At 69.2% G+C, this 356,867-nt stretch carries 315 protein-coding genes, 1 tRNA gene, 1 other RNA gene, 4 pseudogenes and 3 riboswitches (1 of these 324 cut by a window edge); of the genes and pseudogenes, 135 read left to right on the top strand and 186 right to left on the bottom strand.

The features are described from left to right. Positions 1 to 492 precede the first annotated feature (492 nt). From rpiA to ACJQWL_RS05745, 7 genes are all read right to left on the bottom strand, one after another. Positions 493 to 1,155 carry a ribose-5-phosphate isomerase RpiA gene (gene rpiA / locus ACJQWL_RS05775; RefSeq protein WP_330969145.1) on the bottom strand — a complete coding sequence of 221 codons (663 nt, stop codon included), beginning with the start codon at positions 1,153 to 1,155 and terminating at the stop codon, positions 493 to 495. A gap of 4 nt (positions 1,156 to 1,159) precedes the next feature. Continuing rightward, the gene (locus ACJQWL_RS05770; RefSeq protein WP_330969146.1) at positions 1,160 to 1,633 is read right to left on the bottom strand and encodes an EVE domain-containing protein; all 474 of its coding nucleotides are present in this window, start codon (positions 1,631 to 1,633) and stop codon (positions 1,160 to 1,162) included. Then, positions 1,630 to 2,241 (bottom strand): 5-formyltetrahydrofolate cyclo-ligase, encoded by a 612-nt coding sequence (locus ACJQWL_RS05765; RefSeq protein WP_330969147.1) that lies wholly within the window; start codon positions 2,239 to 2,241, stop codon positions 1,630 to 1,632. The genes ACJQWL_RS05770 and ACJQWL_RS05765 overlap by 4 nt, the downstream gene beginning before the upstream one ends. A gap of 99 nt (positions 2,242 to 2,340) precedes the next feature. After that, a non-coding RNA gene (gene ssrS, locus ACJQWL_RS05760) (6S RNA) lies at positions 2,341 to 2,527 on the bottom strand. Positions 2,528 to 2,620: 93 nt separating this feature from the next. Beyond that, on the bottom strand, positions 2,621 to 2,923 hold the full coding sequence (locus ACJQWL_RS05755; protein WP_330969148.1) for a cell division protein ZapA: 303 nt from the start codon (positions 2,921 to 2,923) through the stop codon (positions 2,621 to 2,623). Next, positions 2,920 to 3,141: a TIGR02449 family protein gene (locus ACJQWL_RS05750; RefSeq protein WP_330969149.1), complete on the bottom strand. Its 222-nt coding sequence runs from the start codon at positions 3,139 to 3,141 to the stop codon at positions 2,920 to 2,922. The genes ACJQWL_RS05755 and ACJQWL_RS05750 overlap by 4 nt, the downstream gene beginning before the upstream one ends. Before the next feature lie 78 nt (positions 3,142 to 3,219). Then, positions 3,220 to 7,701 (bottom strand): EAL domain-containing protein, encoded by a 4,482-nt coding sequence (locus ACJQWL_RS05745; protein WP_330969150.1) that lies wholly within the window; start codon positions 7,699 to 7,701, stop codon positions 3,220 to 3,222. A gap of 230 nt (positions 7,702 to 7,931) precedes the next feature. Here ACJQWL_RS05745 and ACJQWL_RS05740 point away from each other — a divergent pair, with 230 nt between their 5' ends. Genes ACJQWL_RS05740 through ACJQWL_RS05730 form a run of 3 tightly spaced genes read left to right on the top strand, consistent with a single transcriptional unit; the run spans position 7,932 to position 10,635 of the window. Then, entirely contained in the window at positions 7,932 to 8,492 is a 561-nt protein-coding gene (locus ACJQWL_RS05740; protein ID WP_330969151.1) for a UPF0149 family protein, read from the top strand. 1 nt (position 8,493) lies between these two features. Then, positions 8,494 to 9,831, top strand: a complete 1,338-nt coding sequence (locus ACJQWL_RS05735; protein ID WP_330969152.1) for an aminopeptidase P N-terminal domain-containing protein — start codon at positions 8,494 to 8,496, stop codon at positions 9,829 to 9,831. Positions 9,832 to 9,864: 33 nt separating this feature from the next. After that, positions 9,865 to 10,635, top strand: a complete 771-nt coding sequence (locus tag ACJQWL_RS05730; RefSeq protein ID WP_330969153.1) for a TerC family protein — start codon at positions 9,865 to 9,867, stop codon at positions 10,633 to 10,635. 103 nt (positions 10,636 to 10,738) lie between these two features. On the opposite strand, the gene pepQ is transcribed toward ACJQWL_RS05730, so the two are convergent. Further along, positions 10,739 to 12,067 carry a Xaa-Pro dipeptidase gene (gene pepQ, locus ACJQWL_RS05725; RefSeq protein WP_330969154.1) on the bottom strand — a complete coding sequence of 443 codons (1,329 nt, stop codon included), beginning with the start codon at positions 12,065 to 12,067 and terminating at the stop codon, positions 10,739 to 10,741. Between the two features lie 14 nt (positions 12,068 to 12,081). On the opposite strand from pepQ, the gene ACJQWL_RS05720 reads away from it, so the two are divergent. Next, positions 12,082 to 14,778 (top strand): bifunctional diguanylate cyclase/phosphodiesterase, encoded by a 2,697-nt coding sequence (locus tag ACJQWL_RS05720; protein ID WP_330969155.1) that lies wholly within the window; start codon positions 12,082 to 12,084, stop codon positions 14,776 to 14,778. 64 nt (positions 14,779 to 14,842) lie between these two features. Here ACJQWL_RS05720 and ACJQWL_RS05715 read toward each other — a convergent pair whose 3' ends face one another. From ACJQWL_RS05715 to rph, 5 genes and pseudogenes are all read right to left on the bottom strand, one after another. Further along, the gene (locus ACJQWL_RS05715) at positions 14,843 to 15,193 is read right to left on the bottom strand and encodes a PilZ domain-containing protein (protein ID WP_330969156.1); all 351 of its coding nucleotides are present in this window, start codon (positions 15,191 to 15,193) and stop codon (positions 14,843 to 14,845) included. Next, entirely contained in the window at positions 15,190 to 17,487 is a 2,298-nt protein-coding gene (locus ACJQWL_RS05710; RefSeq protein ID WP_330969157.1) for a DUF1631 family protein, read from the bottom strand. Before ACJQWL_RS05710 ends, ACJQWL_RS05715 begins: the two co-directional genes overlap by 4 nt. Before the next feature lie 234 nt (positions 17,488 to 17,721). Further along, a pseudogene (gene hemW, locus ACJQWL_RS05705) lies at positions 17,722 to 18,870 on the bottom strand (radical SAM family heme chaperone HemW); the annotation flags it as partial. Between the two features lie 182 nt (positions 18,871 to 19,052). Then, positions 19,053 to 19,646 carry an RdgB/HAM1 family non-canonical purine NTP pyrophosphatase gene (rdgB, locus tag ACJQWL_RS05700; RefSeq protein WP_330969158.1) on the bottom strand — a complete coding sequence of 198 codons (594 nt, stop codon included), beginning with the start codon at positions 19,644 to 19,646 and terminating at the stop codon, positions 19,053 to 19,055. A 193-nt stretch (positions 19,647 to 19,839) separates the two neighbouring features. Continuing rightward, on the bottom strand, positions 19,840 to 20,592 hold the full coding sequence (gene rph, locus ACJQWL_RS05695) for a ribonuclease PH (protein WP_330969159.1): 753 nt from the start codon (positions 20,590 to 20,592) through the stop codon (positions 19,840 to 19,842). Positions 20,593 to 20,775: 183 nt separating this feature from the next. Here rph and ACJQWL_RS05690 point away from each other — a divergent pair, with 183 nt between their 5' ends. The 10 genes from ACJQWL_RS05690 to ACJQWL_RS05645 all read left to right on the top strand — a co-directional run bounded on the left by ACJQWL_RS05690 (position 20,776) and on the right by ACJQWL_RS05645 (position 31,124). Further along, complete coding sequence (locus ACJQWL_RS05690; RefSeq protein ID WP_330969178.1) at positions 20,776 to 21,636, top strand: YicC/YloC family endoribonuclease; 861 nt, start codon at positions 20,776 to 20,778, stop codon at positions 21,634 to 21,636. 2 nt (positions 21,637 to 21,638) lie between these two features. After that, a complete protein-coding gene (gene gmk, locus ACJQWL_RS05685; RefSeq protein WP_330969160.1) occupies positions 21,639 to 22,253 on the top strand; it encodes a guanylate kinase in 615 nt (204 codons plus the stop codon). Positions 22,254 to 22,426: 173 nt separating this feature from the next. Beyond that, positions 22,427 to 22,723 carry a DNA-directed RNA polymerase subunit omega gene (rpoZ, locus tag ACJQWL_RS05680; protein WP_330969161.1) on the top strand — a complete coding sequence of 99 codons (297 nt, stop codon included), beginning with the start codon at positions 22,427 to 22,429 and terminating at the stop codon, positions 22,721 to 22,723. Positions 22,724 to 22,941: 218 nt separating this feature from the next. Next, positions 22,942 to 25,125 carry a RelA/SpoT family protein gene (locus tag ACJQWL_RS05675; protein WP_330969162.1) on the top strand — a complete coding sequence of 728 codons (2,184 nt, stop codon included), beginning with the start codon at positions 22,942 to 22,944 and terminating at the stop codon, positions 25,123 to 25,125. A 121-nt stretch (positions 25,126 to 25,246) separates the two neighbouring features. Next, entirely contained in the window at positions 25,247 to 25,630 is a 384-nt protein-coding gene (locus tag ACJQWL_RS05670) for a RidA family protein (RefSeq protein WP_330969163.1), read from the top strand. 55 nt (positions 25,631 to 25,685) lie between these two features. Next, positions 25,686 to 27,839 (top strand): ATP-dependent DNA helicase RecG, encoded by a 2,154-nt coding sequence (recG, locus tag ACJQWL_RS05665; protein ID WP_330969164.1) that lies wholly within the window; start codon positions 25,686 to 25,688, stop codon positions 27,837 to 27,839. Between the two features lie 41 nt (positions 27,840 to 27,880). Continuing rightward, positions 27,881 to 28,207, top strand: a complete 327-nt coding sequence (locus ACJQWL_RS05660; RefSeq protein WP_330969165.1) for an excalibur calcium-binding domain-containing protein — start codon at positions 27,881 to 27,883, stop codon at positions 28,205 to 28,207. 9 nt (positions 28,208 to 28,216) lie between these two features. Further along, a complete protein-coding gene (locus ACJQWL_RS05655; protein WP_330969166.1) occupies positions 28,217 to 29,161 on the top strand; it encodes a nucleoside hydrolase in 945 nt (314 codons plus the stop codon). 80 nt (positions 29,162 to 29,241) lie between these two features. Then, complete coding sequence (locus ACJQWL_RS05650; protein WP_330969167.1) at positions 29,242 to 29,484, top strand: type B 50S ribosomal protein L31; 243 nt, start codon at positions 29,242 to 29,244, stop codon at positions 29,482 to 29,484. Between the two features lie 350 nt (positions 29,485 to 29,834). Continuing rightward, on the top strand, positions 29,835 to 31,124 hold the full coding sequence (locus ACJQWL_RS05645) for a citrate synthase (protein ID WP_330969179.1): 1,290 nt from the start codon (positions 29,835 to 29,837) through the stop codon (positions 31,122 to 31,124). An 88-nt stretch (positions 31,125 to 31,212) separates the two neighbouring features. Here ACJQWL_RS05645 and ACJQWL_RS05640 read toward each other — a convergent pair whose 3' ends face one another. Both ACJQWL_RS05640 and ACJQWL_RS05635 read right to left on the bottom strand, forming a co-directional pair. Beyond that, complete coding sequence (locus ACJQWL_RS05640; protein ID WP_330969168.1) at positions 31,213 to 31,875, bottom strand: hypothetical protein; 663 nt, start codon at positions 31,873 to 31,875, stop codon at positions 31,213 to 31,215. A 120-nt stretch (positions 31,876 to 31,995) separates the two neighbouring features. Then, positions 31,996 to 34,521 (bottom strand): penicillin-binding protein 1A, encoded by a 2,526-nt coding sequence (locus ACJQWL_RS05635; RefSeq protein WP_330969169.1) that lies wholly within the window; start codon positions 34,519 to 34,521, stop codon positions 31,996 to 31,998. A gap of 246 nt (positions 34,522 to 34,767) precedes the next feature. Here ACJQWL_RS05635 and ACJQWL_RS05630 point away from each other — a divergent pair, with 246 nt between their 5' ends. From ACJQWL_RS05630 to tkt, 13 genes and pseudogenes are all read left to right on the top strand, one after another. Beyond that, a complete protein-coding gene (locus ACJQWL_RS05630) occupies positions 34,768 to 35,826 on the top strand; it encodes a pilus assembly protein PilM (RefSeq protein WP_330969170.1) in 1,059 nt (352 codons plus the stop codon). Next, positions 35,826 to 36,597, top strand: a pseudogene (locus ACJQWL_RS05625) (PilN domain-containing protein); the annotation flags it as partial. The gene ACJQWL_RS05630 and the pseudogene ACJQWL_RS05625, both read left to right, overlap by 1 nt. After that, complete coding sequence (locus ACJQWL_RS05620; protein WP_411300772.1) at positions 36,551 to 37,195, top strand: type IV pilus inner membrane component PilO; 645 nt, start codon at positions 36,551 to 36,553, stop codon at positions 37,193 to 37,195. The pseudogene ACJQWL_RS05625 and the gene ACJQWL_RS05620, both read left to right, overlap by 47 nt. A 1-nt stretch (position 37,196) precedes the next feature. Further along, the gene (locus tag ACJQWL_RS05615; protein ID WP_330969173.1) at positions 37,197 to 37,751 is read left to right on the top strand and encodes a pilus assembly protein PilP; all 555 of its coding nucleotides are present in this window, start codon (positions 37,197 to 37,199) and stop codon (positions 37,749 to 37,751) included. A 17-nt stretch (positions 37,752 to 37,768) separates the two neighbouring features. Beyond that, the gene (locus ACJQWL_RS05610) at positions 37,769 to 39,709 is read left to right on the top strand and encodes a type IV pilus secretin PilQ (RefSeq protein ID WP_330969174.1); all 1,941 of its coding nucleotides are present in this window, start codon (positions 37,769 to 37,771) and stop codon (positions 39,707 to 39,709) included. Between the two features lie 176 nt (positions 39,710 to 39,885). Continuing rightward, positions 39,886 to 40,899, top strand: a complete 1,014-nt coding sequence (locus ACJQWL_RS05605; RefSeq protein WP_330969175.1) for an AAA family ATPase — start codon at positions 39,886 to 39,888, stop codon at positions 40,897 to 40,899. A gap of 119 nt (positions 40,900 to 41,018) precedes the next feature. After that, positions 41,019 to 41,939 (top strand): DUF58 domain-containing protein, encoded by a 921-nt coding sequence (locus ACJQWL_RS05600; protein ID WP_411300764.1) that lies wholly within the window; start codon positions 41,019 to 41,021, stop codon positions 41,937 to 41,939. After that, positions 41,939 to 42,406 carry a DUF4381 family protein gene (locus tag ACJQWL_RS05595; RefSeq protein ID WP_330969177.1) on the top strand — a complete coding sequence of 156 codons (468 nt, stop codon included), beginning with the start codon at positions 41,939 to 41,941 and terminating at the stop codon, positions 42,404 to 42,406. The genes ACJQWL_RS05600 and ACJQWL_RS05595 overlap by 1 nt, the downstream gene beginning before the upstream one ends. Positions 42,407 to 42,465: 59 nt before the next feature. Next, positions 42,466 to 43,443, top strand: coding sequence for a vWA domain-containing protein (locus tag ACJQWL_RS05590; protein ID WP_330969180.1), 978 nt, complete (start codon positions 42,466 to 42,468; stop codon positions 43,441 to 43,443). After that, entirely contained in the window at positions 43,440 to 45,215 is a 1,776-nt protein-coding gene (locus ACJQWL_RS05585; RefSeq protein WP_411300763.1) for a VWA domain-containing protein, read from the top strand. The genes ACJQWL_RS05590 and ACJQWL_RS05585 overlap by 4 nt, the downstream gene beginning before the upstream one ends. After that, positions 45,212 to 46,897: a BatD family protein gene (locus tag ACJQWL_RS05580; RefSeq protein WP_330969535.1), complete on the top strand. Its 1,686-nt coding sequence runs from the start codon at positions 45,212 to 45,214 to the stop codon at positions 46,895 to 46,897. Before ACJQWL_RS05585 ends, ACJQWL_RS05580 begins: the two co-directional genes overlap by 4 nt. A 99-nt stretch (positions 46,898 to 46,996) precedes the next feature. Next, on the top strand, positions 46,997 to 48,349 hold the full coding sequence (locus ACJQWL_RS05575; RefSeq protein WP_330969534.1) for a dicarboxylate/amino acid:cation symporter: 1,353 nt from the start codon (positions 46,997 to 46,999) through the stop codon (positions 48,347 to 48,349). Positions 48,350 to 48,550: 201 nt separating this feature from the next. After that, entirely contained in the window at positions 48,551 to 50,557 is a 2,007-nt protein-coding gene (gene tkt, locus ACJQWL_RS05570; RefSeq protein ID WP_330969533.1) for a transketolase, read from the top strand. 46 nt (positions 50,558 to 50,603) lie between these two features. Here tkt and ACJQWL_RS05565 read toward each other — a convergent pair whose 3' ends face one another. From ACJQWL_RS05565 to ACJQWL_RS05535, 7 genes are all read right to left on the bottom strand, one after another. After that, the gene (locus tag ACJQWL_RS05565) at positions 50,604 to 52,577 is read right to left on the bottom strand and encodes an acetyl-CoA hydrolase/transferase C-terminal domain-containing protein (RefSeq protein ID WP_330969532.1); all 1,974 of its coding nucleotides are present in this window, start codon (positions 52,575 to 52,577) and stop codon (positions 50,604 to 50,606) included. Positions 52,578 to 52,621: 44 nt separating this feature from the next. Continuing rightward, the gene (locus tag ACJQWL_RS05560; RefSeq protein WP_330969531.1) at positions 52,622 to 53,881 is read right to left on the bottom strand and encodes a putative bifunctional diguanylate cyclase/phosphodiesterase; all 1,260 of its coding nucleotides are present in this window, start codon (positions 53,879 to 53,881) and stop codon (positions 52,622 to 52,624) included. Further along, positions 53,878 to 55,110, bottom strand: a complete 1,233-nt coding sequence (locus ACJQWL_RS05555; RefSeq protein WP_330969530.1) for an HD-GYP domain-containing protein — start codon at positions 55,108 to 55,110, stop codon at positions 53,878 to 53,880. The genes ACJQWL_RS05560 and ACJQWL_RS05555 overlap by 4 nt, the downstream gene beginning before the upstream one ends. A 290-nt stretch (positions 55,111 to 55,400) precedes the next feature. After that, on the bottom strand, positions 55,401 to 56,150 hold the full coding sequence (locus ACJQWL_RS05550; protein WP_411300762.1) for a sulfite exporter TauE/SafE family protein: 750 nt from the start codon (positions 56,148 to 56,150) through the stop codon (positions 55,401 to 55,403). Between the two features lie 48 nt (positions 56,151 to 56,198). Then, the gene (locus tag ACJQWL_RS05545) at positions 56,199 to 56,624 is read right to left on the bottom strand and encodes a DUF6691 family protein (protein ID WP_330969528.1); all 426 of its coding nucleotides are present in this window, start codon (positions 56,622 to 56,624) and stop codon (positions 56,199 to 56,201) included. After that, a complete protein-coding gene (locus ACJQWL_RS05540; protein WP_330969527.1) occupies positions 56,621 to 57,046 on the bottom strand; it encodes a YeeE/YedE family protein in 426 nt (141 codons plus the stop codon). The genes ACJQWL_RS05545 and ACJQWL_RS05540 overlap by 4 nt, the downstream gene beginning before the upstream one ends. Before the next feature lie 31 nt (positions 57,047 to 57,077). Further along, positions 57,078 to 57,941, bottom strand: coding sequence for an MBL fold metallo-hydrolase (locus ACJQWL_RS05535; RefSeq protein WP_330969526.1), 864 nt, complete (start codon positions 57,939 to 57,941; stop codon positions 57,078 to 57,080). Positions 57,942 to 58,126: 185 nt separating this feature from the next. On the opposite strand from ACJQWL_RS05535, the gene ACJQWL_RS05530 reads away from it, so the two are divergent. Continuing rightward, positions 58,127 to 58,417, top strand: a complete 291-nt coding sequence (locus tag ACJQWL_RS05530) for an ArsR/SmtB family transcription factor (protein ID WP_330969538.1) — start codon at positions 58,127 to 58,129, stop codon at positions 58,415 to 58,417. Continuing rightward, complete coding sequence (locus ACJQWL_RS05525; RefSeq protein WP_330969525.1) at positions 58,414 to 59,703, top strand: TSUP family transporter; 1,290 nt, start codon at positions 58,414 to 58,416, stop codon at positions 59,701 to 59,703. Before ACJQWL_RS05530 ends, ACJQWL_RS05525 begins: the two co-directional genes overlap by 4 nt. A gap of 21 nt (positions 59,704 to 59,724) precedes the next feature. On the opposite strand, the gene ACJQWL_RS05520 is transcribed toward ACJQWL_RS05525, so the two are convergent. Continuing rightward, on the bottom strand, positions 59,725 to 60,537 hold the full coding sequence (locus ACJQWL_RS05520) for a S1/P1 nuclease (RefSeq protein WP_330969524.1): 813 nt from the start codon (positions 60,535 to 60,537) through the stop codon (positions 59,725 to 59,727). 88 nt (positions 60,538 to 60,625) lie between these two features. On the opposite strand from ACJQWL_RS05520, the gene gap reads away from it, so the two are divergent. Then, the gene (gene gap, locus ACJQWL_RS05515) at positions 60,626 to 61,630 is read left to right on the top strand and encodes a type I glyceraldehyde-3-phosphate dehydrogenase (protein ID WP_330969523.1); all 1,005 of its coding nucleotides are present in this window, start codon (positions 60,626 to 60,628) and stop codon (positions 61,628 to 61,630) included. Between the two features lie 127 nt (positions 61,631 to 61,757). On the opposite strand, the gene ACJQWL_RS05510 is transcribed toward gap, so the two are convergent. Next, the gene (locus ACJQWL_RS05510) at positions 61,758 to 62,765 is read right to left on the bottom strand and encodes a ribonucleotide-diphosphate reductase subunit beta (RefSeq protein WP_330969522.1); all 1,008 of its coding nucleotides are present in this window, start codon (positions 62,763 to 62,765) and stop codon (positions 61,758 to 61,760) included. Between the two features lie 247 nt (positions 62,766 to 63,012). After that, entirely contained in the window at positions 63,013 to 65,352 is a 2,340-nt protein-coding gene (locus tag ACJQWL_RS05505) for a ribonucleoside-diphosphate reductase subunit alpha (RefSeq protein ID WP_411300771.1), read from the bottom strand. A 433-nt stretch (positions 65,353 to 65,785) separates the two neighbouring features. Then, positions 65,786 to 66,078, bottom strand: a riboswitch (cobalamin riboswitch). Between the two features lie 115 nt (positions 66,079 to 66,193). Between ACJQWL_RS05505 and ACJQWL_RS05500 the strand changes: the two genes are divergently transcribed. From ACJQWL_RS05500 to ACJQWL_RS05490, 3 genes are all read left to right on the top strand, one after another. After that, entirely contained in the window at positions 66,194 to 69,058 is a 2,865-nt protein-coding gene (locus ACJQWL_RS05500) for a DUF2339 domain-containing protein (RefSeq protein WP_411300761.1), read from the top strand. 56 nt (positions 69,059 to 69,114) lie between these two features. Then, the gene (locus ACJQWL_RS05495) at positions 69,115 to 70,542 is read left to right on the top strand and encodes a DUF3999 domain-containing protein (RefSeq protein ID WP_330969966.1); all 1,428 of its coding nucleotides are present in this window, start codon (positions 69,115 to 69,117) and stop codon (positions 70,540 to 70,542) included. 151 nt (positions 70,543 to 70,693) lie between these two features. Beyond that, positions 70,694 to 71,866, top strand: coding sequence for a phosphoglycerate kinase (locus ACJQWL_RS05490; protein ID WP_330970061.1), 1,173 nt, complete (start codon positions 70,694 to 70,696; stop codon positions 71,864 to 71,866). A gap of 135 nt (positions 71,867 to 72,001) precedes the next feature. On the opposite strand, the gene ACJQWL_RS05485 is transcribed toward ACJQWL_RS05490, so the two are convergent. After that, on the bottom strand, positions 72,002 to 72,610 hold the full coding sequence (locus tag ACJQWL_RS05485) for a GNAT family N-acetyltransferase (RefSeq protein ID WP_330969779.1): 609 nt from the start codon (positions 72,608 to 72,610) through the stop codon (positions 72,002 to 72,004). Positions 72,611 to 72,674: 64 nt separating this feature from the next. Here ACJQWL_RS05485 and pyk point away from each other — a divergent pair, with 64 nt between their 5' ends. Continuing rightward, positions 72,675 to 74,141 (top strand): pyruvate kinase, encoded by a 1,467-nt coding sequence (pyk, locus tag ACJQWL_RS05480; RefSeq protein WP_330969778.1) that lies wholly within the window; start codon positions 72,675 to 72,677, stop codon positions 74,139 to 74,141. A gap of 260 nt (positions 74,142 to 74,401) precedes the next feature. Next, positions 74,402 to 75,412 carry a class I fructose-bisphosphate aldolase gene (locus ACJQWL_RS05475; protein ID WP_330969777.1) on the top strand — a complete coding sequence of 337 codons (1,011 nt, stop codon included), beginning with the start codon at positions 74,402 to 74,404 and terminating at the stop codon, positions 75,410 to 75,412. Positions 75,413 to 75,768: 356 nt separating this feature from the next. On the opposite strand, the gene cysK is transcribed toward ACJQWL_RS05475, so the two are convergent. Continuing rightward, positions 75,769 to 76,725, bottom strand: a complete 957-nt coding sequence (cysK, locus tag ACJQWL_RS05470; RefSeq protein ID WP_330969776.1) for a cysteine synthase A — start codon at positions 76,723 to 76,725, stop codon at positions 75,769 to 75,771. 299 nt (positions 76,726 to 77,024) lie between these two features. Between cysK and ACJQWL_RS05465 the strand changes: the two are divergent. From ACJQWL_RS05465 to ACJQWL_RS05445, 5 genes and pseudogenes are all read left to right on the top strand, one after another. After that, positions 77,025 to 78,095: pseudogene (locus ACJQWL_RS05465) on the top strand (efflux RND transporter periplasmic adaptor subunit); the annotation flags it as partial. A 180-nt stretch (positions 78,096 to 78,275) separates the two neighbouring features. Next, complete coding sequence (locus ACJQWL_RS05460; protein WP_330969774.1) at positions 78,276 to 81,401, top strand: efflux RND transporter permease subunit; 3,126 nt, start codon at positions 78,276 to 78,278, stop codon at positions 81,399 to 81,401. Between the two features lie 218 nt (positions 81,402 to 81,619). Continuing rightward, on the top strand, positions 81,620 to 83,107 hold the full coding sequence (locus ACJQWL_RS05455) for an alanine/glycine:cation symporter family protein (RefSeq protein ID WP_330969773.1): 1,488 nt from the start codon (positions 81,620 to 81,622) through the stop codon (positions 83,105 to 83,107). Continuing rightward, positions 83,097 to 83,996: a TrmH family RNA methyltransferase gene (locus ACJQWL_RS05450; protein WP_411300770.1), complete on the top strand. Its 900-nt coding sequence runs from the start codon at positions 83,097 to 83,099 to the stop codon at positions 83,994 to 83,996. The genes ACJQWL_RS05455 and ACJQWL_RS05450 overlap by 11 nt, the downstream gene beginning before the upstream one ends. Continuing rightward, on the top strand, positions 83,978 to 84,820 hold the full coding sequence (locus ACJQWL_RS05445; protein ID WP_330969771.1) for a class I SAM-dependent methyltransferase: 843 nt from the start codon (positions 83,978 to 83,980) through the stop codon (positions 84,818 to 84,820). Before ACJQWL_RS05450 ends, ACJQWL_RS05445 begins: the two co-directional genes overlap by 19 nt. A 44-nt stretch (positions 84,821 to 84,864) precedes the next feature. Here ACJQWL_RS05445 and ACJQWL_RS05440 read toward each other — a convergent pair whose 3' ends face one another. From ACJQWL_RS05440 to ACJQWL_RS05410, 7 genes are all read right to left on the bottom strand, one after another. Then, complete coding sequence (locus ACJQWL_RS05440) at positions 84,865 to 86,163, bottom strand: sensor histidine kinase (RefSeq protein ID WP_411300760.1); 1,299 nt, start codon at positions 86,161 to 86,163, stop codon at positions 84,865 to 84,867. A 123-nt stretch (positions 86,164 to 86,286) separates the two neighbouring features. Beyond that, positions 86,287 to 87,453, bottom strand: coding sequence for a methyl-accepting chemotaxis protein (locus tag ACJQWL_RS05435; protein ID WP_330969924.1), 1,167 nt, complete (start codon positions 87,451 to 87,453; stop codon positions 86,287 to 86,289). Between the two features lie 228 nt (positions 87,454 to 87,681). After that, entirely contained in the window at positions 87,682 to 88,785 is a 1,104-nt protein-coding gene (locus tag ACJQWL_RS05430) for a protein-glutamate methylesterase/protein-glutamine glutaminase (RefSeq protein WP_411300759.1), read from the bottom strand. Continuing rightward, entirely contained in the window at positions 88,785 to 89,411 is a 627-nt protein-coding gene (gene cheD / locus ACJQWL_RS05425) for a chemoreceptor glutamine deamidase CheD (RefSeq protein ID WP_330969929.1), read from the bottom strand. The genes ACJQWL_RS05430 and cheD overlap by 1 nt, the downstream gene beginning before the upstream one ends. Positions 89,412 to 89,443: 32 nt before the next feature. Then, the gene (locus tag ACJQWL_RS05420; RefSeq protein WP_330969927.1) at positions 89,444 to 90,316 is read right to left on the bottom strand and encodes a CheR family methyltransferase; all 873 of its coding nucleotides are present in this window, start codon (positions 90,314 to 90,316) and stop codon (positions 89,444 to 89,446) included. Beyond that, entirely contained in the window at positions 90,309 to 92,453 is a 2,145-nt protein-coding gene (locus ACJQWL_RS05415; RefSeq protein ID WP_330969928.1) for a putative bifunctional diguanylate cyclase/phosphodiesterase, read from the bottom strand. The genes ACJQWL_RS05420 and ACJQWL_RS05415 overlap by 8 nt, the downstream gene beginning before the upstream one ends. A 164-nt stretch (positions 92,454 to 92,617) precedes the next feature. Beyond that, the gene (locus ACJQWL_RS05410; RefSeq protein WP_411300758.1) at positions 92,618 to 95,299 is read right to left on the bottom strand and encodes a methyl-accepting chemotaxis protein; all 2,682 of its coding nucleotides are present in this window, start codon (positions 95,297 to 95,299) and stop codon (positions 92,618 to 92,620) included. Positions 95,300 to 95,566: 267 nt separating this feature from the next. Between ACJQWL_RS05410 and ACJQWL_RS05405 the strand changes: the two genes are divergently transcribed. The 6 genes from ACJQWL_RS05405 (at position 95,567) to ACJQWL_RS05380 (ending at position 106,108) form a co-directional block, all read left to right on the top strand. Beyond that, the gene (locus tag ACJQWL_RS05405) at positions 95,567 to 95,872 is read left to right on the top strand and encodes an energy transducer TonB (protein ID WP_330969616.1); all 306 of its coding nucleotides are present in this window, start codon (positions 95,567 to 95,569) and stop codon (positions 95,870 to 95,872) included. A 178-nt stretch (positions 95,873 to 96,050) separates the two neighbouring features. Beyond that, positions 96,051 to 100,862: an RHS repeat domain-containing protein gene (locus ACJQWL_RS05400; protein ID WP_330969615.1), complete on the top strand. Its 4,812-nt coding sequence runs from the start codon at positions 96,051 to 96,053 to the stop codon at positions 100,860 to 100,862. Next, positions 100,859 to 101,383, top strand: a complete 525-nt coding sequence (locus tag ACJQWL_RS05395) for a hypothetical protein (protein WP_330969614.1) — start codon at positions 100,859 to 100,861, stop codon at positions 101,381 to 101,383. Before ACJQWL_RS05400 ends, ACJQWL_RS05395 begins: the two co-directional genes overlap by 4 nt. A gap of 409 nt (positions 101,384 to 101,792) precedes the next feature. Beyond that, positions 101,793 to 102,620 carry an ion transporter gene (locus tag ACJQWL_RS05390; protein WP_330969613.1) on the top strand — a complete coding sequence of 276 codons (828 nt, stop codon included), beginning with the start codon at positions 101,793 to 101,795 and terminating at the stop codon, positions 102,618 to 102,620. Positions 102,621 to 102,904: 284 nt separating this feature from the next. Continuing rightward, positions 102,905 to 103,933 (top strand): GGDEF domain-containing protein, encoded by a 1,029-nt coding sequence (locus ACJQWL_RS05385; RefSeq protein ID WP_330969612.1) that lies wholly within the window; start codon positions 102,905 to 102,907, stop codon positions 103,931 to 103,933. A 348-nt stretch (positions 103,934 to 104,281) separates the two neighbouring features. Beyond that, positions 104,282 to 106,108, top strand: a complete 1,827-nt coding sequence (locus ACJQWL_RS05380; RefSeq protein ID WP_330969611.1) for an AAA family ATPase — start codon at positions 104,282 to 104,284, stop codon at positions 106,106 to 106,108. A gap of 78 nt (positions 106,109 to 106,186) precedes the next feature. On the opposite strand, the gene ACJQWL_RS05375 is transcribed toward ACJQWL_RS05380, so the two are convergent. The 52 genes and pseudogenes from ACJQWL_RS05375 to ACJQWL_RS05120 all read right to left on the bottom strand — a co-directional run bounded on the left by ACJQWL_RS05375 (position 106,187) and on the right by ACJQWL_RS05120 (position 157,706). Beyond that, the gene (locus ACJQWL_RS05375; RefSeq protein ID WP_330969610.1) at positions 106,187 to 106,693 is read right to left on the bottom strand and encodes a chemotaxis protein CheW; all 507 of its coding nucleotides are present in this window, start codon (positions 106,691 to 106,693) and stop codon (positions 106,187 to 106,189) included. A gap of 31 nt (positions 106,694 to 106,724) precedes the next feature. Continuing rightward, the gene (locus ACJQWL_RS05370; protein WP_330969609.1) at positions 106,725 to 108,710 is read right to left on the bottom strand and encodes a chemotaxis protein CheA; all 1,986 of its coding nucleotides are present in this window, start codon (positions 108,708 to 108,710) and stop codon (positions 106,725 to 106,727) included. A gap of 18 nt (positions 108,711 to 108,728) precedes the next feature. Beyond that, positions 108,729 to 109,094, bottom strand: coding sequence for a response regulator (locus tag ACJQWL_RS05365; RefSeq protein WP_330969608.1), 366 nt, complete (start codon positions 109,092 to 109,094; stop codon positions 108,729 to 108,731). A gap of 112 nt (positions 109,095 to 109,206) precedes the next feature. Next, the gene (locus ACJQWL_RS05360; RefSeq protein ID WP_330969607.1) at positions 109,207 to 109,497 is read right to left on the bottom strand and encodes an STAS domain-containing protein; all 291 of its coding nucleotides are present in this window, start codon (positions 109,495 to 109,497) and stop codon (positions 109,207 to 109,209) included. Between the two features lie 242 nt (positions 109,498 to 109,739). Continuing rightward, a complete protein-coding gene (locus ACJQWL_RS05355) occupies positions 109,740 to 110,522 on the bottom strand; it encodes a chemotaxis protein CheW (RefSeq protein WP_330969606.1) in 783 nt (260 codons plus the stop codon). Continuing rightward, positions 110,519 to 111,289 carry a ParA family protein gene (locus ACJQWL_RS05350; RefSeq protein WP_411300757.1) on the bottom strand — a complete coding sequence of 257 codons (771 nt, stop codon included), beginning with the start codon at positions 111,287 to 111,289 and terminating at the stop codon, positions 110,519 to 110,521. Before ACJQWL_RS05350 ends, ACJQWL_RS05355 begins: the two co-directional genes overlap by 4 nt. Continuing rightward, positions 111,289 to 112,449 (bottom strand): flagellar motor protein MotD, encoded by a 1,161-nt coding sequence (gene motD, locus ACJQWL_RS05345; RefSeq protein ID WP_411300756.1) that lies wholly within the window; start codon positions 112,447 to 112,449, stop codon positions 111,289 to 111,291. The genes ACJQWL_RS05350 and motD overlap by 1 nt, the downstream gene beginning before the upstream one ends. Positions 112,450 to 112,453: 4 nt before the next feature. Further along, positions 112,454 to 113,194, bottom strand: a complete 741-nt coding sequence (locus tag ACJQWL_RS05340; RefSeq protein WP_330969980.1) for a flagellar motor protein — start codon at positions 113,192 to 113,194, stop codon at positions 112,454 to 112,456. Positions 113,195 to 113,404: 210 nt separating this feature from the next. Next, the gene (locus tag ACJQWL_RS05335; RefSeq protein ID WP_411300755.1) at positions 113,405 to 115,180 is read right to left on the bottom strand and encodes a chemotaxis protein CheA; all 1,776 of its coding nucleotides are present in this window, start codon (positions 115,178 to 115,180) and stop codon (positions 113,405 to 113,407) included. A 1-nt stretch (position 115,181) separates the two neighbouring features. Next, positions 115,182 to 115,799, bottom strand: a complete 618-nt coding sequence (locus tag ACJQWL_RS05330) for a protein phosphatase CheZ (protein WP_330969970.1) — start codon at positions 115,797 to 115,799, stop codon at positions 115,182 to 115,184. Then, positions 115,796 to 116,188 (bottom strand): chemotaxis response regulator CheY, encoded by a 393-nt coding sequence (gene cheY, locus ACJQWL_RS05325; RefSeq protein ID WP_330969969.1) that lies wholly within the window; start codon positions 116,186 to 116,188, stop codon positions 115,796 to 115,798. Before cheY ends, ACJQWL_RS05330 begins: the two co-directional genes overlap by 4 nt. 90 nt (positions 116,189 to 116,278) lie before the next feature. Then, positions 116,279 to 117,025, bottom strand: a complete 747-nt coding sequence (locus ACJQWL_RS05320) for an RNA polymerase sigma factor FliA (RefSeq protein WP_330969968.1) — start codon at positions 117,023 to 117,025, stop codon at positions 116,279 to 116,281. Next, positions 117,022 to 117,864, bottom strand: coding sequence for a MinD/ParA family protein (locus ACJQWL_RS05315; protein WP_330969972.1), 843 nt, complete (start codon positions 117,862 to 117,864; stop codon positions 117,022 to 117,024). The genes ACJQWL_RS05320 and ACJQWL_RS05315 overlap by 4 nt, the downstream gene beginning before the upstream one ends. 52 nt (positions 117,865 to 117,916) lie before the next feature. Continuing rightward, complete coding sequence (gene flhF / locus ACJQWL_RS05310; protein WP_411300754.1) at positions 117,917 to 119,827, bottom strand: flagellar biosynthesis GTPase FlhF; 1,911 nt, start codon at positions 119,825 to 119,827, stop codon at positions 117,917 to 117,919. Between the two features lie 178 nt (positions 119,828 to 120,005). Next, the gene (gene flhA / locus ACJQWL_RS05305) at positions 120,006 to 122,081 is read right to left on the bottom strand and encodes a flagellar biosynthesis protein FlhA (RefSeq protein WP_330969833.1); all 2,076 of its coding nucleotides are present in this window, start codon (positions 122,079 to 122,081) and stop codon (positions 120,006 to 120,008) included. Further along, positions 122,078 to 123,238: a flagellar biosynthesis protein FlhB gene (flhB, locus tag ACJQWL_RS05300; protein WP_330969832.1), complete on the bottom strand. Its 1,161-nt coding sequence runs from the start codon at positions 123,236 to 123,238 to the stop codon at positions 122,078 to 122,080. The genes flhA and flhB overlap by 4 nt, the downstream gene beginning before the upstream one ends. A gap of 609 nt (positions 123,239 to 123,847) precedes the next feature. After that, positions 123,848 to 124,636 (bottom strand): flagellar biosynthetic protein FliR, encoded by a 789-nt coding sequence (gene fliR / locus ACJQWL_RS05295; protein ID WP_330969831.1) that lies wholly within the window; start codon positions 124,634 to 124,636, stop codon positions 123,848 to 123,850. 26 nt (positions 124,637 to 124,662) lie between these two features. Next, positions 124,663 to 124,932 (bottom strand): flagellar biosynthetic protein FliQ, encoded by a 270-nt coding sequence (locus tag ACJQWL_RS05290; RefSeq protein ID WP_330969830.1) that lies wholly within the window; start codon positions 124,930 to 124,932, stop codon positions 124,663 to 124,665. A 10-nt stretch (positions 124,933 to 124,942) separates the two neighbouring features. Next, a complete protein-coding gene (gene fliP, locus ACJQWL_RS05285; protein WP_330969829.1) occupies positions 124,943 to 125,755 on the bottom strand; it encodes a flagellar type III secretion system pore protein FliP in 813 nt (270 codons plus the stop codon). After that, on the bottom strand, positions 125,752 to 126,141 hold the full coding sequence (gene fliO, locus ACJQWL_RS05280) for a flagellar biosynthetic protein FliO (RefSeq protein ID WP_330969834.1): 390 nt from the start codon (positions 126,139 to 126,141) through the stop codon (positions 125,752 to 125,754). Before fliO ends, fliP begins: the two co-directional genes overlap by 4 nt. A gap of 449 nt (positions 126,142 to 126,590) precedes the next feature. Further along, positions 126,591 to 126,923: a flagellar motor switch protein FliN gene (fliN, locus tag ACJQWL_RS05275; protein WP_223676909.1), complete on the bottom strand. Its 333-nt coding sequence runs from the start codon at positions 126,921 to 126,923 to the stop codon at positions 126,591 to 126,593. After that, positions 126,920 to 127,927 (bottom strand): flagellar motor switch protein FliM, encoded by a 1,008-nt coding sequence (gene fliM / locus ACJQWL_RS05270; RefSeq protein ID WP_330969828.1) that lies wholly within the window; start codon positions 127,925 to 127,927, stop codon positions 126,920 to 126,922. The genes fliN and fliM overlap by 4 nt, the downstream gene beginning before the upstream one ends. A gap of 34 nt (positions 127,928 to 127,961) precedes the next feature. Then, positions 127,962 to 128,441 carry a flagellar basal body-associated FliL family protein gene (locus ACJQWL_RS05265; protein WP_330969827.1) on the bottom strand — a complete coding sequence of 160 codons (480 nt, stop codon included), beginning with the start codon at positions 128,439 to 128,441 and terminating at the stop codon, positions 127,962 to 127,964. Positions 128,442 to 129,052: 611 nt separating this feature from the next. Next, positions 129,053 to 130,189, bottom strand: a complete 1,137-nt coding sequence (locus ACJQWL_RS05260; RefSeq protein WP_411300753.1) for a flagellar hook-length control protein FliK — start codon at positions 130,187 to 130,189, stop codon at positions 129,053 to 129,055. Next, the gene (fliJ, locus tag ACJQWL_RS05255) at positions 130,189 to 130,653 is read right to left on the bottom strand and encodes a flagellar export protein FliJ (RefSeq protein ID WP_330969947.1); all 465 of its coding nucleotides are present in this window, start codon (positions 130,651 to 130,653) and stop codon (positions 130,189 to 130,191) included. Before fliJ ends, ACJQWL_RS05260 begins: the two co-directional genes overlap by 1 nt. Next, positions 130,650 to 132,050 (bottom strand): flagellar protein export ATPase FliI, encoded by a 1,401-nt coding sequence (gene fliI, locus ACJQWL_RS05250; RefSeq protein WP_330969946.1) that lies wholly within the window; start codon positions 132,048 to 132,050, stop codon positions 130,650 to 130,652. Before fliI ends, fliJ begins: the two co-directional genes overlap by 4 nt. Next, on the bottom strand, positions 132,047 to 132,661 hold the full coding sequence (locus tag ACJQWL_RS05245) for a FliH/SctL family protein (protein ID WP_411300752.1): 615 nt from the start codon (positions 132,659 to 132,661) through the stop codon (positions 132,047 to 132,049). The genes fliI and ACJQWL_RS05245 overlap by 4 nt, the downstream gene beginning before the upstream one ends. Further along, positions 132,658 to 133,680 (bottom strand): flagellar motor switch protein FliG, encoded by a 1,023-nt coding sequence (fliG, locus tag ACJQWL_RS05240; RefSeq protein ID WP_330969945.1) that lies wholly within the window; start codon positions 133,678 to 133,680, stop codon positions 132,658 to 132,660. Before fliG ends, ACJQWL_RS05245 begins: the two co-directional genes overlap by 4 nt. Then, on the bottom strand, positions 133,673 to 135,361 hold the full coding sequence (gene fliF / locus ACJQWL_RS05235; RefSeq protein WP_411300751.1) for a flagellar basal-body MS-ring/collar protein FliF: 1,689 nt from the start codon (positions 135,359 to 135,361) through the stop codon (positions 133,673 to 133,675). The genes fliG and fliF overlap by 8 nt, the downstream gene beginning before the upstream one ends. A gap of 105 nt (positions 135,362 to 135,466) precedes the next feature. Then, positions 135,467 to 135,832, bottom strand: coding sequence for a flagellar hook-basal body complex protein FliE (gene fliE, locus ACJQWL_RS05230; protein WP_330969944.1), 366 nt, complete (start codon positions 135,830 to 135,832; stop codon positions 135,467 to 135,469). Positions 135,833 to 136,345: 513 nt separating this feature from the next. Continuing rightward, on the bottom strand, positions 136,346 to 137,773 hold the full coding sequence (locus tag ACJQWL_RS05225) for a sigma-54 dependent transcriptional regulator (RefSeq protein ID WP_411300750.1): 1,428 nt from the start codon (positions 137,771 to 137,773) through the stop codon (positions 136,346 to 136,348). Further along, a complete protein-coding gene (locus ACJQWL_RS05220; protein ID WP_330969699.1) occupies positions 137,770 to 138,186 on the bottom strand; it encodes a response regulator in 417 nt (138 codons plus the stop codon). The genes ACJQWL_RS05225 and ACJQWL_RS05220 overlap by 4 nt, the downstream gene beginning before the upstream one ends. Before the next feature lie 10 nt (positions 138,187 to 138,196). Continuing rightward, positions 138,197 to 139,603 (bottom strand): RNA polymerase factor sigma-54, encoded by a 1,407-nt coding sequence (gene rpoN, locus ACJQWL_RS05215; protein ID WP_330969700.1) that lies wholly within the window; start codon positions 139,601 to 139,603, stop codon positions 138,197 to 138,199. 203 nt (positions 139,604 to 139,806) lie between these two features. After that, positions 139,807 to 140,442: a response regulator gene (locus ACJQWL_RS05210; protein WP_330969701.1), complete on the bottom strand. Its 636-nt coding sequence runs from the start codon at positions 140,440 to 140,442 to the stop codon at positions 139,807 to 139,809. Between the two features lie 871 nt (positions 140,443 to 141,313). Beyond that, the gene (locus ACJQWL_RS05205; protein WP_330969702.1) at positions 141,314 to 141,880 is read right to left on the bottom strand and encodes a PilZ domain-containing protein; all 567 of its coding nucleotides are present in this window, start codon (positions 141,878 to 141,880) and stop codon (positions 141,314 to 141,316) included. A gap of 4 nt (positions 141,881 to 141,884) precedes the next feature. Then, positions 141,885 to 142,154, bottom strand: coding sequence for a hypothetical protein (locus ACJQWL_RS05200; RefSeq protein WP_330969703.1), 270 nt, complete (start codon positions 142,152 to 142,154; stop codon positions 141,885 to 141,887). After that, complete coding sequence (gene fliS, locus ACJQWL_RS05195; protein WP_330969704.1) at positions 142,151 to 142,576, bottom strand: flagellar export chaperone FliS; 426 nt, start codon at positions 142,574 to 142,576, stop codon at positions 142,151 to 142,153. Before fliS ends, ACJQWL_RS05200 begins: the two co-directional genes overlap by 4 nt. Before the next feature lie 9 nt (positions 142,577 to 142,585). Continuing rightward, a complete protein-coding gene (fliD, locus tag ACJQWL_RS05190) occupies positions 142,586 to 143,917 on the bottom strand; it encodes a flagellar filament capping protein FliD (protein WP_330969705.1) in 1,332 nt (443 codons plus the stop codon). 146 nt (positions 143,918 to 144,063) lie between these two features. Then, entirely contained in the window at positions 144,064 to 144,237 is a 174-nt protein-coding gene (locus ACJQWL_RS05185; protein WP_330969706.1) for a flagellin, read from the bottom strand. 115 nt (positions 144,238 to 144,352) lie between these two features. Continuing rightward, positions 144,353 to 145,519: a flagellin gene (locus ACJQWL_RS05180; RefSeq protein WP_330969707.1), complete on the bottom strand. Its 1,167-nt coding sequence runs from the start codon at positions 145,517 to 145,519 to the stop codon at positions 144,353 to 144,355. Between the two features lie 386 nt (positions 145,520 to 145,905). Next, positions 145,906 to 147,102: a flagellar hook-associated protein FlgL gene (gene flgL, locus ACJQWL_RS05175; RefSeq protein ID WP_330969708.1), complete on the bottom strand. Its 1,197-nt coding sequence runs from the start codon at positions 147,100 to 147,102 to the stop codon at positions 145,906 to 145,908. Between the two features lie 28 nt (positions 147,103 to 147,130). After that, the gene (flgK, locus tag ACJQWL_RS05170; RefSeq protein WP_411300749.1) at positions 147,131 to 149,008 is read right to left on the bottom strand and encodes a flagellar hook-associated protein FlgK; all 1,878 of its coding nucleotides are present in this window, start codon (positions 149,006 to 149,008) and stop codon (positions 147,131 to 147,133) included. Positions 149,009 to 149,011: 3 nt separating this feature from the next. Continuing rightward, positions 149,012 to 149,986 (bottom strand): annotated as a pseudogene (flgJ, locus tag ACJQWL_RS05165) (flagellar assembly peptidoglycan hydrolase FlgJ); the annotation flags it as partial. A 101-nt stretch (positions 149,987 to 150,087) separates the two neighbouring features. Beyond that, positions 150,088 to 151,188, bottom strand: coding sequence for a flagellar basal body P-ring protein FlgI (locus ACJQWL_RS05160; protein WP_330969713.1), 1,101 nt, complete (start codon positions 151,186 to 151,188; stop codon positions 150,088 to 150,090). Between the two features lie 29 nt (positions 151,189 to 151,217). Beyond that, the gene (locus ACJQWL_RS05155) at positions 151,218 to 151,988 is read right to left on the bottom strand and encodes a flagellar basal body L-ring protein FlgH (RefSeq protein ID WP_411300748.1); all 771 of its coding nucleotides are present in this window, start codon (positions 151,986 to 151,988) and stop codon (positions 151,218 to 151,220) included. An 8-nt stretch (positions 151,989 to 151,996) separates the two neighbouring features. Further along, positions 151,997 to 152,782, bottom strand: coding sequence for a flagellar basal-body rod protein FlgG (gene flgG, locus ACJQWL_RS05150; RefSeq protein ID WP_330967393.1), 786 nt, complete (start codon positions 152,780 to 152,782; stop codon positions 151,997 to 151,999). Positions 152,783 to 152,864: 82 nt separating this feature from the next. Then, entirely contained in the window at positions 152,865 to 153,611 is a 747-nt protein-coding gene (locus tag ACJQWL_RS05145) for a flagellar basal body rod protein FlgF (protein WP_330967635.1), read from the bottom strand. A 153-nt stretch (positions 153,612 to 153,764) separates the two neighbouring features. Continuing rightward, positions 153,765 to 154,985: a flagellar hook protein FlgE gene (gene flgE / locus ACJQWL_RS05140; RefSeq protein WP_411300747.1), complete on the bottom strand. Its 1,221-nt coding sequence runs from the start codon at positions 154,983 to 154,985 to the stop codon at positions 153,765 to 153,767. A 61-nt stretch (positions 154,986 to 155,046) separates the two neighbouring features. Continuing rightward, positions 155,047 to 155,715 (bottom strand): flagellar hook assembly protein FlgD, encoded by a 669-nt coding sequence (locus ACJQWL_RS05135; protein ID WP_411300746.1) that lies wholly within the window; start codon positions 155,713 to 155,715, stop codon positions 155,047 to 155,049. A gap of 26 nt (positions 155,716 to 155,741) precedes the next feature. Continuing rightward, positions 155,742 to 156,149, bottom strand: a complete 408-nt coding sequence (flgC, locus tag ACJQWL_RS05130) for a flagellar basal body rod protein FlgC (RefSeq protein WP_330967398.1) — start codon at positions 156,147 to 156,149, stop codon at positions 155,742 to 155,744. 49 nt (positions 156,150 to 156,198) lie between these two features. After that, the gene (flgB, locus tag ACJQWL_RS05125) at positions 156,199 to 156,567 is read right to left on the bottom strand and encodes a flagellar basal body rod protein FlgB (protein WP_330967399.1); all 369 of its coding nucleotides are present in this window, start codon (positions 156,565 to 156,567) and stop codon (positions 156,199 to 156,201) included. Positions 156,568 to 156,773: 206 nt separating this feature from the next. Next, positions 156,774 to 157,706 carry a chemotaxis protein CheV gene (locus ACJQWL_RS05120; RefSeq protein WP_330967400.1) on the bottom strand — a complete coding sequence of 311 codons (933 nt, stop codon included), beginning with the start codon at positions 157,704 to 157,706 and terminating at the stop codon, positions 156,774 to 156,776. A gap of 749 nt (positions 157,707 to 158,455) precedes the next feature. Between ACJQWL_RS05120 and flgA the strand changes: the two genes are divergently transcribed. The 4 genes from flgA (at position 158,456) to ACJQWL_RS05100 (ending at position 161,327) form a co-directional block, all read left to right on the top strand. Beyond that, positions 158,456 to 159,142, top strand: a complete 687-nt coding sequence (gene flgA / locus ACJQWL_RS05115; RefSeq protein WP_411300745.1) for a flagellar basal body P-ring formation chaperone FlgA — start codon at positions 158,456 to 158,458, stop codon at positions 159,140 to 159,142. 132 nt (positions 159,143 to 159,274) lie between these two features. Continuing rightward, complete coding sequence (gene flgM / locus ACJQWL_RS05110; protein ID WP_330967402.1) at positions 159,275 to 159,586, top strand: flagellar biosynthesis anti-sigma factor FlgM; 312 nt, start codon at positions 159,275 to 159,277, stop codon at positions 159,584 to 159,586. Positions 159,587 to 159,609: 23 nt separating this feature from the next. After that, positions 159,610 to 160,005, top strand: coding sequence for a flagellar protein FlgN (locus ACJQWL_RS05105; RefSeq protein WP_330967403.1), 396 nt, complete (start codon positions 159,610 to 159,612; stop codon positions 160,003 to 160,005). 68 nt (positions 160,006 to 160,073) lie between these two features. After that, positions 160,074 to 161,327, top strand: a complete 1,254-nt coding sequence (locus tag ACJQWL_RS05100) for an ATP-binding protein (protein WP_330967404.1) — start codon at positions 160,074 to 160,076, stop codon at positions 161,325 to 161,327. A gap of 164 nt (positions 161,328 to 161,491) precedes the next feature. On the opposite strand, the gene ACJQWL_RS05095 is transcribed toward ACJQWL_RS05100, so the two are convergent. The 5 genes from ACJQWL_RS05095 to ACJQWL_RS05075 form a co-directional block, all read right to left on the bottom strand. Then, entirely contained in the window at positions 161,492 to 163,228 is a 1,737-nt protein-coding gene (locus ACJQWL_RS05095) for an EAL domain-containing protein (RefSeq protein ID WP_330967405.1), read from the bottom strand. A gap of 59 nt (positions 163,229 to 163,287) precedes the next feature. Continuing rightward, positions 163,288 to 164,703 (bottom strand): M20/M25/M40 family metallo-hydrolase, encoded by a 1,416-nt coding sequence (locus tag ACJQWL_RS05090; protein WP_330967406.1) that lies wholly within the window; start codon positions 164,701 to 164,703, stop codon positions 163,288 to 163,290. A gap of 122 nt (positions 164,704 to 164,825) precedes the next feature. After that, the gene (gene mscL / locus ACJQWL_RS05085) at positions 164,826 to 165,245 is read right to left on the bottom strand and encodes a large conductance mechanosensitive channel protein MscL (RefSeq protein ID WP_330967407.1); all 420 of its coding nucleotides are present in this window, start codon (positions 165,243 to 165,245) and stop codon (positions 164,826 to 164,828) included. A gap of 111 nt (positions 165,246 to 165,356) precedes the next feature. After that, positions 165,357 to 166,064 (bottom strand): fumarylacetoacetate hydrolase family protein, encoded by a 708-nt coding sequence (locus tag ACJQWL_RS05080; RefSeq protein ID WP_330967408.1) that lies wholly within the window; start codon positions 166,062 to 166,064, stop codon positions 165,357 to 165,359. Positions 166,065 to 166,116: 52 nt separating this feature from the next. Then, entirely contained in the window at positions 166,117 to 166,428 is a 312-nt protein-coding gene (locus ACJQWL_RS05075; RefSeq protein ID WP_330967409.1) for a hypothetical protein, read from the bottom strand. 65 nt (positions 166,429 to 166,493) lie between these two features. Between ACJQWL_RS05075 and ACJQWL_RS05070 the strand changes: the two genes are divergently transcribed. Next, positions 166,494 to 166,865, top strand: a complete 372-nt coding sequence (locus ACJQWL_RS05070) for a Rieske (2Fe-2S) protein (protein WP_330967410.1) — start codon at positions 166,494 to 166,496, stop codon at positions 166,863 to 166,865. A 228-nt stretch (positions 166,866 to 167,093) separates the two neighbouring features. Here the strand turns inward: ACJQWL_RS05070 and ACJQWL_RS05065 are convergent, their stop codons facing one another. The 5 genes from ACJQWL_RS05065 to thiS all read right to left on the bottom strand — a co-directional run bounded on the left by ACJQWL_RS05065 (position 167,094) and on the right by thiS (position 171,397). After that, positions 167,094 to 167,444 (bottom strand): hypothetical protein, encoded by a 351-nt coding sequence (locus ACJQWL_RS05065; protein WP_330967411.1) that lies wholly within the window; start codon positions 167,442 to 167,444, stop codon positions 167,094 to 167,096. Positions 167,445 to 167,558: 114 nt separating this feature from the next. Beyond that, a complete protein-coding gene (locus ACJQWL_RS05060) occupies positions 167,559 to 169,409 on the bottom strand; it encodes an SLC13 family permease (protein WP_330967412.1) in 1,851 nt (616 codons plus the stop codon). 132 nt (positions 169,410 to 169,541) lie between these two features. Then, entirely contained in the window at positions 169,542 to 170,285 is a 744-nt protein-coding gene (gene trmB, locus ACJQWL_RS05055; RefSeq protein WP_330967413.1) for a tRNA (guanosine(46)-N7)-methyltransferase TrmB, read from the bottom strand. 16 nt (positions 170,286 to 170,301) lie between these two features. Then, positions 170,302 to 171,096, bottom strand: coding sequence for a thiazole synthase (locus ACJQWL_RS05050; protein ID WP_330967414.1), 795 nt, complete (start codon positions 171,094 to 171,096; stop codon positions 170,302 to 170,304). A 100-nt stretch (positions 171,097 to 171,196) separates the two neighbouring features. Then, positions 171,197 to 171,397, bottom strand: coding sequence for a sulfur carrier protein ThiS (thiS, locus tag ACJQWL_RS05045; protein ID WP_330967415.1), 201 nt, complete (start codon positions 171,395 to 171,397; stop codon positions 171,197 to 171,199). 208 nt (positions 171,398 to 171,605) lie between these two features. Here thiS and ACJQWL_RS05040 point away from each other — a divergent pair, with 208 nt between their 5' ends. From ACJQWL_RS05040 to ACJQWL_RS05015, 6 genes are all read left to right on the top strand, one after another. Continuing rightward, positions 171,606 to 173,453 carry an autotransporter domain-containing protein gene (locus ACJQWL_RS05040; protein WP_330967416.1) on the top strand — a complete coding sequence of 616 codons (1,848 nt, stop codon included), beginning with the start codon at positions 171,606 to 171,608 and terminating at the stop codon, positions 173,451 to 173,453. Between the two features lie 66 nt (positions 173,454 to 173,519). Then, positions 173,520 to 173,593, top strand: a tRNA-Gly gene (locus tag ACJQWL_RS05035). A 112-nt stretch (positions 173,594 to 173,705) separates the two neighbouring features. Next, positions 173,706 to 174,179: an ATP-dependent zinc protease family protein gene (locus tag ACJQWL_RS05030; protein ID WP_330967417.1), complete on the top strand. Its 474-nt coding sequence runs from the start codon at positions 173,706 to 173,708 to the stop codon at positions 174,177 to 174,179. Continuing rightward, positions 174,176 to 175,087: a 30S ribosomal protein S6--L-glutamate ligase gene (rimK, locus tag ACJQWL_RS05025; RefSeq protein WP_330967418.1), complete on the top strand. Its 912-nt coding sequence runs from the start codon at positions 174,176 to 174,178 to the stop codon at positions 175,085 to 175,087. The genes ACJQWL_RS05030 and rimK overlap by 4 nt, the downstream gene beginning before the upstream one ends. A 389-nt stretch (positions 175,088 to 175,476) precedes the next feature. Beyond that, a complete protein-coding gene (locus ACJQWL_RS05020) occupies positions 175,477 to 176,160 on the top strand; it encodes a response regulator transcription factor (RefSeq protein WP_330967419.1) in 684 nt (227 codons plus the stop codon). Continuing rightward, positions 176,147 to 177,496, top strand: coding sequence for a sensor histidine kinase (locus tag ACJQWL_RS05015; protein WP_330967420.1), 1,350 nt, complete (start codon positions 176,147 to 176,149; stop codon positions 177,494 to 177,496). Before ACJQWL_RS05020 ends, ACJQWL_RS05015 begins: the two co-directional genes overlap by 14 nt. Before the next feature lie 57 nt (positions 177,497 to 177,553). Here the strand turns inward: ACJQWL_RS05015 and ACJQWL_RS05010 are convergent, their stop codons facing one another. From ACJQWL_RS05010 to metK, 8 genes are all read right to left on the bottom strand, one after another. Further along, the gene (locus ACJQWL_RS05010) at positions 177,554 to 178,471 is read right to left on the bottom strand and encodes a branched-chain amino acid transaminase (protein WP_330967421.1); all 918 of its coding nucleotides are present in this window, start codon (positions 178,469 to 178,471) and stop codon (positions 177,554 to 177,556) included. 97 nt (positions 178,472 to 178,568) lie between these two features. After that, entirely contained in the window at positions 178,569 to 179,150 is a 582-nt protein-coding gene (locus tag ACJQWL_RS05005) for a hypothetical protein (RefSeq protein ID WP_330967422.1), read from the bottom strand. A 149-nt stretch (positions 179,151 to 179,299) separates the two neighbouring features. Beyond that, complete coding sequence (locus tag ACJQWL_RS05000) at positions 179,300 to 179,941, bottom strand: hypothetical protein (RefSeq protein ID WP_330967423.1); 642 nt, start codon at positions 179,939 to 179,941, stop codon at positions 179,300 to 179,302. Positions 179,942 to 180,039: 98 nt separating this feature from the next. Next, entirely contained in the window at positions 180,040 to 180,864 is an 825-nt protein-coding gene (metF, locus tag ACJQWL_RS04995; protein ID WP_330967424.1) for a methylenetetrahydrofolate reductase [NAD(P)H], read from the bottom strand. A gap of 265 nt (positions 180,865 to 181,129) precedes the next feature. Further along, positions 181,130 to 182,578 (bottom strand): adenosylhomocysteinase, encoded by a 1,449-nt coding sequence (gene ahcY / locus ACJQWL_RS04990; RefSeq protein ID WP_330967425.1) that lies wholly within the window; start codon positions 182,576 to 182,578, stop codon positions 181,130 to 181,132. 57 nt (positions 182,579 to 182,635) lie between these two features. Beyond that, positions 182,636 to 182,722, bottom strand: a riboswitch (S-adenosyl-L-homocysteine riboswitch). A 159-nt stretch (positions 182,723 to 182,881) separates the two neighbouring features. Continuing rightward, positions 182,882 to 184,435: an SDR family NAD(P)-dependent oxidoreductase gene (locus tag ACJQWL_RS04985; RefSeq protein WP_330967426.1), complete on the bottom strand. Its 1,554-nt coding sequence runs from the start codon at positions 184,433 to 184,435 to the stop codon at positions 182,882 to 182,884. Positions 184,436 to 184,529: 94 nt separating this feature from the next. After that, positions 184,530 to 184,949, bottom strand: coding sequence for a hypothetical protein (locus ACJQWL_RS04980; RefSeq protein ID WP_330967427.1), 420 nt, complete (start codon positions 184,947 to 184,949; stop codon positions 184,530 to 184,532). A 303-nt stretch (positions 184,950 to 185,252) separates the two neighbouring features. Then, the gene (gene metK / locus ACJQWL_RS04975; RefSeq protein ID WP_330967428.1) at positions 185,253 to 186,485 is read right to left on the bottom strand and encodes a methionine adenosyltransferase; all 1,233 of its coding nucleotides are present in this window, start codon (positions 186,483 to 186,485) and stop codon (positions 185,253 to 185,255) included. Between the two features lie 162 nt (positions 186,486 to 186,647). Between metK and ACJQWL_RS04970 the strand changes: the two genes are divergently transcribed. Further along, positions 186,648 to 187,697, top strand: a complete 1,050-nt coding sequence (locus ACJQWL_RS04970) for a metal-dependent hydrolase (RefSeq protein WP_330967429.1) — start codon at positions 186,648 to 186,650, stop codon at positions 187,695 to 187,697. 3 nt (positions 187,698 to 187,700) lie between these two features. On the opposite strand, the gene ACJQWL_RS04965 is transcribed toward ACJQWL_RS04970, so the two are convergent. The 7 genes from ACJQWL_RS04965 to ACJQWL_RS04935 all read right to left on the bottom strand — a co-directional run bounded on the left by ACJQWL_RS04965 (position 187,701) and on the right by ACJQWL_RS04935 (position 194,420). Further along, positions 187,701 to 188,018, bottom strand: coding sequence for a hypothetical protein (locus tag ACJQWL_RS04965; RefSeq protein WP_330967430.1), 318 nt, complete (start codon positions 188,016 to 188,018; stop codon positions 187,701 to 187,703). A 216-nt stretch (positions 188,019 to 188,234) separates the two neighbouring features. Next, positions 188,235 to 189,071 carry a class I SAM-dependent methyltransferase gene (locus tag ACJQWL_RS04960; RefSeq protein WP_330967431.1) on the bottom strand — a complete coding sequence of 279 codons (837 nt, stop codon included), beginning with the start codon at positions 189,069 to 189,071 and terminating at the stop codon, positions 188,235 to 188,237. Positions 189,072 to 189,097: 26 nt separating this feature from the next. Further along, the gene (dusB, locus tag ACJQWL_RS04955; RefSeq protein ID WP_330967432.1) at positions 189,098 to 190,096 is read right to left on the bottom strand and encodes a tRNA dihydrouridine synthase DusB; all 999 of its coding nucleotides are present in this window, start codon (positions 190,094 to 190,096) and stop codon (positions 189,098 to 189,100) included. 94 nt (positions 190,097 to 190,190) lie between these two features. After that, positions 190,191 to 191,165 (bottom strand): ribokinase, encoded by a 975-nt coding sequence (locus tag ACJQWL_RS04950; RefSeq protein WP_330967433.1) that lies wholly within the window; start codon positions 191,163 to 191,165, stop codon positions 190,191 to 190,193. 10 nt (positions 191,166 to 191,175) lie between these two features. Next, positions 191,176 to 192,453, bottom strand: coding sequence for a NupC/NupG family nucleoside CNT transporter (locus ACJQWL_RS04945; protein WP_330967636.1), 1,278 nt, complete (start codon positions 192,451 to 192,453; stop codon positions 191,176 to 191,178). Positions 192,454 to 192,594: 141 nt separating this feature from the next. After that, positions 192,595 to 193,698 carry a GGDEF domain-containing protein gene (locus ACJQWL_RS04940; protein ID WP_330967434.1) on the bottom strand — a complete coding sequence of 368 codons (1,104 nt, stop codon included), beginning with the start codon at positions 193,696 to 193,698 and terminating at the stop codon, positions 192,595 to 192,597. Positions 193,699 to 193,817: 119 nt separating this feature from the next. After that, entirely contained in the window at positions 193,818 to 194,420 is a 603-nt protein-coding gene (locus ACJQWL_RS04935; RefSeq protein ID WP_330967435.1) for a TMEM165/GDT1 family protein, read from the bottom strand. Between the two features lie 163 nt (positions 194,421 to 194,583). Between ACJQWL_RS04935 and ACJQWL_RS04930 the strand changes: the two genes are divergently transcribed. The 7 genes from ACJQWL_RS04930 (at position 194,584) to ACJQWL_RS04900 (ending at position 200,735) form a co-directional block, all read left to right on the top strand. Further along, positions 194,584 to 195,549: an aldo/keto reductase gene (locus tag ACJQWL_RS04930; RefSeq protein WP_330967436.1), complete on the top strand. Its 966-nt coding sequence runs from the start codon at positions 194,584 to 194,586 to the stop codon at positions 195,547 to 195,549. Positions 195,550 to 195,802: 253 nt separating this feature from the next. Continuing rightward, positions 195,803 to 196,006, top strand: coding sequence for a hemin uptake protein HemP (locus tag ACJQWL_RS04925; RefSeq protein ID WP_441005011.1), 204 nt, complete (start codon positions 195,803 to 195,805; stop codon positions 196,004 to 196,006). 133 nt (positions 196,007 to 196,139) lie between these two features. Further along, positions 196,140 to 197,102 (top strand): SPFH domain-containing protein, encoded by a 963-nt coding sequence (locus ACJQWL_RS04920; protein ID WP_330967438.1) that lies wholly within the window; start codon positions 196,140 to 196,142, stop codon positions 197,100 to 197,102. Between the two features lie 3 nt (positions 197,103 to 197,105). Continuing rightward, positions 197,106 to 197,555 (top strand): NfeD family protein, encoded by a 450-nt coding sequence (locus ACJQWL_RS04915; RefSeq protein WP_330967439.1) that lies wholly within the window; start codon positions 197,106 to 197,108, stop codon positions 197,553 to 197,555. Positions 197,556 to 197,693: 138 nt separating this feature from the next. Further along, positions 197,694 to 198,812: a glycine cleavage system aminomethyltransferase GcvT gene (gene gcvT, locus ACJQWL_RS04910; protein WP_330967440.1), complete on the top strand. Its 1,119-nt coding sequence runs from the start codon at positions 197,694 to 197,696 to the stop codon at positions 198,810 to 198,812. A 64-nt stretch (positions 198,813 to 198,876) separates the two neighbouring features. Beyond that, complete coding sequence (gcvH, locus tag ACJQWL_RS04905; RefSeq protein WP_330967441.1) at positions 198,877 to 199,272, top strand: glycine cleavage system protein GcvH; 396 nt, start codon at positions 198,877 to 198,879, stop codon at positions 199,270 to 199,272. 755 nt (positions 199,273 to 200,027) lie between these two features. Continuing rightward, positions 200,028 to 200,735 carry a hypothetical protein gene (locus ACJQWL_RS04900; RefSeq protein WP_411300742.1) on the top strand — a complete coding sequence of 236 codons (708 nt, stop codon included), beginning with the start codon at positions 200,028 to 200,030 and terminating at the stop codon, positions 200,733 to 200,735. Positions 200,736 to 201,182: 447 nt separating this feature from the next. Here ACJQWL_RS04900 and ACJQWL_RS04895 read toward each other — a convergent pair whose 3' ends face one another. After that, positions 201,183 to 202,571 (bottom strand): serine hydrolase domain-containing protein, encoded by a 1,389-nt coding sequence (locus ACJQWL_RS04895; protein ID WP_330967443.1) that lies wholly within the window; start codon positions 202,569 to 202,571, stop codon positions 201,183 to 201,185. Between the two features lie 72 nt (positions 202,572 to 202,643). Here ACJQWL_RS04895 and ACJQWL_RS04890 point away from each other — a divergent pair, with 72 nt between their 5' ends. Both ACJQWL_RS04890 and ACJQWL_RS04885 read left to right on the top strand, forming a co-directional pair. Continuing rightward, complete coding sequence (locus ACJQWL_RS04890) at positions 202,644 to 203,237, top strand: LemA family protein (RefSeq protein WP_330967444.1); 594 nt, start codon at positions 202,644 to 202,646, stop codon at positions 203,235 to 203,237. Positions 203,238 to 203,279: 42 nt separating this feature from the next. Then, positions 203,280 to 205,187, top strand: a complete 1,908-nt coding sequence (locus tag ACJQWL_RS04885) for a M48 family metallopeptidase (protein ID WP_330967445.1) — start codon at positions 203,280 to 203,282, stop codon at positions 205,185 to 205,187. A gap of 18 nt (positions 205,188 to 205,205) precedes the next feature. Here ACJQWL_RS04885 and ACJQWL_RS04880 read toward each other — a convergent pair whose 3' ends face one another. Then, the gene (locus ACJQWL_RS04880; protein ID WP_330967446.1) at positions 205,206 to 206,810 is read right to left on the bottom strand and encodes a GMC family oxidoreductase; all 1,605 of its coding nucleotides are present in this window, start codon (positions 206,808 to 206,810) and stop codon (positions 205,206 to 205,208) included. Between the two features lie 233 nt (positions 206,811 to 207,043). Here ACJQWL_RS04880 and ACJQWL_RS04875 point away from each other — a divergent pair, with 233 nt between their 5' ends. Both ACJQWL_RS04875 and ACJQWL_RS04870 read left to right on the top strand, forming a co-directional pair. Continuing rightward, positions 207,044 to 208,306 (top strand): NTP/NDP exchange transporter, encoded by a 1,263-nt coding sequence (locus ACJQWL_RS04875; protein ID WP_411300741.1) that lies wholly within the window; start codon positions 207,044 to 207,046, stop codon positions 208,304 to 208,306. Between the two features lie 68 nt (positions 208,307 to 208,374). Then, positions 208,375 to 209,244: a metallophosphoesterase gene (locus ACJQWL_RS04870; RefSeq protein ID WP_330967448.1), complete on the top strand. Its 870-nt coding sequence runs from the start codon at positions 208,375 to 208,377 to the stop codon at positions 209,242 to 209,244. A 109-nt stretch (positions 209,245 to 209,353) separates the two neighbouring features. Here the strand turns inward: ACJQWL_RS04870 and ACJQWL_RS04865 are convergent, their stop codons facing one another. Beyond that, positions 209,354 to 211,822, bottom strand: coding sequence for an acyl-CoA dehydrogenase (locus ACJQWL_RS04865; protein WP_330967449.1), 2,469 nt, complete (start codon positions 211,820 to 211,822; stop codon positions 209,354 to 209,356). Between the two features lie 270 nt (positions 211,823 to 212,092). On the opposite strand from ACJQWL_RS04865, the gene ACJQWL_RS04860 reads away from it, so the two are divergent. The 3 genes from ACJQWL_RS04860 (at position 212,093) to ACJQWL_RS04850 (ending at position 216,187) form a co-directional block, all read left to right on the top strand. Further along, entirely contained in the window at positions 212,093 to 212,683 is a 591-nt protein-coding gene (locus ACJQWL_RS04860) for a TetR/AcrR family transcriptional regulator (protein ID WP_330967450.1), read from the top strand. A gap of 49 nt (positions 212,684 to 212,732) precedes the next feature. Further along, positions 212,733 to 214,535, top strand: a complete 1,803-nt coding sequence (locus ACJQWL_RS04855) for a phosphoenolpyruvate carboxykinase (GTP) (RefSeq protein ID WP_330967451.1) — start codon at positions 212,733 to 212,735, stop codon at positions 214,533 to 214,535. Between the two features lie 122 nt (positions 214,536 to 214,657). Beyond that, positions 214,658 to 216,187: a sulfotransferase gene (locus ACJQWL_RS04850; protein WP_411300740.1), complete on the top strand. Its 1,530-nt coding sequence runs from the start codon at positions 214,658 to 214,660 to the stop codon at positions 216,185 to 216,187. A gap of 29 nt (positions 216,188 to 216,216) precedes the next feature. On the opposite strand, the gene ACJQWL_RS04845 is transcribed toward ACJQWL_RS04850, so the two are convergent. The 4 genes from ACJQWL_RS04845 to hslO form a co-directional block, all read right to left on the bottom strand. After that, the gene (locus ACJQWL_RS04845; protein ID WP_330967453.1) at positions 216,217 to 216,876 is read right to left on the bottom strand and encodes a putative 2OG-Fe(II) oxygenase; all 660 of its coding nucleotides are present in this window, start codon (positions 216,874 to 216,876) and stop codon (positions 216,217 to 216,219) included. Positions 216,877 to 216,972: 96 nt separating this feature from the next. Further along, a complete protein-coding gene (locus ACJQWL_RS04840; protein WP_330967454.1) occupies positions 216,973 to 219,867 on the bottom strand; it encodes a TonB-dependent receptor domain-containing protein in 2,895 nt (964 codons plus the stop codon). Between the two features lie 225 nt (positions 219,868 to 220,092). Beyond that, the gene (locus tag ACJQWL_RS04835; RefSeq protein WP_330967455.1) at positions 220,093 to 220,965 is read right to left on the bottom strand and encodes an XOO1806 family protein; all 873 of its coding nucleotides are present in this window, start codon (positions 220,963 to 220,965) and stop codon (positions 220,093 to 220,095) included. A 110-nt stretch (positions 220,966 to 221,075) separates the two neighbouring features. Then, complete coding sequence (hslO, locus tag ACJQWL_RS04830; RefSeq protein ID WP_330967456.1) at positions 221,076 to 221,993, bottom strand: Hsp33 family molecular chaperone HslO; 918 nt, start codon at positions 221,991 to 221,993, stop codon at positions 221,076 to 221,078. Positions 221,994 to 222,085: 92 nt separating this feature from the next. On the opposite strand from hslO, the gene mtgA reads away from it, so the two are divergent. From mtgA to ACJQWL_RS04815, 3 genes are read left to right on the top strand one after another with little or no spacing between them, the layout of a single operon-like run. Next, entirely contained in the window at positions 222,086 to 222,811 is a 726-nt protein-coding gene (gene mtgA / locus ACJQWL_RS04825) for a monofunctional biosynthetic peptidoglycan transglycosylase (protein ID WP_411300769.1), read from the top strand. 18 nt (positions 222,812 to 222,829) lie between these two features. Further along, a complete protein-coding gene (locus tag ACJQWL_RS04820; protein ID WP_330967458.1) occupies positions 222,830 to 223,852 on the top strand; it encodes a glycosyltransferase family 2 protein in 1,023 nt (340 codons plus the stop codon). Continuing rightward, positions 223,812 to 224,240: a CBS domain-containing protein gene (locus ACJQWL_RS04815; RefSeq protein WP_330967459.1), complete on the top strand. Its 429-nt coding sequence runs from the start codon at positions 223,812 to 223,814 to the stop codon at positions 224,238 to 224,240. Before ACJQWL_RS04820 ends, ACJQWL_RS04815 begins: the two co-directional genes overlap by 41 nt. A gap of 30 nt (positions 224,241 to 224,270) precedes the next feature. Here the strand turns inward: ACJQWL_RS04815 and ACJQWL_RS04810 are convergent, their stop codons facing one another. The 3 genes from ACJQWL_RS04810 to trhA all read right to left on the bottom strand — a co-directional run bounded on the left by ACJQWL_RS04810 (position 224,271) and on the right by trhA (position 227,470). Next, positions 224,271 to 226,232, bottom strand: a complete 1,962-nt coding sequence (locus ACJQWL_RS04810) for an AsmA family protein (protein WP_330967460.1) — start codon at positions 226,230 to 226,232, stop codon at positions 224,271 to 224,273. A gap of 25 nt (positions 226,233 to 226,257) precedes the next feature. Continuing rightward, entirely contained in the window at positions 226,258 to 226,629 is a 372-nt protein-coding gene (locus ACJQWL_RS04805; protein WP_330967461.1) for a hypothetical protein, read from the bottom strand. 139 nt (positions 226,630 to 226,768) lie between these two features. Further along, entirely contained in the window at positions 226,769 to 227,470 is a 702-nt protein-coding gene (gene trhA / locus ACJQWL_RS04800; RefSeq protein ID WP_330967462.1) for a PAQR family membrane homeostasis protein TrhA, read from the bottom strand. A 75-nt stretch (positions 227,471 to 227,545) separates the two neighbouring features. Between trhA and ACJQWL_RS04795 the strand changes: the two genes are divergently transcribed. Both ACJQWL_RS04795 and ACJQWL_RS04790 read left to right on the top strand, forming a co-directional pair. After that, the gene (locus ACJQWL_RS04795; RefSeq protein WP_330967463.1) at positions 227,546 to 228,169 is read left to right on the top strand and encodes a sulfotransferase family 2 domain-containing protein; all 624 of its coding nucleotides are present in this window, start codon (positions 227,546 to 227,548) and stop codon (positions 228,167 to 228,169) included. Position 228,170: 1 nt separating this feature from the next. Then, entirely contained in the window at positions 228,171 to 228,773 is a 603-nt protein-coding gene (locus ACJQWL_RS04790) for an aspartyl/asparaginyl beta-hydroxylase domain-containing protein (protein ID WP_330967464.1), read from the top strand. 27 nt (positions 228,774 to 228,800) lie between these two features. Here ACJQWL_RS04790 and ACJQWL_RS04785 read toward each other — a convergent pair whose 3' ends face one another. Next, complete coding sequence (locus tag ACJQWL_RS04785; protein WP_330967465.1) at positions 228,801 to 230,405, bottom strand: peptide chain release factor 3; 1,605 nt, start codon at positions 230,403 to 230,405, stop codon at positions 228,801 to 228,803. Positions 230,406 to 230,614: 209 nt separating this feature from the next. Between ACJQWL_RS04785 and ACJQWL_RS04780 the strand changes: the two genes are divergently transcribed. Then, positions 230,615 to 231,730, top strand: coding sequence for an HDOD domain-containing protein (locus ACJQWL_RS04780; RefSeq protein WP_330967466.1), 1,116 nt, complete (start codon positions 230,615 to 230,617; stop codon positions 231,728 to 231,730). Between the two features lie 177 nt (positions 231,731 to 231,907). Here the strand turns inward: ACJQWL_RS04780 and ACJQWL_RS04775 are convergent, their stop codons facing one another. Further along, the gene (locus ACJQWL_RS04775; protein ID WP_330967467.1) at positions 231,908 to 232,828 is read right to left on the bottom strand and encodes a peptidoglycan DD-metalloendopeptidase family protein; all 921 of its coding nucleotides are present in this window, start codon (positions 232,826 to 232,828) and stop codon (positions 231,908 to 231,910) included. 6 nt (positions 232,829 to 232,834) lie between these two features. Further along, entirely contained in the window at positions 232,835 to 233,839 is a 1,005-nt protein-coding gene (locus ACJQWL_RS04770; RefSeq protein WP_330967468.1) for a phytase, read from the bottom strand. Positions 233,840 to 234,089: 250 nt separating this feature from the next. Further along, positions 234,090 to 234,213: riboswitch (SAM riboswitch) on the top strand. Between the two features lie 77 nt (positions 234,214 to 234,290). On the opposite strand from ACJQWL_RS04770, the gene metX reads away from it, so the two are divergent. The 3 genes from metX to ACJQWL_RS04755 are packed head-to-tail and all read left to right on the top strand — an operon-like array spanning position 234,291 to position 237,696. Further along, positions 234,291 to 235,319 (top strand): homoserine O-succinyltransferase MetX, encoded by a 1,029-nt coding sequence (metX, locus tag ACJQWL_RS04765; RefSeq protein WP_330967469.1) that lies wholly within the window; start codon positions 234,291 to 234,293, stop codon positions 235,317 to 235,319. Then, positions 235,316 to 236,515: a cystathionine gamma-synthase gene (gene metB, locus ACJQWL_RS04760; protein WP_330967470.1), complete on the top strand. Its 1,200-nt coding sequence runs from the start codon at positions 235,316 to 235,318 to the stop codon at positions 236,513 to 236,515. Before metX ends, metB begins: the two co-directional genes overlap by 4 nt. Continuing rightward, positions 236,512 to 237,696, top strand: a complete 1,185-nt coding sequence (locus tag ACJQWL_RS04755) for a homoserine dehydrogenase family protein (RefSeq protein ID WP_330967471.1) — start codon at positions 236,512 to 236,514, stop codon at positions 237,694 to 237,696. Before metB ends, ACJQWL_RS04755 begins: the two co-directional genes overlap by 4 nt. A gap of 20 nt (positions 237,697 to 237,716) precedes the next feature. Here the strand turns inward: ACJQWL_RS04755 and ACJQWL_RS04750 are convergent, their stop codons facing one another. Together ACJQWL_RS04750 and ACJQWL_RS04745 are read right to left on the bottom strand one after the other, a co-directional pair. Further along, the gene (locus ACJQWL_RS04750) at positions 237,717 to 240,866 is read right to left on the bottom strand and encodes a diguanylate cyclase domain-containing protein (RefSeq protein WP_330967472.1); all 3,150 of its coding nucleotides are present in this window, start codon (positions 240,864 to 240,866) and stop codon (positions 237,717 to 237,719) included. A 166-nt stretch (positions 240,867 to 241,032) separates the two neighbouring features. Continuing rightward, positions 241,033 to 242,415 carry an L-serine ammonia-lyase gene (locus ACJQWL_RS04745; protein ID WP_330967473.1) on the bottom strand — a complete coding sequence of 461 codons (1,383 nt, stop codon included), beginning with the start codon at positions 242,413 to 242,415 and terminating at the stop codon, positions 241,033 to 241,035. 155 nt (positions 242,416 to 242,570) lie between these two features. Here ACJQWL_RS04745 and ACJQWL_RS04740 point away from each other — a divergent pair, with 155 nt between their 5' ends. Then, positions 242,571 to 242,792 carry a glutaredoxin family protein gene (locus ACJQWL_RS04740; protein ID WP_330967637.1) on the top strand — a complete coding sequence of 74 codons (222 nt, stop codon included), beginning with the start codon at positions 242,571 to 242,573 and terminating at the stop codon, positions 242,790 to 242,792. Between the two features lie 201 nt (positions 242,793 to 242,993). Here ACJQWL_RS04740 and ACJQWL_RS04735 read toward each other — a convergent pair whose 3' ends face one another. From ACJQWL_RS04735 to ACJQWL_RS04725, 3 genes are read right to left on the bottom strand one after another with little or no spacing between them, the layout of a single operon-like run. Beyond that, positions 242,994 to 243,581, bottom strand: coding sequence for a YceI family protein (locus ACJQWL_RS04735; protein ID WP_330967474.1), 588 nt, complete (start codon positions 243,579 to 243,581; stop codon positions 242,994 to 242,996). A 13-nt stretch (positions 243,582 to 243,594) separates the two neighbouring features. Further along, on the bottom strand, positions 243,595 to 244,155 hold the full coding sequence (locus tag ACJQWL_RS04730) for a cytochrome b (RefSeq protein WP_330967475.1): 561 nt from the start codon (positions 244,153 to 244,155) through the stop codon (positions 243,595 to 243,597). Further along, positions 244,152 to 244,898, bottom strand: coding sequence for a YceI family protein (locus ACJQWL_RS04725; RefSeq protein WP_330967476.1), 747 nt, complete (start codon positions 244,896 to 244,898; stop codon positions 244,152 to 244,154). Before ACJQWL_RS04725 ends, ACJQWL_RS04730 begins: the two co-directional genes overlap by 4 nt. Before the next feature lie 188 nt (positions 244,899 to 245,086). Here ACJQWL_RS04725 and ACJQWL_RS04720 point away from each other — a divergent pair, with 188 nt between their 5' ends. Beyond that, entirely contained in the window at positions 245,087 to 248,689 is a 3,603-nt protein-coding gene (locus ACJQWL_RS04720; RefSeq protein WP_330967477.1) for a hybrid sensor histidine kinase/response regulator, read from the top strand. Positions 248,690 to 248,776: 87 nt separating this feature from the next. On the opposite strand, the gene hemE is transcribed toward ACJQWL_RS04720, so the two are convergent. The 4 genes from hemE to ACJQWL_RS04700 form a co-directional block, all read right to left on the bottom strand. After that, positions 248,777 to 249,847: a uroporphyrinogen decarboxylase gene (hemE, locus tag ACJQWL_RS04715; RefSeq protein WP_330967478.1), complete on the bottom strand. Its 1,071-nt coding sequence runs from the start codon at positions 249,845 to 249,847 to the stop codon at positions 248,777 to 248,779. Between the two features lie 130 nt (positions 249,848 to 249,977). Next, entirely contained in the window at positions 249,978 to 250,232 is a 255-nt protein-coding gene (locus ACJQWL_RS04710; protein WP_330967479.1) for a WGR domain-containing protein, read from the bottom strand. Between the two features lie 243 nt (positions 250,233 to 250,475). Then, positions 250,476 to 251,582 carry a 3-dehydroquinate synthase gene (gene aroB / locus ACJQWL_RS04705; protein ID WP_411300768.1) on the bottom strand — a complete coding sequence of 369 codons (1,107 nt, stop codon included), beginning with the start codon at positions 251,580 to 251,582 and terminating at the stop codon, positions 250,476 to 250,478. A 14-nt stretch (positions 251,583 to 251,596) separates the two neighbouring features. Further along, the gene (locus ACJQWL_RS04700) at positions 251,597 to 252,157 is read right to left on the bottom strand and encodes a shikimate kinase (protein ID WP_330967480.1); all 561 of its coding nucleotides are present in this window, start codon (positions 252,155 to 252,157) and stop codon (positions 251,597 to 251,599) included. 131 nt (positions 252,158 to 252,288) lie between these two features. Here ACJQWL_RS04700 and ACJQWL_RS04695 point away from each other — a divergent pair, with 131 nt between their 5' ends. Then, on the top strand, positions 252,289 to 252,492 hold the full coding sequence (locus tag ACJQWL_RS04695) for a dodecin family protein (RefSeq protein ID WP_330967481.1): 204 nt from the start codon (positions 252,289 to 252,291) through the stop codon (positions 252,490 to 252,492). Positions 252,493 to 252,544: 52 nt separating this feature from the next. Here the strand turns inward: ACJQWL_RS04695 and ACJQWL_RS04690 are convergent, their stop codons facing one another. Then, entirely contained in the window at positions 252,545 to 253,351 is an 807-nt protein-coding gene (locus ACJQWL_RS04690) for a kinase (protein WP_330967482.1), read from the bottom strand. 17 nt (positions 253,352 to 253,368) lie between these two features. Between ACJQWL_RS04690 and pdxH the strand changes: the two genes are divergently transcribed. From pdxH to ACJQWL_RS04670, 4 genes are read left to right on the top strand one after another with little or no spacing between them, the layout of a single operon-like run. Beyond that, a complete protein-coding gene (gene pdxH / locus ACJQWL_RS04685; protein ID WP_330967483.1) occupies positions 253,369 to 253,983 on the top strand; it encodes a pyridoxamine 5'-phosphate oxidase in 615 nt (204 codons plus the stop codon). A gap of 2 nt (positions 253,984 to 253,985) precedes the next feature. Beyond that, positions 253,986 to 254,804, top strand: a complete 819-nt coding sequence (locus ACJQWL_RS04680; RefSeq protein WP_411300767.1) for a cobalamin-binding protein — start codon at positions 253,986 to 253,988, stop codon at positions 254,802 to 254,804. Between the two features lie 53 nt (positions 254,805 to 254,857). After that, the gene (locus ACJQWL_RS04675; protein ID WP_330967484.1) at positions 254,858 to 255,232 is read left to right on the top strand and encodes a PA2779 family protein; all 375 of its coding nucleotides are present in this window, start codon (positions 254,858 to 254,860) and stop codon (positions 255,230 to 255,232) included. A 59-nt stretch (positions 255,233 to 255,291) separates the two neighbouring features. Then, positions 255,292 to 256,251, top strand: coding sequence for a PA2778 family cysteine peptidase (locus ACJQWL_RS04670; RefSeq protein WP_330967485.1), 960 nt, complete (start codon positions 255,292 to 255,294; stop codon positions 256,249 to 256,251). Between the two features lie 18 nt (positions 256,252 to 256,269). On the opposite strand, the gene ACJQWL_RS04665 is transcribed toward ACJQWL_RS04670, so the two are convergent. The 3 genes from ACJQWL_RS04665 to ACJQWL_RS04655 are packed head-to-tail and all read right to left on the bottom strand — an operon-like array spanning position 256,270 to position 258,411. Continuing rightward, complete coding sequence (locus tag ACJQWL_RS04665) at positions 256,270 to 256,791, bottom strand: DUF4426 domain-containing protein (protein ID WP_330967486.1); 522 nt, start codon at positions 256,789 to 256,791, stop codon at positions 256,270 to 256,272. Between the two features lie 5 nt (positions 256,792 to 256,796). Beyond that, on the bottom strand, positions 256,797 to 257,642 hold the full coding sequence (gene proC, locus ACJQWL_RS04660) for a pyrroline-5-carboxylate reductase (RefSeq protein ID WP_330967487.1): 846 nt from the start codon (positions 257,640 to 257,642) through the stop codon (positions 256,797 to 256,799). A 55-nt stretch (positions 257,643 to 257,697) separates the two neighbouring features. Then, complete coding sequence (locus tag ACJQWL_RS04655; protein ID WP_411300739.1) at positions 257,698 to 258,411, bottom strand: YggS family pyridoxal phosphate-dependent enzyme; 714 nt, start codon at positions 258,409 to 258,411, stop codon at positions 257,698 to 257,700. Between the two features lie 114 nt (positions 258,412 to 258,525). Between ACJQWL_RS04655 and ACJQWL_RS04650 the strand changes: the two genes are divergently transcribed. The 7 genes from ACJQWL_RS04650 (at position 258,526) to ACJQWL_RS04620 (ending at position 270,092) form a co-directional block, all read left to right on the top strand. Next, positions 258,526 to 259,551 carry a type IV pilus twitching motility protein PilT gene (locus tag ACJQWL_RS04650; RefSeq protein ID WP_411300738.1) on the top strand — a complete coding sequence of 342 codons (1,026 nt, stop codon included), beginning with the start codon at positions 258,526 to 258,528 and terminating at the stop codon, positions 259,549 to 259,551. Between the two features lie 147 nt (positions 259,552 to 259,698). Continuing rightward, positions 259,699 to 260,853 (top strand): PilT/PilU family type 4a pilus ATPase, encoded by a 1,155-nt coding sequence (locus ACJQWL_RS04645; RefSeq protein ID WP_330967488.1) that lies wholly within the window; start codon positions 259,699 to 259,701, stop codon positions 260,851 to 260,853. A gap of 483 nt (positions 260,854 to 261,336) precedes the next feature. Continuing rightward, a complete protein-coding gene (locus ACJQWL_RS04640; protein WP_330967489.1) occupies positions 261,337 to 266,427 on the top strand; it encodes an RHS repeat-associated core domain-containing protein in 5,091 nt (1,696 codons plus the stop codon). Positions 266,428 to 267,217: 790 nt separating this feature from the next. Then, complete coding sequence (locus ACJQWL_RS04635) at positions 267,218 to 267,688, top strand: FKBP-type peptidyl-prolyl cis-trans isomerase (RefSeq protein WP_330967490.1); 471 nt, start codon at positions 267,218 to 267,220, stop codon at positions 267,686 to 267,688. Positions 267,689 to 268,047: 359 nt separating this feature from the next. Continuing rightward, entirely contained in the window at positions 268,048 to 268,644 is a 597-nt protein-coding gene (locus ACJQWL_RS04630) for a YqgE/AlgH family protein (protein WP_330967491.1), read from the top strand. Further along, complete coding sequence (gene ruvX / locus ACJQWL_RS04625) at positions 268,641 to 269,126, top strand: Holliday junction resolvase RuvX (protein WP_330967492.1); 486 nt, start codon at positions 268,641 to 268,643, stop codon at positions 269,124 to 269,126. The genes ACJQWL_RS04630 and ruvX overlap by 4 nt, the downstream gene beginning before the upstream one ends. Positions 269,127 to 269,159: 33 nt before the next feature. Next, positions 269,160 to 270,092, top strand: a complete 933-nt coding sequence (locus ACJQWL_RS04620; RefSeq protein ID WP_330967493.1) for an aspartate carbamoyltransferase catalytic subunit — start codon at positions 269,160 to 269,162, stop codon at positions 270,090 to 270,092. A gap of 60 nt (positions 270,093 to 270,152) precedes the next feature. On the opposite strand, the gene mgtE is transcribed toward ACJQWL_RS04620, so the two are convergent. After that, positions 270,153 to 271,514 carry a magnesium transporter gene (gene mgtE, locus ACJQWL_RS04615; RefSeq protein WP_330967494.1) on the bottom strand — a complete coding sequence of 454 codons (1,362 nt, stop codon included), beginning with the start codon at positions 271,512 to 271,514 and terminating at the stop codon, positions 270,153 to 270,155. 207 nt (positions 271,515 to 271,721) lie between these two features. Between mgtE and ACJQWL_RS04610 the strand changes: the two genes are divergently transcribed. Further along, the gene (locus ACJQWL_RS04610; protein ID WP_330967495.1) at positions 271,722 to 272,213 is read left to right on the top strand and encodes a hypothetical protein; all 492 of its coding nucleotides are present in this window, start codon (positions 271,722 to 271,724) and stop codon (positions 272,211 to 272,213) included. A gap of 10 nt (positions 272,214 to 272,223) precedes the next feature. On the opposite strand, the gene ptsP is transcribed toward ACJQWL_RS04610, so the two are convergent. From ptsP to ACJQWL_RS04545, 13 genes are all read right to left on the bottom strand, one after another. Continuing rightward, positions 272,224 to 273,954, bottom strand: a complete 1,731-nt coding sequence (ptsP, locus tag ACJQWL_RS04605; protein ID WP_330967496.1) for a phosphoenolpyruvate--protein phosphotransferase — start codon at positions 273,952 to 273,954, stop codon at positions 272,224 to 272,226. A 12-nt stretch (positions 273,955 to 273,966) separates the two neighbouring features. Further along, positions 273,967 to 274,236 (bottom strand): HPr family phosphocarrier protein, encoded by a 270-nt coding sequence (locus tag ACJQWL_RS04600; RefSeq protein ID WP_330967497.1) that lies wholly within the window; start codon positions 274,234 to 274,236, stop codon positions 273,967 to 273,969. Between the two features lie 25 nt (positions 274,237 to 274,261). Beyond that, positions 274,262 to 274,654 carry a PTS sugar transporter subunit IIA gene (locus ACJQWL_RS04595; protein ID WP_330967498.1) on the bottom strand — a complete coding sequence of 131 codons (393 nt, stop codon included), beginning with the start codon at positions 274,652 to 274,654 and terminating at the stop codon, positions 274,262 to 274,264. Between the two features lie 240 nt (positions 274,655 to 274,894). Continuing rightward, positions 274,895 to 275,770, bottom strand: a complete 876-nt coding sequence (rapZ, locus tag ACJQWL_RS04590) for an RNase adapter RapZ (RefSeq protein WP_330967641.1) — start codon at positions 275,768 to 275,770, stop codon at positions 274,895 to 274,897. Positions 275,771 to 275,787: 17 nt separating this feature from the next. Then, a complete protein-coding gene (gene hprK, locus ACJQWL_RS04585; RefSeq protein ID WP_330967499.1) occupies positions 275,788 to 276,738 on the bottom strand; it encodes an HPr(Ser) kinase/phosphatase in 951 nt (316 codons plus the stop codon). Then, on the bottom strand, positions 276,735 to 277,229 hold the full coding sequence (locus ACJQWL_RS04580) for a PTS sugar transporter subunit IIA (RefSeq protein ID WP_330967500.1): 495 nt from the start codon (positions 277,227 to 277,229) through the stop codon (positions 276,735 to 276,737). The genes hprK and ACJQWL_RS04580 overlap by 4 nt, the downstream gene beginning before the upstream one ends. 4 nt (positions 277,230 to 277,233) lie before the next feature. Next, positions 277,234 to 277,560, bottom strand: coding sequence for a ribosome hibernation-promoting factor, HPF/YfiA family (gene hpf, locus ACJQWL_RS04575; RefSeq protein WP_330967501.1), 327 nt, complete (start codon positions 277,558 to 277,560; stop codon positions 277,234 to 277,236). 206 nt (positions 277,561 to 277,766) lie between these two features. Then, positions 277,767 to 279,173, bottom strand: coding sequence for an RNA polymerase factor sigma-54 (locus ACJQWL_RS04570; protein WP_330967502.1), 1,407 nt, complete (start codon positions 279,171 to 279,173; stop codon positions 277,767 to 277,769). Between the two features lie 95 nt (positions 279,174 to 279,268). Beyond that, a complete protein-coding gene (gene lptB / locus ACJQWL_RS04565) occupies positions 279,269 to 279,988 on the bottom strand; it encodes an LPS export ABC transporter ATP-binding protein (protein ID WP_330967503.1) in 720 nt (239 codons plus the stop codon). Beyond that, positions 279,988 to 280,518 (bottom strand): lipopolysaccharide transport periplasmic protein LptA, encoded by a 531-nt coding sequence (lptA, locus tag ACJQWL_RS04560; protein ID WP_330967504.1) that lies wholly within the window; start codon positions 280,516 to 280,518, stop codon positions 279,988 to 279,990. Before lptA ends, lptB begins: the two co-directional genes overlap by 1 nt. After that, a complete protein-coding gene (gene lptC, locus ACJQWL_RS04555; RefSeq protein WP_330967505.1) occupies positions 280,499 to 281,068 on the bottom strand; it encodes an LPS export ABC transporter periplasmic protein LptC in 570 nt (189 codons plus the stop codon). Before lptC ends, lptA begins: the two co-directional genes overlap by 20 nt. Beyond that, the gene (locus tag ACJQWL_RS04550) at positions 281,065 to 281,628 is read right to left on the bottom strand and encodes a KdsC family phosphatase (protein ID WP_330967506.1); all 564 of its coding nucleotides are present in this window, start codon (positions 281,626 to 281,628) and stop codon (positions 281,065 to 281,067) included. The genes lptC and ACJQWL_RS04550 overlap by 4 nt, the downstream gene beginning before the upstream one ends. Before the next feature lie 147 nt (positions 281,629 to 281,775). Next, a complete protein-coding gene (locus ACJQWL_RS04545) occupies positions 281,776 to 282,792 on the bottom strand; it encodes a KpsF/GutQ family sugar-phosphate isomerase (protein WP_330967507.1) in 1,017 nt (338 codons plus the stop codon). Between the two features lie 100 nt (positions 282,793 to 282,892). On the opposite strand from ACJQWL_RS04545, the gene ACJQWL_RS04540 reads away from it, so the two are divergent. Then, a complete protein-coding gene (locus tag ACJQWL_RS04540; RefSeq protein WP_330967508.1) occupies positions 282,893 to 283,126 on the top strand; it encodes a BolA family protein in 234 nt (77 codons plus the stop codon). A gap of 122 nt (positions 283,127 to 283,248) precedes the next feature. Continuing rightward, entirely contained in the window at positions 283,249 to 284,505 is a 1,257-nt protein-coding gene (gene murA / locus ACJQWL_RS04535; protein ID WP_330967509.1) for a UDP-N-acetylglucosamine 1-carboxyvinyltransferase, read from the top strand. A gap of 93 nt (positions 284,506 to 284,598) precedes the next feature. Here the strand turns inward: murA and ACJQWL_RS04530 are convergent, their stop codons facing one another. Genes ACJQWL_RS04530 through purM form a run of 4 tightly spaced genes read right to left on the bottom strand, consistent with a single transcriptional unit; the run spans position 284,599 to position 287,887 of the window. Further along, entirely contained in the window at positions 284,599 to 285,306 is a 708-nt protein-coding gene (locus ACJQWL_RS04530) for a DUF3108 domain-containing protein (protein ID WP_330967510.1), read from the bottom strand. Then, positions 285,307 to 286,131, bottom strand: a complete 825-nt coding sequence (locus ACJQWL_RS04525; protein ID WP_330967511.1) for a DUF3108 domain-containing protein — start codon at positions 286,129 to 286,131, stop codon at positions 285,307 to 285,309. It abuts the gene before it with no gap. Further along, the gene (gene purN / locus ACJQWL_RS04520) at positions 286,131 to 286,823 is read right to left on the bottom strand and encodes a phosphoribosylglycinamide formyltransferase (RefSeq protein ID WP_330967642.1); all 693 of its coding nucleotides are present in this window, start codon (positions 286,821 to 286,823) and stop codon (positions 286,131 to 286,133) included. The genes ACJQWL_RS04525 and purN overlap by 1 nt, the downstream gene beginning before the upstream one ends. Before the next feature lie 11 nt (positions 286,824 to 286,834). Beyond that, the gene (gene purM / locus ACJQWL_RS04515; RefSeq protein WP_330967512.1) at positions 286,835 to 287,887 is read right to left on the bottom strand and encodes a phosphoribosylformylglycinamidine cyclo-ligase; all 1,053 of its coding nucleotides are present in this window, start codon (positions 287,885 to 287,887) and stop codon (positions 286,835 to 286,837) included. Positions 287,888 to 288,017: 130 nt separating this feature from the next. Between purM and ACJQWL_RS04510 the strand changes: the two genes are divergently transcribed. Genes ACJQWL_RS04510 through hda form a run of 3 tightly spaced genes read left to right on the top strand, consistent with a single transcriptional unit; the run spans position 288,018 to position 291,051 of the window. Next, on the top strand, positions 288,018 to 289,124 hold the full coding sequence (locus ACJQWL_RS04510) for a DUF2066 domain-containing protein (RefSeq protein ID WP_330967513.1): 1,107 nt from the start codon (positions 288,018 to 288,020) through the stop codon (positions 289,122 to 289,124). Continuing rightward, positions 289,124 to 290,287 (top strand): AI-2E family transporter, encoded by a 1,164-nt coding sequence (locus ACJQWL_RS04505; protein WP_330967514.1) that lies wholly within the window; start codon positions 289,124 to 289,126, stop codon positions 290,285 to 290,287. The genes ACJQWL_RS04510 and ACJQWL_RS04505 overlap by 1 nt, the downstream gene beginning before the upstream one ends. Before the next feature lie 59 nt (positions 290,288 to 290,346). After that, positions 290,347 to 291,051, top strand: a complete 705-nt coding sequence (gene hda / locus ACJQWL_RS04500) for a DnaA regulatory inactivator Hda (protein ID WP_411300766.1) — start codon at positions 290,347 to 290,349, stop codon at positions 291,049 to 291,051. Between the two features lie 49 nt (positions 291,052 to 291,100). Here hda and murU read toward each other — a convergent pair whose 3' ends face one another. From murU to ACJQWL_RS04480, 4 genes are all read right to left on the bottom strand, one after another. Then, the gene (murU, locus tag ACJQWL_RS04495; protein ID WP_330967516.1) at positions 291,101 to 291,802 is read right to left on the bottom strand and encodes an N-acetylmuramate alpha-1-phosphate uridylyltransferase MurU; all 702 of its coding nucleotides are present in this window, start codon (positions 291,800 to 291,802) and stop codon (positions 291,101 to 291,103) included. 31 nt (positions 291,803 to 291,833) lie between these two features. Beyond that, on the bottom strand, positions 291,834 to 292,838 hold the full coding sequence (locus ACJQWL_RS04490) for an aminoglycoside phosphotransferase family protein (protein WP_330967517.1): 1,005 nt from the start codon (positions 292,836 to 292,838) through the stop codon (positions 291,834 to 291,836). A gap of 259 nt (positions 292,839 to 293,097) precedes the next feature. Then, positions 293,098 to 293,346, bottom strand: coding sequence for a GlsB/YeaQ/YmgE family stress response membrane protein (locus ACJQWL_RS04485; protein WP_330967518.1), 249 nt, complete (start codon positions 293,344 to 293,346; stop codon positions 293,098 to 293,100). A gap of 77 nt (positions 293,347 to 293,423) precedes the next feature. Continuing rightward, positions 293,424 to 294,914, bottom strand: a complete 1,491-nt coding sequence (locus tag ACJQWL_RS04480; protein ID WP_330967519.1) for a M20 family metallopeptidase — start codon at positions 294,912 to 294,914, stop codon at positions 293,424 to 293,426. Between the two features lie 227 nt (positions 294,915 to 295,141). Between ACJQWL_RS04480 and ACJQWL_RS04475 the strand changes: the two genes are divergently transcribed. Both ACJQWL_RS04475 and ACJQWL_RS04470 read left to right on the top strand, forming a co-directional pair. After that, on the top strand, positions 295,142 to 295,480 hold the full coding sequence (locus ACJQWL_RS04475) for a ComEA family DNA-binding protein (RefSeq protein ID WP_330967520.1): 339 nt from the start codon (positions 295,142 to 295,144) through the stop codon (positions 295,478 to 295,480). Positions 295,481 to 295,651: 171 nt separating this feature from the next. After that, positions 295,652 to 296,305: a HutD/Ves family protein gene (locus tag ACJQWL_RS04470; protein ID WP_330967521.1), complete on the top strand. Its 654-nt coding sequence runs from the start codon at positions 295,652 to 295,654 to the stop codon at positions 296,303 to 296,305. A gap of 184 nt (positions 296,306 to 296,489) precedes the next feature. Here the strand turns inward: ACJQWL_RS04470 and ACJQWL_RS04465 are convergent, their stop codons facing one another. From ACJQWL_RS04465 to ACJQWL_RS04435, 7 genes are all read right to left on the bottom strand, one after another. Continuing rightward, positions 296,490 to 296,810 (bottom strand): non-heme iron oxygenase ferredoxin subunit, encoded by a 321-nt coding sequence (locus tag ACJQWL_RS04465; RefSeq protein WP_330967522.1) that lies wholly within the window; start codon positions 296,808 to 296,810, stop codon positions 296,490 to 296,492. 94 nt (positions 296,811 to 296,904) lie between these two features. Beyond that, complete coding sequence (locus ACJQWL_RS04460) at positions 296,905 to 297,450, bottom strand: GNAT family N-acetyltransferase (RefSeq protein ID WP_330967523.1); 546 nt, start codon at positions 297,448 to 297,450, stop codon at positions 296,905 to 296,907. 62 nt (positions 297,451 to 297,512) lie between these two features. Next, entirely contained in the window at positions 297,513 to 298,751 is a 1,239-nt protein-coding gene (locus ACJQWL_RS04455) for a cysteine desulfurase (protein ID WP_330967643.1), read from the bottom strand. 32 nt (positions 298,752 to 298,783) lie between these two features. Then, entirely contained in the window at positions 298,784 to 300,079 is a 1,296-nt protein-coding gene (gene sufD / locus ACJQWL_RS04450) for a Fe-S cluster assembly protein SufD (protein WP_330967524.1), read from the bottom strand. Between the two features lie 64 nt (positions 300,080 to 300,143). After that, positions 300,144 to 300,908 (bottom strand): Fe-S cluster assembly ATPase SufC, encoded by a 765-nt coding sequence (gene sufC, locus ACJQWL_RS04445; RefSeq protein WP_330967525.1) that lies wholly within the window; start codon positions 300,906 to 300,908, stop codon positions 300,144 to 300,146. Between the two features lie 125 nt (positions 300,909 to 301,033). After that, on the bottom strand, positions 301,034 to 302,509 hold the full coding sequence (gene sufB, locus ACJQWL_RS04440; protein ID WP_330967526.1) for a Fe-S cluster assembly protein SufB: 1,476 nt from the start codon (positions 302,507 to 302,509) through the stop codon (positions 301,034 to 301,036). Positions 302,510 to 302,550: 41 nt separating this feature from the next. Next, complete coding sequence (locus ACJQWL_RS04435) at positions 302,551 to 303,012, bottom strand: SUF system Fe-S cluster assembly regulator (protein ID WP_330967527.1); 462 nt, start codon at positions 303,010 to 303,012, stop codon at positions 302,551 to 302,553. A gap of 204 nt (positions 303,013 to 303,216) precedes the next feature. On the opposite strand from ACJQWL_RS04435, the gene ACJQWL_RS04430 reads away from it, so the two are divergent. The 3 genes from ACJQWL_RS04430 (at position 303,217) to ACJQWL_RS04420 (ending at position 307,251) form a co-directional block, all read left to right on the top strand. Then, a complete protein-coding gene (locus tag ACJQWL_RS04430) occupies positions 303,217 to 303,708 on the top strand; it encodes an SET domain-containing protein (protein ID WP_330967528.1) in 492 nt (163 codons plus the stop codon). A 305-nt stretch (positions 303,709 to 304,013) separates the two neighbouring features. Beyond that, a complete protein-coding gene (locus ACJQWL_RS04425) occupies positions 304,014 to 304,808 on the top strand; it encodes a 3-hydroxybutyrate dehydrogenase (RefSeq protein ID WP_330967529.1) in 795 nt (264 codons plus the stop codon). Between the two features lie 178 nt (positions 304,809 to 304,986). Beyond that, the gene (locus tag ACJQWL_RS04420; RefSeq protein ID WP_330967530.1) at positions 304,987 to 307,251 is read left to right on the top strand and encodes a DUF5916 domain-containing protein; all 2,265 of its coding nucleotides are present in this window, start codon (positions 304,987 to 304,989) and stop codon (positions 307,249 to 307,251) included. 36 nt (positions 307,252 to 307,287) lie between these two features. Here the strand turns inward: ACJQWL_RS04420 and ACJQWL_RS04415 are convergent, their stop codons facing one another. Genes ACJQWL_RS04415 through ACJQWL_RS04400 form a run of 4 tightly spaced genes read right to left on the bottom strand, consistent with a single transcriptional unit; the run spans position 307,288 to position 309,838 of the window. Continuing rightward, positions 307,288 to 307,758 carry a PIN domain-containing protein gene (locus ACJQWL_RS04415; protein WP_330967531.1) on the bottom strand — a complete coding sequence of 157 codons (471 nt, stop codon included), beginning with the start codon at positions 307,756 to 307,758 and terminating at the stop codon, positions 307,288 to 307,290. Continuing rightward, a complete protein-coding gene (locus tag ACJQWL_RS04410; RefSeq protein ID WP_330967532.1) occupies positions 307,758 to 308,540 on the bottom strand; it encodes a hypothetical protein in 783 nt (260 codons plus the stop codon). Before ACJQWL_RS04410 ends, ACJQWL_RS04415 begins: the two co-directional genes overlap by 1 nt. A gap of 19 nt (positions 308,541 to 308,559) precedes the next feature. Then, positions 308,560 to 309,156, bottom strand: coding sequence for a YceB family lipoprotein (locus ACJQWL_RS04405; RefSeq protein ID WP_330967533.1), 597 nt, complete (start codon positions 309,154 to 309,156; stop codon positions 308,560 to 308,562). A gap of 55 nt (positions 309,157 to 309,211) precedes the next feature. Beyond that, entirely contained in the window at positions 309,212 to 309,838 is a 627-nt protein-coding gene (locus ACJQWL_RS04400; protein ID WP_330967534.1) for a M23 family metallopeptidase, read from the bottom strand. A gap of 124 nt (positions 309,839 to 309,962) precedes the next feature. Here ACJQWL_RS04400 and ACJQWL_RS04395 point away from each other — a divergent pair, with 124 nt between their 5' ends. After that, positions 309,963 to 310,451: a CHRD domain-containing protein gene (locus ACJQWL_RS04395; RefSeq protein ID WP_330967535.1), complete on the top strand. Its 489-nt coding sequence runs from the start codon at positions 309,963 to 309,965 to the stop codon at positions 310,449 to 310,451. 18 nt (positions 310,452 to 310,469) lie between these two features. Here ACJQWL_RS04395 and ACJQWL_RS04390 read toward each other — a convergent pair whose 3' ends face one another. The 3 genes from ACJQWL_RS04390 to fusA form a co-directional block, all read right to left on the bottom strand. After that, entirely contained in the window at positions 310,470 to 310,790 is a 321-nt protein-coding gene (locus tag ACJQWL_RS04390) for a helix-hairpin-helix domain-containing protein (RefSeq protein WP_330967536.1), read from the bottom strand. A gap of 58 nt (positions 310,791 to 310,848) precedes the next feature. Continuing rightward, entirely contained in the window at positions 310,849 to 311,268 is a 420-nt protein-coding gene (locus ACJQWL_RS04385) for a DUF2784 domain-containing protein (protein ID WP_330967537.1), read from the bottom strand. 179 nt (positions 311,269 to 311,447) lie between these two features. After that, entirely contained in the window at positions 311,448 to 313,511 is a 2,064-nt protein-coding gene (fusA, locus tag ACJQWL_RS04380; protein WP_330967538.1) for an elongation factor G, read from the bottom strand. 231 nt (positions 313,512 to 313,742) lie between these two features. Between fusA and ACJQWL_RS04375 the strand changes: the two genes are divergently transcribed. Then, positions 313,743 to 314,180 (top strand): OsmC family protein, encoded by a 438-nt coding sequence (locus ACJQWL_RS04375; protein ID WP_330967539.1) that lies wholly within the window; start codon positions 313,743 to 313,745, stop codon positions 314,178 to 314,180. Between the two features lie 271 nt (positions 314,181 to 314,451). Next, complete coding sequence (locus ACJQWL_RS04370) at positions 314,452 to 315,180, top strand: glycine zipper 2TM domain-containing protein (RefSeq protein ID WP_330967540.1); 729 nt, start codon at positions 314,452 to 314,454, stop codon at positions 315,178 to 315,180. A 76-nt stretch (positions 315,181 to 315,256) separates the two neighbouring features. Here the strand turns inward: ACJQWL_RS04370 and ACJQWL_RS04365 are convergent, their stop codons facing one another. Next, positions 315,257 to 316,141 (bottom strand): PhzF family phenazine biosynthesis protein, encoded by an 885-nt coding sequence (locus ACJQWL_RS04365; protein WP_330967541.1) that lies wholly within the window; start codon positions 316,139 to 316,141, stop codon positions 315,257 to 315,259. A gap of 163 nt (positions 316,142 to 316,304) precedes the next feature. Here ACJQWL_RS04365 and ACJQWL_RS04360 point away from each other — a divergent pair, with 163 nt between their 5' ends. The 3 genes from ACJQWL_RS04360 to murD are packed head-to-tail and all read left to right on the top strand — an operon-like array spanning position 316,305 to position 321,705. Beyond that, positions 316,305 to 318,914, top strand: a complete 2,610-nt coding sequence (locus tag ACJQWL_RS04360; RefSeq protein ID WP_330967542.1) for a bifunctional aspartate kinase/diaminopimelate decarboxylase — start codon at positions 316,305 to 316,307, stop codon at positions 318,912 to 318,914. A 30-nt stretch (positions 318,915 to 318,944) separates the two neighbouring features. After that, complete coding sequence (murL, locus tag ACJQWL_RS04355) at positions 318,945 to 320,309, top strand: UDP-N-acetyl-alpha-D-muramoyl-L-alanyl-L-glutamate epimerase (RefSeq protein ID WP_330967543.1); 1,365 nt, start codon at positions 318,945 to 318,947, stop codon at positions 320,307 to 320,309. Next, entirely contained in the window at positions 320,290 to 321,705 is a 1,416-nt protein-coding gene (gene murD, locus ACJQWL_RS04350; protein ID WP_330967544.1) for a UDP-N-acetylmuramoyl-L-alanine--D-glutamate ligase, read from the top strand. Before murL ends, murD begins: the two co-directional genes overlap by 20 nt. Positions 321,706 to 322,017: 312 nt before the next feature. Here the strand turns inward: murD and ACJQWL_RS04345 are convergent, their stop codons facing one another. Next, positions 322,018 to 323,016, bottom strand: a complete 999-nt coding sequence (locus tag ACJQWL_RS04345) for a polyprenyl synthetase family protein (RefSeq protein ID WP_330967545.1) — start codon at positions 323,014 to 323,016, stop codon at positions 322,018 to 322,020. A 233-nt stretch (positions 323,017 to 323,249) separates the two neighbouring features. Between ACJQWL_RS04345 and ssb the strand changes: the two genes are divergently transcribed. From ssb to ACJQWL_RS04305, 8 genes are all read left to right on the top strand, one after another. After that, positions 323,250 to 323,744, top strand: a complete 495-nt coding sequence (gene ssb / locus ACJQWL_RS04340) for a single-stranded DNA-binding protein (protein WP_330967546.1) — start codon at positions 323,250 to 323,252, stop codon at positions 323,742 to 323,744. 73 nt (positions 323,745 to 323,817) lie between these two features. Then, entirely contained in the window at positions 323,818 to 324,870 is a 1,053-nt protein-coding gene (gene rfbB / locus ACJQWL_RS04335) for a dTDP-glucose 4,6-dehydratase (protein WP_330967547.1), read from the top strand. A 9-nt stretch (positions 324,871 to 324,879) separates the two neighbouring features. Next, positions 324,880 to 325,764, top strand: a complete 885-nt coding sequence (gene rfbA, locus ACJQWL_RS04330; protein WP_330967548.1) for a glucose-1-phosphate thymidylyltransferase RfbA — start codon at positions 324,880 to 324,882, stop codon at positions 325,762 to 325,764. Continuing rightward, entirely contained in the window at positions 325,761 to 326,318 is a 558-nt protein-coding gene (gene rfbC, locus ACJQWL_RS04325) for a dTDP-4-dehydrorhamnose 3,5-epimerase (RefSeq protein WP_330967549.1), read from the top strand. Before rfbA ends, rfbC begins: the two co-directional genes overlap by 4 nt. Then, entirely contained in the window at positions 326,315 to 327,250 is a 936-nt protein-coding gene (rfbD, locus tag ACJQWL_RS04320; RefSeq protein WP_330967550.1) for a dTDP-4-dehydrorhamnose reductase, read from the top strand. Before rfbC ends, rfbD begins: the two co-directional genes overlap by 4 nt. Before the next feature lie 177 nt (positions 327,251 to 327,427). After that, complete coding sequence (locus ACJQWL_RS04315; RefSeq protein ID WP_330967551.1) at positions 327,428 to 329,413, top strand: S9 family peptidase; 1,986 nt, start codon at positions 327,428 to 327,430, stop codon at positions 329,411 to 329,413. Positions 329,414 to 329,621: 208 nt separating this feature from the next. Beyond that, on the top strand, positions 329,622 to 331,709 hold the full coding sequence (locus ACJQWL_RS04310; RefSeq protein WP_330967552.1) for a S9 family peptidase: 2,088 nt from the start codon (positions 329,622 to 329,624) through the stop codon (positions 331,707 to 331,709). 77 nt (positions 331,710 to 331,786) lie between these two features. Next, positions 331,787 to 333,037 (top strand): DUF819 family protein, encoded by a 1,251-nt coding sequence (locus tag ACJQWL_RS04305; RefSeq protein ID WP_330967553.1) that lies wholly within the window; start codon positions 331,787 to 331,789, stop codon positions 333,035 to 333,037. Positions 333,038 to 333,050: 13 nt separating this feature from the next. Here the strand turns inward: ACJQWL_RS04305 and ACJQWL_RS04300 are convergent, their stop codons facing one another. The 5 genes from ACJQWL_RS04300 to ACJQWL_RS04280 form a co-directional block, all read right to left on the bottom strand. Continuing rightward, the gene (locus ACJQWL_RS04300; protein ID WP_330967554.1) at positions 333,051 to 334,043 is read right to left on the bottom strand and encodes a magnesium and cobalt transport protein CorA; all 993 of its coding nucleotides are present in this window, start codon (positions 334,041 to 334,043) and stop codon (positions 333,051 to 333,053) included. 42 nt (positions 334,044 to 334,085) lie between these two features. Continuing rightward, on the bottom strand, positions 334,086 to 335,375 hold the full coding sequence (locus ACJQWL_RS04295; RefSeq protein WP_330967555.1) for a lipoprotein N-acyltransferase Lnb domain-containing protein: 1,290 nt from the start codon (positions 335,373 to 335,375) through the stop codon (positions 334,086 to 334,088). Further along, positions 335,368 to 336,237: a CorC family transporter gene (locus ACJQWL_RS04290; RefSeq protein WP_330967556.1), complete on the bottom strand. Its 870-nt coding sequence runs from the start codon at positions 336,235 to 336,237 to the stop codon at positions 335,368 to 335,370. Before ACJQWL_RS04290 ends, ACJQWL_RS04295 begins: the two co-directional genes overlap by 8 nt. Before the next feature lie 105 nt (positions 336,238 to 336,342). Continuing rightward, positions 336,343 to 336,825 carry an rRNA maturation RNase YbeY gene (ybeY, locus tag ACJQWL_RS04285; protein ID WP_330967557.1) on the bottom strand — a complete coding sequence of 161 codons (483 nt, stop codon included), beginning with the start codon at positions 336,823 to 336,825 and terminating at the stop codon, positions 336,343 to 336,345. A 10-nt stretch (positions 336,826 to 336,835) separates the two neighbouring features. After that, positions 336,836 to 337,822: a PhoH family protein gene (locus tag ACJQWL_RS04280; protein WP_330967558.1), complete on the bottom strand. Its 987-nt coding sequence runs from the start codon at positions 337,820 to 337,822 to the stop codon at positions 336,836 to 336,838. Between the two features lie 139 nt (positions 337,823 to 337,961). Here ACJQWL_RS04280 and ACJQWL_RS04275 point away from each other — a divergent pair, with 139 nt between their 5' ends. Further along, positions 337,962 to 339,617 (top strand): amidohydrolase, encoded by a 1,656-nt coding sequence (locus ACJQWL_RS04275; protein WP_411300737.1) that lies wholly within the window; start codon positions 337,962 to 337,964, stop codon positions 339,615 to 339,617. Positions 339,618 to 339,635: 18 nt separating this feature from the next. Here the strand turns inward: ACJQWL_RS04275 and ACJQWL_RS04270 are convergent, their stop codons facing one another. Beyond that, entirely contained in the window at positions 339,636 to 339,839 is a 204-nt protein-coding gene (locus ACJQWL_RS04270) for a hypothetical protein (RefSeq protein WP_330967560.1), read from the bottom strand. Positions 339,840 to 339,875: 36 nt separating this feature from the next. Then, positions 339,876 to 341,276, bottom strand: a complete 1,401-nt coding sequence (miaB, locus tag ACJQWL_RS04265) for a tRNA (N6-isopentenyl adenosine(37)-C2)-methylthiotransferase MiaB (protein ID WP_330967561.1) — start codon at positions 341,274 to 341,276, stop codon at positions 339,876 to 339,878. 143 nt (positions 341,277 to 341,419) lie between these two features. Between miaB and ACJQWL_RS04260 the strand changes: the two genes are divergently transcribed. The 6 genes from ACJQWL_RS04260 (at position 341,420) to ACJQWL_RS04235 (ending at position 346,423) form a co-directional block, all read left to right on the top strand. Further along, a complete protein-coding gene (locus tag ACJQWL_RS04260; protein ID WP_330967562.1) occupies positions 341,420 to 342,319 on the top strand; it encodes a lytic transglycosylase domain-containing protein in 900 nt (299 codons plus the stop codon). Between the two features lie 149 nt (positions 342,320 to 342,468). Beyond that, a complete protein-coding gene (petA, locus tag ACJQWL_RS04255; protein ID WP_330967563.1) occupies positions 342,469 to 343,104 on the top strand; it encodes a ubiquinol-cytochrome c reductase iron-sulfur subunit in 636 nt (211 codons plus the stop codon). A gap of 3 nt (positions 343,105 to 343,107) precedes the next feature. Then, positions 343,108 to 344,367 carry a cytochrome b gene (locus ACJQWL_RS04250; protein ID WP_330967564.1) on the top strand — a complete coding sequence of 420 codons (1,260 nt, stop codon included), beginning with the start codon at positions 343,108 to 343,110 and terminating at the stop codon, positions 344,365 to 344,367. Continuing rightward, complete coding sequence (locus ACJQWL_RS04245) at positions 344,360 to 345,130, top strand: cytochrome c1 (protein ID WP_330967565.1); 771 nt, start codon at positions 344,360 to 344,362, stop codon at positions 345,128 to 345,130. Before ACJQWL_RS04250 ends, ACJQWL_RS04245 begins: the two co-directional genes overlap by 8 nt. 138 nt (positions 345,131 to 345,268) lie before the next feature. Beyond that, positions 345,269 to 345,904, top strand: coding sequence for a glutathione S-transferase N-terminal domain-containing protein (locus tag ACJQWL_RS04240; RefSeq protein WP_330967566.1), 636 nt, complete (start codon positions 345,269 to 345,271; stop codon positions 345,902 to 345,904). Between the two features lie 21 nt (positions 345,905 to 345,925). Continuing rightward, the gene (locus tag ACJQWL_RS04235) at positions 345,926 to 346,423 is read left to right on the top strand and encodes a ClpXP protease specificity-enhancing factor (protein ID WP_411300736.1); all 498 of its coding nucleotides are present in this window, start codon (positions 345,926 to 345,928) and stop codon (positions 346,421 to 346,423) included. Between the two features lie 142 nt (positions 346,424 to 346,565). Here the strand turns inward: ACJQWL_RS04235 and ACJQWL_RS04230 are convergent, their stop codons facing one another. Continuing rightward, on the bottom strand, positions 346,566 to 346,889 hold the full coding sequence (locus tag ACJQWL_RS04230; protein WP_330967568.1) for a DUF3301 domain-containing protein: 324 nt from the start codon (positions 346,887 to 346,889) through the stop codon (positions 346,566 to 346,568). A gap of 76 nt (positions 346,890 to 346,965) precedes the next feature. Here ACJQWL_RS04230 and ACJQWL_RS04225 point away from each other — a divergent pair, with 76 nt between their 5' ends. Further along, complete coding sequence (locus tag ACJQWL_RS04225; protein WP_330967569.1) at positions 346,966 to 347,736, top strand: FHA domain-containing protein; 771 nt, start codon at positions 346,966 to 346,968, stop codon at positions 347,734 to 347,736. Here the strand turns inward: ACJQWL_RS04225 and nadC are convergent. Then, the gene (gene nadC / locus ACJQWL_RS04220) at positions 347,733 to 348,620 is read right to left on the bottom strand and encodes a carboxylating nicotinate-nucleotide diphosphorylase (RefSeq protein WP_330967570.1); all 888 of its coding nucleotides are present in this window, start codon (positions 348,618 to 348,620) and stop codon (positions 347,733 to 347,735) included. The genes ACJQWL_RS04225 and nadC overlap by 4 nt on opposite strands. Next, positions 348,617 to 348,886 carry a Trm112 family protein gene (locus tag ACJQWL_RS04215; protein ID WP_330967571.1) on the bottom strand — a complete coding sequence of 90 codons (270 nt, stop codon included), beginning with the start codon at positions 348,884 to 348,886 and terminating at the stop codon, positions 348,617 to 348,619. The genes nadC and ACJQWL_RS04215 overlap by 4 nt, the downstream gene beginning before the upstream one ends. A 135-nt stretch (positions 348,887 to 349,021) precedes the next feature. Here ACJQWL_RS04215 and purE point away from each other — a divergent pair, with 135 nt between their 5' ends. After that, complete coding sequence (gene purE, locus ACJQWL_RS04210) at positions 349,022 to 349,525, top strand: 5-(carboxyamino)imidazole ribonucleotide mutase (RefSeq protein ID WP_330967572.1); 504 nt, start codon at positions 349,022 to 349,024, stop codon at positions 349,523 to 349,525. Between the two features lie 23 nt (positions 349,526 to 349,548). After that, complete coding sequence (locus ACJQWL_RS04205; protein ID WP_330967573.1) at positions 349,549 to 350,694, top strand: 5-(carboxyamino)imidazole ribonucleotide synthase; 1,146 nt, start codon at positions 349,549 to 349,551, stop codon at positions 350,692 to 350,694. Between the two features lie 107 nt (positions 350,695 to 350,801). On the opposite strand, the gene ACJQWL_RS04200 is transcribed toward ACJQWL_RS04205, so the two are convergent. Then, positions 350,802 to 351,380: a superoxide dismutase gene (locus ACJQWL_RS04200; protein ID WP_330967574.1), complete on the bottom strand. Its 579-nt coding sequence runs from the start codon at positions 351,378 to 351,380 to the stop codon at positions 350,802 to 350,804. Positions 351,381 to 351,566: 186 nt separating this feature from the next. Here ACJQWL_RS04200 and grxD point away from each other — a divergent pair, with 186 nt between their 5' ends. The 5 genes from grxD to ppnN form a co-directional block, all read left to right on the top strand. Then, entirely contained in the window at positions 351,567 to 351,887 is a 321-nt protein-coding gene (grxD, locus tag ACJQWL_RS04195; protein WP_330967575.1) for a Grx4 family monothiol glutaredoxin, read from the top strand. Beyond that, a complete protein-coding gene (locus ACJQWL_RS04190) occupies positions 351,887 to 352,636 on the top strand; it encodes an SDR family NAD(P)-dependent oxidoreductase (protein WP_330967576.1) in 750 nt (249 codons plus the stop codon). The genes grxD and ACJQWL_RS04190 overlap by 1 nt, the downstream gene beginning before the upstream one ends. 5 nt (positions 352,637 to 352,641) lie before the next feature. Continuing rightward, positions 352,642 to 353,232, top strand: coding sequence for a YhgN family NAAT transporter (locus tag ACJQWL_RS04185; protein ID WP_330967644.1), 591 nt, complete (start codon positions 352,642 to 352,644; stop codon positions 353,230 to 353,232). 272 nt (positions 353,233 to 353,504) lie between these two features. After that, on the top strand, positions 353,505 to 356,669 hold the full coding sequence (locus ACJQWL_RS04180) for a TonB-dependent receptor (RefSeq protein ID WP_411300735.1): 3,165 nt from the start codon (positions 353,505 to 353,507) through the stop codon (positions 356,667 to 356,669). Between the two features lie 116 nt (positions 356,670 to 356,785). Next, positions 356,786 to 356,867 carry the 5' portion of a nucleotide 5'-monophosphate nucleosidase PpnN gene (ppnN, locus tag ACJQWL_RS04175; protein WP_330967578.1) on the top strand. The gene runs 1,301 nt beyond the window's last position, so 82 of the gene's 1,383 nt are visible here — the first part of the coding sequence; the start codon lies at positions 356,786 to 356,788; its stop codon lies beyond the right edge, outside the window.

The following is a 356,867-nucleotide window of genomic DNA, read 5'->3' as shown; positions in this document are numbered from 1 at the left end:
ATTTACACCCAAGGCCGGTTCCCGAAAGGGACCGGCCTTGTTCTTTTGGCGATCCGGTAACCGAGCAGCCGCCTCGACGGGTCAAAGCCCGTATCCCAAGCCAAAACACGCACCGCTCGGCAGTATGAAAATGTCGCCGTGCGGCGCTTTGCGCGCCAAAGGCGCACGGCCCTGGAAATGTCACCCATCCACAGAATGGTTTATCCGGGCCGCGCATGGGTGCCGCGGGGTCCGTTGGTCCGATTGGACCCAGCACAGCGATACTGCAGTCCACACGGCGTCGCCGACGTAGCCGGAGCACGCGCCAAGGTACTTTGCCCGCTGGGGGCAATCGGGACCATCACGCCTGACGGCCATCTGATTAACGCGTGCCGCGTGCCGGGGGAGAACGGCGTGCTCAGGTAGCAGCGACGTCCGTCGGGGCGGGGCGATGCGCCCTCAGGCGGCGCCCGGCGTGATCTGATCGATCAGACGATCGGACCGCTCAAGCGCTCAGAGTACCCGCGGCGGCGATCCGCCCACAATCACTACGTCCGCTCCGCGGCGGGCAAACAGGCCCACGCTTACCACGCCGGGGATCTGGTTAAGCGCCGCCTCCATTGCCACCGGGTCGACGATCGAGAGGCCGTGGATGTCCAGGATTGCGTTTCCGTTGTCGGTCACCACGCCTCGCTCGTCTACATCCTGTCGCCACACCGGCTGGCCGCCGGTGATCGACACGATCCGGCGGGCCACCAGGCTGCGGGCCATCGGGATGACCTCGACAGGAAGCGGGAAGCGCCCGAGCACGTCCACCTGTTTGGCCGGGTCCACGATGCACACGAACTGCTCACTGGCCTCGGCGATGATCTTTTCCCGGGTAAGGGCGGCGCCGCCACCCTTGATCAGCCGCTTGTGTGGATCGCATTCGTCGGCGCCGTCCACGTAAAGCGACAGCGGACCGGCATCGTTGAGCTCGAGGACCTCGATTCCGTGTGCCCGCAACAGCCCGGAGCTCTGCTCGGAACTGGATACGGCGCCGCGGATGCGGTGCTTGATGGTGGCGAGCGCGTCGATGAAGTAAGCCACCGTCGAACCGGTACCCACGCCGACGATCATCCCGTCCCTGACGTACTCGATGGCCTTTTCGCCGGCCAAGCGCTTGGCGTCGCTCACGTTTTCACTCCAGGGATAGAAGGAACTTGTACTGGTCGGCGGATACCGGGAAGACGGACAGGCGGTTTCCACGCTTGATCAGCGGGCACTCCTCGCCCAGCCGTTCGCCGTGCTGCTTGATGTCGTCCAGGGGAATGGTGCGAGAAAGCTTGCGCTTGAAACTGACGTCGACGAGGAACCAGCGGGGCTCTTCGCGCGAGGCCTTGGGGTCGAAGTAGGGCGACTTGCGCTCGAACTGGGTGTCGTCGGGATACGCGGGGCTGGCGACGGTCGCGGTGCCCGCAATGCCGGGCACCTTGGTGTTGGAGTGGTAGAACAACACCTCGTCGCCAACCTGCATCCCGTCACGCATGAAATTGCGCGCCTGGTAATTGCGCACCCCGTTCCAGGGCTCCGTGCCGACGCGCTGCAGGTCGTCGATGGAAAACGCGTCGGGCTCGGATTTCATCACCCAGTAACGGCGGCGAATTCGGGTCATGGGTCCTGCCGGTTGCAGTGTCGGTAGTGGTGGCTTTGCAGGGGCGTGCAGACGGCGTCCATCGGCACGTCCCAGGGCGCGGCGTCCAAGGAGACCACCTGTTGCTCGTCGAACGCCGCACCTACCAGCCACGGGGGGGCGGGTCCGGTACGTCGAAAAGCGAAGCTCCGATCGTACCAGCCACCTCCCATGCCCAGTCGATGTCCCACGCGGTCGAAGCCCACCAGTGGCACCACCACCATTGCAATCGCTTCGGGCTCCAGCAGTTGATCGGGGCCTACGTCGGGTTCCGGGATCCCGAAACGGTTCGGGACCAGTGGTGCACCGGGCCGCCACTGTGCGAAGCGCAGCCGACCGTCTTCGTGCAGGACCGGTAGGCAGTAGTGGCAGCCACCGGGCAACCCGACCTGCCACGCGTGCAGTGCGATCTCGCCATTGGTGGCCCAGTAGCCCGCGACAAAGCCCGACGTCGGTGCTAACGGCAGCGCCAACAGTCGCCGTGCCAGGGACTGGGCACCTGCAATGCGGTTCGGTGGCGGGATTGCGCGTCGAATCGCGAGCATCCGTTCGCGCACCGATTGCCTGCCCGGCATTGCGTCGTTGCTCATTGCGCCTGGGCCATGCGTACGCCTGCGGGGTCGCGTTCAAACTAAAACAGCGCAGGATCTGCGCTGTCGTTGCGGGCGCTAGCGCGCCCCCTGAATGGGAAGTCCTCCGCCGATGGCGATGCGTGCGAAACGACCTTGAACCCGGGGTTCAAGTGGGAACGCTAGAAGGCCTTCGGGCTTCCCGCTACGAGGCGGACTTGCACTCCAGGCTTCCGTCGCATCCCCGCGGTCGCAATTAAGGGACAAGGCGAATGTTTGCGCACGCCGTCGTCCACAGCAGAGGACATGGGCGAAAGTATAGCGCGCCGTAGCTCGATCGAAAGGCCGTTGGTCGGTAGCAGTCGGCGCCGATTCAGCGCGCGAGGCGTGCCTGGCTGGATCAGCGCACGGGCGTGTCGAACAGGTCGTCCAGGCGACTGTTCAGATCGCCCAGCGTGCGCGCCATGGCGCGATCCCGGCCCGCGTTCTCGTCGCGCAGCTGCTGCAGTTCGTGGGCGAAGTTGAGCGCGGCCAGCACCGCAACGCGGTCAAGTGCGGCCATGCGGTTGCTGCCGCGGATCTCACGCATCCTGCTGTCGAGCAACTTGGCGGCGGCCATCAGGCTGTCGCGTTCGTCGGGTTCGCAGCCCACCGTGTATTCGCGATCAAGCAGGCGGATGCTGACCGGCGTGGCCTTGCTCACGTGTGCTGCTCCAGCGACTTTAGCCTGGCGATCATCGCCTCGACACGTGCGCGTGCCTGCTCGTTCTTGGCAAGAAGGGCGGCCCGCTCACCCGCGAGTTGCTCCTGCTGCTGGCGCAGGCTGCGGTTCTCCTCGCCGAGCCGCTGCATCCGGTCGGCCAACGCCTCGACACGCCGGGCCAGCGCCTGCAGTTGGGCAAGGGAGTCGGATGCGTCCATCGCCGCACCATAGGCAGACGCGCGGGGACGGTCAAGGACCGTGGTGGCGCCGGTCGGGACGGCCGGGCAAGGCCGTCGTCAGGACGCCGTCGGCAGGCTGTCGGGGGACGTCCGGCTGGGCGCCCCGGCGCGGCCAGCCGGCCAGGTACGCAGGAAGGCCAGGCACGCCTGGGCATCCAGCGGATGCGAGAGCCAGTAACCCTGCACCTCGTCGCAGCCGTGCTCGCGCAGGAACTGCATCTGGGCCTCGCCCTCCACCCCTTCGGCGACCACGTTCAGGCCCAGCGAGTGCGCCATGGTGATGATCGTGCTGGTGATGGCGGCATCGTCCGGATCGTGGGTGAGGTCGTCGATGAATTCCTTGTCGATCTTCAGCGTGGTGATCGGCAACCGCTTGAGGTAGGAGAGCGACGAATAACCGGTACCGAAGTCGTCGATGGCCACGCCGACGCCGATCCCCCGTAGCCGCTGCAGCAGCTCGGCGTTGTGCTGCGCGTTGGCCATGATCACGCTTTCGGTGAGTTCCAGTTCAAGGCATGCCGGCGGAAGCCCTGTTTCGGCCAGCACCCGCGCAACGACCTCCGGCAGGTCCCCGCGCAGGAGCTGCAACGCGGAGACGTTCACGGCGATGGCCAGGTCGTCCAGGCCGTGGGGTCGCCAACGTGCCAGCGTCGAACAGGCCTCGCGCAGCACCCACTCACCGATCTCGATGATCAGCCCGGTCTCCTCGGCCAGGGGGATGAACTGCGATGGCGGGATTTCGCCGTAGTCCGGACTGGACCAGCGCAGCAGTGCCTCCACGCCGGTGATGCGGCCGTCCGCCAGCGACAGTTGCGGCTGGAACGCCAAGCGGAGCTCGCCCCGATCCAGCACCTTGCGCAGTGCCGCGCTGATGGTGGCGCGGCGGCGGATCTCGATGTCCATCGCCTCGGTGTACTGCATGTACGTGCGCCGCCCACCCGCCTTGGCCTGGTACATCGCGGTGTCTGCCTGCTTGAGCAGGTCGGTAGGCACCTGTGCGTGGTCCGGGTACAGACTGATGCCGATCGAAGGCGATATGGCGATGTCGTGGCGCTCTTCCACGTCGAGCGGTGCCTCGAAGGCCAGGATGATGTTGCGCGCGACCTCCTCGGCCTGTTCCGCGTTCTCCAGGTTCTCCAGCACCACGGTGAATTCGTCGCCGCCCAGGCGGGCGACGGTGTGGCGGTTGCCCACGGTCTCCTGCAGCCGCTGCGCAACGGCACGCAGGATGCGGTCGCCGGCGGCATGCCCGAGCGAGTCGTTGATATCCTTGAAGCGGTCCAGGTCCAGGAACAGCACCGCGACCTTCTGGCTGTTGCGGCGCGCACGCACGATGGCCCGCGACAGTCGCTCCGACAGCAGGGTGCGGTTGGGCAGGCTGGTCAGCGTGTCGTAGTTGGCCAGGTAGCGCAGCTCCTGCTCGGCACGCTTCTGGTCGGTGATGTCGGTCAGTACAGCGACGTACTGAACGCGCTGTGTGCCGGTGGTCTCGTGGACCGCGCTGCACTGCAGCCAGCACAGGAACTCGCTTCCGTCCTTGCGCTGCTGCCAGATCTCGCCCGACCAGCGACCGTTGCGCTGCATCTGCGCGCGCATCTGATGGTAGAAGTCCGGGTCATGCTGGCGGCTGTCGATCAGGCTGGTGGGCTTGCCGATGACGTCCACGGAGGAATAGCCGGTGATGCGTTCGAATGCCGGGTTGACCGATATGAAGGTGAACTCGGCATCGAAAACCGCGACAGCTTCCGCCATGCTCCGCAGCACCTCGCTGGACACGCGCCGGTCGCGCTCGGCGCTGCGGCTTGCGGTGATGTCGCGCGCGGTTCCCGACACCCGCAGGGCATGCCCCTGGCTGTCGCGATCGACCACCCGGCCACGTGCGCGGACCCAGTCCCAGCCGCCACTCGGATTGCGCACCCGGTGCTCGGAAAGGAACAGCGCCGCATGCCCGTGCAGGTGCTCGCGCAACCGTTCCATCACCCGCGGCAGGTCGTCGGGGTGGATGTTGTGGTCGGCCGCTACCCGTGCGCGCACGGTCAGCTCCGGGTCGGTCCCTGCTTCCAGGGCGCGCATGCCATGGAGTTCTCGGCTTTTCAGGTCGTAGTCCCAGAACTGCTCGCCCGATGCCCACAGCGCCAGTTTCAGCCGCTCCTCGCGTTCGCGGATCTGCCGGAACCAGCTCTGCTCCAGTCGCCGGTGCCGGTGCCACCGCCATCCCAGCGTCGTGGCAAGGGCCAGTAGCACCAGCACGGCGGCGGCAATGGCCAGCGGATGGCGCCACGGCGGCGCGGCCACGATGACGGGAAGGACCAGGGCCTGGTCGGTCCAGGTGCCGTCGCGGTTGGTGGACTGGGCACGCAGGGTGTAGTGGCCCGGTGGCAGCCGGGTGTAGGTGATGTCGCCCTGCCGCCCGTTGTCGATCCAGTCCGAGTCGAAGCCCTCCATGCGATAGCGATAGCTGAGGCGGGCCCCCGGCGCGAAGTCCAGTGCTCCGATACGCAGGCGCAGCAATTCCGTCCCGCTGGGCAGGTCAAGCGAACCGGGCTGCCACAGAACCTCGCCGTTGCCGCCCGGCCGGGCCCCGATCTGCGCCGACAGCAGCCTGAGCGGAGGCTCGAATGCAGCGTCGCGCATGCGGGCGGGGTCGAACAGGTTGATGCCGCGCACGCCGCCGAACACCAGCTTGCCATTCGCCAGCCGGGTCGCCGCACCGCCGTTGAACTCCAGGTCCTGCAAGCCGTCGGCCAGCCCGAACTGGCGCGCCCGCCCGTTGCCATGCCGGTAGCTCACCAGCCCCGCATTGGTGCCCAGCCAAAGCGTGCCGCGGGCATCCTCGAGGATCGAGAAGACAACCGGCGTCGGTATGTCCGCCAGCGCGTCCTCCAACGGCTGCTGGAAGGTGATCCGCCCGTCGTCGGCCTCCACCACGCGACCCAAACCCGTGTGCGTGCCGACCCAGATCGATCCGTCCCGGGCTTCATGCACCGCCCGCACCAGGTTGCCCGGAAGCGAGCCGGGCCTGTCGGCCACGCGCTGCAGCATGCGGAACCGCCCCGTGGCCGGGTCGCGCACCGCCAGCCCGTCGGACGTGGCCACCCACAGCCGACCGCGACGGTCGAGCGTCATGGCGTGGACCATGGGGTGTGTCTTCGCCGATGGGCCGATCTGGTGGACCACCGGCGCGCCACCATTGCGCGGCAACTGCACCAGGCCAGCGCGGAGCGTCGCCAGCCAGAGGTCGCCGTTGCGGTCGGTGGCGATCGCACGGACGGCGACGCCCTCCAACCCCGCCAGGCGAACCGGTTCGATCGTGCCGGCACCGGCATCCAGCCGCATCAGGCCGTTGCGACCGCCCAGCCACAGGCGGTCATGCCCGGCACTGGCGATGGCCATGATCCTGCCCGGTGCGGGCATTCGGCCCGTCCAGTCCTCGAAACGGTCGTCGGCCAGGTCGTAGCGACGCAGTCGGCCGTTGTCGGTTGCGACCCACAATGCGCCGTCGTGCCCCTGGTGCAACGCGCGGGTACTGTTGTCGGAAATGATCGCGTCCAGCCGCCCGCCGCCGTCGTCGAACACGTAGCGGAACCGCGCGCCCAGCGGGTCGGTGACCGACACGCCACGCAGCTGGCCGCCCACCCACAGGATGCCGCCGCGGTCCACCATCAGTTCCTCGATGCCGTTCTCGGGCAGCGAAGCGGTGATGGCGGGGCCTTCTACAATCGGCTCGCTGCGCCCACTTTCCGGGTCCAGCCGCCGCAGTCCATGGAAGCCCACGGCCAGCCACAGGCGGCCGTCGGGTGCCTGGGTGATCGCGTTTACGGCGCCGCCCGGCAGGCCGGCCGGCTGCAGCCATGCCGGTACCAGTCGCCGGCCGTCGGAATGCAGGCGGTACAGGCCGTCGCCCCCGCCCACCCACAAGCGCCCGCTGCGGTCCCAGGCCAGCGACAGGGCAGGTGACTGCCCGCCGATGCGCCGTGCCGTGAGATCGTCCGAGATCCGGTAAAGCCCAGCGGGCGTCGCGTACCAGACGCCCCGCCTGGGGTCGGCCAGTAGCGCCTGGCGCCCGTTGGCTTGCGTCGGGTCAAGGGTGAGCACCGTCGTGCGCGCGCCTGTGCGGGGGTCGAGGCGCTCCAGTCCGCGCCCCGTGCCGATCCAGACCGACCCGCCGTGGGCCAGCACCGCACGCACATGGCGGCCGGTGGCATCCTGGTCAGCACTGGCATAGCGGCGTACCCGCCCGGAGGCGAGGTCGAAGCGGGCCACGTACTCGCCGTACGAGCCGACCCAGAGCGCCTGGCCGTCCACCGACAGCCCGGTGACGTAACTGTCGGGGAGGCTGTCGGGGTCCCGGGGGACATGGCGGAACAGCGCATAGCGCTGGCCGTCGTACCGGTGCAGTCCGCCCTGCGTACCCACCCAGACGAAGCCGTCGCCGTCCTGCGCCAGTGCGGTCACGGTGTTCTGTGCCAGGCCTTCCTCACCGCCCAGGCGCTCGAAATAGAAGTCCCGGGTAGCCGCCAGCGCGGGCGAAGCCCCCATCAACGCCGCCAGACCCAGCGCCGCGATGCGCCCCCATGCGCGGCCCAGGGGGGCTCGGGCGCGACGGGCATGCGCGGAGGTGGCGGAAGGGCAGGGCGCTCGCACGGGTCCGTCGGCTGGCGTGGCAGCCGCCAGTGTAGGGCCATTGGCAGCTGTCCTGCTGGACGCGTGCGACACGGCCCAGCCCCCCGCATTGCTAGACTGCGCCGGCCTTTTCCCGTGGAGTCGCCGTGTCGCAAGACGCCCCTTCGCCCGACCTGCCCCCCATCGATCTGATCGATGCTGAAATCCGCCGCCTGACGCTGGGCACGACCGCGGCCGAGCTGCATGGCAGCCTGTGCGGGTGGCTTGCCGGCGGGGGGCCGTCGCGCCCGGAGTGGCTGCGCGACGTGCTGGCCGATCCGGCCGCGCCGGTGCCTGCCGACGGCAACGCGCTGGACCTGCTGCGGCTGGCCACCGCGGCCCAGCTGGGCGACCGCGATTTCGCGTTCGAACTGCTGCAGCCGCCAGTCGATGCCACCCTCGCCGAGCGCAGCGGTGCCCTGTTCGAGTGGTGCCGCGGTTTCCTGGGCGGCTTCGGGCTGTCCTCGGGGGAGCGCCCCACCCTGTCGGAAGAGGCGCTCGAGGCGCTGGGCGACATCGCCAAGCTTGCCGCGGCCGAACCCCAGGACGAAGGCGACGCCGAGGACGAGGACGCGCTTGCGGAGATCGAGGAATTCGTGCGGGTGGCCGCGTTGTTGCTGCATGGCGATTGCGTGCTGGCGGCGCGCCACCGGCAACGGTTGAACTGACGTGCGCGCCATCCCCCGCATTCCCCCCAAGACCTATCTGCGCCGCCGCAGGCAATTGATGCGGATGGCCGGCAACGACGCCATCCTGGTGCTGCCCGCAGCCAAGGAAACGGTCCGCAGCCGCGATACGCACCACCCTTATCGGCAGGATTCGGATTTTTCGTACCTCACCGGCTTCGCCGAACCCGAGGCAGTGCTGGTGCTGGTGCCGGGGCGTGCGCACGGCGAGTCGTTGCTGTTCTGTCGCGAGCGCGACCCGGAGCGCGAAGGCTGGGATGGCCCCCGCCAGGGGCCGGAAGGTGCCGTGGACGCGATCGGGATGGACGACGCTTATCCCATTGGCGACCTGGACGACATCCTGCCCGGGCTACTGGAAGGCCGCAGCCGGGTGTACTACCACTTCGGGCGCGATGCGGAGTTCGACCTGCAGCTGATCGGCTGGGTCAACCGCGTACGGGCGATGATGCGCATGGGTGCCCAGCCCCCCCACGAGTTCCTCGAGCTGGGCCACCTGCTGGACGAGATGCGCCTGTTCAAGGACCGCGACGAGCTCAAGCTGATGCAGCGCGCCGCGGATATCTCGGTCGAGGCGCACGCCGCGGTAATGGGCGAAGTACGTCCCGGCATGCACGAATACCAATTGCAGGCACGGCTGGAGTACGTGTTCCGCGTGCATGGCGCGGTGCCGGCCTACGGCAGCATCGTCGGTGCCGGTGCCAACGGCTGTGTGCTGCACTACGTCGCCAACACCGGGCGCATCAACGACGGCGACCTGGTGCTGGTCGATGCGGGTGCGGAGTTCCGCGGCTACGCGGCCGATATCACCCGCACGTTCCCGGCCAATGGCCGGTTCTCGCGGGAGCAGCGGTTGCTGCACGACCTGGTGGTCGAAGCGCAATCGGCCGCGCTGGCCCAGGCACGCGCTGGCGTTGCGTACCAGGCCGGGCACGACGCCGCGGTGGAGACGCTGACCGCAGGCCTGCTGGAACTGGGCCTGCTGAAGGGTTCGCTCGAGAAGAACATCGCCGATGAGCGCTACAAGCGCTTCTACCGGCACAAGACCGGCCACTGGATCGGCCTGGACGTGCACGACGTGGGCGAGTACCGCATCGACGGGCAGTCGCGCCTGCTGGAGCCGGGCATGGTCTTCACCATCGAGCCGGGCATCTATGTATCGCCCGGTGACACCAGCGTGGCGGCCAAGTGGCGCGGCATCGGTATCCGGATCGAGGATGACGTGCTGGTCACCGCCGATGGCCCCCGCGTGCTGACCGACGATCTGCCGCGCAGCGCCGAACAGATCGAAGCCTTCATGTCGGACAACGCACGCGCCGCCTAGGATCCTCTACTTTCAGGAGACTGGGACCCCCGCATGGAAATGTTGGCCAATCCGGAAATATGGATCGCCCTGCTGACGCTGACGGCACTGGAGCTGGTGCTGGGCATCGACAACATCATCTTCATCTCGATCCTTGCGGGCAGGCTGCCGCCCGAGCAACGGGACAAGGCGCGCAAGGTGGGCATCATGTTGGCGGCGGTGACCCGACTGGCGCTGCTGTTCGCCATTGCCTGGATCATCGGGCTCACCGCGCCCCTGTTCGAACTGTTCGGCCACACCTTCTCGTGGCGCGACCTGATCCTGATCTTCGGGGGCCTGTTCCTGATCGGGAAAGCCACCCATGAGATCCACCAGAAGCTCGAAGGCGACACCGAGGAAGTCGCGCAGTCCGCGACGGCGACCTTCGGGGGCGTGATCGCGCAGATCGCCCTGCTCGACGTGGTGTTCTCGCTGGACTCGATCATCACCGCGGTGGGCATGGTCGACGAACGCTGGGTGATGGTGACCGCGATCCTGATCTCGATCGCCTTCATGATCGCCTTCGCCAAGCCCATCAGCGACTTCGTGGAAAAGCACCCCACCATCAAGGTGCTCGCGTTGAGCTTCCTGATGATGATCGGCCTGGTGCTGATCGCCGACGGCTTCGCGGTGCACATCCCCAAGGGATATATCTACGCCGCCATGGCGTTCTCGGTGTTCGTCGAGATGCTCAACCTTTGGATCCGCAAGCGCAGCGCGAAGGCCCGGCCGGTCAAGCTGCACGAAAAGTACGTGGAAGGCGGTACCGGTACCCGCGCCGACTGAAGCCTGCCCACCACGGCCATCGAAAAAAAAGGCGCGGATCCGATCCGCGCCTTTTCCTGGGGTCGACCCGACGCCCTGCTGGCGCCCGGCCCTCGGCCATGGATCAGCCCAGCACCGCGAACGCCTCCCGGGTGAGGTTGACCGGCGCGCCCTCGGTGCAGACCACGTCGTCCTCGATGCGCACGCCGCCGAACGGGCGGAATGCCTCGACCTTGTCCCAGTCGACGCTGCCGGCGTGGGGGCCTTCGCGCAGTTCCTGCATCAACAGGTCGGCGAAGTAGAGCCCCGGCTCGATGGTGACGACCGCGCCCGGCTCCAGCGTCCGCGTCAGGCGGAGGAACGGGTGCCCTTCGGGCTTGTCGAGGGTACCGCCGCTGTCGCTCTGCGCGAACCCGCCCACGTCATGCACCTGCAGGCCGATGTAATGACCGATGCCGTGCGGGAAGAACTTGGCGCTGACGCCGGTTTCCACCATCGATTCGGGGGCCATGTCGACGATGCCCTGCTCGCGCAGGATGCGGGCGATCTCCAGGTGCGCGTCCAGGTGGATCTGGCGGTAATCCACCCCCGGACGCACCGCGTCGCACAGCCGCTGTTCGGCCGCGTCGACCGCGTCGATGAGCTGCTGGAACGCCCCGGACGTATCGGCCGCGTAGGTGCGGGTGATGTCGCACGCGTAGCCGGCATGGCTGGCGCCGGCATCGATCAGGAAGCTGCGTGACTCCTGCGGGGGCAGCCGGTCGCGCTGGGTGTAGTGCAGCACGGCGGCGTGCTCGTTGAGGCCCACGATATTGCCGTACGGCAGGTCGTTGGCGTCCTGCCGCGCCGCCTGGCAGTAGGCCAGGTGGATGCCGAACTCGCTGGCGCCGGCACGGAAGGCCCGTTCGGCAGCGCGATGCGCCCGCGCGCCGTGCGCTGACGCCAACCGCATCATTTCGATCTCGTACCCGGTCTTGCGGGCACGGTGGTAGTCGAGGTACGCCAGCACGGGCGACGGGTTGTTGGGCACGTAGTTGCCCAGCGCCGACTGCGGCTCGCCCAGGATCGCGCACCGTGCCGGGTTGCCCGGCAGGTGCTGGAGCGCCTCCTCCGGCGTGCGGATGATGGTGACGTCGAATTCGCCGACCCAGTACCCGCGCGGGGCCTCGGGAACCGCGTGCCAGTAGTCGAACGGCTGCAGGTACAGCAGGCGCGGCCGCTGGCCGGGGGTATGCACCAGCCAGCTGCCCGGCGTGGCGGTGAGCGGCAGCCAGGCTTTGAACTGGGGGTTCACCGCATAGGGGTAGTCGCGGTCGTCGAACACCTGGTAGTGCGAGGTGCCGGCGGGAACGACGAGGTGTTCGTAGCCGCCGCGCTCAAGCGCGACATCCGCGCGGCGTTGAATATCCTGCAGGTGTTGCCGGTATACCATCGGTAGATCGTGGGCGGTCATGGGGGCGCCTGTTCTTGGATACGTCGAAGGATTCTGACGGATTCGCATCCAGGCCGCTGGAGGCGGAGGGCGCGCGCGTTGCCCCACTGGGCGTGCCGGCCGGTGTGTGGAGCCTGCTGGCGCTGGTGCTGGGCGTGGTACTGACGCTGTGGGCGGTGCAGGCGCAGCAACGGCAGGACGAGGCCGAGCGGCGGGTGGCGTTCACCCACCTGGCTGATCGCGCCCACGCCGCCGTGCTGGACCGCCTGCGGGCATGCGAAATGCTCGCCCGCTCGGTGCAGACGATGTTCCTGACGTCCGAGGAAGTCACCGCCGACGAGTTCCGGGCGATGTACGCCAACCTGGATCCACGCACGCTGGTGCCCGGCATGCAGGCGCTGGTGGTGGCCCGCCGTGAAACCCGGGCCGATGGCGACCACTACGTCTATCACGCCGACTTCGTGCAGCCGCGCGCCGGTAACGAGGCCTTGTTCGGGCTGGACGTCAACACCCAGCCGGCGAACCTGGCGGCGGTCCTCGCCTCGCGCGACAGCAACCGTCCTGCACTCTCGGCACCGTTCCGGCTGGCGCAGGTGGCTGCCGATGGTGGCGCCGCCGATGGCGTGACCTTCCGCCTGCCCATCTACAGCCCGGGCCAGCCGCCGGGAAGCGTGGCCGAGCGCCGCGAGCGGATACGCGGCTCGCTGGCGATCTCGTTCCAGCTCCATAGCCTGATCCAGACCGCGCTCCCCGAAGACGGTGCCTCGCACCTGCACGTCGAGATTACCGACGTGACCGGCCCCGAGCCGCTGGCGTTGTTCGACTCACACACCGGGGCCCACGCGGACGCGCCCACTGCGCACCGCTACGACAAGGAATTGCGCTATGGGGGCCGCGCGTGGCGGCTGTCGATGCATCCGCTGGGACATGATGCGCAGACAGCCTTCTGGCAGCGATCGCCATTGCTGCCGGGCCTGCTCGCCAGTGCACTGCTGGCATTGCTGGTGTCTTCAGTGGTCAACACCCGACGGCGCGCGGTGGATCTTGGCAACCGGATGAGCCGCCGTTACCGGGAAAGCGAAGAGCGCTTCCGTGCGCTCAACGAACTGCTGCCGGCCCTGGTGGTGCTTGCCCGCCAGGACACCGGGCGCATCACCTATGCCAACCAGGCTTCGCGCCTGCGGCTGGGTGAGGAGGTGTGCGAACTGGAGCTGCCGACACTGTTCGAGGACGAGGGCCTGCGTGAACGCATCCTGGCGTGCGACCAGAGCAGCTGCCTGAACATGGAGGCGGTGTTGCGCAGTGCGAACGGGGATCGCTTCTGGGCGTCGCTTTCAATCGCGCGGGTCGACGTGGGTGGTGAGTCCAAGCTGCTGATGGTCGCCAGTGACATATCCGAGCAGCGCCAGCTGACCGAGTTGCTCAGCTACCAGGCCAGCCACGATGCGTTGACGGAACTCTACAACCGCCGCGAGTTCGAGCGGCGCGTGGAGCGCGCGCTGATCGTGACGGCTGCCGGCGGGGCGCCGGCGGCGTTGCTCTACATCGACCTTGACCAGTTCAAGCTGATCAACGACACCTCCGGCCACATCGCCGGCGACCAGCTGCTTATCCAGCTGGCCATCAACATGCGCGAGCAGCTGCGCGGCGGCGACGTGCTGGCGCGCCTGGGCGGCGACGAGTTCGGCGTACTGGCGACAAACGTGCACGACCAGGCCGGCGCCAGCAACGTCGCCGAGCGCCTGCGCGAGCGTATCGACGGCTACGTGTTCGTCTGGGAGCAGCGCACCTACACCATCAGCGCCAGCATCGGCGCGGTGATGATCGACCACCCCAACGTCAACCTGAAGGACCTGCTGGCACAGGCCGACACCGCCTGCTACATGGCCAAGGAGAGCGGACGCAACCGCGTGCACTTCTATTCGGCCCAGGACGACGACACCACCCGTCGCCAGACCGAGATGGAATGGGCCAACCGCCTGCGCTGGGCGGTGGAGGAGGGGCGCCTGCTGCTCAAGTACCAGGAGGTCTGGCCGCTGGCCGCCCCCTCCAATGGCAAGCCGCATATCGAACTTTTGCTGCGCTTCCGCGACGAGCAGGGCCGGCTGGTGCCACCGGGCGCGTTCATGCCCGCCGCCGAGCGCTACGGCCTGATGCCGATGATCGACCGTTGGGTGGTGGAGACGGCGCTGTCCAATTTCGACCGGCTGCATCCGAGTGGGCCGGACCTGCAACTGGCCACCATCAACCTGTCCGGCGCGAGCATTGAGGACGACGCGTTGGCCACGCTGGTGCTGGACCTCATCGAACAGCACGGCATCGACCCCGGCCGGGTCTGCTTCGAGATCACCGAGACGGTCGCGGTGCGCCACCTGTCGCAGGTCTCGCGCTTCATCGAGCGGCTGCGCGCGGCTGGCTGCCTGATCGCGCTGGACGATTTCGGCGCGGGGATGTCGTCGTTCGGCTACCTGAAAAACCTGCCGGTGGACATCATCAAGATCGATGGGAGCTTCATCCGCGACATCCTGGTCGACCCGATGAGCCACGCCATCGTCGGCGCGGTGACCGACATCGGCCACCGCCTCGGGCTGAAGGTGATCGCCGAGTGGGTGTCGAGCGAGGAAATTGCCCAGGAACTGCACGACATGGGCGTGGACTACGCCCAGGGCTACGTGCTGCACAAGCCCGAACCGGTGGTGTTCCACCGTGGCTTGACGGGTGATGGGGACTGAAGGGCGCCCCCGGGCACGCCGGCCGGGCCAGTTCCCTGGCTGGGTGGGCGCTGCGCGCGCGGGCCTACTCGTAGGTGCCCCCGGGCATGTCCAGCCACTCGCGCAAGTGCTGCATCTGGCTTTCCATCAGGGTAACGAAGCGGAACCCGCTCCAGGTCTGGCCGGGTGCGCTGGCCGCGTCCTGCCACAGCAGGTGGGCACCGACCTCGATGGTCGCGGGCGCTTCGGTGCCCAGCGCCAGGTCGAACCGGAACTGGTAGAGCGCGTCCTCCACCAGCGGCACGCTCGCCATCAGCAGCATGCCGCTCTCGGACAGGTTGCTGAGCCGGCCGACCACGCGCTCGGTCATGGTGTCGACCACCTGGACGTTGTCGGGCACCTTGCGCCGGCGGACGCGGCGGAATTCATCGTTCATGGGGTGGCCTCGCGCGGCGCACGCTCACCGATGCCCGCGAAGCTGCGAAGCGCGCCCAGCGCCGCCTGCCAAGCGCGGTCGACGATGCGCCCGCGCTCGGCGGTGACCACCCGCACCTCGCGCTTGGCCATCAACCGCGCCAGGTGGTCCAGCGACTCCTCGCCTACCCGCTGGCCGCGCTGGTTGACCAGCAAGGCATGGCCGGTGACCGGGCTGAACCAGGCGAGTCGCCGGCGAACGACGTCGCCCTGCTGGTTGGTGGCGATTTCCAGCCAGGTGCCGAACGGCAGCGTACGCAGGTAGTCATAGCGTGCCTGTTCGTCGGGTGTGCGCGGCGTGGCCTTGCTCTTGCCGGAGTCGGTATCTTCGCCAAGGCGGGTGCGGGCCTTGAGCTTCATCGCCAGCTCGGTACGCGATGCCGGGTCGTCGTCGTCCTCGTCGCGGCCCTGTGTCAGTCGCCGGGCGATCGCGCCGGCTTCGTCGGCGTGGTACCCGACCAGTGCCAGGGCATGTTCGATCCGTTGCTCCAGGTCGGCCGGTGCCGGAGCGGCGCCGGAACTCGCGGCGACGATCTCGTCCGTGGCCTTGCGGTTGCTGTGCCACTCGTCGGAGTCCTCGCCGTTGCGCAGCAGGGTGAGGGTGAGCACGTCACTCCAGGCTTGCGCCAGCAGCGTGCGCACGAACTTCGGCAGGCGTTGCTCACGCATCGCCTCGTCGATGATCTCGCCCGAACGCCGCTTGGCGACAGCCAGTTTCTCCTTGCCCCGCGCGGCTTCCACGTGGCGCCGCTCGGTGACTTCGGCCTTGCGCGCCAATGCCTGCAGGTGGCCCTGCAGCCGTTCGTTGGCGGCCTGGAACACGGACGGGTCGCCGCGGTAGTTCTCGACCACGTGGTCGACGGCTTGGCCGAGGTGGGCCTCCAGCTGCGGGTCGACCTCGTCCTCGTCCAGCCAGGTGGCGCCGGCTTCGGCGACCGAGTTGAGGAGTTGCCGGGCCGGGTGCTGGCTGTGCACGAAGAACGCCCGGTCCTGAAGCGCGGCGCGCGCCAGCGGCACCTGCAGCTTCTCGAGCATCTCGTTGCTTGCCGAGCCTGCACGCAGCTCGCGTCCGATCTCGGCATAGAGCATGCCCAGCAGCTCGAAGGTGTCGTTGTCCTCGCGCGAGAGCGTGGCGGCGCGCCCGTGCTGTTGCCGGCTCTGCGCCAGCAGTGTCTGCTTGATGTCGGCCAGGCTGGTGCGTTGGCCTCCGGGCTTGCGTGCCGGCACCGCCGCCTGCTGCGACTCCAGCGCCGCCACCACGTCGGGCGTGGGCAGCGCCGTGCGCCTTTCGCCCTGTGGCTCGGATTTCAGCTTGCCCAGCAGGTCGCGGCGGCTGCCCAGCAGGTCCTGCAGCAGCGAAAAGGCGATGTCCTCGTCTTCGCCCCGGACCGCATCGGCCTCGCCGTACCACGCGGTGTGGGGGCGCGGCCCGTTGCGGGAGCGCGCCGTGGCCGGGCCGCCCTCCTCGCCGGCCGAACCGGTCGATCGATCGGCTTTCGTGGCGGCGCCATCGCGGCCGGTCGACTGCGCAGTGGGCCGCACTCGCAGTGGGACGTACGACAGGCTGGGCAGGATGTTGTCGCGTGCGAGCAGGGCATTCATGGTCTCGACCAGCTGTGCATAGCCGGACATGACCTGGCTGTCGAAGCTCTTGAACAGCAGCTGCATCGAATGCGCGTCGATGTTGAGCACGCTGGCGGCCTCGGCCAGCAGCCGCCCGAGCGCGTGCGGACCGACCGGCAGGTGCTCGGCGTCGAAGGCGGGTGCGCCGGCCAGAACGCCGAAGCGCTGGCCCAGCAGCATCAGCGGAAGGCCGGCACGTGCCTCGTGGCGCGAGGCTACGGCCTGGACCATTGCTTCCTGGGTGACTTCGGCTTCGTCGACCAGACGCAGGGTTTCGAAGGCGGGGGCCAGGCCGTGGACTTCCACCGCCGGCGCCGACATGGGGCCGCGGATGCGGGTCAGCTCGTGCTCCAGCGCGGCCAGGTAGCGGGGTACCAGGTCGGAGCGGTTCTGGCGGATGCGCCGTAGCGTTTCGAAATGGCGGCTCTGCTCACCGGCGTTGCGGGCCTGCTCGGCCAGCCTGAACAGCTGCTGCTCGAAATCAGACAGCATGCGTTCGAGCTGGCGCTCCAGCTCGTCCGACAGCAGTGCATAGAGATGTTCAAGCGCGCCGTGGACGCGTCGGGGCAGGGCGGCCGATTCGAGCGTGGATCGCATGGGTGCAGTGCCGAAGTAGTCCAGCTTGGCGGACATGCCTGATCACCGGGTTCGTTCGATATAAACACGCCACCCCACGCGCCCGCCAGCCCTGCCGGCCCGGACGACCGGAAAGCGCGGCCAGAACAAACCAACGTGACGGCGCGACCGGAGCGGCCACGGGCCGTTCCCCGATAGTTCGGATCAGGCTGCGGGAGGCCGGCCTGCGCCTGGCCCGACAGGACCAGGGGCGGGGGCGGACGGCCGAGGCGTGGGCCTGGCGGTCGGCGCCAGGAACAGCATCGTCACGTCGTTGGTGAAGCGCCGGCCCAGTTCAGTGGGGCGGATGCGGTCCTGCGCATTTTCCAGCCATCCGCGCGCGAAGGCATCGCGAAGCGCGCCATCGATCACCACGGAGGGGAGACCGGTTCGCGCCTGGAACTCCGCCAGCGAAAATCCGTCCACCAGCCGCAGCACGTTGAGCATGTACTCGAACGGCCGGCGCGTCGGCTCGATCCGCTCATCGCCGCCGATCGCCTCGGGGCGCCCTGCAGTTGCGATGTAGCGGGACGGGTGCTTGAGCTTCCATCGGCGCAGGATCGATTGCTCGTGGCCCAGGGTCAGCTTGCCGTGCGCACCGGCGCCGATGCCCAGGTAGTCGCCGTAGCGCCAGTAGTTGAGGTTGTGCGCGCACTGCCGGCCGGGTCGGGCGTAGGCGCTGACCTCGTATTGCGCGAAGCCTGCCTCGTGCAGCAGGGCCTGGCAGTGCTCCTGCATGTCCCACCCCGTGTCCTCGTCGGGCAGGCCGGCGGGCGGGCGGGCGGCGAATACGGTATTGGGCTCCATCGTGAGCTGGTAGTGGGATACGTGCGCGGGCTGTAATGCAAAGGCACGCACGAGGTCGCGCTCGGCCATCGCCAGGTCCTGTCCCGGCAGCGCGTACATCAGGTCGATGTTGATGTTGTCGAAACCGGCGTCCTGGGCCAGCTTCACCGCGGCGTCGGCCTCGGCGCTGTCATGGATCCGGCCGAGCCGCGCCAGGCACCCGTCGTCGAAACTCTGGACGCCGAAGCTCAACCGGTTCACCCCGGCGCCGCGGTAGTGCTCGAAGCGCCCGTGCTCGGTCGTGCCGGGGTTGGTCTCCAGGGTGATCTCGCAGCCGGGCGCGAAGCGCAGGCGGCTGCTGGCACCCTGCAGGAAGCGGTCGATCGCGTCGGCCGGGAACAGGCTGGGCGTGCCGCCACCGAAGAATACGCTGTGCACGGTTCGGCCCCAGACCAGCGGCAGGTCGAAGTCGAGGTCGGCCAGCAAGGCGTCTACGTACGGCTCGAACGGCAGCGCGCCGCGCCCCTCGTGCGAGTTGAAGTCGCAGTAGGGGCACTTGCGCACGCACCAGGGCAGGTGGACGTAAAGCGACAGCGGGGGTGGCGCGAGGGTCATGCCGCCATTGTCCTCCCCCGCGCGCAGGAACTGTAGGAGCGGCTTCAACCGCGATCCGCGGGACACGCGGTTTCAAACCTGTAGGAGCGACGTAAGTCGCGATCGAGGTAGCCGAAGTTCCGCGGTCGCGACTTACGTCGCTCCTACAGGAAGCCACGCCCGGATCACGGAAACCGCGGCCGCTATAGGGCCGAAATGGCGTGCTGCAACTTCGCCAGTGCGCGGCCCCGATGGCTGATGCGGTTCTTGGTGGCCGGTTCCAGCTCGGCGGCGGTCAGGCCGGTTTCAGGGTCCAGGAACACCGGGTCGTAGCCAAAACCGGCCTCGCCGCGCGGGGCGTGCAGGATCCGGCCGCACCACTCCCCCTCGGCGAGCAGTGGCCGCGGGTCGTCCGGGTGGCGCAGCAGCGCCAGCGTGCAGTGGAAGTGGGCTCCACGCTGCGCCTCCTGAACCCCGTCCAGGGCGTCCAGCAACTTGGCGATGTTGGCGTCCGCGTCCCCATGGGTGCCGGCATAGCGCGCCGAGTACAGCCCGGGTGCGCCGTCCAGTGCGTCAACGCACAGGCCCGAGTCGTCGGCCAGCGCTGGAAGCCCCGTGACTCGGGAGGCGTGCCGGGCCTTGAGCAGCGCATTCTCGACGAAGCTCAGGCCGGTCTCTTCGATGTCCTCGACGCCGAGGTCCCGCTGGGAAACGAATTCAAGCCCCGCATCGGAGAGCAGCCGATTGAATTCGGCGAGTTTCCCGGCATTGCCGCTGGCGACCACGATTCGGGTCATGGATTCCTGATTCTGTAGGAGCGGCTTCAACCGCGATCGAGTGGTACCACCTGTAGGAGCGACGTGAGTCGCGACCGGGCCTTGCGGGAACCGGGTGGCAGACGTTGCCCGCGTCACCTTTCCGGACGCATTCGCGGCAGAAGCCGCTCCTACAGGAAGCGGATCTGAGACACTCGAGGATCCTGCACGGGCCCTACGCCGGCAATCCCAATGCCGCGCGCTGGTGCCCCACCAGCTGCGCGATGCCGGTTGTGGCCAGCGAGGTCAGCGCATCGAGTTCCTCGCGGCGGAAGGCGTGGCCCTCGGCCGTGCCCTGCAGTTCGATGAAACCGCCGCCGTCGTTCATCACGACGTTCATGTCGGTATCGCAGTCGCTGTCCTCGGCATAGTCCAGGTCCAGCACGGGCACGCCCTTGTAGATGCCCACCGACACCGCGGCCACCGCGCCGGTGATCGGGGTGCGCCCGCTGCGGCCGGGCTTGATCTCGCCGCGGCCGATCAGCCATTGCACGGCGTCCACCAGGGCAACGTAGGCACCGGTGATGGCCGCAGTCCGGGTACCGCCGTCGGCCTGCAACACGTCGCAGTCCAGGGTGATCGTGCGCTCGCCCAGCGCCTTGCGGTCCACGCAGGCGCGCAGGCTGCGGCCGATCAGGCGCTGGATCTCCAGCGTCCGGCCGCCCTGCTTGCCACGGCTCGCCTCGCGATCGTTGCGGGTGTGGGTGGCGCGCGGCAGCATGCCGTACTCGGCGGTGACCCAGCCTTCGCCCTTGCCGCGCAGGAACGGCGGAACGCGGTTCTCGACGCTGGCGGTGCACAGCACCCGGGTCTGGCCGAACGACACCAGCACCGAGCCTTCCGCGTGGGCGGTGTAGCCGCGCTCGATGCGCACGTCGCGCAACTGGTCGGCGGCACGGCCGCTGGGTCGGGAAAAGGCTGCGGACATGCGCGGATTACCGTCAACGGGGCGCGCGAGTTTACCATTCGCCTCCAACGCCCCCGGTCTGCCTGACGGGTTCACCCGCCGGGCCCGCCCGCCGCCTCTGTTCGCCCGCGACGGGGCTGCCGGGCGTCCCGCCGAACCGCGCCACGCCGCGCACCCACCGGAGATGCAATGTCAATCCGCAGCATGACCGCCTACGCCAGCGGCGAACGCGCCACCGAATGGGGCGCGCTTTCCTGCGAGCTGCGGTCGGTCAACCACCGTTTCCTGGAGATCGGCGTCCGCCTGCACGACGACCTCCGCGCGTTGGAGCCGGTGCTGCGCGAACGCATCGCCTCGCGCCTGTCGCGCGGCAAGCTCGACCTGGTGTTCCGCCTGCGCAGCCCGGAAGGTGCGGCTGGCCTGCAGGTCGATCCCACCCGGCTGCGCGAGTTGAGCGACCTGGCGATCGACCTGGCGGCGCGTTTCCCCGGCCTGCACACCGACTTGACCGACCTGCTGCAGTTCCCCGGCGTGCTGCAGGCACCGGCCGCCGACCCCGCCGCCCTGCAGGCCGAGGCGCTGGCGCTGCTGGACGAGGTGCTGGACGAGTTCGTCACCTCGCGTGAGCGGGAGGGCGCCAAGCTGGCCGCTGCGATCAACGAACGGGTCGACGGCATCGAGCGCATCGCCGGCGACGTGCGTGCGCTGATGCCCACGATCCGCGAAGGCCAACGCCAGAAGCTGGCCGCCCGCCTGGCGGACCTGTCCACCCCCGGGGGCGCGCCACTCGACCAGGGACGGCTGGAACAGGAACTGGTGATGTGGTTGCAGAAGCTCGACGTGGACGAGGAGCTGGACCGTCTCGACGCGCATGTCGGGGAGGCCCGCCGGGTGCTGAAGCTGCGCGAGGCGGTGGGCAGGCGGCTCGACTTCCTGCTGCAGGAGTTCAACCGCGAGGCCAACACCCTGGGCAGCAAGTCCGTCGATGCGCGCAGCTCCGCCGCTGCGGTCGAGCTCAAGGTCCTGATCGACCAGGTCCGCGAACAGGTGCAGAACATCGAATGACCATGCGAGGCACGCTCTTCATCGTTGCCGCACCCTCCGGCGCCGGGAAGTCCAGCATCGTCAACGCGGTGCTGGCCCGCGACCCCAACATCCGCCTGTCCATCTCCTTCACCTCGCGCCAGCCCCGCCCCGGCGAGCGCCATGCCGAGCACTACCACTTCGTGGGCAAGGACGAGTTCGAATCGATGGTCGCCAACGGCGACTTCTTCGAGCACGCCCTGGTGCATGGGGACTGGAAGGGCACCGCGCGGCAGTCGGTGGAGCCGCAACTGGCCGCCGGCCACGACGTGCTGCTGGAGATCGACTGGCAGGGCGCGCGCCAGGTGAGGGCCAAGGTGCCGGGGCTGGTGAGCGTGTTCATCCTCCCGCCCTCCCGGGCCGCACTGGAGCAACGCATGCGCGCGCGCGGGCAGGACAGCGAGGACGTGATCGCCCAGCGGCTGTCCGCGGCGCGGGAGGAAATGAGCCACTACGGCGAGTTCGACTACGTGGTCGTCAACGAGACCTTCGCCGTCGCGGTTGATGAAATGTGCGCCATCTTCACCGCCAGCCGCCTGCGCCGGGAGGCGCAGGTCGCCCGCCACGGGCGCCTGATCACCGCGCTGCTGGCCGATTGAGTCGGGGTGTCGTGCCGGTGTGCGCGACGCCACCGGGGTGGCCTGCGGGTGGGGTTGCCGGTTCGCCATAACTGTCTGATTTAAAAGAAAGTGCTTGTACGGGCGTGTCGCTCCCGCTACACTCCCGTCCCCTTTGTGTACCCCACGACGGCCGCCCGGCCGCCAGGAGCCCCATGGCCCGCATCACCGTAGAAGATTGCCTGGAAGTGGTCGATAACCGCTTCGAACTCGTCATGATGGCCGCCAAGCGCGCCCGCCAGCTGGCAAATGGCGTAGAGCCGCAGCTGGAGAACGACTCCAACGACAAGCCCACCGTGATGGCGCTGCGCGAGATCGCCGCCCGCCGGGTCAACCCCGAGTACATCGATGCGGTCGAGAAGTCCGAGCGCGACCGCAAGGAGCGCGAGGCCCTGGAATGGGCTGCCGCCGAGGTGGTGGCCGACGAGGACCTGGCCAAGGGCGACGACTGAGTCGCGTCGCCGCCTCGCCCGAAGGCCCCGCTCCGGCGGGGTTTTTTGTTGCCCGGCGCGCGGCCGTCGCGCTGATGGCGGTGGAGTCGGCACGGCAGGGCCTGGAAGGTCCGGCCAGCGCGTCCGTCCGCATGCGGTCCAGCCATCTGCCTGCGGACCGTTTTTCCTTTTCCCACAAAGCGTTGCGCCGCTTGACGGCAGGCGCGTAGATTGCCCCCATGACCCCCGTCGCCCCCGCCATTCGCCCGCCCGACATGACCGGGGTCGATGACCCGTCGGTGCCGGACTACGTGCGTGAGCTTGAGCAGGCCGCCCACTACCTGCCGCAGGACCAGCGGGCGGTCCTGAGGCGGGCCTGGGCGGTGGGCGCGGCGGCGCACGCGGGACAGACCCGCAAGACGGGCGAGCCCTACATCACCCATCCGATCGCGGTGGCACGGGTGCTGGCCGACCAGGGTCTGGACGTGGAAACGCTGATCGCGGCGATCCTGCACGACACCATCGAGGACACCCCGCTGACCCGGGACTGCCTGGCCAGCGAGTTCGGCGAGACCGTGGCCGAACTGGTCGACGGTGTCACCAAGCTCGACAAGCTGCACTTCCGCGACCGCCAGGAAGCCGCCGCCGAGAGCTTCCGCAAGATGCTGCTGGCGATGTCGCGCGACCTGCGGGTGATCCTGATCAAGCTTGCCGACCGCCTGCACAACATGCGCACGCTGGGCGGACAGGGGTCGGAGGCGCGCGAGCGCATCGCCCTGGAAACACTGGAGATCTACGCGCCGATCGCCCAACGCCTGGGCATGAACCTGATCAAAGCCGAGCTGCAGGACCTGGGTTTCCGTGCGCTGCACCCGTGGCGCCACGCGGTGATCGAAAAGCGCATCCGGACCCAGCCGGTGGTGCGGCGCGAGTCGCTGGTGCAGATCGAGGCCAACCTGGCCCAGCGCCTGGCCAAGGAAAAAGTGCCGCACCGCCTGATCAGCCGGGTGAAGTCCCCCTGGAGCATCTATTCGAAGATGCGCGCCGAGCACAAGAGCTTCACCCAGGTGATGGACGTGTTCGGCTTCCGCATCGTGGTGCGATCGGTCGCCGACTGCTACCACGCGCTGGGCGTGGTGCACGCCACCTACAAACCGCTGGATGCGCGCTTCCGCGACTTCATCGCCATTCCCAAGGCCAACGGATACCAGTCGCTGCACACGGTGCTGTTCGGCCCCTACGGCTCACCGGTGGAAGTGCAGATCCGCACCGAGGAGATGGACCTGATCGCCGAGCGCGGCATTGCGGCGCACTGGTCCTACAAGGATGGTGGAGAGGGCCCCAACAGCGCCCAGAGCCGTGCGCACAACTGGATCACCGGCCTGGTGGAGTCGCAACACGCGACCGGCTCGTCGCTGGAGTTCCTGGAGAACGTCAAGGTCGACCTGTTCCCCGACGAGGTCTACCTGTTCACCCCGCAGGGCGACATCCTGTCGCTGCCACGCAACGCCACCGCGCTCGATTTCGCCTACGCGGTGCACACCGACGTTGGCAACACCGCGGTGGCCGCGCGCGTCGACGGAAAGCTCTCGCCGCTGCGCACCAAGCTGGCCAGCGGCCAACGCATCGAGGTGATCACCGCCCGCTCGTCCGCACCCAAGCCGCAGTGGCTCGAGTTCGTGGTCTCGGGCAAGGCGCGCACGGCGATCCGCCAGCAGCTCAAGCACATCGGCCACGAGGACGCGGTGCAACTGGGCCACCGCATGCTCGACCGCGCGCTGGAAGCATTGGAGACCTCGTTGGACCGCGTGCCTGGCGAGCGGGTCGATGCCTACCTCGCCGAACACCGCTACCCGCGACTGGAACCGCTGCTTGCCGACATCGCGCTGGGCAACCGCATGCCCAGCCAGGTCGCGGTGGCGCTGGCGCGTGCCGCGACGGGGAAGGCCGCGCGGCGAACCATCGACCCGGTAGCGCTGCCGGAGGACAAGATCCTGATCACCGGTGCCGAGCGCGGGGTGATCAGCTTCGCCAACTGCTGCCTGCCGGTCCCCGGCGACGAGATCATGGGCTACCACACCGCGGGCAAGGGCCTGGTGGTGCACCGGCTGGACTGTCCGAACGTGGCCGAGTACCGCAAGTCGCCCGACCGCTGGGTCGGGGTGGGCTGGGACCGGGGGATCAGCGGCGATTTCGCCGCGGCGTTGAAGATCGAGGTCGACAACCGCCCGGGCGCGTTGGCACAGGTCGCGGCCGCCATCGCCGAGGTGGAATCCAACATCGACCGGGTGGAGTACATCGACCGCGACGCCAACATGGCAGTACTGCGCTTCGCAATCGAAGTCAGCGACCGCCGCCACCTTGCCGACGTGATCCGCAAGGTGCGCAAGCTGGGCGTGGTGATGGGCATCCAGCGCATCTGACGAGCTCGCCGCGGGCGCCGGTCGGCGCAGGTACGTCGCCCACCACCCGGCGCGGCGAAACCCGACCCGGCCGGGGCGGCTGCTTCGCTACACTGGCGCGTCCTTCGACCCCGGAGTCCGCATGCCCCGCATCGCCATCCACACCGACCAGGCGCCCGCTGCGATCGGGCCGTATTCACAGGCCGTCCGCGCAGGCGGGACGGTCTACCTGTCGGGCCAGATCCCGCTCGACCCCTCGACCGGTGAACTGGTCGAGGGCGACATCCAGGCGCAGGCCCGTCGCGCGTTCGACAACCTGAAGGCCGTATGCGAAGCGGCCGATGGCTCGCTCGGCCAGGTGGCCCGGCTCGGCCTGTACCTGACCGACCTGTCGGATTTCGCTGCGGTCAACGCGGTCATGGCCGAGTATTTCGACGCGCCCTATCCGGCCCGCTCCACCATCCAGGTCTCGGCCCTGCCCAAGGCGGCCGCATTCGAAGTCGACGCGGTGCTTGTCCTCGAATGATCCCGGGGCGGGGCAGCCGGCCCCCGCGGGGGTCGCGGCGCCGCGGCGCCGCCTGATGCGTCGCAACGTGCGACCCGCGCCGGCGCTGGCGGCCGTCGGCGACACACCCCTGACGGCGTTGCCCGGCTGTGGGCCCCGGGTTGCCGAAAAGCTGGCCGCCCGCGGCCTGCATTGCCTGCAGGACCTGTGGCTGCAGCTGCCCCGGCAATATGAAGACCGCACCCGCTTGACCCGCATCGCCGACCTGCAGCCGGGCGTGGCCGCGCAGGTGGAGGGCCGGGTGGAGGCGGTCGAACGCGGCTTCCGCTACCGGCCCGTGCTGCGGGTCGCGCTGGACGACGGCTCGCGGGCGACGCTGGTGCTGCGGTTCTTCCATTTCCGGGCCGCGCAGGTGGCGCAGTTCGTCCCCGGCGCCCGTTTGCGGTGCTATGGCACGCCCCGGCCGGGGCAGAACGGTCTGGAGATCGTGCACCCCAGCTACCGGGTCATCGGCGACGATGAAGCTGCCGACCTGGGCGATGCGCTGGACCCGGTGTATCCGGCGCTGGAAGGCATTGGCGCTGCCTCGCTGCGCCGGCTGATCGGCCTTGCGCTGGACCGGTTGCCCGATGACTCCGCGTTGGAGCTGGTGCCAGGCGACCTGCGCGACGCCGCGCGGCTGCCCGACGGCAGCATGCTGCCCTCGCTTCGCGAGGCGCTGGTGGCGGTGCACCGTCCGGGCCGCGACCAGGACGTGTCGCTGCTGCTGGCCGGCACCCACCCGGCGCAGCGAAGGCTGGCGCTGGAGGAACTGCTTGCACACCATCTCAGCCTGCGGCGGCAACGCATCGCCCAGCAGGCGCACGCCGCGCCGGTGCTGGACCGGTTCGAGCTGGCCGACCGGCTGCAACGGGCGCTTCCGTTCGACTTGACCGCCGCGCAGGGGAGGGTGTTCGACCAGGTTGCCGCAGACGTGGGGCAGCCCACGCCCATGCTGCGCCTGGTCCAGGGCGACGTGGGCAGCGGCAAGACCGTGGTCGCCGCGCTGGCGGCCCTGCTGGCGGTGGCGTCAAACCGGCAGGCGGCGTTGATGGCGCCGACCGAACTGCTGGCCGAGCAGCACCTGGCCAACCTGCGGGCTTGGCTCGAGCCGCTGGGGGTGCGGGTGGCGTGGCTGGCCGGCAAGGTCACCGGGCGCGCGCGCCGGCAGGCGCTGGAGGCCGTTGCCTCTGGCGAGGCGCAGGTGGTGGTGGGGACCCACGCGCTGATGCAGGCGGGCGTCGCCTTCCACGACCTGGCACTGGCCATCGTCGACGAGCAGCACCGGTTCGGCGTGCACCAGCGCCTGGCGCTGCGCGACAAGGGCGCCGTCGCCCCGGGAGGGCCGGGGTTGCCGGGTGATGCCATCGTCCCGCACCAGCTGGTCATGACGGCGACTCCGATCCCGCGCACGCTGGCCATGTCGGCCTATGCCGACCTGGACGTGTCGGCGATCGATGAGCTGCCGCCGGGGCGCACGCCGGTGCAGACGGTGGTGCTCAACGCAGGCCGCCGTCCCGCTCTGGTCGAGCGCATCCGCGAGGCGTGCGCGGAGGGCCGGCAGGCCTACTGGGTGTGCACCCTGATCGACGACAGCGACGAGGTCGTGGCGCAGGCGGCGCAGACCACCTTCGAGGAGCTGGGCACGCAACTGCCCGGGGTCCGGGTCGGACTGGTGCACGGACGCCTCAAGGCGGCCGAAAAGCAGGCGACGATGGCCGCCTTCAAGCGAGGGGAGATCGACCTGCTGGTCGCCACCACCGTGATCGAGGTGGGCGTGGACGTACCCAATGCCTCGCTGATGGTGATCGAGAACGCCGAGCGGCTGGGGCTGGCGCAGTTGCACCAGTTGCGCGGGCGCGTCGGCCGCGGCCGCGAGGCATCCACCTGCGTGCTGGTGTACCAGGCGCCGCTGTCGGCTACCGCACGGGCGCGGCTGGAAACCATGCGCGAGACCTGCGACGGATTCCTGATCGCCGAGAAGGACCTGGAGCTGCGCGGTCCCGGCGAGCTGCTGGGCACGCGCCAGACCGGGGTGGCCGGGTTCCGTGTTGCCGACCTGGCGCGCGATGCCGACCTGCTGCCGCAGGTGCATGCGCTGGCCGGCCGCCTGTTGGCCGACCACCCCGCCATCGCCGAACGCATCGTGCAACGCTGGGTCGGGGGCGCGGCGCGGTACGCTTCGGCCTGACGCCGCACGTCGGTGGCGGGCCCGTCCAGGAGACGCAGGCGATGAAGTGGTTGATCTGGCCGCTGCTGGCGATCGCCGCGTGGCAGGGGTATCAGCAGCTCAGTCAGCCCTCGGCTTCCCCCGGGCAGCCGGAGATCGACCAGGCGGCGCACGGGCCGGGGAGCGAGCAGCGTCGAGCACCGGTCCTCGCCCGTCGGCCGGCAGCGGCGGTGCCGACGGCACCCGGGTTCCAGTGCGATGGACGCCGGCACTGCACGCAGATGGGGTCGCTCGAGGAGGCGCGCTACTTCGTGCGCAACTGCCCGGGTACCCGGATGGACGGGGACCACGACGGCGAACCCTGCGAAAATGACAGCCGCTGGCGATGACGGACCGACATGACTGACCTGATCCCACTGCTGATCGATACCGACCCGGGCGTAGACGATGCCTTGGCATTGCTCATGGCCTTCGCCGATCCCCGCCACGAGGTGGTGGGGCTGACGATCGCCGCCGGCAACGTCGGACTGGCGCACACCGTGGGCAATGCCCTGAAGCTGTGCGAAGTGGCCGGCGTCGATGTGCCGGTATTCGCCGGCTGCGCGGCCCCGCTGCTGCATCCGGCGCGCGATGCGGCCTACGTGCACGGCCAGGACGGATTCGGCGACACCGGCTACACGCCGGCCGCGCGCGTGCCCCACGACGAACACGCCGCGCTGGCGATCCTGCGCCTGTCGCACGCGCATGCCGGCCAACTGTTGCTGGTCGCGCTCGGCCCGCTGACCAACCTGGCGCTGGCGCTGAAGCTGGACCCCACGCTGCCCCGGCGCATCGCCCGGCTCGTCGTGATGGGGGGCGCGCTGACCGCGCACGGCAACATCACCGCGGCGGCCGAGTTCAACATCGCCTTCGACCCGGAGGCCGCGCATATCGTGTTCGAGGCCTTTGGCGCCGAGGGTGGCTTCGACCTGGTCGACTGGGAGGCCACGCTTGCCCACGGCCTGCCGCATGGCGAGGTGGTTCGATGGTTGCAGGGCGGCGGCGCGCGGGCCGCGTTCTACGAGGGCATCTCGCGCCAGACCCGGGAATGGTCGGCGGACCGCCGCGGCGACCGCTGGCACAGCGCCGACGGGTTGGCGATGGCGTGCGCCCTCGCGCCCGAGGGCGTGCTGGAAGAGGAAGCCCGGCCGGTTTCGGTCGAGCTGGGCGGCACCCATACGCGAGGGGCGACGGTCGTGGACTGGCTCCGCCAGGAGGGCCGTCCGGACACGGCGCGGCTGCTGCTGCGCTACGACCAGCCGGCCTTCGAGCAGCGCGTAAAGGCGGCCCTGGCCGCCGAGTAAGGGCCCGTTGCAGGGACTTGCGCCATGCGGGGGGCGGTCGCTATACTGTCCGACTTTCCCGCATACGATTAGTGAGTGCCATGAAGGCCGGCATCCATCCCGAATACCGTGAAGTCGTGTTCCAGGACGTGACCACGGATTTCCAGATCCTGACCCGCTCGACCCTCTCCAGCAAGGAGAGCGTCAAGTTGGAAGACGGCAACGAGTACCCGCTGATCAAGGTCGACATCTCGTCGGCGTCGCACCCGTTCTACACGGGCAAGCACAAGATCATGGACACGGGCGGTCGCGTCGACAAGTTCCGCAAGCGCTACACCAAGTAAGCGCACCACGCGTCGCTGGAGCGGCCGCCCCCGGGCGGCCGTTTTGCGTTTCGGGACCGGCAGAGTTTCCGGGCCGGCAGGGATTGCAGCAGCGACCCGACGCCCGACCTCGCATCGTCGGGGCGCACACTTGAAGTCCGCCCCTCATACAGGCGCCACGGCAGCCACCGGCCGCTGGGCAGTGCGCTCGGCACGATGCGCCCCGGTATCGAACCCGGGCGGGTATGCGATAATTCGCGGTCACGGTTCGCCTGCGAACCGATTCCCTGTCCCCCTCCGTGCCGTGGCCCCACGCCGCCGGCCGCAGACATGAGGAGTGCTCCGTGTCCGATTCCAAGCCCGGCCTGGCCCTGTCATCACTGACCCAGGCCACCCTTGCCGCTGGCGACAACACTGTCGTCCTGCCCGTGCAGCAACCCACCGTGGGTGCGCCGTGCATCGACATCGCCCGGCTGCCCAAGGAAACCGGGTGCTTCACCTACGACCCCGGCTTCACCGCAACCGCCAGTTGCAAGTCCGCCATCACCTATATCGATGGCGAAGAGGGGGTTCTGCTGTATCGCGGCTACCCGATCGAACAGCTGGCCGAGCACTCCAGCTTCCTTGAAGTCGCCTACCTGCTGATGAATGGCGAACTGCCGCGGAAGGACGAGTTCCAGGCGTTCGAACACGAAGTCACGCATCACACGATGATGCACGAGGCGTTCAAGAGCTTCCTCGGCGGGTTCCGTCATGACGCGCATCCGATGGCGATGCTGGTGGGCATGCTCGGCTCGATGGCCAGCTTCTACCACAACGACCTCGACCTCGAAGATCCCGAGCAGCGTCGCCTGGCCGCGATCCGCCTGATCGCGAAGGTTCCCACCGTGGCGGCCGCCTGCTACCGGCATTCGATCGGCTGGCCGCTCCGCTACCCGCGAAACAGCCTGGACTACACCACCCGCTTCCTGCACATGATGTACGAGGTCCCCAGCGAGCCGCTGGAGCTGGATCCGGTGGCGGCCAAGGCGATGGACCTGCTGTTCATCCTGCATGCCGACCACGAACAGAACGCTTCGACTTCCACCGTCCGCCTGGTTGGCTCGACGGGTGCCAACCCCTATGTGAGCGTTGCCTCGGGCGTGGCGGCGCTGTGGGGACCCGCGCATGGCGGTGCCAACGAGGCCGTGCTGAAGATGCTCGAGGAGATCGGCCGGCCCGAGAACGTGAAGTCCGCGGTCGACAAGGCCAAAGACAAGGAGTCGGGTTTCCGCCTGATGGGCTTCGGCCATCGCGTCTACAAGAACTACGACCCGCGCGCGGCGCTGGTGCGCAAGATGACCCACGAGGTCCTCGGGCAGCTTGGCGTCAACGATCCGCTGCTGGACGTGGCGATGAAGCTCGAGGAAGCCGCGCTGAAGGACGACTACTTCGTGCAGCGCAAGCTGTACCCCAACGTCGATTTCTACAGCGGCATCATCTACAAGGCGCTCGGCATACCGGTGGAGATGTTCACCGTGATGTTCGCCATTGCCCGCACCGCCGGCTGGGTGTCGCACTGGCTGGAGCAGCAGAACGACCCGGAGAACAAGATCGGTCGCCCGCGCCAGATCTACACCGGCGCGGCGAATCGCGACTACGTGTCGATGGGCAAGCGCTGAGTCACCCCTACAAGCTCCAACGAAGAGCCCCGCTGAAGCGGGGCTTTTTCGTTGGCACGGGGTGGTCGAAAGTCACTTCCACCTGGACCTACCGTCCGCCGTCGCGCTCGTAACCGCGGATTTCCTCCTCGGCCAGCAGCTGCCGCAGGTGCGCCAACGAAGCCCTGGGCATCGCCTTCTCGTCCACGCTGGACAACGGTGCCTGCCGCAGGACATTTCGAGGGAGCACGGTGAGATCGAACCCGATGTCATCGGCGCTGAACACCCACACGGGGAAATCGTCACTGCGCTCGCGGTCGAGCCGCAGACGCCGGCTGCGCGGCTCGGTCGGGATTCCGTGCTGGTCGAGGTAGAGCGGCACCGCGTCCGGGTCGTCGGCGTGGAGGTGAAGGGCCACGGCACTTCGCGCATCGGCGGTGCCGTCCAGTACCGGTCCGACCAGCCGCGGATCGAACGGCGAGAAGAACTCCATCGCCCGCAACGCAGCGTGGCGGCGTTCGGCCAGCGCGTGGTGCCCCTCTGGCTGGAACAGCCGCTGGTACTCGCGCAACGCGTCCTCGATTTCACGGTTCCGCGGCAACGACGCGTCGTCGCGGATGCCGAGGCGCTCGGCCGCCTTGAGCTTGGCCTGGTGGTAGTCGCGCACGCCGCCTTCGGCCATCAGGCGCGCAGCCTCGTGGGCCAAGCGGTGGCGGCGTTCTCGCGTACGGGTCTGGGCGTGCAGGTGGGCGTGCTGTCGGGCGGGTCGCATGGCAACGGCCTCCTCGGCGTACGCGTCGGCGGGCACTCCCGCCACGGCCGGCTTTCCGGCACGCGCCACGCTAGCACGGGCCATGCGGGTGCGCGCGTGGCCACGCCATCCAGTGCGTCGTCAGAAGATGTCGAACGACTCCTCGGCCGGCGTCGAGTCCTCGGTGCCGTAGTCGCTGTAGCTCTGCATGCGGTCAAGGTCCTCGGCCTTCACCCACTCCTGGACGCCCCCCTTGCCTTCGGGAAGCAGGCTGCCGTTGGCCGCCACCGACACCTTCACCATGCCCGGGGGCGGCTCGTCGGAGGCCAGCGGCTGGTCCTCCAGCGCCACGCGCATGTAGTCGATCCAGATCGGCAGGGCGGCACGACCGCCGTACTCCCGATAGCCGAGCGACTGGAAATCATCCCGGCCCACCCAGACCGTCGTGACATAGGGCCCGCCCACCCCGGAGAACCATGCGTCGCGGTAGTCGTTGGTTGATCCGGTCTTGCCGCCGACATCTTCGCGTTCGAGCACCTTGGCGGCGGTGCCGGTGCCGCGCTGGACGACATCACGCAGCATCGAAACCACCTGGAAGGCGATGCGCCCATCGATCGCGCGCGGGGCCAGCGGTACGTCGGCCGCCGGCTTGGCGACCGGTCGCTCCGGTGCCGCGTCCGTATCGGACTCCGCTTCCGGCGCCTTGGGCTTCCTGGCAGGGCCCAGGTTGAAACCAGCCACTTCGCTGGTGGCTCGCGCCGCCCCGGTGGCCGCGCCCACGGCGCAACCGGGGCAGGCGGTGGCCGGCTTTTCCTTGAACACCACGGCACCATTTCGGTCACGGACTTCGTCGATGAACCACGGCGTGATCCGGAAGCCGCCATTGGCGAACACCGAATATCCCCGCGCAACCGACAGCGGCGTCAGCGACGCGGTACCCAGCGACATCGACAGGTTGGGCGGGAGGTGTTCTTCCTCGAACCCGAAGTGGCTGATGTACTTGCGCGCGAAATCCACCCCGATCGCGTCCAGCAGGCGCACCGAGACCAGGTTGCGTGACTGCACCATCGCTTCGCGCAGCCGCATCGGCCCTGCGAAGTTGCCCGAGTCGTTCTGCGGGCGCCAGACCTTGCCGTTGCGCTGGCGGAAGACGACCGGGGCGTCGAGCACGATCGAAGCGGGGCTGAAGCCGCGTTCGAACGAGGCGGCATAGATGAAGGGCTTGAAGCTGGAGCCCGGCTGGCGCCGTGCCTGCACCGCGCGGTTGAACTTGCTGCCGGCGAAGCTGAAGCCCCCCGACAGGGCGCGCATGGCACCGTCGAGCGGTTCGAGCGACACCAGTGCGGCCTGGCCGCGCGGGAGCTGCGTCAGGCGGTAGCGCTCGACCGCGGCCGCGACCGGCGCATCGGCGGCGACGCCTTCGCGCGGGTCGACCTCGGCTTCCGTCTCTTCATCCAGTTCGGCGAGCACGCGGACCAGGTCACCCCGTTCGACCAGCCGGCCGGGGCTGCGTCCGGCAAAACCGGCCTTCGCGTCCAGCGTGACCCGGCGGCCGTCGCGCAGCGCCACGGTCGCCTCCGCGCCGTCGGTCGACAGCACGATTGCCGGCTCCATGTCCGACTGCGTCGGAATGTTGCGCAAGCGGCGACCGACGGTCACCGGATCCTCCCCTTCCGCCAACTCGAACTGCTGCTCGACGCCATGCCAGCCATGGCGCGCGTCGTAGGCCATCAACCCGTCGCGCACGGCGCGGTTGGCCGCGGCCTGCAGCTCCGGGTCCAGGGTCGTGGTGACGTGGTAGCCCTCGGTCAGGGCTTCGGCGCCGTAGCGGGCGACCATCTCCTGCCGGACCATCTCGGCCACGTACGGCGCGTACACCTCGGTGGGGCGTTCGTAGGCGATGGCGTGCATGGCCACGGCCTGCGCGCGTGTCGCTTCGGCTTTGCTCACGAAGCCGAGCTCGGCCATGCGCTGGAGGATGTAGTCGCGGCGTTCGCGCGCGCGCTCGGGGTTGGTCAGCGGGTTGCCGCTGGATGGGAACTTGGGAATGCCCGCCAGCGAGGCCATCTCGTCCAGGCTGAGCTGGTCCAGCGGCTTGCCGTAGTAGAACTCGGCCGCCGCCGCGATCCCGTAGGCACGGTTACCGAAGAAGCTCTTGTTGAGGTAAAGCTCGAAGATTTCGTCCTTGCTCAGCTCGCGCTCCATGCGCATGGCCAGCAGCATCTCGCGCAGCTTCCGCGTGTAGCTGTACTCCGAGTCCAGGAAGAACTGCCGCGCGACCTGCTGGGTGATGGTGGAACCGCCCGGCACGCGCGCATCGTCGGTGGTGGCCAGCAGCCAGATCGCGCGCAGCACGCCCTTGTAGTCCACGCCGTGGTGGTCGTAGAAGCGCGAATCCTCGATCGCGATGAACGCCTGCTTCTGCCGTTCGGGTACGTCGCCGATGTTCACCGGGTACCGGCGCATTTCGCCGAACAGCGCCATCAGCTGGCCGTCGCGCGAATAGACGTACATCGGCTCCTGCATCTGGACGTTGCGGAGGCTTTCCACGTCCGGGAGCTTCGGCACCATGAGCAGGTACATCGAGCTGAGCGCGAGCGAGGCGAAGAAGGCTACGCCGGCAAGCGCGATGAGCGCCCAGCGAAGCAGGCGGCGGAAAACGGGCATCGAAGCAGGTTCCGATTGCGGGTGTCGTGGCCGTGGAGTATAGAGGAGCCGCGTCATCGACCCGGTGCTCACCGCGGGGGGGCGGCATCGGGCCTTCACGGCCGTCCAGGGGGTTGGGGAGCGGTGGGGAAAAGCGCCTTGCTGGGCAATTCCGCAAGGAAATGGTTGCCAGCCTGTAAAAAGTCCGTTATTTAAGACGCGGTCACACGAAGTGCGCGTAAGCGACTGTGGCAAGGGGAGAAAACAGTGGGCGTCATCACAAAAAGCCAGCCGGCGCTCGTCGGCGTGGACATCAGTTCGACAGCAGTCAAGATCCTGCAGCTCTCGCGTGCCGGAAACCGGTACCGCGTTGAGCACTATGCGGTCGAGCCGTTGCCGCCCAATGCGGTGGTCGAGAAGAACATCGTCGAGCCCGAAGCCGTGGGCGAGGCCATCAAGCGCGCCGTGTCGCGATCCGGCACCCGGGCGCGGCATGCCGCAGCGGCCGTTGCCGGCTCGGCGGTGATCACCAAGGTGATCGCGATGCCGTCGGACCTGGACGACGACGACATGGAGTCGCAGATCGAGCTGGAAGCGGTCAACTACGTGCCGTACCCGATCGAGGAAGTGAACCTGGACTTCGAGGTGCTCGGGCCCATGCCCGGAAATCCCGAATCCGTCCAGGTCCTGCTGGCCGCCTCACGCGCCGAGAACGTGGAGGTCCGCGCCTCGGCGCTGGAGCTCGGCGGTCTGACCCCGAAAGTGATGGACGTGGAGGTGTTCGCGATCGAGAACGCCTTCGCACTGCTGGCCGACCAGCTCAGCATCCCCAAGGACGGCATTGTCGCGCTGATCGACTCGGGCGCCACGATGACCACACTCAACGTGCTGCGTAACGGTCGCAACCTGTACAGCAGGGAGCAGGTCTTTGGCGGCAAGCAGCTGACCGACGAGGTCATGCGCCGCTACGGCCTGAGCTACGAGGAAGCCGGGCTGGCCAAGCGCCAGGGCGGTTTGCCCGAGAGCTACGAGGCCGAGGTGTTGGAGCCGTTCAAGGAGGCGATGGTTCAGCAGGTCAGCCGGCTGCTCCAGTTCTTCTACGCCGGCAGCGAGCACAACCGCGTCGACCAGGTGGTGTTGGCCGGCGGTTGCGCCGCCATACCCGGCATCGCGCAGATGGTCGAGGAGCAACTGGGGGTGCCGACCATGGTCGCCAACCCCCTCGCCCATATGACACTGGGACCGCGCGTGCAGGCCCACGCATTGGCGCAGGACGCACCGGCCCTGCTGATCGCCTGCGGGCTGGCGCTGAGGAGCTTTGACTGATGGCACGGATCAACCTGCTCCCGTGGCGCGCGGAGCGACGTAAACAGCGCCAGCAGGATTTCGTCAAGATGGTGGGCGTGAGCGTCGTCGCGGCGATCGCGCTGACGTTCCTGATCATCAGCTACCACAACGGCCAGATAGATGGCCAGAAGGACCGCAACGCCTACCTCGGCCAGCAGATCACCGAGGTCGATGCGGCCATTGCCGAGATCGAGAAGCTCGACGAGCAGAAGGCGCGGCTGCTGGCACGCAAGGAAGTGATCGAGGAGCTGCAGGCAAACCGCTCCCAGATGGTGCACCTGTTCGACTCGCTGGTGCGCACGATTCCAGACGGCGTGGTGCTGACCTCGATCAAGCAGGACAGCCAGACCCTCACCCTGGACGGGCGCGCGCAGTCCAACGCCCGCGTCAGTACCTACCTTCGCAACCTCGAGGGGTCGGGGTGGATGAGCAGCCCCGACCTGTCGATCATCGAGGCGGCGGGCGACGACAAGGCCCTGCCTTACCAGTTCACCCTGCAGGTGAAACTCGCCAACCCCAACGAGCCGGTCGACAGCGACGGCGACGGGATCCCCGACGACCCGCAACCGGTTGAGGCGATCGATCCGCTGGCCGAGCCGGCCGTGGCGCCCGATGCCACCGCACCGGCGGCGCAGCCCGAAGCAGGGCCGCAGGCCACGCCCGATGCCACCGAGACGGGAGCCGCGTCATGAGCCAGAAGAAGCTGAACCTGCGCGAGCTCGATTTCCACAATATCGGGGGGTGGCCGCGCCAGGCCCAGATCGGTTTCTGCGCGGTCATCGCCCTGCTCATCATCGGGCTGGCCTGGTGGTTGTTCGTCCGCGACAAGCGGGCCGAACTCGAGCGTCTTGAACGCACCGAGACCGAGCTGCGCCAGGAGTTCGAGACCAAGCAGGGCCGCGCCTCCAACCTGGAGCCGCTGAAGCAGCAGTTGGCGCAGATGGAGCAGCAGTTGCAGCAGATGCTGCGCCAGCTGCCCAGCAAGACCGAGATGCCGGACCTGATCGTGGACATTTCCCAGACGGCGCTGGCCACGGGGATCGCCAACGAGTTGTTCCAGCCCGGTCCGGAGGAGCCCAAGGAGTTCTACGCCGAGAAGCCGATCGCGTTGCGGATGGTGGGCACCTACCACCAGTTCGGCGCCTTCGTCAGTGGCGTGGCTTCGCTGCCCCGGGTGGTCATCATGACCATGCACGATATTTCGCTGCAGCCGCGCGACAAGGAAAACGGCGTCATCGGTGCCAACGCGCCGCTGGAACTGGCCGGGACCGTGAAGACCTACCGCTACCTCGACGAAGAGGAAATCGCGGAAGACGAAGGCGAGCAAGCCGCCGGGGAGGAGGGCTGACATGCGCGACGTCAATGCTCTGAAGCGACGCACGGCACCTCGACTCATCCTCGCAGTGGGCGCACTCGTGCTCGTGGCAGGTTGTACCCGAGGTATCACCAGTACGCCTGGTGGTGCGCCGAACCTGGAGAACTGGGTTGCCGAAGTGAAGGCCCGCCCGGCTCCGCCGCTTGAGCCGCTGCCCGTCATGCAGCAGTTCGAGACTTTCGAGTACGCCGCGCAATCGCTGCGCGACCCGTTCAGCCGCGCTTTCACCGATGAAAGTGGCGGGGGTGGCCCACGTCCGGACTCCGCACGTCGAAAGCAGACCCTCGAGCAGTTCCCGCTCGACAGCCTGGACATGGTGGGTACGTTGGGGCGGGGCGCCGGGCTGGTGGCGCTGGTAATGGCCCCGGACCGCGTGACCTACCGGGTGCGGCCGGGCGCGTACATGGGGCAGAGCGATGGCCGCGTGACCGGTATTTTCGAAGACCGCATCGAACTGATGGAACTGGTGCCGGATGGCGCGGGTGGTTGGCTGGAACGTCCGGCCACGGTCGCGTTGGAAGATCAATGATTCTGGGGGATAGCACGATGACCGTATTCAACGCCAACCGCTCGCGGAGCGCCCGCCGCCCACTGCTCAGCACGACCATGATCGGTCTGGCTGCAGGGACGCTCGCCGCCTTCACGGCGGTCCACGCTGCGCCTTCGGCAGGCATCGCGCCGTCGCTGGTGGCCCAGGTCGCTCCGACGCCCAGCCCCGATCCGGCCAAGCAGCTTCCAGGTGCAATCGAGGTCGCCAAGATCGACTTCAAGCGCGGCCAGGATGGCGCCGGAAAGCTGATCCTGACCTTCACCGGGGAGGGCGCGATGCCCGACCTGCGCACGCAGGGCACCCAGGTGATGGTGGACGTCGGCAACGCAACGCTGCCTGCCACCCTGCAGCGTCCGCTGAACGTCACCGATTTCGCCACGCCGGTGCAGCGCATCGACGCGCGGGCTTCGGGACGCGGCACCTTGCTGGTCCTCGACACGCGAGGGCAGTTCGATTCGATGGCCTACCAGACCGGCCGCGACTACATCGTCGAGATCACGCCTGCGGCGCCCGCCGCAGGGCGCGCGGTGGGCGCACCCGACCAGGGCGCCGTCATCTCGGCCTCCGGCGGAGAGTCGCGGGCCTTCAGCGGCCGCCCGGTCACGTTCAACTTCCAGGACGTGCCGGTCCGGACCGTGCTGCAGCTCATCGCAGAGGAATCCAACCTCAACATCGTCGCGTCCGACACCGTGCAGGGCAACGTGACCCTGCGGCTGGTGAACGTGCCGTGGGACCAGGCGCTGGACATCGTCCTGCAGTCCAAGGGACTGGACAAGCGTCGCAGCGGCAACGTGGTGTGGGTGGCCCCGCAGTCGGAGATCGCCAAGTTCGAGCAGGACAAGGAAGACGCCCGCATCGCGCTTGAGAACCGGGTCGACCTGGTGACCGAGTACATCCAGATCAACTACCACAATGCCGAGCAGATCTTCACCGCACTGACCGAGGCCAAGGGCATCGGCGGGGGCGGTGGCGGTGGTGCAGGCGGCGCGGGCGGCGGCAGCAACAACGACAACGGCTTCCTTTCGCCCCGCGGGCGGCTGGTAGCCGATGCGCGCACCAACACGCTGATGGTGAGCGACATCCCCAAGAAGGTCGCGCAGATGAAGGAACTCATCCGCGTCATCGACCGCCCGGTGGACCAGGTCATCATCGAAGCCCGGGTGGTGGTTGCCACCGAGAGCTTCTCGCGAGAGCTCGGCGCGCGGTTCGGCGTCTCGGGTTACACCAACGGCGGCGACGTCTGGTTCAACGACTCCATCGAGAACAACGCCGCAAGCCAGGGCTCGTTCGACGAGGCCGTGGCCGAGGGTGAGCCGCTGTATGAACTGTCGCGGGGCCTGATGAGCAACCTCGGGGTCGCCAATCCGGCCGGCTCGATCGCACTGGCGATCCTCAATGCCGGTTATGCGCTCGACGTCGAGCTTTCGGCGATGCAGCAGGAGGGTCGGGGTGAGGTCATTTCCAACCCGCGCATCGTCACCAGCAACCAGCGCGAGGCGGTCATTACCCAGGGCCAGGAAGTCGGTTACGTCACCATCCGGCCGGCAACCGCTGGCAGCGTCCCCACCCCGACGGTCGAGTTCAAGGACGTGCTGCTGGAGATGCGGGTCACGCCCACCATCACCAACGACGGCCGCGTATTCCTGAACATGAACGTCAAGAAGGACGAGATCGAAGGCTTCATCAGCACCGGCATCGGCGATGTTCCGCAGATCAGCAAGCGCGCGGTGAACACGGCGGTGCTGGTCGAGGATGGCCAGACGGTGGTCATCGGCGGCGTGTACGAATTCCGTAGCCGCGACGATGTCTCCAAGGTGCCGTTCCTGGGTGACATCCCGTTCCTTGGCAACCTGTTCAAGAACAAGTCGCGCGGCAAGGAGAAGGCCGAACTGCTGATCATGGTCACGCCCAGGGTGCTCAAGGTCGCCCAACGCTGACCTGCACCGGGTCGTCTAGAGCGGGGGTCCTACGGGGCCCCCGCTTGCGTTAGGAGATGGCTGCACGTCCCCGTGGTGGCGCCCGGCGTTCATCTACGTCGCGGCGGGGGCGGCGAACATGGGTCAAACTCCAGCGGGTCCGGCGCGTGTCGGGCCGCCATCCCACGTGGAGATCCATGGACAGTCCCAATCCAGACAACACACCACGGTCCCCGGGCGTATCGCGCCTGCATGCCGAGTTCCTCGCCCTGCGCGATGGACTGGCGAGTGAAATCATCGGGCAGGCCGCGCTGGTCGATCGGTTACTCATTGCGCTGCTTGCTGACGGACACCTGCTGGTGGAAGGCGCGCCAGGCCTGGCAAAGACCTCGGCAATCCGCGCGCTGGCCTCGCGGCTCGAGGCGGAGTTCGCCAGGATCCAGTTCACCCCCGACCTTCTGCCCTCCGACCTCACCGGTACCGAAGTCTGGCGCCCGCAGGACGGCCGCTTCGAGTTCCAGCCCGGTCCGGTCTTCCATCCCGTGCTGCTCGCCGACGAGATCAACCGCGCGCCGGCCAAGGTGCAATCGGCCCTGCTGGAGGCGATGGGCGAGCGCCAGGTGACGGTCGGCCGCTCGACGTACCCGCTGCCCGCACTGTTCCTGGTGATGGCGACCCAGAACCCGATCGAGCAGGAGGGGACGTTTCCGCTCCCGGAGGCGCAGTTGGATCGCTTCCTGATGCACGTCCGGATCGGGTACCCGGAGGCGGATGCCGAGGCCGCGATCCTTAAACTGGCCCGCGATCGGGCGCGCGATGCAATGGGTGGCACTACCGATGCGCCGCCCAGGCTTTCGCTGGAAGACGTGTTTGCGGCCCGCGCGGAAGTCCTCGACCTGCATCTGGCACCTGCGGTGGAGCGATACCTGATCGAGTTGACCCTCGCTTCGCGCGATGCCTCGCGCTACGACCCGGACCTGGGACGCCGCATCGCCTGGGGCGCGAGCCCGCGCGGATCGATTGCGTTGGAAAGGTGCGCGCGCGCGCATGCCTGGCTCGCGGGGCGAGACTTCGTGACACCCGATGACGTCCGCGCAATCGCCCCGGACGTGCTGCGCCACCGCCTGTTGCCCAGTTACGAAGCAACCGCGGAAGGCTGGGACGGCGACCGGCTCGTTGAAGAGCTGCTGCGGCGGGTGCCACTGCCCTGATGCGGATGGACGGCATGCATTTCCATTGCCCCGCGCGATGCGACTGCTCTGGTAAGGGCCTGCACGCACGGCGGGTGTCCGCCGAGCGAGGCCATCGCACGGCCGCGGAGCGCTAGGACATGGCGCCAACCGCTCCCGCAATGCCGACCCCTGGCATCCAGCCCTCGCTGGCCGAACTGATCGGCCTTCGCGCCGCCGTGCAGGGCCGCAGGCCGGCGCGACAGGGCCGACACGGGGCCAGCGGCCACGCGCTCTCGCCCATGCGCGGCCGCGGCATGGAATACGCCGAGTCCCGTGGGTACGTGGCAGGCGACGACGCACGCCACATCGACTGGCGCCTGACCGCACGTACCGGGCGCGCGCACACGAAGCTCTACCAGGCCGAGCGGGAGCGACTGACGCTGCTGGTGGCCGACACCGCCCCGACCCTGTATTTCGGCACCCGGGTGCGCTTCAAGTCGGTCCAGGCGGCACGCGCCGGCGCGATCGCGGCATGGGCGGCAGTGCGCGACGGTGACCGGGTTGCCGCCCTGCGCGCCAGCCGCCATTCGCCGCCGGTGACCCCGGGCGCCGGGCCACGCGGCGCTTTGCGCGTGCTGGATGCGCTGGTGCGCTGGTACGCGGAGGCGCCCACCGATGATGACGGCCTGGACACCGCGCTCGAGCACGCCACGCGCCTGTTGCGTCCCGGCTCGCGGCTGGTGGTACTGGCCGACGCGCAGAGCGTGCCGTCGGTGCCGCCCAGTCGCTGGACCGGCCTGGCGCAGCACCACGAAGTCATCGTGCTGTTGATGACTGATCCGCTTGAAATGACGCCACCCGAAGCACTGCTGCCGTTCCGCGGCGGCCAGGTTCGCATCGAGCTGGACCTGGCCCGGCCGTCCCAGCGCGGCCGGTGGCAGGCGCAGTTCGCTGGCCCGGTCACCGATGCGCTGGCATCACTCCCGTCGCGCGGGGTACGTGTCCAGGCGCTTTCAACCGAAGCGCCGAGCGAGTCCTGGCTCCCGCTGCTGGGCCGACCGCGGCCCCTGGTGGCGTGATGGACGGGATCGCCATGATCGCCACGCTGGTGCTGCGCGACGTGCACCAGCCGCCCGCGCCGTCATGGTGGCCGCCCGCACCGGGATGGTGGGTGGTGTTCGGGGCCATCGCCGTGCTCGGCGCGCTGCTGGCGGCGTGGCGGCTGCATCGCCGCCGCCGCAGGCAACGGATCGCGCGCTGGTTTGACACCGCCGTGGACCAGGCGGGCTCGGCATCGCAACAGGTTGCGGTGATGTCGGACCTGCTGCGGCGTGCCGCGCGGCGACACGATCCCGCTGCGGACCGGCTGGATGCCGCAGCTTGGCTGGCACTGCTTGACGGCGATGACGCGCACCGCCCGTTCACCACCGGCCCGGGCCAGGTCCTGGCGTTGGGCGGTTACCGTCCGGACACATCGCCGGCGGAAGTCGACGCACTCCGGCCGCTGGCCCTCGCCCGCTTCATGCAATGGATGGACGCCGGGTGAGCGCATGGCTGTCGTCGTGGGTTCCCGCCGTGGCCGACACCGGGCTTGCATGGCCATGGATGTTGCTCGCGCTGCCACTGCCCTGGTTGGTGCGCCTGCTGCTGCCACCGGTGCGGGGCAGTACGCCGGCGCTCAAGGTGCCGTATGCGCCCGAACGACTGCAGGCGGTCGCGCGTGGCGCTGGTGGCCGCAGGGCGACGGGCGGCCTTGGCCTGCTTGCATGGCTGGCCTGGCTGCTGCTTTGCCTGGCCGCTGCACGGCCGCAACAGCTCGGCGAACCGATCCAGCCCCCCCAGGCCGGTCGCGACCTGATGCTGGCGCTGGACCTGTCGGGCAGCATGAGCCAGCCGGACATGGCCCTTGGCAACCGTCCCGTGGACCGCCTCACCGCGGCCAAGGCGGTGCTGGCCGACTTCCTCGAGCGCCGTGAGGGGGACCGCGTGGGCCTGATCGTGTTCGGTCGCCGGGCGTACGTGCTGACCCCGCTGACGCTGGACCGGGACACCGTCCGCGCCCAGCTCGACGACAGCGTGGTCGGGCTGGCCGGACAGGAAACCGCGATCGGCGATGCGATCGGCCTGGCGGTCAAGCGCCTTCGGTCGCAGCCGCCGGGCCAGCGCGTGCTGATCGTGCTCACCGACGGGGTGAATACCGCCGGGGTACTGACACCGGAGAAGGCCGCGCAACTGGCACGCGACAACGGCGTGCGCGTCCACACCGTCGCCTTCGGCGGCGACGGGTCGATGTCGGTGTTCGGGTTCCAGCTGCCGATGCCGGGAGGCGGCGACGAGATCGACGAGGAGACCCTTCGCGCGATTGCCCAGGCCACCGGCGGCCGCTTCTTCCGCGCGCGCGATACCGGCGAGCTGGCGGGCATCTACGGCGAGATCGACCGCCTGGAACCGGTGGAACGGCCCGGGGAAGCGGTGCGGCCGAAGATTGAACGCTATGCGTGGCCGCTGGCGGCCGCCTTGCTGCTGGCGGTACTGGCGTTGCTGGTGCAGGGGCGTGCGTCGCGGCAGGAGCGCACCGCATGATGCAGCCGCTCATGGACGCGATCGCCGGGCTCCACCTGCTGCGTCCGGAATGGCTGTGGGCGCTGCTCGCGCTGCCCGCCGGCGCGTGGCTGTGGAACCGGCGGCGCCACCAGGCCAACGTCTGGCGGAACGCGGTCGACCCGCACCTGCTCGCGCACCTGGTCGAGGGCGGGGTCACGCCGGCCCGGCAGTCGCCGCTATGGTTGGGGGCGATCCTCTACCTGATCGCGGTCGTGGCGCTGGCCGGCCCCAGCTGGCGACAGGTCGAGCAGCCGCTGTGGCAGAGCCGCATGCCGCTGGTGGTCGCGCTCGACCTTTCGCGCGCCACGTTGGCGACCGACCTGCCGCCCACGCGCCTGGCACAGGCGCGGGCCAAGCTGGAGGCGTTGCTGCGCGATCGCGCCGGCGGGCAGGTGGGACTGGTGGCGTTCGCCGAAGACGCATTCACCGTGAGTCCGCTGACGGCAGACCCGGCCAATGTCGCCATCTTCCTGGACGCGCTGCATCCGGATGTCATGCCGGTCGACGGCCAGCGGCCCGACCGCGCGATCGTGCTGGCCACCCGCCTGCTGCGCCAGGCGGGCTTCGACCGCGGGCAGATTCTGCTGATGACCGACGGCGCCGACGCACGGACGCTCGCGGCGGCGTCGCGGGCTGCGTCCGAGGGCTACACGGTGTCGGTCCTCGGCCTGGGCCGCGCGGCGGGCGGCAGCTACGGCCGGGCCGGTGGGGGCGTCGCCACCGCGCGGCTGGACCCGGGGTCGCTGGAACGGATGGCGGCGCAGGGCCAGGGCCGGTACGTCGCGGTCGCCGCCGATGACGGCGACCTGCGGGCGCTGGACGTGCTGGATCCGGCGCAGACCACCGGCGACACCCAGGCCGGCCTCCAGGGGCGGACCTGGGTCGATGACGGCTACTGGCTGCTGCCGCCACTGATGCTGCTGTCGTTGTGGCTGCTACGACGCCGGGCCGGCGCAGCGGTGGTGGTGCTGGCACTTGGGCTGGCGTCATCGCCGGTGCGCGCGCAGGCGGACGACGGCAGTTGGTGGCAGCGCCCCGACCAGGCCCGTCACGAAGTGTTGCAACAGGGCACGCAGGCCTACCGCGAGGGCGATTTCGACCGCGCCGCCGCGCTGTACCGGCAGGTCGACAGTGCAGATGGGCACTACAACCGTGGCAACGCACTGGCCAAGGCCGGCAACTACGAAGCAGCCATTGCCGCCTACGACCGCGCGCTGGCCTTGCAACCGGGCATGCCCGACGCACTGGCCAACCGGCAGGCAGTGGAGGCGGCGATGCGTCGCAAGCCCCCGTCGGGCGGCGACGACGGGCGCAGCGACGGCGAGGGCGACCCGGGCAGCGGGGGCTCGCCGCAACCCGGAGAGGCGAACCCCGACGCCCCTCCACAGGGTGGGCAGCAGGAGGCCGAGGCCGAACCCTCCGATGCCCCCGACGAGCAGCGCGACGACCCGGGCGAATCGGAAACCGGCGCGCAGGCCGCCGATGAAGCCGCCGCTGAAGCCCAGCGCCAGGCCGATGCCGCCCAGCGTGAGCGCATGCAGCGCGCATTGGAGCAGGCCGGTGAAGGCGAGCAGCCGGCGCAAGGGCAGGCCCCGGTCAACGAGACAGCCGCCGAGCGCGAACAGCGCCTGGCCAATGAGGCATGGCTTCGGCGCGTGCCCGACGACCCCGGTGGGCTGTTGCGCGAGAAGTTCCGACTCGAACACGAGCGCCGCCGCATGCGTGGACTGCGCGAGGATGACGACCGATGACTGCCCTGCTGCGTCCGCTCTTGGCCTGGCTGCTTGCCGCAAGCGCGTTGCTTGCCATGCCCGTGCATGCCGAGACCCGCGCCTGGCTGGACCGGGATCGCATCGGGCTGGGCGAGACGGTGACGCTCAACATCGAGACCACCGCCAGTGGATCGCCCGATTACATGCCGTTGCGCGCGGAGTTCCAGGCCAGCGGGCACGCCAGCCGGCGCGAATTCGAGCGCGTCAACGGCCGCAGCGTGACCCGCACGCTGTATGCGGTCGCGCTGCGCCCGCTGCGCGAGGGCGTGATCACCGTGCCCTCGCTCACCGTCGGCGGCGAGCGCACCCAGCCGCTGCCGCTGACGGTGACCCAGTCGACGGCGCGCGTCCCGGCGCGTGCGGGCGACGATGTCTTCATCGAGAGCGAAGCCGACGACCAGGACCCGTACGTGCAACAGGCGGTTGGCTGGACCGTGCGGTTGTACTCGGCGGTGCCGCTGATATCCGGCCAGATCGACCAGCCGCCACCGGAGGGCGCATCGCTGCAGCGGGTGGGCCAGGACGCCCAGTACACGCGCTCGATCGACGGGCGTCGCTACACGATCGTCGAGCGCCGTTTCCAGTTGATCCCCGAGCGCAGCGGCACCCTGTCGATCCCCGGCGCGCGGTTCGAAGGTCGCGGCACCGGGGGCTTCTTCGACGACTTTTTCGGCGCGCGCGGTGCTTCGCTGCAGGCCGAGGCCGCGCCGCGGTTCCTACAGGTACGCCAGGCGCCGGCCAACGCGCCGCAGCCCTGGCTGCCGCTGCACGGCTTGGTCCTGCGGTACCGGACCGCGCCGCAATCACTGAAGGTCGGGGAGGCGGCGACGCTGGTGGTGGAAGCCACCGCCGATGGCGCCACCGCCGCGCAGATGCCGGAACTGCTGTTGCCGCCGATCGATGGCGTGCAGGTGTTCCCGGAACCGGTGCAGGCCGACGAGTCGTTCGACCAGGGTCGCCCACGGGTGACGCTGACACGGCGCTTCTCGCTGGTGCCGGCACGGCCGGGGTCGGTCCGGCTGGACGGGATGGGGCTGGACTGGTGGGATGTCCGGGCCGGGGCGGCGCGAGAGGCGACCTTGCCGGCGCTGACGCTGGAGGTGGCGCCCGGTGCTGCCGTGGCCGCCGGCAGCACGGCAGGTCCCGGTCCGGGAGATACCGCGGGTGCCGAGGGCGGGTCGACGGACGAGGCGAGCTCCGGGACGGGTGGCTCAGGCCCCTCCTGGGCGCTGGTCGCGTTGCTGTTCGCCGTCCTCTGGCTGGCGACGCTGATGTGGGCCTTGCAGCGCCAGGCGCCGTCGTCGGCGCAGGCCGGGAACGACGCGGTCGCGCGGGTTCCCCCGGCGGTTGCGCCCGGTGGCGGTCGCCAGGCGCGGGTGGCGTTGCGACGTGCGCTGGATACGGGCGGGTTCGACGAGGTGATCCAGAGCCTGTGCGCGCTGGCCGACCCCCCGGCCGGCGACGTCGATGCCTTGCTGGCGCGCCTGGACGACCCCACCCAGCGCGCCGCGGTGGACGCCATGCAGCGCGCCCGCTGGGCCGGGGGAGACGGCGCGCAGGCCCGCGTAATGGCCCGCGATGCATTCGCTTCCGGCCCCCGCTGGAAGGCCACCAAGGTGTCCCCGGCCGAGCCCCTGCCGCCCCTGTATCCGCGCGGCTGAAGCCCACGCACCCTGCCGACGTCCCCGTGCGCCTGCCCGGGCCGCAAGGGTGTAGCGAGCGGTTTGTTAAGCTCGCGCGATCCTCGCATGGATCCGCCCATGACCCCGAATCCCAATGGCGCCGTGAATGGCCGCCGCGCACTGCCGCTGCACACCCGGATGCTGGTCGGCTTCGTGGTCGGCGCCGGGGCCGGCATCCTGGCCAACCTCTACGCCGCCGACGCTGCGTGGCTGGCGAGCTTCGTCACCTACGTGACCGATCCGATCGGCCAGTTGTTCCTGCGGCTGCTGTTCATGCTCGTGATCCCGCTGGTGTTTTCCGCGCTGGTGCTGGGCGTGGTGGAGATCGGCGACCCCAAGTCGCTGGGCCGCATCGGTGGCAAGACCCTGCTATGGATCCTGACGGTCACCAGCATCGCGGTGCTGATCGGGCTGGTGCTGGTGAACGTGCTCGAGCCGGGCCGCGGCCTGCCGCCGGAAGTGGGCCAGGCGCTGCTCTCGGAGGCAAGCGAGCGTTCTGCGGAGATCGCCGGACGCGGCGGCTCCATCTCCGGGGTGGAGCTGCTGCTCAACATCGTGCCGAAGAATCCGGTGGCAGCGGCGGCGGCGGGCGACCTGATCGCGGTGATGTTCTTCGCGCTGATGTTCGGCATCGCCGCCACCGTGATCCGCAGCCATCCCACCCGCAGCTTCGTCAGCACCGTGCAGGGCGTCTACGACATCTGCCTGAAGCTGATCGGCTGGATCATCGAGCTGGCACCGTTCGCGGTGGCCGCGCTGCTGTTCTCGATCACCGCCGTGCTGGGGGTCGACGTGCTCATGCAGCTGGCGCGCTTCGTGGGGACGGTGCTGCTGGCGCTGGGCATCCATTTCTTCATCGTGTTCCCGATCCTGCTGCGGCTGCTGGGCGGCATGGGCCCGCTGGCGTTCTTCCGCGGCGCGCAGCCGGCGTTGCTGACGGCGTTCTCCACCTCGTCCTCCAGCGCCACCCTGCCCACCACCCTCAAGGTGACCGAGGACAACCTGGGCGTGCCGCGCCGGGTCGCGCGCTTCGTGTGCACGCTGGGGGCCACCGCCAACATGAATGGCACGGCCCTGTTCGAGGGCATCACGGTGCTGTTCCTCGCCCAGTTCTTCGGCGTCGAACTGGGCATGGGGCAGCAGGTGCTGATCCTGGTGCTGTGCATCTTCGGCTCCATCGGTGCGGCCGGCGTGCCGGGCGGATCGTTGCCGGTGATCGCGATGATCCTGGTGATGTTCGGCATCCCGCCCGAAGGCATCGGCCTGATCCTGGGCGTGGACCGCCTGCTCGACATGTGCCGCACGGTGGTGAACGTGGGCGGCGACATGGTCGGTTCGGTGGTGATCGGGCGCAGCGAGCCGGTGATCGCCGACGATGCCGACGTCTCGACCGATGAGATCGAACCGGTGGTGCGTCCGCACACCGCCTGACGCGGGCCGCCCCGCGCGCTGGCCGCTTCCGACGGTTCGGCCAGATGCCGCGACACCGGCCGGAGGGGATGGGACAATGGCGGCCGCTGCGCCCGGACCTGCCGTCCCCGCCGTCCGCGGGACGGGTTCCGCTGCCGCCTCGATCCGAGGCGGCGCGGCCCGTCCAGGCCATGCATCCCGCCGCCGAGATCACCACCGCCCATGCCCACGTCCGTTTCCAGCAAGCCCAGCCGCCGCGACCTCGCCAACGCGATCCGCTTCCTCGCCGCCGATGCCGTCCAGGCCGCCAATTCCGGCCACCCGGGCATGCCGATGGGCATGGCCGACATCGCCGAGGTGCTCTGGAACGACTACCTGCGGCACAACCCGGCCAATCCCTCGTGGGCCAACCGGGACAGGTTCATCCTGTCCAACGGCCACGGCTCGATGCTGCAGTACGCCCTGCTGCACCTGGCCGGCTACGACCTGTCGGTCGATGACCTGAAGGCGTTCCGCCAGCTCGATTCCAAGACGCCCGGCCACCCCGAGAACTTCATGACCCCGGGCGTGGAGACCACCACCGGCCCGCTGGGCCAGGGCCTGGCCAACGCGGTGGGCATGGCCCTGGCCGAGAAGCTGCTGGCACAGCGCTTCAACCGGCCGGGGTTCGACATCGTCGACCACCGCACCTGGGTGTTCATGGGCGACGGCTGCCTGATGGAAGGCATCAGCCATGAAGCCGCGTCCCTGGCCGGGACCTGGGGCCTGGGCAAACTGGTGGCGTTCTGGGACGACAACAACATCTCCATCGACGGCAATACCGACGGCTGGTTCACCGACGACACCCCCGCCCGCTTCGAGGCCTATGGCTGGCGCGTGATCCGCAACGTCGACGGCCATGACGCGCAGGAGATCAAGACCGCGATCGACACGGCGATCGCCGGCGACGGGCGCCCGACCCTGATCTGCTGCCGCACCACCATCGGCTATGGCTCCCCGGCCAAGGCCGGCAAGGAATCCAGCCACGGCGCGCCGCTGGGCAAGGACGAGCTGGTCGCCACGCGCGATGCGCTGGCCTGGAGCCACGGCGAGTTCGAAGTACCCCAGCCGGTATACGACGGCTGGAACGCACTCGAGGCCGGCCGCGAGCGCGAGTCGAAGTGGAACGACCTGCAGTCGCGCTACGCCGCCAAGCATCCCGAGCTGGCCGGCGAACTGGCGCGGCGCATGCGCGGTGACCTGCCGGACGCCTTTACCGCTGCCGCCGCCGCGTACGTCGAGCAGCTCCAGGCCGACGGCCCGTCCGTGGCCTCGCGCAAGGCGTCGCAGATGGCGATCCAGGCCTTCGCGCCGCTGCTGCCGGAGCTGGTCGGTGGCTCGGCCGACCTGGCCCACTCCAACCTGACGCTTTGGAGCGCCAGCAAGTCGGTGGCCACCACCGACGCGGATGCCAACTACATCTATTACGGCGTGCGCGAGTTCGCGATGACCGCGATCAGCAACGGCCTGAACCTGCACGGCGGCTTCATCCCGTTCGACGCCACGTTCCTGGTGTTCTCCGACTACGCCCGCAACGCGGTGCGCATGAGTGCGCTGATGGGCGCGCAGGCCATCCACGTCTACACCCACGATTCCATCGGCCTGGGCGAGGACGGCCCGACCCACCAGCCGATCGAGCACCTCGCCTCGCTGCGCTACATCCCGCACAACGACGTGTGGCGCCCGTGCGATGCGGTGGAGTCGGCGGTCGCGTGGAAGGCCGCGATCGAACGGCGTGACGGACCGTCGTGCCTGGTGTTCTCGCGCCAGACCCTGCCGCACCAGGCGCGCGATGCCGCGCAGCTGGCGGCGATCGCGCGCGGTGGCTACGTGCTCAAGGATTCGGTCGGCACCCCGGACGTGATCCTGCTGGCGACCGGTTCGGAGGTCGGCCTGGCGATGGACGCGGCCGCGAAGCTGGGCGACGGCGTACGCGTGGTGTCGCTGCCCTCGACCGACGTGTTCGATCGCCAGGATGCGTCCTATCGCGAGTCGGTGCTGCCCAACGCGGTACGGCGCCGGGTTGCGATCGAAGCGGGGGTGTCGGACTTCTGGCGCAAGTACGTGGGCCTGGATGGCGCGGTGATCGGCATCGACCGGTTTGGTGCCAGCGCCCCGGCCGACGTCCTGTTCCCGCACTTCGGCTTCACCGTCGACAAGGTGGTCGAGGCAGCGCGCGCGCTGGCCTGACGGACCCGACGGCGAACGATGGAAGGTGGCCCGTCGGCCGCCTTCTTCATGCCGGGAGGCGCGTCCGCTCCAGTGCCAAGGCCAACAGGCGCGCCTCCAGCCAGGCTCTCGCGCCTCGCGGGGCCGCCAAGCCCATGCGTTCGAACGCGTCGGGGTCACCGGCAGGACGGTTGGCCACCGCGCCGGCCACGGTCGCCAGCTTGCCCCCGCGCGTGGCAGTGGCCTGCGCCAGCCACGACAGCGCCCGGACCAGGCGTTGCTCCACCGGGGTGAAGTCGCTTCCCAACGGGTAGTCGGGCAGGGTGCCGTCGCGTCGAAGCGGGGCGAGTGCGGCCTCGAGCCGTTCCGGCGTATTGCGCGACCACGCGCCCGGTGCAGTGAAATCGCGGGCCAGCTTGCGGTGGTCGCGCGCGGTGTCGAGCAATGCGGGCTGGAACCGCGCATCCGTGACCGCCGCCATTGCCACGATGCAGTCCTCGTCGGTCCGGCCGCGCAGGTCGGCCACGCCGTACTCGGTCACGTAGATGTCGCGCAGGTGGCGGGGGATGGTGGTGTGGCCGTAGCTCCAGCGGATATTCGACTCCGGTCCCGCGCCGGCGTTGCGGACGGCGCGCAGCATCAGCACCGAACGTGCATCGGGCAGTGCGTGCGCCACCGCCACGAAGTTGTACTGGCCGCCGACCCCCGAAACCACGCGCCCGTCCTCGAGTGCATCCGACACCGCCGCGCCCAGCGCGGTCGCCATCATGCAGCTGTTGAAAAAGCGGGCGTCGCGGCGCTGCAACCGTTCCAGCGTTTCGTGCCCGCCGTAGAGTTCGTTGACCTCGCTGATGCGGCGCATGCCGATGCCGGCGCGATGGTCGTCGGGCAGGGTGCGCAGCCAGTCGTAGAACTCGTGCGACCCCAGGTAGAAGGCGCCGTGCAGGAACTGGCCGTCCTGTTCCAGGCGCGCCGTGTCGGAGGGCGTGGCTTCGCCCCGGGCGACGCGCTGCATGAGGTCGGCGTCGTCGACCACCCTGCGGCGGATGACACCGGCCTCCACCAGCCGCTTGAACCCCTCGTTGAGCATCTCGCTGCAGCCGTACAACCCGGTTGCGAACGGTGACAGCGCCGGGTCGTGCGCCGCGGGCGAGTCCAGCGCCACCAGCACGCGGCGGTAGGCGCCGTTGTCGGTGTGCCGAAGCGCCAGCGCATGGCACAGCGCGTCGGCCAATGCGCCGATGCCTATCTGCAGGGTGCCGCCGTCGCGGACCAGGGTGCTGGCGTGGAAACCGATCGCATAGTCCACCGCGCTGACCGGCTGCCGCGGCAACGCGAACAGGCGTGGATACGGTGCCGGCGGCGTGACCACCAGATCGAAGTACGAGGCGTCGACGGCCGCGCTGCCGCCCAGCCACGGCAGCCGTGGGTCGACCTCCGCAACCAGCAGCGGGCGTGGCAGGCCGCGCGCGAGCACCGCATCGACGGCGTCCTGGGTGAGGTCGGTGTTGGACGATAGCGACAGCCGCGTGCCGTCGGGCGATATGGCGACCTTCTGCACGATGGCGTTGACCCCACGGTCGGCCAGTGCGCGCGCCACATGGGTGTAGTTGAGGCTTGCATAGGACTGCTGCGCCTGCGCCGACCCCAGCATGGCACCGGACTGCAGGTAGAACTCCTCCACCGCCACGTGGGGCGGCAGCGCGTCGCGGCGCATGGCCCGCACGTAGGCCAGGCGGGGAAAGTCATCGCCGAAGTGGCGCTCCACGAACGGGCCCAGGAACCGGCCTTCCAGCCCTTCGCCCGCGCGGGGCGGGTCAAGCGACAGCGCGGTGTAGAGGTTCAAGGGCCGCGAGGGGTCGACTTCCACGCGCGCGTAGAGCGCGTTGAGCAGCCGGTGCGGCTTGCCCAGGCCCAGCGGTGCGCCCACGTGGAGCACCCCCGGCAGGTGCTGGAGCATCCATTCCACCGCAGCTTCCAGGCTGTCCAAGCGGGTGGGCGCGGGCCGGTCGGCGGGGGTGGTTGCGGCAGGCAAGGTCATGCCGACAAGCCTAGCGTCGCGGACGTGATGCCGCAGCGGGCCGGTCAATGCAACGGAGAGGCCGGCTCGGTCGCGGGCTGCAGGCTGTCGATGAAGTCGTCGGCCGGTTGGGGCCGCTGGATGTAGTAGCCCTGCGCGCAGTCACAGCCCATCTCGGCCAGCATCGCCAGCGATTCGGCGTCTTCGACGCCTTCGGCGACCACGCGCATCTTGAGGTGGTGGCCCAGGTCGACGATCGAGCGCACCAGCTGGATCGATCGGCGGTCATCGCGCAGGTCGACGATGAAGCCGCGGTCGATCTTCAGTTCGGTGGCGGGGAAGAACTTGAGGTACGCCAGCGACGAATAGCCGGCGCCGAAATCGTCGATCGAGATCCCCAGCCCTTCCATGCGCAGGTCCTCCAGCCGGCGCAGGCTCAGCTTGGGATCCTCCATCAGCGCGCTCTCGGTCACCTCCAGGGTCACTGCCGAGGCGGGGATGTTCCAGATCCCCAGCGCCGAGGTGACCTGCGCGACCAGGTCGCGCTCGCCGAACACCCGTGGCGACAGGTTGATGGAGAAGCACAGGTCCGGATCGATGGCGCGCGCGCGCGCGGCGTGCCGCAGGGTGGCGTTGAGGCTCCAGCGGGTCAGCGGCGAGATCAGTCCGGTTTCCTCGGCCAGCGGGATGAAGCGGTCGGGCGCCACCCATCCCAGTTGCTCGTCATGCCAGCGGGCCAGCGACTCGACCGCGACGATCCTGCGCGTACGCAGGTCCATCATCGGCTGCAGGTGCACGTCCAGGCGATTGGCCGCGATCGCCTGCTGGAGCGATTCGTAGGGAATCAGCGGCGGCGTTCCCTCGGCGTCGTACAGTGCGCTGTCGTCGCTGTCGTGCAGGGACGCGCCATAGGCGGTCTCGGCGTTGTGCAGCAGGCGCTCGGCATTGCGGCCATGGTCGGGATACACGCTGATCCCCACCTTGACCGCGATCGGTGCCGTCCGCTGGCCCACCGGCACGGGCGATTCGAACGCGCGCACCACGCGTGCACCGGCCAGCGCCGCGTGGTTGTCGCCGCGCAACCCCGGCAGCATCACGACGTATTCGTACAGCCCCACGCGCACCACCGTGTCCTGCGGGCGCAACACGCTCGAGATACGGGCGTATGCCGCCTCGCCCAGCGCGTCAGCCGCCGCGTAGCCGTAGAACTGTCCGAACTCGCGGACCCGCTGCAGGCGGACCACCATCACCCCGAGCGCGCCGTCGCCCTCGTGCCAGGCTTCAATCTGGCGTGCAAGCAACGTCACCAGCTCGGTGCGGGTCACAGGAACAGGTCCGCCGGGTCCAGCCCGTGGGCGCCGCGTTCCAGCGGGCGCACCACCTCCACCCGGGGCAGCTCGGGTTGCCGCTCGGCCCGCTCCATCAGGTCCAGCGGTTCGAACGCGTCGCGCAGTCGCTTGTCGGCGTCGGTCAGCAGCATCACCCGCGGCAGCAGGCGTCGCATCGGGTTCTGGGTCATCACCACGCCGACCTCGCCGGTACTGAGTTCGACCAGCGAGCCGGTCGGGTATACGCCCAGGCAGCCGATGAACTGTTCGACCAGTTCGCGCTGGAACAACCGGTCGCGCTCGCGGTAGATCACCTGCAGTGCCTCGTGGCGGGCGATGGCACGGGCGTGCGGGCGATCGCTGGTCAACGCATCGAAGGTGTCGACGATGCCGCCGATGCGACCGAACAACGGGATCGACGCGTCGGCCAGCTGGTCCGGGTAGCCGGAGCCGTCGTAGCGTTCGTGGTGGCTGCGCACCATTTCGCGCACCGGGGCGGCAATGGTGGCGCTCTCGTCCAGCGCGGCCAGCCCCAGCTCGACATGCCCGCGCATGCTGGCGATGCCGGCGGCGTCCAGCGGCCCGGACACGTCCAGAAGCCCCGGGGCAAGCCGCGTCTTGCCGATGTCCAGCAGCAGGCCACCCGCGGCGACGTCCATCAACAGGGCTTCGGGCAGCCCCAGGTGGCGCCCGAAGGCCGCCGCCAGCGCGCTGCAGTTGATGGCGTGGCTGTACGCGTAGCCATCGTGGCGCTGCAGCGCGTTGACCCAGAACATGGTGTCGGCATTGCGCAGGACGCTCTGCACCACCGGCGTGACCGCGTCTTCTACCTGCTTGCCGGACAGCTTCCGGCCCGCGCGGACGTCCTCGATGATGCGCTGGGCCAGCGAGCTGCTTTCGTGGTGCGCCCGCCGTGCGTCCGGCAGCTCCTCGTCGAACCCCCGGGAGTCCGCGTAGCGGGCCTTGCCCAGCTGGGTCTCGTCGATGGCGGGCGCCGGTGTGCGTCGACCCAGCGTCAACCGCGGGGCATCGGGGGGCTCCAGCCCGCGCTCGATGTCGATCCAGACCGACTGGCAGTACTGGCGAAGCAGCGCGAGGTCGTCGTCGGATTCGACCATGAAACCCTGCAGCGGAAACGGCGTCTCGGTCCACGGTCGGTCCAGCCGGCACACGTACATGCCGGCCGCCAGCTTGTCGATCCCGATTTCGCGTTCCTCAAGTCCCATGCGGTGTTCCCTGTGGCCCGGTGGACGGGCGTGCCGCGCACGCCGGCCCGACACCCATCTGGGCAGCCAGGCCGTGCATGTTCCGCGAAATCGCCTGCACCGTGGACCTCGCTCCCCGGCGGTTTTCGCCCATTCCCGGATCCGTACGGTACGCCGTAGTGGGCCAGGCGTGCGCGGCACCCGCATACGGACGGTAACGGCGACGGCCTGATGGCCTTGAGTGCCGGAGGGCATGCGCGCTACAGCTAGCTGAACAAGCCAGGAGGCCGCACATCGGCCCGGCAAGGGACTCATGCAAGCAGCAATTTGCCGGCGGCGATCACCAGCACCACCCCCAGCGTGCGTCGCAGGGCGTCCACCGGAAGCCAGCGCAGCCCGAGCTGGGTGCCCAGCAACGCGCCGACCGCGACCGCCGCCAGCCAGGCCGGGAGTGCCTCGGGCACGGTGCCGGTGGCCTGCACCAGGCCGGCCAGCGCAGTCAGCGAGTTGATCCACACGAACGCCACCGACGTGCCGCTGGCCTGGCGTGTCGGCATCCAGTGCATGAAAAGCAGCAGGGGCGTCAGGAAGATCGCCCCGCCGGTGCCGGTGAGCCCGGACAGCACGCCGATGAGCGCGCCTGCCAGCAGGCCGCCGGGCCACGGTACCCGGCGCCCGGATGCGCGCGCGTCGTCATCGGCCGCGTGCCCGGCACCGCGGAACACGCCGGCCGCGGCCACCAGCAGGACCAGCCCCAGCAGCGTCGAATACCCCTGGGGCGGCAATGGCACCTGCGCGGCAAGGTACGCAGCCGGCGCCGACGCCAGCACGAAGGGCAGGACGTTGCGCCAGCGCACGTGTCCACCGCGCCAGAACCGCCACAGCCCGATGCCCCCCACCAGCAGGTTGAGCGCCAGCGCGGTGGGCCGGATCTGTTCGGGCGCCAGGCCCGACAGCGCCATCACTGCGATGTAGCCGCTCGCTCCGGCGTGGCCGACAGAGGAGTAGAGAGCCGCAACCGGCAACAGCGCCAGCGCCAGCCACCAGGCCGAATCGATCATCGCGCGATGGTACGGACGCGACCGCCACCGCGCGAGCCGCGGCCGGGATCAACTTGCGTCGAACAGCCGTGCCGCCTGCGAGCCCGCAAGCATGGCCAGGACAAAGATCACCGGTTCCAGCGAGCCGTGCGCAAGAGTGGCGAGCGCCGGTCCCGGGCAGAAGCCGGCGATGCCCCAGCCCACGCCGAACAGCATGCTGCCGATCAGCAGCCGCGCATCGAAACGGGGGGCCGGCGCAGGCGGTATGGCGCCGCCGGTCCAGGCCTCGCCCCGCCGGCGCACCCATGCAAAGCCCGGCACCGCGACCGCAAGCGCGCCGCCCATTACCAGGGCGAGCGAGGGATCCCAGCGCCCGGCGATATCCAGGAAATTGAGCACCTTGTCGGGGTCGGTCATGCCCGAGACCGCCAGCCCGAGGCCGAACAACGCCCCCGACAGCAGGGCGTAGGCCGCCGGGTGCGTACGGGCGCTCATGCCAGCACGCCCAGAGCGTGGCGCAGTGCGTACACCGTCGCGAAGCCGGCGCCCATGAACACCGCAACGGCGACCATCGAACGCGGAGACAGCCGCGCCAGTCCGCAGATGCCGTGGCCGCTGGTGCAGCCGCTGCCCAGACGCGTGCCGAAACCGACCAGCAGGCCGCCTGCCAGCAACCATGGCAGCGGGAAGCCGGTGCGCGGCTGCACGCCGGCCACGGCGAACCACACGCCCGCCGCGGCGATCAAACCGAGCAGGAATGCGATGCGCCAGGCCCGGTCGCCTCGTTGTTCCAGTGCGCCATTCAACAGGCCGCTGATGCCGGCGATACGGCCCATCGAGGCCAGCAGCACGGTCGCGGCAAGGCCGATGAGCGCACCGCCGGCCAGCGCGGTCCATGGGGTGAATTCGGTGGGCATGGCAGGTCCTGTGCGAGTCAGAGCCGGTTGATCAGAGCTGGTTGACGGGGATCTTGAGGTAGCGCACGCCGTTGTCCTCCGGCTCGGGCAACTCTCCGGCGCGGATATTGGTCTGGACCGCAGGCAGGATCAGCGTGGGCAGGGCCAGCGAGGCGTCGCGCGTTTCGCGCATGTCCACGAACTGTTCTAGCGTCGTCCCGTCGTGCACGTGGATGTTGCTCCGCTTCTGCTCGCCGATGGTGGTCTCACATGCGAACTCGCGTCCGCCCGGACCGTAGTCGTGGCAGACGAACACGCGCGTGTCGTCGGGCAGTTCGAACAGCGTGTGGATCGACCGGTACAACGTGGCCGCGTCGCCGCCGGGGAAGTCGCATCGCGCGGTTCCGCCGTCGGGCATGAACAGCGAGTCGCCAGTGAACAGCGCATCGCCGATCAGGTACGCGTTGGAATCGTTGGTGTGGCCCGGCACGGGAATGACGCGACCTGCCAGCGCACCTATCCGGAAGGCCTCCTCGGGTGCGAACAGGTGGTCGAACTGCGAGCCATCGACGGGGAAGTGGTCGCCCAGGTTGAATATGGGGCGGAATGTCTTCTGTACGGTCCGGATGCCTTCACCGATCGCGAGCCTGGCGCTGGGGAGGCGGTCCTTCAGCCAGTGCCCCGCGCTGAGGTGGTCGGCGTGGGCATGGGTTTCCAGGATCCACTGCACGTCGAGCGCCTGCTCCTGGACAAACGCCAGCACCGCCTCGGCCGACCCGGTGGAGGTGCGCCCGGCCTTCGGGTCGAAGTCCAGCACCGGATCGACCAACGCCGCGCCCCGGCCATCGGGTTCGACGACGACGTAGGTCCAGGTGTTGCTGTCCTGGTGGAAGAAGGGGTGGACGACGGGTCGCATGGTCGCGCTCCAGGCGGAAGAAGAGAAAGGACGATACATCAGATATTGCTAAATTAGCAAGTTCTACTATACTGTGCGTCTCAACCGGGACCACGATCGCCATGACGCCTGCCCGCTGCACACTGGATTCCGCCGTACCGGGTGGGGTCGCGCCCGCTGGAACCGGGCTGACCGACATTCACGAAATGCAACGCCATGCGGGCGAGGCGGCGGCCTTGCTCCGCTCGCTCGCCAACGAGCAGCGGCTGATGGTGCTGTGCCGCCTGGTAGGCGGGGAGTTGCCGGTCGGACAACTGCTCGAGGGCACCGCGCTCTCGCAGTCGGCCCTCTCCCAGCACCTGGCGGTCCTGCGCGAAGCGGGGTTGGTGTCGACGCGCCGGCAGGGGCAGCAGGTCTTCTACTCGTTGGCGGATGGTCCCGCGTTGCGGGTGATGGAGACCCTGCACGACATCTATTGCGGAGCGAATTCGCCATGATGTGGCTCGCGTGGCTGGGCGCAGCGGCGATCGGCCTGAGCCTGGGCCTTCTCGGTTCGGGAGGGTCGATCCTTACCGTGCCGGTGCTGGTCTACCTGGTGGGGCAGCCCGAGAAACTGGCGATTGCAGGGTCGCTGGCCATCGTCGGTGGCATCAGCCTCATTGCGGCATTGCCCTGGACGTGGAAGCGGCAGGTCGATTGGCGCAACGTTGCCTGGTTCGGCGTGCCCGGCATGGTGGGCACCTGGCTCGGCGCATGGCTGTCGATCTGGCTGAGCGGCGCCCTGCAACTGCTCCTGTTCGCGGTGGTGATGCTGCTGGCTGCGGTGATGATGCTGCGCCCCCCGAAGGCGCTCACCGTGGACGCAGGCGTGGACAGTGCGCTCGACGGCCCTGCCGCGCCTGCGCGCAAGGTCGGCCGTATCGCGCTGGACGGACTGGTGGTCGGCGTGGTGACCGGGCTGGTGGGCGTCGGAGGCGGCTTCCTGATCGTGCCCGCGCTGGTGCTGCTCGGTGGCCTCGCGCTGCACCGGGCCATCGGAACCAGCCTGTGGATCATCTCGCTCAAGAGTTTCAGCGGTTTCGCCAAGTACACCTCCGTGCTTGCAGGGGCCGGCCTGGCCCTGGACTGGCGCCTGATCGGTCTGTTCACCGCGATCGGCGCAGGGGGCAGCCTGCTCGGCGGGCGCTTGGCACGCCGCCTGCCGCAGGCGCAGCTGCAGCGGGGGTTCGCCGTGTTCCTGTTGCTCATGGGTGCCGGCATCGCCTGGCAGACGGCGCCCGCTGCCCTGGCCGCCACCCCTTCCCCCGACCGTTCAGCGGAGATCACCAACATGCACTCCATCGACCAGCTCGTTCCCCAGGCCCGCCACCCGGGGCCCACGCTCGTGGCGGGCGGGCAGCCTGCGCCGCAGGCATGGGACGCCCTGCGCGCCCAAGGCATCACAACCGTGGTCAACCTGCGACCGGAGGCGGAGATGGACGGGCGCGACGAACGCGGCGAAGTCGACGCGGCGGGGCTGGACTACCACCAGATTCCGGTCGACGGCGCCAGCGGCGTCACCACGGCAAACGCCGATGCGCTGTGGTCCGTGCTGGAGGATGCGGAAGGCGCTGTGCTGGTGCACTGCGCCTCCGGCAACCGCGTTGGCGCGCTGCTGGCACTCGGTGCCGCCCGCAACGGCGGCCGCACGCCCGAGGACGCGCTGGCGTGGGGCCAGTCGGCCGGTCTTACCGGCCTGGGGCCCAAAGTGCGCCAGATGCTGGGCTTGCCGCAGGCCCAGTAATCGCGCGCCGGAACCCCGCGGTCAGTCGCGCGCGCCCAACGTGGCGTTGAGCAGCATCGCCAGGTGGCTGCCGCCGGCGCGCACCTGCTGCTCGGCCACGGGCCGCCACGCCTGCAGGTAATCGGTCCCGAGCTTGGCCTTGGCGGGGTAGGCACCCGGGCCCATCGCCACCTTGCAAGACTGCTCCGCCCAGCGCTCCGGCCCCGCCGCCAACGGAACCGCCAACTCCATCGACCGCAGGCGCGCCAGCCACTGGGACTCGTCCAGTCGCGCGGTGTTGAACAGGCCGCTGTCCCACAGCGAATGCAGGTTGCCGCCCTTGCCATCACGACTGCCGTCGGGCCAGTTCACCTGCACGTCGTTGCCGCCGCGGTCGCCGGCATTGCCGGCATGCATGGGTTGGTGGACGTCGCCAACGAAATGCACGACGAACTTCAGCGCCTGCAGGCGCTCGGCCGCGGGTCGTGCGCGGTCGCCGAGGATCGCGGCCTGCTCACCGATTGCCTCGACCACGCAGTCCCCGCCCGGGCAGGCACGCGGCGCGTCGTAACGGCAGCCCAGCTCACCCAGGTTGACGTAGTGCCACGGCGCGCTGCGACGCCCCAGGTCCGGATCATTGGCACGCAGGTCGTCGGCCCAGCTGGCGATGCCGGGCAGGGTGGGCACCGGTTCGCCCGCGAGCAGGGCGGTGATCTCCGCGCGCACCGCAGGGTCCAGGTCGTCCCATGCCAGGGCCGCGACCAGGCGGTGCCCGAGTGGGCCCCAGCCCAGGGCGGGCATGGCGAACAGGCACAGGACGAGGGCGCCGACCAGGCGGGTGGCGAAGCGTGGCATCGGGTGTTCCGGCGTCGGGGCCGACGGCCGGCCTCCGGGGGCGCTAAAATAGCCGGCTTTCCCGCCCCACGCCCGTCAGGAGCCCTCAATGGCGATCAAAGTAGGTATCAACGGTTTCGGCCGCATCGGACGCAACGTCCTGCGCTCGGCCGTGCAGAACTTCGGCAATGACATCCAGGTCGTCGCCATCAATGACCTGCTGGAGCCGGAGTACCTGGCCTACATGCTCCGCTACGACTCCGTGCACGGCCGCTTCGACGGCGACGTATCGATCGACGGCGACCACCTGGTGGTCAACGGCAACCGGATCCGCCTGACCCAGGAGCGCGACCCGGCCAACCTCAAGTGGGACGAGGTCGGCGCGGACGTCGTCATCGAATCCACCGGCCTGTTCCTGACCAAGGAGACCGCGCAGAAGCACATCGATGCCGGCGCCAGGAAGGTCATCCTGTCGGCGCCGTCCAAGGACGACACGCCGATGTTCGTGTTCGGCGTCAACGACTCCAAGTACGCGGGCGAAGCGATCATCTCCAACGCCTCGTGCACCACCAACTGCCTGGCGCCGGTGGCCAAGGTGCTCAACGACAAATGGGGCATCAAGCGCGGCCTGATGACCACCGTGCATGCCGCCACCGCCACCCAGAAGACCGTCGATGGACCGTCCAACAAGGACTGGCGCGGCGGCCGCGGCATCCTCGAGAACATCATCCCGTCCTCCACCGGCGCGGCCAAGGCCGTCGGCGTGGTGTTGCCCGAACTCAAGGGCAAGCTGACCGGCATGAGCTTCCGCGTGCCGACCTCCGACGTGTCGGTGGTCGACCTGACGGTGGAACTGGTGAAGGAAGCGACCTACGCGGAGATCTGCGCCGAGATGAAGGCCCAGTCGGAGGGCGCGCTCAAGGGCATCCTGGGTTACACCGAGGACAAGGTGGTCGCCACCGATTTCCGCGGCGACGCGCGCACCTCGATCTTCGATGCCGAGGCGGGCATCGCGCTGGACAGTACGTTCGTCAAGCTGGTCAGCTGGTACGACAACGAGTGGGGCTATTCCAACAAGTGCCTCGAGATGGTCAAGGTGGTCGCGGGCAAGTAAGCGGCAGCGGGACCGGTCAATGGAAAGCCCCGCGACCGCGGGGCTTTTTTTTTGCCACGTCGCCGCGGCTCCCCATCGTGGCCGAAGCCGCCGGCAGTGGCGAACCGGTGCGGCGGCCAGGCCGCCGTCAGAACGCCGCGTCGAAAGCGACCTCCCCCTGCACGCCGACCTGGTAGGCCGACACGCGGCGCTCGAAGAAGTTGGTGACCTCCTGCACGTCCTGCAGGTCCATGAAACCGAACGGGTTGGTCGCGCCGAAGTGCTTGGGCATCCCCAGCTGCGCCAGGCGTTGGTCGGCGCAATACTCCAGGTACTGGCGCATGTCCTTGAGCGACAGGCCGACCACGCCCCCGGACAGCACGTCGGCGGCAAACAGCGCCTCGCACTCCACCGCTTCGACGAACATCGCCACCACCTGCGCGCGCAGGTCTGCGTCGAACAGGTCCGGCTCCTCCTCGCGCGCCACGCGGATCACCTCGAAGGCGAACGCCATATGCCCGCTTTCGTCGCGGAACACCCAATTGGTGCCCGACGCCAGTCCGTTGAGCAGGCCGCGCGAGCGCAGGTAGTAGACGTAGGCGAACGCGGCGAAGAAGAACAGGCCCTCGATGCAGCCGGCAAAGCAGATCAGGTTGAGCAGGAACTGCCGGCGCTGGGCGCGGGTCTCGATGCGTGCCAGCCCCTGGATCGAATCGATCCAGCGGAAGCAGAACGCGGCCTTGGCGCGGATCGACGGAATGTTCTCCACCGCGTCGAAGGCCCTGGCGCGTTCGGCCGGGTCGGGCAGGTAGGTATCCAGCAGGGTCAGGTAGAACTGCACGTGCAGCGCTTCCTCGTAGAGCTGGCGCGACAGGTACATGCGCGCCTCGGGCGCGTTGACGTGCTGGTAGAGATTGAGCACCAGGTTGTTGGAGACAATGGAGTCGCCGGTCGCGAAGAACGCCACCAGCCGCTCCACCAGGTGGCGCTCGGCAGGGCCCAGTTTTTGCTGCAGGTCGTTGACGTCGAGCGAGAAGTCGACCTCTTCCACGGTCCAGGTGTTGCGGATCGCGTCGCGGTACATCTCGTAGAAGCGCGGGTAGCGCATCGGCCGCAAGGTGAGGTCGAAACCGGGGTCGAGCAGGTGGGTGGGCATGGTGGATCCTTGGAATTCGAGGTTGGCCCGACCGGACTCGCGTGGTGTAGGAGCGACGTAAGTCGCGAACGCGCAGGGAACCGGTGGGTCGGCGGGTCGCGACTCACGTCGCTCCTACGATGGAGCGCGTCGAGTCTTCTGGGGACTGCATGAACTTCTGTAGGAGCGGCCTTAGCCGCGATGGGAGTCGGCGCGGGCGAACGATTTCAGATCGCGGCTAAAACCGCTCCTACAAAAGCGTGGGGGATTACTGGCAGGCCTCGCAGCTCTCCGGATTTTCCAGCGAGCAGGCAACCGCTTCATCCACCGGCACCGGCGCATGCGCTACAGCCTTCCCGACGGTCGCTTTCGCGATCTTCGTCGCCGGGCGCGAGCGCAGGTAGTAGGTCGTCTTCAGCCCGCGCTTCCAGGCGTACATGTACATCGACGACAGCTGCCCGATGTTGGGGCTCTCGATGAACAGGTTGAGCGACTGGCTCTGGTCGATGTACGCGCCGCGGTCGGCGGCCATGTCGATCAGCGCGCGCATCGGCAGCTCCCACACGGTGCGGTAGACCTCGCGCAGCGACGTGGGAATCGCTTCGATGCCCTGGATCGAGCCTTCCGCCATCTTGATGGCATCGCGCATCTCCGCCGTCCACAGGCCCAGCCGCTTGAGTTCGCCCACCAGGTACTTGTTGACCACCAGGAAGTCGCCCGACAGCGTTTCGCGCTTGAACAGGTTGCTGACCTGCGGCTCGATGCATTCGTAGCAGCCGGCGATCGAGGCGATGGTGGCGGTGGGCGCGATGGCGATCAGCAGCGAGTTGCGCAGGCCGTGCGCGGCAATGCGCTCGCGAAGGGCATCCCAGCGTGCAGTGTCGGCGGGTGCCACGTCCCAGGCCTCGAACTGCAGCGCGCCGCGCGCCGCGCGGGTGTCGCCGAACGCCGGGTGGCGGCCGCGTTCCAGCGCCAGCTCGCACGACGCCGACAGCGCATGGAAGTAGATCGCCTCGGCGATCTCACGCGACAGCTGTCGCGCGGGTTCGGAGTCGAACGGCAGGCGCATGCGGAAGAACACGTCCTGCAGGCCCATCGCCCCAAGGCCGACCGGCCGCCACTTCAGGTTGGCGCGGCGCGCGGTCTCGATCGGATAGAAGTTCAGGTCGATCACGCGGTCGAGCTGGCGCACCGCCAGGCGGACCGTTTCGGCCAGGCGTTCGAAGTCGAAGGCGACCCGGCCGTCGTCGCGGGTGTCGAGGTGGTGGGCCAGGTTGATCGACCCCAGGTTGCACACCGCGGTTTCGTCCTGCGAGGTGACCTCCACGATCTCGGTGCACAGGTTGGACAGGTGCACGACGTTGCCCGCCAACGCGGTCTGGTTGCAGGCGCGGTTGGACTTGTCCTTGAAGTTCATCCAGCCGTTGCCGGTCTGCGCCAGCGTGCGCATCATCCGCCCGTACAACTCGCGCGCCTTGACCTGGCGGGTGGCCAGGCCGGCGGCTTCGGCGGCCCGGTAGGCGCGGTCGAAGCCCTCGCCGTACAGATCGGTCAGCTGCGGCACGCGGTGCGGGTCGAACAGCGACCACGTCGCGTCCGCCTCGACCCGGCGCATGAACTCGTCGGGGATCCAGTTGGCCAGGTTGAGGTTGTGGGTGCGCCGGGCCTCGTCGCCGGTGTTGTCGCGCAGCTCCAGGAACTCCTCGACATCCGCGTGCCACGGCTCCAGGTACACGCAGGCCGCGCCCTTGCGCTTGCCGCCCTGGTTGACCGCGGCGACCGAGGCGTCAAGCGTCTTAAGCCACGGCACGATGCCGTTGCTCAGGCCGTTGGTGCTGCGGATCAGCGAGCCACGCGAACGGATGCGCGTATAGCTCAGGCCGATTCCGCCGCTGAACTTGCTCAGCTTGGCCACGTCCATGTAGCCGCGGTAGATCGCCTCCAGCGAATCCTCCGGCGAGTCCAGCAGGAAGCAGCTGGAGAGTTGCTCGTGGGTGGTGCCGGCGTTGAAAAGAGTGGGCGAACTGGGGATGTAGTCCAGCTGCGCCATGCGCCGGTACAGCGCCAGCGCGTCGGCCACGTCCTCGCTCAGCGCGCAGGCCACCCGCAGGAAGAACTGCTGCGGCGTCTCGATCACGGTGCGCGCGGTGGGATGGCGCAGCAGGTAGCGGTCGTACAGCGTGCGCAGGCCGAAGTAGTCGAAGCGCCGGTCCAGCGAGGGATCGATCGCGTCGTTGAGCTTGCGCGCGTTGGCCTGGACGAAGCCCAGCAGGCGGTCGTTGATCAGGCCCAGTTCGTGCCCGCGCTGGACCGACTGCGAGAACGCGTTGATGTCGATCGCCGCGACTTCCTTGCCGATGACGCCGGCCAGCAGGCGCGCGGCCAGGCGGCCGTATTCGGGCTCTTCGGCGGTTAGCAGGGCGGCGGTGCGGATCGACAGTTCGTCGAGTTCTCGCGTCGAGGCGCCGTCGTAGAGGCCCGAGATCGTGCGGGTGGCCACGCGCATCGGGTCGATGGCGTGCAGGTCGTCGCTGCAGCGGACGATCGCGCGCACGATCTTGTTGAGGTCGACCGGCTCGCGGCCGCCGTTGCGCTTGGCGACGGTCATGCCCAGCGCGGCGGCGGGCGGGGCCAGGGCGAAGCCGTCGCCGGGCGCGCCGGATGCGGCAGGCAGCCTGCGCGCGGGCTTTGCGGCCGTTGCCGTGGCGTCGGTCGACGGATGCGGGGGCGTTTCGGCGCCGGTCTCGGTGGGTGCCAGGGCGGTGTTGGTGGTGGTCATGCGTGAACTCCAGTGCGTGGGCGCACGGGTCGTCGATCCCCCCCTCGAAGGACGACGCGCGCGGGCGCGGACGCACCGCCGGCCGGGCCTGCGCGTGCAGGGCCGGACGGGCAGGCACGGCCTCGCCCCCGCGGGCGCGGAATCCTGGGGGGGTGGAGCGCGGTTGTCGCACGGGCGAACGCCGCCCGCGAGCCGCATCAACGATGCGTCGCGACACCGGCCGTCTTCCCCCGAAGACTCGCTTGCCGGTCACCGCGCGGTGTGCATCGCGCGGCTGTCGGCAGGTCTTCGGACTCTGGACGCGGACCGGTGCTCTTGATCAGGCAGGAGCGGCTTTGGCTGCCCAACGGGTGCCAGAAGCATCGCGGCTGAAGCCGCTCCTGCGTGGAGCTCTTTCCACCTACTGGCCGTCGCTTCCCGGGGCGCGTGCCCCAGTGCCATGACGGCGGTCGTTTCCACTACCGCTGCGGGGCAGTGCCGGCATTGGACCCAGGTCCGCACCGGCTTCCCTTTCAAGCCGACCGCGAGGCCGGCACCGACGCGCACAACATAATGGGGTGGTGCGCATGCGTCAACGCAAGATGTGGTGTTGATGCCTCGGCGTCAGCACGTATCACCCGCGCCTTGCGGTGGTGTAACGTGCGCCGCACAAGGGGATGGGGAGTCGGCGATGGAAGGGCTGATCGTTCTACTGGTTCTGGCCGTACTGGCGGTGCCGGTGGGGCTGATCGTGGCGTTGGTGAAGATCGGCAGCCTGCGCGGGCGGGTCGATGTCCTGGAGCGCGACCTGGCGACGATGCAGACTGCCGCGGGGTCGACGTCCCGGGCGCGCGCGCCGGAGCCCGATCGTGTGGCTCCGGATTCCCGCCATGGCACCGGCTCTGAAGCGGATCTGCAGGGCGAGGTCGAGGCCGCGCAAGGCCCGACCCTGGCCGAATTGATGCGCCAGCAGGCCGGGCCTGCGCCCACGCATGCCACCGCCAGGGCGGCACAGGCGGCGTCGCGATCCTCGTCCGCGCCGGTGCCGCCGGCAGCCTCGCCAGTGGATGCATCGCCGTCGGGCGTTTCCTCCGGGGGGGCATCGCCCGCAGAGGCACGGCGCGCGGAGGCAGCGTCAAACGGCCGGACGCCGCCGCCACTACCTGGCGCCGCGCGCGGGGTGCCGCCGCCGCGCAGGCCGGATGTGGTGACCCTGGGCCTGCGCGCGGTGCGCCGCTGGTTCAGCCAGGGCAACGTGCCGGTCAAGGTCGGCATGCTGGTGCTGTTTGCCGGTGTCGCGGCGCTGCTCAAGTACGCCGGCGACCAGGGCTGGATGACGTTCCCGATCGAGTTGCGGCTGGCCGGCGTCGCGGCCGCGGCGATCGCCGGGCTGGTGTTCGGCTGGCGCCAGCGCGAATCCCGGCGCAGCTTTGCGCTCGCGCTGCAGGGCGGCGCCATCGGCGTGCTGCTGCTGGTGGTGTTCGCCGCGTTCAAGCTGCATCCGCTGCTGCCAGCGCCCGCGGCGTTCGCGCTGAGCGTCGTGCTGGTGGCCAGCGCCGGCGTGCTGGCGGTCAGGCAGGACGCGGTGGCACTGGCCTGGCTGGGGATCCTGGCCGGCTTCCTGGCACCGATCTGGCTGTCGACCGGGCCGGGCAACCACGTCGCGTTGTTCGGCTACTACGCGGTACTCAACGCGGCGATCTTCGGCATCGCCTGGTACCGCTCGTGGCGCGCGCTCAACGTGCTGGGGTTCCTGTTTACCTTCGCCATCGGCACTGGCTGGGGCGTGCTGCGCTACCGGCCCGAGGACTACGCCACCACGCAGCCCTTCCTGCTGCTGTTCTTTGCCTTCTACCTGCTGCTGCCGATCCTGCAGGCTCGCCGCCGCGCCGGCCGTCGCGACGGGCTCGACAGCTGCCTGCTGTTCGGCGCGCCGCTGGTGGCGTTCTCGCTGCAGGCGGGGCTGGTGCGCGACATGCTGATCGGCGGCGAGCGCCTGCCGCTGGCGTTCTGCGCGCTGGGCCTGGCCGCCGTGTACGCGGCGCTGGCCTGGGCGCTGCGCAGGCGCGCGCTGTACGCGCCGCTGGTGGCGCCATACGCGGTGCTGGCGGCCGGATTCGCCACCCTGGCGGTCCCGCTGGCGCTGTCGGCCAGTGCCACCGCGGGCATCTTCGCGCTTGAAGGCGCTGCGGCGGTCTGGCTGGGGCTGCGCCAGAACAGTCGCCTGCAGCAGTTGGCCGGCGCCGGGCTGCAGCTGGTGGCCGCGATGGGGTTTGTGATCGGCATGGACACGGCTGGCGCTGGCGGCCGCGCGCTGGCCAACGCGCCCTTCATGGCGGCGCTGCTGATCGCGCTGGCCGGCTTCGCCAGCGCATGGAGCTATCGCCGGACCGATGGCAGCCCGCTCGCGCTCGGGTACTACCTGTGGGGCCTGGCGTGGTGGCTGGGCAATGGTCTGGCCGAAATAGAGGCATTTGCCGCGCCCGCCATGGCGCCGGACCTCGTGATGATGCTTGCGCTGGCGACGGGCTGGATTGCCATCGAGGCGCACCGCCGTCTGCTGCCCGCACCGGCGCTGCAGTGGACGGGCGCGCTGGCTCTGGTGGCGGCGTTGCCGATGGCGCTGGTCCAGCAGGACGCGCACGTGCATCCGCTGGGGGCGCTGGGGTGGGCGGCCTGGCTGCTGTTCGCGGTGGCGGGCTGGCGCGTAATCCGCGGTCTGCGCGCAGCCGCGGGCCATTCCGCCGACGTGGCGCAGACGGCCTGGCTGCTGGCCTGGCCGCTGCTGGCGTCGCTGTCGCTGCAGCACGCGGGGGGCAGGCTCGGGCTGGGCGACGGCTGGATCTACCTGTTGGCCGTGCTGCCCTGGGGCGCGATGGCCACCGCACTGCAGTGGCGTCCGCGATGGGTGTCCGCGCCGATGACCGATGACTTCATCGCAAGGCGGCCGTGGCTGGTGAACCTGTTTGTCGCGATCGTCGGCGTCGCGTGGCTGGTCGGCCTGTGGGCGGCGGGCGGCAGCCGGCCGCTGCCGTGGATGGCGCTGCTCAACCCGCAGGACCTGGCGCAACTCGCGCTGCTGGCGGTGATGGCGGGCTGGTTGTATGTGCAGCCGGCACTGTTCCGGCAGCGTGCGGCGCTGCTGGCCGCCGCCGCCTTCGTCCTGGTCACCGTGGTCGTGCTGCGCGCCTGCCACCACTGGGGCGGCACCGCGTGGAGCGGCGCCATGTTCTCCACCAGCCTGGTGCAGACCAGCCTGACCGTGGCCTGGAGCCTGCTGGGCGTGCTGGGCTGGATCGTCGGCTCGCGCCGCGGCCAGCGCTCGCTGTGGTTGGCCGGCGCGGTGCTCATGGCGGTGGTGCTGGCCAAGCTCCTGTTGGTCGACCGCCAGCACCTGGGCAACCTGTTGGGCCTCGTGTCGTTCATCGCTTACGGCCTGCTGTGCACCGTGGTGGGTTACCTGGCGCCGGCGCCGCCGCGCGCGGACGGGCAAGGCGATGCCGGACCGGTGGAGGGGCCGGGCCTGTCCGCCCAGTCGGCAGGGGAGTCGGCATGAACCGGGTCGCTGGCGGAACCCGTCTCGATCCCGCATGCCGCGACGGAGCCTGTCCGATGAAACGCGCCACCATTCTGCCGGCGGTGCTGCCGGTCCTGTTGCTGGTGCTGTTGGCGACACCGGCGGGCGCCGCGCCGGCGCCCTATGCAATGCAATGGCCGCTGACGCTCGCCAGCGACGACGCGGGCGCCTACCGGGTCACGCTGGACGAGTCGGTGTATCGCCAGGTGGCCACCCCGGACCTGCGTGACCTGGACGTCCTCAACGCCGACGGCACGCCGGTCCCCACCTCGGTGCTGGACCCGGAGCAACCGCTGGCTCGGCGTCCGCCGACGGTGCCGGTGCCCTGGTTTCCGCTGCCGACGCCTCCGGGCGCGCCATCGCAGGCGGGCGGATCGGACTGGCGGCTGGTGACGCGCGTCGACAGCGACGGTCGCCTGCGTCAGGTCGAAGTGGAGGGCGGCGCTCCGGCAGCCGGCGCCGCCGGACCGGCGCAAGCAACGGCGCTGCTGCTGGACCTGAGCCGCATCCGCGAGCCGGTGGTTGCGCTGCAGCTGCAGTGGAAGCCGGTGGAGGCACTGGACCTGGGCTACCACGTGGAGGCCAGCGACGACCTGGAGCAATGGCGCAGCGTGCCATCGAGTGGCCGCATGGTGGACCTGGGACGCGACGGGCGGCGGCTGCTGCAGCGGCGCATCCAGCTCGATGGCCTGCAGCCGCGCCAGCAGCACGCCCGCTACCTGCGGCTGACGCCACGGGACGTCGCGCCGGCGCTGGAAATCACCGCAGTGGCCGCCGAACCGGCGGGCGCGGCGGCTCCGGTTCCGCAATGGCTTGCGTTGCAGCCGGCGGGCGCCGCGGCCCCGGAGCGCGCGAAGGCGGGCGCCGCGGCGGGCTTCGTCTACGAGACGGGCGGCCGCTTTCCGGTGGAGCAGGTCGACGTGGCGATGCCGGGCAACCACGCGCTGCAATGGCGCCTGGAAAGCCGCGCCGGGGCCGACGCGCCGTGGCAGCTGCGGGCCGGGCCTTGGATGGCCTACCGGGTCGACGGCCCGGGACCAGGTTCGCAGTCGGCGCCGCGCGGGCTGGACCAGCCGGTGCGCGACCGCTACTGGCGCTTGACCCCCAGCGGCCCCACGGGCGGGATGGCCCCGACGCTGCAGCTGGGCTACCGGCCCGAGGTGGTCGTGTTCCTGGCCCAGGGCGGCCCGCCGTATCGGCTGGTGGCCGGCAGCGCCCGGGCCCGGCGCGCGGACTCGCCCTTGCCGCAGCTGGTGTCCACGCTGCGCAGCCATCATGGCGCCGGCTGGCAGCCTGCGCCGGCCTATCTCGGGACGCCGAAGGTGCTGGCGGGGCCGTCGGCGCTGGAGGCGCCGCGCAACTGGACGCAGTGGCTGCTGTGGGCGGTGCTGGCGTTGGGCGCCATGGCCGTGGGGGGATTCGCGCTGAGCCTGCTGCGGGCGCAGCGGGTCGGCGAGGACTGAGCGGCCGGCGGGCCCTGGCGCAACGCGGGTTGCGGCGCCCCGGCCGTGTCACCACGGCTCGTCGCGGCTGCACGCGGTTTCATTCGCGCCCCCCGGCTACGACAATGGCCGGCCCTGGCGCCACCCGCCGCCCCTGGACAGGAGCCTCCCCGTGCCCATCGCCCGCATGACCGACCTCGACCTCGCCGGCAGGCGCGTCCTCATCCGCGAGGACCTCAACGTGCCGATCGAGGATGGGCGGATCACCTCCGAACAGCGCATCACCGCGGCACTTCCCACCCTGAAGCTCGCGCTGGAGAAGGGCGCGGCGGTGATGGTGATGTCGCACCGCGGCCGCCCCAGCGAGGGCGCGTGGAGCGAGGCCGACTCGCTGCAGCCGGTGGCCGTGCGCCTGGCGCAGCTGCTCGGGATGGACGTGCCGCTGGTCAGGGACTGGGTCGGGGGCGTGCCTGTCCGCCCGGGCGAGCTGGTGCTGCTGGAAAACTGCCGAATGAACGTCGGCGAGAAGAAGGACGACGAATCCCTGGCCAAGGCCTACGCGGCGTTGTGCGACGTGTTCGTCATGGACGCCTTCGGCACCGCGCACCGGGCCCAGGCGTCCACCCATGGCGTGATCCGCCATGCAAAGGTCGCATGCGGCGGGCCGCTGCTGATGGCCGAGCTGGACGCGCTGGGCAAGGCCCTGGACCACCCGGCGCGACCGCTGCTGGCGATCGTCGCCGGCTCCAAGGTCAGCACCAAGCTCGAGCTGCTGTCTTCGCTGGTGGGCAAGGTCGACCAGCTGATCGTCGGCGGCGGCATCGCCAACACCTTCATCGCCGCGATGGGCTTCGACGTCGGCAGGTCGCTGGTGGAGATGGACCTGGTCGACACCGCGAAGCAGATCATGGCCGACGCGACGGCGCGCGGCGCCGACATCCCGGTGCCGACCGACGTGGTGGTGGCACCGCGCTTCGCCGCCGACGCCCCGGCCACGGTCAAGGCGATGGACGCGGTGGCCGCCGACGACATGATCCTGGACATCGGCCCGGATACCGCCGCCCGGTACGCGGCGCTGATCGCCCGGGCCGGCACCGTGGTGTGGAACGGGCCGGTCGGCGTGTTCGAGTTCGACGCGTTCGGCAACGGCACCGAGGTGCTGGCGCGGGCGATCGCGGCGTCGGAGGCGTTCTCGATCGCCGGCGGCGGCGACACCCTGGCGGCGGTCGACAAGTACGGCATCGCCAAGGACGTGTCCTACATCTCCACCGGCGGCGGCGCTTTCCTCGAGTTCCTGGAAGGCAAGGAGTTGCCGGCGGTCACGGCGCTGCGCGCACGCGGCTGATCGGCCAGCGGACCCGCTTGACCCACATGACGGTGTAGGAGCGACGTGAGTCGCGACCGCGCACCTCCGGCCGCCTGCGGATCGCGACTCACGTCGCTCCTACAGTGGGAGGAGGCGATCAGATCGTGATCGCGGCTAGGCCGCTCCTACAGGGGCGGCGCTTGGCGGACCGACCCACTCCCGGGCCAGCAGCCCGTACACCGCGCTGTCGCACGTCTCCCCGCCCACGTGCCAGCGCTCGCGCAGCAGGCCTTCGCGTACGAAGCCCTGGCGCTCGACCAGCCGGCACGAAGCCGCATTGCGCGGGTCGATGTCGGCCTCCACGCGGCGCAGTCCCAGCGTGTCGAAGGCATGCCCCAGCACCAGGCCCAACGTCCCGGTTGCCAGGCCGCGACCCCAGTGAGAGGGCCGCAACGCGTAGCCCACCTCCGCGCGGCCCTGGACGCGGTCGATCGCGAACAGGGTCGTGGTGCCGACCAGGGCGTCGTCGCCGGCTTGCGTGACCACCCAGCACAGCATGCGATCGGGGTCGCGCGCGGCGATCGCGCGGGCGAGGTAGTCGTGCACCTGCGACCGGTCGGTCCAGGGCGCGAAGCTCCAGTAGCGCATCGCACGTGGATCGGAGTGCAGCGCAAACAGCGCGTCGGCATCGTCGCCGCGGAAGCCGCGAAGCAACACGCCGCCGCCGGCCAGCCGGGGCAGGGCATCGGAGTCATCGTGGGCGGGGGCTTCGATACACGGCATACGTATTCAGTCCTGGGGGGTGCAAACGCTGTGCTAGCGTTCCGGCAGCCCCGACGAGTCTGCCATGTCCACCATCGCCCGCCGCACCAAGATCCTCGCCACCCTCGGCCCCGCCACCGACCCGCCCGGCGTGCTCGATGCGCTGCTGGCCGCCGGCGTGGACGTGGTGCGACTGAATTTCTCCCACGGCGACCCGGCGTCCCAGGTCGCGCGGGCCGATGCGGTCCGCGAGGCGGCGCGCCGGGTCGGCCGCGAAGTCGGCATCCTGGCCGACCTGCCGGGGCCCAAGATCCGCATCGAGACCTTCGCCGACGGCAAGGTCGAGCTGAAGTCCGGTGACCGGTTCGACCTGGTCGCGAGCGAGGACGCCCCGCCCGGTGACGCCACCCAGGTCGGCGTCAGCTACCTGGGCCTGCCAGGTGACGTGGCACCGGGCGACCTGCTGCTGCTCGACGACGGCCTGCTGCAGTTGCAGGTGGAGTCGGTGGACGGCGCGCGCATCGCGTGCACGGTGCTCAACGATGGCGTGCTGTCCAACCGCAAGGGGCTCAACAAACAGGGCGGCGGGCTGTCACTGGGGGCGCTGACCGAGCACGACGAGGCGCTGATCAAGGTCGCCGCGCAGCTTGAAGCGGACTTCATCGCGGTGTCGTTCTGCCGCACCGCCGCCGACATGGACCGCGCCCGTGCGGTTGCCCGCGCTGCCGGCAGCGAGGCGGCGCTGGTCTCCAAGATCGAGCGCGCCGAGGCGATCGAGAACCTGGCCGAGATCATCGATGCCAGCGACGTGGTGATGGTGGCCCGCGGCGACCTGGGCGTGGAGATCGGCGACGCCGAGCTGCCGGGCCTGCAGAAGAAGATCATCCGCGAATCGCTGGCCCGCAACCGGGTGGTGATCACCGCTACCCAGATGCTGCAGTCGATGGTTGAAAGCCCGATCCCGACCCGGGCCGAGGTGCTGGACGTGGCCAACGCGGTCATCGACGGCACCGACGCGGTGATGCTGTCGGCTGAGACCGCGGCCGGGCGCTACCCGGTCAAGGCGGTGGAGGCGATGTCGCGCATCTGCATGGGCGCCGAGCGCCAGTTCAGCCATGACACCGATTTCGAGAAGGCGCCGCGGAACCTGGAGAAGGCCGACCAGGCGATCGCCATGGCGGCGATGTTCCTGTCCGAACACATCGGCGTGCGCGCCATCGTCGCCATGACCGAATCGGGCGGCACCGCGCGATTCCTGTCGCGCTTCCGGTCCCCGGCGCCGATCTTCGCGCTGTCCCGGCACGCCCCGTCGCGCCGCAAGATGGCGATGATGCGCGACGTCCGGCCGCTGGAGTTCGACAGCCGCGGGCTGGCTTCGCGCGATGCGGCCCGGGTCGCGATCAAGCAGCTGTTCGACGGTGGCCTGCTGGCCGAAGGCGAGCGGCTGATCTTCACCAGCGGCGACCACATGGAGCACCGCGGCGCCACCAATACCCTGCGGCTGCTGCAGGTGGGCCCGGACGGCGTGGCCGAGGGGCTCGGGGAGCTGTAGTCCTGAAGGAGCGGTTTCAGCCGCGATGGCTCTTGTAGGAGCGACGTGAGTCGCGACCCGTGCCCTCCATGGAGGTGCGTTCGCGACTTACGTCGCTCCTACAGAGGGCCCCGCTTCCGGGTGTCTCGATCGCGGCTGGAGCTGCTCCTCCAAGGCGTGTCCCCCGTAACCACTTGTTTCCACTGGGCAGCCGTGGTCCGGGCCGGGGCGCGACGGCTATACTCGCCGGCTTCAACCCGCCAGCCCCAGGACACCCCCCCATGAGCATCGAACTGCTTGCCGAAACCGCCCAGGCGATGGTCGCCGAAGGCAAGGGCATCATCGCCATCGACGAGTCCAACGCCACCATCAAGAAGCGTTTCGACGGCGTGGGCATCGAGTGCACGGAAGAGAACCGCCGCGCCTACCGCGAGCTGTTGCTGACCACGCCGAAGCTCTCCGACCACATTTCCGGTGCGATCCTGTTCGACGAGACCCTGCGCCAGTCCACCCGTGACGGCGTGCCCTTCACCAGGGTCATGGCCGACAACGGGATCATTCCCGGCATCAAGGTCGACAAGGGTGCCCACCCGCTGGCGGGCTTCCCCGGCGAGCTGGTGACCGAGGGGCTGGACGGGCTGCGCGCGCGGCTGGAGGAGTACTACAAGCTGGGCGCGCGCTTCGCCAAGTGGCGCGCAGTGATCAACATCGACGACGACGCGCCGTCGGGCACCTGCATCGAGGCCAACAACCACGCGCTGGCGCGCTACGCCGCGCTGTGCCAGGAGCAGGGCCTGGTGCCGATGGTCGAGCCGGAAGTGATCATGGACGGCAGCCACGACATCGACACCTGCTACGAGGTGACCGAGGTCGTGCTGCGCTCGCTGTTCGGCTCGCTGTACGAGCACAACGTGGTGCTGGAAGGCACCATCCTGAAGGCCTCGATGGTGGTGCCGGGAACCACCAGCGGCGACACCGCCTCGATCGAGGACGTGGCCCTGGCCACCCTGCAGTGCCTCAAGTCGACCGTTCCGGCAACGCTCCCGGGCATCGTGTTCCTGTCGGGCGGCCAGTCCGACGAGGACGCCACCGCCCACCTGGACGCGATGAACCGCATGGGCCCGAAGCCGTGGCCGCTGAGCTTCAGCTACGGCCGCGCCATGCAGTCGGCCGCGCTCAAGCTGTGGTCCCAGGACATCGCCAACAACGTCGCCGACGCGCAGAAGACGGTCTACGCCCGCGCGCGCGACAACGGCCTGGCGGCCATGGGACAGTGGAACAAGGCCGGCTGAGTCCAGGCGGGTCCTTGCAGCAAACGAAAACGCCGGCCCCGTGCCGGCGTTTTTCTTTGGGCGGGGTGTAGGAGCGGCTTCAGCCGCGATCGCAGGCTCGAAGCCAGGCTGTTGTAGGAGCGACGTAAGTCGCGACCGCGCACCTTCGGACACCGGCGCGCCTCGCGACTCACGTCGCTCCTACATGCATCGGGTGGTGCAGATCGCAAGCTCGAAGCCAGGCTGTTGTAGGAGCGACGTAAGTCGCGACGGCGCACCTTCGGTCAGCTGCGTGGGTCGCGACTTGCGTCGCTCCTACGTCTGTATCCCGGCGCCAGGGATCTGATCGCGGCTGAAGCCGCTCCTTCCGGGCGGGTTTACGGCAAGCCCGCCAGCCAGTCGTCGTCGCTGCCGTCGATGACGTCTTCCATCAGGAACGTGCTGAGGTAGCGCTCGCCGGTGTCGGGGAGCATCGCCAGCACGACCGCCCCCTCCTGGGCGTCGCGTGCCACCTCCAGGGCGGCGGCGACGGTGGCGCCGGCGGAGACGCCGACGAACACGCCTTCTTCCCGTGCCAGCCGGCGGGCGGTGTCGCGCGCGGTGGTGTCGTCGACCGGGACGATCGCGTCGGCCACGTCGCGGTTGAGCACCTCGGGCACGAAGTCCGGCGTCCAGCCCTGGATCTTGTGCGGCTGCCATTCCTTGCCCGACAGCATTGCCGCGCCTGCCGGCTCGCTGGCAGTGATGCGTACCTCGGGTCTCGCCAGCTTGAGCATCTCGCCCACGCCGGTGAGGGTGCCGCCGGTGCCCCAGCCGGTGACGAAGTGGTCCAGGCGGCGGCCGGCGAAGTCCTGCAGGATCTCCGCGGCGGTGGTGTTGCGGTGGTAGGACGGGTTGGCCGGGTTCTGGAACTGCCGGGCCAGGAACCAACCGTGCTGCTTCGCCAGTTCCTCGGCCCGGCGAACCATCCCGCTGCCGCGCTCGGCGGCCGGGGTCAGGATCACCTTGGCCCCGTAGGCGCGCATCAGCTTCCGGCGTTCGATCGAGAAGGTCTCGCTCATGGTGGCCACGAATTTGTAGCCGCGCGCCGCGCATACCATCGCCAATGCAACCCCGGTGTTGCCGGACGTGGCTTCCACCACCGTGTCGCCGGGCTTGATCAGGCCGCGCGCCTCGGCGTCGAGGATGATCGCCAGCGCCAGGCGGTCCTTGACCGAGCCACCCGGGTTGAACGATTCGACCTTGGCGTACAGCGCGACGTGCGCGGGGCCGATGCGGTGCAGCCGGACCACGGGGGTGCGTCCGATCGTGTCGAGGATGCTGTCGTGGATCATGGGGGCTCTCCGGGGGGCAGGGGGTGCTGAGGCGTGGGCCGGTGTATCCGCCGCTGGCGTTATCACGTACCTGCCAACGGCAGTCGCGCGCGCGTGGGGCCAGCGCGTGGCTGCAGCGTGCCACCCGGGGCGGCCGCAGGCCAGCGCTCCCGGCGCCGGCATCGACACGGGCGAGACGATGCATCCCGTTCGTCAACCTCCGGCCGACGCGGGCGTTATACCCCCGGTGGCTACACTGGATCGCCTGGTTTCACCCGGCCTGGTGCCACCACCCCCCGGACTTCGGATTCCTGGACAGCATGCGATCCCCCTTGCGACGCGGTGCCCTCGGCGCCCTGGTACTCCTGTTGGGCCTGGCGGCCTGTGGCGAGGAAGAAGGGGGGCGTTCCGGTGGCCCCGAGCGCACCGTACCGGTGACCACCCAGCAGGTGGGCATGCGCCCGTGGAGCGACACGGTAGAGGCCCTGGGCACGGTGAAGGCGCGCGAGTCGGTCACGGTGACCGCCAAGGTCAGCGAGACGGTTACCGGCGTGCATTTCGACAGCGGCGACAAGGTCCGCGCGGGCGCCCCGCTGGTGACGCTGAGTGGACAGTCGCAGCAGGCGCAGCTGCGCGAGGCGCAGACGGCGGCCAACGAAGCCACCCGGCTGTTCCGGCGGCAGGACGAGCTGGCCTCCCAGCAGTTGATCGCTCGCGCATCGCTGGACGCGCAGCGCGCCGCGCGTGATTCCGCCAACGCCCGCGTTGCGCAGATCCGCGCGCAGCTGGCCGACCGTGTCGTGCGTGCGCCGTTCTCCGGCGTGCTGGGCCTGCGCCAGGTCAGCCCGGGCGCGCTGGTGACGCCGGGTACCGCGATCGCCACGCTCGACGACATCGAGCGCGTCTACGTCGACTTCCCGGTTTCGGAGACCGCGCTGGCCGTGCTCGGCGAGGGCCAGTCGCTGAGCGGCACCACCGCGGCCTATCCCGGCCGCAGCTTCGACGGGGTGGTCAGCACGATCGATTCGCGGGTGGATCCTGCCACCCGCGCGGTCACCGTGCGCGGTGACTTCGCTAACCCCGACGCAGTGCTGCGCCCGGGAATGCTGGTGCAGATCGTGCTCAGCCGGCCCGAGCGCCAGGCCCTCGTGATCCCGGAGATCGCAGTGGTGCAGGTGGGTGGCCGCTCCTATGTCTGGCGCGTGGGCGCGGGCGGCACGGTCGAGCAGGCCACCGTGCAGGTCGGGGCGCGCCGTGCCGGACTGGCCGAAGTCACCGAAGGGCTGGCCATCGGCGACCGCATCGTGGTGGACGGCACCGGCAAGCTTCGTCCGGGCGCGCGGATCGAGGAAGGCCGCGCCCCGGCGGGCGGGCCCGCGTCACCCGGGCCGGCGCCTGGACAGGGCGGCGACGCACCCCCGCCGGCCGCGATCTCCGCCACTGCCCCTGCGGTCGAACCCACCCCGGCCGCGACGCCCGGCGAGGCGCAGCCCGAAGCGGATCGCGAAGGCGTCGGGCAAGCCACCCCCGCTGCCCGCCCCGCCCCGGCCGACGCCGACCGGGACTGAACCATGGTCCTGTCCGATCTCTCCATCCGCCGTCCCGTGTTCGCCACGGTGATGAGCCTGCTGCTGATCGTGTTGGGCGTCATGGCCTTCAGCCGGCTGACGCTGCGCGAGCTGCCGGCGATCGATCCGCCGATCGTCTCGGTCGACGTCAACTACGGTGGCGCCTCCGCGGCGGTGGTGGAGACGCGCATCACCCAGGTGCTGGAGGATGCGCTGTCGGGGATCGAGGGCATCGAGACCATCCAGTCGCGCAGCACCAACGGCCGCTCCTCGGTGACGCTGGAGTTCACCCTGGGGCGCGACATCGAGGCGGCGGCCAACGACGTGCGCGATGCGATCAGCGGCATCGCCGACCGCCTGCCGCAGGAAGCCGACCCACCCGAGGTGGAGAAGGCCGACAGCGATTCGGACACGGTGATCTGGCTCAACATGAGCTCCACCCGGATGGACAGCCTGCAGCTGTCGGACTACGCCGAGCGCTACGTCGTGGACCGCCTGTCCAGCCTCGACGGCGTGGCCCAGGTGCGCATCGGTGGCCGCCAGCGCTACGCGATGCGGGTGTGGCTCGACAGCGCGGCGATGGCCGCGCGCGGGATCACCGCCGGCGATATCGAGGCGGCGTTGCGCGCCGAGAACGTCGAGTTGCCCGCCGGCCGGATCGAGTCGGCCGACCGCGACTTCACCCTGCGCGTGGCGCGCGACTACGTCGAACCGCAGGACTTCGCGCAGATCCCGATCCGCGCCGGCGCGGACGGCTACGTGGTGCGCATCGGCGACGTCGCCCAGGTCGAGCTGGGCTCGGCCGAGCGCCGCGCGTACTACAAGAGCAACGGCGAGCCGAACATCGGCCTGGGCATCATCAAGACCTCCACCGCCAACGCGCTGGACGTGACCCGCGCGGCGCGCGCGCAGGCGGTCGAGATCCAGAAGACGCTGCCGGAGGGCACCGACATCTTCGTGGCATTCGACGACACGCTGTTCATCGAGGCATCGATCGAACGCGTGTACTGGACGCTGGCCGAGGCCATCGCGCTGGTGCTGATCGTGATCTGGCTGTTCCTGGGCAGCATCCGCGCCGCGCTGATCCCGGCGCTGACGGTGCCGGTCTGCCTGATCGCCGCCTTTATCCCGCTGTACCTGTTCGACTACTCGATCAACCTGTTGACCCTGTTGGCGCTGGTGCTGTCGATCGGCCTGGTGGTGGACGACGCGATCGTGGTGCTGGAAAACATCCAGCGCCGCGCCGACCTGGGCGAGCCGCGGCTGGTCGCGGCCCGCCGCGGCACCCGACAGGTCGCCTTCGCGGTGATCGCCACCACCACCGTGCTGGTGGCGGTGTTCCTGCCGGTGGGCTTCATGGAGGGCAACACCGGCCGGCTGTTCCGCGAACTGTCGGTGGCGCTGGCCGGCGCGGTCGCGCTGTCGGCGTTCGTTGCGCTCACGCTGACCCCGATGATGGCCTCCAAGCTGGTGCGGCCGCACAGCGAGGAGAAGTCGACCCGGGTCAACCGCTGGGTCAACGCGCGGCTGGACGGGGTGACCCGCCGTTACCGCGCGCTGCTGGATCGCAACGTGGAGCGCCACTGGCTGTTCGCCGCGCTCATGCTGGGCGCGCTGCTCGCGACCTGGGGCCTGATCAAGCTGGTGCCGTCGGAGCTGGCACCGGCCGAGGACCGCGGCGCGTTCTTCATCTCGATCCTCGGCCCGGAGGGCGCGGGCTTCGACTACACCGTGGAGCAGGTGCAGCAGGTCGAGCAGGTCATGGCCACGCACGCCGGCGACGGCAGGGCGATCCGCCGCTACAACACCCGCGCGCCGGGCGGCTGGGGCGCCAGCGAGGAGATGCACACCGGCAACGTGATCGTGTTCCTGCAGGACTGGACCGACCGCGAGCAGACCACCGCCGAGGTCGCCGACTCGCTGCGTGCCGACCTCGGCCAGCTGACCGGCGTGCAGGCGCAGCCGCGCGTCGGTGGCGGCCTGGTCGGCAGCCGCGGCCAGCCGATCCAGATCGTGCTGGGCGGCCCGGAGTACGACGAGATCGCCAGCTGGCGCGACACCCTGATGGCCCGCATGGAGGGCAACCCCGGCTTCTTCTCGGTGGACTCGGACTACAAGGAAACCCGTCCGCAGATGCGCGTGCAGATCGACCGCCAGCGCGCCGCCGACCTGGGCGTGAGCGTCACCGAGATCGGCCGCGCGCTGGAAACCATGATGGGCAGCCGGCAGGTCACCACCTTCGTGCAGGACGGCGAGGAGTACAACGTGATCGTGCAGGCCGGGCGCGATGGCCGCGCAACCCCCGCGGCGCTGTCGGCGATCGAGGTGCGTTCGCGCGAGGGCGCGCTGGTGCCGCTGTCCAACCTGGTGACGCTGACCGAGCTGGCCGAAGCCGGCAGCCTCAACCGCTTCAACCGCCTGCGCGCCATCACCATCAGTGCCGGGCTGTCGCCGGGCTACACCATGGGCGAGGCGCTGGCGTTCCTCAACCGCGCGGTCGAGCAGGACCTGCCCGAGTACGCGCAGATCGACTGGAAGGGCGAGTCGCGCGAGTACCAGAAGGCCGGTGGCGCGGTGCTGCTGACCTTCACCCTGGCGTTGCTGGTGGTGTACCTGGTGCTGGCCGCGCAGTTCGAAAGTTTCATCCACCCGCTGGTGATCATGCTGACCGTGCCGCTGGGCGTGCTCGGGGCGATGATCGGGCTGGCGGTCACCGGCGGCACGCTCAACCTGTTCAGCCAGATCGGCATCGTGATGCTGGTGGGCCTGGCGGCCAAGAACGGCATCCTGATCGTCGAGTTCGCCAACCAGCTGCGCGACGAAGGACGGAAGATCCACGAGGCCATCGTGGAATCGGCCGGCGTGCGCCTGCGCCCGATCCTGATGACGTCGATCGCCACGATTGCCGGCGCGCTGCCGCTGGTGCTGGCGGGCGGTCCCGGTTCGGCCAGCCGCGCCACCATCGGCGTGGTGGTGATCGCCGGTGTTGCGTTCTCCACCCTGCTGTCGCTGTTCGTGGTGCCGGTGTTCTACACCCTGCTGGCGCCGTACACGAAGTCGCCCAACGCGGTCGCGCAGAAGCTGGAGCGGCTGGAGGCGGAGACGCCGGACGCGGGCGGGCTGGCGTAACCGGCGCGGGCCGGAATCTACAGCCCGAGCAAGCCAAGCGCGCTGTGCCGCGCTGCCGTGTGCCTGCCGGCCGCTTCGACGTCGGTTGGCGGGGCCCGATGCGGGGCCAGCGTCGTCCCCGGCGCCGATTTGTGTATCGTGCCCGCTTGCCGCGCGCACCCGGTGGTGCGTACGGTCCGATCCGCACCTGCAAGACCTGCAACGGGGGACATCGACACGTGGAAGCCCTGGTCAACACGCTCAACGCCATCATCTGGAGCCCGGCACTGATCTACCTGTGCCTGGGTGCCGGCCTCTACTTCTCGATCCGCAGCCGCTTCCTGCAGGTCCGCGGCTTCGGCGAAATGCTCCGGCTGATTTTCCACGGCCAGTCCTCCAGCGCGGGCGTGTCCTCGTTCCAGGCGCTGGCGATGTCGCTGTCCGGGCGCGTAGGCACCGGCAACATCGCTGGCGTGGCCACGGCGATCGCCTTTGGCGGGCCGGGCGCGGTGTTCTGGATGTGGGTGGTCGCGTTCCTGGGCGCGTCGACCGCGTACGTGGAATCGACGCTGGCGCAGATCTACAAGGAAAAGGACGACAAGGGCCAGTACCGCGGCGGCCCGGCGTACTACATCGAGAAGGCGATGGGCCTGCGCTGGTACGCGTGGGTCTTCGCGGTGGTCACCGTCATCGCCACCGGCCTGCTGCTGCCGGGCGTGCAGGCCAACTCCATCGCCCAGGGCATGACCAACGCCTGGGGTATCCCGCCGGCGCTCACCGCTGCCGGCGTGGTGCTCGCGCTGGGCGTGATCATCTTCGGCGGGGTCAAGCGCATCGCCCATTTCGCCCAGATCGCGGTGCCGTTCATGGCGCTGGCCTACATGATCATCGCGGTCGGCATCCTGGCCCTCAACGTCGAGCGGGTGCCGGCGATGTTCATGCTGATCATCGACAGCGCGTTCGGCTGGAATGCCGGCTTCGGCGCCGTGCTGGGCCTGGCGATCGAGTGGGGGGTCAAGCGCGGCATCTACTCCAACGAGGCCGGGCAGGGTACCGGTCCGCACGCCGCCGCCGCCGCGGAGGTCTCGCACCCGGCCAAGCAGGGCTACGTGCAGGCCTTCTCGGTGTATGTCGACACGCTGCTGGTGTGTTCGGCGACCGCGTTCCTGATCCTCTCCACCGGCATGTACAACGTGCAGGGCCCGGACGGCGCGATGATCGTCAATGCATTGCCCGGCGTGGAGGCCGGCCCGGGCTTCGCGCAGGCATCGGTGGAGTCGGTGCTGCCGGGCTTCGGCGCGCCGTTCGTGGCCGTCGCGCTGCTGTTCTTCGCCTTCACCACCATCGTCGCCTACTACTACATGGCCGAAACCAACATCGCCTACATCAACCGCAAGGTGCACCGGCCGTGGCTGACGCTGGCGCTGCGCGTGGCGATCATGGCGGCGGTGGCCTACGGCGCGGTGCGCTCGGCCTCGCTGGCGTGGGGCCTGGGCGACATCGGGGTGGGGCTGATGGCATGGCTCAACCTGATCGCCATCCTGATCCTGCAGAAGCCGGCGTTCCTGGCGCTGCGCGACTACGAGCGGCAGAAGAAGGCCGGCATCGACCCGGTGTTCGACCCCGCGGCGCTGGGCATCCGCAACGCCACGTTCTGGGAACGGCGCCTGGACGGCGGCGACGTACCGGCCGCCGTGCCCACGCAGGCGCCGGTCGATCGCACCTGACGACACCGTGACCACGCCCCGAAATCCCTGGGATCGCTCCGGGCGCGCCGCCGGGCGCCCGGACGCGAACGCGCCGCGCCGGCCGGGAGGCACTCGCCCCGCCACGGATGGACGAGGGGTGCGTGAGCCGACGTCGGAGCCGGCGCCCACGCGCGCCGAGACCGCGCGCGAGGTCCGCATCCATGGCCTCAACGCGGTGCGCGCCGTGTACGCACGACGGCCCGACGCCATCCGCAAGCTGTACCTGACGCAGGCACGCGTGGCGGACCTCAAGCCGCTGCTGGCCTGGTGCGCCTCGCATCGCGTCGGCTACCGCATCGTCGAGGAGGCCGACCTGCAGAAGCTGGCGGCCAGCCAGCACCACGAAGGCGTCGTCGCCGACGTACTGCGCGCGCCGATGCAGGGGTTGCGGGAGTGGCTGGATGCACTGCCGGACGGCCCGCAGCTGGCCATCTGGCTGGACGGCGTCGGCAACCCGCACAACTTCGGCGCGATCCTGCGTTCGGCCGCGCACTTCGGCGTCGCCGCCATCCTGTTGCCCGGGCACGCGCGCCTGGATGTGTCCGGCGCGGCCGCGCGGGTGGCCGAGGGCGGGGCCGAAGCGGTTCCGCTGGTGCGGATGGGCGAGGCTGCCGACTCGATTGCCGCGTTGCACGATGCCGGGTTCGCGCTGGCCGCGACCCTGGTGGACGGGGGCGGGGACGTATTCGCCGCCACGCTGCCGCAGCGGCTGGTGTACGTGCTGGGCGCGGAAGCCGGCGGCATGGACCGCGCGCTGGCCGCCGACTGCGACCTGCGGGTATCGATCCCGGGCAGCGGCCTGGTCGAGAGCCTCAATGTCGCGGCCGCCACCGCGGTGCTGCTGGCGGCATGGCGCAGCCGACGCTGAGTTGTCCGGTCGCAGGCTGGCGCTCACTCGCCGATTGGCAGCGCGATCGGGACGGCGTGCTCCACGCCGAACAGCCCGCCATTGATGCCGCCCTCGCAGACGGCGGGGTCGAGGGCCGCTGCGATGCATGTGGACACCGTGGTCGCTTCGCCCTCGTCGACGCCGCGGCGCTGCGCGAAGGGCTGCCGTGCCCGCGCTGCCGCTGCAATGCACGCCAGCGCGCCGCGGCGCGACTGTTGCTGTCGACACTCGCAGGGCCGGCTGCCGCCCGCGTCTACCTCACCGAACAGGCCAGCCCTTTGTTCATCGCGCTGCGCCGTCGCGTCGGTCGGCTGGTCGGCAGCGAGTTCGCACGTGGACCGCTGCGCCGGTTGAGGTTGTCGGCGTGGTTGTGGCGCCAGCGCGTCCCCGCTTGGGTCCGGCACCAGGACATCACCGCGTTGCGGATGCGGCCGGCGTCGCTGGACGCCGTGGTCAGCCTGGACGTGCTGGAGCACGTGCCCGACTACGCCGCCGGGTTGCGCGGCTTTGTGCGCGTGCTGCGACCCGGCGGCGTGCTGGTACTGACCGTCCCGTTCTACGAGTGTGACGACGCGCACCGCCAGATCGCCCGGCTCGGCCCGGACGGCGGGCTCCTGCATGACGGTCCAGCCGAGTACCACGGTGATCCATTGGGCGGCGGGGTGCCGTGCTTCCACCATTTCGGCTGGTCGTTGCTGGGCGCGTTGCGCGAGGCCGGCTTCGCCGACGCCTGCATGGTGCGCGTGGCCGACGTGGGTGCGGCGCTGCCACGGGGCCAATGGGTGGTGCTGGCGCGACGCTAGCGGCGGCTGCCTGCGCGGGTGCGCAGGGGGTCGCGGAACCGGTGTCAGTAGCGGTCGCCGACCGCCGCGCCCACGTCTTCGGCGGTACGCAGGGGAAGGCGCGCACGCACCCGGGTGCCGCCTTCAGGCGCCGGTTCCACCCACACGTCGCCGCCCAGCTGCTGCGCGCGCTCGCGCATGGTCACCAGGCCCAGGCCACGCGCGGCCTGCGGATCGAAGCCGCGGCCGTCGTCGTGGACATCCAGCTGCAGGCCGTCGCTGCTGCTGCGCAGGCGCAGCACGACGCGGTCGGCATCGGCATGGCGGATCGCGTTGGTCATCGCCTCCTGGGCGATTCGGAAACAGGCCTGTTCGACGTCGTGCGCCGGCCTCGAGTCCAGCCGGTCCAAATCCAGCTCCACCGTCGGCCGGCCGTTGCGGAACATCGCGCCGGCCTGCCAGCGCAGCGCCGCCTCCAGCCCCAGCGCATCGAGCTGCGGCGGGCGCAGCAGCAGCGACAGGTTGCGCAGCTTGGCCACGGTGTCGTCGGCGATGCCGGTGATCTCGCCGATGGTCTCGAGCCGGCGGGCCTCGTCCTCGTCGGCCAGCGCCATCGCGCACATCTTGATCGCGGTGATCGACTGCCCGATGTCGTCGTGCAGTTCGCGCGACAGCGAACGGCGTTCGTCTTCCTGCACCGTCATCAACCGGCGCGCCATCGCCTGCAGGTCGGCGGCCAGGCGGTCGCCCTCGGTGAGGTCGGCCAGCAGCACGACCCGCCGCCGGCGCGGCCCCATCGCCAGCGTGCAGGCGCTGACCTGGGCGCGCAGGCCGGTGCCGTCCACGCGCCGCAACGGCACGCAGGCATCGAAATCCGCCTCGCCCGCCAGCGCCGCGCGGGCGGTGGCCGGGTCCTCGAACAGGGTGGCCGCGTCCAGCCCGGCGTCCGCTACGGCGGCGCCGTCCAGCCCGAGCTGGCTGCAGGCCATGGGGTTGGCGTGGCGCACGCGTCCCGCGTCCACCACCAGCACGCCAAGCGGCAGCCGCCCGGCCAGTGACAGCCACTGGGTTTCGAAGGGGTCGGTGGGGTCCGGGCCGTGGTCGGCTCCGTCGGTCGTGGCACGTGCACCCGTGGCCGCGCCCGCGTGCGTCACCAGCGACCAGGCTGCGATCGCGGCGGCAAGCAGCGCCAGCACCTGCACGGCGATGAACCCGGCGCCGGGCAGCGCGGCCTGCAGGCGCGGCGCGACCAGGCCCTGCCATGCGAAACATGCCGCCACCAGGGCAATCGCCGCCGCACCGGTGGTCCAGTGCAAGCGGGCAGGGGGCGGGCGACGGTCGTGTGCGTCCACGCGCTGGATCATGCCCCAGTCTGCCCCGGACCCGGTGAAGCGTCCACGGTGCGCGCGGGCAAAAAGCGACGCCGGTCGCGGGACCGGCGTCGTTGCATGCTGAACCGGTCAGCCTTGTCGCTTACCCGGCCGGGGTCAGAACAGTTCCACGCTGCCGGCGTCCATCGTCTGCTGCATCACCGGTTTGTGCGGCGGGCGTTCCCACTCCCCGCGCATCTGGCCGATCCGCTGGACCAGCTTGGCCAGCGCCTGCTTGACCTCGGAATCGTGGTGGCTGCGGTGCAGCAGCTCGTGCAGGGCGGTGGCTTCGTGGTTGATCGCGCCCAGGCGCTCCAGGTGGAGGTTGGCCGCGCCGAGCGCCTGGGTGGCGATGTCCTCGAACTGCAGCGAACGCACGGCCTCGGCCACCGAGCCGTCGATCGAGCGGCCGCACTCGGCGATCTCGCGCATGCCGTTGCCCAGCCCGCGGTTGATGCCGTCCACGCGCTCCAGCATCGCGGCCGCCTCGAGGCGTGCACCGCGCGAGCGGTCCAGGTCGCGCGAGGCCATGGTGGTGACGGTGTCGCGCACCTTGGCGATGGATTCCTTGGAGCTGTGCGCCAGCTTGCGGATCTGCTCGTTGAAGGCGGTCGAGCGCTCCGACAGGTTGCGCACCTCGTCGGCGACCACCGCGAACCCGCGCCCCGCCTCGCCGGCCCGCGCGGCCTCGATGGCGGCGTTGAGCGCCAGCAGGTTGGTCTGGTCGGCGATCGACTTGACGTCTTCCAGCAGCGCGAAGATCCCGTCCAGGTGGTCGGCCATCGCGTCGATGTGGGTGACCGTGGTGCCGCTCTGGCCGGCGACGGCCTCCAGCGCTTCCACCAGCTGCTCCATCTTCTGGCTGGCCTGCAGCGCGAACTGCTGCACGTCCACCCCGCCGCCGTCCTCGCCGGTGCGGTCGATGATCCGGGCCACCACCTCGCCCTGCTGGCGCGACTTGCGGTTGACCGCATCGAAGCTGGACCCGAGCTTGGCCACCGACTCGCGGATCAGCTCGCGGGTGCGTTCGATTTCCTGGCGTGAGCCGGCGACCTCCGAACCCACGAAGGTCCGCAACTCGTCCAGCAGGCGCGTCTGTTCCCGCGACAGCGCACTGGCCGCCGACGGGTGGTAGGCGCTCCAGGCGAAGCCCAGCCAGGCGAAGGTCATCGCCGCCAGCGACCCCAGGCGCACTGCAAGCGGCCATCCGAGCAGCTCGGCGACGGTGAGGATCAGGGTGAGCGCAATGGGCGCTGCCAATCGGATCAGTACGCGGGGGTCCATCGCAGTTCTCGTCGGGGACTTCAGTGGAGATAACGGCACCGGCGCGCGGTGCTTTAGACGCGTCTTCGTGAACCGGTGCGATGGCGGTCGCGGTTTGGGTGCATGGCACGTGCCGGATGCGTGCATGACACCTGTTCGCGTGCCGGGCGAAGCCGGCGCCAGGGTGACCGTGGATACGTCGCGTGAGCCGTGCGATGCGCCGCCCGGGCGAGTGGTCGCCGGTCGCGGTCAGCGGCCGCCCGTGGAAGTAGCGTGGATATCCGCGAGCAGGTGGCCGGCGATGTCCGAAAGTGGCGCCACCACCTGCGCGGCCCCCAGCGCGACCGCCGCGCCGGGCATGCCCCAGATCACGCTGGTCTGCTGGTCCTGGGCGACGGTCATGGCGCCGGCGTCGCGCAGCGCCAGCATCCCGCGGGCACCGTCATCGCCCATGCCGGTGAGCAGTGCGGCGCAGACCTGCGCGCCGGCGTACCGGGCCAGCGACCCGAACATGACGTCCACGCTCGGCCGGTGGCCCCGTACCGGGTCATCGTCGCCCAGGCGGCAGTGCCAGCGCGTGCCGCTGCGGTACACGCGCAGGTGCCGGCCGCCCGGGGCCAGGTAGGCGTGCCCGGGCAGCAGCGGCCGGTCGGTGGTCGCCTCCAGCACGGTCATCGGGCTGTGCCGGTCCAGGCGATCGGCGAAGGCGCTGCTGAACGCGGCGGGGATGTGCTGGCAGATCACCGTGGCCGGCGCGTCGGCGGGCATCGATGCCAGCACGTGCCGTATCGCCTCGGTGCCGCCTGCAGAAGCACCGATCGCAAGCAGCCGCTCGCCCGATGCGAGCGGCGCGGGCCTGGCCGGGCCCCGGTCGCGCGGGTCGCCCGGCAGCGGGCTCATCGCCGTGACCCGGGCCTGCGCGGCGCGCTTGACGGTTTCGGCCAGCACGCGTGCGTACCCGTCCAACCCGTGCGGGTCGTCCAGCCGCGGCTTGGCGGCGAAATCCACCGCGCCCAGGGCCAGCGCGTCCAGGGTGACCTGCGCGCCGCGCTGGGTCAGCGACGACAGCATCACCACCGGCATCGGCCGCAGCCGCATCAGGTTCTGCAGGAAGGTCAGCCCGTCCATGCGCGGCATCTCGACGTCCAGGGTCAGCACGTCTGGGTTGAGCTTCTTGATCTTCTCGCGTGCGATGAACGCATCCGACGCGGTACCGACCACCGTGATGGCCGGGTCCCGTGACAGCAGTTCGACCACCAGCTTGCGGATCACCGCCGAGTCGTCCACCACCAGCACCCGCACCGGCGCGGCGACCCGGGCGGGGTGGACCGCCACCGGCGTCACCGCGGCCATCAGAACAGTTCCACGCTGCCGGAAACGGGTGCCCGCGAGAGCTCACCGTAGTAGGCGCGCTCCAGCTTGGCGACCTCGGCCTCGCGGGTGGCCGGCAGGCGCCGGACCAGTGCGCGGCCGGACTGGGCGAAGAAGCACACCTTGCGCGGGTGGATGTCGCCCAGGTCCTCGGCCAGCACCGGGATGCGCTCGGCGCGCAGGTACTCCAACACGAAGCGCGCGTTGCGCGTGCCGATGGGATCGGTGTGGAACCCGCTGAGCACGTTGCCGCCGCCGAACACCTTGGCCAGCAGCCGCTGGCGCCGCGCCCCGCGCTTGAGCAGGTCGTTGATCAGCAACTCCATCGCGTGCATGCCATAGCGCGCACTGACGGTGTCCCCGGCGGCCTGCGCCGGAGGGCCACCGGTTCCGGTGCCAACGTCGCCGCCATCGGGCAGCATGAAGTGGTTCATCCCGCCCACGCCCATGGTCGGGTCGTACAGGCAGGCGGCCACGCACGAGCCCAGCAGGGTAACCAGCGCGACGGGGCGGTCGGTCACCACGTAGTCGGCCGGCAGCAGCTTGATCGCCTCGCTGCCGATGGCGCTGTCGTAGTACGTGGCCGGTTCGCCGGGTCTCGCCGGCACGGATGGACGCGCGGTGCGGGCGGGGGCCGCGCTCACGGGGTTGCCCCGGGGTTCTTGCCGGTTGCGCGGTAGGTGGTGCGGCCACAGGGCTCGATCAGGTCGTGCGCATGGGTGAAGCTTTCCGAGTGCCCGGCGAACAGCACCCCGCCGGGCGCCAGCAGCGGCACGATCCGCTGCAGCACGCGGTACTGGGTCGGCTTGTCGAAGTAGATCATCACGTTGCGGCAGAACACCGCGGTGAATCCGACGCGCAGCCCGTAGTGCGCCCCCAGCAGGTTCAGCGGCCGGAACGTGACCAGTTGCTGCAGCGCCGGCCGCACCCGGCACAACTCGGCATTGGGGCCGCTGCCGCGCAGGAAGAACGCACGCTTGCGCTCGGGCGACAGCAGGCCGATGCGCTCCAGCGGGTAGACGCCTTGCTGCGCGGTTTCCAGCACCGCGGTGTCGATGTCGGTGGCCAGGATGCGCACCGGCGGGGTATCGGTGCCGAAGGCCTCGCAGGCGGCGATCGCGATGGAGTAGGGCTCCTCGCCGGTGGACGCCGCGCAGCACCAGATCGTGTGCGGGCCCGGCCCGGCCGCACGCAGGTGCTCGACCAGCACGTCGAAGTGGTACCCCTCGCGGAAGAACGAGGTCAGGTTGGTGGTCAGGGCGTTGATGAAGTCCTGCCACTCCGGTCCGTCGCCGGCTTCCAGCGCGTCCAGGTAGTCGCAGAACCGGGTGTGGCCGTGTGCGCGCAGGCGGCGCGCCAGCCGGCCGTAGACCATGTCGCGCTTGTGGTCGTTGAGGTGGATGCCCGCGCGCTCGTGGATCAGGCGCGCAATGCGCCGGAAGTCGCGCTCGGTGAACTCGAAGTCGCGCACCTCGCGCCTGGGGCGGGCGCGCTGGGCGGGTCCGTCAGCCATGGCCCGGCACCGACGCCGGCGTGGTCGGGGCCCGCGCGGGGTGGTGGAACTGGCCGGCCAGCCAGCGGTCGAACGCCGCCGGCTCCAGCGCCGGGGCGTACAGGAACCCCTGCGCGCCGTGGCAGCCCAGCCCGCGCAGCAACTGGGCCTGGTCGTCGTGCTCCACGCCTTCGGCCACCACCCGCAGGTCCAGGTTGCGGGAGATCAGCACGATCGAGCGCACGATCGCCGCGTCATCGCGGTTGGCCATCATGTCGCGCACGAACGAGCGGTCGATCTTGACCCGGTCGATCGGGAAGCGCTGCAGCAGCGACAGCGAGGCGAAGCCGGTGCCGAAGTCGTCGAACGCCAGGCCGATGCCGCGCGCGCGCAGCGCCGCCAGCGCCTGCGCGGCATTGTCGTCGGGTCGCAACGCGATTGATTCGGTGATCTCCAGTTCCAGCCGGCCGGGTGCCAGCCCGCTGTCGGCCAGCGCACGGTCCACCTCCGCCTGCAGGCGGCCGTCGTTCACCTGCGCGGGGAACAGGTTGATGCTGATGTCGACATCGCGGCCGTCGACCTGCGGCCAGCGCGCAGCGTCCGCGCAGGCCTGCCGCAGGATCCAGCCACCGACCTCGGTGGCCACCGGGCTTGCTGCCAGCGCATCGATGAAGTCGACCGGGCCGAGCAGGCCGCGGCGCGGGTGGCGCCAGCGCAGCAGCGCCTCGGCGCCCACCGTGTGGCCGGTCAGCAGGTCGATCTGCGGCTGGTAGTGCAGTTCGAATTCGCCGCGTGCGCTGGCCTGGCGCAGCTCCAGGTCCAGCTGCCGCCGCGCGATCACCTCGTCGCGCATCGCCGGCTCGAACACCACCACCTGCCGGTGGCCGCCGCCCTTGGCCTTGTACAGCGCCAGGTCGGCGCGGGCCAGCAGGTCGTGCAGGCACTCCTCGGCGCGGTTGCTGCGGGCCATCGCCAGGCCGGCGCTGGCCTCCAGGTGCACGTGGTGGCCGTCCAGCAACAGCGGACGTGACAGCGCGCCCAGCGCACGTGCCAGCGCGACGCCGGCCTGTTCGACGTCCATCCCGATGAAGGCCAGCGCGAACTCGTCGCCGCCCAGCCGCGCGGCGATCGCACCGGGCGGCAGCACGCTGCCCAGGCGCGCGGCGGCCCGGCGCAGCACGCGGTCGCCCAACGCGTGGCCGAGGGTGTCGTTGATCGTCTTGAAGTGGTCCAGGTCCACCAGCGCCAGGCCGATGCGCGACTCGCCGCCGGCGTGCAGGCGCTGCAGCGTTTCGGTCAGGCCGTTGCGGTTGGGCAGGCCGGTCAGCGGGTCGAACAGCGCGATGCGCCGCAGCCGGTCCTCCTGCTGCAGGCGGTCGGTGATGTCGCGCAGGATCAGCGCGATGCCCTGTCCGCGTGCCAGCCGCCAACAACAGCGGGCTGCTTCCAGCGTGCGCGGTTCGTCCTCGGTGCCGGGGATGCGCAGGTGCACCGGCTCGGCTCCCGCCGCGGGATCGGTCTGCGGCTCCAGGAAGCGGGCGGCGGAGGCGGCGTCGAGCTGCAGGCGCGGGGGAAACAGCACCTCCAGCGGCGTCCCGCGCATGGCCCGGGCGCCACGCCCGAACATGCGCTGCGCCGCGCGGTTGGCGAACGCGATCCGGCCTTCGTCGTCGGTGACCAGCACCGCGCTGAAGTCGGCCTTCATGATCTGCGCGGCGATGCGGTTGCGCCGCTGCAACTGGTGGCGTTCCAGCAGGCGCGTAGCCAGCCGGCCCAGTCGCAGCAACCCGCGCTCCAGCACGTCGGCGGCGGGCAGCACGTCGCCCGCCACGCACAGCGTGCCCAGCGGATGGCCGCCGCCGTCGGCAAGCGCAATCCCCGCGATGGAGAAGGCGACCGCGTTCGCGTGCGCCAGCCGGTCCACGTGCAGTGCACCGGCGCCGGCGTCGATCGCGGCGAACACCGGCACCAGCAACTCCGGCGCCGGCATGCCGGCATGGGCGATCCATGCGGCCTGCGCCGGCCGACCGACCGCGATGCCTGCACCCCGCGCCCCGAGCAGGTCGGTCGCCAGTGCGATCAGGTCGTCGAACTCCACGCCGCCCGCGGCGGGGCCGGGCTCGTCGGGTTCGATGTCGTCGCTTGGTGCGTAGCTCATCACGGCGGGGCACCCGACGCGGCCCGCTGGGGCGCGCGCTTGGAAGTGTCAGGACGGGGGCGACGCAGGCCGGGACTCATCGCCCGCCCGCCCGGAGAAAACGGGCGGAGCCACGGCACCCCCGCGCCGTGACCCCACCCTCCGCACACCAGGTGCGGCACACCTCAGAACTCCTGCCAGTGCTGCTCGCTGCCGCCGCCATTCGCGCCGCGCTTGCGGGCGGGCGGGCGTGGACGCGGGGCGGCCGGCGTGCGCGCACCGCGCGAGCCGTGCTGAACGGGGCTGACCTCGATGTTGCCGGCACCGCGCGGCGTCGGCCGGTCGGCTTCGTCCTCGTGGCCGGACAGGTGGAACGAGGCGACCATCTGCGCCAGCTGCACGGACTGCTGCTCCATGCTGCGCGCGGCGGCGGATGCTTCCTCCACCAGCGCGGCGTTCTGCTGGGTGCCCTCGTCCATCTGCAGGATGGCCTGGTTGATCTGTTCGATGCCGCTGGTCTGCTCGTGCGAGGCGGCGCTGATGTCGGCGATGATGTCGCTGACGCGCTTCACGCTGGTCACGATCTCGCCCATGGTCTTGCCGGCCTGGTCGACCAGGCGCGTGCCGTCGTCGACCTTGTCCACCGAGTCGGTGATCAGCTGCTTGATTTCCTTGGCCGCGTTCGCCGAACGCTGCGCCAGCGAGCGCACCTCGGCGGCGACCACCGCGAAGCCGCGGCCCTGCTCGCCGGCACGCGCGGCCTCGACCGCGGCGTTCAGCGCCAGGATGTTGGTCTGGAACGCGATGCCGTCGATCACCCCGATGATGTCGTTGATCTTGCGCGAGGACTCGTTGATGGCGCTCATCGTCGCCACCACCCGGCCCACCACCTGGCCGCCCTGCTCGGCGACCTCGCCCGCGCCGATCGCCAGCTGGTTGGCCTGGCGTGCGTTGTCGGCGTTCTGGCGCACGGTGGAGGTCAGTTCCTCCATCGACGAAGCGGTTTCCTCCAGCGAAGCCGCCTGCTGCTCGGTGCGCTGGGACAGGTCGTTGTTGCCCGAGGAAATCTCGCCGGCGGCGGCGTTGATCGCATCGCTGCCGGCGCGGATCTGTCCGACCACCGTCGCCAGCTGGCGCACGGTGCCATTGGCATTGGCCGCCAGCTCGCCGAACTGGCCGGGCAGCGCGGCATCGACTTCCTGCGACAGGTCGCCGTCGGCCACTGCGCGCAGCAGCGTGCCGATTTCGCTGACGCCGCGGTCGGCGCTGTCCATCAGTGCGTTCAGGCCCTGCACCATGTCGCGGTAGACGAACTCGAAGCGGTCGGCGTCGCCGCGCTGGCTGAAGTCGCCGGCCACGGCAGCATCCACCAGCTTCTTGATCTCGCCGTTGACCGCCAGCATCTGCGACTTGATCGCGTCGGCGGCATCGGTGACCTGGGCCTTCTTGCCCGGCAGGCGCTCCATGTCGCGGCTGAGGTCGCCGCGTGCGTATTCGCGGACCAGGTCCATCAGCGCGAACTTCACCTTCAGGTGCGAGTCGACCAGCGTGTTGACCTCGTCGGCCATCACCCCGAACGACCCCGGGAACGCCTCGGCGTCCATGCGCTCGTCGATCTCGCCGGCCAGGTGGGCGTCGTAGACGGCCTTCTGTGCGCCGGAGAAGCCACGCAGGCTGCCGGCGGCCTGCGCCAGGCTGTCGGCGATCACGCGCAGCTCGTCGCGGCTGTCCACGTTGACCCGTTCGGGGAACTGGCCCACCGCCAGCGACTCGGCAGCGGTCTGGATCTCGCGCAGCGAGCTGCGGGTGCTGCGGCTGAAGCCCAGGAACAGGTAACCCGACAGCAGCAACACCAGCAGGCACACCAGCATGGTCGAAGCGCGCGCGGCCTCCAGCATGCCCAATTCGCTGCGCGCGGCCTGGTCCAGCGCGGTCTGCGCGCCGTTGAGCGCGGCCGCCAACGACAGCCGGGTGGCGTGCTCGCGCGCGGCCATCGCCGCGACCGGCATCGCCATCATGTCCGCGTCAAGGATCTGCGCCTGGATGGCGGCGTCCTGCTTGTCCATCGCCTCCAGCGCCCGCCGCACGGGCGCAGCCAGGGTGGCCTCCAGCGATGGGCGCGCGGCTTCGGCGTTGGCCAGTTCCAGCTCGATGCGGCTGCGCAGGAACTGCTGCATGTTGCGTGAGATCGCAAGGCCGGTGCGGTCCTCGACCCAGATCGAGCCCTCGCCCAGTACGCGGGTGGCCACCACGCCCTGCTGGGTGGTGTACTCGGCCAGCGACGGCAACCACTCGGTGGACGCCCGCCCGGTGTAGAACACCGCCGGGTCGTTGGCCTGGGTCAGGCCGCTGGCTTCGGACACCTCGCGCATCAGCCCGCGCACCTGGAGCAGCGGCTGGTTGTGCAGCTCGACCTGCGCCACCAGGTCTTCGTTGGCGGCAGTGGCCGCGGCCCAGCCGGCCTGCGCGGCCTGCAGCGGCTCGGCAAGCGGGGCCTGGGGCAGCGTGTCGGCCTGCCACGTGGCGAACGCCGACAGCGCCCGGCTGGCCTGTGCGGCAGCGGCGGCCTGGTCGGCGGGTGGCACCGTGTCCTCCGCGGCCTGGCGGGTCACCATCTGCCGGTGCGCCTGCATCGCCAGCATCGCCTCGTGCAGCAGCGCGACGCCGTCGTTGGCGGCCAGCTGGCTGCGCGCGGCGTCGATCTCCTGGTTGGCACGCACCAGCACGATGCCGGCCAACACCGCGCAGGTCAGCGCGAAGGACGCACCGATCACCATGGCCTTCTGGCCGAAGCGCAAGCGCGCCATCAGTCGCATGGACGGCGCCAGCACGCGGTCCAGAAGGTTGGAGGGCAGGGGGTTGGACATGTCGCGGCCTCGGCAGGGTGGTTGACCCGCTCGGGTCGACACACCGTGCATCGGCGGAGGCGCCGAAAACTTTAGACGGCGACCTGCGCTCCGGGGCGCACGCCCACGTCCACGCACGGGCCGCTTGCATGGCGACCTCCACGGTGTGACGCGATGCACAGAACGGCATCCGCGGGTGCCGCCAGGGGCGTGGTTTGCTCAAGAAGCCGGCGCGCGTGCCGTTCACGGCTTTGCAAGGCACGACATCCCCGACCCCAGGAGCCGCCCATGTCCCGTCCGTCCGTTGTCGCCGCCGCGTTGCTGGCCATGGCGTTTGCGATGCCGGCCCACGCAGAACTGACCCCGACCAAGCGCGTCGAGCCGCAGTACCCGCCCGAGGCGGCGCGTGCAGGCAAGACCGGTTTCGTCGAGGTGGAGTTCTCGGTAACCGCCGACGGCAAGGTCGAAAGCGTCTCCGTCCTCAACGCAAAGCCCTCGCGCACCTTCGAGCAGGCCGCCGTCCGCGCGGTCAAGCAATGGCAGTTCGCCCCCGGCGGCGGCCGCGGCAAGGTGCGCCTGGACTTCAACCTCTGACCCACTCCTCTCCCCGGGAGCCTCAGTGAGCCGCACCTTCGGGTGCGGCTTTTTTTATTGCGGGGGGCAGGCAGGCGTTGTAGATTGCGCGCCGACAAGGACCGTCGAGCCGTGGAACTCGTCGGCCCGCCATGGAGCCACCTGCAACGGGTGGCAAGTCGGTGCAAGGGGAAAATCGATGAAAGAGCAGACCGCCCCGACCATCCGGTCGGAGATCGTTGCGCTGTGCTGTCGTTCGCGCGCGGTCGTGCTGGCGCTTGCTCTGCTGCCGGTCGCGGCCTTCTCCCAGGAAGGCAAGCTGCCCTGGGAGGAGTACGACAAGCTGATCAAGACCGCGGGGGTTGTGAGCACCCATGGCCCCACGCTTTTCGGCGACTCGGTGAGTCTCTACAACGGCGCGTTGTCGTTCTCCGCAACCGACGTGGAGGTGTCCGGCAACGGCAACCTGCCGATGGCGGTGCGGCGGAGCTATTCGATAGGCAACCGCAAGGGCAAGATCGAGGATCAGGCCTTTGCGGACTGGACACTCGACACGCCGCGACTCAGCGGGGTGTTTGCGCCGTACTGGCCGGACAAGCGGTGCTCCGTCAGCAGTCTTGCCGAAGCGCAACCTCCGACGGTCTACGGCGGCAACAGTCATTTCAGCGGTCAGGACTACTGGCAAGGCAACCAGGCGCAGATGCCCGGCGGTGGGGAGATGCTGCTGGCGGATCAAGGGGCGCCGATGCCCGGCGCGGTGGGTCCCTGGCATTGGATGACGTCCGAATTTACCTACTTCTCCTGCCTTGATCGCATCAGGGAGGGCTCGGGCGAGGGGTTCATGGCAATGACGGCCGACGGAACCCGCTACTGGTTCGATTGGATGGCCAAATTCCAAGAAGCTGACTTGATCGGGAGGGGCGAGGCGTGGGGTATGGGTTATGACCTCCATTTTCCGCGAAGCACGATCGTCCTGTATGCCACGCGCGTGGAGGACCGGTTCGGCAACTGGGTGGAGTACGACTACATCAACGCGTGGAACGAGCCCGGCCAACTTGCGGGGATCCGGGCGAGCGACGGGCGTGCAGTCTCCCTTTCGTATAACGCCCGCGGACACGTCTCCACGGTCACCGATGGGGCCCGGACCTGGACATATCAATACAACTACAGCGATGTTAAGCGACCGACATTGTCGGGCGTCGTGTTGCCTGATGGCAGTGGCTGGAGTATCGACTTCGCGGACCTGACGAGTGCGGAAATCGAGTACGAAAAGGCCCAGCATTCAACGGACGTGGTGCGCAGCTGCGCTTCCCCCGGCTTTGTCATAAGCGCCAGCGCTACGGGGCGAATCACACACCCCGCGGGAGCGGTTGGCAGTTTTACGGTCACTCCGAAACGCCATGGCCGCAGCAACGTGCCCCGCGTCTGCAGCGGCTTCACCTGGCCCAACGATCCGAACGACGACATCGCCTACTACCCCCTGAACTACGACGCCTTCAGCCTGAGCAACAAGTACGTTACCGGCCCCGACCTGGTGCCGATGACCTGGCAGTACACCTACGCCTCGGACATCTCCTTCGCGTCGGGCACAGGACCTACCTGCAGCACCGATGACTGCGCAGGATCGGCGACCACAACCGTCGAGGGGCCAGAGGGCGAATGGGTACGACACGTGTTCGGAAACAGCTATCGCTACAACGAGGGGAAGCTGCTCAAGGTTGAACGCGGAACCGGCCCGGATTCAATCCTCCGCAGCGAGGTCCTTTCCTATGAGCTCGCCCAGTCGGGCCAGGCCTACAAGACACCGATCGGCACCAGTCCCCAGCTCCGGGGTGACGGCTTCACCTCCGAGTACCTGAGGCCGCAGAAGGGCCGGCGGGTGGAGCAGGAAGGCCAGGCCTACACGACGACCCTCAGTGAATTCGACGAGTTCGCGCGGCCGCATTACGCCTACAAATCGAGTTCGCTGGGCTTTGACAAGGGAACGACGACCCACTTCCACGACGATGCCGCGCTCTGGGTGCTTGGCCAGGTCAAGTCAGTCACCGACAAGGAAACCGGCCTGCAGGTCAGCCGTACCGACTACGGCTACAAGGCCCTCCCGGTGAAGACCTACAGCTTCGGGCGCCCGCTGGATACCTTGGCCTACCACACCACTGCCGGCAGCGACGGCCTGCTGAAGTCGGTTGCCGACGGCAACGGCAACGTCACGCTGCTGTCCAGCTGGTATCGCGGCGTGCCGCGTTCCATCCGGTACGCGGACGGCGCCACGCAGTCGGCGGCGGTCAACCCCGACGGCACCATCGCATCGGTGACCGACGAGAACGGCTTCAGCACGTCCTACCAGTACGACACCATGGGCCGGATGTCGCGGACGGACTTCCCCGCGGGCGACACCAATGCGTGGGCACCCATCACCCAGGGGTTCGCGCAGATCCCGTCCAGCGAATACGGCATTCCAGCGGGCCACTGGCGCCAGGTCGTTTTCCAGGGCGATCGCCAGCTGTACCGCTACTTCGATGCCCTGTGGCGGCCGGTGCTGGAGCAGGAGTTCGATGTCGCCGACAAGCTGGGCACGCGTCGGGTCACCGCCCGTCGCTATGACCACGCCGGTCGCGAGACCTTCGTGTCCTATCCGGGCGGCGTTCCGGCCAATCCCTCGACGTTCACCGACGGTACCTATTCGACCTACGACGTCCTGGGGCGCAAGCGCAGCGTGGGGCAGACATCCGCGTACGGGATGCTGACCACCACGCTCACCTATGCCGCCAATGGCGGCTACCTGATCGCCACCAATCCACGCAACTACGTCACCCGTACCTGGTACCAGGCGTTCGACGAACCCACCTACGACGCGCCGGTGAAGATCACCCGCCAGGGTGATGTCGAGACCCATATCGACCGCGACGATTTCGGCAAGCCGCGGTCGCTCACGCAGCGCAATGCCAGCGGATCAGAGGCCTTGACGCGGCAGTACGCCTACCTGCCCAACCAGCTGCTGTGCAAGACGATCGCGCCCGAGGCGGGCAGTACGGTCTACGGCTACGACGCGGCGGGCAACCTGACGCGCAGCGCCGGCGGCTTCAACTACCCGAACCCCGACATTTGCGAAAGCACCACGCCTTTCAGTACCGACCGGCGCATCGACCGCCTCTACGACGCGCGCAACCGGCTGGTCGCCGTCCGCCATTCCGACGGGCGCGGCGACCTGGAGTACACCTACACGCCTGACGGGCTGGTGGCATCGGTCGAAGTGGACAACGACGGCGTCAACACCGTGAAAACGTCGTACTCCTACAACCGCCGCCGCCTGCCGACCGAGGAGCTGACCCGGTTCGGGACGATGGACTGGTACATCCGCCACTACTACGACGCCAACGGCAACCTGGCCAGCCAGGGCTTCCCGGGTGGGGTGGGCTTCCCGTACGCACCCAACGCACTGGGGCAGCCGACCCGCGCCGGCGGCTACGCCTACGGGGCCAGCTACTACCCCAACGGCGCGCTGCGCCAGTTCACCTACGGCAACGGCATCGTCCACACCCTGACCCAGAACGCCCGCGGCCTGCCCGAGCGCAGCCGCGACGCCTATGGCACCACCGCAGTGCATGACGACAGCTACGACTACGACTTCAACGGCAACGTGGCGGCCATCAGCGACGGCCTGCCCGGCGCGCCGGGCAACCGGACCATGGCCTATGACCAGCTGGACCGCCTGACCGGGGTGACCGCGCCCATGTTCGGGGGCGACGGCCAGGCCGCCTTCACCTACGACGCCCTGGACAACCTGCTGACCGCGCGGGTGGGCAGCCAGAGCAACGTGCGCTATGTCTACGATGCCAACAACCGCCTGACCAACGTGCTCAACAGTGCCGGGGCCACCATCACCGGCCTGGCGTACGACCCGCAGGGCAACGTCAGCGACAAGAACGGCCAGATCTTCGACTTCGACTTCGGCAACCGCCTGCGCAGCGTGACCAACGGCGCGCAGGTGAGTGCCTACGTCTACGACGGCCTGGGTCGGCGCGTGCGCGACTTCACCGCGGGCAGCAAGCACAGCCTGTACTCCAAGGCCGGGCAGCTCGTGTTCGACAGCGACGTGCGCAAGAAGAAGCAGCACTGGTACGTGTACCTGGGCGGCTCCATGGTGGCCACCCGCGAGCGCGATGCCACCACCGGTCTGGACAGCATCACCTACCAGCACACCGACGCGCTGGGCAGCCCGGTGGCGGTGACGGACAGCGCCCGCAACGTGGTGGAGCGGAACCGGTACGCGCCGTACGGGGCCCTGATCGGGAAGCCGAATCCGGACGGGCCGGGGTATACGGGGCACGTGATGGATGCGGCTACCGGGCTGACTTATATGCAGCAGCGCTATTACGATCCGAGCGTCGGAAGGTTCCTGAGCGTGGACCCGGTGACCGCGAACAGCACCGATGGCAGCAACTTCAACCGGTATTGGTACGCCAATAACAACCCTTATGCCTTTACCGATCCGGACGGTCGTCAATCGGTCAAGGTAACGACTGCTATCCCAGAGAAGGAATTGTCGCGAGTGGATCGGGCGGCAATCTCAGCGGGCAATAGGGGGCAGCTTCTCTATGAAAAGGCGGTTGAGAAGTCTGGCAATCAAGCAGCAATGGATTCGTACAAGAGCACCAAGGTCGAGTACCGGCGGGAGTTGAGTCCCGCCGCTCAATCCATCCAGGATGTGAAAGGCCAAGGTTCGGAGGGAATTCGGGCATATCGGGAGCCCGGCGAGGCGGCAATTTCAGTTCTGCCGAGCTTTGCCGAGCTTGCTGACAGTTCCATGACGTTCCCGGACTACCATGGAATGGCACTCGGTCAGGGCGGCGATGCAACGCTGTTTCTGGTTATCGGGCATGAGCATGGCCACGTGCTTGATATGGGGAACACACAGCCGCATGACCGTGAGGCTGCAGCAAGCGATCACTCAAACCAGATGAAAGACCATGCACCGCGTGAAATAAAGAGGGAGTTGCGAAGCAGATGATCAAATTTCTCAGCAGCTTCGGTTTTGTCCTAGCCGCTTGCCTAGCATTTCCCGCGCAGGCTGAAAAAGCGCTCTACATCAACTTTGCGCCAGATGTTCGTTATTCGGAGAACGGACAAGATTCTCGAATCTCTTTTGAGACGGAGAAGGGGCTGTACAGCCTTGGACATGACTATGGCAAGTTGGTGCAGTGTGCTGACGCCTCAAGAAACTGCATAGCTTTTGACTTTATGGCTTTGCTTGAGTTGCCTGAAGACGCTGCCGTAGGCGCCGAGTACGCTGTCGGCAGCTACAGGTTCCACGTGACCAGAAAAGTTGATCTGCCTATCTCTGGTTGTCAGCGGCAAGCCTTTCGAGTAGATGTGACCAAGGATGGGAAGCGATCCAATTCCTACCTCATAAATGCTGAGCTCGGCGTTGTTGCGATTATCACCCCCAATTTCAGCAACAAAGAGATTCCGGAGTCGATCTTTTTTCTTCACGGCCGATCTGGGTTATTTGGGAAGGACGCTAATGAGTGAGCTAACGCAAGCAACCAACTAACGGGTCCAACTACGGGTCAACCCGCGTAAGGCGGGTTAAAACCCGCCCTAAGCGTGACCGTAACCCGCGTAAGGCGGGTTAAGCCCCGCCCTAAGCGTGCCCGTAGGGCGGGCCTTGGCCCGCCTCCTGAAAAGCAAAAGCCCGCGCACTAAAAAACAGGGGTCAGAGTCGACTTTCTCAGTTTGGTTTGCGACTGGATGCGTTGAGTGCAGTCCAAGCAGCTACGGGGTCAGGTTCACTTATCGCGTAGCAATGCCGCTCGGACGCGCGGTCGATCGCGTGGTCGCCACCGAAGATTGAGTCCCGACCAGCCGGCCTGCCGCAGCGCCGTCGCCCAAACGGTGGTACAGGTGCAGCGGAACCCCGATGCCGCGAGGAGCTGCCGCCATGTCCGAGTCCGAAACCGGGCCCCTGACCGAAACCGATGCGCTGCAGGCCGAGCGGGGCCAGGTGCTTGAGCGGCTGCAGGATTGGCTCGAGGTGCCGATGCTGGTGCTGGCGCTGGGCTGGCTGGCGCTGTTCGTGGTGGAGGTGGTCTGGGGGCTGAATCCGTTCCTGGAGGCGCTCGGGGTTTTCATCTGGGTGTTGTTCGCGTTCGAGTTCGCGCTGGACCTGGTGCTGGCGCCGGACAAGGTGGACTACTTCAAGCGCAACTGGCTGAAGGCCATCGCGCTGCTCGCGCCGGCGTTGCGGATGCTGCGGGTGCTGCGCATTGCTCGGCTGGCGCGGCTGACCCGCCTCGCAGGCGTGAGCCGGGGAAGCCGGCTGCTGCGGGTGGTGAGTTCCATCAACCGGGGCATGCGCACCCTGGGTGCCAGCATGGGCCGGCGCGGGATGGGCTACGCGATGCTGATCACCCTGATCGTGGTGGTCGTCGGTGCGGCCGGCATGTACACGCTGGAGAACGAGGGGACCGGCGCGCGTGGCTTCCGGGACTTCGGCGATGCCTTGTGGTGGACGGCCATGCTGATGACCACGATGGGCTCCAGCTACTGGCCGGAAACGGCGGCCGGCCGGTTCCTGTGCCTGCTGCTGTCGCTGTATGCGTTCGCGGTGTTCGGGTACGTCACCGCGGTGCTCGCCTCGTTCTTCGTGGGGCGCGACGCCGAGGACCCGGCGGCCGAGGTGGCCGGCGCGGCATCCATCGAGCGGCTGCGCGAGGAGATCGCCGCGTTGCGCGGTGAGCTGCGCGACGGGATCAGGCCCGCGTCCTGATCGCTTCCACATGCGAGCAGGCGCGGTCCAACCATGTGCATGCGCACGGCCCTGTTCACCTTCTCCATCGATCGAGTGGACTACTACGTCCCGCCATCAGGGGGCTCACTTCGTTCATCCTATGTGCCCAGCGCGCTGGCGCGTGGCCCGCGTATTGCATGTCCTACTCCACGGACGTCAGGGCCAAGCCGCCAGTGCAGGCAGTCGGCCACGCCGAGCGCCCCAAGCCTGACGGGCGGCAGCGCTGCCGGGATGCGATTCACCGATACACGGGAGATCAACCAGTGCTGGAGCGACTGCGGGGCAACCACCAGCTGGCGATCATCGCCCTGTTCGGCGGCTGCGCGGTGGCCGGCATCCTGCCCTTCGCGGTGTATCGCTTCGCCACCGGCTCGATCCTGATCGGCACCATCGACGCGGCCATCGTGGCGGGACTGGCGGGGGTGGTGGGATATGCGTGGCGCACCGGGGCCACCCGCTGGCCGGGCCTGGTAATGTGCGTGCTCAACAGCGTGGGGGTGTACCTGAGTGCCACCCTGGGCGGGTACTCGGGGTTGTTCTGGGTCTATGCGGTGCTGATGGCGAACTTCTTCCTGATGCCGCGGCCGCTGGCGGCCGGCGCGGCGGTGCTGCTGCTGGGCGCGCTCGCGCTGCAGGGGCGCGCGTTCGACTCCACCCCGCACCTGCTGTCGTTCACCGCATCGGCGGCGCTGGCGTCGGCCCTGTCCTACATCCTGGCCCACTGGACCGAGCGCCAGCGCGCCGAGCTGGAGCGGTTGGCCACGGTGGACTCGCTCACCGGCGTGGGCAACCGCCGGGCGATGCAGGACGAGCTGGAGATCGCGGTGGCAGCCAGCCGCCGCACCGGCATCCCGGTGGGGCTGGCGCTGGTCGACATCGACCACTTCAAGCGGGTCAACGACCGCCATGGCCACCAGGCGGGCGACGCGGTGCTGGCGGAGTTCGCCGACGTGCTGCGCCGGTCGGTGCGTCGCGCCGACCGCGTGTTCCGCTTCGGCGGCGAGGAGTTCCTGGTGCTGGTGCCCGGCACCACCGCCAAGGCCCTGGCCACCGTGGCCGAGCAACTGCGCGCGACGGTGGAGGCGCGCATCAGCAGCCCCGGCGGGCCGGTAACGGCATCGATCGGCGCCGCCGTGCTGGTGCGCGGCGAAACGGTGGAAGCATGGCTCTCGCGCGCCGACAGCGCTCTGTACCGGGCCAAGGCCGCCGGCCGCAACCGCGCCTACGTGCAGGAACCGGAAGCGGCGGAAGGCGGCGCGGCACGCGTGGCGTCGACGGTGGTGTCGGATTGATAGCTGATCCTTCTGGTCGACGTCGAAAACAGGGACAGAGCGAAAATTGCCATGTCTACGCCCGCACCAACCGCCCAGTAACCTGTGTGTGAGGTGATGCATCAGCATCCGGGTTGGTAGCGAATGCTGCTAGTGGGCTAGCTCGAGCGCACCGACGGGGAAAGTGGGCTCTGACCCTTGTTGTTCGTTGGAGGCGTGCAAGAGGTTGTCATGCAGGCCTCCAGTCAGAGGTGCAGGATCAACTGGCGCACGCGACACGTCGCGACGGATCCGGCGCACGTTCGTACAGCCGAGGGGGTTTTCTGGATCAAACATCAGAATCATTGATTTTCGTGCAGGGGAAGCAGGATGCGCCTGAAGACGGTCAAGCTGATCAATTTTCGCGGCTATCGTGAAGTTGTGTTGCCTTTCGAGGAGGCGATGACTGGCATCGTGGGTCGGAACGACTACGGAAAGTCCACGATCCTTGAAGCGCTGGATATCTTCTTTGACGGGGGCACAGTCAAGGTCGATAAGAGCGACATGAACTGCTTTGCGCTTGCATCTGGCGAAGATCGATTCGAGATTTCATGCGAGTTCGACGACCTGCCCGCCAGTTTGGTGCTGGATACCAATGTTGAGACCACACTGGCTCAAGAGCATTTGCTCAATGCGAGTCGCGCCTTTGAGGTAGTCAAGACGTTCAAAGCATCGACAGGCAAGCTGGAACGCACAGCGATCCGCTGTGAGCACCCGGCGAGTTCTCCACTGGATTCGTTACTCAGCTTGAAGATCACAGATCTAAAAAAGCTAGGGCGGGAAATGGGAGTGACTGATGCTGTCGCCGACGAGCGAGTGGCATCGTTGTGGAGGCAGGCTATCTGGCAATCGGCAAGCACGTTCCAGTGTCAGGAAACGCTGCTGGACGTCGACAAGGGCTTATCTACGGACGCGAAGTCGATTTGGTCAAAAGTCGAAGAGCATCTTCCCACCTACGCGTTGTTCAAGTCAGATCGCGAGAGCAGCGACGGGGATGCCGAGGCGAAGAACCCTCTGCAGCAGGCCGTGAAAGAGGCTCAGGCCGCCCTTCAAGAGCAGATCGGTGCCTTGGAGCGCCAAGTCGAGAGCAGTGTCTTAGACGTCGCAAACAGGACGCTTGAGAAGCTCAAAGAGATGGCGCCGGAACTAGCTAACGAGCTAAGGCCTCGGTTCAAGGAGAAGCCCAAGTGGTCATTCAGCTTCACGCTGGACGGCGAGAATGGAATCCCAATTAACAAGCGGGGCAGCGGTGTGAGGCGACTGATCCTTCTGAACTTCTTCCGTGCTGAGGCGGAGAAGGTCGCGGGAATCGCACGAAACGTAATCTATGCGATCGAAGAGCCCGAAACTTCGCAGCATCCCAACTACCAGATCATGCTGATGAAGGCCTTGCTCGCTCTGGCCGGCCAGCCCAACAGACAGATCATTATTACCACTCACGTGCCGGCATTGGCTGGCCTGATCCCGGCTAACGGCGTTCGATACGTTGCAAAGGACGAGGCCGGTGTTCCTCTGATCAAGATGCCAGATGAGGCTGTGCTCAAGGAGGCTGCGGAAAGCTTAGGCGTGTTGCCCGAGAGCGGAATGGAGCGTGCGCAAGCCGTTGTGCTGGTGGAGGGTAAAACAGACGTTCTGTTCCTGCGACACACTTCCGCTGCGCTCAAGAACGCGGGCCGTGTCAGCTTCAGCCTAGAAGAAGCAAAGGTCGTAGCTATTCCAATCGGTGGGAGTGGCAGCGTAAAGCACTGGGTAACGCTGAAGCTCGCGGACAGTTTAGGCCTCCCGTGGTGCGTGTTTGGAGACTCGGATGTGGGCGGTGATATCAGCGCAGTGAAGAGTACCCAGAGGCGGAAGGCTGAGGTGGAAGCAACGGGCAGAAAGTTTCACATTACTCGGAAGCGAGAGATCGAAAACTATCTGTGCCCCGCCCTCATTACGCGTTTGACTGGTCAGGAAGTGAACTACTCCGATACGTGCGACGCGAAGAAGATCATCGCCGCGGCAACAGGCACGGCCAATGATGACGTCATAGATCGGTTCTGGCCTGAGATGACCGCAGACCTGATTCTTGAGAGGTCTGCTTACGTGGTCGATGAGGAAGAGCGGTACGAACTTCAGGAGCTGGTAGACGATTTGCTGGCCTTGGTACGGCGATAGCGGTATTTGCGCAAAAGCACGCAAAATGGGCCCGCAGGAGGCGGGCCTTTTCTACTTGCGCGGTTCGAAGTGTGCCGCTTACGCCGCCAGCGCCTCGGCAACCAAACCCATCTCGGCGCTGGTCATCAGGTGCTCGATGTCCAGCAGCACCAGCATGCGGTCTTCCGCGGTGCCGATGCCGGTGAGGAACTTGCGGTCGATGGTGCAGACGATTTCCGGCACCGGTCGGACCTGGTCGGGGCTCAGGCGGATCACGTCCGACACCGCGTCGACCACCATGCCGACCACGCGGTCGGCGACGTTGAGCACGATCATCACCGTGGTGGGGCCGTAGCCGACGTCCTTCATCCGGAACTTCAGCCGCAGGTCGACCACCGGCACGATGGTGCCGCGCAGGTTGACCACGCCCTTGATGAAGTCCGGCGCGTCAGGCAGGCGGGTGACCGCGTCGTAGCCGCGGATCTCCTGCACTTTCAGGATGTCCACGCCGTATTCCTCGTCCGCCAGGGTGAAGGTCAGGTACTCCTCGACCACCGCGTCGGCGGCGTTGGCGTCAGTCGGGTTGCTGGCGTTGGCGGTGTTCATGGCGGCTCTCTTCGGATGCGGTGTGGGTGCGTCAGGCGGCGGCGGGCAGGCGCGCGGCCTGGCCCAGGCCGCCGGCATCGACGATCAGCGCGACCCGGCCATCGCCCAAGATGGTCGCGCCGGAGACGCCGTCGATGCGGCGGTAGTTGGCTTCAAGGTTCTTGACCACGACCTGCTGCTGGCCGACCAGTTCGTCCACTTCCAGCGCCAGCTTGCGGCCATCGCACTCCACCACCACCGCGATGGGCGGCACGTCGTTGCGGCGCGGGGCGGGCAGGCCGTAGGTGGCGCCCAGGTTGAGCAGCGGCAGGAACTCGTCGCGCACGCGCAGCACGCGGCCTTCGTTGGTGACGGTGCGCACGTCGCCGGGCCCCGGCTGGAGCGATTCGACCACCCGGTTGAGCGGGATGATGAAGACTTCATCGCCGACCGACACCGACATGCCATCCATGATCGCCAGCGTCAGCGGCAGCCGGATGGAGACGGTGGTGCCCTGGCCGCGGGTGCTGCTGATCTCGACATTGCCGCCCAGCGCGACGATGTTGCTCTTGACCACGTCCATGCCCACGCCACGCCCGGACAGGTCGGTCAGCGCATCGGCGGTGGAGAAGCCGGGGTGGAACACCAGGTCCCACACCTGCGCGTCGGTCGGGTGCTCGGGCAGTGGCAGGCCACGCTCGGCGGCCTTGGCGAGGATGCGTTCGCGATCCAGCCCGCGGCCGTCGTCGCCGACCTCGATGATGATGTGCCCGCCCTGGTGGGCGGCGCTCATGCGGATGGTGCCGGTCTCGTCCTTGCCGGCCGCGCGCCGTTCCGCCGGCAGCTCCAGGCCGTGGTCGATCGCGTTGCGCATCAGGTGCACCAGCGGGTCGACGATCTTCTCGATCACCCCCTTGTCCAGCTCGGTGGACTCGCCCGACGTCTTCAGCCGCACCTTCTTGTCGAGCCGTGCGGCGACGTCGCGGACCATGCGCGGGAAGCGGCTGAAGGCGAACTCCGCCGGCAGCATGCGCACGCCCATGACCGCTTCCTGCAGGTCGCGGGTGTTGCGGTCCAGCTGCTCCAGGCCCGACAGCAGCGCCTCGTTGGCGACCGGGTCCAGCGACTGCGCGCGCTGGCGCAGCATGGCCTGGGTGATGACCAGTTCGCCGACCAGGTTGATCAGCGCGTCGACCTTGTTGACCGCCACGCGGATGGAGGTGTCGGCTTCATTGGCGGCGCGCGACGGTGCGTTCGCCGCAGGGGCGCCGGTGGCGGTGTCGATGCCGGTGCTGGCGGACGGCACCGGCTCGGCGGCGACGGCTTCGATCTGCAGTTCGCACTGGTCCTCGACCCAGGCGAAGGCCTCGTCGATATCGCCGCGCTTGACCGTGCCGGGCAGCGTCAGCGTCCAGCCCAGGTGCGCCTCGTGCGGGTCGAGCGCGGCGAAGGCCGGCAGGTCGCGGTCATGGCACTGCACGGCCATCTCGCCCAGCCCGGCCAGTTCGCGCAGGATCCGCAACGCGTCGTTGCCGCTCATGAACAGCGAGGGCAGCGGGTTGAAGGCAATGCGCCAGTGGTCGGGGCCGGCGTCGGCGGCGGGCGCCTTGACGATGGGGGTGGTCGCAGCGCCAGCGGCTCCTGCCAGCATCCGGTCAAGACCGGCGCGCGCGTGCGCGAGCGCTGCGTGATCGATACGGCCCTCGATGTCGGGGCCGCCCTGTTCGTAGACCGCCAGCAGGTCGCGCAACACGTCGACCGAGCCGAGCAGCACCCCGGTGGCCTCGGCGTCCAGCACGCGCCCCCCGCTGCGGGCCTGGTCGAGCAGTGTTTCCAGTACGTGGGTCAGGTCGGTGACCGCGCCGAAGCCGAAGGTCGCCGCGCCGCCCTTGATGGAGTGGGCGGCGCGGAAGATGACGTTGACCGTCTCGTCGTCGGCGCGTCCGGATTCCTCCAGCCCCAGCAGGCCGGCTTCCATCGCGTCCAGCCCTTCACGGCTTTCCTCGAAGAACGCGGCGTGGAACTGGGTGATGTCCATCAGGGTCAGGCCCCCGCCTCAGCCCAGGACCTTGCGAACCGTGGCCAGCAACTGGTCGGGGTCGAACGGCTTGACCAGCCACCCGGTGGCGCCGGCGGCGCGGCCTTCCTGCTTCTTGTCGCCACCGGACTCGGTGGTCAGCATCAGCAGCGGGGTGAACCTGTAGTCGGGCAACAGGCGCAGCTGGCGGATCAGTTCGATCCCGTCCATCCGCGGCATGTTGACGTCGGTGACCACCGCGTCGAAGCGCGCACCCTTGGCGATGTCCAGCGCGGCCTGGCCGTCCTCGGCCTCGCGCACCTCGTAGCCGCCGGATGACAGCGCGAAGGCGACCATCTGCCGCATGGAGGTGGAATCGTCGACGATCAGCAGTTGGGCGCTCACGAGGGATCTCCATCGGAAATGCGGCGCGCGCCCGGTGGGCGCGTGCGGGTCGGCCCCACGGCCGCGGGGCGGCCATGGGCGGGGGTGTGGGAAGCGGGGGCGGCGGCGCGCATCAGTCCTGCGCGGGCGCGGGTGCGTCCACGCCCAGGCTGACCGCCAGCGCCAGTGCGCGCGCGGCTTCGGCCAGCGCCGGGGAGGCGAGGGTGATGATGGTCTGGCGCCCGGCGTGGGCGCGGTCGCGCACGAAGGCGTGCAGCAGCTGCAGCCCGGCGGCGTGCACGCGCCCGACCCGGTCCCCGACCAGTTCGATCGTGTCCTCGTCGTCCAGGTGCGGCAGCAGGGTGGCGTGCAGGGCCGCCACGTATTCGATACCGAGATCCGATTGCAGGGCCAGCGGGGTCATGGGCGTGGACCGTGGAGGGTTCGAACAGGTTATCGGCGGTGGCGGCGGGGACTTGAGGCCGGTCCGCCGGGGTCCGCGTGCCGTCGCTCCGTGTCCGCGTGGCGCAGGTAAGCGAGGCGCACCGCGCGGCGATGCAAGCGGTCTGCGCCATCACCACGACGCGTCGCGCCGGCGCGTGCCGGCTGGCGCGGGTTGCGACCGGGGCCTTGCCCGGGGCTACCGGTCATGGCGGTGGAACGCGGTCAATCAAACAGCGCGTTGGCGTCCAGCAGCACGGTCGGTGCCTGCCCGGTGCGGGCGATGCCGACCATCGCGCCGGGGTCGCCGTTGGGCAGGGGGGGCTCGATGTGTTCGCGCGACAGGCTGACCACGTCCTCGACCCGGGTGACCATCACCCCGATCAGTTCGTCGTCGCGTTCGACCACCACCACGCGGGCGTTGTCGGTGACCTCGATCGCCGCCGACCCCAGCCAGCGGCCCATGTCGAACACCGGCACGATGCGGCCGCGCAGGTTCATCACCCCCAGCACCGAGGCCGCGGCGCCGCGCATGGCCAGGATCGGCGCGACGCGCACCACTTCCTGTACGCGCAGCAGTTCGAAGGCGTAGCTGTCGCGGCCGATGCCCATGCGCAACCAGCGGCTGCTGCGGGCCGCCGCGGGCAACGGGTCGCCGCTGATCGGCGCGGTGTCGCTGGCGCGGCGGAAGCGCGGCCCGGGGACGGCGGCGGCGACCGGCGGCTGCGTGGGTGGGTCATCCGGCGCCGGTCGGTCGGGGGGTGTATCGCGTGCAAGCGGTGGTGGTGCCGGTGCCGGTGCCGGGGGCGGCATCGGCATTGGCATTGGCATTGGCATTGGCATCGGCGGTGCGTCGGCGCGTGCCGCGTCGCGTGCGGCGTCGCTGCGGGGTGCATCGCCGGGCAACGCGCGCAGTGGCGAGGGTGCGACGGCCGCCAGCGCGGGCGCGGCGGGTTCGACCTCGGCCAGCAGCTCGTCCAGGTAGGCATCGATGGCGTGGTGGCTCATGCGGCCTCCTTGCGGGCTTCGGCCCTGTCGAGCAACCAGGCCAGCGCCGAGCGGTAGGCATCGGCGCCGCGCCCGGTCGGCGGTTCGTGCGCGGTGAGCACGGCGGGGTCGCGCAGGCGCGTGTCCATCGGCACGGCCTTGTGCCAGCAGTGCGAGGGGTGGCCGTCGTGCAGCTGCTCCAGGCTCCGGGTGCCCGAGCGCGTGCGGCGGTCGTACAGGGTGGGCAGGATGTGCCGCACCAGCGTGCGCCGGCGCGAGCGCTCGACCATGTCGGCGGTGCGCACCATGTCGTTGAGGCCGTGCAGCGCCAGCGGGTCGGTCTGGGTCGGGATCACCAGCCGGTCGGCCGCGGCCAGCGCGTTGACCATCAGCAGGCCCAGCGTCGGCGGGCAGTCCAGCAGCGCGTAGTCGTAGCTCTCGCGCACGCCGTGCAGGGCGCGGCCCAGCGCCAGCCCGAGGCCGGGCTGGGTGGCCCCGCGGCGTTCCAGCGTGGCCAAGGCCGGCTGGGCGGCGACCAGCCGCAGCCCGTCGATGGCGGTGCTGCGGGCCAGCGAGCCCATTGGCGCGTCCGGGCCACTGAAGATGTCGTGGGTACCGGCCGGCGGTGGCGCGGTCGGCACGCCGAAGGCGCGGGTCAGCGAGGCGTGCGGGTCGAGGTCCACCAACAGCACGCGCACGCCGCTTTCGGCCAGGTTGCGCGCCAGGCACAGCGAAGTGGTGGTCTTGCCGACCCCGCCCTTCTGGTTGGCGATCGCCCAGACCAGCATCAGCCCGCTCCCGGGCCGCGCAACGTGGCGCGGACCTGTGGCGGGCGGATGGCCAGGATCGGCAGCAACCGCTGCGGTGGGACCGGGCCACGCGTGGCCGGACGTGCCACCGGCGCGGCTGTCGCGGCGGCGGCGATCGGCCGGGCCGCCACCTGCGCGCTGCTGGGCGCTGTGGCGGCTGTGGCGGTAGTGCCGACGGTGCCGCGGCCCTCCGCCCGGTCGGGGGCGACGACCACCGCCTGTGCCGATTCCACGCCGACCGTATCGGGGCCCTGCGGCGAGGCCAGGATCACCAGCAGTACCCGGCGGTTGGCGTTGCGGCCCTGCACGGTGGCGTTGTCGGCCACCGGCTGGTGCTCGCCGAAACCGACCACCGCCAGCCGCTGCGGCGACACGCCAGAGCCGACCAGTTCATGCACCACGCCGGCGGCGCGCGCGGCCGACAGCTCCCAGTTGCTGCGGAACGCCACGGTGCGGATCGGAATGTCGTCGGTGTAGCCCTCCACGCGCACGGCATTGGGTTCATCGCGCAGCACGCCGGCCAGTTTGTGCACCGTGGTGAGCGCCACCGGGCTGGGCATGGCCGAGCCACTGGCGAACAGGATGTCGCTCTGGATCTCGACCTCCAGGAAGCTGTCGCCGCGGCGCACCGTCACCAGCTTCTGCTCGACCAGCTCCGACAGCGCCTTCTGGATGCGTTGGCCGAGCGAGTGCAGCTGGCGGTTGCGTCCTTCCACCTGTTCGAGCAATTGGGTGTTGCCGGTCTTGGCGTTGTCCGCATCCTGCCCCTGGCCCAGGCCCGGAGCGCGCGCCATGACGCCGAAGGTCGGCATGTCCAGCACCTGGCGCACCGCCGGGCTGCTGACCGGTGCGGCCGCGGAGGGGCCGGAGCGGGCGTCGGGGGTCTGCATCGAGGGCCGGTCGAACGACGAGCCGCGGATCTGGGTCGCGCCCATCTGGATCGGCGTCACCGACCGCGGCGGGCCGCCGAACGCCGATGACAGTGCATCGGCCAGCACGCGGTACTTGCCCTCGTTGACCGAGGAAATCGCGTACATCACCACGAAGAAGGCGAGCAGCAGCGTCACCAGGTCGCCGTAGGGGATCGCCCAGGCTTCGTGGTTGACGTGGTCCTCGTGCTTGTGGCGACGGCCGGCCATGGCGTCAGTGCATGAATCCGTTGAGCCGCGCTTCGATGTTGCGCGGGTTCTCGCCCTGGGCGATGGCGATCAGGCCCTCGACGATCATTTCGCGCTCCTGGGCCTGGTGGTTGACCAGGCCCTTGAGCTTGGCGGCCATGGGCAGCAGCATCAGGTTGGCCGCGCCGATGCCGTAGATGGTGGCGGTGAACGCCGCGGCGATGCCCGGGCCGAGCTTGCTGGGGTCGCTGAGGTTCTTCATCACCGCCATCAGGCCCAGCACCGCGCCGATGATGCCCAGCGTCGGCGCGTAGATGCCCATGCCCTCGAACACCTTGGCCGCGGACATGTCGCTTTCGGACTGGCCGTGCAGCTCGATCTCCAGCATCTGCCGGATCGCCTCGGGCTCGACGCCGTCGACCACCATCTGCAGGCCCTTGCGCAGGAACGGGTCCTCCAGCGTCTGCACCTCCGCCTCCAGGCCCAGCAGGCCCTGCTTGCGCGCGGTGGTGCTCCACTCGACGATCTTGCCGATGACCGAGGCACGGTCCTGGGAGGGCGGGCGGAACACCCAGCGCACGATCTTGAGCGCGCGCTTGAAGGTGGCCAGCGGCGTCTGCAGCAGGATCGCCGCCACCGTGCCGACGATCACGATCACGAACGCGGCCGGGTTCCACAGGCCCGACAGGCCCGAACCCTTGAGCACGCTGCCGCCCACGAGGGCGACGATCGCCAGCACCACGCCGATCACGCTGAGTCTGTCCATGTACCGGATTAACGGTCGTGGCAGGGGGTTCTTGAGGGTGCGCGCGGGCGCTTGCGCGGAAACCGGACGGAGCTCACGGCCTGGCGGCGCGGCGTGCCTCGTGGACGTGCGCAAGGCCCCACGGCGCGGCACGCGCCGTTCGGCCCGGGTGTCGAGACGTGCGTTGAACGTTCCGGCAGGGGGGTTTGCTGCTGGCCGCCAGGCCGCGGCTCAGGCGATCAGCCGCGTCGGCGACTTGATGCCCGTGCGGTACAGCGCGTCCACGTCCAGCACCAGGGCCATGCGGCCATCGCCGATCAGGCTGGCGCCGGCATACCCGGGCAACCCGCGCAGGGTGCGGGGCAGGGCCTTGATCACCACTTCCTCGCGGCCGCGCACGCGGTCCACGTCCAGGCAGAAGCGTTGCTCGCCCGACTGCAGCACCACGCCGGTGCTCAGGCCATCGGGCGGTGCGCCGGCGCCGAGCCAGTCGCGCATCGACAGCAACGGCAGCGGCTCCTCGCGCAGGTCCAGCACGCGCTGGCCGTCGATCCACATCGGCTCGCCGGTGCGGTGCGCCAGCACTTCGACCACGCGCACCAGCGGCAGCGCGTAGACGTCCTCGTCGATCTCCACCAGCAGCGTCGGAAGGATCGCCAGGGTCAGCGGCACGCGGATCAGGAAGCGGCTGCCCACGCCCGGCGATGACTGGATCTGGACCTCGCCGGAGAGCTCGCGGATCTTCGACTGCACCACGTCCATGCCCACCCCGCGGCCCGACAGGTCGCTGACCTCGGCGCGGGTGGAGAAGCCGGGCAGGAACACCAGGTGCAGGCATTCGTCGGTCGACAGGCGCGCGGCGGCCTCCGGGTCGATCAGGCCCTTGCGCACCGCGCTGTCGCGGATGCGGTCGGGGTCGATGCCGGCGCCGTCGTCACGCACCTCGATGGCGACGTGGTCGCCCTCCTGCTGCGCCGCCAGCCGCACGTGCCCGGTTTCCGGCTTGCCGGCGGCACGTCGCGCGTCGGGCGACTCGATGCCGTGGTCGATGGCGTTGCGCACCAGGTGCAGCAGCGGGTCCGACAGCGCCTCGACCAGGTTGCGGTCCAGCTCGGTGTCGGCGCCGACCACGTCCAGCTCGACGGTCTTGTCCAGCTGCCGCGCGATGTCGCGCACCAGCTTGGGGAAGCGGGAGAACACGCGGCCCACCGGCTGCATGCGCGCCATCATCACCGCCGACTGCAGGCGCGAGGTGGAGGCGTCCAGCGCGGTGACCACGCGGTCCAGGTCCTCGTCGCGCAGGCGCGGGCGGATGGTCTTGAGGCGGTTGCGAACGAGCACCAGCTCGCCGACCAGGTTGACCATCGCGTCCAGCCGGCGCACGTCGACGCGGACGGTGGCGTCGGCGGGGTCGGGTGGCTTGCGCGGCGTGGCGGCGCTGATCGGGGTGACGTTGTCCACCGGCGCGGTCGCGCGCGGCGCGGGCTCGGCCGTCGCAACGGCGGGTGCCGGGGCGCCGGGCACGGTGCCCTTGCCGTGCAGGCTGTCGAGCAGCGCGTCGAAATCCAGGTCGGCCAGGTCGTCGTCGGTGATGTGGGCCAGCAGGTCGGGCGTGGCCGCGGCGGGCGCGCGCTCCATCCGCAGGCTGGCCAGCAGGATGTCCGGCACCGGCGCGGGCTCGGTGCCGGCGGCGACGCAATCGAGCATGTCCATCAGCAGGTCGACCGACTGCTGCGCGCCGTCGAAGGTGTCCGGGTCCAGCGGCAGCGTGCCGCTGCGCGCGGCGTCGAAACGGTCCTCCACTGCGTGGCACAGCACCACCATCGGCTGGATGTCGAGGAAGCCGGCGCCGCCCTTGATGGTGTGGAACCCGCGGAACACGGCGTTGAGGCCGTCGCGGTCGTCCGGCGCGTGCTCGAGCGTGACCATCTGCTCGCCCAGCTGGTCGAGGATCTCGCGGGCCTCGACCAGGAAGTCGGCGCAGATGTCGTTGTCGAGCCCGCCCATCTCAGATGCCCAGCGAAGACAGCAGCTGGTTGGCGTCGTCCTGGGTCGCCGGCGCCTCGTCCAGCCCGGCCACGGACGGCCCGTTGCCGCGGTTGGACAGCTGCAGCGGCGCCGCGCCGTCGGTGACGTCGCCCAGGCCGGCGTGCACCGCGCGCACCAGTTCGACCACGCGCAGGATGATCTGCCCGGTGAGGTCCTGGTAGCCCTGCGCGGCGGTCATCTCGCTGAGCCGGCTGCGGATGCCGGCCACGACCCCGGCGGATGCGTCGTCGCCGGCCGGCAGCGTGGACAGCAGCTGGCCGCACTCCTGGATCAGGTCCAGCGTGTGCATGCTGGCGTTCTCGGTCAGCGTGACCACGTGCTCCAGCCGCGAGCACGCATCGGGCAACGATGCTCCCGACCCGCCGGTGCCTTCGCCCAGTGCCGATTCCAGTTCGCGCGCGAGCCGGGTCAGGCCCTGCACGAACGGCTGCGTGCGCCACTCGATCAGCGCATCGACATGCTCGCGCCAGCCGTCGGCGTCGTCGTGCTCCATCGCCCACAGCGCCTGGTGCAGGCGCCGGGTGATGTCGTTCCGGTCGGTGGGGACGCCGGAGACGGCCGCGGCGTCCGCATTCACGCCGCGGTCTCCAGCCGCTCGAAGATCTTCTCGAGCTTGTCGCTGAGCGTGCCGGCGGTGAACGGCTTGATGACGTAGCCGCTGACGCCCGCCTGCGCGGCCTCGATGATCTGCTCGCGCTTGGCCTCGGCGGTCACCATCAGCACCGGGACTTTCGACAGGCCGGCATCGGAGCGGATCGCCTTGAGCAGGTCGATGCCGGGCATGCCGGGCATGTTCCAGTCGGTGATCACCAGGTCGAACGGGCCCTTGCGCAGCTCCACCAGTGCGGTGGTGCCGTCGTCGGCTTCGGTGGTGTTGAAGAATCCAAGGTCGTTGAGCAGGTTCTTGACGATGCGGCGCATGGTCGAGAAGTCGTCGACGATGAGGATGCGGATGTTCTTGTCCATACGGGGCTCGGGGGTGTTCCTGAAGGACCTATCGGCCGCGGGAGGGGTTTCTTGATCCCTGGACCTCCCTTTCCGGGAGGGGCGAAACGGTTACTCGTCGTTGTCGGCCTCGCCCTTCCACTCGCCCAGGCGGGCGCGCAGGCGCAACATGGCCTGGCCATGGATCTGGCAGACGCGCGACTCGCTGATCGACAGCACCGCGCCGATCTCGCGCAGGTTCAGCTCCTGCTCGTAGTACAGCGACAGCACCAGTTGCTCGCGCTCGGGCAGGTCGCCGATGGCGCCGCCCAGGGCGTGGCGGAAGGCGTCGTGCTCGAACTCGCGCGCCGGGGTGGCGCCGCTGCGCGAGGCCAGGCGCGGTTCGCCGTCGTGTTCCTCGGCATGCGAGTCCAGGCTGATCAGCTGCCCGCGTGCGGCGTCCTCGAGCATGCGGTGGTATTCGTCCAGCGACACGCCCAGCGCGCTGGCGACTTCCTGCGCGGTGGCGGCACGGCCGGTGGCCTGCTCGACCTCGCGGGTCGCCGAGACCACGTCGCGGTAGCGGCGGTGGACCGAGCGCGGCACCCAGTCGCCGCGGCGGATCTCGTCGATCATCGCGCCGCGGATGCGGATCGAGGCATAGGTCTCGAACGCCGCGCCCTGGTCGGCCTGGAAATTGCGGGCCGCGTCGATCAGGCCCAGCATCCCGGCCTGGATCAGGTCATCGACCTCGACGCTGGACGGCAGGCGCGCGGCCAGGTGGTGGGCGATGCGCCGGACCAGTTCGCCGTGGCGCTCGACGATGTCGTCGGCCCCGCCGTTCTGGTGGGCGCGGTAGGTGGCGGCGGCGGTGCTCATGCGGTGGCACTCCGTGGTTGCGGCGACACCAGCCGCTCGATGAAGAATTCGACGTGCCCGCGCGGGCCCTGCGGCGACTGCCACTGGCCGGCGCGACGCGCGATGTCGCGGAAGGCCACCGACGAGGGTGCCGACGGGAACGCCTCGACCACCGCTTCCTGGCGCTGGATGGAGCGGCGCAGCCATTCATCGCGCGGGATCGCGCCCAGGTAGCCCAGGGTCACGTCGAGGAACCGGGCGCTGACGCGCTCGAGCTTCTCGAACAGCTGCCTGCCCTCGGCCGGGTGCTGCACCTGGTTGGCCAGTACCTGCACGCGGTTCACCCCGCGCTCGCGGTTGAGCACCTTGATCAGCGCGTAGGCGTCGGTGACCGAGGCCGGCTCGTCGCAGACCACCACGATCACGTCCTGGGCGGCCTGGCAGAAGGTCAGCACGCCATCGGCGATGCCGGCGGCGTTGTCGACCACCATGGTGTCGATCGGCAGGTCCAGCTCGCTGAAGGCATGCACCAGCCCGACGTGCTGCTGCGGGGTGAGTTCGGTCATGTGCCGCTTGCCGCTGGCGGCGGGCACCACCCACAGCCCGCGCGGGCCTTCGATCACCGTGTCGCGCAGGTCACAGCGGCCGGCGAAGACGTCGGCCAGGGTGAAGCGCGGCGACAGCCCGAGCATCACGTCGACGTTGGCCAGCCCCAGGTCGGTGTCCAGCAGCAGCGTGCGCTGGCCGGCGTTGAGCAGGGCCATGGCCAGGTTGACCGAGACGCTGGTCTTGCCGACGCCGCCCTTGCCACTGGCGACGGCGATCACGCGGACGGGGGCGGTGGCGGTGGGCGGGGTCATGGGGATCACGTTGTGGGGGTGGGCGGCGGGACCGGCAGGCAGGGCGTTGGGGTCAGGCGGTTGCATGACGGTCCTCGGTGAGCAGGGGGTTGTTGGCGGCGCGCCGCAGGTGCTCCAGCTGCAGCACCAGGCGCGAGGCGTCGGCGGCATCCAGCGCGGTGGGGACGTGCTGGCCGTCGGTGGTGTAGGCCAGGTTCAAGCCGTTGCGCACCGCCACCGAGAGCACGCCGCCCAGGCGGCCGGTCTCGTCGAGCTTGGTCAGCACCACGGCTTCGGGCGCGGCCATGCGGTAGCGGCGGACCACCTCGTTGAGGTCGGCCGGGTGCGCGGTGGCCGGCAGGGCCAGCAGGCAGCGCACGTCGCGGGTGGCGCGCAGCCAGGTCATCTGGCCGAGCAGGGCGCGGTCGCGCGCGGCATAGCCGGCGGTATCGACCAGCACCAGCGGGTAGTCGCCCAGCTGGTCGAGGGTCTCGGCCAGGCCTTCGGGTCCGTCGGCCTCGCATACGGTGATGCCCATCCGCCGGCCGTGCGCCTGCAGTTGCTCGCGGGCGCCGGCACGTTCGGTGTCGGTGGTGACCAGGGCGACGTCACGCGCGCGGTGGCGCTGGGCGTAGCGGGCGGCCAGCTTGGCCAGGGTGGTGGTCTTGCCGGCGCCGGTCGGTCCGATCAGCGCGATCACCCCACCGTCGTCGATGGGTTCGGCGCGGGCCACGGTCAGCATCTGCGCCAGGTGCGCCAGCATCGGTGCGTGCACCTTGGCCGGGTCCAGCTGCGGGTCGATCCTGGCCGCGACCGCCTGCGCCAGGTGGTCCTCGCAGCCATAGCCGACCAGCGTGTCGTAGGCGGCGGCACGCGCCGGCGAGCCGCGCATGCGCTCCACCGCGAACTGGCCCATCTCGCGTTCGATCAGTTGGCGCATCGCCGAGAGCTCGTCGCGCATCGCGGTGACGGTCGGGTCCAGGTCGCGGCCGGCGACGATCTGCAGCAGCGGGGTGTCGTCGTTGCAGGTCGACGGCGTGGCCGGGCGATCCGCTTCCATCGGCGCCAGTGACAATTCAACGGCGGGGGAGACCCGGGCGCGGCGCGGGGCCGGTTCCAGCTCCAGCGCGGTGCGGGCGAGGGGCGCGGTGTCAGCGGTGGTGTCAGGGGTGGTGTCAGGGGTGTCGTCCTGCGTTGCCGGGGCGACCGGGGCGGCATCGGATTGGTTGGCGGCGGGCGTTGCGGGACGCGCGCCGGGTGCGGTGCGTGCAACGGCCGGCGCGGATGGCCGCTGCCCGGCGTGGGCAGGCGATGCCGCTTGGGACAGCGACACCTTCACGTCATCGGCGACCAGCGGTTCCCGCGCGGGGACCTTGGCCGCGGCCGGCGCGGCGAGCGTGCCGTGGCGGTGCGTAGGTGCGTCGTCGGCCATCGGTGCCAACGCCGCCATCATTTCGTCGAAGCGCTGGGTGCGGGTCGGTGCCGTCATGGGCACCGCGACCGGTGCCGTCGCCGTCGCGCCGGTCGCGCTCGCCTCGCTGCCGGACACCAGTTCGGCCAGGGTCGGCTCGCCAGCGGCCTCGCGTGCGCTGTCGCCGCCCAGGCCGAATACCGACAGGGCGCGGCTGGCCAGGCTGTTGCGCTGGGCGATTGCCGCGGCCGGGGCGGCCGGTGCGGGAACGCCGGCGGCGAAGGCGGGAACGGTCGCGGCCGCAGCTACGGCCACCGGGGCCGGCGTGGGCGCCGGTGCGGCTGCCGGGACCGGTGCGGGCTCGATCACCCTGGCCTGCAGCGGCTTCAGGGTCGGGGCCGCAAGTCGCAGTGCCTGCTGCACCAGCGCCTCGTCGTAGTCGGTGGCCGCGACCACCTCGATGCCGCCCTCGGTCGGGCGGTTGGAGAGGATGACCGCGTCCGGGCCCTGCTCGTCGCGGACCATCTTCAGCGCGGCGCGCATGTCGGGGGCGATGAAGCGTTTGATTCGCATGTCAGTGACCGGGCTGGTGGTTGGGGACGTGGGGCTGCGGGGTGGAGCGGGTGGGGCGTCGCGGCGCGGGTGGTCCGGTGCCTGGCGGCGCTTCGATGTGTGTCCTGCAACTCATGTGCCTGCGCTCCCGGTCATTCCCTGTTCCGCGTTACCCGTACCCGTTCGCCGTTCGCCCCACTCAGCCCACGTTCCCCACCAGCCGCAGCTTCTTGTCCTCCGGCACTTCGCCGTAGGCCAGGACCGACAGGGCCGGCACGCTGTGGCGGACGAGGCGGGCGATCGTGGCGCGGATGCCGCCGGGGACCAGCAGCACCGCGGGCTCGCCGCGGCCTTCCTGGCGGATGACGCAATCGCTCAGGTTCTGGTGTAGCCGTTCGGCCAGTCCCGGTTCCATCGCGGCGCCTTGCCCGCTGACCGAGTCCTGCAACACCCGTTCCAGTGCCGGCGCCAGCGTGTAGACCGGCAGTTCCGGGGCCAGGCCGTTGATTTCCTGGACGATGAACCGGCCCAGCGCGGTGCGGACCGCGGCCGTCAGCACGGCGGGGTCCTGGCTGTGGGCGCCGTGGTCGAGCAACGCCTCGACGATCTGGCGCATCTGCCGCAACGGCACGCGCTCGACCAGCAGCGACTGCAGCACCCGCACCACCACCGACAGCGGCAGCAGCTTGGGCGTCAAATCCTCGACGAGTCGCGGCGTGGACTTTCCGACACTGGCCAGCAGCTGCTGCACCTCGTCGTGGCCGAGCAGCTCGGAGGCCCGTTCGCGCACCAGGTGCGAGAGGTGGGTGGCGACCACGGTGGAGGCGTCCACCACCGTGTAGCCCAGCGACTCGGCATGCGCGCGCTGGCTGGTGGGGATCCACACCGCGTCCAGGCCGAACGCCGGGTCCTTGCCCGGGATGCCCTCCAGCGGGCCGAACACGCGGCCCGGGTCCAGTGCCAGTTCGCGGTCCGGGTGCAGGTCGCCGGTGGCCACGGGCACCCCGTGCACCAGAACCCGGTACTGGCCGGGGGCGAGCTCAAGGTTGTCGCGCACGTGCACGGCCGGGATCAGGAAGCCCAGGTCCTGGGTGAGCTTGCGGCGCACGCCCTTGAGGCGGGCCAGCAGCTCGCCGCCCTGGGTCTTGTCGACCATCGGGATCAGCCGGTAGCCGACTTCCAGGCCCAGCGGTTCGACCGGGCGCACCTCGTCCCAGCTCAGCTCGGCCAACGGCGAGTTCGCCTGCGCGGCGGCGGTGGCCTCGGGGGTGGGCGCCTCGGCCTCGGCGGCCTTGCGCTTGTGCAGCCGCCACGCGGCGTAGCCCAGCGCCGCGGCCAGGATCAGGAACGGCAGGTTGGGCATGCCCGGGATCACCCCGATGATGCCCATCAGCAGCGCGGCAACGGTCAGGGCGCGGCCGTGGCCGAACATCTGGCCCTGCACCGCCTCGCCCATCTCCTGCTCGGAGGTGGAGCGGGTGACCAGCATCGCCACCGCGGTGGCCACCAGCAGCGCCGGGATCTGCGCGACCAGGCCGTCGCCGATGGCCAGCAGCGTGTACACCCGCGCGGCATCGCCGAAGGCCATGTCGTGCTGGAGCATGCCGATCAGCAGGCCGCCGACCAGGTTGATGACCAGGATCAGGATGCCGGCGATGGCATCGCCGCGGACGAACTTGCTGGCACCGTCCATCGAGCCGTAGAAGTCGGCCTCTTCGCGCACTTCCTGGCGGCGCGCCTTGGCGTCCTCGCGGGTCAGCAGGCCGGCATTGAGGTCGGCGTCGATCGCCATCTGCTTGCCGGGCAGGGCGTCGAGGATGAAGCGCGCCGACACCTCGGAGATGCGCCCGGCGCCCTTGGTGACCACCACGAAGTTGACGATGGTCAGGATCGCGAACACCACGATGCCCACCGCGTAGCTGCCGCCGATGACGAATTGGCCGAACGACTCGATGACGTTGCCGGCGGCGGCCTCGCCCTGGTGGCCGTTGAGCAGCACCACGCGGGTGGAGGCCACGTTCAGCGCCAGCCGCAGCAGGGTGACCATCAGCAGCACGCTGGGGAAGATCGAGAATTCCAGCGGACGCTTGACGTAGACCACCGCCAGCATCACCACCAGCGACAGCGCGATGTTGATGGTGAACAGCATGTCCAGCATCAGCGGCGACAGCGGCACGATGACCATCGCCAGCATCGCCATCACCACCAGCGGCGCGGCCGCGCCGCTGCGTACCGCCGAGCCGACGCCGGCGAACCGTCCCTGCAGCGCACTCATCGCGTCGGCGCCCCGGCGTCATCGTCGGGGCGGCCGTCGGCCTCGGCCTCGCCCAGGCCGACCGACGCCAGTTCGGGCGCGGGGCCGTGGGCGGGGTGCCAGCGGCGCAGCTGGAACACGTAGGACAGCACCTGTGCAACGGCGGCGTAGAGTTTCACCGGGATTTCCTGATCGACCTGCGCGGTCCGATACAAGGCGCGTGCCAGCGGCGGCGCCTCCAGCACGGCGATGCGGTGGCGCTGGGCGGCAGCGCGGATCAGCAGGGCCAGTTCGTCCACGCCCTTGGCGACCACCTTGGGCGCGCGCATGTTGGCCGGGTCGTACTTGAGCGCGACCGCGTAGTGGGTCGGGTTCATCACCACCACGTCGGCGGTGGGCACGGCCTCCATCATCCGGCGCTGCGACATCTGCCGCGCCACCTGGCGCACGCGCGCCTTGATTTCCGGATTGCCCTCGGTCTGCTTGAGCTCGTCGCGGATTTCCTGCTTGGTCATCTTCAACTTGCTGCGGTGCTGCCAGCGCTGCCACGGCACGTCGATGGCGGCCAGCAGTCCCAGCGAGCCGGCCATGGCCAGCAGCGCGGTCAGCGCGGTGTCCAGTCCGGTGCCGACGGCCGATTGCAGCGACATGCGCGGCATCGCCAGCATGTCGTCGAACGCCGCCCACACCACCGCCCCGCCCACGCCGATGATCAGCACCACGCGCAGCAGCGAGCGCAGCAGTTCGGCCAGGCCTTCCTTGCCGTAGATGCGCTTGAGGCCCGACAGCGGGTTGAGGCGCTTGAAATCCGGTTGCAGGGCCTTGTTGGAGAACCGCAGCCCGCCCATCAGCGCCGGGGCGATGAAGCACGCGGCCAGCGCGGCGCCGATGATCGGCAGCACCGGCATCATCAGCCCGGCCAGCAGCGCGCCGGCATGCGGGATCAGGCGGTCGGACTGGCCCAGCATCGCCGGGTCCACCATCAGTGCCTGGCGCAGCCAGCCCTGGGCGGCATCGCCGGTGTTGGCGGCCAGCGACATCACCGCCAGCGTGGTCACGCCCAGCACCGCGACGTTGGCCAGCTCGCGCGATCGCGGGACGTCGCCCTTCTCGCGCGCTTCGCGCAGGCGTTTTTCGGTCGGTTCCTCGGTGCGGTCTTCCTGTTCCTGCTCGGCCATGTCGCGCGGGGTCTGCGTGGCCCGTGGGGGCGATGCCTCCAGCGCTGCAAGGCCCGTTCCAGCGCGAACCGCTTCCCTGCAGGCGCCGCTTCAGCCGCCAAGCGCCAACCGGTTTCCTTTGTAGGAGCGACGTAAGTCGCGATCGCGCCGCCGCGTGGAGGGGCGGTCGCCACGTAGGCCTCCCCGCGCGAACCGCTCCCCCTGCGGGAGCGGCTTGAGCCGCGAACGACGAATCGGTTTCCTTTGTAGGAGCGACGTAAGTCGCGATCGCGCCTGCACCGGGCGGTCCGGTCGCGACTCACGTCGCTCCTACAACGCGTAGGGGGATACGCGTTCGCGGCTGGAGCCGCTCCTACATCGGAGCTACGGCGTCAGACCTCTGGCCGCCATGAACGCCTCGCCGAACAGGGGCGGTCGCCACGTAGGCCTCCCCGCGCGAACCGCTCCCCTGCAAGAGCCGCTTCGGCCGCGAACGACGAATCGGTTTCCTTTGTAGGAGCGACGTAAGTCGCGATCGCGCCTCCACCGGGCGGTCCGGTCGCGACTTACGTCGCTCCTACAACGCGTAGGGGGATACGCGTTCGCGGCTGGAGCCGCTCTACACACGAGCTACGGCGTCAGGCCCTGCGCGGCCAAGAACGCATCGCCGAACAGCTGCTCGACCGGCGCCTGCACATGGCGCATGAGCAGGCCGATCAGCAGCAGGCCGACCAGCAGCGCCACCGGCAGGCCGATGGCGATGGGATTGAGCGCGGACGCCGCGCGCGACAGCACGCCGAAGGCGAGGTTGACCGCCAGCAGCGCCATCATCACCGGCAGCGCCAGCAGCAGCCCGGCCTGCAGGCAGGTCCCGAAGAACGCCGGTACGCCGGCCAGCATCTCGTTGCGGTCGGCCATCGGCTGGCCGATCGGCAGCGCCTGGTAACTGCCCATCAGCAGTTCCACCAGCGCCAGGTGCGCGTCCAGCGCGAAGAACAGCAGCCCGAATGCCAGGTAGAACCACTGCGCCAGCACCGGCGAGGACGCGCCGCTCAAGGGGTCGGCCATGGTCGCGAACGACAGGCCCATGCCCTGGCTGACCAGCTCGCCGGCAAAGCGCCCGGCCTCGAACGCAAGCCGCAGCATCATCCCGATGGCGACCCCCACGACCAGCTCGCGCAGCACGGTGATGAAGGTGGTCGCATCGACCGCGGCGGCCGGTGGCGTGGGCAGCAGCGTGGACAGCGCGCCGGCCAGCGCCAGGGTGACCATCATCCGCGCGCGCACCGGCATCCCGCGCCCGCTGAGCATCGGCATCACCATCACCACCGCGCCGATCCGCAACGCCGTCCACAGCACGGTGGCAAGCAGTGCGAACAGGTTGACGCCGCTGGCGGTGGTCAGGGTGACGGTGTCCATGTGTCGGTGGTGGGTCGCCCCTGCCGCTACCCGATCAGGTGCGGGATCCGCTGGAACAGGTCGATGGTGAAGCTCACCAGCTTGCCCAGCAGGAAGTGGCCGGTGATGGCCAGCGTGCCGGCCAGGGCGATGGCCTTGACCACGAAGGCGATGGTCTGTTCGTTGACCTGGGTGGCGGCCTGGACGATGCCCACCACCACGCCGACCACCAGCACCGCCAGCAGGGGCGGTGCGCCCATCAGCAGTGCCATCTGCAGGCCGCGGCCGATCTCGGTGAGGGCGGTTTCGGGGGTCATGTCGGCGGCCTCAGGCGGGATTGAAGCTGGCGGCGAGCGAGCCGACCACCAGCACCCAGCCGTCCACCAGCACGAACAGCAGGATCTTGAAGGGGGCCGAGATCATCATCGGCGAGAGCATCATCATGCCCATCGACATCAGCACGCTGGCCACCACCAGGTCGATGATCACGAACGGGATGTAGACCAGGAACGCGATCTCGAAGGCGGTCTTCAGCTCGCTGGTCAGGAACGAGGCGGCCAGCACCCCGAACGGGACGTCCTGTGGCGTCGCGTACGGGCCGGAGTTGGACAGCCCGGCGAAGGTCATCAGGTCGTTCTCGCGCACCTGCGCCAGCATGAAGCCGCGGAATGGCGCGGACGCGGCGTCCCACGCGGCCTTGAAGTCCATCTGGTCGTTGAGGTACGGCGAGATGCCCGCCGCCCAGGCCTGGTCGAACACCGGCATCATCACCATCGCGGTGAGGAACAGCGCCAGTGCCAGCAGCACCTGGTTGCTCGGGGTCTGGCCGGTGCCCAGCGCCTGCCGCAGCAGGGCCAGCACGATGATGATCCGGGTGAAGGCGGTCAGCCCCAGCAGCGCCGCCGGCAGCAGGGTGATGCCGGTCATCAGCAGCAGCACCTGCAACTGCAGGCTGACCGGTTCGCCGCCGATCTCGCCCACCGTCACCGCCGGCAACGATGGCGTGGACTGCGCGGCGGCGGCCGGGTCGGCCGGTGCCGGCGCGGTCTGGGCCATCACGGGCGCGGCGGCCAGCAGCAGCGTCGCCAGCAACAGCAGCCCGGCCAGCACGCCACGCAGGGAAGGCAGGCAACGGCTCATGGCTTCTTTCCGAAATGCTGGGCCAGCAGTTGCGCGAACGGGGGCGGGGCATCCGCCTGCGGCAACGGCTCGGCCAGGGTGTGCAGGGTGCGGGTGCCGCCGGGGCCCACGCCCAGCAGCAACTGGGTGCCGCCGACGTCGACCACGACCGCACGCTCGCGCTGCCCCAGCGGGACCGAGGCGACCACGCGCAAGGCGCCGTTGGCACCGCCGCCGGCCGCGCCGGGCAGCCGCTTGGCCAGCCACGCCAGGCCCAGGATCAGGCCGACCACCAGCAGCAGTGCGAACAGGCTGCCGGCGACGCTGCCGGCGGTGGAGGCCGGGGCGGGCGTGGGCGTGGTGGCGGTGCGAGGCGTTGCCGGTGTGGCGGTCGGCGTGCGCGGCAGGGTGACAGGTGCCTGCGCACCGCTGGCATCCGCAGTGGGGGTGTCATGAAGCACGCCACCTTCGACGGACGCACCCGGGGCGGCTGCAGCCGTGGATGCATCGGCGGCTGCGGACGGGGTCGCGACGATCGTGTTGGCTGGCGCGGTCGACGGGCTGGTTGCCGCATCGGGGGCCGGGGCCTTGGCTGCATCCGACGGGGCGACGACGGGCGGCGCTGCGGTCGCGAGGGTTGCCGGTTCGGCCACTGCACGCGCCGCATCCCGCGCCGGGGCGGCCGCAGCGGCACCGGGCCCGGTCAGGGCATGGGCCATGGGGGCCTGCGCGGCTACCGGTGCAGGCAGTGATGTCGAAGCCCGCGCACCGGGCACGCTCGCGCACGCGCTGCCGCCGGCGGCCAACGCCAGCACCAGCAGGCAACGCAACGCGTCGCGGGCGTGCGCGCGGCGCATCAGCGCAGGCGCTTGATGCGTTCGGAGGGGCTGACCACGTCGGTCAGGCGCACCCCGAAGCGGTCGTTCACCACCACCACCTCGCCCTGGGCGATCAGGGTGCCGTTGACGAACACGTCCAGCGGTTCGCCCGCGGCGCGTTCGAGTTCGACGACCGAGCCCTGGTTGAGCTGCAGCAGGTTGCGGATCGGGATGCGGGTGCGCCCGACCTCCAGCGACAGCGACACCGACACGTCCAGGATCACGTCCAGGTTCATGTCGGCGCCGGCGGCGGCGTCGGGGGTCAGCGCGTCGAAGGCGGCGCGGTCGTCGGCGGAAACGGCTGTATTCATGGCGTGGGCACGAGGCTGTCCAGGGTGGGAGTGGGTCGCGCGGCATGCACCTGCGTGACCTTGATGGCGTTCTTGCCGTTGTGCGTACCGAACTCGCCGGAGAACAGCGGAACCTGTTCCACGTTGAGCATGACGCTGGCGGGCAGTTCGATCGGGATCACGTCGCCGACCTTGAGCCGGCTGAGTTCGCGCAGGCTGATCGAGCGCTGGGCGATGGCGCTGCTGAGCTCGACCTCCGCATCCTGCAGCTGGCGACGCATGGCGTTGGTCCAGCCCTCGTCCTTTTCGATGCGATCGGACTGCACGCCGGCATCGAGTTGCTCGCGGATCGGCTCGAGCATCGAGTAGGGGAACGAGACGTGGAACTCGCCGCCGCCGCCTTCCAGTTCGACATGGAAGCGGCTGACCACGATGTACTCGCGCGGGCTGATGATGTTGGCGAAGTGCGGGTTGACCTCGGAGTTCATGTACTCGAACTCCACCGGCATCACCGGCGCCCACGCATCCACCAGGTCGGCGAAGGTCTGCTTGAGCAGCAGCTGGATCACGCGCATCTCGGTGGGCGTGAACTCGCGGCCCTCGATGCGGGTGTGGTACTTGCCGTTGCCGCCGAAGAAGTTGTCCACCACGGTGAACACCAGGCGCGGCTCGTAGACCACCAGCGCGGTGCCGCGCAGCGGCTTCATCTTCACCAGGTTGAGGTTGGTCGGCACCTGCAGCGAGTGCATGTACTCGCCGAAGCGCACCAGGTCCACGCCGCGCACCGACAGGTCCGCCGAGCGGCGCAGCAGGTTGAACAGGCCGATCCGCCAGGTGCGGGCGAAACGCTCGTTGATCATCTCCAGCGTCGGCAGGCGGCCGCGGACGATGCGGTCCTGGCTGGCGAAGTCGTAGGTGCGGGCCTCGCCGGGTTCGGCGGGCGCGTCCGCGGTGTCGACCGCGCCGCTGTCGACGCCATGCAGCAGGGCGTCGATTTCGTCTTGCGAGAGCAGGTCGGCGCTCATGCGGGCTCCTGGTTCGCGGCGTTCGCGACGGGGGTCACTGCGTGACCAGGCTGGTGAAGTAGACGGCTTCGACCCGGTCGGCCGCGCCCTCCGCCTTGAGTACGTCGCGCACCTCGGCCAGCGCCTGCTCCTGCAGCCGCTCCTTGGCGGTGCGCTGGGCCAGCTGGGTGGCGGACTGCTGGCCGAACAGCAGCAGCAAGCGGTTGCGCACCGCCGGGGCATGCGCCTCCAGTGCGGTCGCGGTTTCCGCGTCGCGGGTCATCAGCTGGACGTCGGCCTGCAGGTAGCGCACCACCTGGGCATCGACCAGGTTGACCACGAACGCCGGCTCCAGCGCGAAGTACAACGCCGGGGCCTTGGCGGCCGCGGCGGCGGCGTCGGCCCCTCCAGCCTGGGCCTGCCCGGACCACCACCACCAGCCGCCAGCGCCGGCCGCGCCGAGCACCAGCACGGTGGTGAGGATCAGGATCAGCTTGCGCCGGGAGCGCTTTTCGGGGATCGGCTGGGCGGACACGCGGTGCACCTCCATCGGGGATGCCCGGTCTGTGCAAGCGGCGTGCCGGGGTGCCCGGGGGGTGGGTGCCGGGGTTTTGACGGGTATCGGCTGAACGGGCGTGTCGCCGGCGTGGCGGAATTCCGACGCCCGGTCGGTTGCGGCCGGAGCCCCTGTAGGAGCGGCTTCAGTCCCGAATCGTCGCTGCCCGGAGTTGCGCGGTCGCGACTTACGTCGCTCCTACAGGGGGCCGGTCAGGGGCGCCTTTCCGCCAGCTGCCGCGTCGGCGCGGTTGTAGGAGCGACGTCAGTCGCGATGCGTCGCTGCCCGGAGTTGCGCGGTCGCGACTTACGTCGCTCCTACAGGGGGCCGGTCAGGGGCGCCTTTCCGGCAGCTGCCGCGTCGGCGCCGTTGTAGGAGCGACGTCAGTCGCGAATCGTCGCTGCCCGGAGTTGCGCGGTCGCGACTTACGTCGCTCCTACAGGGGCCAGGTCAGGGGCGCCTTTCCGGCAGCTGCCGCGCCAGCGCCATTGTAGGAGCGACGTGAGTCGCGAATCGTCGCTGCCCGGAGTTGCGCGGTCGCGACTTACGTCGCTCCTACAGGGGCGGGTGTCGCCATCGGGAGCGACTGGTCAGGCGTACTCGTCCAGCAGCCCGCGGCTCAGCCAGCGTGCCGGGGCGGTGTCGCCGGCCGTCCTTTCGCTGCCATCGGGCTGGCCCGTGCCCCCGGCCATGCCGTCGTTGGAACCGCCCTGGCGTCCCTGTCCGCCGCCGCTCCCCACGTGCGACTGCGCCAGCTGCAGGCCCTGCTGGCCCAGCATCTCGCGCAGGCGGTGCATGCCCGCTTCCAGGGCCTGGCGGGTGTCGGCATTGGTCGCGCTGAATTCGGCGACCAGGCGGGTGCCCTCCATCTGCAGGCGCACTTCGATCGGGCCGGCATGGTCGGGATTGACCCGCAGTTCGGCGCGGCCGATGCCCTGTTCGGCCATCCAGGCCACGCGCGTGGTCAGCCCCTCGTCGAAGCCGGCGGCGGGGTCGGCGGGCATCGGCAGGGGCTGGACGAGCGGGGAGGCACGCACGGCGGCGAGGCTGGCAGGCGAGACGCCTGTGCTCGCCGGCGCAAAGGGTGTCTGTTCGATGCCTGGGTCGGCGCGGGCGGCGGCGACCGCATCACGCACCAGGGTGTCGAAGGCGGGTGTGGCCCGGGCGGCCGCCGCGGGGAGTCCGGCCTGCACCAGCGCCTGCGCGGTGGTGGGCGTGTCGCCGGCGGGCGCCTCGGGGGCGTTTGCACCGGCGGCGGTGGCGTTCTGGATCGCGATGGCCAGCGCGGCCGAGGCCGGCGCGGGCGGTGCAGAGGCAGCGACCTGCAGCGTCGGCATCGCCAGCCCCGGCGCGTGGCTACCGGGCAGCGCCGCTGCGTGCGCCGTGGGCGGCGGCGCGGGCGCGGCGGTGGCGGCGGTGGCGGCGGGAGGCGGCGTGCCCCACGGTCCGGCCAGCAACCCGAGCAGGCGTTCGGGCAGGGCGCCTTCGCCGGAGCCGAGGCCGGGTTCATCGTCGCTGGCGGTCGCATCGTCCCGGGCACCGTGGCCGCCGTCGGTCGTCACCACGGCCGTCGCTACCGGCACGGGGGCGTCGCCACCGATCAGCAGCGAGAACGGGCTGTCGCTGGCGTCGGACCCGGCGCCGGCATCGGACGGGCCCGGTGCGCGGCCACCACCGGCGCTGCTGGGGGACGGCGGCGGTGGGGGCGTGGCGGGCAGGGCGGGCATCACGTCGTGGTCTCCGGGTCGCGCGCGGCCTGGGCGATGCGTGCGCGGCGGCCGCCGATGTCGTCCATTTCCCGCTGCACCTGCTTGTCGGCGCTGCGCGCTTCTTCGGCGCGGTAGCTGGACTTGAGCTTCTCCAGCACGTGGGTTTCGCGGCTGGCCAGCATCAGGCGGGCGCGCTCGACGTCGGCGCGTTCGCGGGTGCTGTCGACCACCCTGCGTTGCTGGTCCACCGCCTGGTCGAGCTTTTCGCGGAACGCCAGCCGGTTGGCCAGCAGGGCCGGTGCCAGGGTCGCCCCGGCCAATGCCTCGGGCGAGGAATACTCGGCCGCGTACTTGCGCAGCGCGTCCAGGCGCTCCTCCTGTTCGAGCACCGCGCGGTCGCGCTGGGCCACCTCGCGGGCGGCATCGTCCTGGCGTTGCTGCTTGACGCGCAACAGCGGGTCCAGGCGCTGGGATCGGGTCACGGGGCGGTCTCCTGCGGGTCACTGCCGGGGTACGAGGTGTCGTCCAGCAGGCGCGCAAGGGCGACTCGGCTGGCTTCGACGTCGGAGGCTTCGGTCACGTCCTGGCCGAGGAACTGCATGATCGAAGGCCACCGCGCCAGCGCCTCGTCGACCACCGGGTCGCTGCCGCGCTGGTAGGCGCCGATGGCGATGAGGTCGCGCTGGGCGTTGTAGGCGGCCATCAACTGCTTGAGCTTGCGGATGCGCGCGCGCCACGCCGGGTCGGTGATTTCCTGCATGACGCGGCTGACCGACACCTCCACGTCGATCGCCGGGTACTGGCCGGCGTCGGCGATGCGGCGGGTCAGCACGATGTGGCCGTCGAGGATCGCGCGCGCGGCATCGGCGATCGGCTCCTGCTGGTCGTCGCCCTCGGTCAGCACGGTGTAGAAGGCGGTGATCGAGCCGCGGCCGTCGGCGCCGTTGCCCGCGCGCTCCACCAGCGCGGGGAGCTTGGCGAACACGCTGGGCGGGTAGCCGCGCGTGGTCGGCGGCTCGCCGACCGACAGGCCGATCTCGCGCTGGGCATGGGCGAAGCGGGTGAGCGAGTCCATCAGCAGCAGCACATGCAAGCCCTGGTCCCGGAACCATTCGGCGATCGCGGTGGCGCGCAACGCGCCGTGCAGCCGCGCCAGTGGCGGTCGGTCGGCCGGGGTGGCGACGACGACGGAGCGGCGCAGGCCCTCCACGCCCAGCGTGCTCTCGACGAAGTCGCGCACCTCGCGGCCGCGTTCGCCGATCAGGCCGACGACGATCACGTCGGCGGCGGTGTAGCGGGTCATCATCCCCAGCAACGTCGACTTGCCGACGCCCGAGCCGGCGAACAGGCCGATGCGCTGGCCGCGGCCGATCGGCAGCAGCGCGTTGATCGCGCGCACCCCGACATCCAGTGACTGGCTGATCGGCTCGCGCATGAGCGGGTTGATCGACGTGCCGGCCAGGCCCATCCAGCCTTCGGCGCGGATCGCGCCACGCCCGTCCAGCGGCACGCCGTCGCTGTCGATCACGCGGCCGAGCAGGCCCTCGCCGACCGCGACTTCACCGCGGCGGCGGGTCGCCACCACGCGGGCGTTGGGCAGCAGGCCTTCGAGGTCCGCGGTCGGCATCAGGTAGGTGCGGTCGCCGGCGAAGCCGACCACCTCGGTATCCACCCAGCGCCCGCCGGAGGTCTCCACCTTGCAGCGCGAGCCCAGCGGTGCGCTGCAGCCGGAGGCCTCAAGGGTCAGGCCGACCGCGCGGCGCAGCACGCCTTCGCGTGCCAGCGCCATCGACGGCGGCTGCGGATCGGCGGCGCCCAGGCGCGCGGCCAGGCGCAGGTTGCGCGCTTCCTGCCAATGGGCGGCGGCGACGCTGCTCATGCCGCGCCCCCTTCCGGTTCCACCAGCGCGTCCAGGCACCCCTGCAGCCGTGCGGCCAGGGTTCCGTCGATGCGCATGGCTTCACTGTTGAGGCGCAGCTCGCCGCGTGCCAGCGCGACATCGTTGGTCAGGCGCACGCCGCTCAGCCCGGCCAGGTGCGGGGCGAGCACGCCCAGGTCGTCGGGGTGCAGGCGCAGTTCGACTTCGCGTTGGGTGGTGCCCACCGCGTCTAGCGCCTCGCGGACCAGGTCGGCCAGCAGCGTCGGGTCGGCGGCGTAGGCGCGGCCCAGCAGCACGCCGGCGATGCGTACGGCCAGCTCGCCCAGCGCATCGCCGACTTCGCCGTCCAGGCGCGCCAGCGGGCGGGTGAAGCCGTCCAGGATGCCTTCGATCTGCGCGATCATCCGCCGTACTTCGGCCTGGCCGCCGGCCATGCCCTCGCCGTGGCCGCGTTCGAAGCCTTCGTCGAAGGCCGCCTTCTCCAGCGCCTGCAGGTCCTCGACGCTGGGCGGCTTGGGAATCTCGGGTTCGGGCGGGCGGGTGCGGGCAAAGCCCGGCGCGGTCCAGCGGATGATCGCGGCGTCCGGCATGTCCAGGGCCGGCGCGCTCATACGAACGCCTCGGCCTTGACCGACAGCTGGATGCTGCCGTCATCGGCCATCTTGCGCACGATCGACAGGATCTCCTTCTGCGCGGCCTCGACCTCGGCCAGCCGCACCGGGCCACGCGCTTCCATGTCCTCCATCAGGATCTCGGACGCGCGCTGGGACATGTTGGTGGTGATCTTCTCGCGCACCCGCTGGTCGGCGCCGCGCAACGCGATGGCGAGCTTCTCGTTGGGCACGTCGCGCAACACGGTCTGCATCGCGCGGTCGTCGATGTCGGCCAGGTTGTCGAACACGAACATCTCCTCGCGGATGCGCCCGCCCAGGGCATCGTCGATCTCGTTGATCGTGCCCAGGATCGCCTCGTCCTGGCCGGAGTCCATGAAGTTGAGGATGTTGGCGGCGACCTTGATCCCGCCGACGTTGGACGACTTGATGTTCTGGCTGCCGGCGAACTGGCGCGCCATCACGTCGTTGAGTTCGTTGAGCGCGTTGGGCGGGATGCCGTCCAGCGTGGCGATGCGCAGCAGCACGTCGGCCCGGGTCCGGTCGGGCAGCACCTTGAGCACCTCGGCGGCCTGGTCGGCGTCGAGGTGGGCCATGACGATGGCGATGATCTGCGGGTGTTCGTTGCGCACCAGGTCGGCGATCGCGCGCGGCTCCATCCACTTGAGCGCGTCCAGCCCGGAGGTGTTGCGCCCGGCCAGGATGCGGTCGATCAGGCTGGCCGCGCGCTCCTCGCCCAGCGCCTGGGTCAGCACCGCCCGGATGTAGTCGTCGGCGCCGGCGCCCAGGGCGTTGGGCTGGGCCAGCACGTCGACGAAATCGTCGAACACCGACGCCACGTCGTCGCGGGAGACCGCGCTGACCGACGTCATCGCCAGGCCGAGCTTCTGCACGTCCTTGGCGCCCATGTGCTTGAGCACCTCGGCGGCCTGTTCCTCGCCCAGCGAGAGCAGCACCACGGCGGCGCGCTGCACGCCCGAGAGCGGGGTCGGTTTCTTCAGTTGCGCGGCCTCAGCCATCTGCTTCCACCCAGTTGCGGACCACGTTGGCGACGCGCTTGGGGTCGCTGGTCACGGCGGTGCGTGCGACCTGCAGCTTCTCGTCGAAATTCATCGCCACCTGCGAGGCGTGCGAGGGCGCGCGGGGCGCCTGTACCTGGGGCGGGCCGGCGGCGCCCGGCGTGGAGATCGACACGTGGGTCTCCTCGCTGACCACCTCGGCCACCGCGGTGGTGGTCGCACGCGGCGCCAGCATGGCGCGGAAGGCCGGGCGCAGCACCGCCAGGATGAACACCAGCACCGCCAGCCCGCCCAGCACGGTCCGCGCCAGTTCGATCGCGCGCGGGTTTTCCCAGAACGGCGCACCGGGCATGTCCTCCACCGCCGCGCCGGGCGCGAACGGAGCGTTGACCACCGAGATCATGTCGCCGCGTTCGGCGTTGAAGCCGATCGCCTGCTTGACCAGCGCGTCGATGCGCTGCAGTTCGGCATCGTTGAGCGAGCGGTAGCTGACCTTGCCCTCGGTGCCCACCTGCGGGACGTTGTCGATCAGCACCGCGGCGGTGACCCGGCTGATGCGCACCGGCGCGCCGCGGGTGTGGGTCAGGGTGCGGTCCAGCTCGTAGTTGCGCACCGCGGTGCGCGCGCTGGGGCCGTTGTCGCCCTCCGGCGCGGTGGCAGCTGCCGGCCCGGCCAGTGCCGCAGCGGCGGTGGTCGGGGTATTGGCGACCGCGCCCGGTACGCCCTGGGCCGGGGCGGCGCCGGGGCTGCCCGCAGGCGTGCCGGCGATGTCGCCGGACTCGGAGATCTGCTCGCTGCGCACCAGCCCGGCGTCGGGGCCGTAGGTCTCGCGAGCTTCCTCGGTCTGGGCGAAGTCCATGTCGACGCTGACCTGCGCGCTGATGCGGCCGCGCCCGGTCATCGGCTCCAGCAGTTCCTGGATGCGCTGCACGTAGACCGCTTCCTGCCGGCCGCGCTGCTCGAACTGCTTGGCGCCGACGGCCTCGTCGCTGTTGGGGTCCGGGTTGGACAGCATGCGGCCGAACTGGTCGACGACGGTGACGTTCTCCGGCGGGAGCGAGGGGATGCTGGAGGCGACCAGGTGCACGATCGCCGCCACCTGGCCCTGCTCCAGCGTGCTGCCCGACTGCATCTGCAGCACGACCGATGCGCTGGCCGGCTCCTTCTGGCGGGTGAAGGCGCTGGGCTTGGGCAGCGCCAGGTGCACGCGCGCCTCGCGCACCGGGCGCAGGTTGGCGATGGTGCGCGCCAGCTCGTTTTCCAGTGCGTGCTGGTAGCGCGCGTTCTCGACGAACTGGCTGGTGCCGAACCCCTGGTCCTGGCCCATCATCTCGAAGCCGCCCGCGCTGCCGGCGGGGAGGCCCGCGGCGGCGAGCGCCAGCTTGGCATCGCCCTGGCTGTCCTGCGGCACGGCGAGCGCACCACTGCCGCTGTCGATGCGGAACGGGATGTTGGCGCTGCGCAGCAGCTCGGACGCCTCGCTGGTGGCCTTGGCGTCCAACCCGGCGAACACCGGCACGTAGTCGGGCTTCTGGGTCCAGAAGAACAGCCACAGGCCCAGCGCGATGGCCAGCGCGGCCAGCGCGAACACGCCCAACTGCCGGACCGCCGGGATGTCCTGCAGGCGACCCAGGTCGCGCAGCTGGCTGGAGGTGCTCTTGGGAAGGGTGATGACGCTCATGCAGGGCGGGCCAAGGTGGAGGGGGTGGTGGAGCGCAAGTGGGGAACCGGGATCGGGAAAGCGGGCAGGACGGGTTTCCCCATGCCCTGTTCCCTATTCCCGGCGTCAGATCGGCATGTTCATCACGTCCTGGTACGCCTGGACCAGCCGGTTGCGCACCTCGACGGTGGCGCGGAAGGCGACCTGCGATTCCTGCATGGCCACCATCACCCGGGCCAGGTCCGCGCGCGGATCGCCCAGTTCGAATGCCTGCTGCAGCTCGCCGGACTTGCGCTGGGTCGCGCTGACGTTGTCCAGCGCCTTGGCCATCGTGTCGGAGAACCCCGGCCCGTCGGACGGACGTGCGGCGCCGGCGCCGGGGTTGAACAGCGAGGGATCGATGGCGGTGCCGGCAGGCGCATCGGCCCGCAGCGCCGCGTGCGACTGGTGCGCCCGGATCTGGGAGAGGATCGATGAAATGGCGTCGCTCATTGCGGGCCGGGTCCGTGTCGGCGGGGTCTGCCCGGACTAGGCAAGGCGCGTGCCACGGGGTTGACGGGTTTCCGGCGCGGGGCGGGTGACGGGGCGATGGCGGGTGCCACGCATCACGTACGAGCGGAACGGATGCCACCGGTCCCTTTGTAGGAGCGACGTGAGTCGCGACCGAGGGACTTCGGGCGAGCGCGTATCGCGACTTGCGTCGCTCCTGCAAAGGAGGTGTGGGGCACGCGGCGAACCGGCTTCAGCCGCGATCCGGAACCGGTGCCGCGTGGGGTGTCCGGTCGCGACGCACGTCGCTCCTACAAACGGGGTGAGGGATTCGGGGCGCTTGGGGCGTCCGGTCGCGACTTGCGTCGCTCCTGCAAAGCAGGTGTGGGGTCGGGGCGACCGGGCTTCGCGGCTGAAGCCGCTCCTACAGGGGCGGCGCGATCGCGATCGGTGCATTCGCGACCCGTGCGGTCGCGATTGGTGTGATCACGGCCCGTTGGGTCGTGACCGGCGCGCTTACGACTCGTCGCGATCGAACCCGTACTTGCGCAGCTTCTCCACCAGCGTGGTGCGGCGCAGGCCCAGCAGCGGTGCGGCATGGGCGACGACGCCGTCGGCCTGCTGCAGGGCGGCGCGGATCAGTTCGACCTCGATCTCGGCCATGTGCCCGCGCAGGTCGATGCCTTCCGGGGGCAGGGTGGCGTTGGGCGACAGCGTTGCCGGGTCGGTCGCCGCGGCGGCCGCGGCGGCAACGGGTGACTCGGTCATCGGCGCGGCCGGCGCGTCCGGCACGCCGGCCCGGTAGCGCGCGGGCAGGTCGTCGGCGCCGACCTGGCCGGACGGGTGCAGCACCGACAGCCGCTCGAGCAGGTTGGCCAGTTCGCGCACGTTGCCCGGCCAGGCGTAGTGGCGCAGCGCCTGCACCGCGTCGGGCGCCAGCTTCACGCTGCCGCGGCCGGACTCGGACAGCTGGCGGGCGATGGCGGCGATCAGGTCGGGCAGGTCGTCGGCGCGCTCGCGCAGCGCCGGCATCTCGATGGGGAACACGTTGAGACGGTAGAACAGGTCCTCGCGGAACTTGCCCTCGGCGATGTGGGTTTCCAGGTTGCGGTGGGTGGCGGCAACGACGCGCACGTCGCACTGGTGGGTCTGGGTGCCGCCGACGCGCTCGAACGTGCGCTCCTGCAGCACGCGCAGCAGCTTGACCTGCATGGCCATCGGCATGTCGCCGATTTCGTCCAGCAGCAGGGTGCCGCCCTCGGCCATCTCGAAGCGGCCCTTGCGCTGGGTCAGCGCGCCGGTGAAGGCGCCCTTCTCGTGGCCGAACAGTTCGCTTTCCAGCAGGTCGGCCGGGATCGCGCCGCAGTTGATCGCCACGAACGGCTTGCCGGCGCGCCTGGAGCGCTGGTGGATGGCGCGCGCGGCCACTTCCTTGCCGGTGCCCGATTCGCCCAGGATCAGCACGGTGGTGTCGAACGGCGCCACCTGGTCGATCATCTTCAGCAGCTTGCGTACCGCGGGGCTGCGGCCGGTCGGGCCGGTGTCGCCGGCGGTGGCGCTGCGGCGTTCGTCTTCGTCGATGCGCTTGAGGCTGGCGCGGCGCAGGGCTTCCTGCAGCTGGGCGCGACGGATGGGATAGTCCAGCGTCCATACCGATTCGGGATGGAGCTGGCCGCGCCAGTCGGCGCCCTCGTGGCCCGGCAGGACCATCAGCGGCGGGTGCAGGGACTGGCTGGACAGCCATTTGGCGAAGCCGTCGAAACCGTCGTCGCCCGCGGTGTCGCCCACCACCACCGCCACCCAGTCGCTGGCCCGGGCCTTCTTCAGGTCGATGTCGCTGGCATCGGCGATGCGTGGGGAGAAATCCATGAACTCCAGGAGCGTGGCCACGCGTTCGGCACGCTGCGCATCCTGGTCCAGCAGGAGGATGCGTGACTCGCTCATCCGGCCGACCCCGCCGGTGCCGGCGCCAGCACCGCGGGTGCGCCGTCGGCCCCCAGCCGTTCCAGCAGCTCGAGCACGTCGTGGATGTAGGACAGCTTGCTGACGAAGGCGTCCGCGCCCGCGCGGGCGGCGTGCTCGCGGTGCTCGCTGTCGTCGAAGTGGCTGGCGATCACCACGAATGGCGGGCTGTCCTGCGCCTTGATCAGCCGCGTGGCCTGCAGCCCGCCCATCTCGGGCATGGCCAGGTCCATCAGCACCACGTCCGGGCGCAGTGCCTCGCACTGGGCGATGGCCTGGATGCCGTTGTTGGCCGACCCGACCACGTCCACCCATTCGAGCTTGCGCAGGTGGCGCATCGCGGCGTTGATGAAACCGGCGTGGTCGTCGACCAACAGGATCCGTAGGGTTTTCATTGCAGTGTCCTCAGCATGCCGCACGGGCGGCGACAGGCGGGTGCATCCGCGCGCGTGCCGGCCCGATCGAAAGTTGGTCCCGGTACTTGGCGACGGTGCGGCGCGCGATGCGCACGCCCTGGCGCGCCAGCATGCCGGCGATCACGTCGTCGGCCAAGGGGGCGTGGGGCGGCTCGGCGTCGATCAGGCGCTTGACCATGGCCTTGACCGCGCTGCCCGACACCGCCGCGCCCTCCAGCCGCACCGCGAACAGGCGCTTGAGCTCGAAGGTGCCGCGCGGGGTCTGGATGTACTTGCCGCTGGTGATGCGCGAGACGGTGGACTCGTGCATGCCGATCGCATCGGCGACCTCGCGCAGGGTCAGCGGTGCGATGGACTCCTCGCCCTGCTCCAGGAACCCCTGCTGGCGCTCGACCAGCACCTGCGCGGTCCGCAGCAGGGTGTCGTTGCGCATGGCGATGCCGCGCACCAGCCAGCGCGCTTCGTCGAGCAGGCCACGCAGTGCACCGTGCTCGCCCGGGGCGGCCGACAGCGCCTGCTCGCAGTGGGCCGAGATGCGCAGCCGCGGCGTGCTGCGGCCGTTGAGCGCGACCCGCCAGGTGCCGCCCAGGAGGCGCACGACCACGTCGGGGATCACGTGGGTGTCGGCGGCCGTCGCCGGTTCCTCCACGGCGCTGGGACGCAGCGACAGCACCACCGCGATGGCGGCCTGCACGGCATCGCCGTCGGCCTCCAGCGCCTTGCCCAGCGCGGCATGGTCGTGGCGGGCCAGCAGGTCCAGGTGGTGGGCGACCATGCTGCGCGCCAGCCCGTGGGCGCCGTCGCTGGCGCCGCGTGCGGCGAGCTGTGCCAGCAGGCACTCGCGCGCGTCGTTGGCGGCCAGGCCCGGCCAGTCGCCATGCAGCAGGCGCTGGCGGACGGACTCGATCTCAAGGGGCGGCAGCGACAGCGCGTGGTGGGCGCGGGTCAGCAGCTCCGGGTGCGGGACTTCCAGGAAGCCGCGGTCGTCGCAATGGTCCAGCCACCACGAGGCGATGGCGAGGTCGGCATCGGACCAGTCGGCGGCCAGTTCGCGAAGGGTGCGGACGCGCCAGTCGGTGGAATCGCCGGCGGCGATGCGGGCGGTGGCGTCGTCGTCGGCGCCGCCTCCCGAGGACGGACCCGACATGAAGGCCGGCTCGGGCAGTTCGTCCCATGCCGCGGCGTCCAGTGCGCCGTCGTCGCCGGCCTGCGCCTGGGCGTCGGTTTCCCCGGCCTCGTCCTCGTCCCCGGTCTCCAGCAGCGGGTTGCGCTCCAGCGCTTCGCGCAGCTCCATTTCCAGCTGCGGCGCGGTCAGCTGCAGCAGGCGGATGGACTGCAGCAGCTGCGGGGTCAGGTTGACGCCCTGGCTGAGCTTGGCGGTGACGGTGGCCTTCATCGTGATCCCCTGGTGCGCGCGGCGCCGGCCTCGGCGCTGTCGGTGTCCCCGTGGTCCCCACGCACTCCACTGCGTGGTCCACGCCTTGCATGCTGCGCCTGGCGCGCCGGCAAGCGAATCGGGGCAAACCCGAGCGGTGTCAGGGCGATCCCGGGTCGCATGTCAGGGTTTCCCCTACACGGTGCCGGAATCCCGGCACGGGGTCACAGTTCGTCGTGCAGCCGCAGGGCGGTGCGCAGCAGTTCCACCGAGTTGCGGCAGCCCAGGGTTTCCATCAGGCGGGCGCGGTGGGTCTCGACCGTCTTGCCGCTGATGCCCAGGTCGCCGGCGATCTGCTTGGTGGTCCGGCCCTTGCCCAGCAGCACCAGGATCTCGCGCTGCCGCGGGGGCAGGGTGTCGACGGCGGTCCGCGCATCGGGCTTGTCGGGGCGGTTGCCGCGCAATTGCGGCGCCGACACCTGCGGGGAGAGGTAGGTGCGACCGGCAGCGGCGGCACGCAGCGCGATCTCCAGTTCGGCCGGCGCGGCCTCCTTGACCACGAACCCGCTGGCCCCGCGCGCCAATGCCTCGCGCACGTGGGTGGCGTCGTCGTGCATCGACATGATCACCACCGCGGAGTCCGGGCAGACGCGGCGCAATTCGTCCAGCGCCTCGAAGCCACTGCGGCCGGGCATCGACAGGTCGAGCAGCACGGCCTCGGGGTGGTGCTCGCGGGCGCGGATGACCGCTTCGTCGGCGCTGGCCGCCTCGGCCACCACCTGCATGTCGTCGAACGACTCCACCAGGCGCCGGAGGCCGGCGCGGATCAGGGTGTGGTCATCGCAGATCAGTACCCGCACGTGTCGGGGCTCCAGCCGGGCGTGGGTAGCGGTGCGGGCCACCTTAGCCGACGGGATGGGGCGGTGCCAGCGAGCCGGTGGCGCTTTTGCGGCTGTCCCGATGGCCGGAGGGACGGGCGTGGATTCCGACGGAGACCTGGTTGTGCTCGGAGGGTCTTGGATCGCGGCTGAAGCCGCTCCTACAGGGGGGGCGCGGGCTGCGTTTGCTCCATTCGAATCGTCACGGCGGTGTGTCCCAACCCGACCCGGAGGGCGGCGCACAGGGATGTGCGCCGTTTCCCGACCGAGCCATGGATGGCGAGTCGGGAAATCCGAGGCGACACCGGCGTGCCAACGGGAGTTTCGTCGGGGAAGACCCTTTCTTTTGGTGACTTTTCTTTGGGTCGGCAAAGAAAAGTTACCCGCCTCCAGGCGGAAGCCCTTGCCCTTTCCTTCGACATGAGGAGCAAAAGCTTTCGCCTGAAGGCGAGTTACTTTCTTTGAAGCGCCAAAGAAAGGTAACCAAAGAAAGGCGCTATCCACGACACATCGAACACCTTGCGTGGGGCGGCGCGGGGACTTTCCGACTCGGCATCCCTGCCGAGATCGGAAAGCGGCGCACATCCCTGTGCGCCGCCCTCCGGGCCTGGCTGGGGCGATGGCGCGTGGGGATGCGCGGAAAGCCCAGGGTCAACGGCCGAAGGCCCTGTAGGAGCGGCTTCGGCCGCGAAGCCCGGTCGCCGCGCCGCATCGAGATCGTTGTAGGAGCGACGTGAGTCGCGAACGTCACTCCGATCGTGAGGCGATCGCGACTTGCGTCGCTCCTGCAGGGTGGGGGCGGGTGCCGGGATCGCGGTTGGCGCCGCGCCTGTCCCGGAGGCACGCCGCGCGCTTACCGCGGGCGGCGGGCTTCTGCGACTTCGCGGCGGTGCACCCGGAACAGGTGGCGTTGCAGTGCCGATTCCAGCGCGGGGGTGAGCGGGCCGAAGCGCAGCCACAGCCGGGGGTCGGCGGGATCGTCCACGCTGGCCAGAACCGTGGCGGGCAGTTCCAGCGATTCGGGCAGCCAGTCGGAGGGCTGGATGCGGAAGGTGCCGGTGGTGCCGGGCGAACGTGCGGTGTCGGTGGGCAGGCACACGCCCAGGGCGGACCAGCGCACGGTGCGGATCGGGTCGGACGGCTCCTGGCTGCGGACCAGGCGCGCCATCAGCGCGGTCAGCAGGTCGACCTTGGCCTCGAGCCGGTGGTGGGCGGCGTTGGCGGGGTCGTACTCCTCGTTGTCCTCGATGCCACGGCTGTCCTCGACCACCGCAAGCGCGCGCAGCAGGCCTTCCGACCGCAGGCACGCGGCGCGCATGTCCATGGGGTCGGGCGCGGCCGGGTGGAAGCCGGACGGCCGCGCTTCCTCGCACGCCAGCGCATCGCCGAAGATCTCATCGCGCGCGCGGGCGGCGTCCATGTGCTCAGGCGCCGGCGAGGTAGGCCCGCACGCCGCGCTTGTCGCGGCCCAGCTGGCCGAGCAAGGCCGCGGTTTCGTCGCGGGTGGCGGTCAGTTCGGCCAGGAACGCCTGCTGGGCGTTGAGTAGCGCCAGCAGGACGGTGCGGTCGCCGGCCTGGTGGTCGATCGCCCGCCGCAACTTGACTTCGTGGTCGCGCATCAGCGTGGCCGCGGCGTCCCAGTCGCCGGCGTCCATCGAGGCGCGGATGGCATCGGTGGGCAGGGCCGGGATCATGCGGCACCCCCGGCCACCGCGGCCTGCGGTTGGCGGGGGCCGTCGGCAATGGCGTTCCACGCGGTTTCGATGTCGCCAAGCAGTGCGTCGACCTCCTGCAGCGGCGCCGACTGGTTGTCGGCGTTGGCCTCCAGCAGGCGACGCTGGGCGTAGTCGTACAGCGAGGCCAGGCCGTCGGCGATCTCGCCGCCCGCTTCGTGGTTCAGCGATCCGTTGAGGCCGCCGATGATCGCGCTGGCATCGGCGATTGCCTGCGACTTGCGCAGCAGGTCACCGCGCTCCAGGCAGGCCACCGCCAGCCGGGCGCGCTCGCGTGCACCCGACAGCATCAGGGCGATCAGCCGGTGCGGGTCGGCGTCCAGCACCGCGCTGGACACGCTGGTCTGGCGGTACTGGTTGGCGAGGTTGCGTGCGCTGTACATGGGGTGGCCTCAGAATCCGGGCAGGTTGGCGAGCTGTTGGGCGAGGTAGTTGCTGGTGCTCTGGAGCTGGGCGACCAGGCCGTCCAGGGCGACGAACTGCGTGCGGTAGCGGGCTTCCACCTGCTCCATGCGGCGGTCCAGTGCAAGGCGCTGGGAGGCGAGCGCCTTGGTGCGGGTGTCCAGGCTGTCGCTGCGGCTGTCCATCAGGCCGTCGTCATCGAGCAGGGTGGCCAACGTGCGGCCGATGCCGGCGCCGATGCCGGTGTCCTCGTCGAACAACGCCGCCACCGCAGCCGGGTCCTCGGCGATGGCCTTGTTGAACGCGGCCTCGTCGATCTTGAGCTTGCCGTCCTTCTCCACCGTGATGCCCACGGCCTTGAGTTCGACCACGTTGCTGCTGAGGTGGGCGCGCAGGTCGCGGCTTGCGCCCCGCACCATGGCGTCGCCATTGAGCGCGGCGGCGACCTGGGTGCTGGTGTTGTAGGCGGTGGCGCTGGCGATCGCACCGTGCGCGCCGTTGTAGGCGTTGACGAACGTTTTGGCCGCGTTGCGCTGGGCGGACGGGTCGGACGCCACGCCCAGGGTGAACTCGGTGCCGGGCTGGGCACGGGTCAGTTCCACGCTGACGCCGGGCACCAGGTCGGCAACGCTGTTTTCCGACAGCGTGCGGGTCAGCCCGTCGATGCGGACCACCGCGTCCCCGGCCGCGGCCTGCTGTTGCATGCCGCCGGTGGCACCGTCGAAGGTTAGCGCGGACAGACCGCCGTCGCCGCCGCTGGCACTGACGGTGATGGCGTTGGCGGTGCCGGTGCTGGCTGCGCTCAATACCAGGTGGTCGCCGGCATCGGACTGGATGATGGTTGCCAGGATGCCGTCGCCCCCGGCGGCGACGTTGATGGCATCGCGGATGGCCGACAGGCTGCTGGACGCCGCATCGATCTCGACCTGAAGCGTGGTCCCGCCGAAGCCCAGGGTCAGCGTGCCGGTACCGACGGTGGCCTGGCTGTCGGCGAACCCGGCGGATGCCAGCTTGTGCGCCGTGGCAAGGGTTTCGACTTCGACCCGGTACTGGCCCAGGGCGGCGCCGGCGGTGGCCGAGGCGGTGAAGCCGGCGTCCTTCTCCACGGTGACGCTGCGGGCGTTGCGCGCGGCGTTGCCGGAAAGTGCCTCGGCGGAGGTGCGCAGCCCGGCGAACGCGCTGCGCAGGCTGCCCAGCGCGGAGATCTGCGCCTGCAACTGCCGGTTGGTGCGGTCGTTGCGGGCGTCGGTGGGCGCGCGCTCGGCGGCCACCAGCTGGCGGACGATGCTGTTGACGTCCAGGCTGGAGCCGATCGCGCTCATTGCACGGCTCCCTCGGCCCGGCCACCCGACTGGCCCATGGTGGTGCGTGCGCTCATCCCGGTATCCATGCAGGCGCCGTGCCGCGCGCGGTTTGCGCCGGTAGGCTCGAGTCGGGTGGGGTGGGCGCGGCGCATCGGGTCACCTCATCAGTGCAGCAGGCCCAGCACGCCCTGGGGCGCCTGGTTGGCCTGGGCCAGCATCGCGATGGCGGCCTGCTGGAGGATCGCGATGGGCCGCAGCCACGTGCTCCGGGCGACGTCCGAACCGGACAGGTTGCGCTGGGCGTTGAGCGACATGACGTTGGAGTTGATGACTTGCATCGGTTGTCTCGCTCGGTGGGCGCAGTCGCGGAATGGGTGGGGCGCGGGCGAACAGGTCGCCCGCGCCCTGCAGGTCCGGTAGGCGCGGCGGGCGCCGCGCCTCCGGGGTGGTTCATCAGCGCAGCAGGCTCAGCACGCCCTGGGGCGCCTGGTTGGCCTGGGCCAGCATCGCGGTGCCGGCCTGCTGGAGGATCTGGTTGCGGGTCAGCTGGGCGGTTTCCTTGGCGAAGTCCGCATCCTGGATCCGGCTGCGTGCAGCCGACAGGTTTTCGGAGTTGGACGAGAGGTTGGCCACCACCGAGCTGAAGCGGTTCTGGATCGCACCCATGTCGGCGCGGGCGTTGTTGAGCGCGGTCAGCGCGCCATCCATCGCCAGCATCGCGTTGTCGGCGCCGGCGGCGGTGGAGATGTCCAGCGAGCCGAAGCCGGTCTGGGCCGTGCCAGCCACCGTGGAGGCCGTACCCGCCGTGGTGCCCGCGGTCACGCCGCTGACGTTGACCAGGTTGGCCAGGACCAGTTCCTCGTCGGTCGAGGTGATCTCGCCGGCCGCGCTCATGGTTACGTTGGCCAGGCCCGGGTTGTTCGCGGTATCGGCCTTGGCGGTATCGAACGCGGCCTTCAGCGCGGCGGTGGCGGCGGCTGCGTCGGCGGCACCATCGGCGGTGGAGATGGTCTCGCCGTTGATGTCGATCGACATGCCGGTGGCGAATGCAGTGGCCGTGGCGGCCGCGGTGGTCTGCGTGTAGGCGGTGGTGTCAGCGGATGTCCACTCGCCCAGCGCCGCGGAGCTGGCGTCGGTGATGTTGGCGACGTTGATCGTCTCGCCCTGGTTGGCGCCGACCTGGAAGGTCTGGTCCTGGAACGAGCCGTCGAGCAGCTTGACGCCGTTGAAGGAGGTCTGCGTGGCGACGCGGTCGATCTCGGCCTTCAGCTGCTGGGCTTCCTTGTTCAGGGCCTGGCGGTCGGAGGCGGAGTTGGTGGCGTTGCGCGACTGCACGGCCAGCTCGCGGATGCGCTGCAGGTTGTTGCCGATCTCGCCCATGGCGCCTTCGGCGGTCTGTGCCAGCGAGATGCCGTCGTTGGCATTGCGGGCGGCCTGGTCCATGCCGCGGATCTGGGTGGTGAAGCGCTCGGAGATCGCCAGGCCCGCGGCGTCGTCCTTGGCGCTGTTGATGCGCAGGCCCGAGGACAGGCGCTGCAGGCTGGTCGCCAGGTCGGCGCCCGTGTTGGACAGGTTGCGCTGGGCGTTGAGCGACATGACGTTGGAGTTGATGACTTGCATTTGTGCATCTCCTGGAAGGGGTGATCCGGCGGGCGGCGAAGGCCTGGGGCCGGGTTTCGCAGGGTGTTGGCGTGATTGCCCTCGCCGCTGCTGTGATGGATAACGGCGCGTGCTTGTCAAGCTTTAGGGGTTGTTCGACGAATCGGCCGACGAACGGTCGACGCAACGCGCACGACCCGCCACGTTGTGATGCGCGTCACTGCATGGCGTGCACGAAGTGCGCAAAGCGACGCTGGGGCGTTGTGCATGGATGCCACGGCCGGAGGGGCAGGCAATCGGCCAGAGACGCGAAACCCGCGGTCGCGGTAGCGACAACGGGCCGGGTGTGGGGAGTGGATGCCGGCGCCGGCCGGGTTGCAGGCGCCGGGAGATACGCGTGCCGCGGCTCAGCGCAGGCGGTCGAACAGCGAGAGACCCTGCACGCGCATCATCGTGGCCTGCGCCGCTTCCAGTGCGGTCAGGTGCAGCGTGAGCCTGCTGGCGGCTTCGGCGAAATCGACATCGCGCAAGGAGGAGAGCGTCTCGGTCATCGAGATCTCGCCCGCCTCGCGGGTGTCGGCGGCGGCATCGACCGCGGCCAGTCGTGCGCCGGTGTCGGCGCGCATGCGCAACAGGTGGTCCTGCGCGGAGGACAGGTCGGCCAGTGACTCGCTGATGATGTTGTCGCGTCGCGCGCGTTGCGCATCGGTGGCGGCCGGTGCGGCCATCGCGTCGGCCAGCCGCTGCAGCGTGGTGAATACGGCCTGGTTGGGCGCACGCTGCACGTCGAAGCCGTCGCCGGCCGCGGGCGCGCCGGTCAGTCGCAGGGTCACGCCGCCGACATCGATCGAGTCGCCGCTGAGGTAGCTGCCCGTGGACACGACCGCGCCGTTTGCATCGTGGATCTCGTAGGCGTCGGGCCCGGTGAACTGCAACCGCAGCGTCGCACCGTTCCATTGCGCGCTGTCGGCCACCGACGTCGCCTGCAGCACCGCGCGGCCGCTGTTGCCCGGGTCGGCCGAGCCGCGCACGTCGCCGGTGCCGGCGCGCACGCGCAGGAACACCTCGCTGCCGGCGTTGGTATCGCCCACCGCAAGCCCCGGTCCGATGTCGACCTGGTTCTGTCCGTCGTCGCCGGCATAGCTGACGTTGCCGGCCGAGAGCGCGAACGGCGTGACGCCGTCACGCGTACCGGCGAACAGCTGGCGGCCGTTGCCGTCGTCGCGGTTGGCGATGCCCAGCATCTGCGACTGCAGTGCGCGCAGCTCGGCAACCAGCATGGTGCGGTCGCCATCCGACAGCGCTGCGTTGTTGCCCTGGATCGCCAGTTCGCGCGCACGCGTCAACGTGTCGCCGGCATCACCCAGCGCGCCTTCCTGCAGGCGCAGGCGGTGCCCGACCAGCCCGCTGTTGCGCTCGAACTGCTCCAGCGAGGCCAGTGCGTGGTCGATGCGCTGCGCCGAGGCGGCGCCGGCCGGGTCCTGCGCGGCGCGGGTGAGCTTGTTGCCGGTGACCAGCTCCTGTTGGGTTCGGGAAATTTCCTGCTGGCGGCCGAGCATCCCGGCCAGTCCCTGCGCGTGCAGTTGTGCGGTGGAAATCCTCATGCCCGTCTCCGGTGCGGGGTGGCGCCGTTCATCGACGCACCGCGCCGAGCAGCGACTGGAACAGGGTGTCGGCGGTCGCGATCACCTGTGCGGCGGCCTGGTAGGCCTGCTGGTAGCGCAACAGGTCGGCGGCTTCCTCGTCCAGGTTGACCCCCGAGACGGACTCGCGCTCGGCGGTGACCTGGGCGTCGATCGCGCTTTGCGCGTCCAGGGTGAGTTCGGCGTGGCGTGCGTCGCTGCCCACGCGCCCGGTGAACTGCGCCAGGCCCTCGGTCATGCCGACCGTGCCCCCGGCCAGTACCCCGGCGGTGTCCAGGCCCGCCAGCGCGCGGGCGTTGCCGTTGTCGGACGAGCGCGCGGCGGTGCGGGCCAGCGAGAACGCGTCACCGGCGACCGGCGTGCCTTCGACCTGCAGCGACCAGCCGGGACCGGTGATCGGGTTGCCGGCGGTGTGCGGGTAGGGGCCGGCGCCGTTGACCGTGTACTGGCCGGCGTCGATGAATTCGATGGACGCGCCGCTGAAGGCGGCGAACGCGGCGGGGTCGGTGACGCGTGCCCCGCCCAGCGATGCGTTGCCCAGGTTGGCGGTGTCGGCGCTGGTCCGCAGCGGCGATGCGGCGGCGAGGCCGGCCGGGTCCGACAGCGCGACCTGCAGCCCGCTGGCCGCGCCCGAGGTCGGTCGCAGCGAGAATCGGTCGCCGTTGGCAGGTGCGCCGGCGACGACCAGTTCCACCCCGTCGACCCGCAGCGGATCGGCAGCGGTGCCGCTGCCGGTCATCGCCACCGGCTGGCCGCTGCCGGCGCGCGTCGCGCTCCAGGCGCCGCCGTCGAACCGCAGGGTCAGGTCGTGGCCGGTGAGCGCGCCGGTATCGCCGAACGCCGCCGCCAGGGTGGCGCTGCCGCCGTTGCCGGCATGGCGGTCGACGCGCGGCGCGGGGACCGAGAACAGGTCCGCGCCGGGCTGGCCGTTGTAGTCCACGCCCGCGTTCTGGCCGGCGTTGAAGCTGCGTGCGAAGGAGACCGCCAACCGGCCGACTTCGGCACGCGCCGGGTCCAGCACGCGGTTGCGGAACTCCAGCAGCCCGCCCACTTCGCCCGACACGCTGCTGGCCGGGAGCTGCACCGGCCCGTTGGGGCCATCCAGCGCCAGCTGCAGGCGGTCGGGGCGGAACGGGTCGGTGACCGTGCCCAGCGCCATCGCCCGGTTGCCCAGCACCATGGCCTGGCCTCCGGCGGTGAAGACGTTCATCGCCCCGTCGTCCTGCATCACCGTCTCGCCACCCACCAGGCGGGCCAGTTGCTGCACGCGCATGTCGCGCTGGTCCAGCAGTTCGGGCGTGGCGTTGCCGCCGGCCGAGACGATGTCGCGGTTGAGGTGGGCGATCTCCGATGCGATGCGGTTGGCCTCGCCGGCCTGGGCGGCCATGCGTTCGTTGGTTTCGGACTCCATCCCCGCCAGCTGCTGGTCCATCGAACGCCAGCGCGCGGCGAGCTGCTCGGCCGAGGCCAGTACCTGGCCGCGTGCGACGGCGGAAGTCGGTTCGGCAACCACGCCTTCGACCGCGCCGAAGAAGCCAGACCACGGGCCGCCCAGCCCGGTGGCGCTGTCGGAAACCAGCGCATCGATGCGCCCGGACATCGTCGACAGCTGCTGCAGCCGGCCCAGTTCGCTGCTGCTGTCGACTTGGCGTGCGAACACCAGGCTGTCGGCCAGGCGCTGCAGCTTGGCGACATCCACGCCGCTGCCGATATGCGCGGCGCCGACCCCCTGACCGGGGCGCGTGGCCAGTTCGACCCGCTGCCGGCTGTAGCCGGGCGTGGCGGAGTTGGCGACGTTGTTGCCGACGGTCGACAGCGCCCGCTGGAAGGCGAGCAGGGCGGAACTGCCGGTGGAAAGCATGGTCATGCGTCAGCCTCGGGTGGCGCCTGGCAGCGACGCCAGCGCGCGGTTGAGCGTCGGCCCGTTGACGATCGCCGAGATCTTGGCGGCGTAGTTGGGATCGGTGGCGTAGCCCGCACGCTGCAGCGCCGAGGCGAAGCGCGAGGCGTCGGTCCCCGCCTCCAGCGCCCCGGCATAGCGCGAGCCGCGCAACAGGCGGGCGTAGTCGGCGAAGCTGTCGTGCGCGGAGGCGTACGCGCGGAAGTCGGCGGTCTCGTTGCGGCGCACGCCGTTGACGTATTCGTGGGTGCCGGAGCTGACGCGGTCGCCCGCCCAGCCGGTGGCCTTGATCCCGAACAGGTTGTGCGAGTCCACGCCGCTGCCGCCGCCGACCAGCTTGCGACCCCAGCCGGTCTCCAGCGCCGCCTGCGCGACCAGCGCCTTGGGCGAGACGCCCAGCTCGGCGGCGGTGGCCTGGGCGTGCGGCCAGATCGAGCGGACGAATGCTTCGGGGCTGCTGCAGTCCAGGGCGGCGTCGTCCTCGCAGCTGGCCGCGTCCATCGACGGCACCGGCGAGGGGTAGTGCGGTTCGGGCGCGGGTGCGACCGGCATCGCCATCGGGTTGGCCGCGGGTATCGAGACGCCGCTGGAGCTGGGTGAGAGCATCCCGGTCCCCGCCAGCGGCAGGGGCAGCGGCATTGCGAAGCCGGCACCGCCGCGCGGCATCGCCAGCGGCAACAGGGTGCCCGGCGGGCGGCCGTGCAGCGCCATCGGTCCGGGCGTGGCCACGGGCGCGGGCGCCATGCCGCTGCTGCGTTCGAGCTGCTGCACGATCATCGGCGCCAGGCCCAGGCCGCTCTTGCCCAGTTCGCGGGCCAGCTGCTGGTCGTGCATGTCGCGGTAGGTGCTGTTACCGCCGAACATCGCGTCGCCCATGCTGGTGCTGCGCATGGTCTTGAGCATCATCTGGGCGAACTGCGTCTCCAGCTCGCGCGCGGCCGTCTGCAGCCGTTCGCGCGAGGGCTGCGCGGAGGGCGTCATGGGGATGGCGGTGGCGGCGGGAAGGCGCATGGCGGGGTCGCTGCAAGGGTTGTGCCGGCGGTGGCTCAGATCACCTCGAGTTCGGCGCGCAGCGAGCCGGCGCGCTTGAGCGCTTCCAGGATCGCGACGATGTCGCCCGGGGCGGCGCCGACGGCGTTGACCGCGCGGACGATCGCTTCCAGCGACGTGCCGCCTTCGAACACGAACATGCGGCTGCCTTCCTGGGTGGCTTCGATGGTGGTCTGCGGGGTGACGACGGTGGCACCGCCGGCGAACGGCCCCGGCTGGCTGACCTGCAGGTTCTCCACGATCGACACCGTGAGCGAGCCGTGGGCGACCGCCGCGGGCAACACGGTGACGTGGCCACCCATCACCACGGTGCCGGTGCGGGCGTTGACGATGACCTTGGCCGCGGCGGTACCGGGAGCGACCTGCAGGCCTTCGAGCACCGACAGGAACGCGATGCGGTCGCCGGGCGGGGGCGTGACCTCGATGGTCACGCCATCGATGGCGCGCGCGCGTCCCGGGCCGAAGGCGCGGTCGACCGCCGCGACGATGGACGCGGCGGTGGTGAAGTCGAATTCGTGCAGGTTCAGCAGCACCGGGCCGGTGGTGGGGCCGCCGGCCACCGCGCGCTCGACGATCGCGCCGTTGGGGATGGAGCCGCTGTTGGGCGCGTTGACCGAGATGCGCGAACCGTCGCGCCCGGAGGCGCCAAAGCCGCTGACCACCAGGTTGCCCTGGGCGATGGCGTAAACCTCGCCGTCGATGCCCTTGAGCGGGGCCATCAGCAAACTGCCACCACGCAGCGAGCCGGCGTTGCCGATCGAGGAGACGCTGATGTCGATGGTCTGGCCGGGCTTGGCGTAGGCGGGCAGTTCGGCGTGGATGGCCACCGCGGCCACGTTCTTGAGCTGCGGGTTGACGCCCGGGGGGATGGTCACCCCGAGCTGGTCGAGCATGTTCTTCAGGCTCTGCACGGTGAACGGGGTCTGGCTGGTGCGGTCGCCGCTGCCGTCCAGGCCGACCACCAGTCCGTAGCCCACCAGCTGGTTGCCGCGCACCCCGCCCACCTGGGCCAGGTCCTTGATGCGCTCGGCGCTGGCCGAGGACGCCATGACGAACAGGGCGATGGCCAGGGAGGCCCGGCCGGTACGTCCGCGCATGAGTTCGATGAGTCGGTTCACGTCACACCTCAGTACGGGAAGGCAGCGGAGTTGAAGAAGCGGCCGAGCCAGCCCATCGCGTTGGAACGCGCCAGCGTGCCGCGACCGCCATAGACGATGCGTGCCTCGCCGACCCGGTCGGACGGAATGCGGTTGTCGGGACCGATATCGGCGGTGCGCACGATGCCTTGAACCTGGACCAGCTCGTCGCCCTGGTTCAGGCGCATGCGCTTCTCGCCGCTGACCAGCAGGTTGCCGTTGCCCAGGTTGCGCACGACGCTGACGGTGATGTCGCCGTCGAGCTGGTTGGCCTGGGTGGAGTTGCCTACGCCGGCGAAGTCGCGGCTGCCCTCGACCTCGGCCTCCAGGATCGACTTGCCCTTGTAGGTCACCGGCATCCCGGCGATGGTCGGCGCGCTCATGCCGATGCCGGCGTCCTTGGTGACGGAGGTCTGTGCGACCGACCGCGAGGCGGTGCGCTCGACCAGCACGATGGTCAGCAGGTCGCCGACCTCGCGCGCCTTGTTGTCCTGGTACAGCCGCAGGCCGCGGTTGCCGGTGCCGGCGGCACTGGCATAGATGGATCCGCCGCCGGTGGCCGGCGCGGCGTAGGCGGGCGGGGCCGGCTGGGCCGCGGGAGCGACGGCGTGCGGATGGGCCTGGGCGGCCATCGCCGGGTGCGCGTCGTAGGGTGACGGCGCGACGCGGTCGAAAGGGCGGACGTCGCCCATCACGGTGGCGCAGCCGGAGAGCACCAGGCAGCTGGCGGCGGCCAGGCAGAGCGGAAGGCGGGCGGTCATGGGGGCGCTCACAGGTTCTGGTTGAGGAAGCCGAGCATGTTGTCGGTGGTGGAGATCGCCTTGGCGTTGGTCTCGTAGGCGCGCTGGGTCTCGATCATCGACACCAGTTCCTCGACGACGTTGACGTTGCTGCCTTCCAGCGCGCCCTGCACCAGCAGGCCCGCGCCGGCGGTGCCGGGTGCGCCCTGCTGCGCCGGGCCGCTGGCGCCGGTCTCGATGTAGAGGTTCTCGCCCTTGGCCTGCAGGCCGGCGGGGTTGACGAAGTCGGCCAGGGTCAGCGCACCGACCTGCACCGCTTCGGCTTCGCCGGCCAGCTGCACGCTGACGGTGCCGTCGGCGCCGATGGTGATGCTCTGCGCGCCTTCGGGCAGCTGCAGGCCCGGCTGCACCGGGTAACCGGCGTTGGTCACCATCTCGCCCTGGGCGTTGATCTGGAAGCTGCCGTCGCGGGTGTAGGCCGAGCTGCCGTCGGGCAGCAGTACCTCGAAGAAGCCGCGGCCATTGATGGCCACGTCCAGCGCGTTGCCGGTCTGCGACAGGTTGCCCTGGGTGAACTGCTTGGCCGTGGCCGCCACCCGCACGCCGGTGCCGGTGGACAGGCCCGATGGCAGCTGGGTCTGCTCGGACGTCGCGCCGCCGGGTTGGCGGTGGGTCTGGTACAGCAGGTCCTCGAAGCTGGCGCGGTCGCGCTTGAAGCCGGTGGTGTTGGTGTTGGCGAGGTTGTTGGAGATGACCGCCATGCGCGTCTGCTGCGCATCCAGTCCGGTCTTGGCGATCCAAAGTGCCTGGGTCATGGCGACGTCCTCCGGGACGGTGTCAATTCATCGGCGCGGCGCGGGTGTCGGTGCGGCGTCGCGCGTGGGTGGGTGGGGACGGTCAGCGCGATGACATCAGCGATGTCGCGGCGCGGGCGTTCTCTTCACCGCTTTGCAAGACGCGTACCTGCATCTCGAACTGGCGCGATAGCTGGATCATCTGCACCAGCATCGAGGTGCCATCGACGTTGCTGCCCTCAACCGCGCCGGAGGTCAGCACCTTGCCGGCGGCGGGCGCGGGCGGCGGGGCACCGTCGGGGGCGCGCATCAGGCCGTCGCCCCCGCGTTGCAGGTCGCGCGTCGCCGCGGCCACCACCTGCAGGCGACCCGCCTCGGCGACGTTGGCCGGCGGTTCGCCCTGAGGGACGATCGAAATCGTGCCGTCGCCGCCGATGTGCAGCGAGTCGTGCGGCGGGATCGCCACCGGCTGGCCGTTGGCGCCCAGCACCGGCAGGCCGGCGGACGTGGTCAGGATGCCGTTGGGGCTGAGCTGGAGATCGCCGCTGCGGGTGTAGGCGATGTCGCCGCCCGGGGCCTGCACCGCCAGCCACCGGTCCGCGTCCAGCGCCACGTCCAGCGCATCGCCGGTCTGCTGGATCGCGCCGGCGCGGGCGCTGACGCCCAGGGTCTCGTGGCTGGCGGCCACCCGCGAGGCCAGCCCGGGTCCTTCGACAGGGGCGGCGCGGGTGCCGTTGAGCGTGGCCTGGAAGCCGACGGTGTTGGCATTGGCCAGGTTGTGCGAGACCGAGGCCTGGGCCTTGAGCGTGGCGCTGGCGCCGGTCATCGCGACGTAGACGGATTTGTCGATCATCTCGGCCTCGCGGTCGGTGGGGCGGCGCCGCCTGGGCGTCCGCGTTGCACGGGATCAGGCAAGAGCCGTGCCGGGGGAACGCGACGCCCATGAAAAAGGCCGCCCGGCGGTGCGGGGCGGCCTCGTGGCGCGGCGGCGGTGGCCGCGGCGTCAGCGGATGTTGATCACGGTCTGGGTGATCTGGTCCTGGGTGGAGATCATCTGCGCGTTGGCCTGGAAGTTGCGCTGGGCGGTGATCATGTTGACCAGCTGCGCGGTCAGGTCGACGTTGGACGCCTCCAGTGCGCCGCCCTGGACCATGCCGAACTCGGAATTGCCGGCCGCGCCGCGGCGCGGCTGCCCCGACTCGAACGACTCCGCCCAGCCGTTGTCACCCAGCGGCTGCAGCCCCTGCGGGTTGGCGAAGTTGGTCATCGCCACCTGGCCCAGCGCGTTGGACACGCCGTTGGTGTAGCGCGCGCTGACCACGCCGGTGGCCGAGACCTCGATGCCGGTCAGGCGGCCGGTGGCATGGCCATCCTGGACCAGCTGGGATACGCCGAAGGACTCGCCGTACTGGGTGGATTCGCCAAGGTCGATGGACAGCTCCAGCAGCGCGGCGCCGTTGCCCGGGTCGTGGGGCGGCAGGGTGAACTGGCCCGGGTTGGGCGCGGCCAGCGCACCGGTGTCGGAATACTGCAGGGTGGTCGGCCCGCCGACGGCGGTGCCGTCGATCTCGGTGTGGACCTGCCACTCGTTGGGATTGGCGGTCTTGACGAAGTACAGCGACTGGGTGTGCGGCGCGCCCAGCGAGTCGTACACGGTCAGCGAGGTGGTGTGGTTGTAGCTGGACGGGTCGGTGGAATCGAACGGCGCGACCACCGGCGCGGCGGCATCGGCGGGCAGGTTGCTGCCCAGCTGCACGTCGCCGGTGGCACGCGGCGGCGAGTCGCCCGTCGCCAGCTGCAGGTCGCTCATGCGGCCGGTGTCGAAGCCCTGGCCCGACGGGTTGGGCAGGTACACCTGCAACCGGTGGCCCGAGGGGTTGACCACGAAGCCGTCGCGATCGGCGCCGAAGTTGCCGGCACGCGAGTACACCGCCGAGCCCTGGTTGGACAGGGTGAAGAAGCCCTGTCCACTGATGGCCAGGTCAAGTGCCTTGCCGGTGAACTCGACGTTGCCCTGGTCGAACTGCTGGGCGACCTGGTTGAGCCGCACGCCGGCGCCGGTGGAGTTGCGCGACAGCCCGTAGGCCGATACCGGGAACACGTCGCCGAACTCCGCGCGCGACTGCTTGAAGCCGGTCGTGTTGGCGTTGGCGATGTTGTTGGAGGTGACGTTGAGGTCGGAGTTGGCGGCGTTCATGCCGCTGAGCGAGATGCGGAAACTCATGGCGGGTGCTCCTGGGGAGTGCGGTGCGTGGGATGGGTGCGGACGGCCGGAGGAGCGCGCGTCAGCCGAGCCGGCGGATGGCCGACAGCGGATGGCTGCCCAGCCCGGAAAGGTTCAGTACGAGGCCACTGGGTTCGATCGAGACGCTGTCCACGCGCGCGGCCAGGCGCACGTCGAGGCCTTCGCCGCCTTCGCCACCACCGGCGGTGGCGCGGATCGAGTAGCGCCCGGCCGGGGCCGGCGAGCCGTCCTCGGCAAGGCCGTCCCACTGCCAGGCGGTGGCGCCCGCGGCGCCGGCCTGCACGGTCATGCGGCGCACGGTGGCGCCGCTGGCGTCGACGATGTCGACCTGGATCGGGCCGGCCGAGCGCGCACCGATCTCGCCCTTCACCCCGGCGCCGGGGGCCAGCTCCACGGTGTCGACCTGCACCAGCGCGTCGCGCCCCACCAGCGCGGCCGCGCGCAAGGTCTGGTCGGACTCCATCACGCTGGCCATCGCGCCCATCGCGCTCTGCATCTCCTCGATGCCCTGCACGGTGGAGAACTGCGCCAGCTGGCCCAGGAACTCGGTGTTGGCCAGCGGCTTGAGCGGGTCCTGGTTCTTGAGCTGTTCGGTCATCAGGCGCAGGAAATCGGCCTGCCCCATCGAGGTGTCGCGCTGCGGCGCCTGCGTGGCCAGCCCCATCGAGCCCCACGGGCTGTCGTTGTTCTGCGGGTTGATCATCGTCATCGTCTGGGGCCTGTGGTGGAGTGGGCTCAGCGGCCCATGTTGAGCGTCGCCATCGCCAGGTCCTTGGCGGTGTTGAACACTTCGACGTTGGCCTGGTAGCTGCGCGAGGCCGAGATCATGTCGACCATCTGCGCCACCGGATCGATGTCGGGCGCGTAGACGTAGCCCTCGCCATCGGCGAGCGGGTGGCCGGGTTCGTAGCGTTTGATCGGCGGCGCCTCGCTCTGCGTCACTTCGGTGACGCGCACGCCGGCCAGCTCGGGGCGGGCACCCACGGCTTCGGCCGAGAACACCGGTTGCAGTGCGCGGAAGGTGTCTTCCGGCGTGCCCGCGACCGAGTCTGCGTTGGCCATGTTGCTGGCGATGGTGCTCAGGCGGACCGACTGCGCGTTCATCGCCGAACCGGCGACGTCGAAGATGGGAAGGTTGCTCATGGGCGGCTCCTGTCAGGCCCGGCTAGCACCGTGCGCGTTGGCTGCGTGGTCATTGGCCGGTGATCGCGGTCAGCATCGACCGCACCTTGGATTCCACGAACGACAGCGAGGCGCGGTATTCGAGCGTGGCCTGGGCGAAGGTCGCCTGCTCGCGCTCGCCGTCCACGGTGTTGCCGTCGAGGCTGGGTTGGCTGGAGGCGCGCTCGAAGCGCGCCGACTGGGCCGCACCGTGCAGCCCGTCGAGGCCGGCGGTCGGCGCCATGGCCGCGCTCAGGGCCCGGTTGAAGTCCAGGTCCTGCGCCTTGTAGCCGGGCGTATCGGCATTGGCCATGTTGGTCGCCAGCAGCTGCAACCGCTGCTCGCGCAGGGCCAGTGCCGTGCCATGGATGCCCAGGAACGAGGAAGTGGGCTCGGTCATCGCGCCTCCGGGGTGCGGGTTCACCGGGGGTCAGGCAAGGCGCGTGCCACGCGGGGCGCGGAAGGACAGGCGAGGCTGCGCCAGGCGTTGGATTGCTGGCGCAACCCGTGCCCACACGTCGAGGAGGGCGGGTGGCGAAGCGCCCTGCGGCGAGCTGACGGGCATCCCTCCGCAACCCCTGCAAGGGCAGGGGGAGCGCGGAAGTCTTATGCGGCCTGCCGCACCGAGTTGATGCGTGCGGTGATGCGCTGGGCCAGGTCGTGCTCGGAGTACTTGGGTACGAAGTCGTCGGCGCCCACGCGCTCGACCATTGCGTGGTTGAACACGCCCGACAGCGAGGTGTGCAGCAGTACGTACAGCCCGCGCAGGGCGGGATTGCGACGGATTTCCGTCGTCAGCGTGTAGCCGTCCATCGCCGGCATCTCGATGTCGGAAATCACCATGGCGTAGCGCTGGTGCGGGGGCTGGCCACCCTCGGCCAGCTGCTGCAGGTGGTCGAGCGCCTGGCGACCGTCCGAGAGCAGGGTGGCGGTCAGCCCCAGCTGCTCCAGCACCTGGCGGATCTGGTTGCGCGCCACCCGCGAGTCGTCCACCACCAGCACCTCGCGCGGGCCGGTGACCCCCGTCAGCGGCGTGATCTGGCCGGTCGTGAACGCACGCGGGGCCGACTCGGCCAGCACGCTCTCCACGTCAACCAGCTGGATCAGTTCGCCGTGGTGGCGGGTGACGCCGGTGAGGTAGTTGGAGTCCCCGCCCAGGTCCGGCGGCGGGTGGATGTCCTCCACCGCGATGTTGACGATGCGCTCAACGCCGGAAACCAGGAACCCCTGCACGCTGCGGTTGAACTCGGTCACCACCAGATAGGGCGGTTCACCCGGCGCGCCCGGTGCGCCGTGGCCGATGGCCCGCGCGAGGTCCAGCACCGGCACCGTGCGCCCGCGCACATCGGCCGCACCGCGGAAGGCGCCCGGCAGCTGCGGCAGGGTGAACAGCGGCGGGCGCGGGATCACCTCCTGCACCTTGAACACGTTGACGCCAAAAAGCTGACGCGTGCCCAGCCGGAACAGCAACAGCGCCAGGCGGTTGTGCCCGGCCAGCCGGGTGCGTTGGTCGATGCGGTCAAGGAGGTCCCGGCTCATGCAGGCGTTGTCGGCCGGGGGCGGGGTTTCTGTAGGGGGTGCGCGGGCCTGCGCGGGAGCGGCCCGGGCCGCGATGGCCGGCGCCAGGATCCCACCCGAGCCCCAGTAGGAGCGACGTCAGTCGCGACCGCGCACCCCAACCGGGCGAGGATCGCGACTGACGTCGCTCCTACAAGGATCGCGATGCGGCGCGGCTACCGGGCATCGGGGCTGAGGCCGCTCCTACAGTGCCTTCGGCCGTTGACGCTGGGGTTTCCGTGCATCCCGACGTGCCATCGACCCGGCCAGACCCGAAGGGCGGCGCACAGGGATGTGCGCCGCTTTCCGACCTCGGCATGGATGCCGAGTCGGAAAGTCCCCGCGTCGCCCCACGCGAGGTATTCGAACTGTCGTGGATAGCGCCATTCTTTGGTTACCTTTCTTTGGCGCTTCAAAGACAAGTAACTCGCCTTCAGGCGAAAGCTGTTGCGGTTGTTCTTGATCTCCGGAGTCAAGATCAAATGCTTCCGCCTGAAGGCGGGTCACTTTTCTTTGCCGACCCAAAGAAAAGTCACCAAAAGAAAGGGTCCTCCCCGACGGATCTCCCGTCGGCAACCGGTGGCGCCTCGGATTTCCCGACTCGCCATCCCTGGCTCGGTCGGGAAACGGCGCACATCCATGTGCGCCGCCCTCCGGGTGAGATGGGACGCTGCGCCGTGTCGATGCGAGAAGAGCAACATCGCTGGCACACCCCTTGCCTCCTGCCGGGTATGCAACGCTCCCGCCGCGGCACGAAGACCGCCCGGATATTCGCCACCGCTGCCTGCCTGGCGCTGGTGGGGTGCACCGCGACCGCGTCGGCGACCGGCTTCACGCCCGCCGAGGCGATCCGCGATGCCGCGCTGGCTGCGGTCGGCGCGGACGCCTCCAGCGCCGAGGCCAGCGTCGACAGCCGCTTGCGGATGGCCGCGTGCGCGCAACCGCTGCAGGCGGTGCCGGTCAGCCGGCGCAGCGTGCAGGTGCGCTGCGCGGATGCGCCGGGCTGGCAGATGTTCGTTCCCGTGCGCGTGCGCGACGTGCGCGAGGTGGTGGTGCTCAAGGATTCGGTGCAGGCCGGCCAGCCGATCACCGCCGAGGACGTCACCGTGCAGCGGCGCGACATGGCCGGCGCGGGCGGGACTGGATTCTCGGACCCGGCCGACCTGGTCGGCCAGGTGGCACGCCACGGCCTGGCGCCCGGCGTGGCACCGGTGCGGGACGACGTGGCGGCCGGCCAGCTGCTCCGTCGGGGCGACCCGGTGGTCCTGCTGTCGCGGGTCGGCGGGGTCGAGGTACGGGTGGCCGGCCGCGTCCTGGGCCAGCCCGGTGCCGGCGGCACGGTGTCGGTGGAGAACATCGAGTCGCGCCGCGTGGTCCGCGGCCGGGTGGTGGAGGCGGGGGTGGTGGAAGTGCGATGAGCCGGCAGCGCCGACCGTTCGCATCGGCCGGCCCGCTCCGGGGGGCCGCCGCGCCATCCGTTCGCCCGAGCGCCCTAAAGTTCCCGGTGGGTCGGCCGTTAGCATGGTCGACCGAGTCACCAGGAGCACGAAATGACCCACAAGATCGATGGCGGACTGCCTCCCGCGAGGCCGTCGGACCTGGCCGCGACCGGACCTGCGCAGCGCGCGGGCGAGGATCGCACCCAGCCCGTCGCCGCGCCGACCCCTGCCGACAGCATGCGTTTGACCGGCGAGGCCGAGGGACTGCAGGCGCTGCAGCGCCAGTTGGGCGCCGCCCCGGCCGGACTGGACGTCGCCCGCGTCAACGAGATCCGCGCCGCCATTGCCGATGGCAACTACAGCGTGGACCCCGGGCGGATCGCCAGCCGTATGCTTGACCTCGAGAACGCCCTGACCCAGTGAGTGCCCCCATGCACCAGGCCGCCATGAACCGTTCCGTCTTGCCCCTCCCGCCCGCGTCGCCGCACCCCGAAGCGGTGCACCCGGTGGTGGTGGCCAATGCCCTGGACAGCCTGGAGCGGGCGCTGCAGGCGGAGCGCCGCGCCCTGCTGGAGCACGATGTCGACGCGCTTCTCGACTCGAATCAGGCCAAGCTGGTGGCGCTGCGCCAGGTCGAATCCCAGCCGCTGGACGGCCACGCCAGCGAGCGGGTGGCATTGCTGAGCGAACTCAACCGCGCCAACAGCGTGCTGCTGTCGAGGCGCCGGCGCGAGGTGACATGGGCCCTGCGACACCTGGGCCGCGTGGAGTCCAACGGCGTGTACGATGCCGCTGGACATGCGGGCGCCCGCCCGCAGGCACGCTGCCTCGGTATCGGATGAACGACCCCCGGAACCCGCCCTCCGCTTCCACGGACCCCGCAACCGACCCCGCCACCTGGAGCGATGACATGCTCTGGGCATTGGCCGTGGTCGACACCGCGGTCCTGCTGGTCACCCCGCAGGGCGCGCTTGCCCAGGCCAACCAGTCCGCACATGACCTGGCCCGGCTGCTCTACCCCGACGCCACCGATCCCGGGCCCGCGCGGCTGCTGGCCTGCGTGCCCGATGCGGCATGGGAGTCGGCGGGGCGGGAGGGTCGCTGGATAGGCGAGGTGGAAATCGGCGACGACCAGTCCCGGGCCGATGGGACGGGCAAGGACACGGCCGGCGACCGCTCGCGGGTGCTCGAGGTCAAGCTCTTCAGCAGCCTGCCCGGCCAGCCGTGGCGCCGGTTCGTGACGATGAGCGACGTCTCCGCGCGGGCGGCGCGGTCGAGCGAGCTGCAGCGACGCCACGACGAACTGCAGCGCACCTACAGCCGCCTGGCCGGTGCCCAGGAGCAACTGCTGCAGTCCGAAAAAATGGCCTCGATCGGCCAGCTGGCCGCGGGCGTCGCCCACGAGATCAACAATCCGATCGGCTACGTGCATTCCAACCTGGGCACGCTGCAGGAGTACGTCGGTTCGCTGTTCGCGCTGCTGGAGGCCTACCAGGGGGCGCTGGATTCGCCCGACCCGGTGGCCTGCCGCGAGTCGATGCAGGCCATGCGCGAGCGGCTGGACCTGGACTTCATCACCGGTGACCTGCCGCAGCTGCTGGGCGAGTCGCGCGAGGGCATCGAGCGGGTCACCAAGATCGTGCAGGACCTCAAGGAGTTCTCGCACGTGGGGCGCAACGAACCGATGCGCCCGTCCGACCTTCTCAAGGGCCTGGAGTCCACGCTCAACATCGTGTGGAACGACCTGAAGTACAAGGTCCGGGTGGAGAAGCACTACGGCGAGTTGCCGCTGGTGGAGTGCCACCTGTCGGAGATCAACCAGGTCTTCATGAACCTGCTGATCAACGCCGGTCAGGCGATAGAGGACCGGGGCACGATCCTGCTGGCCACCGGCGTGGATGGCGACGAGGCATGGATCAGCGTGGCCGACAGCGGCTGCGGCATACCCGACGAGGTGCTCGCGCGCATCTTCGACCCGTTCTACACGACCAAGCCGATCGGCCGCGGCACCGGGCTGGGGCTGGCGATCGCCTACCGCATCGTCGCCAAGCACCACGGCCGGATCGAGGTCAACAGCCGGCCCGGTGCGGGCAGCACGTTCCGCATGGTGCTGCCGGTGCGGCAACCGGCGGGTGAAGTGGCGCCGGAGTCCGCGGCGCTGTAGGCGCGGCTTCAGTCGAGATGGGTGGGGTCGGCCGTTCGTAGGAGCGACGTAAGTCGCGACCCCCGCAGGTACCCGGAGTTGCGCGGTCGCGACTTACGTCGCTCCTACGTATGCAGGATCACGTGATCAGGGCAGAAGCCCTCCCGCACGGGGTTCACCGCCCGTCAGTACACCGCTTCGCCCGCCGCACGCCGCTCCCAGGTGCGGAACGCGGCCTGGATGTGCTCGCGCAGTTCATCGTCGTTCCACGGCTTGGTGAGGAAACGGTAGATCGCGCCGTGGTTGATCGCCTCGGTGATGGTCGCCAGGTCGGTGTAGCCCGACAGCACCATGCGCACGGTATCGGGGTACAGGTCACGCACCCGGGCGAGGAACTCGGTGCCGCTCATGTCGGCCATGCGCTGGTCGGACACGATCACCTGCGCACTGTTGCTGGCCAGAAGGTCGAACGCTTCGCTGACTGAATTGGCGGTCAGGATGTTGTAGCCGTCGCGGCGGAACAGGCGCACCAGCGAGCGCAGCACGTTTTCCTCGTCGTCCAGCAGCAGCAGGGTGCGCTCCGGGCGGGTGGCGGCGAACGCACCGGGCAGCAGGAACCGCTTGCGCACCAGTTCGCCCATGTCCTCGGGCGGCAGCGGCTGGCTGAACAGGTAGCCCTGGAAGAAGTCGCAGTGGCTGCGGCGCAGGAAGCCGAGCTCGGCTTCGCTCTCCACGCCCTTGGCGGTGACCTTCATGCCCAGCTGGTGGCCCATCGCGATGATGCCGCGCACGATCGCCGCGCTGCGCGGGTCGCTGGCGACGTTGCGGATGAAGCTGCGGTCGACCTTCAAGCGGTCCAGCGGGTACTGCGCCAGCGCCGCGAAGCTGAGCCCGCCCAGGCCGAAGTCCTGCAACGTCAGCGTGGAGCCCAGCCCGCGCAGGCCGACCAGGGTGTCGTAGACCTGGTGGGCATCCATTGCCAGCACGCTTTCGGAAACTTCGAACTCCAGCGCGCTGCCGGGCAGGTCGAACCCATGCAGCATCTCGCCGATGCGGTCCAGGCAGTCGGGCTGCGCCAGCAGCGCACCCGACAGGTGGACCGAGATCGACAGGTAATCCAGCCCCTGCGCCCGCCAGCGCGCCACCTGCGCCATTGCGGCCTCGGCCACCCAGATGCCCAGGCGTGCCGAGAGTCCGACCCGCTCGACCGTTTCCAGGAAGCGACTCGGTCGCAGCAGGCCGTGGCCTTCGGTGTCCCACCGCAGCAGCGCGCTGAAGCCGCACAGACCGCCGTCGTGGGCGTTGATGAGGGGCTGGTAGAACAGCTTGAGTTCGCTGTTGTCCAGCGCCTCGACGAAGCGCTCGGCGAAGCCTTCGTTGCCGGCCGGCCGCTCGGGCGTCGCGGTGTACAGGCCGATGCTGTTGAGGCCTTCCTGCTTGACCTGGCGGAGCGCTTCCTCGGCCTTGGCCAGCAGCGCGGCCGCGTTCTCGGCGTGGTCGGGGAAGATCGCGATGCCGATCGAAAGCGTCATCGGCAGCGTGTAGGGCGGGATTGAAAGCGGCGTCTCGAATGCGTCGCGCAGCAGCTCGGCCAGCGCGGCGCCATCGGGTTCGCCGGTGCGGTAGCCGATGCCCATCACGAACTCGTCGCTGCCCAGCCGCCACAACCAGCCATCGCGCGGCATCGCCTTGCGCAGGCGCTGGGCCGCGGCCGCAAGGGCCTGGTCGCCGACGTCCTCGCCCATGTTGGTGTTGATCGACCGGAACATGTCCAGGTCGATGTGCAGCAGTGCGATCCGGCGCTTGGTGGCGCCGGCCGCGGCGATCGCCGTGGACAGGCTGGGGCCGTTGGCGCCCAGGCGGTAGAGCCCGGTGACCGGGTCGACCGCGATGTCGCCGTAATCGTCGTAACGCTGGACCATGCGATCAGCTTACCCGGCGGGCGCGGTCGTGCAGCACGGGATGCGGGAGCGGGTCGCGCTCACTCCCCGGCCGCTTTCGGCCCGCTGCCAAAACCGCCCTGCGCCGACGCGGCGAGGTAGGCGAACACCGCGTAGGCAGCGACGTTCTGCGCGACTGCATCCGGGTCGATCTTGTCCAGGGTGTCGTCGGGGGTGTGGTGCAGGTCGAAGTAGTCGGTGCCGTCCTGCGCCAGCCGCGCCCACGCCAGGCCCTGGGCCGCGAACGGGCTGATGTCCGGTCCCGGGCCGCCCTTGCCGGGCATGTGCTCGATCCCCAGCGGCGCCAGCGCCTGGGCGATCTGGCGGTCGGCCTCGGCGGCATGCGCGGGCGCCGAACTGGAGTAGCCGTACACGCGCCCGGCGCCGAAGTCGCTCTCGGCGGCGATCTGGTGCGCGGTGAGGGCGTCGGCGTGCGCGGCGGCGTAGGCCTTGCCGCCGTAGAGCCCCTGCTCCTCGTTGGCGAAGGCCACCACGCGGATGGTGCGCGCGGGGCGCTGGGGCAGGTCGGCGATGAGCTTGGCGGCGGCCATGGTGATGCCCACGCCCGCCGCGTCGTCGACCGCGCCCGTGCCCAGGTCCCAGGAGTCCAGGTGGGCGCCGATCAGCACCACTTCCCCGGGCTTGCTGCTGCCGGTGATCTCACCGATCACGTTGTGCGAGGTGGCCTCGCCGTCCCAGCCCGCGTCGATCTGCATCCGCACCTGCTGCGGGCGCAGCGCCAGCAGGCGCGTGAGCTGCTCGGCGTCGGGCACCGAGAGGGCGGCGGAGGGGATGGGGGTGAGCCCGTCGTCGAAGCGGGTGATGCCGGTGTGCGGGTTGCGGTGCGAGTCGGTGCCGGCCGAGCGCATCAGGAAACCCGACGCGCCGGCTTCGATCGCTTCGGACGGGCCGCGGCTGCGCACGCGTGAGCCCGGACCGTAGCCGCTGCCGTCGCGCGCGCGCTCCATGCGGTAGTCGACGAAGGCGATCTTGCCTGCCAGCGAACCGGCCGGCGCGGCTTCCAGCGCCGCCAGGTCGGCGAAGCGCACCACCTCGCCCTCCACCGTGCCCCCCGGGCTGCCGCCCAGCGCGGTAAGGGTGAGCGGCTGCGCGTTCTCGCCCAGGACATGGCCCGACTCGCTGCGGCGGATCCACTTGGGGAACGTGACCGGCTCAAGCCACACCTTGTCGAAGCCCAGTTCGTGGAACTTGGCCTGTGCCCACTTCACCGCGCGCGCGTCGGCCTCGCTGCCGGCCATGCGCGGCCCGACTTCGGTCGTGAGCGATTCGGTGATCTCGTAGCCCAGCCGGCTGGCCAGCGCGGCTTCGCGCAGCTGTGGCGCCACGGCCAGAGCTTCGTCTGGAATCCGCGTGGCGGACGTGTCCCGTGCGGCGACGGTGGCCGGTTGCAGGGCGATCAACAAGGTGGCGGCGCTCGCCCACAACGGTACGCGCATGCGTGACTCCAAGCCTGGAAAAAGACGAAGCAGCGAGGGTAGCAACCCGCGGCCCGTCCATTGCGTGCCTCAAGTCACGCGCGCGCGTTCATGTCGGGCGTGCGTGCCGGTGCGTGCGTGGCTCAGTGCGTGCGCGGCTTGAGCGAGTCGCGGATCTCGCGCAGCAGCAGGACTTCTTCGCTGGGCACGGCCGGCGCGGCCTCGGCCGGCTTGTTCATGCGGTTGTAGGCACGCACGATGAGGAAGATGACGAACGCGATCAGCACGAAATCGATCACCGTCTGCAGGAACGCGCCGTAGGTGATCACCGGGGCGGCCGCTTCCTGCGCGGCGGCCAGCGTCGCGTAGTCGGTGCCGTCCAGCGAAACGAACAGCTGCGAGAAGTCGACCCCGCCCATCGCCATGCCCACCATCGGCATGATGATGCCGTCCACCAGCGCGGTAACGATCTTGCCGAACGCCGCGCCGATGACTACGGCCACGGCCAGGTCCAGCACGTTGCCGCGCGCGATGAATGCCTTGAACTCGCCGACCATGCTCATGGGGTGCCTCGTGACGTGGACTGGGGCGGACTATAGCGCTGCGTCACGCGTCGCGAATCCGGTTACCCAATGCGGGCAGGCCCGCATTCAAGGGGCCGCTCACGGCCCGCCTCAGGCGTCGGTGATCCGTCCCTTCAGCTCGACCACGCCGTCCAGCGAGGCGACGAACCCGTCGCCCGGCCGCAGCGGCCCCACGCCCGCGGGCGTGCCCATGAACACCAGGTCGCCCGCCCGCAGCGCATACAGGCGCGAGAGCGCGTGCAGGATCTCCGGTACGGTCCAGATCAGGTCGGCAAACGCCCCATGCTGGCGCTTCTCTCCGTTGACATGCAGCGTGAGCGTGCGCGCGGCCAGGTCGCCCACGTCCGCCACCTGCACCAGTTCGCTCACCGGCGCGGCGTGGTCGAAGGCCTTGCCGGTATCCCAGGGCAGGCCCTTGGCCTTGGCCGCGGCCTGCAGGTCGCGGCGGGTGAGGTCCAGGCCGATCCCGTAGCCGTACACCAGCGGCGCGGCGACCTTCGCATCCAGCACCCCGGGAGGCGCGTCGCGGCCCAGCGCCACCACTAGCTCGACCTCGTGGTGCAGGTTGCGGGTGCCGGGCGGGTAGGGCACGTCGCCGCCGGTGACCACCGCGTTGGCCGGCTTCAGGAAGAACACCGGCTCGCCCCGCTCGGCCTTGCTGGCCGGAGCGGCGGCGCCCATCTCCCGGGCGTGGTCGGCGAAATTGCGTCCCACGCAGTACACGCGCCGGACCGGGAAGTGCCCGCCGCCGCGGACCGGGATGCGCACCGGCGTCGGCGCCGGGATGACGTCGACCATGGGGAGGTTCTCCAAAGGGTGGGCCGGCCGGGCCGGCGTCAAGGAACCGCGATCAGCGGCGACGGTCGCGGGGTTCTTCCAGCGCGGCGCGGTCCAGCACGCGGTACTGGCCTTCGACCACCGGCCGGCCGGCGCCACGCGCCACGGGGGTGCCGCGGCTGCGCCACAGCTTGTAAAGCAGGCCGGCGGCGATCATCGCCGCGCCCACCACCGCGCCGAACACCACCAGCACCGCCAGCAATGCAAGGCCGACCAGGCCGAATGCGATCCGCACCAGCGGGTGACGCGGCTTGCGCGGCGCGAACGCGTCACGGACGCGGGACTGGAACTGGGCGTGGTCGAAGCGGAACGCGTATGCGGGCATGTGTTGCAAGGTGACTACAATCCGGCGGGGTAGCGAGTATCGCGACGCACGTCGGCGAGGTTGTAATGGATTCGTTAAACAATAGTGAAAGCCAAGCCCCACGCACGCCGTTGGTCACGCTGGAGCGGCTGGCTGACGGCGCGTTCGCGGAGGTCGAGGTGGTGCTCGACGGCGATGCCGAGTCGCTGGTGCTGTACCGCGACGGTGACGCGGTGCGTGCCTGGCTCAACATCTGCCCGCATGCGGGCCGGCGGCTGGACTGGGCGCCCGGGCAGTTCCTCAAGAGCCGCGAGGGTCTGCTGGTTTGCGCCGCCCACGGCGCCAGCTTCCAGCTGGTGGACGGTGTCTGCGTGGCCGGTCCGTGCCGGGGCGAGGCATTGCGCGCGGTCCCGGTGGACGTACGCGAGGGCGCGGTGTGGTTGGCGGATCCGCGTTAGGCCGCGCGCCGCCGCAGGTCCCTTCAGCTGCCGCCCAGCGTCGTGAACAGCAGCACGGCGAGCGAGCCGAGCCACGGGATGGGCCGCAGAGCCATTGATTCCGGCGTCGTCAGCGACACGGGGGCGGTTGGCCGGAGAGAACGACGTGCAGCCACCGATGCCCGATGCCGTGAAGCGTCATCGGATGTGTGCGTCCCTGTGTGCGTCCCGAGGAACAGGCCCGGGGGGTCACTTGATAACTACGGTAACGACCGAGTCAGCCCGTCTCACCTTGAAGGTGCGCGCGGTACCGCTGGGAAGAGCCTTCCAGTAGCCCATTACCTCCTTGGCCTTGCGCCCGGGAATGACCTGGTCGTTGATCTGCAACAGCTCGTCGTCGGCGATAAGCAGGCAGGGCTTTCCCGGCGCGCCGGGCGTGGCCTTGAGCACCGTGACCTTTTCGAGCGTGGGGTTCAGGAAAAAGCCGCTGGTCGTGGGCTTGAGGGTGAGCTCGCACCCCGTGCCGGCGTGGGCCGATGTAAACGCGATGGCGGCGATCATCGCCAGGCGTGCCTTCCTTCGAATCATGTGGATCTCCATGTGTGATCGACGCCGGATGGGCTGCGCAGGACACGAAACCCCCTCAACCTCCCTGCCAGCACCGGAGGGACGCAATGCGCGATGCGTTCCGCGGCCATGACAAGGGTATGACGGTCAGAACAGGTCGACCCAGAACATCAGGTTGACCATGCCCACCGCCACCACCGTGTAGATCAGCGAGAGCGGGCCGCCGATGCGCCACAGCTCCTTGCCGGAGTAGCCGGCCGGGCCGCTGATCATGGAGATCACCGGGTTGGAGGCGGTCATGAAGTTGTTGGACGCCGACAGCGCCACGATCAGCGCGAACGCGGTCGGGTCGCCACCCGCCGCCAGCGCCAGGTTGACCGCCAGCGGCACCATCACGATGGTCGCGCCGACGTGGCTGATCACCAGCGAGAACAGTGTCGTCAGCAGGCCCAGTGCCAGTTCCAGCAGCCAGATGGGCGTGCCTTCGGGCAGTTGTTCGATGCTGTGGCCGGCCACCCACGCGGCCGCGCCCGATGAGTCCATCGCCCAGCCCAGCGGAATCAGGCAGGCCATCAGGAACACGGTCTTCCAGTTGATCGCCGAGTACGCCTCGTCGATGTGGATGACCCCGGCCACCAGCATCCCGGCCACGCCGGTCATCAGCGCGATCGACACCGGCAGCCGCGAGGACAGCGCCAGCAGCATCGCCACGGCGAAGATGCCCAGCGCGATCTTGAGCTTGTGCGGGCGCTGCTCGCCCTTGGGGTAGTCGGTGACGACCACCAGGTTCTTGCCCGCCGCGGCGCGGGCCAGGTCGGTCCAGATGCTGTGCAGCACCAGCATGTCGCCTGCGCGCAGGGGCACGTCGCGCACGTTCTCGCGCATCACCGCCTTGTCGCGGTTGATCGCCAGCAGGCTGATGCCCAGCTGCTTGCGCAGTTCCAGGTCGCGCCCGGTCTTGCCGATGAAGTTGGACGTCGGGGGGATCACCGCCTCGGAGATGCCGGCGCGGCTGGGGTTGAACAGGTCGCCGAAGTTGCGCAGGCGGGTGGTCATGCGCAGGAACTGGTTCTGCGCGAAATCGGCCACCTGCTGCTTGTCGCCCATTGCGCCCAGTACGCTGCCCACCCAGATCCGGGTGTCGGCGGGCGGCGCCAGGCGCGACTCGTTGCTGCTCTTGAGCGCCAGCAGCAGGGGCGCGCCGTGCAGCGCTTCGGCCTCGCCCAGCGACATGCCCACCAGCGGGCTGTCGGCGGTGACGGTCAGTTCGTAGACGTCGCCCTCGATCCCGTAGGCGTTGGCGAAGTAGCTCTGCGTGCGCGCCGGGGTGGCGCCCTTGCCGCCATCGCGTTCCAGCTTCTTGCCGAAGAAATGGAAGTACGCCAGCGACGCACCCAGCAGCGCCAGGCCGATCGGCAGCGGCGCGAACATGCTCAGCGGCTCCAGCGTCGCCGCGCCCGAGGGCAGGTTGCTGTTGGCCGCCAGCAGCAGGTCGTTGAGCAGGATCAGCGGCGAGTTGCCCACCATCGTCAGGCCGCCGCCCATCACGATGGCCGCGGCGATCGGCAGCAGCAGCCGCGGCAGCGACAGGCCGGTGCGCGACGACAGGCGGGAGGCCACCGGCAGGTACAGCGCCATGACCGCCGGGTTCTGCATGAAGGACGAGTTGACGCCCGCCACCGCGCCGGTCAGCAGCATCAGTCGATGCTCGATGCCGTGCGCGCGCCGCAGCAGCCAGCCGGCCAGGCGGTTGAGCGCGCCGGTGCGGTCCAGGCCCGCGCCCAGGATCATCGTGGCGATGATGCTCATGACCGCGTTGGAGGAGAAGCCGTTGAAGATTTCTTCCGGCGCGACCAGCCCCGACAGGCCCAGCAGCACCAGCACGACCAGCGCCACCACGTCGGCGCGGATTCGCTCGAACAGGAACATCACCATGGTGAAGCCGACCAGTCCCAGGACCAGCTTCATGTCGGTGGTGAGCGCGAGCGCGGAATCCATCAGGCGGCTGCGTGCACGTGGTTGCAGGCGCGCCAGGCGCGGCGCGTGGGCGGCATGCAGGCACCCCGTACCGGGGCCGGTTGCATCAAGAAGGCGTGCCTGCTCCTCACCAGTGTCCCGCTCCCGGTCCTCTTAGACCCTGTCGTACAGCAGGTCCCACACGCCGTGGCCCAGCTTCTGGCCGCGGGTCTCGAAATGCGTCTGCGGACGCCAGTCGGGCCGAGGCACCGCGCCGCGCGGCCCGGCGCGATTGGCGATGCCCGGCGTCGCGTCCAGCACGTCGAACATGTGCCCGGCATACTCCTGCCAATCGGTCGCGAGGTGCAAGCGCCCGCCCGGCGCCAGCTTGCGCACCAGCAGCGCGGCGAAGTCGGGCTGCACGAGGCGCCGCTTGTGGTGGCGCTTCTTGTGCCAGGGGTCGGGGAAGTAGATGCGGATCTCGTCGAGGCTGCCGTCGGCGACCTCGTTTGACAGCACCTCGACCGCGTCGTGGTGGTACACGCGTACGTTGCGCGCGTCGTCGTCGGCCAGCGCATTGAGCAGCCGGCCGACACCCGGCGCGTGCACCTCGATGCCGATGTGGTCCCGCGCCGCATCGCGCGCGGCGGAGTAGCGCAGGGCTTCCCCGTTGCCGAACCCGATCTCCACGATGCGCGGCGCACTGCGTCCGAACACGGCATCGAAATCGCGCGGCGTGCCCCGGCTTCCAGGGGGCGTGTAGTCCAGGCCGAAGCGGGGCCACTGCTCGTCGAACGCGCGCTGTTGCGCCGGCGTGAAGCGGCCCTGGCGCAGCACGAAGCTGCGCACCTGGCGGTGGCCTTCGGTGACGGTGAAAGGTTTCGGCGGGGCCTTGCCGGGCCTTGGGTCGTCGCTCATCGCCTGGCCGGACCCGTCATCCGACCAGGCCTTCCACTGGCGAGGACGCACTGGCGTAGCGCTTGCGCGGAATGCGACCGGCGCGGGACGCCGCGCGGCCCGCTTCCACCGCCAGTTTCATCGCATGCGCCATCAGCACCGGGTCCCGGGCGCCGGCGATTGCGGTGTTCATCAGCACGCCGTCGCAGCCCAGCTCCATCGCGATCGCCGCGTCCGAGGCGGTGCCCACGCCCGCATCGACGATGATCGGCACCTTGGCGTTCTCGACGATCTCGATCAGGTTCCAGCGGTTCTGGATGCCCAGGCCGGAACCGATCGGCGCGGCCAGCGGCATCACCGCGACGCAGCCGATCTCTTCCAGCCGGCGGGCGAGGATCGGGTCGTCGGAGGTGTAGACCATCACATCGAAGCCGTCCGCCACCAGCGTCTCGGCCGCGGCCAGGGTCTGCACCACATCCGGGAACAGCGTCTTCTGGTCGCCCAGCACCTCGAGTTTGACCAGCGCATGGCCGTCGAGCAGCTCGCGCGCCAGCCGGCACGTGCGCACCGCGTCATCGGCCGTGTAGCACCCGGCGGTGTTGGGCAGGATCGTGTAGCGGTCCGGCGGCAGCACGTCGAGCAGGTTGGGCTCGCCGGGGTTCTGGCCGATGTTGCTGCGGCGGATGGCGACGGTGACGATCTCGGCGCCGGCCGCCTCGGTGGCGCGGCGGGTCTCGTCCAGGTCCTTGAACTTGCCGGTACCGGTGAGAAGGCGGGAGGCGTAGCGCTTGCCGGCGATGACGAGGGCGTCGGAGGAATCGGGCGTGGTCATCGCCGCATTATCGCATCGTGCGCGGGGCGTGGGCCGCGGGGAACACCGGGAAGGCGACGGGTGCCGTCGCGCGCATCGGCATCGTGCGGGCCGGTCGTGCTCAACCCCCGCCCAGGGCGTGCACGATCTCCACCCGGTCCCCCTCCGCCAGCGTGTGGCTGGCGTGCACGCCGCGCGGGACGATGGTGCCGTTGACCTCGACCGCGACCCGGCGACCGGCGAGGCCCTCGACATCGAGCAGTTCGGCGATGGTGGGTGCGGCCTGGAGGGCGCGGGGCTCGCCGTTGAGGGTGATGTCCATGGGCGCATTGTCCCGCCGGGCGGGCAGTGGCGCCAGTCGCCTGCACCCGGCCCCGCTGCTCCCGCCAGGGGCTGCCGGGGCGTCCGGGCCGGTAGCGATGCCGCGCTGCCGCTTGTCCGCGTGCGCCGGGCGTGGTTCGATGCCCGCCATCCGCGGGCGTACGTCCGCCGGACCGCACCTTCCCAATCGCATACCGCAAGGACGATCCATGAACCGACCCGTTCGCACCGCGCTGGCCGCGGCCCTGGCGCTCGCCGCCGCGCCCGCTTTCGCCCAGACCTATTCGCAGACCGTGTTCTTCGGCGACAGCCTGACGGACTCGGGTCATTTCCGGCCGGCACTGATCCAGTTCGCCGGTCCGCAGGCCGCCATCCTCGGCCGCTTCACCACCAACCCGGGGCTCGTGTGGGCCGAGCAGCTGGCGGACTTCTACGCCGACGCGGCCGTCGCTGCCAACCAGGGCGGTAGCAACTATGCCGTCGGCGGCGCGCGCACCGGCACCGACACTGCCAGCCCGTTCGGTCCGGTGCCGTCGGTACAGGCGCAGGTGGCCGGTTACCTGGCGGCCACCGGCGGCCAGGCCGATGCGAACGCGCTGTATGCCGTCTGGGGCGGAGCCAACGACGTGTTCGCCGCGATCGGCACCGCCGGTGCCGGCGGCGACCCGGCGCCGGTGATCGGCCAGGCCGTGGCCGCTCAGATCGGCGCGATCGGCACGCTGCAGGCGGCCGGCGCGCGTTACGTGCTGGTGCCGACGGTGCCCGACATCGGCCTGACCCCAGGCTTCCGCGCCCAGGGCCCGGGCGCCCAGGCCGCCGGCACCCAGTTGTCGATGGCCTACAACAACGCGCTCTTCGCCGGCCTGGCCCAGGCGGGCCTGCGGGTCATTCCGCTGGACACCTTCAGCCTGTTCCAGGAGGTGGTGGCCAATCCGGGCGAATTCGGCTTCAGCAACATCACCGGCACCGCCTGCCAGCCGCAGATCACCGCGCAGTCGCTGACCTGCAACCCCAGCACCTACGTGACCCCGGATGCGGCCGACGAGTATGCGTTCGCCGACGGCGTGCACCCCACCGCCAATGCCCACACGATCATTGCCGACTACGCCATCTCCGTGCTGGAAGGGCCGCGCCAGGTGGCGATGCTGCCCCATGCCCAGCAGCTGGCCGGGCGCACGCGCAGCGAGCGGGTGGCGAGCCAGTGGCGGGGCGTCTCCACGGGCGAGGCCGGCCTGCGGGCATGGGCCGACCTGCGCGGTGACTACCAGAAGTTCGACGAGGGCGCCGGCGCGATGATCGAAGGCGAAGGCGGTGGCGCCGGCCTGCTGGCCGGGCTCGGCTGGAGCAGTGGCAACGTCCACCTCGGCGGCTTCCTGGGCGCCGGTTCGCAGACGCTCAAGTGGGGCCAGCGTCGCGGCGAGTTCTCCTTCGACGACACCACCCTGGGTGCATACGCCGGCTGGCGCGGCGGCAACGCCTGGGTGGGCGTGCAGGCCAGCACCAGCAAGGGCGAATACGACACCGAGCGTCGCGTCGATCTCGGCCCGGCCACCCGCGTGCACCGTGCCTCGGCCGACGGCGACAACCTGACCGTCGCCCTGGACGCGGGCTGGCGCTTCGACCACGGCAGCTTCAGCCATGGGCCGGTGGTCTCGCTGGTCTCGCAGCGCATCGACATCGACGCCATGGTCGAGGACCAGCCGGCGTTGTCGACCTCGCTGGCCTACCCCGAGCGCGAGATCGACTCGCTGGTGGGCAGCGTGGGCTGGCAGGTAGTCGCCCAGATGGGCGGGCATTTCGCGCCGTACGCGCGCCTGACCTGGGACCGCGAGTTCGAGGAGCACGACGAGGAAGTCTTCGCGCAGCTGCAGTCGATGCCGGGTGCGGCGCCGTACGCGGTGCCGGGCCTGGAGCTGGACGAGGACTACGGCACGATCATGCTGGGTGCCCGCACCCTTCTCTTCGGGCTGGAGGTCGACGCCGGCCTGGCCGGCTCGGTCGCGCGCGAAGGCACCGACGGCGTGGGCGTGTTCCTCAACGTGGGACGCGGCTTCTGACGGAAGCGGCCGGCGCGATTGCGGCGCGTTGCCAGTAGGCGCGCGCCGGAATAGACTTCCGGGCGTGCGGGTGTAGTTCAATGGTAGAACTTCAGCTTCCCAAGCTGATAGCGTGGGTTCGATTCCCATCACCCGCTCCAACTTGCACGGCGGCCTTGTCCTTCGGGACCCGGTCGCCGTTTTCGTTGGGCCCCCACTTCCGTGCCGCGCATTGGCGCGTCGCGCCTTTCGATCCACACAGGCGGTATCGGCATGACGCAGGGAGCATCGCCGGGGACCATCGTCCTGGGCTGGCGCGAGTGGGTATGCCTGCCGGGCCTGGGGCTGCCTGCCGTGCGCGCCAAGGTGGACAGTGGGGCGCGCAGTTGCGCGCTGCACGTGGATACGCATTGGCGTTTCACCGACGGCGGCGTGCCGTGGGTGGGCTTCCGGGTGGCACCCGGCACCGGCGCGTCGATCCAGGCCTGTGCCCCCGTGCTGGAGGAGCGCGAAGTGACCGACTCGGGCGGCCACCGCAGCCGCCGGGTATTCCTGCGCGCCACCTTGCGGCTGGCGGGGGTCGAACGCGAAGTCGACATCAACCTTTCCGATCGCCGCGGCATGCTGTTCCCCATGTTGCTGGGCCGCACCGCGATGGCCGGGGCGTTCACGGTCGACCCGGCACGCTCGTTCCTCCACGGCCGTCCCTCCGGCGACGCGGTCCCATCACTGAAGAAGCCCCGATGAAGCTGGCGATCCTGTCGCGCAACACCAAGCTCTACTCCACCCGCCGTCTGGTGGAGGCCGCGCGCGAGCGCCGCCACACGGTGCGGGTGCTGGATCCGTTGCGCTGCTACATGCGCATCGACTCCGACGGCTTCGAGATGCACTACAAGGGCACCGGCATCGCCGGCTACCACGCCGTGATCCCGAGGGTGGGGGCTTCGATCACGCGCTATGGCACCGCGGTGCTGCGGCAGTTCGAACTGATGGGCACGTTCACGCCCAATCCGTCCGATGCCGTGCTGCGCGCACGCGACAAACTGCGCAGCCACCAGATGCTGGCCGCGCAGGGCATCGGCATGCCGGCGACGGTGTTCGGCGACAACCCCGACGATACCGCCGACCTGCTGTCGATGCTCGGCCCGCCGCCGCACGTGATCAAGCTCAACGAGGGCACCCAGGGCGCGGGCGTGATGCTGACCGAAAAGCTCTCGGCGTCGAAGGGCGTGATCGAGGCACTGCGCGGGCTGTATGCGCAGTTCCTGGTGCAGGAATTCGTCGCCGAGGCCAAGGGCGCGGACCTGCGCTGCTTCGTGGTGGGTGGCAGGGTGGTCGCGGCGATGAAGCGTCAGGCGCCCAAGGGTGACTTCCGCTCCAACCTGCACCGCGGGGGGCACGCCAAGGGCGTGACCGCCACGGCGGCCGAACAGGACGTGGCGATCCGCGCCGCACGCGTGCTCGGGCTGGGGGTGGCCGGCGTCGACCTGATCCGGTCCGCCCGCGGACCGCTCGTGCTGGAGGTCAACGCCTCCCCGGGCCTGGAGGGCATCGAGGATGCTTCCGGCGTGGACGTGGCCGGTGAAATCGTCGATTACGTAGCCCAGCGCTACAAGCGGCTTGCGGCCAAGCGCGCCGCGACCCGGGCTCAGTAAGCCGCGGAAGCGCTCCGCCGGGGCGGCAGGGGGTCGGCGCGCCTTTTAGCGATTCCTTAACGCCGCGCTTAACGACCGTTTAATCGCCCCCGGCGTAGCGTCTCCGGACCGCAGCACCGCTGGCTCCTCGGACACCAGCAGTTTCGGTATCGGGGCAATACCCTTTTGACCCAGGCGCGTGGCCCGCGCCTGGGTTTTTTGTGGTCGCGTGCCGTACATCCTTCCAAGGTCCCGGAGGCCGTTCTGCCACGCGATCCACCGGGGCGAGGGCTCGCCGGCACCCTGGCCATGGGCGTCTGGCAGAATCCCCGGATTGCCGGCCCGCACGCCACGTCGACCCGACCCTTGTCACGCTGCCGCGGTCGACCCCCCACCCAGGAACCCCCCAAATGCGCATCCTCGTCATTGAAGACAACCAGGACATTGCCGCCAACCTCGGCGATTTCCTAGAAGACCGTGGGCACACTGTCGACTTCGCCGCCGACGGCATCACCGGACTGCACCTTGCGGTTGTCCACGACTTCGATGCGATCGTGCTCGACCTCAACCTGCCCGGCCTGGACGGCCTGGAGGTCTGCCGCAAGCTGCGCAACGAAGCACGCAAGCAGACCCCGGTACTGATGCTGACCGCGCGTGACAGCCTGGACAACAAGCTGGCCGGCTTCGACTCCGGCGCGGACGATTACCTGATCAAGCCGTTCGCGCTGCAGGAAGTTGAAGTGCGGCTCAATGCGCTGGCGCGGCGCGGCAAGGGCGTGCAGACGCGCGTGCTCAACGCCGCGGACCTGGAGTACAACCTCGACACGCTGGAGGTCCGCCGGCAGGGCAAGCTGCTGCAACTCAACCCCACTGCGCTGAAGATCCTGCAGGCGCTGATGGAATCCAGCCCGGCCGTGGTCACCCGGCAGGAACTCGAGACCCGGGTGTGGGGCGAGGAGCTGCCCGATTCCGACAGCCTACGCGTGCACATCCATGGTCTGCGGGCGGTGGTCGACAAGCCCTTCCCGACGCCGTTGATCCAGACCCGCCACGGCATCGGGTACCGCATCGCCGAAGTCGATGCCGGAAGCTGAAGCCGCGCCGCGGGCACCGCAGCGGCGGCGCCCGCGCTACCGCCGCCAGCTCCGCAGCCGCATCATCCTGGCCTTCGTGCTGTTGGGCTTCGGCCTGACCGCGCTGTTCGCGTTCGCGACCAACTGGACCCGCAACCGGGTCGAGACGGAGCTGGTCGAGGACGTGATGAACAGCAACATCGACGAGTATGCGCGGCAGTACTACTCCGCCCCGGACCGCCAACCCGAAATCCAGGTCCAGCAGATGTATGCGCGGCACGTGCGCCGGGAGCGCTTCGAGGAGCTCAGGGCCGAGGAGCCGGACTGGTACGAGCTGTCCGACGGGATCCACAACATCAGCGGCACCGACGAAAACGGCGAACCGTTCGCCTACAAGCTGGCCGTGCGCAAGACGCCGGACGAGTGGTTTTTCCTGGCCTATGACATGACCCAGGCCATGCGTGGCGAGGAGCAGTTCAATCGGGCGATCTTCAGTTCGGTGGTGGTGTTCACCCTGCTCTCGCTGCTGGTGGGGTGGTGGGCAGCGTCGCGGGTGATGAGCCCGGTGTCGGAACTGGCGCGGCGCCTGAAACTGTCGGGCCGAAGCGCCCAGCCCGAAGCGCTGGCCGCGCACTTCCCCGGCGACGAAGTGGGCCAGTTGGCGGAGGCGCTGGACGATTACGCCGCGCGTCTCACCGACGTGGTCCAGCGCGACCGGGAATTCAACGCCGATGTCAGCCATGAGCTGCGAACGCCCCTTGCGGTGATCAAGGGCGCGGTCGAGCTGCTGCTGTCGCGCCCCGACGTCGACGAGAAGACGCGCAACCGGCTGCTGCGCATCCAGCGCGCCGAGCAGCAGTGCACCGACCTGATCAGCGCGTTGCTGCTGTTGTCACGCGACGAGCGCGGACACGGTGCCACCGACGTGGGAAAGGTCGCCGACCAGTTGCTGGATGCGCACCGCGCGCAGATCGTCGGCAAGAGCCTGGAACTGCGGATCGAAGGCGAGCGGGGGCTGGTGGTGGACGCACCCGAGGCCGCGGTCGCGGTCGCGCTGGGCAATCTGATCGGCAACGCGGTGAAGTACACCCCGTCGGGCGCGGTGGTGGTGCGCCTGCATGCAGGCGAGGTGGAAGTGGTCGATTCGGGTCCGGGGCTCAGCCCCGAAGACGCCGCCAAGCTGTTCGAACGCGGCTACCGCGGTACCCACGCCGGCCATTCGCAGGGTGGCGGGATCGGCCTTTCGATCGTACGCCGCCTGTGCGCCCTGTATGGCTGGAACGTGCGCGTCGCTCCCGGCCAGGTGCAGGGCGTCGTCGCCACGCTCACGTTTTCCGAAACCCGGCCCGGCCCGTAGGAGCGGCTCCAGCCGCGATGCGTCCCGGATGGGCAAGTGCCAGCCCCGGGCGATCGGTCATTCCTCCAGCGGCTCCAGCCAGCCGTGCCGGTCGGGCGTAGTTCCATCGAACAGGCCGAAGAACATGTCCTGGATGCGCCGGGTGAGCGGGCCCGGCTTGCCGGCCCCCACCGCACGTCCGTCTACCGAACGGATCGGCGTGATCTCGGCGGCGGTTCCGCACATGAACAGCTCGTCGCACAGGTACAGGTATTCGCGAGGCAAGTCGCGTTCGATGACCTCGATCCCGGCATCCCGTGCCAGGTGGATGATCGAATTGCGGGTGATGCCGTTGAGCAGCGCGGCGCTGACCGGCGTGGTATGGAGCGCGCCGTCGATCACCAGGAACAGGTTCTCGCCGGCACCCTCGCTGAGCAGGCCGGTGGAGGCCAGGGCGATGCCTTCGCCGAAGCCAAGGCGGCGCGCTTCCCGCGCCACCAGCTGTCCGGACAGGTAGTTGCCACCCGCTTTGGCGCCGGCGGGGAGGGTGTTGGGGGCAAAGCGCTGCCAGCTCGAAACGCAGGCGTCGATGCCGTCGTCCAGCACGCCCTCACCCAGGTACGGGCCCATGTGCCACGCGGCAACGGCCACGTCGATGGGCGTATCGGCCGAGAGCCCGAACCCCCCCAGGCCGCGGAACGCAACCGGGCGCAGGTAGGCCTGCGCCAGCCCATTGCGCGAGACCACCGCGCGGCAGGCGCTGTTGATCTCCTCCAGCGTGTAGGGAATCACCATCTCGTAGATGCGCGCCGATGCCAGCAGGCGACGGGTGTGGTCGCTCAGGCGGAAGACCGCGGGGCCGGCCGGCGTCTGGTAGCAGCGGATTCCTTCGAACACCGAGGAGCCGTAGTGCAGCGCATGCGCCATCACGTGGGTGGTGGCCTCGGCCCACGGCTTGATCGCGCCGTTGTGCCAGATCCATTCGGGGTAGTGCATGGGGGCGGTTCCTTCGGGAATCAGCCGCGTATTGTGCCCGGGCTCGCGACGCTTGGGCCGACGGCATGACGGTCGGGGCCCGGGGCCCCCGCCGGCGTCAGCCCCGCAGCCACCAGCACCCCAGGTGCCGCTGCAGGCCGAAGGTGGTGGTCGATGGCGTGCTTCCATTTGCCAGCGTCTGCTCCACGCGCAGGCCGATGGGCAGTTGGCGCACGCTGGCCTGGGGGTAGTAGGAGCCGTCCAGCCCCGCGGGTGTCGCCGGCATGACCGGGATGATGTCGACCAGCGGCCGCTGGGTTATCGCATCCAGGCGGTCAAGGATCGAGTAGCCCGTGCGTCCGGACATCCCGGTCCAGTGGTAGACCGCGGCCAGCCGGTTCGGATCGCGCGAATCGATTGCGGACGTGACCTCGAACAGCAGATCCTGCAGGTTGCGCGCGCAACCGCCCTGGTGCAGGCGGAGGGTCGCGCCGGGGGATGCGGTCGTGCGGCGGCGTTCCACCGCGCCGATGTCACGGCATTGGCGGTCGGTGAATACGCGCGTGCCGCTCGGGTCCATGCATTCGCGGACCTGTGCGCTTGCCGACGGGAACGGCGCCGCCCAGGACAGGGCGCCTGCAAGGGCAACCGACGCGAAGGCGACGAACTTCGGCTGGGCGGAAGCGGGACGGGCTGCCATCGGAGCAGCCTAACGGCGCCCGCAGGGGGTGAGAAGTGCGGCGGTCACGCGCAATGAAGCGCAAGTGAGGTCCGTTCAGCTGCCCGGCCCCATGCAAGGCGGCAAGAAGTGCGCACCGCAGCGCCCGGGGACGGTCAGCGGCTGCCCGGTCAGAAGCGTACGAAGTAGCACCCCTGGTGGCGATAGACATCGAAATCCACCACCGAGCGATCGGCGCCGTGTCCGAAGCTGAGCTGCATGATCCCGGCGCTGCCGGTGCTCGCCAGCGGTGCGCTGGCATCGGCAAACGAAGCGAGGCCACCGATCTGGGCATTGAAGTACTGGGCGTGTACCAGCGGCAGCCGGGTCAGGCGATCAAGGCGCTCCAGCGTGGCCTGGCCCTGCTGGTTGTTCATGCCCGTCCAGTGGTAGCTCTCCGCCACGCGGTTGACATCGTTCAGTGCCAGCGCGCCCTGGAGGTCCATCGACAATTGGGTCGTAGAGCGGGCGCACCCGCTGGCCGCCGAGCGGCGTCCCACCGGCGCCAGGGGCGCAATGGCGTCTTGATTGGCGTAGGCGTCGCCGGACGGTGCGGCAACGCGGTCCTCGCGAGCAAGGCGGGTCAGCAGTTCTCCCGACATCGGCGCCGCCTGCGCACCGAACATGCCGCAGGGCTTGTCGGTGTAGACCGTGGTGCCATCTTCCGCCTGGCAACGCTGGATGCCATTGCCCGCGGCAATGACGGCCGGGGCGATGGGCATGGCGGCAAGCGAGAGGGCCAGGGCGGATGCGAGTACGGTTCGGGTATTCATGGCGGCGAGCAACACGTTCGGGGGACGTGTCAATGGTTGCCGCCGGTCCGTCAATGCGTTGTGGCAAAAAGGGCCGTGGGACTGAACACTGCTGCAACTCAGCGCAGGCGGTCGAGCACGTTAAGCGTGGGTTTCGCCAGATTGAGCGTGTAGAAATGCAACGCCGGCGCGCCACCGTCCAGCAGGCGCCGGCACAGTTGCGCGACCACGTCGGCGCCGAATGCGCGGATGCTGTCGACGTCGTCGCCATACGCCAGCATGCGCTGCGCGACCCAACGGGGGATCTCGGCCCCGCACAGGTCCGAGAAGCGTCGGATCTGGCTGAAATTGGAAATCGGCATGATCCCGGGGACGATCGGGATGTCGATTCCAAGGGCCCGCACATCGTCGACGAAGCGGAAGTACGCGTCGGCGTTGTAGAAGTACTGCGTGATCGCACCGTTGGCGCCGGCGTCGACCTTGCGCTTGAAGTGGCCCAGGTCGGCATGTGCGTCCCGGGCCTGCGGGTGCGTTTCCGGGTAGGCGGCGACTTCCAGGTGGAAGTGGTCGCCGGTCTCCTTGCGGATGAACTCGACCAGCTCGCTGGCGTAGCGCAGGTCGCCGGGGCTGACCATGCCCGATGGCAGGTCGCCGCGGAGCGCAACCAGCCGGCGGGCACCGAGGGCGCGGTAGAGCTTGAGCAGGCCCCGGATTTCCTCGCGAGAGCCCCCCATGCAGGTGATATGGGGCGCGGCGGACAGGGAGTATTCCCGTCCGAGGCGCTGGATGGCTTCGGGCGTGTGGCTGAGCGTAGAGCCGCCTGCGCCGAAGGTGACACTGACGTACTCGGGCGACTCCCCCCTGAGCCGCCGGACGCTCCTGTCCAACTGCACCCGCTGCTCGTCGGTCTTGGGCGGATAGAACTCGAAGCTGATGGGAGTCATTCGATGCGCGCAGGGCCAGGGAGTTTCGGCAATATATCGCTTCATCGCGATGAATGTAAACACGCCGTCCGTCCATCGGATTACCGCATGCGCGGTCCCCCATGCCCGGTGGAGCGGCTCCAGCCGTGATGCTGGTAGAGGTTCCTCGAGATCCCGGTCCCAGGGGTCGAGGGCGAGCCAGATTCAGCTTTCAGCAAGCGAGCATTCACGGGTCAAAAAAAACGGGCGCCCTGGGGCGCCCGCTTTCAGCGAGATTGCAGCTGGCTCAGTAGCGGTAGTGCTCGGGCTTGTACGGGCCTTCGACCGGCACGCCAAGGTAGTCGGCCTGGTCCTTGGTCAGCGTCGTCAGCTTCACGCCGATCTTCTCCAGGTGCAGGCGCGCGACTTCCTCGTCGAGCTTCTTGGGCAGCAGGTAGACCTGGTTGCCGTACGTCTCCTTGTTGGCCCACAGGTCGATCTGCGCCAGCGTCTGGTTGGCGAAGGAGTTGGACATCACGAAGCTGGGGTGGCCGGTGGCGCAACCCAGGTTCACCAGGCGGCCCTCGGCCAGCAGAAAGATGCTGTTGCCGCCCTCGAAGGTGAACTTGTCGACCTGCGGCTTGATGTTGGTCTTCTGCACGCCCTTGAGCGTATACAGCGCATCGACCTGGATCTCGTTGTCGAAGTGGCCGATGTTGCAGACGATCGCCTGGTCCTTCATCGCCTTCATGTGCTCGACGGTGATGATGTCCTTGTTGCCGGTCGTGGTGACGTAGATGTCGCCACGGCCAAGCGTGCTCTCGATGGTGTTGACCTCGAAGCCTTCCATCGAAGCCTGCAACGCGCAGATCGGATCGATCTCGGTCACCACCACGCGTGCACCGTAGGCCTGCAGCGAGTGCGCCGAGCCCTTGCCCACGTCGCCGTAACCGCAGACCACTGCGACCTTGCCCGCGAGCATCACGTCCATCGCGCGCTTGAGGCCGTCGGCCAGCGACTCGCGGCAGCCGTAGAGATTGTCGAACTTGCTCTTGGTCACCGAGTCGTTGACGTTGATCGCGGGCACCAGCAGCTTGCCCTGCTCGGCCAGCTGGTACAGGCGGTGGACGCCGGTGGTGGTTTCCTCGGACACGCCCTTCCAGTCGCGCACCACGGTGGTCCAGAAGCCCTGGCGCTCGGCGTGGACGCGCTTGAGCAGGTTCTTGATCACCTGCTCCTCGTGGCTGCCCGAGGCGCTGTTGACCCAGCTGTCGTCGCCCTTCTCGAGCTCGAAACCCTTGTGGATCAGCAGGGTCACGTCGCCGCCATCGTCCACCACCAGCTGCGGGCCGAGGAAACCGCCCTTGCCGTCGGGGAAGCTCAGCGCGGCCAGGGTCTGGTCCCAGTACTCCTCCAGCGTCTCGCCCTTCCAGGCGAAGACCGGGGTGCCGGTCTCGGCGATGGCGGCGGCGGCATGGTCCTGGGTCGAGAAGATGTTGCACGACGCCCAGCGCACGTCGGCGCCGATGTCCTTCAGGGTCTCGATGAGCACCGCGGTCTGGATGGTCATGTGCAGCGAGCCGGTCACGCGCACGCCCTTCAGGGGCGCTTCGGACGCGTACTTGCGGCGGATCGACATCAGGCCCGGCATCTCGTGCTCGGCGATGTCGATTTCCTTGCGGCCCCAGTCGGCCAGGGAAATATCCGCGATCTTGTAGTCGCCTTCAGTGGAGAAGGTCTTGGGTACTGCATTCATGGTGTAGCTCCGATTTGGTGAGCCGGCACGCGGTGCGGGCTCGTGCGAGTGACTCGCAGCAATCGGGCGCGGTTGAGGGTGCCTCCCACCGAGCCTGATCCCTTGCCCGCGTGGCGGGCCGGACTTGCAGCGCCCCTCGGCGGGGTGGTGGCACGGATCCGTTGCGGAGCCGGCCGGCGGCCATTCTACAGCGAGGCGCGCGCGGTGGCGAAGACGGATCCCCGACCAGCGCCCGCCGTTGGGCTGGCGTTGGCGGCGTGGAGCCTGGGTGCTGCGGGGCAGCCGCAGGCACGCCAGTGGGAGTCACCAGTCGGCCGGCTTGTAATCCTTCAGGAACTGCCCCCACACATGCTCGCCGCTGTTGAGGCCGGCGATGATCGGGTCAACGATGCGGGCGGCGCCATCGATGATGTCGAGCGGCGGGTGGAAGCGCTCTTCCCGGATCTTGCGGGCGGCGATCTCGACCGGGTCCTCGTCGGTCACCCAGCCGGTGTCGACCGAATTCATGTGGATGCCGTCGCCGTGGTAATCGGCCGCCACGGTGCGCGTCATCATGTTGAGCGCGGCCTTGGCCATGTTGGTGTGCGGGTGGCGGGTGGTCTTGAAGTTACGATAGAACTGCCCCTCCACCGCGGACACGTTGACGATGTGCTTGTCACGATTTGCGGTGCGCAGCATCAACGGCTTCAACCGCGCGTTGATGATGAACGGCGCGATCGCGTTGACCAGCTGGGTTTCCAGCAGCTCCACGGACGGGACCTCGTGCATGAGCAGGCGCCACGAGTTGCGCCCGCGCAGGTCGACCTGCTGCAGGTCCTGGTCGAGGCGGCCTTGGGGAAACAGGTGTTTCTGGCCCAGCATTTCTTCCGCCAGCAGCGGCACCTGCGACAGCTCCGCCGAACGGGTGAGTCCCGCCGCGCCGGCGGTCCCGCGGCCGTCGCCCAGCTGCGGTGCGGAAGCGGCGGCCTCCGGCAGCAGGTCGTGGCTGCGCAGGCCTTCGTAGTTGCCGATGAGCCGGCGGATGTCGGCGGGCATGTCCTCCAGCGCGGCGGTCTCGCCGGCCATCATGTGTGCGTAGAACTCCGGCGGGCGGCGCACGGTCTGGCAGGCGTTGTTGATGATGAAGTCCAGCCGCGGGCGCGTCGCGGTCAGCTCACTGCAGAAGGCTTCGACACTGGGCGTGTGCCGCAGGTCCAGTCCGAACACCTCGAGGCGGTGGCCCCATTCGGCGAAGTCGGGCTCCTGCGAGTAGCGCGCGGCCGAGTCGCGGGGAAACCGGGTGGTGACGATCAGTTCCGCCCCAGCGCGCAACAGCTTCAGGCCGGCTTGGTAGCCGATCTTGACGCGGCCGCCGGTCAGCAGCGCGACGCGACCGGTGAGGTCGGCCAGCTCCGTCCGCTTGGCGAAATTGAAGTCCGCGCACGTCGGGCACAACTGGTCGTAGAAGTGGTGGACCCGGGTGTACTTCTGCTTGCAGACGTAGCAGTGCAGGAGTTCGGGCGACTCACGATCAGCGTGGTGGGCGGCGGGCTGCTCGCCCTGCGGCCCGAAGCCTTCTGGTACGAAATAGTTAGGTGTGGTGAACACCGGGCGCCGGCGCAGGGTGCGGATGCCGGTGCTGTCGAGCAGCGCGTCGGAACGCCGGATGTTCTCGGCGTTGCGCTCGCGCTCCAGCGCCTTCAGCTTCAGCCGGCGGGCGCCCGGCTCGGGATGGTAGACCTGCGCCACCACCCGGTGCAGGCGGCTGCGGTCCTCGGCAGGCAGAGCATCGAGCAGCGTGCGGTCGGCGGCGATGGATTCGAGCAGGTCCAGTGCGGTGCGCAGGCGCTGGTGCAGGGTCGGGTGGGTGTCACGCATGGCTACGGTGTGGTCCGTGATCGTTCGGAAATGGTGTGTGGAGCGGGGCGCGCCAGGCGCGTGCCGCGGGCGATGGGCGCAAGCTTGGTACGCATCAAAGCGCCAATACGGACTCGGTATCCCCGGCGTCCAGCGCGTTCATGTAGCCCAGCACCAGGTCGCGGGTGCGGTAACGGCCAAAGGCACGCTCTTCCTGGGCACGGACGATGGGGAAGGTGTCCAGCACGTAGGCGGCTTCCGCCCGGTCCATGCCGTAGAGGTTGAAGTACAGCGCGTCGGCCTGGCTGGTGGTGGCCTGGCGGATCAGGTCGGTCCAGCCCAACGTCCTCAGCACCGGAACGATGACTTCGTCCTCGGTCTGTGCCTCATTCAGGCTTTCCGCGTTTTCAAGGTCCGGACGGAGGCGCGCCAGAGCATCGCGGAACGCCAAAAATCCGGTTTCGGCGTCCATCCAGCCACGGGTGTGGCGGATGCCTTCGCGCAGGAAATCGCTGGTGAAAAGTAGTCCGTGCATTGGATCCCCTTGCGCGTGCCGGGCAAGGGTAGCGGGTTGGCGCTGGGGCGTCGCCCCTGACACCACATCGCAGGTCCGTTCAACGTGGTGCTACTGGCCGGTACTCGCCGCGGTCGCCAAAGCGTCGGCCCTGCAGGTCCGTATTGGCGCACAGCCGGCCTTCGCACAGGATCACATCGGCGCGGTCGCAAGCCTGCAGCACCTAAATGGAAACGGACCGCGATGCGGTCCGTTTCGGTGAAGCAATAGCGCACTCACCCAGATCCCTCCCAGCAAGCGGAGAGGAGGTCGAAAGCGGCGGACTTAAAGCTTCGCGGCCTTGCGCAGCTCGTCGGCGCGGTCGGTCTTCTCCCAGGAGAAGGCCGTGGCCTTCTGGGTGACACCGGCCCCGTCGACGTAGCTGACGTCCTGCGGCTTGCGGCCGAAGTGGCCGTACGCCGCGGTCGAACGGTAGATCGGGTGGATCAGGTCGAGCATCTTGACGATGCCGTACGGGCGCAGGTCGAAGTGCTTGCGGATCAGCTTCTCGATCTTGTCGTCGCTGATCTTGCCGGTGCCGAAGGTGGTGACCGAGATCGAAGTCGGCTCGGCAACGCCGATGGCGTAGCTCAGCTGCACCTCGCACTTGTCCGCCAGGCCGGCGGCAACGACGTTCTTGGCGACGTAACGCGCGGCGTAGGCCGCCGAACGGTCGACCTTCGACGGGTCCTTGCCGGAGAACGCGCCGCCACCGTGGCGCGCCATGCCGCCGTAGGTGTCGACGATGATCTTGCGGCCGGTCAGGCCGCAGTCGCCCACCGGCCCGCCGATCACGAAGATGCCGGTCGGGTTGATGTGGATCTTGTTCTTGGGCAGCGACTCCATCCACTTCTTCGGCAGCACCGGCTTGAGGATGTGCTCGCGCACCGCCTCGACCAGGTCCTTCTGCTTGATGCCCGGGTCGTGCTGCGTCGACAGCACCACCGCGTCGAGGCCGACGATCTGGTTGGCGTTGTCGTAGCGAAGGGTGACCTGGCTCTTGGCATCCGGGCGCAGCCACGGCAGCGGCGAGTTCTTCTTCTTGCGCACCTTGGCCTGCTGCTCGACCAGCCGGTGGCTGTAGTAGATCGGCGCGGGCATGAACTCCGGCGCCTCGTTGCAGGCATAGCCGAACATCAGGCCCTGGTCGCCCGCGCCCTGCTCCTCGGGCTTCTTCTGCTTCTTCTGGCTGCCGTCCACGCCGGCGGCGATGTCCGGCGACTGCTTGCCGAGCATGTTGATGATCGCGCAGGTGTGGCCATCGAAGCCGACGTCGGAGTTGTCGTAGCCGATCTCGTTGATCACGCCACGCGCCAGCGCCTCGATGTCGACCCACGCCGAGGTGGTCACCTCGCCGGCGACGATCGCCGCGCCCGTCTTCACCAGCGTCTCGCAGGCCACGCGTGCGCGCTTGTCCTGGGTCAGGATCGCGTCGAGAACGGCATCGGAGATCTGGTCGGCGATCTTGTCCGGGTGGCCTTCGGAAACGGATTCGGAGGTGAACAGGTAGCTGGACATCGGCGTCTATATCCTTGCATCGGGATAAAAGGATGGGCGCGAATCATACAGGTTCGGCCCGCGGGTCGCATGGGCGGCCGATTCTGCGCGACGGCGGGTTTGCGAGCGGTTAAGACGCGTTGCTGGAGGGCGGCCGCCGACGTCGCTGGGTAGCATGCGGGGATGGACTCGATGACCCAGATTCTCCTTGGTGCCGCGGTCACCGCCGCCATCGCCCCGCCCGGACACCGCAGGGCCGCCCTGCTGGCCGGTGCCGCGCTGGGCACGCTGCCGGACCTGGACGTGCTGCCCATCGCCCTGATGACCGACAACCCCGTCGAGCGCATGACGTGGCATCGCGGCGCCACCCATTCGCTGCTGGTGCTGCCGTTCGTTGGATGGGCGATCTGGGCCTGGCTGCGGCGACGTGGCGGGCGGGTGGCCGCGTCCCCGCGGCGCTGGCTCTGGGCGATCCAGGCGGCCTTGCTGACGCACCCGCTGCTGGATGCCTTCACCGTCTACGGCACACAGTTGCTATGGCCGTTGCCGGTGCGGCCGGCGATGTGGTCGAGCCTGTTCATCATCGACCCGATGTACACCGTATGGCTGCTCCTGGCGTGCCCGATCGCTTGGTGGGCGTCGCAGCGCCCGCTCGCGGGCCAGGCCCTGGTGGCAGGGTTGGCGTTGAGTTCGTTGTACCTGGGGGTGTCGATGGTCGCCAAGGCCAGCGTGGAGCGTTCGGCGTCGGAGTCGCTCGCGTCGCTGGGGCTGGCCGACGCACCGCGCTTCAGCGTGCCCATGCCCTTCAACACGTTGCTGTGGAGGGTGGTGGCAATGACGCCGGAGGGGTTCGTCGAGGGGGAGCGCTCCCTCGTGGCCGACACGGGTCCGATGGATTTCGTGCACTACCGCTCGGATGTGCGCGCGCTGGGCCAGGTCGCGGGGCTGCCGGCGGTGCGCGAGCTCCACTGGTTCAACCGGGGCTTCATGAAGGCAGAACAGCGCAATGGCCGGTTGGTCCTGTCGGACCTGCGCATGGGGGCCGAGCCGGACTACACCTTCCGCTTCGCGGTGGCGGCCCCGGGGCCCCGGGGCTGGGAAGCGATCCCGCCCGAGCAGGTGGAATGGCCGTGGCAGGCGCGACGGCGCCTGGCGGCGATGTGGCAGCGTATCTGGCACCAGCCGGCCGTGCCCGGTGCCGCGGCAGGGCATGCCGCGACGCCGGGCCGGTAGCGGCTACAGCACCGCTCGCACGTCTCCGGCAGCGTCCACCGCTACAGGGTCGTGGGGAAGCTGGAGGGGCAGGCCCACCATGAGGCGCTCGAACTGTTTCTCACCGATGGCCTGCTTGATGCGCGCGGCACTGCGGGCATAGGTGAAACGGTACTCGGCGTAGGGGGTGCGGTTGCCCAGCACCATTCGGACCTTGCGCTCGCTCAGTCCGCTCTCCCTCGCCACGTGTTCGATCTGGGCCTGGCTGGCCACGGCAGGCGCCGAGGCGAGGAGGAGTGCGGTGCACACGCTGGTTGCCACGACTGCAATCCTGGTTTTCATGGGATCTCCGGTCGGTAGTTCGCCGGGACGGGGCGACCCTTCGTCGCCCATGGGGGCGTCCCGGCGAACCCGATCCTCCCGCGCGGCCGGCACGTGCACATGCGCCGAAGGCGGGAGTGACTTCCGGGGGCTTTTCCAGGCACGTTCCTAGCGGGCGGGTCGAGGCACGGCCCAGCCTGCCGCTGCCCGCTGCCCGCTGGCCTTGGCCCGGGCGGATCAGTAGACGACCGCGCGCGCCTGCACGAAGGAGTAGAAGAACACCGCGTCCGGGTCGTTCTGGACCTGTCGCATTTCCTGGCGCACGCCGTCCACCGTTTCCAGGTCGACCTTGCCTTCGGCCAGCAGGGGGTCGGCGGCCGAAAGCAGCAGTTCTTCCCAGAACGCGATCATGGCCTTGCGTCGCGCCGGCTCGCGGTTGTCGAAGTGGAAGGTCTTGATCTCTGTCGTGACGTCGCGGAAGCCGCCAGCCAGCAACAGGTTGCCCAGCTTGGCGCCGACGAACGGGTCGCCGCCGCTGTCGATCTGGAAGTCGTTGAATGCCATCCAGTAGCGCCACACGTTGGGCGAGTACGGGTCGAGCAGGAACGAGGCGTTCATCACCTCGGTTACGTAGACCACCGAACCGGGCGCCAACACCCGGCGTACCTCGCTCAGTACCCGTGCGGGGGAGGGCACGTGTTCCAGCACCCAGCACAGGAAGGCTGCATCGAAACTGCGCGGTTCGAACGCCAGGTCGCTGGCGTCGGCCTGGTGGATCGCATACCGCCCCTCCAGCCAGGACATGCTGCCGAGGTTGGCCCGGGCGGCCCCGATCTGCGCCTCGTTGAGGTCAACGCAGGTGGCGTGCAGGTCGGGGAAACGTCGGAGCAGGATCTCGGTCTGCGCACCCACGCCGCTGCCGACCTCAAGCAGCCGCTTGGCGCCGGTGTAGTCGATGTTTCGGAAGATCGTCGACTCGGCGAGCCGGGCCTGTTTGACCAGGCGGGCCTGCTCAGTGGCCGAGAAGCCGTGCAGGTAGGGAAAGTCGGTGGCGGAGCGGGTCGGGTCGCTCATTGCGCGTTGCTCGGAAAGGGCCGGGGTCAAGCGGCGGCAGGTAGGTCCGGCGCGATGCCGGCGATGAGTGCGTCGAAATAGTCGGCGGTCAGCTGCAGCTGGGCTGCTGCGGTTTCAGCGCGGTTGACGACGGCGCGGAAGGTCGCGTTCTCCGGGCGGTCCCTGGCGTACCACCCCAGGTGCTTGCGCGCGATGCGCACGCCGGCGAGCTCGCCGTAGAAGCGGTGCAAGTGCTCGAGGTGCCCGATCAGGATCTCGCGCACTTCGGTCAACGGGGGCGGGGGAAGCAACTGGCCGGTCGCGAGGTAGTGCGCGATCTCACGGAAGATCCAGGGCCGCCCCTGCGCGGCACGCCCTACCAGGACCGCATCGCAGCCGGTGTGGCGCAGCACCGCGGCGGCCTTGTGCGGGCTGTCGATATCGCCGTTGGCCATCACCGGGATCGACAGGGCCGCCTTGACCGCGGCGATGGTGTCGTATTCGGCGGTGCCGGTGTAGTGCTGGTCGCGGGTGCGGCCGTGCACCGCGAGCGCGGCGATGCCCGCGTCCTGGGCGATACGTGCGATTTCCAGTGCGTTGCGCTGGCCGGCCGCCCATCCCGTGCGGATCTTCAGCGTCACCGGGACGTCCACGGCGCCAACGACCGCACGCAGGATGTCGGTTACCCGCGCCGGCTCGCGCATCAGTGCCGAGCCCGCCCAGGTATTGCACACCTTCTTGGCCGGGCAGCCCATGTTGATGTCGATGATCTGCGCGCCCTGGTCGACGTTGTGCCGGGCCGCCAGCGCCATCACCGCAGGGTCGGTGCCGGCAATCTGCACGCTGACCGGATCGGGCTCGCCTTCGTGGTCCATGCGGTGGCGCGACTTGGCCGTGTTCCAGAACCGCGGGTCCGAGGTGGTCATTTCGGACACCGCCAGGCCCGCTCCCAGCTGCTTGCACAATTGCCGGAACGGCTTGTCGGTGACCCCGGCCATGGGGGCCAGGACCACGCGGGGCTCGATCAGGTGGGGGCCGATGCGCATGGCGGGGATTCTAGCGGGCGACGCTTGCCGGGTTCGCGTCAGCGGCATCGCCACGGCGCAGCACCGTCACGGCCAAGCTCACGGACTATCAAGCTCATGCACGATCGGGAAACCGCGCGCGCATCGCCGCCAGCCGTGGCATCGAGGCCGCCGCCCCCGGACTCTCGACCGACAGGGCCGCGAAGCGACCGGCAAAGCGCACGTGGGCGGCAAAGGATTGCCCGCCGCCGGCTGCGAGCCGGGCCGCGAGCGCGCCGTTGAATGCGTCGCCGGCACCGGTGCTGTCCACCGCAACCACGGGCTCGGCCGCCACCCTGTAGTAGGGATCCGAATCCCCCTGCAGGGCCGTTGCGGCGTGCGAGACGAACGCGCCCGCCTGGCCGAGCGTGACCACTACAGTGCCCTGGGGCAGCAGCGCCCGGCACGCGGCGTGGAGCACGGCATCCTCGAGCGTCGAAATGTCCGAGGCGTCGAGCCGGCCGGCGGAATGGGTGGCCAGCAGGGCGACGAACTCGGTTTCGTTGGGGGTGACGAGGTCGCAGGCCGCGAGCAGTTCCGCATCGACCGCCACGTTGGCCGGGGCCGGGTTGAGCATGGCGATCGCGCCGGCCGCTCGTGCCTGCCGCAGCGCCGCCAGCACGGCATCGCGGGGAGATTCCATCTGCGCCAGCACGACCGCAGTGCGTCGGAACACATCGTCCTGCTCCAACACGAAGTCACCCGTCAGCGCCCCGTTTGCGCCGGGCCCGATGATGATGCTGTTGCGGCCGGCAGCATCGGTGTAGATCCCGGCCGTGCCGGTCGCGGCGGTGCTGGCCTGCACGCGCAGGGCGATGCCGTCCAACGTGGCGAGCGATCGCGCCAGCGAGGCGCCGACGTCCTCACCCAGGGCGCAGACGAAGGTGGTCTCCGCCCCCGCCCGGCGTGCCGCCACGGCCTGGTTGAAACCCTTTCCCCCGGGGCCGGTGGTGTAGCTGCCGCTCAGCGTTTCGCCGGTGCGGGGCAGGTGCTCGCTGCGCCAGACGTGGTCGACGTTGAAGGAACCCACCACGACCACCGTGCCTGCCATTGCGACGGCCTCAGGCGTAGTGGCTGAGCACGCCGGCGATCGTCGCGGTCATCAGCGTCGCGATCGAGCCGCCCAGTACCGCGCGCAGGCCGAAGCGGGCAAGGTCGGCGCGGCGTTCGGGCGCCAGGCCGCCGATGCCGCCGATCTGGATGGCGATCGAGCTGAAGTTGGCGAAGCCGCACAGTGCGTAGGTAGCGATCAGCGTCCCTTGCGGGGTCAGGCTGGTGCCCGGGACACCGCCGCGGAGAATCTCCCCGAGTTGCACGTAGGCGACGAACTCGTTGAGCACGACCTTGGTGCCGATCAATCCGCCCACGGTGTTGGCGTCCTGCCACGGAACGCCGATGGCCCAGGCAAGCGGCGACAGGACGTACCCCAGCAGCGACGACAGGTCGGTGGGCCGGCCCATTGCTGCCTCCAGCCCGGTGACCTCGCCGAGCCAGACCAGCGGCGCGTTGAGCAGGGCGATCAGGGCGATGAAGGCCAGCAGCATCGCGCCGACGTTGAGCGCCAGCTTCAGGCCATCGCCCGCGCCCGCCGCCGCCGCGTCGATCACGTTGGTGGTGGTCTTCTCGACATCCATGCGCACCGTGCCCAGGGTCAGCGGTTCGCGGGTCTCGGGCACCAGGATCTTGGCGATGACCAGGGTGGCCGGGGCAGCCATGATGCTGGCGGTGATCAGGTGCTTGGCATAGAACGCCTGCTGCACCGGATCGCCGCCGCCCAGCAGCATCACGTAGGCACCCAGCACGCCGCCGGCAATGGTGGCCATGCCGCCGACCATCAGCGTCAGCAGTTCGGACTCGGTCATCCGGGCGATGTAGGGACGCACCACCAGCGGCGACTCGGTCTGGCCGATGAAGGCGTTGGCACACACGCTCAGCGTTTCCGCGCCCGACACGCGCATCACCTTGGTGATCACCCAGGCCATGCCCTGTACGACCTTCTGCATCACCCCCAGGTGGTAGAGCACGCTCATGAAGCTGGCGAAGAAGATGATCGTCGGCAACACCTGGAAGGCGAACACGAACCCGAATTTCGCCGGGTCGGTGAAGTCGCCGAAGATGAACCTCGCGCCCTCGGTGGTGAAGCCGAGCAGCTTCACGAAACCACTCGACAGGACGTCGAAGACGCTCGCGCCCCATGGGGTCAGCAACACGAATGCCGCGATCAGCAGCTGCAGCGCCATGCCGACGCCCACCAGCTTCCAGTCCACCCGCCGGCGGTTGTTGGAGAACAGCCACGCAAGCCCGACCAGCACGGCCAGGCCGAACAGGCCGAAGGCCATCCGGGTGATCACTTCCACGTCGTTCTCCCCCAAGGGCTAGGTGCCCCGGAAATCTGGTTGGGCCCGCAAAATATCGGCGCAGCCTAGAGGGCAGGAGGCCCGCCAGCAAGCGATGAGGGTGCGGCGCACGCCGCGGCGTATTCAGGTTTCCCGCGCAACCACCCGGTCACGGCCTTCGCGCTTGGCGGCCTGCAGGCGGCGGTCGGCATTGCGCAGCAGCGTCGACAGGTCGTGGCCATCGTTGGGGTAGCCGACGATGCCGGCGCTGAAACTCAGCCGCACCGGGTCGGCGCCACGCTCGGGCTCGAAAGGCGTGGCCGATACCCGCCTGCGCAGCGCGTCGACCCGTTCCCACGCGGTGCCGAGGGGCTTTCGAAGCACCAGTACGAACTCTTCGCCGCGCAGCCGCACCAGCCACTCGCGCTCGTCGGTGAACGAGGTGATGGTGGCGACCACGTGCTGCAGCGCGCGATCGCCCGCGTGGTGGCCGATGTCGTCGTTGATACGGCGGAAGTGGTCCATGTTCACCAGCGCCAGGGTGAGGCTGCCGCCTTCGTGCTCCACCGCGTCGACCAGGTGCGGCAGCCGGTGCACCAGCCAGGTCCGGTTCGGCAGCCCGGTCAGGCCATCGGTGCCCGACATTTCCACCAGTCGCTGCAGGCGGTAGACCACCATCGCGGTGATGACGGTCACGATGGCGAGCAGGATCAGGCGTTGCAGCTGGTTGCCGGGTGACGCTGTCCCGTAGTCGGTGGAGATCAGCTGCTCGGGCGATCCGGCGCCCAGCATCAGTAGCGAGGCGATCGCCGCGTACTGGACCAGGGCAAGCGCCCCGGCGAACAGCGTGGTGCGGCCATCGTTGCGCAGGGCCGTCAGCAGGATCGCCAGAACGTAACCGCACCAAACAACCACGCTGTTCAGGCCGGCCGGCAGGTGGTGCTGTGCAAGCACCAGCAGGATTGCGCTGGTGGCGGTGACATCGAAGGCGGCGGTGGCGAATGGCAGCCATGCGAAACGCCGGCGCCGGCTGGCAAGGGCGAGCCAGACCTGCGCGAACAGATTGACAAAGACCGCGCCGGCCAGCCCGATCAGGGTCTCGTCGATGGACCCGCCCCCCAGTGCGTTGGCCAGCGGCAACAGCAGCAGCAGCGCGGCGATGACCGCGCGCAGCCGCGCCACCAGCAGTTCGCCACCGGCACCCACCTCCAGCATCATTTCGTCGGGCCGAGACAGCAGGGTCCCCACGACTTCACCAGGTGAACGCCGATTTGACTGCCTGTCGCCGAGCATCCGCGCCCTCCCGCGTGACCGTGGGGAGAGTAGCGCAGCCGCAGTGCGCAGCGCCGGTTTGTTGGCGCGGTGGATCAGCCGGCGCCGTCGAGCGCCACCCACAGCGCAAGGCCCATGAACACCGCGGCGGCCACGCGGCGCGCCGTCTTCATCGGCAGCCGGTCGGCGAACCTGGCCCCGAGCAGTACCACCGGCACGTTGGCCAGCAGCATGCCCGCGGTGGTGCCGACCACCACTTCCCACAAGGGCGTGTAGCGGGTCGCCAGCAGCACGGTGGCGACCTGGGTCTTGTCGCCGATCTCGGCGAGGAAGAACGCAATCAGCGTGGCGATGAACGCGCCTCGGGCGGGCAGTGGCTCGCCATCGTCGAGGGTGTCGGGCTTCAGCGACCACAGCGCCACCGCGGTGAAGCTGCCGGCAACCAGCCACTTGAGCACCTCGGGTCGAAGCCAGGCCGCCACCCATGCGCCCATCCACGCCGCCAATGCGTGGTTGAGCAGGGTTGCCAGCACGATGCCCGCGATGATCGCGCCGGGCCGCCGGAACCGCGCCGCCAGCATCAGTGCAAGCAACTGGGTCTTGTCGCCGATCTCGGCCAATGCGACCACGGCGGTGGACACCAGCACCGCGGCGTAGGGCAGCGCTTCGAGCGGCGCGAAGAGGGGGATGTCGAGCATGCCGGTTCCGGTTGCGTCCAACGGGGTGCTGCGGCCTCCATCCGGCTGGCATGCAGGGAAGGCTGCCGCCCGCACGGTCGGCCGCTCTCATTGTATCGGCGCATGTGCAGCGCGGCCGGGGGCTTGGCTACACTGCGTGGCCGTCCCGATCGTGGAGTCCGCCATGCAGTACCGCCGCCTGGGTGCCTCTGGCCTGCAGCTGTCGGCGTTGTCGCTGGGGGCGTGGGTGACGTTCGGTTCCCAGATAGGTCGCTCGACCGCGCGTGAACTGGTGGCGACGGCCTGGGACCACGGGGTCAACTTCTTCGACAACGCGGAGGGCTACGCCAACGGCGAGGCCGAACGGGTGATGGGCGATGTCATCGCCGACCTGCGGCTTCCCCGCGACGGCTTCTGCGTGTCGAGCAAGGTCATGTTCGGATCGGCCAGCGACCCGCGACCCACCCAGAAGGGCCTGTCGCGCAAGCACGTGACCGATGCGTGCCACGGTGCGCTGGCGAGACTGCGGGTGGACTGCCTGGACCTCTACTACTGCCACCGTCCCGATCCCGAGACGCCCGTCGCGGAGACGGTGTGGGCAATGGATGCACTGATCCGCCAGGGCAAGGTCCTGTACTGGGGGACGTCGGAGTGGCCCGCCGCCCTGATCCGCGAAGCACACAAGGTCGCCCGCACCCACCACCTGCACCCGCCGACGATGGAGCAGCCGCAGTACAACCTGCTGCATCGCGAGCGCGTGGAACTCGAGTACGCCGCGCTCTACGCCGAACTCGGCCTGGGCACGACAACCTACTCTCCGCTCGCCTCCGGGCTGCTCACCGGCAAGTACAACGGTGGCGTGCCCGAGGACACGCGGCTTGGCCGCGAGGGATGGCTGCAGCGGATCGTGTTCGGCAGCAGCGACGAGCGCCGGCTGGAGCGCGCGCGGGCCTTCACTGCGCTGGCGGCCGGGTTCGACGCACCGCCGGCGTCGCTCGCCATCGCCTGGTGCCTTCGCAACCCGCACGTCTCGTCGGTAATCCTGGGCGCGAGTGGCCCTGAGCAGCTGTTGCAGAACCTGTCGGCGCTGCAGTGGATCGACCGCCTGGGCGAGAGCGACTGGCGAAGGCTGGAAGCGGCGGCGGAGTAGCCGGGCAACTGCATTGGGCCGTCACCCGGCTGTCCGGAGAATGCCTGCCTCCCCGGGGCGGCGGGTGGCGACCGTCTCGCGCGGACTGGCCCGCGCGCGCCGGTCACACGTGGTGTGGAGGCGACGCCGGATTACGGGGGCCCACACGTCGCCCCGACCGCGGTCGGGCGCCGCCGCAACGCGGACACTTGCCGCGCAAATGAGAATGGTTATCATCAAGGCGGATTCCCACCGAGCCGTCCCCATGCCCCCCATGCCCCAGCGTCCGACCCTCGTTCTCCGCCAGCCTGCTAGTGCCCCCTGCCGTACAGGTTCCGTGGTGACCTTCGCAGCGACGTCGGGCCACGTTGACAGTGGTGCTCTGCTGCGCGGCCATCGCGAGGTCCTGATCCGCCACGGCGGCGAAACCTACCGGTTGCGCCACACGCGCAACGACAAACTGATCCTGACCAAGTAGGCGGTCGGCCAGCGCCTGATCCGTGCCGAACAGCGGGCCGCCCGGGGCGGTGCCTCGCGGCGCGCGGGCAGCCGGCGCTGCGGTCGGGCCGGCCTATACTCCAGCGACAACCGGGGAGGGCGGATCGATGGAGATGGGGACGGTTCTTGCGCTGGTGCTGCTGTTGGCCGGCATCGTGCTGCTGTTCAAGACGGTCCGGGTGGTGCCACAGGGGTACGAGTGGACGGTCGAGCGCTTCGGCAAGTACACCCACACCATGCAGCCGGGCCTGCACTTCCTGTTTCCGGTGGTCTACGGCGTCGGCCGCAAGATCAACGTGATGGAGCAGGTGCTGGACGTGCCGAGCCAGGACGTCATCACCAAGGACAACGCGGTGGTTAAAGTCGATGGCGTGGTGTTCTTCCACGTACTTGACGCCGCCAAGGCCGCCTACGAGGTCCACAACCTGGAGCTGGCGACGATCGCGCTGGTGCAGACCAACATCCGCACCGTGATCGGCTCGATGGACCTGGACGAATCGCTGTCGAACCGCGAGGCGATCAATGCCCAGCTGCTCGGGGTGGTCGACAACGCGACCAACCCGTGGGGTATCAAGGTCAATCGGATCGAGATCCGCGACATCCAGCCACCGCGCGACCTCATCGATTCGATGGGCCGGCAGATGAAAGCCGAGCGCGACCGCCGGGCGGTGATCCTGGAGGCCGAGGGCCATCGCCAGTCCGCGATCCTGCGCGCCGAAGGCGACAAGCAGGCCGCGATCCTCGAAGCCGAGGGTGAGAAGGAAGCCGCCTACCGCGAGGCCGAGGCCCGCGAGCGCTTGGCCGAGGCCGAGGCCAACGCGACGCGGATGGTGTCGGACGCAATCTCCGCCGGCAACGTGCAGGCCATCAATTACTTCGTCGCGCAGAAGTACATCGAGGCGTTCAAGGCCCTGGCCGAGGCACCGAACCAGAAGTTCGTGATGATGCCGATGGAGTCGGCGGGCGTCATCGGTTCGCTCGGCGGGATCGCCGAGCTGGCCAAGCAGGCCCTGGACCTGCCGTCGGGCTCGGCAAGCATGCGCCCGGCGCCGCCACCGCCGCGTGCCGGGAGCTGACCGATGCAGTGGGACTGGCAGGCGGTTTCGTGGGGCGCGGTCGCGCTGCTGTTGTTCGCGGCCGAGGCGTTGGCGCCCGGCGCCTTCATGCTGTGGCTCGGGATCGCCGCCGCGGCGGTGTTCGTGATGGTGCTGGTGGCGCCGGGGCTGTCGGTACTGTTCCAGATCGCCGCGTTCGTGGTGCTCAGCTTCGTCTCCATCCAGGTCTACCGCACCTGGTTCCGGGGGCGCGGTCACGAGCGGCAGAGCGACCGGCCCGACCTCAACCGGCGCGGACAGCAACTGGTCGGATGGGTGGGGCCGCTGGAGCGGGCCATCGTCGATGGTCGCGGTCGGGTCAAGATCGGTGACGCGTTCTACGACGTGGCCGGCCCCGACATGCCGATGGGCACGGTGGTGCGGGTGGTCTCCATCGACGGGATGACCCTGCGGGTCGAGTTCTCGCACGACTGAAGCGGCTCGCCGCCGCCTTCGCGAAGGTCTTGGCAAGGCGGCCGGCGAGCCCGGCAATGGAACGGCCGGCGCCGCGGCGACGGTGCGTGCCCTGCGCCATCTGGGATAATCGCCGGCCCACGTTCCCGAGGCCGGCCGATGACCCGCAAGACGATCCTCAACGAAAGCCACCGCGCGCTTGGCGCGAAGATGGTCGACTTCGGCGGGTGGGACATGCCCATCCACTACGGGTCGCAGATCGAGGAGCACCACCAGGTCCGCCGCGACGCCGGCATGTTCGATGTCAGCCACATGACCGTGGTCGACCTGGAAGGCAATCGCGTGCGCGAGTTCCTGCGCCGCCTGCTGGCCAACTCCGTCGACAAGCTCAAGAAGCCCGGCAAGGCGCTGTACACCTGCATGCTCAACGAAAGCGGCGGGATCATCGACGACCTGATCGTCTACTTCGTCGGCGAATCGTCCTTCAGGCTGGTGGTGAATGCCGCCACCCGTGAGAAGGACCTGGCCTGGATCACCCGCCAGGCCGCTGCATTCGACGTCTCCGTCACCGAGCGGCCGGACTACGGAATGATCGCCGTCCAGGGACCCGCAGCGCGAGAGAAGGTCATCGGCCTGCTGCGCGACCAGGACATGGAGCGCATCGGCAAGCTGGGCAAGTTCGCCGCCGGCGAAGCGCAGCTGCCCGACGGCACCGCGCTGTTCATCGCCCGCACCGGGTACACCGGCGAGGACGGCTTCGAAATCGTGGTGTCCGGGGACAAGGCCGCCGCACTTTGGGACGCGCTGCTTGCAGCTGGGGTGCGGCCGGCCGGGCTGGGGGCACGCGACACGCTTCGACTGGAGGCGGGCCTGAACCTCTACGGGCAGGACATGGACGACACCGTGTCGCCGTACGAAGCCGCACTGGCGTGGACGGTGGCGCTCGACGAGGGCAGGGACTTCATCGGCCGCGATGTGCTTGAGCGGCAAAAGGCCGGCGGCGCCCCGCGTCAGATGATCGCGCTGGTGATGGACGAGAAAGGCGTCCTGCGCCATGGCCAAGTGGTCCTCACGCCCCAGGGCGACGGTGAGATCCTCTCCGGGACGTTCTCGCCCACGCTGGGCAAGGCCATCGCCTTTGCCAGGGTGCCGGCGGGCGAACTGCCCCCGGGCAGCGACGGCGTTCGCGTCGACATCCGCGGACGTGAGGTGCCGGTTCGCGTGGTGCGCTTCCCGTTCGTCCGCGACGGGCAGCCCCGGGAGGGGGTGCTGGCCTAGCGGCCGCCCCTGCCCGTTACACTTGCCCCCACCTTCCCCAGACCCGCACGGCACGGAGCAACCCATGAGTGAGATCCCCGGTGACCTGAAGTTCCTGAAGTCCCACGAGTGGGCTCGCGTCGAAGGCGACGGCAAGGTGACCGTCGGCATTTCAGACCACGCCCAGGGCCTGCTGGGCGACCTCGTGTACGTTGAACTGCCCGGCGTCGGCGATCGCGTCGAAGCCGGCAATGCCTGTGCTGTCGTGGAGTCGGTCAAGGCGGCATCCGACGTGTACGCGCCGGTCAGCGGCACCGTCTCCGAGGTCAATGCCGCGCTGGCGGACAAGCCCGAGACGATCAACGAGGATGCCTACGGCGAGGGTTGGCTGTTCACCCTGGAGATCGAGGAACCCGAACAGCTCAAGGAATTGCTCTCCCCCGACGACTATGCCGAGCTGCTCGAGAACGACGACCACTGAAGCAGCCGATCCACCCGGAAACACGCCCAGCCGGTCGCCTCGCGCGACCGGCTTTTTTTTTGGCTCTCCAGCCAGCCGCGTGGAGGTCGCCCTGTTGCACGGGCGGCATCCCAGCCGATGACGCCCAGGTCTGAAGTCACGCATGCCCCGCGAGCGCTGCGCAAATTCCGCGCAGATGCGCTTGTGCGGCGCGATAAAGCGTCGATCCATCGCACGTTCGCTGCAGGAAAATGGGCTCCCCGTACCGTCGTGCCTGACTTCCCTTGTTGGACAATTAATCACCACATTGAAAAGTGGTCAATATTTATCCATAACGCTGCAAGCCTTGCAAACAAAGGCGATCATGGGTTTGGAAACTGCAGTGCGGTCGGTGCGATTCATTGCACGCCGCGCGGGGCGGGGAGGGAGTAGTTCAATCCCAGCAGCAGAAGAGGAAGGGTGGGCGCAAAACCGCAGTTGCCGGTTGTTGACACTTGCAAAAGCCCTGATTAGGTTTCGCGCAGCACAAGGTGTCTGCGGAAACGAGTGATACGAGACAACGCGACAACGCGCGGTACGAAATCGAAATCCACCCGGACACTCAAAACGGTGGACATGGGCGTCCTGCCCCCTTCGAAAAATCGCACACGGGTTTTCGCCTCCGTCGCTTTCAATCGATTCCAGGGACCCAGGCGCGTTACCGAACAAACCCGGATTGCCTCGTTGGCGGCCCGGGTTTTTGCTATCCGCGTACCGGCAGCATTGCCGGTACCGCCATGCCGCGACTTGGCGTGGGCTCGATCCGCTTCGACGCGCACCTGCGCGTCGACGGTTGGCCGCGGGCTTGCCCGTGGCAATGGTTGTACTGGGCCGTACACCCCGATAGACCACTGACGAGGAGCCATCCCATGGCCGTTAAGAAAGCTGCGAAGAAGAAGCCCGCCGCCAAGAAGGCGACGAAGAAGACCGGTGCAAAGAAGGTTGCGAAGAAGTCTGCAGCCAAGAAGGCAACTGCGAAGAAGTCCGCGAAGAAGGCCACCAAGAAGGTGGCCAAGCGTCCGGCGAAGAAGACCGCAAAGAAGGCCGTCAAGAAGACCGCCCGCAAGAGCGCCGCCAAGAAGGCGACCAAGAAGTCGTCCGCCAAGAAGACGGTGAAGAAGGCTTCGACCAAGAAGGCCGCGAAGAAGACCGCCAAGCGGCCAGCCAAGAAGTCCGCCGCCAAGAAGACGGTGAAGAAGGCTTCGGCCAAGAAGACCGCCAAGAAGTCGACCGCGAAGCGTCCGGCCAAGAAGGCGGCCGCCAAGAAGACGGCGAAGAAGGCTTCGGCAAAGAAGACTGCCAAGCGTCCAGCCAAGAAGGCCGCCGCCAGGAAGGCGCCGGCGAAGAAGGCCGCTGCCAAGAAGCCGGCCCGCAAGGTGACCAAGCGTTCGACCAAGAAGTCTGCGCCAACGGCAATGCCGGCGACGCCGGCGCCGATGATCTAAGCAATACCCGATAGCGGAACTGCAGTAATCGACTCCCCTCCCGCAGCCCAGGCGGGAGGGGAGTTTTTTATGGGCGAAGCGGCCGTACGGAGCGCGAGGTGATGTGCGCTCGCATCCGCCACCGGCCAGAAGGCGAATTGACACCGTTTCCAGCCGTAGCGCTTCCCGGGAGCATGCCTGGCACGGAAGCGTCGCGAGGGGGCAGGGTGGCGGAGCGCAACGACCGTGGCGGTGATTCCGTCCGTCAGCCGTGGGGTCACGGCATCAAGCGCCGCTACGCGAAGGCGCCGTCCGGCACGGGGTATGAGAACGCCATGGGCCTCGCCGACAGTGGCGCCCATCGGGTACCCCCAACGAGCTTGGAAAAACGTTCTTGAAGGCGCGAGCGTAGCTGCGCGCCCAACCACCATCGCGGCCTTTCGCGCGAGGGCAGTCCCCCAGGACGGCTTATTCCGGCGAAGCGCTTGCGCGGCTGGCGTTGCTGCCGGGGTTGTCGCCGGGCGCGCCGAAGTTGGACTGGACGTAAAGCGACGCCTCTTCGAAGTCGACGTCCAACCAGCGTCCCCCCGAGGACATGCCAATGGCCTTGTCCAGGATGCTGGGCAGCAGGCCTGCCGGCAGCGCACTCTCGCCATTCCACAGCACCGCTACGCCGAAGTCGCGCTCGGGCAGCATTGCGATCGCCCCGCGATACCCCTGCACCGCGCCACCGTGGTAGACCAGCTGGTGCCCCGCGTAATCATAGACACGCCAACCCAGGCCATAACCGGCGCGGGTCAGTCGCTCACGGCGCCAGGCGGAACTGCGCATTTCGCCTGGCGTATTCACCAGCGGCGAATGGAGCGTGGCCAGCAGGGGCGCGGGCAGTACGTCGGGACGATGCCCGGTCTGCGCGATAAGCCACTGGGCCATGTCGCTGGCGCTGGCATTGACGCCCGCAGCGGGGGCGACTTCGTAGTAGGTGGGCTTGGGCGTCACCGACACCCAGCCGCCGCGGGTGCGCACGTGCGGCCGGGCCCAGCGGGGGCTGGAACGGATGCCCTCCAGCCCGAGGCTGGCGTCGTTCATGCCCAGTGGCTTGAACAGCCGGCGCTGCACGGCTTGGGAGTAGAAGGTGCCGGTGGCGGCAAAGGCAACGTCACCGATCAGGCTGAAGGCGATGTTCTGGTAGCCGTAGCACGTACCGGGCTGGCAGCTGAGCGGTGCGTCCGCCAGGCGGCGGGTCAGCGTGCGGTAGTCGACGTATTGCTCGAGGTCGCGATCAAGGCTGTGGTGGCGCAGCCCTACCCGGTGGCTGAGTACGTCGGCCACCGTGATCTGCTCGGCGGCGGACGGATCCCGAAGGCGGAACTCGGGCAGGTACTGGGTCAGCTTGCTGTCCCAGCGGATCGAACCGTCGTTCACCAGCAGCCCGGCCAGGGTGCCCGCGAAGCCCTTGGACAACGAGGCAAGGCGGAACACCGTGTGTGCATCGACGGGCTCGGCCGCCTGCACGTCGGTGATGCCGTAGCCGCGCGCCGACAGCACGCGACCGTTGTAGACGATCGCCATCGCAAGGCCCGGAACCCGCTGGTCGGCAACCAGTTGCTGGGCCGCGGCCTCGAACAGCCGGGCATCGAACTCACTCGACAGCGGTATCTGCGGCTGCTTGATCGGTGCTGGGGCGGCGGCGGGGGGCGCCGCGTCCAGCGACGACGTCGAAACGGTCGCGACGGCGGACGGATCGACACCCGCGCCCGGCGTCTGCGCCGTCGAGCCGAGGGTCAGGGTAAGGAGTAGCGCGGTGGCGCCGACGCGCAAGTACGCGCGGGGCCGACGGATCGCGGCGTCTTTCATGGGATCATGGCCTGCATATGCTGGGCTCGCGTTCGATCATAACGCCGATTTTCAGGGGACAGGGGAGCAATCATGTTCAGCTTCATGATTTTGTTGGCTTTCGTTGCCGTCGTGGTCGCATGGCTGGTGGCGCTGTACAACGGGCTGGTACGGGCGCGGAACGGGTACCGCAACGCCTTTTCGCAGATCGACGTGCAGCTGCAGCGTCGCTTCGACCTGATTCCCAACCTGGTGGACACGGCCAAGGCCTACCTGACCCATGAGCGCGAGACGCTCGAGGCGGTCATCGCCGCCCGCGGCGCGGCCCAGTCCGGGCTGGCGGCGGCCAAGGCCAGCCCCGGCGACCCCGCTGCCATGGCGGAGCTGGCACGCACCCAGGGCGCGCTGGACGGGACGCTGGGCCGGCTGATGGTGGTCGTGGAAGCGTATCCCGACCTGAAGGCCAACCAGAACATGATGCAGTTGTCCGAAGAGCTGACCAGCACCGAGAACCGGGTGGCCTTCGCGCGCCAGGCCTACAACGACGCGGTGATGGCCTACAACAACCGGCGCGAGGTGTTTCCCTCCAGCCTCGTCGCCGGCAACTTCGGTTTCAGGCCCGCCGCGTTCCTGGACATCCCCGCCGACCGGGCCGAGGTGCGCGAGGCACCCAGGATCCAGTTCTGACCGGCGCGGCCTGATACGGCAAACGGCGGTGGGGGATCGTCGATGAACTTCTTCGAACACCAGGCCCGGGCGCGCCGGGACTCCACGCGCCTGGTTGTCCTGTTCGCTCTGGCAGTGGTGGGCATCGTGCTGGCGGTGAACCTGCTCGTTGCGCTGGTAGCCGGCGTGCAGCCGCGACTGCTGGCCGTGGCGAGCATCGCCACGGTGCTGGTGATCGGGCTGGGGTCGATGTACCGGATGGCGTCGCTGCGCGCGGGTGGCGACGCGGTGGCCCTGCAGCAGGGTGGCGTTCCGCTGTCGATGGACGCCAGCGACCCCAACTCCCGGCGGCTGTTGAATATCGTCGAGGAGGTGGCGATCGCTTCGGGCGTGCCGGTGCCGCGCGTCTACGTGCTGGAGCGGGAGGCGGGCATCAATGCCTTCGCGGCCGGCTACTCGTCGTCCGACGCGGTGATTGCGGTGACCCGTGGCGCGCTGGACCGGCTCAACCGCGACGAGCTGCAGGGCGTGGTCGCCCACGAGTTCAGCCACGTCCTCAATGGCGACATGCGCCTGAACATCCGGCTGATGGGGGTGATGTTCGGGATCCTCATGCTGGGCGTGGCCGGTCGCAAGGTGCTTTCGCTCGGCCGTTTCGGCACCCGCCGCGGCAGCATCGGGGTGCCGGTACTGGTGGGGGCCCTGGTGGCCATGCTGATCGGCTATGTCGGGCTGTTCTTCGGGCGCCTGATCAAGGCCGGCGTCAGCCGCAGCCGCGAACGCCTGGCGGATGCGTCAGCGGTGCAGTTCACCCGGCAGACGTCCGGCCTGGCCGGCGCGCTGAAGAAGATCGGAGGCCTGGATGAGGGTGCGCGGCTGGTCGATGCCGGCCAGGCCGAGGAGGTCAGCCACATGCTCTTCGGCGACGGCGTGGGCTATGCCGGACGAACGCTCGGGCGCTGGTTCGCCACTCACCCCGACCTCGTTGAGCGGATCCAGGCGCTCGAGCCGGGCTTCACGCCAGGCGAGCTGGAGCGCCTGCAGCGGCACTGGGCGGTGGCGCCGCCCGTTGGGATGGACGAGGATCTGCAACGCGGCCTTGCTGCCCCGACCCATGGCCCGCTGCCGCCAGCCGGCAGCGAGCGGAGCCTGACGCCGCCGATGGTGGTGGCGCAGGTGGCCCATCCCGGGGCGGACGATTACCGTCGCGCCGATGCGATCGCCGCGGGCATTCCCGAGCCGTTGCGGCGCATGGCAACGCAACGCGAATCCGTGGTTCCGCTGGTGCTGGGATTGCTGATGGAGCCCGGAACGGAGGTGGCGGGGCGGCAGCGCATCGAAATCGCCGCGCGCATGGGCGAGCCCCTGGCTGGCGCCGCCGACCGGGTGCACCGGCGTCACCTGGTTGCACTGCACCCGGTGCTGCGCCTTCCGTTGGCCGCGCTGGCGTTCCCGGTGCTCCGGTTGCGGCCGCGGCCCGAGCTGGAACGCCTCATGGACACCGTGCAGGCGATGTCGCTGGCAGACGGCCGGGTATCGCTGTTCGAGTACTGCCTGGGCCACCTGCTGACGGTGCAGGTGCGCGAGTCACTGGACCCGTCGCGCTATGCACGCTTCGGACGCGCCCGTCCCCACGCGGTGCAGCGCGAAATCGCCACGTTGCTGGCGGTGGTCGCCCACGCCGGGCACGCGGACCTTGCCGGCGGGCGCCATGCCTACCTTGCGGGCCTGCATCGCATGCTGCCCGAGGCGCACGTGCCCTACGTCCCGCCCGCGGCAGGCGTCACCGCACTGGACGGGGTCTGGGAGCCGCTGGACCGCCTCGACCCGCTCGCCAAGCAGCAGCTTGTCGAAGCCGTCACCCTGGCGGTGCTGCACGACGGTCGGGTCAGCCTGGCCGAGGCGGAGCTGCTGCGGACCATCTGCGCCGTGCTGCACTGTCCGCTGCCGCCGACACTCGAGAACGTGTGACGCCGGCAGGACCGCGCGTCACGCCAGCGGCGCAACCCCCCGGACCAGGTCGGCGGCGCGCTCGGCGATCATCACCGTGGGCGCGTGGGTATTACCGCCGATCAAGGTCGGCATCACCGAGGCATCCACCACGCGCAGGCCTTGGACACCCCGCACGCGCAACTCCGGATCGACGACCGAACCGGCGTCCGAACCCATCCTGCAGGTGCCTACCGGGTGGTACACGGTTTCGGCCTTGGCGCGGATGAAGTCCGCGAGCCCGGCGTCGTCCAGGTCATCGCGTCCCGGGAATATCGGACCACCGCGCACCGGATCGAACGCGCGCTGGGCGAGCACGTCGCGTGAGAGCTTCGCGCACTGCACCATCATGCGCAGGTCGAAGCCCGCCTCGTCGCCCAGGTAGTTCGCCTGGATGCGCGGCTTGTCCGCCGCGCGATTGCTGGCCAGCGACAGGCGTCCACGGCTGCGCGGGCGCAGGGCGCAGGCGTGGAGGGTGTAGCCGTCGCCCGGCAGGCGGCGACGGCCGTGGTCGTCGAGCATGGCCGGGACGAAATGCATCTGGATGTCGGCGCGCGCGTCCGGTGCCAGCGGCGAGCGCACGAACGCGCCGGCTTCGGCGATGTTGCTGGTGCCGGGGCCGCGACGCCCGCGCAGGTAGTAGTCGAAGGCGACCGACACGTCGCCCACCCGGTCGTAGGTCAACGGCTGGGTGGAGTGGCGCAGGGTGCAGATGTCGAGATGGTCCTGCAGGTTGGCGCCGACCTGGCCCGCGTCGGCGACCACGTCGATTCCGTGCGCGCGCAGGTGCGCGGCGGGACCCACCCCCGACAGCATCAGCAACTGCGGGGAGTTGACCGCGCCCGCGCACAGCAACACCTCGCGCGCCGCCTGCTGGTGGTATGCACGGCCCCGGGCGGTGTAGACCACGCCGTTGGCGCGCGGAGCGCCCCCCGCCCGGGCGAAGGTGATCCGCGAGGCATGCGCGCCGGTCACGACGTGGAGGTTTTCGCGAGCGCGTGCCGGCTTGAGGTAGGCCGACGCCGAAGACCAGCGAACGCCGTTCTTCTGGGTGACCTGGTACAGGCCGAAGCCAGCCTGGGAGGGGCCGTTGAAATCGGTGTTGGCGGCGAATCCCGCCTGCACGCCGGCTTCGATGAACATGTTCGACAACGGGTTGACGTGGCGCAGGTCGGAGACGTGCATCGGACCGTCGCCGCCGTGCAGGACGTCGCTTCCGCGCGCGTTGCTTTCCGCCCTGCGGAAGTAGGGCAGCACGCCCGCCCAGTCCCATCCCGCGGCGCCACCGGCCGCCCAAGCGTCGTAGTCGGCGGGCACGCCGCGCACGTAGCACATCGCGTTGATCGAGCTGGACCCGCCCAGCACCTTGCCGCGCGGCCACCAGAGCACGCGGTTGTCCAGGTGGGGCTCCGGCGCGGTGTGGTGGTCCCAGTTGACCGATGCGAGGTTCACCAGCTTGGCCAGGCCGGCGGGCATGTGGATGTAGGGGTGCCAGTCGCGTGGGCCGGCCTCCAGCAGCAGCACGCGCACGTCTGCATCCTGGGACAGGCGATGGGCCAGCACGCAGCCCGCCGAGCCCGCGCCGATGATGATGTAGTCGAACACGCGCTGCCCCCGGCGCCGACCTGGGGCGCGACCACGAGGCTAATCCAGCGCCGGTGGCCGCGATAGCCCCGCCATCCGCGTGCCGGCACTGCGCGTGGTGGCGGGGCGCGCGGCGTTGGGCTACCGTGCCGGCCGTCCCGTCGCCCGTGAGCCACGTCCCCATGTCCCACGGCGATGCCGTGCCGCAACCGCCCCTCCGGCCAGGCCGGGTGCGGCCTGCCGAGTGGCGCGCGGTGGCGGTCTCATTCGGGTATTTCTTCTGCGTGCTCGCCGCGTATTACATGGTGCGGCCGGTACGCGACCAGCTGTCGGCAGCGGTGGGCTCGACCCAGTTGCCCTGGTTCTACGCCGCCACGTTCCTGGCCACGCTCGCGCTCGCCCCGGTGTTTGGCGCTCTGGTTACCCGCTACCCGCGCCGCATCGTGGTGCCGGTGGTGCATGTCTTCTTCATTGCCTGCCTGCTGGGCTTCGTGCCGCTGTTCACCCAGCAGGGCGTGCTCAGCCCGCGTGCACTGGGCACGGTGTTCTTCGTCTGGATCAGCGTGTTCAACCTGTTCATCGTCTCGGTGTTCTGGAGCTTCATGGCCGATGTCTGGGACGACCTCCAGGCGCGACGCCTGTTTCCGCTGATCGCGCTGGGCGGAACCGCCGGCGCGATCGCCGGGCCGGCGCTGACGCGGACCCTGGTGGGCGTGATCGGCGTCGCGCCGCTGCTGGCGGCATCAGCGGCCCTGCTGGCGCTGGCACTGGCATGCGTGGCGTGGCTCGGCCGTTGGGCACGGGTCCACGGCAATCGCCGGCATGACCCCGGGCACGAGTCCGCGATCGGTGGCGGCATCCTTGACGGCCTGCGCCAGGTGTTCACCAACCCGTTCATGCGCACGATGGCGGTGCTGATGCTGCTGGCCGATTGCATCGGCACGGTGAATTACGCGCTGGTGGTGGACTACTCGGGCGCGACGTTCAGTGACGCCATCGCGCGCACCCGCTTTGCCGCGGACCTGGACCTGGCGGCCAACCTGCTGCAGGTGGTGGTCCAGCTCACCCTGACGCGCTGGATGCTGGTGCGCTGGGGCGCCGGCCCGGTGATCGCCGTGTGGGCGGTGGCCGTAACCGTGGCGCTGTTGCTGGTGGTCGCCTCCGACAATCCGTATGCGCCTGCGGTGGGTGCCATGCCGCTGGTGGCGGTCGCGCTGATCGTCGGGCGGGGGCTGGCGTACGGCATGGTCGGACCGGCGCGCGAGAGTCTTTACACCCGAGTGCCCCGCGATCTCCGCTACAAGGGCAAGAACACGGTTGACACCGCCGTGTGGCGGTTCGGCGATCTCTCGGTGGCCTTGTCGATGAACGCACTGCGCACCGTCGGTGTCGGCGTGCCGGGCTTTGCCGGGCTTGCGGCCGTGGCGGCGGCCGCTTCCGGCGTGCTGGGCTGGCGGCTGGCCCGGCGTGTCGAGAGGCCGGCCCCGGTGCCGGTTCCCGCGGCGTCAGCGCCATGAGCCGGGGCCGATGGCGCCGTGTACGTCGTGCCCGCGTTGGACCACCCGCGGGGGGAGGGGACGTGCCGATGGCGAAAACCGCTCGGCCATGGCGTTGGCGGATGCGCTGGAGTGCGCGCATCCTGGCGGTGCTGGTGGTGGTGTTCCTGGCATGGGGCTGCGTGTGGGAACCGCGTTCGCTGGTCTCGCGCGATTACGCGTTCCAGCTGCCCGCCTGGCCGGCCGAATGCGACGGGTTGCGGGTGGATGTCATCGCCGACCTCCACACGGGCTCCCCGCACAACGGCCTGGACAAGCTCGACACGCTCGTGCAACGGCTGGTCGAGAGCGACTCGCAGGCGGTGCTGATGGCGGGCGACTACGTCATCCTCAGTGTCTTCCTGGGCACCTACATCCCGGCCGATGTCATCGCCGAACACCTGCGTCCGTTGACCGCTCGCAAGCCGGTGTACGCGGTGCTGGGCAACCACGACTGGTGGAAGGACGGCGCGCGGGTGCGTGCGGCGTTCGAGTCCGCGGGCGTGACGGTGCTGGAGGACCAGGCGGCGCGCGCCCGATTGGCCGGGTGCGACCTCTGGGTCGTGGGCGTGGGCGACCTGTGGGAAGCGCCACACGATATCCAGCGGGCCTTCGCGCCGGTGGACGACGACCGCCCGGTGCTGGCGGTCACCCACAACCCCAACCTGTTCCCGGAGATGCCGGCCCGCGCCGCGCTGGTGGTTGCCGGGCACACCCACGGCGGACAGATCGCGTTCCCCGGCATCGGCGCGCCCGGGCTGTGGGGCAAGGTCGACGGCCGCTACCCCAAGGGCCACTTCATCGAGGACGGCCGCCAGCTGTTCGTATCGCCCGGCATCGGCACCAGCATCCTGCCGATCCGCTTCGGCGTGCCTCCGGAGATTTCCCGGCTGACCTTGAAGGCCCGCCTGGAACAATGACTGGACAAGGACGGCAGGTCGGGGGAATGCGCTTGCGGTGGGTCTCGTGCGTTTGCGACGGTCGGGGCGGCGGTGATCCGCCCCGTCCTCGTTTCCTTTGCACAGCCGGTCAGGCCGCGGCGCGGTCCTGCTCGCGTTGCGGGCGGTAACCTGCCGACCGCAGTTCCTCGGACTCGAAATCGTCGACGCTGATGGCGTCCACGGTCATCTCGCGCAATTCCTCCAGCTGGGCGCGTTCGGCGGCAGTGATCCAGCCTTCGCGCACGCCTTCGTCAAGCTGCGCGGGGAATGCGAGCGACTCGATGTCGCGGGTCTTGAGCGCCTTGAGGAACTTGCGCTCCACCGGCTCGGCCAGGATCACCTTCTGCAGGTAGCTGTTGATGCGGCCGGCCGGGTTGTTGGCGGCGGGGGTCAGGAACGCCCCCACGCCCAAGCGGTCGCGTGCTTCGTTGGGTGACATGAGCAGCGACGCGACCTTGTGCCCGAGCCGGTCGCTGGGCGGCTGCGCACGGCGACCGAGCGGGAACACCAGTGCCCACAGCATCCAGCCCACCGGACGCACCGGGAAGTTGCGCAACGCACCCGACAACGCGACCTCGATCTTGTGCACGGCATCGTGGAACGCCCAGGCCAGCAGCGGCTGGTCGGCGGCCGGACGTCCCTGGTCCTCGTAGCGCTTGAGCATCGCGCTGGTGATGTAGAGCTGGCTGAGCACGTCGCCCAGGCGGCCCGACAGCGACTCCTTGAACTTCAGCTTGCCACCCAGCAGCAGCATCGAAGTGTCCGCGCAAAGCGCCAGCACCGCCGAATAGCGATTGAGCTTGCGGTAGTAGCGGCGCGTGTAGGCGTCGCCGGGCGCCGAGCCCACGCGCGCGGCGGTCAGCCCGAACCAGAGCGAGCGCACCGCGTTGGAAATCGCGAACCCGATGTGCCCGAACAGGTTGCGGTCGAACTCGCGCAGTCGCTCGTCCGGATCGGGCAGGGCGGTGGCCTTCATCTCCTTGAGCACCCATGGGTGGCAGAGGATCGCGCCCTGGCCGAAGATCATCAGCGAGCGCGTCATGATGTTGGCGCCCTCCACCGTGATCGAGATGGGCGAGGCCTGCCACGAGCGGCCCAGGTAGTTCTTCGGTCCCAGGATGATCCCCTTGCCGCCATGGATGTCCATGGCGTCCTGGATCAGCTCGCGGCCCATCTCGGTGCAGTGGTACTTGGAGATGGTCGAAGGCACCGCCGGCAGTTCGCCGCGGGCCACCGCGGCTGCCGACGCCTCTGCCAGCGCGGTGATCGTGTAGGCCTTGCCACCGATGCGGGCGAGCGCCTCTTCCACCCCCTCGAAGCGTCCGATCGACAGGCCGAACTGCTTGCGGATGCGCGCATAGGCGCCGGTCACCAGCGCGCCCATGCGGGCGCCACCGCTGGCGGTGGAGGGAAGGGTGATCGAGCGGCCGATCGAAAGGCACTCGACCAGCATCTGCCAGCCCTTGCCGGCATAGGCTTCGCCGCCGATCAGCTGGCTGAGCGGGATGAACACCTCGCGGCCATTGAGCGGGCCGTTCTGGAACGGGCTGTTGAGCGGGAAGTGGCGCCGGCCGATCTCGATGCCCGGCGTGTCGCGGGGCAGCAGCGCCAGGCTGATGCCGATATCGCGTGTATCACCGATCAGGCCATCCGGGTCGTACATGCGGAACGCCATGCCGATCAGGGTGGCGACGGGCGCAAGGGTGATGTAGCGCTTGTCGAAGGTGAGCTTGACACCCAGCACGTTGGCGCCGTTCCACTCGCCCTTGCAGACGATGCCGAAGTCCGGGATGGAGGTGGCGTCGGAACCGGCCCACGGGCCCGTCAGGGCGAAGCAGGGAACCTCGCGGCCATCGGCCAGCCGCGGCAGGTAGTGGTCCTTCTGCTCCTGCGTGCCGTAGTGCATCAGCAACTCGGCCGGGCCGAGCGAATTGGGCACGCCGACGGTCGAGCTGACGACCGAAGAGATCGACGACAGCTTCTCGATGACCTTGTGGTTGCCCAGCGCAGAGAAGCCCAGTCCCCCGTACTCCTTGGGCACGATCATTCCGAAGAATTTGTTCTTCTTGATGAACTCCCACATGTCCGGCGGCAGGTCGGCGCGCACGTGGGTGATGTCCCAGTCGTGGGTCATCCGGCAGAGCTCTTCGACCGGGCCGTCGAGGAATGCCTGCTCGTCAGCGCTCAGCACCGGCATGGGCTGGTCCAGCAGGACGTTCCAGTCCGGACGGCCCGAGAACAGCTCGCCCTCGAAACCGACGGTGCCGGCCTCCAGCGCGACGCGTTCGGTTTCCGACAGGGGCGGCAGGATCCTCGTATAGAACTTCAGCAAGGGCGCGGTGATCAGCGGCAGGCGGATCTGCGGGATCAGCAACGGCACGGCCACCAGTGCGGCCAGGAAAGCGGCCACCAGGGTCGCTGCGGGACTGGCGCCCAGCAACCAGCAGGCCACCAGCGCGGTGGCGGTCAATGCGGCCCAGACGGCCAAGCGCCAGCGGTGGTAGGCCGCGAATCCGGCAACGGCGATCAGCACGAGGAACGGGGCGAGGATGCTCATGGACACACTCCAGGGGCGGGCCGGGTCTCGAGGGCGGTGCCCCCGGACGCGATGGCGACAGGTTAGTCACGCGGTGGTGACGGCATGGCATTCCCGAGGGACCCCGGCCATGCGTCAACATACGCGTGAGTATGGTAATGCCGACAAGGCCTGTCAAGGCCTGCACGGGCCGTTGCCACCGGGACGCCGCGTTGCGCTCGACCGGATGCCGCCCACCCGGGGCGCATACCGTTCCCGTCGGTTGAGTATGGTTGTTACACTCGCCACCCTATGAGCCTTGCCAGCGCAACCAAGCCCGAACGCACCGGCCGCCTGAGTGCGGAGGACTGGGCGCAGGCGGCGCTGGACCTCATCGCCGAACAGGGGGTCGCGGCAGTGGCCGTGGAGCCCTTGGCCCGCCGACTGGGCGTTACCAAGGGCAGCTTCTACTGGCACTTTCCTTCACGCGACGCGCTGCTGGTCGCGGCGCTGGAACGGTGGGAAAAAGTCGAGCAGGACACCGTGTTCGGCAAGCTCGAGGCGATCGGCGACCCGCGTGAACGCCTGCGCGCGCTGTTCGACCTGGTCGCGCACGAGTTCAAGTCCCACGTCATCTATTCCGAGTTGCTCAAGGCGCTGGACCACCCCGCGGTGCAGCCGGTGATCGGCCGCGTGTCCGAGCGCCGGCTCGACTACCTCACCGCCTCGTTCCGGCAGGCCGGTCTCAGCCGCACGGATGCGCAGCACCGCGCGCGCCTGGCCTACGCCGCGTATGTCGGCTTCCTGCAGCTCAACCTGCAACTGCACCACGCGCGCCTGCAGCACGATGAGTTCGAAGCCTATGTCGAACACGTCATGGTCACGCTGATCCCCGCGCCCTGAACGTTCGCGCGGCACTGTCCATCGTCCAACCTGTTCCCGGAGCACCGCAGTGAACGCCATTTCCAAAGAGATCGACCGCTCCCCCATCGCCCCGGGCCCGGATGCGACACGGCTCAAGGCGCTCAACGACTGGGTCGCGGAAGTGGCGGTGCTGACCGGCCCCGACCGCATCCAGTGGTGCGATGGCAGCGATGCGGAGAACAAGTCCCTCATCGACGGGATGCTCGCCGACGGCACCCTGTTGAAGCTCAACGAACAGACCCATCCCAACAGCTTCCTGCACCGGTCCGATCCGGACGACGTGGCCCGGGTCGAGCACCTGACGTTCGTGTGCACCGCGCAGGAGGACGACGCCGGCCCCAACAACCATTGGCTGGCCCCTGCCGAGGCGCATGCCCGGATGGACGCCCTGTTCAAGGGCTGCATGGCGGGGCGCACGATGTATGTCATCCCGTACTGCATGGGGCCGATCGACTCGCCCCTTTCCCGCTGCGGCGTGGAGATCACCGACAGCCCGTACGTCGTCGCCAACATGCGCCTCATGACGCGCATGGGCGCACCTGCCCTGGCGCGCATCGAGAGGGAAGGCACCTTCGTGAAGGGCCTGCACTCCACCGGCGAACTCGACCCGGAGCGGCGCTTCATCATGCATTTCCCCGAAGAGCTGACGATCAAGTCATTCGGTTCGGGCTATGGCGGCAACGCGCTGCTGGGGAAGAAATGCCACGCGCTGCGCATCGCCAGCCACCAGGCCCGCGGCGAAGGCTGGCTGGCCGAGCACATGCTCATCCTGGGCGTGGAGAACCCGCAGGGGGAAACCCATTACATCGCCGCCGCGTTCCCCTCGGCATGCGGCAAGACCAACCTCGCCATGCTGATCCCGCCGCAGGGCTACCGCGATGCGGGTTGGAAAGTCTGGACCGTCGGTGACGACATCTGCTGGATGCGCCCAGGCGAAGATGGCCGGCTGTACGCGATCAACCCGGAGGCCGGCTTCTTCGGCGTCGCACCCGGCACGTCCAGCAAGTCCAACCCCAATGCACTGGCGTGCCTGCAGCGCGATGCGATCTTCACCAACGTCGGTGTCACCGCCGACAACCAGCCGTGGTGGGAAGGCCTCGACAACGGCCAGCAGCCCGCCACGGACTGGCGTGGCGAGCCCTACGACCCTGCCAAGCGCCCGGCCGCGCACCCCAATTCGCGATTCACCGTCAGCGCCAAGGCCTGCCCGAGTTATTCGCCGGAGGCGGAGAACCCTGCCGGCGTGCCCATCAGCGCCATCGTCTTCGGTGGCCGCCGGGCATCGCTGGTCCCGCTGGTGTTCGAGGCGCGCGACTGGACCCATGGCGTGCTCGTCGGCGCCTCGATGGGGTCGGAGACCACTGCGGCCGCCGCTGGCGCGGTGGGCGTGATGCGTCGCGATCCCATGGCGATGAAGCCGTTCTGCGGCTACAACTTCGCCGACTATTTCGCCCACTGGCTCTCCTTCGACACGCCGGGGGCCAACCTGCCCAAGGTGTTCCACGTCAACTGGTTCCGCAAGGGGGACGACGGCAAGTTCCTGTGGCCGGGGTTTGGCGACAACATCCGCGTGATCGAATGGATGATCGGCCGCGTCACCGGTTCCGCACGGGCGGTCGAGACCCCGATTGGCGCGCTGCCGGGCGAGGACGACCTCGACCTGGACGGGCTGGAGCTGACTGGCGAGGCCCGCGCGAAGCTGTTCGGCTATGAACGGGACGGTTGGCACGCGGAGCTCCAGGCCATTGGCGACTACCTTCGCGACTACGGGCCCCGGATGCCACGAGGCCTGCTGGACGAGCAGGAGCGCATCGTACGGTCGTTGGGCTGACTTCCGCGTCTGAGCGGCCCCCCATGCCTGCGCGTGTTGTGCCCGACAATGTACCCAGCGCCATGTACGGCTTCCCCCTCGCTCCGGCGGGTGCGGCGCTCTGGCAAGGTGCGGTTGCGCGCATGCGGGCAGGGGACCTGCCGGGCGCGGTCGCAGAGATGGGCCGGATGCTCGAACTCCAGCCCGGGTTCGTGCCGGCAATGGTGCAACGCGCGCTCTGGCTGCTTTCCTTGGATCGCTACCGCGAAGCGAGGTCCTTGGCTTGCGCCGCCGCCGCCGCGCTGCCGCGCTCGCCCCCGCTTGCGCTGGAAACGGTCCGCTTGCTCCGTCGGTTCGAGGAGGTTGAACGCATAGAGAGGGTCGTCCATGCGGTCGACTGGTCGGGCAGCGATGCGGGCACCCATGCCGCACTTGCAGCCGAACTGGCACCCATCGCGCTGTACAAGGATGCCACCCGTGCCCTCGACCAGGCGGAGGCACTCTTGCCCGCCGACGACGTGCGGCTCCTTGGCATGCGTGCGACGCTGAAAATGGTCGAAGGGGAGGCTGGCACTGCCAGGCACCTACTGGAGCGACTCGCCGCGGCGTCAATTTCCCACGCGCCGCGCGCGCAGTGGCTGCTCTCGTTGCAGCCCGCCGACCATGAGGACGCCCAGCGCCAGATCGCCGCCATCGAGCGACGCCTGGAAGCGGTGCCGCCGGGTGGCGAGGCGGAGGTCCACCTGGCCTATGCGCTCCACAACCGGTTGCACGGAATCGGGGACTACGAGGCGTCGTGGGCCGCGCTGGTGCGCGCGTGCCGGGTCAAGCGGGCGCTGCTGCAATACGACGCCTCGGAACAGGGTGAGATCTTCGAACGCCTCATGGCATTGCCTCGATTCACCATGGCATCGACGTCCGCTGCCAGGCAGGGACCGATACCGGTTTTCGTGGTGGGCATGCATCGATCGGGCACGACGCTGCTGGAGCGCATGCTGGCAGGGCACCGGGATGTCATCGATGGCGGCGAGAGCTACGCGGTCAGCGCCGCCATCCGGCACGCCACGGACCACTACTCTGTCCACACCTTCGACCTGGCGGGCGCACGCCGACTGACCGACCCGGGTTTGGACCTGGGGCGAGTGCGCAGGGACGTGCTGGAGTACATGAGATGGAAGGCCCGCGGCCACGCATGCGTGACCGAAAAGCTGCCGTCGAACTTCCTGCACCTGGGCGTGCTGCTTGCCGCCCTGCCGGAAGCGAGGGTGCTGCACATGCGACGCAACGCGATGGACACGTGCTTCAGCAACCTGCGCACGCTCTTCAGCATTGCCGCGCCCTACAGCTATGACCAGCACGAACTCGCCGAGTATTACCTCGGGTACCGCCGGTTGATGGATCACTGGTCCGCGCTGTGGCCCGGACGCATCCTGGATGTCAAGTACGAGTGCCTGGTCGAGGATCCCGATGGGCAAGGCGAACGGATCCTCGAGTTCTGCGGACTGTCCCGGGATGGCCCCATGCTGGGCACCGACAGGAAAGGCGGCGCGGTGGCGACCGCGAGCCTGGCGGACGTTCGCGCGGGCATCCAGAGGAACCGCGGCGGCGTTTGGCGGCACTACCAGCGCCATCTCTCGCCCCTGAGCGCCCGGCTGGAATCGGACGCTCGCTAGGTCGGGGGTGCGTGGCGCTGCCGGATGGCTCAGTCACCGTCCTGCGGGAACCAGCAGTTGAATGCGATGGTGATGCGTTCGTCCCGCCCGTAGAACGGCAACACTTCGTGCTGCAACCAGGATGGGAACAGCACCAGCTGCCCCGCCTTCAGCGGGATGCTCCACGTCCCATGGTGGTAGGGCGGCCGCAGCCTGACGTTGCCTGCGTCGGTGAAGTAGTTGCTGTAGTGGTGGGGATTGTGGAAACGCAGGACGCCCGATTCGGGTCGGTCCAGAGGCGTATCCCCCGGCGTCACGCAGTACACGCCCGACCAGGACGCCATCGGATGTGTGTGGAGGATGGTGAAGCCGCCTTCGCGGGTCACGTGGAACCACGTGTGCGAGGCGATCCGAAGTTTCTGTACTTCTTCGACCGTGTAGCCGTTGAGCTCCTGCACGGTGCGGGCCAGGCAATGCCAGGCGAACTTGCGCAGTTCCTGCACGCAGCCTTCCGGCCAGGCGAACAGGTTGAAATCACTCTCAAACACCCCGGGCTGCTGCTTCAGCGACGTGTGGGGATTGGCGTAGCGCGCACCCTGCGCTTCACGCGAGAGGAGCAGGGTCGCCAGTTCGGGATTTAGCCGGGTCGCGTCGGGATGGAAATCCTGCGCGAACGGGACGGCAAAGATGGATGCGACTTCCAGGCTCATGGTTCCGTGGTCCCTCTGGTGGGCGGCGTGGGTTGCCACAAAAAGCTACGGCCCCGTGAGGGGCCGTAGCAAGTACCGCAACCTACAGCGATTCGATCAGAAACGCTGCGTGTACTTCATGTACAGGAAGCGGCCCGGCAGTTCGTACTGCGGGTCGAAGCTGTTGGCGAAGGTCGACGCGGAACGCGGCGGATCCTTGTCGAACAGGTTGTTGACGCCCAGGGTCACGCGGGCATTCCACGGTGCGTTCCAGTACACGCTTGCATCGTGGTAGGTGACCGACGGGATGCGGTTTTCAGGAGCATCGACCGGACGGCCAGCTTCATTGTTCACATCCCGGTCCGGATTCGAGCACAGAAGCGCGGTGTTGACGGGGTCGAAGCCCGTGCAGTCCTCGTCCTGGCGCGAGAAGAAGCGTGAGTTCCACGCCGCGCCCCAGTCACCCATCTCCCAGCGCACGGCCAGGTTGGAGCGGATACGCCAGTTGTTGTTGCGATCGGAGTACTCGCCGACCAGGTTGCCACCTTCGCTCACTTCACCGCGGGTGCCGTCACCGTCGACGTCGTACTCGACCTTCGCCAGGTACGAGGTGTCCCAGATGAAGTTGAAGTTGCCGTAGGCCGTTTCCGGCATCCGGTAACCCATCGTCATGTCGTAGCCTTCGACTTCGCCACTGCCGATGTTGAGGCCTGACGACAGCAGGTCGATGATGGTGCCACCCGGTGCGCGGGTGATCAGGCCACACGCCTGCGCGTCACCCTCGCGGATGCAGCGGTTGGCGATCGCCTGGCCCGAGAGGCCGCTGATGGTGTCTTGCAGCTCGATGTTCCACCAGTCCAGCGAAACGTCGAAGCCCTGGATGAACGACGGGCTCCAGACGAAGCCGAGGGTCTTGGACTCGGACATCTCCGGCTTCAGGTTCGGGTTGCCGCCGGTGCTGATGCGGATCTGGGAATTGCTCTGGTTGTAGCCGCCCGGCACCACGCCTGCCGAGGTGCAGCGCGCCTGCTGCTCGGGCGTCAGGCCCGGGAAGTTGACGCTGTTGCAGGGATCGAGCAGCGTCGGGAACGAGTCGGAGACGCCCTGGAACAGCTCGCCGATGGACGGGGCGCGGAAGCCCTCTGCCCAGTTGCCGCGTACCAGCAGGTCGGAGATCGGCTTCCACTTGAACCCGAACTTGCTGTTGACCGTGTCGCCGAAGTTGCTGTAGTCCGAGTAGCGCGAAGCCACGCTGAACTCCAGCAGTTCCGCACCCGGGACGTCAGCCAGCACGGGGATCGCGAACTCCAGGTAAGCCTCGTCGACCGAGTACTGGCCGGCGGTTGCGGTACGGGCATTGCCGGTGGTGTCGCCGGCGTTGATCAGCGCGTCGGGCTGGTCGTAGCCGGATTCCTTGCGGGTTTCCACGCCGAACGAGAACGCCAGCGGGCCGCCAGGCAGGTCGAACAGCTCGCCACCGATGCTGCCGTAGTAGTTGCGCTGCTCGTAGCCGTAGGAATCCTGCGCCACGAAGGACACGTAGTTCAGCATTTCCGGGGTGATGGTGCCAGCGCCGCCCAGGAAGTTCAGCGGCACGCAGCCGTCGATCGCCGTGCTGGCGTCGCCCGCCGTGGTCACGCAGGTCGGGGTGCCGTCAACGATCATCGACGGGCCCAGGGCGTTCTTCAGCTTGCTGTACTGGAACAGGCCGAACGTGGTGTCGTTCTGCTCGTTCTCGCCGTAGAAGTAACCAAGGTCCCAGGTGAAGAAGCGGTCACCGACGTCGAAGCTGCCTTCGAAGCCGCCGTTGAAGGCGAAGGTGTCCACGTCCTGGTTGTACGAACGGCCGCCGGTTTCGGTGACGCGACGCTGGACCCACTGGATGTCCTGCCCGAAGGGGTTGTAGATGCTGTCTGCGCTGATGACGGTGTCGTCGGGGCCGAAGGCCGGGGCGCCGATGTTGAAGAGCGGGATGATCGTCACCGGCATGGCGGCGAGCAGCTGCTCGGAGCGGCGCTGGTTGAACTGCGTGGTGGCGCGGAAACGGATGTCGTCGGTGATGTCGATGCTGCCGTTGGCGAACAGCGACACGCGCTCCTGCGGGGTCAGCAGGTAGTTGTCCGGCGCGAAGTTGTAGTTGTCGATGCTGCCGCGGTAGGTCGTGTAGCCGTTCGGCGTACCCGGGTTGATATTGAACAGGCCGTACTCACCGTTGGGCTGCTGGCAGAACTGGACGTCGCCCAGGATGCAGAACCTGCCGTCCGGGGTGGTGGAGCTGCCACCGAAGCCCGGGGTCGAGCCGAACACGGGAACCGCGGAAATCTCGCGGTCACCGGCCATGACCGGGTCTTCCTTCACGTAACCCACGCCCAGCATGGCCGACCAGCGGTCGCCAGTGGAGCCGACGGTGAAGTCGTATGCCTGGCGGGCGCCGTCGCCCTTGTCGTACTGGCCGTAGTAGGCATTGGCCTCGGCGCCTTCGAAGTTCTGGCGGAGGATGACGTTGACAACGCCGGCGATGGCGTCGGAACCGTAGATCGCGGAGGCACCGTCCTTCAGGACTTCGATGCGCTCGACCGCGGCGGTCGGGATGGTGTTCAGGTCGACTGCGCCACCCAGGCCGGTACCACCGACCCAGCGACGGCCGTTGACCAGCACCAGGGTGCGGTTGGAGCCGAGGTTGCGCAGGCTGACGCGGGTTTCGCCGTTGCCGCCGTTGTTGTACGTGCTGTTGAGGGTCGAGCCGTTCGCGGAGATGTTCTGGATCACATCGCCAACGGAGGTCAGGCCCTGAGCCGCGATCTCTTCGCGGTTCAGCGAAAATACGGGCTGCGAGGTCTCGATGTCGGTGCGCTTGATGCGCGAACCGGTCACTTCGATGCGGTCGAGGGTGGTGGCTTCCTGCTCATCGGCGTCCTGGGCAAATGCAACGCCCGTGCCGGCAGCAGCGGTAGCGCCCACGACGAGCGCGAAGGTGATCGCGTCGCGGAGCTTGGTGGTCTTCAAGGTCATTCTCTCTCTCCAAGTCAGTCTTGGTGTTTCCCATGGGAACCCGCCGGGGGCGTCAAGTAAGACACCAAGTCCAGCAAGGCCGCGCCGATACTAGCCCCCTGCGGCCAAAAATTAAAGTGTTGTTAACAAAAAGAAATCGCCGCCCCGGAGAGGGCGGCGATTTCTTTGAAATTCAATAAGTTGAAGCAGGCAACTCTTGTTCAGCAATATCCAGCGGGAAAAACCTCAGAGATCCTGCTCGTACCTGACGTAAGGCACGGTGCCTTCTTCCTTGTCGCCGCTGTTGGGCGCGAACGGGTTCTTGCCACGCGTCACCACGTTTTCGGCGCCCACGGTGAGCTGTCCGCTCCAGGGGGTCCGCCAGGTCAGCCCGAGGCCGAGCCCTTCCCACTGGCCCTCCTGCTGCGGGGTGTCGATGACGCGCCCGATGATGCTGGCACCGAAGTCCCCGATGTCCGCACCCACGGTCACGCTCTGCGTGTTCCAGCGGTCGTTGAAGTGGGTGCTGACGGCGTCGGGCACTTCGCCGGCGGGGATCAACCGCGCCCGTGCCCAGGTCCCGCCGATGGAGACGGTGGCCTCGCGGCCAATGTTCTTCTGGCCGTATACGGTGAGCGTGTTCTGGTCGAGCTGCGCGCTGCGCCCGCTGGGACTCAGCCATGCCGGCAGGCTGTCACGGCCTTCCCCGACCGAAACCCCGATGCGGTTGCCGTTGCGCCCGATGCTGGCGCCGGCGGACAGCTGTCCCGAGCCGCTGCGTGCACGGGAGGGGTCCAGAGAGGCCAACATGCAGTGATTGGCCAGGTTGCCGATTGCGCCCGCCAGGCCGGTCTTTCGATCACACACCAGCCCGAGCGAATCGGCACCGGACCCGCCCAGGTTCACATCGATCAGGTTACGACCGAGCCGCCAGCGTCCCCCCGCAGCAGGCGCGGGCTCAAGCAGCAGCACTGCTTCCAGGTTGCCGCTCGCCTTGTTCCAGACCGGAAGCACGGTGCTGTCGGCGCGGGCCGAGCCGCCGGATTGCGCATGCGCGCCGCCTGCCAGCCCGAAGGCCAGCAGCAACGCAAGCGGCAATTGAAGCGATCGCGTGTTCATCCCGTTGCCCTAAGACCTGCAAAGGTCTTCTGAGTTCCCGTCCGAGTCGTCGGGAACTATAGGTGATTTATGTTTCTTTAACAATTGCCGCCGGTCGCCGGCAGCCCCCTCTATTGAACGCGCTCCGGGGCGGCCATCTGCTGGCCGTGGAGCGCCAACAGTCTCTCCACATCGGCCGGATCGAAGCTGTAACGCTGGCCACAGAATTCGCATCGAACCTCGGCCTGTCCATCGATCACCGCCGCGCGCGCCTCGTCGGCGCCCAGCGAGGCCAGCATCGAGGCGACCCGCTCGCGCGAACACGAGCAGGCGAACTCCAGCGGTTTGCGGCCCAGCACTTCCACGCCATCCTGGTGGAACAGGCGTTCAAGCAACGTGTCACCCGCCAGGTCGAGCAACTCGTGGGAGCGCAGGGTGTCGAACAGCGCACAGGCCCGATTCCAGCCATCCACGTCACCCTCGTCGCCGGGCAGCTTCTGCAGCATGAGTCCGGCTGCACGGTTTTCGTCGGCCACCAGCAGCAGCCGGGTGGGAAGCTGCTCCGATTGAATGAAGTAGTCCTCCAGTGCGCCGGCAAGCGTCTCCGAGGCAAGTGACACCAGGCCCTGGTAGCGCATCGGCTCCTGCGCACCGCGGGCGCCTGGGCGTGGATTCTCGACGGTGATCGCGAGTACTGCATCGGCCCCGAGGTCCTGGAGGTTGCGCGTCGGCAGTGCCTGGTCCGACAGCTGGACGATGCCCCGCAGCGTGCCGGCGCCGGTGCACTCGGCGAACAGCGTGCGGATGGCGGCGCGCGACTGCAGCTGCAGCGAGAGCCGGCCGTCGACCTTGGTGTGGCCGGTCAGCAATGCCGCGGCGGCGCAGGCCTCGCCGAGCAGCTCGGCCGCGGCGGCGGGGTAGTCCTCGCGCGCACGGATCTGCCGCCAGGTCTCCTGCAGGTGGACGCGCACGCCGCGCACGCCGGCGCCCAGGATCAGGAAGCGGGTCAGGCCATCGTGGTCGAGGGCAGCGGAAGCGGTATCGGTCATCGGGGGCCTTGGCATGCAACAGCAGTGATAATGGTCGCGCACTCGTGCACGGAACGTAGCGGAAGTGGGGGCTTTGGACGATGACGCAAGCAATGGGGCCGGGCGGTGCCCGGCGTTCCAGGGGGCGCAGGTTGGTCCGCGGGCTGCTGCTCGCGCCGCTGCTGGTGCTGCTGCTGACGGTGGTGCAGGTGCTGGTCCTGCGCTGGGTGGACCCGCCCTTCAGTGCGTTCATGGCGGCGCGCCAGCTGGAGGCGTGGCGCGAAGGCGACGGCGAATTCCGCCTGTCCCATGAATGGAAGGACCTGGAGGAGGTATCACCGGACCTGCCATTGGCGGTGATTGCCTCGGAGGACCAGAACTTCGGTCGCCATCACGGATTCGACCTGGAGGCGATCGAGAAGGCCCGGGCCAGCAACGCCCGCGGTGGCGCCACCCGTGGCGCCAGCACCATCAGCCAGCAGACCGCCAAGAACCTGTTCCTGTGGAGCGGCCGCAGCTGGGTGCGCAAGGGCATCGAAGCCTGGTACACGGTGTTGATCGAAACCCTGTGGCCAAAGAACCGGATCCTCGAGGTCTACGTCAACGTGGCCGAGTTCGGTGACGGCGTGTACGGGGCGCATGCCGCGGCAAGACGCTATTTCGGCCGCGATGCCAGCGACCTCACCGCGGCGCAGGCGGCCCGGCTGGCCGCGGTCCTGCCCAGTCCGCGGCGCTACAGTGCGGCCAAGCCTGGTCCGTACGTGCAGCGGCGCACGCGGGCGATCGAGCGGCAGATGCGCGCCATTGGCGGGCGCGCGCACCTGGCGGCGCTGGACTGAGCCGCTACCATGCCGGCCATGCCTCGAGACCTGCTCACTGTTGTCGTCGCCGCCTACAACGAGGCCGACAGCCTGCCGTTACTGCACCCTCGGGTCGCCGCAGTGCTGGACCTGCTGGAAGCACAAGGGCTCGAAGGGCGGATTCTCTATGTGGACGACGGCAGCAGCGACGGCACCTGGTCGCTCCTGCAGGGGATTGCCGCCGGCGATGCCCGGGTAGGGCTGCTGAGGCTGTCGCGTAATTTCGGCAAGGAGCTGGCATTGACCGCCGGACTGGATCGCGTCCAGGAAGGCGCGGCACTGATCCTCGATGCGGACGGCCAGGACCCTCCCGAGTTGATCCCCGATTTCGTGCGGCTCTGGCGGGACGGCTTCGACGACGTCCACGGCACCCGGGTCGTGCGCGATGGCGAGGGCTGGTTGAAGCGCAGTACCGCGCATGCGTTCTATCGCCTCATGGGCCGCCTGTCGCGTACCCCCATACCGGCCGATACGGGGGACTTCCGCCTGCTTTCCCCGCGCGCGCTGGCAGCGCTGGCACAGCTTCGCGAGCGCCACCGGTTCATGAAGGGCCTGTTCGGCTGGGTGGGCTTCAAGCGCACTTCGATCGGGTATCACCGCGAACCGCGGGTGGCGGGCTCCAGCAAGTTCAATTTCTGGCGACTGTGGAACCTCGCGCTCGAGGGCATCACCAGCTTTTCCACCGCGCCCCTGCGCCTGGCCACGTACCTGGGCCTGGTTACGGCGACCGTGTCGTTCCTCTACGGCGCATGGGTCATCACCAAGGCGATGATCTGGAGCGACCCGGTGGCAGGCTGGCCGACCATGATGGCGGTGATCCTGTTCCTGGGCGGCATCCAGCTGATCGCGCTGGGCTTGATCGGTGAGTACCTGGGTCGCTTGTACGAGGAGTCCAAGCAGCGCCCCCTCTACCTGGTGGATGTCTGGCAGCCGGCGCCCGGGGTATCCTCCGGCGAGTCCCGTGTCGGAGGAGCCGTCCATGCGCACCGTGCGACAACTGCTGGAGGCGAAGACGCCTGAGATCTTCGCGATCGGACCGGACGCACCGGTCGTCGATGCGATCCGCCTGATGGCGCAGAAGCACATCGGAGCGGTGCTGGTGATCCAGGGCGGCAGGCTGGCCGGGATCCTGTCCGAGCGCGACTACGCACGCAAGATCGTGCTGCAGGGACGATCCTCGGCGACCACGCCGGTCGAGGCGATCATGACGCCCGAGGTCGTCACCATCGGGTTGGACGAAACCTCCGATCGCTGCATGCAGGTGATGACCGAACAACGTATCCGCCACCTGCCGGTGGTCGATGGGGGCGAGGTGGTGGGCGTGGTCTCCATCGGCGACCTGGTCAAGGCGGTGATCGAGGACCAGCAGGTCGAGCTGGAGCAGCTGCAGCGCTACATCGCCAGCTGACGTTTACCGTGCCGCCTGTGCGGCGCGGTTTCATTTCGCGTACTGCCCTCCGCACGCCGCGTTCTCGCCCGGCCCCAGCTCCAGCGTGGCCAGCAGTCCGGCCGGCGGCGCGATGCTGGCCAGGGTCAGCGCGATCGCCCCGCGAAGGCCCATCCGCTTGAAGTCCGGACGGATCACTGGGTCGGCGAAGCTTCCGGTCACCACCAGCGGGGACCGCAGCGACAGCAGGCTACGGTCCTTGGGGCGGGGCTTGACCAGGAGGTCCAGGCGCTCGTCGCGCAAGCTGATCGTTCCCGATCCGACGAGGATGGTGTCGGACGTATCGAACGCCAGCGCCCGCGAGTGCATGACCCCGTCCTTGACGCTGAAGTCGCCGAAGGCGCAGCGCACCGGGATCTGCCGGTCCTGGGTCAGCTTGAACTTGATGATCTCGCCCAGGTCCAGCCCGGCGAACTCCATCAGCAGGTTGCTGATGCGTCCCGCGCCCATCCCGATTGCCACGTCGCCGTTACTGGTCGCCAGCATTCCGGCGACCGAGTTGCCATGGCCGGCCAGCGTGACCCTGCCACCAACCTTGCCGACCGCATCGCGGGCCAGCTCCACCTTGGGCAGCAGCTTGGACAGCGTGAGGCCGCGGGCGTGGATATCGGCACGCGTCCGGATCGTGTCTTCGCGTGCGTCCATCTGGATGGTCGAGCGGATGTTGCCGTCGGCCACGCCGAAGTCCAGTGGATCCAGTCGCAGCACGCCGTCTTCCAGCAGCAGGTGCGCGTCCATGTCCTGCAACGGCCAGCCCGGCGCCTTCAGGCGCGCGGCGCGAAGCCGAACGTCGGCATCCATGGCGCGCAGCTTGTCCAGCTCGTAAGGCGCGTCCGGGAGGATCCGCCCGCTGCGGGAGGGCACCTTGGGGCCGTCGCCAGCCGAGCCCGCGCCGGAGGGGGGCGAGCCGCCGATGAAGCCGGCCAGGTCGTCCACGTCCAGTTGCCGGGAGCGCAGGTCGGCGCGCAGGAACGGGCGCTCGCCGGACGGGTCGACACTGGCATCTCCCGCCAGGTCGCTGTCGCCCACCTGGCCCTTGAAGCCGGTGTAGTCCCAGCGCTTGCCTTCCCGGCCGAGGGTCCCATCCAGGGTGTAGGCCGGGGTGTGCGGAGTGGCGATACCGAACACGCGGTAGAGGTCGGCAAGGTCGTTTCCCGCAAGTTCGAACTGGAGCTCGAAATCGCTGAAGCGGAACGGGTTGACCAGTGCCCCCCGGGCGTGTGCGCGGGTGGGGCCGGAATGAGCGCGCAGGTCGATCCGGTACGGCCGCTCGCTGTCGCGCAATGCCAGCGGCGATTCCGCGTGGCCCTGGATCTCGAAGGGTTCGCCCTTCCAGCGGCCGTCGCCGGCAATACCCACGGGGGCGTGGCCGGCGTCCCCCTGGCGGCTGACCACGGCCACGTCGACGCGGGTGTCGTTGGCGGCGTCGAGGTAGTGCAGGCGGCCGTCGTCGATGCGGATGGCCCCCAGTTCCGGGCCGTCACCCCCGCCATCGCCCAGGGTCCAGTTGCCCCCGGGCTCGGCGCCGGTTTCCAACCACGCCTCGGGCCGGACCAGCCGGAGGCGGGGCACGCGGACGGTGCCGGAGAACAGCGCCGGCACGTCGAGGCTGAATTCAAGCAATCGTGCCGATGCCATCTCGTCGCGGTCGGACCATGCCGCGTTGCCGAGGGTCAGGTCGGCGACCCGCACCGTGGTGATCCGGCCGAGGTCCACGTCCAGGTCGCCGCCGATGTCGAAACTCCGCCCGGTGCGTGCCTGGACCTGACGCTCGATGGGCCCGCGCAGCCAGTTCCAGTCCCACAGCAGAACCAACGCCACCACGCCGGCCATTACAACGCCCAGCGCGGTCAGGACCGGGTGCGCGCGTACCCCGTCACCCAGGCGGTGGACGAACAAAGCCGGGCGCGGATCGGATCCGGCCCGGCTTTCTTCGGGTGGCGATGCGCTCATGCGATCGCGTCCCGGTCCTGGCGTGTCAGTCGGCGCGGCAGGTGTAGCTGCCGCCCTCGTCCTGGAGCAGCGTCCCGCCTTCCGAGTCGCCGGTGAACTCGAGTGCCTCGCCGGTGAACACCGCGGTGATCTCACCGGCGGACCGCGAGAGCGCGACCTCGCGACCGTCGGCCAGGGTCACCTGGGCGGTGTCGCCGTCCACGGTGACGCGGTGGTCGTCATCGCAGCTGTAACTCGCCGCGTCCAGGCGGACGCCGGGGCCCGCTGCGTCGTCGGCAGCGTCTTCCATCACCACGGGAGCCGCATCAACGTCGGGTTCGAGGTCGGAGTTGTCGCGGCATGCGGAGAGCGCCAGGACCAGTGCCAGCGTCGAGAGGGACATCATCGGGATACGCACGGGGGTCTACTCCTGCGGGTTGCGGAAGGCCCACCATCCCGGCGTGGCGGTCAAGCGCGGGTGAATGGGCCCAGTGGCCGACCCGCAAGGCCGCAAGCGGCGCCGGCGTGGCCCGGCCGATGCCGCGTTGTGGACTCCCTCAGGCCGGACTGCGCACGTGGGCGAGCACCGACACGTAGTGGCACACGCTGCCCGCCACCACGAACAGGTGCCAGATCGCGTGCGAATAGGGCACCGATGGCCGGTGGTAGAAGACGGTGCCGAACGTGTAGCACACGCCACCGGCCAGCAGCCATCCGAAGGTCCAGCCATCAAGCGAAGCAAGCAGGGGTTTGATGGCGACCAGGACCAGCCAGCCCATCGCGACATAGATGCCGGTCGACAGGCCGCGGAACCGTCCGGTGAAGAACAGCTTGAACACCACGCCGGCCACCGCCAGGGTCCAGATGGCCGCGAACAGCCCCCAACCCCACGGCCCGCGCAGGCCGACCAGGGTGAACGGCGTGTAGGTGCCGGCGATCAGCAGGTAGATCGCACAGTGGTCGAATACCTTCAGCCGGCCCTTGAGCACCGGGTGCCGTACCGCGTGGTAGAGGGTGGAGGCCAGGTAGAGCAGCAGCAGCGTGCCGGCGAACACGATCGCGCCTGCCAGTTGCCAGCCGTCGCCATGCAGCGCCGCCAGGGTGACCAGCACCGCGCCCCCCGCAAGTGCCGCGGCCGCACCCAGCCCGTGCGTCAGCGCATTGGCCAGTTCCTCGCGCAGGTGGTGGGGATGGGGTTTGCCCGCCGGGGGCGGGTGCCCGATTGCATCCTGGCCGTGGAGAGGGGCGTTGGGCTTCATGGGTCGATCCTAACGTACGGGTGCGAAGGGTCCGGGGCCGTATCATCCGCCGGTTCCTTTCCATGCCGGCGGCACATGATCATTTCCCACGAGCACGAGTTCGTCTTCACCGCGATCCCCAAGACCGGGACCCACTCGGTGCGCCAGGCGCTGCGCGAGCACCTCGGCGGGGGCGACCTGGAGCAGGTCGGGCTGTTCGTCAACAAGCGGTTTCCGTTCGAGGAGCTCGCCCGGATCAGCCACGGCCACATTTCGCTGCAGCAGGTGAGGCCGTACATGGGCGAGGACGCGTTCGCCCGCTACCTGAAGTTCGCCTTCGTGCGCAATCCCTTCGACCGGTTCGTCTCGTACTGCGCCTTCATGACGCGCGCCAACGACGCCTTCGTGCAGAACCCGCAGGCGGTGATGCACCACCTGCTGTTCGTGCAGCCGCCCGAGCAGCACATCCTGTTCCAGCCTCAGCACACGTTCCTGGTCGACGGGGCGGGGGAGTTGCTGTCGGACATGGTCGGGCGGGTCGAGGACATGCAGGCGTCCTACGACGCCATCTGCGCCCGCATCGGGATCCCTACCGCCACGCTCGAACAGGTGAACACTTCGCGTCGCGGCGGGTACCGGGACTACTATGATCCGCGTGCGCGGGACGAAGTCGCGCGGCGCTACGGCAGGGACCTGGAACTGTTCGGATACGAGTTCTGACATGCACCCCAACCCCCGCAAGACCCATTCGGTCCGCCGCCTGGGCCCGGTGGACATCACCGCGCTCCGCCAGGCCGTGCTGGGCATCGACGAGGCCCGCTGGGACGCGGAAAACGCCGACAAGCCCAACCGGTTCGAGGCGCTGGACCGCACCCGCCACATCGTCTTCCGCTTCGTCAGCAACTTCCAGGACTGGCGCCAGTCGTACGGCCGGCCACTGTGGGACGAGTGGAAGCCACTGCTGGAACCGGTGATGGCGCACGCGGTGCGCGACTACGGGTACGCGGATGCCGCTTTTCCACGGGTCATGCTCGCGCGCATGGCGCCGGGCGGAGTGATCAAGCCGCACCGCGACGCCAACCCTGCCGCGAAGTGGCCGCACAAGATCCACGTGCCGCTGTTGACCAACGACCAGGTGACGTTCTACGTCGACGGGGTGGGGTACCACTTCCCCGAGGGGGAGGCCGTGGAAGTGGGCAACATGGCGGTACATGGGGTCCAGAACGCCGGCGACACCGACCGCATCCACCTGATCTTCGAGTACTACGACCGCCAGCAGCCCGAGCCGGAATGGCTGGCCCAGCTGGGCAGCCAGCCCGGCTGATCCGCGGGGCGCTGCTGCCCCTCCCGCTCAGTCCACCGCCACTGCGTGGGCGTGCTCGCGGGTGGCCAGGAAGGTCACGTCCGGTGCGCGCTCCTGCGCCAGCTGCAGGTTGATGCGCGTCGGGGCCAGGTAGACAAGCTGGCCGGCGGCGTCTTCGGCCAGGTTCATCGCGTTCTTGTCGCGGAACTCTTCCAGCTTCTTGGCGTTGTCGCAGCGGATCCAGCGCGCGGTGGCGACGGAGACCTGTTCGAAGGTCGCGTCCACGCCGTACTCGTCCTTCAGCCGGTAGGCGACCACGTCGAACTGCAGCACGCCGACCGCGCCCAGGATCAGGTCGTTGCTCATCAGCGGCTTGAAGAACTGGGTCGCGCCTTCCTCGCTCAACTGGGCCAGGCCCTTCTGCAGCTGCTTGAGCTTGAGCGGGTCGCGCAGGCGCGCGCGACGGAACAGTTCCGGCGCGAAGTTCGGGATTCCGGTGAAGGACAGCTTCTCCCCTTCGGTAAATGTATCGCCGATGGAGATGGTGCCGTGGTTGTGGATGCCGATGACATCGCCGGAATAGGCGGTCTCTGCGATCTCCCGGTCCGACGCCATGAAGGTCAGCGCGTTGGCCAGCTTCATGTCCTTGCCGGTACGGACGTGGAAAGCCTTCATCCCGGCCTCGAACCGGCCAGAGCAGATCCGCATGAACGCCACCCGGTCGCGGTGTTGCGGGTCCATGTTGGCCTGGATCTTGAAGACGAACCCGGTGAGCGTGTCCTCGGTCGGCGCGACCTCGCGCGTGGTGGTGTCGCGCGGGCGCGGCGGCGGTGCGTGCTCGACGAAAAAGTCCAGCAATAGCTGCACGCCGAAGTTGTTGACCGCCGAGCCGAAGAACACCGGCGTCTGCCCGCCACGCAGGTAGGCGTTCTTGTCGAACGGGTGGCTGGCGCCCTGCACCAGCTCCAGCTCGTCGCGCAGTTCGGCCAGCGCCTGCTCGCCGATGCGCGCGGCCAGCGCCGGATCCTCGATGGACGGGAAGATCGTCGAGTCCTGCCGGGTGAAATTGCGGCCCGGCTCGTACAGGTGAACCTCGCCGCTCACCAGGTGGACCACGCCCTTGAGCCGCTGGCCCATGCCGATCGGCCAGGTGATCGGCGCGCACTGGATGCCCAGCACCGATTCGACTTCGTCCAGCAGGTCGATCGGGTCCCGCCCCTCGCGGTCGAGCTTGTTGATGAAGGTCATGATCGGCGTGTCGCGGAGCCGGCAGACCTCCATCAGCTTGATCGTGCGTTCCTCCACGCCCTTGGCCACGTCGATCACCATCAGCGCGCTGTCGACCGCGGTCAGCACCCGGTAGGTGTCCTCGCCGAAGTCGGCGTGGCCGGGGGTGTCGAGCAGGTTGACGGTGCAGCCCTCGTACGGGAACTGCATCACCGAGGAGGTCACCGAGATGCCGCGCTCCTTCTCCAGTGCCATCCAGTCCGAGGTCGCGTGGCGCGCGGCCTTGCGGCCCTTGACCGAGCCGGCCATCTGGATCGCGCCGCCGAACAGCAGCAGCTTCTCCGTCAGCGTGGTCTTGCCCGCGTCGGGGTGGGAGATGATGGCGAATGTGCGGCGGCGAAGCGCCTGCTGGGATACGTCGGACATGGCGATGACGCGCGATGCGCGTCCGGATGGGCTCGGGGGCCGCGCAGTATAGCGGCGCGGCGCGGCGGCGATGTCCGGGCGCGATTCCCGGGACGAAGGCGCCGGTGCGGCGGTCCGGCGCGAAGTGCGAGCGGGGTCACGCAACGCCCCTTCAGGGTGACCGCAACGCGGCCGTTACCTCTTCCAGGTCGATACGCCGAGGAGTGGCCGTGTTTATTCTGATCGTGGGTGGCAAGGGTGCGCGCGCCGTCGAGTTCGAGCAGGCGCTGGCCGATTTCGGACTGGACTGGGACGTGCAGTGGCAGCCCGACCCCGAGGCGGTGATGGCCTTGCCCGACGACCGCCCCCCCGATGCGGTGGTGGCCGAGCGCGACCTTCAGGGCGTCTCGGGTCCGGACGTGCTGGCCCGGGTGCGCTCGCGCTACCCCGAGGCGGTGCGCATCCTGCTGCTTGACGAGGGCGACGGGAGTGGGGTCGAGCAGGTACTGGAAAGCGCGCATCGCCTGTTGCGCAAGCCACTGGACGCGGGCGAGCTGATCGAAGCGGTGGAAAGCGTGATCGAGCTGCGTGAGCTGCTCGACAACGAATCGCTCAAGGAGGCGATCGGCAAGGTCGGCGCATTGCCACCGCCGCCGCGGCTATACATCGAAATGACCCAGCTGCTGGGTGACCCCGACACCACCACCGCCGATGTCGCGGAGGTGCTGTCGCAGGATCCGGCGATCGCGGCCAAGGTGCTGCGCCTGTGCAACTCGGCCTACTTCTCCGCCGGGCGCGTGATCACCGACATGCGCACTGCCGTGACCCGGCTGGGCCTGCAGACCATCCAGCGCCTGGTGCTGGCGGCGGAAGCCTACAGCGGTGCCGGCGGCGTCAACGGCATCGATCGTGATGCGATGCAGGAACGCGCACTGCGTACGTCGCGGCTGGCGGCCCGGCTGCTGGGTGGCCCCAGCGCGGAACTGGCCGCAACGGCGGGACTGCTGGCGGAAGTGGGCATGCTGCTGCCCGATGTGCGTATCCCCGGCCGAGTGGCCGAAGAAGCCGCCGCGGGAGACGGGCAAGGCCCGCACTACGCGGAAGCCGGTGCCTACCTGTTGGGCCTGTGGGGGCTGCCGATGCCGATCGTCGAGGCGGTCGCCAGCCACCACCAACCCGGTCGGATGCGGATGTCCGGGTTCTGGGTCGCCGGCGCGGTGCACGTGGCATCGGCCCTGGCCGGTGGCACGGAGGTGGACGAGACGTACCTGCGCTCGGTCGGCATGCTCGACAAGCTGCCCCGTTGGCGAGCGATGGCAGAGGAGCAGCTGGCCGAGGCGGCGTAACGATTTCCTGTAGGAGCGGCTTCAGCCGCGATCGAATCTCTCAATCCCTTTGTAGGAGCGACGTAAGTCGCGAACTCGCCAGTCCTCGGAACTGACGGTCGCGACTTACGTCGCTCCTACAACTGAGGTGCGGCTTCCTATCGCGGCTGAAGCCGCTCCTACAAAGGCACGACGCGCCTAGCGCCCGTCGTCGATGCGCAGCGGCCCGGTCGGTCCGTTCATGCGGAACGGGATGGATTCGAGCCGCATGCCCCGGTTGACCTGCACCGCGAAGTGCAGGTGCGGCCCGGTGGTGAAGCCGGTGTTGCCCGACAGCCCGATCTGCTGGCCCGTGCGCACTCGCTGGCCCACGCGCACGTACGCGCCTTCCGGCTGCAGGTGCGCATACAGCGCCATGGAACCGTCGTCGTGGACGATGCGCACGAAATTGGCGCGCCCGCCGAAGGCCTCCCGGTCCAGCCCGGCACGCTGGAAGTCGGACTCGACCTGCATCACCACGCCTTCGCGCGCTGCCAGCACGGGCGTGCCTTCCGCGGCTGCGAAATCCACCGCGTACTGGTTGGCGGGGTCGTCGTGGCTGAAGCGGCCGCCGTAGCCCTGGTCGACGCGGATCCTGTACTGCTCCAGCGGCAACCGGTACTCGACGTCGCGCGGCCGGGCCGCCGGGTCGCCCGGTACGCTGTCCATGTGCAACTCGAAGCGGCCACCGCGGGTGGGATCGGACGTGGCCAGCTGTGCGACCAGCGCGCTGGAACCCGGCTGCAGCAATGCCCCCGTGGGCAGCGCCGGGCGGCCGGCGATGTTGTCCTGGTGCTGGAAGCGTACCCGCACCTCGATCGGTCCCGACAGGCGGTTGTCGGCCCACGCCAGGTAGCGGCTGCCCTGGTTCTCCACCCGCAGCTGGGCGATGGCTCCGGGCTCGAACTCGACCGGGATGACCGTCACCGCAACCGCCTCGGCCGCCGGCAACTGGTCGCCGTACTGGGTGACGCCGTCGGCGTCTTTCCAGCGGTAGATCTTGGCGGCCTCCACCGGTGCTGGCCAGCCAATGGCAAGCAAGAGTGCGGCGCAGGCGATGCGGGGGAAAGGCTGGGCCATGGCGGTCTATTCCACGCAGCCGCGATCGAGGTCCAGGCCGTCGACCACCCCGCGCAGGTCGAACGCCGCCACTGCACTGTCGGCGTGCACCGCATAGAGCACGCCACCGGGGAATGCGCGCGTGGGCGCGGCGTGCAGCGCGATCCCGTCGGTGTAGGACACCGTTTCTCCGCGGAAGCTGCCGGCCGGGGTCAGGTCGCCACGCTGGAACAGGTGGAACTGCGCCAACGGCATCAGTTGGTCCACCGCGACCCAGTAGCCGCCGTCGTCGGGGCAACTCCACAGCGCGATGCCCTCGGCTTCGGCGCCGAAGCCGGCACCGGGCAGGCGTCGGCCGGTGGCGCTGCCGTCCAGCCGGTATTCGTAGAGCGTGGACCGGTGCCGGCGGTCTTCGTCGGCAACCAGCAGGCGCCCGGTGGCCGGGTCGCCGGCAATGGATTCGACCATGCGCAGTGCGGTGTCGGGTTGCGTGCTGCCGAAGCTGCCTGCCGGGTGTGCGGCCAGGCGTCCCGCGCCATCGAGGCTCACGCGGTACCGGCGCACGCGCTGGTCCAGTTGCGACCACGGCGGCACCACGTCGAAACGTTCGCCCAGCATGAAACTGTCGGTGACGAAAACCTCGAGCTCGCCGGGCGCGGTTTCATGCAGCCACAGGCCGTACGGGCTTTGCAGCTCGGCATGTCCGAACTGGCCGACCGGCTCGAAGCCGGGCAGCGACAGCACCTGTACCCGGCGGTTGTCGCGCTCGACCACGAACAGCAGGTCCCCGTGCACGGCGATGCCGTTGGGGCGGTTGAATTGGCCCGGCTCGGTGCCGCGCCCGCCTACGTCGCGCAGCCACCGTCCGGTATCGCCGTCGAAGACCTTCAGCCGGTGGCTCGCCTTGGCGGTGGCGATGACCCACAGGCCGCCTTCCACGGTCGGCCATGTGGCCAGCGAATCGAGTTCCTCGCCGGCATAGGCGGCTGACACGAACGACTCGCGCACCGCGACCGCGGATGCATCGGCCACGGGGGTAGGGGCCGGGGAGGCCGCGGGGCTGCTGGCCCTGGGAGCTGCGGCGCGCGGGGGGAGGCCGGAACAGGCGGCCGCCGCCAGCAGGGTGATGCACAGGGCGAGGGGACGAAGGGAATGCAGGGTCATTACCGAAGTGTATTCGCCATGGGCGTGACGGGTCCTGCCACGAGTGACCGATGCAATACATCGCTTAATCCGCATGAAGCGATTGACAGCCCCGGCATGGCACGGGCAGACTGCGCCGCATCCATCGAGACCGGCAGAGGGACAGGCCCTTTGAAGCCGGGGCAACCCGCGCAGCGCAAGGCTGCGCCAGGTGCCAAATCCTGCGACGACCCGCGGCTGCGCGGACCGTCGGAAGATGGACGCGATACCGCCGGGCATGGGCCCGTCGCGTGTTGTCGTCCGCTCGGTGGCCCCACCGCTGCCACGGATGACCACCGCCATGACCCTGACCGCCCGAGTTGCCCCACCTCCCCGCGAGACCTGCGACGACCCGCCCTCGCCACCGGACACCGCGCCAGTCGCCACACTGGGCAGCACCGGCCTGCTGCTGCAGCTGCGACATGGCGGCCCGCGCCTGGTCAACCTCCGCCATGCCCGGCTCGGACAGGTGGACGCGCCGGTGGTCGTGGTGGCCGGCGGCATCTCCGCGGGTCGCGACGTGGATCGCTGGTGGCATGCGCAGGTGGGCCCTGGCCGGGCGATCGATACCCGCCGCGTGCAGGTGCTGGCAGTCGATTGGCTGGGCAGCGATGGTGCGCTGGACGTGCCGCTGGATCCGGCTGACCAGGCCGATGCGATCGCCTCGCTGCTGGACGCGCTCGGTATCGACGCGCTGGACGCCTTCGTCGGCTGCTCGTATGGCGCGCAGGTGGGCCTGCAGTTCGCCGCCCTGCACGGTGCGCGGGTGCGAAAGCTGGTCGCGATCAGCGGCGTCCACCGCGCCCATCCCTACGCCAGTGCGTGGCGTGCGCTGCAACGGCGGGCGGTGGCTTTGGGCGCGCTGCAGTGCGACGACGCGCACGGATTGGCGCTGGCGCGCCAGTTGGCGGTGCTGGGCTACCGGACCCCCGAGGAATTCGCCACCCGCTTCGGTCCCGCCACGGTGCGCGAGGGCCGCGTCCGGGTGGCTGCGGAGGACTATCTCGACCACTGCGCCGCCGGCTATGTGGCGCGCACCCCGGTGACCGCTTTCCTGCGCCTGTCGGAGTCGATCGACCTGCAATGCGTCGACCCGGAACGGATCACCGTGCCCACAACGGTGGTGGCGGTGGCGGACGACCGCCTGGTCCCGGTGGCGCAGGCCTACGAGCTGGTCGAGCGCCTGCGCGGCGAGGTGCGCCTGCACGTGCTGCGCTCGCGCTATGGCCACGACGCGTTCCTGAAGGAGGACGCTGCCATCGGACGGGTGCTTGCCGATGCCCTGCATGGCATGGCAGCAGGCATCGCCCGCGAAGGAGCACCGGCATGAGCGCGCAAACCGGCTTCAACCCGGCCACCACCGCGGTGCGCGCCGGCATCGACCGCGACCCGGCGTTCGGCGCGGTGACGCCGCCGCTGGTGCTGTCGTCCAATTTCAGTTTCGAGGGATTCGACTGCAAGCGCCACTATGACTACACGCGCAGCGGCAATCCGACGCGTGACCTGCTGGGCGGGGCGCTGGCCGAACTGGAAGGCGCCGCGGGCGGGGTGGTCACCGCAACCGGCATGGCCGCGATCGCGCTGGCGCTGCACGCACTGCTGAAGCCCGGTGACCGTCTGGTGGTGCCACACGACGGCTATGGCGGCAGCTGGAGGCTGTTCACCGCGCTTGCGGCCAGGGGCGCGTTCGAACTGCTGACCGTGGACATGACCGATCCGCTATCGCTGGGTTCCGCCCTGGGGTTGGGACCGGCGGTGGTGTGGATCGAAACCCCGTCCAACCCGTTGCTGCGAATCACCGACCTGCGGTTGGTGATCGAGGCCGCGCACGCGGCGGGCGCGCTGGCGGTGGTCGACAACACGTTCCTTTCCCCCGCGCTGCAGCGGCCGATCGGCTTCGGCGCCGACGTGGTGGTGCACTCCACGACCAAGTACATCAACGGCCACAGTGACGTGGTCGGTGGCGCGGTGCTCGCCCGGGACGCCGCCGTGCACGAGCAGCTGGCCTGGTGGGCCAACTGCCTGGGCCTGGCGGGCGCGCCGTTCGACAGTTTCCTGACCCTGCGTGGCCTGCGCACGCTGGACGCACGCCTGCGCGTGCACCAGGCCAACACGACCGCACTCGCGTCGCTGGTGGAGGGCGACGGCGCGGTACGTGCGCTGCACTATCCGGGGTGCAGCTCGCACCCGGGACACGCGGTGGCGGCGCGCCAGCAGCGCGGCTTCGGGGCGATGCTCAGCCTGGAGCTCGAGGGTGGCGAGGCGGCGGTGCGCGCATTCCTGGACGGGCTGCGATGCTTCACCCTGGCCGAGTCGCTGGGCGGCGTCGAAAGCCTGGTCGCACATCCGGCAACCATGACCCATGCCGCGATGTCGGCGGAGGCGCGCGCGTGCGCCGGCATCGGCGACGGGCTGCTGCGCCTGTCGGTCGGCATCGAGCACGAGGACGACCTGTTGGCCGACGTCGAGGCCGCGCTTGACCGTGCCCACGCGGCGGCACGCGCCACCCGCGGGGTGGCCCGATGAGCGCCCGGGCAGGATGCGTGTCGGGACGGTTTGCGTCGCCGCACGTCCCGGCCCGCATCGCGCTGCTGGGCGTTGGCAACGTGGGCGCCGCACTGCTGCGCAGGATCGGGGAGCGGCGAAGCGACGGATGCGGCGATCCGCTGTCACTGGTGTACGTGGCCGACTCCAGGCATGCGGCGCGGCTGTGGCGGCCCTCGGCTGTCGAGGCGGACTGCGAAAGCGCCGGCTTGGACCCACACCCGCCCCGCGAACGCGCTGCCCGGCTCGTCGAGCCGCTCCAGCCGGGACCGGGCGAAGAGGTGGCGCTGGCCCCCAGCGATCCCACGCAGGTGGCGCGCGCGCTGGCGGACGGCGGGCAGCAGGCACGCCGGATCGTCATCGACGCCACCGCCAGCGACACGGTCGCATCCCACCACGCCCGCTGGCTCGGGCAGGGCATCGACGTGGTGACCGCCTGCAAGCTGGGCCAGGGGACGTCGCTGGACCGCTGGCGCCGGATCCAGCGGGCCCGCACCGAGGGGGGCAGCGGCTACGGCGACAGCGCAACGGTGGGCGCGGGTCTCCCGCTGTTGCGGACGATCCGCGCATTGCGTGACGGTGGCGACCGCATCCATGCCATCGCCGGTGTGCTGTCGGGTTCGCTGGCATGGTTGTTCAACCATTACGACGGGCTGCGTCCGTTCTCCGGTTTCGTGCGCCAGGCGCGCCAGGCCGGGTTCACCGAACCCGACCCGCGCGAGGACCTGTCGGGCGAGGACGTGCGTCGCAAGCTGCTGATCCTGGCGCGTACGTCGGGGGTAGAACTGGAGACGGGCGACGTCACGGTACGGTCGCTGGTGCCCGACGTGCTGGCGCGGCTGTCCGCCACTCACGTCGACGCGGCGCTACCGGTGCTTGACGGCCCGCTGCGCACGCGCTTTGCCGAGGCGTGGAAGCGGGGAGAGCGCTTGCGGTTCATTGCGCGGCTGCAGAACGGACGGGGGCGGATCGGGCTGGAGTCGCTGGGCGCCGACGACCCACTCGCCGGCGGCAGTGGTACCGACAACCGCGTGGCGATCTGGTCGGACCGCTACCCGGACCAGCCGCTGGTCATCCAGGGGCCGGGTGCGGGCGCCGGGGTGACGGCCGCCGCGCTGCTGGACGACGCCTTGGCCCTGGCCCGGCGGCTGCCGGGCGCCTGATCCGTACGAACGGGCAGGACTCAGCCCTCGGCGGGGGTCGGGGTGGCGGCATTGCCCACCACCGCAGGCGACCCCACCAGGGCCAGCCTGCCCTCGGCCAGCAGCACCTCCGGGCCCGCCTGCAGGGCCTGCAGGAGGTCCTCTTCGGGCGTGGTGTCGGTCGGGCGGAACGCGGCCCAGCCGTCGCGGCCGCGGGTCTTGACGAAATACAGCGCCTGGTCGGCCATCTCCACCAGGGTCTCCCAGCTGCCGACCCCGCGCCGCCCGACGAACAGCGGGTATTCGGCCAGGCCGACCGAGCAGGTCAGTTGCTGGCTCTGGCCGTTGCCCAGGTCGAACGTATGCTCGGCCACCGCCGCGCGCAGGCGCTCGCCAAGTTGCGGCACGTGCGAGGCGGGCATCGGGCGGAACACCAGCAGGAATTCCTCACCGCCCCAGCGCACCACGTAATCGCCGCTGCGGACCAGCGCGCGCAGGATGCCCGCGAACTGTTGCAGCACCAGGTCACCGGCGCGGTGGCCGTGGGTGTCGTTGACGGCCTTGAAGTGGTCGATGTCGACCAGCGCGAACACCATGACCTTGCCCTGGTCCGGGCCCTGGCGGATCTGGCGGTCGTAGTACGCCAGGTCGGCCGGAATCTGGCTGGCCATGTAACGGCGGTTGCGCAGGCCGGTCAGCGGGTCGGTCTGGCTGGCCTCGCGCAGGCGTTCGTTGGCCGCGGCCAGCGCCTCGGTGCGCTGCTGGACCACTTCCTCCAGCGCCCGGCGCTGGCGACGGTGGCGGCCCTGCAGGTGGTGCACGCCCAGCCCCAACAGCGCCAGCGCCAACAAGGCCACGGCGATGGCGAACGCGCGCGTCTCGTAGACTTTCGGTTCGATCGAGAACGACAGCCGTGCCGGCGCCTGGCTGGCAGTGCCGGTGTTGTTGAGGCCGCGGACCTCGAACACGTAGTCGCCCGGCGGAAGGTTGGTGTAGCGCGCGCTGCGATTGGCCAGTGGCGCGGTCTGCCAGTCGCGGTCGTAGCCTTCCAGCCGGTACTCGACGGTGTTGCTGCGCGGGTCCTGGAAACTCAGCACGGTGAATTCGAACGTGATGTCGCGCGCGGTCACCGGAAGCTCGGCGTTGGCCAGCAGGTGCGCGGGCCACCAGTCACCGTCGGCCATCACCCGTTCGATTTCCACCGAAGGGGGCACGGTGTTGGGCCGGATCGCCTGGGTGTCGAACGCGACCACGCCATCGCGCGTGGGCAGCCACAGGGTGTCGCCACGCAGGAAACCCTTCGAGGTGCCGGCGCCATTGCAGCAGTAGCCCTGCTGCCCGCTCATCGGGTCACCGCGCTCGTTGAGCAGCATCTGCCCGCGCACGCGCGGGATGCGCCGCTCGGCAAGCGCCGCCAGGTCTTCCACGGGAACCCGCACGATGCCGCGGATGCCCGCCACCCACAGGTATCCGGCATGCTCCATCAGGGCGAAGGGGGAGTTGGCCGGCATGCCCTCCTCGGCAGACAGCCGTTGCCAGTGGCCCTCATGCTCGAAGTACACGGCCTCCGAAAGGGCCCCAACGACCAGCCGGCCATCGGCCATGCGCTTGATCGCGGTGATGTCCAGGCCGTCGGTCAGGCCGCTCTTGCGGGTGAAGCGGGTGCCGTCGAACTCGAACACGCCCGACTGGCTGCCGACCAGCAGGGCGCGCGGGCCATCGACATACACGAAGCGGACGCGGGGGTCCTCGAGGCCGTCTTCCTCGCCCCACCGCTTCAGCGCCGTGCCGTCGTGCTCGAACAGGCCGTCGCTGGTGGCGATCCACAGGTGCCCCTCGCGGTCGCGAACCAGCCCGTTGATCTGCAATTCCGCCACCGTGCCGGCCCAGTCCGGTTGCCTCACCTGTCCGGCGGCAGGCCCACCATGGTCGATGAAGGCCACGCCACGCCGGGTCCCGATCCAGAGCCGGTCGCGCTCGGCCAGCAGGTTGTAGCCCTGCGGGTGCGGCAGCGCCTCGCCGCTGGCGACCGGCAGGAACCGGCCGTCCTCGAGCACGCTGACGCCATCGTTCTGGCCCACCCAGATGCGGCTGCCATCGGGGTCGGCCGCCACCGACCACACGATCGGCCCGGGCAGGCCTTCGGCCGTGCCATAACGCCGGGTCCAGCCATCGCGCAGGCGGATCAGTCCCTCCCACTGGCTGCCCAGCCAAAGATTGCCCTCGCGGTCTTCCAGGCCCGTGCGCACACCGGCGACGCCGCCGGGTCCGGACGCGGGGACGAACTCGGTGGGGCCATCGGCACGGATCCGGGCCAGTCCCGCATCGCCACCGGCCCACAGGTTGCCGTCGCTGTCGGCGAGCAACAGGTCAACGGGCACGCCGTTGAGCTGCGGCACCGACGCTTCCTGGAAGCCGGCTACCGCGTGGGCGGCGGCATTATCGGGGGTGGGATCACCGACCGGGCTGCCAAACGTGCCGTCCCGATCCACGAACAGGCCCACCGCGGTGGCCGCCCAGAGGCGCCCATGGGCATGCGCCAATCGATTGACGGGGGCGTCGCTGGCGGCGGCCGGCAGCCGTTCGCGCCGCCACTGGCCGTCGGCGGGGAAATACACCGCACCGTGCCCGCCAACCGCCCAGCGACCCTCCGACCACGCCAGTGACAATGCCGGGGCAGGGCTGCCGGCCAGGGGGTGCAGCACGTGGTCGCGAACCTCGAACACACCGGCGTTGGTCGCGACCCAGATCGTGCCCGTGGCGTCCTCGGCCACCGCGTTGATGTCCAGTTGCGGCCATTGCGTGGCATCGGCCGCGGGGACCGCTCGGAAATCGCGACCGTCATGGACCGCCAGGCCCTTGTAGCTGCCGATCCAGATCCGACCGTCCCGGCCTGAGTGCAGGGAGCGGATCCAGATGCCGGGCAGCTCGGGCTCGTTCTCGGGCGTGAAGGCCTGGAACTTCACGCCGTCGAAGCGCGCCAGGCCTGCCTGGGTGCCGACCCAGATGTAACCGCGCCCGCCCTGGGCGATCGCAACCGCGCTGATCTGGGGCAGGCCTTCTTCGATCGACCACGTGCTGCGCACATAGTGGTGGAAGGTCTTGTCCGGCTGCAGCGCAGCTACCGGCGGGCTCCACACCAGCAGGGTGGCGAGCGAGGCGAGCAGGCAGAGGGTTCGGACGAGTGACACATCGGGCTCCGGGCAGGGCTTCAACCGGGTGAGGCAAGAACCGTGCCCCGGCCGTCACGATCAGTGACCACGATCAGTGACGCGGGGCTCCGCCGGCGCCGGACGCGTGCCGGCCCGGCGAGCATGGTCCTGTCGGCGTCCCGCCGCCGTCAACGGCAGGTCGCCCTCAGCACTCGATGACGTTGACCGCCAGCCCGCCGCGGCTGGTTTCCTTGTACTTGTCCTTCATGTCGTTGCCGGTGTCGCGCATGGTCTTGATGACCTTGTCCAGCGACACCTTGTGCTTGCCGTCGCCGCGCATGGCCATGCGGCTGGCGTTGATCGCCTTCACCGCACCCATTGCGTTGCGCTCGATGCACGGGATCTGCACCAGCCCGCCGATGGGGTCGCAGGTCAGGCCGAGATTGTGTTCCATGCCGATCTCCGCCGCGTTCTCCACCCGCGACGGACTTCCGCCGATGGCGGCGGTCAGGCCCGCGGCGGCCATCGAACAGGCCACCCCGACCTCGCCCTGGCAGCCGACCTCGGCGCCGGAGATCGAGGCGTTTTCCTTGTAGAGGATGCCCACGGCGGCGGCGGTCATCAGGAAGTCGCGCACGCCCTGCAGGTTGGAGCCGGGTACGAAACGGTCGTAGTAGTGCAGCACCGACGGGATGATCCCGGCGGCGCCGTTGGTGGGCGCGGTCACCACGCGGCCGCCTGCGGCGTTCTCCTCGTTCACTGCCAGCGCGAACAGGTTGACCCAGTCGAGCATCGTCAGCGGGTCTTCCACCGCCGCCTCCGGCCGCGCCTCCAGCTCGGCCAGCAGGAGCGGTGCACGACGGGTGACGTGCAGGCCACCGGGCAGGGTGCCCGGCGAGCGGGTGCCGCGATCCACGGCCGACTTCATCGCCGCCCAGATCTCGTCAAGTCCCGCGTCGATTGCCTCGCGGCTGCGCCAGACCTGCTCGTTGGCGTACATCAGCTGGGCGATGGTGATGCCGTTGTCGTTGGCCCGCGCGATCAGCTCGTCGCCCGAAGCGAACGGGTAGGGCACCGCCGTGGTATCGGCGACGATCCGGTCCTCGGCGGCCTCGTCCTGGTTGACCACGAAACCACCGCCGACGGAGTAGTAGTCGCGCGTGGCAATGACCTCGCCGGCCGCGTCGTAGGCGGTGAAGCGCATGCCGTTGGTGTGGAACGGCAGCTTCTGGCGCTTGTTCATGATCAGGTCGTGTTTTTCGTCGAACCCGATCCGGTGCCGGCCCTGCAGCCGGATGTGCTTCTCGCCGCGGATGCGCGCCAGCGCATCGGGGATGATCTCCGGGTCGATCTCGTTGGGCCAATGGCCCTCCAGCCCCATCAGCACCGCCTTGTCGGTACCGTGTCCACGCCCGGTCAGGGCGAGCGAACCGAACACCTCGGCGCGCACGCGGGCGGTGCGTTCAAGGTCGCCGTTGTCGACCAGCCAGCGCTCGACGAAGCGCGCCGCCGCGCGCATCGGACCCACGGTGTGCGAGGAACTCGGCCCCAGGCCGATCTTGTACAGGTCGAAAACGCTGACGGCCACGCGGTGCTCCGGGTACGCCCTGATGCGGTGGGGGTGCACGGCCGGTCGGCCGCAACGGCCGCTATTCTACGCGCCCGTGCCGGCCGCCCCGCCGTACGCACACGCATCGTGGACCGCGCTCCGTGACCGATCCCGAACTCGCTGAAGCGCCCGGCCTGGTGCTGTTCCAGCGTGATGACTGCCACCTGTGCGACCTCGCGCTGGAGGTGCTGGCGGCCGCTCGCGCGCCGGAGTTCGAAAGCGTGTTCATCGATGACGACGCGGTGCTGGAAGACCGCTACGGCCTTCGGGTGCCGGTGTTGCGCGATGCAGGGCGGGGCGCGGAACTGGACTGGCCGTTCGACGAGGCGCGGCTGCGGGGGTTTCTCGGGGGCTGAACGACCTGCACGATGTCTGCGGAGTTCCGCTTCATCGTGGGAGCGACGTGAGTCGCGAGCACCTCCCGTCCCGGAGGGCTGCGCGGTCGCGACTTACGTCGCTCCTACCAGCGGGGCCGGGGTGCGTTGGGAACAAGACGGGGGAGCAACGCGGAAGGAGCATCGCGGCTGAAGCCGCTCCTGCATTGGGCGGGGTATTGGTTACTTCGCCGGCTGCAGGTTGACCCGCGTGCTGATGGCAACCGCGTCGGGCAGCAACCCGGTATCGGCCCAGTCGCCGCCACCCACGTCGTGCGCCAGCCGCGACACGGTGGCCCTGCCTGCCAGCACCGGGCGGGCGCCCGGCGTCCATTCGAAGGTGAAGGTCACCGGCTTGCCGACCCCGCGCAGCTGCAGCGTGCCGTCGGCGGCATAGCGGTTCGCGTCCAGCTTGCGGAACCCGCGTGCGCTGTAGCGCGCTTGCGGGAAGCGGGCGACGTTGAAGAAGTCCGCGCCCTGCAATGTCTCGTCGCGCTCGGTGTTGTCGGTATCCGCGCCCGCCAGGGCGATGGTGACGTCCAGCGAGCCGTCCTGCGGACGTGCGGGATCGAAGCTGATGCGCGTGTCGAACGAGGCGAATCGACCGACGAAGACTTCGCCCTGGTACTCGGTGGCGAAGGTCAGCACCGAGCCGGGCGCCTGCACGTAGTCGGCGGCATGCGCCAGCGGCGCGGCGAGCAGCGCCAGTGCGGACAGGGCGAAGGCCTGCGCGCGGGCGGGGCGCGATGATGTCGGGGACGACGATGTCATGGGGGGCTCCGGGTCAGGCCTGCGGCGGGCGACGCCCCGGCAGCATCCGCCGCAGGGTCGCGTCTCCCAGGAACAGGTGATGGTAGAAGGCGGCACCTGCATGGAGCACTACCAGCGACAGCAGCACCCAGAAGCCGGCCTTGTGCAGCGAAAGGGCGGCCTCGCGCAACGCCTCGTCGCTGCCGGCAAGCGCCGGCAGGTTGAACAGGCCGAAGAACTGCAGCGGATAGCCGGCCGCGGAATTGAACAGCCATCCTGTCAGCGGCATGGCGAACAGCACGGCGTACAGCAGGGCATGCGTCAGCGACGCGATGCGTTCCTGCCAGCGCGGAGAGCCGGGCACCGGTGCGGGCGTTCCTGCATAGAGTCGCCATGCCAGCCGGATCGCCGCCAGCACCAGCACCGTCAAGCCGAATGACTTGTGCAGCGCGTAGATCTCGATCTTGCGCGGCGTGTTGGGCATCTCCGTCATCAGCAGCCCGGCCGTGGCCAGCCCGACGACAAGCACCACGACGGACCAGTGCAACCATTGGCTGGGCCAACTCCAACGCTCGTCTGTATTCCTGAGGGTCACTGCGTACGCATCCCGGGATCGGGCGGGGTGTGGGAGGCGTCCGGGCCTTCGTCGCCACCCTCGCCATCAGCCCCGTCGTCGCCCTCGCCGTCGCCGTGCGGGGGCAGGCCGGGGCGCGACGGGGCGGGCTCCGGCCCGAAGACCGACAGCGCGTCGTCATCGCGCGTGGCTTCGGCCTCGATGCGCAGCTGCACTTCATCGCCGATCACCGACGTCCACGCGTTGATGCCGTAGTCGGCGCGGCTGAGCGTGGCCGTCGCCGAAAACCCCGCGGTGCGCCGGAAGGGTGGCAGCGGATGGCGCTTGAGCGCGTTGAGGGTCACGTCCATGCACAGGGGTCGCGCCACCCCTCGCAGGGTGAGCTCGCCACAGGCACGGGCGCTGTCGGCATCGACGGCGGTGACTTCGCTGGATACGAAGCGGGCCTCGGGGTGGCGCTCGGCATCAAGCAGGTTGCGCGCCAGGGTCGCGCGGTTCCAGGCATCGTCGCCCAGGTCGATCGCGGCCATGGGCACCCGCACGTCCAGCCGCGTCCGCCCCCAGTCATCGGGGTCGAACAGCAACGCGCCGGTGCTGCCCGACACCGTGCCCAGTGCGTCGGAGAACCCCGCGTGCCCCACCGCGAACATCACGCGCGTATGCACGGGGTCGATCGCGTAGGCCTCCAGCTCACCAGCGCCGGCCGATGACGCAGCCAGGGCGGCAAGCACGAGGAGGGGAACGGGACGGCGGACTGGACGCATCGGGTCTCCAGCGGGGTCGGGGCGGCCAGCCCACGATACTCCCGCGGCGACGATGAACCGTGCAGGGCGGTGCAACGCTGCGTGTCCCGGTTGCACGCGGCGGCCCGATCCGGGAGGCTATCGCACCGCACCGGCAGGACGCCGCTGCGCGCGGCACCGCCGCGCCACACACCTATGGAGCGGGTGGCATGCGAAGCAATCTTTCCCCGAACCCCGGCGGCTGGCGGGTGCGCGCGTGGCGCTCGCCACTCTTCATCGTCCTGCTGCTGGCAGCCATGCTGGCCCGTGCCGCCGGCCCGGATGCGCCGCGTCCGCGCATCCTGGGCGTCGCCGACGGCCTGCCCTCCAGCAACGTCAACGGCCTGGCACGCGACCGCGAGGGCTACCTGTGGCTGGCCACCAGCGACGGCCTGGCACGCTACGACGGCGTCGAGGTGCGCACCTGGCGCCACGATCCGGAAATCCCCGGATCACTGCCCGGCAACTACGTCACCGCCGTCCACGTCGACACGCACGACCGGGTCTGGGTGGCGATCGAAGGCCGCGGACTGAGCGTGCTCGACCGCGACCGGCAGGGCTTTTCGCACCACCGGCGCGGGACGCATGCGGTGATGGGCAGTGACGAGGTCTGGGCACTTGCCGGGCATGGCGGAGCGTTGTGGTTCGGAACCTACGACGGCGGGCTGCACCGCCTCTCCGATGGCGGGCGCATGACCCGCCACATGCCGCGCGACGGGGATGCGCGCAGCCTCCCGGCGGCCACGGTGCTGGCGCTGGAGCCCGATGCGGGTGGCCGGCTCTGGGTCGGGACCACGCGCGGCCTGGCGTACTGGACCGGCCGGGACTTTGAACGGGTCCCGCTGCCGGGTCCCTCGACCGCAGCGGTGGTGTATTCGGTCAGCGCCGTGGACGACGGGGTGTGGGTCGGCGCCGCCACCGGCGTGTTCCGCCGCGACGCCGCGGGACGCTGGCACACGCCGGCGTGGTCGCCGATGTTCGCCACGCCCAACGGCGTGTTCGACGTGGTGGGCGATGGCGAAGGCGGCCTATGGATCGCGGCGGCTCGGCAGCTGTGGCGCCGCCCCGCGCGCGGGGTGCCCGGACCGGTTCCGCTGGATACCCACGGCCCGGTACGCCCCGTGTTCCAGCTGCTGGCCCAGCCGGGCGGCGGGCTGTGGGTGCCGGTAGCCGGCAGTGGCCTGGGCTACCTGCGCGCGGGATGGGGCAGGCTGGCCCACTACACGGCGGGCGGGGGCGCGCTGTCGGACACCCTGTACCGCGCCATCGTCCCCACCAGCGACGGTGCATGGCTGGTCGGGTACGGCGGGGGCATTGACCGGTTGCAAGGCGATGGACGGGTAGAGCCGTTGGACGCGCGGACGCGAAAGGCCCTGGAGGGCGTGCAGCCCATGTCGGCTGCGCTGGACGCACGCGGGCGCCTATGGATGGGGCAGCGGTCCGGCCTGACCCGGCTGGATCCGGTATCGGGCCGCGTGCGCCGTTGGCGGCTGGGCGCGGCGGACGCCCCGTTGGACGGTGCCCTGACCCAGCTCGCCTCGGCCCCGGACGGCACCCTGTGGGCTGCGTTCGCTGGCGCGGGCCTGCAGCAGCGCGACGACACCGGTCGGGTGCTGCGCACTTTGCCCGCTGGCAGCCATGGCCTGGGCGCCAGCGATGTCGAAGCCATCGCGTTCGACCCTGCCGGCCGGCTGTGGCTGGCGGACGCGCGCGGGCTGGGTCGCTGGGACCCGGCACTTGGCCGCTTCGTTCGCGACGAAGGCCTCCCCGCCGGCGATCGCGTGTTCGCGTTCGACTTCGACGCACGCGGCGCGGTGTGGCTGCAGCATCTGCGCGGGATGGAGCGCTTCGAGCCGGGCGGCGCCGGATGGCGGCGCACGCACCGCATCGGCGTGGATGGCGGCATTCCTGCGGTGGAAGGGTCCGGGTTGCGCGTCGATGGCCGGGGCCGCGTCTGGCTGGCCACCCTTCGCGGGCTCTACCGATGGGACCCGCTGCAACGCCGGGTGCGCCACTTCGGGCTTGACGACGGCCTGCCCAGCCAGGAATTCGTGAAACGCGCGCTTGCGCTGGACAGCCACGGCCGGTTGCTCGCGGCCACCGCGGATGGGGCGGTCGTACTCGTGGATACCTCCCAGCCCGATCCCGCGCCGCGCGTTCCGCCGCTGCGCGTGCAGGCGGTGGACGTACGCCACGCCGGCGGATGGCAGTCGGTGGTCCCACCATCGGCCGGCGGGATCCACACGCTGCCGGCGGACACCCGCGAGCTGCGCGTGCAACTGCGCCTGCTCGCATTCGAAGCGCCCGCGGGAAACCGCTACGAGTCACGCCTGGACGGCTATGACGCCGCCTGGCTCACGCAGGGTCGAAGTGCCGAACGCGTGCTGGCGGGGCTCGGTCCGGGCCAGTACACCCTGCATGCGCGAGGGGTGGACGCGCTGGGCAATCGCTCGCAAACCCGATCGGTGCGGTTCCGCATCCTGCCGCCGTGGTGGCGCAGCCATTGGGCGATGGCGGCGGCGCTGATGCTGGTGGCATTGGCCGTCGGCGCCGCCTGGCGCGCACGCCAGCAGCGCAGGCGTCGGCGGCGGGCATGGGCGACGGCACAGGAGGAGCGGCGGGTGGCCCAACGCGCCTCGGAGGCCAAGAGCCGGTTCCTGGCGAACTTCGGGCACGAGGTGCGCACGCCGATGACCGGGGTGCTGGGCATGAGCGAGCTGCTGCTGGACTCGCCGTTGGATGCGAGCCAGACGGCCCGGGTGCAGTCGATCCGCCAGGCCGGCGAGCACCTGTTGCGGCTGGTCAACGACGCACTGGACCTTGCGCGCATCGAGGCCGGGTGCACGCCGCTGGAATGCCGGCCGTTCGACCTTCATGCGCTGGTGCGCGAGGCGCATTCGCTGATGGCGCCGCTGGCAAGCGGTCGCGGGCTGGCGCTGCGCATGGAGCTGGACGGCGACGTCCCGCAAGCAGTGACAGGGGATCCCAAGCGGATCTGCCAGATCCTGCTCAACCTGTTGGGCAATGCAATCAAGTTCACCGAGCGGGGCGAGGTTGCCCTGCGCGTGGGGGCGGTGGCGGGCGGGGTGCGTTTCATCGTGACCGACACGGGCCCCGGCCTGGGTCCGGACCAGCTGGCACGACTGTTCAAGCGTTTCTCGCAGGCAGGCGGCGAAGCGGCCTACGGCCGGCATGGGGGTAGTGGTCTGGGCCTTGCCATCAGCCGGGAGCTCGCCGCGGCGATGGGGGGTGGTATCCAGGCCGAGAGCGAGCCCGGCCACGGCAGCCGGTTCATCGTCGAACTGCCGCTGCCCAAGGCGGTGATGCCCGAGGTGGAGGCCGTCGCGCCAGCGTGCCCTGCGGGCGGGCGCGACATCCTGCTGGTGGAGGACGACGTGACTGTCGCCGAGGTCCTGCTCGGCCTCTTGCAGGCCCAGGGCCACCGGGTGCGGCATGTGGCGCATGGCCTGGCAGCGCTGGTGGAGGCCACACGCGCGACGCCGCAACTGGCCTTGCTGGATCTGGACCTGCCCGGCATGGACGGGCTGGCACTGGCGCGCCAGCTGCGCATGCACGGCTACACGGGTCCGCTGCTGGCGATCACCGCGCGCGCCGATGCCGATGCCGAGCCGCAGGCGCGTGCGGCCGGGTTCAACGGCTTCATCCGCAAGCCGGTGAGCGGCGCGATGCTGCGCGAGGCCGTTGCGTCGGTGGCGGGAGGGGACGCGGCAACGCCACGATCCACGCCGCGCCCCGCGGTCGCAGGCGAATGACGGAGCCCGCATGCGTGCCCGCGCTTGCCGGGTTTGCCCGCGGCGCCTGTCGGGATGCGAGGCGCGTGCCGTCGCCCTGGCGCTGGATCAGCGCGCGCTGAGTTCGTGGACGGCGTCGACCAGCACGGCGACGCTGTCGGGGTCCATGTCCGGCGACATGCCGTGGCCGAGGTTGAACACGTGCCCGTCCAATGAACCGCCATTGCCTTCGCGGTAGCTGTCCAGTGCGCGCCCCACTTCGTGGCGGATCGCCTCGGGCCGCGCGTACAGCGTGACCGGGTCAAGGTTCCCCTGGATCGCGACGCGCCCGCCGGCGCGTCGTGCCGCCTCGCCCAGGTCGATCGTCCAGTCCACGCCCACGCCCTGTGCACCGGTGGCGGCGAGCTCATCGACATAGGCGCCGTTGCCCTTGCCGAACAGGATCAGCGGCGCGGCGTCGTCACCCTCGCCGCGGGGCAGCTCGCGCGCGATGCGCTGCATGTAGCGCAGCGAGAACTCGCGGTACATCGACGGCGACAGTACGCCGCCCCAGGTGTCGAATACCTGCATCGCCTGTGCGCCGGCCTGGCGCTGCGCATCGAGGTAGGCGATCACCGCGTCGGTGGTCACCTCCAGCAACCGGTGCATGGCCGCCGGGTCGTTGAGCGCGAGCGACTTCACCCGCGCGAAATCCTTGCTGCCGCTGCCCTCGACCATGTAGCAGGCCAGCGTCCACGGGCTGCCGGAAAATCCGATCAGCGGCACCGCACCCGCCAGCTCGCGGCGGATGGTTCGCACCGCGTCCATCACGTAGCGCAACTCCCGGTCCATGTCGGGTACCGCCAGGCGGGCGATGTCCTCGGCCGAGCGCACCGGGTTCTTGAATTTCGGCCCTTCGCCTTCGACGAAATACAGCCCAAGCCCCATCGCATCGGGCACGGTCAGGATGTCGGAGAACAGGATCGCCGCGTCCAGCGGGTAGCGGCGCAGCGGCTGCAGGGTGACCTCGCACGCCAGCTCCGGGTTGGTGGCCAGGCCCATGAAGCTGCCGGCCTGCTTGCGGGTGGCGCGGTACTCGGGCAGGTAACGCCCGGCCTGGCGCATCAGCCATACCGGCGTGCGGTCGACGGGTTCACGGCGCAGCGCGCGGAGGAAGCGGTCGTTCTTGAGGTGGCTCATCGGGTGTCCGGGTGGGGTTACGGAAGTGCGTGGCAGCCGTCGCTGGCGAGACAGATCCAAATTGGAACAGGCGGTGCAGGCCATCCATGGCCGGACGGCACGGTCGCGGGTGGCCCGTCGACGGCGCCGGTCACGAACGCCCGGGTTCGCCCTGCGTGAACATCAGCTGGAACCCGCGCTTGAGCTGTGCATCGCGCGCCTGCTCGAGCGCGGCGAACGCGCTTTCGCGGTCCAGGAACTGCTCGCGCCGCAATTGGCTGCGTCCTCCCATCAGGCCGGACTCGCGCACCAGCGTCCACCCGCCCAGCAGGTCGGGTTGCAGCATCAGTTGCACGAAGCGCGGCGCCTCGGGGCCATCGGGCCGTTGTTGCATGAGCAGTCGCATGGGGCGGGGATTGTAGCGGCTGGGGGCAGACGGGCGTCGCGCCGACCGTTGCCGGGTTCCTCCCCGGGAGAGTGGCTTCAGCCGCGATCGCGGTCTCCCCGCTCCCAAGGGGACGTGTTGTAGGAGCGACGTCAGTCGCGATCCGTCGCCGCGGGGGAAGGTGGGTCGCGACTGGCGTCGCTCCTACAGGCTCGCCGATGGCGGCGTTGGGTCGCGGCTGACGTCCCTCCTGCGAAGGTGCGGTTAGCTGCGCTGCGCCAGCACGTCCAACACTTCGGCCTCGTCGACGCCCGCCACCACCCGCGCGCGGCCGGCGCCGTCCCACAGGACGAAGCGCAACCCGTCAGCCGCGGCCTTCTTGTCCAGGCGCATGCGCGCCAGCAGGGCGTCGGGCGACAGGCCGGCGGGAACGTCGACGGGCAGGTCCAGGGCCGCCAGCAGGCGCTGCAGTCGATCGGCGTCCGCATCCGGGGCCAGGCCGAGCCGGGCCGACAGCCGCGCGGCCAGTACCATCCCGACCGAAACCGCCTCGCCGTGGTTCAGGCCCGCGCCACTGCCCGAGTAGCCCTGCTCGGCCTCGATCGCGTGGCCAAAGGTATGGCCGAAGTTGAGCAGCGCACGATCGCCGCGCTCGAACGGGTCGCGTTCCACCACGGCGGCCTTGTAACGGCACGAGCGGGCGATCGCGCCCGCCAGTGCGTGGTCGTCGCGTGACAGCAGCGCGCCCGTGTTGGCCTCCAGCCAGGCAAGGAAGCCGGCGTCGAGGATCGCCCCGTACTTGGCCACCTCGGCCAGGCCGGCGCGCAGTTCGCGGTCGGGCAGTGTCGCCAGCGTCGCGGTGTCGGCAACCACCGCGCGGGGCGGGTGGAACGCACCCACCAGGTTCTTGCCCGCCGGCAGGTCGACCGCGGTCTTTCCGCCGACCGAGGAGTCCACCATGGCCAGCAGCGTCGTGGGGACCTGCACGATGTCGATGCCGCGCATCCAGCACGCCGCCGCGAAGCCGGCCAGGTCGCCGACCACGCCCCCGCCCAGCGCGAACACGCACGCATCGCGGGTGGCGCCGAGTCGGCCCAGGTGCTCGAGGCATTGGCCAAAGTTCGCGAGGGTCTTCTCGTGCTCGCCGGCCGGCATGACGAAGCGGGCGATGGCGATGCCGGGCCGCGCCGCGAGCAATGCGGTTTCCAGCCGTTCGGCATACAGCGGTGCCACATGGCTGTCGCTGACGATCAGCGCGTGGCGGCCGCGCACGGGGGCAGCCAGGCGAGGGCCCTGGTCGAGCAGGCCGGCACCGATGGCGATGCGGTAGGGGGCCGCGCCACCGACGTCCACCTCCAGCGGTGGCGTCAAGTCCAGCGGTGTGTTCACGTCGATACTCCGCTGCCCGCTGGCGCGTGCGTGCGTTGCCACCGCGTATCCAGCAGGTCTGCCAGGTGGTCGGTGGCAGCCGCGGCGGTCAGCCGGCCGGTGTCATAGCGAAGGTCTGCAACCTCGGCATACAGCGGATCACGCAGCTCGGCCAGCTCGTTCAATACCGCTTCGCGATCGGGCCGCGCCAGCAGCGGGCGGGTGCGGTCCCGTGCCAGCCGCTGCAGCTGTTGCAACGGCGCCAGGTGCAGGTGCACCACGAAGCCGCGGGTGCGCAGCCGTTCGCGCGTCTGCGGATCCAGCACCGCGCCGCCGCCGGTCGCCAGCACGATGCCGTCCTGCTCCAGCAGCTCGGCCAGCGTGGTGCGCTCGCGGGCGCGGAAGCCGGATTCGCCCTCGCATTGGAAGATCGTCGGGATCGGTGCGCCGGTGCGGCGTTCGACCTCCTGGTCGGCGTCGACCAGCCGCATGCCGAATCGCTCGGCCAGGCGCCGGCCGATGCAGGACTTGCCCGCACCCATGGGGCCTACGAGGATCAGGTTGGACGCCGGATTCATGCCGCGATTCTAATCGCAGGGCGGCGCCGGCCAGCGGCCACGACTGCATGCGCTTAACGTGCGGGCGCCTAGGGTGGCGCTCCCGGGCGTGCCGCGAGTAGCGGAGTGCCCCCCATCAGCAGGAGACCGTCATGGCAGTTGCAAAGGTGATCGAACTTACCGCCTCATCCAAGGTGAGCGTGGAGGATGCGGTGAAGACCGGCCTCAAGAAGTGCGCCGAATCGGTGAAGAACATCCAGGGTGCGTGGATCAGCGAGACCAAGGTCGTCACCTCCGCCGACGGCAGCGTGACCGAATGGCGCGTCAATCTGCGGGTGACATTCGTCGTCGAGTAACCGGTCCGACGATCCTGGGCGAGTGGCCGCGCGGCAAAGCGCTGGCGGCCGCTCAGTCCAGCGGGCGCCGCAACGCATCCAGCCGCACCGTGTGCTGCGCGATGGTCGGAAGCGTCGCCAGTGCGTGTCGGCTGACCCGCTCGAACAACCGTACGAAACGATCCACCTGCGGGCGCGACATCGTTGCGCGCCGCGGGTTGGCCGCCTGCAGGCTCTGCTCCTGCTGCCAGCGCCACGCCGGCACGGTCTCGAATCCCGGGCCGCGCAGGAACAGCAGCCAAGGCAGGCGCCGCCACAGCGCCGGGTAGTCCTCGGCAAGTGCGCGGTTGCACCAGGTACGCCACGTGCCGTCGGGGTCTTCCGTGCGCTCCAGCGCGTTCACCGGCTCGGCCAACTGGTCGGGCGACTGCGCGGGTACTTTCAGGAACCAGCCTTCCAGGAGGACGCGATCGGCAGCGATCCGAGGCCAGCGCGAGGGCGGTAGCCGGCGGTCGGCGATCTTGTCGAACCGGGGCAGGCGCACCGTGTGTCCGGCGACCAGGGCATCGATCACCTCGCATGCCAGCGTCACGTCGTGGGTGCCTGGTGGCCCGCGCGTGGCCAGCAGTGGGTGCACCTCGCGGCCCAACTTCAACCGCTCGCGCCGGCCCAGGTAGAAGTCGTCGATCGACAGCACCGCCAGGCGCTCGCCCCGACCGGTTGCACGGCGTTCCAACTGCGCGGCGAGTGTTGATTTCCCGGTCCCCTGCAGTCCGGCAATGGCAGTCACCTGTCGGCCCGATGCCTGCATCCAGGTATCGACGCGTTCGACGAACGATCCGGGGTAATCGGGGGCGGGCAGGTGCGGTGGCGCGGCCATGCGCACACAATAGGGCGATGAAGACGATCCCGGCACCGCCCCCGCTGCTTACCGAGGCCCTGGCCACCTTCGACCGCCTCTTTGCGGAGGCCGGTACCTCCGGTGAGCCGGATCCCACCGCGATGGTGCTGGCGACCGCCGCGCTGGACGCCCGGCCATCGGCCCGCACCGTCCTGCTCAAGGCCCATGATGCGCGGGGCTTCGTTTTCTACACCCACCTGGACGGTCGCAAGGGCCGCGAGCTGCAGGCCAACCCGCATGCGGCGCTGTTGTTCCATTGGCCACGCGTGCGCGACGGCGTGCAGGTGCGGATCGAGGGCGCGGTGGAGATCGTGTCCGACGAAGAGGCCGACGCCTACTTCGCCACGCGTCCGCGCGGCAGCCAGGTGGGTGCCTGGGCATCCAAGCAATCCGAAACCCTGGCCCCGGTGTCGCGCTTCGCCGAGCGCATCGAGCAGGTCGAGCATGAGTTCGAGGGCCGCGACATTCCACGCCCGCATCGTTGGACGGGGTTGCGGGTCAGGCCCGGGCACATCGAGTTCTGGTACGGCGCGCAGTTCCGCCTGCACGAGCGCCACCTGTACGAAGCCGACGCCGCGGGTGAGTGGTCGGTGCGGATGCTGTACCCGTGATGGTGGGCCCGCGGCGCATCGTCTGCCTGACCGAGGAGCCCACCGAAACCCTGTACGCACTGGGCGAGCAGGACCGCATCGTCGGCATCAGCGGCTTTACCGTTCGTCCGACCCGTGCGCGCCGCGAGAAGCCCAAGGTCAGTGCGTTCACCAGCGCGAAGATCGAGCGGATCCTGGACCTGCAACCGGACTTCGTGGTCGGTTTCTCCGACATCCAGGCCGACATCGCCGCCGAGCTGATCCGCCGCGGCGTGGAGGTGTGGATCAGCAACCACCGCAGCGTCGACGGCATCCTCGACTACATCCGCCGGCTGGGCGCACTGGTGGGGGCGGGCGAGCGTGCAGCAGCGTATGCCGACGAGCTCCGCCGTGGGCTCGACGCCATTGCCGCGCAGGCGGCCGTGGTGCCGCAGCGGCCGCGGGTGTATTTCGAGGAGTGGGACGAGCCACCCATCACCGGGATCCAGTGGGTCGCCGAACTGGTGCGCATCGCCGGTGGCGAGGACATCTTCCCCGAGCGCTCGGTCGAGCCGCTTGCGAAGGCGCGCATCCTGGCCGATGCCGACGAGGTGGTACGACGTGCGCCCGACATCATCATCGGCTCATGGTGCGGCAAGAAGTTCCGCCCGGACCGGGTGGCGGCACGGCCCGGCTGGGATGCGATCCCGGCGGTGCGCGACGGCGAACTGCACGAGGTGAAGTCGCCCCTCATCCTGCAGCCCGGTCCTGCGGCACTGACCGATGGCGTGCAGGCCATCGCCGACATCGTGCAGCGTTGGAAGGGGAGGGCCGCGGCCTCTCCGTCCCGAAACGTGGAGTAGCCCTTCACGCCGGGTATGGCATATCGCCTGCACCCCGACGACTGGAGACCACCATGTTCCGCAAGCTCATCGTAATGCCGCTGTTGATCGTTGCCTTCGTGTTCCAGGGCGTGGCCGGTACCGCTTCAGCCGCCGTCATCAGCACCCAGCAGGCACTTTCTGCCGAGATGCGCGATGCCACCGAAACCCGCGTGCGCGATTCGCTGGCCCGCGATGAAGTTCGCAAGGCGATGCAGCACCTGGGCGTGGACCCGGCCGACGCCGACGCCCGCGTTGCGTCGCTCAGCGATGCCGAATTGATGCAACTGCAGGGCGAGCTGGACCGCATGCCCGCCGGCGGCAGCGCACTGGCGGTGATCGGCGTGGTGTTCGTGGTGCTGCTGATCCTTGAGCTGGTCGGCGTCACCAACATCTTCAATCGCGTCTGATGCCGCATCCGTTGCAACCCCGGGCCGCAGGTCCGGGGTTTTTTCCTTGCGCCGCCCTCGTGGCGGCGTTCGTACTGGCTGCCACGGGGTGCTCGGTCAACCCGGCGTGGACGTTGCAGGCGCCGCCACGCGACGCGGTCGCCGTGCCCGACGGCGTCCTCCCGGATATCCCGTTCCACCCACAGACCGAGTACCAGTGCGGTCCCGCTGCGCTGGCGACGATCCTGGGTGCAAGTGGCGTGGAAACCGGTCCCGAAGCACTGGCGCCGCAGGTCTACCTGCCGGGGCGCCAAGGAAGCCTCCAGCTTGAACTGGTCGGCGCGACCCGGCGCGCCGGTCGCATCCCGTTCGTGATCCAGCCCACCACCGACGCGTTGCTGGCGGAACTGGGCGAGGGGCGGCCGGTGCTGGTACTGCAGAACCTGCTGGTGCGCACGTTCCCGCGCTGGCATTACGCGGTGGTCACCGGCACCGATCGCGACGCCAATACACTGGTGCTCAACAGCGGGACCGAACAGGGCCTGGAGATGCCGGCGCCGCGGTTCCTGCGGACCTGGGACTGGGCCGGGCGTTGGGGTCTGGTAAGCCTGCGGCCCGGGCAACTGCCCGCGCGGGCCGAGCCCGCCGCCTACCTGGCCGCCGTCGCGGATTTCGAGGCGGTCGCCGGTGCGCAAGCCGCGCGACCGGCCTATGTCGCCGCACTTCAACGTTGGCCGACCGAGCCGCGTGCCCACCTTGCGATGGGCAACCAGGCCTACGCGGCCGGTGATCGCGTGGACGCTGCGCGCCATTTCCAGGCCGGGCTGGCACACGCGCCGACCGACGTGGTCCTGGGCAACAACCAGGCCAGCGTCCTGGGGGAACTGGGGTGCCTCAGCCAGGCGCGCGCGCGCCTGCAGGCCGTGGAGGCGGCACTGGATGCCGACAGCGCCTGGCGCGAACGCCTGGCCGAGACCCGGGATGAGCTGGAGCGCGCGGGCGCACGCGCGCCGCATCCGGCCTGCGCATCACTCGAGTAGGCCGACTTTCGCTGGCTCTCAGCGCGGGAAGATGTCGCGGGTGAACTGCATCGTGCTTGTGGCCCCGCTTTCGCGCTGGATCACCAGGTCGAAGCGCAATGTGTCCGGTGGCGACACCCGGGCCACGCCGGCGTAGTCGATCAACCCGCCGCTGCGCACTTCACGCAGATCCAACGGCTGCACCACGCCGCGCAGGTCGGTGGCGGTGGCGGTGATGCGTGCCGGCAGCGCGGTTTCCTGCATCTCCGGACCCTGGCGCACGCCTACCAGCAGCAGCACGTTGGCCGGGTCGCGCTCGATGCCGTACTGGCGGGCCACCTGTTCTGAAATGGCGCTGGTGGGCACGACGCTGGCGCGAATCGTCACGTCGCCGGAGCGGACCGTGGCCTCCTGCATGGCAGTGCCCGCGGGGGAGGCGCTGTCGACCATCGCCGACGGTTCACGGCCGCATGCCGTGGCGGCCAGCAACGCCGGCAGCAGGACCACCGGGAGCCAGTGGGCGGCGCGCAATCTGTGCAGGGAGGGACGGGTGTCGTGCATGGGGGTCACTCGTTGGCCGCCGAGAGTTCACGGCCACGGCGGGTCGCCGCAGCCACCGCCTGGTCCACCAGCCCGCGCAGTCCGCCGGCCTCGAAGGTTTCGATGGCCGCATGGGTGGTGCCACCAGGCGAGGTAACACGCTTGCGCAGCACATCCGCAGGCTCGCCCGACTCCACCAGCATCCGCGCCGCCCCCAGTAGGGTGTGCGCGGCGAGCGTGCGCGCGGCGTCGCCCGGCAGGCCCTGTGCTTCCCCGGCCGCCTGCATCGCTTCGGCCAGCAGGAAGACATACGCCGGGCCACTGCCGGAGACGGCGGTGACCGCGTCCATTTGCGCCTCGTCGTGGATCCACACCGTCTGCCCGACCGTTCCCATCAGCGCGTCGGCCTGCGCCCGCTGCTCGTCGGACACGCCAGGGCTGGCAAACAGGCCGGTGACACCGGCGCCGAGCAGCGCGGGCGTATTGGGCATGCTGCGCACGATCGCGGCCGAACCGCCCAGCCACGCATCCACCTGCGAGCTGGTGATGCCAGCGGCAACCGAGATCGCCAGCGGGGGGTGCGCCGCCGCCAGTTCGCGCATGCCGTCGCAGACCACCCGCATCACCTGCGGCTTGACCGCGAACACCCAGATCGATGCGCCATCGGCGGCTTCACGCGCCTCGCGGAACGTGGCCACCCCGAAGTCGGCACGCAGCGCCTGGCGGGTGGTGTCATCGGGCTCGGCGACGCGGATGCTGGCGGGGTCGGCGCCGCGCGCGACCATGCCGCCGATCAGGCTGCGGGCCATGTTGCCGCCACCGACGAAGGCGACGGTGGGCAGGGCGGGCGAGGCGGTGGGCTCGGAGGTCATGGCACTCCTCGTAGTGGCGTGAGGCCGGCCAGTGTAGTGCGTCGGGGGGCGACGCTCAGGTCCGGGCCCCGAACAGCGCCGTGCCCACCCGCACCATCGTCGCGCCCTCGGCGATCGCGACTTCAAGGTCGTCGCTCATGCCCATCGACAACGTATCGACGCCCGGGTAGCGGGCCTGCAGGTCGGTGAACAACCGGTGCAGCTGTGCGAACGCCGGCCTGCGCCGCTCGATCTCTTCGTGTGGCGTGGGAATCGCCATCAGTCCGCGCAGGCGCAGGGTCGGCTTCCCCGACACGGCCTCGGCAAGCGCCGGGATCGCCTCCGGCGCACAGCCGTGCTTGCCGGCCTCCGCGTCGACATTCACCTGCAGCAGCACGTTCAGCGGTTGCCCTCCCGCAGGCCGGTGGCGGGCGAGTGCGTCGACCAGCCGTGCCCGGTCCACCGTCTGCACCCAGTCGAACGCGGTGGCCGCCTCGCGTGCCTTGTTGGCCTGCAGGTGGCCGATGAGGTGCCATTCCTGGTCCGGCAGCCCATCGTGCCCGTTCAGTTCGGCACGCTTGGCCACCGCCTCCTGGACGTAGTTCTCGCCAAGGCTGACCGGCAGCAGCAGTCCGGACCCCGCCCACGCCAGCGCCAGATCCGCGACCGCGGTCGCAGAATGGCGCTTGGACACGGCCAGCAATCGGGGCACTGGCCGCGCCGCGTCCCGGGACGCGTTATCTATGCGTTGCAGGACTTCGAGCAGGCGGCGGTCGTACACGGGCGGCATCCTTCCGGAAGTGCTGGATTTGCGGTGCGGACTCAGGGCTATACTGCCGTGCAGGGGTTGTACCGTTCCAGTTCAAGGCCTGTCACGGGCCATTCGCGTTGCGGGGGAGCACGCATGGATATCGCCGAACTTCTGGCGTTTTCGGTCAAGAACAATGCATCCGACCTGCACCTGTCGGCCGGCCTGCCGCCGATGATCCGGGTCGACGGCGACGTCCGCCGGATCAACATCCCGGCGCTGGACCACAAGCAGGTGCACGCGCTGGTCTACGACATCATGTCGGACAAGCAGCGGCGCGATTACGAAGAGTTCCTCGAGGTCGACTTCTCGTTCGAGATCCCCGGCCTGGCGCGCTTCCGTGTCAACGCCTTCAACCAGAACCGTGGCGCCGGCGCGGTGTTCCGCACGATTCCCTCGGAAGTGCTGACGCTCGAAGACCTGGGCTGCCCTCGCATCTTCAAGGAGCTCATCGACCAGCCGCAGGGCCTGATCCTGGTGACCGGTCCCACCGGCTCGGGCAAGTCGACCACGCTGGCGGCGATGATCGACCACATCAACAAGAACGAGTACGCGCACATCCTCTCGGTCGAGGATCCGATCGAGTTCGTGCACACCTCGCAGAAGTGCCTGATCAACCAGCGCGAGGTCCACCGCGACACGCACGGCTTCAACGAGGCGCTGCGCGAGGACCCCGACTACATCCTGGTCGGCGAGTTGCGTGACCTCGAGACCATCCGCCTGGCCCTGACCGCGGCGGAAACCGGGCACCTGGTGTTCGGCACGCTGCATACCTCGTCGGCGGCCAAGACCATCGACCGCATCATCGACGTGTTCCCCGCCGGCGAGAAGCCGATGGTGCGTTCGATGCTGTCGGAATCGCTGCGCGCGGTGATTTCGCAGGCGCTGCTGAAGAAGGTCGGCGGCGGGCGTACCGCGGCGTGGGAGATCCTGGTCGGCGTCCCCGCCATCCGCAACCTGATCCGCGAGGACAAGGTGGCGCAGATGTACTCGGCCATCCAGACCGGCCAGCAGTACGGAATGATGACCCTCGACCAGCACCTGCAGGACCTGGTCAAGCGTGGCCTGATCGCACGCCAGCAGGCGCGCGAATACGCCAAGGACAAGCGCCTGTTTGATTGAGGCGGGGATTCGGCAAATGGGAATGGGTAGGCAACGCACCGTGGTGCCGGCCCAACGCCCACGACCGATAACCCCCGGGGCGCCGGTCCCCTGCGATTCCGTTTCAGATTTTCTATTCCCGATTCCGTGCTCCGAAGGAGCAATGCCATGAACACCAGCGCCACCAGTACCGGTACCAGCATCGACTTCACGTCTTTCCTCAAGCTGATGGCGCACCAGAAGGCGTCGGACCTGTTCATCACCGCCGGCATGCCGCCGTCGATGAAGGTCCACGGCAAGATCAGTCCGATCACCCAGAACCCGCTGACGCCGCAGCAGAGCCGCGACCTGGTGCTGAACGTGATGAACCCGCAGCAGCGGGAGGAATTCGAGAAGACCCACGAGGCCAACTTCGCCATCGGCGTTTCCGGCGTGGGCCGCTTCCGCGTCAGCTGCTTCTACCAGCGCAACCAGGTGGGCATGGTGCTGCGCAGGATCGAAACCAAGATCCCGACGGTGGAGGAATTGAGCCTGCCGCCGATCATCAAGACGCTGGCGATGACCAAGCGCGGCATCATCATCTTCGTCGGCGCCACCGGCACCGGCAAGTCGACCTCGCTGGCGGCGATGATCGGCTACCGCAACAACAACTCGACCGGCCACATCATCACCATCGAGGACCCGATCGAGTTCGTGCACAAGCACGAGGGCTGCATCATCACCCAGCGCGAGGTCGGCATCGACACCGACAGCTGGGAAGCCGCGCTCAAGAACACCCTGCGCCAGGCGCCGGACGTGATCATGATCGGCGAGGTGCGCACGCGCGAGGGCATGGACCACGCCATCGCCTTCGCCGAAACCGGCCACCTGGTGCTGTGCACGCTGCACGCCAACAACGCCAACCAGGCGATGGACCGCATCATCAACTTCTTCCCCGAGGACCGCCGCAGCCAGCTGCTGATGGACCTGTCGCTCAACCTCAAGGGCGTGGTCGCCCAGCAGCTGATCCCGACCCCCGACGGCAAGGCGCGGCGCGTGGCGATGGAGATCATGCTGGGAACGCCGCTGGTCCAGGACTACATCCGCGACGGCGAGATCCACAAGCTGAAGGAAGTGATGAAGGAGTCCACCCAGCTGGGCATGAAGACCTTCGACCAGGCCCTGTTCGAGCTCTACCAGGCCGGTGAAATCAGCTACGAGGACGCGCTGCGCTTCGCGGACAGCCAGAACGAGGTGCGCCTGCGCATCAAGCTGGCACAGGGTGGCGATGCGCGCACGCTGGCGCAGGGCATGGATGGGGTCGAGGTCTCCGAAGCGCGGTAAGGACGTGCGGATGCTCGCTGTATCGCTGTATCGCTGAAACGGTGAGTAACAGTGACTGCGCAGGCGTAGGGCGGAACTTGCAAGAAGCGTGGTTGCTCCACCTCACGAACGAAGCGGACGGCGCTGTTTGTCTGCGGCAGCAGCGCGGTTGTACAACGTCAGCATGAATGTGCGAACGCGTCCGCCGGAAACTCAAAGATGCTGTAGTTTTGATGTCCTTGCCGAGGCTCATTCGCCCCGAGGCCCAGTGGAGCCTTAGGAGCGCAGGGACACCTCATGAAACGTCATGGATCGACGCGCCGGAATCCCGGTGCTCAGGGAGAGCAGGTGAAGCACGCGAACAGTTTCTCTGTCCGGAAGTTGCGGGGTTCCGCCAACTTCCGACAAGAGCCCTCCGAGTCTGCACCGGATGGAAGCTGCAACAAGAGCCGTAAATGCTGTAACTCAATATTCTCGAGAGCGCTGAAGACTCTGGCGTTGTTCATGCTGCTTGCCGCGGTGCCGGGGATGGCGTTCGCACAGTTGGTCTATGAAGCCGTGCGACACATGCCAGGCCAGGAGGTCAAAAGTTTCGCGACGTTGGCAGCAGCTGAGCAATGGATCCAGGAAGAGCCTGCCACCCCCATCGGCAATTCCTATCTCCAGCGGACCAGTGAGAAAAACTACATCAATGGCAGGCTGACCCTCAACTACTCGGTAACGCGCCGCCCTTACATGGCGTTCTTTGGTGACTTTTACAAAGGGCATATGAGTGGAAACGCCACGGCTTGTAATGCACAGAAGATTCCAATAGCCGGGGTCAGTGATTATGGGTGCGATACTGAACAGGCAATGATGGAGGCAAGTCTCCGCGCCTACCCGCTTTCGGGAAGCTATTCGGGCTCCTTGAGAGGTCAGTATCTACCAATGCCCCCCACTATGTGGGGGGTAGTGTCTTTTGAATCTGATCCGGACTATAGCTATATCAGCGTGCACCGGAACAATATCCAATACAGCGGCGGCGCTGTTCCTAACCAGCGCGAGGTGGTGGCAACCAACTCTAGTGGGACGAGTACTTTCGTCTATCGGGTTCTTAGAAACGACATTTACCAGTGCCCCAAGACCTTCTACGGGATCCATAACACGTACGGACAGGCCAATGTCACATGGCCCTATGTTTGCGGAAACAACTCCCGGGGGAGCATCTCGGTCAGGTTGCGGCAGCGTGCTCCATCCTGCGAGATTGACACGAAAACAGGGAATCCGTGCGTCGCAGATTCGGGCAACAAGGAATACGTTGAGAGCGACTTTGTATGGGAAGGTCGTGCGTTCGATCGTACTTACAATTCGCTCGGGGACATGCCTCTCGGTTCCGGCTTTGGTGACAACTGGTCCCACGGTTTTTCCGATAAGTTGATGATGCCGGAGGGCCTTTACGGCAGCATATATTGGATAAGGAAGGACGGTTATTACGAAAGTTTCTCGCGCGCGAGTGAAGGGGTCTATAAGTCGTCGGTTAATCCTGGTCTGGTGCTTCGCAGGGAGCCAGATGCGGTTGCGATGACGCAGGGAAGGTGGCGGCTGGTAGTTGCTGGTGCGACCCTCTGGTTTTCGGAGTCAGGCCGATTGAAGCAACTCGTTGGAAACGACGGTCGAACCTTTGCCCTCAAGTACTGTGACGGTCAGGAGTCAGCCTGCCCCGTGGGCATGTTGACCGAGGTACAAAGTTCGAGTGGGCGACGCTTGTCCTTCCAGCACTTGGAAGCGCCCGACGGTAGCTTCAGGACCGTGCGTATCGCGAGCGAGGGTACGGTGCTTGCCGAGTATCTGTACGATCTGCCTGGGCGGTTGCAATACGTGAGCTATGGTCTGCAGATGGCAGGCGCTGGCAAGGAATACGTTTACGGGGAAAGCGAGCAGCTCTGCCGGAACCACTTGGGTGAAGTGCTTGGAGGGTGCGATCCTGCGCACTTTCCAAATCATCTTACGGGCGTGGTTGACGAGCTCGATCGTCGGTTCGCTACGTATTCGTACGACAGTTCCGGCCGCGTCAGCACGAGTGAGCATGCTGGTGGGAAGGGACGCGTCACGATGAACTATCGTGCTGATGGCGCGGTCGAGGTTTCCCTGCCGCAGGGGGCCCGAAAGCTCTATCGGTTCAACGCTGACTTCTTCAAGAAGCCGACGTCGCTGGAGCTCCACCACGATAATGGATCGACGACGAGTGCCAGCGCCACGTATGCCAGTGGCCGCTTGAGTGCCCTGACCAATGAGAGTGGCTCCCGAACGTCGTACGTTTACGATTCCCTTCGTCTGGTTTCACGGACAGAGGGGCTTAGCGCCACCGGTGCAAGAACAGTCAACTCGCGCACGTATCAGACAGATTGGGACCCAGCGTCTGACCGGGCACTTGAGCGTCGGGTGTACGACAGTCAAGCGGGCATTCCCGGGACACTTCTAACGAGGACCACTTACGTCTACAACGACCTCGGACGGGTTTCTTCATCTGCACATTACGATGTCACGGCCGGTGCCTCGCGTTCGACGCACTACCTCTATTGCGAAGAGGCCGACGTGGCAACGGGCCTGTGTCCGGTTGCCGGGTTGCTGTTGTCAGTAGACGGGGCGCGTAGCGATCTCAGCGATGTCAGTACCTACACATACCGTCTGGCCGACGACCCGGAATGCGCCACTGCGCCCACCACCTGCGCGTACCGTAAGGGCGACCTGTCGAAAGTCACCAACGCGCTCGGCCACGTCACCGAAACCTTGCGCTACGACGGTGCGGGCCGGCCGCTCTCGGTCCGTGATCCGAATGGCATCGTTACCGATATGGAGTACCACCCGCGCGGCTGGCTGACTGCTCGCAAGGTGCGCGGTCCAGATACCAGCACCGAGAGCGATGACGCAATCACCCGTATCGAGTACGAGCCCATCGGGCTCGTGAAGCGCGTAATCCAGCCCGATGGCACCTTCACCGCATACACCTACGATGCTGCTCACCGCCTGACCGCAATCAGCGACGGTGCCGGTAATCGCATCACCTACACGCTCGACAACGCGGGAAGCCGCCTCAAGGAAGACACGCAGGACAGCGGGGGCACGCTGCTTCGCACGTTGTCGCGCGTCTACAACCAGCTCGGCCAGCTGCACGCGGCCAATGACGCCTACAGCCATTCGACCGCGTTCACGTATGACGCGGGCGGCAACGCCGACACCGTCACCGACCCCCTCGGTCGTGTGACCGACAACGACTACGACCCCCTGGGCCGACTCTCGCGCACGCTGCAGGACGTGAACGGCATCCAGGCGGAAACCCGGTTCGACTACGACGCGCTGGACAACCTGACCCAGGTCACCGACCCCAAGGGGCTGAGCACGCGGTACCAGTACAACGGCTTCGGCGACCTGACCCAGCTGGCCAGCCCGGACACCGGTACCAGCACCTACACCTACGACAGCGCCGGCAACCGCGTCTCCTCGACCGACGCGCGCGGCCAGCTCACCGTCTATGCCTACGACGCGCTGAACAGGTTGACCGGCATCGGTTACGACGACACCGGTCTCGATGTGTCGTATGTCTATGATGTGGCTCAGGATGTCTGTCAGGTCGGGGAAACGTTCGCCGTCGGCCGCATGACCCGCATGCAGGACGGCAGCGGAGCCACGCAGTATTGCTTCGATCGGCGCGGCAACCTGGTGCGCAAGGTGCAGACCACCAACGGCATGCGCTTCACCGTGCGCTATAGCTACACGTTGGCCGGCAGGCTCGCCTCGATGACGTATCCCAGCGGTACCCGCGTCGACTACGCCCGCGATGCGCTCGGCCAAGCGTCGGCGATTACCGTAACCCGGCCGGATGGGTCCATCGAAACGCTGCTGTCCGATGTTGCGTATTACCCGTTCGGCCCCGCTTCCGCGCTCCAGTACGGGGACGGTCGCCTGCTGCAGCGCTCGCTCAACCAGAACTACCAGCCCGGTTTCATCGAGGACACCCGACCCGATGGCCTCTCGTTGGGCTATCAGTTCGACGCCGCGGGCAACCTGGTGACGCTGCGACGCGGCGACCAGTCCGAACCCTCGTTACGCACGTACGGTTACGACGGACTGAACCGTCTGACCGACGTAGGCGACGGGTCGAGCGGCGCGTCGCTGCGCGGGTACGCCTATGACGCGACGGGCAATCGCACTCACCTTACGGAGGGTGGCGTGGCCGTGCAGTACGGATACGCGGCGGACAGCCATCGTCTGGTGGATATTGCCGGAGCGGCGCGTCAATACGACGCGGCGGGCAATATCCTCGCCACAGACGGCTCCGCAAGGACCTTCGCCTACAACGCTGCCGGCCGGATGAGCCAGGCGAGCCGAAATGGCGAGCCGTTGATGCAGTACACATACAACGGCCGCGGCGAGCAGGTCCGCCGCCTACCCCTTTCAGCCGGCGACACCTCCCAAGCCGCGGCAGGCGAAAGGGCCGCCAGGCCCGCGCGGGACAAACCCGGCAAGCCGATCAAGCCGGTCAAGCCCGTCAAGCCGGGCAAACCCTCGAAGCCGGGAAAACCGGACGAGCCGGGTAGGCCGGAGAACCCCGGCAGGCCAAGCGCGCCACAACCCTCGTCAGGGCTGCAGGAAAGCTATGCGGTATATGACGAGGCCGGTCGTTGGCTCGGCGGCTACGACTCTGCCGGCACGCGCGTGCAGGAAGTGATCTGGCTGGATGATCTGCCCGTGGGCCTGATTGCCGGCGACCACCTGCACTACATCCAGCCCGATCACCTGGGTACCCCCCGCACCGTGATCGACCCGGCGCGGCAGCAGGCCGTGTGGACCTGGAGCCTGGAAGGCGAGGCCTTCGGCGATACGGTGCCCAATGAAGACCACGATGGCGATGGCCGATATTTCACTCTTGATATGCGGTATCCCGGCCAGCGCTACGATGCGGCTAGTGGTTTGAATTACAACTACTTCCGGGATTACGACCCAGGCACCGGTCGCTATGTGCAGAGCGATCCGATTGGGATAGCTGGTGGCATGGCCACGTATGGTTACGGCGGAGGTAATCCGGTAGCTGCATATGACCGTTACGGCCTGTGCTGGTCGAATGCGCGCGCAGCCGGTCATTACTTCGCAGGCGGTGGCCGCGCGGTCTCGCTCAATGAAATTGGCTGCACTTCGATGGTTGCATCGCAGGTGCAGCCGGAGCGGAATATTTGGAAGTCAAGAATTAAGGCCGCAGCGCGAACCGCTGCCCAGGTTATGGCTTGTGGATCGTGGCAACGCATCACTGCTGCCCGATCCGTTGGTGTCAGCTCTGGAATCTTCTGGATTGGAGGGTTCTCTCTCCTGCAGGACTCGAACTGCATTGTTCAACGAAACTGCGGAAGCAATGCAGGCATGCAGTGCGGGCGTGATTCGTACAGTTTTGAGTGCTTGCTCACTAGTCGAATGCACGATCTGTTCGTCAATCCAAGCGACTTTGATAACAGCGCGCGTACGTCGAGCCCAGACTTCTGGGATGAGTACAGCTATGGGGGCACGCCGTTCTATGTGGATGCAGCGTGGTATGACTCCATCAAAGGCGGAGGTTCGCTATGATCGTCCGAATATTGCTAATGCTGCTGTGCCTGACTCTTTCGGCTTGCAGTGCGCGGCAGGCTTCCCAGCATCTTCCAGGTGGCTACAACGTGTGGGTGATGAACGCGCAAGAGATTTATCTGGCTGATCGGAACAAGGAGCTCCTGGTTGGTCCGGGACTGCGTAGCATCGGCATTACAAAGGAGCACATCGTGGCATTTAGCGACCCGCCAAGTTCTGGATACATCGGAAATCTAAGGACGGACGGTTACAGCGTTCTTGACGTAAGCACTGGTGACGTATCGACCAGGCTTTCTAAGCAAGAGGCCCAAGCCCTTTTGACAAGCAAGGGTGAATCTTTCCCCGAAATGCTGAGCTTCGACGCTTACCCAGTGACAAACCAGTAATAGTAGAATGCAAGGAAGCCCCGTCCTCACCCGGCGGGGTTTATTTTAACCGCGTAATGCGGGTTAAAAACCCGCCCTAAGCAACGTCGAGTAGGGCGGGTCTAGACCCGCCTTGTAGTAACAAAAAGCCCCGCGAGAAAACCGGCTCAGAGTGCACTTTTTTCCTGCAGGCCGGAGACTTTCTCGGCCACCCGACTTTGGCTCGCACGCGATTCGAGCTAGTTCAGCTGCGAGCTCCCCGCGACAACGGTAGCGGCTGGCCCCGTGCTGCAGAACGGAAAGGCCCAATGGAAGGCTGCGGTTGCCATCGCGGAGGGGTTTCCCTACGGTAGTCGGGCTACATCCTTCGCTGCCGTGGGTCTGCCGGCATACCCCCCATCCAAACGAACCTGTGGAGGTTTCCCATGGAGATCGCCGATCGCTGCGTTGCTTCGATCCGTTACACCCTCACCAATGACGCGGGCGAGGTCATCGACCAGTCGCCGGAGCAGCAGCCGCTGAGCTACCTGCACGGGGCGGGCAACATCGTGCCGGGTCTCGAAAGGGCGCTGGCCGGGCGCAAGACCGGCGACAGCTTCAAGGTCGACGTGGAGCCCGCGGAAGGCTACGGCGTGCGCCACGACGGGCTGGTGCAGTCGGTGCCGCGCAGCGCGTTCCAGGGCGTGGACAACGTGGAGCCGGGCATGCAGTTCGAGGCCACCACCGACCGCGGCCCGGTGCTGGTACGCGTGGCCAGCGTGGACGAGGAGCAGGTCACGGTTGACGGCAACCACCCGTTGGCCGGGCAGACCCTGCACTTCGAAATCGAGGTGGCCGAGGTGCGCGCGGCGACGGAGCAGGAGCAGGAAGCCGGGCAAGCCGACGTCGCGGCCTAGGCGTCGACTGCCCGCGGAAGCCTCGCGGGTGGCAGGACGAGCGCCCCCACCCGCCAACCTGCGGGGCGCGGCAGCTGCCACGGCACCCTCCCGGCGACAGTGACAGCGACAGCGACAGCGACAGCGACAGCGACAAACGCGGCGGCGGGCGGCGGGCGGCGGGGAGAGGCAACGTGTCGGCGTACAGCCTGACCGGAGCCGGCGAGTCCGGAGCCGGCGAGTCGTTCACCTTGCGCGGCTCCGCGCCGTGCCCATGGGATGGACCCTCCACGTTGATCCCGAGCGGATCCAGTGCCCAACCCGATTGCGACCGGCGGGCAGGCCGTGCCCCGCGGTCGCCCCGCGTTAGAATCACCCGCATGGCCGACGACACCACGCCCACCGAATCCACGCCGGTCGATGCGACCCCGCTGGCCAACCAGCTGCTGATCGCGTTGCCCTCCCTGCAGGACACCAACTTCTCGCGCAGCGTCGCGCTGGTCTGCCAGCACGACGAGGACGGCGCGATGGGCATCGTGGTCAACCAGGCCTCCGAGTACACGCTGGGCGAAGTGCTCGGGCAGATGGGGGTGGACGGCGGCGACAAGCGCATGCGTGCGCAGCTGGTGCTCGCCGGTGGCCCGGTGCACCCCGAGCGCGGTTTCGTGCTGCACGACGGCGGCATGCGCTGGGATTCGACCCTGCAGATTGCAGAAACCCTGTTCCTCACCACGTCCCGCGACATCCTTGAAGCGATGGCGCGCGGCGACGGGCCGGACCAGTCGATCGTGGCGCTGGGCTGCGCGGGGTGGGGCGCGGGCCAGCTCGAGCAGGAACTGGCCGACAACGACTGGCTGACCGCCCCGGCCGATGCCGAACTGCTGTTCTCGCTGCCGCTGGACCAGCGCTGGGAGGCCGCGGCCGGTCGGATCGGCGTGGACTTCGCGCACCTGGCCGACTACGCCGGCCACGCATGACCGCCGCGGGCATCAAGCGCGACGGGACGGTGCTGGGGTTCGACGTGGGCGCGCGCCGCATCGGCGTGGCCGTGGCCAGTGCGTTCGGCCACGGGGCGCGTGCGCTTGCCGTGGTGGACGTCCACGGGCACGGCCCCGACTGGGCGCTGATCGACCGCCTGCACAAGGAGTGGCGCCCCGACGGGCTGATCGTTGGCGACCCGATGACGCTCGACGGCGGCGACCAGCCGATCCGGGCGCGTGCGCACGCGTTCGCGCGGGAGCTCAATGTCCGCTACGGGTTGCCCGTGGTGCTGGTTGATGAGCGCTCCAGTTCCGTGGAAGCGGCGCAGCGCTTCGCGGCCGACCGGGCCCAGGGCCGCAAGCGGCGGCGCGACGCCGAGGCGCTGGATGCGGTCGCCGCCGCGGTCATCGTCGAGCGCTGGCTGGCCGCGCCCGATGACGCCACCCTGCTTGCACCCGGCACGTCGCCAGCCGCCTGAGAACGGCGCCGTCTTCCCACTTCGCCCCGACCCATGAGCGCACCCGGCCCCGCCATGCCACTGGCCCACCTGCTGACCCTCGACGGCGTGCCCCGCGCGACGCTGGAATCCCTGCTTGACCGCGCCCAGTCCTTTGCCGAAGGGGGCGACCGGCGCGATTGCCTGGCCGGCACCGCGGTCTGCACCCTGTTCTTCGAGCCCTCGACCCGCACCCGGCTGAGCTTCCAGTTGGCCGCGCAACGGCTGGGCGCCGACGTGCTCAGCTTCGACGCGTCCACCTCCTCGACCAGCAAGGGCGAGACCGCCATCGACACCTTGCACACCATCGAGGCGATGGGCGTGCGCGGATTCATCGTGCGCCACAAGCTCGACGGTGCCGTGGCCGAACTGGCGGCCCGGGCCGGCGCGGACACGCGCGTGGTGAACGCCGGCGACGGACGCAGCGCCCACCCCACCCAGGGCCTGCTGGACATGCTGACCCTGCGCCAGGCCAAGGGGGCCGACTTCAGCCGGCTGAAGGTGTTGATGGTAGGCGACGTCAAGCACTCGCGCGTGGCGCGCTCGGACCTGCAGGCGCTGCGGGCGCTGGGGGTGGGGGAGCTGCGGGTGTGCGGGCCGTCCTCGCTGTTGCCCGTCGACGACGGCACCCTCGCCGGCTGCCGGGTGCTGGACGACCTGGACGCCGCGCTGGAAGGCGTGGACGCAGTGATGATGCTGCGGCTGCAACGCGAGCGGATGGACGACGGGCTGGTCGATTCGCTTGACGACTACCACCGCGACTACGGATTGACCGCCATCCGCCTCCGCCGCGCGGCGCCCGATGCGGTGGTGATGCACCCGGGCCCGATCAACCGCGGCGTCGAAATCACCGATGAAGTGGCAGACGGACCGCAGTCGCTGATCCTGCGCCAGGTCGCCAACGGCGTGGCCGTTCGCATGGCGGTGCTGGAGGCGCTGCTGGGTTGAGCGGGGTGAGGCGGGTGCCGGGGCGCACGAGGGGCGTCGGACACCGGCGAAGCATGCGGATCAGCGCAACAGCACCAGCGTCGCCAGGCCCAGGAAGCTGAGGAATCCCACCACGTCGGTGACGGTGGTCAGCACCACGCCGCCGGCCAGTGCCGGGTCGATGTTCAGCCGGCGCAGTGTCAGCGGCACCAGCACGCCGGCCAGTGCAGCCACCAGCAGGTTGATCACCATCGCACCGGCGATGACCAGGCCCAGCGGCGCGTCGCTGAACCACGTGGCGGCCACGATCCCGACCACGACCGCCCACACCACGCCGTTGAACAGGCCGACCGAGACTTCCTTGCTGAGCAACGCTCGCAGGTTGCCCACGCCCACCTGTCCCGTGGCCAGGCCGCGGACCATCAGGGTCAGGGTCTGGGTGCCCGCCACGCCGCCCATGCTGGCGACGATCGGCATCAGCACCGCCAACGCCACGATCTGCTCCAGCGTGCCTGCGAACCGTCCGATCACCCACGAGGCCAGGAACGCCGTGGCCAGGTTGATGCCCAGCCAGAGCGCGCGCCGGCGCGCGGCGCGGGGCACCGGGCTGAACAGGTCCTCGTCCTCGTCCAGGCCGGCCGCGCCCATCGCCTGGTGCTCGGCCCGCTCGCGGATGATGTCGACCACGTCATCGATGGTGATCCGCCCGAGCAGTTCATTGGTGCCGTCGACCACCGGCGCCGACACCCAGTCGCGGTCGGAGAACTGCTGCGCGACCGACACCGCCGATTCGTCCACGCGGATCGCGGTCAGGCTGTCGTCGATGAGGTGGCTGATCGGCGTTCCGGGGTGGTGCGTCACCAGGTTCTGCAGCGCGACCCAGCCCAGCAGCTGGCGCCGGCGGCTGACCACGTACAGGTGGTCGGTGTGTTCCGGCAGCTCGCCACGCAGGCGCAGGTAGCGCAGCACCACGTCCACCGTGGTGTCGGCGCGCACCGTCACCACGTCCGGGTTCATCAACCGGCCGGCGGTGTCCTCCGGGTACGACAGGACCTGCTCGAGCCGCTCGCGGTTCTCCCGGTCCATCGACTTGAGCACTTCGTCGATGACGGTATCGGGCAGGTCCTCGACCAGGTCGGCCAGGTCGTCGATGTCGAGGTCTTCGACCGCGGCGATGATCTCGTCCGCGTCCATGTCCGCCAGCAGGCTCTCGCGGACCTCGTCGCCGACGTGGACCAGCACCTCGCCGTCGTCTTCGGCATCCACCAGCCCCCACACCACCGCACGCTTGGCCGGCGGCAACGATTCGAGCAGGTTGCCGATCTCGGCCGGTGACAGCGTATTGACCAGCCGCCGGACCGGCCCGAGGCGGCCGCTGTCCAGCGCATCCGACAGCATCCGCAGCTGGCGCGAGGTCTTGTCGTGGCGGGTGGCTTCGGCCAAGGCGGCGCTCCTGGTGGTCCGGCGGTCGGGCTCGTCGAGCCGGTGCGGCCGCCGCCTCGCCGGGGCGGGCGGGGCAGGTGCGACCTGGCGTCACGCGTTCATGCCGGCATTATCGCCGCTTGCCGCGTCCTGCACAGCCCCATTGACCTGCCCATTGGCAGTGGGCAGTGTGCACGGCGTTGCCCATGGCCTCCCGAGACGCACTCCATGCCTGCACCGTGCACGATCGTTACGAAATCCCTCGCAGTGTTGGCTGCGGCGTTTGCGCTGGGCGCGTGCACGCCCGCTCCGACCGAGCCGCCGGCGATGCCGTTTGCCGTGCCGGGTGCCGAGCTCACCGTGATCGCCGCGGACGCAGCCTGCGGACCGACGGGGGCCTACGTGGCCGATGTCGCATGGAGGGTCGACCCCGCCGTGGCGCCGAAACTGGAGATCCAGGTGGGGCGCGACGAGCGCAAGGTGTTCGCGCGCAGCAACGAGGCTGGCGGTACCGAACGGACCGGCGAGTGGGTGTCGTCGGGGATGCGGTTCTACCTGCTGGATCGGGAGAGCAGCCGGCTGCTCGCCGCTGTCGACGCGGGCCCCGGACGCTGCGAGCGCGCCACGTCTGTCGCCCCGGCCACGCCGGCAGAGACGCCCTCGGCGCAGGTGGACGCCGCGTCGGGCGACGGTGCGCTGCAACCCGCGGACGCGGACTGAGCGCTCACGCTCAGGCCTGAACGCCGGGCGCCACCGAGGCCATCCAGCGCTCGATCTCCAACCGCCCACGGGCCTTGAACAGCGCCGCCGCCCGCGACTTCAGCACCTGCAGGTCACACGCGCGGATGGTGCGGCGCACCTCCAGCAGCGTCACCGGGTGCAGGCTCAGTTCGGTCAGTCCCATCGCCAGCAGCAGCGGGATGAAACGCGGATCGCCGGCAATCTCGCCGCACACCGCGACGGGCTTGCCGCGGCGCTGGCCCAGGCGGATGACGTCACGCATCAGTCGCAGCACCGCCGGGTGCAGCGGCGAGTACATGTCGCCCAGCGCCTCGTTGTTGCGGTCCACCGCCAACAGGTACTGCACCAGGTCGTTGGTGCCGATGGACAGGAAGTCCACGTCACCGATGAAGCCGGGCAGTGCGATCGCCGCCGACGGGACCTCGATCATCGCCCCGAGCGGCACGTGGTCGGCGATCTCGTGGCCGCTCGTGCGCAACTCGGCGGCCAGCCGGTCCAGCCGCCCACGCACCGCGCGGATCTCCTCGCGGCCGCTGACCATCGGCACCAGGATCCGCAACGGCCCGTAACCCGAGGCGCGCAACAGGGCGCGCAACTGGTCGTCCAGCAGGCCAGGGCGCGCCAGCGACAGGCGTACGCCGCGCAGGCCCAGCGCCGGGTTCGGCTCGTCGCGCAGCACCAGCCCGGTGCGGTCGGCCTTGTCCGCGCCCAGGTCCAGCGTGCGGATGGTGACGGTGCGCCCGGTCATGCCCAGTACCACGTCGCGGTAGGTGCGGAACTGCTCCTCCTCGTCGGGCACCTCACTGCGCTGCAGGAACAGGAACTCGGTGCGGTACAGGCCGATGCCAGCCGCGCCCATGGCGTGCGCCTCGGCGACGTCGTCGCGTGACTCCGCGTTTGCATAGATCCGGATGTCGACGCCATCGAGGGTGCGCGACGGCTCCCGCCTCAGGCGGTTGAGTTGCTTGCGCTCACGCGCCAGCTCACGCACGCGGGCGCGGTGGTCACGGAGGTCAGCGGCATTGGGCTCGACCACCACCCGCCCGTTCGCACCGTCGACCACCAGCACGTCGCCATCGTTGACCTTCTGCAGCACGTGGGCCGCGCCCACCACCAGTGGCAGGTGCAGGCTGCGCGCCAGGATCGCGCTGTGCGACAGCGCGCTGCCGCCGGAGGTGACGATCGCCATGACGCCCTGGGCCTGCAGCTGGGCGATTTCCGCCGGTGCGACCGCATCGGTGACCAGGATCTCCCCGGCGACGCCCTGCGTGTCGGCATCACGGCGGTGCAGGGCGGCATGGATGCGGCCGATGACCTGGTCGATGTCCTCCACACGGCTGCGGAAATAGGCATCGTCCAGGCTGGCGAACACGCCCGCGATGCGGTCGCGCTGGAGCCGCAACGCGTAGTCCGCGCTGTAGCGGCCAGTGCGGATCAGGTCGTCCAGCCCGCTGAGCAGCTCCGGATCGTCCAGCAGCAGCGCGTGCAGGTCGAGGAACTCACCGACCTCCTGCGCCAGTGCACCGTGGAGGCGGTCGCGCAGTGCGTGCATTTCCGCGCGCACGGTGCCGATGGCCCGGTGCAGATGGTGCAGTTCGTCTTCAACCGCCTCGGCGGGGATACGTTCCTCGACGACCTCCAGTACATGCGGCAGGCGGACGCGGGCACGCCCCAGCGCGCTGCCGCGCGCAGCACCCTGTCCGGTGAATTCCTGCCGCATCCCCGGCCGTCCTCAGGCGTCTTCGTCGAAACGGCGGTCGAACAGTTCGCTGACCATCTCCGCGACCGTGGCCTCGTCCTCGCCGTCGACGCGGAGCTTGACCTGGGTGCCCTGGCCGGCGGCCAGCAGCATCACGCCCATGATGGACTTGGCGTTGACCTCGCGACCCTTGGCAGTGAGCGTGGCATTGCTCTTGTAGCCCGACAGCAGCTGCACGAGCTTCGCGGTCGCCCGGGCGTGCAGGCCCAGTCGGTTGGAGACGGTGAGTTCGCGTTCGATCATCGCAGTGTCCTTGCAGGGCCCGTCTTCAAGCGTCGTCCAGGATCACGCCGTTGCGGGCACCGGCGGCGGCCACCGCGGGCAGCTCCTCCAGGTCCAGCTCGGCGTAGTTCATTACCCGCAGCAGCATCGGCAGGCTCAGGGCCGACACCCGCCGTACCGGCGTACCCAGTCGCGCCAGGCGGGCGGCCACGTTGCTGGGCGTGGCGCCGTAAAGGTCGGTCAGCACCAGTACGCCATGGCCGCCGTCCACGCGCCGCAGCGCGGCACTGGCGACCGGCAGCAGGCTGTCAGGGTCGCCGTCGAACGGGACCTCCAGGGCCTCGGCCTTGAGCGGCAGGCTCCGCAGCAGCCGGGTGGCAACCGCCAGCAGTGCGCTGCCGACGCCTTCGTGGGTGATCAGGAGGAGGCCGACTGACATGCCCGCCAAGTTAACAGACGGGTGTTGCCGGCCGGAAGCGCAGCGCCGCCGCCGGGGTCGGTTGCCGGGGCCACTTCGCGTGTACCAAGGGCATGAAGACCGGGGGGAGGGTCCGCCCCGTCATTCTTGGCGGTTGGGAACGTGCCACCCCGGGAAGTACGCACCACCGGTGGGCCCCGCTCCCTCGATGGCACTGGCGGCGGGTCCTGCCGCGGGCGGCAAGCGCCCGGGCGTGCCGGGTCAGTCGAGCTCGCGGTGGTGGACGGCCACTTCGTCCCAGCCGGCTTCGCGGGCGTGGCGGGCCATGCGCTCCGCCAGGTACACCGAGCGGTGGCGACCCCCGGTGCATCCGAACGCCACGGTGACGTAGCTGCGCGTGCCGTCCGCGCGCAACCGGGGCAGCCAGGTGTCGAGGAAGCCGCTGACCTGCTCGACGAACCGCATCGCGTCGGGCTCGGCCTCCAGGTAGTCGGCCACGGCCTCGTCCCGTCCCGACAGCGGGCGCAGGATCGCATTCCAGTGCGGGTTGGGCAGGCAGCGGGCGTCGAATACGAAGTCCGCATCGGCAGGCACGCCGTGGCGATAGGCGAAGGATTCGAACAGCAGCGAGACGGTGCTGTCGCTGTCCAGTCCGAATTCGGTGATGACCTGCCTGCGCAACTGGTGCACGTTGAGGTCGCTGGTGTCGACCACGCGGTCGGCGATCTGCCGGAGCGGCTTGAGTACCTGGCGCTCCAGCGAAATCGCATCGGCAAGCGACAGGCCCAGGTGGCTGAGCGGGTGCCGCCGGCGGGTGTCGGCATAGCGCTTGATCAGGGTGTCGTCGCGGCTCTCGAAAAACACCAGCCTGGGATCAAGCCCCAGTGCGCCGACCGCCGAAAGCGTGCCCGAAATATCGGACAGGTCACTGTGGCGGTTGCGCACGTCGATGCCGACCGCCAGCTTGGTCGGCGCCGCCTCGGCACCCTGCACGCTGCGCACGAAGTCCGGCAAAAGCTCGGCCGGCAGGTTGTCGACGCAGTAGAAGCCCAGGTCCTCGAAGGTGTTGAGTGCCACCGACTTGCCGGAGCCCGACATGCCGCTGACGATCACCAGCGCGCGCGCCGCCCCTTCGATGTTCACGCCCTTGCTGTTCACGTCTCTCCGCGCTCCAGGAAGTTGCTGTGCCGCGCGATGAATGCCGCAGCGGGATCCAGGCCCTTCATCCGCAGGCTGTGCAGGCGCGTGGCCGCCTCGGCCAGGACCGCCAGGTTGCGACCGGGCATGACCGGCAGGGTGATCATCGGCACGTCCAGGTCCAGCACGCGTCGCGTCCCGGTGTCGCCGGTCAGGCGCTCGAAGCCGCCCGGTGCCGGCTCGTCCATGGGCTTGGTGAGGTGGATCATCAGTCGCAGGTACTTGTTTCCCTTGACCGTGGTGTCGCCGAACATCTCGCGGATATTGAGCACGCCCAGGCCGCGGACTTCGAGCAGGTCCTGCAGCATCTCCGGGCACGTGCCGTCCAGGACGTCGGGGGCGATCTGGGTGAACTCGGGTGCGTCGTCGGCCACCAGGCGGTGCCCGCGGGTGATCAGCTCCAGTGCCAGTTCGCTCTTGCCGGATCCGGCGTCGCCGGTGATCAGCACGCCGATCGAGTAGATCTCCATGAACACGCCATGCAGCGTCACCCGTGGCGCCAGCGTGCGCGCCAGGTGGTACTGCAGGTGGTTGAGCAGCTCGTGGCCGCGGCGGGGCGAGCTCCACAGCGGGGTCTGCGACTCTTCCGCAGCCTGTCGGAGGTCTTCGGGGCACGACTGCTTCTTGCTGATCACCAGCGCCAGCGGCCGGAACTGCATGATCTTCTCGATCGTCTCCCAGCGGTGGCGCGAATCCAGCGTATCCAGCCACGCCAGTTCCTCGGTGCCGAGGATCTGCACCCGGTTGGGGTAGATGGTGTTGAGGTAGCCGGCCAGCGACGGGCGGCGCGCGACGGTCTCCACCGCCTCGACCACGCGGCCCTGGCCGTCCTGGCCAGCCAGCCAGCGCAGGTCCAGGCGCTCACGCTGGTGTTCGAACAACGCACCGGCACTGATGCTGGCATTCACCGGGGCGGCTCCTCGCCGTCCCGCCTGGACCCGCACGCGAGCAGCACGGCTGACAGTGCGCTGGCACTGGCGGCGCCGCGAAGCCGGGCGCGGAACGTCGGGGAGGCGAAGTGCTCGGCAATCTCGGCCAATTGGGTCAAGTGCTGCTGCACGTAGTGCTCGGGCACCGCCAGCGCCATGACCAGGTCAACCGGTTGGCCGTCCACGGCGTCGAAGTCCACCGGCTGCGCCAGCCGGATAAACGCGCCACGGGTGGCTTCAAGGCCGGGGAGACGGCCGTGGGGTATCGCCACGCCGTGGCCGATTGCCGTGCTGGCCAGGCGCTCGCGCGCGCGCAGGCTGTCGCCGATGGCCGCAACCAGGGTACTGCCGGTGCTTCCCGGCAGGTCGTCGGCCAACAGGCGCGCGGCCGTCTCCAGGACGGCCGCGCGGTTGCCGGGCTCAACCAGGATCGCGACCCGGTCGGCGCTGAGCAGCTCCCCAAGGGGCATTGGATCAGCCGAATTCGCCGTTGCGGGCCAGGCTCTCGCCCCGGTGGTGGTCGACCATCTTTTCCTTGTGCTTCATCAGCAGGCGGTCGAGCTTGTCCGCGAGCAGGTCGATGGCCGCGTACATGTCGATGGCGTTGGCGTCGGCATGCAGGGTGCGTCCGGCAATGTTGACGGTGGCCTCCGCGCGGTGGTCGGGCTTGTCCAGGGTCAGCAGGGTGCGCACGTCGAAGGGGTGGTCGTAATGCCGTTCCAGCCGGGCCAGCTTGGTTTCCACGTACTCGCGTAGCGCGGGGGTGACGTCGATCTGCTGGCCGTGGGTTTCGATGCGCATTTCCAACCTCCTGCTCGCGACGGGACCGACAGCATATCGCAGGCGCCGGTGGCCGGCGGGACGATTTGGAAAGCTTTCAACCCCCTGGATCAGGGCCGACAAAGTCGGATGAAGACCGCCGCACGGGGGCACCTCGGAGCATCCATACAGTCTCGAGACCAGGGCCTCGCAAGGGCCCGGCCGCGTCGGGAGTCCCGTGGCGGCCATTACGCCATCCGCACGCGCTCCTGCGAGGAGGAAATGCCCATCGCCTCGCGGTACTTGGCAACCGTGCGCCGTGCGACGGGCACGCCGGTCGCCTTGAGCGTTTCGGCCAGGCGTGCGTCGGACAGTGGCTTGCGCGGATTCTCGGCTTCTATCAGCTGCCGGATCATGGCCTGGATCGCCGTGCTGGAGGCTTCGCCGCCCGCGCCGGTGTCGATGCCCGATGCAAAGAACGCCCGCAGCGGTACCGTGCCGCGTGGGGTGCGGGCGAACTTGCGCGCGATCGCGCGCGAGACCGTGGACTCGTGCAACCCGATCTCCGCCGCCACCTCTCGAAGCGTCAGTGGCCGCAGCGCGCTGTCGCCGAACTCCAGGAAACCGGCCTGCTGGCTGATCAGGCACCGGGCCACCTTCAGCAGGGTGTCGCCGCGGGCCTCCAGGCTCTTGAGCAGCCACCGTGCCTCCTGCAGGTGGCCCCGCAGGTAGCTGGCGTCGGACGACGATGCGTGCCGGATCATGCCTTCGTAGCCGCGGTGGATTGCGACGCGAGGTCGCATGCTGTCGGCCAGGGCCACTCGCCACAGGCCGTGCTGGCGCCAGATGACGACGTCGGGGGCGACATAGGTGTCGTGGCTGATCGGCCCGATCTGTGCGCCCGGACGCGGGTCCATCGAGCGCAGCAGCTGCACGGCGGTCTCGACATCGTGCGGTTCCTGCTTGAGTTCCGCGGCGATACCGGCAATGCCGATCCGCGGCAGGCGCTCCAGCGGCTCGCCGGCCAGCACCATGGCCAGCGACAGGCCCGCGGTGTCTTCCGGCAGGACGCCCAGCTGCAGTCGAAGGCATTCGCCCAGGTCACGCGCACCGGTGCCGACCGGGTCGAAACGCTGGACCTGGTGCAGGACGGTGGTGATCTCCGGCTCGTCCGCTTCTATCTCCGGAGCCAGGGTGGCGGCGATGGCCGCGAGCGGCTCGCGCAGGTAGCCGTCATCCTCGATCGCCTCGATCAGTGCCACCCCGATCTGGCGGTCGCGCGGCGACAGGTGGCTGAGGTGGAGTTGCCACAGAAGGTGGTCGTGCAGGCTCTCGTGCTCGGCGACCTGGTCGGCCAGCGCACCGTCGTCATCGCGGTCGGACGGGCCGATGCGTTCGTACCAGGGCTCGCCGTCGTTGGGCCCCCAGTCGCGTTCCGATGCCTCGACGGTACCGCTGCCTTCACCGGGCCCGGCAGTGTCGTCGCCGGTGGCGATGGCGGTCTCGGTCCAGTCCAGCAGCGGGTTGCTCTCCACCGCCTCGACCAGCTCGGCCTCCAGCTCCACGGCAGACAACTGCAACAGGCGGATCGCCTGCCGAAGTTGCGGCGTCATCACCAGGTGCTGTCCGAGGGAGGTTTGGAGGCGGGGCTTCATGGTGGAAGGCTAACGCGACGGGAGACGGCCGGCGGCCGCAGCCTGCATCGGGAAGCAGGTTGTACCAGCCCCCGGCCGCCGCCGGGGCATCGGGGTCAAAGCCGGAACGTGTCGCCCAGGTAGACCCGTCGGACGTCGGGGTTGGCCAGCAACGCCTCCGGGGCCCCCTGTGCGAGGACGCCGCCGTCGTTGAGGATGTACGCCCGGTCGCAGATCCCGAGGGTCTCGCGGACGTTGTGGTCGGTGATCAGTACACCGATGCCGCGCGCCTTCAAGTGCGAAACGATGCGCTGGATCTCGCCCACCGAAATCGGGTCCACGCCGGCGAACGGCTCATCCAGCAGCATAAGCCGGGGCTTGGTGGCCAGCGCCCGGGCGATTTCCACGCGCCGCCTTTCGCCACCCGAGAGGCTCGCGCCGATCTGCCTGGCCACGTGGGTGACCTGCAGTTCGTCCATCAGGCTGGCCAGTTCCCGTTCACGCCCAGCCGCATTCAGGTCCGGCCGCAGTTCCAGCACCAGCCGGATGTTGTCCGCGACGCTGAGCTTGCGGAACACCGACGGCTCCTGGGGCAGGTAGCCCACGCCGTACTTGGATCGGGCGTACATCGGCTCGAAGGTGATGTCCTTGCCGTCCAGCACGATCTGGCCGGCATCGGCCGGGACCAGTCCGACGATCATGTAGAAGCAGGTGGTCTTGCCCGCGCCATTCGGGCCGAGCAGGCCCACCACTTCGCCGGCATCCAGGGTCAGGCCGAAGTCGCGCACCACCTCGCGCGAGCGATAGGCCTTGCGCAGGCCCTTGGCAACCAGCATCAGCCTTCGTTCCCGTCGGTGGCTTCACCACCGCGGTTGCGCGGCATGATCCTCATCTTGACGCGTCCGGCGCCTTCGCCGCCGCCCTGGACCTGGCCGGTGCGCATGTTGTAGACGATGCGCTGGCCGCTCATGCTGCCGTTGGGCTGGGAGATGCGGACGTCGCCGGTGAATACGACCACCTCGGTGCGGAGGTCGTAGTCGACCTTGGAGGCCACCGCACTCATCGGCCTGCCGTCGTCGAGCTGCTGGTCGAGCCGGACCGGCCCGCCGGTGAGTACCGCCCGCACCGCTTCGCCATTGCGTTGGGTGACGTCGGCACGCGTTGCCTTGATGTCCAGGGTGCCCTGGGTGATGGTCACCCCGCCGGTCAACACGGTGGGACGGCTGTCGTCCATCGAGTAGTCCGAGTAGCCGGCCTCGATGTCCATTGGCTTGTTGCGGTCCGATGAGCGGGCCGATGCCGGGCCCGGCAGCAGCGTGGCCGTGGCCAGCAACAGCGCCAGAAGGCTAGCGGGGAGTGCGTTCATATCGGGCCTTGGAATCCTGTAGGCGGATGTTGCCCGAAGCCAGGTCGGCCTCGAGGTTGTGACCCGTCAGTATAAAACCGGGCTCCGTGACTGTGACCTCAACCGCGGACGTGGCGCGCTCGGTTTCAGGGAAGACGTTCAGTTCCTGCGAGCGCATTGCCAGCGGTTTGCCGCCGCCTGTGCTGTCGGCGCGCACATCGCCGCGCAGCCGCAGCTCATCGCCGTCGGCGCTGATCCAGCCGGTCTTCGACTTCACCACCCACGTGCCCGTCGTGCGGTCCTGCGCGCTGCTGTCGGGGATGGTGAACACCGGCGTCTCGATGTCCATCGAGCGCACGCCGGGGTCCCTCGCCAGGCGCGGGGCTTCCAGGGTGAAGGACTCGCGCCCCTCGGCGTTGAGCGCGACCAGTTCGAAGTCGTTGAGTACGTAGTCGGGCATGCCACCGGGTTCCGGCGTGGCGGCCTGGGGTGCGCGTTGCGACCACAGCGCCCAACCGCTGGCCGCGGCGCCCGCAACCAGGAGCAGGGTCAACAGGGCGCGCCAGTTCATGCCTGCACTCCCGTCGGCAGTGCCTCGGCCAGCAGGCGCTCGGCGTGGCCCTGCGCGGCCAGCAGCAGGTCGCAGGCCTCGCGTACTGCGCCATCGCCACCGGCGCGCGCGCTGCGCCAGTGGACCCGCTCGCTCACCCAGCGGTGCGCGTTGGCCGGTGCGATGGAGAGCCCCACGTGTGGCATGACCTTCAGGTCCGGGAGGTCGTCGCCCATGAAGGCCACCTCGTCCAGCGACACGGCGTGGGTCTCGGCCAGGCTGCGAACGCACGCGAGCTTGTCGGACACGGCCGTGAAAGCCTGGATGCCCAGTTCCGCGGCGCGCCGCTCGGCCACCGCGCTGGCACGGGCGGTGACGAGCGCCACTGTGATGCCGACCTTGCGCAGCATCACCAGCCCGAGGCCGTCATGGACGTGGAACGATTTCAGCTCACGGCCCTCGCTGTCGAACGTCAGCCGCCCGTCGGTCAGCGTGCCGTCGACGTCGAAACAGGCCAGTCGCACGCGCGAGGCGCGCTCGCGGATGTCGGCCGGGTAGTCGTTGAGGTGGCTGTAGGGCATCGGAGCTCAGGCTGGAAGGGGAGGTGGGGCGGAAACTGTGGGGCGCGGACATCTGACATCTGGCAGCCGGTTCACCCATGCGCATTCGCCAGGCACCCGGCCGATCGCAAGCGGGGCGCACGCCTGCAGGAGCGACGGGGCGGTCTTTTAGACCACCCGGGCGCGCAACAGGTCGTGAATGTTGAGCGCGCCCACCACCCGCTGGTCGGTGTCGACCACCAGCAATCCGCTGATCTTGTGCGCTTCCATCAGCTGCGCGGCCTCCACGGCAAGGGCATCGGCTCCGATCGTGCGGGGGCCGCGGGTCATTACCTGGTCCATCCGCGTGGTACGCAGGTCGACTTCGGCATCGTCGAGGCTGCGGCGCAGGTCGCCGTCGGTGTACAGGCCGAGCAGGCGTCCGTCCCCATCGACCACCGCGGTCATGCCCAGCCGCTTGCGGCTCATCTCCACCAGCGCCTCGCTGAGGGTCGCCTCGGCGGTGACCCGGGGTACGTCGTCGCCGGAATGCATGATGTCGGCAATGTGCAGCAGCAGGCGCCTGCCCAGCGCGCCGGCCGGATGCGAGCGCGCGAAGTCGTCGGCGGTGAAGCCACGCGCCTCCAGCAGCGCGACGGCCAGCGCATCGCCCATAGCCAGCGAGGCGGTGGTGCTGGCCGTGGGCGCCAGGTCGAGGGGGCACGCCTCGGCCGGCACGCTCACGTCCAAGTGGACATCCGCTTCGCGGGCGAGCGATGACTGGGGCCGCCCGGTCATGGCCACCAGTTTGTTGCCTTGTCGCCTCAACACCGGGAGCAGCAGCAGGATCTCGTCGCTCTCGCCGGAGTAGGACAGCGCGAGCACCACGTCGGCATCGGTGACCATCCCCAGGTCGCCGTGCGCGGCTTCGCCGGGATGGACGTAGAAGGCCGGCGTGCCCGTCGAAGCCAGCGTCGCGGCGATCTTGCGCGCGACGTGGCCGGACTTGCCCATGCCGATGCACACGACGCGGCCTCGCGCGCCCAGCATCAGCTGGCAGGCCTGGGTGAACTCGCCATCCAGTCGCGCCGCCACCGCAGCCAGCGCATGGCCTTCGACCTCGAACACGCGTCGCCCGCTTTGCGCGAGGCCGTGGGGGTTCGCCGGGGGACTGGGATCTACAGACGCGGGCAACGGGGTCACCATTGAAGGCCGGGTTCCGCTAGGCTAAGCGCCCGATTTTACGCGCAATGGCCCGGACCGGGCACAAACGTTGCGGTCCATCGCCACCCTCGCGGGACACCCAGTGAACGCCGACACCATCAAGCAGTTGATCGAACAGGGCCTGCCCGGCGCCCGCGCCGACGTGCGCGGCGACGACGGCGTGCACTTCGAGGCCACCGTGGTCTGCAGCGCATTCGCCGGCAAGCTGCCGCTGGCCCGCCACCGGCTGGTCTACGCGACGCTGGGCGAACGCATGGGTGGGGAGATCCATGCCCTCGCATTGAAGACCCTGACGCCGGAAGAATCTGGCGCCTGAGCCCCCGGCGCACGAAGCCCGCCGCCCGTCCTCCGCGGGCCGGCCCTTGCAGCACGTTCCCCGCCACCACGGCGCTGACCGCCCCTGGCGCCCCCCGCATCCAGCCGAGCCCAGTCAATTCCATGCAGAAGATCGTTGTAGAAGGCGGCGTGCCGCTCAAGGGCGAAGTGCGTATTTCCGGCGCCAAGAACGCCGTGTTGCCCATCCTGTGCTCGACCCTGCTGGCTGACGGACCGGTCGAGCTGTCCAACGTGCCGCATCTGCACGACGTCGTGACCACCGTGAAGCTGCTGGGCGAACTGGGCGCCGGCCTGACCATCGACGAGCGGTACGGGATCACCGTCGACTCCACCACGGTGCACAGCCAGGTAGCGTCCTACGAGCTGGTCAAGACCATGCGCGCTTCGGTGCTGGTGCTCGGACCGCTGCTGGCCAAGTACGGCCACGCGGAAGTGTCCCTGCCGGGCGGCTGCGCCATCGGTTCGCGTCCCGTCGACCTGCATATCAAGGGCCTGCAGTCTCTGGGCGCGCGGATCACGGTGGAGAACGGCTTCATCAAGGCGCGCGCCGACCGGTTGAAAGGCGCCCGGCATGTGTTCGACATCGTCAGTGTCGGCGCCACCGAGAACCTGCTCATGGCCGCGACGCTGGCCCAGGGCACGACGGTGATCGAGAACGCGGCGATGGAGCCGGAGATCGTCGACCTCGCCGAATGCCTGAAGACGCTGGGGGCGCGCATCGAAGGCGCGGGCAGCAACCGGATCGTGGTGGAAGGCGTGGACCGGCTGCATGGCGGCGCCCACCGCGTGGTGCCCGACCGGATCGAAGCGGGCACTTTCCTGGTGGCCGCGGCGATGACCGGCGGGTGCATCACCGCGCACCACACGCGGCCCGACACCATGGATGCGGTCCTCGACAAGCTGGTGGAAACGGGTGCGCGGGTGGAGTGCGAAGGCGACCGGATCACCCTGGACATGGAAGGCCGTCGCCCACGTGCGGTGGACCTGACCACTGCGCCGCATCCGGGCTTCCCCACCGACATGCAGGCGCAGTTCATGGCGCTCAACTGCATCGCCGACGGCGTGGGCGTGGTCAACGAGACGATCTTCGAGAACCGCTTCATGCACGTCAACGAGCTGCTTCGCCTGGGGGCGGATATCCGCGTTGACGGACACATGGCCGTCGTACGCGGCGTCGAACGCCTGAGCGGCGCGCCGGTCATGGCCACCGACCTGCGTGCATCGGCTTCGCTGATCCTGGCGGGGCTGGTGGCGAGCGGGGAGACCACCATCGACCGCATCTACCACCTGGACCGAGGCTACGAGAACATCGAAGAGAAGCTGTCCGGCCTGGGCGCACGCATTCGCCGGGTCGGCTAGGGGCGTTCGACGCAGGAAGCGCCGTCCGGACAGCAAAAAGCCCGCTTGCCGCGGGCTTTTCGCTTCAGTCGCGCCAGGGCGTCCCGCGCGGGCTCAGCGTACCGCCTGTACCCGCAGGTCCAGCGCATCCTTGCCTTCCTCGCGCTGCAGGATGCGCGCCGGCACCGGCATACCCTTGACCACCCAGGCGATCGTCTGCTTGTCGCCATCGGTGTTGACCACCTTGGTCGCCTGGTGCGACTTGCCACCTACGGTGATCGACTCCTGGCCGGCCACGGAATAGTTGAGTTGCTTGACCCTGCCGTCGTCGACCATGCGGTAACGCAGCGGCTTGCCGGCCTCGACATCGCGGACCAGGGCGAGGTTGATCAGCAGGGCGTCCATGTCGCCAGCCTGGAGCTTGATCGGCCCGGCGCGATTCTCCTTGACGTCGCCGGTCCAGCTGGCGACGTTGGTCGACCAGTCATAGATGGCCTTCTTGTCCTGCTTCTTGATCAGCACCTGGCTGGAGTCGTTGCTGGAGAGCGGGCGCCACTGGCCGTCATGGAGTTCGAAAACGGTGCTCTGCGACAGGTCCGCCAGCGAATTCTTGATGTTGAGGCTGTAACGCCAGCGATCCTGGCCGGCCGACTGCAGGGTCATCTTTCCGCTTGCCTGCATGCCCATGTAGCTGGCCTGGTAATCAGCGCTGAACGGTTGCATGGCCATCGCCGGGGCCGCCAGCGAAAGGGCCGCGGCGGCTGCCAGCGCGGCAAAGGGCCGGCGGATGCGGATAGGGGCGCGGGAGGTGGCTTGGCTCATTTATTGGACTCCTTGGTATTCGGTCAGGCGCAGGTCGTAGGTGTCTTTGCCGCCTTCGCGCTGCAGCATTCGAATTGGGGTGGGCACGCCCTTGGCGACCCAGATCACGGTTTCATCGCCCTGCGCATCCTCGATCCGAGACACCCGCATGGCGTTGTATTTCAGTTCGCCGACCGTAACCGGCTCAAGTTCCCGCGCGACCACGTAGCGATGTTCGCGCACGCGGCCACTGTCGACGTAGCGGTACTGCAAAGTGCGTCCAGGGGCTGCGTCACGGATGACCGCAAGGTTGATCAGCAGACCGCTCATGTCACCGTCGATGAGTGCCACCGGCGCGCGGCGGTGCTCCTTGACGTCGCCCTGCCACCGGGCCAGTCGCGACCTCCAATCGTAGGTACCGACGCTCTTGCGCTGCGTGAACACGGTCCGGCGAACCGTCGCCTGGGTCAGCGGGCGGTAAGTTTCGCCGCGGTCTTCGAACAGCGTGCTCTGCTCCGCATTGATCCCGGCGATCCTGAACAGGCCCGAGCCGTTCATCGTCAGGTCCACCCGCCAACGCGGCCCCTGCGGCACCAGGCGCAGCGTGGCATCGCCCAGGGAGCGACCGTTGTCGGAGACGGTGTAACGCGCGACGAAAGGCGCAAGGGCTGCTGGCGCTTCATCTGCCACCCCGGCTGCAGCCTGCGTGTCCACCGGCTGCGCAATCGACGCCGCGGGCAGCGCAATGCCGGCGCCCAACGCCAGGGCAAGCAGCCAGGCGGAAGGCCATGGAAGGGTGGACGCGTGATTTCCGCGGGGGTATCGGCGTTCGAGTCGGCGAATCATCAAATATCGGAAAGCGATGCGGGGGTCAGCGCATTGTCCGGATCGAGTTGCAACGGCACGTGTATTGGCGAACCATCGACCACGACATGGTCATCCGCCAGCGCGACGCGCCCCGCGGCGAACAGGCGCAGCGTTTCCACCAGCAGCGGATGCTCACGCGCCAGCACCCGGTCCGACAGGGTCTGGGGGTCATCGCCCGCCAGGACCGGAACCCGCGCCTGCGCGATCACCGGCCCGCCGTCGAGCTCGGGGGTGACGTAATGGACGCTGGCGCCATGTCGGGTCACGCCGGCGTCCAGGGCCTGCCGGTGCGTGTGCAGGCCCTTGAAGGCAGGCAGCAGCGACGGATGGATGTTGACCAGGCGGCCTGCCATGCGGGTCACCTGGGGTTCGCTGATCAGCCGCATGTAGCCGGCGCAGACCACCAGGTCGGGTGCGGCCTCCTCGACGGCATCGAACATCGCCGCGTCGAATGCCAACCGGTGGGCGAACCCCGTGGGCGGCAGGGCACGCGTCGTGATCCCCGCGGCCCGGGCGCGTTCCAGCACCGGCGCGCGAGCCTTGTCCGAGAAAACGCCTACGACGGTGGCGCCGAGCCGACCCGCCGAAATGGCGCCGAGGACGGCCTGGAGGTTGCTTCCCCGACCCGATGCCAGCACCGCGACGCGCAGTGGGCGCGCGGCTCGCTCGATGGACACGGGCGTCAGCCGATGCGGACGCGGTCGGTCGTGCCTGCGGCCACCACGGCGCCAATGGGGCGGTGAGCCAGGCCCAGGCCATCGAGCGCGGCACCCACGGCGCCGGCCCTGGCGGGATCCACCACCAGTACGAAGCCGACGCCGCAGTTGAACGTGCGCCACATTTCCTCGCGTGGCACCGCGCCCTCGCGCTGGAGCCAGTCGAACACCGGCGGCAGCACCAGCGTGGTGGCATCGATATCCAGCCCCAGGCCATCCGGAACCACGCGGATGATGTTCTCGGTCAGCCCGCCGCCGGTGATGTGCGCCATCGCGTGGATGTCGCCACCGCATTCCGCCAGCAGCGAGAGCACCGGCTTGACGTAGAGCGCAGTCGGCGCCATCAGCGCATCGGCCAGCGAGGTGCCCCCCAGGTCGAGATCGCCGGGGCGGCCCGCGCGGTCGAAGATGCGCCTGACCAGCGAATAGCCGTTGGAATGCGGGCCACTGGAGGCGATGCCCAGAAGAACGTCGCCCGCGCGCACCGAGGTGCCGTCCAGGATCTCGGACTTCTCCACCGCGGCCACGGTGAACCCGGCCAGGTCGTACTCGCCGGGCGCGTACATGTCGGGCATTTCGGCGGTTTCGCCACCGATCAGCGCGCAACCGGCCTCTTCGCAGCCGCGCGCGATGCCACCCACCACCGCCACCGTGGTCTCGATGTCGAGCTTGCCGGTGGCGAAGTAGTCAAGGAAGAACAGCGGTTCCGCGCCCTGGACCAGCACGTCATTGACGCACATGGCCACCAGGTCGATGCCGATGGTGTCGTGCCTGCCCAGCTGCTGGGCCAGCTTGAGTTTGGTACCCACGCCGTCGGTGCCCGACACCAGGACCGGCTCGCGGTACTTGCCGGACAGGTCGAACATCGCGCCGAAGCCGCCAAGCCCGCCCATGACCTCGGGCCGGAAGCTGCGCTTGACCAGTGGCTTGATACGCTCGACCACTTCGTTGCCCGCGTCGATATCGACGCCGGCGTCGCGGTAGGTGAGCGGGGTAGGGGGCGGCGGGGTGCTGGACACGGCGGCCTCGGCGGTCGCGGGGAAGTCGGCGATTTTAGCAGCCGGCCGGGTCCGGGCGGCGTGGCGCGATGGACGTGCCGCGGCGCCTGCGGCACCATCGCTGGACTTCCCTGACACCCCAGGACCCGCAATGGTCGGCTTGAACCGCCTGGCAACCCCCTCCCTGTCGCGTGCGATGGCCCGGCTGCTGCTCTGCGCGGCGCTGCTCGTGGCCAGCATGTCGGCGTTCGCGCAGCGCGTAGAGGGCGATAGGGCAGGGGCGGAGGGCGTTTACTCGGCCGAAATCACCGTGAACGGGCAAGGCGCGGGTGAGCGCAATGCCGCCTTCGCGCGCGGCCTGGCCCAGGTGCTGGGAAAACTCTCGGGCGACAGCGGCGCGGCGTCGCAGCCGGGCGTGCGCCAGGAACTGCGGCGCGCCGCGGAGTACGTCGACAGCTATGACTACCGGCAGGACGAAGGGGTCTCCGCGTCCGGTGCGCCGTCCTTCCGCACTGCGCTGGTGGTGCGCTACGACGAAGAGGCCGTCGACAGCCTGGCGGCCACCCTGGGCGTGGCCGTATGGCCGCAACCGCGCCCCAAGCCGGTGCTGTGGCTGGCGATCGATGACGGCAGCGGCCCGCGCCTGGTCGGTCTGTCGCGCGCCGATGCGGCCCGATCGGTGCTCGACCGGGCCATCGAGCGGGGCTACCGGCTGGGCCTGCCCGGCGGATCGGCGGCGGAACAGGCGGTCGTCGGTGCGATCTGGCGCGGGGATACCGCGGCAGTCGCACGCGCGTCGCGCAACTACAGCCCGCCGATGCAGCTGATCGGCAAGCTCTACCGTGCCGAGGGCGGCTGGCAGGCCGATTGGATTTTCGTCGACGGTGGCCGCGTGCTGTCGCGCTGGTCCGAAAGCGGGCGCGATGCGCGCCGGGTCCTGGCCACCGGCGCCAATGGCGCGGCCGATGCGCTGACCAAACGCTACGCCAAGCGCGCGCCGGCCGGCCCGGCCGGAAGTTATCGCGTGGCGTTCACCGGCCTGGACAGCAGCGATGACTACATGCGCCTGTCGGGCTACCTGCAGGGACTGTCGGTGGTGCGGGGCATGACCCCGCTGCGCGCCAGCGAAGGCGGCGTGGAGTTCGAGCTGGACCTGGTCAGCGGTCTGCCCGGCTTTGATCGCTCGATCCGGGGCGACTCCCTGCTCTCGGCAGAGGGCGGCGACGACACGCAGCCGCCGCGGTACCGGTTGCGCTGATGGAGACGGCCGACCCGCTCCACGACATCGCGGTTTTCCTCCGGCGCCTGCAATGGGCGGCGGTCGCATTGGCCGCGCTTTGGTTGCTGTGGGTGTTGGCTCCGATCCTCACGCCGTTCGCGCTGGCGGCGCTGCTGGGTTGGCTGGGCGACCCGCTGGTGGACCGCCTGCAGCGCGCCGGGCGCTCGCGCAATGTCGCGGTGACGCTGGTGTTCTCGGCGATGACGCTGGTGCTGGTGCTTGTGCTGGTGCTGCTGGTGCCGGCGATCGAACGCCAGATCGCCACGCTGGTGGAATCGTTCCCGAGTTACCGCGACTGGTTCATGCAGACGGCGTTGCCGTGGGTCGAGTCGCGCAGCGGGCTGGAAATCACCACCTGGCTGGACTTCCAGCGCATGAGTGAACTGATCCGCAGCAACTGGGAGCGTGCCGGCGGCTTTGCCAGCGCGTTGCTGGGCTACCTGTCGAGGTCGGGGTTTGCATTGATCGCGCTGGTGGCCAACATCGCCCTGCTGCCCGTGCTGGCGTTCTTCTTCCTGCGCGACTGGGACGTGTTCGTCGAGCGGGTCGCGGCGCTGGTGCCGCGCAAGTACCTGCCGACTGTTACCCGGCTGGCGCGCGAGTCGGACGTGATGCTCGCGGGCTTCCTGCGGGGCCAGTTCCTGGTGATGTTGATCCTGGGGGTGATGTATGGCGTCGGCCTGTGGCTGGTCGGCCTGGACCTGGGCATCCTGATCGGCATCATCGCCGGCCTGTTTACGTTCATCCCGTACCTGGGCCCTGCCAGCGGAATCATCCTCGGGGTGATTGCGGCACTGGTGCAGTACGGCGACTGGAAGCACGTCGCCGGGGTGCTGGCGGTGTTCGGCATCGGCCAGGTGATCGAAAGCTATTGGCTGACGCCCAAGCTGGTAGGCGATCGGATCGGCCTGCACCCGGTGGCGGTGATCTTCGCGGTGCTCGCCGGCGGCCAGCTGTTCGGATTCCTGGGCATGCTTCTCGCGCTGCCGGTGGCGGCGGTCGCCAACGTGCTGCTGCGTTTTGCCCAGGACCGCTACACCCACAGCACCCTGTATGCGGGCGAGCGTCCCGACATCGTGGTGGCCCACGCCCACCCCCAGCCGCCCCAGGCCGCGTATCCGCGGGAGCCGGAGGCCGAGTGAAGCCGCTCCCGCCCGCGCCTGGCGGGGCGTCGACCGAAGCGGGGGCGGCGCCCGCATCGCTGCCCGCCACCGGACAGCTCCCTCTCTCGCTGCGTCCGCCACCGGATCAGCGCCTGGAGACTTTCGTCGCGGCCCCGCCGGGCGCGCTCGATCACCTGCGCGCGCTGGCCAATGGCACCCATTCCGACTGGGTGTTCCTGGCGGGTCCGCCGGCCAGCGGCAAGACCCACCTCCTGCTGGGGGTGTTGGCACAGGCGCGGGAAGCGGGCCGTCGGGCCGGGTACCTGCCGTTGGCGGCGGCCAGCGGACGCCTGCGCGAAGCGTTGGATGCGATGGAGGACCACGACCTGTTGGCCCTGGATGGGGTCGAGGCGGTCATCGGAAGCCAGGCGGACGAGGTCGCCCTGTTCGATGCGCACAACCGCGCACGTGCCAGCGGTACGACCCTGGTCTATGCTGCCCGGCAGGCCCCCGACGCCCTGTCGCCCGGCCTGGCGGACCTGCAGTCACGGCTTTCGCAGTGCACCCGCCTGGTGCTGGCGCCCCTGGACGATGCCGGGCGGCGCGAGGTGCTGCGCACCCGCGCATTGCGCAGGGGCTGGGCGCTCGAAGACGCGGCGCTCGACTGGTTGCTGCGACGGACGGGACGCGACCTCGCCGGTCTGACCCTCCTGCTGGACCGGCTCGACCGGGCATCGCTCGCCGCGCAAAGGCGCGTCACCGTGCCGTTCCTCCGACAGGTGCTGGGGACCCCGGGGAACTAGCGTCGCGGCGGTGTGGCCTGCGGGGGGCAGCCTGTGGGGCTGCGCGGGGTCACGTGCCGGCACGCAGCGCGGCATCCAGCTGCGCCAGCCGCTGCGGTGTCCCGACATCGGTCCAGAGCCCGGCGTGGTGCTCCCCGCTGACGCGCCCGTCGACCATCGCCGCACGCAGCAGCGGCGCCAGCTTGAAACGGGGCGGCGTGGCATCCACGCCAGGTACATCACCCACCACGTCCCGCCACCCCGCCAGCAGCGTGGGACGGTAGACGCCGATGCCGGAGAAGGTAAGCGACGGTCGTGAGTGCACCTGTCCGTCCGGCCCCAACGAGAAGTCGCCGCCCGCGTTGTGCGTCGGGTTATCCACGAGTACGAGGTGCGCATCTCCAGAGGGTGCGCTGGGCAATCGAGCGAAGTCGAAATCCGTCCAGATATCGCCGTTGACCGCGATGAAGGGCGCATCCCCCAGCAACGGCAAGGCATTGAAAAGCGCCCCGCCGGTTTCCAGCGGGGTGTCGCCCTCGTAGACGAATTGCAACTTCAGACCCCAGCGGGAGCCATCGCCCAGCGCGGGTGGGAAGCGGTCGGCCAGCCAGCTGGTATTGACGATCACCTCATCCACGCCGCACGCAGAGAGCTTTTCAAGGTGCCACTGGATCAGGGGTTTGCCGGCAACGGGAAGCAAGGGTTTCGGCGTGGAATCAGTCAACGGACGCATGCGTTCGCCCAGGCCCGCCGCCAGGACCAGGGCCTTCATGACGCGCAGTCCATCGCAGTGGCGGCGCTACTCATGCCAGTGCCGGCCGCACGTGGCGGTCAATCAGGGCGGCCAGCGGTGCCAGCTCGGCGTGTCGGCGCAGCACGGCATCCAGGTAGTCCAGGAAGCGGGGTGCATCGGCCAGGTACTTGGGCTTGCCGTCGCGGTGGTGCAGCCGCGCGAAAATGCCGAGTACCTTGAGGTGGCGCTGCACCCCGATCAGGTCGGCATCGCGCATGAAGCGTTCCAGTACCGGCACCGGCAAACCTGCCTGCGCGGCACGCGCGTGGTAGCGGGAAAGCCACGCCTGCACGCGCTCCTCGGGCCAGCTCAGGAAGGCATCCTTGAACAGGCTGAGGGGATCGTAGGCGATGGGGCCCCGGACGGCGTCCTGGAAGTCCAGCACCGCCGGGCCGCCACCGGCCGGCATCAGGTTGCGGGGCATGAAGTCGCGGTGCACCAGCACCTGTGGCTGCGCAAGCGCGGTGTCGACCAGGTGCCGGTAGCTGGTCTCGAGCACCCCGGACTCGTCGCGGTCCAACGTGATGCCCAGGTGGCGGCCGAGGAACCAATCATCGAACAGGTGCAGTTCGCGCGACAGCAGCGACTCGTCGTAGGCGGGCAGGTCGGCGGGACAGGGGATGGCCTGTAGCCTCAGCAACTGGTCGACGGCGGCATCGAAATGCGCGTCCGCGTTGTCCGCGTCCAGCACGTGCAACAGGGTGTCGGCGCCCAGGTCCTCCAGCAGCAGGAATCCGGCCTCGACGTCTCGCGCCAGCACCCGCGGAACGCGCACGCCACCGCCGGCCAGCAGGTCGCGTACTTGCAGCCACGGGCGTACATCCTCGAGTTCCGGCGGGGAGTCCATGACGATCACGCACGCCGCCTGATCCGATTGCCCGCGCCAGTAGCTGCGGAACCCGGCGTCGGCCGAGGCGCGATGCAGCTGAAGGCCGGGCTCGCCGCTGGCTGCACGGGCCCATGCCTCACGCGCCTGGGCGCGGCTGGAATCGGGATCGGACGGGTTGTCGGCCATGGTGGGCGGGGGCGTGGAGGCGGGCGCACAGGGTAAACGGCGCGGCGCGGCGTGGGGCGTAAGCGTGGAGCGTCGTGCGTTGGAGGATCAGGCGCTCCTGCCCAGCCTGGTGCCGGGTGGCACCGCAAGCAGGCCGTCGCGTGGCTCGGAGTCGGTCAGGCTCAGGACGCGCACCGCCTTGCAGGGCACGGGACGCCCGGGTCCTGGACGCCGACGGCCCGACCGCACCCGAGGTCGCCTCGGCCGTTGCTATGGCTCCTCAGACCCCCCGTCGAGCGGAACGCCGGCGGAACATCTCGAAGATGAAGAGCAGCACGATGGCGCAGACGATGGAGATCGCGAAGCCGATGACCCCGCCGCCGGCATAGACCAGGCTGCCAAGCCATGCGCCGGCGATTCCGAGCAGGATGGTGAGGATCCAGCCCATCGGATCCGCGCCCGGCTTGAGGAAACGTGCCAGGACGCCAATGACCGCGCCGATGATGATCGTGTACAGGATTCCGCCCATGAAGCTCCCCTCTGTGTGGTGGTGGGTGGTGCGCGCTGGAGCCTAGCAGGGGCTCCGGCGTGGCAGCGACAAGGCCTTCAGCAGCAGCCGTGCTGGCCACGCTCCTGGGTGCTGGCGGCCACCGCGGCACCGCGCGTCTCGCCGCGCTCGCCGGCGCGGTGGTGCTCGGCGATCACCCGCGCCACGCAGGCGGTGACCTTCTTGCCCATCGGTATGTGGAGGAACTCGTTGGGGCCATGGGCGTTGGATTGCGGCCCCAGGACGCCGGTGATCATGAACTGCGCGCCGGGGAACTTCTCGCCGAGCATCCCCATGAACGGGATCGAGCCCCCTTCACCCATGTACATGGCCGGCTTGCCGTAGAACTCCCGGCTGGCCGCGTCGATCGCGTTGGTCAGCCACGGCGACATATCGGGCGCGTTCCAGCCGGTGGAGGACTTCTCCAGCTCCAGTTCCACGTGCGCGCCGTTGGGCGGATTGTCCATCAGCGTGCGCTTGAGCAGATCACCCGCCTGCTTGCCGTCCAGGGTGGGCGGCAGGCGCAACGACAGCTTCACCGCCGTATGCGGACGCAGCACGTTGCCGGCTGACGCCAGCGCGGGGATGCCGTCGATGCCGGTGACCGACAGCGCCGGTCGCCAGGTGCGATTGAGCACCAGTTCGGCCAGGTCATCGTGCATCGGGCTCATGCCGTCCAGCAGGGGGAACTTGTCGTAGACCGCGTCGCCCAGCACCTTGGCGGCCTCGCGAGCCTGTTCAAGGCGCTCGGTGGGAATCTCCGCGTGCAGCCCGGCGACCCGGATGCGCCCGGTGTCCTCGTCTTCCAGCCGCGACAGCAGTTGGCGCAGCAGGCGGAAGCTGGACGGGACGATGCCCGAGGCGTCGCCCGAGTGCACGCCCTCGTCAAGCACCTTCACGGTGAAATTGCCGCCCGCCATGCCGCGCAGCGAGGTGGTGCACCACAGCTGGTCGTAGTTGCCACAGCCCGAATCCAGGCACACCACCAGCGAAGGCTCGCCGATGCGGTCGGACAGGTGGTCGACGTAGGCCGGCAGGTCGTAGCTGCCCGATTCCTCGCAGGCTTCGATCAACACCACGCACCGCGCATGCGCGACGCCCTGTTCGCGCAATGCCATGATCGCCGCCAGCGATCCATACATCGCGTATCCGTCATCGGCACCGCCGCGCCCATAGAGCAGGTCGCCCTTGATCACCGGTTTCCACGGGCCCAGGTCCTCGTCCCAGCCCGACATCTCGGGTTGCTTGTCCAGGTGCCCGTACAGCAGTACGCAATCCTCGTCGCTGCCGCCGTTGGCAGCCGGAATCTCGATCAGGACCAGCGGGGTGCGGCCCTCCAGGCGGACCACTTCCAGCTGCATGCCGGCGATGTCCTGCTTGCGGGCCCAGTCGGTCATCAGAGTGACCGCATCCTCCATGTAGCCGTGGGCGAGCCAGTCGGCATCGAACATCGGCGACTTGTTGGGGATCCGGATGTACTCGACGAGCTGGGGAACGATCTCGTCGTCCCACTTGCGCCCGATAAAGCGATCGACCTGGCTGGCGTCCATGGGGTATCTCGATGGGGTTGGCCGGCCATTTTAGCGCCCCGCCCGTGTAGGAACCTTCCTACCCGCGGATGCGGCGGGGGACTGCGCGGGAACGGGCGGCCCGGCGATGCCGCGCCATGGCGCCGCCACGGAGACTGTGCAGGCCGTCGGGGCAAGCGCCTGCCGGTACTTTCCCGCGCCATTGCATTGCACCCAGGGCGCTTCAAACCACTACAGGGAGATACTCCATGCCACGGATCCATCACACGTTGCGCGCCGGCCTGCTGTCGCTGTTCCTGGTCGCCGGGCTGGCCGGAACGGCGCTGGCCGCAGAGAAGGTCAACATCAACACCGCCGACGCCGCGACCATCGATCGCGTGCTCCTCAACATCGGCCCCTCCAAGGCCGAGGCGATCGTCGCCCACCGCAAGGCGAACGGCGCGTTCAAGAGCGTAGAGCAACTGGCGCTGGTCAAGGGTGTCGGACTGAAGACCGTGGAAAAGAACCGCGACCGCATCGTGGTAGGCGGGGCCAAGCCGGCCGCTGCGAAGCCTGCTGCCGCCGCGCCGGCCACTGCCAAGCGCTGACGGCACGTTACCGGGCGGACAGGATGTCCGCCCCAGGGATCTCAGGCCCCGGCCTGGACAGGGATGTGCGCCGCCCGCCCGGAGGGATCCGCGGCGGGCGGCTTCATTTGCGGGGCGCTCGCGGACGGGCGCTAGACTGCGTTATTCCCGGTCGCCCAGGCAGTTGCGCGCATGGCCCACACCACCCTCTCACGCGTCATCCCCGCCAATGAATACCGCCGCGTCCGCTGGCGGAACGGGCAGGGGTGGACCCGCGAAGTCCACGCCCAAGGCGAGGGCGAGGGCGAGGGCGAGCGCGGGGGCCAGGCTTGGGCGTGGCGCATGTCGATCGCCGAGATAGAGCAGGATTCGCCGTTCTCGGTTTTCCCGGGGGTGGACCGCGAACTGACGCTGCTGTCGGGCGAAGGCCTGAGGCTGCGCTTCGACGACGGTGAGGGCATCGAGATCCTTCCGCCCCACGGGCGCCACCGGTTCGCGGGGGAGAGACCGGTCACCGGAGAGCTCCTGGACGGGCCGAGCCATGGCTTCAACCTGATGTGGCGGCGCGGCCAAGTGCAGGCTGACAGCTGGCACCGGCCGCTGGTGGGCCCGATGGTCATCTTCGCCGAGCCCCGCTCGACCTGGGCCGTCCACCTGATCGCGGGGCAGGCGCGATTCGCGGACGACTCGGGTCTTCCCGCCCTGGAAGCCGGCGACACGGCCCTGTTGGTGGCCGGTGACGAGCGGCTCAGGCATGTGCTCGACGGGGGCGGCGAAGCGCTGCTGATGCGCCTGGCCCCCGCTAATCAGGACTTGCTGCCGGCGGCTGGATGGGTCACCGCCTGACGGGCGCCGCTCGGGAGATCGCGTAGCGCTCCTGCAGATACCGGCTCCCGGTGCGCGGCTGCTGCAGGTCCGGACGGCGGATAACCCGCAATACGTGTCGCGGTTCCCCATTGGTGCAGGACGACCGCCGGGGCTTTCGTCCTGGAACGGCGAGTCGAATGCGGGTTGGCAGGTGTTTGTCCGCTCAGCGGTCGTCCCGCGTCCACACCGCGCCGTCCTCGATCTTGACCGGAAATCGCGCCACGGGCGAGTAGGCGGGGGCGCAAAGGGCGCGCCCATCGCGCACGTCGAACTTCGCCCCGTGCAATGTGCATTCGATGGTGGCGTCTTCGCCATCGAACGAGCCGGCGGAGAGCTCGTAGTCCTCGTGCGAACAGCGGTCCTCCAGCGCAAAGAAGCCGCCGTCGAAGTTGACCACCAGGATTGGCGTATCCCCGTCCCAGGCGACGGTGGATTCGCCGGGCAGCAATTCGGAGGTGGCGCAGACGCGGATCCAGTCGGTCATGGTCGGTCCTGTCGGGTTCGAGGGGTACTGCCCGCCGGATCGTCCTGCAAGGGGGGCGAGTCATTCAAGCGTGGCGACACCGTGCAGGGCGCGCCTACAGCGTCTTTTCCAGCACTTCGAAGCGCAGGTCTTCGCGTAGCGGGATACCGAAGCGCGCATCGCCGTATGGAAACGGCTTGAACGCGCCGGTGCGGCGGTAGCCCCGGCGCTCGTAGAAGGCGATGAGTTCATCGCGCACATCGATCACCGTCATCCGCATCAAGGGCAACTGCCAGTCGTCGCGGACGATGTGCTCGGCGTGGGCCAGCACCTTCTTGCCGATCCCGGCACGCTGGAGGTCGGGCCGGACGGAGAACATGCCGAAATACCCGGCCTCGCCATCGGCCGCCACGTGCGCGCACGCGACCAGCGAAGCGGGGGCTGCCCCGTCCGCAGCATCCTCCAGGGCCAGCAGCACCCTGGACCGCGCGCGCAGGATGTCGTGGCGCAGCAGCCCGGTATCGATGCGCTGCCCATCCAGCAGGTCGGCCTCGGTAGTCCACCCCACCCGGCTGGCATCGCCCCGGTAGGCGGAGGTCACCAGTTCGACGATCTCGGGGATATCGGCTTCGGTGGCGTCGCGGAAATGGAGCTGCATCATCTGACGTGGGGGCCTGGCCGCGGGTTGCGGGAAGGGTGGCGAGTCGGATCGCCGGGAAGCGGCTACAGCAGGAGCTTGCGCACCTTGAGCAGCGCCGCCACGAACGCGTCGATCTCCTCGAACGTGTTGTAGAACGCGAACGAGGCGCGGCACGTCGCCGGCACGCCGTAATGCTGCATCAGCGGGTGGGCGCAATGGTGGCCGGAGCGGATCGCGACGCCTTCCAGGTCCAGCAGCGTGGCCAGGTCGTGCGCGTGGGCACCTTCGACGAGGAAGCTGATGACGGCGGCCTTCTCGCGCGGGGTGCCGAAGATGCGAAGCCCGGGGACCTCTGACAGGGCCTGCGTGGCGTGGGCCAGCAGCGCCTGCTCGCGCGCGTCGATGGCGGCCATGCCGAGGCCGGACAGGTAATCGACCGCGGCGCCCAGGCCGATGAAGCCCGCGATGTTGGGCGTGCCCGCCTCGAACTTGTGCGGGGGATCGTTGAACACGGTGCCCTCGAAGCGCACCTCCTTGATCATCTCGCCGCCGCCCAGGAACGGCGGCATGTCGGCGAGGTGTTCGCGTCGCGCCCACAGCACGCCGGTGCCGGTGGGGCCGGCCATCTTGTGGCCGGTGATGGCGTAGAAGTCGCAGCCGATCGCGGCCACGTCCAGCGGCCGGTGCGGCGCTGCCTGCGAGCCGTCGATGACGGTTACGATGCCGCGCCTGCGGGCTTCGCGGCAGATCTCGCGCACCGGGTTGACCGTACCCAGCACGTTGGACACGTGGGTCACGCCCAGCAGCCTCACTTCAGGCGTAAGGAGCGAGTACAGGTGGTCCAGGTCCAGGGCGCCGTCGGCATCGATATCGGCCACCTTGATCGTCGCTCCGGTCCGCTGGGCGACCAGCTGCCACGGGACGATGTTGGCGTGGTGCTCCATGCGCGTCAGCACGATGGCGTCCCCAGCCTCCAGCCGGGGCAGCGCCCACGAATACGCCACCAGGTTGAGGGCGAATGTGGTGCCGCTGCACAGCACCAGTTCGTCGCCTCGCACGTTGAGGAAGCGCGCCAGCTTGCTCCGCGCCCCCTCGTACGCTTCGGTGGCCTCGGTGCCCAGTGCATGCACCGCGCGGCTGACGTTGGCGTTGTGGTTGCGGAAGAAGTCGTCGACCGCGTCGATCACCGCGGCCGGTTTCTGCCCGGTGTTGGCCGAGTCAAGGTAGACCAGCGACTTGCCGTGGACCTGGCGCTGGAGCAACGGGAAGTCGCCCCGGATGGCGACCCAGTCGATGGATTTCGCCGCCTCGATGGCCTGCATGGAGGCCTGGCCGCCGGCTGCCCTGGCCGTGCTCATGCCACGTCCACGCGCAGCAGTGCGGCATCCAGGTGCTTGACCAGCCGGTCCCGCAACGCGTCGTCGGGGATCACCGCAAGCGTTTCCTTGCAGAACGCCGCCGTCAGCAGCGAGCGCGCAGCCTCGGCCGGCAGGCCGCGGGAGCGCAGGTAGAACATCGCGGTGGGATCGAGCTGGCCGACCGTGGCGCCGTGTGCGGCCTGTACTTCATCGGCATGGATCTCCAGTACCGGCTGGCTGTCGATCTCCGCGCCCTCGCTCAGAAGCAGGTTCTTGTTGGAGAGCGTGGCGGCGGTGCCGTCGGCGCCCTCGCGGATCCGGATGCCCCCATGGAACACCGTGCGCGAGCGGCCGGCGCCCAGCCCGCGCCAGGTGAGCTCGCAGGCGGTATCGCGTCCCACGTGGTCGATGGCCAGCCGGGTGTCGACATGGCGCCGACCGTCGCCCAGCAGCACGCCGTTGCCGTGCAGCCGCGCGTTGTCGCCCTGCAGGACGACGTTGAGTTCGTGACGCGAGAGTGCCGCGCCGAGCTCGAGGTCGAGGCGGCGGTACTCCGAGTCGCGTGCCAGCACCGCGTCGGTCCGGGTAAACAGCGTGGCGCCGGGTGATTCGTCCTGGACGCGCGCGTGCGCCAGCGTGGCGCCCCGCGCCAGGTGGACGTGCGCGAGTGCGTTGCCCAGGTGGCGGTGCGGGTCGCTGGCCAGGTGGTGTTCCACCAGCGTGAGTGACGCACCTTCGCGCAGCTCGACCAGGTGGCGCAGGTGCCAGGCCAGGTCGGCATCGCCCGTCGTGCCGATCACCACCAGGTGCAGGGGTGCGCCGGCGCGGGTGTCCGTTTCCACCCGCACCACCATGCCCTCCTCGGCCAGCGCGGCGTTGAGGCGGGCGAACACCTCGTCGTTGCGCTCGAAGCGGCGTGCAAGGAAGTTGCCGTCGCGAGGCTCCGACGAGCGCAGGATGGCCGACAGTGGCTGCACCGAAACCCCGTCCGGCAGGCCGTCCAGATCGCTGTGCACGGGGTCCAGGCGACCATTGACGAACACCATGCGGGGCGTCGGGATACCGGCGAGCAGGGCGGCATCGAAGGCAGGCGCCGTCGGCGAGGGTGCCGCGAAGCTGCGGCGCTCCAGCGAACGCAGCGGCGTGTACTTCCACGCCTCCACCCGCGCGTGCGGGAGGCCTGCGTCCAATGCCGACTGCAACGCGGCGCGTCGGCTCTCGCCGAGCCCGGCCGCGTCACGCGAGGGCAACGTGTCCAGGGCGGCGGCGAAGGAGTCCAGCAGCGCGCTCATGCGCCGCTCCATGCACGTGGCACGGCGGCCGTGGCGGGCTTGACGGAGCGGTCGGATCGGGCGGTCACGCCGCGGCCTCCGGTGCCACGCGGTCCTTCAGCCAGGCGTAGCCGTGTTCTTCCAGTTCGAGTGCCAACTCCGGACCACCGCTTTCGACGATGCGTCCATCCGACAGTACGTGCACCACGTCGGGCTTGATGTAGTCCAGCAGGCGCTGGTAGTGGGTGATCACCAGGAACGCACGGTCAGGGGAGCGCAGCGCGTTGACACCTTCGGCGACGGTCTTGAGCGCATCGATGTCCAGTCCGGAGTCGGTCTCGTCGAGGATCGCCAGCTTGGGCTCCAGCAGCGCCAGCTGGAAGATCTCGTTGCGCTTCTTCTCGCCGCCCGAGAAGCCCTCGTTGACGCCCCGGTGCAGCAGATCGTCCTTCAGGTGCAGGACGGCCAGCTTCTCCCGCACCCGCTTGAGGAACTGCATCGAGTCCAGCTCCTCTTCGCCGCGCGCCCGGCGCTGGGCGTTGAGCGCGGCGCGCAGGAAGTAGGTGTTGTTCACGCCCGGGATCTCGACCGGGTACTGGAATGCCAGGAACACGCCGGCGGCGGCGCGCGCCTCCGGCTCCAGTTCCAGCAGGTCGCGGTCCTCGAACCGCACCGAACCCTGCGTGATTTCGTAGCCCTCGCGTCCGGCGATGATGTTGCCCAGCGTGGACTTTCCCGCGCCGTTGGGGCCCATCACCGCGTGCACCTGGCCCGGCTGCAGGTCGAGGCTGAGCCCCTTGAGGATTTCGTGTCCGCCGGCGGAGGCGTGGAGGTTTTCGATCTTGAGCATTTCGTTTGCCTTCGGTTCCCGCATTGGCGGGCTCATTCGTTAGTAGGAGCGACGTAAGTCGCGATCCCTGGGTACCGGGCGCCGCGCAGGTCGCGACTCACGTCGCTCCTGCAGGGATTTCGGGATCAGCCGACGCTGCCTTCCAGGCTGACGTCCAGCAGCTTCTTGGCTTCCACCGCGAATTCCATCGGCAGTTCGCGGAAGACGCTCTTGCAGAAGCCGTCGACGATCATCGACACCGCGTCCTCCTGGCCGATGCCGCGACTGCGGCAATAGAACAGCTGGTCGTCGCTGATCTTGGAGGTGGTCGCTTCGTGCTCGACCGTCGCGGTGGGGTGCTTGACCTCGATGTAGGGGAAGGTGTGCGCGCCGCACTTCTTGCCGATCAGCAGGCTGTCGCACTGGGTGTGGTTGCGTGCGCCCTCGGCGCTGCGCTCGACCTTGACCAGCCCGCGGTAGGTGTTCTGGCCGCGCCCGGCGCTGATGCCCTTGCTGACGATCTTGCTCTTGGTGCGCTTGCCCAGGTGGATCATCTTGGTGCCCGTGTCGGCCTGCTGGCGGTGGTGGGTCAGCGCCACCGAATGGAACTCGCCCACCGAGTCATCGCCCAGCAGCACGCACGACGGGTATTTCCAGGTGATCGCCGATCCGGTCTCCACCTGCGTCCAGGTCACCTTGCTGCGCGCGCCACGGCACTCGGCGCGCTTGGTCACGAAGTTGTAGATGCCGCCGCGGCCTTCCTCGTCGCCCGGGTACCAGTTCTGCACGGTCGAGTACTTGATCTCGCCGTCATCCAGCACGACCAGTTCCACCACCGCGGCGTGCAGCTGGTTCTCGTCGCGCATCGGCGCGGTGCAGCCTTCCAGGTAGGACACGTGCGCCCTGTCCTCGCAGATGATCAGCGTGCGCTCGAACTGGCCGGTGTGGCCGGCGTTGATGCGGAAGTAGGTGCTCAGTTCCATCGGGCAGCGCACGCCGCTGGGGATGAACACGAAGCTGCCGTCGGAGAACACCGCCGAGTTGAGCGCGGCAAAGAAGTTGTCGCCCACCGGCACCACGCTTCCCAGGTATCGCTTGACGAGATCGGGGTGGTCCTTGATGGCCTCCGACATCGAGCAGAAGATCACCCCCTTCTCGGCCAGTTCCTTGCGGAAGGTGGTGCCGACGGACACCGAGTCGAAGACCGCGTCCACTGCAACGCCCGCCAGCCGCGCGCGCTCGTGCAGGGGCACGCCCAGCTTGTCGTAGGTGTCGATAAGCTCCTGCGGCACTTCGTCCAGCGATGCGTACTTGGGGCCCTTGGGGGCGCTGTAGTAGCTCAATGCCTGGAAGTCGATCGGTGCGATCTTCAACTTGGCCCATTCGGGCATCGGCATGGTCAGCCAGTGGCGGTAGGCCTCGAGCCGCCACTGCGTCATCCACTCGGGCTCTTCCTTCTTGGCCGAGAGCGCACGTACGGTGTCCTCGTCCAAACCCGCCGGCAGGCTGTCGGATTCGATATCGGTGACGAAGCCGGCGTCGTATTTGCGGCCGAGCTGCGCGTGGATCTCGGGGTTTCGTTCGCCGTCGGGGGCCGGGGGGGCGATGGTTTCGGTGGCCATTGGCTGCCTACTTGTGAAGTGTCGAGGGTGCGGCGGGGCCGCTACGCATTGGCAAGGCGCATGTCGATGCGCCTCGCGTCGGATGGGGGCACGGCCGGGGCCGGTGGCGCCTGCATCTGCGCCAGGGTCACGCTGCGCAGGGCCTGCACCACCACGTCGTTGATGCGGCGCCAGTTGGCGCGCACGCCGCAGTGGTCTTCGATCGTGCAGTGGCCGGCGTGGATGCTGCACTCGGTCATGCCCAGCGGTCCCTCCATGGCCTCGACGATCTCGATCAGTCCGATGTCCTCGGCCTGGCGGGCGAGCCGGTAGCCGCCGTTGGCGCCGCGGAATCCTTCCACGAGGCCCGCCTGGGCCAGCGGTTTCAGCACCTTGGCCACGGTGGGCGGCTCCAGGCCTGCGCGCTCGGCCAGCTCGGTGGCACTGAGCACGCGACCGGGGTGGGAGGCCAGCACCGTCAGCACGACGGTGGCGTAGTCGGTGAGTTTGGTGACGCGGAGCATCGCGGGGTCCGGGGGGCTACGGAAGGGACGGGACGAATCAGGACCGTTATTGTACGGATTCGAGGCGGGCATGAGAAGCCGGACGGGGTCGGAGGGTGGGACGACTCCCCCGACCCGCACCGGGACCGCGCCGGCCCCGCCAGAGCCGTGGCGGCGGTGGCCTATCCGGGCGAGAATGCCGCTCCCGCTGAACCGGACCACCGCATGCCGCGCAAGATCGTCGCCCGCCGCTCCGCCATCCATGGCAACGGGGTGTTCGCACTCCAGCCGATCGCCAAGGGCGAACGCGTCATCGAATACAAGGGCCGCCGCCGCACCCACGCCCAGGTCGACGCCGGCGACACCGGCGATGCCGATTCAGGCCACACCTTCCTGTTCACGCTCAACGACGAGTACGTCATCGACGCCAACTACGAAGGCGGCACCGCGCGCTGGATCAACCACAGTTGCGCGCCCAACTGCGAGGCGGTGCTGGAGGAAGCCGACGGCGACGATCGCCGCCGCGACCGCGTGTTCATCGAGGCCGTCCGCGCGATCAAGCCGGGTGAAGAGCTGTCGTACAACTACGGCATCACCCTGGAGGAGCCGCACACCGCGCGCCTGAAGAAGGTCTGGGCCTGCCGCTGCGGCGCCAGGAAGTGCACCGGCACGATGCTGCAGCCCAAGCGCAAGGCGAAGGCCAAGACGAAGGGTTGAATCGCCCGCCCCCTGTAGAAGCGGCTTCAGCCGCGATGGGTCCCGGGCATCCGGACGTGGTGCGGCTTCGGAGTCCTTTGTAGGAGCGACGTGAGTCGCGACCACGCACGGTGGTGCCTCTTCGCGGGTCGCGACTCACGTCGCTCCTACACAAGAAGCCCGGCCACAGGCTCGCAGCTGAAGCCGCTCCTACAGGTCCTGCGCGCGGACGTGCGGCCATGGGACCAACGTCCGAGGCTGCAGGCCATCGACCCGCCGCCGAGCCCGCTACCATCGGCGGCATCGTCCGAACACGGGAAACCGTCATGAACCCCACCCACGGCCCGCTCCCGGGCAAGGTCGCCATCATCACCGGCGCGGCCAGCGGCATCGGTCGCGAGATCGCGTACGAGCTGGCGCGGGGCGGCGCCGCCGTCGCGATCGCCGATCTCAATGCCGAAGGTGCGCAGGCGGTCGCGGCCGACATCGAATCCACCGGTGGGCGCGCGCTGGGGCTGGCGATGGACGTCACCGACGAGGCCGCGGTCAATGCCGGCGTGGCGCGCGTGGTCGACCATTTCGGCCGCCTTGACATCCTGGTGTCGAACGCCGGCATCCAGATCGTCAATCCGATCGAGGAGTTCAGCTACGCGGACTGGAAGCGGATGCTGGCCATCCACCTGGACGGCGCGTTCCTGACCACGCGTGCGGCGTTGCCGCACCTGTACGGCGCGGGCGGGGGCACGGTGATCTACATGGGCTCGGTGCATTCGCACCTGGCCTCGCCGCTCAAGTCGGCGTATGTCACCGCCAAGCACGGCCTGCTCGGCCTCTCGCGGGCGCTGGCCAAGGAAGGCGGCCGACGCGGGGTACGCAGCCACGTCGTGTGCCCGGGCTTCGTGCGCACGCCGCTGGTGGACCGCCAGATCCCCGAGCAGGCGCGCGAGCTGGGTATCAGCGAAGAGGAGGTCATCAGCCGGGTGATGCTCGGCAACACGGTGGACGGGGAGTTCACCACGCTGGATGACGTTGCCCGCACCGTCCGGTTCCTGGCCGAGTTCCCCACCGCCGCGCTGACCGGCCAGAGCATCGTCGTCAGCCATGGGTGGCACATGCAGTAGCCACCCGGCACGGCGTCTCGCGCCAGGTCCAGAAGCCGATGCCGCCAGGCCCCCGGGGGTTGCCATGACTTCCGCCAGTCGGCACCGACCGGACGGACGCCTACGCTTCGCGCCACTGATGCGGCCCACGCAGCGCCCGCCCGTCCCGGCGCGGGCGAGACACGCTCCCAAGGATTCCATGCGCCTTTCCCCGTTCACGGTCCTGCTCGCCACGCTGGCGATGCCCGCCGCCCACGCCATCGAAGTGGACGGCGTCATCGACGCGGACGAGTGGGCCGGCGCCCGCCACGTCACCGACTTCCGGCTGACCCAGCCGCTGTCCCGCGGCCCCGCCCCACAGCCGACCGAGGCGTGGGTGCTCGCCACCCCCGAGGGGTTGGCGGTTGCATTCCGCAACCTGCAGGCCGCCCAGTACCCGCGCACCCGGCAACTGACCCAGCGCGACTCCGGCGGCCCGCTGGACCGGGTCAACGTCTACGTGGACTTCGATGGCGAGGGACGCAGCGGCTACAACTTCACGGTGACCCTGGGTGGCGGGATCATCGATACCACGGTCACCAACGAAAACCAGTTCAACGACGACTGGGACGGCGACTGGCGGCACGCCGTCGCCGAGGACGAGGCGGGCTGGTCGGCCGAAATCCTGTTGCCCTGGCACATCGCGACCATGCGCCGGGCCGACGGCGACACCCGCACGATCGGCATGTCGCTGGACCGGGTCATCGGTTCCACCGGCGAGCGCGCGTCGTGGCCGGCGATCAGCTTCCAGGAGCCGCGCTTCCTCAGCGCATTCGAGCGCGTGCAGATCCCCGCCTTCAGCCAGTCGCTGCTGGCGGTGACGCCGTACGTGGTGGGTCTGTACGACAACGTCGGCGGCAAGGGCGAGTTCGACGCCGGGGCCGACCTGTTCTGGAAGCCCAATGGGCAGTTCCAGTTGAGCGCAACGCTCAACCCGGATTTCGGCCAGGTGGAGAGCGACCAGCTGGAAGTGAATTTCGGCGCGGTGGAGACGTTCTTCAGTGACCGCCGGCCGTTCTTCACCGAGAACCAGGGCTTCTTCGACGTGCCCTTCGGTTCGCTCAACAACAACAGCCGCCTGCTCTACACGCGACGGGTCGGCGCCAACGCCGACGACGGCAGCGGCGCCTCCGATGTGGCCGCGGCGGTCAAGCTCAATGGCAGCGCGATGGGCGTGAACTACGGCGTCTTCGCCGCCAGCGAGGATGGCGACGCCGGGCGCGACTTCTTTGCCGCCCGCGTGACCCGGGATTTCAGCGGCCACGGCCTGGGCGCAATGGCCACGCGCGTGGTGCGTCCGTTCCTGGGGCGCGAGGCCAACGTGTTGGAACTCGACCACAGCTGGACCCCGAACGGGCGCCTGTCGGTGCGCAGCGCGGTGGCGGGCTCGCAGGTGGAGCAGGACGGCATCCGGAACAGCGACACCGGCGCGCAGGTGCGCATCGACCACGACCTGGGCAACCAGTGGCGCCAGCAGCTTTACGCGCTGCACCTGGGTGACGGGCTGCAACTCAACGACTTCGGCTACCTGGAGCGCAACAACTTCAACTACCTGCGCTATGAGCTGGGTCGCCGGTTCACCGACCTGCCGGACGACTCGGTCCATGCCTCGCACTTCTGGCGGGGCGCGGTGTCCCGCCGGACCAACGACGACGGCGTGCACCTTGCCGATGCCGTGTCCCTCAACCGCCAGGGCGAACGCCGCGACGGCGGCAACGATTTCTTCGAGATCGCCGCGTTCAGCCCCGGCCACGACGACCTGGTGACGCGTGGCAACGGCGTGGTCGACGTGCCGGCCAAGCTCTACCTGTTCTACGAACGCTTCCGCCCGCGGCAGGGCGACAGTCCGTGGTCGGTGTATGGATCGGCCCGCTATGCGGCCGAAGGCCTGGGTGGCATCGACGAGGGCCGCGTGCAGCTGTTCGCCGAGCCGGCTTACCAGTTCAACGACCGCATGAGCGTGTTCGCCGGCCTGGAGCTCTCGCACAATCCGGACTGGCTGCTATGGCGCGGCGGCAACCTGGTGGGCACGTACCGTTCCGACCAGGTGTTCCTGTCCCTGGGCAGCACCTGGTTGATCGATGCGCGGCAACAGCTGCGCGTCCGACTTGAATCGATCGGGCTGGATGCGCACGCGCGCCAGGCCTACCGGGTGGCGGCAGACGGCACGCCCGTCGCAGTGGACGAAGCCATACCCGACTTCTCGCTCGGCAACGTCGCCTTCCAGGTCAGGTACCGCTACGAGTTGGCACCGCTCTCGTACCTGTACATCGCATACGTTCGCGGCGGAGAGTTCTTCGACGAGGGCGTGGGTGGGTTCCAGCGGCTGGAGGGGCGCGATGCGCTCGGGCGGTTGGGCGACGCGTTCGACCTGCGCGACAGCGAGCAGCTGCTGGTGAAGCTTTCGTACCGGTTCGAGCTCTGACGCCAGTGCCGCCGCGGTCGCGGCAAAACACCGAGGTCAGCCCGCGTGGGCCACGCCCCACTGCTCCGGCGTGAGGGTCCAGAACAGCCCCGCCTGCGCCGTGCGTTTGCCGACCGCCAGTACTGCCAGGTCGCGGCTGACCAGCCACTTTGCCCCGCAGGTGGCGGCCAGCTCGATGAACTTCTGGTCATCCGGGTCGTCGCAGCAGGGCAGCGCGGGGCGCGGACCGGCCGGTGCCGGCGTCGTCCCGGGCCAGTGGTGGGCGAGCCGGTCGTGTGCGGCTTCCAGCGTGTTCCTGCTGGCGTCGTCCAGCTTGAGCTGGCGGTAGCCGAGCACGCGTCGCCATTCGCCGTGGCAGTGGGCATCGGTGACCGCCACCAGCGCGCCCGTGGACAGCGCCCGGGCCAGACCATGGGCGCGGGGGTCGCGGTAGTGCAGCAGGTCCAGCCAGGCGTTCGTATCCAGCACGACCCGCGGCCGCGGGTCGTCGATCACGAGCCGATGCATCAGGGTCGGACTTCCTGCAGGTCCGCCGATGCGATCCGCCATTGTCCCGGCGCGCCGCCGGCGCTCCCTTCGGGAGCATGGCGAAGGGTGTAGGCGCCCACGAACCGGCGTTGGCGGCCGTCACGGGTGGTGGTGGAGTAGGCCACCGGCACTTCGATGTAGCGCGCGCCGTCAGCCCGATCGATGCGGCCGGGTTCCATGATGTCGGCGGCCAGCGCGGAGGTGCCGGCAAGCCCCCCGGCGAACTGCGCGGGCGACTGCCCGCTGGCCCGTCCGTCATCGGCCCAGAGCGCATGGGCGACGTCGTGCTGGCCGCGGTTGATGGCGTCGAAGTAGGCACGCATTACGGCAACCGCCTGTTGCGCACCCGGACCCGGGGACGCCGTGACCGTGCGCGACGACATCGCTTCGGCGTCGCCGGCCGGGTCTCCCGCCATGCCATCGGCCGGACCGGTGCCCATGCTTCCCGGCATCGACGTCTCACCGTTGAAGGTGCTGCCGTTGGGAAGGATCACGTTGCCGTCGCTGTCGATGGCGGTATCGGGCGGCAACGCGGCCAGCGCGTCGTCGGCGGTCATCGCCGCGCCGTCCAGCACACGGCCCTCGCGGGCATCGGGCATGCCGGTCACGCTGCCGCGCACGCCCTCGGGCGCGGGCAGGGCTTCGGCGGTGGCTCCTTGCGTGCTGCGGGCGTCGCCTTCGTCACTGCCGTCGCCGCAACCGGAGGCGAACAGCGCGATGGAGGCGACAAGGGCGAGGCGGATCCGTCGGGCTGCGTGCATGGCGTGGGGTCGTCCGGGTTCAGTTGCCAAGATTGACTACGACCTGGCCGTTCGCGATCTCGGTCGAGCCGATCCGGCGCGCCCCGATGCGGTCCAGCAGGGTGTTGTCGAAACGGTACACCGGCTCATCGCGCGCATAGTCCGACAACCAGCTGTTGAGCAGCTGGCGCGAGGTCGTGTTCATGACGCCGCCCAGGGCGGGCACATCGACCGATTCGATCGAGGGGTCCTGTAGATGCAGGCCACGGGTGGACGGGTCCCAGCGCAGGGCACTGGTCAGCGCGAAACGGCCGCGGCTGCGGGTGCTTTCCCGGCCCAGCGCGCCGATGCCGACGTCGAAGTCCAGCCGTAGCCGGTTGCTGCCTTGCGGAATGGACAGGCGCGGGTTCATCAGTGTCATCGACACCAGCCCACCGAGCTTGTCGTATTCCTTGGGGAAGTTTCGATCCAGCGATGCCTGCAACTGGGGCTGGGTGAAGTTGACCTGGTTGCCCAGCAGCGCGCCCACGGCGCCCAGGGTTGAGCAGGCGGCCAGCAGGGCGGCTGCAAGACCCACCAGGACGGCGCGCAGGACGGTGCGGGACAGGGTCGTGGGGTGCGGTGGTCGCGCGTGCATCGGCAGGTCCTGCGGGGGCGGGACGCCACCTTAGCCGGGGTCGGTGAATGGCTGGTTAGCGCGGCGCTACGGCGGGTCCCGGCGGCGCGGGGGCGTGGGCGCGCAGTCGCGGCAACGGGTCCACCGGGCCTGCGCGGGTGTAGATGCCGTAGTGCAGGTGCGGTGGAGTGCCGCGGGCGTTGCCGGTGTCGCCCACCGAACCCAGGCGGTCGCCGGGGCCGACGACATCACCTTCGGCCAGTCCCGGGGTCCAGTCGTCCATGTGCGCGTAATAGTGGCGTTCGTTGCCAGGGCCGACCACCCACACCTGGCGCCCACCCAGTCCGGTCTCGCGGACCGACGCCACCACGCCGCGGGTCGCACTGGTCACGGCCACTCCGCGATCGGCAAAGATGTCCACCCCATGGTGCTCGCGATCGACGCCGCGCGGAGCGCCGAAGGTGTCGGCGACCGCGCCCGCCGCGACGCCCTCCACCGGCACGGGCAGGGTGGTCGGTGCCGGCATCCGCCCCAGTTCCCAGAGCGTCCGGGCCCGGACCATGAATGACTGGTGCCAGGCCCAGTAGCCGGCTGTCGCCAGCAGCCCCAGCACGAGTACCCAGGACACCAGGCGTCGAGCGGCCGGCGCGTAGTCGTGTTGCCGGGGTGGGTTGACCGGGGCGGGCGAGGGGTCGGGGGACATCGCCCGCAGCCTATGCGCCGTGGCGGCATCCGCGCGTCAACGTGGCGCCGTTCACGCCGCCCCGGCGGGAGCGCGGCTAGCGTTGCCCGCCTGTACTCAACCCCCGCATCGATTGGAGTCCCGCATGGCCCGTATGCCGACACCGGACAATTGCGCCGCCCGCGCCACCCTTGCTGCATTCCTGCTGGCCCTCGCCTTGCCGGTACTGGCCGCCGACGTGGCCCTGGAGGGACCGCTGGCCGGGGGCAACGTGGTGTCCTCGACCGACTCACCCGCCACCGGTGAAGTGCGCGCCAGGCTGGACGACGACGGCCGGCTGATGCTGCAGATGGGCTATGCGGGGCTGGGCGAGCCCGCTACGGCCGCGAGCCTCCACGTCGGCCCCGCCAGCGAGAACGGACGGCGCGTCGCCGACCTCCCTTTGCCATCCGGTGGCACCGAGGGTCGCATCGACACCACGGTCGAGCTGTCCGAAGACGATGCCGCACGGGCGCGCGAGGGCGAGGCCTACATCCAGGTCAGCACCCTGGGGCATCCGGACGGCGCGATCCGTGCCCAGTTGATGCCCAAGCCGGTCCAGCTTGAAGACCTCCCGGCACCGCCGGAGGGATAAGCGCTACCCCGCCGCCGCTCAAGCCTTGCGGAGGGCGGGCGGCAGGCGCGCTTCGACGCCAGGCCACGCGGCCTGCCGCCCGGCGGTGAAGGACCACCACGGTCGTGCGTCGTCGCGTTCGGCGAAGGCGACAACGGCCATGAAGGTGTCCAGGACGCATGGGTCATGGCGACGGCCGGTGGCCGTGCAAAGGTCCACGTAAAGCTGGACCGGGTCCCTGCCGCGCAACTGGCAGGGCTGCTCCACATCCAACGCGCGAAGGTCGGCGGCGATCGCCGGGCCCACGTTGGGCATGTCCTCCAGGCGACGTGCCTGATCGAGCGTGCGGGCCTTCCGCATCAGCCCAACGCCTCTGCGGCCGGCGCTTGCCGTTCCAGGCGGGCAATGGACGCTGCCATCACCGGCGCGCCCCTGCGCGGACGCGGCGTGGCGGCACCCAGCGCCAGGTCAGCACCACCAACCCGGCGAACCCCGTGTATGCCGCCACGAACACCCACCACGGAAGTTCGAAGTACAACGCACGCGACAGCCAGTGTTCGATGAAGGATTCGCGGTAGGCGGCCTGGCCCGCCTGACGCCGCAGCGACCGCTCCCACACGGTCAGCGGGCACAGCGCGCCCAGCCACGCCTGCAGCGCGATGACCGCCATCGTCACCAGGTGGGTAACGCGCAGGCCGAAGTGGCGCACCCAGCGCCAGCCCCGGACGCCGCCCGCCAGGAACAGCGCCTCGCCCACCACCACGAAGACCACGATGCCGACGTGGGTGGCGAGGATCGCGTCGGCGAGCAGCGCGGCAGGCGCAGGGGCGAGCGTCATCACGCTTGCCTCAACGGCGAGTGACGCAGGGTGGTTCGGCGTCGTTCCCCTTGGGGCGTGTTCGTAGTGCCTGCACGGTCGCCGGGGCAGGAGTGGGTCCAGCGAGCCGCATCCCTGGAGAAGGGGGCGACTGCAACCCGGGTGGCTCGTCGCTTGCGGGGAATGGCGTACGGCACGCATCAGTCCTCTTCGGCCCGCGGCCGGTACTCGCCCACCAGCCGCTGCTGCACCTGGGGCGGCACCGGTTCGTAGTGGCTGAAGTCGAGCGAATACCGGCCGCGGCCCGCGGTCACCGACTTCAGTTCGGCTGCATAGCCCTCCAGCTCCGACAGCGGCACCTGCGCCTTGACGACGATCCCGCCGCCGCGGTCGGCGTCGGTGCCGTTGATGCGGGCGCGCTTGCCCGCCAGGCCACCGCTGATGTCGCCCATGTGCTGCTCGGGCGCGTTGACCTCGAGCTCGACGATGGGTTCAAGTACTTGCGGCCGCGCCTTGGCCACTGCGTCCAGGAATGCCTTCCTGCCTGCGGCCACGAAGGCGACCTCCTTGCTGTCCACCGGGTGGTGCTTGCCGTCGTACACCGTCACCCGGATGTCCTGCATCGGGTAGCCGGCCAATGCGCCGGCCTTCATCGCCTGGTGCACGCCCTTCGCCACCGCGGGCAGGAACTGGCCGGGGATCGTGCCGCCTTTTACCTCGTCGATGAATTCGAACCCCGTCCCGCGCGGCAGGGGCTCCACCCGCAGGAACACTTCCCCGAACTGGCCGGCACCGCCCGTCTGCTTCTTGTGCCGGTGGTGCCCCTCGGCCTTGCCGGCGATGGTCTCGCGGTAGGCAACACGCGGCGGTCGCGAGGTGACCTCCACGCCGTAGCGCGCCTTCAGCCGGTCCAGGTTCACCCGCAGGTGCAGGTCCGACAGGCCGCGCACCACGGTCTCGTTGGTCTCCGCTTCGTGTTCGACGGCAAAGCAGGGGTCTTCCTCGGCCAGCCGGTGCAGCGCGGTCGCCAGCTTCTGTTCCTGCCCCTTGCGGGCGGCCTCCACCGCCAGTCCGAACATCGGCCGCGGAAAATCCAGCGGTGCGAGGTGGATCCCGTCCTCGTCGTGGCTGTCGTGCAGCACGGCGTCGAAATGCAGGTCCTCGACCTTGGCGACCGCGGCGATGTCCCCGGCGATCGCCCGGTCGACTTCGAGATGGTCCTTGCCGTGCATCCGGTAGAGGTGCCCGACCTTGAACGGCTTGCGGCCATCGTCGACGAACAGCTGCGTGTCCCGCTCGACCGTGCCCTGGTACACCCGGAACACCCCGAGCTTGCCGACGAACGGGTCGTTGACGATCCGGAACACGTCGGCGATGACATGCGCGTCCGCATCGGGCACGGCGGTGACCGGTTGCACGTCGCCGCCGCGGCCTTTAACGAACGGCGGAGGGTTGGCCTCCCCCGGGTGTGGGAACAGCCGCTCGGCGACGTCGAGCAGTTCGCGCACGCCGGTACCGGTGCGCGCCGAGCAGAACACCACCGGCACCAGGTGTCCCTCGCGCAGGCACTGCTCGAAGGCGTCGTGCAGTTCCTGCCCCGACAGGCCGTCTTCGCCCAGGTCCAGGTAGTGCTCCATGACCGACTCGTTGACCTCCACCACCTGGTCGATGATCTTCTGGTGCCAGTCGGCGACCGGGCCCAGGTCGCTGTCACCGCTGCCGTTGCCGAAGCAGTCGATGACCCCCGTGCCGCCGGCGGCGGGCAGGTTGATCGGCAGGCACTGCACGCCAAAGGCCTGGCGTACCGCTTCCAGGGCGCGTGCGGGATCGGCGCCGGGCTGGTCGATCCTGTTGACCACCACCGCGCGGCACAAGCGGCGCGCCTGGGCGTGCTCCATCATCCGGCGCGTGCCGTACTCCACGCCCTGGCTCGCGTCGATCACGACCAGCACGGTTTCCACCGCGGCGAGCGCCGACAGCGCGGGGCCACGGAAGTCCGGGTAGCCGGGCGTGTCGATCAGGTTGATGTGGACCTTCCCACCCGACGCGGCCTGGTGGTCGATCGAGGCGATGGCGGCATCAAGCGAGTGGCCGCGCTCGCGCTCCATCGGATCGAAATCCGACACCGTGTTGCCGCGCTCGATGGTGCCTGCCGCCTGGATCGTGCCGCCGGCCTGCAGCAGGGCTTCGAAAAGCGTGGTCTTGCCGGCGGCGGGGTGGCCTGCCAGGGCCACGTTGCGGATGGAGGGGGTGTCGTAGGACATGAGCGGACTTCTCCCGTGAGGGTGGGAAGGCCGTCATGGCTGTCCGCGCGGCGCGCCCGGCATTGCGCTGGGCGGGCGGTCATGGCGGGGTGCCGGCGCAGCCGCCGGGAACGGCAAGCCTCGCGCAGGGGTGGGGACGGGTCAAGATGCGCCGCCGCCCCGGGAGGACGGCACGCGGGGCTAACGGCCGGGTAGCTAGGCTGGCGGCCCGCACGATGGAAGGAGCACGACATGGGTATTTCCCGCCACGCCACCGCCCACTGGGAAGGCGACCTCAAGACCGGCAAGGGCCGCCTCAGCACCCCGCAGAGCGGGCTGATGGAGGACACCCGCTACGCCTTCAGCAGTCGCTTCGGCGATGAGAAAGGCACCAATCCCGAAGAACTCATCGCTGCCGCCCATGCCGGCTGTTTCACCATGGCGCTGTCGGCCAAGCTCGCCGAGGCGGGCCACCCGCCCACCCGCCTGGACACCCGCGCCGATGTCGACCTGTCGATGGAAGATGGACCGGCGCTGTCGCAGATCCGCCTTGAAGTGGATGCCGATGTGCCCGGGATCGACGACGCCCGGTTCCAGTCGATCGCCGAGGACGCCAAGACCAACTGCCCCGTATCCAAGGCGCTGAGCGCGGTGCCGATCAGCCTCAAGGCGACGCTGAAGACGGGTTGACGGGCCGCGGTTAGGCTCGGGGCTGAAGCCCGCCTCCACCGGCGCCCATGGATGGCTTACTAGGGGAGCCTGCGCGTGCAGCCACGGGGCGGCTGGCGCCAGGTGCCGGCTGCCACGCCACGCTGCAGTGCCTGATCGAGCCATCCGCCAACTGTCGCCCGGCTAAACGGTTTCACCGACATTTCACAAAATTCATGGGGGGTTCCCACCCTCGACAACAGGATGGCTGCACGTTCCATCCACTGTGTCCCCGCGCCAAGGAGCCCCTGTCATGAATCGACTGCTCGCCGCCAGCCTGGCCTTCGCCCTGGCCGCCACCACCGGCGCGGCCTCTGCGCAGACCTATCTCGAACCCCGCGGTGGATACACCGGGGGCAGCTATGGCTACGGTGGCGATCCGACGCCCGACCGCTACGGCCAGTCGGCAGGCCAATACGACTACGCCCGCGTGCTGCGGGTCGACCCCGTCTTCGACCGCTATCGCACCGGCAACACCCGCAACCAGCGTTGCGACTACAGCGACACCTACGTCGGTGGTGATTCCTACCGCGACGGCTACTACGGCGGCGACCGTTACAACGACCGCTACAACGACCGCTACAACGACCGCTACAACGACCAGTACGGCGCCTCGCGCGGCAGCGAGGGCTCGCGCACGATGGCCACGATGATCGGCGGCGTACTGGGCGCGGTGGTCGGCAGCCAGATGGGCGGGGGTAGCGCGCGCTATGCGACCTCTGCGATCGGTTCGATGGTCGGCGGCGTGGCCGGTCGGCAGGTGTACGACAACTACCAGCGGTCGCGTGGCGGCACCGGTACGGTGCGGGTGTGTGACCCGATCCCGGCAGGTGGCGGCAGTTACGGCGGCTACGCAACGGGCGGGCAGGGCGTTGACGCCTACGACGTGACCTACGAGTACGCCGGCCGCCGCTACACCACGCGCACCAACTACCACCCGGGCGACCGCATCCGCGTACGGGTCGACGTCCGCCCGGAGTAAGGGGAGGGGCAGTGTTCGGAACACCCAGGGGTGGGTGAGCTGCGGGTCCTTCGGGGCCCGCCTTTTTTTGCGGACTTCAGTCCGGCCAGGCGATACACCCCTCGACCACCGTGCACGCATGCCCGCCGGACCACACCTCGCCGTCGGCGTCGATGCGCATGTGCAGGCGGGCATCGAAGCCCACTTCGCGCCCCTGGCTCACCCGGTAACTGCCACCCACGCCCGGCACGGCGCCGTTGTGGTCGAGCCATGCGGCGAGCGTGGCATTGGCTGCGCCGGATGCGGCGTCCTCGAAGCGCGCCGGCGCACCGACGAAGGCGCGCACCACCAGGTCGTGGTCCTGCCCCGGCGACGAGCGGGCGAACGCACACACTCCCATGCTGCCGGTCGCCTCGGCCAGGGTCGCGATCGCCTCCCAGTCGGGGGTGACTGCGCGCAGGGTGGCTTCGTCGACGACTTCCACCAGCCACCAGCGCCGGCCGCCATCGACCAGTGCCGGGGGGAGTGCGCCGGGGGGCAGGGCGCCAAGTGGCCTGGCCAGGCGCGGGTCATCCGGCGTCGCGATCTCCAGGACCCGCGCCTTGGGCGTGCGTACCGCGATGGTGCGCGCCCGTCCCGCGCCCTCGACCGAGAGCGGCAGCACGCCCACTTCGCATTGCTGGTGCAGCAAACCGTCCACCGGCGCGACGCGTCCACGCTCCAGCAGGACGTGCGCGGTCCCCACGCTGGGATGTCCGGCGAACGGCACCTCGCGCCGGGGGCTGAACATGCGCACGCGGTAGCTGGCAGCGGGCGCGGTGGGCGCGAGCACGAACGTCGTTTCCGGCAGCCGGGTCCAGGTCGCGATCGCCTGCATCGCCGCGTCCGACAGCCCGTCCGCCTCCAGCACCACGGCCAGTGGATTGCCATTGCCCGGGCGGTCGGCGAACACATCCAGTTGCAGGTAGGGGCGCAGCGGCATCGGGCAGGTCCGGCATTGACGGGGGGATGGGGCGGCGGGGCGACCGGCTTGCACTAGAATCGCCGGTTCGCGTCGCGCCCGGTGGGGCGTGATTCTATGGGTTTGCGGGGGGCGGTCGCGTGGCCGGTCCGCTGCCCGACTTTCCCCGGTTCCCGGTTCCTGCATGAGGACAGGCGTGGTGGCGCAAGCGCAGCGTTGGGTCGTACTCAAGTTCGGCGGCACCTCCGTGTCCCGCCGGAACCGTTGGGACACCATCGGTGCGCTGGCGGCCAAACGCATGGTCGAGGATGACGCACGGGTGCTGGTCGTGGTCTCCGCCCTCTCGGGGGTGACCAACGAGCTGCAGGCGATCGCGACGGGGCCGCTGGACGACGCGGGCCCGGCGGCACGCCTTGACGCATTGGCGCAACGACACCGCGCCTTCTGCGCCGAACTCGACCTGGACGCCGATGCGGTACTCGGCCCACGCCTGGCGACTCTGTCGGCACTGGCCTCGGACCCGCGGGCGGAGACCCGGCCGCTGGACTGGCAGGCCGAGGTGCTGGCCCAGGGCGAGCTGCTGTCCTCCACCATCGGCGCGGCCTACCTGCGCACGCAGGGGCTGGACTTCGGCTGGTGCGATGCGCGCGACTGGCTGCAGGCGGTCGCCCTGCCCAACCAGGGCGAATGGGCCACCCGCCTGGCGGTCAACTGCCGGGTCGATCCCGATGCGGGATTCGCTGCGAGGTTCGCCGCCCAGCCCGCGCCGATGCTGCTGACCCAGGGGTTCATTGCGCGCCACGGCGACGGCGGCACCGCGGTGCTCGGGCGCGGCGGTTCGGATACATCCGCCGCGTACTTCGGCGCCCTGCTGCGCGCTGCCCGCGTGGAGATCTGGACCGACGTGCCCGGCATGTTCAGCGCCAACCCGCGCGAGGTGCCCGACGCCCGCCTGCTCGCGCGCCTGGACTACGCCGAAGCTCAGGAGATCGCCACCACCGGGGCGAAAGTGCTGCACCCGCGTTCGATCGCGCCGTGCCGCGACGCCGGCGTGCCGATGGCGATCCTGGACACCGAGCGCCCCGACCTGCCGGGCACCCGCATCGACGGAAGCGCCGCGACCGTCCCCGGGGTGAAGGCCATCAGCCGCCGCAACGGCATCGTGCTGGTGTCGATGGAAAGCATCGGCATGTGGCAGCAGGTCGGCTTCCTGGCGGACATCTTCGAGCGGTTCCGCCGCCATGGCCTGTCGGTCGACCTGATCGGTTCATCGGAAACCAACGTGACGGTGTCGCTGGACCCCAGCGAGAACCTGGTCACCACCAACGTGCTGGAAGCGTTGTCGGCGGACCTGGCGCAGGTGTGCCGGGTGAAGGTGTTCACCCCGTGCGCGGCGATCACGCTGGTGGGGCGCGGCATGCGCTCGTTGCTGCACAGGCTCAGCGATATCTGGGCGACGTTCGGGCAGGAGCGCGTACACCTGATCTCGCAGTCCTCCAACGACCTCAACCTGACCTTCGTGATAGACGAGGCCGACGCCGAAGGGCTGCTGCCGCAGCTGCATGCCGAACTGGTGCGGTCGGGCGCGATGCCGGTACTCGACGCCAGCGTGTTCGGCCCCAGCTGGCGGGAGATCGCGCACGGCAAGCCCGCGCGCCCGGCGCCGTGGTGGGCGGTGCAGCGCGAACGCCTGCTCGGGCTGGCGGCCGCCGGCACGCCCCGTTACGTCTACCACCTTGATACCGTGCGCGCCCGGGCGCGTGCGCTAGCGTCCACGCCGGCGGTGGATCGCTGCTACTACGCGATCAAGGCCAATCCGCACCCGGCCATCCTGCAGGCGTTGGTCGACGAGGGTTTCGGCCTGGAGTGCGTATCGCTGGGCGAGCTGGAGCGCGTGTTCGAATCGATACCGGGCCTGCCCGCGTCGCGCGTGCTGTTCACCCCCAGTTTCGCGCCCCGCCGCGAGTACGAGGCGGCCTTCGAGCGCGGCGTCACCGTGACCATCGACAACATCGAGGCGCTGCAGCGCTGGCCGGAGGTCTTCCGCGGCCGCAACGCCTGGTTGCGGCTGGACCTGGGGCACGGCGAGGGTCACCACGAAAAGGTCCGGACGGGCGGGGTCGCGGCGAAGTTCGGCCTGCCGGTCACGCGCATCGACGCCTTCCTGGAGGCGGCCCGCGGCGTCGGCCTGACCGTCACCGGGCTGCATGCGCACCTGGGCAGCGGCATCGACGACCCCACCCACTGGCGCGATGTCTATGCCGAGCTGGCCGGCCTGGCCGATGCGGTGGGGACCGTGGAATGCATCGACATCGGTGGTGGCTTGCCGGTGCCGTACACGCCCGACGCTCAGGACTTCGACCTGGCGTCGTGGCGCGACGGGTTGGCCGCGATCAAGGCCGCCTACCCGCGCTTCGGGCTGGTGGTCGAACCGGGCCGGTACCTGGTGGCCGAATCGGGCGTACTGCTGCTGACCACGACCCAGGTGGTGGAAAAGGACGGCGTGCGCCGCATTGGCGCCGACGCCGGCATGAATGCGCTGCTGCGTCCCGCCATGTACGAGGCGTATCACGGCATCCACAACCTGGGCCGGCTTGCCGATCCGGAGACGGCCCTGTTCGACGTGGTCGGCCCGGTCTGCGAGACCGGCGACGTACTCGGCCGCGACCGCCTGCTGCCCTCGGCCACGGTGGAGGGCGACGTGCTGCTCGTCGCCGATGCCGGCGCCTACGGCATGGCCATGGCCAACACCTACAACCTGCGGCCGCTGCCGGTGCAGGACGTGATCGCCTAAAGCGGGCCCACCCGCCCACAGGATGCTGAAATGACCGACTGGACATTCCAACGCGACGCGATCGAGGCATTCCGCTTCGTGCGCTGCGAACTCGACGCCGACAGCGGGATCGTGCGGCTGGTGTACGCCTTCGACGACGGACCGGAGCTGGTGGAGACCGTCACCGTCCCGGGCGCGCCGTTCGCCCTGGACGATGCGCGCTCAGCAGCCGTCGACCACGCCCTGCAGTTGCTGCACCTGCTGGCCGGCGTGAGCTACTACAAGGCCGCGGTGCCGAGGCGGATCCGCATCGAGTCCTATGCCATCGATGCCGACACCGCGGCGTTCATCGAGGTGGTCTACCTGAACGGGCTGGGCGAGTTCGCCTACCGCAATGGGCTGGACCTGCATGGCCGGATCCGGTTCCCCGCCGAAGCCAGTGGAGGCGATGTCCGCGCCCCCGGGCTCGGCCTGGATGCCCACGCGCTGGTCGCCATTGGCGGCGGCAAGGACTCGCTGGTCAGCATCGAGGCACTGCGCGCGCTGGGGGTGGGTCAGACGGTTGCGTGGATCGGCGGTTCGCAGCTGATCAAGGCCTGCGCCGAGCGCACCGGCCTGGCCACGCTCAACATCGGCCGCGCGTTGGCTCCACAGCTGTTCGACTTCAACCGGCAGGGCGCGTGGAACGGGCACATCCCGGTCACGGCGGTGAACTCGGCGATCCTGGTGCTGGCCGCGCTGCTGCACGGCGTCGACCAGGTGGTGTTCTCCAACGAGCGCTCGGCAAGCTACGGCAGCCTGATCGCCGGTACCGGCGAGGTGAACCACCAGTGGTCCAAGGGCTGGGCATTCGAGCAGGCGTTTGCAGCCCACGTCCGCCGGCATGTCGCGGCGGACCTGAAGTACTACTCGCTACTGCGGCCACTGAGCGAGCTGGCGGTGGCGCGGCAGTTCGCCCGCAACGACCATTACGACGCGCACTTCTCCAGCTGCAACCGGAACTTCCACATCCTGGGCGAGCGTCCCACCAACCGCTGGTGCGGGGTGTGCCCGAAATGCCATTTCGTGTTCCTGGCACTGGCTCCGTTCATGGCCAAGCCGCGACTGATGCGGATCTTCGGACGCAACCTGCTGGATGACACCGCGCAGGCCGCGGGCTTTGATGCGTTGCTGGAGTACCGCGACCACAAGCCCTTCGAATGCGTGGGCGAGGCGCGTGAATCGCGGGCGGCAATGGACGCACTGGCGCAGCGCCCGGAGTGGCGCGAGGACGCACTGGTGGAACGCTTCGCGCGGGAGATCCGGCCGCAGTTGGCCGCCGATGGGCTGGCGATCGAGCCGCTGATGGTGCTGGATGACGAGCACGGGATACCGCCCGCGCTGTGGGAGCGGCTGCGTGCGCATCTCGCAGCTTGACGGCCAGAGGGTCGCGCTGTGGGGCTGGGGCCGCGAAGGTCGCGCCGCCTATCGCGCGATCCGGCGGGCCCTGCCGGCGCTCCCGCTGACGCTGTTGTGCGGCCCCGACGAGGTCGAGGACGCCCGCGCGCTGGGTGATCCGCGACTGGTCATCGACACCGACGCCGGTCCTGACCGTCTTGCTGCCTTCGACTGGGTGATCAAGTCGCCCGGCATCAGCCCGTATCGGCCCGATGCGGTCGCGGCCGCAAGGCGGGGCACCCGTTTCATCGGCGGCACCGCACTGTGGTTCGCCGAGCATGCCGGCCCCGACGGCATCGCCGCGCGTACCGTGTGCGTGACCGGCACCAAGGGCAAGAGCACTACGACGGCGCTCCTCGCCCACCTGCTGCGCAGCGGTGGCCACGTCACCGCGCTGGCTGGCAACATCGGCCTGCCTCTGCTGGAACTGCCCGACCACCCCGTGCCCGAGGCCTGGGCAATCGAGTTGTCGAGCTACCAGACCGGAGACGTGGCCGACAGCGGCGCGCGTCCCGACATCGCGGTGGTGACCAACATCTTCCCCGAACACCTGGACTGGCACGGGTCGCAGGCGCGCTACGTCCACGACAAGCTGCGCCTGGTCACCGACGCGCGGCCGCGCATTGCAGTGCTCAATGCCCAGGACCCCACGGTCGCCGCGCTGGGGCGTGCGATCCAGGCGGACCCCGGATCGGCCACGGTGGTTCACTGGTACGGCCAGGCCGACGGTTGGCACCTGGAGGGTGACGCGCTTCGGCGCGGAGAGCTTGAGGTGATGGACACCGCCGCGCTCCCGCTGCCGGGCCGCCACAACCGCGGCAACCTGTGTGCGGTGCTCGCCGCGATAGAGGCCTTGGGCCACGACGCCGTGGCGCTGGCACCCCGCGCCGCCAGCTTCCAACCGTTGCCGCACCGGCTGCATGTACTGGGGGAACGCGATGGCCTGACCTACGTGAACGACTCGATCAGCACCACGCCCTTCGCCACCCTGGCGGCGCTGGCGTGTTTCCGCGACCGTCCGGTGGCATTGCTGGTGGGCGGGCATGACCGGGGGCTGGACTGGTCGGAGTTCGCACGCGCCATGGCGTCATGCGCCCCGGCCGCCATCGTCACCATGGGCGCGAACGGGCCGCTGATCCACGCCCGGCTGCAGGAGGCGGGCGGCGCCTTTGCGTTGGGCGCCGGTGACGATCTCGCCGATGCGGTGGCCACGGCGCGCGCTGTGCTTCCAGAGGGCGGGGTGGTCCTGCTTTCACCCGGTGCGCCCAGCTTCGGTCCGTACCGCGACTACGTTGCCCGCGGCCGCCATTTCGCCGCGCTGGCCGGGTTCGACCCGGAGGCGATCAGCACCATCCCGGGCCTCGGCATCCACTAGCGCCGCGAAACCGCTTTGACCGCAATGGGGTCAGGTGCCGGGAAGTTGGACGCGATTCGAAAGTCCTTGGCGCACTGCTTCGCGGAGCCCTGCGTCGGTGAAAACCGCGAAAGCAATGGCCGCGACGACGCACGTGCCGCCCACCGCGCCAACCGGATGTTGCTCGGGTTCCTGCATCTGCGGTGCGCCCCGGCGGCGTGGCACGTGGCTGCGAGGTGCAGCCAGTCGGCGAATGGACGTTGAAGCCTCCCGGCTTCGACGGTTGCTCGGCCCGGCCCCTTGCGCGCCCAGCGGGCCGGGTGAGGCATGACTTCAGTGGTCGCGGCTGACCGCGTAATCCGCAAGGCCACGCAACGCCGTGACGTAGGCGTTGTCGGCCAGCCCCGCCAACGCGTCGCGGGCGCCCTGCGCGTATTCCTCCGCGCGCATTCGGCTGTAGGCAAGGCCGCCACTGGCCTGGATCGCAGCCACGACCTCCGGCAAGGCCTCGGCCTCACCGTGCTCGATGGCGGATCGAAGGCGAGCGCGCACCGTGTCGTCGGCGTGGGCCATCGCATGGATCAACGGCAGCGTTGCCTTGCCCTCGGCCAGGTCGTCGCCCAGGTTCTTGCCCATCGTCTGGGCATCGGAGGCGTAGTCCAGCACGTCGTCGGCGATCTGGAACGCGTAACCCAGGTTGAGGCCATAGTCGTGCAGCGCGTCGCAGGTCGCAGTGCCGGCACCGGCAAGCAGTGCGCCCAGCCGCGTCGCGGCGGCGAACAGCACCGCGGTCTTGCGCTCGATGACACGCAGGTAGGCAGCTTCGTCGACATCCGGGTTGCGGACATGCAGCAACTGCAGCACCTCGCCCTCGGCGATCCGGTTGGTGGTGTCGGCCAGGATCCGCATCACCTCGACGCGGTCCAGTTCCACCATCAGCTGGAAGCTGCGCGAGTAGAGGAAGTCGCCGACCAGCACGCTGGCCGCGTTGCCCCATACCGCATTGGCAGTACGCCGGCCACGGCGCAGGTCGGACTGGTCGACCACGTCATCGTGGAGCAGGGTCGCGGTGTGGATGAACTCGACCACCGCCGCCAGCTGATGGGCGTCGGCGCCCCGGTGGCCCAGCGCGCCGGCGGACAGCAGGAGCAGCATCGGCCGCAAGCGCTTGCCACCCGCGCCGACGATGTACTCGGCGACCTGGTTGATCAGCACGACGTCCGATGCCAGCCGGTGGCGGATCAGCGCGTCGACGGCGGACATGTCGGCGCTGGCCAGCGCCTGGATCGCGGACAGGTCGGTGGGATAGGGAGGCGGGGAGCTGGAGTGCATTACGGAGCCGGTGCCGGGCGGACCGCGGATTATAGGCAAGGGCCGGTTTTCCCCGGGTTCCGTGCGAGGCGAACCCCTACACGCACGTGTCTCCAGTCCACCGGTTCGCGGGGCCAGGCTCCCCCGGGGTGGCGGGTATACTGCCGGCCTCCCGTCCGCCCGGCCCCGCCGGTCGGTACCTGCGCCATCCACGCCCGGGCCAGGCCCGGTCTCCAACATAGGACACGCACCCCATGGCACGTGGCATCAACAAGGTGATCCTGGTCGGCAACCTCGGCAACGACCCGGAAATGAAGTACACCCAAGGCGGAATGGCGGTGTGCACGCTGTCGCTGGCCACCACCAGCGTGCGCAAGGACAAGGACGGCCAGCAGATCGAGAAGACCGAGTGGCACCGGGTCAAGCTGTTCGGCAAGCTCGGGGAGATCGCCGGCGAATACCTGAAAAAGGGCCGGCAGGTCTACATCGAGGGCTCGATCCGCTACGACAAGTTCACCGGCCAGGACGGCGTGGAGAAGTACTTCACCGACATCGTCGCCGACGAGATGCAGATGCTCGGTGGCGGGGCTGAAGGCGGTGGCGGTGGTGGCGGCTTCCGTGGCGGGGATCGCGGCGAGCGTGCATCGCGCCCGCCGCAGCGGCAGGAGTCCGCGCCGCGTCGTGAATCCCCCCCGGCCAAGTCCAGCGAGTTCGCGGACGACTTCGCGGATGACGACATTCCGTTCTGATCTCCATGCATCGACCCATGCGTAGCGCGCGTGAATCGATTCCTGGCCGGCGCGCCGGAACCGGAGCGATACAGTGCCGACTTGGCTGGTAACCGGCGGCGCCGGCTTCATCGGCGGCAACTTCGTACTTGATGCCGTGCATCGCGGCATCAAGGTGGTCAACCTCGATGCACTGACCTACGCCGGCAACCTCGACACGCTGAGGTCATTGCGTAACGACGGCAACCACGTCTTCGTGCAGGGCGACATCGGTGATGCGTCGCTGGTTTCCGGCCTGCTGGCGGAACACCGGCCCGACGCGGTGGTGAATTTCGCCGCCGAGAGTCATGTCGACCGTTCGATCGACGGACCCGCTGCGTTCGTCCAGACCAACGTGGTCGGCACCCTGTCGCTGCTGGAGCAGGTGCGTGACTACTGGCGCGCGCTGGATGCTGACGCAGCGCCGGCTTTCCGCTTCCTGCACGTGTCGACCGACGAGGTCTACGGCAGCCTGGGTGACTCCGGCAAGTTCACCGAAACCACGCCATACGCGCCCAACTCGCCCTACTCCGCAACCAAGGCCGCGTCCGACCACCTGGTGCGTGCGTTCCACCATACGTACGGGCTGCCGGTGCTGACGACGAACTGCTCGAACAACTACGGGCCCTACCAGTTCCCGGAGAAGCTGGTCCCGCTGGTCATCGCCAAGGCCCTGGCCGGTGAGGCCTTGCCGGTGTATGGCGACGGCCGCAACGTCCGCGACTGGCTGTTCGTGGAGGACCACTGCAGTGCCATCCGTCGGGTACTGGAAGCGGGCGAGGTGGGCGGGACCTACAACGTCGGTGGCGACGCGGAGCGCCGGAACCTGGACGTGGTCAAGACGCTGTGTGCATTGCTGGACGAGCGGCGACCCCTGCCGGGCGGGCGTCCGCGCGAGTCGCTGATCACGTTCGTCAAGGACAGGCCCGGCCACGACCGGCGTTATGCGGTCGATGCGTCCAAGTTGAAAGGTGCGCTCGGGTGGTCACCGGCGGTGACCTTCGAGGAAGGCATGGCGCGCACCGTCGACTGGTACCTGGACAACCAGCCATGGGTCGACCGGGTGCTGGATGGCAGCTACCGGCTCGAACGCATCGGCCAAGCCTGAGGAGGCACGATGGATCGCAAAGGCATCATCCTGGCCGGCGGCTCGGGCACCCGGCTCTATCCGATCACCCAAGCCGTCAGCAAGCAATTGCTGCCGGTCTATGACAAGCCGATGATCTATTACCCGCTCAGTGTGCTGATGCTGGCGGGAATCCGCGAGGTGCTGATCATCAACACCCCCCACGAACAGGCGCTGTTCCAGGGGTTGCTGGGCGACGGGTCGCAGTGGGGCATGAATATCCGGTACGCGGCGCAGCCCAGTCCCGATGGCCTGGCCCAGGCCTTCCTGATCGGGCGCGAGTTCCTCGGCGGCAAGCCCAGCTGCCTGGTGTTGGGCGACAACATCTTCCACGGGCCCGGACTGACGGCGATGCTCAAGCGCGCCGACGCGCGCGACAGCGGCGCGACCGTGTTCGGGTACTGGGTCAAGGATCCCGAGCGCTATGGCGTGGCCAACTTCGACGCCGACGGCCGGGTGGTCGACCTCGAGGAAAAGCCGCCCCGGCCCAAGTCGAACTACGCGGTGACCGGCCTGTACTTCTACGATGGCCGTGCCAGTGACCTGGCCGCCAGCCTGGCGCCGTCCCCGCGGGGCGAGCTGGAAATCACCGACCTCAACAGGCTCTACCTGGACGAGGGCTCGCTTCACCTCGAGCAGCTCGGGCGGGGTTACGCATGGCTCGATACCGGGACGCACCAGGCGCTGCTGGAGGCTAGCAACTACATCGAGACGATCGAGGCGCGGCAGGGCCTGCGCGTCTGTTGCCCGGAGGAGATCGCCTGGAACAACGGCTGGATCACCGATGGTGACCTCCAGGCACTGGCCCAGCCGTTGCGGAAGAACGGCTACGGGCAGTACCTGCTGGGACTCGCGGAGCGGGGGTTCGTCCCGTGAAGGTGATCGAGACCGACCTGCCCGGTTGCCTGGTGGTCGAGCCCCGGGTGTTCGCCGATGACCGCGGCTTCTTCTTTGAATCGTTCAACCTGGACCGGCTGGACGCGCACGGCCTGGCGCCGCGCTTCGTGCAGGGCAATGTCTCGTCCTCCGCGCAGGGCGTGTTGCGCGGCTTGCACTACCAGTGGCCCCATCCCCAAGGCAAGTATGTATCGGTGATCGAGGGCGAAGTCTGGGACGTGGCAGTTGACATCCGGCGCGGTTCGCCCACCTTCGGGCAATGGACGGCGGTCGTACTCAGCGCCGGGAACCGTCGCCACTTCTGGATTCCCGAAGGCTTCGCGCATGGGTTCGTGGCGCTGAGCGAGCGTGCGTTGTTCACCTACCTGTGCACGGCCACCTACGACCCGGCGGCCGATGCCTCGATCCGCTGGGACGACCCTGAACTGGCGATCGACTGGCCCGTCAGTGACCCGACCCTGTCGCCGAAGGATGCGGGCGCACCCTTGCTTGCGTCGATCGATCCGGAGCGGCTCCCGGTCTTCAACCCGTGAGGGTCCTGCTGCTGGGGGCCAACGGCCAGGTGGGCACCGAGTTGCGGCGCAGCCTGCCCGCGGTAGGTGAGGTGATTCCCGCGACCCGGAGCGGGCAGTTGCCTGACGGCACGCCGTGCGAAGCGGTGGACCTCGCGGCGCTGGCGACCCTTCCGGGCGCGCTGGGCCGCATCCGTCCCGATGTCGTCGTCAACGCGGCGGCCTATACCGCGGTCGACCGCGCCGAGTCCGAGGCCGAGCGGGCCTACCGGATCAATGCCGAGGCGCCCGGGCTGCTGGCCGGGGCGTGCCGGGAGGAGGGCATCGCGTTGGTGCACTACTCGACCGACTACGTTTTCGACGGGCGCGGCCTGCGGCCCTACCGCGAAGACGACCGCACCGATCCGCAGAACGTCTACGGCGCAAGCAAACTGGCGGGGGAGCAGGCGATCACGGCCAGTGGGGCGGAGCACCTGATCCTCCGCACTGCGTGGGTGTACGGACTGCACGGCCACAATTTCCTCCGGACCATGCTGCGGCTTGGGGCGGAGCGTGACGCGCTGGACGTCGTCGACGACCAGCGCGGCTGTCCCACGCCTTCGTGGTTGATTGCCGACGCCACGGCCTCGCTCCTCGGCGCGGACGTGCCCGCGAACGGGATCGTGCACCTCGTCGCGACGGGTGAAACGAGCTGGCACGGCTTCGCGCAGGCGATTTTCGAGGACGCCGTGGCGACTGGCCGGCTGGAACACGCGCCCGATCTGCGCCCGGTCCCGTCTTCGCACTACCCCACGCCGGTGCGCCGGCCGGCGTATTCGGTGCTGGACACCCTGCGCCTGCAGGGGACATTCGGAGTTGGGTTGCCGCACTGGCGCGAGGCCCTTGCCCGGACGATGGGGCCCCGCGGCCCTCAGCGGCCCGTGCGGCGTGCCGGGGACGATTCCGTCAGCTAAGCTTCCCCTGGGGGAATACCGCAGCACCACGCAGGGGATCTACTGGAGCAGCGCCACCGTCGCGCCCGGGCGCGGGGCCGGGGGGCTGCGCGCGGCCGGCCCCGTAGCCCTGGACCTCCCGCCCCCTGTGCCACGCGATGCGGCCGGGCGTAACCCACACATGGAGTGAAAACACCGATGAATCGCCGTACTCGCACGCTCTTGCTCGCCGTCCTGGCTGCCATGCCGGTGGTTGCCGGCGCAGTCGACCTGGACGCGTTCCTGAAGAAGGACTCGTTCAACGACATCAAGATCTCCCCCGGTGGGGACTACTTTGCTGCAACGGTACCGCTGGAGGACCGCACCGCGCTGGTGATCATGCAGCGCTCAGACAATGCGGTGACCGGCCACTTCGTGATGGGCCAGAATACCCACGTAAGCGAGTTCGAATGGGTCAACCCCGAGCGGGTAGTGATCTCGGTTGCGGAGAAGATGGGTGCCCTCGCCGCGCCCCGGCCGACAGGCGACCTCTATGCGATCAACGCCGACGGTACGGACGCGGAGATCTTGGTCGGGCAAAGTGTGAAAAGCGACAACCGGGGTTCCCGCATCCAGGCCAAGAAGCTCGAGCAGGTCGCGGCCTGGCTGGTAGACGACCTGCCCAATGACGACAAGTACGTGCTGATCGGCGTGAGCCCCTTCACCGCCGATCCTTACACGCAGGTCGACCGGATTGACGTATACACCGGCCGACGCCAGCAGATGGCGCGTGCGCCGGTGCGTAACGCGGTGTTCCTGACCGACAACGAGGGCAAGGTACGCTTTGCCGCCGGCGCTGACACCGACAATCGCCAGCAGGTGTTCTACCGCGATGGCAAGGGCTCTGAATGGGTGCTCATCCACGCGTCCGGCGACAGCGGCCTCGAGTGGTGGCCCATCGGGTTCTCGGCCGACAACGACACCGCCTACTTCCAGGTCGACCAGCCGCGGGGACCGGACTCGATCATCGCGTTCGACATCGCGTCGCGCACCGAGTCCACGGTACTGCGAGATGATGTCGCCGACCCCGCCCGCATCCTGTACCGGCGCGGCCTCCACGAGCCCGTGGGTGCGGTCTACTTCGACGGGATCCGGAAGACGGCATTCTTCGACGACGCGTCGCCGGAAGCACGCCTGTACCGCAGCCTGGAAGCAGCGTTCGGCGACGTGCCGGTCCTGATCACGTCGCACACGGCCGACGGCAACACCGCGCTGGTGCACACCTGGAGCGACCGCAGCCCGGGCGACTTCTACCTGTTCGATATCGCCGCCAAGAAGGCCGAGCACTTGCTGAGCCGCCGCGCATGGTTCGACCCGGAGCTGATGAGCGCCATGCGGCCGATCAAGGTGCAGGCACGCGACGGGCTCGAGCTGCACGGTTACCTGACCACGCCCAATGGTTCCAGCGGCCGCAACCTTCCGATGGTGGTCATGCCCCATGGCGGCCCCTTCGGCGTCCAGGATGCATGGGGCTTCGACAGTGACGTGCAGATGCTCGCCCAGGCGGGCTATGCGGTACTGCAGTTGAACTTCCGCGGGTCGGGCGGCTACGGCAACGCGTTCGAAAGCGCGGGCGCGCGCGAGTGGGGCGGCAAGATGCAGGACGACCTGACCGATGCCACCCGCTGGGCGATCAGCGAAGGCATCGCCGCACGCGACCGCATCTGCATCTACGGCGGCAGCTATGGTGGCTACGCGGCACTGATGGGCGCGGCGCGGGAACCCGACCTCTACCAGTGTGCGGTGGGGACGGTCGGCGTCTACGACCTGCCGACGATGCATACCGACGGGGACATCCAGCGGCGTGGGTCGGGAGAGACCTACCTGCGCGAATGGATCGGAGAGCGCAACAGCCTTGCCGCTGTGTCGCCCAACAGGATGGCTGATCGCATCAAGGTTCCGGTGTTTCTGGCGGCGGGCGGCGAGGACGAACGTGCCCCGATCGCCCATACGCAAATGATGGAACGTGCGCTGCGGAAGGCCGGCGTACCCGTCGAGGCCCTTTATTTCGCTAACGAAGGCCACGGGTTCTACCTGGAAAAGAACCGGCGCGAGTACTACACGCGATTGCTGGCGTTCTTCTCCCGGCACCTGGGTGGCGGCACTCCCGCGAGCGATGCGGGCGCCGCGGCAGGTACCGAGTAGGGCTTCCACGCGGGTCTTGCCACGCACCGGGACGGCGCCTGCGAGGGCGCCGTTCCCGTTTGGCCGCGTGGACGCCCCCTTTGGGCGCCCCGGGAGCGCACCTGGCGGGGCCGGCCCGCGGCTTGCCACGGGTTGGGCCGCGGCTTCTTTGCCGTCACCGCCCCCGCCGCCTACCATCCGGGTCTGCCTGATCGCATCCGGAGCGTCCATGAACCTGCGCCACGCCGTACTGCCGTTGCTGGTTGCCGCCGTCCTGTCCTCCCCGTCGGTTGCCGATGCGGCCGAGCGGGGCCTGCAGGGCCGCGACCTGGCCACCATGGACCGCCATTCCTCGCCGGCCCTGTCACCCGACGGTCGCCACGTGGTGTTTGCCCGCCGCGTGGTGGATTTCGATGCCGATTCCTCCAGCACGAGCCTGTGGATCGAGGACCTGTTTGCACGCGATTCCGCGCCACCGCGCCGGCTGACGCCGGAGGGCTGGAGCGTCAATTCGCCCGCCTTCTCGCCCGATGGCAAGCACGTGCACTTCCTCAGCGCCAAGTCGGGACGCTCGCAGCTCTACGCCGTCGCCCTGGCCGGTGGTGAGCCGCGCCAACTCACCGACGTGCCCGTGGACGTCGGCACCTTCCACGTCGCCCCCGGCGGCGACCGCGTTGCATTCAGCGCCGACACCTTCCTCGACTGTGGCAGCGACCTGGCCTGTACCCGCAAGCGCCTGGACGAGACCGGCAAGGACAAGGCCAGTGGCGTGGTGTACGACCGGTTGTTCATCAGGCACTGGGACACCTGGCGCGACGGCCGCCGCAACCAGCTGTTTGTCGCCCCGCTGCGCGACGCGCCGGCCACGCAGGCGGTAGCGGTAAGCGGCACGCTCGACGGCGACGTCCCGTCCAAGCCGTTCGGTGGCGGATCCGACTACACCTGGGCGCCGGACGGGCAATCGCTGGTCGCCAGCGTGCGGGTGGCCGGGCGCGGCGAGCCGTGGTCGACCAACTTCGACCTGTACCGCCTGCCGGCCAACGGCGAAGGCGAGCCGGTCAACCTGACCGGCTCCAACCCGGCCTGGGATGCCGAGCCGGTGTTCAGCACCGACGGCACGACCCTCTACTACCGGGCGATGAAGCGCGCCGGGTTCGAGGCCGACCGCTCCGGACTGATGGCGATGGAGCTGTCCAGCGGGCGGGTGCGGGAGATCGCACCGGGCTGGGACCGCTCGGCCGACGGCATCGTCCTGTCCGCCGATGGCGGCACGATCTACACCACCGCGCAGGACACCGGCGAGCATCCGCTGTTTGCAGTGGACGTCGCCAGCGGCCAGGTGCGCGAGGTGGTGGGCGATGGCACGGTGTCCAACGTGCAGCTGGCGGGGCCAACCCTGGCGTTCACCCGCAACACCATGGCCAGCGGCGACCAGATCATCACCACCGGCCCGGACGCCGCGCAGCTGCGGGAAATCACCCCGAGCGCCGGGCAGATGCTGGGCGAGGACGTGGGCTTTGGCGAGTACGAACAATTCAGCTTCAAGGGATGGAACGACGAGACCGTGCACGGCTACGTGGTCAAGCCGTGGAATTACCAGGAGGGCAGGGAGTACCCGGTGGCGTTCCTCATCCACGGTGGCCCGCAGGGCAGCTTCGGCGATGGCTGGAGCTACCGCTGGAACCCGCAGACATACGCCGGACAGGGCTACGCCGTGGTCATGATCGATTTCCACGGCTCCACCGGCTACGGCCAGGCGTTCACCGATGCGATCAGCAGGCATTGGGGCGATCGCCCGCTGGAGGACCTGCAGAAGGGGTGGGCGGCCGCGCTCGACCGCTACGCGTTCCTGGACGGCGACCGCGCATGCGCGCTGGGTGCCAGCTACGGCGGCTACATGGTCAACTGGATCGCCGGGAACTGGTTCGATGAAGACGGCAACTCGCCGTGGAAGTGCCTGGTCAACCACGACGGGGTGTTCGATACACGCTCAATGGCGTACGTGACCGAGGAGCTGTGGTTCACCGAGTGGGAGAACGGCGGCACGCCGTACGACAACCCGGAGGCCTACGAGCGCTTCAACCCGGTGAACCATGTCTCGAAGTGGCGCGTGCCGATGCTGGTGGTGCAGGGCGAGAAGGATTACCGCGTGCCGGTCGACCAGGGCATTGCGACGTTCACCGCGCTGCAACGCAAGGGCATCGAGTCAAAGCTGCTGTACTTCCCGGACGAGAACCACTGGGTGCTCAAGCCCAACAACAGCGTCCTGTGGCACGAGACGGTCAAGGCCTGGCTGCGGCAGCACATCGGCCAGTGATGTGAGGGAGGCGGCTCCGGCCGCCCTGGTCGTCCAAGTGGTCAAACTCTCGCCCCGCATCGCCTGCCGGAGCTTCCATGACACCCCCCAGCACCGCCCTGATCACCAATGATGCCGTCGTGCTCGGCCTGCTGGCCGTGGTGCTGGGGTTCGTGTTCTGGAGCGCCTCGCGCGAGGACGGCTTCTGGAAGAAGTTCTATGGCGTGGTGCCGGCATTGCTGCTGTGCTACCTGATCCCCTCGGTGTTCAACAGCATCGGCCTGATCGACGGCGCCGCGTCCGGGTTGTATCCGATGGCGCGCGATTACCTGCTGCCCAGCGCGCTGGTGCTGCTGTGCGTGGCGCTGGACTTCGGCGCCATCGTGCGGCTGGGTCCCAAGGCGGTGGTGATGTTCCTGGCCGGCACGTTCGGCGTGATGCTCGGCGCGGTGGTGGCGTTCACGGCCATGGGCTTCATCCATCCCGAGGCCGTGGCGGGCGACACCTGGCGCGGCATGACCACCGTAGCCGGAAGCTGGATCGGCGGCGGCGCCAACCAGGCGGCGATGAAGGAAGTGTTCGGCGTGGAGGCGACGCTGTTCGGCCAGTTCGTTGCCGTCGATGTGCTCATCGCAAGCGTCTGGTTGGCGGTACTGCTGTTCCTGGTCCCGCGCGCACCGGCCTTCGATCGCTGGACCGGTGCCGATGTCAGCGCCATCGACGACCTCAAGGGCCGAATCGAGGCCTACCAGGTACAGCATGCCCGGGTGCCGACATTGACCGACCTGGTGCTGATACTCGCGGTGGGCTTGGGAGCCACCGGGCTGGCCCACCTGCTGACCGATCCACTGGTGGCCTGGATCGCGGGCCTGCCCCCGGAGTGGAACCTGCAGAACTACAGCCTGACCGCGCGCTTCTTCTGGATCACGGTGCTGGCGACCACGATCGGGCTGCTGCTGAGCTTCACCCGCGCACGCACCCTGGAGGGTGCCGGGGCATCCAGGGTCGGATCGGTGATGCTGTACGTGCTTGTGGCCACCATCGGCATGCAGATGGACCTGGGCGCACTGCTTGACCGGCCCTGGCTGTTCCTGATGGGCCTGGTCTGGATTTCGGTGCACGGGCTGGTGCTGCTCGTCGTCGCCAAGCTGGTCCGCGCGCCGCTGTTCTTCCTCGCCGTGGGTTCGCAGGCCAACATCGGCGGGGCTGCGTCCGCGCCCGTGGTGGCCAGCGCCTTCCATCCCGCGCTGGCCCCGGTCGGCGTGCTGTTGTCGGTGCTGGGCTATGCGCTCGGTACCTACTGCGCCTACGCCACCGGCATCCTGCTGCAGTCCATGGCGGGCGCCTAACGGGCGCTGGACCTCAGAGCCACCGGACCTTGCGCAGGTAGCGGTACAGGCCAAGGCAGATGGCTGCGACGACGCCTATGAGCACCGGGTACGCGTAGCGGCCCTCGAGTTCGGGCATGTGCCTGAAGTTCATGCCGTACCAGCTGGCAACGAGAGTGGGCGCCGCCAGCAGCGCGGCCCATCCCGCCAGCCGCTTGACCACTTCGCCCTGTGCCAGCGTCACCAGGGAGAGGTTCACGGTGAGGGCGGCCGTCAACATTTCCCTCAGGGTGTCGGATGCGTCGTTGACCCGCAGCACGTGGTCGTGCACGTCGCGGAAGTATGGACGGACCTCGTTGGGCACCATCCCGTCGTGGCTGCGGGCCAGCTGGCCCAGCACGTCCTGCATCGGCGCGACCGCCAGCTGCAGGCGCGCCAGCTCGCGCTTGAGCTCGTACAGCCGGACGATCGTTTCGCGACGGTAGTCGTCGGCGAACACGTCGTGCTCGAGCGACTCCAGCGACGACCGGAACTGCGCGACGATCGGCTGGTAGTTGTCGACGATGAAGTCCATCACCGCGTACAGGGCATGGGCCGGGCCCATCGCCAGCAATTCGGGTTCGCGCTCGGCGCGGGCGCGCACCGAGGCGTAGGACAGCGAGGCCCCGTGGCGGACCGTGACCAGGTAGCGCGCGCCCAGGAAGGCATGGGTCTCGCCGAACACGATGCGTTCGTCCACTGCCTGTGCGGTGTGCACCGCGATGAACAGCGATGACCCGTAGGCTTCGATCTTGGGGCGCTGGTGCGCATTGTGGGCATCCTCCACGGCCAGGTCGTGGAGGCCGAACTCCTCCTGCAACTGGTCCAGGACCGCTTCGGCGGGCTCGTAAAGCCCCACCCAGACGAAGCTGCCGTCATCCACGGCCAGTACGTCGCTGATCGCTTCCAGCGGCAGGTCGCGACGGCTGCCGTCGCGGCTGTACGCCACGCAGTTGACGACGCCTGCGGAAGTGCGGGTGGAAGTCATCGGCTGCATCCTGCCACGCCGAGCGAGCGCGGGCGATGCCACCTACGGCGTCTCTTGCTTGGACAGCTTGCCCGCGGTACGGCGCCGCGCAAGCAGGGACCACGCCAGCGCGGCATGGATCGGCAGCAGCAGGGCAATCCAGTGGGCGTTGCGCTGAGGCACCACCTGGAGGCCGTAGACAAACACCGCCAGTGCAGACAGTCCGGCCATGGCGACCAATGCGGTGGAGAACACGCGTCCCGCCCCGCGGCTCCGTGCCAGGCGCCAGCCGCCGGGCAGCAAGAGCCAGGCGAGCGGGTTCATCAGCAGAAGGTTCTGGTTGGCCCAGCCAAATCGGTGGTCGGTGCCCAGCCAGATGTAGAGCATCAGCACGCCGAGCAGGCCGCAGACGGCCCAGAAGGGCAGAGCCAGTGAAGCGGCCAGCCGGGGGCGTCGCCGTCCAAGCCACGCGAGGGCCACACCGATTGCCAGGCCGGCAGCCAGCCAACGGGTCCACCGCCTTTCGAACTCCCGTGGCGCGGGGGCCAGCCTGTGCTGCAGTACCTCCACGCGCTCATGTACGACGGGGCTGCCGTCCTGGCGTCGCGCTCCATCGAGGGCATCGGCAAGGCGCATAGGCACGAATGCGTCGTTCCAGATCGGTAGCGGCCGGTCGGCCGATGGCCCCAGGCCGATATCGAAGACCAGCCACATCCAGGGGGCGGGCGAGGCCAGTCGCACCGCCTCGCTGCGGAAGGTATTGCCGCGTGATCGTGTCTGCAGCTGGCGGCGCAACTCCCCCCCCAGCGCGCGGTCGAGCGCATCGCGCACCCGCGTGGAACAGTTGTCCAGGAAGTAGTCGTAGCGGTAGTAGGCGTTCTCGGGCCGTGCGTTCTCGGCCAGTGCGTCCGCAAGCGCCCGCGCATCCGCCGGTGCGAGGTCCAGCCATTGCATCGACACGCCGCGACCGACGGCGCGGTAGTAGGCCAGGTCCTCCTCGACCGGTAGCGCCAGCAGGCGGTAGCGCATTACGCCGCGGACGAAGCGGCTGACGAAGTCGGCCTCGTACGGGTCGAAGTACCCGAAATTGAACGAGGTGGCCGCGCCCGATACCGGGTCCTGCACGACGATGGCGTTGTGGCCGAAACGCTCGAAGAAGATTTCACCCGGCTGCATCGTCAGCACGCCGATCCGGGGCGCTGGCACCCCCTCCGGCGAACCCTGGACGGCGACTTCCGATGCGGGCGGCGCCGGTAGGGCGGGGGCCGCGATCGCAGCCAGCGCCATGCACCACAACGCCAGCACCCAGGCCGCGGACGCACCGCGCCGCAGGCCGCGGCGCAGGTCAGCCATCATCGCCCAGTACGCCGACGTGGAAGGCGTGCACGCGCCGTGCGTCGGCACTGGATACGCGGAAGACGTAGCGGCCCAGGGTCAACTCCTCGCCGGCCTCGGGAAGGTGGCCGATGGCTGCGGTGACCAGCCCGCCGATGGTGTCGTACTCGTCGTCGTCGAAGTCCGCACCGAAGCGCTCGTTGAAGTCCTCGATCGGCGTCAGGGCGTCGACCACGAACTGGCCGTCGGCCTGAGCGGCGATCAGCGCATTGGGATCCTCGGCATCGTCGTGCTCGTCGTCGATCTCCCCGACGATCTGTTCAAGCACGTCCTCGATGGTGACCAGCCCGGCGACGCCGCCATGCTCGTCGATGACGATCGCCATGTGGTTGCGGGACATGCGGAATTCGCGCAGCAGCACGTCCAGGCGCTTGGACTCCGGGATCAGTACCGCCGGTCGCAGCAGCTCATGGATGCCGGCCGGGCCGTTGTCCTCCACCACGCCCCGCAGCAGGTCCTTTGCGAGGAGGATGCCGAGTACGTTGTCACTGTCTTCGCCGTGCACCGGAAACCGCGAGTGGCCGGATTCGACCACGCGCTTCATCAACTCCAGGAACGGCGCCTCGGCGGGCAGGGCCACCACCTGGGAGCGTGGGATCATCACGTCGCCAACGGTCAGGTCGGACACGGTGATCGCGCCTTCCATCATCGTCAGCGTATCGGCGGCGATCAGGCCGTCGACCTGCGCATCGCGCAGGATTTCCACCAGGTCTTCGCGCGTGGTGGGCTCGCCCGACAGGGCCGAGCTGATCCGGTCGATCCACGAGCGGCGCTTTTCAGGGGACTCGGGGTGCTGGGTACTACTGTCGTCCTCGGACATTGCGTCGGTGTACCGGCCCGGGGGGAGGGGCCGCTGGAGGCGCAGTTTAGCGCGCCGGGGGCGCATTGCCGGGCGGAGGGCCCGGTCCGGACCCGGTGTCGCCGGTCACTCGCCCAGGTAGGGGTCGGCGACGCCGATTCCGGCCAGTATTTCCCGCTCCAGCCGCTCCATGCACTCGGCCTCGGTGTCGTCCTCGTGGTTCCATCCCAGCAGGTGCAGGGTGCCGTGCACGGTGAGGTGGGCGTAGTGCGCGGCCAGCGGCTTGCCCTGCTCGCGGGCTTCGCGGACCACCACCGGCGCGCAGATGACCAGGTCACCCAGCAGGGGCAGGCGCACGCCCTCGGGCAGCCCTTCCGGCAGGTCGGCGGGGAAGCTCAGAACGTTGGTCGCATGGTCCTTGCCGCGGTAATGGCGGTTGAACGACCGGCCTTCCTTGCTGTCGACGATACGGATGGCCAGGTCCGCCTGGCGGAGCCGGCCCTCGAGCGCGGCGCGCACCCAGCGCCGGAAACTCACCGCCGACGGGATGCCCGCCCGGGGCACTCCGTAGCTGACCGATACGTCCAGTTGCAGCGCATCGTGGGTCATCGTTGAGTCCTCAGCTGGCCGGCCCGCTGCCGGCATCCTTGGCATCGCGCGCGTCATACGCATTGACGATCCGGGCCACCAGCGGGTGCCGGACCACGTCGCGCGACTCGAAGAAGGTGAAACTGATGCCGTCCACGCCACGCAGTACGTCCAGGGCGTCCTTCAACCCGGACTTCTGGTGCTTGGGCAGGTCGATCTGGGTCAGGTCGCCGGTCACCACGGCGGTGCTGCCGAACCCGATGCGGGTCAGGAACATCTTCATCTGCTCGATCGAGGTGTTCTGGGCCTCGTCCAGGATCACGAAGGCGTCGTTGAGCGTGCGCCCGCGCATGTAGGCCAGCGGCGCGATCTCGATGACGTTCTTCTCCAGCAGCTTCACCACCTTCTCCACGCCCAGCATCTCGTACAGCGCGTCGTACAGCGGCCGCAGGTACGGGTCGACCTTCTGGGTGAGGTCGCCGGGCAGGAAGCCCAGCTTCTCGCCCGCCTCCACCGCCGGGCGCACCAGGATCAGGCGCTGGACGCGGCCATCGTTGAGTGCCTCCACCGCGCTTGCCACGGCCAGGAACGTCTTGCCGGTACCGGCCGGTCCGATCCCGAAGTTGATGTCGTCGACGGCGATCGCGTGCAGGTACTTGGCCTGGTTGCTGCCGCGGCCGCGGACAGTGCCGCGCTTGACCCGGATCGCGACTTCCTGCGGTTCGATGTCCTCCTGGACCACGCGGTCGGCGTCGGCTTCGGCCAGCCGAAGGTGGATGGCGGGCTCGCTCAGGGTCTCGTTGGCCGCGTCGTTCCACAGGTCACGCAGCAGCGTCTCGGCCTTGCCCACCGCCGCTTCGGGCCCGACGATCCGGAAGATGTTGCCGCGGCTGGCGATTTCCACTCCCAGGCGCAATTCGATCAGCCTCAGGTGGCCTTCGAAGGGGCCCGAGAGGTTGGCCAGGCGCTCTGCTTCAGGCGGGTCAAGGGTGAATTCGGACGTGGTTCTCGAAGGCATCGGGGGCTGTCTTCAGTCGGGGCGCGGGCGTTAGGCGCCACACGCACGGGGAAGGGCGAGCTTGCGCCCCCGCAGGCTTTTTCGCAAAGTCCTGCGGGACTGCAACCAAGGGGACGTGGCGATGGCGGTGATCGGGAGCATGAAGGGGGTCGTGTTGGCGGCATGCCTGGTGGCAGGGCCCTTGCAGGCCCAGGACCTGACGGTGCTGGAAGCCTCGCGCATCCACACGATGGATCCGTCGCGTCCGCTTGCAAAGGCCATGGCATTCGATGCGCAAGGGCGCATTGTGGCCCTGGGCAGCGTCAACGACCTGCATGCGCGGTACCCGGGCGCCAAGCGGCTCGATGCGGGCGACTCGATTGTCGTCCCCGGCCTGATCGACGCGCACGGCCATATCGGCAACCTCGGCCTGAGCCTGATGCGGGCGCGGCTGGACGGCACGCGCAGCCGCGCGGAAATCGTGGAGCGCCTGCGCCAGCATGCAGCCGTGCTATCGGATGGCGACTGGTTGCTGGGGCGTGGCTGGGACCAGAACGACTGGCCCGACCAGGCTTTCCCCACGGTGGCCGACCTTGACGAGGCCTTCCCCGACCGTCCGGTCTGGCTGACCCGCGTGGACGGTCATGCCGGCTGGGCAAACAGCGCGGCGCTTCGACAGGTGGAGCGCGACCTGGCCGGAGCGTGGCAACCCGATGGTGGCCGCATCGAGCGCGACGCGGGCGGCGTGCCGAGCGGCGTCTTCATCGACAGCGCCATGGACCTGGTCGAAGCGGCGATCCCGCCCATGGACGGGGACACTGCCGAGCGGGCCCTGGCGCTGGGCATGCGCAGCGCGGTCGAGCACGGCCTGACCGGCGTCCACGATGCCGGCGTGTCAATGGCGCAGATCGGCGCGTACCAGCGCCTTGCCGATCGTGGCGAGCTGCCCCTGCGGATCTATGCCCTCGCTGACGGAGACCAGGAGGCATTCGCCTGGTTGTGCAGGGAAGGGTTGTATTCCCACCCGGCCGGTCGCCTGCAGATGCGCGCGATGAAGCTCTACGTGGACGGCGCGCTGGGAAGCCGCGGCGCCGCGCTCCACGCCGATTACCACGACGACCCGGGCAACCGTGGCCTGCTGCTGATCCAGCCCGACGCACTGGAGGGGGTGTTGAAGCGCGCCCGTGATTGCGACGTCCAGGTCGCCACCCATGCCATCGGTGACCGCGGCAACCGGCTGGTGCTGGATGCCTATGCGGGGACGTGGGGGGATTCCAGCGGCCACGGGCATCGCTGGCGTATCGAGCACGCGCAGGTGGTGTCGCCCGAGGACCTGCCACGCTTCGCCAGGCAGCACGTGATCGCATCGATGCAGCCCACCCATGCCACCAGCGACATGCCCTGGGCCGAGGCCCGCCTGGGTCCGGAGCGCATCGTAGGCAGCTATGCCTGGCGCACCCTGCGCGACCACGGCGCCCGGTTGGCCCTGGGCTCGGACTTCCCGGTGGAATCGGTGGACCCGCGCCTGGGACTTTTCGCAGCGGCGACAAGGACCGATGCCGGAGGTCAACCGCTGGGCGGCTGGCGTCCGCACGAGAAGTTGACCGCATTCGAGGCGTTGCGCGGTTTCACCCTGGATGCGGCGTACGCGGGGTTCGCCGAGACCGAGACGGGCAGTCTGGAGGCGGGCAAGCGGGCGGACTTCGTTCTGCTCGCCGAGGACCCCATGGCCATCGCCCCGGAGGGGTTGCGGTCGCTCACGGTGCAGGCGACCTACGTCGAGGGGCGGCCCGTCTACGAGCGTCCGCGGGACTGATACCGGCGGGGGTATGTATCAACGGCTGCCGCGAGGGGGGCGCAGCGCGCGCCGGATCGAAACGACGCCGACCGCACCCAGCGCCATCGAGCCGAGCAGCCACGCCAGCGTCACCGGATCCTGGGTCCAGTCTGGATCTGCTGCGGCCTTGGCCGCCACGCGGACGAGTCCAAGCAGGCCCAGCGCCGTCCACCACAGGCCGAGCGCCGCGCGTCGCAGCACCGTCTCCGTGGCGGGAGTGGGGCCGTGCACGGGTAATCAGGCGGCGATGCCGGCCGAGGTCACTACGCGCCCGCGCAGCGAATTGCTCATCGCCTCGGTGATGAGCACATCGACGAACTGGCCGATCAGCCGCGCCGGCGCCGGGAAATTCACCGAGCGCATGTTTTCAGTCTTGCCGGTGAGTTCGTTGGGATCCTTCCTTGAGGGTCCCTCGACCAGCACCCGCTGGGTGCTGCCCACCATCGACTCGCTGATGCGCCGGGCGGTGTCGCTGATGGCGGCCTGCAGGCGCGACAGGCGTGCGTGCTTCTCCTCGCCCGACACGCTGTCGGGGAGATCGGACGCGGGTGTGCCCGGGCGGCGCGAATAGATGAAGGAGAACGACTGGTCGAAGCCGACGTCCTCGATCAGCTTCATCGTCTTGTCGAAATCCGCCTCGGTCTCGCCCGGGAAGCCGACGATGAAATCCGAGCTGATCGAGATATCCGGCCGCACCGCGCGCAGCTTGCGCACCTTCTGCTTGAACTCCAGTGCCGTGTACCCGCGCTTCATCGCGCTCAGCACCCGATCGCTACCCGATTGCACCGGCAGGTGCAGGTAGTTGGCCAGTTCGGGTACGTCGCGGTAGGCCTCCACCAAAGAGTCGGAAAACTCAAGCGGGTGCGAGGTGGTGAAGCGGATCCGGTCGATGCCGTCGATCTGGGCGAGGGTGCGGATCAGCAGGCCCAGGTCGGCGAAGCCGGTCCCCGGGCCGGGGTCGTCCACCCCGGCCGTGTCCTGCATGGGGCCCCGGTAGGCGTTGACGTTCTGCCCCAGCAGGTTGATTTCGCGCACGCCCTGGGTCGCCAGTTGCGCGCATTCAACCAGTACGTCCTCGAACGGCCGACTGACTTCCTCTCCCCGGGTGTAGGGCACCACGCAGAAGCTGCAGTACTTGCTGCAGCCCTCCATGATCGACACGAACGCGCTCGGGCCTTCGGCACGGGGCTCGGGCAGGCGATCGAATTTTTCGATCTCCGGGAAGCTGATATCGACCTGCGGACGGCCCGTCTCACGTTTGGCTGCGATGAGCGCCGGCAGCCGGTGGAGGGTCTGTGGGCCGAATACCAGGTCCACGTAGGGCGCACGCTGGATGATCGCCTCGCCCTCCTGGCTGGCCACGCAACCGCCCACGCCGATCAGGACAGGCCTTTCGCCCTGCTTGAGCGACTTCCAGCGCCCCAGCTGGCTGAACACCTTTTCCTGTGCTTTTTCGCGTATCGAGCAGGTATTTACCAGGATTACGTCGGCTTCCTCGACGTTAGTGGTCAACTCCAATCCGTCGCTGGCCGCCAGGACGTCGGCCATCTTGGCCGAGTCGTACTCGTTCATCTGGCAGCCGTGGGTCTGTATGAACAGCTTGCCGCGCGGGGCAGGGGGACGGGTATTTTCGGTCATGGGCAGGTCCGGGGCGCGGTGGTGAACCCGAGCCGGATAGCGGGGATGGCCGCCTAGTCTAAGCCGGGGGCGCCTGAAGCCAGGCTCCTGTTTTGTGAATCAAGTACTTGGCAATCCCCGGCGAACACGCGACACTCACAGACATGAGGGGACGGATCACGCTACTGGGGATCGCCTGTCTGCTGGCCGCCGGGCCGGCAGTGTCCGGCACGATCTACCGCTGCGAGGCGGCCGACGGCACCCGCAGCTATGTCAGCAAGCGGGTAAGTGGCGCCACCTGCAAGTCGGTAAGCGAGTACTCGACCGTGACGTACAAGCCGCCGGCGCGTGCCGCCTCCGGGGGCGCCACCCCAGTGAGCCTGGTTTCTGGTTCACCGGCGTCGGCCTCGGCTCCCGCCCAGTCCGCCAGCATGACCAACGCCGCGCCCACGACCCCGGTGTCTTCGGGGCAGGCACGGTCGCGACTGGTGCAGGGGCAGGTGTACTCCTACATCAAAGACGGGGTGCGCCACTATTCGAGTGCCCGGCCCAAGGGCGTGGCCAGCGCCAGTCCGGTTCGCACCATCAAGTACAGTTTCTTCGAGACCTGCTACGCCTGCGCGGCCAAGCCCGGTGTGAGCTTCCACAACGTGCGGCTCAACATGGCGGCCTACCAGGACGAGATCTCGACCGCCGCGCGCGAGCATGGCGTCGATGAAGCGGTGGTACGCGCGATCATCCACGCCGAGTCGGCATTCAATCCCAACGCGCTCTCGCGGGTCGGGGCGCAGGGCCTGATGCAGCTGATGCCCGCCACCGCACGTCGCTTCGGCGTGGGCAATGCCTTCGAACCGTCGCAGAACATCCGCGGCGGGGTGAAGTACCTGGCATGGTTGCTCAAGCGGTTCAACGGCAACCTGACGCTCGCCGCGGCCGGCTACAACGCCGGCGAGGGCAACGTGGACAAGTACAAGGGCGTGCCGCCGTTCGACGAGACCCAGCGCTACGTCCAGCGCGTTGCGATCCTCGCCGATCGCTACCGCGGCGCCGTTGTCGCCCGCTGAGGCCTGTCCGCCCCGTTCCAAGCGCCTGGCGGATTGTCCTGCCGTTCACCCTTCCGTTACACTTCCCGTCTTTGGGCCGCGAGCCGTCGCCAGTGGCCGGCGCCGCGTCCTGACTTCGAATTCCAGACAGTATTTTTGCGGAGTGCCGGATGGCCAACCAAGGGATCACCGATCCTCATCCCGAGCCGATCAACGAGCCGGTCAACCACGGGCGTCGACGGTTCCTGACCGCGACCACCGCGGTGGTCGGCGCCGTGGGCGCCGGGTTCGTGGCGGTGCCGTTCATCAAGTCGTGGAACCCCAGCGAGCGCGCCAAGTTGGCCGGTGCGCCGGTCACCGCCGACATCAGCGCGCTGGAGGTCGGCCAGCGTATCGTACTGGAGTGGCGTGGGCAGCCGATCTGGATCGTGCGCCGTTCGCAGGCCGTGCTGCAGGCGTTGCCAACTCTGGAAGGTGAGCTGAGCGACCCGGGTTCGCAGAATCCCGAGCAGCAGCCCGCTTACGCAGCGAACGAACTGCGCTCGATCAAGCCCGAGGTGTCGGTACTGGTTGGACTGTGCACCCACCTGGGCTGCGCGCCCGAGATGGTGGCGCAGATCGCGCCGCAGCCGTTCGACGCGCAGTGGAAGGGTGGCTACTTCTGCCCGTGCCACAAGTCGAAGTTCGACATGGCGGGTCGCGTCTATTCCGGCGTGCCGGCGCCGACCAACCTGGTCGTGCCGCCGCACCATTACGCCGACGACAACACGATCGTCATCGGCGTCGATCCGCAAGGGGCCGCCTAAGCCATGTCCAACATCATTACCCGCGGCGCCAACGGCGCGATGAACTGGGTCAACGAGCGCGCACCGGCCTTGATGCCGATGTACCGCAAGCACATGACCGAGTACTACGCGCCGAAGAACTTCAACATCTGGTACATCTTCGGTGTGCTGTCGATGGTGGCGCTGGTCAACCAGATCGTCACCGGCATCTTCCTGACGATGCACTACAAGCCGAGTGCGGCGGAAGCCTTCGCCTCGGTCGAATACATCATGCGCGACGTGCAGTGGGGCTGGCTGATCCGCTACATGCACTCCACCGGCGCATCGCTGTTCTTCGTGGTCGTCTACATCCACATGTTCCGCGGCCTGATGTACGGCTCGTACCGGAAGCCGCGCGAGCTGGTGTGGATCCTGGGCATGCTGATCTACCTGGTGCTGATGGCCGAGGCGTTCCTCGGCTACGTGCTGCCCTGGGGCCAGATGTCGTTCTGGGGCGCCAAGGTGATCATCTCGCTGTTTGGCGCGATCCCGGTCATCGGTGGCGGCCTGGTCGAGTGGATCATGGGTGACTACCTGCCCGGCGACGCCACCCTCAACCGCTTCTTCGCGCTGCACGTGATCGCACTTCCGCTGGTGCTGCTGCTGCTGGTGGTGCTGCACCTGGGGGCGTTGCACGAGGTGGGCTCGAACAACCCCGATGGTGTAGAGATCAAGAAGGGACCGAAGGGCAACCGCTGGTCGCCGACCGCGCCTGCAGACGGCATTCCGTTCCACCCGTACTACACGGTGAAGGACACGGTTTACATCGGCTTCTTCCTGATCCTGGCGGCGTTCATCATCTTCTTCGCCCCGGCGTTCGGTGGCTGGTTCCTCGAGCACGATAACTTCACCGAGGCCAACCGCCTGGTGACGCCCGCGCAGATCAAGCCGGTCTGGTACTACACGCCGTATTACGCGATGTTGCGCGTGGTGCCGGACAAGCTGGGTGGCGTGATGGTGATGTTCGGCGCGATCGCGATCCTGTTCCTTGTGCCCTGGCTGGACCGGGCGAAGGTGAAGTCGGTGCGCTACCGCGGCTGGATCACCAGGGCGATGCTCACCCTGCTTGTGGTGTGCTTCGTGTGGCTGGGCAAGATCGGCGCCGGCCCCGGCACCGATCCGGTCGAGACGGTCATCGGCCGCGTCCTGACCTTCTTCTACTTCGCTTTCTTCATCACGATGCCGCTGTGGACCAAGCTCGACAAGACCAAGCCGGTGCCGGAACGGGTGACGATGCATGACTAACAAGACGCCTACTTCCTTCCAGCGCCGTTGGATCGGCCGGCTGGTCTCGGTGGCGGCCGGATTGCTGGTGTCCGCCAGTGCTTGGGCTGCTGCAGGTGGCGATGTCGAGGCTGCCGGTACCGACCTTGGTGATCGCGCTTCGCTGCAACGCGGCGCGCAGCTTTACATGAACTACTGCTCGGCATGCCATTCGCTGCAGTACCTGCGTTACTCGCGCATCGCCGAGGACCTGGGGCTGACGGAGGACGAGGTGATGGACAACCTCAACTTCACCGGTGGCAAGTTCGGCGAGCAGGTGCAGGTGAGCATGACCACGGAGCAGGGCAACGCCTGGTTCGGCAAGATGCCGCCGGACCTCAGCCTGATCTCGCGGGTTCGGGGTCCGGACTGGGTCTACACCTACCTGAAGTCCTTCTACCTCGACGAAGACCAGCCGCTGGGCTGGAACAACAAGCTGTTCCCCAACGTGTCGATGCCCAACCCCTTGTGGGAGCTGCAGGGCCTGCAGCATGCCGTCTATGGCGAGCTCGACGAGGCAACCGGTGAGCGTCCGGTGGTGGGGCTGGAAGTCAAGAGCGCCGGTCAACTGGACGCAGCGGGCTTCGACCAGGCAGCGCGTGATATCACTGCATTCCTCGAATACGCCGGCGAACCAGCCGCCCTCAAGCGCCAGGGAATGGGCGTGTGGGTGATCCTGTTCCTGGTGGTGTTCACGTTCTTCGCCTGGCTGCTCAAGACCGAGTACTGGCGCGACGTGAAGTAGCCGCGATCCGGTTGGGTCCCTCGCAATCGCGATGGGCCCAGGCAGGGGGCACGGCGTGATCGAGGCCGCGACGACCGTCCACACGGGGTGGGCGGCGTCTTGCCGACCGGCGGATTCCGGTGGCTGGAGAGGTCGATGATGGCGGCGAGCCCACGTATGCGTAATGCCCTGACCCTGTTTTCCTCAACCGACTGCGTGCTCTGCCACCGGGTGCGCCTGGTGTTGGCGGCGAAGGGCGTCACCTACGACCTGATCCCCGTCGACCCGCAGAACCCGCCCGAAGACCTGATCGACCTGAACCCGTACCACTCGGTGCCGACGCTGGTGGAGCGCGATCTGGTGTTGTACGCGGCGAGCGTCGTCAGCGAATACCTCGATGAACGCTATCCGCACCCGCCGCTGATGCCGGTCGATCCGCTGTCACGCGCACGCCTGCGGTTGGGCATGCTTCGCCTCGAGCATGACTGGGTGCCGCAGGTGCAGGCCATCCAGCTGGGCAACAAGGCGCAGGCCGATGCCGGGCGCAAGCGCCTGAAGGAACTGCTGACTGCCTCGGTGCCGCTGTTCAAGGCGTTCAAGTTCTTCCTCAACACCGAGATGAGCCTGGCTGACTGCGCCATGGCCCCCATCATCTGGCGCCTGCCGGCGCTGGGCGTGCCCCTGCCCAAGGACGGCAAGGTGATCGAGGACTACGGCAATCGCATTTTCCGCAATCCGGGCTTCACCCGCAGCCTGACCGACGAGGAGCGCAAGCTGCGCGACCTGCCCTCCTGACGGTGTTCTAGACTGCACGGCATGAGCGATGACTCCACACCCATGACCAGCCACCGCCCGTACCTGTTGCGGGCGCTGTACGAATGGATCGCAGACAATGGCATGACGCCGCACGTGCTGGTCGACGCGACGCGTTCGGGTGTCCAGGTCCCGGTTCACGCGGTCAAGGAAGGGAAGATCGTCCTGAATATCGCCGAGCGCGCAGTGTCGCGCCTGGAGATGGACAACGAACTGATCCGCTTCAGTGCACGTTTCGGCGGGGTAAGCCACGCGGTGTCGGTCCCGGTTGGTGCGGTGCTGGCCATCTACGCACGCGAGACGGGGCAGGGCATGGCACTGCCCGACGACATCGCCGCCGGTGAAACGCATGCCGATGCCGATCCCGGGGGCGCTGGCACCTCCGCCTCGGCCGAGTCGCCCGTGCAACTGAGCGCCGTGCCCGCTTCGGGGGAGGACGGGGACGATGATCCTTCCACCCCGACGCCGCGTCGAAGCGGGCACCTGCGCATCGTCAAGTAGCGTGACCGCATCGACTCGGGAATTGCAGGCGCAGGAGAAAAACCGGCGCATGACGGATCGAGCGCACCCGTTGCCCAAGCCGCGCGCCGGGGGAAACAGGCAGCCCGGTGCCATTGGTCGCGCCTGCCACCGTTGCGGGGACTCAGCTCAGCCGCGTTACCTGCGGAGTCACGGGTCCGGCGAAGGAAACCAGTCTCCCCTCCCGCAGCACCATCCGGCCCACGTGGCGGTCCTGGCCATCGCGGGAGTAGTCGAAGCGGAAGCTGCGCTCCCAGCCCAGCCGCCCGGACTCGCCGCGCCCAAGCCGCACACCCGTGGCATGGACGGTTTGGTCGAGCCATTGCACGCCTGCTGCCCGGCAGGCTTCCCGACCCAGCACCTCGGCCTGCTCGGCGGCGGCGCGCGCACTGCTCCAGTAGCTGAAGCCAGCGGCGGCCACGATCATCACAATGATTAGAGTCGGCATCCTCTAAATGTGACGCCGCTGTGCTGACGCCGCAAGCATCCTCGGCCACACTCCACCACCTCAGGGGGGTTGATCAATGAAACTGGTATTCCCGGGTGGCGAACACCCACAAGTCTTGTTGGGCCTTGGGGTGAACCGGGTGGGGTCGGACCCCGCTGCCAACGTGGTGATCGACCGGCCCGGCGTCAATCCCCAGCACTGTCGGCTGCATGTCACCGCGCAGGGTGTGATGCTCGACGTGCCGGAGGGCACCCCCATCAGCGTCAATGGCCAGCAGGTCGAGGGCCTGATCTCCCTGCGCCCCGGCGACAGCGTGGACCTGGGCGGCGTGGTCGCGCGCCTCGCCGGAATCGGTGCCGCCGCGCCCGAGCCCCGCGGGGCGGCAGAGGCCGTGATGACGCCAGCCAATGACGACCTCGGGGCGACGACACTGCGGCCTGCAATGCCCAAGTACGCACTGCGCGGGGTCGGTGGCAGCGCCTTCGGGCGGAGCATTGCCGTCACCGGCGCGATGACCATCGGTCGCGCGCCCGAGTGCACGCTGTCCTTCGAGGACTCGGGGCTCTCGCGCATGCACGCGCGCCTGATGCCCACCGACGATGGCCTGCTGCTGGAAGACATGGGTTCGAGCAACGGCAGCTTCATCAATGGTCGACGGGTGTCGCGCGGCCTGGTCGGGGCAGGGGACGAGATCGCCTTCGATACCCTGCGGTTCCGTCTGGTGGGTGGCGTACGTGCAGCCGGCCGCGAGGACGGAGAGCGGCGTACCTTGCCCGCGCCTCGCACGGTTTGGGTCGGCGTGTTGGTGCTCGTCGGCGTGGGCGTGCTGGCCTGGTTGCTGACCTAGAGCGCGGCCGGGGCATCCATTGCCGGCCGTCCCAGCTTCAGCGACAGGTCGATCGCGCGCACGTGCTTGGTCAGCCCGCCGATGGAAATGAAGTCCACCCCGTCCGCGGCCACGGCCCGTAGATCTTCCAGGGTCAATCCACCGGATGCTTCCAACGGAATTGCACCGCTGTAGGGGGCTGAGCGCGCCATGCGGACCGCTTCACGCCGCAGCGGTGCGGTGAAATCGTCGATCAGGACCCGGTCGCAGCCCGTAGCCAGCGCCTGGGCGAGTTCTGCCAAGTCCTCCACTTCCACGATCAGTGGCAGGCCGGGGTGCAGCCTGCGCGCCGCGTGGATGGCGGCCGGTAGGCTGCCCGCCGCGCGGATGTGGTTCTCCTTGAGCATTACCTGGTCATACAGGCCCATGCGATGGTTGTGGCCGCCGCCCACCCGGACCGCGTACTTCTGCGCTTGGCGAAGTCCCGGAATCGTCTTGCGGGTGTCCAGGATGCGCGTGCCCGTGCCGCGGACGGCCGCGACATGGCGGGCGGTTTCAGTAGCCGTCGCCATCAATGTCTGCAGGAAATTGAGCGATGCGCGCTCGGCGCTGACCAGCGCGCGCGTTCGGCCGCGCAGTGTGGCCATTACCGTGCCGGCAGCGACCCGGTCGCCTTCCCCCACGGCCCATTGGATATCGACCTCCGGGTCGAGCGAGCGGTGGCACGCATCGAACCACGGCCGGCCGGCCACCACCGCCTCCTCTTTGCACAGCAGGTAGGCGGTATCAGGGGTATCGGGAAGCAGTGCCGCGGTGACGTCCCCGGTTCCGAGGTCTTCCTGGAGCGCGCGGCTGACGTCCTGCGCGACGTCCGCCGGGTCCGGCGCCGCGGGCATGCTGCTCATGCCCCGGGGAAGCCGGCCACGCCAACGGTAATGATCGCCTCCTCGGCCAGTAGCACCGGGATCCCGTCGTCCAGCCGGTAGACGTGCCGGTGGTCGCGCGTCGCCAGAGCCTCGCGCACCGGCCCGGATTGGGGGGTGCCGTCGGCCTTGCGGAGGGTGCCCGCCGCCGCCGCCGAATTCAGCGCCGCCAGAGCGGTCGCGTCCAGTCGCTGCAGCGGTTGCCGGGTGGTCGGACAGACGAGCAGGTCAAGCAGCTTGCGGTCCATGGTGCCTCGCGGGTCGGGGGATCAGGTGGCATGGCAGGGCCCAGCCTGGGCGGCTCGGCCGGCTGGCCGGGCGAGGACAGCGCTGCCGGATGCCATGCGGGCCGGTAGAATAACGTTTTGCCGCAAGGTCGAACCATGACAGACACAGCGCCCGCGCCGCTCGTCGGCATCGTAATGGGCTCGCGTTCGGACTGGGACACGATGCAGCACGCCGCCGACCGGCTGACATCGCTTGGCGTGCCCCACGAGGTTCGTGTGGTGTCCGCCCACCGTACGCCGGACGCCCTCTTCGAGTATGCCTCCAGCGCATCCGCGCGTGGCCTGCGCGCGATCATCGCGGGCGCCGGCGGCGCCGCGCACCTGCCGGGCATGCTTGCAGCCAAGACCGCGGTGCCGGTGTTGGGCGTACCGGTGCAGTCCAAGGCGCTCAACGGGATGGATTCGCTGCTCTCGATCGTGCAGATGCCGGCAGGGATACCCGTTGCGACATTCGCAATCGGCAATGCCGGTGCTGCCAACGCCGCGCTGTTCGCTGCGGCGATGCTGGCGCCCTACCTGCCGGAGGTTGCGTCTGCACTGGCGGCCTTCCGCGAACGCCAGACCCGCGATGTCGCCGACAACGACGACCCGCGGCGGTGAAAGGTGCGGACGGGGAGGATGCGATGACGACGGTTGGAATCCTGGGTGGCGGCCAGCTGGCGCGCATGATGGCGCTCTCGGGCGCACCGCTGGGGCTTCGATTCCTGGTAATGGACACCGTGGTCGATGCCTGCGCCGGCCAGTTCGCGCCGTTGATCGTGGGCGACTGGCGGGACGAACGCGCACTTTCGGAATTCGCCTCGAAAGTGGACGTGGTGACCTTCGATTTCGAGAACGTACCGGCCGAGTCGGCGCGTTGGCTGGCCGAGCGGGTGCCGGTCTTCCCCAGCCCGCGCGCGCTGGCCGTGGCGCAGGACCGGTTGGCCGAGAAGTCGCTGTTCCAGGAGCTGGGCATCCCGGTGCCGCCTTTCGAGGCGGTCGATTCGCGTGACGCGCTGGAGCGTGCCGTCGAGGTCATCGGCTTGCCCTGCATCCTCAAGACCCGACGCCTGGGCTACGACGGCAAGGGCCAGTTCCGATTGCGGACCCGCGAGGACATGGACGCGGCGTGGACCGCGCTTGGCGCACAGGCCGATAGCGTCGGGCTGATCCTGGAAGCATTCGTCGCGTTCGATCGCGAGCTGTCGGTAGTGGCGGTGCGTGGCCGCGAGGGCGAGTTCAAGACCTGGTCGCTGACGGAAAACTGGCACGTCGATGGCGTGCTCTCGGTCAGCCTTGCGCCGGCCCGGGTCGACACGCGCCTGCAGGATGCGGCATTCGACCATGCACGACGGTTGGCCGAGGCTCTCGACTATGTCGGCGTCTTCGCGCTGGAGCTGTTCTGCCACGGCGGCGAGCTGCTGGCCAACGAGCTGGCGCCGCGCGTCCATAACTCAGGGCACTGGACCGTCGAAGGTGCCGAGACCAGCCAGTTCCAGAACCACCTGCGGGCGGTACTCGGGGTGCCTCTGGGTGGTACCTCCAACCTGGGGCACGCGTGCATGCTCAACTGGGTTGGTGGGTTGCCCGATGCCGGGCCGGTGCTGGCCGAGGACGGCGGACATTGGCATGACTACGGCAAGTCACCACGTGCTGGGCGCAAGGTAGGCCACGCAACCGTGCGATCGGATTCTCCCGACACCCTGGCCGAGGCCCTCGTGCGGCTCGGGGACAGGCTGGAACGGGGTACACAGGTTGCGCCAGCGGTGGACCGGTTGCGCGGCGGCTGAGCCCCTTATCGCCGCGTGTCCCTGATGGACGTGCGGCGCACGGCCCAAATCGTAAAAAACAAAACGGCCGGGAAACCCGGCCGTCGTCTTGCGCGTGGTTCGCTGCGTTACTTGAGGTTGGCCGCAACGAAATCCCAGTTCACCAGGTTCCAGAAGCCCTCGAGGTACTTCGGGCGCGCGTTGCGGTAATCGATGTAGTAGGCGTGCTCCCAGACGTCGCAGGTCAGCAGCGCCGTGTCCTCGCCGGTCAGCGGGGTGTTGGCATTGGAGGTGCTCATGAGAGCCAGCGCACCGTCGGGACGCTGCACCAGCCAGCCCCAGCCCGACCCGAAGGTTCCAACCGACAGTTTGGTGAACTCGTCCTTGAAGGACGCGAAGTCTCCGAACGCCTTGTCGATCGCTTCGGCGACCTTGCCGGTGGGCTCGCCGCCGCCGTTGGGCGACAGGCAGTTCCAGTAGAACGTGTGGTTCCAGACCTGCGCGGCGTTGTTGAACATGCCGCCCTGCGCCTTGCGCACGATGTCTTCCAGAGGCATGTCGGCGAACTCGGTGCCCTCGATCATCTTGTTGAGGTTGTCGACGTACGCCTTGTGGTGCTTGCCGTAGTGGTAGTCCAGCGTCTCGCCGGAGATGTGCGGCTCCAGGGCGGTGCGCTCGTACGGCAGGGGGGGCAGTTCGATGGCCATGTGGCGGGCTCCTTTTGGGGGTGGACGCTTGCACGTCGGAAGCTGGCTTGGGGGGCGCGAAACCCCGGGTCGAAGGCGAGGGCCGGCAACCTCGGGGATGCGAAGGATTACAATGCCGCATTCTAATCCCACGCCTCGTTGCCGGGCCGTCAATGCCGGGCAACGGTCCATTGCAGGAGTGTTCCGATGTCCGTGCTCGAACGGATCCAGGCTGAGGTCGACAGCCATCCGGTGGTGCTTTTCATGAAGGGCACGGCACAGTTTCCGATGTGCGGCTTCTCCAGCCGTGCAGTGCAGGTGCTCCGCGACGCCGGGGCCACCCAGATGCACACCGTCAACGTGCTCGAAGAGCCCGAGATCCGCGCCAACCTGCCGCGCTTCTCGAATTGGCCGACCTACCCCCAGCTGTTCATCAACGGCGAGTTGATCGGTGGTTCCGACATCACCCAGGAACTGTTCGAGTCCGGTGAGCTTGCCCGGATGGTCAGCGAGATCCAGGCCAGGTAATGGCCGCGGCACCGCAGGAGTCCGAAGTGGGGGCGCGGTCGCTGGACGGCCGCGTGGTGCTGGTCGCCGGAGCCCATGGCGGGCTGGGCGGCGCTGCCGCCGTTGCGTGTGCGTCCGCGGGCGCCACTGTCGTCCTGCTGGGTCGCAAGGTGCCGAAGCTGAAACGGCTCTACGATGCGGTGGCCGCGGCCGGCCCGGAGCCCGCGATCTACCCGCTCGACCTCGAAGGTGCCGCGCCTGACGACTATGTGCGGCTCGCCGGGACCGTGCAGGCCGAGTTCGGTCGACTCGATGGGGTGCTCCATTGCGCCGCGGAGTTCCCGGGCCTCACGCCGCTGGCGCAGACCGACCCGGCGGCGTTCGCACGTGCCATCCACGTCAACCTGACCGCGCGCTGGTGGCTGACCCAGGCGTGCCTGCCGCTGCTCTCGCAGGCCCGGGATGCATCGGTGGTCTTCGTCGTGGATGACCCGGGCCGGGTCGGTGGGGCCTACTGGGGCGGATACGGGATCGCGCAGCATGGCCTGGAGGCATTGCTGGGGATGCTGCATGCCGAGTTGCACAATGGCCCGGTGCGCGTCGCCGGGCTGCGCCCGGGGCCCATGCGGACGCACCTGCGTTCGCGCGCATACGTCGATGAGCACGACCGGCGCGCACGCGATGCCGCCGACTACGCGCCGGCCTGCGTCACGTTGCTGTCCGGCGCCGGGGCCGTGCACCGCGGGGAAGTCTGGAGTCCCGCGCCGTGACCGACATCATCTCCGCGGCACTGCTGCTATTCATCATCCTGGACCCGCTGGGCAACGTCCCGGTTTTCCTGAGCCTGCTGCGTACCCTGCCGCCCGAGCGACAGCGCATCGTGCTCGCTCGCGAACTGCTCATCGCGCTGGGCGTGCTGATGCTGTTCCTGTGGGGCGGCAAGTACGCGCTGGAGGTCATGCACCTGCGGCAGGAATCGGTTTCGATCGCCGGGGGAATCGTGCTGTTTCTGATCGGCATCCGGATGATTTTCCCGCCGCCGGAGGGCCTGATGGGCGAACTGCCCGACGGTGAGCCGTTCATCGTCCCGATGGCGATCCCCCTGGTGGCCGGGCCATCGGGCATGGCCGCGGTGATGCTGATGGGCAGCGAGGATCCGGGTCGCCTGGTCGATTGGAGCATTGCCCTGATGATGGCGTGGGGCGCCACGGCCGCGATCCTGTTTGCCGCCCCGCTGCTGTATCGGATCCTGGGCCGGCGCGTGCTGACCGCGGTGGAGCGCCTGATGGGCATGCTGCTGGTCGCCATCTCGGTCCAGATGTTCCTGGACGGTCTCGGCACCTATCTGCAGTTCGCCCCGCCCTGAGGCCCACTGGCCCGCCGGGTGCGGGGCCGGCCCGGGGGGCTTGCCGGACGGCGCGGGTGCCGCGGTAGCGGGTCCATACCATGACTGCTGTCATCGGCCTGTCATGTATTCCCACTAGCCTGTTAAACTGTCGTTAACCCCGGCGGGGACGGAGCCGCGCCAGGGTGGGGGCTACACCAGCACCATCCACTCGTTTTTTCCATCGTTCGGACGACGGGCGCACCTGTTGCGTGCCGTCGCCCGGCCGTTATCACGTCATCGAGGCCACTGTAATGACCCATCCGAACCGCGTCCGGCTCTCCCGGCTCACGCTTGGCTTGCTCGCCGCCCTTGCTACCGCGCCCGCGTTCGCACAGAGCACCTCCGCCGGTATCGGCGGCCGCGTCGTCGGCGCCGGCGGCGAGCCCGTGGCCGGTGCCGAAGTCACCATCGTCCACGTCGAGTCCGGCACTGTAAGCCGCGCGGTCACTGGCGAAGACGGCCGCTACAACGCCCGCGGCCTGCGCGTGGGTGGTCCGTACACGGTCACCGTGCAGTCCGGCGCCGGGACCGACACCCAGGAAGGCGTCTACCTCAACCTCAACCAGGTCAACACCGTCAACGCCGACCTGGCCGGTGACGTGACGACGCTGGATACGATTGCCGTGGTGGGCACCGCCGGGCTGGATGTCTTCAGCTCCGACAACAAGGGCGTGGGCACCGCGGTCAGCGGCCGCGAGCTGGAACTGACGCCGCAGGGCAACCGCTCGCTGGACGACGTCGCGCGCCTCGATCCGCGCATCCAGGTGATCGACCCGGGCAACGGTTCGATCTCGGTTGCCGGCGTCAACAACCGCTACAACAACATCTCGGTCGACGGCATGTCGCAGGGTGACCCGTTCGGCCTCAACGCCAACGGCCTGCCCTACATCGGCACCCCGATCTCGATCGACACCATCGATGCCTACGACCTCAAGGTCGCCGACTACGACGTGGCCTCCGATACGGTGGGCGCGACGGTCAATGCGGTCACCAAGTCGGGCACGAACGAGTTCCACGGCTCGGTCTATTACGCGCTGCGCGACGCCGACAGCCTGATGGGCAAGCTCGACGGCGAGGACTACACCGGCTTTGACACCGACACCACGATCGGTGCCACGGTCGGCGGCCCGCTGCTGAAGGATCGGCTGTTCTTCTTCGCCTCATACGAGGAGCAGGAGATCAAGAACTTCGGCGGCGCCGGCAGCTCCGACGGCATCGCCAACGGCGACGTCACCGCCGACGACGTGCAGCGCGCGATCTCGATCGCCGAGGACCTGGGGCTGCAGCCGGGCATCTACGGCCTGTCGGGCGTCAACCTCAACAACAAGCGCTACCTGGGCAAGCTGGACTGGAACATCACCGACTACCAGCGCGCCAGCCTCACCTACCAGCAGACCGAAGAGTTCCGCCCGTCGCCCTACGACGACCGGCCCTTCAACGTGGTGCTCAGCAGCCACTGGTACAACATCGACAACATCACCAAGAACACCTCGCTGCAGCTGTTCAGCGACTGGTCGGAGAACTTCTCCACCGAGATCAAGCTGAGCCAGCAGAAGTTCGACCAGGTCAACGGCAACGAGATCGACCAGCCGGAAGTCGAGATCGAGGTCGCCAACGGCGGCTCCATCTTCCTGGGCGAGGACAACAACCGCCACGAGAACCAGATCAACACCGACCGCCTGACGGCCAACGTGTTCGGCACCTATTACGCGGGTGACCACACGATCAAGGGCGGCTTCGACTACATGCGCCACGACGTGTTCAACCTCTACGGCCGCGACCTGCACGGTTCCTACGTGTTCGAAAGCCTCGAGGATTTCGCCGCCGGCAACTACGACGTCTACAACCTGCGTGCACCGGCACCGGGCTTCGGCGTCAACGACACCGCCGCTGCGCTGGTCTACAGCCAGTTCAGCCCGTTCCTGCAGGACACCTGGCAGGTCAGCCCCAACCTGTCGATTGCCTATGGCGTGCGCGTCAACATCCCCAAGGCCGACAAGGCGCCGGAGCTGAGCCCCGGTTTCGAGGAAGCGTTCGGCTACCGCAACGACTACAAGCTGGGCTCGGACAACAAGGTCATCCTGCCGCGCTTCTCGTTCAACTACATGTTCGACACGCCGCGCTACTCGCAGCTTCGCGGCGGCATCGGCGCGTTCCAGAGCGTGCCGCCGTTCGTGTGGCTGGCCAACCCGTACCAGAACAATGGCGGCGTGACGTCGCTGTCCTACCGGTCCTTTGACCCGGGTACCGTCCCCTTCAGCCCGGACCCGTACGACCAGAACGTCCCGGCTAGTGGCTCGGCACTGCGCCAGATCGACACCATCGACCCTGACTTCAAGCTGCCGACCGTGGTCAAGGCGACCCTGGGTTACGACGCCGAACTGCCGTGGTACGGGCTGATCGGTTCGGCCGAACTGACCAGCATCCAGGCACGCGATGCGGCGTTCTACAATGCGATCAACATCGGCCAGGCGCAGGGCACGCTGGCGGACGGTCGCAACAGCTACTGGTGTGACCTGGGCAACACGTCACGCAGCAACGCCAACTGCGGCGCCAACCCCGACTACACCACCAACTCGACCGTACTGACCAACACCGACAAGGGCGGCTCCACCTCGGTGACGTTCTCGCTCGACAAGCCGATGGCGGACGGCTGGTACGGCAACTTGAGCTACACCTACACCCGCGCGAAGGAAGTCGGCTCCGATGCCAGCTCGCAGGCGTGGTCGAGCTACCAGTTCGTGTCGCGCGTGAACCCGAACCAGGAGATTGCCACGACCGCCAGCCGCGAGATCCGCAATTCGCTGAAGGCTTCGCTGGGCTGGGAGCATGCGTTCTTCGGTGACTACAAGACCAGCATCAGCGCCTTCTACACCGGGCGCGACGGCCTGCCGTACACCTGGCTCTTGAATGGCGACGTCAACGGCGACGGCATCTTCCAGGATCCGGCGTACATCCCGATGGTCAACGACCCGAACGTGAGCTACGGGACCGCCACGCCCGACCAGATCGCGGCGTTCCACGAGTTCATCTCGCGCAACCCGTACCTGCAGGCTAACCGGGGCAAGATCGCCGGTCGCAACGAAACGCGCCTGCCGTGGGTGAACCAGGTCGACCTGGGCATCCAGCAGGAACTGCCGGGCTTCTTCAGGGACCACAAGTCGATCGTCCGCCTGGACATCTACAACTTCCTGAACATGCTCAACAGCGACTGGGGCATCACCGAGGAGATCGGTGGCTTCGACAGCCGTTACCTGGCGCGCCTGGGTGGGATCACCGAAGACGGCGGGTACGTGTACCAGCTGGTCAATCGTGACGGCAATCCCGAGTGGCAGAACCTGCGGACGTACGAAGGCCGCGTACCGCGCGTAGTCTCGCGCTGGTCGATCCTTGCGACCTTCCGCTACGAGTTCTGATCCACTTCCGCCCGTGGGGCAGGGCAACGGCCGGGGGAAACCCCGGCCGTTTTCCTTTGTGTACGCCGGTGGTTAGAGTCACCGGCTCCGAAACGAAAGAACAACGAGAAAACCGGATGTCAGCAGCCGTCACGTCGCGCCTCCCCACCGTCAATGCCAGGATCTACCCGCGGGGTGGCCTGGATGTCCTGTCCCGCG

The sequence above is a fragment of the Novilysobacter viscosus genome (assembly GCF_046600715.1).
Taxonomy (GTDB): domain Bacteria; phylum Pseudomonadota; class Gammaproteobacteria; order Xanthomonadales; family Xanthomonadaceae; genus Lysobacter_C; species Lysobacter_C viscosus.
Note: the sequence above shows the minus strand (reverse complement) of the source record. Positions and strands in the feature narration are given on the sequence as shown.

Excerpts from the sequence above, each read along its gene's own strand:
- ACJQWL_RS05770 (WP_330969146.1), bottom strand. The coding sequence starts at position 1,633 with ATGACCCGAATTCGCCGCCGTTACTGGGTGATGAAATCCGAGCCCGAC.
- ACJQWL_RS05765 (WP_330969147.1), bottom strand. The coding sequence starts at position 2,241 with ATGAGCAACGACGCAATGCCGGGCAGGCAATCGGTGCGCGAACGGATG.
- ACJQWL_RS05750 (WP_330969149.1), bottom strand. The coding sequence starts at position 3,141 with ATGGACGCATCCGACTCCCTTGCCCAACTGCAGGCGCTGGCCCGGCGT.
- ACJQWL_RS05745 (WP_330969150.1), bottom strand. The coding sequence starts at position 7,701 with ATGGGGGCTTCGCCCGCGCTGGCGGCTACCCGGGACTTCTATTTCGAG.
- ACJQWL_RS05730 (WP_330969153.1), top strand. The coding sequence starts at position 9,865 with ATGGAAATGTTGGCCAATCCGGAAATATGGATCGCCCTGCTGACGCTG.
- pepQ (WP_330969154.1), bottom strand. The coding sequence starts at position 12,067 with ATGACCGCCCACGATCTACCGATGGTATACCGGCAACACCTGCAGGAT.
- ACJQWL_RS05715 (WP_330969156.1), bottom strand. The coding sequence starts at position 15,193 with ATGAACGATGAATTCCGCCGCGTCCGCCGGCGCAAGGTGCCCGACAAC.
- ACJQWL_RS05710 (WP_330969157.1), bottom strand. The coding sequence starts at position 17,487 with ATGTCCGCCAAGCTGGACTACTTCGGCACTGCACCCATGCGATCCACG.
- rdgB (WP_330969158.1), bottom strand. The coding sequence starts at position 19,646 with ATGACCCGAATCGTGGTCGCCAGCGGCAATGCCGGGAAACTCGCCGAA.
- rph (WP_330969159.1), bottom strand. The coding sequence starts at position 20,592 with ATGTCCGCAGCCTTTTCCCGACCCAGCGGCCGTGCCGCCGACCAGTTG.
- ACJQWL_RS05690 (WP_330969178.1), top strand. The coding sequence starts at position 20,776 with ATGACCGCCTACGCCAGCGGCGAACGCGCCACCGAATGGGGCGCGCTT.
- gmk (WP_330969160.1), top strand. The coding sequence starts at position 21,639 with ATGCGAGGCACGCTCTTCATCGTTGCCGCACCCTCCGGCGCCGGGAAG.
- rpoZ (WP_330969161.1), top strand. The coding sequence starts at position 22,427 with ATGGCCCGCATCACCGTAGAAGATTGCCTGGAAGTGGTCGATAACCGC.
- ACJQWL_RS05675 (WP_330969162.1), top strand. The coding sequence starts at position 22,942 with ATGACCCCCGTCGCCCCCGCCATTCGCCCGCCCGACATGACCGGGGTC.
- ACJQWL_RS05670 (WP_330969163.1), top strand. The coding sequence starts at position 25,247 with ATGCCCCGCATCGCCATCCACACCGACCAGGCGCCCGCTGCGATCGGG.
- recG (WP_330969164.1), top strand. The coding sequence starts at position 25,686 with ATGCGTCGCAACGTGCGACCCGCGCCGGCGCTGGCGGCCGTCGGCGAC.
- ACJQWL_RS05660 (WP_330969165.1), top strand. The coding sequence starts at position 27,881 with ATGAAGTGGTTGATCTGGCCGCTGCTGGCGATCGCCGCGTGGCAGGGG.
- ACJQWL_RS05655 (WP_330969166.1), top strand. The coding sequence starts at position 28,217 with ATGACTGACCTGATCCCACTGCTGATCGATACCGACCCGGGCGTAGAC.
- ACJQWL_RS05650 (WP_330969167.1), top strand. The coding sequence starts at position 29,242 with ATGAAGGCCGGCATCCATCCCGAATACCGTGAAGTCGTGTTCCAGGAC.
- ACJQWL_RS05640 (WP_330969168.1), bottom strand. The coding sequence starts at position 31,875 with ATGCGACCCGCCCGACAGCACGCCCACCTGCACGCCCAGACCCGTACG.
- ACJQWL_RS05635 (WP_330969169.1), bottom strand. The coding sequence starts at position 34,521 with ATGCCCGTTTTCCGCCGCCTGCTTCGCTGGGCGCTCATCGCGCTTGCC.
- ACJQWL_RS05615 (WP_330969173.1), top strand. The coding sequence starts at position 37,197 with ATGCGCGACGTCAATGCTCTGAAGCGACGCACGGCACCTCGACTCATC.
- ACJQWL_RS05610 (WP_330969174.1), top strand. The coding sequence starts at position 37,769 with ATGACCGTATTCAACGCCAACCGCTCGCGGAGCGCCCGCCGCCCACTG.
- ACJQWL_RS05605 (WP_330969175.1), top strand. The coding sequence starts at position 39,886 with ATGGACAGTCCCAATCCAGACAACACACCACGGTCCCCGGGCGTATCG.
- ACJQWL_RS05600 (WP_411300764.1), top strand. The coding sequence starts at position 41,019 with ATGGCGCCAACCGCTCCCGCAATGCCGACCCCTGGCATCCAGCCCTCG.
- ACJQWL_RS05595 (WP_330969177.1), top strand. The coding sequence starts at position 41,939 with ATGGACGGGATCGCCATGATCGCCACGCTGGTGCTGCGCGACGTGCAC.
- ACJQWL_RS05590 (WP_330969180.1), top strand. The coding sequence starts at position 42,466 with ATGTTGCTCGCGCTGCCACTGCCCTGGTTGGTGCGCCTGCTGCTGCCA.
- ACJQWL_RS05585 (WP_411300763.1), top strand. The coding sequence starts at position 43,440 with ATGATGCAGCCGCTCATGGACGCGATCGCCGGGCTCCACCTGCTGCGT.
- ACJQWL_RS05580 (WP_330969535.1), top strand. The coding sequence starts at position 45,212 with ATGACTGCCCTGCTGCGTCCGCTCTTGGCCTGGCTGCTTGCCGCAAGC.
- ACJQWL_RS05575 (WP_330969534.1), top strand. The coding sequence starts at position 46,997 with ATGACCCCGAATCCCAATGGCGCCGTGAATGGCCGCCGCGCACTGCCG.
- tkt (WP_330969533.1), top strand. The coding sequence starts at position 48,551 with ATGCCCACGTCCGTTTCCAGCAAGCCCAGCCGCCGCGACCTCGCCAAC.
- ACJQWL_RS05565 (WP_330969532.1), bottom strand. The coding sequence starts at position 52,577 with ATGACCTTGCCTGCCGCAACCACCCCCGCCGACCGGCCCGCGCCCACC.
- ACJQWL_RS05555 (WP_330969530.1), bottom strand. The coding sequence starts at position 55,110 with ATGGGACTTGAGGAACGCGAAATCGGGATCGACAAGCTGGCGGCCGGC.
- ACJQWL_RS05550 (WP_411300762.1), bottom strand. The coding sequence starts at position 56,150 with ATGATCGATTCGGCCTGGTGGCTGGCGCTGGCGCTGTTGCCGGTTGCG.
- ACJQWL_RS05545 (WP_330969528.1), bottom strand. The coding sequence starts at position 56,624 with ATGAGCGCCCGTACGCACCCGGCGGCCTACGCCCTGCTGTCGGGGGCG.
- ACJQWL_RS05540 (WP_330969527.1), bottom strand. The coding sequence starts at position 57,046 with ATGCCCACCGAATTCACCCCATGGACCGCGCTGGCCGGCGGTGCGCTC.
- ACJQWL_RS05535 (WP_330969526.1), bottom strand. The coding sequence starts at position 57,941 with ATGCGACCCGTCGTCCACCCCTTCTTCCACCAGGACAGCAACACCTGG.
- ACJQWL_RS05530 (WP_330969538.1), top strand. The coding sequence starts at position 58,127 with ATGCAACGCCATGCGGGCGAGGCGGCGGCCTTGCTCCGCTCGCTCGCC.
- ACJQWL_RS05525 (WP_330969525.1), top strand. The coding sequence starts at position 58,414 with ATGATGTGGCTCGCGTGGCTGGGCGCAGCGGCGATCGGCCTGAGCCTG.
- ACJQWL_RS05520 (WP_330969524.1), bottom strand. The coding sequence starts at position 60,537 with ATGCCACGCTTCGCCACCCGCCTGGTCGGCGCCCTCGTCCTGTGCCTG.
- gap (WP_330969523.1), top strand. The coding sequence starts at position 60,626 with ATGGCGATCAAAGTAGGTATCAACGGTTTCGGCCGCATCGGACGCAAC.
- ACJQWL_RS05510 (WP_330969522.1), bottom strand. The coding sequence starts at position 62,765 with ATGCCCACCCACCTGCTCGACCCCGGTTTCGACCTCACCTTGCGGCCG.
- ACJQWL_RS05505 (WP_411300771.1), bottom strand. The coding sequence starts at position 65,352 with ATGACCGTCGCCAAGCGCAACGGCGGCCGCGAGCCGGTCGACCTCAAC.
- ACJQWL_RS05500 (WP_411300761.1), top strand. The coding sequence starts at position 66,194 with ATGGAAGGGCTGATCGTTCTACTGGTTCTGGCCGTACTGGCGGTGCCG.
- ACJQWL_RS05495 (WP_330969966.1), top strand. The coding sequence starts at position 69,115 with ATGAAACGCGCCACCATTCTGCCGGCGGTGCTGCCGGTCCTGTTGCTG.
- ACJQWL_RS05485 (WP_330969779.1), bottom strand. The coding sequence starts at position 72,610 with ATGCCGTGTATCGAAGCCCCCGCCCACGATGACTCCGATGCCCTGCCC.
- pyk (WP_330969778.1), top strand. The coding sequence starts at position 72,675 with ATGTCCACCATCGCCCGCCGCACCAAGATCCTCGCCACCCTCGGCCCC.
- ACJQWL_RS05475 (WP_330969777.1), top strand. The coding sequence starts at position 74,402 with ATGAGCATCGAACTGCTTGCCGAAACCGCCCAGGCGATGGTCGCCGAA.
- cysK (WP_330969776.1), bottom strand. The coding sequence starts at position 76,725 with ATGATCCACGACAGCATCCTCGACACGATCGGACGCACCCCCGTGGTC.
- ACJQWL_RS05460 (WP_330969774.1), top strand. The coding sequence starts at position 78,276 with ATGGTCCTGTCCGATCTCTCCATCCGCCGTCCCGTGTTCGCCACGGTG.
- ACJQWL_RS05445 (WP_330969771.1), top strand. The coding sequence starts at position 83,978 with ATGGCGCAGCCGACGCTGAGTTGTCCGGTCGCAGGCTGGCGCTCACTC.
- ACJQWL_RS05440 (WP_411300760.1), bottom strand. The coding sequence starts at position 86,163 with ATGATCCAGCGCGTGGACGCACACGACCGTCGCCCGCCCCCTGCCCGC.
- ACJQWL_RS05435 (WP_330969924.1), bottom strand. The coding sequence starts at position 87,453 with ATGGACCCCCGCGTACTGATCCGATTGGCAGCGCCCATTGCGCTCACC.
- ACJQWL_RS05430 (WP_411300759.1), bottom strand. The coding sequence starts at position 88,785 with ATGGCCGCGGTGACGCCGGTGGCGGTCCACCCCGCCCGGGTCGCCGCG.
- ACJQWL_RS05420 (WP_330969927.1), bottom strand. The coding sequence starts at position 90,316 with ATGGCTGACGGACCCGCCCAGCGCGCCCGCCCCAGGCGCGAGGTGCGC.
- ACJQWL_RS05415 (WP_330969928.1), bottom strand. The coding sequence starts at position 92,453 with ATGAGCTACGCACCAAGCGACGACATCGAACCCGACGAGCCCGGCCCC.
- ACJQWL_RS05410 (WP_411300758.1), bottom strand. The coding sequence starts at position 95,299 with ATGTCCAACCCCCTGCCCTCCAACCTTCTGGACCGCGTGCTGGCGCCG.
- ACJQWL_RS05405 (WP_330969616.1), top strand. The coding sequence starts at position 95,567 with ATGTCCCGTCCGTCCGTTGTCGCCGCCGCGTTGCTGGCCATGGCGTTT.
- ACJQWL_RS05400 (WP_330969615.1), top strand. The coding sequence starts at position 96,051 with ATGAAAGAGCAGACCGCCCCGACCATCCGGTCGGAGATCGTTGCGCTG.
- ACJQWL_RS05395 (WP_330969614.1), top strand. The coding sequence starts at position 100,859 with ATGATCAAATTTCTCAGCAGCTTCGGTTTTGTCCTAGCCGCTTGCCTA.
- ACJQWL_RS05390 (WP_330969613.1), top strand. The coding sequence starts at position 101,793 with ATGTCCGAGTCCGAAACCGGGCCCCTGACCGAAACCGATGCGCTGCAG.
- ACJQWL_RS05380 (WP_330969611.1), top strand. The coding sequence starts at position 104,282 with ATGCGCCTGAAGACGGTCAAGCTGATCAATTTTCGCGGCTATCGTGAA.
- ACJQWL_RS05375 (WP_330969610.1), bottom strand. The coding sequence starts at position 106,693 with ATGAACACCGCCAACGCCAGCAACCCGACTGACGCCAACGCCGCCGAC.
- ACJQWL_RS05370 (WP_330969609.1), bottom strand. The coding sequence starts at position 108,710 with ATGGACATCACCCAGTTCCACGCCGCGTTCTTCGAGGAAAGCCGTGAA.
- ACJQWL_RS05360 (WP_330969607.1), bottom strand. The coding sequence starts at position 109,497 with ATGACCCCGCTGGCCCTGCAATCGGATCTCGGTATCGAATACGTGGCG.
- ACJQWL_RS05355 (WP_330969606.1), bottom strand. The coding sequence starts at position 110,522 with ATGAGCCACCACGCCATCGATGCCTACCTGGACGAGCTGCTGGCCGAG.
- ACJQWL_RS05350 (WP_411300757.1), bottom strand. The coding sequence starts at position 111,289 with ATGCTGGTCTGGGCGATCGCCAACCAGAAGGGCGGGGTCGGCAAGACC.
- motD (WP_411300756.1), bottom strand. The coding sequence starts at position 112,449 with ATGGCCGGCCGTCGCCACAAGCACGAGGACCACGTCAACCACGAAGCC.
- ACJQWL_RS05340 (WP_330969980.1), bottom strand. The coding sequence starts at position 113,194 with ATGGACAGACTCAGCGTGATCGGCGTGGTGCTGGCGATCGTCGCCCTC.
- ACJQWL_RS05335 (WP_411300755.1), bottom strand. The coding sequence starts at position 115,180 with ATGGGCGGGCTCGACAACGACATCTGCGCCGACTTCCTGGTCGAGGCC.
- cheY (WP_330969969.1), bottom strand. The coding sequence starts at position 116,188 with ATGGACAAGAACATCCGCATCCTCATCGTCGACGACTTCTCGACCATG.
- ACJQWL_RS05320 (WP_330969968.1), bottom strand. The coding sequence starts at position 117,025 with ATGAGCACCGCCGCCGCCACCTACCGCGCCCACCAGAACGGCGGGGCC.
- ACJQWL_RS05315 (WP_330969972.1), bottom strand. The coding sequence starts at position 117,864 with ATGACCCCGCCCACCGCCACCGCCCCCGTCCGCGTGATCGCCGTCGCC.
- flhF (WP_411300754.1), bottom strand. The coding sequence starts at position 119,827 with ATGCGAATCAAACGCTTCATCGCCCCCGACATGCGCGCCGCGCTGAAG.
- flhA (WP_330969833.1), bottom strand. The coding sequence starts at position 122,081 with ATGAGTGCGCTGCAGGGACGGTTCGCCGGCGTCGGCTCGGCGGTACGC.
- flhB (WP_330969832.1), bottom strand. The coding sequence starts at position 123,238 with ATGGCCGAGCAGGAACAGGAAGACCGCACCGAGGAACCGACCGAAAAA.
- fliR (WP_330969831.1), bottom strand. The coding sequence starts at position 124,636 with ATGGACACCGTCACCCTGACCACCGCCAGCGGCGTCAACCTGTTCGCA.
- ACJQWL_RS05290 (WP_330969830.1), bottom strand. The coding sequence starts at position 124,932 with ATGACCCCCGAAACCGCCCTCACCGAGATCGGCCGCGGCCTGCAGATG.
- fliP (WP_330969829.1), bottom strand. The coding sequence starts at position 125,755 with ATGAGCCGTTGCCTGCCTTCCCTGCGTGGCGTGCTGGCCGGGCTGCTG.
- fliN (WP_223676909.1), bottom strand. The coding sequence starts at position 126,923 with ATGAATACAGCCGTTTCCGCCGACGACCGCGCCGCCTTCGACGCGCTG.
- fliM (WP_330969828.1), bottom strand. The coding sequence starts at position 127,927 with ATGAGCGCCGACCTGCTCTCGCAAGACGAAATCGACGCCCTGCTGCAT.
- ACJQWL_RS05260 (WP_411300753.1), bottom strand. The coding sequence starts at position 130,189 with ATGCCCGCCCTGCCCGCCACGCCCCCACCGCCGCCGTCCCCCAGCAGC.
- fliI (WP_330969946.1), bottom strand. The coding sequence starts at position 132,050 with ATGAGCAGCGTCGCCGCCGCCCATTGGCAGGAAGCGCGCAACCTGCGC.
- ACJQWL_RS05245 (WP_411300752.1), bottom strand. The coding sequence starts at position 132,661 with ATGAGCGCGCCGGCCCTGGACATGCCGGACGCCGCGATCATCCGCTGG.
- fliG (WP_330969945.1), bottom strand. The coding sequence starts at position 133,680 with ATGGCTGAGGCCGCGCAACTGAAGAAACCGACCCCGCTCTCGGGCGTG.
- fliF (WP_411300751.1), bottom strand. The coding sequence starts at position 135,361 with ATGAGCGTCATCACCCTTCCCAAGAGCACCTCCAGCCAGCTGCGCGAC.
- fliE (WP_330969944.1), bottom strand. The coding sequence starts at position 135,832 with ATGAGCGACGCCATTTCATCGATCCTCTCCCAGATCCGGGCGCACCAG.
- ACJQWL_RS05225 (WP_411300750.1), bottom strand. The coding sequence starts at position 137,773 with ATGAGCGAGTCACGCATCCTCCTGCTGGACCAGGATGCGCAGCGTGCC.
- ACJQWL_RS05220 (WP_330969699.1), bottom strand. The coding sequence starts at position 138,186 with ATGAAAACCCTACGGATCCTGTTGGTCGACGACCACGCCGGTTTCATC.
- rpoN (WP_330969700.1), bottom strand. The coding sequence starts at position 139,603 with ATGAAGGCCACCGTCACCGCCAAGCTCAGCCAGGGCGTCAACCTGACC.
- ACJQWL_RS05205 (WP_330969702.1), bottom strand. The coding sequence starts at position 141,880 with ATGGACGCCGCCCGCGCGCGCGATGAGATCTTCGGCGATGCGCTGGCG.
- ACJQWL_RS05200 (WP_330969703.1), bottom strand. The coding sequence starts at position 142,154 with ATGATCCCGGCCCTGCCCACCGATGCCATCCGCGCCTCGATGGACGCC.
- fliS (WP_330969704.1), bottom strand. The coding sequence starts at position 142,576 with ATGTACAGCGCACGCAACCTCGCCAACCAGTACCGCCAGACCAGCGTG.
- fliD (WP_330969705.1), bottom strand. The coding sequence starts at position 143,917 with ATGAGCGCGATCGGCTCCAGCCTGGACGTCAACAGCATCGTCCGCCAG.
- ACJQWL_RS05185 (WP_330969706.1), bottom strand. The coding sequence starts at position 144,237 with ATGCAAGTCATCAACTCCAACGTCATGTCGCTCAACGCCCAGCGCAAC.
- ACJQWL_RS05180 (WP_330969707.1), bottom strand. The coding sequence starts at position 145,519 with ATGCAAGTCATCAACTCCAACGTCATGTCGCTCAACGCCCAGCGCAAC.
- flgL (WP_330969708.1), bottom strand. The coding sequence starts at position 147,102 with ATGAGGATTTCCACCGCACAACTGCACGCGCAGGGACTGGCCGGGATG.
- flgK (WP_411300749.1), bottom strand. The coding sequence starts at position 149,008 with ATGACCATGCTTTCCACCGGCAGTTCCGCCCTGCTCGCCTTCCAGCGG.
- ACJQWL_RS05160 (WP_330969713.1), bottom strand. The coding sequence starts at position 151,188 with ATGCGCGGACGTACCGGCCGGGCCTCCCTGGCCATCGCCCTGTTCGTC.
- ACJQWL_RS05155 (WP_411300748.1), bottom strand. The coding sequence starts at position 151,988 with ATGACCGCCCGCCTTCCGCTCTGCCTGGCCGCCGCCAGCTGCCTGGTG.
- flgG (WP_330967393.1), bottom strand. The coding sequence starts at position 152,782 with ATGACCCAGGCACTTTGGATCGCCAAGACCGGACTGGATGCGCAGCAG.
- flgE (WP_411300747.1), bottom strand. The coding sequence starts at position 154,985 with ATGAGTTTCCGCATCTCGCTCAGCGGCATGAACGCCGCCAACTCCGAC.
- ACJQWL_RS05135 (WP_411300746.1), bottom strand. The coding sequence starts at position 155,715 with ATGACGATGATCAACCCGCAGAACAACGACAGCCCGTGGGGCTCGATG.
- flgC (WP_330967398.1), bottom strand. The coding sequence starts at position 156,149 with ATGAGCAACCTTCCCATCTTCGACGTCGCCGGTTCGGCGATGAACGCG.
- flgB (WP_330967399.1), bottom strand. The coding sequence starts at position 156,567 with ATGACCGAGCCCACTTCCTCGTTCCTGGGCATCCATGGCACGGCACTG.
- ACJQWL_RS05120 (WP_330967400.1), bottom strand. The coding sequence starts at position 157,706 with ATGAGCCGGGACCTCCTTGACCGCATCGACCAACGCACCCGGCTGGCC.
- flgA (WP_411300745.1), top strand. The coding sequence starts at position 158,456 with ATGCAACGCTCCCGCCGCGGCACGAAGACCGCCCGGATATTCGCCACC.
- flgM (WP_330967402.1), top strand. The coding sequence starts at position 159,275 with ATGACCCACAAGATCGATGGCGGACTGCCTCCCGCGAGGCCGTCGGAC.
- ACJQWL_RS05105 (WP_330967403.1), top strand. The coding sequence starts at position 159,610 with ATGAACCGTTCCGTCTTGCCCCTCCCGCCCGCGTCGCCGCACCCCGAA.
- ACJQWL_RS05100 (WP_330967404.1), top strand. The coding sequence starts at position 160,074 with ATGCTCTGGGCATTGGCCGTGGTCGACACCGCGGTCCTGCTGGTCACC.
- ACJQWL_RS05095 (WP_330967405.1), bottom strand. The coding sequence starts at position 163,228 with ATGGTCCAGCGTTACGACGATTACGGCGACATCGCGGTCGACCCGGTC.
- ACJQWL_RS05090 (WP_330967406.1), bottom strand. The coding sequence starts at position 164,703 with ATGCGCGTACCGTTGTGGGCGAGCGCCGCCACCTTGTTGATCGCCCTG.
- mscL (WP_330967407.1), bottom strand. The coding sequence starts at position 165,245 with ATGAGCATGGTCGGCGAGTTCAAGGCATTCATCGCGCGCGGCAACGTG.
- ACJQWL_RS05080 (WP_330967408.1), bottom strand. The coding sequence starts at position 166,064 with ATGGTCGACGTCATCCCGGCGCCGACGCCGGTGCGCATCCCGGTCCGC.
- ACJQWL_RS05075 (WP_330967409.1), bottom strand. The coding sequence starts at position 166,428 with ATGCCCGCATACGCGTTCCGCTTCGACCACGCCCAGTTCCAGTCCCGC.
- ACJQWL_RS05070 (WP_330967410.1), top strand. The coding sequence starts at position 166,494 with ATGGATTCGTTAAACAATAGTGAAAGCCAAGCCCCACGCACGCCGTTG.
- ACJQWL_RS05065 (WP_330967411.1), bottom strand. The coding sequence starts at position 167,444 with ATGGAGATCCACATGATTCGAAGGAAGGCACGCCTGGCGATGATCGCC.
- ACJQWL_RS05060 (WP_330967412.1), bottom strand. The coding sequence starts at position 169,409 with ATGGATTCCGCGCTCGCGCTCACCACCGACATGAAGCTGGTCCTGGGA.
- trmB (WP_330967413.1), bottom strand. The coding sequence starts at position 170,285 with ATGAGCGACGACCCAAGGCCCGGCAAGGCCCCGCCGAAACCTTTCACC.
- ACJQWL_RS05050 (WP_330967414.1), bottom strand. The coding sequence starts at position 171,096 with ATGACCACGCCCGATTCCTCCGACGCCCTCGTCATCGCCGGCAAGCGC.
- thiS (WP_330967415.1), bottom strand. The coding sequence starts at position 171,397 with ATGGACATCACCCTCAACGGCGAGCCCCGCGCCCTCCAGGCCGCACCC.
- ACJQWL_RS05040 (WP_330967416.1), top strand. The coding sequence starts at position 171,606 with ATGAACCGACCCGTTCGCACCGCGCTGGCCGCGGCCCTGGCGCTCGCC.
- ACJQWL_RS05030 (WP_330967417.1), top strand. The coding sequence starts at position 173,706 with ATGACGCAGGGAGCATCGCCGGGGACCATCGTCCTGGGCTGGCGCGAG.
- rimK (WP_330967418.1), top strand. The coding sequence starts at position 174,176 with ATGAAGCTGGCGATCCTGTCGCGCAACACCAAGCTCTACTCCACCCGC.
- ACJQWL_RS05020 (WP_330967419.1), top strand. The coding sequence starts at position 175,477 with ATGCGCATCCTCGTCATTGAAGACAACCAGGACATTGCCGCCAACCTC.
- ACJQWL_RS05015 (WP_330967420.1), top strand. The coding sequence starts at position 176,147 with ATGCCGGAAGCTGAAGCCGCGCCGCGGGCACCGCAGCGGCGGCGCCCG.
- ACJQWL_RS05010 (WP_330967421.1), bottom strand. The coding sequence starts at position 178,471 with ATGCACTACCCCGAATGGATCTGGCACAACGGCGCGATCAAGCCGTGG.
- ACJQWL_RS05005 (WP_330967422.1), bottom strand. The coding sequence starts at position 179,150 with ATGGCAGCCCGTCCCGCTTCCGCCCAGCCGAAGTTCGTCGCCTTCGCG.
- ACJQWL_RS05000 (WP_330967423.1), bottom strand. The coding sequence starts at position 179,941 with ATGAATACCCGAACCGTACTCGCATCCGCCCTGGCCCTCTCGCTTGCC.
- metF (WP_330967424.1), bottom strand. The coding sequence starts at position 180,864 with ATGACTCCCATCAGCTTCGAGTTCTATCCGCCCAAGACCGACGAGCAG.
- ahcY (WP_330967425.1), bottom strand. The coding sequence starts at position 182,578 with ATGAATGCAGTACCCAAGACCTTCTCCACTGAAGGCGACTACAAGATC.
- ACJQWL_RS04985 (WP_330967426.1), bottom strand. The coding sequence starts at position 184,435 with ATGCGTGACACCCACCCGACCCTGCACCAGCGCCTGCGCACCGCACTG.
- ACJQWL_RS04980 (WP_330967427.1), bottom strand. The coding sequence starts at position 184,949 with ATGCACGGACTACTTTTCACCAGCGATTTCCTGCGCGAAGGCATCCGC.
- metK (WP_330967428.1), bottom strand. The coding sequence starts at position 186,485 with ATGTCCAGCTACCTGTTCACCTCCGAATCCGTTTCCGAAGGCCACCCG.
- ACJQWL_RS04970 (WP_330967429.1), top strand. The coding sequence starts at position 186,648 with ATGGACTCGATGACCCAGATTCTCCTTGGTGCCGCGGTCACCGCCGCC.
- ACJQWL_RS04965 (WP_330967430.1), bottom strand. The coding sequence starts at position 188,018 with ATGAAAACCAGGATTGCAGTCGTGGCAACCAGCGTGTGCACCGCACTC.
- ACJQWL_RS04960 (WP_330967431.1), bottom strand. The coding sequence starts at position 189,071 with ATGAGCGACCCGACCCGCTCCGCCACCGACTTTCCCTACCTGCACGGC.
- dusB (WP_330967432.1), bottom strand. The coding sequence starts at position 190,096 with ATGCGCATCGGCCCCCACCTGATCGAGCCCCGCGTGGTCCTGGCCCCC.
- ACJQWL_RS04950 (WP_330967433.1), bottom strand. The coding sequence starts at position 191,165 with ATGGCAGGCACGGTGGTCGTGGTGGGTTCCTTCAACGTCGACCACGTC.
- ACJQWL_RS04945 (WP_330967636.1), bottom strand. The coding sequence starts at position 192,453 with ATGGCCTTCGGCCTGTTCGGCCTGGCCGTGCTGGTCGGGCTTGCGTGG.
- ACJQWL_RS04935 (WP_330967435.1), bottom strand. The coding sequence starts at position 194,420 with ATGCTCGACATCCCCCTCTTCGCGCCGCTCGAAGCGCTGCCCTACGCC.
- ACJQWL_RS04930 (WP_330967436.1), top strand. The coding sequence starts at position 194,584 with ATGCAGTACCGCCGCCTGGGTGCCTCTGGCCTGCAGCTGTCGGCGTTG.
- ACJQWL_RS04925 (WP_441005011.1), top strand. The coding sequence starts at position 195,803 with ATGCCCCAGCGTCCGACCCTCGTTCTCCGCCAGCCTGCTAGTGCCCCC.
- ACJQWL_RS04920 (WP_330967438.1), top strand. The coding sequence starts at position 196,140 with ATGGGGACGGTTCTTGCGCTGGTGCTGCTGTTGGCCGGCATCGTGCTG.
- ACJQWL_RS04915 (WP_330967439.1), top strand. The coding sequence starts at position 197,106 with ATGCAGTGGGACTGGCAGGCGGTTTCGTGGGGCGCGGTCGCGCTGCTG.
- gcvT (WP_330967440.1), top strand. The coding sequence starts at position 197,694 with ATGACCCGCAAGACGATCCTCAACGAAAGCCACCGCGCGCTTGGCGCG.
- gcvH (WP_330967441.1), top strand. The coding sequence starts at position 198,877 with ATGAGTGAGATCCCCGGTGACCTGAAGTTCCTGAAGTCCCACGAGTGG.
- ACJQWL_RS04900 (WP_411300742.1), top strand. The coding sequence starts at position 200,028 with ATGCCGCGACTTGGCGTGGGCTCGATCCGCTTCGACGCGCACCTGCGC.
- ACJQWL_RS04895 (WP_330967443.1), bottom strand. The coding sequence starts at position 202,571 with ATGAAAGACGCCGCGATCCGTCGGCCCCGCGCGTACTTGCGCGTCGGC.
- ACJQWL_RS04890 (WP_330967444.1), top strand. The coding sequence starts at position 202,644 with ATGTTCAGCTTCATGATTTTGTTGGCTTTCGTTGCCGTCGTGGTCGCA.
- ACJQWL_RS04885 (WP_330967445.1), top strand. The coding sequence starts at position 203,280 with ATGAACTTCTTCGAACACCAGGCCCGGGCGCGCCGGGACTCCACGCGC.
- ACJQWL_RS04870 (WP_330967448.1), top strand. The coding sequence starts at position 208,375 with ATGGCGAAAACCGCTCGGCCATGGCGTTGGCGGATGCGCTGGAGTGCG.
- ACJQWL_RS04865 (WP_330967449.1), bottom strand. The coding sequence starts at position 211,822 with ATGAGCATCCTCGCCCCGTTCCTCGTGCTGATCGCCGTTGCCGGATTC.
- ACJQWL_RS04860 (WP_330967450.1), top strand. The coding sequence starts at position 212,093 with ATGAGCCTTGCCAGCGCAACCAAGCCCGAACGCACCGGCCGCCTGAGT.
- ACJQWL_RS04850 (WP_411300740.1), top strand. The coding sequence starts at position 214,658 with ATGCGGGCAGGGGACCTGCCGGGCGCGGTCGCAGAGATGGGCCGGATG.
- ACJQWL_RS04845 (WP_330967453.1), bottom strand. The coding sequence starts at position 216,876 with ATGAGCCTGGAAGTCGCATCCATCTTTGCCGTCCCGTTCGCGCAGGAT.
- ACJQWL_RS04840 (WP_330967454.1), bottom strand. The coding sequence starts at position 219,867 with ATGACCTTGAAGACCACCAAGCTCCGCGACGCGATCACCTTCGCGCTC.
- ACJQWL_RS04835 (WP_330967455.1), bottom strand. The coding sequence starts at position 220,965 with ATGAACACGCGATCGCTTCAATTGCCGCTTGCGTTGCTGCTGGCCTTC.
- hslO (WP_330967456.1), bottom strand. The coding sequence starts at position 221,993 with ATGACCGATACCGCTTCCGCTGCCCTCGACCACGATGGCCTGACCCGC.
- mtgA (WP_411300769.1), top strand. The coding sequence starts at position 222,086 with ATGGGGCCGGGCGGTGCCCGGCGTTCCAGGGGGCGCAGGTTGGTCCGC.
- ACJQWL_RS04820 (WP_330967458.1), top strand. The coding sequence starts at position 222,830 with ATGCCTCGAGACCTGCTCACTGTTGTCGTCGCCGCCTACAACGAGGCC.
- ACJQWL_RS04815 (WP_330967459.1), top strand. The coding sequence starts at position 223,812 with ATGCGCACCGTGCGACAACTGCTGGAGGCGAAGACGCCTGAGATCTTC.
- ACJQWL_RS04810 (WP_330967460.1), bottom strand. The coding sequence starts at position 226,232 with ATGAGCGCATCGCCACCCGAAGAAAGCCGGGCCGGATCCGATCCGCGC.
- trhA (WP_330967462.1), bottom strand. The coding sequence starts at position 227,470 with ATGAAGCCCAACGCCCCTCTCCACGGCCAGGATGCAATCGGGCACCCG.
- ACJQWL_RS04795 (WP_330967463.1), top strand. The coding sequence starts at position 227,546 with ATGATCATTTCCCACGAGCACGAGTTCGTCTTCACCGCGATCCCCAAG.
- ACJQWL_RS04790 (WP_330967464.1), top strand. The coding sequence starts at position 228,171 with ATGCACCCCAACCCCCGCAAGACCCATTCGGTCCGCCGCCTGGGCCCG.
- ACJQWL_RS04785 (WP_330967465.1), bottom strand. The coding sequence starts at position 230,405 with ATGTCCGACGTATCCCAGCAGGCGCTTCGCCGCCGCACATTCGCCATC.
- ACJQWL_RS04775 (WP_330967467.1), bottom strand. The coding sequence starts at position 232,828 with ATGGCCCAGCCTTTCCCCCGCATCGCCTGCGCCGCACTCTTGCTTGCC.
- metX (WP_330967469.1), top strand. The coding sequence starts at position 234,291 with ATGACCCTGACCGCCCGAGTTGCCCCACCTCCCCGCGAGACCTGCGAC.
- metB (WP_330967470.1), top strand. The coding sequence starts at position 235,316 with ATGAGCGCGCAAACCGGCTTCAACCCGGCCACCACCGCGGTGCGCGCC.
- ACJQWL_RS04755 (WP_330967471.1), top strand. The coding sequence starts at position 236,512 with ATGAGCGCCCGGGCAGGATGCGTGTCGGGACGGTTTGCGTCGCCGCAC.
- ACJQWL_RS04735 (WP_330967474.1), bottom strand. The coding sequence starts at position 243,581 with ATGACATCGTCGTCCCCGACATCATCGCGCCCCGCCCGCGCGCAGGCC.
- ACJQWL_RS04725 (WP_330967476.1), bottom strand. The coding sequence starts at position 244,898 with ATGCGTCCAGTCCGCCGTCCCGTTCCCCTCCTCGTGCTTGCCGCCCTG.
- ACJQWL_RS04720 (WP_330967477.1), top strand. The coding sequence starts at position 245,087 with ATGCGAAGCAATCTTTCCCCGAACCCCGGCGGCTGGCGGGTGCGCGCG.
- hemE (WP_330967478.1), bottom strand. The coding sequence starts at position 249,847 with ATGAGCCACCTCAAGAACGACCGCTTCCTCCGCGCGCTGCGCCGTGAA.
- ACJQWL_RS04710 (WP_330967479.1), bottom strand. The coding sequence starts at position 250,232 with ATGCGACTGCTCATGCAACAACGGCCCGATGGCCCCGAGGCGCCGCGC.
- ACJQWL_RS04700 (WP_330967480.1), bottom strand. The coding sequence starts at position 252,157 with ATGAATCCGGCGTCCAACCTGATCCTCGTAGGCCCCATGGGTGCGGGC.
- ACJQWL_RS04695 (WP_330967481.1), top strand. The coding sequence starts at position 252,289 with ATGGCAGTTGCAAAGGTGATCGAACTTACCGCCTCATCCAAGGTGAGC.
- ACJQWL_RS04690 (WP_330967482.1), bottom strand. The coding sequence starts at position 253,351 with ATGGCCGCGCCACCGCACCTGCCCGCCCCCGATTACCCCGGATCGTTC.
- pdxH (WP_330967483.1), top strand. The coding sequence starts at position 253,369 with ATGAAGACGATCCCGGCACCGCCCCCGCTGCTTACCGAGGCCCTGGCC.
- ACJQWL_RS04675 (WP_330967484.1), top strand. The coding sequence starts at position 254,858 with ATGTTCCGCAAGCTCATCGTAATGCCGCTGTTGATCGTTGCCTTCGTG.
- ACJQWL_RS04665 (WP_330967486.1), bottom strand. The coding sequence starts at position 256,791 with ATGCACGACACCCGTCCCTCCCTGCACAGATTGCGCGCCGCCCACTGG.
- proC (WP_330967487.1), bottom strand. The coding sequence starts at position 257,642 with ATGACCTCCGAGCCCACCGCCTCGCCCGCCCTGCCCACCGTCGCCTTC.
- ACJQWL_RS04655 (WP_411300739.1), bottom strand. The coding sequence starts at position 258,411 with ATGCCGCCCGTGTACGACCGCCGCCTGCTCGAAGTCCTGCAACGCATA.
- ACJQWL_RS04650 (WP_411300738.1), top strand. The coding sequence starts at position 258,526 with ATGGATATCGCCGAACTTCTGGCGTTTTCGGTCAAGAACAATGCATCC.
- ACJQWL_RS04645 (WP_330967488.1), top strand. The coding sequence starts at position 259,699 with ATGAACACCAGCGCCACCAGTACCGGTACCAGCATCGACTTCACGTCT.
- ACJQWL_RS04640 (WP_330967489.1), top strand. The coding sequence starts at position 261,337 with ATGCTGCTTGCCGCGGTGCCGGGGATGGCGTTCGCACAGTTGGTCTAT.
- ACJQWL_RS04635 (WP_330967490.1), top strand. The coding sequence starts at position 267,218 with ATGGAGATCGCCGATCGCTGCGTTGCTTCGATCCGTTACACCCTCACC.
- ACJQWL_RS04630 (WP_330967491.1), top strand. The coding sequence starts at position 268,048 with ATGGCCGACGACACCACGCCCACCGAATCCACGCCGGTCGATGCGACC.
- ruvX (WP_330967492.1), top strand. The coding sequence starts at position 268,641 with ATGACCGCCGCGGGCATCAAGCGCGACGGGACGGTGCTGGGGTTCGAC.
- ACJQWL_RS04620 (WP_330967493.1), top strand. The coding sequence starts at position 269,160 with ATGAGCGCACCCGGCCCCGCCATGCCACTGGCCCACCTGCTGACCCTC.
- ACJQWL_RS04610 (WP_330967495.1), top strand. The coding sequence starts at position 271,722 with ATGCCTGCACCGTGCACGATCGTTACGAAATCCCTCGCAGTGTTGGCT.
- ptsP (WP_330967496.1), bottom strand. The coding sequence starts at position 273,954 with ATGCGGCAGGAATTCACCGGACAGGGTGCTGCGCGCGGCAGCGCGCTG.
- ACJQWL_RS04600 (WP_330967497.1), bottom strand. The coding sequence starts at position 274,236 with ATGATCGAACGCGAACTCACCGTCTCCAACCGACTGGGCCTGCACGCC.
- ACJQWL_RS04595 (WP_330967498.1), bottom strand. The coding sequence starts at position 274,654 with ATGTCAGTCGGCCTCCTCCTGATCACCCACGAAGGCGTCGGCAGCGCA.
- ACJQWL_RS04580 (WP_330967500.1), bottom strand. The coding sequence starts at position 277,229 with ATGCCCCTTGGGGAGCTGCTCAGCGCCGACCGGGTCGCGATCCTGGTT.
- hpf (WP_330967501.1), bottom strand. The coding sequence starts at position 277,560 with ATGCGCATCGAAACCCACGGCCAGCAGATCGACGTCACCCCCGCGCTA.
- ACJQWL_RS04570 (WP_330967502.1), bottom strand. The coding sequence starts at position 279,173 with ATGAAGCCCCGCCTCCAAACCTCCCTCGGACAGCACCTGGTGATGACG.
- lptB (WP_330967503.1), bottom strand. The coding sequence starts at position 279,988 with ATGCTGGTTGCCAAGGGCCTGCGCAAGGCCTATCGCTCGCGCGAGGTG.
- lptA (WP_330967504.1), bottom strand. The coding sequence starts at position 280,518 with ATGAACGCACTCCCCGCTAGCCTTCTGGCGCTGTTGCTGGCCACGGCC.
- lptC (WP_330967505.1), bottom strand. The coding sequence starts at position 281,068 with ATGAACTGGCGCGCCCTGTTGACCCTGCTCCTGGTTGCGGGCGCCGCG.
- ACJQWL_RS04550 (WP_330967506.1), bottom strand. The coding sequence starts at position 281,628 with ATGCCCTACAGCCACCTCAACGACTACCCGGCCGACATCCGCGAGCGC.
- ACJQWL_RS04545 (WP_330967507.1), bottom strand. The coding sequence starts at position 282,792 with ATGGTGACCCCGTTGCCCGCGTCTGTAGATCCCAGTCCCCCGGCGAAC.
- murA (WP_330967509.1), top strand. The coding sequence starts at position 283,249 with ATGCAGAAGATCGTTGTAGAAGGCGGCGTGCCGCTCAAGGGCGAAGTG.
- ACJQWL_RS04530 (WP_330967510.1), bottom strand. The coding sequence starts at position 285,306 with ATGAGCCAAGCCACCTCCCGCGCCCCTATCCGCATCCGCCGGCCCTTT.
- ACJQWL_RS04525 (WP_330967511.1), bottom strand. The coding sequence starts at position 286,131 with ATGATTCGCCGACTCGAACGCCGATACCCCCGCGGAAATCACGCGTCC.
- ACJQWL_RS04510 (WP_330967513.1), top strand. The coding sequence starts at position 288,018 with ATGGTCGGCTTGAACCGCCTGGCAACCCCCTCCCTGTCGCGTGCGATG.
- ACJQWL_RS04505 (WP_330967514.1), top strand. The coding sequence starts at position 289,124 with ATGGAGACGGCCGACCCGCTCCACGACATCGCGGTTTTCCTCCGGCGC.
- murU (WP_330967516.1), bottom strand. The coding sequence starts at position 291,802 with ATGAAGGCCCTGGTCCTGGCGGCGGGCCTGGGCGAACGCATGCGTCCG.
- ACJQWL_RS04490 (WP_330967517.1), bottom strand. The coding sequence starts at position 292,838 with ATGGCCGACAACCCGTCCGATCCCGATTCCAGCCGCGCCCAGGCGCGT.
- ACJQWL_RS04485 (WP_330967518.1), bottom strand. The coding sequence starts at position 293,346 with ATGGGCGGAATCCTGTACACGATCATCATCGGCGCGGTCATTGGCGTC.
- ACJQWL_RS04480 (WP_330967519.1), bottom strand. The coding sequence starts at position 294,914 with ATGGACGCCAGCCAGGTCGATCGCTTTATCGGGCGCAAGTGGGACGAC.
- ACJQWL_RS04475 (WP_330967520.1), top strand. The coding sequence starts at position 295,142 with ATGCCACGGATCCATCACACGTTGCGCGCCGGCCTGCTGTCGCTGTTC.
- ACJQWL_RS04470 (WP_330967521.1), top strand. The coding sequence starts at position 295,652 with ATGGCCCACACCACCCTCTCACGCGTCATCCCCGCCAATGAATACCGC.
- ACJQWL_RS04465 (WP_330967522.1), bottom strand. The coding sequence starts at position 296,810 with ATGACCGACTGGATCCGCGTCTGCGCCACCTCCGAATTGCTGCCCGGC.
- ACJQWL_RS04460 (WP_330967523.1), bottom strand. The coding sequence starts at position 297,450 with ATGATGCAGCTCCATTTCCGCGACGCCACCGAAGCCGATATCCCCGAG.
- ACJQWL_RS04455 (WP_330967643.1), bottom strand. The coding sequence starts at position 298,751 with ATGCAGGCCATCGAGGCGGCGAAATCCATCGACTGGGTCGCCATCCGG.
- sufD (WP_330967524.1), bottom strand. The coding sequence starts at position 300,079 with ATGAGCGCGCTGCTGGACTCCTTCGCCGCCGCCCTGGACACGTTGCCC.
- sufC (WP_330967525.1), bottom strand. The coding sequence starts at position 300,908 with ATGCTCAAGATCGAAAACCTCCACGCCTCCGCCGGCGGACACGAAATC.
- sufB (WP_330967526.1), bottom strand. The coding sequence starts at position 302,509 with ATGGCCACCGAAACCATCGCCCCCCCGGCCCCCGACGGCGAACGAAAC.
- ACJQWL_RS04435 (WP_330967527.1), bottom strand. The coding sequence starts at position 303,012 with ATGCTCCGCGTCACCAAACTCACCGACTACGCCACCGTCGTGCTGACG.
- ACJQWL_RS04430 (WP_330967528.1), top strand. The coding sequence starts at position 303,217 with ATGCCGCGCAAGATCGTCGCCCGCCGCTCCGCCATCCATGGCAACGGG.
- ACJQWL_RS04425 (WP_330967529.1), top strand. The coding sequence starts at position 304,014 with ATGAACCCCACCCACGGCCCGCTCCCGGGCAAGGTCGCCATCATCACC.
- ACJQWL_RS04420 (WP_330967530.1), top strand. The coding sequence starts at position 304,987 with ATGCGCCTTTCCCCGTTCACGGTCCTGCTCGCCACGCTGGCGATGCCC.
- ACJQWL_RS04415 (WP_330967531.1), bottom strand. The coding sequence starts at position 307,758 with ATGCATCGGCTCGTGATCGACGACCCGCGGCCGCGGGTCGTGCTGGAT.
- ACJQWL_RS04410 (WP_330967532.1), bottom strand. The coding sequence starts at position 308,540 with ATGCACGCAGCCCGACGGATCCGCCTCGCCCTTGTCGCCTCCATCGCG.
- ACJQWL_RS04405 (WP_330967533.1), bottom strand. The coding sequence starts at position 309,156 with ATGCACGCGCGACCACCGCACCCCACGACCCTGTCCCGCACCGTCCTG.
- ACJQWL_RS04400 (WP_330967534.1), bottom strand. The coding sequence starts at position 309,838 with ATGTCCCCCGACCCCTCGCCCGCCCCGGTCAACCCACCCCGGCAACAC.
- ACJQWL_RS04395 (WP_330967535.1), top strand. The coding sequence starts at position 309,963 with ATGGCCCGTATGCCGACACCGGACAATTGCGCCGCCCGCGCCACCCTT.
- ACJQWL_RS04390 (WP_330967536.1), bottom strand. The coding sequence starts at position 310,790 with ATGCGGAAGGCCCGCACGCTCGATCAGGCACGTCGCCTGGAGGACATG.
- ACJQWL_RS04385 (WP_330967537.1), bottom strand. The coding sequence starts at position 311,268 with ATGACGCTCGCCCCTGCGCCTGCCGCGCTGCTCGCCGACGCGATCCTC.
- fusA (WP_330967538.1), bottom strand. The coding sequence starts at position 313,511 with ATGTCCTACGACACCCCCTCCATCCGCAACGTGGCCCTGGCAGGCCAC.
- ACJQWL_RS04375 (WP_330967539.1), top strand. The coding sequence starts at position 313,743 with ATGGGTATTTCCCGCCACGCCACCGCCCACTGGGAAGGCGACCTCAAG.
- ACJQWL_RS04370 (WP_330967540.1), top strand. The coding sequence starts at position 314,452 with ATGAATCGACTGCTCGCCGCCAGCCTGGCCTTCGCCCTGGCCGCCACC.
- ACJQWL_RS04365 (WP_330967541.1), bottom strand. The coding sequence starts at position 316,141 with ATGCCGCTGCGCCCCTACCTGCAACTGGATGTGTTCGCCGACCGCCCG.
- ACJQWL_RS04360 (WP_330967542.1), top strand. The coding sequence starts at position 316,305 with ATGAGGACAGGCGTGGTGGCGCAAGCGCAGCGTTGGGTCGTACTCAAG.
- murL (WP_330967543.1), top strand. The coding sequence starts at position 318,945 with ATGACCGACTGGACATTCCAACGCGACGCGATCGAGGCATTCCGCTTC.
- ACJQWL_RS04345 (WP_330967545.1), bottom strand. The coding sequence starts at position 323,016 with ATGCACTCCAGCTCCCCGCCTCCCTATCCCACCGACCTGTCCGCGATC.
- ssb (WP_330967546.1), top strand. The coding sequence starts at position 323,250 with ATGGCACGTGGCATCAACAAGGTGATCCTGGTCGGCAACCTCGGCAAC.
- rfbA (WP_330967548.1), top strand. The coding sequence starts at position 324,880 with ATGGATCGCAAAGGCATCATCCTGGCCGGCGGCTCGGGCACCCGGCTC.
- ACJQWL_RS04315 (WP_330967551.1), top strand. The coding sequence starts at position 327,428 with ATGAATCGCCGTACTCGCACGCTCTTGCTCGCCGTCCTGGCTGCCATG.
- ACJQWL_RS04310 (WP_330967552.1), top strand. The coding sequence starts at position 329,622 with ATGAACCTGCGCCACGCCGTACTGCCGTTGCTGGTTGCCGCCGTCCTG.
- ACJQWL_RS04305 (WP_330967553.1), top strand. The coding sequence starts at position 331,787 with ATGACACCCCCCAGCACCGCCCTGATCACCAATGATGCCGTCGTGCTC.
- ACJQWL_RS04300 (WP_330967554.1), bottom strand. The coding sequence starts at position 334,043 with ATGACTTCCACCCGCACTTCCGCAGGCGTCGTCAACTGCGTGGCGTAC.
- ACJQWL_RS04295 (WP_330967555.1), bottom strand. The coding sequence starts at position 335,375 with ATGGCTGACCTGCGCCGCGGCCTGCGGCGCGGTGCGTCCGCGGCCTGG.
- ACJQWL_RS04290 (WP_330967556.1), bottom strand. The coding sequence starts at position 336,237 with ATGTCCGAGGACGACAGTAGTACCCAGCACCCCGAGTCCCCTGAAAAG.
- ybeY (WP_330967557.1), bottom strand. The coding sequence starts at position 336,825 with ATGACCCACGATGCGCTGCAACTGGACGTATCGGTCAGCTACGGAGTG.
- ACJQWL_RS04280 (WP_330967558.1), bottom strand. The coding sequence starts at position 337,822 with ATGCCTTCGAGAACCACGTCCGAATTCACCCTTGACCCGCCTGAAGCA.
- ACJQWL_RS04275 (WP_411300737.1), top strand. The coding sequence starts at position 337,962 with ATGAAGGGGGTCGTGTTGGCGGCATGCCTGGTGGCAGGGCCCTTGCAG.
- miaB (WP_330967561.1), bottom strand. The coding sequence starts at position 341,276 with ATGACCGAAAATACCCGTCCCCCTGCCCCGCGCGGCAAGCTGTTCATA.
- ACJQWL_RS04260 (WP_330967562.1), top strand. The coding sequence starts at position 341,420 with ATGAGGGGACGGATCACGCTACTGGGGATCGCCTGTCTGCTGGCCGCC.
- petA (WP_330967563.1), top strand. The coding sequence starts at position 342,469 with ATGGCCAACCAAGGGATCACCGATCCTCATCCCGAGCCGATCAACGAG.
- ACJQWL_RS04250 (WP_330967564.1), top strand. The coding sequence starts at position 343,108 with ATGTCCAACATCATTACCCGCGGCGCCAACGGCGCGATGAACTGGGTC.
- ACJQWL_RS04245 (WP_330967565.1), top strand. The coding sequence starts at position 344,360 with ATGACTAACAAGACGCCTACTTCCTTCCAGCGCCGTTGGATCGGCCGG.
- ACJQWL_RS04240 (WP_330967566.1), top strand. The coding sequence starts at position 345,269 with ATGGCGGCGAGCCCACGTATGCGTAATGCCCTGACCCTGTTTTCCTCA.
- ACJQWL_RS04235 (WP_411300736.1), top strand. The coding sequence starts at position 345,926 with ATGAGCGATGACTCCACACCCATGACCAGCCACCGCCCGTACCTGTTG.
- ACJQWL_RS04230 (WP_330967568.1), bottom strand. The coding sequence starts at position 346,889 with ATGCCGACTCTAATCATTGTGATGATCGTGGCCGCCGCTGGCTTCAGC.
- ACJQWL_RS04225 (WP_330967569.1), top strand. The coding sequence starts at position 346,966 with ATGAAACTGGTATTCCCGGGTGGCGAACACCCACAAGTCTTGTTGGGC.
- nadC (WP_330967570.1), bottom strand. The coding sequence starts at position 348,620 with ATGAGCAGCATGCCCGCGGCGCCGGACCCGGCGGACGTCGCGCAGGAC.
- ACJQWL_RS04215 (WP_330967571.1), bottom strand. The coding sequence starts at position 348,886 with ATGGACCGCAAGCTGCTTGACCTGCTCGTCTGTCCGACCACCCGGCAA.
- purE (WP_330967572.1), top strand. The coding sequence starts at position 349,022 with ATGACAGACACAGCGCCCGCGCCGCTCGTCGGCATCGTAATGGGCTCG.
- ACJQWL_RS04205 (WP_330967573.1), top strand. The coding sequence starts at position 349,549 with ATGACGACGGTTGGAATCCTGGGTGGCGGCCAGCTGGCGCGCATGATG.
- ACJQWL_RS04200 (WP_330967574.1), bottom strand. The coding sequence starts at position 351,380 with ATGGCCATCGAACTGCCCCCCCTGCCGTACGAGCGCACCGCCCTGGAG.
- grxD (WP_330967575.1), top strand. The coding sequence starts at position 351,567 with ATGTCCGTGCTCGAACGGATCCAGGCTGAGGTCGACAGCCATCCGGTG.
- ACJQWL_RS04190 (WP_330967576.1), top strand. The coding sequence starts at position 351,887 with ATGGCCGCGGCACCGCAGGAGTCCGAAGTGGGGGCGCGGTCGCTGGAC.
- ACJQWL_RS04180 (WP_411300735.1), top strand. The coding sequence starts at position 353,505 with ATGACCCATCCGAACCGCGTCCGGCTCTCCCGGCTCACGCTTGGCTTG.